The organism is Thermococcus sp. AM4, assembly GCF_000151205.2.
Classification (GTDB): Archaea; Methanobacteriota_B; Thermococci; order Thermococcales; family Thermococcaceae; genus Thermococcus.
In genome coordinates, this window is the sequence record NC_016051.1 from 1,261,015 (window position 1) to 1,702,208 (window position 441,194).

Annotated in this window: 488 protein-coding genes, 8 tRNA genes, 2 rRNA genes and 1 CRISPR repeat array (2 of these 499 only partly in view); of the genes, 203 read left to right on the forward strand and 295 right to left on the reverse strand. The window is 54.2% G+C overall.

The features are described 5' to 3' along the window. From TAM4_RS06920 to TAM4_RS06930, 3 genes are all read left to right on the forward strand, one after another. Positions 1-400 carry the 3' portion of a hypothetical protein gene (locus TAM4_RS06920; RefSeq protein WP_048150205.1) on the forward strand. 227 nt of this gene lie to the left of the window's left edge, so 400 of the gene's 627 nt are visible here — the last part of the coding sequence; its start codon lies off the left edge, out of view; it ends in the stop codon at positions 398-400. A 109-nt stretch (positions 401-509) separates the two neighbouring features. Further along, positions 510-1,310, forward strand: coding sequence for a hypothetical protein (locus TAM4_RS06925; protein ID WP_014122528.1), 801 nt, complete (start codon positions 510-512; stop codon positions 1,308-1,310). A 36-nt stretch (positions 1,311-1,346) separates the two neighbouring features. Further along, positions 1,347-2,129 carry a hypothetical protein gene (locus TAM4_RS06930; protein WP_014122529.1) on the forward strand — a complete coding sequence of 261 codons (783 nt, stop codon included), beginning with the start codon at positions 1,347-1,349 and terminating at the stop codon, positions 2,127-2,129. On the opposite strand, the gene TAM4_RS06935 is transcribed toward TAM4_RS06930, so the two are convergent. The 8 genes from TAM4_RS06935 to TAM4_RS06970 all read right to left on the reverse strand — a co-directional run bounded on the left by TAM4_RS06935 (position 2,126) and on the right by TAM4_RS06970 (position 8,634). Beyond that, on the reverse strand, positions 2,126-2,470 hold the full coding sequence (locus TAM4_RS06935; protein WP_014122530.1) for a DUF1667 domain-containing protein: 345 nt from the start codon (positions 2,468-2,470) through the stop codon (positions 2,126-2,128). The genes TAM4_RS06930 and TAM4_RS06935 overlap by 4 nt on opposite strands. After that, positions 2,467-3,723 carry an NAD(P)/FAD-dependent oxidoreductase gene (locus tag TAM4_RS06940; protein WP_014122531.1) on the reverse strand — a complete coding sequence of 419 codons (1,257 nt, stop codon included), beginning with the start codon at positions 3,721-3,723 and terminating at the stop codon, positions 2,467-2,469. The genes TAM4_RS06935 and TAM4_RS06940 overlap by 4 nt, the downstream gene beginning before the upstream one ends. Beyond that, the gene (locus TAM4_RS06945; protein ID WP_014122532.1) at positions 3,723-5,210 is read right to left on the reverse strand and encodes an NAD(P)/FAD-dependent oxidoreductase; all 1,488 of its coding nucleotides are present in this window, start codon (positions 5,208-5,210) and stop codon (positions 3,723-3,725) included. Before TAM4_RS06945 ends, TAM4_RS06940 begins: the two co-directional genes overlap by 1 nt. 155 nt (positions 5,211-5,365) lie before the next feature. Next, positions 5,366-5,830, reverse strand: a complete 465-nt coding sequence (locus TAM4_RS06950; RefSeq protein WP_083820420.1) for a type II toxin-antitoxin system VapC family toxin — start codon at positions 5,828-5,830, stop codon at positions 5,366-5,368. Beyond that, on the reverse strand, positions 5,793-5,996 hold the full coding sequence (locus tag TAM4_RS06955; RefSeq protein ID WP_014122534.1) for an antitoxin family protein: 204 nt from the start codon (positions 5,994-5,996) through the stop codon (positions 5,793-5,795). The genes TAM4_RS06950 and TAM4_RS06955 overlap by 38 nt, the downstream gene beginning before the upstream one ends. 45 nt (positions 5,997-6,041) lie before the next feature. Next, positions 6,042-7,523, reverse strand: a complete 1,482-nt coding sequence (gene glpK / locus TAM4_RS06960; protein WP_014122535.1) for a glycerol kinase GlpK — start codon at positions 7,521-7,523, stop codon at positions 6,042-6,044. 145 nt (positions 7,524-7,668) lie between these two features. Beyond that, positions 7,669-8,403 (reverse strand): molybdopterin-guanine dinucleotide biosynthesis protein MobB, encoded by a 735-nt coding sequence (locus tag TAM4_RS06965; protein ID WP_014122536.1) that lies wholly within the window; start codon positions 8,401-8,403, stop codon positions 7,669-7,671. 9 nt (positions 8,404-8,412) lie between these two features. Continuing rightward, complete coding sequence (locus tag TAM4_RS06970; RefSeq protein ID WP_014122537.1) at positions 8,413-8,634, reverse strand: LSm family protein; 222 nt, start codon at positions 8,632-8,634, stop codon at positions 8,413-8,415. A 61-nt stretch (positions 8,635-8,695) separates the two neighbouring features. On the opposite strand from TAM4_RS06970, the gene TAM4_RS06975 reads away from it, so the two are divergent. Next, the gene (locus TAM4_RS06975) at positions 8,696-9,526 is read left to right on the forward strand and encodes a hypothetical protein (RefSeq protein ID WP_014122538.1); all 831 of its coding nucleotides are present in this window, start codon (positions 8,696-8,698) and stop codon (positions 9,524-9,526) included. Between the two features lie 163 nt (positions 9,527-9,689). Then, the gene (locus TAM4_RS06980; RefSeq protein ID WP_148258642.1) at positions 9,690-10,502 is read left to right on the forward strand and encodes a PD-(D/E)XK nuclease family protein; all 813 of its coding nucleotides are present in this window, start codon (positions 9,690-9,692) and stop codon (positions 10,500-10,502) included. 107 nt (positions 10,503-10,609) lie between these two features. Here TAM4_RS06980 and TAM4_RS06985 read toward each other — a convergent pair. From TAM4_RS06985 to minD, 6 genes are all read right to left on the reverse strand, one after another. After that, a tRNA-Val gene (locus tag TAM4_RS06985) sits at positions 10,610-10,687 on the reverse strand. 10 nt (positions 10,688-10,697) lie between these two features. Further along, a tRNA-Ala gene (locus TAM4_RS06990) sits at positions 10,698-10,775 on the reverse strand. 72 nt (positions 10,776-10,847) lie between these two features. Next, entirely contained in the window at positions 10,848-12,359 is a 1,512-nt protein-coding gene (locus TAM4_RS06995; RefSeq protein WP_014122540.1) for an AMP phosphorylase, read from the reverse strand. 95 nt (positions 12,360-12,454) lie between these two features. Continuing rightward, positions 12,455-12,703, reverse strand: coding sequence for a hypothetical protein (locus TAM4_RS07000; RefSeq protein ID WP_014122541.1), 249 nt, complete (start codon positions 12,701-12,703; stop codon positions 12,455-12,457). Positions 12,704-12,782: 79 nt separating this feature from the next. After that, positions 12,783-13,031, reverse strand: coding sequence for a hypothetical protein (locus tag TAM4_RS07005; RefSeq protein WP_014122542.1), 249 nt, complete (start codon positions 13,029-13,031; stop codon positions 12,783-12,785). 5 nt (positions 13,032-13,036) lie between these two features. After that, positions 13,037-13,816, reverse strand: a complete 780-nt coding sequence (gene minD, locus TAM4_RS07010) for a cell division ATPase MinD (protein WP_014122543.1) — start codon at positions 13,814-13,816, stop codon at positions 13,037-13,039. A gap of 171 nt (positions 13,817-13,987) precedes the next feature. On the opposite strand from minD, the gene TAM4_RS07015 reads away from it, so the two are divergent. The 3 genes from TAM4_RS07015 to TAM4_RS07025 all read left to right on the forward strand — a co-directional run bounded on the left by TAM4_RS07015 (position 13,988) and on the right by TAM4_RS07025 (position 15,155). Then, complete coding sequence (locus TAM4_RS07015) at positions 13,988-14,344, forward strand: hypothetical protein (protein WP_014122544.1); 357 nt, start codon at positions 13,988-13,990, stop codon at positions 14,342-14,344. 9 nt (positions 14,345-14,353) lie between these two features. Next, positions 14,354-15,034, forward strand: a complete 681-nt coding sequence (gene rpiA / locus TAM4_RS07020; protein ID WP_014122545.1) for a ribose-5-phosphate isomerase RpiA — start codon at positions 14,354-14,356, stop codon at positions 15,032-15,034. Between the two features lie 33 nt (positions 15,035-15,067). Beyond that, positions 15,068-15,155: transfer RNA gene (locus TAM4_RS07025), tRNA-Leu, on the forward strand. A gap of 225 nt (positions 15,156-15,380) precedes the next feature. On the opposite strand, the gene TAM4_RS07030 is transcribed toward TAM4_RS07025, so the two are convergent. The 8 genes from TAM4_RS07030 to TAM4_RS07060 all read right to left on the reverse strand — a co-directional run bounded on the left by TAM4_RS07030 (position 15,381) and on the right by TAM4_RS07060 (position 24,596). Further along, a complete protein-coding gene (locus tag TAM4_RS07030) occupies positions 15,381-16,766 on the reverse strand; it encodes an ATP-binding protein (protein ID WP_048150216.1) in 1,386 nt (461 codons plus the stop codon). A 68-nt stretch (positions 16,767-16,834) separates the two neighbouring features. After that, positions 16,835-17,977, reverse strand: a complete 1,143-nt coding sequence (locus TAM4_RS07035) for an RNA ligase (RefSeq protein ID WP_014122547.1) — start codon at positions 17,975-17,977, stop codon at positions 16,835-16,837. A 30-nt stretch (positions 17,978-18,007) separates the two neighbouring features. Further along, the gene (locus TAM4_RS07040; protein ID WP_014122548.1) at positions 18,008-20,281 is read right to left on the reverse strand and encodes a tetratricopeptide repeat protein; all 2,274 of its coding nucleotides are present in this window, start codon (positions 20,279-20,281) and stop codon (positions 18,008-18,010) included. Between the two features lie 58 nt (positions 20,282-20,339). Then, the gene (locus tag TAM4_RS11760; protein ID WP_014122549.1) at positions 20,340-20,486 is read right to left on the reverse strand and encodes a hypothetical protein; all 147 of its coding nucleotides are present in this window, start codon (positions 20,484-20,486) and stop codon (positions 20,340-20,342) included. Between the two features lie 2 nt (positions 20,487-20,488). After that, the gene (locus TAM4_RS07045; protein ID WP_237702068.1) at positions 20,489-21,103 is read right to left on the reverse strand and encodes a hypothetical protein; all 615 of its coding nucleotides are present in this window, start codon (positions 21,101-21,103) and stop codon (positions 20,489-20,491) included. Next, on the reverse strand, positions 21,103-22,710 hold the full coding sequence (locus TAM4_RS07050; protein ID WP_014122551.1) for a hypothetical protein: 1,608 nt from the start codon (positions 22,708-22,710) through the stop codon (positions 21,103-21,105). Before TAM4_RS07050 ends, TAM4_RS07045 begins: the two co-directional genes overlap by 1 nt. Before the next feature lie 104 nt (positions 22,711-22,814). Further along, positions 22,815-23,363, reverse strand: a complete 549-nt coding sequence (locus TAM4_RS07055) for a 50S ribosomal protein L16 (protein WP_014122552.1) — start codon at positions 23,361-23,363, stop codon at positions 22,815-22,817. 72 nt (positions 23,364-23,435) lie between these two features. Further along, positions 23,436-24,596, reverse strand: a complete 1,161-nt coding sequence (locus tag TAM4_RS07060) for an MFS transporter (RefSeq protein ID WP_014122553.1) — start codon at positions 24,594-24,596, stop codon at positions 23,436-23,438. Positions 24,597-24,758: 162 nt separating this feature from the next. Here TAM4_RS07060 and TAM4_RS07065 point away from each other — a divergent pair, with 162 nt between their 5' ends. Next, positions 24,759-25,916, forward strand: a complete 1,158-nt coding sequence (locus TAM4_RS07065; RefSeq protein ID WP_014122554.1) for an alanine--glyoxylate aminotransferase family protein — start codon at positions 24,759-24,761, stop codon at positions 25,914-25,916. A 2-nt stretch (positions 25,917-25,918) separates the two neighbouring features. On the opposite strand, the gene TAM4_RS07070 is transcribed toward TAM4_RS07065, so the two are convergent. Genes TAM4_RS07070 through TAM4_RS07080 form a run of 3 tightly spaced genes read right to left on the reverse strand, consistent with a single transcriptional unit; the run spans position 25,919 to position 29,329 of the window. Then, positions 25,919-26,500 (reverse strand): type II/IV secretion system ATPase subunit, encoded by a 582-nt coding sequence (locus TAM4_RS07070; RefSeq protein ID WP_014122555.1) that lies wholly within the window; start codon positions 26,498-26,500, stop codon positions 25,919-25,921. A gap of 54 nt (positions 26,501-26,554) precedes the next feature. Beyond that, the gene (locus TAM4_RS07075) at positions 26,555-27,937 is read right to left on the reverse strand and encodes an ATP-binding protein (protein WP_014122556.1); all 1,383 of its coding nucleotides are present in this window, start codon (positions 27,935-27,937) and stop codon (positions 26,555-26,557) included. A 48-nt stretch (positions 27,938-27,985) separates the two neighbouring features. After that, positions 27,986-29,329, reverse strand: a complete 1,344-nt coding sequence (locus TAM4_RS07080) for an ATP-binding protein (RefSeq protein WP_014122557.1) — start codon at positions 29,327-29,329, stop codon at positions 27,986-27,988. A gap of 210 nt (positions 29,330-29,539) precedes the next feature. Here TAM4_RS07080 and TAM4_RS07085 point away from each other — a divergent pair, with 210 nt between their 5' ends. Next, positions 29,540-30,442 carry an asparagine synthetase A gene (locus TAM4_RS07085; RefSeq protein ID WP_014122558.1) on the forward strand — a complete coding sequence of 301 codons (903 nt, stop codon included), beginning with the start codon at positions 29,540-29,542 and terminating at the stop codon, positions 30,440-30,442. A gap of 10 nt (positions 30,443-30,452) precedes the next feature. Here TAM4_RS07085 and TAM4_RS11520 read toward each other — a convergent pair whose 3' ends face one another. Beyond that, a complete protein-coding gene (locus TAM4_RS11520) occupies positions 30,453-31,586 on the reverse strand; it encodes an ATP-binding protein (RefSeq protein WP_052306400.1) in 1,134 nt (377 codons plus the stop codon). A 99-nt stretch (positions 31,587-31,685) separates the two neighbouring features. Between TAM4_RS11520 and TAM4_RS07095 the strand changes: the two genes are divergently transcribed. Further along, complete coding sequence (locus TAM4_RS07095) at positions 31,686-32,870, forward strand: aminotransferase class V-fold PLP-dependent enzyme (protein ID WP_014122560.1); 1,185 nt, start codon at positions 31,686-31,688, stop codon at positions 32,868-32,870. Here the strand turns inward: TAM4_RS07095 and TAM4_RS07100 are convergent, their stop codons facing one another. The 6 genes from TAM4_RS07100 to nuoE form a co-directional block, all read right to left on the reverse strand. Then, the gene (locus TAM4_RS07100) at positions 32,871-33,389 is read right to left on the reverse strand and encodes a hypothetical protein (RefSeq protein WP_148258646.1); all 519 of its coding nucleotides are present in this window, start codon (positions 33,387-33,389) and stop codon (positions 32,871-32,873) included. 318 nt (positions 33,390-33,707) lie between these two features. Further along, the gene (locus tag TAM4_RS07105; RefSeq protein ID WP_048150220.1) at positions 33,708-33,965 is read right to left on the reverse strand and encodes a hypothetical protein; all 258 of its coding nucleotides are present in this window, start codon (positions 33,963-33,965) and stop codon (positions 33,708-33,710) included. 19 nt (positions 33,966-33,984) lie between these two features. Continuing rightward, complete coding sequence (locus TAM4_RS07110) at positions 33,985-35,379, reverse strand: ATP-binding protein (protein WP_014122562.1); 1,395 nt, start codon at positions 35,377-35,379, stop codon at positions 33,985-33,987. Positions 35,380-35,439: 60 nt separating this feature from the next. Further along, positions 35,440-38,289: an NAD(P)-binding protein gene (locus tag TAM4_RS07115; RefSeq protein ID WP_014122563.1), complete on the reverse strand. Its 2,850-nt coding sequence runs from the start codon at positions 38,287-38,289 to the stop codon at positions 35,440-35,442. A 1-nt stretch (position 38,290) separates the two neighbouring features. Next, positions 38,291-40,090: an NADH-quinone oxidoreductase subunit NuoF gene (nuoF, locus tag TAM4_RS07120; RefSeq protein ID WP_014122564.1), complete on the reverse strand. Its 1,800-nt coding sequence runs from the start codon at positions 40,088-40,090 to the stop codon at positions 38,291-38,293. Beyond that, positions 40,083-40,547: an NADH-quinone oxidoreductase subunit NuoE gene (nuoE, locus tag TAM4_RS07125; RefSeq protein WP_014122565.1), complete on the reverse strand. Its 465-nt coding sequence runs from the start codon at positions 40,545-40,547 to the stop codon at positions 40,083-40,085. The genes nuoF and nuoE overlap by 8 nt, the downstream gene beginning before the upstream one ends. 157 nt (positions 40,548-40,704) lie before the next feature. Between nuoE and TAM4_RS07130 the strand changes: the two genes are divergently transcribed. The 7 genes from TAM4_RS07130 to TAM4_RS07160 are packed head-to-tail and all read left to right on the forward strand — an operon-like array spanning position 40,705 to position 46,889. Beyond that, on the forward strand, positions 40,705-41,709 hold the full coding sequence (locus tag TAM4_RS07130; protein WP_014122566.1) for a 4Fe-4S dicluster domain-containing protein: 1,005 nt from the start codon (positions 40,705-40,707) through the stop codon (positions 41,707-41,709). Continuing rightward, positions 41,706-42,572, forward strand: coding sequence for an NAD(P)-dependent hydrogenase/sulfhydrogenase 2 subunit gamma (gene shyC / locus TAM4_RS07135; protein ID WP_014122567.1), 867 nt, complete (start codon positions 41,706-41,708; stop codon positions 42,570-42,572). The genes TAM4_RS07130 and shyC overlap by 4 nt, the downstream gene beginning before the upstream one ends. Beyond that, on the forward strand, positions 42,572-43,297 hold the full coding sequence (gene shyD / locus TAM4_RS07140) for an NAD(P)-dependent hydrogenase/sulfhydrogenase 2 subunit delta (RefSeq protein ID WP_048150963.1): 726 nt from the start codon (positions 42,572-42,574) through the stop codon (positions 43,295-43,297). The genes shyC and shyD overlap by 1 nt, the downstream gene beginning before the upstream one ends. Further along, positions 43,294-44,538: an NAD(P)-dependent hydrogenase/sulfhydrogenase 2 subunit alpha gene (gene shyA / locus TAM4_RS07145; protein ID WP_014122569.1), complete on the forward strand. Its 1,245-nt coding sequence runs from the start codon at positions 43,294-43,296 to the stop codon at positions 44,536-44,538. Before shyD ends, shyA begins: the two co-directional genes overlap by 4 nt. A 38-nt stretch (positions 44,539-44,576) precedes the next feature. Beyond that, positions 44,577-44,888: a tRNA-binding protein Pbp11 gene (gene pbp11, locus TAM4_RS07150; RefSeq protein WP_014122570.1), complete on the forward strand. Its 312-nt coding sequence runs from the start codon at positions 44,577-44,579 to the stop codon at positions 44,886-44,888. Between the two features lie 9 nt (positions 44,889-44,897). Continuing rightward, positions 44,898-45,743 (forward strand): TatD family hydrolase, encoded by an 846-nt coding sequence (locus TAM4_RS07155; protein ID WP_014122571.1) that lies wholly within the window; start codon positions 44,898-44,900, stop codon positions 45,741-45,743. A 45-nt stretch (positions 45,744-45,788) separates the two neighbouring features. Then, positions 45,789-46,889 carry a hypothetical protein gene (locus TAM4_RS07160; RefSeq protein WP_014122572.1) on the forward strand — a complete coding sequence of 367 codons (1,101 nt, stop codon included), beginning with the start codon at positions 45,789-45,791 and terminating at the stop codon, positions 46,887-46,889. A gap of 31 nt (positions 46,890-46,920) precedes the next feature. Here TAM4_RS07160 and TAM4_RS07165 read toward each other — a convergent pair whose 3' ends face one another. The 3 genes from TAM4_RS07165 to TAM4_RS07175 all read right to left on the reverse strand — a co-directional run bounded on the left by TAM4_RS07165 (position 46,921) and on the right by TAM4_RS07175 (position 48,059). Then, a complete protein-coding gene (locus TAM4_RS07165) occupies positions 46,921-47,202 on the reverse strand; it encodes a nucleotidyltransferase domain-containing protein (protein WP_014122573.1) in 282 nt (93 codons plus the stop codon). A 118-nt stretch (positions 47,203-47,320) separates the two neighbouring features. Further along, positions 47,321-47,821, reverse strand: a complete 501-nt coding sequence (locus TAM4_RS07170; protein WP_237702134.1) for a DUF3368 domain-containing protein — start codon at positions 47,819-47,821, stop codon at positions 47,321-47,323. Then, complete coding sequence (locus TAM4_RS07175) at positions 47,814-48,059, reverse strand: UPF0175 family protein (RefSeq protein WP_014122575.1); 246 nt, start codon at positions 48,057-48,059, stop codon at positions 47,814-47,816. The genes TAM4_RS07170 and TAM4_RS07175 overlap by 8 nt, the downstream gene beginning before the upstream one ends. 104 nt (positions 48,060-48,163) lie before the next feature. On the opposite strand from TAM4_RS07175, the gene TAM4_RS11525 reads away from it, so the two are divergent. After that, complete coding sequence (locus tag TAM4_RS11525; protein WP_052306401.1) at positions 48,164-48,553, forward strand: hypothetical protein; 390 nt, start codon at positions 48,164-48,166, stop codon at positions 48,551-48,553. On the opposite strand, the gene rtcA is transcribed toward TAM4_RS11525, so the two are convergent. Further along, a complete protein-coding gene (gene rtcA / locus TAM4_RS07185; protein ID WP_014122577.1) occupies positions 48,550-49,584 on the reverse strand; it encodes an RNA 3'-terminal phosphate cyclase in 1,035 nt (344 codons plus the stop codon). The two genes, TAM4_RS11525 and rtcA, sit on opposite strands and share 4 nt — an antisense overlap. An 87-nt stretch (positions 49,585-49,671) precedes the next feature. Here rtcA and TAM4_RS07190 point away from each other — a divergent pair, with 87 nt between their 5' ends. Further along, entirely contained in the window at positions 49,672-50,226 is a 555-nt protein-coding gene (locus TAM4_RS07190; RefSeq protein WP_014122578.1) for a hypothetical protein, read from the forward strand. Here the strand turns inward: TAM4_RS07190 and TAM4_RS07195 are convergent. Both TAM4_RS07195 and TAM4_RS07200 read right to left on the reverse strand, forming a co-directional pair. Then, positions 50,207-51,040 carry a hypothetical protein gene (locus tag TAM4_RS07195; protein ID WP_014122579.1) on the reverse strand — a complete coding sequence of 278 codons (834 nt, stop codon included), beginning with the start codon at positions 51,038-51,040 and terminating at the stop codon, positions 50,207-50,209. The genes TAM4_RS07190 and TAM4_RS07195 overlap by 20 nt on opposite strands. Before the next feature lie 9 nt (positions 51,041-51,049). Then, positions 51,050-51,562 (reverse strand): metallophosphoesterase, encoded by a 513-nt coding sequence (locus TAM4_RS07200; protein WP_014122580.1) that lies wholly within the window; start codon positions 51,560-51,562, stop codon positions 51,050-51,052. A gap of 126 nt (positions 51,563-51,688) precedes the next feature. Between TAM4_RS07200 and TAM4_RS07205 the strand changes: the two genes are divergently transcribed. The 10 genes from TAM4_RS07205 (at position 51,689) to TAM4_RS07250 (ending at position 64,048) form a co-directional block, all read left to right on the forward strand. After that, positions 51,689-52,183 (forward strand): hypothetical protein, encoded by a 495-nt coding sequence (locus tag TAM4_RS07205; protein ID WP_014122581.1) that lies wholly within the window; start codon positions 51,689-51,691, stop codon positions 52,181-52,183. Then, positions 52,183-57,378 (forward strand): LAGLIDADG family homing endonuclease, encoded by a 5,196-nt coding sequence (locus tag TAM4_RS07210; RefSeq protein WP_014122582.1) that lies wholly within the window; start codon positions 52,183-52,185, stop codon positions 57,376-57,378. Before TAM4_RS07205 ends, TAM4_RS07210 begins: the two co-directional genes overlap by 1 nt. A 50-nt stretch (positions 57,379-57,428) precedes the next feature. Beyond that, a complete protein-coding gene (locus tag TAM4_RS07215) occupies positions 57,429-57,857 on the forward strand; it encodes a translation initiation factor IF-2 subunit beta (RefSeq protein ID WP_014122583.1) in 429 nt (142 codons plus the stop codon). Between the two features lie 123 nt (positions 57,858-57,980). Next, positions 57,981-59,549 (forward strand): carboxyl transferase domain-containing protein, encoded by a 1,569-nt coding sequence (locus TAM4_RS07220; protein ID WP_048150252.1) that lies wholly within the window; start codon positions 57,981-57,983, stop codon positions 59,547-59,549. A 9-nt stretch (positions 59,550-59,558) separates the two neighbouring features. Then, positions 59,559-59,927 (forward strand): OadG family protein, encoded by a 369-nt coding sequence (locus tag TAM4_RS07225; RefSeq protein WP_014122585.1) that lies wholly within the window; start codon positions 59,559-59,561, stop codon positions 59,925-59,927. A 2-nt stretch (positions 59,928-59,929) separates the two neighbouring features. Beyond that, complete coding sequence (locus TAM4_RS07230; protein ID WP_048150287.1) at positions 59,930-60,382, forward strand: acetyl-CoA carboxylase biotin carboxyl carrier protein subunit; 453 nt, start codon at positions 59,930-59,932, stop codon at positions 60,380-60,382. Between the two features lie 5 nt (positions 60,383-60,387). Continuing rightward, a complete protein-coding gene (locus TAM4_RS07235; protein WP_014122587.1) occupies positions 60,388-61,527 on the forward strand; it encodes a sodium ion-translocating decarboxylase subunit beta in 1,140 nt (379 codons plus the stop codon). 69 nt (positions 61,528-61,596) lie between these two features. Continuing rightward, on the forward strand, positions 61,597-62,442 hold the full coding sequence (locus TAM4_RS07240; protein ID WP_014122588.1) for a CBS domain-containing protein: 846 nt from the start codon (positions 61,597-61,599) through the stop codon (positions 62,440-62,442). Positions 62,443-62,478: 36 nt separating this feature from the next. Then, complete coding sequence (locus TAM4_RS07245; RefSeq protein ID WP_014122589.1) at positions 62,479-63,477, forward strand: homoserine dehydrogenase; 999 nt, start codon at positions 62,479-62,481, stop codon at positions 63,475-63,477. Between the two features lie 46 nt (positions 63,478-63,523). Then, positions 63,524-64,048, forward strand: a complete 525-nt coding sequence (locus TAM4_RS07250) for an ASCH domain-containing protein (RefSeq protein WP_014122590.1) — start codon at positions 63,524-63,526, stop codon at positions 64,046-64,048. On the opposite strand, the gene TAM4_RS07255 is transcribed toward TAM4_RS07250, so the two are convergent. The 8 genes from TAM4_RS07255 to TAM4_RS07290 form a co-directional block, all read right to left on the reverse strand. Then, positions 64,039-64,749 carry a ZPR1 zinc finger domain-containing protein gene (locus TAM4_RS07255; protein ID WP_014122591.1) on the reverse strand — a complete coding sequence of 237 codons (711 nt, stop codon included), beginning with the start codon at positions 64,747-64,749 and terminating at the stop codon, positions 64,039-64,041. The two genes, TAM4_RS07250 and TAM4_RS07255, sit on opposite strands and share 10 nt — an antisense overlap. A 78-nt stretch (positions 64,750-64,827) precedes the next feature. Beyond that, positions 64,828-65,241, reverse strand: a complete 414-nt coding sequence (locus tag TAM4_RS07260) for a cell division protein SepF (RefSeq protein WP_014122592.1) — start codon at positions 65,239-65,241, stop codon at positions 64,828-64,830. Between the two features lie 90 nt (positions 65,242-65,331). Beyond that, a complete protein-coding gene (gene rrp42 / locus TAM4_RS07265) occupies positions 65,332-66,153 on the reverse strand; it encodes an exosome complex protein Rrp42 (protein ID WP_014122593.1) in 822 nt (273 codons plus the stop codon). Beyond that, on the reverse strand, positions 66,146-66,895 hold the full coding sequence (gene rrp41 / locus TAM4_RS07270; protein WP_048150290.1) for an exosome complex exonuclease Rrp41: 750 nt from the start codon (positions 66,893-66,895) through the stop codon (positions 66,146-66,148). The genes rrp42 and rrp41 overlap by 8 nt, the downstream gene beginning before the upstream one ends. After that, positions 66,892-67,656: an exosome complex RNA-binding protein Rrp4 gene (rrp4, locus tag TAM4_RS07275; protein ID WP_014122595.1), complete on the reverse strand. Its 765-nt coding sequence runs from the start codon at positions 67,654-67,656 to the stop codon at positions 66,892-66,894. Before rrp4 ends, rrp41 begins: the two co-directional genes overlap by 4 nt. After that, positions 67,653-68,363 (reverse strand): ribosome assembly factor SBDS, encoded by a 711-nt coding sequence (locus TAM4_RS07280; RefSeq protein WP_048150293.1) that lies wholly within the window; start codon positions 68,361-68,363, stop codon positions 67,653-67,655. Before TAM4_RS07280 ends, rrp4 begins: the two co-directional genes overlap by 4 nt. Before the next feature lie 11 nt (positions 68,364-68,374). After that, on the reverse strand, positions 68,375-69,157 hold the full coding sequence (gene psmA, locus TAM4_RS07285; protein ID WP_014122597.1) for an archaeal proteasome endopeptidase complex subunit alpha: 783 nt from the start codon (positions 69,155-69,157) through the stop codon (positions 68,375-68,377). Positions 69,158-69,194: 37 nt separating this feature from the next. After that, the gene (locus TAM4_RS07290) at positions 69,195-69,440 is read right to left on the reverse strand and encodes a hypothetical protein (protein WP_237702070.1); all 246 of its coding nucleotides are present in this window, start codon (positions 69,438-69,440) and stop codon (positions 69,195-69,197) included. Between the two features lie 52 nt (positions 69,441-69,492). On the opposite strand from TAM4_RS07290, the gene TAM4_RS07295 reads away from it, so the two are divergent. The 5 genes from TAM4_RS07295 (at position 69,493) to TAM4_RS07315 (ending at position 75,716) form a co-directional block, all read left to right on the forward strand. Next, positions 69,493-69,969 (forward strand): HIT family protein, encoded by a 477-nt coding sequence (locus tag TAM4_RS07295; protein ID WP_014122599.1) that lies wholly within the window; start codon positions 69,493-69,495, stop codon positions 69,967-69,969. Between the two features lie 164 nt (positions 69,970-70,133). Next, positions 70,134-72,806, forward strand: a complete 2,673-nt coding sequence (locus TAM4_RS07300; RefSeq protein WP_014122600.1) for a hypothetical protein — start codon at positions 70,134-70,136, stop codon at positions 72,804-72,806. Continuing rightward, positions 72,803-73,519 carry a CGP-CTERM sorting domain-containing protein gene (locus TAM4_RS07305; protein WP_048150298.1) on the forward strand — a complete coding sequence of 239 codons (717 nt, stop codon included), beginning with the start codon at positions 72,803-72,805 and terminating at the stop codon, positions 73,517-73,519. The genes TAM4_RS07300 and TAM4_RS07305 overlap by 4 nt, the downstream gene beginning before the upstream one ends. A 4-nt stretch (positions 73,520-73,523) precedes the next feature. Then, on the forward strand, positions 73,524-74,471 hold the full coding sequence (locus TAM4_RS07310; RefSeq protein ID WP_014122602.1) for a hypothetical protein: 948 nt from the start codon (positions 73,524-73,526) through the stop codon (positions 74,469-74,471). 75 nt (positions 74,472-74,546) lie between these two features. Next, a complete protein-coding gene (locus TAM4_RS07315; RefSeq protein WP_014122603.1) occupies positions 74,547-75,716 on the forward strand; it encodes an MFS transporter in 1,170 nt (389 codons plus the stop codon). Between the two features lie 25 nt (positions 75,717-75,741). Here the strand turns inward: TAM4_RS07315 and TAM4_RS07320 are convergent, their stop codons facing one another. From TAM4_RS07320 to TAM4_RS07330, 3 genes are read right to left on the reverse strand one after another with little or no spacing between them, the layout of a single operon-like run. After that, positions 75,742-76,326, reverse strand: a complete 585-nt coding sequence (locus TAM4_RS07320; RefSeq protein WP_014122604.1) for an indolepyruvate oxidoreductase subunit beta — start codon at positions 76,324-76,326, stop codon at positions 75,742-75,744. A 59-nt stretch (positions 76,327-76,385) separates the two neighbouring features. After that, complete coding sequence (locus tag TAM4_RS07325; protein WP_014122605.1) at positions 76,386-77,537, reverse strand: DUF1464 family protein; 1,152 nt, start codon at positions 77,535-77,537, stop codon at positions 76,386-76,388. Beyond that, the gene (locus TAM4_RS07330; RefSeq protein WP_014122606.1) at positions 77,530-78,480 is read right to left on the reverse strand and encodes a beta-ribofuranosylaminobenzene 5'-phosphate synthase family protein; all 951 of its coding nucleotides are present in this window, start codon (positions 78,478-78,480) and stop codon (positions 77,530-77,532) included. Before TAM4_RS07330 ends, TAM4_RS07325 begins: the two co-directional genes overlap by 8 nt. Before the next feature lie 61 nt (positions 78,481-78,541). Here TAM4_RS07330 and TAM4_RS07335 point away from each other — a divergent pair, with 61 nt between their 5' ends. Further along, a complete protein-coding gene (locus TAM4_RS07335) occupies positions 78,542-79,231 on the forward strand; it encodes a class I SAM-dependent methyltransferase (protein WP_014122607.1) in 690 nt (229 codons plus the stop codon). Positions 79,232-79,237: 6 nt separating this feature from the next. Here TAM4_RS07335 and lysS read toward each other — a convergent pair whose 3' ends face one another. Then, a complete protein-coding gene (gene lysS / locus TAM4_RS07340) occupies positions 79,238-80,815 on the reverse strand; it encodes a lysine--tRNA ligase (protein WP_014122608.1) in 1,578 nt (525 codons plus the stop codon). 126 nt (positions 80,816-80,941) lie between these two features. Here lysS and TAM4_RS07345 point away from each other — a divergent pair, with 126 nt between their 5' ends. Beyond that, complete coding sequence (locus TAM4_RS07345) at positions 80,942-81,811, forward strand: hypothetical protein (protein ID WP_014122609.1); 870 nt, start codon at positions 80,942-80,944, stop codon at positions 81,809-81,811. A gap of 40 nt (positions 81,812-81,851) precedes the next feature. Continuing rightward, positions 81,852-82,460 carry a membrane protein gene (locus TAM4_RS07350; RefSeq protein ID WP_014122610.1) on the forward strand — a complete coding sequence of 203 codons (609 nt, stop codon included), beginning with the start codon at positions 81,852-81,854 and terminating at the stop codon, positions 82,458-82,460. Here TAM4_RS07350 and TAM4_RS07355 read toward each other — a convergent pair. The 12 genes from TAM4_RS07355 to TAM4_RS07410 form a co-directional block, all read right to left on the reverse strand. Further along, positions 82,454-83,020: a DUF366 family protein gene (locus TAM4_RS07355; protein WP_014122611.1), complete on the reverse strand. Its 567-nt coding sequence runs from the start codon at positions 83,018-83,020 to the stop codon at positions 82,454-82,456. The genes TAM4_RS07350 and TAM4_RS07355 overlap by 7 nt on opposite strands. A 4-nt stretch (positions 83,021-83,024) precedes the next feature. Further along, positions 83,025-83,501, reverse strand: coding sequence for a magnesium-dependent phosphatase-1 (locus tag TAM4_RS07360; protein ID WP_014122612.1), 477 nt, complete (start codon positions 83,499-83,501; stop codon positions 83,025-83,027). 125 nt (positions 83,502-83,626) lie between these two features. Further along, a 23S ribosomal RNA gene (locus TAM4_RS07365) occupies positions 83,627-86,656 on the reverse strand. A 107-nt stretch (positions 86,657-86,763) separates the two neighbouring features. Continuing rightward, positions 86,764-86,840 (reverse strand) — tRNA-Ala (locus TAM4_RS07370). A 53-nt stretch (positions 86,841-86,893) separates the two neighbouring features. Continuing rightward, a 16S ribosomal RNA gene (locus tag TAM4_RS07375) occupies positions 86,894-88,380 on the reverse strand. Together the 16S and 23S rRNA genes with 1 tRNA gene alongside form the textbook arrangement of a ribosomal RNA operon. Before the next feature lie 382 nt (positions 88,381-88,762). Next, on the reverse strand, positions 88,763-89,602 hold the full coding sequence (locus TAM4_RS07380; RefSeq protein WP_014122613.1) for a ribose-phosphate diphosphokinase: 840 nt from the start codon (positions 89,600-89,602) through the stop codon (positions 88,763-88,765). A 55-nt stretch (positions 89,603-89,657) separates the two neighbouring features. Beyond that, positions 89,658-90,359 (reverse strand): DUF1614 domain-containing protein, encoded by a 702-nt coding sequence (locus TAM4_RS07385; protein WP_014122614.1) that lies wholly within the window; start codon positions 90,357-90,359, stop codon positions 89,658-89,660. Further along, entirely contained in the window at positions 90,349-90,711 is a 363-nt protein-coding gene (locus TAM4_RS07390; RefSeq protein ID WP_014122615.1) for an ASCH domain-containing protein, read from the reverse strand. The genes TAM4_RS07385 and TAM4_RS07390 overlap by 11 nt, the downstream gene beginning before the upstream one ends. Before the next feature lie 5 nt (positions 90,712-90,716). Continuing rightward, a complete protein-coding gene (psmB, locus tag TAM4_RS07395) occupies positions 90,717-91,322 on the reverse strand; it encodes an archaeal proteasome endopeptidase complex subunit beta (protein ID WP_048150301.1) in 606 nt (201 codons plus the stop codon). 49 nt (positions 91,323-91,371) lie between these two features. Then, the gene (locus tag TAM4_RS07400) at positions 91,372-92,091 is read right to left on the reverse strand and encodes an ABC transporter ATP-binding protein (protein WP_014122617.1); all 720 of its coding nucleotides are present in this window, start codon (positions 92,089-92,091) and stop codon (positions 91,372-91,374) included. Beyond that, positions 92,088-93,092, reverse strand: a complete 1,005-nt coding sequence (locus TAM4_RS07405) for an iron ABC transporter permease (RefSeq protein ID WP_014122618.1) — start codon at positions 93,090-93,092, stop codon at positions 92,088-92,090. Before TAM4_RS07405 ends, TAM4_RS07400 begins: the two co-directional genes overlap by 4 nt. Positions 93,093-93,169: 77 nt before the next feature. After that, on the reverse strand, positions 93,170-93,874 hold the full coding sequence (locus TAM4_RS07410) for a hypothetical protein (protein ID WP_014122619.1): 705 nt from the start codon (positions 93,872-93,874) through the stop codon (positions 93,170-93,172). A gap of 150 nt (positions 93,875-94,024) precedes the next feature. On the opposite strand from TAM4_RS07410, the gene rimI reads away from it, so the two are divergent. From rimI to TAM4_RS07425, 3 genes are all read left to right on the forward strand, one after another. Beyond that, on the forward strand, positions 94,025-94,525 hold the full coding sequence (gene rimI / locus TAM4_RS07415) for a ribosomal protein S18-alanine N-acetyltransferase (RefSeq protein WP_014122620.1): 501 nt from the start codon (positions 94,025-94,027) through the stop codon (positions 94,523-94,525). Further along, positions 94,525-95,031: a tRNA-intron lyase gene (gene endA / locus TAM4_RS07420; RefSeq protein ID WP_014122621.1), complete on the forward strand. Its 507-nt coding sequence runs from the start codon at positions 94,525-94,527 to the stop codon at positions 95,029-95,031. Before rimI ends, endA begins: the two co-directional genes overlap by 1 nt. A 465-nt stretch (positions 95,032-95,496) precedes the next feature. Beyond that, complete coding sequence (locus TAM4_RS07425; protein ID WP_048150303.1) at positions 95,497-96,249, forward strand: hypothetical protein; 753 nt, start codon at positions 95,497-95,499, stop codon at positions 96,247-96,249. 3 nt (positions 96,250-96,252) lie between these two features. On the opposite strand, the gene TAM4_RS11530 is transcribed toward TAM4_RS07425, so the two are convergent. The 5 genes from TAM4_RS11530 to TAM4_RS07450 form a co-directional block, all read right to left on the reverse strand. Continuing rightward, on the reverse strand, positions 96,253-97,050 hold the full coding sequence (locus TAM4_RS11530) for a DUF835 domain-containing protein (protein ID WP_158306673.1): 798 nt from the start codon (positions 97,048-97,050) through the stop codon (positions 96,253-96,255). Between the two features lie 216 nt (positions 97,051-97,266). Continuing rightward, on the reverse strand, positions 97,267-97,578 hold the full coding sequence (locus tag TAM4_RS07435) for a hypothetical protein (RefSeq protein WP_148258650.1): 312 nt from the start codon (positions 97,576-97,578) through the stop codon (positions 97,267-97,269). 179 nt (positions 97,579-97,757) lie between these two features. Then, the gene (locus tag TAM4_RS07440) at positions 97,758-98,945 is read right to left on the reverse strand and encodes a glycine C-acetyltransferase (RefSeq protein WP_014122625.1); all 1,188 of its coding nucleotides are present in this window, start codon (positions 98,943-98,945) and stop codon (positions 97,758-97,760) included. A 55-nt stretch (positions 98,946-99,000) separates the two neighbouring features. Next, on the reverse strand, positions 99,001-99,459 hold the full coding sequence (locus TAM4_RS07445; RefSeq protein ID WP_014122626.1) for a metal-dependent hydrolase: 459 nt from the start codon (positions 99,457-99,459) through the stop codon (positions 99,001-99,003). 33 nt (positions 99,460-99,492) lie between these two features. Further along, entirely contained in the window at positions 99,493-101,100 is a 1,608-nt protein-coding gene (locus TAM4_RS07450; protein ID WP_014122627.1) for a hypothetical protein, read from the reverse strand. Positions 101,101-101,209: 109 nt separating this feature from the next. Between TAM4_RS07450 and TAM4_RS07455 the strand changes: the two genes are divergently transcribed. Together TAM4_RS07455 and TAM4_RS07460 are read left to right on the forward strand one after the other, a co-directional pair. After that, complete coding sequence (locus TAM4_RS07455; protein WP_014122628.1) at positions 101,210-103,822, forward strand: replication factor C small subunit; 2,613 nt, start codon at positions 101,210-101,212, stop codon at positions 103,820-103,822. 5 nt (positions 103,823-103,827) lie between these two features. After that, positions 103,828-105,324, forward strand: coding sequence for a replication factor C large subunit (locus TAM4_RS07460; RefSeq protein ID WP_014122629.1), 1,497 nt, complete (start codon positions 103,828-103,830; stop codon positions 105,322-105,324). 9 nt (positions 105,325-105,333) lie between these two features. Here TAM4_RS07460 and TAM4_RS07465 read toward each other — a convergent pair whose 3' ends face one another. Genes TAM4_RS07465 through moaA form a run of 4 tightly spaced genes read right to left on the reverse strand, consistent with a single transcriptional unit; the run spans position 105,334 to position 107,974 of the window. Further along, on the reverse strand, positions 105,334-105,669 hold the full coding sequence (locus TAM4_RS07465) for a DUF86 domain-containing protein (RefSeq protein ID WP_014122630.1): 336 nt from the start codon (positions 105,667-105,669) through the stop codon (positions 105,334-105,336). Then, positions 105,656-105,964, reverse strand: a complete 309-nt coding sequence (locus tag TAM4_RS07470; protein WP_048150306.1) for a nucleotidyltransferase family protein — start codon at positions 105,962-105,964, stop codon at positions 105,656-105,658. Before TAM4_RS07470 ends, TAM4_RS07465 begins: the two co-directional genes overlap by 14 nt. Before the next feature lie 34 nt (positions 105,965-105,998). Continuing rightward, on the reverse strand, positions 105,999-107,009 hold the full coding sequence (locus tag TAM4_RS07475; protein WP_014122632.1) for a class I SAM-dependent methyltransferase family protein: 1,011 nt from the start codon (positions 107,007-107,009) through the stop codon (positions 105,999-106,001). Positions 107,010-107,047: 38 nt separating this feature from the next. Further along, positions 107,048-107,974 (reverse strand): GTP 3',8-cyclase MoaA, encoded by a 927-nt coding sequence (gene moaA, locus TAM4_RS07480; RefSeq protein ID WP_014122633.1) that lies wholly within the window; start codon positions 107,972-107,974, stop codon positions 107,048-107,050. A gap of 119 nt (positions 107,975-108,093) precedes the next feature. Between moaA and TAM4_RS07485 the strand changes: the two genes are divergently transcribed. From TAM4_RS07485 to TAM4_RS07495, 3 genes are all read left to right on the forward strand, one after another. Next, a complete protein-coding gene (locus tag TAM4_RS07485) occupies positions 108,094-108,849 on the forward strand; it encodes a hypothetical protein (protein ID WP_014122634.1) in 756 nt (251 codons plus the stop codon). Beyond that, a complete protein-coding gene (locus tag TAM4_RS07490) occupies positions 108,815-110,230 on the forward strand; it encodes a ribonuclease E/G (protein ID WP_014122635.1) in 1,416 nt (471 codons plus the stop codon). Before TAM4_RS07485 ends, TAM4_RS07490 begins: the two co-directional genes overlap by 35 nt. A gap of 307 nt (positions 110,231-110,537) precedes the next feature. After that, a complete protein-coding gene (locus tag TAM4_RS07495) occupies positions 110,538-111,947 on the forward strand; it encodes an ATP-binding protein (protein WP_014122636.1) in 1,410 nt (469 codons plus the stop codon). Here TAM4_RS07495 and radB read toward each other — a convergent pair. After that, positions 111,913-112,578 (reverse strand): DNA repair and recombination protein RadB, encoded by a 666-nt coding sequence (radB, locus tag TAM4_RS07500; protein WP_014122637.1) that lies wholly within the window; start codon positions 112,576-112,578, stop codon positions 111,913-111,915. The two genes, TAM4_RS07495 and radB, sit on opposite strands and share 35 nt — an antisense overlap. Before the next feature lie 9 nt (positions 112,579-112,587). Further along, positions 112,588-113,223 carry an MBL fold metallo-hydrolase gene (locus TAM4_RS07505; protein ID WP_014122638.1) on the reverse strand — a complete coding sequence of 212 codons (636 nt, stop codon included), beginning with the start codon at positions 113,221-113,223 and terminating at the stop codon, positions 112,588-112,590. A gap of 97 nt (positions 113,224-113,320) precedes the next feature. On the opposite strand from TAM4_RS07505, the gene TAM4_RS07510 reads away from it, so the two are divergent. From TAM4_RS07510 to TAM4_RS07520, 3 genes are read left to right on the forward strand one after another with little or no spacing between them, the layout of a single operon-like run. Beyond that, entirely contained in the window at positions 113,321-114,502 is a 1,182-nt protein-coding gene (locus tag TAM4_RS07510) for a DUF4157 domain-containing protein (RefSeq protein WP_014122639.1), read from the forward strand. Continuing rightward, positions 114,450-115,592 carry a threonine synthase gene (thrC, locus tag TAM4_RS07515; RefSeq protein WP_048150313.1) on the forward strand — a complete coding sequence of 381 codons (1,143 nt, stop codon included), beginning with the start codon at positions 114,450-114,452 and terminating at the stop codon, positions 115,590-115,592. Before TAM4_RS07510 ends, thrC begins: the two co-directional genes overlap by 53 nt. Before the next feature lie 5 nt (positions 115,593-115,597). Further along, positions 115,598-116,389 (forward strand): extradiol dioxygenase, encoded by a 792-nt coding sequence (locus TAM4_RS07520; protein WP_014122641.1) that lies wholly within the window; start codon positions 115,598-115,600, stop codon positions 116,387-116,389. Here TAM4_RS07520 and TAM4_RS07525 read toward each other — a convergent pair. Beyond that, the gene (locus tag TAM4_RS07525) at positions 116,386-116,847 is read right to left on the reverse strand and encodes an alanyl-tRNA editing protein (protein ID WP_014122642.1); all 462 of its coding nucleotides are present in this window, start codon (positions 116,845-116,847) and stop codon (positions 116,386-116,388) included. The genes TAM4_RS07520 and TAM4_RS07525 overlap by 4 nt on opposite strands. 208 nt (positions 116,848-117,055) lie before the next feature. Here TAM4_RS07525 and TAM4_RS07530 point away from each other — a divergent pair, with 208 nt between their 5' ends. Both TAM4_RS07530 and TAM4_RS07535 read left to right on the forward strand, forming a co-directional pair. Beyond that, positions 117,056-118,402 carry a cyclic 2,3-diphosphoglycerate synthase gene (locus tag TAM4_RS07530; RefSeq protein WP_014122643.1) on the forward strand — a complete coding sequence of 449 codons (1,347 nt, stop codon included), beginning with the start codon at positions 117,056-117,058 and terminating at the stop codon, positions 118,400-118,402. A 69-nt stretch (positions 118,403-118,471) separates the two neighbouring features. Beyond that, positions 118,472-118,726 (forward strand): PLDc N-terminal domain-containing protein, encoded by a 255-nt coding sequence (locus TAM4_RS07535; protein WP_014122644.1) that lies wholly within the window; start codon positions 118,472-118,474, stop codon positions 118,724-118,726. Between the two features lie 206 nt (positions 118,727-118,932). On the opposite strand, the gene TAM4_RS07540 is transcribed toward TAM4_RS07535, so the two are convergent. Together TAM4_RS07540 and TAM4_RS07545 are read right to left on the reverse strand one after the other, a co-directional pair. Then, complete coding sequence (locus TAM4_RS07540) at positions 118,933-119,343, reverse strand: secondary thiamine-phosphate synthase enzyme YjbQ (protein ID WP_014122645.1); 411 nt, start codon at positions 119,341-119,343, stop codon at positions 118,933-118,935. Then, positions 119,340-120,239, reverse strand: coding sequence for a thiamine-phosphate synthase family protein (locus tag TAM4_RS07545; RefSeq protein WP_014122646.1), 900 nt, complete (start codon positions 120,237-120,239; stop codon positions 119,340-119,342). The genes TAM4_RS07540 and TAM4_RS07545 overlap by 4 nt, the downstream gene beginning before the upstream one ends. 119 nt (positions 120,240-120,358) lie before the next feature. Here TAM4_RS07545 and pyrB point away from each other — a divergent pair, with 119 nt between their 5' ends. The 6 genes from pyrB (at position 120,359) to TAM4_RS07575 (ending at position 124,064) form a co-directional block, all read left to right on the forward strand. Continuing rightward, positions 120,359-121,294, forward strand: coding sequence for an aspartate carbamoyltransferase (gene pyrB / locus TAM4_RS07550; RefSeq protein WP_014122647.1), 936 nt, complete (start codon positions 120,359-120,361; stop codon positions 121,292-121,294). After that, the gene (gene pyrI / locus TAM4_RS07555; protein WP_014122648.1) at positions 121,295-121,750 is read left to right on the forward strand and encodes an aspartate carbamoyltransferase regulatory subunit; all 456 of its coding nucleotides are present in this window, start codon (positions 121,295-121,297) and stop codon (positions 121,748-121,750) included. It begins immediately after the preceding gene. 30 nt (positions 121,751-121,780) lie between these two features. Continuing rightward, a complete protein-coding gene (locus TAM4_RS07560; protein ID WP_014122649.1) occupies positions 121,781-122,590 on the forward strand; it encodes a hypothetical protein in 810 nt (269 codons plus the stop codon). Then, positions 122,587-123,162, forward strand: coding sequence for an AAA family ATPase (locus TAM4_RS07565; protein WP_014122650.1), 576 nt, complete (start codon positions 122,587-122,589; stop codon positions 123,160-123,162). Before TAM4_RS07560 ends, TAM4_RS07565 begins: the two co-directional genes overlap by 4 nt. A gap of 31 nt (positions 123,163-123,193) precedes the next feature. Next, positions 123,194-123,418 carry a hypothetical protein gene (locus tag TAM4_RS07570; protein WP_014122651.1) on the forward strand — a complete coding sequence of 75 codons (225 nt, stop codon included), beginning with the start codon at positions 123,194-123,196 and terminating at the stop codon, positions 123,416-123,418. Between the two features lie 70 nt (positions 123,419-123,488). Next, positions 123,489-124,064: a hypothetical protein gene (locus tag TAM4_RS07575; RefSeq protein WP_014122652.1), complete on the forward strand. Its 576-nt coding sequence runs from the start codon at positions 123,489-123,491 to the stop codon at positions 124,062-124,064. Here TAM4_RS07575 and TAM4_RS07580 read toward each other — a convergent pair. Next, positions 124,061-124,474: an EamA family transporter gene (locus TAM4_RS07580; protein ID WP_014122653.1), complete on the reverse strand. Its 414-nt coding sequence runs from the start codon at positions 124,472-124,474 to the stop codon at positions 124,061-124,063. The genes TAM4_RS07575 and TAM4_RS07580 overlap by 4 nt on opposite strands. Position 124,475: 1 nt before the next feature. Then, positions 124,476-125,825 carry a phosphoglucosamine mutase gene (gene glmM / locus TAM4_RS07585; RefSeq protein ID WP_014122654.1) on the reverse strand — a complete coding sequence of 450 codons (1,350 nt, stop codon included), beginning with the start codon at positions 125,823-125,825 and terminating at the stop codon, positions 124,476-124,478. 61 nt (positions 125,826-125,886) lie between these two features. Here glmM and TAM4_RS07590 point away from each other — a divergent pair, with 61 nt between their 5' ends. After that, positions 125,887-126,312: a hypothetical protein gene (locus TAM4_RS07590; RefSeq protein ID WP_052306403.1), complete on the forward strand. Its 426-nt coding sequence runs from the start codon at positions 125,887-125,889 to the stop codon at positions 126,310-126,312. On the opposite strand, the gene TAM4_RS07595 is transcribed toward TAM4_RS07590, so the two are convergent. The 4 genes from TAM4_RS07595 to TAM4_RS07610 all read right to left on the reverse strand — a co-directional run bounded on the left by TAM4_RS07595 (position 126,313) and on the right by TAM4_RS07610 (position 129,628). Then, positions 126,313-126,696 carry a hypothetical protein gene (locus TAM4_RS07595; protein ID WP_014122656.1) on the reverse strand — a complete coding sequence of 128 codons (384 nt, stop codon included), beginning with the start codon at positions 126,694-126,696 and terminating at the stop codon, positions 126,313-126,315. It lies immediately after the preceding gene. A 4-nt stretch (positions 126,697-126,700) separates the two neighbouring features. Continuing rightward, positions 126,701-127,378, reverse strand: coding sequence for a hypothetical protein (locus tag TAM4_RS07600; protein WP_014122657.1), 678 nt, complete (start codon positions 127,376-127,378; stop codon positions 126,701-126,703). After that, positions 127,375-128,721, reverse strand: a complete 1,347-nt coding sequence (locus TAM4_RS07605; RefSeq protein ID WP_014122658.1) for a hypothetical protein — start codon at positions 128,719-128,721, stop codon at positions 127,375-127,377. The genes TAM4_RS07600 and TAM4_RS07605 overlap by 4 nt, the downstream gene beginning before the upstream one ends. Positions 128,722-128,848: 127 nt before the next feature. After that, on the reverse strand, positions 128,849-129,628 hold the full coding sequence (locus TAM4_RS07610; RefSeq protein ID WP_014122659.1) for a BtpA/SgcQ family protein: 780 nt from the start codon (positions 129,626-129,628) through the stop codon (positions 128,849-128,851). A 99-nt stretch (positions 129,629-129,727) separates the two neighbouring features. Between TAM4_RS07610 and TAM4_RS07615 the strand changes: the two genes are divergently transcribed. Then, positions 129,728-130,306 (forward strand): PH domain-containing protein, encoded by a 579-nt coding sequence (locus tag TAM4_RS07615; protein WP_014122660.1) that lies wholly within the window; start codon positions 129,728-129,730, stop codon positions 130,304-130,306. A 68-nt stretch (positions 130,307-130,374) separates the two neighbouring features. Here the strand turns inward: TAM4_RS07615 and TAM4_RS07620 are convergent, their stop codons facing one another. From TAM4_RS07620 to TAM4_RS07725, 18 genes are all read right to left on the reverse strand, one after another. After that, on the reverse strand, positions 130,375-130,938 hold the full coding sequence (locus TAM4_RS07620; protein ID WP_237702135.1) for a hypothetical protein: 564 nt from the start codon (positions 130,936-130,938) through the stop codon (positions 130,375-130,377). Positions 130,939-130,980: 42 nt separating this feature from the next. Beyond that, entirely contained in the window at positions 130,981-131,502 is a 522-nt protein-coding gene (locus TAM4_RS07625; protein WP_048150325.1) for a hypothetical protein, read from the reverse strand. Between the two features lie 5 nt (positions 131,503-131,507). Next, a complete protein-coding gene (locus TAM4_RS07630) occupies positions 131,508-131,915 on the reverse strand; it encodes a hypothetical protein (protein ID WP_014122663.1) in 408 nt (135 codons plus the stop codon). Between the two features lie 297 nt (positions 131,916-132,212). Next, positions 132,213-132,335: a hypothetical protein gene (locus tag TAM4_RS11940; protein WP_256359053.1), complete on the reverse strand. Its 123-nt coding sequence runs from the start codon at positions 132,333-132,335 to the stop codon at positions 132,213-132,215. A gap of 547 nt (positions 132,336-132,882) precedes the next feature. Beyond that, the gene (locus TAM4_RS07645) at positions 132,883-133,398 is read right to left on the reverse strand and encodes a hypothetical protein (RefSeq protein ID WP_014122665.1); all 516 of its coding nucleotides are present in this window, start codon (positions 133,396-133,398) and stop codon (positions 132,883-132,885) included. 351 nt (positions 133,399-133,749) lie between these two features. Then, the gene (locus TAM4_RS07655; protein ID WP_014122667.1) at positions 133,750-134,367 is read right to left on the reverse strand and encodes a hypothetical protein; all 618 of its coding nucleotides are present in this window, start codon (positions 134,365-134,367) and stop codon (positions 133,750-133,752) included. Between the two features lie 3 nt (positions 134,368-134,370). Next, positions 134,371-134,925, reverse strand: a complete 555-nt coding sequence (locus TAM4_RS07660; RefSeq protein ID WP_148258653.1) for a hypothetical protein — start codon at positions 134,923-134,925, stop codon at positions 134,371-134,373. Between the two features lie 29 nt (positions 134,926-134,954). Next, on the reverse strand, positions 134,955-135,569 hold the full coding sequence (locus tag TAM4_RS07665) for a hypothetical protein (protein WP_048150344.1): 615 nt from the start codon (positions 135,567-135,569) through the stop codon (positions 134,955-134,957). A gap of 4 nt (positions 135,570-135,573) precedes the next feature. After that, complete coding sequence (locus TAM4_RS07670; protein WP_014122669.1) at positions 135,574-136,080, reverse strand: hypothetical protein; 507 nt, start codon at positions 136,078-136,080, stop codon at positions 135,574-135,576. A 1-nt stretch (position 136,081) separates the two neighbouring features. Beyond that, on the reverse strand, positions 136,082-136,525 hold the full coding sequence (locus tag TAM4_RS07675) for a hypothetical protein (RefSeq protein WP_048150347.1): 444 nt from the start codon (positions 136,523-136,525) through the stop codon (positions 136,082-136,084). Positions 136,526-136,599: 74 nt separating this feature from the next. Next, entirely contained in the window at positions 136,600-137,187 is a 588-nt protein-coding gene (locus tag TAM4_RS07680; RefSeq protein ID WP_014122671.1) for a hypothetical protein, read from the reverse strand. Between the two features lie 318 nt (positions 137,188-137,505). Beyond that, a complete protein-coding gene (locus TAM4_RS07690) occupies positions 137,506-137,751 on the reverse strand; it encodes a hypothetical protein (protein WP_048150353.1) in 246 nt (81 codons plus the stop codon). A 239-nt stretch (positions 137,752-137,990) separates the two neighbouring features. Beyond that, positions 137,991-138,524 (reverse strand): hypothetical protein, encoded by a 534-nt coding sequence (locus TAM4_RS07700; protein WP_148258655.1) that lies wholly within the window; start codon positions 138,522-138,524, stop codon positions 137,991-137,993. Continuing rightward, positions 138,511-139,116, reverse strand: coding sequence for a hypothetical protein (locus tag TAM4_RS07705; protein ID WP_014122674.1), 606 nt, complete (start codon positions 139,114-139,116; stop codon positions 138,511-138,513). Before TAM4_RS07705 ends, TAM4_RS07700 begins: the two co-directional genes overlap by 14 nt. Positions 139,117-139,121: 5 nt before the next feature. Then, positions 139,122-141,068 carry a hypothetical protein gene (locus TAM4_RS07710; RefSeq protein ID WP_014122675.1) on the reverse strand — a complete coding sequence of 649 codons (1,947 nt, stop codon included), beginning with the start codon at positions 141,066-141,068 and terminating at the stop codon, positions 139,122-139,124. Positions 141,069-141,070: 2 nt separating this feature from the next. Next, a complete protein-coding gene (locus TAM4_RS07715; RefSeq protein ID WP_014122676.1) occupies positions 141,071-141,706 on the reverse strand; it encodes a hypothetical protein in 636 nt (211 codons plus the stop codon). 54 nt (positions 141,707-141,760) lie between these two features. Then, positions 141,761-143,686 (reverse strand): hypothetical protein, encoded by a 1,926-nt coding sequence (locus TAM4_RS07720; RefSeq protein WP_014122677.1) that lies wholly within the window; start codon positions 143,684-143,686, stop codon positions 141,761-141,763. A 217-nt stretch (positions 143,687-143,903) separates the two neighbouring features. Then, on the reverse strand, positions 143,904-144,554 hold the full coding sequence (locus TAM4_RS07725) for a DUF257 family protein (RefSeq protein WP_014122678.1): 651 nt from the start codon (positions 144,552-144,554) through the stop codon (positions 143,904-143,906). Between the two features lie 85 nt (positions 144,555-144,639). On the opposite strand from TAM4_RS07725, the gene TAM4_RS07730 reads away from it, so the two are divergent. Both TAM4_RS07730 and TAM4_RS07735 read left to right on the forward strand, forming a co-directional pair. Then, a complete protein-coding gene (locus TAM4_RS07730) occupies positions 144,640-146,001 on the forward strand; it encodes a TldD/PmbA family protein (RefSeq protein WP_014122679.1) in 1,362 nt (453 codons plus the stop codon). Between the two features lie 5 nt (positions 146,002-146,006). After that, positions 146,007-147,314 carry a TldD/PmbA family protein gene (locus TAM4_RS07735; RefSeq protein WP_014122680.1) on the forward strand — a complete coding sequence of 436 codons (1,308 nt, stop codon included), beginning with the start codon at positions 146,007-146,009 and terminating at the stop codon, positions 147,312-147,314. Here TAM4_RS07735 and TAM4_RS07740 read toward each other — a convergent pair. From TAM4_RS07740 to TAM4_RS07750, 3 genes are read right to left on the reverse strand one after another with little or no spacing between them, the layout of a single operon-like run. Continuing rightward, entirely contained in the window at positions 147,311-147,766 is a 456-nt protein-coding gene (locus TAM4_RS07740) for a universal stress protein (protein WP_014122681.1), read from the reverse strand. The genes TAM4_RS07735 and TAM4_RS07740 overlap by 4 nt on opposite strands. Positions 147,767-147,768: 2 nt before the next feature. After that, positions 147,769-149,049, reverse strand: a complete 1,281-nt coding sequence (locus TAM4_RS07745; RefSeq protein WP_014122682.1) for an SLC13 family permease — start codon at positions 149,047-149,049, stop codon at positions 147,769-147,771. A 14-nt stretch (positions 149,050-149,063) separates the two neighbouring features. Beyond that, positions 149,064-149,621, reverse strand: a complete 558-nt coding sequence (locus TAM4_RS07750) for a universal stress protein (protein WP_237702071.1) — start codon at positions 149,619-149,621, stop codon at positions 149,064-149,066. 105 nt (positions 149,622-149,726) lie between these two features. On the opposite strand from TAM4_RS07750, the gene TAM4_RS07755 reads away from it, so the two are divergent. Beyond that, positions 149,727-151,643 (forward strand): S16 family serine protease, encoded by a 1,917-nt coding sequence (locus TAM4_RS07755; RefSeq protein WP_014122684.1) that lies wholly within the window; start codon positions 149,727-149,729, stop codon positions 151,641-151,643. On the opposite strand, the gene TAM4_RS07760 is transcribed toward TAM4_RS07755, so the two are convergent. Both TAM4_RS07760 and TAM4_RS07765 read right to left on the reverse strand, forming a co-directional pair. Beyond that, positions 151,617-152,903, reverse strand: a complete 1,287-nt coding sequence (locus TAM4_RS07760) for a phosphoadenosine phosphosulfate reductase family protein (RefSeq protein ID WP_014122685.1) — start codon at positions 152,901-152,903, stop codon at positions 151,617-151,619. The two genes, TAM4_RS07755 and TAM4_RS07760, sit on opposite strands and share 27 nt — an antisense overlap. An 81-nt stretch (positions 152,904-152,984) precedes the next feature. Next, on the reverse strand, positions 152,985-153,587 hold the full coding sequence (locus tag TAM4_RS07765) for a class I SAM-dependent methyltransferase (RefSeq protein ID WP_014122686.1): 603 nt from the start codon (positions 153,585-153,587) through the stop codon (positions 152,985-152,987). 58 nt (positions 153,588-153,645) lie between these two features. Here TAM4_RS07765 and TAM4_RS07770 point away from each other — a divergent pair, with 58 nt between their 5' ends. Next, entirely contained in the window at positions 153,646-154,284 is a 639-nt protein-coding gene (locus tag TAM4_RS07770) for a hypothetical protein (RefSeq protein WP_014122687.1), read from the forward strand. Between the two features lie 159 nt (positions 154,285-154,443). Here the strand turns inward: TAM4_RS07770 and TAM4_RS07775 are convergent, their stop codons facing one another. From TAM4_RS07775 to TAM4_RS07785, 3 genes are read right to left on the reverse strand one after another with little or no spacing between them, the layout of a single operon-like run. Continuing rightward, on the reverse strand, positions 154,444-154,758 hold the full coding sequence (locus TAM4_RS07775; RefSeq protein ID WP_014122688.1) for a nucleotidyltransferase domain-containing protein: 315 nt from the start codon (positions 154,756-154,758) through the stop codon (positions 154,444-154,446). Continuing rightward, entirely contained in the window at positions 154,734-155,120 is a 387-nt protein-coding gene (locus tag TAM4_RS07780; protein WP_048150979.1) for a HEPN domain-containing protein, read from the reverse strand. Before TAM4_RS07780 ends, TAM4_RS07775 begins: the two co-directional genes overlap by 25 nt. Before the next feature lie 30 nt (positions 155,121-155,150). Further along, a complete protein-coding gene (locus tag TAM4_RS07785) occupies positions 155,151-155,447 on the reverse strand; it encodes a DUF2103 domain-containing protein (RefSeq protein WP_014122690.1) in 297 nt (98 codons plus the stop codon). Positions 155,448-155,527: 80 nt separating this feature from the next. Here TAM4_RS07785 and TAM4_RS07790 point away from each other — a divergent pair, with 80 nt between their 5' ends. Beyond that, positions 155,528-155,800 carry a UPF0175 family protein gene (locus TAM4_RS07790; RefSeq protein WP_014122691.1) on the forward strand — a complete coding sequence of 91 codons (273 nt, stop codon included), beginning with the start codon at positions 155,528-155,530 and terminating at the stop codon, positions 155,798-155,800. Continuing rightward, complete coding sequence (locus TAM4_RS07795; protein ID WP_048150360.1) at positions 155,791-156,273, forward strand: DUF3368 domain-containing protein; 483 nt, start codon at positions 155,791-155,793, stop codon at positions 156,271-156,273. The genes TAM4_RS07790 and TAM4_RS07795 overlap by 10 nt, the downstream gene beginning before the upstream one ends. Here the strand turns inward: TAM4_RS07795 and arcS are convergent. The 3 genes from arcS to TAM4_RS07810 form a co-directional block, all read right to left on the reverse strand. Continuing rightward, positions 156,251-157,957 (reverse strand): archaeosine synthase subunit alpha, encoded by a 1,707-nt coding sequence (arcS, locus tag TAM4_RS07800; RefSeq protein WP_014122693.1) that lies wholly within the window; start codon positions 157,955-157,957, stop codon positions 156,251-156,253. The two genes, TAM4_RS07795 and arcS, sit on opposite strands and share 23 nt — an antisense overlap. A 5-nt stretch (positions 157,958-157,962) precedes the next feature. Further along, positions 157,963-158,868 (reverse strand): coiled-coil protein, encoded by a 906-nt coding sequence (locus TAM4_RS07805; RefSeq protein ID WP_014122694.1) that lies wholly within the window; start codon positions 158,866-158,868, stop codon positions 157,963-157,965. A gap of 81 nt (positions 158,869-158,949) precedes the next feature. Beyond that, positions 158,950-160,776 (reverse strand): metallophosphoesterase, encoded by a 1,827-nt coding sequence (locus TAM4_RS07810; RefSeq protein WP_014122695.1) that lies wholly within the window; start codon positions 160,774-160,776, stop codon positions 158,950-158,952. Positions 160,777-160,871: 95 nt separating this feature from the next. Here TAM4_RS07810 and TAM4_RS07815 point away from each other — a divergent pair, with 95 nt between their 5' ends. Beyond that, complete coding sequence (locus TAM4_RS07815) at positions 160,872-161,225, forward strand: cupin domain-containing protein (RefSeq protein WP_014122696.1); 354 nt, start codon at positions 160,872-160,874, stop codon at positions 161,223-161,225. Here the strand turns inward: TAM4_RS07815 and TAM4_RS07820 are convergent, their stop codons facing one another. From TAM4_RS07820 to TAM4_RS07835, 4 genes are all read right to left on the reverse strand, one after another. Then, entirely contained in the window at positions 161,226-161,801 is a 576-nt protein-coding gene (locus TAM4_RS07820; protein WP_048150363.1) for a signal peptidase I, read from the reverse strand. A 14-nt stretch (positions 161,802-161,815) separates the two neighbouring features. Continuing rightward, positions 161,816-162,268, reverse strand: a complete 453-nt coding sequence (locus TAM4_RS07825) for a hypothetical protein (RefSeq protein WP_148258658.1) — start codon at positions 162,266-162,268, stop codon at positions 161,816-161,818. Positions 162,269-162,457: 189 nt separating this feature from the next. Beyond that, the gene (locus tag TAM4_RS07830) at positions 162,458-163,732 is read right to left on the reverse strand and encodes a tRNA (N(6)-L-threonylcarbamoyladenosine(37)-C(2))-methylthiotransferase (protein ID WP_014122699.1); all 1,275 of its coding nucleotides are present in this window, start codon (positions 163,730-163,732) and stop codon (positions 162,458-162,460) included. A 48-nt stretch (positions 163,733-163,780) separates the two neighbouring features. Next, a complete protein-coding gene (locus TAM4_RS07835; RefSeq protein WP_014122700.1) occupies positions 163,781-164,296 on the reverse strand; it encodes a CDP-2,3-bis-(O-geranylgeranyl)-sn-glycerol synthase in 516 nt (171 codons plus the stop codon). Positions 164,297-164,395: 99 nt separating this feature from the next. Here TAM4_RS07835 and TAM4_RS07840 point away from each other — a divergent pair, with 99 nt between their 5' ends. After that, positions 164,396-165,310: a TIGR00269 family protein gene (locus tag TAM4_RS07840; protein WP_048150984.1), complete on the forward strand. Its 915-nt coding sequence runs from the start codon at positions 164,396-164,398 to the stop codon at positions 165,308-165,310. 79 nt (positions 165,311-165,389) lie between these two features. Here the strand turns inward: TAM4_RS07840 and TAM4_RS07845 are convergent, their stop codons facing one another. The 3 genes from TAM4_RS07845 to TAM4_RS07855 form a co-directional block, all read right to left on the reverse strand. Then, complete coding sequence (locus TAM4_RS07845) at positions 165,390-167,348, reverse strand: alpha-amylase/4-alpha-glucanotransferase domain-containing protein (RefSeq protein WP_014122703.1); 1,959 nt, start codon at positions 167,346-167,348, stop codon at positions 165,390-165,392. Positions 167,349-167,411: 63 nt separating this feature from the next. Continuing rightward, the gene (locus TAM4_RS07850; protein ID WP_014122704.1) at positions 167,412-168,038 is read right to left on the reverse strand and encodes a diacylglycerol/polyprenol kinase family protein; all 627 of its coding nucleotides are present in this window, start codon (positions 168,036-168,038) and stop codon (positions 167,412-167,414) included. Next, positions 168,004-168,705, reverse strand: a complete 702-nt coding sequence (locus TAM4_RS07855; protein WP_014122705.1) for an HAD family hydrolase — start codon at positions 168,703-168,705, stop codon at positions 168,004-168,006. Before TAM4_RS07855 ends, TAM4_RS07850 begins: the two co-directional genes overlap by 35 nt. Positions 168,706-168,788: 83 nt before the next feature. On the opposite strand from TAM4_RS07855, the gene TAM4_RS07860 reads away from it, so the two are divergent. Genes TAM4_RS07860 through TAM4_RS07875 form a run of 4 tightly spaced genes read left to right on the forward strand, consistent with a single transcriptional unit; the run spans position 168,789 to position 172,778 of the window. Further along, a complete protein-coding gene (locus tag TAM4_RS07860; RefSeq protein ID WP_048150370.1) occupies positions 168,789-169,028 on the forward strand; it encodes a DUF131 domain-containing protein in 240 nt (79 codons plus the stop codon). A 1-nt stretch (position 169,029) separates the two neighbouring features. Beyond that, positions 169,030-170,217 (forward strand): cation:proton antiporter, encoded by a 1,188-nt coding sequence (locus TAM4_RS07865; protein ID WP_014122707.1) that lies wholly within the window; start codon positions 169,030-169,032, stop codon positions 170,215-170,217. A gap of 20 nt (positions 170,218-170,237) precedes the next feature. Further along, a complete protein-coding gene (gene mfnA / locus TAM4_RS07870) occupies positions 170,238-171,392 on the forward strand; it encodes a tyrosine decarboxylase MfnA (protein WP_014122708.1) in 1,155 nt (384 codons plus the stop codon). A gap of 24 nt (positions 171,393-171,416) precedes the next feature. Next, entirely contained in the window at positions 171,417-172,778 is a 1,362-nt protein-coding gene (locus tag TAM4_RS07875) for an ATP-binding protein (protein WP_014122709.1), read from the forward strand. Here TAM4_RS07875 and TAM4_RS07880 read toward each other — a convergent pair. Beyond that, a complete protein-coding gene (locus TAM4_RS07880) occupies positions 172,771-173,631 on the reverse strand; it encodes a cation diffusion facilitator family transporter (RefSeq protein ID WP_014122710.1) in 861 nt (286 codons plus the stop codon). The genes TAM4_RS07875 and TAM4_RS07880 overlap by 8 nt on opposite strands. 264 nt (positions 173,632-173,895) lie before the next feature. Here TAM4_RS07880 and TAM4_RS07885 point away from each other — a divergent pair, with 264 nt between their 5' ends. Continuing rightward, positions 173,896-174,084 carry a hypothetical protein gene (locus TAM4_RS07885; protein ID WP_014122711.1) on the forward strand — a complete coding sequence of 63 codons (189 nt, stop codon included), beginning with the start codon at positions 173,896-173,898 and terminating at the stop codon, positions 174,082-174,084. Continuing rightward, complete coding sequence (locus TAM4_RS07890) at positions 174,072-174,536, forward strand: type II toxin-antitoxin system VapC family toxin (RefSeq protein ID WP_014122712.1); 465 nt, start codon at positions 174,072-174,074, stop codon at positions 174,534-174,536. The genes TAM4_RS07885 and TAM4_RS07890 overlap by 13 nt, the downstream gene beginning before the upstream one ends. A gap of 95 nt (positions 174,537-174,631) precedes the next feature. Here the strand turns inward: TAM4_RS07890 and TAM4_RS07895 are convergent, their stop codons facing one another. Further along, positions 174,632-175,231: a TasA family protein gene (locus TAM4_RS07895; protein ID WP_014122713.1), complete on the reverse strand. Its 600-nt coding sequence runs from the start codon at positions 175,229-175,231 to the stop codon at positions 174,632-174,634. A gap of 150 nt (positions 175,232-175,381) precedes the next feature. Here TAM4_RS07895 and TAM4_RS07900 point away from each other — a divergent pair, with 150 nt between their 5' ends. The 6 genes from TAM4_RS07900 to TAM4_RS11535 are packed head-to-tail and all read left to right on the forward strand — an operon-like array spanning position 175,382 to position 181,423. Next, positions 175,382-176,440 carry a glucose-1-phosphate thymidylyltransferase gene (locus TAM4_RS07900; protein ID WP_014122714.1) on the forward strand — a complete coding sequence of 353 codons (1,059 nt, stop codon included), beginning with the start codon at positions 175,382-175,384 and terminating at the stop codon, positions 176,438-176,440. A gap of 9 nt (positions 176,441-176,449) precedes the next feature. Then, the gene (gene rfbB / locus TAM4_RS07905) at positions 176,450-177,451 is read left to right on the forward strand and encodes a dTDP-glucose 4,6-dehydratase (RefSeq protein ID WP_014122715.1); all 1,002 of its coding nucleotides are present in this window, start codon (positions 176,450-176,452) and stop codon (positions 177,449-177,451) included. Positions 177,452-177,453: 2 nt separating this feature from the next. Then, complete coding sequence (rfbC, locus tag TAM4_RS07910) at positions 177,454-178,011, forward strand: dTDP-4-dehydrorhamnose 3,5-epimerase (protein WP_014122716.1); 558 nt, start codon at positions 177,454-177,456, stop codon at positions 178,009-178,011. 9 nt (positions 178,012-178,020) lie between these two features. Further along, positions 178,021-178,884: a dTDP-4-dehydrorhamnose reductase gene (gene rfbD / locus TAM4_RS07915; protein ID WP_014122717.1), complete on the forward strand. Its 864-nt coding sequence runs from the start codon at positions 178,021-178,023 to the stop codon at positions 178,882-178,884. A 37-nt stretch (positions 178,885-178,921) separates the two neighbouring features. Further along, complete coding sequence (locus TAM4_RS07920) at positions 178,922-180,463, forward strand: flippase (protein WP_014122718.1); 1,542 nt, start codon at positions 178,922-178,924, stop codon at positions 180,461-180,463. A 36-nt stretch (positions 180,464-180,499) separates the two neighbouring features. Next, the gene (locus tag TAM4_RS11535; protein ID WP_014122719.1) at positions 180,500-181,423 is read left to right on the forward strand and encodes a glycosyltransferase family 2 protein; all 924 of its coding nucleotides are present in this window, start codon (positions 180,500-180,502) and stop codon (positions 181,421-181,423) included. Here the strand turns inward: TAM4_RS11535 and TAM4_RS07930 are convergent. After that, entirely contained in the window at positions 181,401-182,582 is a 1,182-nt protein-coding gene (locus TAM4_RS07930; protein ID WP_014122720.1) for a glycosyltransferase family 4 protein, read from the reverse strand. The genes TAM4_RS11535 and TAM4_RS07930 overlap by 23 nt on opposite strands. Before the next feature lie 143 nt (positions 182,583-182,725). Between TAM4_RS07930 and TAM4_RS07935 the strand changes: the two genes are divergently transcribed. After that, positions 182,726-183,781 (forward strand): glycosyltransferase family 2 protein, encoded by a 1,056-nt coding sequence (locus TAM4_RS07935; protein ID WP_014122721.1) that lies wholly within the window; start codon positions 182,726-182,728, stop codon positions 183,779-183,781. On the opposite strand, the gene TAM4_RS07940 is transcribed toward TAM4_RS07935, so the two are convergent. Together TAM4_RS07940 and TAM4_RS07945 are read right to left on the reverse strand one after the other, a co-directional pair. Then, positions 183,756-184,847: a glycosyltransferase family 4 protein gene (locus tag TAM4_RS07940; protein ID WP_014122722.1), complete on the reverse strand. Its 1,092-nt coding sequence runs from the start codon at positions 184,845-184,847 to the stop codon at positions 183,756-183,758. The two genes, TAM4_RS07935 and TAM4_RS07940, sit on opposite strands and share 26 nt — an antisense overlap. 50 nt (positions 184,848-184,897) lie before the next feature. Further along, complete coding sequence (locus TAM4_RS07945) at positions 184,898-185,806, reverse strand: glycosyltransferase family 2 protein (RefSeq protein WP_048150990.1); 909 nt, start codon at positions 185,804-185,806, stop codon at positions 184,898-184,900. Positions 185,807-185,868: 62 nt separating this feature from the next. On the opposite strand from TAM4_RS07945, the gene TAM4_RS07950 reads away from it, so the two are divergent. The 3 genes from TAM4_RS07950 to TAM4_RS07960 are packed head-to-tail and all read left to right on the forward strand — an operon-like array spanning position 185,869 to position 188,931. Continuing rightward, a complete protein-coding gene (locus TAM4_RS07950; RefSeq protein WP_014122724.1) occupies positions 185,869-187,152 on the forward strand; it encodes a UDP-glucose/GDP-mannose dehydrogenase family protein in 1,284 nt (427 codons plus the stop codon). Beyond that, positions 187,149-188,027: a UTP--glucose-1-phosphate uridylyltransferase GalU gene (gene galU, locus TAM4_RS07955; protein WP_014122725.1), complete on the forward strand. Its 879-nt coding sequence runs from the start codon at positions 187,149-187,151 to the stop codon at positions 188,025-188,027. Before TAM4_RS07950 ends, galU begins: the two co-directional genes overlap by 4 nt. After that, complete coding sequence (locus tag TAM4_RS07960) at positions 188,020-188,931, forward strand: glycosyltransferase (RefSeq protein WP_014122726.1); 912 nt, start codon at positions 188,020-188,022, stop codon at positions 188,929-188,931. Before galU ends, TAM4_RS07960 begins: the two co-directional genes overlap by 8 nt. On the opposite strand, the gene TAM4_RS07965 is transcribed toward TAM4_RS07960, so the two are convergent. Genes TAM4_RS07965 through TAM4_RS07980 form a run of 4 tightly spaced genes read right to left on the reverse strand, consistent with a single transcriptional unit; the run spans position 188,911 to position 191,873 of the window. Next, positions 188,911-190,023, reverse strand: coding sequence for a glycosyltransferase family 4 protein (locus TAM4_RS07965; protein WP_014122727.1), 1,113 nt, complete (start codon positions 190,021-190,023; stop codon positions 188,911-188,913). The two genes, TAM4_RS07960 and TAM4_RS07965, sit on opposite strands and share 21 nt — an antisense overlap. A 35-nt stretch (positions 190,024-190,058) precedes the next feature. Beyond that, positions 190,059-191,054, reverse strand: a complete 996-nt coding sequence (locus TAM4_RS07970) for a sugar phosphate nucleotidyltransferase (protein ID WP_048150381.1) — start codon at positions 191,052-191,054, stop codon at positions 190,059-190,061. After that, positions 191,051-191,482 carry a DUF86 domain-containing protein gene (locus TAM4_RS07975; protein ID WP_014122729.1) on the reverse strand — a complete coding sequence of 144 codons (432 nt, stop codon included), beginning with the start codon at positions 191,480-191,482 and terminating at the stop codon, positions 191,051-191,053. The genes TAM4_RS07970 and TAM4_RS07975 overlap by 4 nt, the downstream gene beginning before the upstream one ends. Beyond that, entirely contained in the window at positions 191,469-191,873 is a 405-nt protein-coding gene (locus tag TAM4_RS07980; RefSeq protein ID WP_014122730.1) for a nucleotidyltransferase domain-containing protein, read from the reverse strand. Before TAM4_RS07980 ends, TAM4_RS07975 begins: the two co-directional genes overlap by 14 nt. Before the next feature lie 78 nt (positions 191,874-191,951). Here TAM4_RS07980 and TAM4_RS07985 point away from each other — a divergent pair, with 78 nt between their 5' ends. Then, on the forward strand, positions 191,952-192,899 hold the full coding sequence (locus TAM4_RS07985) for an NAD-dependent epimerase/dehydratase family protein (protein WP_014122731.1): 948 nt from the start codon (positions 191,952-191,954) through the stop codon (positions 192,897-192,899). Positions 192,900-192,985: 86 nt separating this feature from the next. Further along, the gene (locus tag TAM4_RS07990; protein WP_014122732.1) at positions 192,986-194,125 is read left to right on the forward strand and encodes a site-2 protease family protein; all 1,140 of its coding nucleotides are present in this window, start codon (positions 192,986-192,988) and stop codon (positions 194,123-194,125) included. On the opposite strand, the gene TAM4_RS07995 is transcribed toward TAM4_RS07990, so the two are convergent. Further along, positions 194,109-194,855: a hypothetical protein gene (locus tag TAM4_RS07995; protein WP_014122733.1), complete on the reverse strand. Its 747-nt coding sequence runs from the start codon at positions 194,853-194,855 to the stop codon at positions 194,109-194,111. The two genes, TAM4_RS07990 and TAM4_RS07995, sit on opposite strands and share 17 nt — an antisense overlap. 55 nt (positions 194,856-194,910) lie before the next feature. On the opposite strand from TAM4_RS07995, the gene TAM4_RS08000 reads away from it, so the two are divergent. The 6 genes from TAM4_RS08000 (at position 194,911) to TAM4_RS08025 (ending at position 197,700) form a co-directional block, all read left to right on the forward strand. After that, on the forward strand, positions 194,911-195,888 hold the full coding sequence (locus TAM4_RS08000; protein ID WP_014122734.1) for a TIGR00269 family protein: 978 nt from the start codon (positions 194,911-194,913) through the stop codon (positions 195,886-195,888). A gap of 70 nt (positions 195,889-195,958) precedes the next feature. Next, positions 195,959-196,153 (forward strand): TIGR04140 family protein, encoded by a 195-nt coding sequence (locus TAM4_RS08005; RefSeq protein WP_014122735.1) that lies wholly within the window; start codon positions 195,959-195,961, stop codon positions 196,151-196,153. Between the two features lie 62 nt (positions 196,154-196,215). Beyond that, the gene (locus tag TAM4_RS08010; RefSeq protein WP_014122736.1) at positions 196,216-196,560 is read left to right on the forward strand and encodes a hypothetical protein; all 345 of its coding nucleotides are present in this window, start codon (positions 196,216-196,218) and stop codon (positions 196,558-196,560) included. Next, positions 196,550-196,786, forward strand: a complete 237-nt coding sequence (locus TAM4_RS08015; protein ID WP_014122737.1) for a hypothetical protein — start codon at positions 196,550-196,552, stop codon at positions 196,784-196,786. The genes TAM4_RS08010 and TAM4_RS08015 overlap by 11 nt, the downstream gene beginning before the upstream one ends. A gap of 1 nt (position 196,787) precedes the next feature. Beyond that, positions 196,788-197,084: a transcriptional regulator gene (locus tag TAM4_RS08020; RefSeq protein WP_014122738.1), complete on the forward strand. Its 297-nt coding sequence runs from the start codon at positions 196,788-196,790 to the stop codon at positions 197,082-197,084. Next, a complete protein-coding gene (locus TAM4_RS08025) occupies positions 197,077-197,700 on the forward strand; it encodes a CPBP family intramembrane glutamic endopeptidase (RefSeq protein ID WP_014122739.1) in 624 nt (207 codons plus the stop codon). Before TAM4_RS08020 ends, TAM4_RS08025 begins: the two co-directional genes overlap by 8 nt. Here TAM4_RS08025 and TAM4_RS08030 read toward each other — a convergent pair. Further along, positions 197,697-198,458: a hypothetical protein gene (locus tag TAM4_RS08030; protein ID WP_014122740.1), complete on the reverse strand. Its 762-nt coding sequence runs from the start codon at positions 198,456-198,458 to the stop codon at positions 197,697-197,699. The two genes, TAM4_RS08025 and TAM4_RS08030, sit on opposite strands and share 4 nt — an antisense overlap. A gap of 165 nt (positions 198,459-198,623) precedes the next feature. Here TAM4_RS08030 and TAM4_RS08035 point away from each other — a divergent pair, with 165 nt between their 5' ends. Further along, positions 198,624-199,244: a hypothetical protein gene (locus TAM4_RS08035; RefSeq protein ID WP_014122741.1), complete on the forward strand. Its 621-nt coding sequence runs from the start codon at positions 198,624-198,626 to the stop codon at positions 199,242-199,244. Between the two features lie 4 nt (positions 199,245-199,248). Continuing rightward, positions 199,249-199,545, forward strand: coding sequence for a transcriptional regulator (locus tag TAM4_RS08040; protein WP_014122742.1), 297 nt, complete (start codon positions 199,249-199,251; stop codon positions 199,543-199,545). On the opposite strand, the gene TAM4_RS08045 is transcribed toward TAM4_RS08040, so the two are convergent. Further along, positions 199,532-201,523 carry a DUF460 domain-containing protein gene (locus tag TAM4_RS08045; protein ID WP_148258664.1) on the reverse strand — a complete coding sequence of 664 codons (1,992 nt, stop codon included), beginning with the start codon at positions 201,521-201,523 and terminating at the stop codon, positions 199,532-199,534. The genes TAM4_RS08040 and TAM4_RS08045 overlap by 14 nt on opposite strands. Before the next feature lie 87 nt (positions 201,524-201,610). Between TAM4_RS08045 and TAM4_RS08050 the strand changes: the two genes are divergently transcribed. Continuing rightward, positions 201,611-201,946 carry a hypothetical protein gene (locus TAM4_RS08050; protein ID WP_014122744.1) on the forward strand — a complete coding sequence of 112 codons (336 nt, stop codon included), beginning with the start codon at positions 201,611-201,613 and terminating at the stop codon, positions 201,944-201,946. On the opposite strand, the gene pcp is transcribed toward TAM4_RS08050, so the two are convergent. Beyond that, complete coding sequence (gene pcp / locus TAM4_RS08055) at positions 201,936-202,538, reverse strand: pyroglutamyl-peptidase I (RefSeq protein WP_014122745.1); 603 nt, start codon at positions 202,536-202,538, stop codon at positions 201,936-201,938. The two genes, TAM4_RS08050 and pcp, sit on opposite strands and share 11 nt — an antisense overlap. Before the next feature lie 60 nt (positions 202,539-202,598). Between pcp and TAM4_RS08060 the strand changes: the two genes are divergently transcribed. Continuing rightward, on the forward strand, positions 202,599-203,711 hold the full coding sequence (locus tag TAM4_RS08060) for an NAD(P)/FAD-dependent oxidoreductase (RefSeq protein WP_014122746.1): 1,113 nt from the start codon (positions 202,599-202,601) through the stop codon (positions 203,709-203,711). Between the two features lie 49 nt (positions 203,712-203,760). Beyond that, the gene (locus tag TAM4_RS08065) at positions 203,761-204,276 is read left to right on the forward strand and encodes a ferritin family protein (RefSeq protein ID WP_014122747.1); all 516 of its coding nucleotides are present in this window, start codon (positions 203,761-203,763) and stop codon (positions 204,274-204,276) included. Here TAM4_RS08065 and TAM4_RS08070 read toward each other — a convergent pair. Genes TAM4_RS08070 through TAM4_RS08135 form a run of 14 tightly spaced genes read right to left on the reverse strand, consistent with a single transcriptional unit; the run spans position 204,273 to position 212,452 of the window. Further along, on the reverse strand, positions 204,273-204,713 hold the full coding sequence (locus TAM4_RS08070) for a 4Fe-4S dicluster domain-containing protein (protein ID WP_014122748.1): 441 nt from the start codon (positions 204,711-204,713) through the stop codon (positions 204,273-204,275). The two genes, TAM4_RS08065 and TAM4_RS08070, sit on opposite strands and share 4 nt — an antisense overlap. Beyond that, positions 204,710-205,696, reverse strand: a complete 987-nt coding sequence (locus tag TAM4_RS08075; protein WP_014122749.1) for a respiratory chain complex I subunit 1 family protein — start codon at positions 205,694-205,696, stop codon at positions 204,710-204,712. The genes TAM4_RS08070 and TAM4_RS08075 overlap by 4 nt, the downstream gene beginning before the upstream one ends. A 5-nt stretch (positions 205,697-205,701) precedes the next feature. Continuing rightward, positions 205,702-206,979 (reverse strand): nickel-dependent hydrogenase large subunit, encoded by a 1,278-nt coding sequence (locus TAM4_RS08080; RefSeq protein ID WP_014122750.1) that lies wholly within the window; start codon positions 206,977-206,979, stop codon positions 205,702-205,704. After that, positions 206,976-207,542, reverse strand: coding sequence for an NADH-quinone oxidoreductase subunit C (locus TAM4_RS08085; protein WP_014122751.1), 567 nt, complete (start codon positions 207,540-207,542; stop codon positions 206,976-206,978). The genes TAM4_RS08080 and TAM4_RS08085 overlap by 4 nt, the downstream gene beginning before the upstream one ends. After that, positions 207,535-208,056, reverse strand: coding sequence for an NADH-quinone oxidoreductase subunit B family protein (locus tag TAM4_RS08090; RefSeq protein WP_014122752.1), 522 nt, complete (start codon positions 208,054-208,056; stop codon positions 207,535-207,537). Before TAM4_RS08090 ends, TAM4_RS08085 begins: the two co-directional genes overlap by 8 nt. 6 nt (positions 208,057-208,062) lie before the next feature. After that, positions 208,063-208,410 carry a hypothetical protein gene (locus TAM4_RS08095; protein ID WP_014122753.1) on the reverse strand — a complete coding sequence of 116 codons (348 nt, stop codon included), beginning with the start codon at positions 208,408-208,410 and terminating at the stop codon, positions 208,063-208,065. A 2-nt stretch (positions 208,411-208,412) separates the two neighbouring features. Further along, complete coding sequence (locus tag TAM4_RS08100; RefSeq protein ID WP_014122754.1) at positions 208,413-209,954, reverse strand: proton-conducting transporter membrane subunit; 1,542 nt, start codon at positions 209,952-209,954, stop codon at positions 208,413-208,415. Then, entirely contained in the window at positions 209,951-210,310 is a 360-nt protein-coding gene (locus TAM4_RS08105) for an NADH-quinone oxidoreductase subunit K (RefSeq protein ID WP_014122755.1), read from the reverse strand. Before TAM4_RS08105 ends, TAM4_RS08100 begins: the two co-directional genes overlap by 4 nt. Next, positions 210,307-210,741, reverse strand: coding sequence for a Na(+)/H(+) antiporter subunit B (locus tag TAM4_RS08110; RefSeq protein ID WP_014122756.1), 435 nt, complete (start codon positions 210,739-210,741; stop codon positions 210,307-210,309). The genes TAM4_RS08105 and TAM4_RS08110 overlap by 4 nt, the downstream gene beginning before the upstream one ends. A gap of 26 nt (positions 210,742-210,767) precedes the next feature. Then, complete coding sequence (mbhE, locus tag TAM4_RS08115) at positions 210,768-211,064, reverse strand: hydrogen gas-evolving membrane-bound hydrogenase subunit E (protein ID WP_014122757.1); 297 nt, start codon at positions 211,062-211,064, stop codon at positions 210,768-210,770. Further along, a complete protein-coding gene (locus TAM4_RS08120) occupies positions 211,061-211,324 on the reverse strand; it encodes a hydrogenase subunit MbhD domain-containing protein (RefSeq protein WP_014122758.1) in 264 nt (87 codons plus the stop codon). The genes mbhE and TAM4_RS08120 overlap by 4 nt, the downstream gene beginning before the upstream one ends. Further along, the gene (mnhG, locus tag TAM4_RS08125) at positions 211,321-211,692 is read right to left on the reverse strand and encodes a monovalent cation/H(+) antiporter subunit G (protein ID WP_014122759.1); all 372 of its coding nucleotides are present in this window, start codon (positions 211,690-211,692) and stop codon (positions 211,321-211,323) included. Before mnhG ends, TAM4_RS08120 begins: the two co-directional genes overlap by 4 nt. Continuing rightward, positions 211,689-211,952, reverse strand: coding sequence for a cation:proton antiporter (locus tag TAM4_RS08130; protein ID WP_014122760.1), 264 nt, complete (start codon positions 211,950-211,952; stop codon positions 211,689-211,691). The genes mnhG and TAM4_RS08130 overlap by 4 nt, the downstream gene beginning before the upstream one ends. After that, on the reverse strand, positions 211,949-212,452 hold the full coding sequence (locus TAM4_RS08135) for a monovalent cation/H+ antiporter subunit E (RefSeq protein WP_014122761.1): 504 nt from the start codon (positions 212,450-212,452) through the stop codon (positions 211,949-211,951). The genes TAM4_RS08130 and TAM4_RS08135 overlap by 4 nt, the downstream gene beginning before the upstream one ends. Before the next feature lie 206 nt (positions 212,453-212,658). Here TAM4_RS08135 and TAM4_RS08140 point away from each other — a divergent pair, with 206 nt between their 5' ends. The 3 genes from TAM4_RS08140 to TAM4_RS08150 all read left to right on the forward strand — a co-directional run bounded on the left by TAM4_RS08140 (position 212,659) and on the right by TAM4_RS08150 (position 214,103). Next, positions 212,659-213,423, forward strand: coding sequence for an NAD+ synthase (locus TAM4_RS08140; RefSeq protein ID WP_014122762.1), 765 nt, complete (start codon positions 212,659-212,661; stop codon positions 213,421-213,423). A gap of 107 nt (positions 213,424-213,530) precedes the next feature. After that, positions 213,531-213,746 (forward strand): TRAM domain-containing protein, encoded by a 216-nt coding sequence (locus tag TAM4_RS08145; protein WP_014122763.1) that lies wholly within the window; start codon positions 213,531-213,533, stop codon positions 213,744-213,746. Positions 213,747-213,836: 90 nt separating this feature from the next. Then, complete coding sequence (locus TAM4_RS08150; protein ID WP_014122764.1) at positions 213,837-214,103, forward strand: ubiquitin-like small modifier protein 1; 267 nt, start codon at positions 213,837-213,839, stop codon at positions 214,101-214,103. On the opposite strand, the gene TAM4_RS08155 is transcribed toward TAM4_RS08150, so the two are convergent. After that, positions 214,104-215,294 carry a CGP-CTERM-anchored Cys-rich protein gene (locus TAM4_RS08155; protein ID WP_014122765.1) on the reverse strand — a complete coding sequence of 397 codons (1,191 nt, stop codon included), beginning with the start codon at positions 215,292-215,294 and terminating at the stop codon, positions 214,104-214,106. Between the two features lie 125 nt (positions 215,295-215,419). Between TAM4_RS08155 and eno the strand changes: the two genes are divergently transcribed. The 7 genes from eno to TAM4_RS11685 all read left to right on the forward strand — a co-directional run bounded on the left by eno (position 215,420) and on the right by TAM4_RS11685 (position 223,346). Further along, entirely contained in the window at positions 215,420-216,712 is a 1,293-nt protein-coding gene (eno, locus tag TAM4_RS08160) for a phosphopyruvate hydratase (protein ID WP_014122766.1), read from the forward strand. Positions 216,713-216,862: 150 nt separating this feature from the next. Then, a complete protein-coding gene (locus TAM4_RS08165) occupies positions 216,863-217,690 on the forward strand; it encodes a radical SAM protein (RefSeq protein WP_014122767.1) in 828 nt (275 codons plus the stop codon). A 115-nt stretch (positions 217,691-217,805) separates the two neighbouring features. Next, the gene (locus TAM4_RS08170; protein WP_052306405.1) at positions 217,806-220,451 is read left to right on the forward strand and encodes a hypothetical protein; all 2,646 of its coding nucleotides are present in this window, start codon (positions 217,806-217,808) and stop codon (positions 220,449-220,451) included. Then, complete coding sequence (locus tag TAM4_RS08175) at positions 220,448-221,410, forward strand: hypothetical protein (RefSeq protein WP_014122769.1); 963 nt, start codon at positions 220,448-220,450, stop codon at positions 221,408-221,410. Before TAM4_RS08170 ends, TAM4_RS08175 begins: the two co-directional genes overlap by 4 nt. Positions 221,411-221,422: 12 nt before the next feature. Beyond that, on the forward strand, positions 221,423-222,403 hold the full coding sequence (locus TAM4_RS08180) for a hypothetical protein (RefSeq protein WP_371136991.1): 981 nt from the start codon (positions 221,423-221,425) through the stop codon (positions 222,401-222,403). Between the two features lie 36 nt (positions 222,404-222,439). After that, a complete protein-coding gene (locus TAM4_RS08185) occupies positions 222,440-222,862 on the forward strand; it encodes a hypothetical protein (protein ID WP_014122771.1) in 423 nt (140 codons plus the stop codon). Continuing rightward, the gene (locus TAM4_RS11685) at positions 222,810-223,346 is read left to right on the forward strand and encodes a hypothetical protein (protein WP_148258665.1); all 537 of its coding nucleotides are present in this window, start codon (positions 222,810-222,812) and stop codon (positions 223,344-223,346) included. Before TAM4_RS08185 ends, TAM4_RS11685 begins: the two co-directional genes overlap by 53 nt. Positions 223,347-223,462: 116 nt before the next feature. On the opposite strand, the gene TAM4_RS08190 is transcribed toward TAM4_RS11685, so the two are convergent. The 3 genes from TAM4_RS08190 to TAM4_RS08200 all read right to left on the reverse strand — a co-directional run bounded on the left by TAM4_RS08190 (position 223,463) and on the right by TAM4_RS08200 (position 225,962). After that, positions 223,463-224,623 carry a M20 family metallopeptidase gene (locus TAM4_RS08190; RefSeq protein ID WP_014122772.1) on the reverse strand — a complete coding sequence of 387 codons (1,161 nt, stop codon included), beginning with the start codon at positions 224,621-224,623 and terminating at the stop codon, positions 223,463-223,465. Positions 224,624-224,819: 196 nt separating this feature from the next. Beyond that, positions 224,820-225,863: a transglutaminase-like domain-containing protein gene (locus TAM4_RS08195; protein WP_014122773.1), complete on the reverse strand. Its 1,044-nt coding sequence runs from the start codon at positions 225,861-225,863 to the stop codon at positions 224,820-224,822. A 21-nt stretch (positions 225,864-225,884) separates the two neighbouring features. Then, positions 225,885-225,962: transfer RNA gene (locus TAM4_RS08200), tRNA-Tyr, on the reverse strand. Between the two features lie 77 nt (positions 225,963-226,039). On the opposite strand from TAM4_RS08200, the gene TAM4_RS08205 reads away from it, so the two are divergent. Genes TAM4_RS08205 through TAM4_RS08210 form a run of 3 tightly spaced genes read left to right on the forward strand, consistent with a single transcriptional unit; the run spans position 226,040 to position 227,352 of the window. Then, positions 226,040-226,609: a hypothetical protein gene (locus TAM4_RS08205; RefSeq protein ID WP_014122774.1), complete on the forward strand. Its 570-nt coding sequence runs from the start codon at positions 226,040-226,042 to the stop codon at positions 226,607-226,609. 34 nt (positions 226,610-226,643) lie between these two features. Further along, positions 226,644-226,784, forward strand: coding sequence for a type II toxin-antitoxin system HicB family antitoxin (locus TAM4_RS11805; RefSeq protein ID WP_014122775.1), 141 nt, complete (start codon positions 226,644-226,646; stop codon positions 226,782-226,784). A gap of 10 nt (positions 226,785-226,794) precedes the next feature. Next, entirely contained in the window at positions 226,795-227,352 is a 558-nt protein-coding gene (locus TAM4_RS08210) for an aldolase (protein ID WP_014122776.1), read from the forward strand. 17 nt (positions 227,353-227,369) lie between these two features. Here TAM4_RS08210 and TAM4_RS08215 read toward each other — a convergent pair whose 3' ends face one another. Beyond that, positions 227,370-227,621, reverse strand: a complete 252-nt coding sequence (locus TAM4_RS08215; protein ID WP_014122777.1) for a UPF0147 family protein — start codon at positions 227,619-227,621, stop codon at positions 227,370-227,372. Between the two features lie 199 nt (positions 227,622-227,820). Here TAM4_RS08215 and TAM4_RS08220 point away from each other — a divergent pair, with 199 nt between their 5' ends. The 4 genes from TAM4_RS08220 to TAM4_RS08235 are packed head-to-tail and all read left to right on the forward strand — an operon-like array spanning position 227,821 to position 230,729. Beyond that, entirely contained in the window at positions 227,821-228,582 is a 762-nt protein-coding gene (locus TAM4_RS08220; RefSeq protein WP_014122778.1) for a basic amino acid ABC transporter substrate-binding protein, read from the forward strand. 20 nt (positions 228,583-228,602) lie between these two features. Next, positions 228,603-229,301, forward strand: coding sequence for an amino acid ABC transporter permease (locus tag TAM4_RS08225; RefSeq protein ID WP_237702073.1), 699 nt, complete (start codon positions 228,603-228,605; stop codon positions 229,299-229,301). Next, on the forward strand, positions 229,288-230,052 hold the full coding sequence (locus TAM4_RS08230) for an amino acid ABC transporter ATP-binding protein (RefSeq protein ID WP_014122780.1): 765 nt from the start codon (positions 229,288-229,290) through the stop codon (positions 230,050-230,052). Before TAM4_RS08225 ends, TAM4_RS08230 begins: the two co-directional genes overlap by 14 nt. Next, positions 230,052-230,729, forward strand: coding sequence for an amino acid ABC transporter permease (locus TAM4_RS08235; RefSeq protein WP_014122781.1), 678 nt, complete (start codon positions 230,052-230,054; stop codon positions 230,727-230,729). The genes TAM4_RS08230 and TAM4_RS08235 overlap by 1 nt, the downstream gene beginning before the upstream one ends. Before the next feature lie 4 nt (positions 230,730-230,733). On the opposite strand, the gene cobO is transcribed toward TAM4_RS08235, so the two are convergent. After that, positions 230,734-231,261 (reverse strand): cob(I)yrinic acid a,c-diamide adenosyltransferase, encoded by a 528-nt coding sequence (cobO, locus tag TAM4_RS08240; RefSeq protein ID WP_014122782.1) that lies wholly within the window; start codon positions 231,259-231,261, stop codon positions 230,734-230,736. Between the two features lie 80 nt (positions 231,262-231,341). Here cobO and TAM4_RS08245 point away from each other — a divergent pair, with 80 nt between their 5' ends. Continuing rightward, positions 231,342-232,175 (forward strand): DUF835 domain-containing protein, encoded by an 834-nt coding sequence (locus TAM4_RS08245; protein ID WP_014122783.1) that lies wholly within the window; start codon positions 231,342-231,344, stop codon positions 232,173-232,175. Positions 232,176-232,274: 99 nt separating this feature from the next. On the opposite strand, the gene TAM4_RS08250 is transcribed toward TAM4_RS08245, so the two are convergent. Then, positions 232,275-232,351, reverse strand: a tRNA-His gene (locus TAM4_RS08250). Positions 232,352-232,493: 142 nt separating this feature from the next. Here TAM4_RS08250 and TAM4_RS08255 point away from each other — a divergent pair. After that, entirely contained in the window at positions 232,494-233,123 is a 630-nt protein-coding gene (locus TAM4_RS08255; RefSeq protein WP_014122784.1) for a hypothetical protein, read from the forward strand. Between the two features lie 86 nt (positions 233,124-233,209). Here the strand turns inward: TAM4_RS08255 and TAM4_RS08260 are convergent, their stop codons facing one another. From TAM4_RS08260 to TAM4_RS08280, 6 genes are all read right to left on the reverse strand, one after another. Beyond that, positions 233,210-233,635: a type II toxin-antitoxin system VapC family toxin gene (locus TAM4_RS08260; RefSeq protein WP_237702074.1), complete on the reverse strand. Its 426-nt coding sequence runs from the start codon at positions 233,633-233,635 to the stop codon at positions 233,210-233,212. Next, complete coding sequence (locus TAM4_RS08265) at positions 233,571-233,765, reverse strand: hypothetical protein (RefSeq protein ID WP_014122786.1); 195 nt, start codon at positions 233,763-233,765, stop codon at positions 233,571-233,573. The genes TAM4_RS08260 and TAM4_RS08265 overlap by 65 nt, the downstream gene beginning before the upstream one ends. After that, positions 233,762-233,929 carry a hypothetical protein gene (locus TAM4_RS11810; RefSeq protein ID WP_193386075.1) on the reverse strand — a complete coding sequence of 56 codons (168 nt, stop codon included), beginning with the start codon at positions 233,927-233,929 and terminating at the stop codon, positions 233,762-233,764. The genes TAM4_RS08265 and TAM4_RS11810 overlap by 4 nt, the downstream gene beginning before the upstream one ends. A 273-nt stretch (positions 233,930-234,202) precedes the next feature. After that, positions 234,203-234,952: a biotin/lipoate A/B protein ligase family protein gene (locus TAM4_RS08270; RefSeq protein ID WP_048150390.1), complete on the reverse strand. Its 750-nt coding sequence runs from the start codon at positions 234,950-234,952 to the stop codon at positions 234,203-234,205. A gap of 887 nt (positions 234,953-235,839) precedes the next feature. After that, positions 235,840-236,310 (reverse strand): signal peptidase I, encoded by a 471-nt coding sequence (locus tag TAM4_RS08275; protein WP_014122789.1) that lies wholly within the window; start codon positions 236,308-236,310, stop codon positions 235,840-235,842. After that, the gene (locus TAM4_RS08280) at positions 236,283-236,834 is read right to left on the reverse strand and encodes a DUF531 domain-containing protein (RefSeq protein WP_014122790.1); all 552 of its coding nucleotides are present in this window, start codon (positions 236,832-236,834) and stop codon (positions 236,283-236,285) included. The genes TAM4_RS08275 and TAM4_RS08280 overlap by 28 nt, the downstream gene beginning before the upstream one ends. A gap of 65 nt (positions 236,835-236,899) precedes the next feature. Between TAM4_RS08280 and TAM4_RS08285 the strand changes: the two genes are divergently transcribed. From TAM4_RS08285 to TAM4_RS08295, 3 genes are read left to right on the forward strand one after another with little or no spacing between them, the layout of a single operon-like run. Then, positions 236,900-237,994, forward strand: coding sequence for a tetratricopeptide repeat protein (locus TAM4_RS08285; RefSeq protein ID WP_237702075.1), 1,095 nt, complete (start codon positions 236,900-236,902; stop codon positions 237,992-237,994). Next, entirely contained in the window at positions 237,991-238,929 is a 939-nt protein-coding gene (locus tag TAM4_RS08290) for a dipeptidase (protein ID WP_014122792.1), read from the forward strand. Before TAM4_RS08285 ends, TAM4_RS08290 begins: the two co-directional genes overlap by 4 nt. Before the next feature lie 9 nt (positions 238,930-238,938). Further along, positions 238,939-240,072 (forward strand): DUF257 family protein, encoded by a 1,134-nt coding sequence (locus TAM4_RS08295; RefSeq protein ID WP_014122793.1) that lies wholly within the window; start codon positions 238,939-238,941, stop codon positions 240,070-240,072. Here TAM4_RS08295 and TAM4_RS08300 read toward each other — a convergent pair. Further along, on the reverse strand, positions 240,069-240,776 hold the full coding sequence (locus TAM4_RS08300; protein ID WP_014122794.1) for an RAD55 family ATPase: 708 nt from the start codon (positions 240,774-240,776) through the stop codon (positions 240,069-240,071). The two genes, TAM4_RS08295 and TAM4_RS08300, sit on opposite strands and share 4 nt — an antisense overlap. Positions 240,777-240,843: 67 nt before the next feature. Between TAM4_RS08300 and TAM4_RS08305 the strand changes: the two genes are divergently transcribed. Next, positions 240,844-241,701, forward strand: a complete 858-nt coding sequence (locus TAM4_RS08305; protein ID WP_014122795.1) for a methyltransferase domain-containing protein — start codon at positions 240,844-240,846, stop codon at positions 241,699-241,701. Here the strand turns inward: TAM4_RS08305 and TAM4_RS08310 are convergent. The 5 genes from TAM4_RS08310 to TAM4_RS08330 form a co-directional block, all read right to left on the reverse strand. Next, positions 241,698-243,101: a metal-dependent hydrolase gene (locus TAM4_RS08310; protein WP_014122796.1), complete on the reverse strand. Its 1,404-nt coding sequence runs from the start codon at positions 243,099-243,101 to the stop codon at positions 241,698-241,700. The genes TAM4_RS08305 and TAM4_RS08310 overlap by 4 nt on opposite strands. Before the next feature lie 6 nt (positions 243,102-243,107). Next, positions 243,108-244,430, reverse strand: a complete 1,323-nt coding sequence (locus TAM4_RS08315) for a tripartite tricarboxylate transporter permease (RefSeq protein WP_014122797.1) — start codon at positions 244,428-244,430, stop codon at positions 243,108-243,110. A 10-nt stretch (positions 244,431-244,440) separates the two neighbouring features. Further along, positions 244,441-246,387, reverse strand: coding sequence for a DNA-binding protein (locus tag TAM4_RS08320; RefSeq protein ID WP_014122798.1), 1,947 nt, complete (start codon positions 246,385-246,387; stop codon positions 244,441-244,443). A 106-nt stretch (positions 246,388-246,493) separates the two neighbouring features. Beyond that, a complete protein-coding gene (locus tag TAM4_RS08325) occupies positions 246,494-247,900 on the reverse strand; it encodes an OB-fold nucleic acid binding domain-containing protein (RefSeq protein ID WP_014122799.1) in 1,407 nt (468 codons plus the stop codon). A gap of 70 nt (positions 247,901-247,970) precedes the next feature. Then, on the reverse strand, positions 247,971-249,842 hold the full coding sequence (locus TAM4_RS08330) for a S9 family peptidase (protein ID WP_014122800.1): 1,872 nt from the start codon (positions 249,840-249,842) through the stop codon (positions 247,971-247,973). Between the two features lie 116 nt (positions 249,843-249,958). Here TAM4_RS08330 and TAM4_RS08335 point away from each other — a divergent pair, with 116 nt between their 5' ends. Continuing rightward, positions 249,959-250,294 (forward strand): hypothetical protein, encoded by a 336-nt coding sequence (locus TAM4_RS08335; RefSeq protein ID WP_014122801.1) that lies wholly within the window; start codon positions 249,959-249,961, stop codon positions 250,292-250,294. Here the strand turns inward: TAM4_RS08335 and TAM4_RS08340 are convergent. Further along, entirely contained in the window at positions 250,262-250,909 is a 648-nt protein-coding gene (locus TAM4_RS08340; RefSeq protein WP_014122802.1) for a serine/threonine protein kinase, read from the reverse strand. The genes TAM4_RS08335 and TAM4_RS08340 overlap by 33 nt on opposite strands. Before the next feature lie 54 nt (positions 250,910-250,963). Here TAM4_RS08340 and TAM4_RS08345 point away from each other — a divergent pair, with 54 nt between their 5' ends. Next, complete coding sequence (locus TAM4_RS08345) at positions 250,964-251,191, forward strand: Lrp/AsnC family transcriptional regulator (RefSeq protein ID WP_014122803.1); 228 nt, start codon at positions 250,964-250,966, stop codon at positions 251,189-251,191. Between the two features lie 24 nt (positions 251,192-251,215). Here TAM4_RS08345 and TAM4_RS08350 read toward each other — a convergent pair whose 3' ends face one another. The 4 genes from TAM4_RS08350 to TAM4_RS08365 all read right to left on the reverse strand — a co-directional run bounded on the left by TAM4_RS08350 (position 251,216) and on the right by TAM4_RS08365 (position 255,554). After that, a complete protein-coding gene (locus tag TAM4_RS08350) occupies positions 251,216-251,890 on the reverse strand; it encodes a TIGR00153 family protein (protein WP_048150394.1) in 675 nt (224 codons plus the stop codon). A 4-nt stretch (positions 251,891-251,894) separates the two neighbouring features. Beyond that, positions 251,895-253,106: an inorganic phosphate transporter gene (locus TAM4_RS08355; RefSeq protein ID WP_014122805.1), complete on the reverse strand. Its 1,212-nt coding sequence runs from the start codon at positions 253,104-253,106 to the stop codon at positions 251,895-251,897. 101 nt (positions 253,107-253,207) lie between these two features. Continuing rightward, entirely contained in the window at positions 253,208-254,149 is a 942-nt protein-coding gene (gene arcC, locus TAM4_RS08360) for a carbamate kinase (protein ID WP_014122806.1), read from the reverse strand. A gap of 142 nt (positions 254,150-254,291) precedes the next feature. Next, on the reverse strand, positions 254,292-255,554 hold the full coding sequence (locus TAM4_RS08365; RefSeq protein WP_014122807.1) for an NAD(P)/FAD-dependent oxidoreductase: 1,263 nt from the start codon (positions 255,552-255,554) through the stop codon (positions 254,292-254,294). A gap of 236 nt (positions 255,555-255,790) precedes the next feature. On the opposite strand from TAM4_RS08365, the gene TAM4_RS08370 reads away from it, so the two are divergent. Together TAM4_RS08370 and TAM4_RS08375 are read left to right on the forward strand one after the other, a co-directional pair. Next, positions 255,791-256,231, forward strand: coding sequence for a hypothetical protein (locus TAM4_RS08370; RefSeq protein WP_148258670.1), 441 nt, complete (start codon positions 255,791-255,793; stop codon positions 256,229-256,231). After that, the gene (locus tag TAM4_RS08375; RefSeq protein WP_048150413.1) at positions 256,213-256,830 is read left to right on the forward strand and encodes a hypothetical protein; all 618 of its coding nucleotides are present in this window, start codon (positions 256,213-256,215) and stop codon (positions 256,828-256,830) included. Before TAM4_RS08370 ends, TAM4_RS08375 begins: the two co-directional genes overlap by 19 nt. A 29-nt stretch (positions 256,831-256,859) precedes the next feature. Here TAM4_RS08375 and gor read toward each other — a convergent pair whose 3' ends face one another. The 3 genes from gor to TAM4_RS08390 form a co-directional block, all read right to left on the reverse strand. Then, positions 256,860-258,818, reverse strand: coding sequence for a glyceraldehyde-3-phosphate:ferredoxin oxidoreductase (gene gor / locus TAM4_RS08380; RefSeq protein ID WP_014122809.1), 1,959 nt, complete (start codon positions 258,816-258,818; stop codon positions 256,860-256,862). A 131-nt stretch (positions 258,819-258,949) separates the two neighbouring features. After that, positions 258,950-260,077 carry a fructose-1,6-bisphosphate aldolase/phosphatase gene (gene fbp / locus TAM4_RS08385; RefSeq protein ID WP_014122810.1) on the reverse strand — a complete coding sequence of 376 codons (1,128 nt, stop codon included), beginning with the start codon at positions 260,075-260,077 and terminating at the stop codon, positions 258,950-258,952. A gap of 109 nt (positions 260,078-260,186) precedes the next feature. Then, entirely contained in the window at positions 260,187-260,423 is a 237-nt protein-coding gene (locus TAM4_RS08390) for a hypothetical protein (RefSeq protein WP_014122811.1), read from the reverse strand. 91 nt (positions 260,424-260,514) lie between these two features. On the opposite strand from TAM4_RS08390, the gene TAM4_RS08395 reads away from it, so the two are divergent. Then, positions 260,515-260,654, forward strand: a tRNA-Trp gene (locus tag TAM4_RS08395). A gap of 344 nt (positions 260,655-260,998) precedes the next feature. Continuing rightward, positions 260,999-261,074: transfer RNA gene (locus TAM4_RS08400), tRNA-Gln, on the forward strand. A gap of 429 nt (positions 261,075-261,503) precedes the next feature. Here TAM4_RS08400 and TAM4_RS08405 read toward each other — a convergent pair. The 4 genes from TAM4_RS08405 to TAM4_RS08420 are packed head-to-tail and all read right to left on the reverse strand — an operon-like array spanning position 261,504 to position 269,300. After that, the gene (locus TAM4_RS08405; RefSeq protein ID WP_014122812.1) at positions 261,504-262,190 is read right to left on the reverse strand and encodes a hypothetical protein; all 687 of its coding nucleotides are present in this window, start codon (positions 262,188-262,190) and stop codon (positions 261,504-261,506) included. A gap of 31 nt (positions 262,191-262,221) precedes the next feature. Then, positions 262,222-266,100 (reverse strand): DNA-directed DNA polymerase II large subunit, encoded by a 3,879-nt coding sequence (locus tag TAM4_RS08410; protein WP_014122813.1) that lies wholly within the window; start codon positions 266,098-266,100, stop codon positions 262,222-262,224. Next, positions 266,101-268,056: a DNA-directed DNA polymerase II small subunit gene (locus TAM4_RS08415; protein ID WP_014122814.1), complete on the reverse strand. Its 1,956-nt coding sequence runs from the start codon at positions 268,054-268,056 to the stop codon at positions 266,101-266,103. Beyond that, entirely contained in the window at positions 268,056-269,300 is a 1,245-nt protein-coding gene (locus TAM4_RS08420) for an ORC1-type DNA replication protein (RefSeq protein ID WP_014122815.1), read from the reverse strand. Before TAM4_RS08420 ends, TAM4_RS08415 begins: the two co-directional genes overlap by 1 nt. Before the next feature lie 916 nt (positions 269,301-270,216). Between TAM4_RS08420 and TAM4_RS08425 the strand changes: the two genes are divergently transcribed. The 3 genes from TAM4_RS08425 to nucS all read left to right on the forward strand — a co-directional run bounded on the left by TAM4_RS08425 (position 270,217) and on the right by nucS (position 273,256). Further along, positions 270,217-271,236, forward strand: coding sequence for a TrkA family potassium uptake protein (locus TAM4_RS08425; protein ID WP_048150453.1), 1,020 nt, complete (start codon positions 270,217-270,219; stop codon positions 271,234-271,236). A gap of 181 nt (positions 271,237-271,417) precedes the next feature. Then, positions 271,418-272,476, forward strand: coding sequence for a DNA repair and recombination protein RadA (gene radA / locus TAM4_RS08430; protein WP_014122817.1), 1,059 nt, complete (start codon positions 271,418-271,420; stop codon positions 272,474-272,476). A gap of 30 nt (positions 272,477-272,506) precedes the next feature. After that, positions 272,507-273,256, forward strand: a complete 750-nt coding sequence (nucS, locus tag TAM4_RS08435) for an endonuclease NucS (protein WP_014122818.1) — start codon at positions 272,507-272,509, stop codon at positions 273,254-273,256. Here the strand turns inward: nucS and TAM4_RS08440 are convergent. The 3 genes from TAM4_RS08440 to TAM4_RS08450 all read right to left on the reverse strand — a co-directional run bounded on the left by TAM4_RS08440 (position 273,253) and on the right by TAM4_RS08450 (position 275,746). Next, on the reverse strand, positions 273,253-273,636 hold the full coding sequence (locus tag TAM4_RS08440; protein ID WP_014122819.1) for a DUF473 domain-containing protein: 384 nt from the start codon (positions 273,634-273,636) through the stop codon (positions 273,253-273,255). The genes nucS and TAM4_RS08440 overlap by 4 nt on opposite strands. Positions 273,637-273,645: 9 nt before the next feature. Next, positions 273,646-274,371: a proteasome assembly chaperone family protein gene (locus TAM4_RS08445; RefSeq protein WP_014122820.1), complete on the reverse strand. Its 726-nt coding sequence runs from the start codon at positions 274,369-274,371 to the stop codon at positions 273,646-273,648. Positions 274,372-274,465: 94 nt separating this feature from the next. After that, on the reverse strand, positions 274,466-275,746 hold the full coding sequence (locus TAM4_RS08450) for a hypothetical protein (RefSeq protein WP_014122821.1): 1,281 nt from the start codon (positions 275,744-275,746) through the stop codon (positions 274,466-274,468). A gap of 151 nt (positions 275,747-275,897) precedes the next feature. On the opposite strand from TAM4_RS08450, the gene TAM4_RS08455 reads away from it, so the two are divergent. Both TAM4_RS08455 and TAM4_RS08460 read left to right on the forward strand, forming a co-directional pair. Further along, positions 275,898-276,671 (forward strand): S-methyl-5'-thioadenosine phosphorylase, encoded by a 774-nt coding sequence (locus TAM4_RS08455; protein WP_014122822.1) that lies wholly within the window; start codon positions 275,898-275,900, stop codon positions 276,669-276,671. Between the two features lie 117 nt (positions 276,672-276,788). After that, on the forward strand, positions 276,789-277,247 hold the full coding sequence (locus tag TAM4_RS08460; RefSeq protein ID WP_014122823.1) for a thermonuclease family protein: 459 nt from the start codon (positions 276,789-276,791) through the stop codon (positions 277,245-277,247). Positions 277,248-277,265: 18 nt separating this feature from the next. Here the strand turns inward: TAM4_RS08460 and TAM4_RS08465 are convergent, their stop codons facing one another. Then, positions 277,266-277,880 (reverse strand): CGP-CTERM sorting domain-containing protein, encoded by a 615-nt coding sequence (locus TAM4_RS08465; protein WP_048150457.1) that lies wholly within the window; start codon positions 277,878-277,880, stop codon positions 277,266-277,268. Between the two features lie 141 nt (positions 277,881-278,021). Here TAM4_RS08465 and TAM4_RS08470 point away from each other — a divergent pair, with 141 nt between their 5' ends. Beyond that, positions 278,022-279,296, forward strand: coding sequence for an amidohydrolase family protein (locus TAM4_RS08470; RefSeq protein ID WP_014122825.1), 1,275 nt, complete (start codon positions 278,022-278,024; stop codon positions 279,294-279,296). Between the two features lie 2 nt (positions 279,297-279,298). On the opposite strand, the gene TAM4_RS08475 is transcribed toward TAM4_RS08470, so the two are convergent. Continuing rightward, entirely contained in the window at positions 279,299-279,586 is a 288-nt protein-coding gene (locus TAM4_RS08475; protein WP_014122826.1) for a hypothetical protein, read from the reverse strand. A gap of 58 nt (positions 279,587-279,644) precedes the next feature. Continuing rightward, entirely contained in the window at positions 279,645-280,532 is an 888-nt protein-coding gene (locus TAM4_RS08480; protein WP_014122827.1) for an ADP-dependent ribose-1-phosphate kinase, read from the reverse strand. Positions 280,533-280,674: 142 nt separating this feature from the next. On the opposite strand from TAM4_RS08480, the gene TAM4_RS08485 reads away from it, so the two are divergent. The 10 genes from TAM4_RS08485 to TAM4_RS08530 are packed head-to-tail and all read left to right on the forward strand — an operon-like array spanning position 280,675 to position 290,628. After that, on the forward strand, positions 280,675-280,986 hold the full coding sequence (locus TAM4_RS08485) for a V-type ATP synthase subunit H (protein WP_014122828.1): 312 nt from the start codon (positions 280,675-280,677) through the stop codon (positions 280,984-280,986). A gap of 2 nt (positions 280,987-280,988) precedes the next feature. Beyond that, positions 280,989-282,989: a V-type ATP synthase subunit I gene (locus TAM4_RS08490; protein ID WP_014122829.1), complete on the forward strand. Its 2,001-nt coding sequence runs from the start codon at positions 280,989-280,991 to the stop codon at positions 282,987-282,989. Positions 282,990-283,004: 15 nt separating this feature from the next. Continuing rightward, a complete protein-coding gene (locus tag TAM4_RS08495; protein ID WP_014122830.1) occupies positions 283,005-283,496 on the forward strand; it encodes a V-type ATP synthase subunit K in 492 nt (163 codons plus the stop codon). Positions 283,497-283,536: 40 nt separating this feature from the next. Next, the gene (locus tag TAM4_RS08500; RefSeq protein ID WP_014122831.1) at positions 283,537-284,130 is read left to right on the forward strand and encodes a V-type ATP synthase subunit E; all 594 of its coding nucleotides are present in this window, start codon (positions 283,537-283,539) and stop codon (positions 284,128-284,130) included. 5 nt (positions 284,131-284,135) lie between these two features. Continuing rightward, positions 284,136-285,236, forward strand: a complete 1,101-nt coding sequence (locus TAM4_RS08505; protein ID WP_014122832.1) for a V-type ATP synthase subunit C — start codon at positions 284,136-284,138, stop codon at positions 285,234-285,236. Next, positions 285,233-285,541: a V-type ATP synthase subunit F gene (locus TAM4_RS08510; protein ID WP_014122833.1), complete on the forward strand. Its 309-nt coding sequence runs from the start codon at positions 285,233-285,235 to the stop codon at positions 285,539-285,541. The genes TAM4_RS08505 and TAM4_RS08510 overlap by 4 nt, the downstream gene beginning before the upstream one ends. Positions 285,542-285,547: 6 nt before the next feature. Continuing rightward, on the forward strand, positions 285,548-287,305 hold the full coding sequence (locus TAM4_RS08515) for an ATP synthase subunit A (RefSeq protein ID WP_014122834.1): 1,758 nt from the start codon (positions 285,548-285,550) through the stop codon (positions 287,303-287,305). Between the two features lie 5 nt (positions 287,306-287,310). Further along, entirely contained in the window at positions 287,311-288,702 is a 1,392-nt protein-coding gene (locus TAM4_RS08520; protein WP_014122835.1) for an ATP synthase subunit B, read from the forward strand. Positions 288,703-288,726: 24 nt separating this feature from the next. Beyond that, complete coding sequence (locus TAM4_RS08525; protein ID WP_014122836.1) at positions 288,727-289,371, forward strand: V-type ATP synthase subunit D; 645 nt, start codon at positions 288,727-288,729, stop codon at positions 289,369-289,371. Between the two features lie 39 nt (positions 289,372-289,410). Then, entirely contained in the window at positions 289,411-290,628 is a 1,218-nt protein-coding gene (locus TAM4_RS08530) for a DHHA1 domain-containing protein (RefSeq protein ID WP_014122837.1), read from the forward strand. On the opposite strand, the gene TAM4_RS08535 is transcribed toward TAM4_RS08530, so the two are convergent. From TAM4_RS08535 to TAM4_RS08565, 7 genes are all read right to left on the reverse strand, one after another. After that, a complete protein-coding gene (locus tag TAM4_RS08535) occupies positions 290,629-291,864 on the reverse strand; it encodes an ABC transporter permease (protein ID WP_014122838.1) in 1,236 nt (411 codons plus the stop codon). After that, entirely contained in the window at positions 291,861-292,829 is a 969-nt protein-coding gene (locus TAM4_RS08540; protein ID WP_083820424.1) for an ABC transporter permease subunit, read from the reverse strand. Before TAM4_RS08540 ends, TAM4_RS08535 begins: the two co-directional genes overlap by 4 nt. A 78-nt stretch (positions 292,830-292,907) precedes the next feature. Beyond that, entirely contained in the window at positions 292,908-293,723 is an 816-nt protein-coding gene (locus TAM4_RS08545) for a 7-cyano-7-deazaguanine synthase (RefSeq protein WP_014122840.1), read from the reverse strand. A gap of 35 nt (positions 293,724-293,758) precedes the next feature. Further along, positions 293,759-294,433 carry a hypothetical protein gene (locus tag TAM4_RS08550; protein WP_014122841.1) on the reverse strand — a complete coding sequence of 225 codons (675 nt, stop codon included), beginning with the start codon at positions 294,431-294,433 and terminating at the stop codon, positions 293,759-293,761. A 15-nt stretch (positions 294,434-294,448) separates the two neighbouring features. Continuing rightward, complete coding sequence (locus TAM4_RS08555) at positions 294,449-295,825, reverse strand: ABC transporter permease subunit (RefSeq protein ID WP_014122842.1); 1,377 nt, start codon at positions 295,823-295,825, stop codon at positions 294,449-294,451. Then, positions 295,818-296,843 carry an ABC transporter permease gene (locus TAM4_RS08560; protein ID WP_014122843.1) on the reverse strand — a complete coding sequence of 342 codons (1,026 nt, stop codon included), beginning with the start codon at positions 296,841-296,843 and terminating at the stop codon, positions 295,818-295,820. The genes TAM4_RS08555 and TAM4_RS08560 overlap by 8 nt, the downstream gene beginning before the upstream one ends. Positions 296,844-296,931: 88 nt before the next feature. Continuing rightward, entirely contained in the window at positions 296,932-297,843 is a 912-nt protein-coding gene (locus TAM4_RS08565) for a radical SAM protein (protein ID WP_014122844.1), read from the reverse strand. 210 nt (positions 297,844-298,053) lie between these two features. Here TAM4_RS08565 and TAM4_RS08570 point away from each other — a divergent pair, with 210 nt between their 5' ends. Both TAM4_RS08570 and TAM4_RS08575 read left to right on the forward strand, forming a co-directional pair. Continuing rightward, positions 298,054-299,103, forward strand: a complete 1,050-nt coding sequence (locus TAM4_RS08570) for an ATP-binding protein (protein WP_014122845.1) — start codon at positions 298,054-298,056, stop codon at positions 299,101-299,103. A gap of 4 nt (positions 299,104-299,107) precedes the next feature. Then, entirely contained in the window at positions 299,108-299,704 is a 597-nt protein-coding gene (locus tag TAM4_RS08575; protein ID WP_014122846.1) for a hypothetical protein, read from the forward strand. Here TAM4_RS08575 and TAM4_RS08580 read toward each other — a convergent pair. The 7 genes from TAM4_RS08580 to TAM4_RS08610 form a co-directional block, all read right to left on the reverse strand. Next, on the reverse strand, positions 299,690-300,121 hold the full coding sequence (locus tag TAM4_RS08580; RefSeq protein ID WP_014122847.1) for a type II toxin-antitoxin system VapC family toxin: 432 nt from the start codon (positions 300,119-300,121) through the stop codon (positions 299,690-299,692). The two genes, TAM4_RS08575 and TAM4_RS08580, sit on opposite strands and share 15 nt — an antisense overlap. Further along, on the reverse strand, positions 300,118-300,318 hold the full coding sequence (locus TAM4_RS08585) for an antitoxin family protein (protein WP_014122848.1): 201 nt from the start codon (positions 300,316-300,318) through the stop codon (positions 300,118-300,120). Before TAM4_RS08585 ends, TAM4_RS08580 begins: the two co-directional genes overlap by 4 nt. 43 nt (positions 300,319-300,361) lie before the next feature. Continuing rightward, a complete protein-coding gene (locus tag TAM4_RS08590; RefSeq protein WP_014122849.1) occupies positions 300,362-301,045 on the reverse strand; it encodes a multidrug transporter in 684 nt (227 codons plus the stop codon). Further along, positions 301,029-301,910 carry an ABC transporter ATP-binding protein gene (locus TAM4_RS08595; RefSeq protein ID WP_014122850.1) on the reverse strand — a complete coding sequence of 294 codons (882 nt, stop codon included), beginning with the start codon at positions 301,908-301,910 and terminating at the stop codon, positions 301,029-301,031. The genes TAM4_RS08590 and TAM4_RS08595 overlap by 17 nt, the downstream gene beginning before the upstream one ends. Positions 301,911-301,972: 62 nt before the next feature. Next, entirely contained in the window at positions 301,973-303,610 is a 1,638-nt protein-coding gene (gene thsB, locus TAM4_RS08600; protein ID WP_014122851.1) for a thermosome subunit beta, read from the reverse strand. A gap of 104 nt (positions 303,611-303,714) precedes the next feature. Further along, the gene (locus TAM4_RS08605) at positions 303,715-304,455 is read right to left on the reverse strand and encodes an anaerobic ribonucleoside-triphosphate reductase activating protein (RefSeq protein ID WP_014122852.1); all 741 of its coding nucleotides are present in this window, start codon (positions 304,453-304,455) and stop codon (positions 303,715-303,717) included. 22 nt (positions 304,456-304,477) lie between these two features. Then, positions 304,478-307,483, reverse strand: coding sequence for an anaerobic ribonucleoside triphosphate reductase (locus tag TAM4_RS08610; RefSeq protein WP_014122853.1), 3,006 nt, complete (start codon positions 307,481-307,483; stop codon positions 304,478-304,480). Between the two features lie 299 nt (positions 307,484-307,782). Here TAM4_RS08610 and TAM4_RS08615 point away from each other — a divergent pair, with 299 nt between their 5' ends. Next, positions 307,783-308,805, forward strand: coding sequence for a lipopolysaccharide assembly protein LapB (locus TAM4_RS08615; RefSeq protein WP_014122854.1), 1,023 nt, complete (start codon positions 307,783-307,785; stop codon positions 308,803-308,805). Positions 308,806-308,925: 120 nt separating this feature from the next. On the opposite strand, the gene TAM4_RS08620 is transcribed toward TAM4_RS08615, so the two are convergent. The 5 genes from TAM4_RS08620 to TAM4_RS08640 form a co-directional block, all read right to left on the reverse strand. Further along, positions 308,926-309,201 carry an elongation factor 1-beta gene (locus tag TAM4_RS08620; RefSeq protein WP_014122855.1) on the reverse strand — a complete coding sequence of 92 codons (276 nt, stop codon included), beginning with the start codon at positions 309,199-309,201 and terminating at the stop codon, positions 308,926-308,928. 17 nt (positions 309,202-309,218) lie between these two features. Further along, positions 309,219-309,392 (reverse strand): zinc finger domain-containing protein, encoded by a 174-nt coding sequence (locus TAM4_RS08625; RefSeq protein ID WP_050003902.1) that lies wholly within the window; start codon positions 309,390-309,392, stop codon positions 309,219-309,221. A gap of 145 nt (positions 309,393-309,537) precedes the next feature. Continuing rightward, positions 309,538-309,990, reverse strand: a complete 453-nt coding sequence (locus TAM4_RS08630; protein WP_014122857.1) for an Lrp/AsnC family transcriptional regulator — start codon at positions 309,988-309,990, stop codon at positions 309,538-309,540. A 58-nt stretch (positions 309,991-310,048) separates the two neighbouring features. Continuing rightward, on the reverse strand, positions 310,049-310,603 hold the full coding sequence (locus TAM4_RS08635; protein ID WP_014122858.1) for an XTP/dITP diphosphatase: 555 nt from the start codon (positions 310,601-310,603) through the stop codon (positions 310,049-310,051). A gap of 40 nt (positions 310,604-310,643) precedes the next feature. Beyond that, positions 310,644-311,132, reverse strand: a complete 489-nt coding sequence (locus tag TAM4_RS08640; RefSeq protein ID WP_014122859.1) for an adenosine-specific kinase — start codon at positions 311,130-311,132, stop codon at positions 310,644-310,646. Positions 311,133-311,188: 56 nt separating this feature from the next. Here TAM4_RS08640 and TAM4_RS08645 point away from each other — a divergent pair, with 56 nt between their 5' ends. Next, positions 311,189-312,103, forward strand: a complete 915-nt coding sequence (locus tag TAM4_RS08645; protein ID WP_014122860.1) for an Lrp/AsnC family transcriptional regulator — start codon at positions 311,189-311,191, stop codon at positions 312,101-312,103. Here TAM4_RS08645 and TAM4_RS08650 read toward each other — a convergent pair. Both TAM4_RS08650 and TAM4_RS08655 read right to left on the reverse strand, forming a co-directional pair. Further along, on the reverse strand, positions 312,100-313,047 hold the full coding sequence (locus TAM4_RS08650) for an SPASM domain-containing protein (protein WP_014122861.1): 948 nt from the start codon (positions 313,045-313,047) through the stop codon (positions 312,100-312,102). The genes TAM4_RS08645 and TAM4_RS08650 overlap by 4 nt on opposite strands. A 95-nt stretch (positions 313,048-313,142) precedes the next feature. Further along, positions 313,143-313,568, reverse strand: a complete 426-nt coding sequence (locus TAM4_RS08655; protein WP_014122862.1) for a molybdenum cofactor biosynthesis protein MoaE — start codon at positions 313,566-313,568, stop codon at positions 313,143-313,145. Positions 313,569-313,645: 77 nt separating this feature from the next. Here TAM4_RS08655 and TAM4_RS08660 point away from each other — a divergent pair, with 77 nt between their 5' ends. Further along, positions 313,646-314,548, forward strand: coding sequence for a hypothetical protein (locus tag TAM4_RS08660; RefSeq protein ID WP_048150465.1), 903 nt, complete (start codon positions 313,646-313,648; stop codon positions 314,546-314,548). Here the strand turns inward: TAM4_RS08660 and TAM4_RS08665 are convergent. Then, positions 314,527-315,222 (reverse strand): ThiF family adenylyltransferase, encoded by a 696-nt coding sequence (locus TAM4_RS08665; protein ID WP_014122864.1) that lies wholly within the window; start codon positions 315,220-315,222, stop codon positions 314,527-314,529. The genes TAM4_RS08660 and TAM4_RS08665 overlap by 22 nt on opposite strands. Positions 315,223-315,310: 88 nt before the next feature. Between TAM4_RS08665 and TAM4_RS08670 the strand changes: the two genes are divergently transcribed. From TAM4_RS08670 to TAM4_RS08680, 3 genes are read left to right on the forward strand one after another with little or no spacing between them, the layout of a single operon-like run. After that, complete coding sequence (locus TAM4_RS08670; protein ID WP_014122865.1) at positions 315,311-315,628, forward strand: hypothetical protein; 318 nt, start codon at positions 315,311-315,313, stop codon at positions 315,626-315,628. 48 nt (positions 315,629-315,676) lie between these two features. Next, on the forward strand, positions 315,677-316,345 hold the full coding sequence (gene deoC, locus TAM4_RS08675; protein WP_014122866.1) for a deoxyribose-phosphate aldolase: 669 nt from the start codon (positions 315,677-315,679) through the stop codon (positions 316,343-316,345). Next, positions 316,335-316,622, forward strand: coding sequence for a family 4B encapsulin nanocompartment shell protein (locus TAM4_RS08680; protein ID WP_014122867.1), 288 nt, complete (start codon positions 316,335-316,337; stop codon positions 316,620-316,622). The genes deoC and TAM4_RS08680 overlap by 11 nt, the downstream gene beginning before the upstream one ends. On the opposite strand, the gene TAM4_RS08685 is transcribed toward TAM4_RS08680, so the two are convergent. The 6 genes from TAM4_RS08685 to TAM4_RS08710 form a co-directional block, all read right to left on the reverse strand. Beyond that, entirely contained in the window at positions 316,623-317,201 is a 579-nt protein-coding gene (locus tag TAM4_RS08685) for a hypothetical protein (RefSeq protein WP_014122868.1), read from the reverse strand. Positions 317,202-317,274: 73 nt separating this feature from the next. After that, a complete protein-coding gene (locus TAM4_RS08690; RefSeq protein WP_014122869.1) occupies positions 317,275-318,612 on the reverse strand; it encodes an ornithine aminotransferase in 1,338 nt (445 codons plus the stop codon). 134 nt (positions 318,613-318,746) lie between these two features. Continuing rightward, a complete protein-coding gene (locus TAM4_RS08695) occupies positions 318,747-319,718 on the reverse strand; it encodes a hypothetical protein (RefSeq protein ID WP_014122870.1) in 972 nt (323 codons plus the stop codon). A gap of 78 nt (positions 319,719-319,796) precedes the next feature. Continuing rightward, positions 319,797-320,789: a thioredoxin-disulfide reductase gene (gene trxB, locus TAM4_RS08700; RefSeq protein WP_014122871.1), complete on the reverse strand. Its 993-nt coding sequence runs from the start codon at positions 320,787-320,789 to the stop codon at positions 319,797-319,799. A gap of 67 nt (positions 320,790-320,856) precedes the next feature. Next, positions 320,857-321,390 carry a metal-dependent hydrolase gene (locus TAM4_RS08705; RefSeq protein WP_014122872.1) on the reverse strand — a complete coding sequence of 178 codons (534 nt, stop codon included), beginning with the start codon at positions 321,388-321,390 and terminating at the stop codon, positions 320,857-320,859. A 3-nt stretch (positions 321,391-321,393) separates the two neighbouring features. Continuing rightward, the gene (locus tag TAM4_RS08710; protein ID WP_014122873.1) at positions 321,394-322,584 is read right to left on the reverse strand and encodes an ATPase; all 1,191 of its coding nucleotides are present in this window, start codon (positions 322,582-322,584) and stop codon (positions 321,394-321,396) included. 61 nt (positions 322,585-322,645) lie between these two features. Here TAM4_RS08710 and TAM4_RS08715 point away from each other — a divergent pair, with 61 nt between their 5' ends. Beyond that, on the forward strand, positions 322,646-323,131 hold the full coding sequence (locus TAM4_RS08715) for a THUMP domain-containing protein (protein ID WP_014122874.1): 486 nt from the start codon (positions 322,646-322,648) through the stop codon (positions 323,129-323,131). An 11-nt stretch (positions 323,132-323,142) separates the two neighbouring features. Next, positions 323,143-323,493 carry an ASCH domain-containing protein gene (locus tag TAM4_RS08720; protein ID WP_014122875.1) on the forward strand — a complete coding sequence of 117 codons (351 nt, stop codon included), beginning with the start codon at positions 323,143-323,145 and terminating at the stop codon, positions 323,491-323,493. Between the two features lie 60 nt (positions 323,494-323,553). On the opposite strand, the gene TAM4_RS08725 is transcribed toward TAM4_RS08720, so the two are convergent. Continuing rightward, positions 323,554-325,053, reverse strand: a complete 1,500-nt coding sequence (locus TAM4_RS08725; protein ID WP_014122876.1) for a carboxypeptidase M32 — start codon at positions 325,051-325,053, stop codon at positions 323,554-323,556. A 133-nt stretch (positions 325,054-325,186) separates the two neighbouring features. Here TAM4_RS08725 and TAM4_RS08730 point away from each other — a divergent pair, with 133 nt between their 5' ends. Further along, positions 325,187-326,014 (forward strand): carbohydrate kinase family protein, encoded by an 828-nt coding sequence (locus TAM4_RS08730; RefSeq protein WP_014122877.1) that lies wholly within the window; start codon positions 325,187-325,189, stop codon positions 326,012-326,014. On the opposite strand, the gene TAM4_RS08735 is transcribed toward TAM4_RS08730, so the two are convergent. Genes TAM4_RS08735 through TAM4_RS08755 form a run of 5 tightly spaced genes read right to left on the reverse strand, consistent with a single transcriptional unit; the run spans position 326,011 to position 329,910 of the window. Beyond that, entirely contained in the window at positions 326,011-326,439 is a 429-nt protein-coding gene (locus TAM4_RS08735; protein ID WP_014122878.1) for a hypothetical protein, read from the reverse strand. The genes TAM4_RS08730 and TAM4_RS08735 overlap by 4 nt on opposite strands. After that, the gene (locus tag TAM4_RS08740) at positions 326,436-327,680 is read right to left on the reverse strand and encodes a DUF58 domain-containing protein (protein ID WP_014122879.1); all 1,245 of its coding nucleotides are present in this window, start codon (positions 327,678-327,680) and stop codon (positions 326,436-326,438) included. The genes TAM4_RS08735 and TAM4_RS08740 overlap by 4 nt, the downstream gene beginning before the upstream one ends. A gap of 5 nt (positions 327,681-327,685) precedes the next feature. Next, positions 327,686-328,639 (reverse strand): MoxR family ATPase, encoded by a 954-nt coding sequence (locus tag TAM4_RS08745; protein WP_048150473.1) that lies wholly within the window; start codon positions 328,637-328,639, stop codon positions 327,686-327,688. After that, positions 328,608-329,060 (reverse strand): hypothetical protein, encoded by a 453-nt coding sequence (locus tag TAM4_RS08750; RefSeq protein WP_014122881.1) that lies wholly within the window; start codon positions 329,058-329,060, stop codon positions 328,608-328,610. Before TAM4_RS08750 ends, TAM4_RS08745 begins: the two co-directional genes overlap by 32 nt. Next, positions 329,047-329,910, reverse strand: coding sequence for a DUF4129 domain-containing protein (locus tag TAM4_RS08755; protein ID WP_148258675.1), 864 nt, complete (start codon positions 329,908-329,910; stop codon positions 329,047-329,049). Before TAM4_RS08755 ends, TAM4_RS08750 begins: the two co-directional genes overlap by 14 nt. Positions 329,911-329,993: 83 nt before the next feature. Between TAM4_RS08755 and TAM4_RS08760 the strand changes: the two genes are divergently transcribed. Together TAM4_RS08760 and TAM4_RS08765 are read left to right on the forward strand one after the other, a co-directional pair. After that, positions 329,994-330,488, forward strand: coding sequence for a DUF2118 family protein (locus TAM4_RS08760; RefSeq protein WP_014122883.1), 495 nt, complete (start codon positions 329,994-329,996; stop codon positions 330,486-330,488). A gap of 80 nt (positions 330,489-330,568) precedes the next feature. Continuing rightward, entirely contained in the window at positions 330,569-331,039 is a 471-nt protein-coding gene (locus TAM4_RS08765) for a peptidylprolyl isomerase (protein ID WP_014122884.1), read from the forward strand. Positions 331,040-331,048: 9 nt separating this feature from the next. Here the strand turns inward: TAM4_RS08765 and TAM4_RS08770 are convergent, their stop codons facing one another. Genes TAM4_RS08770 through TAM4_RS08790 form a run of 5 tightly spaced genes read right to left on the reverse strand, consistent with a single transcriptional unit; the run spans position 331,049 to position 339,134 of the window. Then, positions 331,049-331,960, reverse strand: coding sequence for a type II secretion system F family protein (locus tag TAM4_RS08770; protein ID WP_014122885.1), 912 nt, complete (start codon positions 331,958-331,960; stop codon positions 331,049-331,051). Between the two features lie 5 nt (positions 331,961-331,965). Further along, complete coding sequence (locus TAM4_RS08775) at positions 331,966-333,042, reverse strand: type II secretion system F family protein (protein ID WP_014122886.1); 1,077 nt, start codon at positions 333,040-333,042, stop codon at positions 331,966-331,968. Positions 333,043-333,051: 9 nt separating this feature from the next. After that, complete coding sequence (locus TAM4_RS08780) at positions 333,052-336,639, reverse strand: ATPase, T2SS/T4P/T4SS family (RefSeq protein ID WP_083820425.1); 3,588 nt, start codon at positions 336,637-336,639, stop codon at positions 333,052-333,054. A gap of 4 nt (positions 336,640-336,643) precedes the next feature. Beyond that, complete coding sequence (locus tag TAM4_RS08785; RefSeq protein ID WP_014122888.1) at positions 336,644-337,675, reverse strand: hypothetical protein; 1,032 nt, start codon at positions 337,673-337,675, stop codon at positions 336,644-336,646. A 13-nt stretch (positions 337,676-337,688) separates the two neighbouring features. Further along, complete coding sequence (locus TAM4_RS08790) at positions 337,689-339,134, reverse strand: DUF515 domain-containing protein (RefSeq protein ID WP_014122889.1); 1,446 nt, start codon at positions 339,132-339,134, stop codon at positions 337,689-337,691. Between the two features lie 93 nt (positions 339,135-339,227). Here TAM4_RS08790 and TAM4_RS08795 point away from each other — a divergent pair, with 93 nt between their 5' ends. Genes TAM4_RS08795 through trm14 form a run of 3 tightly spaced genes read left to right on the forward strand, consistent with a single transcriptional unit; the run spans position 339,228 to position 341,690 of the window. Next, positions 339,228-339,548 carry a TIGR04076 family protein gene (locus tag TAM4_RS08795; protein ID WP_048150476.1) on the forward strand — a complete coding sequence of 107 codons (321 nt, stop codon included), beginning with the start codon at positions 339,228-339,230 and terminating at the stop codon, positions 339,546-339,548. Then, complete coding sequence (locus TAM4_RS08800) at positions 339,517-340,587, forward strand: GTPase (protein ID WP_014122891.1); 1,071 nt, start codon at positions 339,517-339,519, stop codon at positions 340,585-340,587. Before TAM4_RS08795 ends, TAM4_RS08800 begins: the two co-directional genes overlap by 32 nt. Before the next feature lie 5 nt (positions 340,588-340,592). After that, complete coding sequence (gene trm14, locus TAM4_RS08805; RefSeq protein WP_014122892.1) at positions 340,593-341,690, forward strand: tRNA (guanine(6)-N2)-methyltransferase; 1,098 nt, start codon at positions 340,593-340,595, stop codon at positions 341,688-341,690. Here trm14 and TAM4_RS08810 read toward each other — a convergent pair. Both TAM4_RS08810 and TAM4_RS08815 read right to left on the reverse strand, forming a co-directional pair. Then, positions 341,684-342,028, reverse strand: coding sequence for a hypothetical protein (locus TAM4_RS08810; RefSeq protein WP_014122893.1), 345 nt, complete (start codon positions 342,026-342,028; stop codon positions 341,684-341,686). The genes trm14 and TAM4_RS08810 overlap by 7 nt on opposite strands. Positions 342,029-342,073: 45 nt before the next feature. Next, entirely contained in the window at positions 342,074-342,751 is a 678-nt protein-coding gene (locus tag TAM4_RS08815; protein WP_014122894.1) for a fumarylacetoacetate hydrolase family protein, read from the reverse strand. A gap of 92 nt (positions 342,752-342,843) precedes the next feature. Here TAM4_RS08815 and TAM4_RS08820 point away from each other — a divergent pair, with 92 nt between their 5' ends. Together TAM4_RS08820 and TAM4_RS08825 are read left to right on the forward strand one after the other, a co-directional pair. Next, entirely contained in the window at positions 342,844-343,797 is a 954-nt protein-coding gene (locus tag TAM4_RS08820; RefSeq protein ID WP_237702078.1) for a hypothetical protein, read from the forward strand. Positions 343,798-343,799: 2 nt separating this feature from the next. After that, entirely contained in the window at positions 343,800-344,777 is a 978-nt protein-coding gene (locus TAM4_RS08825; protein ID WP_014122896.1) for a hypothetical protein, read from the forward strand. 408 nt (positions 344,778-345,185) lie between these two features. Here the strand turns inward: TAM4_RS08825 and TAM4_RS08835 are convergent, their stop codons facing one another. Both TAM4_RS08835 and TAM4_RS08840 read right to left on the reverse strand, forming a co-directional pair. Further along, complete coding sequence (locus TAM4_RS08835; RefSeq protein WP_014122897.1) at positions 345,186-345,488, reverse strand: DUF211 domain-containing protein; 303 nt, start codon at positions 345,486-345,488, stop codon at positions 345,186-345,188. A gap of 10 nt (positions 345,489-345,498) precedes the next feature. Further along, a complete protein-coding gene (locus TAM4_RS08840) occupies positions 345,499-346,074 on the reverse strand; it encodes a winged helix-turn-helix domain-containing protein (protein WP_014122898.1) in 576 nt (191 codons plus the stop codon). A 188-nt stretch (positions 346,075-346,262) separates the two neighbouring features. On the opposite strand from TAM4_RS08840, the gene TAM4_RS08845 reads away from it, so the two are divergent. Together TAM4_RS08845 and TAM4_RS08850 are read left to right on the forward strand one after the other, a co-directional pair. Then, the gene (locus tag TAM4_RS08845) at positions 346,263-347,666 is read left to right on the forward strand and encodes an acetate--CoA ligase family protein (RefSeq protein WP_014122899.1); all 1,404 of its coding nucleotides are present in this window, start codon (positions 346,263-346,265) and stop codon (positions 347,664-347,666) included. A 480-nt stretch (positions 347,667-348,146) separates the two neighbouring features. Then, positions 348,147-349,800: a CRISPR direct-repeat array (repeat unit 30 nt; unit sequence GTTGCAATAAGACTCGAGGAGAATTGAAAG). Positions 349,801-349,842: 42 nt separating this feature from the next. Next, entirely contained in the window at positions 349,843-350,058 is a 216-nt protein-coding gene (locus TAM4_RS08850; protein ID WP_014122901.1) for a hypothetical protein, read from the forward strand. On the opposite strand, the gene TAM4_RS08855 is transcribed toward TAM4_RS08850, so the two are convergent. Continuing rightward, entirely contained in the window at positions 350,055-350,822 is a 768-nt protein-coding gene (locus tag TAM4_RS08855) for an MBL fold metallo-hydrolase (protein ID WP_014122902.1), read from the reverse strand. The genes TAM4_RS08850 and TAM4_RS08855 overlap by 4 nt on opposite strands. After that, positions 350,819-351,664 (reverse strand): DMT family transporter, encoded by an 846-nt coding sequence (locus TAM4_RS08860; protein WP_014122903.1) that lies wholly within the window; start codon positions 351,662-351,664, stop codon positions 350,819-350,821. The genes TAM4_RS08855 and TAM4_RS08860 overlap by 4 nt, the downstream gene beginning before the upstream one ends. A gap of 366 nt (positions 351,665-352,030) precedes the next feature. Between TAM4_RS08860 and TAM4_RS08865 the strand changes: the two genes are divergently transcribed. The 3 genes from TAM4_RS08865 (at position 352,031) to TAM4_RS08875 (ending at position 353,810) form a co-directional block, all read left to right on the forward strand. Then, on the forward strand, positions 352,031-352,240 hold the full coding sequence (locus tag TAM4_RS08865; protein WP_237702079.1) for a hypothetical protein: 210 nt from the start codon (positions 352,031-352,033) through the stop codon (positions 352,238-352,240). 2 nt (positions 352,241-352,242) lie between these two features. Beyond that, entirely contained in the window at positions 352,243-352,515 is a 273-nt protein-coding gene (locus tag TAM4_RS08870; RefSeq protein WP_014122905.1) for a type II toxin-antitoxin system RelE/ParE family toxin, read from the forward strand. 140 nt (positions 352,516-352,655) lie between these two features. Then, complete coding sequence (locus TAM4_RS08875) at positions 352,656-353,810, forward strand: tryptophan--tRNA ligase (RefSeq protein ID WP_193386076.1); 1,155 nt, start codon at positions 352,656-352,658, stop codon at positions 353,808-353,810. A gap of 2 nt (positions 353,811-353,812) precedes the next feature. Here TAM4_RS08875 and TAM4_RS08880 read toward each other — a convergent pair whose 3' ends face one another. After that, positions 353,813-354,505 (reverse strand): hypothetical protein, encoded by a 693-nt coding sequence (locus tag TAM4_RS08880; RefSeq protein ID WP_014122908.1) that lies wholly within the window; start codon positions 354,503-354,505, stop codon positions 353,813-353,815. Between the two features lie 44 nt (positions 354,506-354,549). Beyond that, positions 354,550-354,693, reverse strand: a complete 144-nt coding sequence (locus tag TAM4_RS11815; RefSeq protein ID WP_014122909.1) for a hypothetical protein — start codon at positions 354,691-354,693, stop codon at positions 354,550-354,552. 115 nt (positions 354,694-354,808) lie between these two features. Between TAM4_RS11815 and TAM4_RS08885 the strand changes: the two genes are divergently transcribed. The 3 genes from TAM4_RS08885 (at position 354,809) to TAM4_RS08895 (ending at position 357,647) form a co-directional block, all read left to right on the forward strand. Beyond that, entirely contained in the window at positions 354,809-355,621 is an 813-nt protein-coding gene (locus tag TAM4_RS08885) for a hypothetical protein (RefSeq protein ID WP_048150487.1), read from the forward strand. Beyond that, positions 355,618-356,103 (forward strand): ArsR family transcriptional regulator, encoded by a 486-nt coding sequence (locus tag TAM4_RS08890; RefSeq protein ID WP_014122910.1) that lies wholly within the window; start codon positions 355,618-355,620, stop codon positions 356,101-356,103. The genes TAM4_RS08885 and TAM4_RS08890 overlap by 4 nt, the downstream gene beginning before the upstream one ends. A 152-nt stretch (positions 356,104-356,255) precedes the next feature. Further along, positions 356,256-357,647, forward strand: coding sequence for an alpha-amylase (locus TAM4_RS08895; RefSeq protein WP_048150489.1), 1,392 nt, complete (start codon positions 356,256-356,258; stop codon positions 357,645-357,647). An 80-nt stretch (positions 357,648-357,727) separates the two neighbouring features. On the opposite strand, the gene TAM4_RS08900 is transcribed toward TAM4_RS08895, so the two are convergent. Genes TAM4_RS08900 through TAM4_RS08910 form a run of 3 tightly spaced genes read right to left on the reverse strand, consistent with a single transcriptional unit; the run spans position 357,728 to position 360,129 of the window. Further along, on the reverse strand, positions 357,728-359,170 hold the full coding sequence (locus tag TAM4_RS08900) for a bifunctional ADP-dependent NAD(P)H-hydrate dehydratase/NAD(P)H-hydrate epimerase (RefSeq protein ID WP_014122912.1): 1,443 nt from the start codon (positions 359,168-359,170) through the stop codon (positions 357,728-357,730). Positions 359,171-359,203: 33 nt separating this feature from the next. Further along, on the reverse strand, positions 359,204-359,581 hold the full coding sequence (locus TAM4_RS08905; protein WP_148258677.1) for a hypothetical protein: 378 nt from the start codon (positions 359,579-359,581) through the stop codon (positions 359,204-359,206). Beyond that, a complete protein-coding gene (locus TAM4_RS08910; RefSeq protein ID WP_014122913.1) occupies positions 359,578-360,129 on the reverse strand; it encodes a [protein ADP-ribosylglutamate] hydrolase in 552 nt (183 codons plus the stop codon). Before TAM4_RS08910 ends, TAM4_RS08905 begins: the two co-directional genes overlap by 4 nt. A 166-nt stretch (positions 360,130-360,295) precedes the next feature. On the opposite strand from TAM4_RS08910, the gene tfe reads away from it, so the two are divergent. After that, positions 360,296-360,928 carry a transcription factor E gene (gene tfe / locus TAM4_RS08915; RefSeq protein ID WP_014122914.1) on the forward strand — a complete coding sequence of 211 codons (633 nt, stop codon included), beginning with the start codon at positions 360,296-360,298 and terminating at the stop codon, positions 360,926-360,928. Positions 360,929-360,969: 41 nt separating this feature from the next. Beyond that, entirely contained in the window at positions 360,970-361,698 is a 729-nt protein-coding gene (locus TAM4_RS08920) for a DUF2110 family protein (protein ID WP_048150496.1), read from the forward strand. Here the strand turns inward: TAM4_RS08920 and TAM4_RS08925 are convergent. The 7 genes from TAM4_RS08925 to TAM4_RS08955 form a co-directional block, all read right to left on the reverse strand. Next, a complete protein-coding gene (locus TAM4_RS08925) occupies positions 361,688-362,749 on the reverse strand; it encodes a hypothetical protein (RefSeq protein WP_083820428.1) in 1,062 nt (353 codons plus the stop codon). The two genes, TAM4_RS08920 and TAM4_RS08925, sit on opposite strands and share 11 nt — an antisense overlap. A 128-nt stretch (positions 362,750-362,877) precedes the next feature. Further along, on the reverse strand, positions 362,878-363,777 hold the full coding sequence (locus tag TAM4_RS08930) for an Mrp/NBP35 family ATP-binding protein (RefSeq protein ID WP_014122917.1): 900 nt from the start codon (positions 363,775-363,777) through the stop codon (positions 362,878-362,880). An 82-nt stretch (positions 363,778-363,859) separates the two neighbouring features. After that, positions 363,860-365,800, reverse strand: a complete 1,941-nt coding sequence (gene acs / locus TAM4_RS08935; RefSeq protein ID WP_014122918.1) for an acetate--CoA ligase — start codon at positions 365,798-365,800, stop codon at positions 363,860-363,862. Between the two features lie 275 nt (positions 365,801-366,075). Further along, complete coding sequence (locus tag TAM4_RS08940; protein ID WP_014122919.1) at positions 366,076-366,804, reverse strand: P-loop NTPase; 729 nt, start codon at positions 366,802-366,804, stop codon at positions 366,076-366,078. 59 nt (positions 366,805-366,863) lie between these two features. Beyond that, positions 366,864-367,805 carry a hypothetical protein gene (locus tag TAM4_RS08945; RefSeq protein WP_052306407.1) on the reverse strand — a complete coding sequence of 314 codons (942 nt, stop codon included), beginning with the start codon at positions 367,803-367,805 and terminating at the stop codon, positions 366,864-366,866. A 63-nt stretch (positions 367,806-367,868) separates the two neighbouring features. After that, on the reverse strand, positions 367,869-368,285 hold the full coding sequence (gene nikR, locus TAM4_RS08950) for a nickel-responsive transcriptional regulator NikR (RefSeq protein WP_014122921.1): 417 nt from the start codon (positions 368,283-368,285) through the stop codon (positions 367,869-367,871). A 31-nt stretch (positions 368,286-368,316) separates the two neighbouring features. Then, complete coding sequence (locus TAM4_RS08955) at positions 368,317-369,198, reverse strand: cation diffusion facilitator family transporter (protein WP_014122922.1); 882 nt, start codon at positions 369,196-369,198, stop codon at positions 368,317-368,319. 118 nt (positions 369,199-369,316) lie between these two features. On the opposite strand from TAM4_RS08955, the gene hypA reads away from it, so the two are divergent. The 11 genes from hypA (at position 369,317) to TAM4_RS09010 (ending at position 375,975) form a co-directional block, all read left to right on the forward strand. Continuing rightward, positions 369,317-369,736, forward strand: a complete 420-nt coding sequence (hypA, locus tag TAM4_RS08960) for a hydrogenase nickel incorporation protein HypA (protein WP_014122923.1) — start codon at positions 369,317-369,319, stop codon at positions 369,734-369,736. After that, entirely contained in the window at positions 369,733-370,473 is a 741-nt protein-coding gene (locus TAM4_RS08965; protein ID WP_014122924.1) for an Mrp/NBP35 family ATP-binding protein, read from the forward strand. Before hypA ends, TAM4_RS08965 begins: the two co-directional genes overlap by 4 nt. Positions 370,474-370,588: 115 nt before the next feature. Beyond that, positions 370,589-371,758: an ATP-binding protein gene (locus tag TAM4_RS08970; protein ID WP_237702080.1), complete on the forward strand. Its 1,170-nt coding sequence runs from the start codon at positions 370,589-370,591 to the stop codon at positions 371,756-371,758. A 104-nt stretch (positions 371,759-371,862) separates the two neighbouring features. Then, a complete protein-coding gene (locus TAM4_RS08975) occupies positions 371,863-372,093 on the forward strand; it encodes a hypothetical protein (RefSeq protein WP_014122926.1) in 231 nt (76 codons plus the stop codon). A gap of 12 nt (positions 372,094-372,105) precedes the next feature. After that, the gene (locus TAM4_RS08980; RefSeq protein WP_237702136.1) at positions 372,106-372,378 is read left to right on the forward strand and encodes a type II toxin-antitoxin system RelE/ParE family toxin; all 273 of its coding nucleotides are present in this window, start codon (positions 372,106-372,108) and stop codon (positions 372,376-372,378) included. 130 nt (positions 372,379-372,508) lie between these two features. Further along, positions 372,509-372,751: a UPF0175 family protein gene (locus TAM4_RS08985; protein ID WP_014122928.1), complete on the forward strand. Its 243-nt coding sequence runs from the start codon at positions 372,509-372,511 to the stop codon at positions 372,749-372,751. Continuing rightward, positions 372,748-373,203 carry a DUF3368 domain-containing protein gene (locus tag TAM4_RS08990; protein WP_014122929.1) on the forward strand — a complete coding sequence of 152 codons (456 nt, stop codon included), beginning with the start codon at positions 372,748-372,750 and terminating at the stop codon, positions 373,201-373,203. The genes TAM4_RS08985 and TAM4_RS08990 overlap by 4 nt, the downstream gene beginning before the upstream one ends. A 58-nt stretch (positions 373,204-373,261) precedes the next feature. Continuing rightward, on the forward strand, positions 373,262-373,420 hold the full coding sequence (locus tag TAM4_RS11735; protein WP_014122930.1) for a hypothetical protein: 159 nt from the start codon (positions 373,262-373,264) through the stop codon (positions 373,418-373,420). Between the two features lie 716 nt (positions 373,421-374,136). After that, a complete protein-coding gene (locus TAM4_RS08995) occupies positions 374,137-374,757 on the forward strand; it encodes a hypothetical protein (protein WP_014122931.1) in 621 nt (206 codons plus the stop codon). A gap of 355 nt (positions 374,758-375,112) precedes the next feature. Further along, complete coding sequence (locus TAM4_RS09005; RefSeq protein ID WP_014122932.1) at positions 375,113-375,490, forward strand: HEPN domain-containing protein; 378 nt, start codon at positions 375,113-375,115, stop codon at positions 375,488-375,490. Continuing rightward, complete coding sequence (locus tag TAM4_RS09010) at positions 375,487-375,975, forward strand: hydrogenase 3 maturation endopeptidase HyCI (RefSeq protein ID WP_014122933.1); 489 nt, start codon at positions 375,487-375,489, stop codon at positions 375,973-375,975. The genes TAM4_RS09005 and TAM4_RS09010 overlap by 4 nt, the downstream gene beginning before the upstream one ends. 61 nt (positions 375,976-376,036) lie before the next feature. Here TAM4_RS09010 and TAM4_RS09015 read toward each other — a convergent pair whose 3' ends face one another. The 15 genes from TAM4_RS09015 to TAM4_RS09085 form a co-directional block, all read right to left on the reverse strand. Then, positions 376,037-376,258 carry a hypothetical protein gene (locus TAM4_RS09015; protein ID WP_048150506.1) on the reverse strand — a complete coding sequence of 74 codons (222 nt, stop codon included), beginning with the start codon at positions 376,256-376,258 and terminating at the stop codon, positions 376,037-376,039. Then, positions 376,218-376,799: a hypothetical protein gene (locus tag TAM4_RS09020; protein WP_014122935.1), complete on the reverse strand. Its 582-nt coding sequence runs from the start codon at positions 376,797-376,799 to the stop codon at positions 376,218-376,220. Before TAM4_RS09020 ends, TAM4_RS09015 begins: the two co-directional genes overlap by 41 nt. A gap of 33 nt (positions 376,800-376,832) precedes the next feature. After that, positions 376,833-377,408: a molybdenum cofactor guanylyltransferase MobA gene (mobA, locus tag TAM4_RS09025; RefSeq protein ID WP_014122936.1), complete on the reverse strand. Its 576-nt coding sequence runs from the start codon at positions 377,406-377,408 to the stop codon at positions 376,833-376,835. Further along, complete coding sequence (locus TAM4_RS09030) at positions 377,405-377,851, reverse strand: hypothetical protein (RefSeq protein ID WP_014122937.1); 447 nt, start codon at positions 377,849-377,851, stop codon at positions 377,405-377,407. Before TAM4_RS09030 ends, mobA begins: the two co-directional genes overlap by 4 nt. A 39-nt stretch (positions 377,852-377,890) precedes the next feature. Then, entirely contained in the window at positions 377,891-378,208 is a 318-nt protein-coding gene (locus TAM4_RS09035) for a hypothetical protein (protein ID WP_014122938.1), read from the reverse strand. A gap of 1 nt (position 378,209) precedes the next feature. Further along, a complete protein-coding gene (locus tag TAM4_RS09040; protein ID WP_014122939.1) occupies positions 378,210-379,040 on the reverse strand; it encodes an NADH-quinone oxidoreductase subunit B family protein in 831 nt (276 codons plus the stop codon). After that, a complete protein-coding gene (locus TAM4_RS09045) occupies positions 379,040-379,645 on the reverse strand; it encodes a 4Fe-4S dicluster domain-containing protein (RefSeq protein WP_014122940.1) in 606 nt (201 codons plus the stop codon). The genes TAM4_RS09040 and TAM4_RS09045 overlap by 1 nt, the downstream gene beginning before the upstream one ends. After that, positions 379,645-381,444: a hydrogenase large subunit gene (locus TAM4_RS09050; protein ID WP_014122941.1), complete on the reverse strand. Its 1,800-nt coding sequence runs from the start codon at positions 381,442-381,444 to the stop codon at positions 379,645-379,647. The genes TAM4_RS09045 and TAM4_RS09050 overlap by 1 nt, the downstream gene beginning before the upstream one ends. A gap of 2 nt (positions 381,445-381,446) precedes the next feature. Then, entirely contained in the window at positions 381,447-382,370 is a 924-nt protein-coding gene (locus tag TAM4_RS09055; RefSeq protein WP_237702081.1) for a respiratory chain complex I subunit 1 family protein, read from the reverse strand. 4 nt (positions 382,371-382,374) lie between these two features. After that, on the reverse strand, positions 382,375-384,369 hold the full coding sequence (locus tag TAM4_RS09060; protein ID WP_014122943.1) for a proton-conducting transporter membrane subunit: 1,995 nt from the start codon (positions 384,367-384,369) through the stop codon (positions 382,375-382,377). 6 nt (positions 384,370-384,375) lie between these two features. Continuing rightward, on the reverse strand, positions 384,376-385,812 hold the full coding sequence (locus tag TAM4_RS09065; protein ID WP_014122944.1) for a hydrogenase 4 subunit D: 1,437 nt from the start codon (positions 385,810-385,812) through the stop codon (positions 384,376-384,378). Between the two features lie 53 nt (positions 385,813-385,865). Further along, complete coding sequence (locus tag TAM4_RS09070; RefSeq protein ID WP_048150512.1) at positions 385,866-386,363, reverse strand: 4Fe-4S dicluster domain-containing protein; 498 nt, start codon at positions 386,361-386,363, stop codon at positions 385,866-385,868. Positions 386,364-386,373: 10 nt separating this feature from the next. Next, the gene (locus tag TAM4_RS09075; protein WP_014122946.1) at positions 386,374-388,431 is read right to left on the reverse strand and encodes a molybdopterin oxidoreductase family protein; all 2,058 of its coding nucleotides are present in this window, start codon (positions 388,429-388,431) and stop codon (positions 386,374-386,376) included. Between the two features lie 118 nt (positions 388,432-388,549). Next, complete coding sequence (locus TAM4_RS09080) at positions 388,550-389,104, reverse strand: TetR/AcrR family transcriptional regulator (protein ID WP_237702082.1); 555 nt, start codon at positions 389,102-389,104, stop codon at positions 388,550-388,552. 142 nt (positions 389,105-389,246) lie between these two features. Then, the gene (locus tag TAM4_RS09085; RefSeq protein WP_014122948.1) at positions 389,247-389,630 is read right to left on the reverse strand and encodes a DUF302 domain-containing protein; all 384 of its coding nucleotides are present in this window, start codon (positions 389,628-389,630) and stop codon (positions 389,247-389,249) included. Positions 389,631-389,699: 69 nt separating this feature from the next. On the opposite strand from TAM4_RS09085, the gene TAM4_RS09090 reads away from it, so the two are divergent. The 7 genes from TAM4_RS09090 to hypE all read left to right on the forward strand — a co-directional run bounded on the left by TAM4_RS09090 (position 389,700) and on the right by hypE (position 395,560). Then, positions 389,700-389,954, forward strand: coding sequence for a HypC/HybG/HupF family hydrogenase formation chaperone (locus TAM4_RS09090; RefSeq protein WP_014122949.1), 255 nt, complete (start codon positions 389,700-389,702; stop codon positions 389,952-389,954). Between the two features lie 44 nt (positions 389,955-389,998). Beyond that, positions 389,999-390,259, forward strand: coding sequence for a HypC/HybG/HupF family hydrogenase formation chaperone (locus TAM4_RS09095; protein ID WP_014122950.1), 261 nt, complete (start codon positions 389,999-390,001; stop codon positions 390,257-390,259). A 1-nt stretch (position 390,260) separates the two neighbouring features. After that, on the forward strand, positions 390,261-391,370 hold the full coding sequence (gene hypD / locus TAM4_RS09100; protein WP_014122951.1) for a hydrogenase formation protein HypD: 1,110 nt from the start codon (positions 390,261-390,263) through the stop codon (positions 391,368-391,370). Between the two features lie 92 nt (positions 391,371-391,462). Beyond that, positions 391,463-393,781: a carbamoyltransferase HypF gene (gene hypF / locus TAM4_RS09105; RefSeq protein WP_014122952.1), complete on the forward strand. Its 2,319-nt coding sequence runs from the start codon at positions 391,463-391,465 to the stop codon at positions 393,779-393,781. 44 nt (positions 393,782-393,825) lie between these two features. Continuing rightward, complete coding sequence (locus TAM4_RS09110; RefSeq protein WP_014122953.1) at positions 393,826-394,152, forward strand: nucleotidyltransferase family protein; 327 nt, start codon at positions 393,826-393,828, stop codon at positions 394,150-394,152. After that, the gene (locus tag TAM4_RS09115; RefSeq protein WP_014122954.1) at positions 394,149-394,541 is read left to right on the forward strand and encodes a HEPN domain-containing protein; all 393 of its coding nucleotides are present in this window, start codon (positions 394,149-394,151) and stop codon (positions 394,539-394,541) included. Before TAM4_RS09110 ends, TAM4_RS09115 begins: the two co-directional genes overlap by 4 nt. A gap of 2 nt (positions 394,542-394,543) precedes the next feature. Further along, a complete protein-coding gene (hypE, locus tag TAM4_RS09120; protein ID WP_014122955.1) occupies positions 394,544-395,560 on the forward strand; it encodes a hydrogenase expression/formation protein HypE in 1,017 nt (338 codons plus the stop codon). A 55-nt stretch (positions 395,561-395,615) separates the two neighbouring features. On the opposite strand, the gene porB is transcribed toward hypE, so the two are convergent. Genes porB through TAM4_RS09155 form a run of 7 tightly spaced genes read right to left on the reverse strand, consistent with a single transcriptional unit; the run spans position 395,616 to position 401,223 of the window. Continuing rightward, a complete protein-coding gene (porB, locus tag TAM4_RS09125) occupies positions 395,616-396,611 on the reverse strand; it encodes a pyruvate synthase subunit PorB (RefSeq protein ID WP_048150515.1) in 996 nt (331 codons plus the stop codon). Between the two features lie 10 nt (positions 396,612-396,621). Next, positions 396,622-397,806 (reverse strand): pyruvate synthase subunit PorA, encoded by a 1,185-nt coding sequence (gene porA, locus TAM4_RS09130; protein ID WP_014122957.1) that lies wholly within the window; start codon positions 397,804-397,806, stop codon positions 396,622-396,624. Between the two features lie 11 nt (positions 397,807-397,817). After that, on the reverse strand, positions 397,818-398,135 hold the full coding sequence (porD, locus tag TAM4_RS09135; RefSeq protein WP_014122958.1) for a pyruvate synthase subunit PorD: 318 nt from the start codon (positions 398,133-398,135) through the stop codon (positions 397,818-397,820). 49 nt (positions 398,136-398,184) lie between these two features. Continuing rightward, on the reverse strand, positions 398,185-399,120 hold the full coding sequence (locus TAM4_RS09140; protein ID WP_014122959.1) for a 3-methyl-2-oxobutanoate dehydrogenase subunit beta: 936 nt from the start codon (positions 399,118-399,120) through the stop codon (positions 398,185-398,187). A 5-nt stretch (positions 399,121-399,125) separates the two neighbouring features. Further along, positions 399,126-400,310 (reverse strand): 2-ketoisovalerate ferredoxin oxidoreductase subunit alpha, encoded by a 1,185-nt coding sequence (porA, locus tag TAM4_RS09145; protein ID WP_014122960.1) that lies wholly within the window; start codon positions 400,308-400,310, stop codon positions 399,126-399,128. A gap of 1 nt (position 400,311) precedes the next feature. After that, entirely contained in the window at positions 400,312-400,629 is a 318-nt protein-coding gene (locus TAM4_RS09150; protein ID WP_014122961.1) for a 3-methyl-2-oxobutanoate dehydrogenase subunit delta, read from the reverse strand. A gap of 36 nt (positions 400,630-400,665) precedes the next feature. Continuing rightward, positions 400,666-401,223: a pyruvate/ketoisovalerate ferredoxin oxidoreductase subunit gamma gene (locus tag TAM4_RS09155; RefSeq protein ID WP_014122962.1), complete on the reverse strand. Its 558-nt coding sequence runs from the start codon at positions 401,221-401,223 to the stop codon at positions 400,666-400,668. A gap of 216 nt (positions 401,224-401,439) precedes the next feature. Here TAM4_RS09155 and TAM4_RS09160 point away from each other — a divergent pair, with 216 nt between their 5' ends. Then, on the forward strand, positions 401,440-402,402 hold the full coding sequence (locus TAM4_RS09160; RefSeq protein ID WP_014122963.1) for an inorganic phosphate transporter: 963 nt from the start codon (positions 401,440-401,442) through the stop codon (positions 402,400-402,402). Here TAM4_RS09160 and hflX read toward each other — a convergent pair. Further along, complete coding sequence (hflX, locus tag TAM4_RS09165) at positions 402,385-403,671, reverse strand: GTPase HflX (RefSeq protein WP_014122964.1); 1,287 nt, start codon at positions 403,669-403,671, stop codon at positions 402,385-402,387. The genes TAM4_RS09160 and hflX overlap by 18 nt on opposite strands. Positions 403,672-403,765: 94 nt before the next feature. Between hflX and TAM4_RS09170 the strand changes: the two genes are divergently transcribed. Genes TAM4_RS09170 through coaD form a run of 3 tightly spaced genes read left to right on the forward strand, consistent with a single transcriptional unit; the run spans position 403,766 to position 405,996 of the window. Next, positions 403,766-404,743, forward strand: a complete 978-nt coding sequence (locus TAM4_RS09170; RefSeq protein ID WP_014122965.1) for a bifunctional N(6)-L-threonylcarbamoyladenine synthase/serine/threonine protein kinase — start codon at positions 403,766-403,768, stop codon at positions 404,741-404,743. Then, positions 404,734-405,510, forward strand: a complete 777-nt coding sequence (locus tag TAM4_RS09175) for a DUF835 domain-containing protein (protein WP_014122966.1) — start codon at positions 404,734-404,736, stop codon at positions 405,508-405,510. Before TAM4_RS09170 ends, TAM4_RS09175 begins: the two co-directional genes overlap by 10 nt. A gap of 9 nt (positions 405,511-405,519) precedes the next feature. Continuing rightward, the gene (coaD, locus tag TAM4_RS09180) at positions 405,520-405,996 is read left to right on the forward strand and encodes a phosphopantetheine adenylyltransferase (RefSeq protein ID WP_014122967.1); all 477 of its coding nucleotides are present in this window, start codon (positions 405,520-405,522) and stop codon (positions 405,994-405,996) included. On the opposite strand, the gene TAM4_RS09185 is transcribed toward coaD, so the two are convergent. Then, positions 405,993-406,745: a Nif3-like dinuclear metal center hexameric protein gene (locus tag TAM4_RS09185; RefSeq protein WP_014122968.1), complete on the reverse strand. Its 753-nt coding sequence runs from the start codon at positions 406,743-406,745 to the stop codon at positions 405,993-405,995. The genes coaD and TAM4_RS09185 overlap by 4 nt on opposite strands. Positions 406,746-406,842: 97 nt before the next feature. Here TAM4_RS09185 and TAM4_RS09190 point away from each other — a divergent pair, with 97 nt between their 5' ends. Genes TAM4_RS09190 through TAM4_RS09205 form a run of 4 tightly spaced genes read left to right on the forward strand, consistent with a single transcriptional unit; the run spans position 406,843 to position 410,280 of the window. Then, complete coding sequence (locus tag TAM4_RS09190) at positions 406,843-408,615, forward strand: tRNA uridine(34) 5-carboxymethylaminomethyl modification radical SAM/GNAT enzyme Elp3 (RefSeq protein WP_014122969.1); 1,773 nt, start codon at positions 406,843-406,845, stop codon at positions 408,613-408,615. A 46-nt stretch (positions 408,616-408,661) separates the two neighbouring features. Beyond that, positions 408,662-409,225, forward strand: coding sequence for a hypothetical protein (locus TAM4_RS09195; protein WP_048150521.1), 564 nt, complete (start codon positions 408,662-408,664; stop codon positions 409,223-409,225). Between the two features lie 5 nt (positions 409,226-409,230). Further along, positions 409,231-409,746 (forward strand): YkgJ family cysteine cluster protein, encoded by a 516-nt coding sequence (locus TAM4_RS09200; RefSeq protein ID WP_014122971.1) that lies wholly within the window; start codon positions 409,231-409,233, stop codon positions 409,744-409,746. A gap of 30 nt (positions 409,747-409,776) precedes the next feature. After that, the gene (locus tag TAM4_RS09205) at positions 409,777-410,280 is read left to right on the forward strand and encodes a PUA domain-containing protein (protein WP_014122972.1); all 504 of its coding nucleotides are present in this window, start codon (positions 409,777-409,779) and stop codon (positions 410,278-410,280) included. Here TAM4_RS09205 and TAM4_RS09210 read toward each other — a convergent pair. Beyond that, a complete protein-coding gene (locus TAM4_RS09210; RefSeq protein ID WP_014122973.1) occupies positions 410,277-411,353 on the reverse strand; it encodes an ATP-binding protein in 1,077 nt (358 codons plus the stop codon). The genes TAM4_RS09205 and TAM4_RS09210 overlap by 4 nt on opposite strands. Positions 411,354-411,521: 168 nt before the next feature. Here TAM4_RS09210 and TAM4_RS09215 point away from each other — a divergent pair, with 168 nt between their 5' ends. Continuing rightward, positions 411,522-412,268 (forward strand): KaiC domain-containing protein, encoded by a 747-nt coding sequence (locus tag TAM4_RS09215; RefSeq protein WP_014122974.1) that lies wholly within the window; start codon positions 411,522-411,524, stop codon positions 412,266-412,268. Between the two features lie 22 nt (positions 412,269-412,290). Then, entirely contained in the window at positions 412,291-412,836 is a 546-nt protein-coding gene (locus tag TAM4_RS09220; RefSeq protein WP_014122975.1) for a hypothetical protein, read from the forward strand. Here TAM4_RS09220 and speD read toward each other — a convergent pair. Continuing rightward, a complete protein-coding gene (gene speD / locus TAM4_RS09225) occupies positions 412,833-413,252 on the reverse strand; it encodes an adenosylmethionine decarboxylase (protein ID WP_048151025.1) in 420 nt (139 codons plus the stop codon). The two genes, TAM4_RS09220 and speD, sit on opposite strands and share 4 nt — an antisense overlap. 332 nt (positions 413,253-413,584) lie before the next feature. Between speD and TAM4_RS09230 the strand changes: the two genes are divergently transcribed. The 3 genes from TAM4_RS09230 to TAM4_RS09240 are packed head-to-tail and all read left to right on the forward strand — an operon-like array spanning position 413,585 to position 416,827. Further along, positions 413,585-414,520: a protein translocase subunit SecF gene (locus TAM4_RS09230; protein ID WP_014122977.1), complete on the forward strand. Its 936-nt coding sequence runs from the start codon at positions 413,585-413,587 to the stop codon at positions 414,518-414,520. Next, entirely contained in the window at positions 414,520-416,103 is a 1,584-nt protein-coding gene (locus TAM4_RS09235) for a preprotein translocase subunit SecD (RefSeq protein WP_048151032.1), read from the forward strand. The genes TAM4_RS09230 and TAM4_RS09235 overlap by 1 nt, the downstream gene beginning before the upstream one ends. A 37-nt stretch (positions 416,104-416,140) precedes the next feature. Continuing rightward, entirely contained in the window at positions 416,141-416,827 is a 687-nt protein-coding gene (locus TAM4_RS09240) for a TrkA family potassium uptake protein (protein WP_014122979.1), read from the forward strand. On the opposite strand, the gene TAM4_RS09245 is transcribed toward TAM4_RS09240, so the two are convergent. Further along, positions 416,824-418,161, reverse strand: a complete 1,338-nt coding sequence (locus TAM4_RS09245; protein ID WP_014122980.1) for an acetate--CoA ligase family protein — start codon at positions 418,159-418,161, stop codon at positions 416,824-416,826. The two genes, TAM4_RS09240 and TAM4_RS09245, sit on opposite strands and share 4 nt — an antisense overlap. After that, positions 418,158-419,141 carry a hypothetical protein gene (locus TAM4_RS09250; protein WP_014122981.1) on the reverse strand — a complete coding sequence of 328 codons (984 nt, stop codon included), beginning with the start codon at positions 419,139-419,141 and terminating at the stop codon, positions 418,158-418,160. Before TAM4_RS09250 ends, TAM4_RS09245 begins: the two co-directional genes overlap by 4 nt. 87 nt (positions 419,142-419,228) lie before the next feature. On the opposite strand from TAM4_RS09250, the gene TAM4_RS09255 reads away from it, so the two are divergent. Beyond that, positions 419,229-420,065 carry an NAD(+) kinase gene (locus TAM4_RS09255; protein WP_014122982.1) on the forward strand — a complete coding sequence of 279 codons (837 nt, stop codon included), beginning with the start codon at positions 419,229-419,231 and terminating at the stop codon, positions 420,063-420,065. Here TAM4_RS09255 and TAM4_RS09260 read toward each other — a convergent pair. From TAM4_RS09260 to TAM4_RS09290, 7 genes are all read right to left on the reverse strand, one after another. Further along, complete coding sequence (locus tag TAM4_RS09260) at positions 420,062-421,069, reverse strand: flippase-like domain-containing protein (RefSeq protein ID WP_014122983.1); 1,008 nt, start codon at positions 421,067-421,069, stop codon at positions 420,062-420,064. The two genes, TAM4_RS09255 and TAM4_RS09260, sit on opposite strands and share 4 nt — an antisense overlap. A 3-nt stretch (positions 421,070-421,072) precedes the next feature. Further along, on the reverse strand, positions 421,073-422,242 hold the full coding sequence (locus TAM4_RS09265) for an RsmB/NOP family class I SAM-dependent RNA methyltransferase (protein ID WP_014122984.1): 1,170 nt from the start codon (positions 422,240-422,242) through the stop codon (positions 421,073-421,075). After that, positions 422,211-422,729 carry a DUF3201 domain-containing protein gene (locus TAM4_RS09270; RefSeq protein WP_014122985.1) on the reverse strand — a complete coding sequence of 173 codons (519 nt, stop codon included), beginning with the start codon at positions 422,727-422,729 and terminating at the stop codon, positions 422,211-422,213. Before TAM4_RS09270 ends, TAM4_RS09265 begins: the two co-directional genes overlap by 32 nt. Before the next feature lie 46 nt (positions 422,730-422,775). After that, a complete protein-coding gene (locus tag TAM4_RS09275) occupies positions 422,776-423,690 on the reverse strand; it encodes an LEA type 2 family protein (RefSeq protein ID WP_048150525.1) in 915 nt (304 codons plus the stop codon). 51 nt (positions 423,691-423,741) lie between these two features. After that, a complete protein-coding gene (locus TAM4_RS09280) occupies positions 423,742-425,205 on the reverse strand; it encodes an NAD(P)/FAD-dependent oxidoreductase (RefSeq protein ID WP_014122987.1) in 1,464 nt (487 codons plus the stop codon). A 126-nt stretch (positions 425,206-425,331) separates the two neighbouring features. Further along, positions 425,332-425,925, reverse strand: a complete 594-nt coding sequence (locus tag TAM4_RS09285) for a hypothetical protein (protein ID WP_048150527.1) — start codon at positions 425,923-425,925, stop codon at positions 425,332-425,334. Position 425,926: 1 nt separating this feature from the next. Further along, the gene (locus TAM4_RS09290) at positions 425,927-426,715 is read right to left on the reverse strand and encodes a hypothetical protein (RefSeq protein WP_048150530.1); all 789 of its coding nucleotides are present in this window, start codon (positions 426,713-426,715) and stop codon (positions 425,927-425,929) included. A 223-nt stretch (positions 426,716-426,938) separates the two neighbouring features. On the opposite strand from TAM4_RS09290, the gene TAM4_RS11690 reads away from it, so the two are divergent. Next, the gene (locus TAM4_RS11690; protein WP_148258681.1) at positions 426,939-427,262 is read left to right on the forward strand and encodes a hypothetical protein; all 324 of its coding nucleotides are present in this window, start codon (positions 426,939-426,941) and stop codon (positions 427,260-427,262) included. Here TAM4_RS11690 and TAM4_RS09300 read toward each other — a convergent pair. The 11 genes from TAM4_RS09300 to TAM4_RS09350 all read right to left on the reverse strand — a co-directional run bounded on the left by TAM4_RS09300 (position 427,257) and on the right by TAM4_RS09350 (position 433,289). Then, positions 427,257-427,601 carry a hypothetical protein gene (locus TAM4_RS09300; protein ID WP_158306674.1) on the reverse strand — a complete coding sequence of 115 codons (345 nt, stop codon included), beginning with the start codon at positions 427,599-427,601 and terminating at the stop codon, positions 427,257-427,259. The two genes, TAM4_RS11690 and TAM4_RS09300, sit on opposite strands and share 6 nt — an antisense overlap. A 5-nt stretch (positions 427,602-427,606) precedes the next feature. Beyond that, the gene (locus TAM4_RS09305; protein WP_148258683.1) at positions 427,607-428,125 is read right to left on the reverse strand and encodes a hypothetical protein; all 519 of its coding nucleotides are present in this window, start codon (positions 428,123-428,125) and stop codon (positions 427,607-427,609) included. Next, positions 428,122-428,703 (reverse strand): hypothetical protein, encoded by a 582-nt coding sequence (locus TAM4_RS09310; protein WP_048150542.1) that lies wholly within the window; start codon positions 428,701-428,703, stop codon positions 428,122-428,124. Before TAM4_RS09310 ends, TAM4_RS09305 begins: the two co-directional genes overlap by 4 nt. Positions 428,704-428,736: 33 nt before the next feature. Next, positions 428,737-429,282 (reverse strand): hypothetical protein, encoded by a 546-nt coding sequence (locus TAM4_RS09315; protein ID WP_048150545.1) that lies wholly within the window; start codon positions 429,280-429,282, stop codon positions 428,737-428,739. A gap of 5 nt (positions 429,283-429,287) precedes the next feature. After that, entirely contained in the window at positions 429,288-429,845 is a 558-nt protein-coding gene (locus tag TAM4_RS09320) for a hypothetical protein (RefSeq protein ID WP_048150547.1), read from the reverse strand. 48 nt (positions 429,846-429,893) lie between these two features. Beyond that, a complete protein-coding gene (locus TAM4_RS09325) occupies positions 429,894-430,469 on the reverse strand; it encodes a hypothetical protein (RefSeq protein WP_048150552.1) in 576 nt (191 codons plus the stop codon). Positions 430,470-430,482: 13 nt separating this feature from the next. Continuing rightward, positions 430,483-431,061, reverse strand: coding sequence for a hypothetical protein (locus tag TAM4_RS09330; protein ID WP_048150554.1), 579 nt, complete (start codon positions 431,059-431,061; stop codon positions 430,483-430,485). A gap of 164 nt (positions 431,062-431,225) precedes the next feature. Continuing rightward, positions 431,226-431,510, reverse strand: coding sequence for a hypothetical protein (locus TAM4_RS09335; protein ID WP_158306675.1), 285 nt, complete (start codon positions 431,508-431,510; stop codon positions 431,226-431,228). A 26-nt stretch (positions 431,511-431,536) separates the two neighbouring features. Next, the gene (locus TAM4_RS09340; RefSeq protein WP_048150559.1) at positions 431,537-432,055 is read right to left on the reverse strand and encodes a hypothetical protein; all 519 of its coding nucleotides are present in this window, start codon (positions 432,053-432,055) and stop codon (positions 431,537-431,539) included. An 82-nt stretch (positions 432,056-432,137) separates the two neighbouring features. Next, entirely contained in the window at positions 432,138-432,656 is a 519-nt protein-coding gene (locus TAM4_RS09345; protein ID WP_048150562.1) for a hypothetical protein, read from the reverse strand. 3 nt (positions 432,657-432,659) lie between these two features. Beyond that, positions 432,660-433,289 carry a hypothetical protein gene (locus TAM4_RS09350; protein WP_193386077.1) on the reverse strand — a complete coding sequence of 210 codons (630 nt, stop codon included), beginning with the start codon at positions 433,287-433,289 and terminating at the stop codon, positions 432,660-432,662. Between the two features lie 21 nt (positions 433,290-433,310). Here TAM4_RS09350 and TAM4_RS11740 point away from each other — a divergent pair, with 21 nt between their 5' ends. After that, positions 433,311-433,718 carry a hypothetical protein gene (locus tag TAM4_RS11740; RefSeq protein WP_158306676.1) on the forward strand — a complete coding sequence of 136 codons (408 nt, stop codon included), beginning with the start codon at positions 433,311-433,313 and terminating at the stop codon, positions 433,716-433,718. A gap of 156 nt (positions 433,719-433,874) precedes the next feature. Here TAM4_RS11740 and TAM4_RS09360 read toward each other — a convergent pair whose 3' ends face one another. The 10 genes from TAM4_RS09360 to TAM4_RS09405 form a co-directional block, all read right to left on the reverse strand. Beyond that, positions 433,875-434,582, reverse strand: a complete 708-nt coding sequence (locus tag TAM4_RS09360) for a hypothetical protein (protein WP_014122993.1) — start codon at positions 434,580-434,582, stop codon at positions 433,875-433,877. A gap of 4 nt (positions 434,583-434,586) precedes the next feature. Further along, positions 434,587-435,504: a hypothetical protein gene (locus TAM4_RS09365; RefSeq protein WP_014122994.1), complete on the reverse strand. Its 918-nt coding sequence runs from the start codon at positions 435,502-435,504 to the stop codon at positions 434,587-434,589. A 123-nt stretch (positions 435,505-435,627) separates the two neighbouring features. After that, positions 435,628-436,194: a hypothetical protein gene (locus tag TAM4_RS09370; RefSeq protein ID WP_048150574.1), complete on the reverse strand. Its 567-nt coding sequence runs from the start codon at positions 436,192-436,194 to the stop codon at positions 435,628-435,630. Between the two features lie 6 nt (positions 436,195-436,200). After that, positions 436,201-436,824: a hypothetical protein gene (locus tag TAM4_RS09375; RefSeq protein ID WP_148258685.1), complete on the reverse strand. Its 624-nt coding sequence runs from the start codon at positions 436,822-436,824 to the stop codon at positions 436,201-436,203. Between the two features lie 291 nt (positions 436,825-437,115). Beyond that, on the reverse strand, positions 437,116-437,643 hold the full coding sequence (locus TAM4_RS09380; RefSeq protein WP_048150580.1) for a hypothetical protein: 528 nt from the start codon (positions 437,641-437,643) through the stop codon (positions 437,116-437,118). 97 nt (positions 437,644-437,740) lie between these two features. Continuing rightward, positions 437,741-438,274: a hypothetical protein gene (locus TAM4_RS09385; RefSeq protein WP_158306677.1), complete on the reverse strand. Its 534-nt coding sequence runs from the start codon at positions 438,272-438,274 to the stop codon at positions 437,741-437,743. A gap of 26 nt (positions 438,275-438,300) precedes the next feature. Continuing rightward, the gene (locus TAM4_RS09390; RefSeq protein WP_048150585.1) at positions 438,301-438,804 is read right to left on the reverse strand and encodes a hypothetical protein; all 504 of its coding nucleotides are present in this window, start codon (positions 438,802-438,804) and stop codon (positions 438,301-438,303) included. Between the two features lie 148 nt (positions 438,805-438,952). Further along, positions 438,953-439,474: a hypothetical protein gene (locus TAM4_RS09395; protein WP_048150586.1), complete on the reverse strand. Its 522-nt coding sequence runs from the start codon at positions 439,472-439,474 to the stop codon at positions 438,953-438,955. Between the two features lie 120 nt (positions 439,475-439,594). Further along, complete coding sequence (locus TAM4_RS09400; protein WP_048150589.1) at positions 439,595-440,188, reverse strand: hypothetical protein; 594 nt, start codon at positions 440,186-440,188, stop codon at positions 439,595-439,597. 4 nt (positions 440,189-440,192) lie between these two features. Continuing rightward, positions 440,193-441,194, reverse strand: the end of a protein-coding gene (locus TAM4_RS09405) for a hypothetical protein (RefSeq protein ID WP_193386078.1). It continues 1,647 nt past the right edge of the window; 1,002 of the gene's 2,649 nt are visible here — the last part of the coding sequence; its start codon lies beyond the right edge, outside the window — the gene reads right to left on this strand; the stop codon is at positions 440,193-440,195.

Consider the following 441,194-nt stretch of genomic DNA (forward strand, 5'->3'; position numbering starts at 1 on the left):
TCTAAACCAAGATACCCTCAGGAGGCTCAACGATCCCTACACGTTCATGAGCGACATGAGAAAAAGGGCCACCTCCGTGAGCCTCACGAGGAAGGGAAACAGATCGATCCTGATCCTCAAATGGAAAAGAGGGGACGAGTACACCACAACCTACTACCGGCTCGTTGCGGTCTACGTGAACGACGAACTGAGGGAGGTCTCGTACGACACATCAACCTCCCTTAACTACGATCCGAGGAACTCCACGGTTCTCGTTGATTACATCGACGTGCACATAAAGTACAGGATCCAAAAAACCCGCTGCTGGATCAAGGCCATAAGCTGGTGGAAATCGGCGCTGAGAGACTACCTCAGGAGCATGGCCGGCCAGGTTGAGAGACACGGCAACGAGCCGTGGTGAACTTTCCACTTTTTGCACACTATTCTCAGTGGTATGTGAAATTTGAATACAAAACATATTTAAAGGCTGGTGCGTTTCTACTCGTGTAAACTGCACGGGTGTGGTAAAGATGAGAAGACTCCTTGCAGTGCTGTTGATCCTCGGGGTTGTTATAGCCGCCGGCTGCATCGGCGACCAGGTCGGCCTGACGAAGGAGAAGGTTCTCAACGCGATAAACAGCATCGAGCGCGGTGAATACACTACGAACGCCAGCGTCGTCGTCAGGGCCTTTTCCGATAGACTCAACAGCACGATGAAAATCGAGGAGTACATCCAGGTAAATGGTGCCTTCGACAACAGGAAGAAGCTCGAAAAGGGCCACCTGAACGTCCGTGTTAAATACCTCGGAATAGAGACCAAGGTGAACTGGCCCTACTTCGCCAACGGCTCCGACGTTTACTTCAACATCAACGGCAAGTGGTACTCCATGCCCCTGGACAACGAGCTCACGGAGTTCGCCAACAGCAGCCTGAACGTTGACTTCATCGAAAAGCTCCTCTCCAATAAGGAGATCGAGATGAAGAGGATCAAGGGAGGCTACTACTTCAAGACCAACATCACGTTTGGAGAGATCCTCAACGCCACCGGGAGGGAGTTCATCAACACGCTTCTGAAGAACAGCGACATAGCGAACATAACCACGAAGAGCGGCTACATCGAGGTGAAGATCAGGGGCGACGGCATGCCCTACTGGATCCACGAGTACCTCAACGTGGTTGTCTCGATCAGGGATCCGATCAAAGGGGACACCGCAAACATGTACTTAACAATCAACGAAACCACAGAGCTTAGGAACATAAACGGCGACGTCATAATCACCACCCCGAAGGGGATAGAAGAGGCAAAGCCCCTCGACGATGTTCTTGGCTGACCCCCTTCTTTTATTGTCTCCACCGGGGGTGTAACCGTGAAACGTGCCCTGCTCGCGCTTCTGCTGTCGGCTGTAGTGCTGCTGTCCGGGTGCATCTCCCGCGGCCCCGGGCATGAGGGCAAAGAAGCGACCTCATCAACGCCGACAATCGAGGAAAAGCTTCTCCAGGGCATCGACAATCTGACAAAGTACAACCTCTCGATGGTCGAGAGGGTTGAGTTCAACCTCTCAGAGATGACAATGCTCCCCACGAATCCCGCAATGGGGTTCATGATCACTGGCCTCGTCGACGAGGAAAGGGGAGTAATCCTCGCAAACGTGTCCCTGGAACCAATCGACCCCTTCGGCATGACCGGACAGAAGTACATCCTCTACGTCAACGGCTCAAATGCCAGGCTCGAACCTGCAGGAGGTCTCATTTCCGGCCTCCCGGATTCTGTGACCACAGACCCCATGCTCTTCAAGGGATACATCGAGCAGGCCAAGCACGCGCTCAAACTCATGCTGTCCTCAAAAAACGTCTCGATAACCAAGAACGGAAGCGTCTACGTAGTCCGGGGCAGTTTGAGCAACGGAAGCATCGAAAAGCTTCCGAACGCCAAATTTAGCGTCTCCTCAGCGGGATCAAGCCAAAGAATGAGGGTGAAGAAAGCGTACTTCGAGGCCACAATAGCCGACACCTTCGGAAGCTTTGCCTACACCATTCACGTTGAGTACGAAAACCCCGCAGGAAAAGCAGTGTATGAACTCCACGTTGAACTCAAGAAGCTACCGAAGGATTTCAGAATAAAGGTTCCGGAAAAGGAAGGGGCGAGCTAAGCCCCCCTCGTCGCCACTATTTTTATCCCTTCCCACTCCGCAACAGTTTCTCCGACCTTCACCGGCGCTTTGAGTCTGAGCTTCGCCAGAAACTTCATGAGCTCCGGTATCTTCTCCTTCGGAACAGGCTCGGCCGTCTTGACGCTCACCGTGGGCAGGGCTCCCCCTTCAACGGGCACGACGCTCATCACGACCCTCTTCGGGTTCGTGACTTCCTGAATAGCCCACTCCTCACCGCGCGGGCAGGTGCAACCGCGAACTTCCTTGACCTTCCCGTCCTCCATCTCGACCTCGATTGAACATCCAAGGGGGCAGACGATGCATGTGAAGCGGTATATCATGCCTTCACCACCTCCACGGTGAGCTTCTCGGCCTTCCTGATTTCTCCTGCCTTCAGTTTTATCCTCAGCATCTCGGCAGGCTTGACCACCGGGAGCTTCATCCTCTTGCCTATCTCCGGAATTCTGAGCTCGACGTCCTCCATCGGTCTGGCAACGCGAAGGTAGAGGTAGACGTCTCTATCTCCACTGAGGTAGTGGGGAACAATCAGGCGGACGTTTTCGCCCTTCTCCACCTTAACCCACTTCCTGCTCTCGATTCCCCCGTTCTCGATGAACTCCTTGGCTCCCTCCACCGCCAGCTCACCCTGCTCCGCGACGTAGTCAACGAGGTCGTTTATCAGGAGTGAGTTCCCGGCAACGAATATTCCCGGGACGCTGGTTTCCAGTCTGTCGTTCACGACCGGTCCGCCTGTTGCCGAGTCAATCTCAACGCCTAGGGCTTTCAATTTTTTAACACTCGGGACGAGGCCGGCCGATATTATCAACGTATCCGCCTCAATCCAGAACTCGCTTCCGGGGATTTCGTTGAGGTTTTCGTCGACCCTGACGACCTTTACCCGCTCGACGCGACCCTTTCCGCGGACTTCCACGACCTTGTGGCCCAGGTAGAGAGGAATATCAAAGTCCCTGAGAATCATCACGTTTCTCGCCAGTCCCCCTGGATAGGGCATCAGCTCGACAACGGCCTTAACCTTCGCACCTTCAAGGGCGAACCGGCGCGCCATTATCAAGCCAACGTCGCCGGAACCCACGATGACTATCTCCTTACCGGGCATTATCCCGTAGATGTCCATCAGCGTTTGGGCCTCCCCGGCCGTGTAGATTCCAGAAACCCTGTCGCCGACGATTCCAATCTCGAAGGCATGCCTTTCCCTCGCTCCCGCGGCGTAGATTACCGCCTTCGCCCAGGCCTGATAAGCCCCGCTCGGCGAGGTGAAGATTACGACCTTCTCGAGGTCTGAGTAGTTCCTAATCTCAAGAACCCTCGCGGCCGTTCTGTACTCCACCCCAAGCTCGACCAGCCTCTTCGCGAGGCGCGAGGCAAACTCGGGCCCTGTCAGCTCTTCTTTGTAGTAGTGCAGGCCAAAGCCTGGGTGAATGCACTGGGGGAGTATTCCTCCAAGGTAGTCGTTCTCGTCGAGGAGCAGGACGTTTAAACCCAGCTCCTTGGCCCTAATCGCGGCCGCCATTCCCGCAGGACCGCCACCGACCACAACGACGTCGTAGCTCAGCATCGGAATCCTCGGGAACATCAGGCATCCCCCCTGAGGAGAACCTTGACGTCTCCTATTCCAATCTCGCTTCCCTTACCTTTCAGCGTAACTTTCCAAGGTTCTACTCCGTATTCCTTCGCCAAAAGCTGGACAATCTTCGGCCTGCAGAAGCTTCCCTGGCAGGTTCCCGTTGTGGCTTTGGTCCTGAACTTGACGGAATCAACGCTCGGCGTTTTAACGCCTATGAACTTCATCCTCTCAATCGCTTCGAGTATGTCGCCCTCGCTGACGGAGTTACAGCGGCACACTATCTTTCCGTAGGCGGGGTTCTTCTTCACGGCTTCGTTCACCTGCTCGGGCGTCATCATGAAGAAGTGGCTGATTTCCTTCCTGTAGGGGTTCCACTTCTCCTTTTCCTTCAGCTCGATTCCAAGGTCGCGCTCGATTATCTCGGCAACCTCGTAGGCTATCGCCGGGGCGCTCGTCAGGCCGGGTGAGCGTATTCCAGCGACGTTGATGAAGCCCCAGACCTCTTCCTCCGCCTTGATTATGAAGTCCCCTCCCGTCGGCTCGGGCCTTAGACCGGCGAAGGTTCTGATTACCTTGCTCCTTGGGGGCAGTTGTGGCCATAGCTTCTTGGCCCCTTCCCAGACCTGCTCAAGGCCCTCCCTCGTGGTGGCGAGGTCTTCCTTCTCCTCGGGCGGTAAGTCCTGGGCGTTCGGCCCTATCATCAGATGGCCGGAAATCTCGGTGGTTACAACTATTCCCTTGCTTATCGGCGTCGGCGTCGGGAAGAGGACGCGCTTCGGCCCGGGAACGTCGTCGTCAAAAATCCAGTACTCACCTTTCCTCGGGTGGATTTCGAAGTAGTCTATGCCTGCCATTCTCGCTATTCTGTCCGCGTAAAGACCCGCTGCATTGATAACGATGTCCGCCTCGATGGAGCCATCCTTTGTCTCAACACCCTTAACCTCACCGTTCTCGACCTTTATTCCAGTAACCTCCGTCTCGAGGTGCGTCTTCACGCCGTTCGCAACGGCGTTCTCGGTTATCGCGATAACGGCCGGAATCGGCCCAATCTGACCCACTATTGGAACCCACAGCGCTCCAATCGCTTCCCTCGTGAGGTTGGGCTCAAGGTGGAAGAGTTCGTCCCTATCGACGATTCTCATCTCCGGAACGCCGTTCTTCCTCCCGCGCTCTAAGAGTCTCTCGAGCTCGTCGAAGTCCTCCTCCTTCGTCGCGACTATTAACGCCCCGTTCCAGACGTGCGGAATCTCAAGCTCCTTGGCCCACTGGTGCCAGAGCCGGTTTCCCCTTATGCACAGCCTGGCCCTCGTTGGGTACTTCTCGGGGTCGTCATCGTAGCCGCCGTGAATTAAAGCCGTGTTGGCCTTGCTCACCCCCCAGCCTACGTCCGGAGCTTTTTCTATCAGATGAACCTCGAGGTTCTCGTACCTGCTGAGAACCCTCGCTATGCTCGCCCCGCTAATTCCTGCCCCTATTATGGCCACCTTCGTCTTCATAACCTTCACCTCAATCTGACTCCAGAAACGGTGTCATGTGTTTTAAAGCTTTCCTTAACCTTTAGTTTGGCGAAAAGGCAAGGAAAGAACTCTTTGAGGCATTAAAAGAAAGGACAGGGCAGGACAGGATTTGGATGGACGAAGATGTTCATTTATCATGGCAGGGTCTCAATGTTTGGGACCTTCTTAAAATCAGAGTCGAAGGTGGCAATCCTCTTAATCCCGTACTGAATACATGAGGCGAGAATCATAGCGTCGTTGGGAAGCAGGTTGTGTTCTTCAATTAATCTCCGTGCAATTTCCACGGTTCTTTCCGTTATCTCAACCACTTCAAGCTCTGGAAGTGCACTAAAGAACTCATCGGCCACGTTGATGGCCTCTTTAATTTCTCCAACTTTTTCTCTTATGCCGTAGGTTGAGTACCTTCCATGCTTTTTTACGTACTCGTTAGCCATGAGCTGAAACCAGACCTCACCGATGACTGTTGGGTTGAGGTAGAACCTCGTTCCTTCGTCAATCATTTTTTCAAGCGCGACCACAGCCCTCTCGTCTCCGAAAAGGAAATTCAAGATGAAAGAGGTATCAAGGAAGACCCTTTCCCCTGTGGAGAACGTACTCATGATAAGCCTCCTCCAGCTCCTCAACGCTAACGGCTCTCTTAACACTTCCTGCAAGCTTCAGGACGTCCCGCTTTATGACAACGGTTACTTTCTCACCTTCCTTGAGATTCACCCGTTTTAGGGGTTTTAGAACACCGTTCTCATAGACGGCCTCGACGGTTTCCATGCTCCCACCTGAAAATAATTGGAGGAAACAGTAATAACCCTTTCGTCAGACCCCAACGACCTTCGCCCAGCCCATGGCCCTCTTTACCGCCTCCTTCCAGCCGTGATAGAGCTTTCTCCTTGTTTCCTCGTCCATCCCCGGCTCGAACACCTTCTCCGCCTTCCAGAGGCTCTCTATCTCCTCAAGGCTCTCCCAGTAATCGACGGCCAGTCCGGCCAGATACGCCGCGCCGAGCGCGGTGGTTTCCTTGACGACGGGCCTGACAACGCGCCTGTTCAGTATGTCCGCCTGGAACTGCATCAGGAAGTCGTTCGCCGTGGCCCCGCCGTCAACGCGGAGCTCCTTTATCCCGACGAGCTTCTCCATCTCCTCTATGACGTCGCGCGTGAGATAGGCTATCGCCTCCAGAGTTGCCCTTGCGAGGTGCTCCCTGCCGGTTCCACGCGTTATACCGATTATCAGCCCCCGTGCGAACTGGTCCCAGTACGGTGCTCCAAGGCCGACGAAAGCCGGGACGAAGTAGACTCCTTCGTTGCTCTCGAGCTTCCTCGCGAGTTCCTCGGTTTCGGAGGCGTGCTTGATAATCTTTATTCCGTCGCGGAGCCACTGAACCGCTGCTCCCGTTACAAAAACGCTTCCCTCGAGGGCATAGGTAACCTTTCCGTTGAGTCCCCAGGCTATTGTCGTGAGCAGATTATCGGAGTAGCGGACGGTCTTTCCGGTGTTTGCTAAAATGAAGCTTCCCGTTCCGTAGGTGGCCTTCACCATTCCGGTCTCGAAGCCCGCCTGCCCGAACAGAGCCGCCTGCTGGTCTCCTGCATCGCCGCTCACCGGAATCTCCGTCCCGAGGAGTTCCTTCTTCGTGTAGCCGTAGACCTCGCTCGACTCCTTCACTTCCGGCAGAACCTCCTCCGGGATCCCGAAGATTTCAAGGAGTTCGTCATCCCAGTCGAGCCTCTTTATGTTGAAGAGCATCGTCCTTGAGGCGTTGGAGTAATCGGTTACGTGCTCTCCAGTGAGGCGGTAGATTAAGAAAGTGTCGACGGTTCCAAAGAGGACTTCGCCCTTCTCCGCCTTCTCCCTTAAGCCTGGAACGTTGTCGAGGAGCCACTTGAGCTTGCTCGCGGAGAAGTAAGCGTCGGGGACGAGGCCGGTCTTCTGCTTTATCATATCCCCGTATTCGCGCTTTATCTCCTCGATAAGCTCGGCCGTTCTCCTGCACTGCCAGACTATCGCGTTGTAGAGCGGTTTTCCGTCGCGGTCAAAGACTATCGTAGTTTCTCTTTGGTTAGTAACGCCAATCGCCGCTATTTGACTTGGCTCTATTTTCGCCCGCTCAAGGGCAGTCTTTATGGCCCTGAACTGCGCGTCCCAGATTTCCTCCGGATTGTGCTCCACCCAGCCGGGCCTCGGATAGTGCTGGGGAAACTCGTACTGACCGAGGCCGATGATGTTGCTCTCCCTGTCGAAGATTATCGCCCTCGCGGAAGTAGTTCCCTCGTCGAGTGAGAGGATATAGCGCTCCATACTGCCCACCAGATAACTTAGGGAAGAAAGGGTTAAAGGTTTTCCCATTCTGGGCAGCTAAACTGCTTGTATCCGGGAGAGGCCATAATAACACGGACATGGCGTCGGTAGGGGGCATTTTTAGATGATTTTCAGGCCTTTTGTTTCACTCGTCCTTGATTACTATCTCTATCCTCCTGCCCTCGCGGTAGCCCTTCATGGCCGAGAGCATGCCCTTTATCGTCTTCTCGACCAGCTCCTGCACCCAGTCCTTCATCGGTAGAACCTGGCCGTCTATCTTGACCGTGACTCTGGGCTTTGAGCTCAGCACAACGCAGTCCCTCAGAGTTTTCTCGCCCCTAACTATCATCCTCGCCATTTCAGCACAGCGGAAGCCGCAGAGGCCGCAGTCTATGTTGGGGAGCATGAAGGCTTTTTTCTCTACCAGGTCGGCGAGCCTCTCGGGTTCCTTAGTTGCGTCGATTACAGGAAGGCCGTTAATTTCTTCAACACCCGTCGAAGCTATGACACCGCTCACCGCTATGGCTAAGCCGTCGTTGAGCTCCCCAACTTCATCCTCGCTTTTGGCACAAACCACCTTGGGGACGTGCTGGATTGATTTAAAGCCCTCAAGCAGGAGGAAATCGGCCGAAACCATCGAGAAGAGCGCGTTTACGTCCTTTGCCTTAAACAGGAGCGCGTCGGTGTCGCGGGCTCTGACGAGAACCGAATCGGCTACTTTCGAAAACCGCCAGGTATCGCTCCCTTCCCTGTCGAAGTCGGCGTGCATGCTCTTCGCTATCGCGACGCGGTAACCGCGTTCCTTCAAAACCCTTGCGACGGCCTCAACCGTCGTCGTTTTACCGCTCTTCTTGAAGCCAACGAAGGCAACGGCGCGCATGGCCACACCTCACAGCAGGGTTATCCAGTTTATGTCGTCGATCTTCGCTATGAGCTCCTTCGTCCTGTTCCCTGTGTAATCCGTCACGTCCTTCAGCAGGATTACCTCTTCGTCGAAGTCCGCAAGAACGCCTGAAAAGCTCGTCTCGCTGCCGATTCCAACGGCAACCCTCTTTCCCTTCCACCGCTCCAGGGTTCTGTCGAGGAGGTACTGCTTTCCGTCTCCGCTCATCCTCTCACCCCAAATCCAAAAGTCTATAAGGCTTTTTAGCCTTTACCGAGGCGGTGATGGTATGAGGCTTTCGACAAAGAGTCCCGCCCTAAGAGACGCTTTCTCCGCCGACCTGAGGGGAGAGGGAGTGGACTTCAAAGTTGTTGAAAAGCAGTCCCACGAGACCTTCGTTGGGTACATAATCGAGGGAACCCTCGAGGAGATAAGGGCGAAGATCGAGGTTATGGAGGGCGTTGACAGGGAGGCCCTGATGGAGGGCTTCAACTCGTTCCGGGAGAGCATAAATCACATCCTCGACCACCTGAAGGCGGGAGAATCTGCGGACAAACTGCTCTCCGAGGGGCTCTGGGTGGCGGACGTTCTGGACCAGCTGTACAACGCGGGGGCGCTCGACTACAATCCCGAGGAGAACACCCTGAGGTTGAAGGAGGGAATCGACCCCCTCACGCTGAGGTTCCAGTTCAAGTTCCCCTTCAACCTGGTGACCAACCCCGAGGGACTTGAGAAGGTCGCCAAACAGTTCGTTTTTACCGACCTCACGCCAGAGTGGGAGTTCGAGGTTCAGGAGCTGAGGATGGAGAAGATAAACGCCTTTGGGAGGATCGCCAGCAAGTACTTCCCGGAGGAGGACGTTCTTAAGGCCTACTTCGCCCTCGTTGGGAGGTCCATACTGGCGGGGGAGATCCTGAAGGCCCTTGGAGATAGAAAAGTCGACGTTGAGGAGTTCAAAAGGAGCTTCCTCAGGGCCCTTCCCCTGCAGATACCAACCGAGAAGGGGACGCTGGTCGTTCACGCGTCAAAGGAAGCCTTCGACGAGCTACTTCGCTTCCTCGAGAGGAAGGGGTACCTCCAGATAAAGGCCGGAAAGATGAAGAAGCTCAGGGATCTGTGAGCAATCGTTCGTCAATTTTACCTAATCATTTTTATGGGGTGTTAGAACGAGTGTTTAGAAGGTAGCAGTTCAGAAGATTGGGCAGAGTATCATAACGCAGAATTATCATAAAAAACTAACAAAAACTATTTATGAACGCTTAGTTCCAAATAGTTACTGGGTGATGTACATGAAAGGGTTTCTTATAGACATTCCGTCTCTGTTTGATACGACATCCGAAAAAGAAAGTAAAGACCACAGACAAAAAGTGCTTGAAACAAAACGAAAAATCTTGTCCAGGTTTTCACAAAAACAGCTAGAAGACATCAAATCTAGGCATCTTTTGATAGGACCTTTTGGTATACTAAACCCAACGAAACATGATTTGATAGAGTATCTCGCTTCTAATCTTAGCTTAGATACAATCATAGATGAGGCTAAGAGATGTATGGTTGAATATAGGGATTTAATTGACGAATTAGAAAAGTTCGAACCTAGAGAAAATCCAAGACTAGAAACCGTAATTAAAAACAAAAAATTAGTCAACGAAATTAGCATATCAAAAATATTGGAGATATTGGAGGATTTTAAGCCAGATCCTGTTGAAAATGAAAGAGAGCTAAAGGATCAGCTCTACTACTTTTTGAATGGTGCATTAAGGAAAAAGGGAGTTAAAGTTAGAAGAGAAAACAGTATCCGAAATGGAAGAATTGATATTTTGATAGAAAGAGAGAATGACAGACCAATAGGAATTGAATTGAAAATAGCCAGATCAAGAAATAAATTAGACGAACTTATCGGCCAAGTTCGCAGATACAAAAAAGCAAATCCTTCTGTTGAGATTATTGCGGTCATATTAGATATTGGATACAACCTTGGGCTTGATGAATATATAGAAATGCTCGAAGAAGAAGGTGTCAAAGTCAAGATACTAAAAGGGTATCTAAGACGAATACAGAGAAAAACCAGAAAGAAGACAATCATAATAATAAAGTGACGAGTATACGGCAAAGAAATCGACAACAGTAAGCTAGTGAGGTGCTTAGACATTTCTCAGATTTTTGTTAGGGAGGACTGGAGTAAGAGAATACTCTGAGAAGACGCTGGTGGGCCCGCGGGGATTCGAACCCCGGACCTCCACCTTGTCAGGGTGGCGTCATAACCAGTCTAGACCACGGGCCCAACCCAAGGATGGTGGACCGGCCGGGATTTGAACCCGGGGCCTCCGCCTTGCCAAGGCGGCGCTCATACCAGGCTGAGCTACCGGCCCACTCGACACGCCGTTATCTCCTTTCTGGGCGGGTTTATAAATTTTGCGGTCGATGAAAAGGGAAAGATGGGGTCAGATGTTTCCGATTCGCTGGAGGACCATTCCCTCGATCCTGATGGGCTCGGTTCTCCGGGCGAAGACGATCGCCTGATCGAGCCTGGCCTCGCTCTCGGCGTGGATCGTGAAGAGGGGATCGCCCTCCTTGACCTTCTCGCCGACCTTGACGTAGAGCTCCAGCCCGGCACCCTTGTCCTCAGGCGCTCCGGCGGCCCTGGCTATTCCCGTTATGGCCCTGTTGTCTATCCCAGTTACGTAGCCGCTCGTCGGGGCGGTGAAGGTGTAGGTCTTGTCGCCTATCTGTATGTCCTCCGGCTTGATGTTCGGATCGCCGCCCTGTTCCTCGATGATCTCCTTCATCTTCTCGTAGGCCTTTCCGCTCTCGAGGATCTCCCTGGCCATCTTCTTACCCATTCCAGCTGGGGCAACGCCGCCCATCTCGAGCAGAATTCCCGCAAGGCCGAGGGCCTTCTCAATCAGGCTTCCCGGTCCCTTGCCAGTCATCAGGGCGGAGAGTGCCTCCCTCGCTTCCAGAGCCGGCCCGACGGTGTGTCCAATCGGTTGGCCGCCGTAGGTTATCGCCACCTCGACGTACTGGCCGAGCCTCTTGCCGAGCTCTATGAAGTCCCTCGCGAGGGCCCTAGCCTCGTCCATCGTTTCGACCTTAACGCCCTTGCCCGTCGGTATGTCTATGAGGACGTACTGGCTGCCCATTGCGTACTTCTTGGACATTATGCTAGCGAGCATCAGCCCCGGCGGATCAACGCTGAGGGCGCGTTCGGCCTTTATTGTTATGTCATCGGCGGGCGCGAGGTTTAAAGCCCCTCCCCAGACGAGACAGGCCCCGACCTTCTCAACTATCCTCTTGATCTCGTCGAGCGAGAAGCTGACGTTGGCGAAGACCTCGACCACGTCTGCCGTTCCCGCGGCGCTGGTTATGGCCCTCGAGCTGGTCTTCGGTATCGTCAAACCCGCGGCGGCAACGATCGGAACGACGAGGATGTTGGTCTTGTTTCCGGGAACGCCACCGATGCTGTGGACGTCCATGATCGGCTTCCTGTCGATGTCGAGCATGTCTCCGGTCTCGGCCATCGCTATGGTCAAAGCGGCTATTTCGTCCATGTCGAGGCCGTTTATCTCAAGGGCGGTGACGAAGGAGCTTATTTCGATGTCCCTCAGCTTTCTGTCAACGATGTCCCTGACTATCGCCTCGATCTCAACCTTGCGGAGCTTTTCTCCGTGCATCTTTTTCTTGATGTACCTGACGCTCTCGGGGGTACCAACGGGCGTCAGGGTTACGACCTCTCCCTCCGAGAGGCTGTGGAGCTGCAGGACGTCCCTGCTCACGCCGACCTCGCCCGGCCCAACGAGGTTGCTTATGACCAGACTCCCGTAGATCGTCTTTTTCCCGGACTCCACCTTGACCAGGTCATCCGGGTGGAGTTTGGCCTTCTTCGCCTCCTCCTCGTTTATGAAAACCGAATACCTGCCGCTGAACACGTCCAGTATTCTGACCTTTGCCCTCATGTCCAACCCTCCTAAGTTTTAGCTGGCATAAAAATAGGATGGATCGGTTTTTAACTCCTTCGCTCTAATCGGGAAGCCTAACTGGAGAAAGGTGGTTAGGCGTAGATTGTCTGCCCCGAGGGGCCCCTTGTGGTGCTCCCATCGTTCAGGTTTGGCAACGCCTCAAAGATCCTGGCGACGTCGCCGGCTATCTCCCTGATCTCCGGAGGAACCAGGCCGTCTCCAGAGTACGCCGAGCGCAGAACCTCATCAAGTGGGGCGCTGTACAGCCTTCCGCGGAACAGGTAGACACGCCCGCCATCAACGTAGACCACCTTGTCCCTGTAACCCAGCCTCACCACCATGCGCCCCACCACTTTTAGAAACAAGAGGTAACTTTAAAAACTTAATGGGCCAGAGAAGGGTAATGAAGAACAGAAACGGTCAGAGGTTCCTGACCTCTTCCTCGATGCTCTCCTCGAGTTCCCTCTCCCACTCCTCGACGTCGAAGTCCACGAGCTCCTCCTCGAGCTCCTCCTTGAGGTTAGTAACACGGCGCTTTAATGCCGACTTCGTCTCCTCGTCGTAGACCACGTAGTAGGGGTTCTTCTTGGCCGAGAGGTAGAGCAGGAGAAGCATGAGGTTTATGAAGCCGAGGACTATGATGAAGACGTAGAGTATCGTCGCTGCCATCGGCATCACCTCCTGCCGCCGAATATTGCCTTAAAGACCCTCTTGATTGGACTCTCTGGCTGCGGTGGCTCCCACTTAATGCCCGCGAGCTTTGCCGCCAGCTGCTTGATCGCTATCGCCGCCGGGCTGGTGGGATTCTTGATAACGAGGGGCACACCGTAGGCGCTGGCCCTCTTTACCTCCGGATCCTCGGGGATAACCGCAAGAACCGGCACCTCAAGGATAGCCTCTATCTCCTCCTGGCTGAGCTCGGTCTTCTCGTTGGTTACCCTGTTGAGCACGGCACCGAGCGGGAGCGTTCCAAGCTTCTCGGCTATGAGTTTGGTCTTGAGCGAGTCGGTTATTGCCGAGATCTCCGGGTTCGTGACGATTATAAGCTCCTTACCGATGAGCAGGGCCGTAACCGATGTCATCTCCAATCCGGCAGGGGCATCAATGAGGATGAAATCGGCCATCTGGCTTATCTCCCTGATGACCTCCCTGAGCCTCTCGGGCTTTGCCTTCTTGATCTTCTCGAGGCTGAGTCCACCGGGGATCACCTTAACGCCCGCCGGCCCCTCGTAGATCGCGTCCTTTAGATCCGCTTCCCTCGCCAGGACGTCGTGCAGGGTTATCGGAATGTCCTCCATACCGAGGACGAGGCTGAGGTTTGCCATCGTGATGTCAGCGTCAATCAGGATGACCTCCTTTCCGAACTGGGCCAATGCAACGCCCAAGTTTGCCACGGTGGTCGTTTTTCCAGTACCTCCCTTTCCAGACGCAAAAACTATGGAGCGGCCCTCCAAGAGTTACACCTCCTGCGCTGTGATTTAACTGCGGAATTCTCGTGCATAGAGCGACCTATCCACAGCCCCTTTACGAGGTTAAAGCTTTTATCTTTTGTGGTTCCGATTTCTCCTTTCCAAATCCGCCCGGATGGGATAAGATTTTAAAAGCAAAGCCCGGAGGGTTAGTAGGTGAGAGAATTGAAACCGGAGAACAAGTTCGCCCTTACCGTGTACCTGTGGGGAGCGATCACCGGGGTAATCAGCGGTGCACTTTCCGTCCAAAACAGGGCCGCGTGGGTTCTCGGGGCTCTGATGTTCCTGATCACGGACGTGTTCGTCAGGGCGATTCTGAAGGACGACCTTCCAGAGGAACTGAAGGGCCTCGAGGGAAAAGAGCTGAGGGGAGCGATCCTCAGAAAAGCCTTCTGGGGCTGGTTCCTCTTCTGGCTGTACTTCACGATGCTCGTGTATACTGTAGGAATAGACTTCAAGCCGGTGCCGTACAGCAACCAGAGCCTGCTCGCCCAGATGATGAACTCAACATGAGGTGGGAACATGGAGGAATTAAAGAAGGCCGTCGCCAGGGAGGCGCTGTCCTTCGTTGACGACGACATGGTTATAGGCCTCGGAACCGGCTCCACTACCGCCTACTTCATAAAGTTCCTTGGAGAGCTCATCAGGGAGGAGGAACTCGAAATTTACGGCATACCCACCTCCCATCAGTCAAGACTCTTAGCGATTGAGCACGGGATACCCCTCCTCTCCCTAGACGAGGCGGACGCAATTGACATAGCGGTTGATGGGGCGGACGAGGTCGATCCCGCTTTGAACCTCATCAAGGGGCGCGGAGCGGCGCTGACCATGGAGAAGATAATCGAATACCGCGCCGGCACCTTCGTAGTCCTCGTAGACGAGAGCAAGCTTGTAAAGCGCCTCGGCGAGAGAATGCCCGTTCCGATCGAGGTCATTCCGGCAGCGTGGCGCGCCATCGCCGAGGAGCTGGAGGTCTTCAACGCCAGAGCGGAGCTGAGGATGGCGGTAAAGAAGGACGGGCCCGTGATCACGGACAACGGAAACTTCATACTCGACGCCCGGTTCGAGAGGATAGACGATCCCCTCGACATGGAGATAGAGCTCAACACGATTCCAGGAGTCGTGGAAAACGGCATATTCGCGGATATAGCCGACGTTGTGCTCGTTGGGACACGGGAAGGCGTCAAAAAGCTTGAACGTTAAATTTATAAACATCCAACTCCTCCCATCTCTTGCGCGGGGGTAGCCGAGCCTGGCCAAAGGCGCGGGATTCAGGGTCCCGTCCCGTAGGGGTTCCGGGGTTCAAATCCCCGCCCCCGCACCAGAAACTTTTGCCAAGCCAGGAAACTTTGCCCGGCAAAGTTTCATCAAAGCCAGCATGCCCCTTGAATGGCTTGTTCTCACGGGTTTACTTCCAAACACACAAGTTTTGAACGTGTTTTCCTCCCATTAGCGCCCTCCGGGCGCTGTTTAAAACTAAAACTAAGTTACTTGTACCCCCACAGATTAGAGCCCCTCTATCTCCCTCAGCCTCTCAAAGTCTCCGCGGTTACTGGTCTCCTGACAACTGCCCCTCAAAGTCATCCAAGTCCCAAACTAAAAAGCCCTCTCCCCTCAGCTCCTCTTTCCCTTCAACCTTCCTGGCCACAAGCCCGTAGCTCTTCCTCCAGCCTTCCAGCTCGACTAGCTCTGCTTTCCGCTCCAAGTCCTTCAGAATCCCCCGCGCTTCTCGCTCGCTCAAATCCTTCCACTTTACCTCAACGAAGAGAGCATTCTTCCCCCTCTCTTTGAGGGCGACGAGATCAATTTCCTCTCCTTTCTTCCACCATCTGCCAATTTTCGTGAACTTAAAGGGTAGCTTTCCACCCCTGTTCAGCTCGATGAGGAACTGCCTGGCAATCTCCTCGAACGCAAAGCCGAGATAGCAGTTGAAGTCCCGCTCGAACTCTTCGAGCGCCCCCTCCGGAAAACCGCTCTCGATTTCCTCGAAGTACGGTGCGACAAACCGGAACCAGAAAGCGAAGTAAAGATCTTTAAAACGGTAAATCCCCCTCTTTGCCTTCCTCCCAACGGGCAGTTCCCTTTTTAGAATCCCAAGGTCTTCGAGAATCCGCAGATAGCGCGCCGTGTTCTTCGGCTCGATGAAAGAATACCCCGCGATTTCATTGACGCGCGTTTTTCCCCTCGCGACCGCCTCAAGTATAGTGTAATATGTCTCTGGCTCTCTAAACTCCTCCTCAAGAAGTTCCTTCGCCTCGCGGAAGAGGAAGGCGTTCGGGTCGAAGAAGTTCCGCGTTATCTCTTCCTCGACGTTCCTTCCGCTGAAGAGCTCAAGGTACCTCGGAACACCAGAGGTCACCGCGTAGAGCTCTACCGCGTCTTCTGGAACCAAGGCCGAAAACCATTCGAAGAGGTGCCTGAAACGAAGGGGCTGAAGGTTGAGCGTCGCGTCGCTCCGGCCGTAGAGCGGGCTTGAGTAGTCGAAGAAGCTCCTCTTCAGCAGTCCGACAGAGGAAGCCGAAAGAATTAGCATGACGTCGCTTTCGGGAAGAACTTCATCAACGATGCTCTGAAACTCCGCCTCAACTTCGGAATAGCGGAGCAGATAGGAGAACTCGTCGAGGAACACAACAAGTCTGCCCTCAGCTTGGGACGCGATGAAGCGGAACGCGTCGGTAAACGTTGTGAAGTTCGGAATGGGAATCTTAAAGTGCTCCCCGATGGCCCGGTTGAGCTTCGCGAGGTTGTACTCCCACACCCTCTTTTCGAACTGAACAGCTATGGCATCCTTGTCCTTCAAGAACTCCCTAACGAGGCGGCTTTTCCCGATTCTTCTCCTTCCCGTGACGAGAACGAGTGTGAAGTCGTCTTCGTTATAGAGCCTTTCGAGTGTTTTAAGCTCCCATTCCCTGTTTACAAATTTTCGAATCTTCATAATATAATCTGGCATCGAAATCAATAAAAGGGTTTCGCCGGACTCATAACTCACTAATCCCCTCCGCATCAATCCACGAACGCCAGGCCGTTCCAAAGCTCCCTTATCTCGCGCGTTGCGTCCGGATAAACGCGCTTGAAGGTTATCCTCCAGTAGCCGTTTCCGAGGTCCTCGATGTCCTCGATGTGGATCTTAACTCCGAGCCTCTCAAAGTGGGTAACCATCCTGTGGGCGGTGCTCACGTTCTTCACCCTGACCCGGAAGGTCTCCTCCACCTCCCCCCCGCCGGCAACTTCGTGAATGCTCTCGACGAAGGGCTGGAGAAGGGCCCTACCGAGGGCCTTCGCGTATTCGTCGAACTCCTCGCCCCTGATGCGCTTTTCAGCCAGATAGAAGGCCAGCCTCTTGATCCTCTGCATGAAGTAGCCGTGGGGCAGATCAAAGAATATGTGGGAGCCTATCCTGATGTCGTTGATGTTGGCGTAGGGCGTCACGTACTTCGCTATCCTCCGCATATCGGGCGTCTTCATCACGATGCCCTCTCTGCCCTCCCCGCTCAGCCTCTCGATGAGGTCGTAGAGCTCATCCATCCTCGAGCGGTCGTAGAGACCGAAGACCTCCACGTGATCAATGCCGTACTCCTCCGCAAGTTTGAGCCTCTCCTCAACTGGAACGCTCCTGCCGGTTCCCTTTTCCTGAACGTCGAACAGGAAGAACTTGATGTCCTCTTTGACGTAGGGCGGTCCCTCAACGAGGTAAGGGCTCTCCGGCCCGGCCATCTCGCCAACGAGAATCAGGTTGGGGTAGTCCCTGAAGAACTCCTCATTAACGAAGTCGAGGATCCTCTCGGTCGTGAAGGGACAGACGAAACCGCCCCTCGTGAGCGCCAAAATCCTGCCCCTGACCTTGACGACGCGAACGTTGTAGCCGTCGACCTTCTCCTCGACGTAGAAGGGTCTGCCCTTGAAAACCCGCCTTATCCCGTTCTCAAGCTGGACGATCCTCTTTATGTGCGGAAAACCCGCGACGACGGTGCCGTCCTCGAATACAACGGTCCCCCTCCTGAACCCCCTGGCCGAATCGCGGAAGCGGAGGTATCTTATGCCCTCGAACTCGTCTTCCATAAGGCCGCCCTTGCCCTCAAGGATTTCAAGCCTCTCCTCCGGGAGGCCGAGTTTCAGGAGGAGGTTTCGAAACGTCGAACCGACCATTCTCCCACCGGAGAAAATAGGGGGCCATCGTTAATAATCGTTATGAATAACCCTCAGGTCAAAGACCCTGCCCAGCTCGTGGAGAACCGCATCGTACAGCCATTCGTACTTCCCCAGATGCTCCCTCCCCCTGCGGAAGTACTCCCCTCCGTCGTCGCCCATCAGCTCCCTCACCGCACCGAGGAAGAGATAACCAGCCCACGCGAGGGGATAGTTCGTGCTCTGGGCCAGCGCTATCATTTTTTCGGCGTTTCTCTCAGCCTCCTCCAGCTCGCCGAGCCCTATGAGGGCAACGGTCATGTAGGCAAGGGAATCAACGGCCCTGCGGTAGTTCTTGATCCTGAGGAAGTACTCCGAAGCCTCACCCGCCAGCTCCGCGGCCTTTCCGTAATCGCCCAGGTTGTAGTAAGCCTTTGAGAGCTCAAAGCGGGCCATGCTGGCGCTGAAGGTCAGACCGCTGGCGAGGGAGAACTCGAGGGCTCGAAGGTAGTAGTCAACGCCCTTGCCGCACTCGCCCATCTCGCAGTAAACGTCACCAACGTGGAAGAGCACCTTAACTTCCCGCTCCGGATCCGGCGGGAGGAGTTTTAAGACCTCCATCTCCCGCACGGCGCTCCTCAACGCCCCCTCCAGATCGCCGGTGTAGTAATCGTACTTCGTCCGCTCCATGTGGTACCAGAGCCAGACGAGTGGATCGTTCAGGGTCTCGGCTATGGCCTCGGTCCGTTTGAGGTATTCCCTGGCCTTCTCGAACTCGTTCCTTTCGATGTAGAGGTCGCTGAGGTAGCTAAGCACGTTGGCGAGGTGAATTCCGTCCAGCCCATCGAGGGCCTTCAGCCACAGCTCCTCCGCCCTGTCGAAGAAGCCCCTCTGGAAGTACACCTCCGCGATTTCGGAATCAACGTAGGGGCTTTCCTCGGCCTCGCTTAAAACCCTCAGATAAGCAGTTGGAAAGTCGGCTATGAGGTGGTTGAACCTCCGTATCCTCGTCTCCGTCAGATCCCTAAACCTCTCAAACCTTCCCGACCGGATCGTGTACCTGAACGCCCTTATGAAGTCTGTGGGGGAGTTCTTAGAGAGCAGATACTCGGCGTACTCAAGGTAATAATCCCGCTCGTCCCCGTGAAAGCCCTTCCTCGCGAGGCTTCGCACCAGATCGTGGAGGAAGTAGCTTTCACCGCTCCGCTCCACCAGCCCCTTCCTCAGGAGGGAGTAGAGGACGGGAAAGGTGTTTCTCCTCCCGTAGAGGCGCTTGATTGCATCGTATTCGAGGGGCTCCTCAAATAGGGCCATGAGGGAGAGCATCTCCCTCTCATCTTCCGTCAGGGAACCGTAGGCCTCCGCAAAGATAGCATCGAAGAAGTTCCCGATGTCACCACGGGTTCCGCCCCCAGCCTCGGCGTAGAGGTTGAGGGCGAGGGGATGCCCTCGCGTCACGCCGTAGAGCTTCGCAAACTCATCCGGCTCCATCTCGACGCCCCGACTCCTCAGGAGCTCGTAGGCGTCCTCGGGTTCAAGGCCCCTGAGGTGGAGGTAAAGGAGGTTGTCCCACAGACCGAGGTTGGGCCTCTCGCGCGAGAGGAGCACGAGTTTTCCGTTCCTCAGCCTCGACGACAGGAAGGAAACGAGCCTCAGGATAACGTCATCCCGGCACTTGTGAAGGTCATCGAGGACTATCTTCGCCCCGGTTTCCTCAATTCCCTCAAGGATGAGCTCAAAGATAGCCCTCTCCTCCCTGCCACCTCCCCGGAGGTAGTCGAGGAGGAGCGAGTAACCCCTCGTGTTCAGGAAGAGCCCGAGCTGCCAGGCCAGGTAGTCAAAGCCCTCCACCCCGGTCATCTGGTACCAGAAGGCGTCTCCAAAGACCCTGGCGGCGAGGCTGGTCTTCCCTATGCCCGCCATTCCATATATCACTATAACGCTCTCCTCCGCCGAGACCAGCCGAGAAACCTCCAAGCTTCTGCCAACGAAGAGGCCAACCCGGGGAAGCCTCTCCTCGAGCAGGGGAACTTCGTAGCGAACGCGGTTCGACGTCTGGAGAACCACGCCGCCGGGTTCAAAGCTTATCCGGAGTTCCCCAACTTTGAGGGAGTAGACCCTAACGTTCCTCCCCCTTACCCTGACCCATCTGCCCTCCACGAGCCCGAGGCGCTCCATGAGTCGAAGCCGCCTCGACACGTCGGTCTCGTCCCTCTGGAGGATGCGGGCGAGCTCGCGAGGATTAAAGGAGCCCGACTTGAGTACGGAGAGTATCTGAAGGTTCGTCTCGTTGGAGATGATCCTCAGCATCTTCACCGTGTCCATCGAGGACACCTTAATCCCTCTACGCGCCCGAACTACTTATGGGTATCGAAAAAGAAAATCAGCGGGGGCGCTCCTTCATCGCCTCACTGATCTGTTTCATTATGAAGCTCTCCTCAGCCCGGAGCACCTTGATGACGGTTTCTCTGTTGAGGTTTGTTTCCTTCACTATGTAATCCACAAGCTCCCTCCTGACCCTCGCGAGCATGTTCACCCCCTCTTGGGGAAGTTGAGGACGACGAGGCCAACGAGGGAAACCGCAACGAGGCCGAGGTAGACGGGGTTCCTTCCTCCCCCAGATGGAAGCTCGTACTTGACGATCCCGTCCTCGAACCTGATGTTCTTCGCCCCCTTCGGCAGGACCAGGGTTATCGTCTCAACGAGCCTGCCCTGACCGCCGAGTATGGGCTCAACGGTCGTCAGCACCAGCGTGTTCCCGTTCTGGGCTGAGAGGGTGGTGTCCTTGCCGCCGACCTTTATCTCCCAGTGGGATCCCCTGTTTATGGCCGCCCCAAGCATCGTGTAAGTTGAGGTGATCCTGTTGTTCGTGTCGTCCCACTCGATCTTCATCCCCTCGTACTGAGTATCGGTTCTCTTGTTCTCGAACTCCCTTTTCAGCATGTACGTGGTCGGGTAGCTCTGCTTCATCTGGAGGTAGAGGTTCGGGGTGAACTTCCAGACCTCCTCAACCTGCGCGTTGCCGGCCTCGTCCACGACCATCTTCATCGTGCCGTCTATCTTGTACTCGACGATCTTAACGTCCTGGGCAACCGCGAGGGGAACGATCAGGAGCAGGAGTAGAGGAACGAGCCACCTCATCCCCATCACCCCAGCCTGAAGGTGCTCACGATCTCCTCGCCGAGCTGGTTGTACTCCTCGTTGTTCCTCGGGAAGGCGTAGACGACGGCAAAGCCAAGGCCGTTGGCGGTGAAGTAGCGAGCAACCGCTGCGTAGTCACCCTGTCCAGAGGAGAGCGAGTAGAGAACAGTGTAAACGTCCATACCCGCAATCGTCGAGTGCGTCTCCTGCCGGGCGTTTATCTCAACGCCGCTCTGGGCGAGGCTGTTCTCAAAGGCGCTCACCATGTCCTCCACACCAACCCCCTGGGAGTAGAGCACCATGAACTCGAAGTTTCCGTCGGGGCTGGAGAGATAGACCATTCCCTCGTACTCGTCCGGGGCATTCCAGCCGGCCGGGTACTGGAACGAGAAGTACTGGCCCCTGTAGGCTACCCATTCCCCTCCGTTGTTTCCGCCGTTGCCCCCGGTATTCCCCCCGGTGTTGCCCGCGTTTCCATTGTTCTGGTTTCCCGCGTTTCCGCCGTTGTTCTGCGGGAGGCTTATCCCCCACTTGGTCAGCACGTCCGCCGGAAGCTCCGGGAGCTCCGGGGGAACGACGCCCGAGGCGTGAAGGGACGCGACGTCTATTATGATGTGGGGCCCGCTCATGGCCATCTGCCAGCTCTTCTGAACGCCGACCTGAACTGCCTCCTGGAAGGACGCGCCGTCGTTTATCGCCGTCGTTTCCACAGGTATTATCGTTCCGCTCGGGAGTTCGATGAGGGGGAAGGCATGCCCCGGGATCAGAACGATGTAGGCCTTTAAACCCTGGGACATGGCCAGCGAGGAGAACCACAGCGCGAGGTCTATGCACGTTCCGCTCTTGTCCCGTATCACGTCCCTGGGAAACATTATGTGCTCGGAGAACTTTCCGGTCCAATAACCTTCGGCCTCAGTCTTGTATGAAAAACCGTTCAACCTCGCCAGCTCCCACATGCCGCTGAGACTCTTTATGGCCTCCTCATCGCTCAGGCTCGCTCCGGCTCCACCGGCCAGTTTGTTCCCCAGATCCGCGAACTCCCTCACCACAGGATCGCTCGGCGTTACCCACGCAGCCAGGAGGGGGGCGTTGCTGAAGGTGTCGTAAAAACTCCCCGTGCTCTCCTCGGGCGCGAGGGAAGAGAAGACGAAGTCGTTTACCCCCAGTATCGTCAGGGATTTTGTTACGCTTTCCTCCCTGGTTTTCCCGTTCACCTCGTAGGTTATGGTTATCCTGAGGTTCGAGGGGGTCGCGGCCGTTAGCTTCGTGACCTCACTCGACAGTATCGGGTAATAGAGGTCAACGATAGCTCCCCCTGGCACGAGAACGGGATAGCTCTTCACCGTTTCGGGGGCGTAGTTGTCTATCGAGTACCTGATCCTGATGTTCCTTATCGGCCCGTTTCCGGTGTTCCTGAGGAGGACCTTGGCAACCCAGAAACCGAGCTTCGGATTGCCGTAGACCTTGTAGGCACCAGAGGTTATCTGCTCGATCGAGTAGACCTTGTACTCAAGCCTTCCCTCTCCCTTTCCCCCAAAGGCGCCGACGTAGCCTGCCAGCCCAAAAACCAAGAGGATTACCAGAGCAACCGAACCTATCACTCGGGGGTTCATAGCATCACCGATCAAGAATAGGGCGAGGAGATACTTACGGCGTTGGTTTGAGAGAAATCGTCAAACCCGAACAAACGGGGGACAAAGAAGCAAAAGGAAAACCTTCAGCGCTTCATCGTGGAGAGAACCTTGGTGGTGACGTCGTTGCCTTCCCTGTCGTAGATCCTGTAGTAGGCGCTGTAGGGAAGCTTCATCTTGGCCCTGTGCATGGCACCGAGGGCGAACTTGAGGTGGTTCTCGTTGACCCAGACGGTGAGTATCTTCTGGTCCTTCTTGACGCGAGCCGCCAATCCAATCGGCTTTCCGAAGGGCCTGCGCATACCGTTTCCGTAACGGTCGGCCTTCCTTCCGGTGGCCATCGGGTTCTCCCTGAGAACCTGGAACGGGTAAACGCGGATCTTGAAGTGGTAGTTGCTCCTTCCAACGTTCTTCTGGAGGTACCTGTTGACCTGAATACGAATCGCCTCAAGGGCGTTCTGCCTTATCTGCATCGCCTGCTCGGCGTGGAGGCTGACCTCGTACTGGAACTCGGCAGAGAGGTTGCCCATGTCGAATATCGTTATCTTCGGTCCCGGAGCACCGCGTATGTATTCCCTCCTCGTGTAAGCGGGCTTGTCAACGTCCCTATCAATCTTCGCTGGTCTAAGTCCCATAATCTCACCTCCAAATGAGCGTAACCGGTCTGAACTTAAGCCGTTTGAGCCCCTTATAAAAGTTTTGGACTTTCACCCATCTTTCACCCTCGTCCCCTCGATTATCAGCCCGAGCGAAAAGGGCAGGAAGGTCAGGAGCGCGAGGTGGAGGGTTAGTCCAAAGTGGACCTCCCCGAGCGAGTAAGCCAAGCCGAAGAGCATTCCGCCGATGAAGGTCGAGAGGTTCTGAACCGCGTTCACGCCGCCTATCGCGAGCGAGGAGCGGTGGTAGGAAGCTAAAACCTTCCGCGAAATCGGCCTGAAGCTCTGGAAGGCGAAAAGGGCCAGAAAAATTCCAAGGAAAACTGTCGGTGCGGTCTTTATCGACGCTAAAATCGGCGATATTCCCGCGAGCAACGCTGTGAGTTTCACCATCCTCGCCTCGCTCCTCACATCGGCGAGCCACGAGACGAAGTAGCTGAGCAACGCCGAGAGGAACCCCGTCCAGCCGAGCAAAACTGCGGTTCTCTCCTTGCTCAGCCCCAGAGCCTCCGAGACGTAGACGTAGGTTATCTCGCCCGAGGTGAAGGCCACTATAACCGCCATCAGCGAGGCAATCGTTAGAACCCTCTTCGGGTTCAGGCTCGGGCTCTCGCCGTCCGGCGTTTTCTTCTTCCTCGGCGTTATCAGGTCGAAGAGGAGGTAGTAGCTGAGGAGCATTATAATGCCCGTCAGGACGAAGAACGCCGAGGAAATCCACATCTGGCCGGCCAAACCGAGCCCAACCGTGTAGGCGTAGACGTAGTTGCCGAGGAGAGACGCTATACTTCCGAAGAAGAAGTAAACCGCGGTAACGCGCGCCCTTATCTCCTTCGGCGTCGTTACGGCTAAAACGAACTGGGCCATCGGCCAGCTTATTCCGTTGAGAAAGCCATTGAGGAGCTTTATTCCAACGACCTGAAGCCAGCTCGACGTGAGCGGGTAGAGCTGAACGGCTACCGCGTTCCCCATCATCGCTATCGCTCCGAGGTAGACGAGTTTCTTGCCCCGCTCAAGGACGAGACCGCCGAGGACGGACGAGAAGGCCCTCGCAAGCACAAAGGACATCGAGACGAGGGAAACCGCGAGCATGCTCGCCCTTAGAATGTCTCGCGTGTAGAATGCTATGGCGGGGGTTGCGAGGCGAAATGCAATCGTTCCCGTGAAGGCCGAGGCGATGAGGAGCAGAATCCCGGCGAGCCTTTTGCGCTCCACCAGACCACCTTCTGAACGTTACGCACTTGACTTAAAAGGGTTTGGCCCCCGAAAGTTTTTCGAAAGCCGAACCGATGGGTGCGTTTAGTTTCAGATTTTTCATGCAATTGTCGAGCGAAGACTTTTTACCGTCTTCCATCAACACGCTTCGAGGTGATTGGAATGGAGCTCCGTTTCGACATGGAGTATGAGAACGCTTACAGGGAAGTCTACGAGATGGTGAAGCCGAAGTACAAGCTCTTTACGGCCGGACCGGTTGCGTGCTTCCCAGAGGTTCTCGCGATAATGAGCGTGCAGATGTTCAGCCACCGCTCGGCCGAGGCGAAGGCCGTTCACGTTGACACCCTCGAGAGACTCAAGAAGTTCCTTGAGGCCGACAAGGGCGAGATAATACTCTTCCCGAGCTCGGGAACCGGCTTCATGGAGTCGGCCGTTAGAAACACCGTCCCGCGCGGTGGAAAGGTCCTCGTCACAATCATCGGCGCCTTCGGAAAGCGCTTCGCAGACGTCGTCGAGGCCAACGGAAGGAAGGCAGTAATCCTCGAGAAGGAACCCGGCTACGCGATAAAGCCCGAGGAACTGGACGACGCCCTCAGGAAGAACCCCGACGTCCACGCGGTCACGATAACCTACAACGAGACCTCGACCGGTGTTCTTAACCCGCTTCCCGAGCTGGCCAAAGTGGTCCACGAGCACGATAAGCTCCTCTTCGTTGATGCGGTTTCCGCAATGGGCGGAGCTGACATAAAGTTCGACGAGTGGGGCATCGACCTCGTCTTCGCGAGCAGTCAGAAGGCCTTCGGCGTCCCGCCGGGACTCGCGGTTGCGGCTGTGAGCGAGCGCGTTTTTGAGATAGCCGAGAAGATGCCCGAGCGTGGCTGGTACTTCGACCTGCCTCTCTACAAGAAGTTCAACGAGAAGAAGAAGGGAACGCCGTCAACCCCACCGCTCCCGCAGATATTCGGCCTCAACGTCGTTCTCAGGATAATCGAGAAGATGGGCGGAAAGAAGGAGTGGCTCGACATGTACAGGAAGAGGAGCGAGATGATACGCGAGGGCGTCAAGGAGATGGGTCTCGGAATCCTTGCTGAGCCCGGCTACGAGAGCCCGACGATAACGGCCGTCGTCGTCCCCGAGGGAATGAAGGGAGTTGACGTCTACAACGCCATGCGCGAGAGGGGCTTTGAGCTCGCCAAGGGCTACGGAAGCGTGGCGGAGAAGACCTTCAGGATTGGAAACATGGGCTACATGACCTTCGACGACATCCGCGAGATGCTCGACAACCTCAGAGAGGTTATAGAAGAGCTGAGGAAGAAGTGAAATCAGAGCAGGGGCTTTAACTCCCCGTTCTCTATTTTGTAAATCCTGTTTATCTTCTTCATTCCGGTTCTCCAGTCCCTGCTCAGCTCGACGAGAACGTCGAAGCGGTCGAAGGTCTTCTCGTCTATCCCGAGCCAGTGCATGACTTCGGCCTTTAAGTCGTCGCTCATCGCCAGCGAGGTGACGATGAAGGCGTAGTCGTCTATCAGCTCATCGAGAATCCTCGGGACGCTGACGGTGTGGAGGGTGTCTATAACCACGTAGTCCGGGTTGAGTTTCTTCAGTCTCTCTATTACCTCCCCAGTCCTCTCGTCGGTGGAGCGCCGGTCGAAGGCGGTATCAATGACCTCGATGTTCGGCTTGAAGGGCTTGAACTCGCCGTAGGCAGTAACAACGGCCACCTTCCAGTCGTCTGGGACGTAGTGGAGTAACGCCTCCACGAGCTTCGTCTTTCCGCTCCTGCTCGTTCCAGCGATTAGTACGTCGTTCTTTCCGAGGACCTCTTCCTTCAGGAGCTCCATCTGCTCAGGCCTTGCCGAGCCGTAGCGTATCAAATCCTCGGGCTTGAAGATGTAGACGCCCATTCGGTTCACCGTAAGTATTTCTCGCAGGGGGTTATAACGGTATCTTTTGATGGGCTAAAGCTTCTCCACCTCCCTCAGCCTCTCGAAGTCTCTCAAATCCCATACAAGCCAGCTCTCTTTCCTCAGCTCTTCCTTTTCTTCAACCTTCTTAGCTACAAGTCCGCAGGTCCTTTCCCAATCGTCCAACCCTACAAGCTCCGCCTTCCGTTCCAAGTCCTTCAAAATTCCCCTCGCTTCCCTCTCACTCAAATCCTTCCACTTAACCTCGACAAACAGGGCCTTCCTCTCCCTCTCGTTCAAAGCGACCAAATCGATTTCCTCACCCTTCCGCCACCAGCGGCCGATTTTTGTAAAGCGGAACGGCAGTTTTCCAGCTTTATTCAGCTCGATTAAAAACTGCCTGGCAATATCCTCAAAGACCCAGCCGAGGTAGCGGTTGAAGTTCCTCTCAAAGTGCTCCAGCGCTTCATTAGGCATTCCAATCTCTATCCCCTCCTTGAACGGGTAAACGAACGTGTAGTAAAAGGCGAAGTAGTTGTCCCGTATGAAATACCGCGAGTTCCTTGCCCGTTTCTTCGGCTTTTCCGTAACGGGGGCTTCCCTGCCAACGATGCCAAGGTTCATGAGTATGCTGAGGTAGCGCGTCAGCTTCGAGCCGTCGAGCCCCGTCGCGTTCTTCAGCTCGTTGAACGAGCGGTGGCCATAGCTTATCGCCTCCAGAATCGTGTTGTAGGTGCTCAGGTCCCGGAGCTCGTATCGGAGCAGGTATTCGGCTTCATCGTAGAGGAAGCCCCTCCCGAAGAACTCCTCCCGCGCGTTCTCCTCCGGGGAAAGAGACGGGTCGAGGCGAAGCAGGTACTCAGGGATTCCATCTACCATGCCGTAGACCTTGACGAGGTCTTCGAGGCTGTAGTTCGGAAAGAACTCGCCGATGTGGCTGAACTTCAGGGGCTCGACCTTGAGCGAGAGAGTTCTCCTCCCGTAGATTGGACTGCCGTAGGAAACGAGCTCCTCCATCATCGAGACGCTCGAACCGCAGAGGACGATGCTCCCGCTTCCCCGGAAGTCAAGGTGCTCCTGAAGGACGCCAAGGATTCTGGGGTGGTTTTTGACCAGAATCTGGAATTCGTCAAAGATTACCACGACGTCCTCCGGCAGTCTCTCGAAGAACTCATCGAATGAGCGTACTGGATGCCTCAGCAGTGATTCATCGCCCGTGAGTGAGAAAAGCTTTGCGTTGAGCGTTCTCAGGGTCTCACTAACTTCTTCCTCCTTGCAGAGGTGGTAAAGGGTTCTGAACCCCCTGGAAGCCTCAACGAGGAGTCTCGTCTTTCCAACCCTTCTCCTGCCGTAGACGATAATCAGCGCGCCCTTTTTGAAGACTTTCCGCAGGGTCGTTAACTCCGCCTTTCTGTCAACGAACTTTTGTGTAATCATAATTATATAATCGCAATTATACTATTTAAAGGTTTTTCATTGTTCCAATTAGGGAAACTCCTCCAAGTCCCAGACAAGCCAGCTCTCCTTCCTCAGCCCTTCTTTCTCCTCAACGTTCTTTGCCACCAGTCCATAGAACCTTTCCCAATCGTTCAACCCTACAAGCTCTGCCTTCCTCGCCAGGTCCTTCAAAATTCCTTTCGCTTCCCTCTCACTCAAGCCCTTCCACTTGACCTCAACAAACAGGGCCTTCCTCTCCCTCTCATTCAAAGCGACCAAATCGATTTCCTCACCCTTCCGCCACCAGCGGCCGATTTTTGTAAAGCGGAACGGCAGTTTTCCAGCCCTGTTCAGCTCAATGATGAACTGTCTGGCAACATCCTCGAAGGCTCTCCCCACGTAGGTGTTGAATTCATCCCAGTCCATCTCAAAGGTTCCGAGCTCTATCTTCCCCCTGTTCGGCTTAACAAACCTGAACCAGAAGGCGAAGAAGTTGTCGTTGAGGTAGTAGCGCGCCTTTTTGCTCCTCTCCGGCTCGGTAACAGGAACCTCGCGCCTCACGAGTTCGAGGAAGATTAGGGTTCTCAGGTACTTCGGCATGTCCTTGGCCTCGATTCCCGCGAAGCTGGCAATCTCGCTGACCCTGTGCCTCCCGAGGGCAATCGCCTCAAGAATCAGGTAGTGGCGGTGGACGTCGCCGAGCTCCTCCCTCAAAATGAACTCTGGCTCCTCGTAGAGGATTGACGTCGGCGAAAAGGCCACCTTCAGGAGCTCCTCCTCGAAGTTTCTCCCCTCAAAGAGCCTGAAGTACATGGGAACGCCGCCGGTGACCGAGTATATCTTCACGACAGTCTCAATCGGTGAGTTTTTGAAGTACTCGCGGACGTGGAAGAAGTTGAGGGGCTTAAGCTTGAGCTGTGCCGTTCTCCTGCCGTAGAGGGGGTTGCCGTACTCCATAAGTCCCTCCATCAGGCCGATTATCGACCCGCTCAGAATGAGGAAGAACCCCTCGTCAAGGATTTCGTCTATGACGTGCTGGAAAACCGCCGGGGCGTTCTTATCGGTAAGCAAAAGGTACGAAAACTCGTCTATAACGACGACGAGCCTTTCGGGAGCCTTGAGCTTCAGGAGTTCAAAGGCCTCCCTGAAGTCCCTAACTTCAACCTTTGGCAGGTCAAGAACCTCGGCGGCTTCCCTGTAAAACCTCCTCGCGTTCGACTCCAGCCCGTCCCTGTCGGCTAAGAAGTAAACTGCATTTTTCCCTTCAATGAACCTTTTCACGAGCTCGGTCTTCCCAACGCGCCTGCGCCCGTAGAGGATCAGGACCTCCTTTTTTCCTGAGCGGTAGAGCGAGTCGAGGAACTTTAGCTCATCTTTTCGGTTGACAAACATTATCCTCACCAAGATAATCTTGAGCGGGATAATAATTTAAGCTTTTCCCCATCTTTGGTAGTTGGTGCACAATCTGTCAATAAATTCAAGAAAACTCGTCTAATTTCCAAAATATCTTAAAAACTCATGTCAAAATTTGACTTCCGTCCCAAAATTTCTGCACAAAGGCAATAAACCCGAAGGCACTCTGACGAAAATTGGGTGATTGATATGAACGCCCTCCAAATCGTAAGCAGGAAACTTGACCCTATTGCCGAGGTTCAGACGAGGGCAGTAGCTTACCTCACGGGCGAGCTGTCCAAGAAGGGCTTCCGCTGGTTGCTGCCTATAGTGCTCAGCTCGATAACCGACCCCCTCTGGCCGGACCCCGCCGCCGAAGAGGCATTAAGGCCACCTGAGGTCGAGGTCTACGGGGAAAGACTTAGACTGACGCACAGCATGATACTCCACAAGCAGATGGCCGTTGCGATGGGAATAGATAAGCTCTTCGTCCTCTCGCCCAACATAAGGCTCGAAGGAAAAGAGGCGGACGACGGAAGGCACGCCTACGAATTCACCCAGCTCGACATGGAGATTGCCCATGCGAGCATGGACGACGTTATGGGCCTAATCGAGGAGCTCATCGTCGGCCTGTTCCGCGAGCTCAGACCGGTAGTCTGGGAGTCCTTCGAGAGGGAGCTTCCGAAGCCCAAGAGGCCCTTCAAGCGCTTTACCATTGAAGAAATCCGTGAGGAGTTTGGAAGCGAGGAGGAAGCCAGCAGAGCCCTTGAGGAGCCCTTCTGGATAACTGGAATCCCGAGGGAGTTCTACGACAGGGAAGTTGACGGAACCTGGAGGAACTACGACCTCTATCTCCCGGAAGGCTACGGCGAGGTCTCGAGCGGTGGGGAGAGGGAGTGGGAGTACGAGAAGATACTGGCCAAGATACGCTCGGCCGGTCTGAGCGAAGAGGCCTTCAGGCCCTACCTTGAGGTGGCAAAAGCCGGTCTGCTGAGGCCAAGCGCCGGGGCAGGGATAGGAATCGAGAGGTTAATCCGCTACATCGTCGGGGCGGAGCACATAGCAGAGGTCCAGCCCTTCCCGAGGATTCCGGGCGTTCCGGCTGTTATTTGATGCCCCGACTTCATCTCTTCTCAATTTCTGCGGTACTCAGGTACTTGGCCGCCTCCCGATACAGCTCATTAACGAACTCGTAGGTTACGTTGGCTCGATTCAGCTCGTTTTTCTTTAGGACGCCGAGTTCCTCAGTGAGCTGTTCCAGAACCTCGGAGAGGGCTGGCTCGGACAGTCTGCTAACGGCCTTCAGTTCACTCCACCTCTTCGGGCCCTCTGAGAGGGACTTTAGGAGCTTTATAGTCTTGTAAGGCTCAGTTCTCGTTGAAACATAGTTTATTAGCTCCCTCTTTGCCTTCAGGACCGCTTCATCTCTTACAAGGCGCTTTGCACGCTCGTGAGGTTCTCCCCTGCATCTCTTGTAGCCGTAGAGGGTGAGCCAGCCGGGAAGCGTGCCGAGTGTCATTATTGCGTCGGCAATCTCCGAGTGCCCGTATTCTATCCCGCATTCCTCAAAGCCCTTTAACAGGTACTCCTCCGCAGTTTTAACGGGCCATGGGCTAAGAACCAGCTGCTCTGGGGGTCTGCCGAACATCGCCTCTTTCTTCCCTGCTGTAAACAGGGCCTTAAGAACCCCTGAGTATGAACCCGTAAAGATTATCCTCAAATCGGGCCTTTCGTTGTAGATTTCCCACAAACTCCTTAGGAGAATGTCTTTTCTGTTCCTCACTTCCTGTATCTCATCGAGGATAATAACGGTGTCTGGGGGCAGTGAGTTCACAGCCGACACGAAGTTCCTAACGGCACTCCTTCCCCGCTCAAAGTCCACGTTGAATTGAATTCCGGTCTTCAGTATGCCTCCAGGGTCAGAAATATAAACGCCCAAACTAATACTTTTCAGCCTCCTTTGGGATTTCATGGCCTTAAACGCGGTTTCTATGCTATCCACCACCTTGCGAGAAAATTCTCCAAAGCTACCGCAACTTGCAACGTTTATGTAAATGCCCATTGAGTTTTTATCTTGTACATACCTCCTGACCGCGGACTTGGCGAGGCTCGTTTTACCCACCATTCTCGGGCCAAGAACCGCGACCCACACACCATCGTGGAGATAGGAGAGAAGTTTTTCAAGCTCTTTGTTCCTACCGAACAGGTTATCGTCCCTTGGTTTGGGCGTGAAAAATATCTCTCTACCTCTTCCCACACAACCCACCTAAGTACTTAGGTGGGTTCTGCACTTAAAAGGGTTTCGAACATGACAATCCTTTAAATCCTGTTCATTGAATCTTAGACGGCGATACCCATGATGCGGAACCTCTTTCCGGCCCTTGAGAAGTTCAAAGCCTACCTCAACACCGCGAGCACCGGATTGATGCCCTCGACGGCCCTTCTTGAAGCGACAAAGCTCCTGAGCGACGTGATAGAGTTCAACGGGGAGGTGAACTCCGTTGACTACATGGACGAGCTTGTCTTAAAGCCCCTCCAGAGGGAAGCTGGAAGACTAATGAAGGTCAGGCCCGAGAACGTCGGCCTCTCGATTCAGACCACAGAGGGGCTGAGGAGAATCCTGCTGGCCCTCGAGCCGAAGAGGGGGCAGAACTTGGTTTCCCTCGACACCGAGTTCCCCACGATTCCAGCGCTTCTCAAGAGCTATGCCAAACGATTCGGCCTCGAGCTCCGCGTTGTTGAGAACAGGAACGGCCTCCACAGCCTTGAAGATATCGAGAAAGCTATAGACGACAACACCTTCGCGGTCGTCCTCAGCTCCGTAAACTGGGTCATCGGCGAGCGGATTGATTTGAGCGAACTCTCAAAAATCGCCCACGAACACGGCGCGTGGCTGATAGTTGATGCCGTTCAGCACCTCGGCTCGCTGAGGCTCTTTCCTGAGAAGGAAGGCGTGGACGCCCTCTCCGCCGGCTCGGAGAAGTGGCTCATCAGCCCGGACACCGGGGCGGGGTTAATCTACGCCTCTGATGAACTACTTGAGGAGGCCAAGCCAATAGCGGGGTTGCTCAACAACGAACCGCCAACAGGGGACTGGGGCAGCTGGTGGGGACTGCCGGAGAAGGACCCCTGGGGCGAGCTGAGGCCCGCGAAAGGAATCAGAAAGCTAGACTTCGGCGGAGGACCTCCGTACCTAATCGCCTCGGCACTTCTCGCGTCGCTCCGGCTGATTAACGGACTGGGAATCGATAGGATAGAGCGCCACAACACCAAGCTCGCAAAGATTGTCGCCGATGAGGTTAGGGCCCTTGGCCTCGACGTCTTCTCGACGGACTCGCCGATAGTGACGATAAAGACCGGGCTGGACTACAGCGCGGAGGATGCGCTCTACCAGAGGCTCGTCGCGGAGGGAATTTCCGTCAGCCACCGTGGTGTTCTCGGCCACTACGGGATAAGGGTTTCCCCTCATCTCTACAACGAGAGGGAAGACGTGGAGCTGTTCCTCGAGGCGCTGTTTGAGGCCATGAGAGCCGGAGCGTGACTATAAGCCCCGCAGAAATTCCTCAGCCTTTTCGATTTCTCCCTTCTCGGCGAGCTTCAGGACGGCGGTGTAGAGGCCTATGAGTTCGAGGTTTTCTTCGGGGTTCTCGATTAGTCCGTCGATGCGCCTCTCAAGCTCCAGCCTGAGGTTCTCCAAGGCATTTTCGGAGTAGCCGGCAAGCTTCAAGCCGGAGAGCAGGCCGAGGAGCTCGCGGGCGGCGAGGGTAAGATTGATTTTTACTTTTGTTGCCCTCCTTGGCTCCTCAACTATCTTCTTCGTCTCCGGGAAGGTTGGTTTCTTTGGTGGTCCTAAGTATTCTTCCGGCATCATTTTTGCGATCATGCGAATTGTCTCAGTGAATTCTGGAATCTTTTCTAAATCCCCATCAATTGGTTGGAATCCTGTTCCGCTCGCTCTTCTTTTCTTTTCTTCTACGATCTTTTCGGCGGCATCCGCCGCCTTTTTTACAAATTCTACAAATTCTACTGGACTGATATCTTTGCCCAGGTGGTCTCTCAATTCGCTGTATATATTTTTGGCGGCCTGCTCTAGCGCCTTTTCTTTGAACTCTTCGAATGGGAGCAGAGAATACCCCGTGTATGTGTATATCGTTTTTTCATTTTTTTCTCAAGATTTGGTTCCTCATCAACTCCAACAATTATTTTTGGGTCTCCTCTCCTATCAACGGCCGGCCACATGGCGTGTTTGAGGGCGACGGATGGTTTTGTATGGCTTTTAGTTCTTGCTGCCAGCGGGATCGAAATTATCTGGAGGAGTGTGGTGTATTTTGCGGCATCTTCTTCTGTGGGTGCAGCCACTCTGATTTTCGTTTCATATTTATTGTATGGGTTTTTGCCCGGGTGGTGAAGAGAATATATATATGGGCTCCTCTATTGCTTTTTCGAGATTTTTATCAACATTTATTCCGTGTTTTTCCAGAAGAGCACGCAAATGATCTTTCTCTGCGAGTAGCGTCGCATCCTCTCGCACGCGTTTCGTCACATGTACAGTCGCTTTTTTCTTCTTTCTTCCGAGGATGCCCTCAGGTACGTGGAGCTTTCGCTCATAGGACCTTGCGATATGTTTGCTTACCATCTTGTTATCCCTCCACAGTCTACCTGTTTACGGATTTACCAATAAGCCTTTCGAAGTCCTCCAAGTCCCAGACCAAAAATCCCTCTTCCCTCAGCTCATCTTTCCCCTCAACGCTCTTAGCAACCAAGCCGTAATAGTGCTCCCAGCCTTCCAGCCCAACAAGCTCCGCCTTCCTCTCCAACTCCTTCAAAATTCCCCTCGCTTCCCTTTCACTCAGTTCTTTCCACTTGACCTCAACAAAGAGCGCCCGCCTTTCCCGCTCGTTCAAAGCAACCAAATCAATCTCCTCTCCTTTTCTCCACCACCTGCCTATCTTCGTGAACCTGAAAGGCAGTTTTCCAGCCCCCTTCAGCTCGATTAAAAACTGCCTGGCAATATCCTCGAAAACCCAGCCGAGATACTCGCTCAGGTTCTCCATCACAAGCTCCACCAGAAAATCTCCCTGTCCGGTCTCTATCAAGTCCACGTTCGGGTGGACGTAGCGGAACCAGAAGGCGAAGTAGGGGTCGGCTATGTAGTACCGCCCCTTCCTGCTCTTTCTGCTCGCGGTAACGGGAAGCTCGCGCCTCACGAAGCCCAAATCAATCAAAACGCTCAGGTACTTGGCCACGGTTCCGCGCTCGAGGCCGGTCTCGTTGATTATCTCGCCGAGCGTCGTCTTTCCCCCCGCTACCGCTTCCATAACCGCGAAGTAGTTCCTAGGCTCCTCAAGCTCCTCCATGAGGACGAAGCGCGCATCGCCGTAGAGGAACGAATCCGGGCGGAAGTAGGCCCTGAGGTTCTCCTCGATGGTCTTTGAGTCGTCGAACTCAAGCAGGTAAGCCGGCGTTCCCCCGAGGATTCCGTAGGCCTTAACGAAGTCCTCAAGCGAATACTTTGGCAGGAAACCCCTCGCCTTGAAGAAGCCCAGGGGAGACACCTTCAGCTGTGCGGTCCTCCTGCCGTAGATTGGGCTTTTGTATCCGAGTAGCTTCTCCATCATCGAGACGCTCGAACCGCAGATTACGAGGAAGATTCTGCCCCGCGAGAGCTTCAAATCCCAGTACTCCTGAAGAATCGAGGGCAGGGCGGGGTTCGCATTCACCAGATACGGGAACTCGTCAATAACGACCGCAAGCCTCTCAGCGCTTTTTTGAGCGAGGTACTCGAAGAGGGCGTCCCAGCTTTGGAAGGGGTTCTTGGCGAGAAAGCCGTCGTTAAAGTGCTCCGCCATTCGTTGGGAGAAGCGTTTCAGGTTCTCGGTCTCACTGGTTTCCCTCGCGAGAAGGTAGATTCCGCCGTTCCTCCTCAGGAACTCGAGGAGAAGGGCCGTCTTCCCAACCCTTCTCCTCCCGTAAACTACGATGAACTCCGCTTTGTTTCCCCCAAACCTCTCCTCCAGCAGGGACAGCTCGGCCTCCCTGTTGATGAACATTATACTCACCAGTAATTTACTTGTGAGTAAATTATTTAAAAGTTGCGAGAAAAGAGGGAATCACGAGAAAAGCCCCAGCGGGGAGTAGCCTTCCCTCACTTTCTCAACCTTCAGCTCCATTCCGAGGGCGTTGGTGACCGTTCCGCCCTTCTCGGCCCACCTGCCTGCAGGAATAACGAGGGTCTCGCCGGGCAGCTCAACGGGTTCGTTCGAAACGACCACGTAGCGTTCTGCCTTCGGTATTCCAGTCACCCATGCCCTTATCAGCCCCTCCGCGTTCGCTCCCTTCCTGAGTACCAGTGTCGGGACGTTCAAAGCTTCGCCGTCCTCAGTTACGGCCAGCTCGTAGTCCTTCTCAACGATTTCCTTGCCCCTCAGCAGTATCTTGAGGAGCGGGAACTTCTCCGTGTCTGCCCTGAGCAGGACGCGTTTTGCCTTTCTGACGTTGTCGAGGGTCGCCGTTGATGGACTTCCGCTCACGGTCGAGCCTATCGGAACGCCCTTACGCTCGGCGAAGGCCTTGAGGGCTTCTATCTCCTCGTTGGTCAGGTCGGGCGTTAGAACAAGGGCGTAGTTTCCGCTCTCGATGAACTTCTTCGCCTCTTCCCAGCTTACCGGCTTTCCGTTGAGGAGCAGTCCGCTGAGGGTCTTTTCCCAGGGCCTCTCGAAGCGACAGACATCGCAGAGGTATTTGTTCCACGAGTCCTCGACGCTCGAAGCCCTCACGAGAGTTCCTGCGTAGACCTCAACCGCCATCTCACAGGCGAGGGAACAGCCGTTGCAGACGGTTTTGATTTTCTCGGTCTTCCACGGGCCGGGCTTCGTGAGTGGTGGCCTCTCCACTATCGCGCCGACGGGACAGACGTCGGCCAGCTCGCCGATGAACTTCCCATCAACGTCGGCTATGGTGTCGCCGAGCGGCGGTCCAACCCTCGTGTTGTAGCCCCTGAAGAGGTAGTCTATCACGCCCTCTCCGGCAATCTCGTGGGTGAAGCGGACGCACAGACCGCAGAGGACGCACTTGTTGGGGTCGAGCGTAATTCTCGGGTGGCTCTCGTCAATCTCAAAGCGCTTTTCGCCCCTTCCGAGTTCGGGCTTCACGCCGTACAGCGTCGCGTACTCCCTCAGCCTGCAGTCGAAAACCGCCAGACAGCCACAGCTCATGCACCGCGAAGCCTCGCTCCTTGCCTCACGTTCGCTCAGCGTCTTCTCGACCTCCTCAAAGCCCTTCGCCCTCTCCTTCGGGTCGAGGAGCTTCGGCCTGACCCTCGGCCTCCTCGGCGTCTCGCGGTAGTCCTCCTCCGTAACGTCCCTCCAGTGGTTGTATGGTCTTAGGTCGAGCAGGAGTTCGTACAGCTCTCTATCCTCGGTCAGCTCCCTGATGTGCTTCTCGGGGTTTGCGAGGACTTCTCTGGCCTTCTCAAGCCTGCCCCTGAGGTAGAGGTCTATCATCAGTGCGCCCCTTCTCCCGGTTGCTATGCTCTCTATTACCGTTGACGGCCCGAGAACGAGGTCTCCGCCCGCGAAGACGCCGGGCACGTTAGTCTGAAGTGTAATCTCGTCAACAACGGCCCTTCCGCGCCTCGCCTCTATCCCAAGACCCTTCAGGAACTCCTCGTCGCAGTACTGGCCGATAGCCAGAATGACGTTGTCGGCCTTAACCCTGAACTCGGAACCCTCTATCGGAATTGGCCTCCTCCTTCCGCTTGAATCTGGCTCGCCGAGGCGCATTTTGATTAGCTCCACCTCCTCGACCCGGCCGTCGCCGATAATCCTCACCGGGTTGGCCAGGAAGAGGAACTCAACGCCTTCCTCGATTGCTTCTTCTACTTCGCGTTCGTTGGCGGGCATCTCGGCCTTTGAACGGCGGTAGACGACGGTGACCTTCGCGCCGAGCCTTAGAGCGGTCCTCGCGACATCCATCGCTGTGTTTCCACCGCCGACCACTATAACGCGCTCGCCGAGCTTCACTTCCTCGCCCGTGTTCACCTTCCTCAGGAACTCTATGCCGTGCATCACTCCCTCCAAATCCTCTCCGGGAATCCCCATCTTCCTGCTCTTCCAGGCTCCAACTGCTAGGAAAACGGCGTTGTACTTCTCGCGCAGTTCCTCCAGAGTAACGTCCCTGCCGAGAGCGGTGTTGGTTCTCACCTCGATGCCCGTGTTTATCACGGTCGCTATGTCCTCGTCTAAGAGGTCCCTCGGGAGCCTATATTCGGGAATGCCGTAGCGGGTCATTCCTCCGAGTTCGGGCATCGCCTCGAAGATTGTAACCTCGTGGCCCTTCAGCCTCAGGTAGTAGGCGCACGCCAGTCCTGCAGGCCCTCCCCCGACGACGGCAACGCGCTTCCCGGTAGACGGCGGTATCTCGGGCATCCATGGGCCGTTCTCGAGGTCGTAATCGGCAGCGAAGCGCTTCGCGAGCCTTATGCCGACAGGTTCATCGACGAGGTTCCTCCTGCAGGCTTCCTCACAGAAGGCCGGGCAGACCCTTCCGAGAACTGCCGGCAGGATGTACTTCTCCTTCATCAGCTTGACGGCCTCGTGGTACTTGCCCCTCGCTATCAGCGCGAGGTAGCCCTGTATGTCGGCGTGGGCGGGACAGGCGTCCTGGCACGGACCGATGCAGTCACCGTAGTGGCTCGAAAGGAGAAGCTCAAGGGCCGTTTTGCGCATCTCGATGACCCTATCGCTCAGGGTCTCGACTTTGAGGCCCTCCCTGGGCTTCAGCGTACAGGCCGTCGTTACTCCCCTCTCGGTCTCGACGAGGCAGAGCCTGCACGAGCCGTAGGGTTCGAGCTCCTCGGTATAGCAGAAGCCGGGAACGTGGCCAATCTCGCGCAGGAACTCTATGAGTGGCTTATCCGCCGGAGCGTCAACTTCCTTTCCGTCAACGATGAGCTTGACCATCTCACTCACCCCCGGTAACGATTTCTATCGCGTTGAACCGGCACACCTCGTAGCAGGTTCCGCACTTGATGCAGGCAGATTGGTCTATCTCGTGGGGCTTGAGCTTCTCGCCGGTTATCGCGTTGGCCGGGCAGAAGATTGCGCAGGCGGTGCAGCCGGTGCACTTTTCTGGGATTATGACGTACCTTATGAGGGGCTTGCAGACCTTGGCCGGGCACTTCCCCTCGATATGGGCGAGGTATTCGTCCCTGAAGTAGCGGAGCGTTGTTAGGACGGGGTTCGGGGCGGTCTGCCCGAGACCGCAGAGTGAACCGGCCTTGACCTGGTGGGCGAGCTTCTCGAGCCTCTCAAGGTCCTCCTTCGTGGCCTTGCCTTCGGTGAACCGCTCGAGGATTTCGAGCATCCTCTTCGTTCCGACCCTGCAGAAGGTGCACTTACCGCAGGACTCCTTGACAGTGAAGTCGAGGAAGAACTTGGCGACATCGACCATACAGGTGTCCTCGTCCATGACGACCATTCCACCGCTCCCCATTATCGCGCCGGTCGCGTTCACGCTCTCGTAGTCAACGGGCGTGTCGAAGAGGTACTCCGGGATGCAGCCTCCCGAGGGTCCGCCGAGCTGAACTGCTTTAATCCTCTTCCCGGTCTTCGTTCCACCGCCTATGTCGTAGAGTATCTCCCTCAGCGTCGTTCCCATTGGAACTTCGACGTTTCCGCCGTGCTTTATCTTGCCCGACAGCGCGAAGACTTTCGTTCCTTTGCTCTTCTCGGTTCCTAGCGAGGCAAAGGCCTTCCAGCCGTGCCTTATTATCCACGGCACGTTCGCCCACGTTTCAACGTTGTTTATGTTGGTCGGCTTCCCGAAGAGGCCCTTCTGGGCAGGGTAAGGAGGTCTCGGCCTCGGCATTCCGCGCTTGCCCTCTATTGAAGCTATCAAAGCGGTTTCCTCACCGCAGACGAACGCTCCGGCGCCTTCCTTTATCTCGATGTCAAAGGAGAAGCCGGAGCCAAGTATGTTCTCACCGAGGAAGCCCCTCTCCTTAGCTTGCTTCAGCGCTATCCTCAGCCTCCTTATGGCGAGCGGGTACTCGGCGCGAACGTAGATGAAGCCCTTCGTCGCCCCAATCGCGTAAGCCCCTATTATCATTCCCTCTATTACCCTGTGCGGGTCGCCCTCAAGGACGTTCCTGTCCATGAAGGCTCCGGGGTCGCCCTCGTCTGCGTTGCAGATGATGTACTTCTCGTCGCCCTTCGCCTCCCTCGTGAACTTCCACTTCAGGCCGGTCGGGAAGCCTGCTCCACCCCTTCCGCGAAGCCCGGATTTCATAATGATATCTATGATTTCCTCGGGCTCCATACTAAGGGCCTTCTTTAGAGCCTCGTAACCACCGACGGTGATGTACTCGTCTATGTTCTCGGGGTCTATGTAGCCGGAATTTTCGAGCACTATCTTCACCTGCTTGGCGAAGTAGCCGTCAACGTCCCACGTCTTCCTCTCGCCGTTCTCCCACCAGTCGCGCTTGACTATCCACTCCTCGACGGGCTTCCCGTTTACCACGTGCTCCTCTATAATCCTCGGAACCTTCTTCGGGTCGACGTGGCCGTAGGTGATAATCTCGTCCTCGGTGATTATGTCAACGAGGGGTTCGCGGTAGCACATGCCGACGCAACCAACTATCTTGAGCTTCACGTCGAGGTTTCTCCTCTCAAGCTCGGCCTTTATTGCCTCGTAGGTTTCCCTCGCGCCGGCAGCAATCCCGCAGGAGTTCATGCCGACCGCTATGGCCTTTATCTCAGACATCGAGCTTCCCCTCCCTGAGTTTCCTTATGAGCTTCCTAACCTTGTCCGGCGTGAGCTTTCCAAACACCTTGTCGTTTATCATGACCACCGGTGCCAAACTGCAACAGCCGAGGCAGGCCACCCTTTCGAGGGTTATCAATCCGTCCTCCGTCGTCTGGCCCTCTTCTATGCCGAGCTCCTCCGTTATCGCCTGGACAATGGTTACCGCTCCGTTCACGTGGCAGGCCGTTCCGTGGCAGATTCTCACAACGTACTTTCCCAGTGGCTCGAACCGGAACTGCGCGTAGAACGTCGCGACGCCGTAGACCCTGCTCAGGGGAATTCCGAGGTACTCGGCGATTCTCTCAAGGACTTCCCTTGGAAGGTAGCCGAAGCGCTCCTGAGTCCGCTGGAGAAGGGGGATTAGCGAGCTCGGCTCGGGGGGATACGAGGTCAGGTAATCGACTTCCGCCTCCATGAGCACCACCACTTATGGGCGATAGTTGGTTTGCCGTGCTTATAAATGTGCATTGAAGCACAAGTTTGTAACAAAAGGTTCCCAACCTCCGGTTTGAAAAATCCTTAAGGGAATCTTTACAAACTTAAAATTATAGCCCGATAGGGGCGTGGTCGAGTTGAGATATGTAAAGCTACCCTCCGGGAACTTTGAGGACTTCTTCAATTCACTGAAGGGGATAGGCCAAATCTACGGGCCGGTTAAAGAGGGGAAGACCCACCACTTCCGAAGGGTCGAGGAAGCCGGTCAGATGGACCTGAAATACACCAGAACGATGCTCCCTCCCAAGAAGTTCTTCGTCAGGCCGAGGGAGAGACTCTTCAGCCTCGAGGACGGCTGGTGGAGGAAGGAAGGGGACGGAAAGCCCTTCGTGCTCTTCGGCGTCCACTCATGCGACGTTCACGCCCTCAAAATCCTTGACAGAGTCTACCTCTCCGAGCCGGTTGACCCCTACTACGCGAGGAGAAGGAAGAGCGCTTTCATCGTCGGCATAAGCTGTCTCCCCGACGAGCTGTGCTTCTGCAAAAGCCTTGGAACGCACTTCGCGATGGACGGCTTTGACCTATTCCTACACGAGCTTCCCGATGGATGGCTCGTCAGGATAGGGAGCGTGAGGGGACACGAGGTGGTCTGGGAGAACGCGAGGCTATTCGACGAGGTGAGCGATGAGGACATAGCCAACTTCAAGGCCTTCGAGGAGAGGCGCGCTGAAGCCTTCAAGAGGGAGCTCCGCTCGGAGGGCCTCGCAGACACGCTCGATTTGGCCTACAACAGCCCGGTCTGGAAGGAGTACGCCGAGAAGTGCCTCGCCTGCGGGAACTGCAACCTCGTCTGTCCGACGTGCCGTTGCTACGAGGTCTGCGACCGCTGGGTCGATGCCTACAGGGCCGTTCGCGAGAGGCGCTACGATTCCTGCTTCATGGAAAGCCACGGCCTCGTCGCGGGCGGTCATAACTTCAGGCCCACACGCTTGGACCGCTTCAGGCACCGCTACTACTGCAAGAGCTACTTCGACCCCTCAGCGGGCTTCAACTGCGTCGGCTGTGGCCGGTGCGACGAGTTCTGTCCAGCTGGTATAGAGCACGTTAAGGTTCTCGACGAGATAAGGGGGTCGCTGGAATGAATCCCTACGAGAGCCATCCGGCGAGAATCCTTGAGGTTAAGGACCTGACCCCGAGGGAGAAGCTCTTTACACTCCGCTTCCTCGACGAGAAGCTCAACGAGGAGTTTACCTTCCGGCCGGGACAGTTCGTCATAGTGGACGTTCCCGGCTTCGGCGAGTTCCCGATAAGCCTCTGCTCGTCCCCGACGAGGAGTCCAATCCAGCTCTGCATAAGAAAGGCCGGCAGGATGACGAAGTTCATACACGGAATGAAGGAAGGCTCGGTCGTCGGAATCCGCGGGCCGTACGGCAACGGCTTCCCGATGGAGGACATGGAGGGCTCGAACCTAATCCTCGTGGCCGGCGGCCTTGGAATGGCGCCCCTGCGCTCGGTTCTCTGGTACGCCCTCGACACCGGCAAGTACGAGCACGTCTGGCTCTTCTACGGCACGAAAGCCTACGAGGAGGTACTCTTCCGCGACGAGGTTCTCCACCTCCTCAAGCACGGGAGTGCGATGAACTGCACCGTCAAGCTCGCCTACGAAATCGAGAGCCCCTCGTGCATCTACCTTGAGCAGGGCTTCTCCGACAGGGTCTGCAGGGGAGTGGTTACCGACCTCTTCAGGGGCGAGAACTTCGACGTCGAGAACTCCTACGCCCTAATCTGTGGCCCGCCAATCATGTACCGCTTCGTCATAAGGGAGCTCCTCAACAGGAAGCTCTCACCGGGGAGAATCTACATGACACTCGAGAGGCGCATGCGCTGTGGAGTCGGCAAGTGCGGCCACTGCGTCGTCGGAACGAGCGTCTCGATGAAGTACATCTGCAAAGATGGGCCGGTTTTCACCTACTGGGACGCCCTCTCGACGAGGGGGTTGATATGATGAAGCTCGGCGTGTTTGAGCTTACCGACTGCGGTGGTTGCGCCCTCAACTTCCTGTTCCTCTACGAGAGGCTCTTCGACGTTCTTGAGTTCTACGAGATAGAGGAGTTCCACATGGCGACCAGGCTTGAAGGGAGGCACTTCGATGTCGGCCTCGTCACGGGAACAGTCTCAAGCCACCGCGACCTTGAAGTCCTCAGGGAAGCGAGGAACCGCTCCGACTACCTCATAGCCCTCGGAACCTGCGCCACCCACGGTTGCCTTCAGGCGAGCGTCGAGCTTCCGCTTAAGGAGAAGTTGAAGGCCGTTTACGGCGACGAGGGGAATCCGATGAGGGCGCTCGACCCCAAGCCCGTCGTCGAGTACGTTACCGTCGACCTCGCCATACCCGGCTGTCCCTACGACAAGAACGAGCTCTTCCAGGCTCTTATTGATATAGCGAAGGGCATCGAGCCTGTAAGACCTGATTATCCAGTCTGCCTCGAGTGCAAGCTGAACGAGTACGAGTGCGTTCTGGTCAAGAAGGGTCTCCCATGCCTCGGCCCGATAACGCTCGGTGGCTGTAACGCTGTCTGCCCGCGCTCCGGACTCGGCTGTATCGGCTGCCGCGGGCCCCTGCCAGGTGAGGTGAACCCGGCTGGAGAGTTCGAGGTTCTCAAGGGCCTCGGCTACGACGAGGAGTACATCATGAGGAAGTTCAAGACCTTCGCGAGGTGGGAGCCGTGATAATCGAGACGAGGGAATTCACCCGCGTCGAGGGGAACGGGAAGGCCGAGATAGTCATCGAGGGGAACGAGGTCAAGGACGTCAGGGTCAAAATCGTCGAGGGGCCGAGGTTCTTTGAGCTTCTCACCCTCGGAAGGGACTTCTGGGATGTTCCCGACCTCGAGGCGAGGATATGCGCCATCTGCTACCTCTCCCACAGCGTTGCTTCCGTTCTGGCCATAGAGCGGGCCCTCGGCGTCGAGGTTCCGGAAGAGACGAGGCTCCTAAGGGAGCTCGGCCTCATAGGGGAACTTATCGAGAGCCACTCCCTGCATCTGTATCTCCTCGTCGCGCCAGACCTCTTCGGCTATCCCGACGCGATAAGGCTCGCGACGAAGCACGGCGAGCTCGTCAAGGAGGGCATAGCTCTCAAGGCCTTCGGGAACAGGATTAGGGACCTCATCGGCGGGAGGGAAATCCACGGCATAAACGTTAAACCCGGTGGCTTCGGAAGGTGGCCGGGGCGGGAAGAGCTTGAGGCGATAGAGTGGGAGGCGAAGGCCCTCCTAACGGTGGCGAAGCGCGCGGTGAGGCTTTTCTCGGGAATCGGGGAGTACGGCGGAAGGGCCGAGCTGTTCGTCGCCACCGACGGCTACCTCACCGGCGACTCGCTCATCTCGAACGTCGAGCGGAACTTCCAGTACTTCGAGCGCATCGAAGAGCGCCCCCTCGTCTACAGCTTCGCGAAGCAGAGCCTCTACAGCGGAAAGCCCTTCCTCGTCGGCTCGCTGGCGAGGCTCCTGCTCAAGGCTGAATCGCTGACCCCCACGGCTAAGAGGCTCTTCGAGGAGAACCGGGAGAGGCTTGAAGCCGGATGGGTGAGCTACAACAACCTCGCCCAGGTGATAGAGCTGGTTTACGCCCTCGAGAGGGCGGGGGAGATAGCGAAAACCCTTCTCGACAAAGGCTTTGAGCCCGAGAACGTTCCGGTCGAGGCCGGGGACGGCGAGGGAATAGGCTATGTGGAAGCCCCGAGGGGAGTCCTCGTGCACCACTACAGAATAGCCGACGGAAAAATCGAGTACTCAAACATAATAACGCCCACAGCCTTCAACCACGCCATGATGGAGGGCGCCCTCCTGTGGGAAGCGAGAAACCTCTACGGGAACGCGCCGGAGGATGAGCTCCTCAGAAGGCTTGAGGAAACCGTCCGGGCCTTCGACCCCTGCATCTCCTGCTCGGTGCACTTCGTCAGGGGATAAGCTTTTCTCCTTTCTTTCCCACTCTTCCCGGTGGGAGCATGGGGCCCTTCGACTTTCTGAAAAGACGGAAGGGAGAAACCGGAGAGTTCATAGCGTCCAGGAAACCTGTCGCGAAGTTCAGGGTGGAACGGGTCCTTAACGTCCTCGGCAGGGAGACGCTGATTGGAACAGTTGAGGGGATAATCTACCCCGGCTACAAGGTCAAGGGAAGGAACATCGCCCTAATCCGGGAAATCCAGAGGGAGCGAAAGAGGGTTGACTTCGCGGTTGACGGCGACAGGGTCGCGCTCATCCTCGAGGGGAAGACAAACGCTAAAAAAGGCGACGTTCTCGAAATCTACCAGTCGTGAGGTGGGAGCATGATAATCCTCGATAATCATTTCCACGTTGACCCCTTCAAGGGCCTCTTCCTCGAGGCGGTGAAGCAGTTCCACAGAGCGGGCGGAACGCACCTGATGGTGGTCTACAAGACAGCTCACGACTACGGCTTCCCGGGCCTGAAGGCTGAGGACTTCATGAAGGCCATGGACTTCCACATCGAGCTGGTCGAGAGGATAAACCGCGAGACGCCGGTTAAAGCCTTTGCAGTGGTCGGCGTCCACCCGGCGGAGTTCGTCTATCTGGCGGAGCAGAAGGGCATTGAATACGCGAGAAACGAGGTCATGAAGGCGTTAGAATACGCGCAAAAGCTGTGTCTTGAGGGCAAAGCCGTTGCGATAGGCGAGATAGGCAGGCCACACTACGAGGTGAGCGAGGAAGTCTGGAACGCCAGCATAGAGCTGATGAAGTACGGGATGAGCCTCGCCAAAGATGCCGACTGCGCCGTTCAGCTCCACACCGAGAGCTTTGACGAGGCCAAGTTCAGGGAGCTCGGCGAGTACGTGAAGGAAGTCGGCATAAAGCCCTACAAAGTAGTCAAGCACTTCTCGCCGCCGCTGGTGAAAGTTGCCGAGGAGGTCGGCGTCTTTCCGAGCATAATAGCGAGCAGGAAGAACATAGAGGAGGCAATAAAGCAGGGCAACCGCTTCATGATGGAGACCGACTACATAGACGACAAAAGACGGCCGGGAGCTGTTCTCGGCCCGAAGACAGTTCCCAGGAGAACGAAGGCATTCCTCCAGAACGGCCTGTTCACGGAGGAGGACGTCTACAAAATCCACGTCGAGAACCCGGAGAAAGTCTACGGGGTGGAGATGGAGGAGTGAAAAGCGATTTATAGCCTTTTGCCTTAAGTCTTTGAGGGGAACTGCATGGCAGGGATATACTCCGTAGATAAGCTAGGAAAGCGGCGCGTAGTGGTTAAAAAGGGCATGTTGAGGAAAGAAGTCATAGAAAGGGATTATCACATCTTCGAAGAGGTTCCAGAAAGTGCAACTCTTCTGAACGAAGGTATATATAGAAAGCACCTCTATGAACGGCTGAAAGACCCTGATAAAGATGGGCTAAAATTATACAACGCCACTGATAACACGCACACACCTTACATAGAAAATGGGAAAGAGCGGGAAGACCTCAAAAGCAAGCCAATAATGGCCAAGGATCTTCAAGATGCAATGAAGTGGAACATTCTCCTCCAACTGCTCACACACATACCCGCGCTGTCAGGGCCCGATACCATTACCAGCTACGATCTTGCAGAGAGAAATGCAAAAGTACTGGAGAAGTTTGTCGAAAAAATCGTGTTTGCAAAGCATAGGAAACGCGCAACCACTGAACTTGATGAAAGTGACATTGGCGGGATCTTGGTAAGCTTCGACGAACTGAAGAGGAATCCAGAGCTCCGCAGGAAGCTGGCAAAAGAGTTCGTAAGGGTACACAGAGGCTCCTTAACCGTTGAGGCAAAGAGAAGGATGGAAGAAGCCGTCGACAAAGCGCTCGCAGCAGCCGAAAAAATAGCCGAGATGAAGACACCATATTTCGACGAATTCGGGAAAAGACAGTTCCGACGCGTTTTCGAGTCGCCTGAAGATATATACAAGATACCCGAGCTCATCGAGTTCCTAAAACTCGTTGAAGAGGTTGTCCCAAAGGATATACTAAAAGAGCCTCTGTCAAAACCGCCAGCGGAAGTGGAGAATAGAACGGAATCCTTGAGGTTGAAGGACAGTGAATGGGAATTTTCAGTGACCCTGAGAGCTAATGCGACAAGGCTTCTCGGAATCGTTCAGGGACTCAAACTTTTGAACCCCAGCTTGGAAGAGCTGGAAAAGGTTGAGGACGACCTATGGAAGAAGATAGCGGAAACGGAAGACCTTTCACTTGCTGGCCTCTACGCCAAGCTCATCGCCCACCTCCGCGAGAAAGACCTCGAAGGTGCCGAGAAGTTCCTGTCGGAAGTTGGGAAGGGTTAGTTCAGAATAAAGCCCCATGATAACCACGGGTTCACACGAGAGAACCAGAGGAGTAGAGCACCTTTCCCTCGCTCAGGACGGTTCTTATGAAGCTGTCCCTCCTTTTTCTAAACTCTTCAGGCTTCAGAACTATCGGGCTTATCAGCTCCCCGTATTCGAGGAGGATATCGGTTACAACCTCCATCAGCCCGTCAAAATCAACGTCCCCAACGATGAGAACGTCTATATCGCTCTCCTCGTCGTGGTCTCCCCTCGCGTAGGAGCCAAAGAGGATTACCTCTTCCACCGGGTCCCCGAATCTTGCCTCAACCATTCTGAGGAACTAGCTAAGAGCTTGGGCTTTATTCTCCATTGATTCCAGGTGGTGGATTTGGGAGGACTCACGGAGTCGGCCTCCTCAAGACCCAGTAGCGCTCTTTCCGCAATTCCCTTCAAGCTCTTCCGGAATCACCACCCGTTTCACCTGCCTCCTCCAAAATCCTTCTGTAAAGCCCTTCGCTCAGCCAGAAGCCGGTTGCCTTCAGCTTCTCAAGCTCTTCTTTGACACTCGGGATTATCCCCTGGAACTTCGCCCTCAGCAGAACGCCAATCGTTCCAGTAACCTTCAGCCCCAGTGCCCTTGCGACTTCCCTGCCGTCGTAGTCATCAATGAGCAGAAGCTCGGCATTGGTTTCAAGCGCGAGGACAATAGCCTCGCTCTCCCCCTCGTCAAGCTCAAGCATAAGCGACTTCTTGAGGGTCTCGTCCTTTATTCCCACAACCTTTATCCAGTTGGCCTTTTCAATGAGCTTCGCGTCCTCTGAACCTCTCCCCTCAAGGACGCACTCCCTGTAAACAGCCTTTGGAATGATGACTTCACCAAAGAATTTCCTCAAAAGATCGAGCCTGCCGATTTTGGCGAGGTGAATGGGGGGAGTGGAGTTGCTAACCACGGGCAAAGTTCAAGTCCTCCTCAAGCTCTCTCTCGGTGTAGTGCCTCGGGATTCTCCGCCTCGCAAGCTCCTCCAGAAATTCTCTCTTCGTAAGTCCGGCGAGCTTGGCGGCTTTTCCTAAGGATAATGCACCTCGAGAGTAGAGAATAAGGGCTAACTCAAGCTTCAGCTCCCGCTCAACTTCTCCCTTGGGGAGCTTGAGAGATACGAGAACGTCATCGGGTATGACTATCTCCATCTTCTCACCGAAGTGTATTCGTGATGCCCGTATTTAACACCTTCGCCCTATATTATACCCTCCGGGAGGAGGGAAATCTATAAATACCCGGAGGGAGGAGGGAAATGAATCCTACGGGCATTTTAGGATTCATTGGAGTGGCCTTGTATTTTGTGGCCATACTAATCATCGCTTCCCTAAATGCACACCCATATCCAAGAGAATGCAAATCCAAGGAATGTGCAAAAACGGGCATGAACTACGGTCTCGAGTTAATTGGCATCGGAATTGGGGCTTTCACTCTAACCACCCCCATGTTCCTGTTATCAAGCGATACGGCTTCAGAAGGGTTCACGAACTTCATGCTCCTTGCGTTTTCCATTATGTCCACTGGCCTCGTATTGTTTGGCATTTGGGCATGGAGAAGCTATGGAGGAGTATACAAAGAGCTCTCACTCCAAGAAGCCATCGCCAAGGGCGTTGAAATCGGAATGAAGAAGGCAAAGGAGGGTTAAATCTCAACTTTCCTCACCACCCTCACAACCCCGGGCTCTCCGATTTCTCCCTCGACCTCGAAGGTTTTGCCGAGGAACTGCTCCACGACCCAGACGTTTGTGACGAGGTGGTTCGTGATTTCTGCAACGCCTATCTCTCCGCCCGCGAAGGCTAAGAACGGTATCAGCTGGTCGCCGAGGAACCTGTCAACGGCCTTCCTTGGCGTCAGTTGTTCAATCAGCTCTTCAGCGGCTTCCCCGCCGACCACCTCTGCCGGCTTTCCGCGCTTTCCGAGGGCGTCTCCAGCTAACCTAAGCGAGTCAGTCTCGGCCCAAACCACTATTCCGCTTCCCGGCCCGAGGGAGCGCGAGACTTCCCTCTCAATCTCGACCGGGACGCTGTAGAGGTTCCTAAGCCTTTCTTCCGCAGCCTTGGCCTGCCTCTCCGCGACGTGGGCCGGCAAATTCGTTGCGTGGCTTATCCCAGCGAAGCGCTCTATCTTACGCCACTCAAGGGCAACGAGAGGCTTTCTCTCCTCCCAACGCTCGACCCTTCCGAGGACGAGCCCCCCGCCCTTTGGATAGTGGCCCCTCCTCTTGAGCTCAATCTCCGCCCTCAGACCCATCTTTTCGAGCGCGAAGAGCGTAACGTGCCTCAGGTAGTCCACCGGCGGGCTCCAGGGCACGTCAGTTCCGCCGGTTACCTCGAAGCTCCCGCCAGTGAAAGCCATCGCCGGGAGTAAAGCTTGGAGGACGAGCGTTATGCTCCCCGCTGTTTTTATCGGGACTTTGATGTGCTTCGGCTCGGCCCTTCCGGGGACGAACTCGAGGACCGTAGATCCGACTTTTGCTCCTTTAACCATCGCGTTGCTCAGCTCCTTCAAAGCAAGAATACCGTGCAGGTGCTGAACCCTTAGCCCGGGGTTTGGCCTGTTGGCCCTTATCCTGTGAATCCTGACAGGTTTTCCTGTGATTACCGAGAGAGCAACGGCCGTTCTGAGTATCTGGCCTCCTCCCTCGCCGTACGAGCCGTCTATCTCGACCCACTCCATTCTCCCACCGTAATGGGATTTTTCGCGAAGCCTAAAAACCTGACGAAAGGCTTTTAGGCGGGCCGAATAAGGTGGCACGGTGAGAGCATGGACGAGCTTGAGTTCTGCGTGAAGAGCCTCAGCTATCCCCTCGGGACCCTCCTTGAGACGCTGAAGAGAAAACCCGGTGAGAAGGTCGAGATTGACGGGGTGCATCTAACCCTCCCCGAGCTCCCCTTCGCGGTTAAGTGCTACTTTACTGCCAGGGCGCTCTTCGAGAGCCTTGATCCCGTTGATAGAAAGAGGCTCGGTGGGGATATGGAGTATGTGGAGGAGTTCATCGCGAGGGTTCTATCTTCGCCCCTCGGAGAGAAAATTCGGCCGTACCTTGAGAAAACCGCCGAGATTTCCGTAAGGGGCAGGCTCAACGTGGACTGGCTTGAGTTCGAGAGGCGGAGTGAGAAGCTGAGGCCCCTCCTGGAGCGGATTCTGGCGGGAGAAGAGCCTCCAGAGGTTTCTAACCTCTCGGTTGACGAATGCCTCCTCCTCAGCTACCTCGCCGGCGAGCGAAAGAAGCGCGAGAGGGTCAATGCCGTCCTTGGAAAGTTCAACCCAACCTTCAGGGAAGCCGTTAAGGCCTACTTCAAAGCCCTGCGGAGTTGAGCCTCACGGCAACGCTCAGGGCTTCCTCCCTGCCAAGGCCTTTCTTCTCAACGAGGGCATCAACGAGTTTCACGAGGGCCTCAACGTTGCGCAGGTTAAGCTTCTCCGGAGGGTATTCGTCAAAGAGCGCCGGATCAACGGAAAAGCCGAGCCTCTCCGAAAGCTCCGCCGCGAACTCCTCAACGGTAAGGGGCGGGAGCTTGAGCGTGATCGGGAACTCAAAGAAGGAATACCTGGCCAGGTTCTTGGTTTCCACCACCACGGGAAAGTCCCTTTCCGGGTTCTCCATGATCGCCATGAGCTCCGAAACTTCAGGCTCCTTCAGGAGTTTTGCATCGGGAGGCAGGTAACCGGAGAGCTCGACACCCCTGAGGTTCTCAACGATGACATCGAGGCCGAGGGAGAAAACGTCCTCAAGCTCGAGCTTTAGCTCATCCCCCTCGTCCGTTTTCCCCAAGATGCGCTCGTAGAGTTCCTCGCTGACGAGGGTAAGCTGATAGACCGTCTCTGCGCCCTCAAGGTGGAGGACGCCGTTGGAGAGGAGTTTGAGGCCGAGTCTGGCCAGAGCGGAGCTCAGAGAAGTCTCGGTTCGGGTCGTTATCGCCCCTTTACCCCTGACGTCCTCCGGGCCGCTGCTCACAAGCCGGTAGTCGGCCGGAAAGAGGCCCCTCGCGTTGAAGAACTTTTCGAGAGCTTCCCTCGCCTTCTCCTCGCTGACCGCGTACACCTTGACGAACTCAACGTTGTCGGCAGCGTCCACGCCGATGAAAACGACGGCGTCGCGGCGCTCCCGGGGGAGTAGTACCTCGTCCATCGCCCCACCTCAGAGGCTCATTGCCCCGAGGAGTTCACCCGTCTCTATGTTGATTATCTGGACTTCCCTCTTCCGCGTGTCGAGTAAGGCGACGCTCTTGACGCCGGTCAGGTAGCCGCAGACTTCACCGGGGTTTATGAGTATTGTCCTTCCCTCCTCCCTGATCTCGTAGTGATGGGTGTGGCCAACGACAACCACGTCGTAGAGCCTGCTGCGCGCCAGGGCCCGAACGATCCTCTCGTCGGTCCCGTGAGTCACCGCGATCTTCATCCCATCGGCCTCGATCTCGATTATCTCATCGTATATGCCTAGGGCTTCGTAAAGGCCCTTCCTCTCACCGTCGTTGTTGCCGAAAACCCCCTTGAGCGGGGCCTTCAGCTCCTTCAGCTCCCTGGCGACGAACGGAGCGACGTAGTCACCGGCGTGGATCACGAGGTCAACGTTCCTCTCGTTGAAGAACTCGACGGCCTTCCTTATCGCCGGGAGGTTATCGTGGGTGTCGCTCATTATTCCAATCAGCATGATACCACCTTATGGGAAATCGTCGGGCCGGTTTATTAGGATTATCCCGGTGATGAGCAGATGGATACATCCGGCGCACTGCCAAGGTTTATTAGGCCATTGTTGTAGTTGGTGAAAGGTGGTGGGATGTTCAGCGGAAGGGCCCTCATACCGGTCAAGATCATCAAGCCCTTTGAGGACTGGAAAACCGGCGACATAGCCCTGCTAGAGGACTGGAAGGCCAAGGTGCTCTGGGAGGCGGGGATCGGGGAGGTAGTGGACGAGACCGACAAGGTCATCGGCGAGATAGACAGGGTGATAGCCGAGGAGAGGGAAAGCCAGCCCCTCGTTCCGATCCCGGCGGGGCTCTATGAGAGGGCCGAGTTTTACATATACTACCTTGAGAACTACGTGAGGCGGAACCCGGGCGAGAGCATTGAAGTCCTGAGCGTGAAGATGACCAAGCTCGCCAACCTGAAGAAGAAGTACCGCTATCTGAAGGAAATGCGCTTTAAGAAGATACTTGAGGCGGTGAGGCTTAGACCCAACAGCCTTGAGGTTCTCGGCAGGCTCTCCCCGGAGGAGAGGAGAATCTATCTGGAGCTGTCTAAAATCAGAAACGAATGGCTGGGTGAGGGATGATGGATAGAGAGGACATGATCTCCCGCTTTGCGACGTTTCTCCGCGAGTACAAGGACGACGACGGGAACCCGGTCTACCTGAACAGACTGAAGGACCTGCTCACGGTCGTTCCGAAGAGATCCCTGACCGTAGACTGGGCGCACCTCAACTCCTTCGACCCCGAACTGGCGGAAGAGCTCCTGGAGAACCCCGAGGAGGTCCTGATGGCAGGAGAAGACGCCATTCAGATAGTTCTCCGCGAGGATCTCATGTACTCCGAAGAGCTCAAGATACACGCGCGCTTTTACAACCTTCCGCATACGTTGCTCGTCAAGGAACTCGGGAGCGAGCACATAAACAGGCTTATTCAGGTTGAAGGAATAATCACGCGCGTCAGCGAGGTCAAGCCGTTTGTTCAAAAGGCCGTTTTCGTCTGCAAGGACTGCGGAAACGAGATGATTCGCCTCCAGAGGCCCTACGAGAACCTCGTCAAGCCAGCCAAGTGCGACGCCTGTGGTTCAAGAAACGTCGAGCTCGACGTGGAAAAAAGCAGGTTCATCAACTTCCAGAGCTTCCGCCTTCAGGACAGACCCGAGAGCCTTAAAGGCGGTCAGATGCCCCGCTTCGTCGATGCCATACTTCTCGACGACCTCGTCGATACCGCCCTGCCGGGCGACCGTGTTCTCGTGACCGGAATCCTGCGCGTTATCCTCGAGCAGAGGGACAAGAGGCCGATTTTCAAGAAGGTTCTGGAGGTCAACCACATCGAACAGCTCAGCAAGGAGATTGAAGAGCTTGAGATTTCGCCGGAAGACGAGCAGAAGATTCGCGAGCTGGCGAAGAGGAAGGATATCGTTGACGCAATAGTGGACTCGATAGCTCCGGCCATCTGGGGGCACAGGATAGTCAAGAAGGGAATCGCTTTAGCGCTCTTCGGCGGTGTGCAGAGGGTTCTCCCAGATGGAACGAAGCTGAGGGGAGAAAGCCACGTTCTGCTGGTTGGTGACCCCGGTGTTGCTAAGTGCGTTGATTACCACACGAAGGTTCTCTTAGCCGATGGAAGCCTGAAGGAAATTGGCGAAATAGTCGACGAGGCCATCGAGAAGGCAAAAGCCGAAGGGAAGCTCGGAAGGGTCGACGATGGCTTCTACGCGCCGATTGACCTCGAGCTATATGCTCTCGACGCGAAAACGCTGAAGGTCAGGAGAGTTAAAGCTAACATCGCCTGGAAGAGAACTGCCCCAGAAAAGATGTTCAGGATAAGGACCTCGAGCGGAAGGGAGATTCGCGTTACCCCAACCCACCCCTTCTTCACCTTCGAAAACGGCCAGTTCAGGACGAGGAAGGCGGAAGAGCTGAGGGTTGGAGACTTTATAGCAACTCCAAGGCGCGACAACGAGCCAAAGATAGTTCCTGAAACGGAAGATGAAGGAATTAGGAAGCTCCTCGAAGAGTCTGACATCTTCTGGGACAGGGTTGTCGAAATTGAAGAGTACAAACCCGAGCACGAGTGGGTCTACGACCTCCAGATTCCGGAGCACCACAACTTCATAGCCAACGACATCTTCGTCCACAACAGCCAGCTCCTCCGCTACGTGGCAAATCTCGCTCCAAGGGCGATTTATACGAGCGGTAAGAGTTCAAGCGCCGCCGGTTTGACCGCTGCAGCCGTGCGCGACGAGTTCACGGGCTCGTGGGTTCTGGAAGCTGGTGTTCTCGTCTTAGCGGATGGTGGCTTTGCCTGCCTGCATCCTGATTCAAGGGTTCTTGTCGATGGGAAATATCAGAGAATCGAAGACCTCTTCGAGCTTGAGAAGTCATACAAGGCGCTCTCCGATGGCCAAATCGTGGACATTCAGGAGAAGGAGATGGAAGTCACAGCCCTCAACCTCGGAAGCATGAGGACGAAAACTTCCAAGGCCACGATAATCCGCAGGAAGCCCTGGAAGGGCGAGCTGTTAAAGCTCAAGTTCCGCTCAGGCAACGAGGTAACGCTAACTCCTGACCACCTCCTCATAGACGGCCAGACCCTTGAGTGGAAGGAGGCGGAGAAGTTTAAGGTTGGCGATATGGTGGTTGCCCCACTAAAGCTTCCATCAGTGGGGAGAAGGGTGCATCTGCTCGATATTTTGCCCCCGGACTGGAAGGTTAAGCTAACGCCCGAAGAAAAGAACGAACTGAAGCGAGAAATCCTCAGGAGATTCAAGAGCCTCGCGGAGTTCAACAAGGAGTATGGCATTTCAAAGGACTTCCTCTCTGGAAAGGGTTCTATCCGCGTCGGGAAGTTTAGGGAGATACTGCGTGAGCTGGGACTCTACGAGAAGTGGCGCGAGAGGCCTCTAACCTATGGGCCGAACTACCGCAGGGAGCGCCTTAAAGTGGCCTACATAACACCGGAGCTTGCGTACTTCCTCGGATTCCTCTACGGCGATGGGTGGATAAAGAGGAACGGCTCTAAGGTTCACGTTCGCATTGTGCAGTCGAAGGTTCACAAAGACCAGATTAGGGCCATCAGGAGGGCATTTGAGAGCTTCTACGATGGACCGTTGAGAGAGTACGAGAGAACCACGAGGAGCGAGCTTGCTGGCAATGAAATAGAGAGCGACGCGATAACGTTCCATGTTAGCTCGCCACTGCTCGCGTACCTGTACGAGTATCTCACCGAAGACAACCTGAAAAACGCATTCTCTCTGGACGATGAGGCGCTGAGAGCGTTTATCGCGGGCGCTCTCGATTCGGACGGCTGTGTCTCGGTTAAGAAGAGCGAGAGGGGAAGCGTGGTTCACATAGAGTTCTTACTCTCAAACGATGTGGAAAGGGACAAAGCCTTTGCACTGCTCCTCAGGAGGTTTGACGTGTACGCCCGTGTGATTCCAGGGAAAGGCGTGAACAGGGTTAGGGTAACTGGAAGGGAGGACGTCATAAACCTCCTCAACGCGGTTAAGGATTACAGCGTTAAGGTTAAGGAGATACCTCTCAAAAAGCACCTCGTCTCGGCGAGGAGCGACAAAGTGCCGGCAGAGCCCGTTAGGAAAATTGCCAGGGCCATCATCGAGAGCGTTCCTGCCAAAGTACTGCAGGAGAGAGGGCTCTGGAGTACCGTCTACTCATACGCCAAGGGCAAGTATCAGCCCAGCAGGATTCAGCTCAGAAAACTCATTGAGAGGCTCGGCAATGTCCTGAGTCCAGAAATCAGGATTAAGCTCGAAGTTCTTGCCACAAGGGATTATCTCCTTGACGAAATCGTCTCCATCGAGCGCGTTCCCTACGAGGGCTACGTCTACGACCTCTACGTGCCGGGTGAGCACAACTTCTTAGCAGAGGGAATCATAGTTCACAACTGCATTGACGAGTTCGACAAAATGAGTGACCGTGACAGGAGCGCGATTCACGAAGCGCTGGAGCAGCAGAGCTACCACCACGACTTCGAGCTTCTCCTCGCTGACGGCAGGAAGGTGAAGATAGGCGAGCTGGTGGATTCTCTTATCGAGGCCAACCGCGATAAGGTGATAATCGGTAATGACACTGAGATACTGCCCGTTGATGATATCGAGCTTTTGGCCTACGACCTCGAGCGGAGGGAAATCGTGAAGGTCAAAGCGGACCGCGTGAGCAGGCACAGAGCGCCTGACAGATTCATACGGCTGAGGTTCTCGAACGGCAGGGAAGTTACCGTGACCCCGGAGCACCCGATAATGGTGTGGGAGAACGGCGAAATAAGGGAGAAGCCGGCGGAGGAAGTGGCAATTGACGACGTCGTGCTCGGGGTTGCGAGGTACCCCGTTGAGATCGAGCAGCCTGACGAGCCGGCCAGGGACAAAAAAGCCGCCTGGGACAGGCAGGACTACCTCTACTCCCTTGGAATAGTGTCGAAGATAAAGAAGGCCCCGGGCCGCTATGAGGTGACGCCTGTCGAGAGAACATTCCCGGGAGAGCTTCTGAAGAAACTCGAGGAGGCCGGTAAGAACGTTCGCTTCAAGCTCTCCAACAGGTACTACGCCAGAAAACCTCTCGTTTCGGAATCCCTCCTGAGGGAAGAGATACGGCGGCTTAGGGAGCACGTTGAGCTCGTTAGGGAGCTGGCTAACAGGGAGCCACTCAGAGCCCTCGACTACCTCAACAAGTCCAGAATAGCCTTCAAGTACGGCATCAGCTCACTGACGCTCAGGCACAGAATAGAGAGGAACGATCCGACCGCCCTGTCAATACTCAGAACCGAGGTTGAGAACGAGGCCGAGAGAATAGAGCGCGTAATAGAGGAAATTGAGGGGTTCCTGAACGGCAACGTCAACTTCCTGAGGGTTAAGGGCACCGAGGTGATCCCCAACGACAGCTGGGAATGGGTCTACGACGTGACCGTTGAGCCGTACCACCTCTTCGTCTCCCATGGCTTAGTTCTTCACAACACGATAAGCATCTCGAAGGCAGGAATTACGGCGACGCTCAACGCGCGAACGACGGTCATAGCAGCTGCAAACCCGAAGTTCGGCCGCTTCAACCGCATGAAGTCCCTGCCAGAGCAGCTCGACCTTCCACCGACCCTGCTGAGCCGTTTCGACCTCATATTCCTCCTGCTCGACGAGCCGGACGAGAAAATCGACGCGAGCATAGCGGAGCACATACTGCGCGTCAGGCGCGGCGAGGCGGAAGTCGTTACGCCGAAGATTCCCTACGACCTCCTCAAGAAGTACATAGCCTACGCGAGGAAGAACGTCCATCCCGTTCTGAGCAGGGAAGCTATGGAGGAAATAAAGCGCTACTACGTCAAGATGAGGAAGGGACTCAAGAGGGGCAATGAGGAAGGTGTTCAACCGATTCCGATAACCGCGAGACAGCTTGAGGCCCTCATCCGTCTCAGCGAGGCCCACGCGAGAATGCGCCTGAGCGAGACGGTAACGCGCGAAGATGCGAGAGCTGCCATAGAGCTCATCGAGGCTATGATGAGGACAATCGCTGTGGACGAGGAGGGCAACATAGACGTCTCGATACTGGAGATAGGCAAGAGCTCTAAAAAGCTTAACAAGATAGAGAAGCTGGTCGATATAATCAAGAACCTCGAGCCGGAGGGAGAATACGGAGCGCCGGCGGATAAGGTGATAGAGGCGGCGAAACAGGCAGGAGTTGGGGGTAAGCGCGAGGTCGAGAAAATAATTGAGGAGCTGAAAGCCGAGGGCAGGATATACGAGCCGAGGGCCGGCTTTTACAGGGTGCTCTGATAACGCCAAAGGTTATAAAGCGAAGGGGAAACCTATGAGGGGGTGAGAAGATGAGCGAGAGCATTGACTTTTACGACTTCGAGAAGCTCCTCGATAAGGCTTACGAGGAGTTGCCCGAGAACGTGAAGCACCACAGGTCGCGTTTCGAGGTGCCGGCTGCACTCGTCACAATAGCCGGTAACAGGACGATCATCGAGAACTTCGTCGACATAGCCGAGGCCATGAACAGAGACCCGAACCACCTGCTGAAGTTCATACTGCGCGAGGTGGCAACGGCCGGAACGCTCGAGGGCAGGCGCGTGATTTTGCAGGGACGGTTCACTCCGTACCTGATAGCCAACAAGCTGAAGAAGTACCTCAAGGAGTACGTCATCTGCCCGGTCTGTGGAAGCCCAGATACCAAGATCATCAAGCGGGACAGGTTCTACTTCCTCAAGTGCGAGGCCTGCGGTGCCGAAACGCCGATCCAGCACCTCTGAGGCCTTCATTCTTTTTTGCCCGCCTATGGACAAATTATCCATTCTTGGATGAAATTCCGCTCCTCAAAAACCCTTTTAAACTTTACAAACTACAACCCCCAAGAAACCGAGGGGGTTACTCTTATGAGCATGGAGGAGAAGCTCAACGAGCTTTACGAGAGGAGGGAAAAGATTCTCGCCATGGGCGGGGAGAAGGCGGTTGAAAAGCAGCACGCCAAAGGAAAGCTCACCGCCCGCGAGAGGATTGAAAAGCTCCTCGATCCGGGAAGCTTCGTGGAAATCGGCATGTTCGTCAAGCACAGGGGCACTGAATTCGGCCTCGACAAGAAGGAACTGCCTGCTGACGGCGTCATCACCGGCTACGGAACCATCGATGGCAGGCTCGTTTTCGTCTACGCTCAGGACTTCACCGTCATGGGCGGTTCGCTCGGCGAGATGCACGCGATGAAGATAAAGCGCGTCATGGAGCTGGCCCTCGAAGCCGGCGCTCCTGTCATAGGCCTCAACGACTCAGGAGGAGCGAGGATTCAGGAGGGTGTAGATGCGCTCAAGGGCTACGGTGAGATTTTCAAGATGAACACGATTCTCAGCGGTGTGGTTCCCCAGATTACCGCGATAATGGGTCCCTGTGCCGGCGGAGCCGTTTACAGCCCCGCCATCGGAGACTTCATCCTCATGGTGGACAACCCCGCGAGCTTCATGTTCATCACCGGGCCTCAGGTCGTCAAAGCCGTTACCGGCGTTGAGGTTACACCGGTTCAGCTCGGCGGAGCGATGGTTCACGCGCAGAGGGCCGGTCAGGCTCACCTCATAGGCAAGAGCGACGAGGAGGTTCTGGCTTTAATAAGGCGTCTCGTGAGCTACCTGCCGTCCAACAACATGGAGAAGCCACCTCGCGTCAAGACGAACGATTTGCCCTTCAGGAAGAGCGAGAGGCTTTACGAAATCGTCCCGGACGACCCGAACAAGCCCTACGACGTCAGGGATGTCATCTACGAGATAGTGGACAGAGATGAGAACGGCAACCCGGACTTCCTTGAAATCCTCCCCTACTTCGCCCCGAACGCCGTGGTTGGCTTTGGAAGGATGAACGGCCAGACCGTTGGAATCATCGCCAACAACCCCAAGTACTTCGCTGGAGTTCTCGACATAGACAGCTCGGACAAGATAGCGAGGTTTGTGAGAACCTGCGACGCCTTCAACATTCCGATAGTCACACTCGTGGACGTTCCCGGTTATTTACCCGGTGTTGACCAAGAAAGCCGGGGAATAATCAGGCACGGCGCGAAGGTCCTCTACGCCTACGCCGAGGCGACCGTTCCGATGGTAACCGTCATCCTCAGAAAGGCCTACGGTGGAGCCTACCTCGCGATGGGAAGCAAGCACCTTGGAGCCGACTTCGTCTTTGCCTGGCCAACTGCCGAGATAGCGGTCATGGGTCCGGAGGGTGCGGCGAACATCATATTCAGGAAAGAAATCGCAGCGGCCGAGAACCCGGAGGAAGTTAGACAGCAGAAGATAGCCGAGTACCGCGAGAAGTTCGCCAACCCGTACGTCGCGGCCGCGAGGGGTTACATCGACGACGTCATCGACCCGGCGGAGACGAGGGGCAAGGTGATTATGGCGCTTGAAGCTTTGGAGAGCAAGAGGGTTAAACTCCCGCCGAAGAAGCACGGCAACATACCGCTGTGAGGTGGAAGCATGAGCCAGCTCGTTGAAGGCGGATGGATTACCGTCATAGGAATCACCGTCGTCTTCGCAATACTCACCATTTTGGCTATAGTGATGTACGCCATAGGCGCCTTCGAGCGCGGGATGACGAGGAAGGCCGAGAAGGCCGAGGAAAAGGCCATTGAGGAGACGAAGGAGGAGATTGAGGTTGTGGAGGAAATCCCTCCGAGGGATCTGGCAATCATAACCGCCTCAATTCTCGCCTATCTCGCGAAGAAGGCGGAAATTGCCCGCCCGTTGCCCTTTAGGAGGAAGGTTTCCGACGCCTGGCGCCTCTACGGTTTACAGAGCGGTATGGATGAGGTTGAGAACTTCAACTACGAGATGAGGAAGTGGTGAAGATGAAGGTTAAGGTCATCATCGATGGAAGGGAGTACGAGGTTGAGGTTGAAGAGCTCTCGGGTGGAAAGTTCAGGGTCAGCTTCGAGGGCAAGAGCTACGAGGTCAAGGCCGAAGGGCTGGGAATAGCGCTCCCGAGCGTTCCCGAAACTGCCAGCGCTCCGGTTTCTGCTCCGGCTCCTGCGTCGGTTCCTGTCTCCGCTCCGGCGCCGGCTCCTTCGCCTGCCCCCGCGAGTGCCTCGCCCAACACAGTTACCGCCCCAATGCCGGGTAAGATTCTCAGGGTCCTCGTGAGCGAGGGGCAGGAAGTCAAGACTGGCCAGGGTTTGGTTGTGCTTGAGGCCATGAAGATGGAGAACGAGATTCCGGCTCCGAAAGATGGCGTTGTGAAGAAAATCTACGTGAAGGAAGGGGACACCGTGAACACCGGCGACCCACTCGTAGAACTCGGGTGATTGCCATGGCGACGTTCGTGGACTTCCTGAGCACGATGGGCCTGCTCCACCTCACGGTAGGGAACCTCATCATGATCGCAGTGGGCCTGACGCTGGTTTACCTGGCCATACGCTACGAGATGGAGCCGCTGCTTCTGCTCCCGATAGGAATAACAGCGGTGCTCGTTAACCTTCCGCTCAACGGCATAGCCAACTGTTCAACCGTTGGGCCGCTCTGCCACCACCCGGGCCTGCTCGACATAGTCTACCACTACCTCATCAAGACGGAGATAGTGCCGCTCCTCATATTCTTCGGCCTCGGGGCGATGACCGACTTCGGACCGCTAATCGCTGACCCCAAGACAGCGCTCCTCGGTGCTGCCGCCCAGATAGGCGTCTTCGTGGCGATGCTTACGGCCCTCGCGCTGGGCTTCAACATACACGAGGCCGCTTCAATAGGAATCATCGGCGGTGCAGACGGACCGACGACGATTTATCTGACCACCAAGCTCGCGCCCCAGATACTCGCCGCGACAGCGGTAGCAGCCTACAGCTACATGAGCTTGGTTCCATTGATTCAGCCGCCCATCATAAAGGCCCTCACCAGCCCGGAGGAGAGACGCATAAGGATGGAGCAGTTGAGGCCAGTTTCAAAGCGCGAGAAAATCCTCTTCCCGATAGTCACGATGATAGTCATAGGCCTGCTCGTCCCCAGCGCGGCACCGCTGATAGGAATGCTCATGATGGGCAACCTCTTCCGCGAGAGCGGCGTGGTTCCAAGGCTCACCAAGGCCGCTCAGGAGGAGCTCATGAACATCGTGACGATATTCCTCGGCCTCGGCGTCGGCTCGACGATGAGAGCGGAGAGCTTCCTCACAGCCCAGACGCTCATGATCCTCGGCCTCGGTGTGGTCGCCTTTGCCAGCGCCACCGCCGGTGGAGTGCTCTTCGGAAAGCTCATGATGAAGCTCTCTGGAGGCAAAATAAACCCGATGATTGGAGCGGCCGGTGTTTCAGCGGTTCCGATGAGCGCGCGCGTTGTCCAGAGGCTGGCCAGCGAAGAAGACCCAGGCAACTTCATCCTCATGCACGCCATGGGTCCGAACGTTGCCGGCGTCATTGGAACGGCCGTCGTCGCCGGGGTCTTCCTCGCGCTCCTCGGCTGACGTTTTTTCCGTTTCCTTTTCTAAAACCTTAAATAGGGGGACACCGTCTTAGGTTAAGCGGTGGTGAGGATGAGGGTCAAGACAATAATGACCAAGGACCCTGTGGTTATCGAGCTTCCCGCAACGAGGGGTTATGCGCTCGAACTGTTTAAAAAGTACAAGGTCAGGTCTTTTCCCGTTGTGAGCAAGAAAACCGGCCAGCTGGCCGGAATAATAAGCATCAAACGCGTTCTTCTCCATCCGGATGAGGACCAGCTCGCCATGCTCATAAGAAGGGAGGTGCCCGTCGTCAAACCCAACGACGACCTGAAGAAGGCCGTCAGGAAGATGCTGGAAATGGACTACCGCCGCGTCGTCGTTGTGGACGATGACGGTAAGGTCGTCGGCATACTCACCGTTGGGGACATCGTGAGGAGGTACCTGGCCAAAAACGAGAAGCTCAAGGACATAACGATCGAGCCCTATTACCAGAGGAACGTCAGCGTCGTGTGGCAGGGAACGCCGCTAAAGGCCGCGCTCAAGGCCCTTCTCCTGTGCAACGCCATGGCCATCCCGGTCATAGACGACGAGGGCAACCTGGTGGGGATGGTGGACGAGACCGACATCCTCAAGGACAGCGAGGTCATCCGCGTCATGAAGCAGACGTCCCTCTCCGCGTCGAGCGAAGAAGACTGGATCCTCGAAAGCAATCCAACGCTCCTCTTCGAGAAAGCAGAGCTCCAGCTCCCGAAGAAGCCCGTGAAAGACATCATGAACCCCAACCTCATCGTCGCAACGCCCCACATGAGCGTCTACGACGTCGCTCAGAAGATGGTTCAGTACCACATCGAGCAGCTGCCGGTCATCAAAGGGGAAGGCGAGCTCGTCGGCATAGTCAGGGACATGGACATCATCAAGGTAATCCTCAACAAGTGATTTAAGCTTCCCCTCCTTTTCTATTCCGGTGGTTGGATGGAGGTAAGGGTCAGTCTCTTCGGCTTCGGCAACGTTGGCAGAGCCGTTGCTCGCGTTTTGATTGAAAAGGAGCGCTTTTTCCGGGAGAAATACGGTTTGTCCTTCAGGGTCGTCAGCGTCTCCGACACGAGCGGAACCGTGTGGCTTCCCGAGGGCATCGATTTGAGCGAGGCCCTCCTCGTCAAGGAGAACTTTGGAAAGCTCAGTAAATGGACCAACGACTACGAGGTCTACAACTTCTCGCCGGCCGAGGCGGTTAAAGAGATTGAGGCCGATGTGATTATTGACGTGACCAACGATAGAAACGCCCACTTCTGGCATTTGGAGGCGCTGAGGGACGGGAAGGCCGTCGTTACGAGCAACAAGCCCCCGCTGGCGTTCCACTACGCGGAGCTAATCGGAGAAGCCGAGCGGAGAGGTCTGCCCTACCTTTTCGAGGCAACTGTTATGGCCGGGACGCCAATCATCGGGCTCCTCCGCGAGAACCTGCTCGGCGACACGGTAAGGAGAATAAAGGCCGTCCTGAACGCGACGACGACGTTCATACTCTCCAGGATGGAACAGGGGATTGACTTCGAGAGGGCAGTGAAGCAGGCGCAGGAGCTTGGCATAGCGGAGCGCGACCCGAGCAACGACGTCCTCGGAATTGACGTCGGCTATAAAGCCACAATTCTCCACTGCGTTGCCTTCGGGCCGATTACCTTCGACGAGATTACCGTCAAGGGCATCGCGGAGGTTACGGTTGACGAGGTTAAGAGGGCCCTCGCAAAGGGAAAGAGGAGTAGGCTCGTCGCGACAATCGAGGAAAATAACGTTAAGGTCGTCCCGGAAGAGGTTTCAGGCCCTCTCGCCGTTTCGAGCAACGAGAACGTGGCGTTAATAGAAACCGACCTTCTGGGAGAGCTTCTGGTTAAGGGGGCCGGCGCCGGGCTCAAAGAGACGGCGAGCGGGGTCGTGAGCGACCTCGTGAAGGCATCGCTGGGGCTTAGGAAATAGGCCAAACCTTTTTATTCCATTCTTCGAGGGTTCGCCAGGTGAAAGCATGGAGCACGTCATAGCGCTCCACCAGGTTTACGCCGAGCTGATATTCAGGGGCCTCAAAACGGTCGAGGTCAGGAAGAGGAAGGCCTTCGACGAGGGTGACCTGGTGTTCCTCTACATAGCGCGGGGAAACCCCTACGAGTTGAGGGACACGCTGAGGAGGCTCAACCTTCACGAGGAGCAGACGCTAACCCAGAGGGGGACAATCGCTGGAGGCTTTGAGGTCGGCGAGGTGATAAAGGCCGACCTCGAGACCCTCTGGGAGATGGCGAAGGAGACGAGCGGTTTAACCCTTGTCCACGGTGAGAATGGGAAGAACTGGCTGGCCAACTACATCAAGGACTACGGCTACGTTTTCACAATCGAAAGGCCGTTCCTCTTCAAGGAACCGATGAGCAGGGAGGAGATGAAGGAGCGCTACGGAATCCACGTCGAGGGCATAATCCACCTCTCAAGGAAGACGAGAAAGCCGTGGGTTAGGGCTCTAATCGAGGATTTGCTCACGAGGGACTACTTCTACCCCTGAGCTTTTCCTTCATTGTCGCTTTCTTCCGTGTTGCTGTTCGGTTTTCCGTTCTCTGCCCCCTCAAGCTCCTCCGGGTTAACTATCTGGTAAGGCCCGAGGCTCAGCTTCTGGATTTCCTCCTCGGTTAGGAGCCTGCTCTTGACCTTCTCGCCTATGAGCGCACTGTTGCCGAGGGGGTCGGCTATCTTCACCGTCAGCGGTTTCTTCCCTTCCTTGACGTCCTCGATGTACTGGAGTATCTCGTCGGCCTTCTTCACGGCCTCTTCGTCGCCCTCCTGCTTCCTGAACTCCCTCGCCATCAGGAGCGTTTCGCGAACACGCTCAAGTACTCCCTCAACGTTGGTGACGAAGCCCTCAGCGGCCGGTCCGGGTTCAATCTTGACGCCTATCTCCTCCAGCTCTATGGTTCCGCTCTTGCTCCTGACGACGCGGGTGAAGAGGTCCTTCTCGTTTTCGACCTTAACCGTGTAGAGCTTTGGCGGCCTGTCCTCGAGTATCATGACGTCCGCGTTTCTATAGCCGCACTTCTCGCAGATTATCGTGCTCTCCATGACCTTGCCGAAGTAGGGAATCTCGTGGATGTGCTGAATGGCCTTGAGCGTGTTCTTTCCACCGCAGATGGGACAATCACCGAGACTTATGACATGAACCTCGCCGAGTTCGGGCTTAACCTCAACCTTCTCTCCTTTCTTCTCTCCCATCAGCATCACCGAAAAAAGTACCAAAACCGGTTTATAAAGATAAGGTAGCAGAAAAATCGGAGAAATCCGGGACGAGGATCATTTGGCAATCTTAACGTCCTCAGGGGTGAGGAGAAGCCTTATCTCCGCCTTACAGACCTTGACGACCTGTCCGCCCAGGGCAGCGGTCATGCCCTTGATCTGCTCAACGACCTTCTCCAGGATCTCCGGTTTTATCTCGAGGGGGCTCAGATCGACGAGAACGAGGTTGCCCTCCTGGAGTTCCTCGGAGATCCTCTCGAGATCGGAGTAGCTCGTGACCACGATCTTCTTCACGTATTTGAAGTGGGGTTTTACTATCTCCCTGGCGAGAACGTCCTCCTCAAGGGGGATGACCTCAACGTCCCTCGGCAGGGGCTTCTCCTCCTTCTTCGCCACGGCCTCTTTGACGGCCTCGGGCTTCTTCTTGGGTTTTTTCTCCTCCTTTTTGAGAATGCTATCGAACAGGCCCATATTTTTCACCCCGGGGTTTGATCGTAACGAAGGCTGAACTTTTATGCACCTCAATGTTTATATCTCTTTCCCAAAGGAAAAAGTTGGGAATCAGGAAGCCGAACCAACGGCCTCGAGCAGGATCTTCCTCAGTTCATCGGCCTTCTTGAGGGCCGTGTCAATGGCGTACATAACCTCCTCGAGCTTGAAGCTCCCGCCTTCGCCCTTCTGAACCGCCGAGATGTGGCCGGTTTCGTCGGTCGTTATCGTTATCCTGCTGTCCATCACGGTTTCCTCGTCGAGGTTCGGATCGACGATAATACTCGAACCGATCTTGGCGAATGTTACGGGGAGGGGAATGCGCCTCACCGGCAGGGGCTCGTACTCGTCGAGCTTGACTATCTCGCCAGTTTCCTCGTTGTACTCGACCTTGGGAACCCGGGTCGTCAGCAGGGCCGCCATCGCGGCCAGACCTGTGGCGTCGAAGAGGTTTCCATCGTGGTCCAAAACGTGAACGTCTATGAACACAACCCTGACGAGCTTACCGGGCACGATAACGAGCTTCTCAAGCTCAACGGCCTGGCTCTCCCTGATACCCCTGTCAATGACGCGGGCGAGCTCTATCGCCCTTTCATCCGGCGGGCCAGGTTCAAACGTTGGCGAGGCAAGGGGAACCAGCTCCACGTTGGTCGTCATGACACCCCTGTCCGGGAGATCCGGGAAGGGTTCCCCAACGTCGACCTTTATTCCAACGAGAACTCTCGTACCACCGAGTCTGACCCACGCCGAGCCCTCGGCCTTCTCGATGAAGCCCGTCTTTATCTCGATGTCCCTGTACTCCTCGAAGGAGCGGCCGTCGATTCTCTTCCCCTCCTTGAGGAGGTTGAGTATCCTGTCCCTCATTATGCCGGCCATGACCTCAACGTCACTCATCTCCCGCCACCTCCTGGGCGATCTTGAGGTACTTCTCCTTCAGAGCCTCCCTCTGCTTCTGGTAGACCGCCTTCGCGCCCTTTATCGCGAGCTTAACGGCCTCGATGAACTCCTCTTTGGTAAGGTAGCCGTCCATCTGAAGGAGCGTTATGTCGTTCTTGAGGGGCATTATGGCGACCGGAACGTCGGCCTCGCCGTAGTTGTCCTCGTCCTTGTTGAGGTCGAGGACTATCTCGCCGTCGATCTTTCCGGCGGCGCAAGCGGCAACGAGGTCCCTCATGGGGACGCCCGCATCCGCCAGGGCGAGGGACGCGGCCGTTATTCCGGCAACCCTAGTTCCCGCATCGGCCTGCAGAACCTCGATAAAAACATCGACGACAGTTCTCGGGAACATCTCGAGGATTAAGGCGGGCTCAAGCGCTCCCCTGATAACCTTGCTTATTTCAACGCTCCTCCTGTCCGGGCCCGGCTTCTTCCTCTCCTCAACGCTGAAGGGAGCCATGTTGTAGCGGACGCGCAGAACGGCGGTATCTGGCCTTTGAAGGTGTTTCGGGTGGATTTCCCTTGGCCCGTAAACTGCCGCGAGTATCTTGTTCTTACCCCATTCGATGTAGGCGGAGCCGTCGGCGTTCTTCAGAACACCGACCTCCATGTGGATTTTCCTCAGCTCGTACTTCTTCCTTCCGTCTATTCTCCTGCCGTTCTCATCGATGAGCTTCAAACCCTCTGGCCTACCCATCATTTTCCTTCACCCTCGTCGTTCTCATCAAGCTGGGGTATCTCCTCGATCACTCCCCTCTCCTTGAGGTCCCTGAGCCGGGAGAGGAGGAACTCCTTAACCCTGTCGGTGAGTCCCTGGGTGTGGCTCTCGCGGTCAACCTTGAGGATAGCCTCCACGGCCAGCTTTTCGAGCTCGTCGTTCTTGCCGCTCACCCAGACCCAGCCGTTCTGGCCCACTATGATCCTCGTTCCGGTCAGCTTCTTGATCATGTTGATCATCGAGCCTCCCTTTCCGATGACCCTCGGAACCTTGGACGGGGTTATCGTGACGAGCTGACCTCCCCTCAGCGGGCCGCCCTTGAAGGGCATGCCCTTGGTCGTCAGGTCGATCTGGTTGACCTCGTTGTAGGCCTTGATCTTCGCGTAGATTATGTCACCGATGTCGTAGATCTTCCTCAGATCGGTTTTGAGCAGGTCTATGCGCTCCTCAACTGCATCTTGAACGCGAAGGTTGGCCTGGTACGGCGCTCCGATGTCAACGGTCCAGTTGGAGAACCTGACGTCCACGATCTTTCCGAGGACGTTGTCACCGACCTCGGGTATGTATGGTCCCTCAAGGGGTATAACCCGTATAAGGTCTCCCCTGACCTCAACAAGTCCTACCACAGTCGAGTATATCCTGTTCCCTTCTCTGAAGGTTCCTCTTCCGTTCTTAAAGGGTCCCTGGGCCAACAGCGTCCCGGGAACCACTAACTCCCTTGGTTTTACAAAAATCCTCCTCATAGGCCCTTCCTCTCTATCAGTTTGGTAATCGCGGTGCCCTTGGTAAGGGCGTTGAGTTTCTCATAAAACTCCTCCTCTATTCCCCCGGGAATCTCGATCAGGAACATCCACGAGCCGTCGCTGGCCCACTCCTCCCTCTTTATGTTGCCGAACTTCCGCACTTCCCCGTAGGCCCTGCCGACGTAGTCGCTCGGTATCTTGACGGCTATGACCTTGACCTCAAGCTTTATCGGGAGGAGAGGCCTTATCGCCTTTATCACCTTGGGAACCTGTGCCTCTGCATCCTTGAAGAGATCCACGTGAACTCCAGCCTCTTCCATTGCCCTGAGGATCCTGTCGACTGGATGGGGATAGCCCGTCCTCGGATCAACTGCATGGCGGTGGATTATCGTCGCTATGTACTTCTTCTTGTCCTCGAGCATCTGCCTCCTCTGCTCAGCCGTCAGCTGAACCTCTCCCTTTCTCAGGATTATCTTGGCGACCTCGTATGGATCGCTCGTTCCAAATATCTTCTCCATCTCGTGCTCGCTGGCCTTGTCGCCCTTGTGGGCATCTTTGAAAACGTAAGGAGTGGCGAGGATCTCCTCTATGGGAACCTCCTTGCCCTCCTTGAAGTCCCTCGCGAGGTAGGGATCAACGAGTATCTCGAAGGTCTCGCCGTGGGTTTTGAGACGGGCGATGACGGCTTTATCCACGCTGATAGGCATCGCCCGTCACCTCAGTAGTTCTGATCGAGCTCGGAGTAGTCTTCCCCGGTTTCCTCAACTTCCTCTTCCTTGATCTCCTCGAGGATCTCATTGAGGTACTTTGCAACCTCATCCTTATCAAGCTTTTTCCAGCGCTTCTCGTCGAGGGTTATGTAGGCGACCTCGATGCTCTCGGGACTGGGCTCCTCGAGGGTCTTTGCCAAAGCGAGTATGGCGAGCTTTATGGCACCTTCCATGTCGATGTCGTCGCGGTAGTGCTCCTCGAAGATCGCCATCGCGGTGTTCCTGCCGCTTCCTATAGCGACAGCCTTCCATTCGAAATAGGCACCGCTCGGGTCGGTCTCGTAGAGCTCGGGCTTCTCGTTAACGCCCGCCATGAGCAAAGCGGCACCGAATGGCCTCACACCACCGTACTGGGTGTGGGCCTGCTTGAGGTCGCAGATTTTCTTCACCAGAACGGTGAGCGGAACGGGTTCGCCGTAGGTGAGGCGGTATATTTGAGCCTCCAGCCTGGCCCTGTCAACGAGAACCCTCGCATCTGCTATTATGCCGCTCGGGGCGGCGGCGATGTGGTCGTCGATCTGGAAGATCTTCTCGTAACTGCTGGGTTCTATCAATCGGCTGGTTATCCTCTTCTCAACTGCCAAGACCACTCCGCCGTTCCACTTAACCCCGACCGCAGTCGCCCCGCGCTTCACTGCCTCCCTCGCGTAGTTTACCTGAAAGAGCCTTCCATCGGGGCTGAAAACGGTTATAGCCCTGTCGTAACCTGCCTGCGGCGGTACAAATGCCACATCCATCACCTCCAACACTCATTTTTCGGCCCAATAATTAAGCTTTTCTATCGGCGCCACCGAGGGCAATGAGGGCCATTCTCTGGGCCGTTCGCCTAGCCAGTTCGAGGGGGATCATAGCCAGGGGGAACAGGATCGCCCCCAGAACGAGCGACGCCGAGCCAAAGGGCTTAAGGATGAGCAGTGCAAAGGCGGCGAGAAGCGTTAAGAGCCCGGCCATCATAAGCTTCCGGTACACCCTCTGGAGTTCGAGTATGTTTTCATCAACATCGCTCACGTTCACCACCGAAGACAAGGGTTAAATACACCGGTTTTAAGCCTTTGGGGGATGCGCCATGAAGTGCCCGTTCTGCGAGCCGAAGGAGGAGAACGTTCTCTACGAGGACGGACTCATCAGAATCCTCATAGACTCGTATCCAGCGAGCAGAGGCCATCTCCTCGTCGTTCCGAGGAGGCACGTTGAGAGGTGGGAGGATCTAATGGAGGAGGAGAAAACCGCCCTCCTGAAGGGAATGGAGCTGGCCATGAAGGTCCTCCGCGAGGCGCTCAAGCCGGACGCCTTTAACGTCGGCATGAACCTTGGAAAGGAAGCTGGCCAAACTGTTCCGCACCTGCACCTTCACGTTATCCCGCGCTGGAAGGGCGACAGCAAAAATCCGAGGGGCGGGGTTAGAAAGGCCGTTCTCGATCTGGAGGACGAGAACCTGAACCTCAAGGAGAGATGGATGAGGAACAGAATGAGCGAGGAGGAGCTTAAAAGGCTGAGGGAAGTGTTAAACTCGCTGATCGGGAACTTCTCAGATGAAAAGTGAACACATTCATCAAAGTTTTTCATCTTAACCTTGCTCTAAGTTCTTTGGAACCATTACAGGATCAAAAAACTTTTATGAAAAAACGCCTAAGTAAATGAGAACAACGGGGGTGAAAGAAGTGCCTCTTCAAAAAAAAAGCCGTCGGAATTGTGGTGGGTTTCGTTTTGATTGTCTCAGTTTTGGGATTCCCAATGGCAACAGGCCTTAGCTTTGGAGTCGATCTTCCGTCCTCGAAGGTTATTATCTTAGACATCATACAGCAGAGAACAACGTGTGATGGCTGGGCAACCTTTGGGGTCAAACTCTACAACGCAGGCGGTTTTACTGGAATCGGCAAAGTGAGCCTTTACATAGATTCTGAGGAAGTTGGGAGCGAGTTCATAGACATACAGCCCAACGAAGTGTTCGTTTTAAACTTCAAAGCCCAGATACCAATGGGAAGCGGGCACATCGTAAAAGCCGTTTACACAGAAAAGTTCGGAGAAACCGTTCAGAGATCCGAGTCCCTAATAACCCAGAGGGATTCCGACTGCGATGGGTGGGCTGATGAAACAGAATTCAGATACGGAACAAACCCCTACAACGCGGATACTGACGGCGATGGAGTTATTGACCCAAAGGACGTTGACCCGCTGAGGGATGCCGTTGTTGAGCTATATGTGTTTAGACTAAGAAATTTAGATGCCTTTGATAGTACATGGAGTATTGGCTTCAGTATTGAGGCCACTTTCAAGGCAGGTTCAAGAGTCAGGACACTAAAAGAAGACGTTCTGTCCAATGTTCAGGATGTTGAGAAGATGGCAATGTTAGGAAATGATGTTTTGAAGAACATTCAAAATGAGGCTGTGGCTGTTCTAAAGTTCAACCCACCCGATGACGTTGATACTGTTGAAGTTGACCTTAAGCTTGTTGGGAAGTACTTACTGACGGATATGGATAGAGTTTTGGACATCTCCCCCAGACCCGGAAACAACGAGGAAGGAAAGGTAGCCAAGCTTTTCTTCAGTCTCAAGAACGGCACGTGGTGGGGCGATGACTACATCAACGACCATAAGGTTTACTTCGGCTACGGCCACCTGAGCGGAGCCGACGATTCGACGGAGGACTACACGAACGGCGGAGAATACGATGCCGAACCCTTCTCCAAGTACTACGATGAGCTTGAGGCCCTCGGCTACGATTTAAGCGTTGTAAACATCACCGACGTTAAAGGCTGGGACGGAATAAAGACTTTAGAACTGAGGGATCACAAGAGTGGAATCCTCTACAGATACTCAAATCCCGAAGAGGCAGTACTCTTCACCCTTGAACTACCGGACGGGAGCAAGAAGAGAGTACTCATCATCAACAAGAGGAATGCAGAGGTTTCAAAGATAAAACTGAAAAATGAACCAATCAAAGTGCCGTTCTATGACAACAAGACGATCAAGGGAGACAACCTCACTATTACAACAGAGAAAGACGTAGGCTATGAGGCCGTTGTAACGTTTGGAAATATGACAACCGAGGAGAACATAACTGGCACCTCAAAGACGACGGTGGACACTTTAAACATAACAAAGCAGACGGAAACGCTACTCGTGGACGCGGTAACCACCTCAACAGACATTGACGAGGACGACGCTGAAATATGGTTCCTCATCAAAACGAACGACGAGGATGGAATTCCTTTCTACAGGGAGCTTGAGCTGAACAGAGAGCTTGAAAAGGAGGGCTCTGTTTACTGGTTCGATCCCTCCGATGGGTTTGGCATAGACGATCCAGACTTGCATCAAAGCTTAATTGAAGCCGACGCCTACGGTGACTACGATGGCGACGGCGTTCCAAACGCGGTGGAGCTGTTCATCGGGAAGAACCCGGTGAAGAGGGATGTTCTGGGTATCAAACTTACCGTTGCTGTTGGTTGGAACGCCAACCAGACTTATCTCACCCAGCTCGTCAAGGGCTTCCAGAGGGCGAGCCAGGTCATCTACGACTACACCGACGGCTACGCGATGATAACAGAGATTAGCATAAAGAACAACGTTACACCTAATAGTGAAAACTGGAGTAAGTATATGATAAGAATAAGGCCGGAATCAAGGGGTACATTGATAACACACTACGGTTTCTGGTACTGGAAGTGGGTGAAGAATATCAGTGGAAAAGAGGATGGTTACATCGAGCTTTTCAAAAAGTTTGGAGATGAAACTCCCGACCAGTATTACAGAGGAATAGCTCATGAGCTTGGACACTTCGTGTTCGGCATAGGCGACGAGTATAGTGCACCGTTTTCATGGGATCATGATAAGAACGGAACACTTGAAGGCTTCTGCTATTGGGATTTTGCTTCAGTTCTTCAGAATGAGTACCATGTTTCAGGCTTCGACTGGCTCCATACGGTTATGGGCAGGAACTGGAAAGGAGAGGAACTGAGTACGAAGGGGCATCCCACACTGAAAAGCGACTATGACTGGTTCTACAACGAACTGGTTGAGTACGATAAAAAACTGAAGGAAAAGGTTGAATACGGACTTCCAAAGGTAATAAATGACCATAATCCCTCGAAGAACATAACTAATCTACACCAGATCATGCCCACTCACTGGCAGACAACGTACCTTATTGACTGGATTTCCCGCAACATGACATCTGGATGGGAAGTTGTGTTTGCTTTGCTTTCAGCAGGGCACACTCTCGGCCACAATGAGGTTTATAACATCGACGCTGGGCTTTATCTTGACCTGAATTTTGATGGCGTGGCTGACTATGAGCTCCCAGAGGGCTACGTGCCAAGAGTTGGCCCCTATACTGGCGTTGGTTATTACCTGAGAGTCAACTGGGGGGTGATTCCATGAGGGCTCGCTTTTCGATTTTTATTTTTGCTTTTGCCTTATTACTCCCAGTCCCATTAACCCAAGGTGTAAGCATTTGGGAGGGTTTGATGGATAGGCCTATTTATTACATCAACGTCGAGGGGTACAGTTTTACTAGGGTTCCACCATGGAATCCCTTCAACGATTCCTCAATAACATGGATTAACATAGGCTACGAGTACAACGAGACTCACACTTTGAACTGGTACTATGAGGGAGGAAAATGGAAGGAAGGGTTTTTCCGAAAATCCGGGAATCCAAAGCCTTTCAGACTCTCGGATTGGAACCTGTCAAAAGTTCTCGGGGAATACCAATGGGGTATTCAAAATTACCTGCCAAATCTTACTGTGAAATCCTCTGGTGTAACATGGAATAGAGGCTACTGGAACAGCTCAATAGGCAGGTGGGATGCAGTAATCACGGCGAACCACATCAAAATAACATTAAACACATTTGCCTGTGAGGGTTCTGGAGAGTGCGATGAGTACATTACCTTCGAATGCTGGAGAAATGAGACTAATGTAACTTGCAAGTGGGGAAAACCAGTCTTCAAGATGTATCCCAACAGACCACCAATAGGAAAGGAAACAACTGAAAGCAAAAGCACAGCAAAAGAAGAAAACAAAATCTGCGGACCAGCTTTGTTAGTTGGATTAGTATTGGTTCCCCTCCTGATAAAGCGGGTGAAGAGGTGAACCCATGAATCGAGTTACCTTTGTTTTGCTATTTCTCATTTTCTCGGCAATCATCGGTGGGTACTACATAACCCAGAGCTCAGAAAAAACGGGAATCACGCCCCGTCCAGCATACCCCACTGAAATTTACGCATCAAAGGTTAAACCTCTGGTGCAGAGCTGGGCGGGTGATGCCGAGCTTATCCTTGTCTACGGCTCCGAATACTGCCAGCAAATCCTATGCGATGTTCATCCAATGTCGTCACCATGTATTTGCAATGATTCAACGTTTGGCGATGGAAGGACACCACAATGGACGTTCGTCTTTTATTCAGGGCAAAAGGGAGAGCTCATGAAAGTGGATGCATACATTGTACAGGAAGACGGGCAGAAAAAATGGCAGGTTGTTTCCAAAACATACAGGACTCCTCTCGACTACTCCAGTCTCAGCACGAGTCTTTCAAATCCTCCGCAAAATCAAACCCTCAAACCAGAAGTTTACATACTCTTCAGAAACCAATGGAAGTCCGGATTTAGACCCCTTAACTTTACCGGGACTAACCTCAAAGAATTCAAACGGCTGATTCTGGGGGAATCCAAGAGCCCTGCGGTATACAGGGGAGTTTTAATACTCCCCGACGAGCAAATCGGAGACCTTAGCTCTCCAACCATAATCGTCAGAACTCAACTCAACAAATCAAACGACATGATTACCGTAGTTTACCCAGGAGTAGTGCTAAGAGGGTACGTACCATCACTCCCACTCAAACCCACCTCGCTGGAAAACTACTCCCGGAGTATTTCAACTGCAATCGAAAGACTGGCATCTCCAGAGTTTTCGGGACTTAAATTAATTCTCGGACAGCCTTACGTGTATTATGAACTGGCAAACGGCACGATAAAGATAGAGACTTTGGACTGCGACTTCGAAGTTAGGAGTGAAAACATAACGGGAACATGCAGAACAAGATAGTTTAGTCCCCTTCTTAATATTTTTATGATCAAGTCCTTTCGACAAACTTATAAACGCTATGAGATACATCGCAACATGCTCTCGGGATACGGCAGGGACGCGAAGATACTCATAGGCGCCAACGCACTGGGCCAGACGTTCCTCTGGTTCTCTTTCTTTATAATGCCCTTCTACCTCAAGGCCCTCGGCTACGACATGAAGGCGATGGGAGCCTTCTTCTCCGTTCAAACGATAGTCGGCGGTCTCTTCTTCCTTCTCGCCGGGCACGTTTCTCTCCACCTCGGCTATCGAAAGACCCTGCTCCTGAGCGCGCTCATCGGGCTCATCGGAAGGCTCCTCCAGGTGCTCGCGTTGAACACAACGGTCCTCTTCCTCGGCTTCGTCTTGGTGGGAGTCAACATGGGGCTGAGACAGCCGAACTACAACGCCTACCTGAGCGAGCTGGTGCCCGATGAAAGGAGGCACGAGGCGTTTTCCAAGAGCTTCGGGCTGGGAACGCTCTTCAACTCCCTTGGCGTCCTCTTGGCGGGTTTCCTGCCGGGCTACCTCATGGGGCTATCCCTCGCTGAGGAGACCGCCTACAGGATAACCTTCTCGCTCTCGATACTCCAGTTCGTCTTCGTCGTTCCGGCTCTGCTCCTCGTGAGGGACGTTGAGGTCAGGGAGAAGAGGATAAAGTGGGAGAGAAGCTTGGTCCTCAAAATCCTCAAGTTCTCGCTCCCAAGCGCGCTCATAGGTCTCGGCGCGGGGATAACGATACCCTTCATGAGCATCTACTTCAAACTCAAGTTCGGGGAAACGCTCCAGGCGATAAGCTGGATTTTCTTCTTCCAGCAACTGGCGATGGGCCTCGGCTCCTTCGGCTTGCCTGAACTCGTGAGGAGATGGGGGCCGGTAAAGGTCATAACGTCCTTCCAGGGGACGGCGACGTTCCTTTTCGCGATATTCCCCTCGATAGAGACGTTTGCACTCGCGGGGGCGGTCTACGTCCTCAGGGCGATACTCATGAACATCATCTGGCCGATATACAGCTCCTTCATGATGGGCTTCTTCAAAACCGAGGAGAAGGCAACGGCCAACGGGATACAGCAGGCATTCTCGACCTTCATGCGCGGAGTGGGCAACTCAATCGGCGGGACCCTCTTCGCGGTTTCGTTGGCCTATCCTTTCTACGCCACCGCGCTCCTCTACGCCACTGCAACCGCGATGTTCTACGCCTTCTTCATAAAGCACAACGAAGAATGAGAAAACCGGGCGGAAAAACCAGAAATCAAGCTTTGGCCAGCTCCTCACCACGCTCAAAAGCTTTAAAGTTCATCTCCCAGAGCTTCTCGCGGAGAGTCAGCCTTATTCCCTCAAGAAGGCTCTCACGCTTGAGGGGTATCAGGCCCTTCCCGTAGGCGTAGCCGAGCATCAGAACGCCCAAAGTTCTCGGGTTTATCCTGTCTGCCTCGCGCTGGAAGTTCATCATGTGGACCGGGCAGATTCTCCCGAGGGCTTTTTCGATTTCATCGAGCTCCGGATAGCGCTCCTTCCCGACGAGGGTCGTCGCCGTGTGAATGGGGTAGGCGTTCACTATGGCAACACTGTCCTTTCCGAGAAAACGCGCGTTCCTTAAAGCCTCGGCAGGCTCAAGGGCGAGCATGAGGTTGGCTTTGCCCTCCTCGATGAGGGGCGAATAAACTTCCTCTCCAAAGCGGAGGTAGCTGAGCACGCTACCGTAGCGCTGGCTCATTCCGAGGGTCTCGCCGATGCGAACGTTGTAGCCCTCGACCATGGCAGAGTTTCCAACGATTCTCGAGAGGGTAAGGCCTCCCTGACCGCCGACTCCGGTAATGATGAGGTTGAATTCCATGAGCACCACCTTGGGGAGTTGGAGGGAGAGAATAAAAAGCTAAGCTCAAAAAAATTCGCTCAGAGGATTAGCTCCTCGAAAATTCTGAGCTTTTCACGGCCCTTCAGGTTTACCCAGTCAAAGATTGAGCCACCGCTCTCCCTCAGCCTTAGGCTCTCAACGAGTTCTTTGTAGATTCCACCGGCTATGCCGTTGGCTATTATCGCGCTTCCCTCGGCCGCTTCCTTGGCCTTCGCCCTGCTCTGGAGCTTGAGAACCTCGACCGAGAAGCCGTAGCGCCCGAAAGCATCCTCAAGGGCTTCCTTGACGTCGCTGAAGAACTCCGGAATCCGCGAGAAGCGACCGCTGATGTAGATGCTCTCGGGTTTAACAGAGGGAAGCAGTGAGAAGACGTCCTTGACGATGGCCTCTATCATGGCGCTGTAGCCCTTCGCGACCCTCTCGTCCTCCTTCGCGAGCTTTACGAAATCCTCTGGCGAAACCGAGAACGGGTCTATCCCGGCAACGTAGGACGCGCCACCCTGGAAGAGGACGAGCTTTCCGAAGTCGTCGAGGGCGTTAGCCAATGCATACGCTAATTCGCCGTCCATAAAGCCCATCCCGAGGTAGCCGGGGAAGCCTGCCGTTCCGGCCATCGCGTCAACGATTTGGCCGTTCTTGACGGCCATCGCGGAGGTGTAGGCGAAGCCGACCTCAACCGCTATGAGGTTCGTCTCAGAGTAGGGGATTCCCTTTCTCTCAGCCTCCCTCACCATCGCGAGGGCAACGGTGAAAACCTTGTCGGCCGTTCCGAGGTCTATCCTGTTGGCCTTCCGCCACTCCGGGACGGTCGGGAGGTGTATGACGCCGGGGGTGAAGTAGACGTTCAAATCCTTGGCTTTCCTGAGGAGAAGCATGAGCTCCCTCAAACCGACTATCTTGAGCCTCCTCTTAACGTCGGCCTCGGTTATGAACGTAGCTAAAGCTATCTCGGCATCGGTGGCTTCCCTTGCGGGTTTGAGCGGTATCCCGTAGCCACAGGGACCGACGATGGCGTCAATCTTCCCGTGCTCCTTCTGAACCTCGCGGAGGAGTTCAACGATTATAGCCGGGTTTTCGGTTACCCTGTTCCTGTCCACGGAGACGTCGACGATTACATCCCCGGTCTCGTCGTCGAAGCCGAACAAATCCATGCTCTTCGTCCCGGAGTCTATACCTATCGCCTTAACCACGCTCCACCACCATCCCCGTGTTGTCAACGCCCGTAACGAAGACCTCCCCTCCGTCGCCGTTCTCGCGGAGGAAATCCTCCACGATGGATTTTAGCCTTTCCGCCTGAGCTTGACCCTTGACGAGACCGTAGAAGGTCGGCCCCCAGCTCGTCTGGCAGGCGCAGTAGGCTTCGTTCAGCATTAGCTTGATGCCCTCGTTCACAAGGTCACAACAGTAAACGTTCTCCTGGTAGTCACTCCAGAACTCCCCGAGAAGGTGGTTGAACTGGTAGAGGCCCTCCCCGAAGGTTTTGATGTCCTTCTCAACGAACGCGGGCAGGATTTTCATGAGCACTATCCTCGACAGCCTGTCGGCCAGCTCCGATGGCATCTTCTTGAGGTTTCCGAGTATCTCGTCCTCGCGCTTCCTGATTTCAGCTAAAACTTTTCTCGGGGTCTCTGGAATGGCCACGACGAAGAGCCAATCGCTTGGAAAGTCGCCCCTGAAAATCAGCGGGGGAACGACCTTCTCGCGCTTGTTCACAGGGAAGCCACCCTCGTAGATGAAACCGCCGACCTTGAGGGCGTAGAAGCCAAGGGCAGTTATTAGACCGCGCCTTACAGCCAACGCCACCTCCTCAAGCGAGAGGTTCAGGTCATATAGTTCGCTCACGGCCCTTCCTATGCTCAGGGCGAGGGTTGTGTGGAAGCCGATTCCAACCCACTTCGGGATGTAGCTCCTCACCGTAACCTCGACGGGCGGGAAGTCGTAGCGCTCGCGGAGCCTTGCAAGAAACTTCAACGCGTCTTCGTCGTTGGAGCGGTCCTTTTCAGCTTCTCTGACCTCTATTTCGAGGCGTGGCTTTTCTATGGCGAAGCCAACCGTTCCGTAGAGCCGTCCCATGTCCCCGCTCAGGTCGGGGTTTCCAGTGTGCAGGTGTGCGGGAGCGCCTATTCTGATCACCATTCCACCACCTGCTAAAGCTGGAGGATAGGTATTTAAGGATCGCGGAGGACCATTGAACATGAGCTTTGAGAAGTACTACTCGACCTTCAAAGCCTACAGCGACCTTTACTCCGAAGAATACAGGAGGAGAATAGAAACGCTGGAACCCCTCCTTCTGAAGTTCATGCCCAAGAGGGGTAGAGTCCTGGACCTCGCCTGCGGAGTGGGAGGTTTTTCCTTTCTTTTAGAGGATCACGGTTTTGAGGTTGTAGGGGTTGATTCAAGCGAACTCATGCTTGAAAGGGCAAGGGAATACGCAAAAGAGAAGAGATCCCGTGTTCAGTTCGTCAAGGCGGACGCCCAGGAGCTCCCCTTTGAAAACGATTCCTTTGACTACGTCCTGTTCATCGGCGATAGTGTAGTCCACTTTTCACCCACCGAGCTCAACAGGGTCTTCAAAGAGATCCGAAGGGTTCTGAGACCCGGGGGAAGGCTCATAATGCACTTCCTCGATCTCAGGGAGTTCCTCCCCAAGCTCATGGACGGTCAAGTCATAGGAGAGGAGTACTGGATCAGCAAGGTTTTGCCAGACAAGGATGGAAAAACCGTCGTGATCGAGTTCCAGAGCGAGAAAGACTACTTCAGGGTCCGCTTTAACGTGTGGGGAAAAACAGGGGTTGAGCTGCTCGCGAAGCTCTACTTCCGACCCATCCACAGTGAAAGAATTGGAGAACACTCGTATTTCCAGGTGTACGAGCCAAGAAAATAGAGAACATCACGCCTCCAGGCGGAGGCGCCTGACCACGAACTCCTTGTCGAGCGAGGCCAAGAACGGGGCCAGCCTCGGCCCGCGGTCCTTCCCGATGAAGAGGTTGTAGAGTGCTTTGAACCACTCCCTGCTCGGGATTCCGCGCTTCTTGGCAACGTCGAAGATTGCGTTGTTGAGCTCATCTACGGTGAAGGTATTGGTCTCAATCCAGTCCGCTAATTCTCTCATTGCCTCTACTATTTCGGGCTTGAGTTCAAGCTTCGGCGGCTCATCAAGCAGGCTGAACTTGACGTTCTCAGGGGCGTACTTCTCGACCCAGTTCCTGGCGAGCCTAATGCGGAGCCTTATCCTCTCGAGGTCTTCTTCATCGAGCTTTTCCGGAACGTGGCCCTGCTCCTGGAGAACCCGGATTATTCCCTCCTCGTCGAGGTGGGGCATCTGAACGAGCGTGACCAAAAACCTGAAGGGCGCCTGAGCGATAAGCCTCTCCGGAACCTTCGGCATCGAGAGCTCGTAGGTCCTCTTGAGTTCCTCTTCCTCCTCGGGGTTCTTAGCGTGCTCGAGGCCGAAATAAATCCTCTCGACCTTGTCGAACTCGTCGTAGAGGTTGAGCAGGCCGAGGCCGAGGTCTATCCTGAGTTCCTTGTTGGGCCTCGCCTTGGCGTAGATGAAGCGGATTATTCCCGGCTCGAGCACCTCGTAGAGGTCTGAAAGCAGGATAACGTTGCCCTTTGAGCCACTCATCTTGCCCTTCTGCCCCTTGATTCCGACGAACTCGTACATGAGCGTCATCGGGGCCTTCCAGCCGAAGACCTTCTCGGAAATCTCCCTTCCGGTGTCGTAGGAGCTTCCGGCGGCGAGGTGGTCCTTTCCAGCGGGCTCGAAGTCCACCCTGAAGTGTGCCCAGCGCATCGGCCAGTCGACGCGCCAGCGGAGCTTAACGTTGCCCTCCCTTATGTCGGTCTCCCCCTCGCTTCCGCAGTGCTCACAGCGGTATTTGACCTTCCACCCGCCGTCCCACGAGACGAACTTCGCCTCTCGCCTGCACTTCGGGCAGTAGACCATAACAGGTTGCCAGTCGTCTTCGAGGGGCGGCTGTTTAGCCCTCTCACGGTACTTGTCGAGAACGGCCTTAATCTCATCGCGCTTTTCGAGGGCGAGTCTTATCTCGTCGGCGTACTCGCCGGACTTGTACAGCTCGCTCGCGTAGAGGAAATCAACCTCAATGCCGAGTTTCTTTATCTCTTCCTCGAACTTCTCCATGAAGTGCTCCGCGTAGCTGTCGTGACAGCCCCACGGGTCGGGAACTTCCCTGACCGGCTTCGTGAGGTGCTCCTCCCACTCCTGCGGGACGTTCTTGGGGACCTTCCTAAAACGGTCGTAGTCGTCCCACATGTGGATGTGCCTGACCTTCTTTCCCCTGTCCCTCAGGGCGTGGCCCACTATGTAGGCCGTGAAGAACTCTCTAAAATTGCCTATGTGAACGTAACCGCTCGGCGTGATTCCGCTCTCGACCACGTACTCCTCCTTGTCGCCCCTTTCGCGGATTATCTTTTCTGCCATGTAGTCAGCCCAGTGAACCATTCTCACCACCGCGCTTAGCTCCTCGAAAGGGCTTTTAAGGTTAGCCTCCATTTGAACAACTTCCCAAGAGAAACATTTATAAGTGCAGAAAGTAAAAACTACCGAACAATGTAACAGGTGGACGCCATGGAGTTCGAACTAATGAGAATGAACGTCTTCTTCCCAGCGTCGCTGGAGCTTCAGGAGGAGCTGCTCAAGGCCGGCTTTAAAGTGCCGTACGACAAGGAAACCGGGAGAAAAACTCCCGTTCCAGTGGTCTCGAGCTCAAGGGAAGGACGAAAGCTGAGACGGGGGAGACTGCTGAAGGCCAAAGACGTTGAAATGAAAGATAAGTTCGCGGTGATTCCCGAGGAGAGGGCTCTCATCGAGTTCGAAGTTACAGAGAAGGGCTTTCTCTTGATAAGGCCTAAGCCACTGGAGTACCACCTCGAGGAACTTGGCTTTCTCTCGGTTCCGCCGAGGCTATGGGGGACGTGGGCGAGCTTCTCACTGCCCTTCTCAACTTACGATGCGCTTCTCTCAGAGCTGGAAGAGTTTAAAGGGGAGGGAAAGGGCTTTTACACCGCATCAAAGGGTTCGAGGGGAAGGATTGAGGTCTACGCATACAGGGGGAGGACGAGGAAGGATCTCGGAATTCCGGTTTTCGGATACTCCCTCGGACTCCACGGCTTAACCTTGGCGGAGGAGTACTTAAGGGAAAAGGCAGGGGAGAACGGCGTCCCTGAGGAAAGGCTCCGCTACCTCAAGCTCGGCCTGAGGAAGAGGAAGGAAACCAAGGCGGGGTTAAAGGTCGGAATCGTCTGGGAGAACGGAAGGCCTGTTGAGGTTGCGCTCAAGCTCTCGACGACAGAGCCGAGGGTCAGAATTCAAGGCCTCTACGGCGAGCTGGTTGGGAAGTCGAGGGGAGAACTGACGAGAACGGACGACTGGTACATCGTGGTTCACGCTTCCGACTTCGTCACGGCACTTGAAACCGTTGGAGGAACGTTCGGATAAAGTTATTAGGTTCAGCCCCTTTCATTTTTTGGTGGAATCAATGTTCGAGTGGTTGCCCTACGCGGGTTTAGCGGCCCTGCTCATACTGCTTGCAATCGGCTTCACGAGGAAGCTGGGCGAGGAATGGGCGTGGATAAACAGGAAGATAATTCACTTCAGCATCGTTCCGGCCGTTCTGATGTTCTACTACGGAAAAATTCCTGCGGAGGTTTTCAGCGCGGCAGCTTTCGCCTTTGCCCTGTTCCAGCTGTGGCCCCACATCAAAAAGCGGGAGTTCTCCTGGTACCAGATAGAGCACAACTACGGGGAGGTCTTCTTCGCGTTTTCGGCATCGATAATACCCCTTGTTTTGCCGAGGGAGTACGCGACTGCCCTTTTGCTCGCGATGGCAATCAGTGATGGCGTTACAGGAGTCGTGAGACACTACTACTTTAGAAGGCACGGCTTCAACGTGAAGCTCAAGAAGCACTGGACTGGAAGCCTGGCATACTTGGCAACGGCCGTTGTAATAGCACTCATTTACCTCGACGTGGATACAATAAGAAAAGTGATGTGGGCAGTGATACTGGCCTTAGCGGAGTACCAGCCCTGGCTCGACGACAACTTGGCCGTTCCGCTGGTGGGAAGCCTGCTGTTCCTTCTCTACTGAGCCCACCTGACCTTCAGGCTGTCCTTCTTCACCTTTTTGAACTCCTCAACGAGTGCCCTTCCGGTTCTCTCCATGAACTCCTCAACATTAGTGATGCCAACTTCCTTGAGGCCTATTGCCTCCACCCCCTCAGGAATCCCTTTCGCCTCGACGTTTATCCCGATGTGGATTTTGACGCTCACTGGGGAAACGGTTGCTATCGAGATGCTGAGCTTTCTCCCGTTAACGTAGATATCGTCGCCCTTTCTCTCGGTCTTCACCCCGTAGTCGTTGAGAACCTCGCAGAGCTTGGCTATGAAGAGCTTCTGGAGAGTCGAGGCAAAGAGCGTGTTGACCAAATCAAAGACCTCGATGATGTAGTGCACCATGTCGTCGCTCTTGATTTCCTTGCTCGCGCGGAGGTCCTCTATGTCAATCATCTCCTCGACTTTGACGTCGCACTTTCCGCGAAAGACGACGAGCGAGTTTCCGAGGATTCCGAAGTTCCTGTAGGCCCAGTGGCTTCCTATCGCGGAGCCGTTGTAGTCTATGCGTTTGTCTTTAACGACTAGCAACTCCATGCTATCACCCCAGCTTTTGGAGTAGTTGTTTAAGCTCCTCAAAACTCTTTACATCCACCCACATGTGAATGAAATCAACGCCGGGAACGGCCATTTTGACACCATCGATGTGAATCACTCGGTCGTCAATGTAGATAACGTCGTCGATGTCGTAGCCGATAGAACGAAGCTCCTCGATGGTTCTTCGAATCATATCGCCCTTGTCAGGATGGCCCTCGATTTTTGGGAAGATAAAGTAGTCCCATAGACCAAAGCCCTCAAGAATCGGCCTTACCCTCTCCTCGATGTTCCAGCTCGCGATGCTTAGAATGAACCTTTCGCTCGCCCATTCGATGAACTCGCGAACACCAGGAAAGAGGCAGAGTTTTTGGCCGAGGGAATCTGTTAAACACTCACCGCTGAACTCATAAGGCGGAACCAAAGCAGAAGCGTCCTCGTGGTCCCAGAGGGTGCCGTCCAAATCGAGAACGAGCAGTCTCATCGGAATCACCGGAAGAAGATATCACGGAGAATTTTAATTTTTGCGGATTGAATCTTGAAGAAGAGTCGAGTTGGGTTAAGTCATGATGAGGGCCGTGCATAGGCGAGCTGGTCTCTCAGACGCCCCGCCCGGGGCACTCGGGCTGTTGGGAGCGGCAGACTGAACGGGTCGGTTTCCCTTCCCGCTTACATCCCCGCCCCATCAAACGGGTCTTCTTCCCGAGCCCTCGTCCTGGGCAACGGACCGGTCGCCCAGGCCCAAACGCCCAGGAATGGCCGCCTATTTTCGGGGACCGCTTCGGCCTTAGATGCTTTCAGGCCTTATCGGACGCGGCGTAGCTGCCCGGCTATGCCCTGTAGGACAACCGGTAGACCAGAGGCCGCGGCTCCCTGTTCCTCTCGTACTGGGGGAGCCTTCCCCTCAGGCGGCCAGCACCCCCGGTAGATAGCATCCGACCTGTCTCACGACGGTCTAAACCCAGCTCACGTTCCCCTTTAATGGGTGAACACCCCCACCCTTGGCCCCTGCTGCAGGGCCAGGATGGGAAGAGCCGACAGCGAGGTAGCAAGCCTCGGGGTCGATATGGGCTCTCGCCCGAGACGACTCTGTTATCCCCAGGGTAGCTTTTCTGTCATCCCTGGCCCCCACCGGGGAGGCACAGGGGTTCGCTAGGCCACGCTTTCGCGGCTGGACCCGCCTCTGTTACGGGTCCAGTCAGGCCGGCTTTTGCCCTTGCACTCTACGGCGGATTCCTGACCCGCCTGAGCCGACCTTAGGGCACCCTCGATACCTTTTCGAGGGTGTGCCGCCCCAGCCAAACTGCCCACCTACCGCTGTCCCCCCTTCCGGGGGTTAGCCGTACGGCAGAGGGTGGGCGGTGTCTCATGGACGGCTCCACCCGCCCCGGAGGGCGGGCTTCGACGCCTCCCGCCTACGCTGCGCACCCCCCGCCGTACGGCAACGGCAGGCTGCAGTAAAGCTCCATGGGGTCTTCGCTTCCCACCGGGGGTCCCAGGCATATGCGCCTGGCAGAGGTTTCGCCGGGCCCCAGCCGGGGACAGTGGGGACCTCGTTACGCCATTCATGCAGGTCGGCATTTAACCGACAAGGAATTTCGCTACCTTAAGAGGGTTATAGTTACCCCCGCCGTTTACCGGTGCTTCACCCGGTTGTACCCGGGCTTCACATACCGGCACTGGGCAGGCGTCGGCCCCAGTACAAACCCTTTCGGGCTAGCTGGGACCTGTGTTTTTACTAAACAGTCGGGCCCCCCTAGTCACTGCGACCTGCGGGTTACGCACCCGCAGGCACCCCTTCTCCCGAAGTTACGGGGCCAATTTGCCGAGTTCCCTCGGCTGGGTTTCCCCCGACACGCCTTAGGCTTCTCACCCAGGGGCACCAGTGTCGGTTCTCGGTACGGTCGCGGTGGATCGTTCCCGAGGGGCTTTTCACGGGCCCCAGGGATCGGCGGAACCCCCCTTACGGGGGGCCATTCGCGCTTTCATCCGGTTCTCGCCATTACGGCACTCCCCGGACTTATACGCTTAGCCGGCCTTGTGGGCCGGTCCGCCTACCCCGAGGCGTCACCCCTCGGGCTTGCGTTGCCGCGCCTACCACCGCGGTACGGGAATATAAACCCGTTTCCCTTTCCCCGACGCCGAGTTACGGGTCGGGTTAGGACCGACTAACCCACGGCTGACGAACATTGCCGTGGAACCCTGGCCCCTACGGCGGCCGGGATTCTCACCCGGCTATGCTGCTACTCCCGGCAGGATCCGCAATACCGACGGGTCCACCGGACCTTACGGCCCGGCTTCCACCCCATCGGCACGCCCGCCTACCCGATCACGGACCAATCGGTCCGTGCGCCGGGGTCTCGGCGGCCGGCTTGAGCCCCGTCCATTTTCGGGGCCCCTGACCTCGACGGGTGAGCTGTTACGCACTCTTTAAAGGATGGCTGCTTCTAAGCCTACCTCCCCGCTGTCTAAGGCCAGGGACACCCTTTGGAGTAACACTTAGCCGGCACTTTGGGGCCTTAACCCCGGTCTGGGTTGTTCCCCTCTCGGGTGACGGCTTACACCGCCCCCCTACTCCGGCCATCTACGGCGGCAGTGGGTTCGGAGTTTGACAGGGGGCCGGGGGCTTTCGCCCCCTAAACCCCCAATCAGTGCTCTACCCCACCGCCTACCTCCGGCCGGGCTATCCTGGGGGATAATTCGGCGGGAACCAGCTATCGCCGGCCTCGATTGGCCTTTCACCCCTAGCCCGGGGTCACGGGAGCGAATTGCACGTCAGCACCCCTATCGGGCCTCCATCCCTCTGTTGAGGGACTTCACCCTGCCCCGGGCTAGATCGACCGGCTTCGGGTCTCACCCGAGCGACTCCGGGCGCTTTCACACCCCGTCCCTCGCCCTTACGGGCTGCGGACCTGTCGGTTTCCCTGCGGCTTCGGGGCTGACCCCCTTAACCTCGCCGCTCGGGTGAACTCCCTGCCCCGTGATCCAAGACGGACGGTGCAACCCCGGTCACCTCCCCTCGTACTCCACGGTCGCCCGTGTTTCCTTCGGGGAGGGTCAACCCTTTCGGGCCGCACCCTCCTATCGCCGCCTGGTTTCAGGCTCTTTTCACCCCCCGCCAGGGGTGCTTTTCAGCTTTCCCTCACGGTACTAGTTCGCTATCGGTCTCGGGACGTATTTAGGGTTGGGAGCCGATGCCTCCCAGCTTCCCGCCGGATATCCGACCGACGGTACTCAGGGACACCCCAGGAGCTCGGGGGCTTACGCCTACGGGGCTTTCACCCTCTACGGCGCCGCGTTCCAGCGGACTTCGGCTTCGCCCCCAGGGCTCCTTCGGGGGCCCTACAACACCACATCCCCCGAACCTTTCGGCCCGGGGTTCAGTTTGCCCTGTGCCGCTTTCGGTCGCCCCTACTCACGGCATCGCTTTTGCTTTCTTTTCCTGCGGGTACTAAGATGTTTCAATTCCCCGCGTTCCCCCTCCCGACTGGGAGTGCGGCAAAAGCCGCGGGAGGTCCCATTCGGGCATCCCCGGTTCGACGGCTGCCTGCGCCTCGCCGGGGCTTATCGCAGCTTGCCACGCCCTTCGTCGGCGCCCCGAGCCGAGCCATCCACCAGGCGGCTTAGTTGCCACCGGGCGGGGCGTTTTCTGGACCAGCTCGCCTATGCACGGCCCTCATCGTGACCCCTGTTCGGGGTCTCAGGCCCTTCCACCCCGAGCCGAGCTCGGGATGTGCACCTCTTCGTGGTGGACCGGCCGGGATTCGAACCCGGGGCCTCCGGCTTGCAAAGCCGGCGCTCTCCCAAGCTGAGCTACCGGCCCACTGAAGGCAGGCCCGACATCCCTTAAACCCCCCGGACGGGATTTCCGGCGATAGGAGGTGATCGAGCCGTAGGTTCCCCTACGGCTACCTTGTTACGACTTCTCCCCCCTCACGGAGCCCAGGCTCGACCCGGCCTCCCCGAAGGGAGACCAGGCCTCACCCGGACCCCGCTCGGGTGGAGTGACGGGCGGTGTGTGCAAGGAGCAGGGACGTATTCGCCGCGCGATGATGACACGCGGGTACTAGGGATTCCAGCTTCACGCGGGCGAGTTGCAGCCCGCGATCCGAACTGAGGGCGGGTTTAGGGGATTCCCTTCCCCTTTCGGGGTCGGATCCCATTGTCCCGCCCATTGTAGCGCGCGTGTAGCCCGGGGGTTTCGGGGCATACTGACCTACCGTCGCCCGCTCCTTCCTCCGGCTTATCGCCGGCGGTCCCCCCAGAGTGCCTCCTCCCCAGCGGGGAGGACTGGCAACTGGGGGCGCGGGTCTCGCTCGTTACCACACTTAAGTGGACGCCTCACGGTACGAGCTGACGGCGGCCATGCACCTCCTCTCGGCGCGTCCGGCAAGACCTTCAGCCTGGCCTTCATCCTGCCGTCGCCCCCGGTGAGGTTCCCGGCGTTGAATCCAATTAAACCGCACGCTCCACCCCTTGTAGTGCTCCCCCGCCAATTCCTTTAAGTTTCAGCCTTGCGGCCGTACTCCCCAGGCGGCGGGCTTAACGGCTTCCCTTCGGCACCGGGCGAGCTCGAAGCTCGCCCGACACCTAGCCCGCATCCTTTACAGCCAGGACTACCCGGGTATCTAATCCGGTTCGCTCCCCTGGCCTTCGTCCCTCACCGTCGGACCCGTTCCAGCCGGGCGCCTTCGCCACTGGCGGTCCCCCTGGGATTACAGGATTTCACCCCTACCCCAGGGGTACCCCCGGCCTCTCCCGGTCCCAAGGCCCGCAGTATCCCCAGCAAGCCCCACGGTTGAGCCGTGGGATTTCGCCAGGGACTTACGGGCCCGGCTACGGACGCTTTAGGCCCAATAATAGCGGCCACCACTTGGGCCGCCGGTATTACCGCGGCGGCTGCCACCGGCCTTGCCCAGCCCTTATTCCCGGAGCTTTTTACACTCCGGAAAAGCCGTGGCTGTGCCACGGCACTGGGGGTCCCCCCGTCGCGGTTGCCCGCATTGCGGAGGTTTCGCGCCTGCTGCGCCCCGTAGGGCCTGGACCCGTGTCTCAGTGTCCATCTCCGGGCTCCCACTCTCATGGCCCGTACCGATCTTCGGCTTGGTGGGCCGTTACCCCACCAACTACCTAATCGGCCGCCGGCCCATCCTCGGGCGGCTTACGCCCTTTCGGCCTGGGGACCTTCCAGTACCCCAGGCCTATGGGGGATTAGCCCCAGTTTCCCGGGGTTATCCCCCTCCCGAGGGTAGGTTACCGACGTGTTACTGAGCCGTCCGCCGGTGCGCGCAGAGCGCGCCCCATGACTCGCATGGCTTAGTCGGACCCCCATAGCAGTGGCCTCCGGCAGGATCAACCGGAATTGAGCAAGGAGTACGACCGGTGGGACTTCCCTCTGCGGGGAAGTACCAAATTCCCGTCCGGGGTTTGGTCGGGATGTCGGGCCTGCCTTACCCCCGAGGGGTCCGCCTTTCGGCGTTTCCTCGGGAGCGCACCTTTTTGTGACCCGGGCTGGAGGGCGGGGTTCATCGTTGGGTGCTTTGCACCCTTTCCCCCCGACGCCGCCGTCTTGGCGCCCGGGTGTTTTGCCCCCTCTTCGGGGGCTCCACCCAATAGGGCGGAACTCCACCGATACAAAATTTTTGCAAAGCAACTGAGAGGGGATATTTTTGAAAAAGAAGCCGTCAAAAAAGAGAACCAAAATGACCATATTTAGACATAAAAATGTTAAAATCCTTGCCAACATCAGAGGCGAAGTATCTCGGGGACGATGCTTATCTTCGAGACGGGAGTTGGTATCGTATTCGTAACCGCAAGCTCGTCAACGGCATCGCTTACCCTCTCAACGGCCCCCTGAGCAAAGACCCCATGGGTAACCCCGACGAAGATCTTCTCCGCGCCGAGCTTCCTGAGTATACGGGCCGCTTTAATCATCGTTCCACCGGTACTTATTATGTCATCCACTATGAGCACGTTCTTGCCCTTAACGTCCACCTCCACCGGCCTCATCTCAACTTCCGTCGGGGAGATGCGTCTCTTCTCAAAGTGGCTGTACTCCAGACCGAGCTCCATCGCAACGGCCTTAGCCCGCCCGAGGGCACCCCTGTCCGGGGCAAGGACTATTCCCTCGCCAAGCTTCTCGCGGAAGTAGTCCGCTATGATCCCCGCCGGGGAGACGTTTACCCCCTTGCCCGGGAAGTACCTAAGGGTCTCGGGATTGTGAAGGTCGAAGACGTAGAGTTCATCGTAGTAGAGGCCGAGGGCTTTCATCACAGCCCTCACGCTTATCGGCTCGCCCTCCTTCGTAACCCTGTCCTGCCTGCTGTAGGCGAAGTAGGGAACAACCGCGCGGAGCCTCTCGAATCCTCTCTCCCGGAGGGCATCCCCTATGAGGATCAGCTCGACGATTTTCTCGTCCTGAGGCGCGAACGTTGAGCTGACAACGGTGGCCTCTTTCCCAGAGCCGAGAACCCGGACGTACTTCTCCCCGTCTGGGAATTTCCTGAGTTCGACTTCGAGAACGTCTCCACCGAGTTTCCTGAGCTCCCCCTCGAGGTGTCTCCCACCGCTCCCGATAACGAACATGAGCGCCACCTCCTTTGACGGCTTCCTGTTGAAGCACGGCCTTATAAATCCACCGTTATACCAGAAGAACGGCAATTATTCCCGCGAGGAAGATCCCGTCGAAGGTTCCGGCACCGCCTATGCTGACCATCGGAGCACCCAGATGCTTAAGCTTGCCCCAGTTCATCAGGTCTGCACCTATAAGAACACCCAATGTACCGCTGGCGTAGGCTATTAGGGGCTTGTAGTCCCCCCCGAACAGGAAGGCAAGGACAACGGCTATGATCGGAGGTATAAAGCTCGGTATGGCAATGCCAACACCGTGAACGGGCTTTGAAACAGCGTGGCTGAAGAGCGACGCTATGCCCACCGCGATCCCCATGTTGAGGAGCACGTCCCCCCTTCCAAGGGATACCAGCCTCAAAACTTCGTAGAGAACTATGCTGAGTGGAACCAGGGCACCCCCGACGTTAATGGCGATTATCATCTTCTGCTCTTCGAGATCGAAGTAGGGAACGGGATATGGAATGCCGAAGAACCGGACTTCCTTCACCTTGACGACGGGGACGTAGGTTCTCTCCTCAGCCACGGGAATGTTGAGGAAACTTCCAAAGAGGGACGCAAGGAATAGCGTGTAAGCAACGGCAGGAGGAATGCCGAGCCTTTGAAACGCCGCCGTGACCATGCCGGAGAATATCGTGAAGAAGACGATGAACAGGAGAAAGAGCACCAGAAAGAAGGGAAGCCCCACGGGGGGTATGAGGTACCTATACCTCATCATCCTCCCCCAGCTCAACGTTGGCCCAGACCTGAACGCCCTTCTTGAGCCTTACTCTTACAGGCCTCTCGAACTTCCTCGCGTTCTTGAAGACCCACGCGTAGAGGGGCTTTCCGTTGGAGTAGTCCCTGAGGAAGGGATAATCAACGAGATGCTTGTCCCCGTGTTCAGCCAGCTCCTCAGGCGTAAAGGGCCCGAGGACGTCCACGAGTTCCGCTTTCCCTATAGCCTTTCCGTTGCTTATTATGAGCACCTCTCCCCTGATGCGGGTTCGGGACTTCCGTATCTCCCAGATCTTTTTGCCCTCCACTATCCACCCGGCGTAGGGCTGCCTTATTATAAGGCCCCTCAAGGTCATCACTCCTTGAACTCGACGAACTCCTCTTTCATGCCGTCCTTGGTGATAACGACAACCTGAACCTTCCTCTCACCGGTGTAAACGTCCCTTTTGCCCGCGGTCCTGACGGCCCTAACGGCCAGCTCCTTGGCCTCCTCGATGCTCATGTCTTCTCTATAGCCGTCCTCTATTATCGCGATGGCAAAGGGACTGCCCGAGCCTGTTGCAGTGTACTTCTCAAAGACCAGCCCGCCGAGGGCATCGACGCTCGCCAGTTCAGGTTTGTCCACGTAGCCGCCTATGAGTATCTGCACCATGTAGGGGAACCACTTGTTCTCGTTGAGTATGTTGCTCAGCAGGTTTGCCATAGCCCTCGTCGTCATGGGCCTTCCCCACGTGAACTGGTAGTACCTCGCCTGGGCCTCGAGCATCCTCGCCAAAGCCTGAACGTCTCCCACGCTCCCGGCGGTTGTTATCGCTATCCTGTCCGTGATGGGGAGTATCTTCCTTATGTTGAGCGTCTCAACCATGTTGCCGAGTGAAGCCTGCGTATCAGCGGCAAGCACGACGCCATCCTTAACCTTTATACCAACGGTGGTTGTCCCGGTTTTCTTTTCCTCCACCATAATCACCCCCAGAACTAACTTCTCGCCATGAATTTAAAGGTTTGGTAGCTCACAGAGAGGACAGCACGGCCGTTCCGAAGCGGCCCCGAACGAATTCGACCTTAACCCCGTAAACTTTTTCAAGAACCTCCGGCGAAAGGCCTTTGGCGCTGCCCTCCCAGAACTTCTCACCGTCCTTGAGGACAAGGAGCTCGTTGGCGTACCTGAGTGCGAGGTTGAGGTCGTGGAGAACCGCGATCACAATTTTCTCCTCCCGAAGTTCCTTCAACAGCTCCATTATCCTGAGGGCATGATTTACGTCGAGGTGGCTGGTCGGCTCATCGAGGAGAATAACCTTCCCTCCCTGTGCCAGCGCCCGGGCAAGGAGAACCAACTGGTACTCACCGCCCGAAAGCGAGAGCACTGACTCATCTTTCCTATCCCAGAGACCCACCTTTTTGAGGGCGCTTTTCACGCTGCCTCCAGTGAAGTACGTGCCCATCTCCACGAACTCCGCGATGGTGAAGTTGAACTCGGGAACCGAGGCCTGGGGCACGTAGGAGACGAACCTCGCCCGCTCCCTCGGGCTCATGTGGATTAAATCAACGCCATCGAGTTCCACCTCTCCCTCAGGCCTGAGGATCCCCGCAATGCACTTCAGGAGCGTGCTCTTACCGGCCCCGTTGGGCCCGATCACCGCGAGCAGACTACCCCTGCGGGCCTCGAAGGAAACTCCCCGGAGGACCTTTCTCCTTCCGTACGAAAAGGAAACGTTCACCCTGAGGATCATGTGAGAGACTCACCCCTCTTGTGCTTCCTGAGGAGGTAAAGGAAGAAAGGCCCCCCCATCATCGCGGTAACGATGCCGACTGGAATCTCAGTTGGCCTGGCTATCGTCCTGGCGAGTAAATCCGCCAGAACCATCAGGATCCCTCCAAGAAGGGCCGCGTTCAAGGTTAACCTCTTGTGGTTGGGTCCGACGAGGGTTCTTGCAATGTGGGGACCGATGAGACCCACGAAGCCTATGATCCCGGCCGACGCAACGGAAACGGCACTCATCACGGCAATAACGATCACAACGAATTTGCGGAAGGTATCAACGTCCAGCCCGAGGGCAAGGCCCTCCTCACCGAGGAGGAGAAGGTTCAGTTCCTTCCATTTCCATAGGAGGAAACTGATGCCGAAGAGAGAGGCAAGAAAAACGTTTCTAACGTCGCTCCACTCGGCACCGTTGAAGCTTCCCATGAGCCACATATACGTGATGTGGGCCTTCGGTCCGAGTGTCAGAACGAGATATGAGGTTATGGCCCCCGCCATAAAGCTGAAAGCCACCCCCGAGAGGAGGAGCGTATCAACGGGTATCCTGCCATCCACCTTGGCGACGGTGTAAACTATGTAAACCGAGAGGAGGGCGAAGGCAAAGGACAGCAACGAAACGTGATCCGGAAAGTAGATGAGACCTAAAGCGGCACCGATGCTCGCACCCCCACTTATCCCGATTATGTACGGGTCGGCCATGGGGTTCTTAAAGAGGGCCTGACTCGCCACGCCGGCGCTCGCCAAGGAGAGTCCAACGAGGTAGGCGAGAAGAACCCTCGGCAGGCGGAGCTCCCAGACTATGATAAAATACCTCGGCCTTTTTGCCGAGTGCTCCTTTAAAAGAGTCGTTTTCAGCCCGTAAACTATCGAGCTGGTAACATCGGACGGGCTAAGCCTAACTGAGCCCACGTAAACGCCAAGGAACATGACGGCGATTGATAGGAGGAGCAAAGCCGGGAGCCACTTCCGCATGTGCTGGAGTTTTTGTCCAGCCTTTTAAAGTTGATGATTCCATATATCTTTGTCTTATGAGAGCATTTGCTGCACCATTATTGAAGGTACCCTTTCTTCTGAAGCCAACTATAAACATCTTTTGCCAACCACCTTTTTGGAACGAGGCTACCACTGTCATAATCTCTTTTTATATCAGAGTTCCCATACTCATTAACAAGACGTTTTAAGTATTCAGGGAAGTTCTTTCTTAGATAGTTCTCACATACTACTACAATCATAAGATAGAAACGTCTCATAAACCAAGGCTTGTCCTCAGGCTCACTTTTGTTTCGTATATACTCAAGGTATGGTCTAATTGCTATAAACGAACGAACGACAAGACCTCCAAATTCTTCTTGGATAAAAGTTTCATCAATAAATCCTTTATAGACATAATAACCAACCTTATTAAACGCAACGCTAACAAAACGAACAATTTGCCAGTTTTTATCATGATCTTTTCCAGAGAATATTTCATCCGGGCTCCTCTTTTCTTTCGCCCATTGAGAAATTATGTTCAGATCTTGTTTAATATCATTGCTAAGGAATTCATATGTTTTATTAAGAGCGTCGAATCTCAACTGCTGGAGTGTCAAATCCAATTGATATATTGTCACTGCCATAATAACTGTTGCTATTGTTGTTATTGCAGTCAGAACAACATTGGTCGCATCAAAATTTTTCGTCAAAGACCATGCAATAGTCGATATTATTAATATCATAACACTAGAAATTAGCGCAATAAGTTTAACATGGCGCATTTACACTCCCCCCTCCTATAACACATGATATATCAGCCAGGAATCCGGTCATCATCCCGAGGTCAGGTTCGAGAGTGCTCATCACGTTGGGGTGGCCACCCCATAGGAAGTCTCCTCAAGCCTTAAAAACTTTCACGCTTAGTAATAAACATGAGCGTTTCAGTGAAACAGCTGAGCGGCAAGATTCCTTTGGCACTCGTCACAATAAGGCCCGCGAGGCTCTTCGACATTGGTGAGATAATGCGGATCGAGAGGGAATCCTTCCGCGAGGCCTATCCAAGGGGGCTCTTTCTCGTCTTCCTGGAGAACAACCCCGAGACGTTTCTCGTCGCCGAGTACAATGGAAAGGTCATAGGATACGTCATGGCCTACCTCCGCCCGGACCTTGAAGGACACATAATGAGCATAGCCGTTGACAAACGCTACCGTGGGAACGGCATAGGCTCGGCCCTGCTCACCGAGGCGATAGACAGGCTCATCGCGCGGGGGGCCCGCTACATCGGCCTCGAAGTTCGTGTGAGCAACGAAAAGGCCATAAAGCTCTACGAGCGCTTTGGCTTCCGGAAGGTGAAGCGGATTATCGGCTACTACTCTGACGGCGAAGATGCATACTACATGCTCCTGCCTGCTGAGGAATGGAGGGGAAGCTGATGATAGTCTTTTACCTGAGCGGGGACAGGGTCTTCTCGACCGACCAGAACGCGATAAACGGCCTCTACAACAAGCGCCACTTCGGGAAGCTGGTGGAGGGCAAGCTCTTCCTCTCGTTGCTCGAGGCAACTTATCTCGTCGAGAGGGGCAAGATAGAGGTCAGGGACGGGAAGAGAAAACTAACCGTCGAGGAGCTCATGAACCTCGGAAGGAAGAGGGACGAGCTGTTCGACGCCAAGTATCTCGTTTACAAGGACCTGCGCGACAGGGGCTACACCGTCAAGTCCGGCCTTAAGTTCGGCTCGCACTTCCGCGTTTACCGCAGGGGCATGGACGAGCACTCCCAGTGGCTCGTGTGGGTCCTACCTGAGAACTCCCGCCTGAGCCCGAACGACATAACCGCTCGCGTTAGAGTAGCTCACGGTGTCAGGAAAAACATGGTGATGGCGATAGTTGACGAAGATGCGGACGTTACCTACTACAAGGTAGAGTGGACTAAGTTTTAGGGGGACTTAGCATGGAGAGTGTATTCCCGCTCATTCTGTTGTATCTAGTCTCAGGATTTCCCTAGCTAACCCTTAGACTTATGTACCACAGCAGAATTCAATATCCCCCTAAGAAAATGGACAATATGGACAATTCTGAGTCTTATAGGGCTCTCAGCATTGATATCAATTGTGGACTATTTTTCAATAATGACTATTTTGTTCCTCAGAGAAAACAAGTACTGGCTATTGATGATTGCAATGGCTTTAATTCTTCCCTCCGTTCTTAAGAATAGTAGTTCTTCCACGCATAGACTTTGCTTTGATGACTAGATATCTCAATCCTTCATGAAAAATCATTAAGCAAAAAAGATTTAATCAGTATCGGGAAAATAGGGTATATCATAACCATTATCCTGCCGCTGTACTCAGCAATCATTGCACTCTTCGCCATGATATTTATGTACAGGATGAGGGGGATTTAAAATGAACCTGTGGGAGTTTACGCTGTACATCATCGTGATTTGGGCAATTCCTTCGGGCTTTGTCTCGGGGGTTCTAAAGAAAGCCACTCTCAAGGTGCCCATCAGCAGATCTTTTCCATTAGAAGCGACAGTTTTCACTGGATTTGTGATCTTTGTAATAGGTCTCTTAAAACTATCACCCCCCGACAAACTCGTTCTACCTGCTTTCATTGGCTACTTCCTTACTTCTGGTCTAATATCAGCAAAGTTCCACGGGCAGTTCAGCCCAGTAAAAATTCTCGCCCACCCTCCACTCTCCATTGCAGGTGGTATCTTAATGGGACTGTTCTGGGCCATTATATTTTACTTCTATTTAATGGCCATACTGATAGTACCCCTGATATCAAACATAGGCATTCTCTGGCTTCTTAGTAGGATGACCGTTAAGAAAGTTCTCGGGTTTGAAATTGGGGACGGTATCGAGAGGGAGTTGGCCATTTTCTTCTTAATTCTTTTCATCTCCAGTGGAATTAGGTGGTACCTCTTCAAGGTTGCGATAAACTCTATTGTAAACACCTCTAGGTTCTGGCTCCTCAGCCTTCCCACAGTGGTCCTCATTGGAGCAGTTGAAATTATGGGCGCAAGGGCATTTGGGTGGTACAGGAATATTGAAAGCACGAAAAAAATTGCCCTAATTGTCGCTCCCCTTTACATCTCCATAGCCCTTTCAATTGGAGTTTCACTAGTGTGGGGAATGATGGCGGATGGGGTTTAACCCTCAGTCGTCCCCTATAGTCTCAAACTCCCTGCTCAAAAGCCTGAACTCCCTCTCCCCGATGGACTTCGGATCTATTGGAACAAGGATGATGGTGTTGTTCATCACCGCGTGATCTTTCAGGTATGCGAGGAACTTAAAGACGGGAATAAACCCGTTTTCGGTCATCAGGTACTCAACTCCATCGAGGTATATCACCTTCTCGGCCTCGCTCTTTCTCATAAACTGGACCAAAAGGTGTGTAAGGTACTCGAGCCTGCGGGGATGAACCGTATCCTTGCCTCCAACACTGGTGAGCCAGATAACGGGGGTTTTCTCAATCCCAAGGGTTGTTCTAAAGAACTCGGGAGGGGTTCTGGATATTATGGCAACCGCCCTGCCTGCGAGGAACCTCTTGAGAAGTGGCACTGCGTTTTTAACAGTGACGATGTAAAGACCAGGGGTTATCCTCTCGTTCCCTCCATCCCCTCTAAGCTCGACTACGGGAACAAGCTCGTAATGCACGAGAATTTCCCTCAACAGATGAGACCATCCGTACATCAAAATTATCAGGGCGATACCACAGAGGATATTACAGAGGGTTTCGAATAGGGTAACGGTGTTACTGGAAATGCTCACCAAACCGGCCCTCCACAACTCGACTGGAAGAACACTGAGTTTGGCAAGGGAAAAGCCCAGCCAGGCAATTATCATCCAATCGTACGCCCGGGCCAATCTGGGATAATGCTCCCTGAACCGGTGCCTGTGTTTAACGCTCAGAAACAGAAGCGCAAACATAACCACAAGAACTATTATAGCCATGGTTAGATTAAAGTATGCAACGCCCCCCCCCAACGGCCATCACCCGGTTATATATTTCTGTATGAGGACGTATTTAAACCTTTTGAGGGAACAAGAGCAGAAACACTCCCAGTAGAAAATCAGAAGAAATATATTCCAGTTTAGCATCTTTTGAATGACGATAGAACTCCAGAAATTTGAAAAGAAGCATAGAAGGGTTTCAATCGTGCACTCACTTCAGGAGGTTCTCTTTGCCCTCTCCGGAGCCGCTTCCCATGAAAATGTCCAGATGACGAGATAGTACCACAGTATGAAAAACAGCGTCACTACCAGCTGGCTCCTCGTCAGGGAAACGAATGGAAACAGGAACATGCCTATCGCGGTCAAAATCCACCCGTAGCGGTACGGGGAAGGCTTATAACCGCTGAGCTTTCTCATCAAAACCGCAACAATCACGGCCAGAAAGCCCCTAAAAAATGCCTTGGGGAGTACTTCCATACTGTAAACCTCCCTTGGATCCGCGACCATTCCCTTTGAGAGGGCCCCCATCACCGCTATGTACGGCCAAAAAAGAAGAACAAAGCAAACAAGGGCCTCCTTCCCTATCTTCCCAATCCCCTCCTCATTAGGCAGAAGCTTAATCCAGTTCATGGGGTTATCCTCCAATGCATGTGAAGCATATAGTCCATCAGAAAAGAAAAAGCACGAAAAGGAGTTTAACTGCACACTCACTTCAAGAACCCGGTCTTCTTCCCGAGGTCCTCGAAGGCGTCTATGACGTACTGGAGGTCCTCCTTGCTGTGGGCAGCGGAAGGCTCGAGCCTTATCCTGGCAGTTCCGAGCGGGACGGTCGGGTAAACTATCGCCTGAGCGAAGATGTTGTACTCGTCGTATAAGCGTCTGCTGAACTCCTGGGCGAGCTTCTCGTCGTAGAGCATAACTGGAGTAATCGGATGCTTGGTGTTTCCGAGGTCGTAGCCCAACTCGCGGAGCCCGTTCTGGAGGAAGTGGGTGTTGTCCCAGAGCTTCTTGACGAGCTCGTCGCTCCTCTGGAGAATCTCAACTGCCGCTATGGCAGCCGCGACGTCCGGTGGGTTGGGCGCGCTCGAGAAGAGGAACGGCCTTCCGCGCTGGCGGAGGTACTCGATGGCCTCCTCAGGGCCGGCGACGTAGCCGCCGATTACTCCGAAGGCCTTGCTGAGCGTTCCCATCTCGAAGTCAACCTTGTCGTGGAGCTTGAAGTGGTCGACGATACCCCTTCCGCTGTCTCCCAAAACTCCTTCACCGTGCGCGTCGTCTATGTAGAGTATCGCGTCGTACTGCTCCGCCAGCTCGGCCATCTCCGGGAGCGGGGCGAGGTCGCCGTCCATCGAGAAGACACCGTCGCTGACGATGATTTTCTTCTTCTTGTCCTTGTTCTCCTTTAGCTTTCTCTCGAGGTCCTCCATGTCGAGGTGCTTGTAGATTACCTTCGGCGCACCGCTGAGGCGCATTCCGTCTATGATGCTCGCGTGGTTGAGCTCCTCACTGATGAAAACCCCGTTGTCCTTCTTGGTAAGGAGGGCGCTTAGGGCTCCCAGGTTCGCGTTGTAGCCGCTCTGGAAGAGTATGGCCGCTTCACGCTTCTTGAACTTCGCCAGCTTCTCCTCGAGCTCTACGTGGAGCTCCATCGTTCCCGCTATCGTCCTCACGGCGCCGGCACCAACGCCGTAGTCAAGGATGGCCCTTATGGCCGCGTACCTGATCTCCGGGTGCGCGGCGAGGCCGAGGTAGTTGTTGGAGCACATGTTGAGAACCCTCTTGCCGTCAACGACGACCCACGGGCCCTGGGCGCTCTCGAGCTTCCTTATGGTCACGTAGAGGCCCTTATCCTTGAGCTCCTGAAGTTCCTCCCTAATCCAGTCAAGCTTCCCCATGAGAACCACCGTTTACATATGGGCACCGCGGTATAAAAGTTTTGCACTGAACCGGTTAGTGCAGTCTAATTATTGCCGTGAGGATCGCCAAAAGGGCGAGCGCGAAGCTCCCGCCGATTTCAAGCCTGTAATCGTGCCTCTCGTCCGGATACCTTTCGATTATCTCGGCCCTGATTCTAAAATTCCCCGGCCCGGTGACGGTGATTGACAACCCCCAGCCCCTTCTCGACAGCGGGTAAGCAACGGGCACGACGCCTGTGAAGAAGTCGAGGAACAGATGGCTTCCCCAGCCGAGGGCAAAGAGCAGGAAGGGACTGCCGAGGTGCAGACCGAGGAGAAGGATCGGGAGAAAGGGCAGGAGGGAGTGAAGGTACGAGCGATGCTCCTCAGCCAAAGCATCGAGGTCCGGAAAGACAGCCCCGAGGGCGAGGGCGGTGAGTCCCGCTAGCGTCGGCTCGCCGGAGAGTGCGAGGTAGACGAGGCTCGGAATCGAGGCGTGCTCAAGCGGGTCCATACATAAAAATGTCAAAAGAAAAGGGCCTTAAAGTTATCCCTCCCAAGCAGTTTCGGTTAGTGGGTATATGATACGGTGAGGAGGCAAAAGAGGCGTTGGTGGGTACTCTGGAACCTCGTAGATGTCAACGTACATCACGGGGATGACGTAGCTCTTCTTGTCCTTCAGGTAGAGAAACACGTCTTTTAGCTTGTAGGTGGTCACCTCGAACCTTTGATCTTCATTCCAGGAAGTATAACTAACGTCCATCTTAAGAAATGAATCATCTTCCGATGACATGCCTATCGAAAATCCTGCAACCGGGATCACCCCCGGATTGCCCACGGAAATGCCCATCGAGAACAGGGGAGTATAATGGGACTCGCTCTTAAGTTGCCAAGTATCCACGTCAACGCTTTTGGTAAAAGTGTAGTTTCTGTATCCGTCAAAGGTGTTCACGATGCCCTTCACTTTTTCCACGAGTTTTGATCCATCATCAGCACTGAAGATCCCGTCCCAGGTTTTTATCTTAACTCCCTCCGGAGTTCCCTCAAGGACAGGAACCACTATCGTAAAGAAGGCTCTGCTGTTATACGGCACGGTAAACTCCTTCCCATCGGGATACCCCACCGCATAAAGTCTGTAGCGCATGACAACGTAGTGCCCAACGATTCCCGACATCACGTAGCTCTCTCCCCCGGGAAGGTCTTTACCATAGAAATGGGTATCGCGTTCCATCCACTCTCCATCTTCCTTCAGGGTAAAAACCGGACCGGCGGATATCTGGGTTATAGAGCCTCCATCGTTTTCCACTCCAAGGGCCGAGAACGATATGGAGATACCCGATGAACTTTTAGTGGCCATAAACGTCTCAATGTGACCGGCATCCCTATCATCCCTGTTTCCCCAAATGTGGGCTATAACAAGTGGAATGCTGGAGTTGATGCCGCAGGAGAGTATCCTGTAGTCAGGTGCCCAGTACAAACAGACCCCTGAGGAGAGGCACTTGTTATCAATTCGGTCCGGAGCCAATTTCATGAGAAGACTTTGGGCATCCCTATCCCCCAGCGAGGGCGGATAATCATCCCAGACGGATTCCACTCCCCCATTTCTACTCTTGTCCGCCGTTTTTTCGGTCAGGTTTTCCTTTATTGGCTTTAACTGAGACAGTTTAATCATCGGCGCGGATACATGGACTTTTACCGCGTACCCATCCAATATCTTGTCAACGCGTATGGGCACCGAGAAAGCTGTAGAGTAGAAGCCGTTATCCCTTTTTACCACTCCAAGAAACAGCATTCCTGGATTCACGCTCTCAGGGTCGAGTCCGAGGTGGCTTAAGTATCGCTCCCAAATTCTTGCATAGACAAGGGCGGCCTTCATGCTCACGTGAAAACTTCCATCCCCGTAGTAGTATCCAAGGAAGACGGGCGTTCCATTGGGCAGCATTCCGATTGCAGTAAAGGTTCCACTGCCGGATCCAAAGTAGATAGCAAAGCGATCCTCCTTGCTAACCAAGACCCTTGAAAACAATGACTTGCTGTACTTAACCTGAACTTCTTGAAAGTCATCCGCCGCCATTTTTAGTGAAAACTGGTTCACTGCCATCACAGATAAAAACAAAACCAAAGTTACCACCAAGATTTTTTTACGTATATTCATTGATTATCACCACCATTATAGAAGAAAAAGAATATTAAAAATATTGCGTTGCAAACAGAACACAAAAAGATTAAGAGGATCTGAGTTAAAAACCCAGCAGGTGGAACGCATGGGGGAGGAAATTAGAGAGGTTAAGGTTCTCGAGAAGCCCTGGGTTGAAAAGTACCGCCCTCAGAGGCTCGATGACATCGTTGGTCAGGAGCACATAGTCAAGAGGCTCAAACACTACGCTAAAACCGGTTCGATGCCCCACCTGCTCTTCGCTGGACCGCCCGGCGTTGGAAAGTGCCTTACGGGAGACGCCAAGGTCGTAATCAACGGTGAGCTGACCACCATAGGTGAACTCGTCGAGAGGCTGAGCAACGGTAGATTTGGTCCAACCCCCGTCAAGGGCCTAACGGTTCTCGGCGTTGACGAGGACGGAAAACTCAGGGAGTTGCCAGTCGAGTACGTTTACAAGGACAGAACCGATGAGCTTGTCAGGATAAAAACAAGACTCGGCAGGGAGCTCAAGGTAACCTCGTACCACCCGCTCCTCGTGAACAGGAAGGACGGGAGAATAGAGTGGGTCAAGGCCGAGGAGCTCAGGCCCGGGGACAGGTTGGCAGTTCCGCGCTTCCTCCCGGCGATTCTCGATGAGGACCCCCTGGCTGAGTGGCTCGGCTACTTCATCGGTGATGGCCATGCTGACGCCCAAACAAACGCCATAACCTTCACTAACACGGACGAGAAGCTCAGAAAGCGCTTCATGGAGCTCACCGAAAGGCTCTTCCCGGACGCGAGAATTAAGGAGAGAATCCATAAGGACCGTGCCCCTGACGTTTACGTGAACTCAAAGATGACAAAGGAACTCGTTGAGAGCCTCGGCCTCGCCGGCAGGAAGGCGGATAGGGTTTACATACCCGGGCAGGGCTGGAAGGGCCTGCGCTCCTTCCTCAGGGCCTACTTCGACTGCGACGCGGGCGTTGAGAAGAACGGGATAGTTCTCTCGACCGCAAGCAGGGAGATGGCGGAGCAGGTCTCTTACGCGTTGGCGGGGCTTGGAGTGGTCGCCAAAGTGAGGAGCAAGGCCGTCAAAGGATGCACCTACTACTACGTCGTCATCTCGGGCTCCGAGAACATATCGCGCTTCCTCAGGGAGGCCGGCTTCTCGGTCGAGGAGAAGAGGAGGAAGGCTGAGGCGTTGGTGAAGAAGCCGAACCCCAACATCGGCTCGCTCTACGCTGACAGGGAACTGATTTCCTACGTCAGGGACAGGCTCAAGCTGAACTTCTACGATGACAAGGCCCGGTGGAGCCCGGAGAAGGCCAAGAGGATAGCCTGGGAGCTGATGAAGGAAATCTACTACCGCCTTGACGAGCTCGAAAAGCTTGAAAAGGCCCTGTCGAGGAGCATCCTCGTAGACTGGAACGAGGTCGCGAGGAGAAGAAAGGAGATAGCTGAGAAGACCGGTATAAGGCATGACAGACTTCTTGAATACATTAAGGGCAAGCGGAAGCCGAGCCTGAGGAACTACCTTAAGATTGCTGGTGCCCTTGGAATTCAGCTGGAAGAAACGATAGAAGCCATGCGCACCTTTGCGAGGAAGTACTCAAGCTATGCCGAGATTGGAAGGCTCGTCGGAACTTGGAACTCAAGCGTGAGGATTGTCCTTGAGAGCAACACCGAGAAGATAGAGGCCCTTGAGGAGATTAGAAAGGCCGAGCTGAAGCTTTTAAGGGAGATACTCAACGACGAAAAGCTCAAAAGGGGTGTCGCTTACCTGATATTCCTCGCCCAGAACGAGCTCCTCTGGGATGAGATAGTTGAGGTCGAGAAGCTTAAGGGTGACTTCGTAATCTATGACCTCCATGTGCCCGGTTACCACAACTTCATAGGCGGCAACCTTCCGACGGTTCTCCACAACACAACGGCCGCTCTAGCCCTTGCTAGGGAGTTATTCGGCGAAAACTGGCGCCACAACTTCCTAGAGCTCAACGCGAGCGATGAGAGAGGCATAAACGTGATTAGGGAGAAGGTCAAGGAGTTCGCCCGCACCAAACCCGTCGCGGGAGCGAGCTTCAAGATAATCTTCCTCGACGAGGCCGACGCCCTGACCCAGGACGCCCAGCAGGCCTTGAGGAGAACGATGGAGATGTTCTCCAACAACGTTCGCTTTATCCTCAGCTGTAACTACTCCTCAAAGATAATCGAACCTATACAATCAAGATGTGCCATCTTCCGCTTCAGGCCCCTCAACGACGAGGACATAGCGAAGCGCATAAAATACATCGCCGAGCAGGAGGGGCTTGAGCTCACCGAAGAAGGCTTACAGGCGATTCTCTACGTAGCGGAAGGCGATTTGAGGAGGGCAATCAACGTCCTCCAGGCTGCTGCCGCTCTGGACAAGAAGATAACCGATGAGAACGTCTTCCTAGTTGCCAGCAGGGCCCGCCCCGAGGACGTTCGCGAGATGATGACCTTAGCGTTGGAGGGCAACTTCCTGAAGGCGAGGGAGAAGCTGAGGGAGGTCCTCCTCAAGCAGGGCCTCAGCGGTGAGGACGTGCTGATTCAGATGCACAAGGAGGTCTTCAACCTGCCGATTCCCGAAGACAAGAAGGTCGCTCTGGCGGACAAGATAGGCGAGTACAATTTCAGGCTCGTTGAAGGGGCCAACGAGATGATACAGCTCGAGGCGTTGCTCGCTCAGTTCACGATTATGGGCGACAAGAAGGGCAAGTGATTGCTATGACCGTGCCGTGGGTTGAGAAATACCGGCCGAGGAAGCTGAGCGAGATAGTGAACCAAGAGAAGGCCATAGAGCAGGTTAGGGCCTGGATAGAGGCCTGGCTCCACGGCAACCCTCCGAAGAAGAAGGCGCTAATCCTCGCCGGGCCTCCGGGCGTCGGAAAGACGACCACCGTCTACGCTTTGGCGAACGAGTACGGCTTCGAGGTCATCGAGCTGAACGCGAGCGACGAGAGAACCTACGAGAAGATAGAGCGCTACGTTCAGGCCGCTTATACGATGGACATTTTGGGAAAGAGGCGGAAGCTAATCTTCCTCGACGAGGCGGACAACATAGAGCCGAGCGGTGCCCGCGAGATAGCGAAGCTCATCGATAGGGCCAAGAACCCGATAATCATGAGCGCCAACCACTACTGGGAGGTTCCCAGGGAGATTCGCAACAGGGCCCTCATCGTTCAGTACAAGCGGTTAACGCAGAGGGACATCATAAAGGCCCTCGTGAGGATTCTCAAGCGTGAAGGAAAGACCGTTCCGAAGGAGATACTCTACGAGATAGCCAGGCGCGCGAACGGCGATTTGAGAGCGGCGATAAACGACCTCCAGACTGTGGTTACGGGTGGCGTCGAGGACGCGAGGGAGGTTCTTGCTTACCGTGACGTCGAGAAGAGCGTCTTCCAGGCTTTAGCTCAGGTGTTCGCGACCGACAACGCCAAGAAGGCCAAGCTGGCGACGCTCGGCGTGGACATGTTCCCGGACGAGCTCCTCCTCTGGATTGACGAGAACGTGCCCTACGTCTACTACAGGCCCGAGGACATAGCGAGGGCATACGAGGCCCTCAGCAGGGCCGACATATACCTCGGCAGGGCAAAGAGGACGGGCAACTACTCGCTCTGGAAGTACGCCACCGACATGATGACGGCTGGAGTTGCCGTTGCCGGCGTCAAGAAGAAGGGCTTCGTGAGGATTTACCCGCCGAAGACCATCAAGCTCCTCACCGAGAGCAAGACCGAGAGAACGCTAAGGGACTCGATAGTCAAGAAGGTCATGAAGGAGATGCACATGGCCAGGCTTGAGGCCCTGGAGACCCTCCACTACCTCCGCGTTATCTTCGAGAGCAACCCAGATTTAGCGGCACACTTCACGGTCTTTCTCGACCTGAGCGAGAAGGAGGTGGAATTCCTCGCCGGGGATTCGGAGAAGGCCAAGACGATATGGGGCAAGGCCATGAACATCGAAAAGAAGCTCAAGGAGCGGGGCAGGCTGGAGACGAGCGTCCGCGAGGGCCTCAGGAAGGCGAAGGAAAAGGAAGAGGCTGAGGAAACCGAAGAATTTGAAGAAACTGAAGAGCCTGAAGAAAAGCCCGAGGAGGAAGAGGAGCTCACAGAGGAGGAGCTTGATGCTGCGGAGAGGGAGATAGAGCCCGTGGGGAAGAAGGAGAAGAAGCCCGAAAAGAAGAAGGGCAAGCAGGCGACGCTGTTTGATTTCCTGAAGAAGTGATGTTTGCTTTCAAATCTCCTCAGCGAGTTTTTCTATTCTCTTTTTAAGTTCCGGGAGCTTGTTTTGAATAAGGTCCCAGATTAGCTCGATGTCAATCCCGAAGTACTGGTGGATTAGTATGTTCCTCAGTCCGATTATCTTGCGCCACCCTATTTCGGGATGTTTCTCTCGGATTTCTGAAGGGATTGCCCGGCACGCCTCTCCGATTATCTCGAGGTTTCTTACAACGGCATCTACGGCCATTTTGTTTATTCTGAACTCTTCAAGCGTCATTCCCTCGGTGTACTCCTCGATTTTCTCTGTAGCTTCTAAGATGTCCCCAATGTAGAGTCTATAGTCCCTCAACGCTCACCGCCTCGCGCCATACGTACTTCTTCACTCCCGGCTTCAGAGCCTCGACTGTTATCAGGTCAACCTCCACCCCGAGCAGGTCCTCGAGAAGGAACTTCAGCTCCATGTAGTTGTCAAAGGTCTTCTTACCATCCTCAAACTCCACGAGGATGTCGAGGTCGCTGTCATCTCTCGCCTCGCCCCTTACATAAGAACCGAAGAGCCAGAGCCTCTTGACGCCTAACCGCCTCAGCTCGCTGGAGTGGGACTGCAGAATTTTCATAATATCTTCCAGTTCTCCTCCCGTCATCACTTGGAATAACGCAGAGGAAGTTAATAAGGGTTCACCTCAGCTCGATATCTGCACACACCTTAAACACGTGGGGCTTGAAGTCGCTCACCTTCTTCACCCTCACGGAGCACTCCCTTCCGAGCTTTTGGCATTCCTCAAGTATTCTCCGCCTGAAGGCTTCAATCTCGTTTTCGTGAACGAAGTCGTAGTAGTGAAGCCAGCGCTCGGCCTTTGAGAGCGTTAAAGCCAACGCGTCAATGCCCCTCGGCGTCGGACTAATGACCCGGTCGTAGCTCGGAAGCTCGGACAGGACCTTGAAGGCGTCGCCGTGAATGAACTCTATCTCTCCCTTCAGCCTCTTCCTGTTGCGCTCTACGTTCTCCAGCCCGAGTTCGTAGGCTTCTCTGTTCAGCTCGACGGCCGTTATCCTGACCTTTCTGTACCTCGCTATCACGAGAGCGTAGGGCAGAACGCCGGCGAAGGGAATCAGAATTCTCTCGCCGTCTTTCACCAGCTGGGCCAGCCGATAGCGTTCGCCCTTCATCCTCGGGTTGAAGAAGACTTTGCTCAAATCAACCTTAATCTCGACGCCGTTCTCCCTGTGGACCGTTTCAAGTCTCTTCTCGCCCCAGATTATCGAGTAGTCCCTAATCCTGAATGTTCCCTCGTGGAAGCCCTTCCTCGCTATCACCCTGAGGAACGGGTGGACCTTCCGCAGGCCCCAGACTATGTCGTCAACGCGGTGCTCCAGCTCGGGCGGAATCTGAATAACGGCGATGTCGCCTATAACGTCGTAGCGTCTCAAATACTTCAGCTCCTCCTCGCTCAGCCTCTCTGCCAAAACGCTCTCGAGGTTCTTGTATATCTGCCTCTCGGGCCGAAACGGAAGCTCAACGGGCAAGACCTCGTAGCCGAGGGTGTAAATTCTCCCGTCCTCGACCACTGGCAGGAGAACGAAGTCACCCTCCCTCTTCGGCCGTCTCTTCCCGTCGTAGAGGCCGAGCTTCTTCAGTCTTCTCTTCACCGGCTCCGCTTCCCGCCTTGGAACCCTAAGCGCAGGCAAGCTCTCACCGGAGAGAGTTGGAGCGGGAGTTTAAAAACTCACTTCCAGTAGGGCTCGCGCATCAAGACCGCCTTCCTGAAGATATCCACGAGCTCCTCGTCGCTCGCGCCATCTCTCATCGCGCTCAGGAAGTCTATCAAATCGTCGTTCCTCAGCAGGCAGGTCTTGAACTTCCCGTCGGAGGTGACCCTCAGCCTCGTGCAGTTGGCGCAGAAGACCGTGTTGTGCATCGCCCTAACGACCTCGACCTCGGCTATCCCGTAGTCCGTCGGAATGAAGTACTTCCTCCTCCTGTGCATCCTCCTCTCGCGGATTTCTACTGCCCTCTTTTCGAGCTCCCTCTCCACCGGCCTGAGCGGGTAGAAGTACTTCCTGAAGAACGCCGTCTCGGTCATCTCCCTCGGCGCTTCGAGCTCTATGAGCTGGAGTATCGCGCCTGTCTTCGCCGAGAAGTCTATCATGTCCCAGATTTCACCATCGTTGAGGCCCTTCATTACCGTCATGTTGAGCTTGACCGGAGAGAGATACTTTACTGCCTCCTCGATGCCTTCAAGAACTGTTTCGAAAATGTCAACGCCCGTGATTCTTTTGTAAACATCTGGCTTGAGGCTGTGGAGCGAGACGTTCACCCTGTCCAGACCGGCCTTCGCGAGCGGTTCGGCGAGCTCCTTTAGGCGACTCCCGTTGGTCGTCATGCTCAGGTCTTTAACGTAGGGCTTAATTCTCCGGACGATTTCGATGATATCCTCCCGAACGGTGGGCTCACCGCCCGTGAGCTTGACCTTCCTTATTCCGAGGCGAGAGGCTATTCTAACGAGCCTTTCTATCTCCTCCGGCATCATCTCGTTTTTAGCTAAAAACCTCTGGCCCTCGCGGTGGCAGAAGAAACAGCGGAAGTTGCACTCCTGCGTGAGCGAAATCCTGAGGTTCGTCACTGGTCTTCCGAAGCGGTCGTAGAGGGTCATGGCAACACCGGGACGATTAGTCTTTCGGCTTAAAAAAACCTTTTGGTTAAACTGAAGCGCTTAACAAGAGAAAAGGTAAAGTAGTTGCAGGAACAAAGATGAGAACCCGGGGTGAAAGCATGAGGACCGAGAGGGTTCGGGAAATCCTCGCAAAGATTGAGGGCCTTCACAGAGAATTTGAATCCAAGTTCCCCCTTCTCTACGAGGAAGAGAGCTTTGAAGGGCTTTACCGCACCGTTAAATCCCTCTACTCCCTGTCCGTGGAGAAGATGGATCTGATCGGAGAGCTGTACCGGGAGATGGCACCTGTAAGCGGTGAGGTAGAGGCGATCCTGAGGGAGGTTCAGAAGAGCGAGCACCAGATGAAGTTCCGCCTGGAGGAGCTCCTCGGCCTGCTCTCAAGGCCCGACCAGTACTCGGAGAGAACGAGGCTCAAGGCCTCACTCGACAGGCTCGTGCACTTCCACAGGATATACGACTACACCGTTAGGAAGGCGCTCCAGGCGATCGGGAAGGAGGTCGAGAGCATAGAGTTCCTCGAAAGGGTTGGCGGAAGCGAAAATCAGAAAAAGGCCCCCACTGGTATAGTTGAGAGGCTGAAGAAAATTGACGAGATCGAGAAAGCCCTTGAGACGTCTTTGGTCTTCATGAGGAGGCTTTACCTCCACCCGGGAGACGTGTACAGGGTCGAGGAGGCTCTAATCAGATGGCACAGCATGGGGCTGCTGTGGGTTGAGGCGAGAAACGTGGAGAAGCTCAGCGGCGTCAGGAACGCCGGCGAGATCCTTGAGGGGCTCACGCTCATTGGAGTAGTGGAAAGGAAGGAACGGGGGGGTGAAAGTGTCTACAGACACAGGAGTTTCAGTTCGGGTTAGGGGGATATACAGCACGGCCCTGACAAAGCTCTTCCTCGACAGGGGGTTTAGGATCAGCCAGCCCAGCCAGAAGATAGCCGAAAGGCTCGGAATCGAGAAGACCTACGACGAGTTCGACGTGGACGTCTACGACAAGAGGGATCACCACGGGGTAATACTCGTCGGTACAGAGGTTGAGAAGGTTAAGGAGGTTTTTGAGGAAGAGTTTATAGACGTCCTTTTCCGAAAGCTCCCCTATCAGCTCTACGGCATCTACAAGGGGCTCGTCATAAAGAAGGACGAACGCTACGTCTACGTTGACATAGGCAACGCGATAGGCACGATCCCGGTGGAAGAAGGGAGGAACCTCAACGAGGGGGACGAGGTCCTCGTCCAGGTCAAGAAGCACAACCTCCTTCCCCACCTGAGCACGACGCTGACGATTCCCGGCGATTACGCGGTGCTCATACCCAAACCGGTCGGCGTTCAGAGACACGTCAAGATATCGCGGAAGATACGGGACAGCTCGGAGAGGGAGAGGCTCAGGATCCTCGGCCTTAGCATAGACATGGGGGAGTGGGGAATCCTCTGGAGAACGGCCGCAGCCTACAAGGACTGGAACACGTTAAGGGACGAGATCATAAGGCTCTCCAAGATCGCCGACAGGCTCAGGGAGGCGGAGAGGAGATCCGCCCCGGAGCAGATCGTCGAGGGGAGGAACATATACGAGGTCGAGTTCGGTGGAGGGGCCAAGAGAAAGCTCGACGAGATAAGGAACAAGGTAGTCCCCACGATAGAGGGACACCACATGCTCAAGGCCTACGATGTTGAGTTCAGCTTCGCCGTTGAGATCGCCGAGGGCATTCTCGCGAAGGTGCCGGGTCAGAGGATCAAGGTCAATCAGGGCTTCTGGGAGGCTTTGCTCGACTCCAAGGGGCCGAAAAAGGGATGGCTTTTCTTCCTTGAACACAACAAGCCGGACGGTCAGAGGTACAAACTCGGACCGGGGGAGATAGTCGAGGTAACCTTCAACCCGCTCAGGATAACCCTGAGGAGGAACCTCAAGCCCGGCAAGTTCTACGACGGCCTCGACCTGCCCATAGAGTTCGGCGACTACGCGATAACCGAGATCGAGGCCGGCAAGTGGTGGTTCGTTCACCGCTACTACGACAGAAACGGCAACCTGAAGGGCGAGTACTACAACATCAACACGCCGGTTGAGATCTACCCCGACAGGGCCCGCTACATAGACCTGGAGATAGACATCGTGAAGTGGCCGGACGGAGCGAAGGAGATAATCGACAAGGACAAGCTCAGGGAGCACTACGAGGACGGGATAATAAGCGAGAAGCTATACCGGGCGGTTTTGAGGATCACGCAGGAGGTCTACGAGAGAATTTGAAGGCGTTCCCTCCTCTCCGTTTTCTTTACTCTCACCTCTTTTACTATCTCGCCACCCTGACCGAGATGTATGGTCTCTTTGATTTCCTCAGGGGATAAAGCCCTACTTCCAGGGGGGAGTGGTAGGTTGAGCCCTTTTCTCCGGCGCCTTCTTTCGGTTTCCGGGGAGTTCAGATGCGGGTGTTTGAAGGTAGCTCTCAAAAACCTTTGGTAACGTTCATAGCTGGAAGTGCCGGGCCTGTTAGTCTTGGCTTTATTTCCCGCAACCCTTAAATATTACTCATTCGGTAATATACTCGGTGGGTAATATGTTCTACGACAGGGAGCGCGAGCTTGAGAAGTTCAAGGAGGTTTACTCCTTTCCCGGCTCAAGCTTTCTCGTGATTTACGGCAGGAGGAGAGTCGGGAAGACCGCCTTGGTCAAGGAGTTTCTGAGTGATAAGCTCGGCCTCTACTTCTTCGTGGGCGAGAAGGACGAGGCTTTGCTCCTCGAAGAGTACTCGCGCGAGATTGAGGAAAAGATTTCTCGCTACCTCCCTTCCTACTTGAAGCCAAAGTTCGGCTCCCTGGAGGAGCTGGTTGGGTTCCTGCTCGACTTCTCGCGGGAGAGGAAGCTTGTTGTGGTCTTTGACGAGTTCCAGAACTTCAGGACGGTTAAACCTTCCTTCTTCTCCTCCCTCCAGAGGCTCTGGGACGAGAAAAAGGAAACCTCGAACTTAATGCTCATCGCAGTTGGCTCGTACGTCGGCATGATTAAGCGCATCTTCATGGATAGAAAGGAGCCCCTCTTCGGCAGGGTGGACGAGTTGGTTAAGCTGAGGCCCTTTGACTTCTGGACCTCCTTCGACTTCGTGCGCTCGCAAGTTAGCGTTCCGCCGAGGGATTTCGTTGAGCTTTATTCTGCCTTGGGCGGAATGCCCCGGTATCTCCTCTACGTCCCGCGCTACTACAAGGGAGGCTCTCTTGGGGCCCTTTGGGGGCTTTTCTTCGACGAGTTCGCCCCGCTGAGGGAAGAAGGTTTGAACGTCCTTAAGCTGGAGTTCGGCAGGTTCTACCGCGCTCACTTCTCAATCCTCGAAGCGGTCAGCCTCGGCTACGTTACGCCCAAGGAGATAAGCGACAAAACGGGTATGAAGCTCCTCACCGTCGGCAAGTACCTCAGCGAGCTGACCAACCACTTCGAGTACCTGAAGAGGGAAGTTCCCGTCACCGAGAACCCGCTGAAGACGAGGAAAGTCATCTATCGCATAAGCGACGAGTTCTTCAACTTCTGGTTCCGCTTCGTTTACCACAACTACACCGCCCTTGAAGAGGACCCCGAAAGGGTCTTTGAGCGCTTTAGGGCCGAGTTCCCCGCTTTCGTTGGCAAAACCTACAAGAGAATAGCAGTGGATTTCGTGAGAGGGCTCGACTTAGGCTTTGAGCCGGAGCGCGTTGGCAGGTGGTGGTACAGGGGAGAAGAAATAGACGTGGTCGCCTACGACCGGAAAAACGTCCTCCTCTTCGAGGTGAAGTGGAAGGACCTGAGCCTGAGGGACGCGAGGAAGGTTTTGAAGTCCCTTGAGAGGAAGGCGGAACTCCTCCCCCTCAAAGGGGATTACCAGTTCGGGGTCATAGCGAGGGAGCTTGAGGGTAAGGAGGAACTGGGGGAAGAGGGCTTCCTTGCCTTTGACCTTAACGACGTCATTCGCCCACGTCCTCTATCCCCTTCTCCGTGATCCTGAAGTAGACCATACCCCCCTCCGGCCTGAACCTGTGCCTCTCGAGGATGGCCACCCTTTTTCCAGGGGTTGGAAGCCTGTCGAGGCGGAGTATGTCCTTACAGCGATAGCCGAGGGTTTGTTCCGCCACTGGCCTCGTCCTCTCGGCTCGCGCATCGAAGTGCACCTGGTTGATCACCAGGACGGGGATTCGGTTCTTCCTCGCTATCCACAGGAGAACCTGGAGCTGCTTGCCGAGCTCTGGGGTAAGGGAGCGCCAGTCTTCCTCGGCCCGGTAGTGGGCGGTTATCGAATCAACGACAACCAGGCCGAACTCCGGCGTTACGAGCTTCTTAAGCGAGCCTATGACTCGTCTCTGCTCCCTGATATCGCCGGGGGTGAAGAGGAGGAAGCGCGAAAGGGCCTCTTCGGGGTCAAGTCCCCTGCTCTCGGCCATCTGGGACAGCCTCTCCGGGGAGAAGCCGCCCTCCGTATCAACGTACGCAACCATCTTCCCGCTTAAAAGGCCGGCCTGGACGGCGAGGGTCGTCTTCCCCGTGGCGTAGGGTCCGTAAATCTGGGTGAGCACGCCCTCGCCGAATCCTCCCCCCAACAGTTCGTCGAGCGATTTTACCCCCGTGCTCAGCATGCCCTTCCCTCATAGGCTGAACTCTTCCCCGGGTTTGAGAACCTTGACGAAGGCGAATATCCTGTTCTTCCTGAGCTCGTTTATGAGCTTCTCGGGGTCGCCGTTCCCGTAGGTGCCGTAGTGCATCGGAATGACGATCCTCGGCCTCACGTCCTCTATTATCTGCGCCGCCTCGCGCTCGTTCGCCGTTGAGCGGCCGCTTATTGGCACGAGAAGGACGTCCACCTTACCGCGAAGCCTCTGCAGTGCAGGGAAGGCGTAGGTGTCCCCGGTGTGGAAGAGCCGCTTGTCCCCCTCGATGAGATAGCCGAGCGGGTACTGGCTTGAGGGGTGCTCCATGAAGAAGGCCGTGACCTTCACTCCCTCACCGAGCTCCACGGTTTCGCCTTCAGAGATCTCTCGAACCCGCGTAACCCCGTCGGCGATCGCCATCAGGTAAACGGGTTTTGGGCCGATCACAGTTGCCCCTCTGAGGCGCGATAGGAGCTCGACCTTCCCGTAGTGGTCCGTGTGCTCGTGCGTTATCAGAATGTAGTCCACATCGCCGATGAGATCATCGTCCACGTCCGGGTACGGGTCTATCAGTATCTTGACCCCCCTCGTCTCGATCCAAAAGCAGGAGTGACCGTACCATATGATTCTCATCACGTCTCACCGGTAAGTGAGTTAGAGCCTGAGAACTTAAACGTTTCCCAAGAAAAGCGTTTAAGGTATGCCGCGGAAATAGAATACGGAGATGGGAATGGGAAGCAAAGACATCAAAAAAGCCCTCGCTTCACTGGTACTCGTCTCGATAATCCTCCTGGGACTAGTGGGGGCCAGCGCGAACACCGGCAGCGACGTTCTCTCCCAGGTGAACTCCATCCTCAAGAAGGTGGAGGAGATCCGGGGCTTGACCTTCAAGGAGCCCCCAAAGATAGTGATCCTCACGAGGGAAGAGGCCAAGGAACGGTTCAAGCCAGGAAAACCGGACATAGAGCGGATGAAGCTTGAGGAAGACGTCTACAAGATGAGCCTCCTCCTGCCGCCCAACTACCCCTACGTCCACGAGAAGGTCGAGCAGAGCGTGGGGTGGATCGCGGTCACGACCGGTAACACGATCTACATAATAGCGGAGAACTTCCTCTCCGATCCGGACACTGCGAGGAGAGTGATAGCCCACGAATCAGTTCACGTTCTCCAGAAGCAGTGGTTCAACGCCCCCTACGGCGGGCCGACCCTCGACACCACGAAGGCAATACAGGCGGCGATAGAGGGGGACGCAGACCTCGTCGCCGACCTCTACTGCAACGAGACGGGGATTCCCATCCACAAGATAACGGACCTCTACACCAGAGACCCGGTAACGGCACTCGGCATCTTTCCCTACGTCTTCGGAGACAGGTTCGTCGCTTACCTCTACCGCGTTGGAGGATGGAGGCTCGTTAACGAGATGTACAGCCATCTGCCGAACACGACCAAAGTCGTGATGTTCCCCAGCCTATACCTCCGGAACTGGACGCCCACAGACGTGAGGGCCGACGTAGAAAAGCTGATACCAAAAAACGCAACCGTAAGGCACTCCGACAGGATGGGAGCATACTACGTGTTCCTGATCTACTGGGGACACAACGCCACGAGGGAAGAAAGCATGAAAATGGCCCGGGCCTGGGACGGAGACTGGCTGATCATGGGGGACGTCAACGGCACAAACGGGACCGAAAGGTTCCTGGCCTGGGAAGTTCTCTTCACCACTCCCGAGAACGCCACGGCCTTCGCCCACTTTCTCGAGAAGATAGCGAAAAACGACGACTACGCCCGCTTCACAATTAGAACCAGCGGGCGAAAGGTTGTACTCCTGGCCAAAAAGACCCTGTCGGAGGAGAAAACAGATGAAAGAGGGCAAGAAGTTAAGGTGTTCGATCTGTGGAAGGGTATACGATGAACCCGTCCAGAGGTGCGAGTGCGGCGAGCCGGTCGAGTTCGAGCTCTTTGAGGGAGAACCATACATCGGAAAGAGCGTCTGGGAGCGGTTCTGGGACTTCTGGCCGGTCGAGCCGGCCCTTGAGTTTTCGCTCGGCGAGGGCGACACCCCGCTGGTGAAGTCGAGGCTCGGCGAGGGGTTCGGCGTTAGGCTCTACCTCAAGAACGAAACGGTGAACCCGACCTGGAGCTTCAAGGACAGAGGGACGTTCCTCGCGATGAGCTACGCACTCAAAGCCGGCTACAAAACCGTTGGGACGGTCTCAACCGGCAACATGGCGGCGAGCGTCTCTGCCTACGCTTCACGCTTCGGATTGAAAGCTAAAATTCTCGTCTCCGAGAGCGCAAGCGACGAGAAATTAAAGGCCGTCTCGGTCTACGGCGAGGAAGTGATAAGGGTCCTCGGGGACTACGGGAGGCTCTACTTCGAGAGCCTCAAGCTTGGGGAAAAGCTCGGGGTCTACTTTATGAACTCCGACAACCCCTTCAGAACCGAGGGCTACAAAGGTATCGCGTTTGAGATAGCGGAGGAGCTTACCCCGGACTACGTTTTGATTCCGACGAGTTCAGGCGGCCTTTTCAGAGGAGTGGCAAAGGGCTTCCTCGAGCTTTACGAGAATGGGCTTATTGATGGCCTTCCAAAGCTGATAGCGGTTCAGGCTGAAGGTTGCTCCCCGATATGTAAAGCCTTCCGTGAAGGGAAGGAAAAGGTGGAGCGCTTCGAGAACCCGAAAACGATAGCGAAGGCAATAGCGAACCCCTACCCGCCGAGCGGGAACGCCGTTCTGAAACTTCTGAGGGAGTTTGGCTGGGGTTGCGTTTCAGTTTCGGACGATGAAATCAGAAAAGCTCAGAAAAGGCTCGCCCGCGAGGGCCTCTTCGTCCAGCCGGCGAGCGCGACGGGGATAGCGGCCTTAGAGAAGCTCAGCCTTCCCGAAGGAGCCAAGGTCGTCTCGATTCTCACCGGTTCTGGATTGAGAACCCTGAAAGATGCCCCGGCGGGGAAGATAACGGAGTGCCCGCTCGAGGGGCTTGAAAACTGTCTGAGGTGATTGAGATGCTCCTCGGAATAGGCCTGATGCCCCACGGAAATCCTGTTCTGGAACCGGAGGACGAGGAAACCGAGAGGCTCGCGGAGGTTCTGAGGAGAATCGGCGAGGAGTTCAGAGATGCGGACTCCTACGTCCTGATAAGCCCGCACAACGTCAGAATGAGCGACCACCTCGGCGTCGTTCTCGCTGAAAACCTCGTCTCGTGGCTCGGCTTCGAAGGGAAGGAGCTGCCCGGCGAGTGGAAAACAGACCGAGAGCTGGCAGAAAAGATTTATCAAGCCGAGAAAGAGGCGGGAATGCCGGTCGTTGACCTGAACTTCGCATCGCTACGCGGAAGCTATTCCCGCTGGCCTCTGAGCTGGGGCGAGTTGATTCCACTCCAGTTCCTCGAAAGGAAACCCCTCGTCCTGATGACGCCGCCGAGGGGAGTTAGCAGGGAAACGCTCGTCCGCTTCGGCGAAATCCTCGGCGAAGTCCTTGAGCGGGAGGAGAAGAGGGTTGCGCTGATAATCAGCGCGGACCACGGACACGGACACGATGAAAAAGGCCCCTACGGAAAGGTGAAGGAGAGCGAAATCTATGACAGGCTGATAATGGAGCTAATCAACGAAGACCGCCTTGAGGAGCTTCTCAGCATTCCCGAGGACCTCGTTAGGAAGGCCCTCGTGGACAGCTACTGGGGGATGCTGATAATGCTTGGAGCCATGAGGAAGGCCAAATTCGAGTTAAAGGCGAGCGCCTACGCCTGTCCGACATACTTCGGTATGGCGGGGGCGCTGTGGGTGAGAAAAAGCTAAACGACTTCAAAGCTAATCTCCAAAAGCTCCCTGCCCCTCCTAAAGCGAACCTTTCTGATTTTTATCTCCCCTATTTCGCCCGTTGTTTTGGTGTGCTCCTTATTGCACGCGTTGACATTCCAGCCCTTGATGACGACCACTTTAAGGGTTTTAACCTCCTCCGGAACGGGAAACAGGTCGTACATGTCCTCTCCAAAGCGCTTCTCCGCTTCCTCACGCGGAAGCTCGTAAACCTTAACTGGAACGTTCTCCTTAACTTTCTCATTGGCGAGGCGTTCTATTTCAGCGACTTCCTCGGGTGTTGGCTTTCGGTCGAACTTAACCGCTAAAACCCCGCGGTTGCCCTTGACGTAGGTCGAGGCCGTCCACTTGGCCTTTTCACCGAGGACCTTCACAACGGCTCCTTTGACAACGTGAAGTGCCGTGTGGGTTCGAACCTCAGCGCTCTCGCCGGCCATGGCAATCCCCGAAAGTGTCTTCGGCGATCGTTTATTAACCCACCGGGTAATCTGAAAACGGCCAAAAGAGTGTCTTTCCTGGGGATTTTTCGGGGTTTGGCTCGATATTCCAAAAGGCCTACACAAAGCCCTTTCAAGAGTAAACGAAAAGCATTATAAGAGCCAACGACCGATACACCGGTGGACAAAGTTTTAGGGGTGAACAGAAATGGCCGAGAAGAAAAAGAAGAGGGTTCTTATTTTGGGCGCCGCAGGGAGAGACTTCCACAACTTCAACGTGTTCTTCAGGGACAACCCCGAATACGAGGTGGTAGCGTTCACCGCAACCCAGATTCCGGACATCGAGGGCAGGCTTTACCCACCTGAGCTGGCCGGAGAGCTCTACCCGAACGGCATTCCGATATGGAGCGAGGACGACATGGAGAAGATAATCAAGGAGCACGACATTGACATCGTCGTCTTCGCCTACTCCGACGTCTCCCACGAGCACGTCATGCACCTCGCCAGCAGGGCCCACTCAGCTGGTGCCGACTTCTGGCTCCTCGGCCCGAAGAGCACCATGCTCAAGAGCACTAAGCCGGTTGTAGCCGTTACCGCCGTCAGAACCGGCTGTGGAAAGAGCCAGACCTCAAGAAAGGTCGCCCAGCTCCTCCAGGAGATGGGCTACAAGGTCGTTGCCATAAGGCACCCGATGCCCTACGGCGATTTGAGAAAGCAGGTCGTTCAGAGGTTCGCCAGCTTTGAAGACCTCGACAAGTACGAGTGCACCATCGAGGAGCGCGAGGAGTACGAGCCCTACATCGAGCGCGGCATGGTGGTTTACGCGGGCGTTGACTACGAGAAGATCCTCCGCGAGGCCGAGAAAGAGGCCGACATAATCCTCTGGGACGGTGGAAACAACGACTTCCCGTTCTACGAGCCCGACCTCTGGATAGTCGTCACCGACCCGCACAGGCCCGGCCACGAGCTCAAGTACCACCCCGGTGAGACCAACTTCAGGGCCGCTGACGTCATAATCATCAACAAGATTGACACTGCCAACAGGGACGACATCCAGAAGGTCAGGGAGAGCATCGAGAAGGTCAACCCGAACGCCACCGTCATCGAGGCTGCCTCGCCGATATTCGTCGACAACCCCGAGCTCATCAAGGGCAAGCGCGTTCTCGTCGTCGAGGACGGTCCGACCCTCACCCACGGCGGCATGAAGTACGGAGCGGGCTACGTTGCAGCGAAGAAGTTCGGAGCGAAGGAAATCATCGACCCGAGGCCCTACGCCGTCGGCTCAATCGTCGAGACCTACAAGAAGTACCCGCACCTCGACCTCATTCTGCCGGCCATGGGCTACGGCAAGAAGCAGATTAAGGAGCTCGAGGAGACCATCAACAGGGCAGATGCGGACGTCGTCATCATGGGTACTCCAGTTGACCTGCGCAGGTTCATGAACCTCAACAAGCCGGCCGTCCGCGTCAAGTACGAGCTCGAGGAAATCGGCCAGCCCAAGCTCAAGGACGTCCTCGAGGACTGGGTCAAGAACTGCGAGAAGCTCAGGAAGTGAGTTTTTCATTTTTCATTTCAGAAATTCTTTTATACTTTGCATGCGAAAAGAAAAAGGGTGATCCCTGTGATGGGGGTGTTTGTCCTCTGGGGCTTCAGTTTGTTTTTAATTCTCATCCAGCTGATAGCGGTAATATGGGTCATTTACGATGTCGTTACTAAACAGCAGCGCATGCCCGATACCGAGAAGATCATATGGATAATCGTGGCGATCTTCCTCGGACTGATCGGGGCGATAGTATACTACTTCGTTGTCAAGGCCAGTGGTAAGTACGAGGGCCGTGAAGAAATCTTGGAGCAGAAAGACGACGTTAAGGTCTGGTGACCGGAAGCCTTTTAGGCATGAGCCCCAACTAACACTGCCCGGGGAGCACCGCCGAGGGCGGAGTCAATGAACTCGGGCGGGTTATTACCCCCTTTCATGGGGTTTTTGGAGGTTCAATACCAGAACTGAAGGGGTTTCTTTAAGCGTCACAAATCATGAGAAGTGCAAGTTCTCAAAGTTTATAAAGGTGTGAGAACCAGAAGTTCTCACTCACCCACAACCTGCACTATAACTCTTCTGTGCCTCGGCCTGACGTCCAGCTCGACGAAGAAAATCTGTTGCCATGTCCCGCGAACGAGCCGGCCGTTTACGACCGGAAAGCACTCGCTCGCACCGAGAAGGGTCGCGCGCAGGTGGCTGTGGGCGTTGTCATCTATCCTGTCGTGGAGGTAGCCTTTGCCTTTGGGAATGAGCTCCCTCAGGGCGCGTTTGAAGTCCTCCAGAAGGCCCGACTCGTGCTCTATCGTGACTATCGCACCCGTTGCCCCGGGAACGAAGACCAGAACGTGCCCGTTCTCGATTCCAGACTCCTCAACGACCCTCTCGACCTCTGCCGTTATGTCCACGAGGTCTATCTCGCCCCTCGTCGAAAAGCGGAGCTCCTTGCTGTAGATCATTTTCCCACCCCCAGCTCATTGATCAGGAGCTCAACCTTTCTCAACACGTCGAAGGGATTCCTGCCGAAGATGTAAACGACCGGCTCAACGCCGTGGCCGCCTTCATCAACGACGACATCGTAAAGATCATCGGCGAAGGGTCTGGCTATCAGAGCCATGGCCTCCTCCTCGGACATTCCCTCAGTTTTAACCCTGGCGATCCTGAGGCCGAGCCTCTCGAGGGCCTCCATTATTTCCCCGCCATAGCGAACGTTAAGAACGCTCCTGATCTCAGGGCGAACTCGGCCGACATTCACGAGAATGCCAGCGGTGAACCGGCTGGCCCCGAACTCGGGGGGAAGCGCGTAGGGTTTTCCCTTGGCTATCGTGATCCTCCCAGGAACGGCGGCCACGTCCTCCGGGCCCTCTGGAGACGGTAATGCGTATGCAAAGTTGCTTCTGACCTCAGGAATGAGCTCTCTAAAGCCCTCCATCCCAACGAGTCTCTTCAGGGCAACGGCCAGCTCTTCAAGGACTTCACCGCCGGTTCTGCCGGAGTATATGAAGTTGCAGGCTTCCTCGCTGATCCCCGCGTATCTGGAATAGAATTTACAGAGAAAACCGCTTCTGAAGAGCTCCACAAGACGTTTTGAAACCAGGACCACTGCCTCCTCCCTCGTCCCGCCGTAGAGGATAAACCTCCCGACTTCCTCCGCCAGTTCATCGAGCCTCCTCGCCAGTTCCTCAGGAGGCCTCTTGTACCTCCCGGAGAGGTACTTGCTCACCATAGCCTGCGTAACCCCGAGGTAAGAGCCGATATCCGCCTGTCTTATGCCCCCATCGTAAAGGATCTCAGCGATCCGCGCCCGGAGATATGGCATTATCTCCTCAGCAATGTAAACGGAGGGAGTTCTCATAACCATCACCAGCCAGGTTATAATCGACTTATGACCTAAAGGCATTGCGGTTTTTGCTGAACAAAATTATGTCAAAAAAGACTTAAAAACCCATCGTTTTTTACACCGGAAGGGCTCTTATGGACTGGAAAGGAAGGGACGTTGTGAGCATTCGGGATTTCTCGAAGGAGGACATCGAGTTTGTTTTGAAGGTCGCAGAGAGGCTCGAGGAAGAACTCGAAAAGAAGGGCTCGCTCGACTACGCGCGCGGAAAAATTCTGGCAACCCTCTTCTTCGAGCCTTCAACAAGAACAAGGCTGAGCTTCGAGAGCGCGATGCATAGGCTCGGCGGCTCGGTCATAGGCTTCTCCTCGGCCTCGAGCACGAGCGTTAAGAAGGGTGAAAGCCTGGCCGACACAATAAGGACCGTCGAACAGTACAGCGACGTTATCGTCATAAGGCACCCGATGGAAGGCGCCGCCCGTCTGGCGGCTGAAGTTGCAGAGGTTCCGGTCATCAACGCCGGTGACGGGAGCAACCAGCATCCGACTCAAACTTTGCTTGACCTCTACACGATAAAGCGCGCCTTTGGGAAGATTGACGACCTCAGGATTGGCCTGCTCGGCGACCTCAAGTACGGAAGAACCGTCCACAGCCTCGCGGAGGCCTTAGCCTTCTACGACGTTGAGCTCTATCTAATTTCACCCGAGCTCCTGAGGATGCCGAAGCACATCGTCGAGGAGCTGAAGGAGAGGGGCGTTAGGGTTTACGAGACGACCGACCTCGAGGGCGCGATTCCAGAGCTTGATGTCCTCTACGTCACGAGAATCCAGCGCGAGCGCTTCCCGGACGAGGAGGAATACCTTAAGGTCAAGGGCAGCTACCAGGTGAACTGCAAGCTCCTGAAGAACGCCAAGGAAACGCTCAAGGTCATGCACCCGCTCCCGAGGGTGGACGAGATTCACCCAGAAGTCGATAAGAGCGAGCACGCGCTCTACTTCCGTCAGGTCTTCTCCGGCGTGCCGGTTAGAATGGCGCTCCTCGGATTGACCTTAGGTGTTCTGGAGGGATTTTAAATGCCCGAGCTGAAGGTTGAGGTAATCCCCGAGGGGACGGTAATAGACCACATCCCGGCAGGAAAGTGGCTTAAGGTCATCGAAATCCTCGGCCTGACGAAGCCCAATGGCGGAACCCTCCTCATAGCCTCGAACGTCCCCAGCAAGAAGCTCGGCAGGAAAGACATCGTGAAGGTCGAGGGGAGGTATTTGAGCGAGGAAGAGGTAAACAAGATTGCCCTCATCGCGCCGGACGCTACCGTTAACATCGTCAGGGACTACAAGATAGTGGAGAAGTTCAAGGTCTCGATTCCGGACGAGATAGTCGGAATCCTCACCTGCCCGAATCCAAACTGCGTCAGCAACCACGAGTACGTTAAACCGCGCTTCAAGGTCGAGAGCAGGGACCCGCTCAAGCTCCGTTGCCACTACTGCGAGAGAACAATTGAGGGGGATGAAATCCTGGGGAACCTTTAGCTTTTTAACTTCCGCATCCTCTCTGTTTTGATGAGCTCACTAACGGTCGAGGACGTATCAAGATTAGTTCGAGAGATAAGGCTAGAGCACGGCCTTCCGGAGACCCCCTTCAGGATAGACGAGGTCCGCTACGACCCGAAGGGGGACAAGCTGTTCATAATAGCCCACGACAGAACCGATAAAAGCGTCGTCATCGGCAACAGCCTTGTCATTGGAAAGCTCCGCGAGAGGCTCGGAGTCAAGCAGGTTACGGTTTATTCAAACCTCGACCTCGAGATAAAGCGGAAAAGGCTGGACGAGGCGGAAAGGCTCCTTCCCAAAGAGCTTGAGTTTCTTCTCCCGATAATCGAGGCTGAGCGGAAGTTCCCGCCGAGGGAGTGGCCTGAAGTTCAAGGAAACCTGAAAACTCTCGTCTTCCTGAGCTTCTCCGCCAGACCGCTCCTCGGCTTTGCCAAAGCCCTCAAGCTCCCCTACGAGGCAATCGGGCTGAAGTATAGTTTTCCAAAGCTCGGGTATGAGGCCGTTGAAGGCGACCTCAGGGAGCTGTTCTTCCCAAATGAGGACAGGCTCGTGAGAATCGCCGGGGAAAGGGGCGCAAGGCTTGTCTTGACGGATTTCCCATTCCCGCTGGACGAGAAGGGTGAGGTTTATCTCCTCAACCCCTTCAGGCTTCTCCACATCGGCTTCTTCGAGCTGAAATACTTTTTTGGCTTCGAGTTCCCCACGATGGTCGATAAAGAAGCTCTTTTGGAGTTCGTCGCAAAACTCACCTACGACGGCCTCATGGAGTCCACAGATGGGGCCAAGGTTGTATGGCGCTACTGGAGGCGGAGGAGATGATAATAGGAATCGTTGGAAAGATTGCCGCAGGGAAAACTACAATCGCTAAATTCTTCGAGGAGAAAGGATTCTGCAGGGTTTCCTGCAGTGAGCCGCTGATTGACCTGCTGACCCACAACGTTTCCGAGTATTCTTGGGTTCCGGAACTGCCAGAGAAGGCAGAACCGACGCGCGAGAAACTCATAGAGTTCGGAAAGTACCTGAAGGACAAATACGGCGGGGACGTACTGATTCGCCTCGCCGTTGACAAGAAGAGGAACTGCGAAAACATCGTCATAGACGGCGTCCGCTCGCGGGAGGAAATCGAGGCGATAAAGAAGCTCGGCGGAAGGGTCATCTACGTCGAGGCGAAGCCGGAGATAAGGTTCGAGCGCCTGATGAGGAGGAAGGCCAGCAAGGACAGGGGAATCAAGACATTCGAGGACTTCAAGGAGATGGACGATGCCGAGGAGAGGCTCTACCACACGAGCAAACTCAAGGAACTGGCTGACTACGTCATAGTCAACGAGGGAACCCTTGAGGAGCTGAGGGAGAAGGTGGAGCGGATTATCGAGGAGCTGAGCAAGGCTTAAAGGGAGTGGGAGTAAGGGAACTGGTGGGAAAATGAGCGAGATAATTGTGAGGATACCCGACGGGATTGAGAAATACCTAACCCCAGCCCTCAGGAAGAGGATAGAACTCGAGGCCATCAAGGAAATCGAGGAAAGAATACGAAAGGCCAGCAGGTTCATCGAGCTGACTGAAAAGAGCGAATTAAGTGAAGAGGACGCTGAGAAGCTCGCCGAGAAGCTCAAGAGGGACCTCGCAAAGAGGTACGGGGTAGTTTAGATGGAGGCAGTTCTCGACTTTAAGGTGCTCACGTCTCATGACCTCGCAAAAATCGTGCTGGGTGAGTGAGATGAACCTCCTAATCGTAGCCCCCTGCCTGTTGAGCCCCTTCTACGTTTACAGGGGCCCCAAAGAGAAGGAATACCGGACGGCAAGAGAGCTGAGGAAGCTGATTGGAGAACTCGGCGAGGAATGGCAGGTTCTTACCTACCCCTGCCCCGAGTTCGAGCTGATCGGCTGGCCGAGGCCCCCGATGGGAAGGGAGAGCTTTGAGAGACTCGGCATGCGCGAGAGGGTTCAGGTCGTAGCGGACTTCATAGGGAGGGTTCTGACTGAAGAGAAGCCGGAGCGGGTGGTCTTCATCGGCGTTAAAGGCTCCCCAACCTGTGGTGTCTTCCACATGACCTCGAACGACCCTGATTCCTTCGACTACGGCCTGATTCCGGCGTTCTTCTACATGGACAAGGAAAAGAGGCTTGAGGAGAGCAGGAAAGTCGTTGAGAAATTTGGCTTTGAGGTTAAGGCAGAGCCGGGACTGCTCTTCGAGGAGCTCATGGAGCGCTTCCCGGAGGCGGAGTTTTTAGAGTTCGACAAGGACGACGTTGAGGAGAGCGTTAAAAGGCTCAAAAATGCTCTGAAGTCCTAAAGGGCCACCAGAATCGCGCCGAGAACTATGAGGAGCGCGCCGACCGCTGTTTTCAGATCCATCCTGCTCCCGAGGATGAGCCACGAGAGGAAGATTGCCAGCGCGACGCTCGTCTTGTCTATCGCAACAACCGCCGGAACACGGCCGGCTTTAACGGCCATGAAGTAGAAGAGCCACGAGAGCGCGCCCGCTATCCCTGAGAGCGTTATGAAGAGCAGCGCCCTTCCGCTCAGCGGCTCCCGTGTTACACCGCTCACGAGGGCGACACCGACGAGGAAGACCGCCATTATGACGGCCCTCACGGCGGTCGCGAGCGTTGGGTTGACGTCCCTGAGGCCGATTTTTCCAAAGATTGGAACGAGGGAAGCGAAGAACGCCGCGAGGATGGCGTAGATGATGTAGGTTTTCATCTCAGGCCCTCCGAATGGCTTCCCTCACCAGCTTCTCAGCCTTCCCCATCAGCTCCTTTGCCTTCTCCTCCGTGTGGGCCTCGAGGGTTATGCGCATTATCGGCTCGGTTCCGCTCGGCCTGAACAGAACCCACCAGTCCCCGTTTTCAATCCTTATTCCGTCGATGTCGATGAGCCTCTCGTAGTCGAAGCTCTTCAAAGCCTCGCGCGCTATGATTTCCATCGCCTTAGCTTTCTTCTCGTTGGGGCAGGGTATCTTCGCCCTTAGAGTTACGTAGCGCGGGACCTCCTTTGCGAGCTCGCTTATCGGCCCGAGCCTGTCTATCATCTCAAGGACGAGCGCCCCCGCGAATATCCCGTCCGGCGTCAGGTTCCACTGGGGGATTATCCACGTCCCGCTCGGCTCGCCACCGAAAATTCCCCCGTGTTTAGCCAGTTCATCGGCTACCGCTACATCGCCAACGCGTGTCCTTATCACTTCCCCGCCCAGGGGCCTGACGTAGTCGTCCAGAGCGAAGCCGGCATCGACGGTGGTGACTATTTTGCCCCTCCCGAACTTCCGGAGCATGTAGCCCGCTATGAGCGAGAGCATGACCTCGTACTCAACGAAGTTCCCCTCGTCGTCAACGACTCCAATCCTGTCAGCGTCGCCGTCGTGCGCTATCCCAACGTCGGCATTCATGACTCTAACGGTTTTCGCTAGTCCCGAAAGGCTCTTCGCGTTCGGCTCGAGCTCCCTCACGAAGAAACCGCTCGGGTGGGAGTTGAGCGAAATAACCCTGTTGCCCAGCTCGCGCTGGAGGTATGGGCTGAGGATTGAGCCGGCGCCGTTGCCGGAATCGACGACAACCGTATAGGAATCGTTGAGCTTCACCATCTCGAGGGCCTTCCTTATGTACCCCTCCCTCGGGTCGGCCCTTCTGAGCGTCCCAATCTCGTTCCAGGGAACCTTTCTAAAGTTTCCGGATTCGAGGATTCTCTCAAGCTCGGCCTCCATGTCGGGGGTGTAGGCCATTCCGTTGGACTGCCACACCTTTATCCCGTTGTATTCCGACGGGTTATGGCTTGCGGTTATTGTAACGCCCGCATCGGCTTCGTAAAGCCTTATTGCAAAGCCCGTGAGCGGTGTTGGGGACAGACCTATGTCTATCACCTCGACGCCCGTGCTCAGAAGCCCGCTGATTAGGGCCGACTTGAGGGTCTCACTGCTCGTTCTCGTGTCCATTCCGACGACGACCTTTCCTCCCTCGAGGTACGTTCCGAGGGCCTTTCCGATCTTCAGAGCCAGCTCGGGGGTAACGCACTCGTTGAAAATGCCCCTGATTCCACTCGTGCCGAAGTACCTGCCCATGAGCATCACCCGACCAAAGGCGTATATACGATGGGCCGATATAACCCTTTTGGGTGGTAGTATGGAGGACTCTGCCTACGCTCGGGGCGTGCTCGCGTTTTCTATCTCTGCCGTAGCAGTGTTTATGTTCGTCGGCCTCTACTTTGACGTCAGGATAACGCTCATCGCCCTGCCCCTCCTGGTCTTCCTCACCGTCGTCTACCTCGGCTGGAGCGCCAACAAACAGCTGAACAGGGGCGAGATGAGGCGGGCGATAGCGGGAACTCTCGTGGCCACTTTCATAGTCCTCGTCCTCGGGAGTGAATACGTCAGCGTGTCCCCGGAGCTGAGGAACTACTTCCTGGGCGTCATCTCGACGATAATAGGCTTCTACTTCGGCTACCGCGGGCGGGAAACTGAGGAGGAGAGAATGGAGCGCCTCGTAAGGGCTTTAATGCAGGACAAAGGGATAGAAAAGGAAGGCCGGAAAAAGGAAAACTCCGGCTGATTACTTCTTCACGAGCCTGTATATGCCGACCGAGACAGTGTAGCTGTCCACGTTAACGGGCGCCTTGTAGTCAACCCGCACCTGAAACGGCACGCTGGAGCCGTAGATGAGGCTGTCCGTCTCGGACTCGGTCAGGACGTTGCCGTTCTCGTCGAGTATCGTTATCTTCTCGATCGTCCCCTCGCTCTCGACCGTTATCTTGTACTTTCCCGGCTCTAGCACGTGGCTGAGGTAGAAGACGTCGCCACTCACCGTCTCGGTCTTGACCTCGACCGGGATCTTATCGTAAGCGGTTTCGTAGTAGTACTGCATTCCAAAGATTACCGCGACGCCGAGGAAGATGAGCAGGAAAAACCCAACCACAAGTTTTTTCAGGATTCCCATTTTCTCACCCCCTTTCAGTCGGTTCCTCACTCACCGCGCCTGCGAGTTCCCGGGCGGTGAGCTTTCCCTCCCACGCGAGGAGCAGGTTCTCGCTCGATATTGAGAAGGTGGCGTTTCTCTCGCCGACGTAGGTTATGCTTACCCTCTCGACCCAAGGCGCGTCCTCGAGAACGGCAAAGGCCATCCTGAAGTAGTCCTTCCAGAAGGAATCCGCGTCCGCGAGGTATTCGAGCGAAAGGCTGGCGGTCTCGTTGGTTACGGCCACGTCAATTACGTTCACGTCGAAGACGCCGAGGTCCGTCCGTATCCTGAACTCCGGCGTTCTAATGTCCTCGAAGGCGTAGGTTCCGTTGGTCCTTTCGAGCCTCAAAACCGGCTCCCCGAGGTAGTAAGCGTCCACCCTCGTCGCGTTCCTCTCGACCGCAACCCTGTAAAGCAGACCCGTGAGGTTTTCGTTGACGGCCGGAACGTCCAGCCTGACGTAGGTGCTCCCGTTCGCGGTCGAGACGCTGACGTTGCCCGGTATCTCCGGGGCGGGCGTTGAGGTTGAAGTCCCGCCGTCATCCTTCTCTCCGGTGAGGTCATTCACGACCGAGCGGACATCGTCCGGGGAGAGGTAGCCGTTGACGTAGGCGTAGGCCCCGAGGAGGAGCAGGATTAAGAGGATGGCCTTTCCCTTCATATCCTCCCCTCCTCGAAGAGCTGGTTGATGTAGAACCTTATCCTTGCCTCCTGGTCTGAGTACTTCCCGCCGGAGTTCCTGTTGAGCATATGGACTCTGTTCATGCCCTGCGTCGTGTCCATGACCTCGTCAACGGTGTTCCGTATGACCTCGCTGTACTTCAGCCCCATCTTCCTGTAGCGGAGTGCCGTTTCCGCGGTCTTCCTGAACTCCCACTCGTAGTCCTGCGCGAGGGTCTTCTTTACCGCCAGACCCATCGACGAAAGAACCGTCTCAATGGGCTTGGTGGCAATTGAGGTTGGAACCGCGTTTTTGTATGGCGAGAGGGCTTTCTCCCTCGCCTCAATCGAGTTCATCTTGTTGTAGAGCGACGCGCTCTTCCCGCTAACGTGAAGGTCCTTCGCCGTCTTCCTGACCGATTCGCTTTCGTTGAAGACGAGCGAGTCCTTGTAGCCCCTAACGTAGTCCCTGAAGAGACCGAGCGGGCTGGGCAGGAGCGATGAGGCGCCGTCGATTAGGGAATCCAGGGCTTTGTTGCCGTAGTACTTGGCCTTCCAGCCGAGGGCGGTGCTAGCCTTTCCGGAGCTGAGCTTCACCAGTTTTCCGCTGGGGGTTTGGACCTCTATCGAATCCCCAAGTGAAGCTATCCTCGCGGTCGTTTTGCTCATTCTCGCGCGCGCCTCCGGGCTGAGACCGCCAACCGGACTCCCGACCGGGTTACCGCTCCCTTCCGAAACGTTTCCTTGGCCACTCGAAACGTTCTCGGGAACGCGGACGATGTTTCCCTCGAACTTGCTCAGGTAGAGGTTAAAGAGCCTTGGAAGCAGAGAGCTTATATCGCACGGGGGCGAGTAGCTCGTCTGGTAGTATCTGGTCGAGTAGTGGGTGTTCAGCGTGACGATGTAGTCTCTCACGAGGGCATAGTAATAGTACCAGTAAACCGTCTGGTCTTGATTGGAGTCCTCGTAGTCGTACTCCTCGACCTGGAGGACGACGAAGTAGTCATCACCACCCGAAATCTCGTAGTGAACGCGGTAGGTTTCCACGTCCTTGTCCTTGCGTCCCATAAAGTCTTGGTAATACGCCCTGAACTCCTCCTCCGCACGGCCGTCCGGGTAATACGTCGCCATCAGCGTTATCACGGTGTACGGCTCGTGGTCGTTGAGGCAGATGAAGTCCTGGTATGAATTGGAGCCTCCGCCAGGTACGTCCCCACCGCCGCCGTAGCTTATCCTGAGCCCCAGGGAGGAAGCTTCCTCAGGGCTTATGAGGGGAAACTGGGGCGTTGCGGAAACCAGACCCAGTCCTACGAGGAGAACAAAAATCGGGAAAAGTTTTTTCATCTTTTGCACCCCTGAAACAACCCATCTCGCGGAAGAGAAAAGCGGGACAGGGCCGTTTCTAAGAGTTACGCGCCCGATCGTAATAAGGCTTTCGGAGAAGAAAATTCGAAGAATAGTGAAGGAAAAGCTAAGAACCCCTCAACTTCTCCGCCAGCTCGACGAGCTTTCTTGCCCTCTCAAGGGAAACCTCGTTCTCGACCTTTCCGTCGCGCTTGAGCCACGTGCCGACGATGAAGGCATCTGCATGATTCCAAAGCTCGGGCAGGTTGTCGTAGGTCGTCCCCGAGCCAACGACGACCGGGACGGGCGAGATTCTCTTCGCGAGGGCGAGCTTTTCCAAATCAACGGGCTTTCCGGTTGCCTTTCCACTCACCACTACCGCATCGGCCAGACCGCGCTCGACGGTGTCCCTTATGGCATCTTCAAAGTCGAAGAAGTGAACCGCGTGCTTGACGTGAACGTCGGCGAAAACCTTGATTCCGCTCGGGAGAAGCTTCCTCAGCCTTGCAAGCTCGTGGGCGATGCCCTCGATGATTCCCTGGTCGGTGAAGGCAACTCCGCTCAGCACGTTAACCCTTATAAAGTCCGCTTTAATCGCATAGGCTATTGAATAGGCCGCTATTCCGTCGTTCCTGAGGACGTTAATCCCGACCGGAACGCTCACCTCGTCCCTGACGGCCTTTGCTACGGCGGTGAAGGAAGCGACCGTCACCTTGTCAACCGTCTTGGAAAACGGGACGTCGCCGAAGTTCTCAATCATCACCGCGTCGAAGCCGGCACTTTCGAGCGTCTTCGCGTCCCTCAGGGCGAGCTCAATAACCCCCTCAAGGTTGCCGTCGTAGAGGTACGAGCCGGGGAGGGGCTTGAGGTGGACCATCCCGATGAGCGGTTTCCTATCGAAGTCCATTGGATCACCCGTTAAGGGTTCGCGCGGGACGTTAATAAGCACTGTGGAAAGGAAAGAGTGATATAGGGGAAACTCCAAGGGAGTTGGTAGGTGAACGAAATGGGTGTCGTGGAAAACCCCCAACTTCCAAAATCTGTGATGAGGCATCTGGAGCCTGACGAGAGGGTTCTGTTTGCCATTAAGAAGAAGATAAGCCTCGAAAAGCCGAAGTGGCTTCTCGTGACGGACAGGAGGATAATCTACCTCGATGAGAAGGTCCTCGGGAGGTACGACCTCAAGGCGATCCCCTACCAAAAGCTGGAGCAGGTAACGGTTAAGCTCGGGGTCATGAGCTCAGAGTTCGTGATCGAGGGGGAGGAGAGCATAAGCCTCAAGCTCGGCTGGATGAACAAGGAGGAGGCAAGGAAGGCCATCAACGCGATAAAGGACGCGCTGAACGCGATAGCGGTCGAGCCTGTCTCAATTGACGTCAAGAAGGGGCTGACGAGCGAAACGTGGACACTGAGAAAGCCCAAGGAGCTCGTGACGAGGAGCATGCCCGCCAGAGCTCAGCCCCAGGTAGTTGAGAAGGAGGATCCCCTGGAGAAGCTAAAGAAGCTGAAGGAGCTCTACGACATGGGGGTCATAAGCCAAGAGGAGTACGAGGAAAAGAGGAAGAAGCTGCTCGAGCAGATTTGAAAACCAAACCCCATCAAAGATGATGAGTCCCTTATTTCCCCGCACCACATCCTAATTTTTCATCGGGCTCATATCCTTGGCAGTAACCCCCTATACAGCGTTGACATAATTTCGCGGTGCTTGATGTGTTTTGCTAAATCTTCGGGGCCGTTAATTTCCATCACCTTGAATGAGCGCTTTATTATCCGGGCTACACGAAGGGAAGCCCAGAGGTTGATCGCAAGAGGGGCCAATACAACAACCAGGGACTTCAGGGATAACCCGCATAGGAACCACTGAAGAGCCAAAAATCCCACTGAACTCCCCACGGCCGTAAACTTTGCCATCTCCTCAAGCCTCCAAAACAGCCGGTGGGCATTGCATCCAAGCCACAGCGCAAAAAGAATTAGCCCACCTGTTACAAGTATACACAGGAACACAAAGGCCCAGAAGTGTCCGGCCAAAGAGCCAATCCCAAGTAAAGCCGGCAGATAAAACCAAGTCCACACCATGAGCATCCAGGGTACACCGACTCCCGTCCCTATCAACAGCCCAAGGAGCCTGTTATCCACCTCTGCCCCAACAGGTCGAAGTTCTAAAGCCTTCCCGATCAGGTAAATATCGAAAATGAAAATAAGCCAGGAGGACAACACTAAACACCCCATAACAATCACCCCCCACAGATCAGGTTGTTGTCACTTCTCCACCGTGAGTTTATACCACCACCAAAGGATCACGACATAGGAGAGCAAGTAGGGAGAGAGGGTTGATAAGCCTATAACAACAACCTGTAAAATTAACAGAATCTTCACGGTATTCTCACTAAACAAACTTTGGGGTAACGCCTTGGCCATGGAATCATCGTTTAAAATCATGAGAACAAAAAGACCGACAACACCAAGGGACTCATGACCATTGAGCAAAAGCAGGAGAACAACCGGAGGAAGGTATGAAAACACCAAAAATCCCCTTAAATCCAACTGCTTCTTGGTAGGGAATACTCTGCGAATAAACACATCTCCCATGGCCAATGCCCATGCCAAAACAGACATATATCCTACCTTGATATCAATAGGAGTCCCGTATCTGAGAGATAAAATGAACGACGACCATGCGATCAAAGTCAGTGCTAGTCCCATGATACCACTCAGAATAACACCAAGTCCAACTATAACAAGAACAAATAGGAAGATGGAGAGATTCAGCACATCAATCATCGAAATCACCCCTGACCGTAGTTGTTACCCCGCTGATACTCCGGTCTTTCATTGTGCACCACCGTTATTTCGCCGTCAATCAACTGCAAAAGGCTCATAGCACAGTATAAAACAAAAAAGGAATACGTCAGAGGAAGTAGAGGATACTTGTAATATATCACCCACGCAAGAGCAGTTAACAATGTATAATAGAGGGTAGCCACCCTTGCTATCTTACGGGGTTGTTGTCTTAGTATTAAGGCTATTGCAACTTCAGTTGCTATGAATATTGCTGTTGTATAAACCACAAATGACTTAAATCCAGAGCTGAGGTCGAGCACTTTAATTGCGATTAAAAACATAAAGGGATAAAGAAGAAGGTCATTAAGATTGTACCACAAGGGCATCCTCCTGCTTGGAGCCACAAGATACATCCCGATAACCCATAAGAATACCCCAATGAAGGTATAACCCCAGAATTCAGAGTCATTAACTCTAACTTGATACGCTGAATACAAGAGTACTGAAACATTAAGGAGGAGAGAAAACCTAAAGGCTCTAGAGGAATTAATCACACTATCATCCTCCTATCACATTTCACATCACATTATTCCTCTCACCATCTGAAGGCGTTGATGCCCTAGCCATTTAGGGCGTCCTTAAAGCCCAACCCCACGAAATTAAGATCTAAGAGGGGAGTAAGCCTTAGCCGCTACGTCTCCCCTCACAGTTCACTCCCATAATTTCCAGTTGCCCTTTATATTCAACCACTCTTGAAGTACCGAATCTGTTATACCTTTAACTTTTAATATTTTTGTCTGCTTCTTTGTAGCGAGGGATACCACCTCCTCCAACTCTACCACTGACATTATCAATAAACACGGCTCTAGCCTATAGTTTTTTTCTAGGCCATTCACTGTGTTGTCACCGTTAAGATCTCCTAAACCTATTGTTTCTCTTTGTTGTATTGCCGAGTACTCCTAGCGGCAATAGGGGGTTCCTAACAGCGTACACGAATGGATAAAACCCAAAAATTGGCAGCACATCGTGCACCCATTTAATTTCTTCCTCATCCCTTGCCAGGTAATAGCCAGCAAAGAGGAAGGGTAGAATTACCGTCGAAAACAGTGCTCCAGCGGCTATCCCATCTTCGTTGCCCGAGACCGCCACTATTATCTGAAACGTGGAGATCATTAAAAGTTCAGGAAAAATAAGGGGAGAGAAACACGCATGCTTATCTTCATATCATCACCCTCAATCACCTATATCAAGATTGTTATCCATTTAAATCACTCTCGGCGTTTACCGAAGCTAGATTTCAACAAGTAATAAAGAATGAAAGTGCGAATATAGACATATCAGACAAACCACAGACCATGCTGGACTTCATAAGTGCATTTACTAGTTGGGATTATAAGGAGATGCTTCCTTTAAGCCTTTGTTGATTGTCTCGGCGAATTTGAGTGACATCAGTAAGTACAAGACCACAGGAATTGTTAGTGAGACGACAGACACTACTGTTTCATTCTCGCATACTATTTTGAACGTGGCCAAGAGCATTATTGTGTTCCCAAGAGCGTTTAGCTTAACAATAGTTCTAAGTCTCCCAAGGAGTTTGGGTGCCGCGTTTTGGATTTTGACAATCATCAGGATTATTACTGAGAACCACACAAGCACCATTATCACTCCCATTTCAGGGGGAACAAAGTCTAGTTTCCCGTTATCTGCGAGAACTATCATCGAGGCGAGCCCTGTGACGCTCCAAGGAATTATAATTGTGTCACCTAGAAACTCAACTGTTTTTCGTTCCAATTCTTTTCGAATCGGTCGCAGTCCTTCGTATTTAGCAACCAGATAACCATCCACTAGCACTAAAAAAGATGTAAATAGGAAAAGCAAAGTTGCCCAACATGCCATCCGAATCACCCCCCACAGATCAGATTGTTGTCTCTCTCCCGGGAACAAATAGAGGAGCTAAGCTGATGTAGCTGAAGAGTATTCTGGGCTTTAGTATTTCGAACGGATAGGAACGCTTGAAGGGGAGAGCCGCTAAAAGTGAGGGCACGAGCAATGCAAATAACATAATATGGATCCTGACGTTCCAGTAAATCTGCTCCTGATAGTTATCCACATATACAAAAAATCCTACTAATGTAACAAACAAGTAGCCCAAAATACAAAAAAGCAGGGAAAAAGTATAATGATCTCGATTTCCCATTTGTCTCACCCTCCTGTCACGTCATTTCCGTCAAATTCATTGTCAGGGGATCACACATTGATCTTGTTCCAGTATTCTCCTCCTGCCCCGTTAGGGTCGCCGTCGTAATTGTCTACGGCATTCTTAAAACTAGTTTTAGCTTTGCGCACACTTTCACGCATTCTCAAGAGTCTTTTAACATCTTCATAGAGCCACCAGAGCAAGATTCCATAGGATACCACAAGGAGTGTACGGAAGAGAAGGGCCACTAAAACTGCAGGAAGATACAGAAGGACAGTCAATGTTCTCTCCTGATGGCATATTATGCGAAAACCGTACCACAGGCCAAACCACAGGAAAACTCCTGCAAAGGCTATTGCTCCGTACTTCAGCGGCAATACTGTCAGGACTGGAAGATATCCCAAGGAAACCAGGGAGCATGCAGATTCAACTTCCTTTCTCTGTATCCCCCTCAAAGACCAGATGAGACTTAACAGCGAGAGAGACAGCCAGAGTAAAAGTACTGCAATAAGGGCCATGATGTCATTGTTTTCGTGGCTAACTTTGACGAGATATAGGAAGGACACCACTATAACACCCATTCCAATTATCGATTTGCGGTCTGAGATAAGAGCCCCAATCCCAAGGATAGCCCACAAAATAATGGAAATAAAAAGGAGAGCGTCCACCGTTCATCCCTCCTGCAATGTCCTAGCTGCTTTGTATTTCCCCGCTGTTAGTTTATACCACCACCAGAGCAGTAGAGCATAGGAGAATACATAAGGGGATAAAGTTAGTAGCCCGACAATCAAAATCTGAACCCCAATCGCAAAGGCTAAGACGGTTTTCTTGGAGGATTTGGAGAGAAAGCTCTGTGAAATTCTTTGTGTTGGTAAAAATAAAATTAGTAGCAGATAAAGGAGCCCAGCATACTGAGCTAACTCGTGCTCACTCGATATAAGGAATACTCCCACCAATGGAAGATACGAAAGAAGAAGCGCGCTTAGACTATCGATCCTTTTATCTGGAAACAGCTTATACCACAGAGATAATACCAACGCCATCATCCAGAGGATGATTGACATATAAGCCACCCGGATGTCTGTTGTCCTGTTTCCCAAGGCCAATATGAACGATAGCCATGCCGCTACGCCAGAGAGACCCCCCACAATCCCACCAAATATAAAACTAACCACGAAGATTAGAATCAATAAAAGAAAGATGGATAAATTCAACACCTCGTTCACCCCCCCAAAGTCAACCTCTTACTTATATGTCAATTTCCATTATGTTGTGAATGTCTTTTGAGGATAATCAACGCAAGACTAGAATATAATAATGCCACTATCCATGCTAGACTACAGGACTCCCCAGAAAATGAATGAAACTCAATGCATGTGGTTACTGCAAACAATCCATTAAGCGTTATTGCTTCCCACTGAATACCGAGTTTTGTCGTCACAATGTGTACCACAATAATCGCACCTAACAATACTATGGCAATTTGTGAATGTACATTTAAGGCTAACGTTAATAGGATTACAACATAGTACCCCTCTCTATAACTTTTTTTGTGCCCAAGTTCATACGTGAAAATGTTGACTAACAACGAGGCTACCGTAATTATTCCCACCACCTGAAAAATTCCCGAGGTCAGAGTAATCAGAAGGGTCGCAAATGGAATAAAAATTGAAGCGACAACAAAGGGACATGCATCGCCTTTTTCAACCAACAAACCACCAATTGCGATAAATGGAATCGAAAGCAAGTTAAAGACCAAGACTGTGGTTAAGTCAAGTCTTGTAGTTGACATGATTATCAACAATGTTAAAAGAAGGGACAAAGAGAGAGATAACAGGAAAAAACCAGCCTTACTCATTTTGGCCCACATTGTATCACCCTCCCCATAGGAGAGTTTGTTTTACGATCTTTAAATATCTCCGGGATAGCAAGGCATAGAGTACCAGCGGAATCATTATGCTGAGCAGAGCTCCTATTTCAACGACCCCACACAATGCCTTCAAAAAGGAGAAGGTGAAAACCGAGAGGACGAGAAGGTTGAACGCCACGACTTTCCCAGAGTTCTTGGCGATCTTCTCGGTGAGTCTCACGAATTTCTCCGGCTGGTTTTTAAACCTGACAAAAATAACCGTCGCGACGAAAGTTGCAATGAGAACTCCCAAAGCAGAGGGCAAGACGCTGTTATACACTATCGAAAGTATTAGGGTAATGTTTGGAATCAGTGGGAGGCCCGGAGAGACAACGATATCAACTCCGAGCTCTACAGCCTTTTTCTGAACTTCGCTCTTCACAGGTCTCATGCCCTCATACTTGAGGAATAGGTAAAGGTCCAATAAGAAAAACGAAAAGGAAAGGAGGAACAAGTACAGCCCGCACTCCATTTCAACCCCCCTCACTATGGTATTTTTTCAATTCCCGCCTAACATATTCCATAAGCAACACCGCAATACTCCCAAGCACGAGGTTGGGGACGAACAGATCCCGGTCATTGAACGTGCTCAAAGCCAGCAATGGGAACAGTATCTCGAAAACAACGTATATGACCCCTGCCAGCCTTGGAACCCAGCTAAACCTAGTAAAAACCCTGTAGAGAATATATGCCACAACTATTCCAAATAAGACCAGATTCGGGTCTTCGGGAGGGTACATAGAAGCAATTCCCGACAGAGAGATTTCAAGGCTCAAGATCGGAAGAGTAGAAAGCAATACTCTCTGTCTCCACGAATCCCCAATGAAAAGCTTACCAATTATCAAAATCACCACAAAATATATCACAAAAAACCAAAAGAGCTCAAAGACAAAGACCGCCCAAACCCCACTATTCATGGAATAACCCCCACACTTTCAACGTTGAGCTTTTAGTAGTCTACTGGTGACAATAAGAATCACCTCTGGAGCTTTCATGTTCTTTGTTTATAGGTTCTTCTCCTTATCCTCAGCCACCACCTACATAGAGGATCCTTCACGACATAATTCTTCAAATCCTCGGAACCGTTAATTCCGCTCGCCTTGAACGAGAGCTTCAGCGTACGAACTATGCGGAGAGAAGCCCAGAGGTGAACCACAAGGGGGAACAGTAAGGCAACCACTGACGCCAAAGACCACCCATACAGGATTACGTAAAGAGTAAGAAACCCCAACGCAGTTCCAATGGCAGTAAACTTGAGCAGTCCCTCAAGCCTCCAAAACACCAAATGAGCACTACACGACAACTTAAAATTCAACAGACCTAAGACCACCATCATGAGGATGTACAAAAATACAAAGACTCCAAAATGCGTGGCTAATGGCCCAACCCCATATATAGTCGGAAAAGAAATCCAGCTAAAAAGCACAAGCATCCAAGGTAGGAGAACACTAAGACTAGTAAAGGTTCCAACGAGCATATAATCTACCTTTGCCTTAATCGGCCGAAGTTCTAAAGCCTTCCCAATCCAGTAAATATCAAAAACAAAAATAAGCCAAGAGGATAACACCAAGTAATTCATCCCAATCACCCCCTACCGATCATGTTTCCGTCGTTTTCATCCGGGCACACTGAGTTAGAGTTGTACTAATCTAAACTACCATCAGCCAAAATTACCTCTCCTTCTCACCCCTTTTTAGGGCAACAAAATCATCTGATGGATACACTAACATCCAGAGGTACACAACTATCGTTGTCACTACAAATAAAATACACAGGGATATAAAGAGATCCACTGTGGATATATCCCTAAAACCCGTAAAAAGATAAACTAAAAGGACGGAGATAGCGTAAGTTTGGAGGACACAGCGAAGGGAGAACTTAGAGCATTTAGGAATCTTCATGGCTCATCCCCCACTATGAGATTATTGTCACCAAGGTTGTCGGAAGGTAATGGCTTCATGCTCTCAATTAATGCCCATCCGTATATAGTAAGGAGCAATACAAAAGGATTTGTCTCTACTGAGATTTTTCCTGTAATAATCATTGCGGCTACTTTGCTTGACGTACCCCAAGGATCATTTTCAATTTCATTTACAACGTAGTCTTTAACCTCTTTGATTATCCCCCTTTCCATGGGATCCATTTGTATCACGAACCCTACTGACTTGTGTAGGATTCATCTGTGTGCTTTTTAATCAACTGGTATTAGCAGATAGGCAACTAGTATCAGTCCAGCAAATATCAGAAAGACAAAGTGAACTCCAAATAAGACTTCAGGGATACTTGTATTTCTAAATCCGTCTGTGTTTATAACTGCAATGGACCATACAAAAATATAAAGAATAATAAGCCATCTAAGAAGGATTTTAGGGACCTTAAGTTTCATGACTCATCACCTACTATTAAATTATTGTCTCCAGAATCACTCGGAGGTATCGGTTTAGTCCCTTCATAGGCTAAATAAATCAAAAATCCAATAATAATTCCTAGGGAAACATATGCGCTCAAAGCCTCTATTCCAGCGGCTGTAAGAGCCCCCGCTAGTGTAGCTTCCTCATTTGATGCGAAGTAGGTTAAAGCTCCTGCTATTCCGCTTCCAATACCAACTGCAATTTCTTTTTCAGGCAATGAAAAATCACCAAGATCCATTGGGTTCATCTCTATCACATGCATTACTGGCTCTCTTTTCTGATTTATATAGACTTTGATAGCTACTGGTCTTCCGAAATTCATGTCACTCAAGTCCACGGGCACTTTCTTCTGGAGCTCATCTTTAATCGGTATTGTAAAGGTAAAAGTTCCCGAAGAGCCGGGGTTTAGAGACAAGACATCCGGAGCCGGAACTACCAAATTGCCGCCCTCACTACTGTCGTATACCTTGCCCCCTGCAAAGTCTCCAAAATTATCTATCTGCATCACCGCCCAATTTTCCATCGGGTTGGCTTCTCCGCTCTAACCACCACCTACATAGAGGATCTCCAACGACGTAATTCTTCAAATCCTCGGGACCGTTAATTCCGCTCGCCTTGAACGAGAGCTTCAGCGTACGAACTATGCGGAGAGAAGCCCAGAGGTAAATTCCAATAGGGATTAGTACAACTAGCACGTCCAAGAAAGATAAGCCACCCCCGATTAGTCCGACTAGAAGTAGGAGACCAACTGCACTTCCTAAGGCGGTGCCCTTGATTATTCCCTCAAGATCCCAGAAAAACTTTGGAGCCTCACAAGTCAGTCTGATTGACAGCCATATTAGTCCCGCCACCAAAAACAGAACAAATATAAGTGCAACTGCAGGGGAAACCCATGTAACATTTTCGGACTCAACTGGCAGTACTATCCAACATAATCCCACCACCTCCCAAGGTAAAACAACCACATAGCGAACAATGGCTTCCACATCCTTTCCACTAACAGCCCCCTTAACAGGACGCACTTCAATGGCCTTTCCGATAAGATAAACATCAAGCATGAAAAAAAGGAAAACAGAGACTACCCCTATCCCGAGCATCTGGATCACCCCCCACAGATCAGGTTGTTATCACCTTCGTACAGTGAGCAAATTCTGGGCGGGGCTGAAAAGGTTCTATATTCGTCAATAGCAATTCCAAGTCCCAGAACAATTACCCCAATAGCTTCCAGTCCAAAAGAGAGAACAAGTACAAAGCTGATAACGGTGATTATCCCACCAATAACCGATAGCCCAATTGAAAGATAGTCAAGACTGTCTTTCTTTATACCTACTGGTATCATTGTGACAACCTGTCCCACGTTCTGAGTCTTATTGCCAAGCTGGAGTCCAACGCTGACCATGTATTCCAGCGGTTTTCCTTCGTCATCATAGAACAGGTACTTGTAGTCAACCCTACCATATATCTCCTCTGACAGCTTACTTAGATCAACGTGCACCGAAATGTGACCCATAGACTGTCTCTTCACAGTCATTCCAGTGAGACCACCGTCGACATAGTCAATATCCACTGCATCATAGTGTCTATCCTCGCCCCAGATCTCGTAGCCTCCAAGCATAACCTTGGTGAGCCTGACGGGAACGTCAACGGGCCCATCGTTTTTTACATAGACAGTACAATAGAGATGATTTCCAGTCTCGCCGACATAGACTATTCCATTGTCCTGACTGTTGCATTCCATCCACGCCCAGACTGGGCCACCGGGGGTAGTGTTCACGGTAAGGACGTCTCTATTTTTATTATTGACATCAAAGTAAAGGTAATACATGCCCGGATCATTAAAGTGAAGTCCAAACCAATCTCTGAACTCAAAAGCATACTGATTTCCAACCCAGACCAATGGAAGGTCATTGAACTTAATACCGTTCCTATTGAAAACCCAGACTCCACTATAAAATATCCCTCTAGGGGACTGATACGTGTATCTAACCGTTATGGGAACGTACTCGTTCTTGAGTTTCCCATAGTAATCCGCCGCAAGAGTGATGTTCAGGAAGGTACCCTGCGTAACAGTCAGGTGGTTGGCCTGGGATCCTCCAGTGAGGAAGCGGCCGGTGTAATCATCGCCTTCACTGATGTGAAGATACACCGTCTTCTTGTCGAGTACCTCAGTGCCCCTGATCAGCCCAACGGTAACCTCGTAATCTCCCGCCTTAGCGTTCCTCCAGCGGAAAACATAGAACGGGTCAATGTTCTTAATGTTCCCGGAGTCCAACTTAACGGAATTCCCGAAAACCAAGGATGAAGTTTTAACGTCCCTAACAACGACTGAGAGCTCAAGATCCTCCTGCTCCGAGTTCACAGAAACAGGTACGAGGGCATCCGGACCAAAGTTGTTCCTGAATACAGTGTTTTTGGCAACGGAGTCCGGCACAAAACTGTAAACGTAATAGGGATAAACTATGATGACCACGTCGTCATGTTCCTCGGGATTCGCCGGGAAGATCTGAAGGCCCTTGATGGCCAGATTCTTCTGGAGGACCAGCCTCGTCACCTCAACCGAACCGCTGTCCTTCACTTCCATCCCCTTGAAGGAGAACGTAGCAAAGTACTCGTAGGTGCCGGCTTTAAGATAGGTGACGTTCCCGACCTGAATAACGACGTTCTCATCGGGGTTTAGGGTAACCGTTTTCCTGTTTAGGAGGACCAGCCGCTCGGAGTTCTCCTCGGGAACGGCCGCGAAGAATGAAAGGGTTCCGTTTACAGCCTTTGGACTATCGTTCCTCAGCCGGACGGCAAAGCCAACACTCTGACCCTCGGTTATCTTAGTTGCGTTCTTTCCGGCTTCAACTATCTTCTCAAGTCTTGTTTGTTCCTTTACTGTGAACACATCACTAACAGCTATCCCGTTGCTGAACTTTACCTTGATTAGGTAGGAATAGCCCTCAAACCTGTTCTTAGAGCTCCCTTTGAAGACCCATCTGTCAATCGGATCCCAAGGTCTTTCACCAAAGTAATAATCAGCCAGTTTGTCATTAATTGTAATAGTCACTGTTAAGTCCTCCTAAACCTATTGTTTCCCTTTTGTTGTATTGTCGAGTCCCTCTTGGTGGCATAGTGAATCATTACAAACACGGCAAATCCGAAGATGAATCCCATGCTGAGCACGAGATAGTCTATCTTGTGGGTTTGATTTACAAACACCCATAAGATTACATACGACGCTATATACTGAAGTTCCAGCCTTTCTCTGAAGGTGTAGAATGCTAAAGACAGGAGTATTAGCCCTATCACTATGAGGCTCTTATTTGATATGCCGAGACACGCCAACAGTGAAAGGGCTAAAACGATAGAATTGGCCTGATTATCCTTAAACCCGTAATACCTCGCCATGAGCACTGGAATCAAAATGATTAAACCCGCCAAAATCCAAGATAGGGGGTTCCTAACAGCGTACACGAATGGATAAAACCCAAAAATTGGCAGCACATAGTGCACCCATTTAATTTCTTCCTCATCCCTTGCCAGGTAATAGCCAGCAAAGAGGAAGGGTAGAATTACCGTCGAAAACAGTGCTCCAGCGACTATCCCATCTTCGTTGCCCGAGACCGCCACTATTATCTGAAACGTAGAGATAACTAAAAGCCCAGGGAAGATAAGGGGAAGGGAAACACGCATGCTTACTCCCATGTCATTACCCTCCAGCTATAGAGTTATTATCATTTTCTCCTGCCCCAGGATCCTTTATTCCCCGTAATACTCTCCCCATAAGTCCCAGAGGAATGTGCCTAGTGGTTTTACCACGTATTCCGTTGTTGCTACTCCAGCAATAAATATTGCTACAAATGGTAGTGAGAGGGGATTCGAAGCTGTAGCAAATGCAACTATTGCGCCTCCTATAAAGTCTGCGAATAAGCTGGGTAATCTATCCAACCAGTCTTCTTTTTTCTCTGTAAGTGTAATAACATCGGATACAGGGTAACTTAGGTTTGTTAAATGCACTTCTACAAGGTAAGAAGGGTTTTCTAACAGTTTATGAGTATACCCCCAATGATCAAAGTAGTAGTTCGCTAGTGTGTCGTTTATTGTGAGGGTTATTGTAAAAGTCTCCCGCATGTTGGTTGGGCTTAGCGTAATTCTCTGAGCTTCAACCCCAACACTACTGGGCCCATCGGGCCACACTCTCCTCCCTCCAAAATCAATCTCTTTCAAGTTTAGTGTAACTGTATCAGCATTTCCAAGCTCGAAGTGAACAGTACACCGGGTTGACCTGCCCAAGGGAACAACCGCAGGGTCGCACTTCATCACTGCCCTCACCGGGTTGTCGTCTATCACCGTCAGCTTGGAGGCCGCCACCTTATGCCCGTCCACTTCCAAGTAGAACGTTACATTGTGGTTAACAACCGGGAGAAGTGTGCTGAGGGTGGCGTTGAAGCCGTAGTGGAGTCTAAGTATCCCATCAGTGTACATGTAGCCCTCGCCCGTCTTCACATCTCTAGGCCCTTCAAAAGCTCTCCCCTTGTAAGGCCACCAAACAACGCCACGCTCATCAACTATCTCTACATCGTGACCTTCCCAAATGCCAATTGACTTTGGTCTTGTGTCCCAAAGCTTGATTTTTACAGCTACCTTCTCTGTTTTTCCAATGTACGCGGTACTGGGGGAGAGCTCCAACCTTCCCAAAACCTTAAGCTTATCCCTGGCGCTATATGGGAGAACCAAAAGTTCTCCCACCTTAGAATCAACGTATCCCCCATATGAGTAAAGTTCAATACGATATGTATAACTACCTTCCAAACCGTCCCAGTAAAGGGTAAAAGTCTTCATTGAATGGGATTCAACAGTCCCATTTACCCAATATGCCAGTTCACTGCCATATTTGCCATCGACGATCAACTTCAGGCTTATATCCTTAGTGGATCTGTACGAATTAACAACCGTTACGTTGAATTCCACTGAATCACTCTCAAAGATGGGAACCGGCCCAACCTCGACTTTACTTATTTTTAGTTCCCCTCCATCAACGGGGATCAATACAGTTACTTCTCCGCCATACTCCTTTTCAAACCCCCCAAAATCCAGAATTCCTGTGAATCCGTACGTGCCCGAGCCAAGGTATTCAACTGTGCCGAGATCAACTGAGATTTGAGAATTTGGCATAATGACGACTCTCGTGTGATTAACGACTTGTCTAGGAAGGTGATCGCCATCCAGTATAGTAAAGTAAAAGGTTAATGTACCCCTAATCGGGACGGAGTTGGAGTTTGAGATCCTTGCAACATACTTAACTTTTCCTTCTGATATTTTGAGAGCCTGTATCTTAAGATCAACTTTTCCAGGATCAATCTTTGATGTCAAGTCAATAGTCCCGTGGTAGCTCTCCATCACGAGAACCGGTGCCGTGGGAGTGGAGTAATCCGCGGGGGTGTAGGCCTGAACCGAGGCGGTCTTAACGGGATCGCCGGGCTTGGAGTTGGGGGTGTCCCCACCGGGACTGGTCACCGAGCGGTAGCGAATCTTGACTATTCCGGAAACCGAAGCCTGAAGGGAGTTTCCAACGGGAGCGATGAACTCCGGGCTCTCAACGCTCCCCGGGCCGGTGTAGGCGATGGTGCCCACGCTGAGAACCTTACTCTCGCTGCCGTCGTTGAACTTGACCCGGTCGATCATAACCGCCCCACCATAGACGTAGTAGTCAACCCTAACGCGGTATTTGACCGAGAGCTTGTAGGATTTGCACCCACCAGATATAAACACAGGAAAAAGTATTTAAAACTTTTTTCTATCTAAATTTTAATTACCACTTTTAGTAGTGTACAAAACTTGGAAAGTTTGATCAGCCAGAAAACCCCAAGCGAACACAAGGGAACAAGGAAAACTGTGAAATTCACTCAAAGAACTGGGAAACCTTGACCCTGTACTCCTTTCCGAGGAGCTCGGGATTGGCGGCCTTGTGAACGACGAGGACGAGCTCACCGCCGTCCAGATACCACTCGGTAACCGTGGTGGCGATCTCCTCGAACAGGGGCAGGAAAACAGGCTTGCTGCTCTCGATCGCGTCCTCGTTTATGAGGTAGAAGGAAACTCTCCTGTCGTCCCCAACGAAGTAAGAGATCGTCGTGAGCAGCGACAGCATTTCCCTCTCGGAGAAGAGCATCGCCATCTTGTGCACCCCAACGACGGGGTTGAAGTAGCGGCCGTTGGCCTCGCGGAACTTGTTAACCGAGTTCACGTAATGGCCGAAGGGTATGGAGTACTTATCAACTTCCATCCTGCTTATTATCGTGCCCGCCTCGAGCTTGCCGCCACCGATCTTTATCACTATCGTCTCGTCCGTTGATAGGCCGAGCACTTCGAGAGACCTCGCGAGGGTCGGGTAGGTATCAAGGATGTCATCAACGAGGACGTGAAGGCCCTTCGATGAAGCGTAGTCGTGGAGGAGCTTGAGGAACAGCTCGGGATACGAGTTCGAGGAATACTCCACGAGCACGGTCTCGCCGAATTTAAGCCCCGAGAAGAAGGACTCCAGCTCCCTCACCCGGATCACCCATAGAGAAGACGAACTTCAAACTTATTAAGGTTGCGTTTATAAGCCGTGCGGCCGATCGGATTGAGGTGGGAATATGGAAGAGAACCTGCTCAAAATCGCCGAGCGAACCGCCGGCAAACTGGACGTGGAGTACTTCGAGATAAGGATCTCACGGGTGAAGACGGCATCGGTTCTGATCCAGAACGACCAGGTGGACGAGCTCTCGAACAACGTTGAGGTTGGAATCGGGGTCAGGGCATTCAGGAGGGGGTGGGGCTTTTCCTCCGCCAACGACCTCTCGAAGGCGGAAGAGGTCATAAAAACCGCGATGAAGATGGCAGGACTGTCAAAAGGACCGGAAGCGATTTACCTCGGAGACCCGATCAGGGACAGCGTCTCGAACCTCGGGGAGAAGAGGCTAGATGAGGTTGACATCTCCGAGAAGCTTGAGCTCACGAAGAGAGCTGCGGAACTCCTGAAGGGAGAGGGCGTGAAGAACAGGATCTCAAGCTACGGCGAATCCGTCATCGAGACGCTCTACCTGAACTCGCTGGGCAGTGAGATAAGGACCGTGAGCTCAAGGGTCCGGCTGAGGATTGCGGCGACTGCATTCGAGGCAGGAAAAACGGGCGAGTACTGGAAGAGCTTCGGGGGAACCGGGGGATGGGAGCTCATTGAGAGGATCGAGCTTGAGAGGTGGGCGGACTTCGTTTCGAGAAAGGCCCGCGAGCTGCTAAGGGCAAAGGCCCCTCCCTCCGGAAAGTTCGACGTGATAATGGATCCGGAGCTAACGGGCGTCTTCATCCACGAGGCAGTTGGTCACGCCGCCGAGGCCGACGCCGTGAAGAACGGGGAGAGCATCTTCTCCGGACGGCTGGGGGAGAGGATAGGCGTGGAAGAGCTCAACGTCGTGGACGATCCCACCTTGCCTGGCAAGTTCGGCTCGTACGCCTACGACGACGAAGGGCTCCCGGGAAAGAGGGTCGAGATAATCAAAAACGGGGTTCTGAACGAGTACCTGAACGACAGGGAAACGTCGGCCCTCTTAGGCCTCGTGCCGAACGGTCACGGCAGGGCCCAGAGCTACGCCCATCAGCCCCTCGTCAGGATGTCCAACACCTACGTCGAGGCCGGAACCTGGGAGCCGGAGGAGATCTTCGAGGAGGTAAGGCACGGCCTCTACATGATTGGAGACAAGGGAGGAGAAGTTGACGTTGCCACCGGAACCTTCACCTTCGGGGCGAAAGAAGGCTACATCGTTGAAAACGGAGAGCTGAAAGTTCATCTTCGCGACGTCTCGCTGTCCGGTAACCTGCTGGAGGTCCTGAGGAGCATAAAGGCCATCGGAAGGGACGTCAGGATACAGTTCCCGGGCTACTGCGGAAAGGGGCAGTGGGTTCCCGTAGATGACGGCGGTCCCCACGTGCTCACCGAGGCCCTCGTGGGGGGAAGGTGATAGGAATGGAGGCAGTTGAAAGGCTCGCGGGAATACTCGAGAGGAGGAACGTGGAGTGGGAGATATACTGGGAGGAGGGAAAGGGCGTCTCCTTCAGGATCGAGAGGGAGAGAATCGAGAGGGCCCAGTGGAAGTTCTACTCGGGAATAGGGCTGAGGGTGGGCCTTAACGGGAAGGTCGGCTTTTCCTACTTAACCGGCCTTGAACACGATGAGGAGAGCCTCCTCGGGCTCGTTAAACGGGCCGAAAAGCTCGCCCGGATTGGATCGAGACCATTCAAGGGGTTTCCTGCCAGGGGAAAATTCCCCCGGGTTGAGGGTCTCTACGACGGGGCCATAGATGCGCTGGATTTCGACGGGGCCCGCGCCCTCGCCGGGGAGTTCGTGGAGAAGATGAGAGAACTTAAGGGAAACAAGGAAGAGTACACATTGGCCGGTGCGGTGAGCTTCGGCACGTCGAGAGCGGGAATAGCTAACTCCAACGGGGTTGAGGGAGAAGAGCCGAGAACAGGCCTGGCGATGTGGGCCTACGCGGTAAAGAAGAACGGCAGGAGCGGGAGCGGCTACGCCTCGCAGAGCTACACGACGCTGGAGGGAGTGAAGGAGGGCGAGGAGCTCATAAGGAAGGCTATGAGGGAGGCCGATTCAAGCCAGAGGGCGGAGAAGATCGGGGGCTTCACGGGAGAGGTTCTTCTGGAGCCGCAGGTTGTTGAGGCCCTGGTTTACCTCTTCCTCGAGAACCTCTACGGGGACAGCGTTTACTACTCCCGCTCCCGCTTCTCGATAGGAGATCTAGGAAAGAAAGTGCTCTCCGAGAACATCTCCATAATCGACGATTCCACGCTCGAATTCTCCCCGGGGAGCTATTCCTTCGACGGAGAGGGAGTTCCCGGAAGGCGGAAAGAGTTAATTTCGAGGGGTGAGCTGAGGTCGTTCATCCTCGACCACACCTACGGAAGACTGCTCGGCCTTGAGAGCACGGGGAACGCGGTCAGGGACTTCAGATCGGTTCCGAGGATCGGGACGGGCAACGTTCTGGTTGAAGAAGGCGGGGAGAACCTCGGGGACTGGAGCGGCGTCGTGGTCTCAAAGGTCTTCGGAGAGCACACCGCCAACCCCGTGACGGGGGACTTCTCGCTCACCGTTGAGCTCGGCTACGTGGTGAAGAACGGCGAAGTAAGGCCCTTCAGCGGGAACATGATCTCGGGCAACGTGTTTGAAGCCCTCGGGAAGGTTTCAAGGGTTGGAAAAGAGGCGGAGAGGAGGGGAAGCTTTTACTCGCCGAGGGTGGTGACGGAGCTGAGGCTGGTTTAGCGGACGATCATGGTCGGAACGGCTATCATTCCCACGACTTCCTCGAGCAGTGACCCTATCCTCGTCTTTCCGCTCCTTCCGTAGGCGCCCATGACGACGAGGGAGTAGTTACCAGAGTTCGCCTCGCGGAGTATGGTCTCCTTGGCCGAGCCCTCCACGATCCTGAAGGAGCAGTTAACACCTTCCTCGTGACAGAGCTCCATAAGACCCGTCATGATCGTCCTTATTCCCTTCTTCATCTCCTTCCATATCTCCTCCTCGAAGTGTTCGACCTTCTCAAGTCTGTCGCTGAACATGCTGAGGTTGAAGGCCATCGCCCTCGCTTCCCTCCTGTCGAGAACCGAGAAGAGTATGACCTTGCCCCCCCTCTTCTTGGCTATCGCTATCGCGTGAAGCGCGGCCTTTTGGCTCCACTTGGAGCCGTCTATGAGCACGAGCACCTTTACGCTCATATTCATACCCCCACGTACCGGAGCCAGAGCAGCAGAGATCCGAAACCAACGGTGGCGAACATCACGATCAGGCCAACCTTGAGGAAGTCAACGAAGGTTATCCTTATCCCCTCCTTCCCGGCGATACCGATTACCACGACGTTGGCGCTCGCCCCGATGGCGGTGCCGTTACCGCCGAGACAGGCACCCAGCGAGAGGGCCCACCAGAGGGGATAGGAGTTGAGGGACGAGCCCATAGCCTTGATGAGCGGTATCATCGTCGCCGTCAGGGGAATGTTGTCGACGATGGCGGAGGAGATGGCCGAGAACCACGTGATAACAAAAATGGCCTCGCCAGTGCCGTGAACGTAGCCCATCAGCCACTCGGCGACGTCGTCTATAACGCCCGTCTCCACCAGCGAGCCGACTATGATAAACAGGCCAATGAAGAAAAAGATCGCCGTCCACTCGACCTTCTCCAGGATCCTGTCCGGTTCCTGGCCGCTCCACATGAGCAGGAACGCGGCACCGCTCAGGGCCACCACTGCCGGCTCTATGCCGAGCTTGTCGTGAACGAAGAAGAGCGCCACGACCGACAGGATCACCACAACGGATTTTCTGAAGAGGACCGGATCCTTGATGGCCTCCTCCTCGCTGAGCCCCTCTATTATCGAAAGGAGCTTTTGCCTGCGGGAAGGGCTGACGTGGATCTCACTGCGGTAGGCGAGGTAGATTATGGCTATAGTGATCAGCAGATCGAGGAAGGCTATAGGGCCCATGTTGAGGAGGAACTCGTTGAAGCTCAGCTTTGCGGCCGAGCCTATCATTATGTTCGGGGGATCGCCGATCAGAGTTGCTGTTCCGCCGATGTTCGAGGCAAAGACCTCGGAGAGGAGAAACGGAACGGGATCTACTTTCATGAGGCGGGTTATGTAGATGAGCATTGGGGTAAGCAGGAGCACCGTTGTAACGTTGTCGAGGATGGAACTGACCAGTGCGGTAACCACGGAAAAGAGCAGAAGGACCCGCATGGGGCTTCCCCTTGCCAGTTTGGCAGTTTTTATGGCTATGTACTCAAAGAGACCGCTCTCCTTCGCGGTGTTCACAACTATCATCATTCCGATGAGCAGGAAGAGGGTGTCCAGATCGAGGTAAACGGGGAGCTTATCCCAAGGCAGAACGCGGAAGAGCAGGATTATGGCCGCACCGAAGAGGGCCGCGACTGTCCTGTGGACCTTCTCACTTATTATGAGGGCGTAGGTAAAGAGGAACACTGCAACCGCTATTATAAGCGCTGGATCCATTACGACACCTCCGCTCAGTAGACGATGACGGGCTCATCGATGTGCTGGATGATTTTAAAGACTATCGGACTCATGGGAGAGGTTTTGCTCGGCTCGGAGCCGAAGCAGCGGGAGATCACCAGCAGGTCGAACCTTCCGGTGGACATGAGCTCTATGACGTCGTCGCTCTTGCTCCCGATTATGTGGTCGGTCTCGACGGAGAGGCTCAGCTCCTCAAGTTGTGGCGCAAGGCTGCGGAGCGTTTCGCCGGCGAAGCGAACCTTCTCCTCCCTTAGCTTCTCCGCTTCCTCCTTGCCGAGGGTCTGCTCTATGAGGCGGAGCGTCCTCTCCTCGGAGATGTAGAGCAGGTGAACCGTTGCCCCGGCGTACGCCCTAAGGGCCTCGAAGAGCTCCCCGGGAACCTTCAGGGAGAACCTGTCCACGGGGAACAGGATGGACTTGACCTCGGGAAGGACGAGCTCCTCCGGGAGGAGAAGGAACTCACGGTAGCGCTTGGCTATCTGCTCGTAGCGATCTTCCGCGATGTACTTGAACTTCCGGGAGATTATGCGGTTGAGCACCTCCATGGGCATCATCCAGATTCCAGAAAAGGCGAGGCCGATTTAAGGGTTTCTAAAAAATTTGGTGAACCGAAATCCATTTAACCAGTCTATCAAGATCCAGATCGGTGGTGGGTAATGAAAAAAACGTACGCCCTAGCGGCAGTACTGTTGCTCTTCTTCTCGATACTGCCGACGGCATCGGCCCAGTGCCCCTGTGAGGGACACACCGTTGTTCTCAAGGCGCCAGCGGTCTCAAGAACCCCTGACGGCAGGCTCGTTGGAGTCGCCACCAAGTTCGTCATAACCGTCGCCCCTGGCAGCGGACACGTGTACCTTGAGACGTGGCCCCTGGCGGAGGTTGACATGCAGGCGAGCGCGAGGCTGGCCACCCAGATAGCCGGCGAGGTGACGGGCAAGGACATGAGCAAGTACGACGTCTTCATCCAGGTCAGGGCGGACTCACCGATCATAGGCGGCCCCTCAGCGGGTGGAACAATGACAGTTGGAATAATAGCGGCCCTCGAAGGCTGGAAGGTCAGGGACGACGTGATGATGACCGGGATGATAAACCCGGATGGAACGATAGGGCCCGTCGGCGGAATCCTCGAGAAGGCCGCGGCGGCCGCGTCCGTTGGAGCAAAGCTGTTCCTCATTCCAGAGGGCCAGAGGATACAGATAGTCCAGGAGAACCAGCAGAGGAACATCGGAGGGATAATCCAGATCACAACGACAACGAAAAAGGTTGACGTTGCCCAGTACGCCAAGGAGCGCTGGGGCCTTGAGGTCAAGGAGGTAAGCGACATCTACGACGCCGTCTACTACTTCACCGGCCACAGGCTGCCCAAGCCCCAGGTGCCGCCCAACATCAGAATAGACACCTCCTTCCTCAAGAACGACGCCGAGAAGGACTACGCCAACACTACCAACTACTACGAGAGCGTTCTCGAGAAGCTCAAGAAGAGCAACGTCGATTACGAAACCTACGTAACCCTGAAGGAGGCCCTCGATCAGGCAAAGGGCATACTGAACTCCTCGAAAGAGGCCCTGGACGAGGGAATGTACTATACGGCTTTAAGCAAGGACTTCCAGGCGAGGATCGTCATAAGGCACGTCGACTGGTACATGAACGTTCAGAGCGTCCAGGACGTATCGGACCTCCTGAGCCGCGTGAACGCGTACATCAACGGGACCGAAAGGTACGTCTCGGGAATGGAGATAAGGGGCATGACGATGCTCCAAGCGATAGCGGCGGCAGAGGAGAGAGTCGAGCAGGCCAAGGACATACTCCAAGATGCATGGAAGGACTTCTACAACGGTGACTACTGGGACGCCGTCGGAAACGCGGCCTACGCCTACGAGAGGGCCGACACCGCTCGCTTCTGGGCATCCCTGGGGGAGCGCTTCGCCAAGGGAAGGGTGATCCAGAGGGAAGAGCTCAAGGACACCGCCAGAAACTACATCGACGAGTCCAGCCTGATAGCGACTTACATTGAATCCATGTACGGAAACGTCGTCGGCAGCTCGCTCAGTGACACGATTCAGAAGGCGGAGGAGTACTACGACGACGGAAAATACTCGGCGGCGATATTCACGGCGATGGAGGCCAGGGTGAGGGGCGAGGTGTTCCTTGACACCCTGGGCATAGACAACGTCACTGTACTGAGGGACAAGCTGGAGCAGATGAAAGAGGCCGCCAGAACGGCCATCGGGCTGGCCCAGATGAAGGGAATAAAACCCCTCCTAGCTATGGCCTACTATGAGTTCGCCGAGAGCTATGAAAAGGGCAACGGCATAGAAGACATCCAGAACGCAATGATATTCTACCAGTACGCGAGGGAAAGCGCCGGCGTCTTCCTGCTGAAGATGAACCCGGGCAACGTTACGTGGACCAACCCCCTGGGAACCGAAACCGTGCCCCCGACCACCTCAACTACCACCGGAACGAAAGCAACCAGCACGACCCCAAGCACCGGCGTCGGAATAACCTCCGTCTGTGGACCTGGAATAATAGCGCTCTTCGCCCTTCTACCCCTGCTCAGGAGGAGAAGATGAGGGGAGCTCTCCAACTCCCCTCCTTTTGAGCAATTTTACCTCCCAATCGGCGAGGCTGGGACAGATGGTGCAGCCGAGCCTGTAAAAACCCTCGTAGTAGAGCGGGTGCAGTTTAAAGCCCCTCATGAGGACGAAGAGCTGAACCATGAAGCCGCTCCAGAACTTAATCGGCATGATCTCGATGAACGTCCCGAAGTCCGTTTTCCTCTCAACCACCGGTGGCTTAAGCCGTCTCCTTGCGCTCTCCCCGTCCCTGTCCCCGACGAGGAGAACCGGCTTTTCAAACTCCGAAACGACCGAGTAGAGGGCTTCGACCTTCTTCCTCGTGCACCAGCGGTTCTGGTGAGTCGGCATGCCGTATTTCTCAATGGGCATCGGAACGTCGACGCGGACGAGTTCAACGCCGAGCCTTTTCGCAAGTTTCTCAACGTATTCGTCCGTCCCGGGCATCTCGTACTCCATCCTGACGTAGACCGCCGTAACCTCGTCGAAAACGTCCTTCGCTAAAATAAGTGTGGCCGTTGAGTCCTTCCCCCCGCTCCATGGAACGACGATGTCGTAGTCCTCAAAAGCCCTGAGAAAAGCCTTCGATGCGCTGGCAAAGGCCTCTATGTATTCCCTGTTGGCGGAGATGAGCGAGTCGAGTGAGACGTCCTCGGTGCAGGGGCACTTCCAGAGGACCTCGGTCGGAAAGCCGAGCTTCTTGCTAACCTCGGCCACCTTGTTCTGGCCGGAGTAATAGACCTCCTGGTTCATAGTCTTCCTCAGGACGAGCGAGTTCTCGCCGAGCTCGACGTCGAGGAGCGAGCGCATGGCCCTTCTGAAGCCGTCGCCAAGGGCGAGGTAGATGTCGTAGTCCGGGTTAATTTCGAGGCCGAAGGGGTTCTCGGGGTTGAGGGCGTAAGTGCCATTCCACTCGATGCCGAGGCGAAAGCGGGCCTTTATCTCCTCGATGTGGGCGTAGAGCTCGTCAACGCGCATGTTCCTAACGCGCTTCGTCCTCAGAACCCTCGCGTAGAAGGGCTTTCCGTACTCCCTCAGAACCGGCAAAAGCTCCTCCATGAGGTCTTTCTCTTTCTCGCCGAGGAGGAGAACCGGGATGTAGGGCCCCTCAAGGACTCTCTCAAGGTTCTCAAGGACTTCCTCCTTGGTTCTCCCTCCGCCAAGGCTCTCAACCCTCAGGAAGCCCCCGTAGTTCCTCTCGTTTATGTAGCTTAGAGCCTTCGCGTCCTTCCTTGCCCTCGCTATGAGCGCGAACATGGAAGGGGTTAAAAGGCCTGACTTAAAAGTCTTCGCGCCGATGACGATAACTCCCTGCCCTGAGCCGTGATGAGACCGGCTTTACCGAGGCTTCCGCGCGACGATTAAACGGACGATTCCGCGGTAATAGCGCTCCTCGCGCTCGATTTCAAAGTAGTTACGAACGAGCTTATGTGTCTCCCTGAGAGGGTCGTCATCGAGAAGCAACCTCAATGGCAACTTCAGGGGGAGGAGAAAGAGGTAGTTGAGCAAAATCGAGTCGCTCTTCGTGTGCTCGAGGAAAACCGCCCTTCCTCCGGGCTTCAGGACGCGGAGGACTTCCATCATTCCTTTCTCGGGATTCGGGACGGTGCAGAAGACGAAGGAGCTCAGAACGGTGTCAAAACTGTTATCCGGGAAAGGAAGTTCCTCAACGTCGGCAACCTCGAAACAGGCGTTCAGGTTAAGCTTTCTGGCTTTTTCCCGGGCGATTTCAAGGGCCTCGGGAACGGCATCGACGGCGCAGAGCTCAACGTCCTTCGGGTAATACCTGAGCGTCTTTCCAACGCCAACGCCGACCTCAAGGGTCTTTCCCCTGACAAAGGAAACCGCCCTCTCGCGCAGGGGGCAGAAGAACCTGTCGAGGGGTTTCTCAAGGGTCTCGTAGTGCCGGGCAATGCGAGAATACTTCTCCCTGAACGACATGGCCTAACTTGGGAAGAGCTTTTAAAAAGTTGAACCCAAAGCCGGGCGGTGAGAGAGCATGCCGTACCTCGTCATAGAGCACCTCGAGGAGATAAGCGACTGGCTGTGGCTGGAGTACAAGCACGTGAGCGAGTGGTGGAAGGATAGGCTGATTTTCACCAACGTCCTGCCGGAGGAGAGGGAAAAACTCGCGAAGCTCGGGAGCGTCATAGGTGAAAGCGTCACGAAGTTCCCCTTTGACCGCTCGAAAATCATAGTCCTCGACCTTCAGGCGGAGGAAGAGCTGAAGCCGGAAGATATCGAGGAGGATACGATAATAGTCGTCGGCGGAATCCTCGGCGATGCCGTTCCGAGGGGAAGGACCAAGGAGTTCATAACGTCGAAGATGGAAGGCGTTAAGGTCAGGCACATCGGAAAACCCCAGTTCTCGATTGACGGAGCAAGCATAGTGGCTAGGCTAATCGCGGATGGCAGGAGGCTGGAGGAGATTGAGTACGAGGAGAACCCGACGATAAGGCTCGACGAGTTCAGCGAGATAACGCTCCACTACGCGATTCCGAAGCTGGAAGGAAAGCTTTTGCTCACGCCGGGCCTCATTGAGCTCCAGAAGAGAAACCTGGGCTTCACTGAGGAGGACGAGGAAATAAGCGATGAGGAGCTAATTGAGTTCTTCGAGGGAAAGCGGGAGCTTGCTTAATTAGCCACAAACTTTATCTAGGAGGATGGCAGCGCCTATGAATCGTCCAACCAAGCAATCTCCGATATCAGCCCTCCGGATATAATCTCTAAAACACGGCTCGGCCATTTCCCTCCTCCCGGAGGGTAAAATATAGGGCTCCTCAAGAGCAGAAAAGCTCTAAAGAACCACGCCCTCCCTCAGGGCCTCCCTGACGATACCGAGGTTTTTCTTTTTTCTCTCAAACTCCTCCGGAGTGTAGCAGAGGATCTCAAAATCTCCCACGATCCCGGCATCCCAGAGGATCCTCAAAACCTCGCTCGACCTTCTGGTGAAGTGCTTTCCCCTGAAGGCCTTGGAGACCACGATGATGTCGTAGTCACTGTCCTTAAGGTAGTCCCCCCTTATCCGGGAGCCAAAGAAAACCACCCTAGCATCGGGGTAGCGCCGCTTTATAACCTCGGCAATTCTCAGAGCCCAAGCTTTTCCCTGCAAAACTCGATCACCCTCTTAGCTTTTTCAAGGTGCTCGACCGCCATTCTCCTGTTGTATATCCTCGCCGGAACCTCGTTCGCGGCGTCGGGATACCTCGTGACTATGTACTCCGGATTCAGGTCAAGGACCGCGTCGATGATGTCCTCGTCTTCGATGCCGAGCTCCTTGGAAAGCCTCAGCAGACTGTGAGTTTTGGGAGGAAACTCCCTCTTGACCTCAATATAGAGGGCCTTCAGGGCCTTCTCAGCGGCCTGCTGGGAAAAGAACACGCTCGCGTAGTATCTCTTCACATCAATGAGTGCTTCAGCCGTTTTAAGGTCTTCCAGCGCTTGCTCCCATAGGAGACGTGCCTCATTTCTCATGGCCATCGAAGTTATTTGCTCGGAGATGATTTAATCCTTTCTCTCGCTGAAAATCCCCTCTATCTCCCTCCAAACTCTCCCCCTGTCGGCCTTGTCAACGACCAGAAAAACCTCCTGAACGCTCCCATCGCTCTTGGCGACGAGCTTAAGGCCGGTCTGCGTTTCCCGCGTCACCTTAATCTCAAATCCCCTGGAATCGCTCGCGTAAATCCTGCCCGGGATTACCTTCTTGACGCCTGGAATCGAGGCTATCTCTTCGAGCGGTCTCTCCAGCCCCTTGAGGAAGTGGTGCTCCCTCTTGACGCCTTTGCGGAAGTACTTGGGCATGGACGTAGATTCAACCAGGGACTTTTAGCTCTTGCGCAAGGCTTAAGTTATCCTCGATGTCAAACTAAATCGGTGGGAGGATGGAGGACCTATGGATTGTTAAAGAGTTTGAAAAAGTGGCGGAGTTGATGCCAGAGAAAGCCCTCCGCCTTATAAAGAAGGACCCCGACCTTTTAAAGGAGATAGTAATCTCAGCGTATCTTGATGAAATCATAAGCCTCGGAAAAGCCGCGGAGGCCCTCGGGGTAACGAGAGAGGAGCTTATAGAAGAATTTAAAAAACGGGGAATCCCCATCAGAACTCCCGACAGAGAAGACGTTCTCTCAGAGGTGGAGGTCATAGCGTGTTTGTAGTGGACACAACGGTGTTGTCCAACTTTGCAAAGACGAATTCAATGGACGTTCTCGGAAAAATTCTCGGTGAAACGGCGCTAACAACCCCTCAGGTTGTTGAGGAATTTATGGTGGGAGTTAATAGAGGCAGGTATCCCCCAGTTGAAATCCCCATACCCATTACGGAGCTAACTCCCGAGGAAGAAAGATTGTACAGACTCCTTCGCGCGAAGCTGGGAAAGGGAGAATCATCTTGCATAGCCATCGCAAAACACAGGGGGTTAATTTTGCTCAGCGATGACTACGACGCGCGAAAGAAGGCGAGACTGCTCGGGGTCAAAGTGTCGGGAACGATAGGAGTTCTCGTGCTTGGAGTCAAGAAAGGCATTCTGACGTTGAAAGAAGGCAATGAGTTACTGGAGAAAATGATTGAAAAGGGCTTCTACTCTCCCTTGAAAAGACTTGAGGAGGTTATGCCCGCTTCCTCACCTTAACGGCGATGCCCTTCTTCGCCCTAATCATTTCCTCTCCAGCGAGAACGGCTTTGCCGACGCCGACTACCTTCTCGTCCCTAACAACGCCGACTATGTCGTCCGGGCGAATCCTCTCGTCGGCCTCGTTCACGCCGGCCGCGAAGACGTCGCCGCGCAGGTCGAAGTCAATCTTCACCCAGTAAGCTTTGAGCGAGTCGTAAATCCTCTGCATTCCGAAGGGCGTGACGCTTATGACGCCCTCCCTGAAGGTTCCCGTCTGCTGGTTCTCAACGAAGAGGCGGAGCATCTTTGAGCCCTTGACGTGGCCGTTATCGGGAAGGACGGCCTCTCCTGCTCCAACTCCGAAGTAGAAGTCGAAGACCTTCCTTATGTTCTCGAAGTAGCGGTAGGTTCTGTCCTCTTTCGTCCCCTCAAGGTGGAACTCCCTCAGGGTCTCGGTGAGGGACTTCAGGCTTTCTTTGCTCATCGTTCCACCCTCGACACGGGTGAAGATTATCTCCCGGCCAGAGAGTTCACCCGCGAGCTTCGCTATCTCGACGTAGGCCTCGTCGAGGTGCGCTACTATCGGAACGTCCTTCGGGTACTTCTCGAGGGTCTTCGCGAGTAGCTCAGCCGCTGGTCTAATCTCCTCCTCGCTCCAGTGGCCGGTGACGACTATGTCATACTTAGCCAGCCACTCCCACTCCCTCGGAACGACACCGAAGGGGGAAGTGAGGATTAACTCGTGAACCCTGGCCGTTCCTGAGCCTAAAGCTTCCTTCACGGCGCGCCTGTAGAGGGTGTGCGAGCGGGAGAAGGAGTAGGGCTTCTTGGCCGAGCATGGGAAGAGAAGGACCAGCTCGGTGTTCCTTGGAGGAGTGAAGCGCTCGAGGACGCGGGAGTGCCAGCGCTTAACTTCAGGCCTCCTGATGGAGGCGTCGCTGATGAAATAGACCGTCTCCTTCTGAATCGGCGTGTACTTCTCGAGGTAATCGGCGTGCTCCAAATCCGCTATGCGGAGAATTCCCGCGTGATACTGGGTGTAGAACAGGTTCTCCATGAGGTAGCGGAGCTTACCGCTCTCAAGGGCCTTCCTCACGAGGAGTATCGTCTCTCTCGCGAAGTCGAGGGAGTTCGGTTCTTTGCCCCAGAGGAACGGGCTGTACTGGGTGAAGCCCTTGCCCTCGAAGTCGTAGAGCTTGAGCGAGCGCGTGTCGAAGGCATCAACGCCGAGGTAAACCGCTAACGGATAGAAGAACGGCTCCAAATCCGCTATAATCATGACGTTGGGGAACCTCTCACGGAGCGCGCGGAGGATTTTAACGAAGTAGCGGTACTCCTTGACGAGGATTTTGGAGTTGCCGAGGTAGACGGCATCAAAGTTGTACCGTTCGATTATTTTGAAGAACTCCTCGAGGTACTCGGTTCTCCTTAAAGCGGGCAGGTAAAAGGCGTTGAAGCCGTCATAGTTAACGCTCCAGAGCCTTCCAAGGGCCTTTTCAATGACTTCAGCCGGTGTATAGAAGCCGAGCGGAATGGCCGGAGCGAGGTTGAAATCGTAATCACCCAGTTCATTCGGGTGGAAGAAGGAGTTGAAGGGGGAGAGCGTGAAGTCTACCCCAGCTAAAGCGGGGGTTCTGAAGGAGTAGTCTCCTAAACGAACTAACCCTAACCTTCCGGGCCCTTCGTGCTTGATGACTTCCATGGGCATCACACGAGGTTGTAGCGCTGGAGGAGCAACAGTTCGTCGAGGGTGAGCTTCTCACCGCGCTTGAACTTCTCAAGGGCCTCGACGGCCTTCTCGAAGCTGCTGTCCTTCCTCGCGCGCATCCTTGCAACGAGCCTGTAAGCTATGAGCTCCTTGTGCTTCTCGTCGTACTCGCGGATCTTCCTCTCGATGGCGCGGAGTTCTCTCCTGACCTCCCTGACCTTCTCGCGGAGCTCGACGACCTTGGCGTGGTACTCGTCGGCCTCCTTCTTGACCTCGTCCGCCTGGGTGAAGGCCTTTATCATCATCTCGTGGAACTGCTGGCTCTGGTTGGCGAGCTTCTGTATCTCGAGGCTTATCGCCCTCCTGGCCTTCTTGAGCTGGTCGACCTTCTTCCTCGTCTCGACGAGCTTCTTGTGGAAGCGATCTGCCTGCTGGATTATCTCGAGCTCGGTCGCGAGAACCTGTATCTGATCGACGATCTGCTTCTCCCTCTCGGGGGTTATCTTGGGGTTGGTCTGGAGCTCCCATTCGAGCTTCTCGATTCTCTCCTTGATCTTCTCGGCCGGCATGTTGAGCCTTCTGAGCTGGTTGTACTCGTCCCTCTTGGTCCGGTACTCGAGTATCTCCTGGTAGAGGAGGTCAAGCTTGGCGTTAATCTCCTCACGGTTCTTCTTGAGCTGTTTTATCTGGGCGTTGATTTCATCCCTCTTCTCCTTGTACTCCCTGCCCTTCTGACGAAGTTGCTGCACCTCCCTGTTCTTCTCGTCCCTCTTCTGAATCCAGCTCTGGAGCTCCTTTTCAAGCTCCTCGAGCTTGGCCCTTATCTCGTTTCTCTCCTTCTCAAGGGCCTCGATTTCCTTCTTGATCCTCTTTATTTCCTCTGGATCCACTTTGACCGTTGGCATCGCTCTTACCCCTCTCCTCATTTTTAGAACAGCCCGGTTCTGGAGGGACAAGGAAAAAAGTAAATAAAAACTTTTTGGCCGTCACTCGACCCTGACGAGCTTGACCCCGATCTTCCCGTTCGGACCCATGGAAAGAACCGCGTAGCCGTAAAAGCCCCCCTCGTTTGGATCCGTGACGTAGAGGGGCGCCCCTGCTCCGCCCGTTATGACCATCTGAACGCCCTCGTACTCCCCGTACCAGTTGAGGTGGATGTGGCTGAAGATTCCAAAGGCGTTGTATTCCCTCATGAGGGCCAAGAGCTTTTCGGCGGAGTTGCGGTTCATGGTGTGGTCACCGCTGGGCCTCGGATCGTAGGGCGGGGCGTGCATGACGATAACGGCCCTCCTTCCGGTTTCGTTGGCCAGTTTAAGTGCGGCCTTGAGGGCTTCCCACTGGTCGGAGCTGAGGGTGTAGCCGTTCTCAACGTCGTTCATGAAAACGTAGACGTAATCGCCGAGAACGAAGCTGTAGTCCTCGTCGGGACCGAAGAGGTAGTGGAAGATGTTCTTGCCCTCACCCTGGTACTCGTGGTTGCCGGGGGTCAGGAAGACGGGCTTGTTCCACTTCCAGACCTTCATGAGGTCGATCCACTCGCTGAGCCTGCCGGAGTAGACCAGATCACCACCGTCTATCACGAATGCCCCGCTTCCGTTGTTGACCTGGGCCATTATCTCAAGGAAGACCTTCGGGACCGGATCGTCCCTGTGGGCCGGCCTGTGGTCGCCTATCGCAAAGACCGTGTAGTTGGAGACGTTCCTCGGGCCCAGGGTGAAGCCATCGGTCGAGTTGAGCTTTATCCAGGTCTCGCCGACCTCGGCGCACTTCGGGTAGTCCACGTATGCAGGGTTGATGTTCTCGATCACGTAGGTGAGCCTGGCCCCGGAAGGCTTGACCGAGACGCTGACGTTGAAGCCGAGGGCCCTTATGTAAACTGTGGAGCCGTTCACGAGCCTTATGAAGCCCCCGGTAACGGTTACGTTCTCACCCCTAACGACGCGCCAGTGGTAGTGGAAGGGCTCATCGTAGTAGAGCGGGTAATCCTCGACGAATTCAGTCCTCTCCACGATGCCGTCCCAGTTGACGTCGCCGATCTCCTTGAGGACGAGGCCCTCAAACTGGCCGGAGCGGAGAACGTAGAGGCTCGGAACGTCGGAGTAGGAGTTGATCCGCGAGAGCTCCCTGAGGGCGAGGCCGACGCCGGCCCTGCTCGTTCCGGTGAGGATGAGCTTCGCGCCATCGCCCGAGTTGAAGACGGCTATAACGCCCTTATCCGGACCAACGAAGTGGTAGCCGTTCCTGTAGGCAACGTAGCCGAAGTAATCGACCTTCTCAATCCTGACCCTCTTGCCCTCGAGCTCCTTGACCGCCAGCTCCGGCGGGAGAACCGCTATTCCCCACTTGTAGTCGGAGAGGTTCCTGATATCGGCGTCCGGGAAGTACGCCTTAACGAGATCGAAGTACTCTGGAACGGTGTAGATTGGCTGTCCCTTGAAGATGCTCCGCCACTCACCGATAACCTGCCCCGTCTTCCTGAACTTTGAGAAGTCGATCCTCACGACAGCTGGCGTTGGCGTCGTCGTGGTAGTGGCGGTTGTGGTAGTCGTGGTTGTGCTCGATGTCGTTGTGGTGGTCGCTGTCGTCGTGGTGGTGCCCGAAGTAGTTGTAGTGGTCGTTGTAGTTGCAGAAGAGGTCGTCGTGGTAGTGGTGGAAGACGGGGTTTCGTGCGCGGTGGTTGTGGTGGAGGAACTCCCCGTAGGTGTCGGAGTGGACTGGGCGGTCTCCCCTCCGCCCCCGCCGAGGCAGCCGGCGGCGATCGTTCCCAGCAGGAGAACTCCCAAAAGGAGCAATCCAAGCACCTTTCTTTCCACGAAGGTTCACCAGATTGGATAAAGGAACCGGGATTAAAAGGGTTTGGTATGCACAAAGTCTAAATACGGGATCGAGAAGTTAGAACGGTGATACCATGTTCGTCGGACACTACCTCGATGTCCCCGAGGAGGAGACCGGCTTTGAGGGGGTAACAATAAGGTGGCTCGTCTACCCCAAGCTTGGCGCCAAGAACTTCGCCATGCGCTACTTCGTCATGAAGAAGGATTCAGAGATTCCGATACACCAGCACGACTGGGAGCACGAGATCTTCATCATGAAGGGCGAGGGGATAATAACCAACGGGAAGGAGGAGCACCACGTTAAAGCGGGGAACTTCCTCTACGTCCCGCCCAACGAGCCCCATGGCTACAAGGCCCTAACTGACACCTTCGAGTTCCTCTGCCTCATTCCGGCCAAGAAAGAGGCCATCCCCGAGGACAAGTGGTGATCAGAACCGCCCCCTGCCAGGCCGTCTCGAGCGCCTCAGCATGTACATGTCCCTCGAACGCCTGAGGGCATAGAGGGGCTCTCTTGATGGTTTTTCCTCTTCTTCCAGCAGGATCTTGACGAGTTCGTAGCCGATCAGGGCCATAAGGCTCAGTATCAGGGCCGTTATTATCAGGGGCAGGTAGTAGTAAAGCCTCCCGACGTGGGGGATCACGAAGAGCAGCTTCCCAAGAACCTGATCCGGATAAACCCGCCAGGGATCGACGTACCTCCTGTTGTCGCCCTTCGTCACGTAGTAGATCCTCCCTTCCTGATCCGTTCTGATGGCGACGACCCTGTGGATTATGCGGTATTCGGTTCCGCCGATCTCGATCCGGTAGAGAATGACGTCACCAGGTTGAACGTCCTTGGATGGGTACACGACAACGAGGTCACCGGGGTGTATTTTGGGCTCCATCGAGTCAGTAAGAACCACCACGTACTGGAAGCCAAAGACGAAGTGCAGAACCGCAACGAGAAGGGTCATGACGAGAAAAAGGGCCGACAAAATGGAAAAGATGTTAGGGCGCTTTGGCATCAGGGGTCACCGGGTTACGATCCCTGGTAGACTACCGCGATCCTGTCTATTTTAGGTAGTATACTCTCCAAGTCATTAGACGTTACACCAAGAGTACTAGCAACATCACTGCCAGATATTTGTATAGTGTCCCCATCGTTTATAGTCGATGTAATATCATACTTGTAAACGTGCGGAGTTGAACCTTCATAGAATTTTATGTAAAGTGTTCCTGAGCTCAAACTTGAAGCAACCGTTGTGTTAAGGTGTATGGTGATGTTAAGGTTATCAAGTAAATCCGGGTTCGTGGGGTTAAGATCCCACTTTATATCAACGCTCTGAATTGGATTCTGGACTGCATTGCTACCTGCACCGATGCCCTGAACGTTCACAGTAATGCTCGGAACAGCCAGCGCCGCTCCCACCATCAGGAAAACCAGCGCCCCCAGCAGGGGAAGGGCCTTTTTTAGCCTCCTATCCATTTCCATCACCTCGATTGGATTCTCTCCAAATTTTACGCGTCCTTGATATTTAACGTTTTTTCTCGAATGGATTGTAAAATTTCCAAGGGGCATGATTCAATCCGGCCAATCTCCAGACCTCATTAGACGGAGCCAGAGAAACTCTGAATAGCTCCGGATAATTTTCAAATGAACGAAAAGGTCAGTGTAAAAAATTCATTCGACCCTGCCGATAAGGTAGGTCGCGGTGGCTCGCTCGACCTTTGCCCGGACCAAGCTGCCCGCCTCGCCGGAGTCGAGGATTATATCCTTGTAGTTGAAGGCCCTGCCCTCAACTCCGCCCTTCTTGCCCGGGCCGTGGACGAGAACCTCAACGGTCCTGCCGACGTAAGCTTTGTTTATCTCGTAGGCTATCTGGAGGCGGAGCCGATGGAGTTCCCTTGAGCGCTCCTTGACGAGCCAGCCGGGTAACTGCTTCCACCTTGCCGCTATCGTTCCGGGCCTTGCCGAGTAGCGGGAGACGTTGATCTTGTCAGGCTTAATCCGCTTTACAAGCTCGACCGTGTTCCTGAAGGCTTCCTCAGTCTCCCCCGGGAAGCCAACGATGATGTCGGTGTTGAGGTTCAATTCCGGAATCTTTTTCCTGAAGGCACGAACTATCTCCTTGAACTCCTCAACGGTGTAGTTCCTGCCCATCCTGCGCAGGATCTCGTTGTCGCCGCTCTGAACCGGCAGGTGGAGGAAGCGGTAAACCTTCTCGTCCTGGTAAGCCTCAATCAGCTCGTCGAGGAACTTGAGGACGTGGTTGGGGTTCATCATGCCGACCCTGACGCGAAACTCCCCTTCGATGGCCGTTATCTCGTCGAGGAGCTCAGCCAAGTTCGTCCCGATGTCGAAGCCGTAGCAACCGGTGTCCTCGCTCGACAGGATAATCTCCCGGTAGCCCCTCGCCAGAGCTTCCTTAACCCATTTGACGACGAGTTCCGGCTTGTAGCTCTTGAGAACTCCTCGAGCGAAGCGCGTCGCGCAGTAGGTGCATGCGTTGAGGCAGCCCTCGCTTATGGGGACGACGAAGGCGACGCCGGGCTTCCAGAGGCGTGGAAGTTCGAGCTTGTCAGGGTTTCTTTCCCGCCAGCCTTCCACGCTGACGAGCTTTCCCCCACGTTCAGCGATTTCAATCGCCTCGGCGATCCTGTCTATGCTTTTAACTCCCAGAATCCCCGAGACGCGCGGGTCTATTGCATCGGGATTGACATGGACGAGACAGCCGGTGGCTATTACCTTCTTTCCAGAATCGAGGAGCTCCCTAATCCTCTTCGCCATCTTGAACTCTGTCGGGTCTTTAACCGCGCAGGTGTTGACGACGACGTAGTCAGCGTTCTCCGGAGTCTCGACTAACTCGTGGCCCGCTTTCAGAAGAAGGGCCTCCATTATCTCGCCATCAGCTTTGTTCCTTGAGCAGCCGTAGCTCTCGACGTGAACCCTGACCATCGATGCCAGCTGAGGGGATGGGTTTAAAAAGTTGAGTGGGCGAAACTGTCACCAGGGAACGCTCTTCCAGCCCATTCTGTAGGCGAAGTAGTTGGCGGACCAGTGGACGAGCGGCGTGAATATCAGGAGGAACAGCATCTGGCCGGAGGATACAGTCTTCACGGGATAGGCAAAGGCGAGCGCGCTTATCAGAAAGCCCAGCTGATCCAGGCCAACCGCAGGGTACCCCCTCGGAAGGTTCAGGCGTCTCTTTATGAAACTCCCCACGAGATCGCCGACGAGGGCGCCGAAGGACAGCAGAAAAGCGAGTAAGATGGCCGTTTTCAGGGAACCGTAGAAGGCGGGGGTTATGTAATATTGAACGGCCCCAACCAGAGTGCCGACGGTTATTCCGCCGAAGAAACCCCTCCACGTCTTTCCATCTCCCAGAATCCGGTTTCCGTCACGCCACTTCCGTCCACCATCTATCGGCCTGCCTCCCCCGAGCAGAACTGGGGAAGCGTTGGCGAAGTACGCGGGAAGGACGTACCACAGGGCCCAGAACATCGATGAGAGCGCTCCCATTGATTCCACCGGTGGAAGTTGAGCCGGCCGTTAAAAAGCCTTCCGGTGCAAAGCCTTTTAACGTGCCGGGAGAGCTAAAGACCGGTGGGAAAAATGCCGATGAGATGCAAGTTCTGTGAGAAACCGGCCTTCATCAAGCTCCACTACCCAAAAATGTACCTCTGCGAGGAGCACTTTAGGGAGTACTTCGAGAGAAAGGTAAAGCGGACGATAGAGAGGTATAAAATGCTCAAGCCGGACGAGAGGGTTCTGGTCGTTGTCAGCGGCGGAAAGGACTCGGCCGTTACCGCTTACATCCTCAAGAAGCTCGGCTACAACATCGAGTGCCTCCACATAAACCTCGGCATCGGCGAGTACAGCGAGAAGAGCGAGAGCTATGCTAAAAAGCAGTGCGAGGCCTTAGGCGTTCCGCTCCACATCGTCCGCGTTAAGGAGCTCCTCGGGAAGGGAATCGGGGAAGTTAGGACGAGACGGCCAACGTGCTCCTACTGTGGGCTCACCAAGAGGTACATCTTCAACAAGTTCGCCTACGACAACGGCTTCGACGCCGTAGCGACCGGCCACAACCTCGACGACGAGGCGAGCTTTATATTCTCGAACATGATGCACTGGAACACGCAGTACCTGGCGAAGCAGGGGCCGGTGACGCCGAGCCAGTTCAACGGCAAGCTCGTGAAGAAGGTCAAACCGCTGTACGAGGTCACCGAGAGGGAGGTTGTTGCCTACGCCCTCGCCAACGGCATCGATTACATGATGGAGGAGTGCCCGCACGCGGTCGGAGCGACGACGATTGAGTACAAGGAGATACTCAACGAGATGGAGGAGAAGAGGCCCGGGACGAAAATCAACTTCGTCAAGGGCTTCCTGCGGAAGAAGCACCTCTTCGAGGCAGAGCTCCAGGAGGCGGAGCTGAGGGAGTGCAGGGTCTGCGGAATGCCGTCGAGCGGTGAGGTCTGCTCGTTCTGTAGGTTCTGGAGGCTTGAGAAGCCGATAGACTTCAAGCTGAACCGATGAGGAGACTTTCGGGCCCTGAGACGTGATGAGGGCCGCCCTATCCGAGGTCTCTTCTTTTTTTGTTTGAAAAGGGAGAATATCAGAGCTCCCTAAAGCGGAGCCTGAACTTCAGCTCCCCCTCAAGAGGGAAGAGAACGGTATAGCTGACGCCCTGCTGGATAAAGTCCCAGCCGCTCTCGCTCTGGCTGAGGGTCTTTATCGGATACTTCCACACCCTCACCCTTTTATCCAGCTCGATTTCAAGCTTTCCAATCCCGTAGGGATCGTTCACCTCGAAGCTCTCAGCCTCGAACTCTTCTGGACTTTCCATGACGCTGTGAACCGCCAAGTTGAGCTCGACGCCAAAGAGAGCCTTTGCTTCGCCCCTGACGGTGTAGTCGACGATGAAGCCGTCCTCCGTGAGGCGGAAGGATTTCTCGACCCTAACCGGGGCGCCCAGGACAGTTCCATCGCGCTCGAGGGTGATTCCCCCGTCGAAGGTCGAGAAGTCGTAAGCGCCGGTAAGGAAGTCGCCGAGCTCGATGTGGCGGGCGAGATAGTAATCATCGAGGGTTGCGTCGGGACTCAGGAAGTGATCCTGCAGGATTGCCCTCATATAACTGTCGTAGGCCAGCTCGCGTTTTATCTCCTCCGGAATCTTCCTTCCAACCTCGTGGATGCTCGCCACTCCCTCCCCGCTTTCGTCCTCGGGGGTTGCTGACTCAGGAACCTCGTGGTAGTGCTCCCATCTCCTCGCGAGCACGTCGTTGTAGTTGACCGCCTTCCCCTTTGAGCTGAGCTCGAAGAGGGCCCCGCCGTAACTCGGTTTGAAGACCGCGTAAAAGGCCTCGTTTTCGAGGAAGACCTCCTCCCTGCCGTCGAAGTCAATGTCCCTGACGAAGCTTCCAGTGGAAACGAAGGTGTTGGCCCTTATGATGTTCTCCCATACCGCCCTGCGGAGGTGCGGGAGGTAGATTCCGCCGAAGACGCCGTGCCAGTAGGCGTCGTTGCACTGGGCCTTGAGAATAAAGCGCCTCGCCTCCGGAAGGTCTCTCACGAGTTTACTAACCATCAGCATCCTCTTGTGCATGTAGTTGCTCTCTGGATACTTGAAGAAGAAGTTCTTCCAGATTCCACCGCGAACGAAGACGCGGTAGCGGTCGAACTTGTTCTCCCGCTTGAGCTCCTCGACGAACTCGACGAAGAGCTTCGCCTGCTCCGCCGGAAGGGACCACTCGCTCATCTCAAAGTAGGAAGCTATCGGCAGGTAGACGAGGCCCCTCGGCCTGAACTGCTCCAGGTACTCGGAGTAGAGGGTAAGGATAATTCTCTCGTCGCTCGAAACGGTGTCAAAGAACTCCCTGAGCCAGCCCCTCTCGTGAACCCACTCGTAGGTCCCGGGCCAGACGCCGAACTTCTCGCCGTCGTCGTGGAAAACAGCGACCTTGCTCTCGTCCCCATCGTCGAGGGAGTGGAGGTAATCCAGCGTTTTCTCAACGGGGCGGAACGGTATCAAATAGCGCAGCCTCTCGTCTATTGGAAAAACCGCTATGACCTCGCCGCCGTCCTCGGTGTAGTAGGGCCAGTAGAGGCTCTCCTTCGGCAGACCGGCGCTCATGAAGTGGTAGTCATCAACGATGACGTACTCAATACCGGCCTGGCGGAGGCTCTTGACGAGCTCAGGCTGCCAGACCCTCTCTGTGAGCCATACGCCCTTTGCCTCGTAGCCGAGTTTCCTCGCGAAGTCCTTGAGGAGGTTGATCTGCTCTATCCTGTCCTCCTTGGGGATGGAAGCCAGAACTGGCTCGTAGAAGCCTGCCACGACGATTTCGAGCTGCCCCTTCCTGATGAGGCTTTTGAGAAGGTCGATGTGTTCGGGCCGGTTCTCAAGGAGCCACTCAAGGAGGGGACCGGAGTAATGAGCGGCGACCTTCATCCCCGGGTAATCCTCAAGCGTCTCCATGAAGGGCCCGTAGGCCTTTTCGTAGGCGCTCTCAAAAACCCAGCCGAAGTTTCCGAGGGGCTGGTGATTGTGTATCCCGAAGATGAACTTGACCATGGCAACCACCCGTACTTATCACTAAAGGTGATACAGCAGTTTGGCTATAAATACTTTGCTCCCTCAGAGCAGGGAGAATAGGTAGAGCGAGAACGCCACGCAGACCTGGTTTGAAAAGTTGTCGTCGGGGGGCAGGCCGTAGAACTCGACGAGAGTCCCCACGAGGGCACCCGCTACCGCGAGCTTAACGCCGAGAAGGGGGTATATCACGAGCAGCCCGCTGAGGAAGTAGGCAAGGCTGCCCTCGAGGCTCTTGCCGTTGGGGAACCTGTGCCTGCCGAAGTTCTTCCCGATTATCGCGGCCATTGCGTCCCCGAGGGTAGCCACCGAGACGGCCGCTATCGCCACGTTCTCGCTGAAGAAGTAAACCACGATGAGGGAGGCGAGGGTGAAGTAGATATGGGCCGCAACGCCCCAGCGCTCGTGCTCGCGCTCTATGTCCATCACGTGCCGCTCAAGAACCTCAATGCCAGTAACAACGTCGGGGTTAATCAGCCTGAGCCTCAGCTTTATCCTGTCCCTGAGCTCCTCGATTATCCTGAAGGGTTCGAGGACGACGAATATCGCGAAGGCGGTAGCTATGAAGGTGAGCGTGAACTCCCTGTCGGTCAGGAGGTACAGTGCCGGTACAACAAGGCCGGTGAGGTGGAGGGCCTTACGCTTCAGCTCGCTTCTTAAGCTCGTGTTCACGCCTTATCACCTCCAGCGCCTCGTTCAGGTTCCCGACGATGTAATCGGCGTTTCTGACCCGCCTGCGCCGAAAGTAGCCCCTCCTCACCAGTATCCCGGTTGCCCCGATGGCCTTGGCTCCGGCCATGTCCGTTTCGTCCCTGTCACCAACCACGTAGACCTCATCGTCCGGAAACATCGAGAGGGCCAGCCTGAAGTTGTGGGGGTTCAGCTTGGAGTAACCGGTCTCGCCGCTGATTATTATGCCATCGAGGTAGTCCCCGATACCGAGGTGCTCCACCTTTCTCCTCTGCCATCGGGAGGATGAATCCGTAACCAGGACGATTCTGGCGCCCATCCCCTTAAGGCTCCTAAGGAAGGGAAGTGCATCGGGATAAAGCCTGAGGCTGGAAAAAAACGTCCTGTCAACCAGCTCCAGCATCTCGGAGAACCATTCAACTCTATTTTCCCCGTACACCCTTCTGAAAACCTCCTCGAGGATACCCTCAACGTCCATCCTGTGCACGACCTCAACGTCCTCCAGCTCCCTGTAACTCTGAAGCAGCAGATACTTCAGCATCCTGAACTTGCCCCTCCTCAGGAGGTACGCGAAAACCCGGAGAAGGACCCTCTTTCCGGCATCCCATGTTGTGCAGAGGGTGTCATCGAGGTCCACTATTACGAGCATCGAACCCCTCCACTCCAATCGGGAGGATAGGGGTTAAAAGCCTAGCGGCAGATTTAAAAGGAAATTGCCCCGAGGGGCTGATGATGAGGGGAGAAACTCTCGTGCTGACGGGTATCGTGCTGATATTCACGGGCTTCCTGCTGGTATTCATCGGGACCCTGATCTCGGCCCTCGGAGGTGACGTCGAGGGCGGCGGGGTCATAATGATCGGCCCAATCCCGATAGTCTTCGGAACCGGGCGGGGGGCGACGCTGGCCGCTCTGCTGGCGGTCGTTCTGATGGTTCTCTGGATAATAGGGGCCCTGCTGGCAAGGAGGGGATGAAGTGGACTTCCTGGCGGCGATAGCTATTCTGCTCGTCACAGCTAAGAGCCTCGAATGGGCCTTCGAGAGGGTTGAGATACACCCCATAATAGCCCACGTGCTCGCGGGGATAGTGCTGGGTCCCTTCCTCCTGGGAGTCGTTGAGCCCAGCGGGGATCTCAACGTTCTCGCGGAGTTCGGGCTTATAATGATGATGCTCTACATGGGCCTCACGAGCAACTTCTCGGCCATAGCCCAGAACACGAAGAGGGCCGTCCTCGTGGCGGTGCTCGGGGTCTTCGCCTCCTTCGTCCTCGGCTTCCTGACGGTGAAGTTCTTCGGCAAACCCCTCTCCGCGGCGATCTTCGTCGGGGTAACCCTGGGAAACACGGCAATAGAGGTCACGAGCGGCGTTCTCGTGAAGGAGAGGGTAAAGCGCGTCGTCTCGTCGATACTCATGGGGGCTGCCTTTGCCGACGATATCCTCGCCGTTTACCTCATAGGCATAGTGACGGCCATGGCCAAGGGCAGCCTTGACGTCCAGGCCTTTGGAGTGCTGACGGTTAAGATATTCTCCTTCATAGCCATCGCCCTGCTCGTCTCGGAGGTCGTCTTCAAGAAGGCGGAATGGTTCAAGAACGTCGTAAAGAACCTCAACGTGTTCTTCACGTTCACCCTCATCCTCACCTTCCTGCTCGCGATAATAGCGGAGAACGTCGGGCTCAACCAGATAATCGGCGCCTACTTAGCGGGGCTCATGATAAGCAGGCTCCGCGAGAGGAAGGACCCGCTGATAATAACCCGCATAAAGCTCAACGAGCTCATAGAGGATCTCGAAGTTGTTCTGACCGAGTTCTTCATGCCGCTGTTCTTCATCTACGTCGGGCTGATGTTCAACCCGCCACTGAACCAGGTCAACCTCGCGCTCATAGGCGGCCTCTACCTCTCCGCCGTTCTCGGAAAGCTCCTCGGCTGCGGATTAGGTGCCAAAGCGCTCGGCCTGAGCTGGAACGACTCCATACTGATCGGAATAGGAATGGGCGGCAGGGGAAGCCTCGAACTGGCGATACTGACCTTCGGCCTCGACGCGGGGCTGATAGACCAGGGGCTCTTCGCGAGCGTCATAATAGTGTCGATGCTGACCGCTCTAACCACTCCAGTTTTCTTCAAGGCCTACATCAAAAGGCAAAAGCTTAAATCATCATCCTGAGACCGCCAACCGGTGGGAGCATGTTTCCAGAGAGGGGCATGGACGAGGAGGAAGTGCTCGACGAGTTAAGACAAAAGACGAGAGAGGATCTTACCTTCGACTCGGGGAAGATACTCGGCTCGATGTGCACCAATCCCCATCCCTTCGCCGTTAAAATCATCACAGAGTTCATAGACAGAAACCTCGGGGACCCGGGGCTTCACGTTGGAAGCAGGAAAATCGAGGAAGAGGCCGTTGACATGCTCTCCAACCTCCTCGGCCTTGAGAAGGGCTACGGACACATAGTTTCCGGCGGGACGGAGGCGAATATCCTAGCGGTGAGGGCCTTCCGCAACTTGGCGGAGGTGGAGAAACCGGAGCTGATTCTTCCGAAAAGCGCCCACTTCTCCTTCATCAAGGCCGGCGAGATGCTGGGAGTTAAGCTCGTCTGGGCGGAGCTGAACGATGATTACACCGTCAACGTGAGGGACGTTGAGGGGAAGATTACGGACAGCACGATAGGCATCGTCGGCATAGCGGGAACGACGGGCCTCGGGGTGGTTGACGACATACCGGCTTTGAGCGATTTGTCTCTGGACTACGGGCTCCCGCTCCACGTAGATGCGGCGTTTGGCGGTTTCGTCATTCCCTTTGCTAAGGCTTTAGGCTACGATATCCCGGACTTTGACTTTCGCTTAAAGGGCGTGAAGAGCGTAACCATAGACCCCCACAAGATGGGCATGGTGCCGATTCCAGCGGGCGGGATAATCTTCCGGGAGAAGAGGTACATGGACGCGATAAGCGTTTTGGCCCCTTACTTAGCCGGAGGAAGGATATGGCAGGCTACCATAACTGGAACGCGGCCCGGGGCAAACGCTCTCGCCGTGTGGGCGATGATCAAGCACCTCGGCTTCCAGGGCTACAAGGAAATCGTCAGAAAGGCCATGGAGCTGAGCCGGTGGTTTGCGGGGGAGCTGAAGAAGATACCCGGCGTTTACCTCATACGCGAGCCGGTTCTCAACATCGTCTCCTTCGGCACTGAGAACCTTGAGTGGGTCGAGGAGGAGCTGAAGAGGAGGGGCTGGGGGATAAGCGCGCACAGGGGCTACATCAGAATTGTTCTCATGCCCCACGTGAGGCGGGAGCACCTGGAGGAGTTTTTGGGGGATTTGGGGGAGATTGTGCGAAAGGCTTAAATTAATAACGCGATATTAAATATCATGATATTAAAATTCATCGACCGTGAGGAAGAGCTGAAGGCCCTTGAGGAGCTCTACAGCCAAGACAGGGCGCACTTCGTCCTCATCTACGGCAGGAGACGAATTGGAAAAACGGAGCTCGTCAAACAGTTCATAAAGGGTAAGAAAGCCTTCTACTTCCTCGCAAGGAAGGAACCGATGGAGCTCGAGCTTGAGAGGCTCGTGAAAAACTTCAACAGGAAGTTTAACGTTTTCATCGAAGCAAAAACTCTGGAGGAGTTCTTTGAGAAAGTTACTGCCTTTGGAAAGCTCGTTTTTGTTATAGACGAGTTCCCGTACTGGGTCGAGGAAGATAAGTCAATACCCTCTGTCTTTCAGTACATCTGGGATGAGGTTCTCAAGGATTCGAGGATAATGCTGATTCTCCTTGGCTCGTCAATCTCAACGATGGAGAGCCTGATGAGCTACAAAAACCCGCTCTACGGGAGGAGAACCGCCCAGATTAAGCTCTCAACTCTGGGGTTCTTCCATCTGAAGGAAGCGTTTCCCCGCTACTCATGGGAGGAGCTGGTCAAGGTCTACGGCACGATAGACGGAATCCCAGCATACATGCACTACTACGACGATTCCATAAGCGTCGAGGAGAACGTGGAGCGCAACTTTTACAGGAGGGTCAGCGTTCTCTACGAGGACGCGGAGAGACTTCTGAAAGACGAGCTGAGGGAGCCAACCGTCTACCTCAACATCCTCAAGGCCATAAACGACGGGAAGACCAAGCTGACTGAAATCGCGAACGAGACCAGGGTTGCCGTTACGAACCTTCCAAAGTATCTAAAGACCCTTGAGACCCTCGATCTGGTTTACAAGGAGTTCCCTGTAACGGTGAGGGAAAGGAAGCGGTTCGGTGTTTACAGGGTCAAGGACTTCTACTACCGCTTCTGGCTCCGCTTTGTTTACCCCTACCGAGACGACATTGAGATTGGGGCAATAAGCTTCGAGGATTTTAGGGAGGATTTCAACAGGTATTTGGGTGAGGTCTTTGAGCGCGTTGGGAAGGAGTTTCTGATAAGACTGAACCGGAAGGGAGTTCTGCCATTCAGGTTCACGAAGATTGGAAGATGGTGGGACAGGGGAGAAGAAATCGACCTGGTAGCTCTGAACAGCCTGAGCGGTGAAGCCGGTTTCTTTGAAGTCAAGTGGAAGGATATGAGCGCGAGAGATGCAGAGAAGGTTCTCAAACGGCTTGAGAAAAAATCGGCCAAACTCGGCCCGAGGGGAGAAAAGCACTACGGCATTATCGCAAGAGGAATCGAAGGAAAAGAGGAACTCCAAGAAATGGGATATCTGGTCTTTGATTTAAGTGATTTTGAAAAAGCTACTTAGTAACCCCCTTGATGTCCACGTGGACGAAGACCCTATCCACTTCGGGGATTTCCTCTATCCTCTTTTTCACCTCTTCGCTGACGTCGTGGGCTTCTTTCAGGGACAGGTTCGGCGGAACCTCGACGTGTAGCTCAACGTGGAGTTTACTCCCAACGTAGTGGGCCCTCAAATCGTGGATTCCGAGGACGTTAGGGACGCTTAGAGCGCGCCTCTTGATTTCCTCGCAGATCTCGAAGGGAGGTGCCCGTCCGGTCAGGTAGCCGACGTTCTCGAGGATTATCTCAAGCGAAACCTTAACGAGGAAGACCGCGACGATGAGGCCGGCCAAAGCGTCACCGTACTGGAAGCCGAACTTCTGGAGGCCGAGGCCGATTAAGACGGCGACACTGCTCAAAACGTCGCTCCTGTGATGATAGGCGTCGGCGATAAGGATTTGACTGTTGAGCTTCCTGCCCACGTAGACGGAGTAGCGGAACATCAGTTCCTTCGCGAGGATTGAAACGATTGTAACCCCGAGCATCACCGAGTTCACTTCTATCGTCTCGCCGTGGAGGAGCCTCAGGAGGGAGTCCTTTCCGATTTCATAGGCAACGACGAGCAGGGCCTCACCGATGAGGAAGGCCACCAGCGGCTCGAAGCGGGAGTGACCGAAGGGGTGGTCTTTATCAGGAGGTTTTGACGCCACCTTTATGCCGAAGTAGCCGGCGACGCTCGTGACTACGTCGCTGAGGGAGTGAACGCCGTCCGAGATAAGAGCTATGCTCGAGTAGAGAAAACCGACGATGAGCTTTATGACCGCGAGGAGGACGTTGCCGATTATGCTGACCCATATGGGCTTGTAAATCTCCTCCATGCTACCACCAGTTTTGTGCATATGCACAGAATATTTAAACCTTATCTAGGCATCTCCACTCCCGAGATGTTATTAGATTTTCGGGCTTATTGGAAGCAGTTAAAAGGACGGTCAGTCCGTCACTCCCTCGTCACGGCTCGGACAAGGCTGAACTCATCATCCCGAAAAAAGTTGGAACGGGCGCTTAAAAAGTTAATTAGAGAGCAATCAAAGGGAACAAAAACGTTATTTATTCCCGATGCAGAAAATACAAACGGTGAAAGAATGGGGAAGATAACAGTTGAGCTTAACGTTCCCGACGATGTCCTTAGGAGCATTGACCTCAACCGAATAAGACAGATTGTGGAGCGAGAGATAGAGATTGAGTACGTGACGAGAAAGCTTCACGGAAAGTTTCAGGGCATGGACCTGAGAAAGCTCCTCAAAGAGGTAGAGGAAGAATGGACGGTTTAGGGGCATTCGTTGATACAAACGTGATTATAGAACATTTGGCAGGCAATATAGATCTCCTGGAGATACGAGAAAAGTTCATTTTATACACAAACAGCATCGTTTTCAGCGAGACCCTCATGGTTTACCTGAGGGCACTGACAGGGGAAAGGGCGTACACACTCAAGCATAATCCGGAACTCATCAAAGGCCACGAATCCGAACTCAGGGAATTTTTGACGTTCTTCGAGCTTTTCAGGGAGCTTGAAATAAACAGGAGCATCGAAACGCTTGCCGTGGAATACATGGTCAAATACGGGCTTCTCCCCAACGACGCGATAATCCTGGCCACCTGCAAGTTCTACGGGATTAAGTACCTAATCTCCCTCGACAGTGATTTTGAAGGAGCATGTGAAGGGGAAGGAATTAGACTCCTGAGATCTTCCGAAGAAATTATAGATGTTCTTAAAGAATAGAGAATGAGTGCTCAGCGATCACCTTTCCTTCCTCACCGTTCGGTTCGCCCATCACTCATCATCGCGGTTCGGAGTTGGATTAAAAGATTAAAAAGTTAAGCCCACTGCTCAGCGAGCAGGGTCATATCAACCTCAACAGAATCCGTCAGACAGTCGTTCCCCGCCGAGGGAGAGAGCTCAAGGGTCATGTTAACGGTCAGAACCCCGTTCTGAGGCAGTTTTCCAGTGAAGATCTCTATCGGCGTGCCGTTGATCTCAGCGAGAGTTTTGCCAGCGGCGGAATCAACGCTCCACTCCGCGCTCCCGTTTGAGACGACGAAGCTCTTAATGACGAGATACTTACTCAGTTCCCCAACGTCCGGAGTGCTGTCGATTAAACTTTCTGCCTTTGAGATCTTTTCCTCCCTGTCCGTGACGTTGAACGTGAGGATGACCCTCGAGAGGGGATAATCGCCGCGGTTTTTGATGGCGAACGTCACCGTTCTGTTCTCACCGGGAGCGAGATCTCCAAAGGAGAAGAGCTTGTAATCGTCGTAGAACCTCTTGCCGTCCTTGCTTATGGCTATGTCGAAATCGCCGGTGGAAACCTCGTTTCCGCTGGACTTCGCCACGTCGCTGAAGTATGAGGTCCCCAAGTGCACCCCCGCAAGGAACACCAGCAGGGTTGCAATTCCAACTATCAGGTAGCGTTTCATTAAAACCACCCAAAGTAATACGGGGATAAATGCTTATAAATGTTACCATTAGCAGTTATACTAACAACTACAAGAAAAAATAGGCTATTAGGAAACCTTTTCGAGAGATTTATATAGGTTTCAATTTCAAAGGGGTCTAGGGTGGTTATAATGAAAGCTCTAATCCTTTCCGGCGGTCATGGAACGAGGCTCAGGCCCCTTACATACTCCCAGCAGAAGCAGTTGATTCCAGTTGCAAACAAACCGGTCCTGTTCTACGCGATAGAGGATGTTATTGAGGCAGGGATTCATGAAATTGGCATAATAGTTGGCCCAAACGCCGAGCAGGTAAAAGAGACCGTCATGAGCAAGGAGTGGGACGCGGAGATAGAGTTCATATACCAGGGAGAACCAAAGGGTCTGGCGCACGCAATACTTGTTGCGAGGGATTTTCTGGGTGATGAGGACTTCGTCATGTACCTAGGCGACAACATTCTCAAAGAGGGCATCATCAAACACAAGGAACACTTTGAAAAAAACAACTACGATGCAAGCATACTCCTCACAGAGGTCCCAGACCCGAGACAGTTCGGTGTCGCGGAGCTTAGCGAGGACGGGAAGACCATCAAGAGACTCGTTGAGAAGCCAAAGAATCCACCAAGTAACCTCGCCTTGGTCGGGATATACTTCTTCAAGCCTGTAATCCATGAGGCAGTCCGGAACATAAAACCATCATGGAGGAACGAGCTGGAGATTACCGACGCCATCCAGTGGCTCATCGACCACGGCTACAGGGTAGGATGGACCAAGGTTACAGGCTGGTGGAAGGACACCGGAAAACCTGAGGATTTACTCGACGCGAACAGACTAATCCTCGATGACCTCAAGCCAGACGTACGGGTTCAGACGAAGGCGAGGATACACGGGAGAGTTGCCATAGATGAAGGAAGCGAGATAGACGGGAACACTGTCATAAAGGGCCCAGTAATAATCGGAAGAAACGTCGTGATTAGGAACTCCTATATAGGACCCTATACGAGCATTGGCGACAACGTCGTCATCGAGAACACTGAAATAGAGGACTCGATAATCCTTCCGGATTCGGAGATTAGAGACGCAGGGAGAATCGTTGAGAGCCTGATTGGGAGGGGGGTTAAAATACTGAAAGGCAATTCATATCCTTCAGGTAAAAAGCTCGTCGTCGGTGATAACTCTAGGATAATCCTGTGAGGTGGAAGGATGAAACTCCTTGTAACGGGAGGAATGGGCTTCATAGGGAGCAATTTTATCCGCTATGTCCTTGAGAAGCACCCCGACTGGGAGGTAATCAACCTCGACAAGCTTGGCTACGGATCAAATCCTGCCAATCTAAAGGACATTGAAGAAGACCCGCGCTACACCTTCGTGAAGGGCGACATATCGGACTTCGAACTCATGAAGGAACTCGTAAAGCAGGTTGACGCGGTTGTAAACTTCGCGGCCGAGAGCCATGTAGACAGGAGTATCTCAAGTCCGGATCACTTCCTGAAGAGCAACGTTATCGGAGTTTACACAATCCTGGAGGCGATACGAAAGGAGAGCCCGGAGGTAAGGCTCGTCCACATAAGCACCGACGAGGTCTACGGGGACATCTTAAAAGGCTCGTTCAGGGAAGAAGACGCCCTGATGCCTTCATCTCCGTACTCCGCCACCAAAGCGGCCGCCGATTCCTTCGTCTTAGGATGGGCGAGAACTTACAAGCTCAACGCCTCAATAACGAGATGCACAAACAACTACGGCCCATACCAGTTCCCGGAAAAGCTCATACCCAAGACGATAATAAGGGCTAGCATGGAGCTTAAGGTTCCGATTTACGGCACCGGCCAGAACGTCAGGGACTGGATCTACGTTGAGGACCACGTGAGGGCCGTCGAGAGGGTTCTGCTGGAGGGCGAGCCGAGGGAGGTCTACAACGTCTCTGCCGGCGAGGAGAAGACGAACCTTGAAGTCGTCAAGACGATTCTCAAACTCCTCGGAAAGGACGAGTCGCTGATAGAGTTCGTCGAGGACAGACCTGGACACGACCTAAGGTATTCGCTCGACTCCTGGAAGATAACGAGGGATTTGAAGTGGCGTCCGAGGTACAGCTTCGAGGAGGGCATAAAGCTGACCGTCGAGTGGTATCTGAAGAACGAGGACTGGTGGAGACCGCTGGTGAACGAGAAGGTCCTCCACCCAACGCCGTGGAAGCTGGGGTGGTGAAGGTGCCCTTCGAGTTCAAGAGACTTGAGATTCCAGACGTGATTCTTATCAAGCCGAAGGTCTTCGGTGACGAGAGGGGCTTCTTTATGGAGACCTACAAGAAGCCCGACTTCGAGAGCGCTGGGATAAAGGGGGAATTCGTCCAGGACAACCACTCTCGCTCACGCTACGGTGTGTTAAGGGGTCTGCACTTCCAGCGCGAGCCCTACGCCCAGGCGAAGATTGTTCGTGTTGTCAGGGGGGTTATCTACGACGTGGCCGTTGACCTGAGGAAGAACTCGCCGACGTTCGGAAAGTGGGTTGGAGTCATCCTCTCGGAGTTCAACAAGTGGCAGCTCTACATTCCAAGGGGCTTCGCCCATGGCTTTCTCGTGCTGAGCGATGTTGCAGATGTGATCTACAAGGTGGACAACGTATACGCCCCCGACTATGAGGGTGGTATTATCTGGAACGACCCCGAGCTGGACATAGATTGGCCGGTTGACGAGCCGATAGTTTCGGAGAAGGACAGGAAGTTGCCGACGCTGAGGGAGGCCATCGAGAGGGGCTGGGTGTTCTGAGGTGATACGATGAAAGTAGCAATCATTGGGGCAAACGGCCAGCTTGGAACCGATCTGGTGAAGGTCCTCCGGAAGGAGCCGGGATTTGAGGTCGTTCCGCTGACACACGGGGATTTGGACGTGACTGTTTCGGAGACCCTCGGAATCCTCAGAAAGGTGAAGCCGAACGTCATAATCAACACGGCTGCCTACGTCCGCGTTGATGACGCCGAGATTTATCCGGAGAAAGCCTTTGCAGTCAACGCGATAGGCGCGCTCAACGTCGCGAAGATTGCGGAGAAAATTGGAGCAATCAACGTCTACATCAGCACGGATTACGTCTTTGACGGAGAGAAAGGGGTGCCCTACACCGAGGAAGACGTCCCAAACCCGATAAACGTCTACGGAACGAGCAAGCTCGCCGGCGAGATTTTCACGAGGAACTACTCACGCAGACACTACATCATCCGGGTCGCAAGCCTCTACGGGAAGGCCGGCGCGAGTGGAAAGGGGGGAAACTTTGTGAACTGGGTCATTGAGAAGGCAAAACGCGGTGAGAAACTCAGGATAGTGAACGATCAGGTTATGAGCCCCACTCACACCCTCGATGTGGCCAGAACACTGAAGGAGTTCCTCAAGCTCCAGCCGGAGTTCGGAGTTTACCATATGGTCAACGAAGGCTACTGCTCATGGTACGAGTTCACTAAAGCGATATTTGAAATCCTCGGCTGGAACGTTGAGATAGAGCCGATAAAGTCGAACGAGCTGAACAGGCTGGCGAAAAGACCAAGCTTCTCGGCGCTGGAGAACAGAAGGCTCCACGAACTCGGCCTGAAGATGCCGGACTGGAGGGAGGGGCTGAGGGAGTATTTAAAAGAGACAAATCTCCTCTAAGGCCATTAAGCTAAATAAGAAGACGCGGGGATTAAATATGGATGAAGTGAATCAGGCGCTCCACAGAATCGCAAGGGGGACCGGGATAATCTTTGTGGGCACAGTTATCTCAATGGTACTTGGGTTTGCAAGCAGAACACTTTTAGCAAGATATTTTTCAACGTCCCAATATGGTGTGTTCAATCTTGCACTAACCATATTTAGCATAACCTTAACCCTAGTCACACTAGGATTTCCAACTGCATTGCCAAGGGAAATCGGGTTCTACAGGAAAAAAAACTCAAGCAAAATAAAAAACATAATATCAACATCACTTGTCATTGTCATCACAAGTAGCTTGTTCGGTGCTTTATTTCTGGCCATAGCATCAGGGCACATTGCTGAAGTGTTTCAAGAGCCCCGCCTTAACTCGAGCCTGAAGATATTGGCACTCGCTCTGCCATTTTCCGCTTTGACTGGCGTACTGATTGCAATCTCCCAGGGGTTTGGCAGAGTAAGGGAGAAGGTGTACTTCCAGAACATATTCTATCCAACACTGTGGCTAACGTTGGTTCTGATTGTTATTATATTTAATCTACCGTTTATGGCATTGTTTTATTGTTATTTACTAGCTCAGACTATAAGGACTATCCTACTTGAATATGAACTTCATAGGCTAAAACTTTTTAAGTTAAAGCCATTATTCGATAAATATATAGCAAAAAAATTGTTGGCATTCTCCATCCCACTTATGATATCTGGAATTCTGTGGACAGTAATGAACTGGACAGATACGATAATGGTCGGATACTACCTTGGATCAAATAGTGTAGGTATATACAATGCAGCAACCCCCATAGCGCGACTTATCCCACTATTTCTGGATTCTGCGGCTTTCCTTTATCCCCCTCTTATTAGCAGTCTATATGCTCAAGGAAAGATTAAAGATATAAAAAGGATATATCAAATCTTAACAAAATGGGTATTTACCTTGACTCTCCCAATGTTTATGTTTATATTTGTATTCCCCGAAACAACAATAAGATTCTTTTTCGGGACTAAATATCTTCAGGCCGCTGTTGTCCTTAGGATATTAGCCTTTGGATTTATGATCCATGTGCTTTTTGGATTAAATGGTTCAACTTTATTAGTTATTGGAGATACTAAGTATATCATGGGCAATAATCTCGTGTTGTTCTTTTTGAATATATTATTGAACTACATATTAATTCCTGTCCACGGAATAGAAGGAGCAGCAATGGCCACTGCAGTTTCATACTCCTTTGGGAATATATTGGGTTCACTTCGACTGTACCTAAAAACAAGAATACACCCATTTAGCTTAAATTACATAAAATCTCTTATCATTAGTATTTTGATCATAAAAATTACGGATATAGCTTTATCCCCTGTACCTAACATGTTACAGGCAATAGTTATCTCCATTGTAGTTGTAAGTGCATACTTTAGTTTAATTATTATCATCGGGGGTATTGATAACGAAGATATCGAAATTTTAGTAGCACTAGAACAAAAACTAGGAATAAATCTAGAGACAGTGAGAAAGATATTAAAACAATTTGTATCATCAGAAAAGTAAAAAATACTAGATGCAACAGCCGGGGGTGTGCTCCATATGGGTCGTCCAAAAATCTCTATAATACTACCAACGTACAATAGGGGATACATAATAGGTAGGACCATTAGAAGCGTACTTGACCAAACATTTAAAGATTTTGAATTAATAATAATAGATGATGGCTCAACAGATAATACTAAAAATATCGTTGAGATCTACAAAGAAAAAGACAACAGAATACGATACATACGACATAAAAGAAATCTCGGAGCAAATGCTGCAAGGAATACTGGAATAAAGAAGTCTCGCGGGGAATATATTGCGTTTATTGATAGTGACACAATTTGGAAACCCCAAAAGCTTGAAATCCAAATTAAAATAGCAGATAATACTAAAGAAAACTTTGTGATATACTCTAGAACAATAAGAAAATATACTAAAAAAACAGTAATTGTACCTGAGGATGTTAATCAAGGAAAAAAAGAGGGTCAATTATTGGACAAAATTTTAGTTTTAAATTTCATCGATATGTCTTCAATATTAGTAAAAAAAAATATGATAAAAAACTCAGGACTTTTTGATGAAAAACTACCTAGATTACAAGATTGGGATATACTAATTAGACTAGCTGAAAAATACAACTTCGTATATATTCCTCAAACATTAGTAATATCTTATGTTCTTAGTGATAGCATATCTGTTGATTACTGTAAACTACTAAAGGCAGAAATGCACCTATTAAAGAAATATTACCCTTTATTTAAGCAAGATAAACGCGCTATTGCTCAGAGATACTATGAGATAGTTTTGTCCTCACTAAAATGCAAAAGAATGATACAAACTAATCACTTAAGGGGATTTATAAAGTATTTACCACATCTAGACCGTAGTCTAGTTAGATCAGCATTTATTCTCAAAGAAATACTCCACAACAGAGCTACAATCAAAAATTCTGAAATTAGAGAAGACCCTCTCTTTTAAATAGCTTTTTCATTTTCTCACTCATGGCACTTAGTCCAAACTCTTTAACAAACCTACGCCGAGCTTTAATTCCCAATTTCCTAGAATAGCACTCATTATCTAAAAGAAATTCTATCTCATTTGCAAGCCCCTTTAAGTCTCCAGGATAGATCAACCTCCCTACACCAGCCAAAACATATGGCAAGTCCGAAACTCTAGTAGCAACTATAGGTTTGGCCATAGCCATTGCATCGAAAACTTTTGCAGGCATCTGGCCAAGTGTAGCTGGAGAGTCATGCTGAGGCACAACATAAACATCAGCAATCGAAACAACCTCCGGAGCTTTTGACAAGGGAATGTAGCCCAATCCAATAAAAGAATCTCCAAGTTTTTCTTTCCCCAATGTAGCAATGAAACGGGAGTAAGGATCCTCCCCCAATCCAGCAATCACAAGCACACTATCTTTGCGGTGTAACATTGAGAGTGCTAGTATTAGATTTTCAACACCTTTATATGGCCGGGGGGTTCCAAAAAACAAAATTACTTTTTTATCTTCTGGAATCCCAAACTTTCTCCTTGATTCAAACTGATCGTAGAGAGCAGGATCAAATTTCTCTTCATCTCGTGTATGCCATATAATGGTTCCACCAAACTTTCTCTTAAGAAATGAGTTCGACACGGTAATTGGTACATTAAACATACCTGCAAATCTATCCGGAAGATAAAACTGCCAATAAGATGAAAAACGTGCCCAGAGCAATGAAGATGAGATATAATATAAAGGTTTTTGTAATAAAGATTTATTTTTCAACATGTTTATAACAAATCCCAACTCCCAATCATCCACATCCACAAGATATGGTATATTCAATTTAGAGTTAGCAATAAGTGCCGGGATAAGACTAGATAGATGCAATTTACTGACATAAACAATATCTCCTTCAATTAAAGGGATAATCTCTTTATAAAATAAAGGAAATGAATATCCGATCTTATTCACTCCAACGGATTTAATTGGAATGTTTATATCCATGTCCAGCAAGGGGGGCCAAACAGAGTTCCCAAATCTTGGACCAACAATCTCAACATCATAACTTTTATTAAGGATAGAAGCTAAAACCCAAGCTCTTCCGATACAATTGTGAGATACATCGGGAGTTATTATCGTGACTTTCAACATCTCATACCTCCAAACAAGGTTCTAATTATAATAACACCTTACTTGTTGATTTACCCCAGTTAAGATTCTCACTAGCATCACCGCCCATGTACACTCTAAAGATTTAAGAGCGTCTTAGTGTTTTAAAATTTTAGGGAGATCTGATGTTTCCTCGTGTTTCAATCATTATCCTCAACTGGAACGGCTGGATGGATACTGTGGAATGCCTGGAGTCAGTATACAGGATAGATTATCCCAGCTACGACGTCATCGTCGTCGACAACGCTTCTCAGGACGAATCCATTGAAGAAATCAAAGAATATGCCCAGGGAAAACTAAAAGTCAAATCAAAATTCTTCGACTACAACCCCAAAAACAAGCCGATAAAGGTATTCGAGCTCGATGAAGAGGAAGCCTTAAAGGGAAAGTTCAACAGGCCCCTCTACGAAAAGTATGACCCCGACAGACGGATAATTCTGATTAAAAACAGGGACAACTACGGTTATGCCGGCGGGAACAACGTGGGCATAAAGTTCGCACTGGGCGTTCTCAACCCGAAGTACGTCCTGATACTGAACCCCGATACCGTAGTTGACCCATTTATGGTCAGAGGGCTGGTTGGCACGGCTGAAAAGGATAAAAAGGCGGGAATACTCGGGCCTGCGGTACTGTACTACGACTACAACGGGAGGATCGATGTTGTGGACTTTGTCGGGGCGTTTCTAATTCCCTGGAAGGGGAAGGAAATAAGGCTTGGTTACCGCCGGCCGTACAGCTCGCTCCCAAAATCTCCTCGGGAAGTTGACAAAATAGAGGGTTCATGCATGCTTGTGAGTAAGGAGGTGTTTCATAATATAGGTCTTTTCGATGAAAACTTCTTCTGCTACTGGGAGGAGACTGACCTATGCATACGAGCCAAAAAGATGGGTTTCACCATTTTGGTTGTACCTACAGCGAAGATATGGCACAAGATAAGCACTTCAACCGGCGGCTATCTCGGGGATTTCTTTACTTACCACTTCTACCGGAACAAGTTCTGGTTTTTAAGAAAAAACTACCCTAAGAGTGCATTTGTCGCCCACGTAGTTTACGTCATACTCTACGAAGCTCCCTTCAAGTTTGCTCAGCTGGTGCTAAAGCACAGAAAGCCAAAAACCTTTTTGAAGTATCTCAAAGCCCTTAGGGATGGTCTATTTAAATTAACTCTTTCTCCCATCTAATGCAATCCATCAAGTTCTTTCCAGCCTGTTCTCTAGAAAGGAGCCTCTCAACATGTCTCCTACCGAGCAGGCCAATCTTCCGTTTGTATTTTGGGTTTTCGAAAAGAAATTCCACTCTACGTGCCATTTCTTCCAGGTCATCCACAACAACAGCATTCTTTTCGTTTGTGAGCTCCAAGCCCTGAGCTCCGATGGAGGTTGTGACTACAGGTATACCACGAGACAGATAATCGACTATTTTAAGTTTAACCCCTGCTCCGCGCTTTAAGGGGGCTACCGCCAGGTCTCCAAGCTTAAAAAACTCGTTAAGGTTCTCAACAAAGCCCAAAAACATAACATTATCCATTTTCCCCTTGAACATTCCAGAGCCAGCAATGTAGAACTCCACCCATGGGAGCTTTTCAGAAATTTTAAGCAACGCTTCGAGAGCCTCACGATTAGGGACGTATTTGAAACTACCATGGAAAAGCACGCCTGAGTGTCTCTCGGGGCTTAAGGGAACTGGCTCAATAGCAGGATAAACGACCCTTATCCTCTCCAACGGTGCCCCATATTCCTCCCGGAAGAGCCTTTTGTCCCTGTGACTTATGGCAATGATGCAGTCAGCATACTTAACTGCTAAAAACTCCGATATGGTCAGTATGATGCGAGTAATAATTCTCAGGAGAGATGTTTTTGTTGAAAAGGCACCCAATTTCATGCGCTCTTTCTCGACGTTATGTGCATCGTAGACAATTTTGATAAGCTTTCTGGATAGAAACCTACCTACCAAGGCCCCGAAAATCCCAAGTGGACCACTAATGATGAGCACATCCTCTCTTTTTTGTACCCTTCTGAGAAAATACCAAGGGTTAAAGTCAAGCAGGAGACCAAACTTTCCAGGAATGCACCCAAGCTGAACTATAGGCCCATTACTATAACTTTTTATCCCAACCCCCTCAATAGTAACGTTAAACTCCTTACTTAGATTTACCAACAGCCGGATAATCCCTTTAGTTCGTGCAGAACTTCCAGAACCCTCTTTCAGAGGATCCCCCCACGGGTAGATTATTGTTATCCTCTTCAACGCCGGTACCCCCGTACATATGCTAAGGATCCATTGCTTAGCAACAATTTTCATAGATTCAAAAGCCAGAACTTTTTAAACATGGTCTTAATGCTGAAATCCTCTTCAACGAAATGCCGTATTAGTGGTGTTGAGATTTGGTATTCTCGTCTAAACAATGCACGGAAATAACCAATAAAATGTCCTATGCCTTTTTGAACATCATCAAACAAAATCAGATAGATAGAATAAAAGCACTCAGATAATGGTGGTATACCAATATAATAACTAACAAATCCCTGTTTTTTATATCTCTCGATAACATTTCCTCTCGTTCCCGTGGGTCGAAGTTCAACACCTATAGCATTAACGACTTGAAATGTTCTCCATCCTTTAATTCTTGCAAGGTAGTATGCTACCAGATCAGGAGCAGGCTCTAAGGGATATCCCCCGATGTCAAAAAAACATTCAAAGCGTATTAAACGAGGACTGCCTCTAGGAAAATTGGGATTTGACTTCTCCCACACAAGACGACCATTTTTTTTATAGTAAACCCCTCCGCTAACAATCCCTAAGCTGGGCTCTTTTAGAAAGCGGAGTATAAGCTTTTCAAAAAACCTCCGTTCAAGTATAAAATCTGCATCAACAATACCTATATAACCAAATGGTATTGCTAGCCGTTTAGACATCTCAAGAGCTTTTTTTAAACCTTCCCTATAAGTAACCGCATTCCTAAATACCGGGTTATATTCTACCTCATTGTCTTCAAGATGGTGACCAACAATCCACTCATATTCTGAAGCCAGTCTGTCAACTATCTCAGGGGTCTTATCAGTACTATTGTCATCAACTATAACCCAAAGCTTTGGCCGGATACTTTGATTCACTATGCTCTTAGCAAGGAGAGGCAATGTTTTTTCTTCATTCTTGGCTGGGGTTACTAGAATGTAATTTCTATTTTTCATACTCCTCATGGACATCAGAGAATAAATGTACATGAAGTTTATAAGACTCACGCAACAGTAATTATCAGGTGATTCGAATGAGAATCTCGATCATCGGTTCCGGCTACGTTGGTCTTGTAACTGGAATAGGCTTCGTCAAGCTGGGGAATGAAGTCATCTTTGTTGATATTGATGAGAGAAAAATCGAGATGATAAACAATGCCCAACCACCGATTTATGAGGAAGGCCTCGAGGAACTCATGAGGGAATTCAAAGGAAAATACCGCGCAACCAAGGATTACCGCGATGCAATTCTAAACTCAGAGGTTACGTTCATCGCAGTTGGAACTCCATCGAGAGAAGACGGTTCAATAGATCTAACGTATGTTAAACAAGCTGCCGAAGAAATCGGAAAAATTTTGAAGGAAAAAGACAACTACCATGTTGTCGTCGTTAAGAGCACCGTTCTTCCAGGAACGACCGAGAACGTCGTTAAGCCAATACTCGAAAAGGAGTCGGGTAAAAAGGCATTCGAGGATTTTGGCCTCGCAATGAACCCGGAGTTCCTGCGCGAGGGAGTAGCTTTAAAGGACTTCCTGAACCCGGACAGGATTGTAATTGGAGTTCAGGATGAGAGAACAAAGAAGGTTCTGGAAGAGTTATACAAACCCATCGACGCTCCCAAGCTCTTCACGGACATTAAAACCGCCGAAATGATTAAGTACGCCTCAAATGCCTTTCTCGCAACCAAGATCAGCTTTGCCAACGAGATCGGAAACATCTGCAAGAAGCTCGGCATTGACTCGTGGAAGGTGTTCGAGGGGGTTGGCCTCGACCACAGGATAAGTCCTCACTTCTTTAGGACCGGAATCGGCTGGGGCGGTTCTTGCTTCCCGAAGGACGTTAAAGCACTCATCAGGAAGGCGGAAGAAATCGGAGAAGACCCGATAATTCTCAAGGCCGTTGTTGAAGTCAACGAGAAACAGCCGCTGAAGCTGATCGAGCTCCTTAAAAAGCACGTCCCGGAGCTTAGGGACAAAAGAATCGGCGTTCTCGGTCTGGCCTTCAAACCCAACACCGACGATGTCAGGGAGACGAGGGCGTACGTCATAGTTAAAAAACTGCTTGAGGAGGGAGCAAAAGTTCTCGCCTACGATCCCCAGGCGATGGAAAACTTCAGACGCTTTTATCCCGACGTTGGGGAGCAGATAGAGTACGTGAGCTCTGGAAAGGAGGTTCTGGAGCGCAGTGATGCAGTTCTCATCGTAACGGAGTGGCCCGAGTTTGAGGAACTGGATTACTCAGGGAAAATCGTGATCGACGGCAGGCGCGTGAGAAAGGCCGAGGAAACCGCCGAGGTCTACGAGGGGGTGTGCTGGTGAGGGTTAAGAAGGCAGTAATACCAGCGGCAGGTCTCGGCACGAGAATGCTACCCATAACCAAGTCGATGCCCAAGGAAATGCTCCCGATAGTTGACAAGCCGGTCATCCACTACGTTGTTGAAGAGGCAATCAAAGCCGGAATCGACGACATTCTCATAGTAACCGGAAAGGGAAAGCGCGCTATAGAGGATTACTTCGATAGGAGCTTCGAGCTGGAGTTCTATCTAAGGGAAAAGGGAAAGTTCGAGGAGCTGAAGCAGATAGAGGAAATCGGCGAGATGGTTGACATCTACTACGTCCGTCAGAAGAAGCCCCTCGGTCTTGGAGATGCAATACTCCACGCGGAAAAGCACGTGAACGGGGAACCCTTTGCAGTCCTCCTTGGCGACGACATCATAGTAAGCGAAGAGCCCGGAATAAAACAGCTCATCGAGATAGCCGAGCGGAGAGAAGCTCCAGTGGTGGGAGTGGAGCGCGTTCCCTGGGAACTTGTAAGCCGATACGGAATCGTGGACGGGAAACCACTTGGGGATGGACTCTATCAGGTGAGACACCTCGTGGAAAAGCCCTCCCCCAAAGAGGCCCCCAGCAACGTTGCAATAATCGGGAGGTACGTCCTGACGCCTGAGGTATTTGACGCCCTGAGAGAAACTCCTCCGGGGAGAGGTGGCGAGTTACAGCTCACAGATGCCCTCCAGAGAATTCTATCTAGCCAGAACATCTTCGCTAAGGAGATAAAAGGCGAGAGATATGACGTTGGAAGTAAGCTTGGATTCGTTATAGCGAACATTGAACTGAGCCTAAAGAGAGGGGAACTGAGAGAGGAGTTGCTAACCTTCCTCAAAAATCTCCTAAGGGAGGTCTCAGATGAGTAGGCCAACGGTCTCCGTCATCATACCAACGTACAACAGGGCAAACCTGCTCAGAAGGGCCATAACCAGCGTTCTCAATCAGACATTCAGGGATTTCGAACTTATAGTGGTCGACGATGCATCTCCAGACAACACACCGGAAGTCGTTGAGAGCATAAACGACGGAAGAATCCGGTATGTGCGCCTCAAAAGGAACTCCGGCGGCCCGGTTGCCAGGAACACAGGAATAAAAAAAGCCAGGGGAAAGTTCATAGCCCTCCTGGACGACGATGACGAGTGGCTCTCCCACAGGCTTGAGACCCAAGTCAGGAAGTTCGAGACATTGGAACCAGACGTCGGCGTCGTATACGGAGGGTTCTACTACGTATCCCAGCAGGATGGCAGGATACTCGGAAAGAGAATGCCAGAATACAGAGGGGATGTTTACAGCAGGCTTTTGAAGGAGAACTTCATCGGCAGTCCAACGCTACTGATAAGGAGGGAGTGCTTCAAGAGGGCGGGACTTTTTGATCCGAACCTTTCAAGCTCTCAGGACTGGGACATGTGGCTGAGGATAGCAAGGCACTACAGATTTGATTACGTAGATGAAGTGGTCGCAAAGTACTACGTCCACGGCAGGCAGATCTCGTTCAACATGAAGAAATACATCCCCGGAAGGGAGAGATTTATCCGCAAGCATCTTGATATCTGGAAAAATCCCTGGGTCTTAAGCATTCACCTGAGCCAGATGGGACTGCTGCTTCTCTTAAGCGGCGAGCCCGAGAAGGGACTTAGATATCTCGCGTATTCAATTTCGATGGCACCTTTCAATATGGAAAATTACTGGACTCTACTAAAGCTTGCGCTGGATTCCCGAGCTTTAGAATACATTCGGAGGATATTAACATCAAAAACCCAGATGATATAGCCAATTTTGAGTTATCCAACTCCATTCATATCGGGAAAGAGTTCCCTGATTATAGTAAGATACTCTCTTTGTTAAAGTCCCATCTTCTAAAAAGTGCTTTAAAACTCCAGAGATTCCCTCAATCCCCACGACAAACCCGTTCTTCCCTTTCTCCACCAAGAACTTCGCGGCGTTCATCGGCTCATCGAGTGTAACCACAGGCAAACCGGAAGCCATAGCCTCCAAAACAACAATCCCAAAGCCCTCCCTCTTCGATGGAAGGACGAAGACCTTCGAGGCTTTCATCAGGGCTATGACATTCTCATAAGACAGAAAGCCCGTAAAGAGGACGTTTTTTTCGAGGCCCAAACCCTTTGCCATGCGTTCCAGTCTTTTTCTCTCGGGCCCGTCGCCGATTATCACCACCCTAACGTCCGGGATCTCTCTTTTTACCTCTGCAAGCGCCCTCAGAAGGAGGTCAACCCCCTTCTCCGGAATGAGCCTGCCGGCAAATATAACGTCCGACTCAAGCTCCGCCGGCGGGACTGAACGGATGAACTCAACGTCAACGCCGTTTGGCACGACCGGAACGGGCTTTCTGAGGCCGGCCTTCAGGAGGTCGAGCCGGGTCTTCCACGAGACGGCGACATGCCGTTCCGCAGAGAACAGGGCCCGCTCCGTGGACCAGCCCGGAAAACCCACCGGCCCAAGGTATCTCCACCAGTAAGGACCCCAGAACTCGTGCCACGTGATAACCGCGTTGGGAAGATCCTTCAAAGCCAAAGCCCCCGGGTAGAAGAGGTTCTGGACATCAACGAGGTCGTATTCCCTGAGTTCCCCAATTCGAGAGCGCAGACGGGATGCAAGGCGCAGCATGGACAGGGGATTCCTCTTTCCGAGAAGGTAGAGCCGTTTTGGCGAGGGGGCAAGGCCGTGATAGTGAACCCCCTCGCGCTCGATGTCCTTTGGCCCTTCCCAGTGCCTGTAACCATAAACGTGGACCTCATGATGCTTCGCTAACCTCCTCGCGAGCTCGTAGATCCTCCTCTCCACGCCGCCCTTCACCCATGGATAGATAACGTCGTAGACGAAAGCTATCCTCAGAGTCTCCATTGCGGAGAGAATACGGGGGTGAGACTAAAAGCTTTTCACTCCCCGCGCTGTATCTTCGCATGACCCCCAACGAGGCTCTTCCTGAGCTCGAGGTTCCTTATCTCACACTTCTCGTCGATTATTGAGCGCCATATCGTCGAGTTCCTTATCACCGTTCCCCGAAAGATTATGGAATCGCTGACGTCGGAGTTCTCTATAACGCAGTCCTCACCGATGTAGGCGAACGGCCCTATAATCGAGCGCCCGAGTACTTTGGCCCCGCGCTTTATGACCACAGGCGGGATTATCTTGGAGTAGGGGCTTATCTGAATCTCCTCGATGTGGCTCTCCCTTAGGAGTGTTCTGAGGGCCTCAAGGTAGCTGTCCGCAGAGCCTATGTCGTACCAGTACTCGGAGAAGCGGTAGGCTTTTATCGGCTCACCCCTCGAGAGGAGCCACTGGATGAAGTAGCCCGGCGAATCCCTGTTCCCGTTCCTCAGATACTCGTCGAGAAGCCCCATCACCCCCTCCGGAAAGGCGTAGACACCAGTGCTCACAAGGGTTGATTGGGGCTCGGCAGGCTTCTCCTGGAAGGAGACAACTCTATCGCCTTCAAGCAGGACTACACCGTAGCGCTTGGCCAGCTCAAGGTCGCCGACGTCATAAACCGCTATGAGCGTCTCCCCGGAGTAATGCCCTAGGAACTCATTCAGCGAGAAGGAGAACAGGTTATCGCCGGCAATGACGAGGTAATCATCGAGGCCGAGTTCCTCAACGGCCTTCCTCATCGCCCCGATCGTCCCGAGCTTCTCCTCCTCGTGGAGGGTGTCCTCTATTATGAGTTCAACGCCGTATTCTTCCGCTATTGGCCGAAAGTGGCCCTCAAAAAAGCGGTTGGTGGAGATGTAAACCGGAAAACCCAGATCCAGGACTTTCTCGAGGATATGATCTATTATCATCCCCTCGCCAACTGGCAATAGGGCCTTAGGATAATTCCGGGTTATAGGCCACAGGCGAGCGGCGTAGCCCCCTGCCATGATTAAAACCTTTATTGTTTTTCCCTCCTGAATGCCTTTGAAATTGCACTTACGAAGTCCTCTATGTCGCCAAGATTGTTCCTGAGAATTTCGTAAATAACGCCTTCGTCGACGTCCCAGTATATGTGAACCAATCTATTTCTGAACCTCGCCATCAGGATGAGCCTTTTTGTTAGGTCCTCATCTATGATCTTCCTCTCGTTTAGAACCCTGAATGAGTCGGCATAGTCCTTGGGCAACCTGAACTTGTTCTTTGATATCAGATGGTACGCCACGTCAATGCAGGCCTCTATGGCCACCAAAAGATTGTACTTGGCACTTGAAACGTAGTGCCTGTTACTCAAAAACTCCTTTTTTGGAAGTTTTGAGAGCTCATAAAGAGCCTCCAAAGCGTTGTTTATTTCAAACATGAGCCGGGTTATCTTCTCTTTATCGTATTCCAAGGGCCTCCCTCCTGTACATGTTTAGATAGTAGGAATAATCGTGGTACTCACGCATAGTTCTCTCCTCGAAGTCGCAACGGATCTTCTCATCCCTACTGAAGAGCAGCAAGCCCCCAATGGCTCGGAACCTGAAGGTTACCGGAGCTTCGTTGAGAATCCTCACATCCACCGGTAGACTTAAGGCATTCGAGAGGTCTTCCTCAAGCTCCGCCTCATAGAAGGGATGAACCTCTGAATCTACATACACAGCCACGTCAATGTCCCGGAAAGGACCCTCAAGGAAAGAGCCGTGAAGATAGGCGAAGATGATCTCGTCTCTCCTTAGGAGAAGTTCTCTCAGGATTTCAATGACCTCTCTTTTTTCTCTCTCATTAAGGCTATAAACCCGCATGGTTGGTGATTCAACTCAGTCTACAAAAAACTTTCCCAAAACTTAATAACACCGGGCCCGATACAATTGGCGATAAAAATGATGGTCCTTGTAACAGGCGGTGCCGGCTTCATAGGCTCGCACCTCGTCGATAGGCTCATGGAGCTTGGCCATACGGTCAGGGTTCTCGACGACCTCAGCGCGGGCAGCTTGGCCAACATAGAGCGCTGGCTGGAAAACGAGAACTTCGAGTTCATAAAGGGCGACATGAGAAACCCGGAAATCGTGAGAGAGGCCGTTAAAGACGTTGAAGTCGTTTTCCACCTCGCCGCCAACCCCGAGGTCAGAATCGGCTCCCAGAGTCCAGAGCTCCTCTACGAAACCAACGTGCTGGTAACATACAACCTCCTCAACTCGATGAGGGGTTCGAACGTGGAATACCTCGTCTTCACGAGCTCCTCAACGGTCTACGGTGAGGCTGAGATCATACCCACACCGGAGGACTACGGGCCCCTCGAGCCGATAAGCGTTTATGGAGGAGCGAAGCTCGCGGCCGAAGCTTTGATAAGTGGTTACGCCCACACGTTCGGCTTCAGGGCTTTAATTTTCCGCCTGGCGAACATCATAGGCGAGCGCTCCAACCACGGTGTGATCTACGACTTCATCAACAAGCTCAGGAGGAACCCGGAGGAGCTTGAGATACTCGGCGACGGAAGGCAGAGGAAGAGCTACCTCCACGTGAGCGACACCGTTGAGGGCATGCTCCAAATCCTTGAGCACTTCAGGCAAAGCGGAAAGACCGTGGACTTCTACAACCTCGGCAACGACGACTGGATAACCGTCCAGGAGATAGCGGAGATAGTGAGCGAGGAGATGGGGCTCAAACCGAGGTTCGTTTTCACCGGCGGCGTTGATGGTGGAAGGGGCTGGAAGGGCGACGTCAAGTTCATGCGCTTAGCAATAGAGAAGGCCAAGAAAGCCGGCTGGAGGCCGAAGCTGAACAGCTACGAGGCGGTAAGGAGAACGGTGAGGGAACTGCTGGGTTAGGGTTTTCCGGCCTTTTCTGCTTATCCCACCAAGGATTAACTTTTATAAAGCGGGGCCGGTATTTAGGTTAGCGGAAGGTGTGAACTATGGTCAGCACGCTCATCATCGTCATAGCCGGCATAATGGCCTTCTGGGCGATCGTCTACGTGGCATTTGGCAGGAGGGAGAATGAAAACGAAGAAGAGGGAATCGCCGTCGATCTGTTCGTGATAATGTGGAGAACGAAGAGGGTGCTAGGCTTCATAGACCGGCTCGCCTCAAGGGGAAGGAAGTTCTGGAAGGTTTACGGCGACGTTGGAATAGCCCTTGGATTCCTGGGCATGGCCTTCGTCTTCTACGCCCTGCTCAAGACCGCAATAGCAACCATCCAGACCCACGGAAAGCAGGCTGGGGTACAGCTCGTCATCCCCGGGCTGACCATTCCCCTCTGGTACGGCCTGATCGGCCTCGCGGTTGTTATGGTCGTCCATGAACTCAGCCACGGAGTGGTGGCGAGGGCCGATAGGCTTCCTCTAAAATCAGTGGGCCTGGTCCTGTTCTTCGTGATCCCCGGGGCCTTCGTGGAGCCCGACGAGGAGGAGCTCAAAAAGGCCCCCCTAAGGACGAGGCTCAGGGTCTACGGGGCCGGTTCGCTCGCCAACCTCCTCGTGGCCCTGCTCGCGCTCCTCATCATGAACTTCGCGCTGACGCCACTCCTCCAGCCCGCTGGAATAGAGGTGGCGGGCGTTATAAGCGGCTCTCCTGCCTCGGGGGTTCTCGAGAGGGGCGACGTTATAGTTGCCATAAACGGCACCGCGATAAAGACGCTCGAGGACTTCGAGAAGTTCATAAACACGACGAAGCCCAACCAGACCATCGCGATAACCGTCCTGAGGAACGGGGAAGAAAAAACCGTGGAGCTGAAGCTCGGTGCAAGGGAGGACAACCCCAAGAAGCCGTTCATAGGCATATACCTCGGCCAGCACTACAGATCGAGGATAGGGCACGAGAACGTGGTGTTCCCGCTGTTCTTCTCGTTCTACTGGATATACTTCCTGAACTTCGGAATAGGCCTGATGAACCTCTTCCCGCTGGTCCCCCTCGATGGGGGGAGAATGCTGGACGACGTGCTTAAGGAGTACCTTCCTGAGGCGATCGCGAAGCCGCTAAGGTACGCCGTCATCGCCATCGGGCTGACGCTGCTCGCCCTCAACCTCTGGCCGGCCCTGCTCAACCTGGCCCGCTAGACTGGATGCATATCCTTCCCTTTTTGAAGCGGAACGTTCCGGTGGAGGGCTCGAAATCGGGGAGCAGGGACTTGAGGACTGTTAGCTCCTCAACCCCGGGTCTGCCGGTGGGCCTCGTCTCCAGTATGTGCTCGGCGTACTGGGATATCCACGACAGGAACCTCCTGGAGACCCTGTCACGGTTTATAAGGAACACGTTCAGAACCCCCTCGTGGCCGGGCCTCTCGGAGCCTTCCCTAAGGGCCATGTTCCGCTTTAGTATTCTCATGGCGTTTTCCTCGCCGAAGGTCTCGACGAAGCCGTCCACCGTAACCGTCAGCCCGATCCTCCTCGGCCTGTTGGCTATTATCTTGGAGTAGAGGGCCAGCATCTTGGGGAGGTACGTGCCGCTGTCCAGCTGACCCAGGTAGTAAACGAAGGGTTCGTTGAGCTTTACCCCGTTTACGGAGCCAAAAACGTCCACGACCGCCAGCCTGCCAGCCCTTCCGAACTCCTCGAGGGGAAACCTAACAGCGAGCCCGTACTTTTTGAGGAGACTGTAGGGCATGGAGTAGTTGGTGATCATCCCGAACCAGTCCCGCTCAAGGAACCTCCGGAATATCTCAACCCCCAGCGCCCATCCGTAGGAACCTGTATCGTAGATAATCAGCAGTATTCCGTCGTCCATTAGGCCCCCGCCGAGCATTTTATCGAGGGGCCCGATCTCGGTCTTGAATACCTTATACTGCATTTCGATCACTATGGGGGGCACCAACCTTTTTAAAAGCCTTTTCTTAGGGCAACCCATGCCAGCGGTCTGCTCCAAGTGCGGTCGTCCAGCGGTCTACCACGCGCGCTACACCGGTCGCTACTACTGCCACAAGCACTTCAACGAGATGGTCGAGAAGAAGTTCAAGGAGACCGTCAAAAAATACCGCCTCATCGAGAAGGGCGAGAGGATAGCGGTCGGGGTCAGCGGGGGAAAGGACAGCGTAGTTCTGATGCATCTCCTGGCTAAACTCCGAGAGAAGTTTCCGTTTGAACTCGTCGCGATAACCATAGACGAGGGAATAGCCGGTTACAGGCCTCCAAGCGTTGAGATAGCGAAGAGGAACGCGAAGAAGCTCGGAATAGAGCACCGGATATATTCCTTCAAGGAATACATCGGCTTCACCCTCGACGAGACGGTTGAGATAATGGGGAGCTTCGAGAAGGGAGAGCGTGTTGGGGCGTGCTCCTACTGCGGCGTCTGGAGGCGCTGGCTCCTCAACTACGCGGCCAAGGACGTCGGGGCGGACAAGCTGGCCGTCGGCCACAATTTGGATGACGAGGTGCAGATGTTCATAATGAACATCCTCCGGGGCGATATAGCGAGACTGGGAAGAACTGGCCCCTACTACGAGGAAATCCACCCCGAGCTCGTTCCGAGGATAAAGCCCCTCCGAGAGATTCCCGAGAAGGAGATTGTCCTCTACGCGGTTCTGAACAACATTGAAGTTGACCTGAGCGAGTGCCCCTACGCGGTCGAGGCCTTCCGTGCCGAAATCCGCGACTGGCTCAACGAGATGGAGGAGAGGCACCCCGGCACCAAATATCAGATACTCAGGAGCTACGACAAGCTCTTCCCGCTTATAGCGAAGACCTACACCAAGAGAACGAGCGAGCTGAACCGCTGTAAGATATGCGGTCAACCCACAACTGGAGAGATATGCAAGGCCTGCCAGTTCCGCCTCCAGGTCGAGAGGAAGGCGAGGGAAAGGGGGCTGACGTTCAGGGTTGAGTAAACTGAACAGCTATTTATAAAGACCTGTTTAGTATACTGAACAACCCATTAAACTTCACCGGGTGTTCCCCGTGATTATCGAGACGGCCGTTCCCTTTGAGGAGCTCGAGGAGATAAGGCGAAAGAGCGGGGCGAAAGTTAGCTTAACCCTCCTCGAAACCACCGAGAGGAACGGGATAGTCCTCAACCTGGTTCTCCTGGAAGGCCCTCCCTCGGAAATCGAGCGCTTCATGGAAAAGCTCCGCCTGGCGAGGGCCGGCGGTTAGTTTGCGCCCCAAACTTCCGGGCGGGTATTTAAGGAGTTAGGAGAACTTTTCTTGGTGAGAGTATGGAAGAGCTGAGTGAGGCGCTCAGGGCTGTGGAGCGGGAGCTGAACCTCGCGAGAAAGGCGTACAGAGCGAGCGTTTTCCTCTACTGGGCGTGGGCGATGCCCGGGGTTTACCTACTCGCGCAAATCCTGTCAAAGTACGCTGGAATTGGTGAAGAAAGCGCAATCCAGTGGCTTTCGCTGGGGGCAGTAATAGGTTTCATCGCCGAGGAGCGAAAGGCTTTCAGAAAGGTGATCCAGCTAGAAAAGGCTCTCGGAAGGGTTGAAAAAAACACCCAGGGGATACATCCTCGCACAGGTTATCGTGTGGCCCCTCTCGGCCCTGATTGCCAGCATGTATGCTGAAAACGACGGCCAGTGGATGCTGGTCTTCATAGGGCTCGGCCTGCTCCTCCTCACTGGCGTTGAGTTCGCGTTCACCGGAAAGAAGGACTGGAAGACCGCTCTGGCAGGGCTGATAATACTCCCCTCGACGACGCTCTGCACGGGCTTTGGCTACGCGGTTACGGTGATTGCCTTCGCCTTCTCGCTGACGGCTTATCTCCATTTGAAGGTGGCAATAAGGGAGTGATATGCTCGAAAAGCTCGCGGGGCTCTCGAAGTCACCGCTAGGCAATCCGACGAGGTTGGCCATAGCGCTCTACCTGCTGTCCAGGGAGAGGGCAACCTTCGCGAGCCTGAGGGAAGCCTTGAAGCTCACCGCCGGAAACCTTGAGTTCCACCTGAAGGCGCTTGAAGAGGCCGGGATCGTTAGAACCTACTACGGTTTCGGGAAGAGGCCAAGGAAGTTCGTGGAGATAACGGAGGAGGGAGTTGAAGAGCTCAGGGAAGTTATCAAAATCCTGAGAAAGGTGACCGGGGATGATTGAGTTCGCGGTTGCCTTACTCCTGTGGCTGTTGATTTTGGCCGCATCCACGGCCGTTGCCTCCCTAACCGCCAAGAAGAGGGCGAGAAAGGCCGGCTTCGCGATGCAGCTGACGATGTTCCTCCTCTCGCTTGCGGTGATCGAGCTCATTGGCGGACCGGGGAGGTTCGGTTTCGTTCCCGACTTCAGATACGTTCCTCATGCCCTCATCCTCGGCTTTGGAACGTCCCTCATCCTCAACCTGCTTGAGGGCAATCCCTCAGAACCGATGCCTGAGTTCATGCCCGAAGGGATTGAGAGATTCGTTCTCCTCCTCATCTTCGCCCCGCTGGGAGAGGAAGTCTTCACGAGGGGGCTCATCGAGGGCTATCTTTTGAGCTACGGCCACTTTTGGAGTGCAATACTCTTCTCGGCCCTGCTCTTCGCCCTGCCGCACTTGATGGCCTTCGAAGGAAACAGGAGAAGAAAAGCCGGAATAGTGACCGGAGCATTCATCCTCGGCTCGTTAGCCGGTTACCTTTTCGCCCTCGGAGGGATAACCCCGGCGATCGCTCTTCACTCCTCGGCGAATCTGGCGGGACTGACGGTTCTGAAGATCAAGGGGAAAGCAGAGGATTAATCGTACCTCCCGGGCTTCTCTATCTCGACTCTCCCCCTAACGAGACGGAAGATGTAACCCTCTGCGCTCGGCTCAAAATCCGGAAGCGGGGAGCTCCTGACGAAGAACCTTTCAACGCCCGGGTTCTCTGTGGGCTGGAACTCGATGACGTACTGGCTGTAGAGGGCCATCCACGAGACGAGCTCCTCCGAGGCGCGGCTCCGGTTGAGGAGGAATATGTTGAGGGGCCGCTTTCTCTTTTCCGAAATCCTGGCGCGCTCCTTGAGGGCCATGAGCCGCTGAAAGACGCGGATGAAGTTCTTCTCGCCGAGGAGAAAGGCCATTCCATCGACGGTGACGTCTATCCCAACTGGCCGTCTGTCACCGATCCGCTCCTTGAGTATGCGCCGGTAGAGCCCGTTGTACTTGGGGAGGAAGGTGCTCCCGTCTATGGTCGGGTCGGTGTAGACGTAGTCCTCCGCGTACTTGAGGCCGTAGAAGGAGGAAAATATGTCCACGACCGCGAGGTCGCCCCTTCTTCCGAGCTCGTCGATGTCGAAGTTTACGGCCTTGAGCTCCATGCGGAGGGGCGTGATCGGGAGAACCGAATCGAGTATTACTCCGAAATCGCCCATACCAATTCTGCGCCTCAGGATCTCAAAACCGAGGGCCCATCCACGGGAATAGGTGCTGTAGGTTATCAGAAGGTTGCTGTCCTCGAGGAGACCCCCTCCCAGGGCCTCGTCGAGCAGGGGAACACCGGTACTCAGTACCTCCACCCCGATCACCTGTATAGGTGATCATGCGTTAAAGTATTTAACACTAACTCCCCAAAGTGTTCAATGAAAAGGCCTTAGATGGTACTCCCAGAACATTGTGTTCTGAAATTCAGAGAAACAACCGGCTAAATAAGGGTGTTGACGTAACATTATACGGTGGGGAAGATGGAGGATGTTAGGGAACTCAAAAGCGTCCTTGAGAGAGTTGAGGGCAGACTGATAGCGGCCGGGAAGTTATACGGGGCGATGAACTTCGCGGTGTGGCTGGCAATAATGCTCCTGTACTACGTCATGCTGGGTCTTTTCCAGCCGGACTGGAGGTTTAACTTCCTCTACTGGCCCTTAGGCTTCGCAGTTGCGATGGCCTTTACCGGGAGGATATGGGGAAGGCTCAAGAGGCTCGGGAGGGTTACAGGGAGGGAGATCGAGAGCTCTCCCCTCGCAGGGATCCTCATAGGACTCTCCTGGGCAACCGGCATCGTACTCGGCTGGATCATCGTTCCGGGCCTGAACCCAGGCGTCACGGAGGAGGCCAGCCTCGCAACCGGATTCCTTACCTTCATAGCCTTTTCAGTCTTCGCGATGTGGCTCGTCATGGCGGGCTTCAACCCCAAAAACGGCGAGCGCGAGATAATTCCCGCGTTCCTGATCCCCGCACTCGGAATACCACGCTCCACCGGCATGGCAGAGGGAGCCATAGTCTGGGCCGGTTTCGTCGTGGCCGCGGGCTTTTCCCTGACGATCCTCTGGTACCTCTACTCGGCCTTCAGAGCAATAGAGCGGTGATAGGATGGAACATCTGAGGGAACTCACGAAAAACCACGTCCTCGGGAACCCCGTAAGGCTGGGAATCATGCTCTACCTCCTGCCCAGAGGAAAGGCCCTATTCAAGGAACTGCTCCAGGTGCTCGAAGTAACGCCCGGGAACCTCGACTCCCACCTGAGGACACTTGAGAAAGCCGGCTACGTAAAGCTCTACAAGGTCTTCGCGGACAGACCGAGAACCGCGGTAAGGATAACTGAGAAAGGGGCCGAAGAAACGGGGAGGTATTTGAAGGCCCTGAAGGAAGTCCTCAACGGGCTTTAGTCTCCTCCTCGGCCTTTCTCCTGAGCTCCTTTATGCGCTCAATCCGATACTCCTCGACCAGCTTGAGGAACTTCTCCGCTTCCCTCTCCCTGTCTTCCTCAGCCCAGCGCTCTAACAGCTCATCGATTGCCCTCTCAAGGGTCTCGCGCTCAACGACCGCGAACTCGTCAACGCGCTTGACGTCGAGCTCTTCACTCGTGAAGAAAGGAACATGGGCCTCGCGGAGAACCTCCCTCACCGGCCCCGGAAGGGGCTTCTCTGTTATCAGAGCCCTTATCCCCTTCTCTACCAGCTCCTCCGCTATCGCTTTTCCGGCCCCTGCAGGATTAACGACGAACAGAACGTCGCCCCTCCTCAACCCGACCTCACGCTCAATCCTCTCAAGCTCGCGCCAGCTGAGGACTCTGAGAACTTTCAGCGGAACCGCGCTACCGCGGATCTCAACCACGTTCATCCTCTTGACCTTGACCAAATCCCTGCTCAGCCTCTCAATGACCGCTTTAGCTTCCCTCAGCTGTTTTTCAAGGACCTCTATGCGCTTCACCTTCGCCTCAAGCTCCCTCTCGCGGAGGACCTTCCGCCTTACCTCCTCGTCGTAGTCCGCTATTCTGCGCTCAAGCCTCTCGATGGTTCTCCTCTGCTCGCGGATTATACCCCTGAGCTCCTCGTTCTCCCTCTCAAGGAGCGCTATCCTCTCCTCAAGCTCGCGGATTTTCCTCACGTAGGGCCTGACGTCCACGCTCGCCTGCTCCTCTGGCTCCTCTTCCCTCGGCCTCTCGCGCCTCGCGACCTTCTGCATGGCCTCGCCGAGGTTGTAGCCCTGGATTACAAGGGCCTTCACCTCGTCGGCCCTCTTGCTCAACCCCGCCTCGCGGAGCTTCGCCTCGACGTGCTCAAGCTTGGGCTTTAGGCGAAGGTAAGCCTTGTAGGCGGCGGCCAAGGCGTCGCGCTGGTGGTCGTCATCGACCTTGATGCCGAGGCTCCTCAACAGCTCGTTCTTCTCCTCAACCCTTAAGCTCTCCCGCGGGACGAAGAGCTGGGCCTTGAAGGAGCGGGCTATCTTCTCGACGAAGCCCGGGGCCGGGGAAACGTCCGTTGCCACGACAACCGGGTGTCCAATCTCGCTTATGAACCTGAAGACCTCGCCGACCGGCATGTTCCTCTCGCTGTAAAGCGCTATCACGTTGCCGCTGAGGTCTATGACCGCTATTCCAACCGTTATCCCAGGATCTATACCAACGATGACGCTCTTCCTTTCCCTCACGGCCTCCTCACCCTTAAGCGGGGCGAAGCCGAGCTCTGCCCTCTCAACCGGGTAAATCCTGACCTCGACGTCGCCGCCACGCATCGGCCTTACCAGTCCGGCCAGCTCCTCTCTGCTCGCGTAGATTCTGAACTCGCCCCTCGCCAGGCCGTAGTCCTTCTCCTCGATCTCGAGGTCGAAGGGAATGTCCGCCCTCTTCAGCCTGTCCTCTATTTCCCTCACCTTGTCGCGGACGAGGTTGTGAACGCGCTTTCTATACCTGTCCTGGCTCCAGCCGCCCTTCCCGTGGCTCCTGCCCCTTACAACTTTGACTATGACCTCATCCTCAAAGGCCAGAACCTCATAGCCGACTCCTTTACTCGCGAGCAATGCGGAGAGTTTGGCCTCTTCATAGGGGTCGAACCTGTCGGTCGTTCTTATCCCGTGCTCCCTCGCGAGGCTCTGAAGGCTTCTCTGCTCACCGGGCCTTCCCGTTACCTGGACGAGCTTCGTGCCCGGCGGAAGGGCGCGGAGGAACTTCCTCAGGTCGTCGCCGAGCTCGGTAACGCTGTCTACCGCCACTATATCTGGCCTCTTCGCCCGGATGAAGCGGATTAAGCGGTAGAGGGTGAACTCACCCTTTCGCTCAAGCCTTCCGTTGTACCAGCTCACGACAGCGAAGCGCTTCGGGTTCTCGCCGATGACGTCAAGACCGACGATGAGAATGAGCACCACCTCTTAATACGGGATAAGGGGAGGGCTTTAAAAAGTTGCCACCAAAACGGTTATCTAATCCAACGCCCAAAGCCAATCGGTGGTAACATGAAGATGAGGGTTGTCTTCGACAAGGAGTACGACGTTCTCACTGGGGTGTACCGCGTCAGGGTCAGGGAGCTGGAGTTCGATGAAGAGCTGGAAAACGTCCTCAGCGGGGTGGATCCTCTGATCAGACTTGGGGAGGAAGAGATAAAGCTCTCGGAGCTCAGGGAGAAGGTTTTCGAACTCAAAAACCGCGAGGACGCGGAGAAAATAATGAGCGAAATAAGGGGAGCCCTGATAGAGACCCTGAGCTCACTCATAGCCCGCTTCAAGGAGGCCCAGAGCTTCAACGGCTCGGTGGTTTACGAGATCGACTTCAACGAGCTGTTCAGGGAGTAACGAGCAGCTCCAGCGCTTTCCTTATCGCCTCGTTTATCGTCTCCTGCGCCATCGACGGCCTCGGCTTCTCGAGGGCCTGCTCGTGGCTGAAGGGCACGTGGATGAAGCCCGCTTTCGTTTCCATTCCAGAGACGGCTATCGTGTGAAGAGCTGTGAACATCGCGGTGTTGCAGACGTAGGTTCCGGCAGTGTTGGAAACGCCGGCCGGAATCCCGGCCTTCCTCAGGGCCTTTACAACGGCTTTTACCGGTATCGTGGCGAAGTAGGCATCTGGAGCGCCCTCGAATACCGGCTCGTCCTCCGGCTTAAAGCCGTCGTTGTCCGGCATAGTGGAGTCCATCACGTTTATCGCGACCCTCTCCACCGTTACGTTCGGCCTTCCGCCTGCCTGACCGGTCAGCAGGACTATATCGGGCCTCTCCCTGGAGATTAGCCTCGGCAAAATTTCTCGAACCTTGTTGAACGAGACCGGCAGCTGAACCTTCAGGAGCGTTGCTCCGTTGAGTTCGTCGGGAAGTGCCTTAACGGCCTCCCAAGATGGGTTTATCTGCTCACCGCCGAAGGGTTCGAAGCCAGTAACCAGAACCTTCATGGGACCACCGGAAAGGGTAGGTTTTTAGGGTTTAAAAGCTACTCCGGGCGAGGGGTGAGGATGAGGTACGACGTGCTGATCATCGGAGGTGGCCCCGTTGGCAATTACCTGGCAAAACTCCTCGCGGGAAAGCTGAACGTCGCGGTCGTTGAGAGGAAGAGATCCTTCGGGGGGAAAGCGTGCACCGGTATAATCGGGAGGGAGAGCTTCGAGAGGCTCGGATTTCCGGAGAAGGCCATAGTGAACTCCCTCAGGGGCGCAACCTTCCGCTCAAGGATACGGGATTTCGAGATAAGCCGGAAAGATGCCCAGGCCTACGTGGTGGACAGAAAAACCCTGGAGAGAAAGCTCGCCGAGGATGCCGTGAAGAGGGGAGCGGATTACTTCGTTGGAACGACGTTCGTGGGATTCCGCGGCGGAAGGGCGAGGCTCCAGCACCTGAAGGAAACCTTTGAGGTGTCGGCGGATGTGTACGTTGGAGCCGATGGAGTGGCCAGCACCGTCGCGAGGGAAATCGGGGCCAAGAGCAGCGCGGAGTTCCTCAAGGGCTTTGAGGTAGAGGTTCTCGGGGAATTCAGGCGGGACTTCGTGGAGGTCTGGGTGGACAAGGAGCTCAACCCCGAGTTCTTCTACTGGGTTGCCCCCCTGAGCGACGACGTTGCGAGGGTTGGGACCTTCGGAAGCCTCGAAGCCCTGAACAGGTTTCTCAGGGTGAGGGGCCTAAAGCCGACCGCGATACTCGAGTTCAAGGCGGGAACCGTTGGCCTCGGGTGGAGACGGCCCTGGATCAGGGGCAACGTCGCGCTCGTCGGGGATGCGGCGCTCCAGATAAAGCCCACCACGGCCGGGGGAATAGTTTTCGGCGCAATCTGCGCCCACCATCTGGCGAGGGCGATACTGACCGGAGACCTCTCAACCTACGAGGCCTCGTGCTCTCAGATAAAGAGGCAGATCTCCTTCGGACTGAAGGTGAGGAAGGCCTTCAAGGGGCTGAACCAGGAGGGCATCGAGAGGATCTTCGAGGTGCTCTCAAGCAGGGAGGCGATTGAGGTCATAGAGGAGCAGGCGGACTTCGACGATCATCTGCGGACGTTCAAGGCCATCGCAAAGCGGCCCCGCCTCCTCGCTAGCCTGCTGCGGATAAGCCCCTCACTCATAAGGGCCCTCCTTTGACCGGAAGTTTTATCGGGGTGGAAAGACTAGGTAGGGTAAGGTGGTGGACATGGGCGTTGAAATCCTCGAACGCATCAGGAACCTCGACGAGAGGGAGCTTTTGAGCTACTGGATTAGGGGCGAATACGAGGAGGCCGAAACCTACTGGAAATTAGCGGAGAGGGCAAAGGAGCTGGGCCTTCCGGCGGAGGTCTACGAAACGTTCAAACAGCTCGGCGACGAGTCCAAGGGACACGGCGACGAACTCTACGAGATCTACCGGCGCGAGTACGGGGACGATCTGATTGAGGTCAACGTTCCCAACGTTGAGTCCCTCAACGTCCTCGGCAAGTTCTGGAAGGTCGAGGACCTCGGCGACGTCCTGAGGATAGCCCTCGAAAGCGAGAAGCTGGCCGAGACGATTTACAGAAAGCTGGCCGAGGAGTGCCGCGACGAGAAGCTCAGGTCAATCTACCTCCGCCTGGCCGACATCGAGAGGGGCCACTACGAGAGGCTCAAGGCCCTCGCAAACAAAATGGGTGTTGAGCTCGACGTGGAAAAGGAGTGTGAAAAGGAAAGCAGTTAGGCTTTCTTTTCGGCCTTCGCCTTCTCGGCTTTGGCCTTTTCCTTGGCCTTCTTCTGCTCCTCAAGTTTCTTCCGTATCTCCTCGATTTTCTCCTCCTTCAGGGGAATGAACTTGTCGTCGTAGTTGTCGTAGCTCGCTAAGAGGAACTCGTCACTCATCTGGAGCGCTCCGGTCGGGCAGACGTCGACGCACTGGGCGCAGTAAACGCACCTTCCAGTCCACAGCGCCACCTTCCTGATGTCGGGCAGGTAAACGAAGACCCCCGCCGGGCAGACGGTGACGCACATTCTACAGCCAACGCACTTGTCGACGTTGTACTTAAGCTGGCCCCTGAAGTTCTCGGGAACCGGCACCGGCTCGGTCTTTGGAAAGAGGTTGGTCGCTGGCTTCCTGACGAGGTTCCTGAGCACCGTTGGAACGAGTATTGGCGCCCTCACATTATCACCTCCATCGCGAGGAGGAGCGAGCCGACGAGCGAGGCCAGGAAGACGTTCTTCCAGAGGAAGTCCACCGCCTGGGTTATCTTCAGCCTTCCTGTTACTGCCCTGAAGACGCTTCCGACGACGAAGAGCAGGATGAAGACCTTTAGTGTGTGGAAGAGCAGGTTGACAACGTCCGCTGAGAGGCCGGTTAAGTGGCCCGCTATTCCCCAGGGGAAGAATATCGCGACCACCAGGGAAGCCGCTATGTAGGCCTTCAGAGCCTTCGTCAGCTTGAGCAGTGCCAGATAGCGCCCGCTGTACTCGACGAGCAGTCCCTCGGCTATCTCCTCCTCCGCATCTGGTATGTTGAAGAACCCGACCTCTATCTCGCTCGCCAGCCAGACGCAGAAGACGTAGAGGAGTATTATCGCCCCCACGAAGCTCATTGGCGTTCCTATTTCCCAGATGTTGTGCTGGTAGAATATGCCCATGCTGAAGGGCTTGTCAACGCCGAGCTTTCCGAGGCGCCACATTATCGCAAAGATTGCCAGCATCATTGCCGGCTCCCTGGACACCATTATCGTCGCTTCCCTCGCCGCTCCGATTTTCGCGTAGGGACTGCCTGAGCTTATCGCTCCAACTATCTTGAAGAAGCTGATGAGTGCCAATAGGTAGATGAAGACGATGACGTCGCCCTTGCTCGCTAAAATCGGGGTGAATCCCATCGGCGTGTAAGCCAGGAGCGCTATCGCAGTTGCAAGTGCCAGAACCGGGGCCGCTCTGAACATGTAGTTTGCCGTGTTCGGGACTATTGTTTCCTTGCTCATCAGCTTGAGGAAGTCGTAGAACGGCTGTATCAGCGGTGGTCCAACGCGCCTCTGCATTCTCGCAACTAACTTCCTGTCTATTCCCTCCCAGAGGAGCGAGGCCAGTGAGACGAAGCCGTAGAGCCCGAGCAGGCCTGCAATCGGGTAAACTATGCTTCCCATCACGTCCATGAGCATCACCTCGAACAGCCGAACCCCACAGGGGTTGGGTCTCCCTTCACGTCGGGATTAATCTCGCGCGTCTTCTTTATCGAGGCCTTCAGGAGGTCCTTTTCGGTCAGGATTCTCTTCTTTCCGTCTTCAACGACCGCAACTCTGTCGGTACAGCTCAGGCACGGGTCTATTGAGGCAACAGCGACCACGAAATCCGCGACCTGGTCGCCCTTAACACCCTCGGCAACCGCGAAGAGGTTCGGGAACGTCGGCTCCCTGGGCTTCCAGCGGAGGGGCTTGTCGCTTCCCTTCTTTCCGCGGACGTAGTGAATCAGCTCACCCCTCGGGGCCTCGTACCTTCCAATGCCCTCTCCGTCCACCATTATCCTGAGCTTGGCGACGAGAACGTTGTCCTTGGGGAAGGTCTTGATTTTTCCGTCGGGCATCTGGTCGAGGGCGTGCTCGATAAGCTCCAAACTCTGCCACAGCTCGCCCACCCTTACCGCCATCCTGTCGAATACGTCTCCCCTCGGCCTCTCCCCGGTAACGTCCTGGGGCATGACGGGCTTTATTCCCAAATCTGGATAAACGCCGAGCCTCTCGCTCCAGCGCGCGTCGTCGCGGATTCCGCTTCCCCTTCCCGTCGGACCGACGGCTCCCTGTTCCAGCGCCACGCGCTTGCTTATAACAGCAGTGTCCCTGAAACGGGCCTCTATCGTCGGGTCGTGGAGGAAAATATCTTCAATCTGCGGGAAGACCTCCTTGTAGTACTTTATCATGTCGAGAATTATCCGCCTCCTCTTCTCGTCGATGTCCCTCCTGACGCCTCCGATGGTTACCATCGAGTAGTTGACGCGGTTTCCAGCAATTGCCTCAAGCGTGTCCATGACCTTTTCACGGGCGAGCCAGGTGAGGTGGAGCACGGTATCGTAGCCTATGTCGTGAGCTAAAACGCCGAGGTTGAGCAAATGACTGTGAATCCTCTCGAGCTCGCCGACGATTACGCGGATGTACTCTGCCCTCTCGGGCACCTCTATTCCGGCCGCTTCTTCAACGGCCCTCGTGTAGGTGTGGTTGTGGGAGAAACTGCATATCCCGCACATTCTCTCGGCCAGATACATTATCTGGACGTAGTTCCTCCTGAGGGCTATCCACTGGATTCCGCGCAGGTTATAACCGAGCTTGACGTCAACGTCAACTATCCTCTCGCCGTCGAGGGTGAGTATGAACTTCTCGGGCTCCTCCAGACCGGGGTGAATCGGACCGAAGGGTATCTTGACCCAGTATTCAACCTTTGTCATGCTTTCTTCCCCCCTTTCAGGTAGTACGGATGCCCTGCGTTGTGCACCATCTCCTCGGGAACGCCCTTGTCGTCGAGGCGGAGTGGATAGATTCCTTCGGGGAAGTCGTCAGGCAGGAAGAGCCTCCTCTTGTCCGGTGCATTTTCAAAGTCTATTCCGACCATCTCCATTCCTTCCCTCTCGAACTGGAGGGCTATCGGAAATATATCGCTGATGTCGGGGAGCGTTGGGTCGTCCTTCGGCGCGTGGACGTCAACTATGAGCGATACCGCCGGTGCGTCATCGTAGTAAATCACGAGATGACTGAGGAAGCCCAGCTCGTTCCCCCAGTCCTGCTCGATGCCTATCGAGTAGTGGGCCTCGCCGTCAAGCGTTTTTATGAACCTCATCAGCTCGCGGTAGCTTTCCCTGTCGATTCTCACCCAGACCCTCTCGCGCCCCCACTTGTTGGTCCTGACCTCAACCTGGGCGTTTGGAAAGCGCTCCGCTATCGCCTTCGCGACCTTCTCGGCTTTGGTTGGTTCTTTAACCTCGTTCGCCTCGTTAATGGGATTATCATTCATGTTCCTCCCCTCCCGGGACTTCTCCTTTCAGGATTTTAGCCAGCTTTTCCAGTGCCAAAACAACCCCATGTAGTATCGCCTCCGGTCTCGGCGGACAGCCCGGGACGTAAACATCCACCGGAATCACGTTGCTCAGCGGTGCGTTGGTGAAGGGGCTCTCGTAGAACACGCTTCCGCCCGTTGGGCACGAGCCGACGGCTATGACTATCTTCGGCTCTGGGGTCTGCTCGTAGACGAGCTTGACCCTCTCAAGGCTCTGGTTGGTTACGGGCCCGGTTACGAGGAGTATGTCCGCATGTCTTGGACTGCCGACGAGCTTGACTCCGAAGCGCTCCGCGTCGTAGCGTGGCGTTAGAGCGGCTATTATTTCGATGTCGCAACCGTTGCACGAGCCCGTGTTCACGTGGAAGACCCAGGGGGATTTCCCGATGTAGCGACACAGCTGGGCGATTCTCTTCTCAAGCCTCTCGCGCTCCGATGAGTTTGAGTTGTTGGCGGGAACTGTTATTGCCATTCCCATTCACCCCCAGATGAGCAATACCCCCATCACGAAGGCCGTAACGATGACGAGGTAGCTCACGTAGTCGGTCAGCAGTCCGGTGTGGTCGGCCTTGAGGACGGTGAAGAAGCGCTTGAGTGCGTAAGTTAGCCCCCACATGACGTTTCTTCCCGTGTAGTGGCCCTCAAGGTGCTCGAAGCCTGGAATAACCTTGTCCGGGTCCTCACCGCTGATGAATATCTTCGTCCCGTCGCCAACTTCTTTCGTTCCCATTCCGCTCCTCTTCGCCCACTGGTCGAGGAGATACGCTAAGATGAGTCCGACGATGAAAACGAGGACGAAGTAAAGGGCATCCCAGTAGCCGAACATCTTCACGCACCTCCCAGGACCGCGCTTATGTATGCCAGCTGGTTCTCAAGGGCCTTGACAGCTGGAATCATGACCTTGTCGCTTATCTGCCAGGGGAAGAGTCCCATGACGACTATCGCGACTGCGAGGATTATTATGGGCCAGAGCATGCTTCCCTCGGGGTCTCTGGCCTTCATGACCCTCTCGTTCGGCCTGCCGAAGAAGGTGTAGAGCACCTTGACATAGGCGGCGGTACAGAATGCCGTTCCGATTATCGCTATCGCGCCGAGTATCGGGTTGAATATCGCCGAGCTCTCGTAGATGAGCCACTTGCTCGCGAAGCCGTTTAGCGGCGGCATTCCTATTATCGCGGCGGCTCCGATGAGGAAGGCGAAGGTGGTCTTCGGCATGGTCTTGGCCAGACCGCTCAGCTCGTTGAGGTCCCTCGTGCCGAGCTGGTGAATCACAACGCCCGCGATGAGGGAGAGGAGGGCCTTCATGAGGGCGTGGTTGAAGGTGTGGTAAATCGCTCCCGCCATCGCTATCTCGCCGGTCTGGCTTCCATAAGCGGCTAAGCCGATTCCGAGGCCCAGCAGAATGTAACCTATCTGGCCGACCGAGGAGTAGGCGAGAAGACGCTTCATGTCGTTCTGGATTACCGCCATCGCGTTGCCGACGATGAGGGTTATGCAGGCGAAGATTATGATGACCCAGCCGACTGTCTTCATGCTGACGCTGTGCCCGTAGATGCTAAAGAGTATCCTGGTTAAAGCGTAGATTCCGCCTATCTTTATGACGAGACCCGAGAGCATCGCGCTTATCGAACTCGGCGCGGCCGGGTGGGCGTCTGCCAGCCACATGTGGACCGGAGATGCACCGCTCTTGAAGAGGAGTCCTGCTATGAAGAGCGCCAGCGCGACCTTCGCCGTAACGGTTGGGTTCTGGGCGAGCTTAACAGCGAGATAGCTCATCGTCAGCGTTCCGTACTGGCCGTAGAGGAGCGCTATGCCGAGTAAGATGAACGAACTCGCTATCGAGCCGACGAACATGTACTTTATGCCGGCCTCGATGCCCTCCCAGGTGTCGTTTCTAAAGGCCACCAGCGCGTAGCTGGCGATGCTCATGATTTCGAGGAAGACGTAGAAGTTGAAGAGGTCGCCGGTTATCGCTATGCCCAGCATTCCGAGCTCGAGGATTATGATGAGGGTGTAGTACTTGTCGAGGCCGGTGTCGTGCTTCATGTAGCCGAGGGAATAAACCACCGCGAGGAAGCCCACGAGCGTTACCATGAGGACCATTATCGCGCCGAAGAGGTCGACCTCCCAGACTATCCTTATCGGGAAGTTAGCTTGGCCGAGCGGGCTCTTGGCTCCGAGGGTGTAGACGAGTATACCATTCTCCCAGACCGAGTAGAAGAGCGCCGAGCCCACCGCTAAGGTGGCGCCGGTGATTATGACTGCCCACGCCTCCCTCGCCTTCCTGCCGAGGAGGTTCACTATCGGCATCGAGAACGCTCCGAAGAGCGGGATGATTATGAGGTAGGGAAGTATCTCGTGCCCGTTCATCCCCTCAACCTCCTTAGAGCTCTCACGTCAAGGGTTCCGTAGTGGCGGTAGGCGTTTATCGTGAGCGCGACCGCGAGCGAGAGCACACAGACGCCGATGACTATGCTCGTAAGAACTAAGGCCTGTGGAAGCGGGCCGACCATCGGGTTTTTGAGAGTCTCGTAGCCGGTGTAAATCGGCGCGGTCGGGATTTCGTTGAGCTCTATGCGGTAGCCGAGGCTTATGAGGAGCAGGTGTATTCCGGAGTCTATGATGTCTAAAGCCAGAATCAGCTTGATGAGGTTCCTCTTCGCGAGGAAGGCATAAACTCCGAGGACTATGAGCAGGAAGGCCGTGATGAACTGAAACTGAATCATGACTTCCACCTCCTGTAGAGCGCTATCGCGGTCAGCGCGCTGACGAGGCCCGTGAAGACCTTAAGGCCGACGGCGAGGTTCATTATGGGCAGGAATCCGGCGGAGAGAAGCGTTCCTGGCTTTCCGTTGAAGAACGGGCCGTTGTGCCAGAGCGTGTTGTAGAAGAACGCCACTCCCATTCCGAGCATCGCCGCGCCGAGAAAAGCCAGGCCGCCGATTCCCTCAAGCGCGGAGTACAGGTTCTTGTTGTAGTGCTTTCTCATCTCATCGAGGCCGAAGGCGACGAGGAACAGTATTCCCGCTCCGGCTATCGTCGCTCCTCCCTGGAAGCCACCTCCCGGTGTCAGGTGACCGTGCATGACTATGTATGCACCGAAGATGCCTATCAGCGGGATTATTGCCCTCGCCGAGGTCTTGACGATGAGCCCCATATCGCTACCGCACCTCGGCCTGCAAGTCATGCCTCATCCCTCCTCCAGGGCCTCAGAAGAGCAATCGCGCCGGCTATGGCCGTGAACAGGACGGTCGCCTCTCCAATCGTATCGTAGCCACGGTAGTCGAACACTATGTCGGTGACTATGTTCATACCGCCGACTTCCTGGACACCGTGCTGGATGTAGTAGTTGTCGGTGTAGCGGAGGGCCAGCCACTCCTTCCCCCCTGGCCCGAAGACGAGGCCGTAGTTGGGGTTGGCTATGTAGAGCAGAACTCCGAGGATGAAGAGCAGTGAGAGGTAAGCGATTGTTCTCTTCACGGTTCCACCTCCCATCTCTCGGTCTTGGCTATGCCGTAAACCACAACTGCCGTAACCACACCGGCTCCAACCGCTGCCTCGGCTATCGCAACGTCCGGGGCGTGGAGCATGTAGAACTCAAGGCTGAGGAGCAGGCTCATCGCCGCGGACATGAGTGCAGCGGCGAGCAGGTCTCTAAAGCGAATCGTGAGGTAAGCCGTGATGAGAACGCCGATGAGGATGATAGCCTGAATCGCCATGTCAATCGTGAGGGCGTTCATTCCGCACCACCCCCGAGCTTCTCCTCGTAGGCGTCAACGACCGCTTTGGCCGGCTTGTAACCGCTCAGGTGCGCGGCTTTCGCTATTGCATGCGCTCCAACGGGGTTCGTGAGGAGGAGCGCCACGAGGGCAACGAGGCTGTGAAGGGCCATCTGGAGGTACTTGGGGTCGCCTGTAACGTGAAGCCGATAGAGGGCGTGGGTTACAACGGCCAGAACCGCGAATATCGTTCCGAAGGTCGTGCACTTGGTCGCTCCATGAAGGCGAGTGTAAACGTCCGGGAAGCGGATGAGGGCTATGCTTCCGAGGGTGTTGAACGTCAGACTGACCGCGAGGAAGGCGTAGATCAGATAGCTCACCGAACTCATCTCAATCCCCCCTGGAGGTAGCGCGCTATTACAAGGGTTCCAATGTAGCTCAGGAAGGCGTAGACGATGGCTATGTCGATGTAAATCGTCCTGTCGTAGGCCGCTCCGAGGAGAACCATTCCAGCGACGACGAGCGTGTTGAGCGTATCAACTCCCACGACCCTGTCCGGGACCGTTGGACCTATCATGGCCCTCAGGATGCAGATCAATCCGCCGATCGCTACAACCAGCGCCGCGTAAAAGAACTCAGGGGCGATCATTCTCCCAACCTCCTGGCCCACTTTTCGAAGGGTCCAGAAACCGGTTCGGAGTTTTCCGGCCTCTCAAGTCCGGGGGGGATGTTTATCCAGTGAACGTAGAGGGCCTTCTCATCGGGACAGGCGTCGATTGTGAGCGTTCCAGGCGTTAGCGTTATCGAGTTGGCCAGAATCGTGTACTGGGCGTCGTTTTCAAGCTCAACGGGGACCCTCACGATCCCTGGCCTTATCTTGCCCGTTATGACCCTGTAGGCAACGTCGAGGTTGGCCTTGACCATTCCCCAGAAAAGGACCGGAGCGTATGCAATTCCCAGAATCCACTTGGCAGGGTTGAGGAAGCGGCTGGCCCTTTCCCCGATCACGTCTTTCGTGGCGTATCCAACTATCGCCGCAAAGATCAGACCCGCTATTAGCTCCTGGCCGTTCCACAACATTCCCTTAGTCCCGGCCGTGAGTACGAGCCAGAGGACGTACGCAAAGAGGAAGGCAACCATGAAACCCATACACCTCACCCCAACTTTCAGTTTTAAACTCCCAAATTGCCCGATTTTCATTTATCCCCGTTCTAATTGGCTAAAAAGCTCTTAAAAGGCTTTTTCAAAGTTTAGAATTTGAAGCAAAAGTGGAGAACGTCCCGTTCTAAACCTATGGTGGAAATCCCAACCAAAAAAGGCTTAAGAGCGAGGGGGAACTTTCGAAGGGTGATCGGATGAGGAAGCTGGATTACGGGGAGGTAATCGAGAGGATCACCGCCTTCATTCGAGAAAAGGTCAACGAGGCCGGTGCAGGGGGTGTGGTGATAGGTATAAGCGGGGGAATAGACAGCGCCACGACCGCTTACCTTGCCGCCAGGGCCCTCGGGAAGGAAAAAGTTCTCGGCCTGATAATGCCCTACTACAAGAACCAAGACGTTGAGGACGCGAGGCTGGTCTGCTCCTCCCTCGGGATTGAATGCAGAGAGATAAACATCAAACCTATCGTTGATTCCTTCGTTTCCCAGCTCGGCTTCCAGCCCGATAAGAGAAGCCTCGGTAACATAATGGCCAGAACGAGGATGATAATACTCTACGCTCACGCCAACGCCAAAAACTACCTCGTCCTCGGAACCAGCAACAGGAGCGAGTTCCTGACGGGTTATTTCACCAAGTGGGGCGACGGGGCGAGCGACTACGCACCGCTCATAAACCTCTACAAGACCGAGGTCTGGGAAATAGCGAAGCTCATCGGCGTCCCCGAGAGAATAATCGAGAAGAAACCCACCGCCGGCCTCTGGGAGGGCCAGACCGATGAAGACGAGCTCGGCATAAGCTACCGCCTCCTCGACGAAATCCTCTGGCGCCTCGTGGATCTGAAGATGGAAAAGGGGAAGATAGCCGAGGAACTCGGAGTTCCCGTTGAGAGAGTTGAGTACGTTGAGAACCTCGTGAGGAGGAGCGAGCACAAGAGAAGACTTCCCCTCGGCCCCGAGTTTTGATTTCATTTTCCAAATGCAAACCTTTATATAGTCTCCCGGCAACTCAGCTTGGGACTCTTCTCGGAGTCTTTCGGAGGAGCCCCAATACTGGAAAGTTGGTGTTAGGTATGTATGGAGACAGATTTGGTGGATATGGAAACGAAGCCCCGGTCAAGGTTGGGGAGAGATACAGGGTTAAGATCGAGAGCCTTGGTAAGGGCGGTGACGGCATCGCCAAGATCAAGGGGTTCGTTATCTTCGTCCCGAACACCCAGGTCGGGGACGAGGTTGAGATCGTTATAAACTCCGTTAAGAGGAAGTTTGCCTTTGCTCAGGTTATCTGAGTTCAATCTCACGTCTCACGCCCTCACGGGCTTCCCTACTTTTTTGACAAACTTTTTTAGACCGCCTGAGAAGTTTAGCCGGTGATGGTCATGAAGGTCACGGTTAGGTACTTCGCCCGCTACCGCTCCCTCGTGGGCAAAGGGGAGGAAGAAGTCGAGCTCCCTGAAGGGGCGACCGTCAGGGACCTCATAGAAAAGATAAAAGAGCTACACCCCGTTCTCAGGAACGAGGTCTTCGCAGAGGACGACGACCTGGCGGACGTCAACGTATCGCGCAACGGACGCTACGTGCGCTTCGACGAGACCCTCAGGGACGGCGACATCGTGGCAATATTCCCGCCCGTGAGCGGGGGCTGATCATTTTCTCCTTCTCCCGATGACCCCCAGGGAGAGCAGGACTATCAGCCCGGGGCCGCAGACGGTTTTAATAGAGCCCGAAGCAGGTGTGGAGCTTGAGCCCGTGCGCTCGGGGGTTCCCTGCTGGGTTCCGTTGATCCCGGGTTCATCGGGCGACACGGCACTATCCCCGTTTCCGGTGTCCCAGTAGCCGCAGCCGACGGTGCGAATCAGCAGAGGATCCTTGCTCTCATCGTAGGGTATCCACGAATAAGTTCCGTTCTTCGTCTCGTACCAGCCGATGTGGGAGTTCCAGCCGGCGTTGCCCCACTCAGCGGCCTTCGCTATCTCCACGATGTCCTCCTTCGTGAGGCCCCTGATGACACCTCTGGATACCAGCTCTTCAAGGGCCTTCTCAACAACCTTCGAGGCGTTCACTTCTGAGGTACGGTAGGCCGGCCCCTCCTCGGAACGCGATTGAATCTCAACGCTCGTGCAGTTAATCCCCGTTGCCTTCAAAAGCTCCTCAACGGCTTCTCTGAGCTCGTCCGGATCCGGGGCCTTTCCAACGATCCCTGTGGGACCGGCCCGTATGACCCTCGATGGATCAACCCCATAATTCCTCAGGCACTTCTCAAACTCGGGGTTGGGCTTCCAGGAGCAGGTGCCGTTCACGCAGCCGCAGCTCGTGAGCTGGAAGCACTGATACCAGGGGGCGTAAACGCAGGGGGTAGCTATCCTGCCCACCACTACCTTCGGTGCACAGACCTCACCGGAGCAGCCGCCGGTGGCGCAGTCGGAATCTGATTTGCACTCCCAGCCCTGATTCGTGATCCGGAAGGTGGCGTTTCCCCTGATGAGCTCGCTCCCGTTGATGAGCCAGCCGCTCTCCCTGAGCTTTTCGAGGGCGTCAGATGTGAGCACGAGGGTTCCAGAGTAGACCCAGTGGGCGCCAAGCTGCCGGACGGTTGGGATCTCCACGCGGACGTGAAGGCCGTAACTCCCGTTCCACACCTTCAGCAGGAAAGTCCTCCCCTCGACATCTATCTCCCCGGGAACGCCTGGAGAGAGGTTGTACTCTATCCCGGGCTTATTGAGCAGGACCTCAACGGAGTAGAGATCGGAGGGGCTGAAGCAGGCCCCAATCGATCGGGCCGGGAGCATTGAGGCAATGAAAGCCACGATCACCAAGAGGGCGTACACCCTTCTCATCCTCCCCACCGTTAACCACTCCGGCATCATTTTATTTAAGCCCCCCGACGGCTTCAAACTGGCTTGAAGTGTAGCTTCAAAACGGTTATAAGAGAGAGGCGCTAGTATCACCCGAGGTGATTGAGATGGAGAACCCGTTCGAGATTACTGCCGTTATAGCGAGGGAAATCCTCGACAGCAGGGGAAACCCGACCGTTGAGGTCGAGGTCTACACGCCGGTGAGCGTTGGACGCGCCGCCGTTCCAAGCGGAGCGAGCACCGGAACCCACGAGGCGGTCGAGCTCCGCGACGGCGGAAAGCGCTTCCACGGCAAGGGAGTCAGAAGGGCGGTCGAGAACGTCAACAAGATTATAGCGCCAGAGATCATCGGAATGGACGTTACGTGGCAGAGGGACATCGACATGCTGATGATTGAGCTCGACGGCACCGAGAACAAGAGCAACCTCGGAGCCAACGCTATTCTGGGCGTTTCCCTCGCCGTTGCCAAGGCCGCCGCGAACGCCCTCGGGTTGCCCCTCTACCAGTACATCGGCGGAACCAACGCCTACGTCATGCCAGTTCCGATGAGCAACGTCATCAACGGAGGCGTCCACGCGGGCAACGAGCTGGACTTCCAGGAGTTCATGATAATGCCCGTTGGAGCCGACTCCTTCAGGGAAGGCATAAGGTGGGTTTCCGAGACCTACCACACCCTCAAGAAGGTCATAGCCGAGAAGTACGGCAAGAACGCGGTAAACGTTGGCGACGAGGGTGGATTCGCCCCGCCCCTCAAGGAGCCGAGCGAAGCCCTCGACCTCCTCACCGAGGCCATCGAGGAGACGGGTTATAAGGTCGGCGACGAGATAGCCTTCGCCCTCGACCCGGCATCGAGCGAGTTCTTCGACGAAAAGCTCGGCAAGTACGTCGTCGCCGGGAAGGAGTACGACAGGGGAGAGCTCCTTGAGCTCTACAAGGAACTCGTGAGCAAGTACCCGATAGTCTCGATAGAGGACCCGTTCCACGAGGAGGACTGGGAGGGCTTCGTCGAGATAACGAAGGAGCTCGGAAGGAAGATACAGATAGTCGGCGACGACCTGTTTGTGACAAACCCGAAGAGGATAAGGAAGGGCATAGAGCTCGGAGCGGCGAACGCTCTCCTCCTCAAGGTCAACCAGATTGGAACGCTGAGCGAGGCGATAGATGCAGCCTACACCGCCTACCGCGCCGGCTACGGCGTCGTGGTGTCGCACCGCTCCGGAGAAACGGAGGACTCGACGATAGCGGACATAGCCGTTGCCATCAACGCCGGCCAGATAAAGACCGGCGCTCCGGCAAGGAGCGACAGGAACGCCAAGTACAACCAGCTCATCCGCATAGAGGAAGAGCTCGAGGGGATCGCGGTTTATCCGGGCAAGAAGTTCCACAACCCGTTCCTCTGAAGCCTCCAGTTAGGGTTTTAACTCTCTCTTCTCATTTCATTTGGGTGCTTTGATGAAGGAAAGAAAGAAGCTCAGAAGTATCCAAACCCTCCCTTCTCATTTAAACACCGGAGGGGGCTTTGCCCCCTACAACCCCCAGAGGTGAGTTAAATGAAGAAATTAAAAATCTACATTCCGGGAGTTAAGTTTCCCTCAATCTCACTCACAGGGAGCTACTGTTCCCTGAACTGCGCCCACTGCGGGAGGCACTACCTCGAGGGCATGAAGAAGCCAACGCGAAGGGATTTGCTGAACTTCTGCCTCGACCTCGAGCGCTCCGGAGGTCTGGGCTGTCTGCTCAGCGGGGGAATGGATTCGCGCCTGAAGGTGCCGATTGACAGATACGCGGACGAACTGAGGGAGATAAAGCAAAGAACGAACCTGAAGCTCAACGCCCACGTCGGCTTCATAGACGAAAACGATTTGGATTGGCTGAAATACGTTGATGTCATTTCCCTCGATTTTGTTGGTGACGATGACGTCATCAAGAGGGTCTACAAAATAGACAGGACTGTCGAGGACTACCTCCGGATAGTCGACCTCTTAACCGAGAACGGGATTAAAGTCGCGCCCCACATAACGATAGGCCTCGACTTCGGGAGAATCCACTGGGAGTTCAGGGCGATTGACCTGCTCATCCAGTACCCCATAGACGTCCTCGTTCTGGACGTTCTCATCCCGACGAAGGGAACGGAGATGGAGAACGTTCCAAAACCGAGCGTTGAGGAGAGCCTGAAGGTGGTCAAATACGCGCGCGAGCGCTTTGACGGAGAGCTGAGCATCGGTTGCATGCGGCCGACAGGGAGATGGCGCGTGGACTTCGACAGGGGAGCGGTTTTGGCGGGTGTTGACAGGCTGACGAACCCGCCGAGGAAGGTCATCGAGTGGGCGAAAACGGTAAGGGACGTCGAGATAATCTACGAGTGCTGCGTTATGTAGCGTGCGATTTTTAACGATTCTTTTTTAGGTTTCCCTAGTTTTATCACTGAAAGTTAGTAGACAAATTTTAAAAAACGAACTTTTCTTGTTATTCTATCTATGTGGAGGTGATCCAATGAAAAGTGGGATCGCAAGAACACTTCTCATAATTGCCATTTTGTTGGGAAGCACTCTGGTAACGGGAGCCTACCAGCCGGCTCCCCAGCCCGAGAGCATTCCCCAGCCCAGCGTCACCATAGTTTCGCTCAAGCACGAACGGATATGCCCTGGAAATCCCAAACCAGTAACAGTCGAGCTCTACAACTCGGGTCATTTAACCGGAATGGGAACCGTGAAGCTGTACCTTGACAACGAGCTCGTGGGCTCGGAGTTCGTTGAGGTTCAGCCGAGTGAATCGCTAAGCGTGGACTTCACCGTGAGGGTGGAAAGGCCGGGACTCTACGTTCTGAGGGCGGAGTTCAGCAGTATGGGATCTTCCTCAACAAAAACAGAGATAGTGACCGTTCCAGATGATTCGGACTGCGACGGCTGGACAGACTACGTCGAGGAGCAGTACGGAACGGATCCCAACAACCCGGACATGGACAAAGACGGTGTTCTGGACTCACGGGACGTTGATCCCTTCAAGAACGTTGAGGTAACGGTCTACGTTCTCAGAGCAAAGGCCCTCGATGACCTCAGCGGTCCCCTAAAGCTCGAGATCAACGTGAACGGTGTGAAAAAGGTCTTCGACCTCTCGCTGAACAAAAACGACGTGGAGAAAAAGCCCCTCGTCGGGAGCGATCTGGGCGACCCCGAGGGCTTCACGCTGAGGGACTACCTCGAGAGCTATTCCATAGCCAAACTCACCGTCGATGTGCCGGACGACGAGGCGAGCGGTCCGATAAGGTTCCACTTATACACCATCGACAACAGCGGGCTTAAGTCAACGGTAAGGGACATCGATGTAAGCCCCGGAAAGGGGACGATCGCGACGATCGTCTACGACCTCAGGAACGGGACCTGGAGCGGCGACGATTATCCGGGGGACGCGGAGAAGTACTTCGGTTACGGCCACCTGAGCGGCTGCGGCGACGGCTCCTGCAACGTCGGCCCAAAAGAGCCGGACAAGGACATCAAGGTCTACACCAAATACGAGGGCATTCTGGAGAAGAAGGGCATCAAAGGCAAGATCCTCAACATCACAACGGTTAAGGGGGTTAAGGAGATACGGATAACGGACGGGCGCGGAACGCGCTCGATACTCAATCCGGGGGAGGTGAAGATAGCCACGGTAAGGCTTGAGAACGGCAGCGTTGTAAACGTGACGCTCATAAACACCTACAAGGCAAATGCTCCCGTGAAAGAACCGATAAAGCTACCCGTCAACCCGGACGTTCCCCTGACCAAAGGAATCCCAGCCAATGAAAGCGTTAAGGCCGAGAACACCATTCCCGAGGAGCCGCTGAAGGGAGAGGTGGAGATAATTCCGCTAGAAGGCGACCTCATCGATCCCGGACTGGGCGATGTCATCACGTACTCCTCGGAACTCGACGGCGAACTGTGGTTCGTAGTGACCACCAACGACAGGGACTTCATCCCCTTCTACCGCGAGATCGAACTCAACAACGAGCTCCTCGGAATGGGCCTGAGTCCGGCCTTCAACCCCAAATTCGACACCCAGCTTGACAGGGACGGCGACTACGATGGTGACGGTGTTCCGAACGCGGTCGAGGTTTTGATTGGTAAGGATCCTGCGAAGAGGGACATTCTTGGAATCGAGCTGACTGTTTCCGTTGAGTGGAAGATGAGCGATGAGGATAAGGAAAAACTGGTTTACAGCATCAGGAAGGCGAGCGACTTCATTTATGATTACACGGACGGCTACGCGATGATTGCGAGGGTCACAATCTGGGACGACAAGAAGAACTGGGATAAGGCCGACATACAGATACACAATGGAAGTTGCATAGTGGGAGTGTGGAATAAGAAAATCTGCCCCCAAACATTTTCGGTAGGAGGATACTGGATACACAGGGATATGGGAATACCAGAAAAGTTCAGGCTTAATGTAGCTATAGAGATGCCGCGGGAGTTCGCGTCACTCCTGAGGAATATGGAGCACCTAAAAGAGTATATCACAGAGTGCACATTAAGATATGGTTTAACTCCTGAGTACATTGAGCCATGCGTACTTTCAAAGCTTGGCAGGGATAAGGTAAAGATAGGCTCAGTGGATTACGGAAAAGCTCTCGCCCACGAACTCGGTCACTACGTGTTCATACTCGGCGATGAATACATGGACTGGAAGGGCAGAAATTACTACACCTACGACCTCTTTGACCCCAACAAACTCATATTCAGGAGCGATGCATGGTGGTTCTACACTAACAACGTGCCTCCCTATTCAGTAATGAACAATGCCCATAGATACAGCGAGCTGAGCTGGCCTGCTGATTATGAGAGGTTCGAAAACAAGCTAAAGGAGAGGTTCAAAAACTGGGAAGAACACATGACAGACCAGTGGGGTAACACCTCAAATTACAGGGAATATTCGAACTCTGTCAGACATGAACCCGGATGGAACACCCTTTACAAGGTCTTAACACTATGGAACGGCACGATTTGGGTGGAAGATCCAGATAAGAAAGGAACTTGGGTTGGATTTGGCGAAAGAATAGCCAACAACATTAAAGTGGAAATCAAAGACATAGACAACTACATTCCAAAAACCGGCCCCTACACTGGCGTCGGCTACTTCATGGAGGTGACTTGGGGATGAGGGTTAAGGCTTTGTTTGTTTTTCTTTTCGTCTTTCTCCTGCTTGGAGGGTTAGCATACACCAAGCACACGAGAAACGAGGAGTTGAAAAACCCAAAATTCGTTTACGAGCACTACCTAAAAACCTATGAAGCCCAGAATTACACTCTCCTTGGAGTCTACTTTGAGCTGGATAGAGGCTCAATACTCAACCCGTGGAGGCCAAAGTGGGAATTCTACCTTTACAACCCAAACGGAAAACTCGTGAAGCTTACAATAACGCCAGACGAAGAGAGCAAAGAAGAAGCCGAAACAATCCTCAACTACACAAACCTGACGGTACCAATTAATCAAGTCCAAAACCTACCAAAGTACGAGGAGGGATTCAGGGAGATAGTATACCTGCCCAGAGAAGGAAAACTGATAGACCATCCGGCAAGGGGTTACAGTGAGTTCAGGAAAGTATGCGTAAAACTCAGCAGGATTCTCGACAACAGAACCTTCAAACTAATCAAAACCATCCGCGGAGGAGTCTATCATTGGTTAACCCTGAAGAACACGAGCATTGTTGGTGGTGTTTTTACAGTAACGAGTTCTACTGATCCGCTTTGCGAGGGCACTTGGTTAGTGGTTGAGCCGTACAATGAAACGCGCGATTTAGTAAGAGTTATCTACCCGCACGGGAATGCAAGTGCACTAATAAAAGCGCTGAACCTGCCAGTCTTCCAGGGGAAGGAGTACTTAGGGCTTTTGAAGAAAGTGGAGGCGGAACATTGCTCGGCTGTCGAGGGCACTCTCGTGAATGCTACGGGGATTTACGTTAATCCTCACGCTCAGGAAATCTTCAATCAGACGGCGCCAAAAGCAATAAAGGAGAAGTGGTGTTTCACGATAATCCAAGTGATAGTCCTGAAAAACGGCACGGTGAAAACATGGGCGAGAGGGGCAGGCCACTGCTCACCAGACCAAGACTGGGTATAAATACAAAAGGTGATGCTGGGGATGAGGAAACTCCTCGCCATCTTGGGTTTTCTTTTTGTGAGTTTTCTATTGCTCTTTGCTTACTCTTACTTTAACCAGCCACACGAGACCATGAATAGTCTCTACCGGAAGATTCCAGAAGAGGTTAGAGAAAACTCCCAGCTGATAGCGGCTTATTACTCCTCACAAAACGGGGACAGAGAGTATCAATTCGCATTTTACAATCCAAACGACCGAACACTCAGCATTTACACTTTCAAAATTTCCAAACTCTTGAAAATCTGGCCGAGAACAACGGAAGACAAAATCTCCTGCAAGACCCCATTCAATTATTCAATCCTAGCAACAAGCCAGGAAAAACTCAAAAACTTCACAAACTGCAACAACTGCAGAATACTCCTCTACAAGGATAGAATTTACAAGAACGAAGAAATTGGGGAGATCCAGCCAAGACTTTCGGAAGTGTTGAAAGCAAACGAAAGTTACTGGCAGGTTGAAATCCTCGGCGCCAGCGAACTATCAACAGGAAACATAATAGGCTCCTCTGGCGATGCTGGAAGAATCTTTGGTCTTTCAGGATACCCAGGATTGCTGATCCTCCCAGCAGGGGACAACGCAAGCAGGGGAGTAACCATCACAGTACAGCCTTTCAACAAAACTAAGGACGTTATCAAAATACACTTTCCACTCAACATTACTTTTGAATTCAAGCAAAGGCATTATAGGGATAGCTATGATTACCCTCCCTGGAGTTTGGAGAACTTGTCAAGTGCTGTTGAGCGTTTGCAGGCTTTTAAGATTGAACCAAAACCATGGCGCTGGGAGGCCACACTAAGCGGCAAATACGCCGGAATAGCATGGTTCACACAATCCGGAAGATACTACCAATACAAAATCTACCCACAGGTAGAATGGGAGGATAGAGGATACTCCCGGTTGTCTGTTCACGTCAGATGCCGGAGTGGAGGATGGGTACCCTTCCGCTATCCCTAACGACTAAAGACCACAAAATAACTGGAGGAGCATGAAATGAGAGGTCTGGCTGTGTTTAGTTTCTTTTTAATCCTCCTTTCCTTCTTCGCCTACAATGCTTACACTTATCATCAGCTCTCCTCAGCGGAGGGAGCTTACAAGTTAGCGGGAATTCCAGGGGATGAAAAGCTCATTGCAGTCTACCATGATGCTCATTTCTGGCAGTTCGCCACCTACAACCCAAAAATCAACACGCTCAAGCTCTACACGGTTGAGCAATCTTCCCCCTTCTGGCTGAAGAAGAGAAAGGTAGAAAGCGTGAAGGCTTTAGTAAACTACACTCCATTAGCCTTAAACTTAGACCAGCTCAAGCAATACAAACCTCACGAAAAAGCACTTCTCTTCAAAACCCTCGGCTGGAAATACAATGAAGAAAGAAATAAGGGAGATAACATATTCAAGGATTTCCAATGTAATTGACCCTAACGCGGAGTACTTTGAGATTATTGGGTCACTGTCAGGTAAAGGAATACGTATTGGAGCAGGAGATGAGGGTTCATCGATAGTTTCATGGACAAGAGGTGTTAGAGGCCTACTTCTTCCAGGACACATTGATAGTGCAAACACCAGCCGTGGATTTATCTGGGTTACGCTTTTGAAAAATGGATCTGAGCGGATTATCAGAGCGTTTTATCCGGGGATGATTTTAGAACACAAAAGCCACACAGCCGAAGAGAGGCCAAGTTTCACAGGGTTGTTTCTCCAAAAAACACTCAACAACACATCCATTAAATTGGAAAATCTCAAAACGCCAGAATTTGATGTATTACGGTTCCATGTAATCCAGAACAGGATAGTGTTGGATGTGATATGGAAGGTTAGCCCTGAACAAATTTGTCACGCACAAAAGGACCTGCTTAGGAACACTACTGATGGCCCAGTATGCTATTACAAAACAAGGTGAAACCAGATGCAAAGAAACTGCGAGTGATCCGGGAATGGAGTCCTTAAACCTCCGATTTTTGTTTTGTGGGTTTCCTCATCCTCTACCCTGTCTGATGAGGAGACAAAACAAAAATCCTAAGCGAGGGGAGCGCGGCCCTTCATCTCCACGAGTTCTGCGAGCCTCTTACCGCTGCCAAGCACCCTGAGGAATTCGAGGTAGGTCTCTTTGATGCGCTCGACGGAGGAAACGCTCACCCACTCATCGGCCCCGTGCCAGTTGCCGCCGATCGGGCCAAAGACTATCGTGGGGACGCCGAGGTAAGTGCCAAAGTAGTTGAAATCGCCGACGCTCTTTCCGTAGATCTTCTCGGGGGTTCTGTCCCACAGGATCGAATGAATCCGCGACATCGTTGAGACGAACCTGTTGTTCTCGCGAACGAGGTACGGCAGCATCTCCGGAGTTGGGCGCGGGAACTTCTCGATTTCAAGCTCACCCCTCATCTTCACCCTTTCGGCGGCTTTCCTGAGCTCCCCAACGACCCTCTCCCAGTCCTCGCCTATCACGACGTGCCTGTCGATTATCGCCTCGGCCTCCTCCGGGACGCTCAGGCCATCCGCCTCGCCGTGGGCGTAGAGGGTGCAGTACGAACCCGCACCCAGGCGAACGTGCTTCTTCGTCTTTATCCTCGGCAGGAACGCGAGGAGCTTGGACATCTCCTCTATCGCGTTTATTCCGTTCTCGGGCCGGGCTGCGTGGGCCTTCTTGCCCCGAACCTTCAGACGGATCACGTACCTGCCCCTCGCCCCGAGCATCAGGTTCTCCCCGGTGGGTTCTGCTATGAGAACGAGGTTGGCGTCCTTGACCTTACCCTCCTCGATGAGCCTCCAGGTGCCGCGGGAGTAGCCCTCCTCATCGACAACCGCGGTGAATATTACACTGGGCCTTTTCCTCCTGGGAAGGTACGAGGCCTCGACGAAAGCGGCCATGAGCGCGGCGAGGCCTCCCTTCATGTCGGCGCTTCCGAGGCCGTAAAAGCGATCGCCATCGAGTTCACCCCAGGGATTTCTCGTCCAGCCGGAGCCGAGGCCGACGGTATCCATGTGGCCGTTGAGAACAACGGTGAGCCTCTTTCCCTTGATCCGCGATATTACGTTGCTTCCAAAACCCTCGACCTCCTGATACTCCACTGGAAGTCCGTTTTCCTCAAGAAACGAGCCGATGAAGTTTGAAATTTTATCTTCCTCCCCGAAACGGGAGGGGATTGATACAAGTTTTTTTAGTAACTCTAACTCCATAACACCCACCGGTATAAAAATTGGAACTTAAAGTTTAAATGTCTTTCTAATCGTTGGGGCTTCTATCTCAGAGAATATACAACCCTAAATTTAGAAAAAGAGGAAATGTGCAGGTGAAAATTTCAATTTCCCAATAAAATCCAATAAGAATCCATCGATGTGGGAATTTCTCCGGGAAATTGGAAAAGCATCAACGCTACCCGGCCAGGTAAACGGTCAGGGTGAGGTTTGCCCCGCTCCGCGACAGTTCCAGCCAGAAGGCGCGGGACTCGCGAAGTTTGTCTCCCAACTCCCCCTGGGCCTCCATCTGATCGAGCATGTAATCGACCATCTCTTCCTCAGTAACCGGGAGGTAGTAGTCGGCGTAGCCGGGGAACAGGCCCTGCCACATGGATATCCAGTGATAGCGCTCGGATACGCCCTCCTCAGCTACGCGAGGGAGCCCGGGATCCGGGGCAATGTCGTACCTCGCCTCAAAGGACCTTAAAAGCTCCTCAGACATGGATTCGAGGTCCCTCTCGCTCATGTTGTAGTCCTGGGCGAGGAAATCCCTCCAGGAGAGCTCGCGGTAGCGCCTCATCACGACCCTGCCCCCTTTCCAGAAGAGAACGTACACGGTAGCGCGGGAGATGTGGGCGGGATCATCAACGTAAAGAGCCCAGTGACGGTAGTACGAAGCCAGATCCATCAGGGGCGGGTGCTGGTCAGCGACGAGGTATCTGCCCCTGACCGCTATGGCGGCGGTCAGATGACCGACTTCCGAGTCGTTGAACTCTATCGAGAGAACGTAAACCGGGGAGTAGTTCATAACGAGGAGAAGACCCGCGGTGAGTAGAGCGTAATCACCGCATATCCCCTTTCCACGGGAGATGAACTGGGAAGGCGGTATGAAAGTCGGCTCGGTCCTGTTGTGGTCGTAGCTGAGGTGCCCGTCCTCCCAGAGGAGAACGTTCCAGGCAGAGGAAACCACGTCCTTTCCCCTGAGCCCGGAGGAGAGGTTCCTGAGCACGGAGAGCTCGTGGGGATCGTTGAGGTAGCGCTCAAAGGCCTCGGTTATGAGGTAGTCCTCGGCGCGGGACGCAACTTGGTCCCTAAGCCCCTCAAGCTCCTCAAGAACCGAGTGGGGCAGGTACTTCCTGGTTATGGCGCCGTCGTTCAGGGAAACGTCAAGGGTAACCCCGAGGAGAAGAAGCACCAGAACCCATGATAAAAGCCGCAGAGCCCTTGAGATCTTTCCCATAGAGAACACCGAGAATTCTGGTGGTCCCGCGGCCCGGATTTGAACCGGGGACCTGCGGATCTACAGTCCGCCGCCACTCCCAGGCTAGGCTACCGCGGGACCCTACAGACAGCCCGATCCTTTATCCCCGGGGCAGGTTTATAAATTTTTCCCTCCGAATTCCAGCGGTGGAGGAGATGATGGAGCCGGTAACAGTTGCGGTCCCGCTCGCGAAGAGGATGATGAACGTCATGGTCACGGAAAAGCGTCTCCCGAGCGGAGACGAGGTCAGGGGATTCCTGAAGGAGCTCGGCCTTGAAGAGCTCTACACCGGAAAAGGAATGGCGCTCTTCAGGAGCAGGGACGTTGTGGCGATCCTCTTCCCGAGGGAGAGCCTGGTCGTTGATGTGATCCCCGCGAGCGGAGAGGTAAGCGACGCGCTCGAGGTCATAGCGTACCACGACAGAAAGCTCAACTCGCTGATCCTTGAGATACTGCCCGCGAACGACTTGGAGTACAAGGGCAACATCGGCCTCGAGCCCGTGATAGTGAACCTCGAAACCGGCGAGCTCGAGAGCACCCCCGTTTTAGGCGACTTCGAGGAGGAAAAGGACGGGGTTTACCTCGTCATCGACAGAGAAACCTTCGAGCGCTGGAAAGATGCAGGAGACCTCGACACGTGCCCCCTCTGTGGCGGAGAGCTCGCGTGGCGCGGTAAAAAGGCCCTCTGTCTGGACTGCGGTTACGGGGTTAAAGTCAAAGATTAAGTACCCTTGCCAACAAAGAACAGACGGTGGGAGCATGATAGTCAAGTTCGAGGTATATTTCGACGGTGAGTACTGGTGCGCCAAGGGCATAGACGATGACATCTTCACCCAGGGAAAGACCCTCGATGAACTCATGGAAAACATAAGGGAGGCCGTTGAGGTACACTTTTCTTGAGGTGATTCTCATGACCCGAATAGCAAAACGCCAGCTTGTCATCTACTCCAAAAAGGCCCACGAGCGGGGTTTGACGGCCGCTTTCGGCGGAAACCTGAGCGTCCGCGTCGGGAATTTGGTGTTCATCAAGGCGACCGGAGCGGTGATGGATGAGATGACCGAGGAGCAGGTGGCGGTGATAGACCTGAAAGGAAACCAGCTCTCCGGCGTTAGGCCCTCCTCCGAATACCGGCTCCATCTGGCCGTTTACAGGGCGAGGCCGGACGTTAGGGCAATAGCCCACCTCCACCCGCCGTACTCGATAGTCGCCTCGACACTACTCGAAGGCGAACTGCCGATAATAACGCCCGAGGCGGAAATCTACCTCGGGAGAATTCCGATAGCGCCCTTCAGACCCGCTGGGACGGAAGAACTTGCGGAAGTAACGGCGGAAGCTTTGAAGGGTGCGGACGCGGTTCTGATGGCGAAGCACGGAATCGTTACCGTTGGAAAAAGCCTGAGGGAAGCTTTCTACAAGGCGGAGCTGGTTGAGGAGAGCACCAGGCTCTGGTACCTGAGCAGGAAATGAGCGGAAAAATCAAAGGCTCACTTAACCTGCTCGAGTGCTCCGAGGACCTCCCAGATTATGGTCCTCGTGTGCATGGGCATGTTCGGGTCCTCGCTAATCTCCTCGAGAATGGCTATGGCGTCGGCCGCCCTGACGGCCGGCTCCTTGCTCTCGTCGAGGAGAACCTCTATCGCCTGTTCGGCAGCTCTCCTGATGTTCCTTGGAACGACGGTGTCCTGGACGACCTGCTCCTTGAGAACCTGCACGATCTGCTGAATCAGCTCGCTCATTCCATCACCCCCTTCCGATTATCCTAAAAAATTGTTACTAAAATCTCCTCGGCTTATCTTAAGCTTTCCTAACTAAAAAGCTTTTCGGTCGAGTGATATTCCGTTGGCCTTCAAAGCTTTTTTGATTTTGTAAAACTTAGGATGGACCAAAAACAATATAAACGCAACGACACCTAAAAGCCAATCGGTGGTATCAGCCATGAACGGGAAAATTATCGGTGGTCTTTTGGTTTTAATGCTCGCTGCCGCGGTTGCCTCCAGCGGCTGCATCGGCGGCGGCTCGAAGGAGAAGGTTTTGATCGTTGGAACCAGCGCCGACTTCCCGCCCTTTGAATACAAGGATCCGCAGACCGGGAACATAACGGGCTTCGACATAGACCTGATAAAGATGGTGGCCAAGAAGGCCGGCTATGACAAAGTTGAGATAAAGGACATGGACTTCGATTCCCTGATCCCGGCCCTCCAGACAGGAAAGGTTGACGTGGTCATAGCCGGAATGACGATAACGGAGAAGCGCAAGCAGGTCGTTGATTTCAGCATCCCCTACTGGAAGGCGGACCAGGCCGTGGTCGTGAGGAAGGACTCGGACATAGCGATCAACTCCCTCGACGATCTGAAGGGTAAGGTAATCGGCGTCGAGAAGGGAACCACGGGTGCAATCTACATAAAGGACCACCTCGGCGACCAGGTCACGCTCAAGGAGTACAACAGCTATGTTGCAGCACTGCAGGCCCTCCTGAACGGCCAGGTTGACGTTCTCGTCATAGACTCGCCCGTTGCCAACATGTTCACCAACAAGTACGACGTCAAGGTCGTCTACACGATAAACACGAACGAGCACTATGGAATAGCCGTCAAGAAGGGCAACAAGGAGCTCCTCGACAAGATAAACAAGGCCCTCCAGGATATCATGAACTCCCCCGAGTGGAACAAGCTCGTTGAGAAGTACTTCGGAAGCTGATCTCTTCTCCATTTTTGGAGGTGCAGGGTTTGATAACCTCCACCAGCGTTCCGTTAGGCATCGCCCTGAGAATGCTCATCGACGGTGCAAAAACGACGATAATCCTCTCCGTGCTTTCAATAGCCCTCGGCCTTCTCATAGGCCTCCCCGTTGCGCTCATGGAAACCTACGGCGGCAAAACCCTGAGGCGGATCGCGATGGTCTACGAGGGCACGCTGAGGGGCATTCCCCTCCTCGCGATATACTTCGTGATCTTCTACTCGATGCCGATGCTGATAGGTCTCGGCCTCTCACCGTTTCTGGCGGCCGTTGTCGGGCTGGGAATACGCTCCTCAGCGTATCAGTCCCAGATATTCCGGAGCGGAATACAGGCCGTCGATGAGGGACAGATCGAGGCGGCGGTTTCACTCGGCATGAGCCAGTGGCAGATAATAAGGCACATCGTTCTCCCGCAGGCGCTGAGGATGTCGATCCCGGCGTGGATGAACGAGTACGTCATAGTCCTGAAGGACACGTCGATAGCGCTGGCTTTGGGCATAGTCGAGCTCACGAGGCAGGCAACTTACCTCGTCTCGGTAACGGCCGAGCCCTTCAGGTACTACGGCCTGGCGGCCCTGTTCTACCTCGCGATGGTTCTGCCGCTAACTTACTTCGCGAACTGGATGGGGAAGAAGTACGGAATAAAGGGAACGGGAGGGGCAATGGATGTCAGACTCTGACAGGGTTCTTGTAATTAGGAACCTTACGAAAAGGTTCGGCGAAAAGCCCGTTCTGAAGGGCATCTCCTTCGAGGTTGAGAGGGGAGAGACGAAGGTGATCATCGGGCCCAGCGGGGCCGGGAAGAGCACGCTCCTCAGGTGCATAAACAGGCTCATCGAGCCCGACGAGGGGGAGATAATATTCAACGGAACCAACATACTGGACAGGAACGTGGACATAAGGAAGATCAGGGCGAGGATAGGCTTCGTCTTCCAGCACTTCAACCTCTTCAAGCACCTCACGGCCCTTGAGAACGTCAAGATCGGCCTCAAGGTGGTCAAGGGAATGAGCGACGAGGAAGCCGAGAAGAAGGCCATCGAGGCCCTAAAAATGGTCCACCTCGAGGAAGATGCCTTCCACAAGTACCCCGCCCAGCTCAGCGGCGGCCAGCAGCAGCGCGTTGCCATAGCGAGGGCGCTGGCCATGGAGCCGGAGATAATACTCTTCGACGAGCCGACCTCGGCCCTGGATCCGCAGCTGGCGGGGGAGGTTCTCGACGTCATGCGCGAGCTCGCGAGGAAAAAGGTCACGATGCTCGTGGTTACGCACGAAATAGGCTTCGCCCTCAACGCCGCCGACGAGGTGCTCTTCTTCTACGACGGCGTCATCTGGGAGAGCGGCAAGCCGGAGGAGATCCTCTACAACCCGAAGAAGAAGGAAACCCGGGAGTTCCTGAGGAGAATAGCCGACCTCTCCGTGGGGGGAGGCTGATGGTCTGGGAAACGATAGCGCGGTATCTCCTCCACGGACTCGTCGTCACGCTGGAGCTCACCGTCGTGGGATTCATAGGCGGCTTTGCCCTCGGGTTTCTCTTGGCGGTCGCAAGAACCTACGGGGGGAAACTCTCAAAGGCGCTCTCGACAGCCTACATAGAGCTCATAAGGGGAACTCCAATGCTCCTCCAGCTCTACATCATAGGCTTCGGGCTCCCGCTGGTGATAAGGAACTACTTCCCCCACTTCGTCATGAACCCGACCCTTGCGGCGGCTCTGGGGATGGTAATCAACAGCGCCGCCTACCAGGCGGAGTACATCAGGGGCGCCTTCAACTCCGTCGAATACGGGCAGGTTGAGGCGGCCCTCTCGCTGGGGATGACCAAGTGGGGAATAATAAGGCACGTGATCTTTCCCCAGGCCTTCAGGATAATGCTCCCGAGCTGGACGAACGAGATGGTCTACCTGCTCAAGTACTCCTCACTGGCGATGCTCCTGGCCGTTCCGGAGCTCATGTACCAGGCGAGCGTTGCAGCCTCCCAGACGTTCCTCTACGCCCAGATATACCTCGTCGTCGCGGGAATTTACCTCGTCTTCGCCACCCTGATAATAGGGATAATGAGGAAGATAGAGCTCAGGCTCCACATACCGGGGGTTACGACGATAAAAAGGTGAGGAGTCAGTACTCCACGCCCCTCCTCGCTATTACGCCCCTCTGGTAGGGGTGCTTTATTTCCCTCATCTCCGTCACGTAGTCGGCCAGCTCGAACAGCTCCTCAGGACAGTAGCGGCCCGTTAAAACGAGCTCGGTGTGGGGGGCTTTGCTCTTTATCAGCTCCCGGACTTCCTCGGTATCGAGCATGTTGAAGCCCAGCGCAACGCAGACCTCGTCGAGAATAACAAGATCCCACTCCCCGCTCGAGGCCAGCTCCCTCGCCCTCGCGAGGGCCCTCTTTGCGGCTTCGATGTCCTCTTCGCTCGGCTTCCCGTGGACGAACTTCGGCAGGCCGAAGGACTCTATCAGGGCTCCACACTCCTCAATCTTCTTCTGCTCGCCGTAGGCCTTTGGCGCCTTCATGAACTGGACTATCGCAACCTTCCCACCTGAGCCGAGCATCCTAACGGCCAGACCGAACGCCGCGGTTGTTTTACCCTTTCCGTTTCCGGTGTAGATGTGCACCAGTCCGAGCCTTTCCTTCCATGTCACGTGCATCACCATGGATAAATCCTCCAACTCCTTAAAAAACCCACGAAACCGTTAAAAATTGGACCGCTTAATCTGCAACCATGGTCAGGATCTGCTCCCTCGGCTACTTCGTGAGGGACATGATCGTCCTCCTGCTCTCCCTTGGAATAGTCTTTCTGCTCCTCTCGATAGGCAAGAACACGAAGAGGAACCTCGGAAGCAGGTACTTCGTCCGAAGCTTCAACGTTCTCGTGGCCTCTTTTATCTTAGTCGCCCTCGCCGAACTTATGGGTGTGCTCATGAGAACGGACGTATTCTGGGAGAATGAAGTTGTCGCGGATGTAAGGTCAGTTATCCTCACCCTCGGGGCGCTCCTCCTCTTCGTCTCCTCCATAATGGTGTACCTGCCCTTCTCCCGCAACGAGTACACGATAGTACCGATAGTTACGGAACCCCTGAACCCTTCGATCTACGGGGCCTACTGGGGCAGCGGGGGCGAGGCTTCAAAGGCCTTCGTCAAGCTCGTCAAAAGCCTCCACCTGCCAGCGATCGTCCTGAGCAGGGACCCGCCAGAGGTTTTCCGCTCCAAACTCGGCCTGAAGCTCGTTCCGGTCGTGTGGATCTCCAAGGTCAGCCACGATGACGCAGTCGATCCGAGGAGACTGCCCTACCTCCTGGACCGCATACTCAACTTCCTGAAATCAACGGAGACCGACAAGGTCGTTTACATCGACTGCCTTGAGTACCTGATGCTCGAAAACGGGGACGAGGCGATCCTCAAGTTCGTGACGAAGCTCAAGGACCTGGCTTCCCTGCACAGGGGGATAGTGATAATCAACCTCGAAAAGAGCGCCATTAACGAGAAGACGTTCCACGTGCTCGTTTCAGAGCTCAGGCCCGTTAAGGAGCTGGAGAAGATGCTGGGGGGATCATGAAAATACTAAACGGAACCATTTTATTATCTATTGCAGAGAGCTTCAAAACCTTTTGAGGATTCATACTTTAATGGCATCTTCACAGAAAAGTTCCTGTTCTGGGGCCGGGGCCGGGATTTGAACCCGGGCTAGGGGATCCACAGTCCCCTGTGCTGACCAGGCTACACCACCCCGGCCACGTCCAGCTTAAGCTTTCGGGTTAGATTTATAAAGTTTTCGTCAGATGCCGCGAGAGAAGGTATCTGACCCGGTATTAACCCAATATTGGGGATCAGACGCGATTAAAGGGTCATTGAAAACCTCACAGGGGGCAGGTGAATGAAGGCGAAGCGAGAAGCGCTCGTCAGTCTCTTCACGGCGATGAGAGAGGGGAAAGTTGATGAGGACATAATTGATCTCCTCCTGCTCATCAACTCCATCAGGGGAATCTACACAACGAGCTCGTGCTCCGGAAGGATAGGAATCATCGAGGAGCCAGCTTTAGGAGCAAAACCCCTGAGCAGGTGGCTGATTAAGGTTCACCGCGAGATGACGTTTCCCGAGGCAAAGAAGGCCCTTGAAAAGGCCAGAGAGGGCTTGATATTCCTCAAGAGCCAGCCCCCGATTTTCCACGTTGTCGCTGAAGACTTTGAGAAAGCAAAGAGGCTCCACGAGTTGGGCCTCGCCAGCGGTTTCAAGTACACGACCTTCAAGGTAATCTCCAGCCGCTACCTCGTCGAGATAAACGCCACCGAGTATCTAACCGCTCCGCTCGGCAGGGACGGGAAGATAATGGCCGGCGACGAGTACCTTCGCTTCGCCCTCGAAATCGGCAACTCGATGCTGAGACGCTCGAAGGGCAGGCTTCCGAGGCTGACGAAGAACTTCGAAAATCTCCGCGAGGAGCTCGGCGAGGACGAGCTGTTCTATGAGCTGACGGAGGAGTTTGGGATAGAACCAGTAATTTAGAACTTTGGGAGTTTTGGCACTTCTCTTAAGGTTGAGTCTCTCTTTTGAAATCTATCCCCCGCGTCTCGAGGTAAACACCCAAGCCATCACCTTTTCCGGGGTTTGTACAATTTCACCCCAAAGTCACGCATTCTCTCAAAATGGTCAGTGTTCGTGGTCCACACTGTATAGCCTTTAGCTATCGCAGTGGCGCCAATGATTATGTCCGCATCATCGATTAGCTTCCCTTTTCCCTTTAGGTACCTGTATATCTTCGAGGCAGAGAGGATTATCACGTTGTCCAAGGGTTCAACCTTGAACAGCTTCTCCAATCTCTTCAGAACTGCTACTCTCTTTCTTTCACTTGGAATTCCTCTAACGAACTCAAAGAGCGTAACTATCGAGATTGCTGAGCCTGCGTATTCTTCGAGCTTTTTGGCCTTGTAGAGGTCAATCAGAACACTCGTATCAATCAATATCCCCGAAGTCCCTGAACGAGACCCTCCTCTTTGAGACCTCCCTTCTGATTTCATCGAGCTCCTCCTCCGATAGAAGTTCATACAACTCGCTCGCCGTCTTCTTAATCTCAAGCGCACGCTTTAACTCCCTCACAAGAACCCGCTCCGGAATCGAGCCACCATACACCTTGACCCGGACCCTCACTTCTCAAGCACCTCCACTCTAACCCTCACCTTTTTCAGCTCCTCCTCACTCGCACCCTTCTCTCGAAGGTACCTGAGGACAATCTCCCTCACAATCTTCCGAATCTCGCTAACGCTCATTCCCTTAGGAACTTCAACCACGATCTCGCTCTTGGTCACTCCCATAAAGCTCCCTCACTTCTTGTTCTCGCCTAAGTATAAAACCCTAACGCCAGCCAGGGGAGAACTGCCCGCGCTACCGCGAGCTCTTCAGGGAGCAGGAGAAAAGGCAAGCGGCTGACTTCTCCCATAAACTTTATCCCTCCTTAATCCAAACTCTCAACCATGAGGACATTGAAGGAGATTGAGGAAATCCTGAGGACCCACAAGCGGAGCTTGAGGAGCGCTTTGGCACTGGAAACCTTTAAAAGTGACGGCCCGTCACTAGTGATGGGGTGTTCACCTCATCTCGTTCCACTCTGGATTACCGTAGCGCTTCTCAATGAGCTCCTCGGCAAGCTCAAGTTCGTAATCGGTCAGCTCGCCCTCTTCAAGTTCGAAGGCGTTGAAAAAGCTCTCCCTCAACAGCTCGTAGGCCTCCCAGCGGTTCAGCTTTATTCCCTCGCGCTCCAGGGTCGTAACGCGCTCCCAGATGCTCGAGACGCCCTTGTCAGCGAGCTTCGCCTTGGAGACTCTCAGGACTTTTCCGAGGATTTCAACGCGCGTCGCATACATGAACGTGCCGTGCTGAAGGATTACTCCCTTCCTCCTCGTCTGAGCGGAGCCGCTTATCTTCTTCCCGTTGGCGACGATATCGTTTAGGCCTGAGAATCCTGCTTTAAGCCCGAGGTCGTTTAAGGCATCGACGAGTGGGCCCGCCAGATAGCGGTAGCTCGTCTCAACGTTCTTCAAAGCCGGATGAAAGTTCTCGCCGACGACGACCGAGTAGGTTATCTCGCCGAACTCGTCGTGGAAGACGCTTCCTCCGCCGGTTATCCTGCGCACGACGGGAATGCCGAGCCTTTTAGCTTCGTCGAGGTTTACATCATGCCTCACGCTCTGGAAGCGACCTATCGTTACGGAACTCGGCGAGAAGGCGTAGAGCCTTACCGTGTCGGGAACCCTTCCCTCAATCCTTGCCAGCATTATCGCCTCGTCTATCGCCATCTGAACCTCCGGTCTGGCAACGATGAGCGGGATGAAGCGCATGGCCACCACCAGGGTTAAAAAGTTCGGTGAGTTTTTAAGCCCAGCGATGATGACGCCCAAGCCCTCCTGAGGGGTGATGAGAGCGGTCACCACTGAGCAACCTTTGCTTTCGCAAAGCTTGACCAAAATGGTTTAACTAAACTATATAGATGCAAAAGAAAAGTTGCATGCGTGATTAAACTGTCAATGGATTTAGATTTACACTCACAATATCTCTTAGAGGGTGTTTAACTTAAAAAGGCGCCCGGAGGGCGCTAACGGGAGAAAACACGCTTAAAACTGGCAAGTTTGGAAGTAAACTCTCCCGAGAACAAGCCATTCAAGGGGCATACCGACTTTGATGAAACTTTGCCGGGCAAAGTTTCTTAACGTAGGGCGAAGTCCCGCACCCGAGGTTTGAGAGTCGGGAAGCTTTTAGAAAAAGCTCCACCAAAAGTTTGTAGCTCCTTGCGGCAGATTTTATTGAGAATTTGTTAGGCAGATTTCTTGGGGGTGTGGGGGCGTTAGCCCCCCGGAGGTTTGGAAGAAAACGGGGTTGTGGGGCGAAGCCCCACTCGGGGGTTTGAGAGTACAGGAAGCTTTTGGAAAAAGCTTCACCAAAAGTAATATTGAAGGGGAAGGCTAAAGCGTGCACTCTAAAACTCCCCCTTGAAGAGGGGATTTAACAACAAAACCAGCTCTTGAACAGTTTCACATTTATTCTGGCGTCCTTCGGACGCCTTGAGAAGAGTGAAACACTGTGAAAGTGCCGGTCGAAAATAATCCCAAAAAAGAAAGGGAAGTCTAGTTGCACGCCCTCCTTCCGCCAGCGCTTTCGTCAGAAAGGGCTGTTGGTCAGGGGCCGATTAGCTCATCACAGCTCAGCTACCTACCCTCACATCATCCCGCTAAAGGTGCTCCCTTATCCAGAGGGGGATCAGGCCTATCTTCGGAAAGACCATCACGGCCTTTGCATCGACGGCATAAGCCGGAACGCACGGGACTCCACCGTAGGGCGTTGGATAGAGCCTGTACTCGCCCCAATCCGGGACAGGATTGTTGTCGCCCCAGGTGACGAAGCACCTCTCGACCTTCCCGCCGAGGTCGACGGTCTTGATCTCCCTAACCCTGTGGATTATCGGGTAGCTGTACATGGGGGCGTTGTACACGATGACGTCCCCCACGTGAATGTCACTCGGCGGGACCGAACGGAGGAGAACGACGTCTCCCCTGTAGAAGACCGGCTCCATAGAGCCGCTTATGACGATGACGAGGGGGGAATCAGTGTGCATAACGATCTTGAGGCCGTAGTTTATGCCGGCCACTATGAGAATCGCAATGAAAAACCACGCTACGTCCTTTTTCCAGCCCTCATCCATTTCAGCGCCTCCATGAGCGTTCTTATCCTCGCGGGGATTGCACCTATCGCGGTGCAGGTTTCGAGGCTTATTCTCTCACCCGTTATGTCCATATGATGACGTGCCAACTTAAAGATTTCCCCCGGAAGACCGTGCCTGCCGAGGCCGACGAGCAGGATAAAGCTCTCGCCCCTGAAGGCCCTCTCGGCAAGTTCGAGCGGTGAGATCTCCTTTTCTTCCTCGGGTTTTCTTGTGGTCGCCACGACGGTTCCAAACTGAGGGGGGAAGCCCTTCCTCGGAAAGTCGAGGAGGTGGAAGCGGTTTCTCCTGGCGAGTTCGAGAAGGTAGGTTCCCCCCTCACCGATCGTGGTGTGGGAAGAAACCTCCTCGGCGACCTCTATGGGTTTTCCTTCGAGCGGAAAACCGACGAGGGCCAGGTGGAAGCCGAAGGCATAAGCTATCGGACCTGCCCTCGCTATGGCCCTGAGGTGAGCCTCGTGGAGTTTCCTGGCATCGTAGGTGTTGTAGAGCGCGAGCGTCAGCATCGCACCACCATCGTGAATTCCCGAGAACCCTTATAAACTGTTGTGGGGTAAACAAGACAATAGTGATGAGTATGAGTTCGTACGATGATATACTCGTGCTCGCTTCTAAGGGCCTCTTTGAGGAGGCCGTGAGGGCCGCCGGGGAGATAGAGGACCCCTTTGAGCGGGCCGACGCGCTTCTGGAAGTGGCATTCAGGGCGAAGGACGAGCGGAAGGACATGGTCCCCCTTCTCCTCGAGGAGATAGAAAGGGCCCTCAAGAAGATCAAAGACCCCGGGGACAGGGCCTACATCTACTCAAAACTCGCCCGCTTCCACGCGGCCATAGGAAACGGAGACGAGTCAACGGAGTTCTTCGACAGGGCGGCCGAGGAGATAGCGAGGATAAGGGACGAGGGAGAGAGGGCAATAGCGATGGCCGTTCTGGCCCAGAACCTGGCCCTCACAGGCCTGACGGAGGAGGCCATTGAAACCTTCAACGAGGCCTTTGACGCGGTCATCTCCGCCGAGATGGACTACCGGACGAAGCTCGACGTAATAACAGAGATAGCCGGCCTCATCGAGAGCGCCGGCGACAGCCTCGACTCGCGAGAGGCCATAAGGTTCTACGAGATGGCCTACGACATCTTCGACAAGCTCAGGATAAGCCACAGGGCCGCGGACGTGGAGAAGAAGCTGAAGATGGCTAAAACACTCTACTATCATGGCCCGCCCGAGGTCAGGGCGGCCCTGCTGGAGGGCAGGTACCACTACGCCCTCAAGCTCATGGAGAAGCTCTACAAAGATCCTCAGGAGAGGTTCATAGCGATGCTCGAGATGGCGAGCTGGCTGAAGCAGATAGGCGTTCCCGAGTACCTCGACGTGCTCGAGGGGGCCTTCAAGCTCTTCGAGAGGATAGGCCTCTCGGAAACCAACGTCCAGAGGGCGGCCGCGATACTGAGCGGCATGGGGGAGCTTGAGAAGGCCCTCCGCTTTGCCGTGGACATCAAGGATCCGGAGAAGAGGGACGATGCCCTCGCGGCCATCTCGCTTAAGCTGGCCGAGAGAAAGGACTTTCCCGAGGCAAGGGAGGTTGCCAAGCTCATAGGGAACTCCATGCTGAAGGCAAGGCTCCTCGAGGAGATAGCTAGGATTGAGGAGGAGAGCAGGTGGGAGATATGATATGGGTTTTCGACGCCCACTCGGACCTCCCCACCCTCGTCTGGAGGGAGAGGGGGAAGGGCAAGACCGGGATCCTCGAGTCCCGCTTTGAGGAGTTCTTCGGTGATTACGTGAAGGCCAGGGTTATGTCCGTCTGGACGCCCGTGGACAAGAGGCCCATTGCCCTGCGCTACGGTCTCGAGGCCGTTATGAGGCTCAAAAAAGACGTTGCCGAGAGCTCAAGGCTCGAAATGGTAACCTCTGTCGAGGGCATGGAGAACGCCATAAAGGAAGGAAGGGCCGCTCTGTGGCTCGGAATGGAGGGGGGAGAGCCGATAGAGAGCCTCGACGTTCTGGAGGTCTTCCACAGCCTCGGGCTCAGGGTTCTGACCCTCACGTGGAGCCTCAGGAACCAGATAGGCGATGGAGTCTTTGAGCGGACCAACGGCGGGCTAACGAACTTCGGAGCGGAGGTCGTTGGAAAGGCGGAGGAACTGGGCATTCTGCTCGATCTGAGCCACATAAACGAGGCCGGCTTCTGGGACGCCCTTGAGCTGACCTCCTTCCCGGTGATAGCGTCGCACTCAAACGCGAGAAAACTGTGCGACAACCCGAGGAACCTGACCGACGAGCAGCTGAAGGCAATAGCTGAGAGAAACGGGGTCGTCGGGGCGGTTGCCATTCCGGGCTTCGTGGACGAGAGCAACCCAACGGTAGAGAGGTACGTCGAGCACATCCTCTACATGGTCGATCTCATAGGCCACAGGAGCGTTGGGCTCGGTTTCGACTTCATCTACTACCTCGAGGGCTGGAGCGGAAAGGTCGTCAAAGGCCTCGAAAACGAAGCGGGAATACCGCGCCTTCTTGAGCTGCTCGGAGAGAGGCTGAGCGAGAGGGAGGTGGAGGCGATAGCGTACGGGAACTTTAAGAGGGTTTTTGAAGAAGTAGTGGGGTGAGGTGTGGAGATGATAGACGAGCTGCTCGGGGAGATGAAAACCGGGGAGATAGCCCTCATTGAGTACGAGCCCACCTCGTCGCCGGAGATGGCTTTCCACAGGATCGTGGAGCACTTCCTTGAGCGGGACGTTCCGGTTCTGGTTGTGGACGTTCTCGATACTCTACACACGTTCAACGAGCATCTGAAGCGGCGCGGTCTTCACCTGCCCGTTGAAAAGCTGACGGTGGTCAAGGAAGGCGGAAGGATAAAGCTGGGAAACGTCATCGGGGAGGTCTTCATACCCTCCGAACCCAGCGAGTTCACCTACCATCAGGTTCAGTACTCGAAAACGGTCAGGCCCTTCTTTGAGGCGGACGAAAGGCCAAAGGCGATAATAGTTCTCGGCATGGAGAAGTTCATACTGCCGTTTCAGAACGATCTGAGAAAGGTCGAGATGTACTTCGAGATCATCGAGAGGCCCCTCATAGCGCCGGGGGGCAAGTACACCTTCCTCTTCATAAACAGGGCGGTTGCAAACGAGTACGTGCTGAAGAACCTTGAGGGCGAGAAGCACTACGTCCTCGAGCTGAGCGGAGAGGCCAGGGTCACCAAGACGCCCTTCAGCCTGCTCCAGATCGAGAGCGGACTTCTGCTGGTGGAGTACGGCTCCAAAGACCATCCGGAGCTGGTTCTCGGTTCTGCCATCGACGACCTCAGGGCGGGGAACGTTCTCGTTGTGGACGTTGCGGACACGGGAATGGTCGTTGGAAAGCACCTTGAGGCCATGGAATGGGACGTTGAAGAACAGCCCCGGGTCGTGAAGATCGGGGGAAGGGTCGAGTGGGGGAAGACAATAGCGACGCTTGACGTCTACAACGAACCCGCGGTCTTTCTAAGAAAGCTCGACGGAATACTGAAGGGCGAATCCCCAAAGGTCGTCCTCTACTTCGGGATGGAGAGGATTCCGAGGTTCCACAGGGATCCGGCGAGGATCATCCTGACGATAGCCAACAGGGCCGCGGCGGAACTCACCGCCCCGTACTCGGCAGTCTACCTCATCAACAGGGACGTTGCACCCCCGGAACTCAGGGGGCTCCTCGAGGAGACCGCCGAAGGGGTCATAGCGTTCCGCGACGGAGGATTCGAAAAGCTGAAGGGCTAAACCGCCTCAAAGGGGCTCCTCCGCTGAACGACAAGGCCCCTCTGGGTGAACTCCATCAGGAAAAGGCCGGTCTCGTGCTTCGTCCTTCTCATTTTCAGGATCTGAACGGCCCTGACCATCTTCTTCTCGAGCAGGAAGTAGTGGAGCATTATGACGCCGCTGACGAGGTAGTGCTCCTCGGTATAGCGGTTGAGGTCGGTCATCTCGGCTATGAGGTAGGTGGTAACGCCAAGATCCTCGAGACCGCGGACGAAGCGGGCGAGCTCGGCCTTCTTCTCGGCAGGGTTCTCCATCGAGAACTCTATGGCCGTGAGCGGATCGATGACAAGGCGTGAAATCCGCTCGTCCTCCGCTATCTCCCTTATCCGCAGAAGGACGCTTCTCCAGGTAGGAACGTGCGCCGATTCCCTCCAGAGAACGGGGCCCAGGTCAAAGAGCAGGAGCCTTTTCGTACCGGCGTAAACCTGGACCGATGGATCGAAGCGTATCATGTCCTTCACTGCCTCGTTGGGATCCTGCACGAGGGAAACGTAGGCAACCTTTTCGTTCCTCTTAGCGCCGTCTATGAGGAAGTGCATGCCCATCGTCGTCTTCCCGCTGCCGGGAGGGCCGGTTATGAGGTACACCTTACCCGGGATTAGGCCACCCTCTATGAGCTCGTCCAGTCCCGAGATCCCGGTCGAGATCCTGTCGGCGAAGGGCATGTTCATCACTGAATAGTTGGGCGGCAACGTATTAAACCTTTGCCATCTACGGTCCAGGGGTGCGGAAATGGAGGAGATCTACTACCTGACCTCCAGGGAGGCGAGACTCCTGCTGACCTCCAGGAACTCGGTCAGGGTAAACCTCGATCTGCGAAAGACCGGCAGAACGTGGGAGGTGAAGAGGGAAGGGGACGAGTTCGTCTTCCCCGACGGAACGAGGGTTTCCAGAGAGATCATAGAGAGGATCGCGAGGGACGCGGAGAACGTCTACTTCATCAGGAAAGGTGTCTACAAGGCGGCCATCGCCGGAGAGCACTTCTACAAGCTCGTGCCGACGATTCCGCCGACGATTGAGATAAACGGCATCAGGATGCACAGGACGAAGGGGGTAAACCCGCTCCAGGACACGAGGAACAAGGTGAACGCGGTTAAGCCGAAGGAGGGCGAGACGGTCTTAGACACCTGCATGGGGCTCGGCTACACGGCAATAGAGGCCTCGAAGAGGGGGGCCTACGTAATAACGATCGAGAAGGACAAAAACGTCATCGAGCTTGCCAGGATAAACCCCTGGAGCAGGGAGCTCTTCACGGGCGGTAGAATCCAGGTGATCCACGGCGACGCCTTCGAGGTCGTGAAGCGCTTTAAGGACGAGAGCTTCGATGTCGTAATCCACGATCCGCCGCGCTTTTCCTTAGCCGGCCAGCTCTACTCGGAGGAGTTCTACCGCGAGCTTTTCAGGGTTCTAAAGCCCGGAGGGAGGCTCTTCCATTACGTCGGCAATCCAGGGAAGAAATACCGCAGAAAGGACCTCCAGAAGGGTGTCATGGAGCGGTTGAGGAGGGCGGGCTTCGTCGGCGTTAAAAGGGTCGAAGAGGCGCTTGGAGTCGTTGCGAGAAAGCCGGAAAACAAAGGAGGGAAGAACTAAATCCCTCCGACCTCCTCCAGCTCCTCAAAGGCTTCGAGGTTCGTGTAGTAGTCCATGAGCTGGGCTATCTCCTTCCTCAGCTTGAAGCTCTTCGCTATCGCTATGCCAAAGCCTATTATCGAGGGCCATATCAGGAGCAGGAGGAGCTTTGCATCGCCTATCGGGATCGGCCTCGGTTCGGTGAAGCGGTTGAAGTTCCAGATCATGAAGGCTATCATCAGCCAGGCTGTGGAGAAGTTCGTCAAGCCGCTGCCGCTCTCGCCGAGCTTGAAGCCCGGAATGACGTCCTTTGTGATCGGAGGCAGCAGATTGCTCCCCATGAAGCCGAGCTGGTCCTCGAAGACGTGCAGCCACTGGCCGATCATCGAGGCCAAAGCCAAGTCAGTGGCGTGGTTGTAGCCAAGTAACTTGAATATCGCGTAGACAACTGCACCTATTATGATGCCCATCGTGAGCGAGTGGCTGAAGCCGTGGTGCCAGGGCAGGAAACGGTCCTTGACGACCGTTTTACCGTTGAACTTTGCCCTCCTGAAGGCTATCTCCGGGCCGGAGAAGGAATCCACGCGGGTTGGCTTCGGATAGGTCTTGATGAAGGGAACGTTCACCTTCGCTATTCCGTAGCGCCTGTACTCGGGCGGCTTGTCCGTTATCGCCACGCCACCGGGCGTTACTATCGGCCCCATCTCAACGCGAACTTCCCTCTTCGGCGGATCGAGATGAACGAAGAACTGCCTGTAAACGTCCCCCGGAAGGCGGATGTTGTGGATCTTGACTATCCTCTCGCCCCCGTGGTAGGCCTCCTCTATTGCTCTGGCTATTGTCTCGGCTATGCCCTGTGGGTGAGGGGCGTCGCTGACGACGAAGCGGAGCTCGTTATCGACCTCGTCCACGTCAACGTAGCCGAAGACGAGGATCTCCTTGCCCTCCTCGATCTGACCGAACTCCTCCTCGAAGAACTTGTAGTCGTCCCCAACGGCCTCGACGGTTATCCTTCCGGTTCCGTCGTTGAGGACGAAGACGATGCTGTTGTACTCCTCCTCAACGGTCCTCTGCTCGCCGTTCTCGTCGAGGATTGTGTAGGTAACGGTTCCGGAACCCCTCGTCAGTATCTCCTCGACCTTTCCCTCGATGGCGAAGAACTGGTAGCGGTTCTTCTCGCTCAGCTCCTTTATCTTCACGAGCTTCGGAGCGTAGTGCTTCTTCTCGTCCCAGGGAGCGGGATCGATCTCGTAGTCCCTCCTGGCGAAGAACTTCCCGAACTTGAAATCGACGAAGTCCGGGAAGTAGGCGGCGGCAGCCGCTATTACCGGGAGCAGGATCCCCATCCTGAGGTCGGACACCAGCGAGGGGAAGAAGGTCGCAGCGGCGAGACCAGAGATGTAGTGGGTAAAGCCCCTCATTCCGCATCACCCCAGACCAAGGAGATGCATGAACTCGCCGGTGTGCCCGGTCATGCTTATCAGCACGGGCAGGACGAGGCCGCCGAGGCAGTAGCTCCTCCTCGTGTTGAAGGCAGCCGCCATCATGCCTATGGCAGTCGAGACGAAGAGGACAAGCACACCCATCGGGCCGGTGAGGACGTAGGAGATCACTATGAGAACCACCGCAACGACGTAGGAGAGCTTTCTGATGTGGACCACCGTGAAGCTCTTAGCTATGAGCCTGGAGAGGTAGTAGGTGAACACGAAGCTTATCCCCGCGCTGAGCAGGATGACGCCTATGGCCGCGAGGTACTCGGCGTAGCTCTTCGGCGTGTAGACCGAGCTCACCAGCCACGCCGCCGCCCCCCTCGTCAGCCTGAGGTTCGGCAGGAAGAGGAGCGTGAAGGCGCCAACGTAGTAGATCACCCTGTTGACGCCCTGGCTGATGATGAAGGCGTCATCACCGCGCTGGCTGGTTATGTGGCCCGCTATGAGAGCCCCCATACCTCCAGTGATTATCGGGTAAACGGCCGCTATCGTGCCTCCTAAGGCCCCTCCAAAGCTCGCCTTGAGGGTGTTGTAAACGCTGCTCTCGACCTTGTCGTCGACCTTCTGCGGGAGCATCGGCGGGTTGGAGAGGATGTTGAGGAGAACCCACGACATTCCGAAGAAGCCTATGAACATCGGCGTTAAGCGGGTGTAGGCGCTGGTTGAGGGAAGCAGATTGGTGTTCATGACCGCGAAGCCGAGGACGCCCGAGAGGAAGAACACCAGCATTCCGCCGAGTATCTGCCTCCAAGCTAACCAGAGTCTCTGGAGGGGCGTTTTACCGCGGTCGCCCTCCTTGGGCCACTCGCTCATGAACATGAAGACCACTATGGCGGTGAGGAAGTAGGTTATGTAGGGGCTGGTCGCCTGGTAGATCGGCGGGAGGACCTTGGGGAAGATGAAGAGGGCGCTGAGCACGAGTATCAGCGTCCCGGCAACCGCGCCAATTAGGTATAGCAGCACGGCCTCGTGTCCCCTGCCGAGAAGCAGGTAGCGCTGGGTTGGGAAGAGGAGGAAGACCGCGCTCTCGTCGGCGACGCTGAAGTAGACGCTCGATATCGCGCTCACGTAGGCGTAGGCGACTATCGCGCCGATCGCGAAGAACGGAAAGGCCTGAACCGGCATCAGCTCGCCGACGCCGAAGACCGCAACGAGTAGGGCCATGATGTTGAAGATGTGAAAGCCGGGGATCCAGGAGATGACCGCCCCAAAGAGCACCCCGGCGAGCGACCAGACCAGGATCTCGGAGAGGGGAACCATGGGCATCACCTCACTCCTTGATCACCGCGTCTCCCCTGTATGGAACGACCTCAAAGGTTCCCCTATACTCCGTAACGTAGCCGCCGATCTTCACGGTGTCCCCCTCGCTGAAGGTCTTGTCGCCAAGAACGCTCTTTGGAATGAAGACGACGAGCTCGCCGCTTCCGTCGTCTATCGTGAGCTTGACGAAGAAACTCCCCGTGTAGACGCTCTTAACCGTTCCCTGAACGACGACGGTCTTTCCGAGCATGTCCTTGGAAACCTTCCCGGTCTCGACCAGGGGTGAGGCAACGGCCTTGACGACGTCAATCGAAACGACCTTGGAATCGTCGGCGTTGTAGGTTATCTCGAGCTCGCTTCCAGTTCCGGCCTTGAGCGGGTTGGGTATCATGTCGCGCGGAACCGTGAGGTTCGCCTTTCCGGTGTCGTCGGAGACCTCAATGAGGTAGTTCGGCTTGGAGTAGTAAACGGCCTCCCACTTCACCTTCAGCTTAACGGTGCCGCTTGCAGAGGAGAGTTCGGAGAGTGTTATCGTTCCGTTTCCGCCCTGGCCCTGGTTGGGGGTCGTAGTTTCGGTCGTTCCGCCGATTGGCTTTCCGTAGGCGACTATGGCGTCAGGGGTGTAGGGTATGACCTCGAGCGTTCCCCTGTACTCGTCGAGGTAGCCGGCGACCTTGACGCCGAGTCCGGCCTTGAGCTGGCCCTTCACGTTCTCGTCGAGCTCCTTGACAACGGATCCCGGAATGAAGACGGCTATCTCGCCTGTTCCATCGCTGATGACGAGCTTGAGGTTCGAGCCAACGTTGGCAGTGCTCACCACGTTGCCCTCCACAACCACTATCCTTCCGAGCATGTCGGCGGAGAGGTCCTTGATCTTGCTCAGCTCGGGCCTGACCGGGTTGATAACCTCGAACTTCGAGACCTTGAGCGTGCCGTTGTCGCCAACGAGGCCAATGGCCTTGATCCTCGATCCTGAACCGGCCTGGAACGGGTTTATCTCGGCCAGCACGTCCCTTGAGGTGTACAGAACGGCCGAAACGCCTCCGTCGCTGACGGTGACGAGGTATTGCCCGGACTTGTAGGTTATCTTCTCGAGCGTGGCCTCGACCGAAACGGTCTCCCCGACGTGGTCCTTGAGCTCGTTCAGCGAAACCTGCGGAACCTGCTGGGCTCCCATCACCCTGAAGTCCTTAAGATCCCTCACGACGATCTCGGGCGAGCTGCCCTTGTAGAGGTAAACCACTCCCGCTGCCTTGACCTGATCGCCGAGGGCAACCTCGGGGGCCTTTCCAACGACGAGGAGAACCTTGGGGATGAGAACGGTAACTTTGCCCGAGCCCGTGTCAACCTCCATCAGGATCCCGCTGCTGACGTTGTTGAGGGACGTAACGAGGCCCTCGGTGTAGACGTACTCGTTGGCCATCTTCTCGGTGAGGGTCGTTACCTTGGGCGGATTGCTGGAGTAGGCTTTGCTTATGAACTTAAGCCCATCCAGATACTGGAGCATTCCGTAGGTGTAGGTCTCCCTCACGCGGAGCTGGATTTCCGCCTCGATCCTGTCGCCGGGGAAGGGAACCTTCCCCTCCTCGATGAGCTTTTCCGCCAGCGGGGAATAAACCCTGATGTCGATCGAGCCCGTGCCATCGTTGACGGAGAAGGTAACGCTCAGCTTGCCGCCGGTTTCGGATACGTAGGGAACGCTCACAACGTTTCCTTCCACCCTAACGACGGCGTAGTTCATCAGGTAGTTGCCGTAGACGTCGCTTATCTTCGCCATCGGAGCCTGGGCGCCCTGGGCCGCTATGAGGATCAGGGCGACGCCGAGGACAGCTATGACGAGGGAAACGTACTTCAGCTTCGAGACGTCGATCTTCTTCTGCTCCTTGAGTCCGTGATAGTAAAGCTTCTTTTCCTCCTTTCTGGAGTCGGGATTTCCATTTGAGCCGTTTGAGGTCACGCTAACACCCCCCAACTTTCGGGATTTCGGGACGTAGCAAGGGAGTAGAAGGGCCGGGCTTTTAACAGTTTCGTGTATAACCCTGACCAGCGAAAAAATGAAAGGGTCAGGTCAGTATCTCGATGCCCTCGACGGAGTAGGGTATGATCTCTATCGTGCCCTTGTACTCCGTAACGTAGCCGCCGATCTCAACGGTGACCCCGTTCTGGAGCTTTGACTTCACGTCCTCCGGCAGCTTGGAAGCGACTGAGGAAGGCACGAAGACGGTTATGTTGCCGCTGCCGTCAACGACGAGGAACTTAAGGTTCGCGCCGAGGGTCTTGAAGTCCGAAACGGTTCCCTGAACGACGACGGTCTTTCCGAGGAGTTCTGTGGTAACGTTGGCCGTGCTGAGGAGCGGCGACGGCTGCGGGCTGACGACGGTGAGGTTGAGAACCTTCATCGAGGAGGCATCGACTACCAGGTGGAGCACGCTTCCCGTTCCGGCCTTTACAGGGTTCGGGAGGAGCTCCCTCTCCGCCGTGAGGTTCGCCTTCCCGGTGTCGTCGGAAACTTCAATGAGGTAGTTCGGCTTGGAGTAGTAGAGCCTGACCCAGGTGGCGTTGAGCTGAACCGTGCCGCTGGCCGAGGAGAGGCCGGAAACCGTAACCCACTGGACTTCAGTCTGGGTGGTCGTCGTGGTCTGCTGAGAGGTTGTTGTCGTTGTGGTTGTCGTCTCTATCTCGAGGGGCTTTCCGTAGGCAACTATTCCCTCTGGAACGTACGGGATAACCTCAAGTGTCCCCTTGTACTCGTCGATGTAGCCGCCTATCTTAACGCCGAGGCCCTCCTTCAGGCCGGAGAGGGTCTCGTTTGAGAGCTCCTTGACAACGGATCCCGGAATGAAGATGGCTATCTCACCGGTTCCGTCGGTGACGGTCAGCTTGAGGTTTGAGCCTATCTTCTTCGTGCTGACGATGTTGCCCTCGATGACGACGATCTTCCCGAGCATGCCGGCGGAGAGGTCCTTGATCTTGCTGATCGTTGGGGCCTTCTTCTCCACGACCTCGATTTCACCGGCCGAGAGCTGCTCCCGGGACTTCACCTCGCCGGTAACGAGGATCTTTGAGCCAACGCCGACCTCGAGCGGGTTGAGAACGGACAGGAGCTCACGCTTCGCCGTGACGTTTACCTTTGCCCCGTTTTCGCCGATCGATATAACGTAGACGTGGTTCGCTGAGTCGTAGGAGAGGCCGAGGAGAAGGCCCTCAACGCTGACGTTCTTTCCGACGTAGTTTCCTATTTCACCTATCGGTACCCTCGGAACGGAGGGCGTTGAGGTTGTGGTTGTGGTCTGCTGAGACGTCGTTGTGGTTGTTGTAGTTGTCGGGGCGGAGGAAGTGCTCGTTGTCTGGGCCTGAGAGCTGGTCGATGAGCTCGTTGGAGTGCCCTCTTTGGAGCCGCCCCCGATACAGCCGGCGGAGATCACGACCAGGCCTATCAGGAGCAGGGCTAAAGCAAACTTTGCCCTCATGGAGATTCACCTCTACCCAGTTCCGAGAAGCGGTATATAGCTCTTTCTGAAGAAAGTTGAGAAAAGGGGATCACTCCTTCCCGGACTTCAGTATCTTCTCGACGTCGAAGCCCTCCTCGTACTTTCTAAGCTTCCTCTCGAAGAACTCGATGAAGAGCTTGTAGCGCTTCGAGCGGTGCTTCGGGCTTCCGCGGATGCTGTGGCCGTGCGGGCCCCTCTTGAAGACAGCTATGTAGGCCTCCTTGCCGAGGTCCTTGAGCACGTTGTAGAACATCAGGCTCTGGTCGAGCGGACAGCGGTAGTCCTCGAGCGAGTGTATAAGCAGTATCGGGGCCTTCACGTTCTTCGCGTAGAACAGCGGGCTGAGCTTCCGGTAGTTCTCGTTTTCGAGTGGGTTCGGGCCGATGACCTCGACGTCGAACCAGAGGCCGATGTCCGAGAAGGCATAACTTGTCAGCCAGTAGCTTATGCCGTTCTCGCTGATTCCGGCCTTGAAGAGGTCGCTCTGCGTTAGCGCCCAGTTGGTCATGAATCCGCCGTAGCTTATTCCCGTTATGCCAACCCTCTCCCTGTCGGCCTGAGGCTCGAGCTTGAAGAACTCCTCTATTCCTGCCATTATGTCCTCGAAGTCCTCCAGGCCGGTTCTCTGGAGGACGCGGAGCGCGAAGTCTTCGCTGTAGCCGTCGCTGCCGCGCGGGTTGACGTAGACAACGTAGTAGCCCTTGTTCGCCATCAGCTGCATCTCGTAGACGAAGCGGTGGCCGTACATTCCCTTCGGCCCGCCGTGGACGGAGACTATCACAGGGGCCTTCTCGTCCTCCTTGAGCTCCGGTTTGAGGTACCAGCCGTCTATCTCAAGGTCCTTGCTCCCGAACCTGAAGTGCCTCGGCTCGAAAGTCTTGAGCTTCCTGAATATTGGCCCGTTGTAGTCGGTGACCTGCTTGAGCTCGCCGTCGTAGAGGTAGAGCTCGCCTATCCTCGTTGCCGTCATTATGAGGAGCAGTGCCTTTCCGTTGCTGGCATCCAAGCCGTAAATCCAGTGGTCGCCAACGACGACCCTCTCAGCTTTACCGTCCCAGAGCCAGAGGTGAACGCTGCCAGCGTCTGGCGTCAGGAAGTAGACCTTGCCTTCCGTTAGCTTCGCACCCCAGACGTCGAGCGGGCCCTCGTAGACGGGCTTGAGCTCGCCGTCGTAGATGTAAAGCCAGTCGTGCTCGCTCATGAACTTCTTTTCCCTCTTGCCGCTCAGGAGGATAGCTTTTCCGTCGGAATCAACGGCCCTGAGGGAAACGCGCTCGAAGAGCTTCTCCTCGTTTCCGTCCTTCCAGAGGTAGATGTCGTAGAACTTGAAGAGGGCCGGCTTGCCGTCCTCGCGGTGCGGGACGTTGATGAGTATTCCATCCCCGTGCCAGAGGCCGGAGCTAAAGCGGGGCTTCTCGAACTCTTCTATAACCTCTTCGGCCTCGGTGTCGAGGACCCAGAAGGTCGTCTTCTCGCCGTCGAGGAAGCCCATACTGTCGAACCAGAAGGGAACGTCGTCGTCGAAGACGAAGTCGTCATCGTCGTGCCTCTTGAAGCCGACCACCAGAAGCCTCCTTGAGTCGTCGTTCCACTGGAGGGAGCGAATGTTCTTGGCCGAGAGAACCTTCTTAGCCGAGAGAGTCTCAAGCTCGGCAACCCAGACCTCTGTTTCCTTCTTCTCCTCGTTGGGCCTCGTGAAGGCGAGCTTTCTGCCGTCCGGCGAGAGTCTCGGCATGGAGGCGTTCTCGATGAAGCGCTTTGAGCCGGTCTCAAGGTCCTCAACGACTACAGTGCTCTCGTACCTGTTGTCCTTCATGTTCACCTTGGTCAGGGTGTAGGCTACTTTCGAGCCTTCGATCCTCGGGTCGTTCACGTAGGCGAACCGAGAAAAGGTCTTCTCGTTCCATTCGATACCGCTCATAACGCTATCACCGTGTTATGATAAGCGCCGAGGTATATAAGCTTAACCCCGATGAACATCAATGGACATGGGAACCTTTAAAAAGAGCCCGCCGATAACGCTGGAAGGTGAGGGCGATGAAGGAAACAACGGCCGTTGCGGTGATATTCAGCACGGGACTGCTGCTCTCGCTCGCGCTGAGGACGTACTGGGGGGTTGTCTTCGCGGCGATGGGAATTCCCGTTTATCTCGCCTACATAGCGAGGGAGCAGAACATCCTCGCGAAGTCGAGGCTCTACGACAGGGACCTCTTCGTGATGATCGGAATAGCCATAGCGGTCATACTGGGCTTCGACTACTTCTGGGATCCAAGGGCTGGCTTAATAACGCTCGCGATAGTCGTGCCGGTCATAGCGGCTCTCCACGACAGGATGAGACGCTCAAAGGGTGGCCAGAACGTCCAGCACGGCTGAGAGCTTCCCCTCCCTCTTGTAGAGTCTAAGGGCGCTTTTCATAGCCTCTCGAAAGCTCTCGTCGAGGTTGAACCTCTCATAAAGCCTCCTGGATATCGCGTTCTTCCCTATGAAGAGCATTGCCATCGCCGAGGTCAGGTTGTTGGGCTTCCTCCAGTTGGCCTTCTCGAAGTCGATGATGTAAACGCGATCGCCGATTATGATGTGCTTGCCCCCCTGGATCTGGCCGTGATCGAGGTAAAGCCTGTCAAGTAAGGCAGTTTTCTCCGCTATCTGGAAGAGGTGCCTCTTCTCGACCTCGGCGTAAAGGATCGGCTCCCCCTCAGCGAACTCTCGAACGATGTAGCTCAGATTCTCTATCCTGCCCCGTGTGATGAGCGGGGGTGAAACCCCGAAGGGTGCTATGGCCTCGAGTATTCCAGCTTCCCTCGAGAAGTTGTCCCTGGGTGAATCCGGCCTCTGGAGCTTGACGATTACCCTCTTTTCCCCGAGCCTCCCGAGAAAAACGACGCTGGTCGTGCCCTTGGAGTACGGCTGGAGGGCCTCGATTCCAAGCCCCGAAAGCTCCCGGAAGAGGTTATCCCTTATGCGCTCGGGTATCAGGTGGTCGAACATGGCCCTCGATAACCTTAAATACCCCCTCCAATAAAATAGTTTTGGTGATAGCCCATGGTGACGGCTTTTATTTTGATGGTTACGGCCGCTGGAAAGGAAAGGGAGGTTATGGAGAAGCTTCTCGCCATGCCAGAGGTTAAAGAGGCCTACGTTGTTTACGGCGAGTACGACCTCGTTGTTAAGGTCGAGACCGACACGCTCAAGGACCTTGACCAGTTCATAACGGAAAAGATAAGGCGCATGCCGGAAATCCAGATGACCTCGACGATGATAGCGATCTGATTTCGTTCTTCTCTTCTTCCGCGCTCACTTGTTCATCATCAGCCTTATCCTCTCGGCGGCGTCTTTGGCCTTGTCCGAGATGTTGCTGAGCGTTCTCGCGATGTTGAGAATGTAGGTTCCGTCGCCCCACGTCAGCCTGTCCTCGTTTCTGAAGACGAGCCTCATCAGCTCGGTGTCAAGGCCGTCTATGTTCTTCTCAACCCCCTCGATCTCCCTGATGAGCCCGTACTCCCTCTCGATCTCCTTCTCGGCAAAGCCGCTCTCTATGACCCGGTCCATCTGGACTATGGCCTCGTAAACGAGCTTCGCGGCCTTGATGCTCTCCTGCCCCATCCTGAGTATCACGTCCTTGATCTCCTCCGGTATATCCCCCGGTCTCTTCACGAGCAGCCACTTGGCGGTGTCCTCGGCGGCGTCGGCAACCTTGTCCTGCATGTGGAGGTATATGAGCACGTCCTCCCTGGCAACGGCCATCATGAGCCTCGAACTGAGCGAGTCCCTTATCTCCTCCTTTATCCTGTCGGCCACGTCCTCGAGCCGGTCGACCTCAACCGCGAGCCTCTCCATCTCCCCGTAGTTTCCGGCACGCCACGCCTGGAGGGCCCTCTCAAGGGTTTCAACGGTCTCGATGACCACTTCCGCGTGCTTTATGAGGGGTTTGAAGGGGCTCTTCGCGAAGAGCTTCGTCCACACCTGCATACGATCACCCCGCGAGCATCAAAACCTCGAAGATGAGGGCGCTTATAACCGCCGCAACGGGAACGGTCACGAACCACGAAATTACTATGTCACGCACGATGTCCTTGTTTATTGCCTTTACTCCCCTCGCAAGCCCTATCCCTATGACCGCCCCGACGACGGTGTGAGTGGTCGAAATCGGAAGGCCCAGCCAGCTGGCAACGAGAACCACTGTTGCGGCCGAGAAGTCGATCGTAAAGCCGCGAGTGTTCGTCAGCTCCGTTATCCTCTTACCGACTGTCTCCATAACGCGGTAGCCGTAGGTGGCAACCCCAACCGCTATGCCAAGGCCTCCCATGGCCAGAATCCACCTGGGCACTGGAACCTTCATGCCGCTCAGTCCCATCGAAGCCACCGCGTAAACGGCCGCAACTGGCCCTATGGCGTTGGCAACGTCGTTCGCACCGTGAGCCAAAGCCACGTAGCCTGATGTTAAAACCTGAACCCTTTTGAAGACGCTCTCCACGCCGATGAATGGATCGCTGCTCGGGAACCTCACCCGCAGAACCGCGTAGAGGATCAGAAAAACTGCAAAACCGGCTGGAAGGCCGTATTTCACAACCCCGGTCGCGAGGTCCTTCCCGTGGAGGACCTTGAGGTAGAACATCGTGCCGATGACCACGAAGGCCAGCCCGATCCAGAAGGGAGACCAGATACGCGAGTTCCTAACTGGATCCTCTGCCTGAAAGATGCTCCTCGTCAGAGCCTTGAACACGAGGTAGGCCATGACCGCACCGACGATCGGGGAGAGTATCCAGCTGAGCACAACCTGCGTCATCTTGCCCCAGTTGACGATGGAAAGCCCCGCGTAGACGATTCCGTAGCCGACTATACCGCCGATTATCGAATGGGTCGTTGAAACCGGAAGGCCGAACTTGGTCGCGATTATCAGCCATACGGTCGCGGCGAGCAGGGCCGCAACCGAACCGTAGATGAGAACGTTCGGGTCCGTTATCCTGTCCGGGTAGATAATGCCCTTGCGTATCGTCTCCGTAACGCTCTTCCCGAAGAAATAAGCACCGGTGAACTCAAGAACTCCAGCTATCAAAACGGCCTGCTTTGCCGTTATCGCGCCCGCCCCAACGGCGGTGCTCATGGAGTTCGCGGCATCGTTGGCACCAATCGCCCAGGCCATCGCGAAACCGACGACGATCGTGACGAGCAACCATGGATCCATGTCCCCCACCGGGGGAAGCTGAGGAAGAGAAAATAAATACCTTGCCGCAGTAGAATATAGACAGCCATATAGGCTAAATAGCTAACGATAGAAAATATAGATCAGGGCAGAACCTGCGTCCCGGTCTTCCCCTCAAGGGCCTCCACCGCTTTATCGAGCGAGGCTATGATCCCCCTCTCACCTCCCCACTCGACGAACCTGATAACGGCTAAAACCTTCGGCCCCATGCTTCCCTTCTTGAAGTGGCCTTCCGCGTAGTATTTCTTCAGCTCCTCAACCGTAACCTTTCCGAGCCACCTCTCGTCCGGCTTTCCGAAGTTTATTGCCGCGCCGTTGACGTCGGTAAGAATCATGAAGATATCCGCCTCAACCTCCTCGGCAAGCCTCTCACCGGCCAAATCCTTGTCTATAACCGCCTCAACGCCCTTCAGCCTTCCGTCCTCCTCGACGACCGGAACGCCACCGCCGCCGCTCGCGATGACTATGAAGCCCTTCTCGACGAGATCCTGGATTACGGGGGCCTCGACGTGCCCCTTGGGGTCAGGGCTCGGCACCACCCTTCTCCAGCCCCTACCGGAGTCCTCAACGACGACCCAGCCCTTCTCCCTCGCGAGTTTTTTGGCCGTCTCCTCGTCGTAGAAGGGCCCAACGGGCTTGCTCGGGTTCTGGAAGGCAGGGTCGTTTTTATCCACAAGCGTCTGGGTCACTATCGTCGCGACTGGCTTCTCAATCCCGCGCGCGCGGAGTTCGTTGATTAGGGCCTGCTGTATCATGTAGCCGATCTGCCCCTGCGTCATCGCTCCTGCAACGTCCATTGGCTGTGCGGGAATTCCATAAACTTGCTGGCCTACGTCCATGTGGAGGAGTAAAGCACCGACCTGCGGGCCGTTTCCGTGGGTTATAACGACCTCGTAACCCCTCTCGATTATGTCCGCTATCTGCCTGGCGGTTTTCCTCACGTTCTCCATCTGCTCCTCGTAAGTGCCCTTTTGACCTCGCTGGAGGATCGCGTTACCGCCGAGGGCTATGACGACTCTCTTCATGAGCATCACCTCCGGGATGAAAGGTTTCGTACTTGGGCATAAAAACGTTCGTTAGAAGCCACTGGTGTTCACTGGAAAAAGGTTCGAGAGCTGGAAAAATAAGTTGTCAAAGGTAAAGAAGAGCTGGGTGAAAGGGGGTAGCTCAGAGGTACCATTCCGAAAAGCTCCCAAAACCGAGCCTCTCAAGCGTCCTCATCACACCCAGGGCTATTCCTTCGACCTCTATCCCGCCGGGGGGTTTGTAGGCGTCGCCGACGACGTAGACATCTTTTACCGGAAAGTCCTCCACAACCTGACCGCTGGCAACCCTGTTCACCGGATTTCCGTCGAGGTACGTCTGTACCAGCAGGATTTCGCCCTCGCTATCGAGGTTCGGGAGGAGTCTGTAAATGTCCTCGATGCCCTTTCTCCGCTCGGCCTTGACGTTTTTACTCTGCAAAGCGTGGTGGAGCATTATCAGGGTGTAGCCTTCCCTGGCAAGCTCGGGGCTGAGCGAGGAGGGCTCGTTGTAGCCGTTTATCCTCTCGGTGTCGAGGGTAAACACGACGGTGTTGCCTATCCTCGGCTTCCCCTTCAGGGCGACGTTGTACTTTATCCCCTCGCTCGGCTTGAGGGAGTCAACGCGCTTAAGGTAATCGCTGTCGAAGTTGTCCCGACCTATCAGCTCAACAGTTTCTTTGATTCCAACGTTGGATACAAGAATATCGTAGGCGAACTCCTCACCATCGGCTGTGACGACTTTTTTCTCATCCGGGTCTATCCCGACAACCTTCTTCCGAGTGAGGACTCTTCCACCGTTGGCCCGGGTTATCCTTGCGAGTTCATCGGTTACTGCACTGCAACCGCCCTTGATAAGTCCCGGACCGCCCCACCTAAGTGCCGCCTTGATTTCCCTCGCCAGCTCTCCGGCCGGGACGTCCAAGACGCTGTCGGCCCAGCCGAGGAAGCTCCTGATGAAGAGATCAACGAACTCGTTGTCGCCTATCTTCTCTCGAATCCACTCGCGCCCGCTCATCTCGGCCTCTTCTCCCTCTGGGAGTTTGTTCCTCTTCACGTCGATGAGCAACTTCGTCGCCTTGGCCTTCTCGGTGAAGCTCAAATACTTCCAGCCCTCGCGGTAGTGGAAGGTCCTGCCCTCGTAGAAAATCATACCCTTCGGGTTAGAGTTGACTATCTGGACTTTTGCGCCAAGCAGTTTTAGGAGATGTGCCAGAGGCCCGTCCTCGCCGTGCGGGAGCATGTGGAAGGCACCGGTGGAGAGGCCGAAGCCCCTGTAGGGAAGGTTGGCGAACCTGCCGCCGATTCTCGGGGACTTTTCGAGAACTGTAACATCATAGCCGTTTTTGGCGAGAAATGAAGCGGTTAAGAGTCCGCCGATGCCCGAGCCTATTATCACAGCCCTCATTCTACCACCGGGAAGAGAAGAGAGGGGAAGGATATAAGGGTTTGGCTGTTGCATGACTATGCAACTCCTCATTCTAGCTTCGAAAACTTCGAAAATTTTGGGTAGACTAAACCTACAACTATCGCTTGCCACACTTAGAAAAGGGAAAAATCCCACTCAAAGTAAGAGAAAGTTTATAAGAAAAAGTTATAACAGAAAAATCAAGAAACCCAGAGCATAGCAGGACTTCGGGGGAGGTGATTCTGGTGATTTCTTATTTATTTTTTGCAATCTTGGTCGGCCTTGCAAGGGGGACGTCGCTTCTAATCCTCGGCCTAATTGGAGTGTTGATTTCACTCCTGAAGCCACATACGCTTAGAAAAAAGATTGTGTCCCTTGTTTTCGTCCTGTCTCTACTGTCCCTTAGGATAATCTATATCGCCAGAGACATAATGTTGCCTTATCTTCTACTTGCCCTTTTGGCATCCATTGTGTATGTGACAGTTGGTGTTGAAAGCGTAGAAACCATGAAAAAGTTCGCGGCCGGACTTTTTGTCTTCACAATCGCTTCTACTGTTAGTTCAGGTTCGTACGTTCCTACAATAGTTATATCCGCGCCTGCACTCCTCGGACTTCTTGTTCTTTATGGTATTGAAACAATTATTGGAGGGAACAAAGGATGGACAGAAAGAAGGTGATGGGACTGCTTTTGTTGGGAATACTGATGATGTTGGGTTATGGGCTTTGCGAGAATATCACCAACATTACAATAAGAGCCACAATAAATGAGAACTGGACGCAGTTCAACCTGACGCCGGGAGACGTTATGATAATAAAGATTTTGAACCTCAGCACCGCCAACGTGACCTTCATAAAAGGGCCAGAAATCCTTGTGTCCCTAATAGGCAGGGAATATCCCTCTCCGGCACCGATAGTGACGCTCTACTTTGACCTCAACGGCAGCGTTTATGCGTTCTTCCCATCAAAAACCCTCAGCCTGGGAGAATGGAAAAAGGGTGGGAATGTTACCCTTATATTGGCCGACAGAACAATAATGCTAGAAAACGGGAACATGATTAAATCCTTTGAAGCCCCGACCAGAATTGAAGCCGTCCACTATCTGGCAGTCAGAACAACATCGAGGATGATGAACGCCACATTGCAGATTGAAAGAATCAGCCTCTTCAGCAAAAAGCCGCAAACAACAGGCAACACAATTATTTCGATGAGCTTCGTCTATTTCTTGGCGATACTCGGTGTGGGAGTCCTGGCACTTGTCATTTACAAGAAAAAGTAGAGGGGTCAAAGTTCTTGGTTCTTTCCCGTTTATAACCTCCACTCAACCCCCAAAATCTCGCTGTAGGCTTCCAGGACTTTGCTCAGGTACTCCTTCGCAGTGCCGACCTTGTCGGCCCTGAACTTCTCGGCCCACCTTTCGTTTCCGAACTCCTCACTGCCGGCCGAAACGAGGTCTATGACGCGCATGCTGTCCCAGAAGACCGGGGTGTAGCCGGCCTTTCTGGCGTACTCGATGAGCCTCTTTATTTGCTTTTTCGCGTGCTCCTCCATGTCGATGTTCTTTCCGTAGGCCTCAAGGAAGAGGGCCTTCAAGACGGGCTTCATCCACTTCCTGTGGAAGCGGCACCAGCCGACGTTGTCGTACCAGAACTCCCAGAGGGCTGAAGCGACTATCTTCTGCGCCAGCTCCTCCGGCTCAAGGAAGACGCCGAACTGGTAGAAGGTCCAGTATCTTCCTTGAATCGGGAGCGGTATGTAGTTGCCTATCGCCCAGTACATCGTCGGCGTTATCTCGCCGTCCTCGCCGAGCGGAGTAAATACCGCGTAGTCCTTGAAGCTCTCGCCATACTCCAGCCTGTCCTTGAAGCGCTCGTCGAAGATTACGCTCGCCTTCCTCTTGCCGAGGCCAACTATCCTGGCTATCTCGTTCTCGCCGAAGGCAACCCGGTGGGCCAGTTCAGCCACGAGCTTCGCGTTGGTCTCGCTCGCCTCTATCGGTCTGTTGATGAGGGCATCCTTTGTGAAGTCCGGCTTGCCGCTTAAGCCAACCTCCTCCGGCTTGAGAAGCCCGCGGTGAAGCAGTTCGAGAACCCACGCGGCGGTTCCTCCGAACTCTATCGCGTCGAAGCCCATAGCATCGGCCGCGTGGACGCTTATGTCGCTCGCCCTCAGAACGATGCTCCCGCTGAGCGGACCGTTGGCCTCGTAAGGTTCGTACTCGACGTGGTGGCCGTTGCGGTACTTCTTGCAGACGACGGGACAGGGCTCGCCACAGGTCGTCCAGTTCTTGGGCTTTATGGCCTCCTCGTTGAAGGGCTCCCAGTAGTGCTTCATTATGTTCTCGTGGATTTTTATGCGCTCCTCCTTTGGAATGTAGGGCATCTGCCAGTTGAGTATCGGAACGAAGTCGCCCTCAGCCGGGTAGTTGCCTCCGAAGGTTCCGCCGGTGTTGAGCTTGGGGTTGAAGCGGTACTTGGTGGTCTTCTCGGCAATAATCTCGTTGTAGGGCTTCTTGTGCACGCCCTCGACTATGTCCTTCGCCGTCCTGAAGTTCGAGATGTCCTCGCCCGGGAATTTCCTCTTCCTCGGCTTTCCTCCGAAGATTATACCCACGACGTTGTGCGCCCTGAGCAGAACGCTTCCAGAGCCACCTCGCGCAGCCCAGTCCTCGCTACCGGCGAGGCGCTGGCCCTTCCTGAGGGCCTGAGAGAATATCGCGCCGTAGTTGGAGTTCAGCGCGGCCGGACCGACGACCGCTATCCTGTACTCAAAGTCAAAGCGCCCTCCAAAGGTGTCTATTAGGTACTGGGTGAGGGCATAGACACCCTCCTCGCCCTTGTAGCCCCTCCAGACATCGATTACCTTCTCAAGCTCAATCTCATGGAGCTCGACCCTAACGTTCTCGCCGTCGTTGTAGAGGAGAACCACGACGGGCTTCTCGGCTTTTCCCTCGAAGGTCACGAAGTCAACGCCGACGTTCTTGAAGGCGTAGGCGGCACCGCCCATCGCCGAGGGGAAGAGCGTGCCGTAGAGCGGTGAGCGGAAGAAGAACATGAGCCTATGTGCCCCAGGAAGAACCGAGCCCGCGAAGGGACCCATGCCCATTACAACGACGTTCTTCGGGTCGTAGGGATCAACGCTGTGGGTCTCGAGAGCCTCGTGGAGCTCAAGACCGTAGTCGATGATACCGTAAACGTTATCCCTCTCAAATTCCTCGCTCTCAACTCTGTTCTCGTCCAGCTTGAGCCTGAGAACCGTGAACCTCATGCTCCCACCCCTTTGTATCACTCCAAGTGTTAGGTAGAGAAGGAACGTATTTAAGTTTTTCCTGTTTCGCGGGGGACACGGGAGAAATGGACACTCCTGAACAGCGAGAAAGGGGAGCAAAAAGGAAAGGATCACTCGATGTCCTCGAAGCGCTCCTCAAGCCTCTTCAGCACACCCGGCAGGGTGGTGTACTCCATGTCCTCGAGCGGGAGCCTGTGCGGCTCGAACGGGCCGTGCCTGCGCATGTACTCGGTTATCTCAAGGGCCTTCTGCCTGGCGTAGTCGTAGGCAGGGTCGTCGAAGAGGTCAACCGGACCGACGAGCTTTCCTTCGGGGCTTATCTGCCAGCCGAGCGCGACAACCCTCGGCGGGCCGTCAAAGCGGGTCGGGTTGGCGTAGTTCATCGGAACGGGCATTATCGGGCCGTTGTGGGAACCGCGCATCCATCCGCTGACGAGGTGCGGGAAGGCGAAGGGCTCGAGGACCTCACCAAGGGCCGGAAGTCCGCTCTGGGCCCTGACTATGGCGACCGGGTCGTCCTTGCCGACGTATTCTCCAGCGATCTCGTAGAGCTTCTCGGTGCTGACGACAGCTACCGGCTCGTCCTTCGGAATCGGGTGGCCCTCCTTCGGATAAACGCGCTTGATGACGTAGCGGCTCTTGGCACCGATGAGTGCGAGAAGGTCGTAGACCTCCTCCGGGGTGTTGAGGATGACGCGCTTGTGCTTGAGGATGTCCCAGACCTCGAAGCGGAAGCCCATGTGCATCTTGGGGTCGATGACTAAGCCAGCGGTGTTGAACGGGTCGGCGAACATCCTGAATATCGGCAGGTTAAACGCGCCAGGCTCGGTCTTGTCCATGTGGAAGGTCACTATCGGCTCGCTCTTCCTCAGCGTTATCTCCATCTCAGCCACACCGGGCCCCATTCCGCGGACGTTTCCGCTGAATGCATCTTTGAGAAGGTCCTGTCCGGCACCGTAGAGGCCGAGCTCCTTAGCTACCTTGGTTGCCTCCTCGAAGGCCTTCCAGGCGAGCCCGTGAACGTCGGGGCTGTCAACGCCCTTCTTGTGGGTCATTATCAGCTGGAGGTCGTCGCCCGCGTAGGCCACGTAGAAGTCTATTATTGTACCCTCCTCCTTGGCCTTGGCGAGGATCTCTTCAGCGGTCTCAATGAGCTGCGGGTGCACCCTTGAGTGTCCCGGCCAGCCGCCTATGTCGGCCTTTATTACACTGATCGTTATCTTTTCTCCAACGGCCATGGCAACCACCGATAAGAATGGGAGTTTTATGCTTATAAAACGTTAATATCACCGCCGATGATACACACAAATCCGTCAAAATTAGGGAAGCAAAAATGGAGTTATGAACTCACTCGCAGATGTCGGTCCATCCGAACTGCTCTTTGACGACCTTGATGAGGTTTTTGAGCTCTTCCTTCTTGATGTTGACGCTTGAGCTCGCGCCAACGAGGGCTATGATGCCGTGAACTTCCTCCTGAACCTGTATGACGTCGTCGTGAACCTTAACGACCCTGAGCTCCCTCCTCGCCGTCTCGTCCTCCCCGATCCTAAATTTATCCTTGCCGATGACAATTGGCTCGGCCATTGGAACCACCGTTAGACTTATTGATGTCCAAAGTTAATAAAATTTGCCATCACAAAATTTATAAACCTCCCCCCGCTAAGGTTGGTCGGACGGGGGCGTGGTGTAGCCTGGTCCATCATCGCGGGCTCCAGAGGTATGAGGACTTGCGGGTTTGCTGATTGGGGATGAGCCTTTGGAGCTCTGACCCGGAGAAACCCGCGGACCGGGGTTCAAATCCCCGCGCCCCCACCATTGAAACTTTGCCTGGCAAAGTTTCATCAAAGTGAAGCATGCGTTTTAGAAGGGCTCATTTTCGGGTGGGTTTGCTCTCAAACTCGCCGTTTTCGAGCGTGTTTTCCCATTAGCGCCCTTCGGGCGCGTTTCAAGTTTAAACACCTTTCCCAAGAGCCCTTATTAAAACAAACCCAAAAACCAACGGATCACTTGGAAAGGCATGCACTCTATCCTTGCCCCTTGTGAAGGTTTGACTTTTTGGCCAAGTTTTGTTAAAGCTTGTTCCTCAGCCCCTCCTAAGGGGTGTGTTCAAACACCCGTCCTAAACTTTATAAGTTTCCTCTCAACTTTCTCCATCGGGCAGCCCCGTGGTGTAGCGGCCAAGCATGCGGGACTTTGGATCCCGCGACCCGGGTTCGAATCCCGGCGGGGCTACCACAACGAAAGACAAGGGGGCTCCGCCCCCTTATCTCTCTGTACTCTCAAACCCCCGGAGTGGGGCTTCGCCCCACAACCCCGTTTTCTTCCAAACCTCAGGGGGGCTAACGCCCCCACACCCCCAAACTTTATCTGCGCGAAGTTTGACCAAGGTCTGTGATTCTTCCTGAAAATTGCGATTTGAAAAAGGATTTTTCACTCAAACTTCACGATTCCAACCAGAATTCACTTCCAAAAGAGCAACATCCATAGGGGGTTCAAAACCTTTTAGCGCTCCTTTGGAGCGCGGTTCAAGTAGAACCATTGCAAAAAGGACCTTTGTTGGGGAATTCCTCTTCTAAGGGCTAAAGAAGTAGTAAAATCCTTTTTCAGGAGGGTCTTGTAAAGGAATCACAAACTTTTGGTCAAGCTTTGCACAAGCAAAGGTTGCTAAAATGCAAACTCCTCGACGCTGAACTGCTCGACGACCCTCTCGAAGTCGCTTTCCGGCGCGTAAACGAATCCACAGCGGGTGCACTTTAGGATACCGTTCTCCTCCGCGAGCGGGGAGAAGCAGACCGGACAGCGATACTCCTCCCGCCTCAAAGAGTCATAAACCTCGTCCCTCATGACGAGCAGGTTGAGCTCGCTCTCCCAGTCCTCGTGGAGCATTCCCCAGTAAGGGGTCTCGACGGGGTAGAAGTCCTCGAGGATTAGGGCCTTAATCCCTATCCCTCTGATTCCCGGCGGAAGTTTTTCAGCCGGCTCGATGGAAACGACGAACTGGTCGTAGAACTCTATGTTCTCGGCCCTAACGGTTAAACCCCTTGACAGCCTTGAACGGAGCGGAATCACCTGGAGGAACAGGCTTTCCCGCTCGACGTCCCAGCTCGCGCTTATTGAAACGCCCCCCTTCACGAAGAACTGGGTTATCGAGCGCCCGTCCCGCTCCTCTCCAGCGAAAGAAAAGCCCAGCTTCCTCATAGCCCTTCCGAGGAAGTTCGGCCGGGGGAGCTTTCCATAGTTAATCAGATACTCCCCTATCCAGCCGGCTAAGGGCATGGAGTAGCCGATGAAAGCCTGCCTCTCGACGCGCAGGTAGGCAACGCTGGGGAGGAGCTTGAACTGGTCGAGCATCGGAAGAAATAGGCGGAGGGACTATAAATAGCTAACCCCCGAAGAACTCGTCGAGGCTTATGCGCTTCTTCCGCTTTGCCTTAGCCTTCTCCCTCTTGACTTCCTTCTTGAGGTCTTTCGACTTTTCGGCCTTAGATTTCTTCTCCTTCTTGGCCCCGTTCTCTGCCTTCGCTTTCTTCGCCTTCCCGTTCTTCCCGTTGAAGCCATCTAGATAGCCGTTCTTTCCGTTTGAAGAGCCAGTGCGCTCCTTAATCATCTTCTCGCACACATCTGCCGAGAAGCCGAGTAAGGTCCTCTGCTTTTCGGGCAAAACCGTCTCGAAGAGCGTCTTTATGTCCTTCTCCGTCAGGCAAATCCTCTGCCTCGTGTAGTCCTTGACTTTATAGCGGGTAACCAGCATCTTCGCCGTCGGCAGGTACTTCTCGACCGCGCCCTTGCTCACCGTCAGGACGATTTTTCCACCGCACTTGGGACAGCGCCCGATGAGCGGAGGCCTCCGATATTTCGTGTTGCACTTCACACAGCGGAACTCCTGCCTCGTGAAGCTCCTCAGGTTACCTCTCAAATCGGGAATCAGGTGGGAGTTGAGTATGGTTTCCGCAACGTGGTGCTCATCGACCGCGCGAATGCGCTCCGCCAAAGCGAGCTGTCTCTCGACCTTCTCGACCATGTCGCCGAGCTGTTTGTACAGGCTCATCTTCGGGCCGAGGCCGATGTCGTCGGTATCGTGGGTGAACTTTATCCCTTCGTACATCTCCGGTTTGCCGAGTCTATCTTCAACGCGCTCGATGAACTTGATTTCCTTCGGCGATTTCATCTCGTAGGTGGCCTTGTAGAACTCAAGGGGATAATAGCGGACGACGTCCATGTTGTGGACCTCGCTGTCCACCTCGCGCGGGTCGAGCCTCGTCGTAACGACCAGCGGTGCGTCCATCTTGCCACCGCGTTTTTCGGGCAAATAGTAACGAGAAAAGTTCAACAATGCATCCATAAGTAACATTACACTATCCTCATCCCCGTCGCAGTTGCGTCTTTTGGCCGCATGATAATACGGGTGCGCGTAGCCGACCAGAACATCGGAGAAGCCGATTATCCTGCCGATGATTCCGGCCGAGGTGTGGGGTGCCAAACCGATGACGAGGTGCCCTATCAAATCCTCCATCTTCTCGGCGTTGTAGAACCTCGGCAGGCCGTAGAACTTCTCGAGCAGGTCGTCTACGAAGCGCGCGACCTTGAGGAGGTATTTCCCTGCCTCGTAGGAGAGGATTATGTCCTGAACCTTCAGCTCGACTATCTGGTCGTCCCGCTCGAGGGGTTTGCCCTCGAAGTCGTGGGTGTAGCCGAGCTCGCGAAGCTTTTCAACGCTGACCCCTATCTCCTTCGGCTTGAAGTGCGTTATCGGCGCATCCGTCGCGTCAAAGCGGATTGTGCCGTCCTTGAAAACGTAGACGTCGTTCTTAACCCTCAGGAGGCCCTTTTCGAGGGGCTCGGCCATTTTGTAGCCGGAAGTCATACCCTTGACGCCCTTGAGCCTGTCGATGCCGTAGACCTTGACGTTGTCCATGGCCCGCCTCAGCAGTTCAGAGGGCTTTATCTCCCTCTGGGCGTAGGGCTTCAGCTCGACGTCACAGCGCGGACAGCGGAAGCCGAACTCCTTCGCCTCGCTCTCGGGATAATCAACGTTGCACTTCGGGCAGTGCCAGAGGAGTTCCTTCCTCGTCCCGCAGACCGGGCAGAGGTGCTCCGGGCCGGTATGACCGCACTTTGGACACTTAAAGAAGGCTATCTCGACCTTAGCTGTTTTTCCTTCCTCCGCGGCCTTCTTAATGTCCCTGCTCTGCCCCCCGGCGAGGCCAATCGGGAACAGCACCTGAACCGGTGGTTTCATCTTCCTCTCCTTGGCCTTCTCGGGCCTGCCCATTCTGGCCCCTATCCAGCTTATTCCCCTGTCCCTGAGTTTTATCGGGTTGTTCTCGTTGATGACGTCTATGACCGTGAAGAAGGGCTTGGCTTTGAACTCCCACTCGAGGTTGCCGAGGGGCGTGAGCAGGGCTGAACTCCAGGGGTAGTCAACGACGATGACCTTCCTCCCCCCCTCTGTCCTCTCGAGCCTGTGGGGCAGGCCGAGGAGCTCAAGGTAGCGCTTGATTCTCGGGTCGTTTTCGAGGATTATTCTCTTCGCGAACTTCAGCTTCCTGAACTCGTCCCACTCGATTTGGGCGTTGAGAAGAGCCTTTTGAAGTTCCTCCACTTCCTCAGGCTTCAGAGTGTTCCAGTAGAGAGTGTAGTAGGGGTGGAAGGGTATGTCCAGAACCTTCGAGAGGTGTATCGCCAGCTCAACGCTCGGCTTAACCCTGAGCGGGTCTCTCAAAAGGCCCTCAAGGAAGTCCGCACTTATCTCAAGGTATTCGGCAACTTCCTCAACGGCCTCGCGCGGGTTGTCGGAGAACGGCTTGAGCTCGACCTCGTAGAGCTCCCCAATTGCCTTGGCAAGCTCCTGAACCCACCATTCCTCGGCGTAGTTAGCAGGCAGAAGCGTCTGGTTGTTCTCGACAAAGTCTCCGAAGTTGATGAGCGCGTCGCCAACATAGAGAATCTCATCGAGGTCGTTTCTGACCTTTAGAGCCGTCTCGTAGTCGTCAACCCGTATAACACTTCCGTCCTTGAGCTTGACTATCGGCCCTTCCACCGTTGTTGCAGGCGTTACGATACAGCCCTTTCCGGGCCTCTCGGTTTTCATCTGCGTTCCTATCGCTATGAACTCGTCGAGGATTAGCATGGTGGCAGGGTTAACGCTCCACGTCGCGAAACCGCTGACGCGACTCCTCCCGTAGCGCAGGCGGAAGCCACCGTTCTCTGAAGGCTCGGCGAAAAGGGGCCTTCCACCGATTATCTCCTTCGTGTACTTCTTGTTCGGGGCTATGTTGGCCCTAAACTTCTCGTAGAGCTCGTAGTAGAAGCCCTTCTCGACTTTTTCTGCCACTTCTTCCCTCGCCCCGGAATCCTCGGCCTTGGATTCGTCGGCCTTGGGTTCCTCGGAGCTCTTGCCCTTCTCTTTGGCCTCAACGAACTCCTTTATCCAGTCCCAGCCTTCCACGCCCATCTTGTCTATGTACTTGACGAGCTTCTTGGCCTTCTGGAGGACACCTTCAGCCAAAACAAGAATCGCTCCACCACGCAGGTGGTTGGTCTCGACGCCGGGGACGTTCCTGTGACTCACTTCCACCTTATCTGTCTCTTCACCGGTTATCTCGATGGGGATGTTCCTCATCGCGAGCCTCACTTCATCGGCTTCCGGATGATACTGCAAGCGCGTAACGGCTCTATGATAGAGGTCTATCTCCTCGACCATCCTCTCAATGTGCTCCTCGCTCGGCTTGAAGCGGTCGAGGCCGAGCTTTTTCCTCACGTAGTCGCCGACGAGGACGCTCAGGGCCTGAGCAGTTCCGCCGGAGCTCCTTATCGGCCCGGCGTAGTAGAGGGCCAGGTATTCGGAATTGTCGGCCCAGGTGTTGCGCTTGATTTTGACGTCGGCGATTCCCTCAAGCGGGGCGGAAACGATACCCTCCGTGAGTATCGCGAGGGCGGTTCTGACGGCCTGCTCCGCGTACTTCTCCTTGCTCCCAAGGTCGCCGAACTTACCCTCGATGATTTCGTCGACAATTTTCAGGGAGGCAAGCTCCTTGCCGTACTCCTTGACGAGAACCCTGATCCTCTCGGCGACGCCTTTTGGCCCAACGAGGCTCTCAACACGGCCGGCCATGTCGGTCGCCTGGGGCACCTCGACCTCCAAGCTGGGGTCCTTCCCCTGGGAGCGGGCTTTCCTCGCTATCTCATAGGCTTTGTCGATCTCCCTCTGGAGTGATTCGAAGTAATTCTTCATCTCGGGTGAGTATAGCTCTTCTCCCATTCAAACCCCCTCGCAGAACTGCTCGAAGTTTATAACCGCTCTCAAACGGGCCGTTTCAACGTCGATTATCGGCACACGCGCCGGCGTTGGGACTATGTTCACCATCTTCTGGAACTCGGTCTGGGCCTGCCAGGTGCCGGTGTTTATGACGAAGACGCCGTTGTAGATCTTGTACTGCATGACGTGGACGTGGCCGGCCTGGAAGAGGTCCGGGACGCTCTCAATGACGAGCAGATCCTCAGGATCGGGGGCAACGGGCACTTTTCCGCCGAAGGTCGGGGCCAGGTGACGGAGCTTCAAAAGCTCAACCATCGCCTCCGCCGGCCGGTGGTGGCTCCTGTTGGGTATCTCGGTGACGACGTCCTCTATTCCCCTGCCGTGGGCTATGAGGAAGTCCCTGCCATGGAGCCTTATCACCGCGGGGTTGCTTATTATGGTCACGTTCTTGAGGCGGTAGATTGGCCTTGCGTACTCCTCGTAGAAACCTGGCTGCGGCAGGGCAGTTCTCGCGGCGTCGTGGTTGCCGGGGCCGATGAAGGTGTGGATGTGCCCTGGAACGTTGCGGAGGAGATTGGCCAAAGCCTCGTACTGGTCAAAGATGTCCGGGATGGCGAGTTCGTCGTACTGGCCGGGGTAGATTCCAACTCCATCCACCACGTCCCCGGCTATGATCAGGTACTTTATCCTGCTGACGAGTTCAGCATGGGCTTCGTTCTCGACGTTGCCGTTGAGCCATTCGAGAAACTTCTCAAAGGCATTCTCACAGAATTTGTTGCTCCCAACGTGGATGTCGCTCAGAAGAACCGCGTAAACCTTCTCCTTGAGGGGAGGCTTCTGGGAACGAACCTTTGGAACGTCGGGAAGGTAGATGTGGTCCGCGAATATCATGCCCTTGCCCGAGTACTTGCCGGAAACGGCGACGGCCGAGTCGTGCATTATGTTCATAACGAGCTTCGCGTCCTCCCGGTTCCTGTTGATGAAGACCTTTATCCTGCCCGTTGCGTCCTCGATCTCGAGAACGTAGCCCTTACTCGTCTCCCTCTTGTCAGTGAGCAAACCAACGACCGTTACCTCGGAACCCGGCTGAACGTAGCTGAGCTTCCCTATATCGATTATCCCGCCTATCTCGGGATTTTCCCGGAAAATCCGGCGCATCTTCTTCAGGCGCGAGCGGAAATGAAGACGGTAGGCCTCAACGAGGAACTCCCCCTCCTTACCGGCGGCGCTCTTGGCCTTGGGAGGGGAGAACTTCACGTTTTTGACGTCGAAGATGACCTCGGATTCATCGGGCATCTCTGCGGCGCGGTAGTGGAAGTCCGGGTTGGGGGTTATGACAACGTCTTCGTAAACGGAGTACGTCTTTTCCTCCTCGGGTACCTCGTCCCCAACGTAGGCTATCGGAATGCCGTAGTCCCCGTAGATGATCTTAGGCTTGATCCCGTTCCCGTTTTCCACAGAGACCCCGTTCAGTTCCCCGTTGGGTTCGTCGTCGATGGATTCCTCGTAAGGTTCCGTAACCTCAACAACGTCCCCCACCGTTTCCACTGGAAAAGGCTCTGGGGAGGCCTCCTCCTGCACTGGCTCGATGGGCTCAGGGAGGGGCTCCGATGACGATTCCTCGACATCAGTTCCAGTGGAAATGAAACTCTCCCCCTCAGAAAAGCCCTCGGTTTCGACCATATTTTGACCAATGGAGGAATTAAAGGGGCCTGTTTCAGGGGGTTCTCCAGTGGAAATAGAGGTTTCATGCCCTTCAGCTTCACCCGAGCCGGGGATGAGGCCCCTGGATGAAAGGAACTCCTCAGCTATTGAGGAAGTTATAACGAACGATCCCCTGGCCTTGGCGAACTTTATCAGCTCGGCCAGGGAGAAGTCCTTTTTGTAGTACTGCTCCAGAAGGTAGTAGGCGGAGGGGGTTATGAGGTACTTATTCCTCATTAGATCCTCAACCAGCATTAGATCAACCTCCTCTGGCGGGAGAGGTTAAGGGTGAGGAGAGGCCTTAGCTGATCGTCCTGACTGAAAACCTTCTTGACCTTGTGGGGGGTGACGTTCAGACGGATCTCCTTGGTTCTGCCGTAGCGGCCCTTGCTCACGACCTTGGCGTTGATTATACCGAGCATGTCGAGCTCGTTTATCAGATCGCTTATCCTGCGCTGGGTGAGGGGATCGAGGTCGATGTAATCGCAGAGGGATTTGTATATGGAGTAAACGTCCCCCGTGTTGGCGGGGAGCTCGCCGTTTTCGTCGAGGAGAACGACGGCGTGAAGCAGAACCTTTGAATGGAGGGGAAGGGTTTTTATAACCTCCTCCATGGTGTCCTGCTCTATCTTCTCCTGCGCGAGCCACACGTGCCGTTCGGTTACCTTGCTCGCCCCCTCGCGCTCCGCGATTTCCCCAGCGACGCGGAGCAGATCAAGGGCCCTTCTCGCGTCGCCGTGTTCGCGAGCCGCCAAAGCCGCACAGAGGGGAACGACCGCATCGTCGAGGACGCCCTCGTTAAAGGCATCTTTCGCACGCTGCATGAGAATATCCCTGAGCTGCGTGGCGTCGTAAGGCGGAAAAACGACCTCCTCCTCGCTCAAGCTCGACAGAACGCGCGCATCCAAGTACTCCTTGAATTTGAGGTCGTTCGAGATGCCTATTATGCTGACCTTCGCCTTAGAGAGCTCGGTGTTGATCCTAGTGAGCGAGTAGAGTATATCGTCACCGCTCTTCTTCACGAGCTTGTCTATCTCGTCGAGAACTATTATCACGAAGCGCTCCTTGGAGTCGATTACCTCCTTAAGCCGGGCGTACACTTCGTCGGTCGGCCAGCCGACGAGGGGCACCTCAACGCCGCTTTCCTCCTTGAAGTGATTGACGATATTGGCCAGAACGCGATATTGAGTATCCACAATCTCACAGTTGATGTAGATGACCTCGACCGGGACGTTGTACTTATCGGAGATCTTTTTGAGCTCCTCAGTGACAAACTTAATGGTAACTGTCTTTCCGGTCCCGGTCTTACCGTACACAAAAACGTTCGAAGGAGTCTCACCCCTCAAAACGGGAACGAGGATGTGGGCCAGCTCTTCTATCTGCTCCCTCCTGTGGGGGAGCTCCTTGGGAGTGTAACTGTGCCTCAACACCTCCTTGTTTTTGAAGATCTTCTTGGCGTGGAGGTACTTCTCAAAGATCGAGCCGAGGTAGTCGTCCATAGGCACCACCGATTTTACTTCCAGTGGAAACGAAACTCCCCGCATCACATCCGGGTTGATTAAATCTTGTGTTCCGCAATATGAGACGCAATTAGGCGAGAGATCATGACACTATGCTCATTAATTCCACGGATATTGAGCAGATGTTGCAGTACTTTCCACCCGAAGCACCGGACACAGTGGAAAGCTAACCAATCTACGATGAGGGGTTTATAGCCTTTGCTTGTCAGGAACCTGTTCAAAGGAGGAGAAAGTTTCCACTGGATAGGCAAGGTGTTCCAAAGGAAACGGGAACTTTTAATGATCAGAGATGAACATTGAATTGTACAAACGTAAAATGAACAAGGCAGCGCATTTCAAATTTCCACTGAAAGAAAAATGAACATAAATGGCTATCAACTTTAGTTCATTGACGCACTGCTTTGGGCAGACGGGGTAAGCAGAAATAGTTAAAATTTAAGTAAAGTTAAACGGATTTGTAGCCCCAGGGGGTTTTGTTTCCACTGGAACCGGGATAATGCTACACCCTTTCTATCCTCGTAGTTTTGGTGAAAACACTCCCACTTTCTCTACGTTTTTGGCTTTTAATCTTTTGCATGAACAATGTTCATATTATACTCGATGATTTAAATGAAAATAGGGAGCTCCTGAACACATTCAAATTAACTCCAAAAGTGTGATGAACAGCATACTATTTACGTACTAAAAATCCCAACCAAAACGACTTTTTCAAATGCAATGTCCCCCTAACCCGTCCATTTCCGTATCCCGGTTCCAGTGGAAATGAAACTCTGGGGGGTCTTTTCGATGACGATCGAAAAAGACCTTTGTTTCCACTGGAGCTAAATGTTCATCGGAGCTCATTCCCCGGGTCTGGTGTACCAATGTTTTTAAGCCCTCTTCTCGATTTCACTACATGCTGCCGGTTACCGTCGTGAGGCGACTGCTTCGAATGCGGGTTAAGGTGAGCAGGAACCGGCTCATCCAGATAGCACTTGCAGTTCTCCTTTTGGCGGTCGCTTTTGCAGTTGCCTTCGCGTACTTTGAGGGTGTTGACTTCTTCACCGCCTTCTACTGGGCGGTCATAACGATGGCGACCATCGGCTACGGTGACGTTACGCCGAAGACAGAGGCCGGGAGAATAGTTGCCATGATAGCCTCCGTTGCGGGCATCTCGACCTTTACCGCCCTCGTTTCCCTCCTGGCGGAAAACTTCATATCGTCGTCTCTGAGGAGGATGATGGGTATGCACAGGGTTAATTATTCCGGCCATTATCTGATAATTGGCCAGGGAAGCAGCGTTTCAACCTGCGTTAACGAGCTTATCGGTGCAATCGAGCGCGGTGAGCTGGGGCTGGCTCCGATAGTTGTGGTCTTCCCCAGCGAGGAGGAGCGAAAGAAAGTTGAACTTCCAGAGGAAATAGAGGTCCTCATTGGGGATCCTACAAACAGGGAGACACTCGAACGTGCCCGGGTTGGTAAAGCTTCCCACGTAATCCTCGCCTTGGAAGATGACTCAAAGGCAGTCTTCGTGACGCTCATGGTGAAGAGGATGTCAAATGCAAAGGTTCTCGTCGAGGTCTTGAGCGAGGACAGCGTTGAGCTCCTGAAGGGTGCCGGAGCAGACAGGGTCATCGTGAGCAGGAGCTTGGCGGGAAGGCTTCTCGCCAGCTCGGTGTTCGAGCCGGAGGTAGTTGACGTCATAGATGACATAACGAGCTCGGTTAAGGGCTACGACGTCACCGTGATGGACGGTCGGAACTTCTGGGGCAGGCCGTACATAGAGGCATTTCGAGAGCTCAAGGAGACAAAGAACATGTTTCTCCTTGGTTACTACTTCAACGGCCCGGTTCTCAATCCCCCTCTCGACGAGCCGATTCCGGAGGGTGCCAGACTGATAGTTCTGAGGAGTTCCCTTTCCACTGGAGAACCGTGATGTTTGGGCTTATCTTGCCGAGTTTTCTTTTTTCTGGGTTTTCTAGTAAGATCTAGGAGCTTTTAAGGTTTGTTTTTCGAAAAGGGCGAAAGTCTTAAAAGATTGGACTTCCGAGTTTTCCGGGAAAAGCTATTTAACCCCCAAACTTTACCTCCATTAAGGGTATTCCCGGGTGAGTCTCATGGCGAAGAAGAAAGTTGATGAGGTTAAGGAGCTTGAGGAGTTCGAGGAGCTTGAAATAGCCGAGAGCTCACAGTCATCGTCCTCAAAGAAGAAAAAGGAAAAGGAAATAAAAACTCTTGAGGACCTGCCCGGTGTCGGCCCTGCCACCGCCGAAAAGCTTCGCGAGGCAGGCTACGACAGCATAGAGGCCATAGCCGTCGCCTCACCGCTCGAGCTCAAGGAGATAGCCGGAATAAGCGAAGGCGCTGCCCTCAAGATAATCCAGGCCGCGAGGGAAGCGGCCAACATAGGAACCTTCATGCGCGCCGACGAGTACATGGAGAAGAGGAAGACCATCGGCAAGATTTCCACTGGAAGCAAGAGCCTCGACAAGCTCCTCGGAGGCGGAATAGAGACGCAGGCCATAACAGAGGTCTTCGGTGAGTTCGGAAGCGGAAAGACTCAGCTCGCACACACCCTTGCCGTCATGGTCCAGAAACCGCCCGAGGAAGGTGGGCTCGGCGGTTCGGTGATATGGATTGACACCGAGAACACCTTCAGGCCCGAGAGGATAAGGCAGATAGCCGAGGCCCGCGGTTTGGACCCTGACGAGACGCTCAAGAACATCTACGTGGCGAGGGCCTTCAACAGCAACCACCAGATGCTTCTCGTTGAGAAGGCTGAGGAGATAATCAAAGAGAAAGCGACAACCGACAGGCCGGTTAAGTTGCTCGTCGTTGACTCGCTTATGGCCCACTTCAGGAGCGAGTACGTTGGAAGGGGCTCCCTCGCCGAAAGACAGCAGAAGTTGGCCAAGCACCTCGCCGATTTGCACCGTCTGGCCGACCTCTACGACATAGCGGTCTTCGTGACGAACCAGGTGCAGGCGAAACCGGATGCCTTCTTCGGCGACCCGACGAGGCCCGTCGGTGGCCACATACTCGCTCATTCCGCGACGCTCAGAATCTATCTCAGAAAGGGTAAGGCCGGAAAGAGGGTTGCAAGGCTCATAGACAGCCCGCACCTGCCCGAGGGCGAGGCCGTCTTCAGGATTACTGAGAGGGGAGTTGAGGATTAACCTTTTTAATCCCCTCCCCTACTCTTCTCCATGCCCAAGGTTGAGCTCAGGGAGAACCCGTCTCCAGAGGAAATAAAGCTCCTCGTCGATTCGGCCGTTTCCTCCGAGGGAGTGCTCACCATCTTCGCCCGCTGTCGGGTTCACTACGATGGCCGGGCAAAGAGTGAGCTCGGCCCCGGCGACAGGGTTATAATCGTCAAGCCCGACGGTTCGTTTCTGATACACCAGAAGGAGAAGCGCGAACCCGTTAACTGGCAGCCGCCAGGGAGTGTGGTTAGGCTGGAGCTCCGCGAAAAGCCCGTTCTTGTCTCCGTCAGGAGAAAGCCGAGGGAAACGCTGGAGGTCGAGCTTGAGGAGGTTTACCTCATCACTGTCTTCCACGCAGAGGACTACGAGGAGCTCGCTTTGACCGGCAGCGAGGCCGAGATGGCCGAGCTCATCTTCGAGAACCCCGAGGTTATAGAGCCCGGCTTTAAGCCCCTCTACCGCGAGAAGCCCATTAAGCACGGCATCGTTGATGTTCTCGGCGTTGACAAAGATGGAAACCTCGTAGTTCTCGAGTTGAAGCGCAGGAGGGCGGATTTGCACGCGGTCAGCCAGCTCAAGCGCTACGTCGAAACCCTTCGCGAGAAGCACGAGAACGTCAGGGGTATTTTAGTTGCCCCTTCGCTCACCTCCGGCGCCAGAAAACTGCTTGAAAAAGAGGGTTTGGAATTCAGAAAGCTCGAACCGCCGAAGAGGGGCAGAAAATCGAAGGGGAGACAGCTCAAGCTGTTTTAGCCCATGCTCATCTCGTGCGGGAACAGTTCCCTGACCCTCGCCACGAGGATTCCGTCCCTTCTCTCGACCTCCACAACCCGCCCGAGGCCGACCAGCTTCACCTTTGCCCTGCAGACGGTGATTTCTCTCTCGTCGCTCTCCTCCCAGGGAACCCTCGTCTCAAGCTCTTTAGCTTCTATCAGCTCCGCGAGGAGACCTTCGGTTCCAGTGGAGACGTCGTCGAAGGGGTCGTAGGTGAGGAACAGCCTGAGGGCCTCGTCTATCGCCTCCTCGATGGCCAAGACGTTCCGCGCGCTCCTAAGCTCTATCGTCCTGTAGGGGTTCCTCAGGAGCTCGTCCAAAACCCGTCTCGCGATTCCAGCGAGGATTACCGCCTCCATGCTACCACCTCACAGGTAGATGCTCTCGTACTGCTTCATCTCCTTCTTCCGCGCCTGCTCCATCTGCTCGTGCATCTTCCTGAGCTGTTCCTCAATCATCTCCGCCTCCTTGATGAGCGGTTCCGTCGAGACGTCAATAGGCGTGAGCTTCTTGAGGACCTCGATGACGTTGGCAGCGGCCCTCGGATCCGGTCTGTCGCCGAACGTCTCGCCGAGGAGCACGTAGGCGTTCAGCCCTCTCTTCCCGGCTTCCCAGAGGAGCTTTCCGCTCATCCCCATAATCGAGCCGTACTGGAGTATCTTCGCTCCGGCCTCTTCGAGCTCCCTGTTGAGTTCTTCCCTTGCGCCAACGCCCCACACTTCCATCTTCTCCTTGAAGAAGCCTATGCCGATTCCGCCTATGGAGATTACTTTCTCGGCCTTCATCTCGCTGAGGTAGCTCGCCACTTCCCGTGCTATCTCGTTTACCAGCGTCGGGGGCACGTAGACGTCCGCTATGGCCACGATTACGTTGTCCTTGCCGTAGAAGCGGAGCGGTGGGTTGGGTTTTCCCTCAAGGACTATGCTCATCGGCGGGATGAACGGGCTCTCGACGTAGCCTATCATCTCCATTCCGAGTTCCTTCGCGAGGAAGTTGCCCGCTATGTGGCCCACGAGGCCTATTCCCGGGTAACCCTCGATGAATATCGGGTTCTTTACCTCCGGCAGGACGAGCTTGACGGGTTTCTCCTCCATCTCACCACCCCCGGAATATTTAGTTCCCAAAGGTTATTAAAGTTTGCGTGCCATGCCGGAAGAAGAGAACCAAAAATGGAAAAGGATGCCGAATTTAAGTTCCCCTCGTGGTTATCACGGTGAAGTAAGTGGCCACTTCTCCCCCGTCTTCGCCGCCGGGTAGTTTGATTGGGATTTCAGGGGTTGCCACTATGTAAGCGGCGTTGGGCGTTGCCCTTATTATCGTGATAGAATACGTCAGGAAGGACTTTGAATACGGGGAGTAGCTTATGGTGAGGAAACGCTGGGCGCTGGCTTCTCCGGATGGGTTATCATCGCTCCCGCCAACGGGAAAGGTGTAGAAATACCCACTGCCTCCCTGAAAGTCGAAAACGACGTTTGTGTAGTGGCCATTCTGTACCACCCTTATCTGTCTGGTTGAGTTCATTATTGGGAACAGGCCTTTTTTGATGGGGTGATCCGTGAGAATAGAGCCCTCCACACCTGTGCTGGATGTGATCTCCTTGTTGAGCTGCCCTTCGGTGAGATTGTACTCTCCCGTCAGCTGGATTTCAATGGGATAGGTGCCCGAAATCGGAATGTGGGTGTACTCTCCGGTGTATCTATCGTAGCACGCGATCTCCATCCGGAAGGTGAGGTACCTGAGGGGCAAGTTCACGTAGCGTTCAATGCTGCCGTTCGAAGTCCGAAGCCCTATGCCCTCGGGACTGTACGCTATTCTGAGCTTCTCCCCATCGTATTCGTTGCCCGGCACTGCCGCCGGTGTGCCCGCCACGTCAAGGGTGTAATCCGCGACGGCCGTACTGTCGAGGATTATCCCCCAAGAGAGGCTGACCACGTTGATCGGTTCCTCGGCGGTGTCGATCTTCATGCCCATGAACGGTACCCACTCCTGAACCAGCTTCACACGTCCCTTAACCACGGGTTCGTTTTCATCAATGCAGTACCTATCCGAAACCTGTACGTATCCTTTGGGACACTCAGAAACTCCCTTTCCGGCGTTTCCGCTCCCTGCGCGCTCCAGCAGTTTGGTTAGGTTGAGTTCGACGGTTTGGCCTAACTTTCCGTCCTTCACCGTTCCCACAACGATCCTGTTGTCGCTGGTGAAGTAAAGAACTATTGGTGCCGGAACGCTCTTCAGAACGTGTGAGTCCTCCTTTAGATAGTCTGCCCATTCTCCGTTGCGGGGCTTCGCCCCGAGAACCTTTCCGAGGGGTCCTTTCTCAAGGACTGCGACCTTTCCGTCGGGCAGTGGCTGGAGTGCGAGGGCGAACGTGGAGGGGTTTTCCATTTTCCCAGAGTGCCGCTCGTAGGCGAGGGCGATGGATGAGATGAGGAAAACGATAACGACCGCGGCGATCCATTTTCGCCCCATGCGTATCACCCGCTACCTGCATGTTATACTCGATGAAGGTTATATTCTTTTCGTTCTAATCTCTCAGTGAAAGCACCATCTCCGATAGTACTTCTTCACCGGAAAGGCAACCCTTATATGAGTGGAGCGAGCATTTAACACGGTGATGACCATGCCGAGGATAGGCATCATAGGCGGTTCCGGGGTTTACGGCGTCTTCGAGCCGAAGGAAACTCTAAAGGTTCACACACCCTACGGCAGGCCCTCTGCTCCTGTGGAAATCGGCGAAATAGGGGGCGTCGAGGTGGCATTCATACCGAGGCACGGCAAGCACCACGAGTTCCCGCCCCATGAGGTTCCATACCGCGCGAACATCTGGGCGCTCAAGGAGCTGGGAGTCGAGAGGGTCATAGGAGTTACAGCAGTTGGCTCGCTCCGCGAGGAGTATAAGCCGGGCGACATAGTGATAACCGACCAGTTCATTGACTTCACCAAAAAGAGGGACTACACCTTCTACAACGGACCTAAAGTGGCCCACGTTTCGATGGCCGACCCCTTCTGCCCCGAGATGAGGAAAATCTTCTACGAGACGGCAAAAGAGCTAGGCTTCCCGGTCCACGAGAAGGGCACATACGTCTGCATCGAAGGCCCGAGGTTCTCAACGCGCGCCGAGAGCTTCATGTTCAGGCAGTACGCCCACATCATCGGAATGACGCTCGTTCCCGAGATAAACCTGGCCAGGGAGCTCGGAATGTGCTACGTGAACATCGCAACGGTCACCGACTACGACGTCTGGGCCGACAAGCCGGTGGATGCCCAGGAGGTCCTAAAGGTCATGGCCGAGAACAACTACAAGGTTCAGGAGCTTCTCAAGAAGGGCATCCCGAGGATTCCAGAAGAGAGGAAGTGCGGCTGCGCCGATGTCCTGAAGACGATGTTTGTTTGAGCTGGTGGTTACTTGGTTTTCCATTTTTATGTTGAATTCTGCTTTGGCTCATCACTATCTCGCCGGGAATTTGGAAAACTTTAAAATCTTCAGTTCCCTCTTGAAGCGGTGGTCGCCGTGAGGAAAGCCCTTGCGATTGCTCCGGTGGTGTTCTTTCTCCTGATTTCGGGATTTGTCTCTGCCTACGAGTTTCAGGCCTACGGCTACGTAACAAAGGTGGTAGATGGAGACACCGTTTGGTTCCACTCATACTACGGTTACAGGGCCGGAGAAACCTTCAAGGTTCGCTTCGCCGACGTAAACGCTCCCGAACTCTACACGGCGGAAGGTAAGGAGTCTAAGGCTGCCCTTGAGTGGCTCTTCGATGCATATGGACGTCACGTTTACCTCGACGTCGATGACGTTTACGAAACTGACCACTACGGCAGGGTCGTCGCGGTCGTTTACCTCCCATTCTGGGATTACGGCTACGCCCTCAACGTCAACGAATGGCTGGTGGAGAGCGGCTGCGCGAGCGTTTGGAACCATTACAACGAGTTTAACCCCTATTCATGGAGCCTCTGGGTTCCTATTTGAGAAAAAAGAAAAGGGGCCTTACTTTCGTCTTTTTGCCGCGAGGATTAGGGGGGTGAGTCCAACGATGAGGGCAGGTCCACAGAGGCCACTTGATGACTTTATCACGCTTGAATCGACTAGCTCCGCCTTAAACGTTATCTCAACCGATGCTCCCCCGAATTCAAGCTTCCCGTTGGCGGAGAGCTTTTTCAATATTCCAGTCTTAGTATCGTAGTATGCGGTAGCTGTTATGCCCTCCTCACTGAGGTCCACCTTTCCATCCTTCGGAAGCTGATTCGGATCGGCATAAACGTTGCCTTTTTCAGGGTCTTCGTCCCAGTAGAGGTGGAGAGTGCTTCCCTTTGTTAGGTCTTCCCAGTCCCCGAAATTGCTTTCCCGTAGTTTATCTATGTCCCCGCTCACATCCACAACTTCAAGGGTAAACCCGTCCTCGTCCACCTCGGTTACCTTGTACTTTACGTAAATCGTTCCAGAGATCTCGGTCTGTGTATCCTGGGTTTTCCCCTTGACATGAACGTATATCTTGTACTTCATCCAGTCCCCTTTCTTCAGTGGATGGTCTGCGGCGCTTGCATAGCTTGCACTGACAACAAGAATAGCCACCAAAACTACAAAAATTGCAATCTTTCTCATGCGCTACACCCCATGGTAACGTATGCAATCTGTTATAATGCTTTCAAGATTTATTAGAATTTCTAAAACTCGCCGGGACATGTTATCGCTAACCTTTTTAACTTCCAGCGGAAACACACCCCTTTAAAAGGAGGGATCGCCATGAGCGTTCTCATCAGGAACGGTTACGTGGTTTACGGTGAAAACCTTGAAGTTATCAAAGCGGACGTTCTAATCGAGGGCAACAGAATAGTTGAGGTAAAGAGGGGAATCAAAGAGAGCGCGGATACGGTAATAGACGCCACCGGAAAGGTAGTTTCTCCCGGCTTCATTAACCTGCACACCCACTCTCCGATGGGCCTTTTCCGCGGCCTCGCCGACGATCTGCCGCTGATGGAGTGGCTGGAGAAGCACATCTGGCCGAGGGAAGCCAAACTAACGCGCGACCACATCAAGGTCGGCGCTTACCTTGGAGCGCTCGAGATGATTAAGACCGGCACTACCACTTTCCTCGACATGTACTTTCAGATGGACGCCGTTGCAGAGGCAACCCTTGAGGCGGGTCTGAGGGGTTACCTCAGCTACGGCATGATAGACCTCGGCGACCCCGATAGGACGGAGAAGGAGATTAAAGAAGCCCTCCGCGAGATGAAGGCCATTGAGGGCCTCAACTCCGACAGGGTTCACTTCGTCTTCGGGCCTCACGCCCCATACACCTGCTCCTTAGCTCTGCTGAAGGAGGTCAGAAAGCTCGCGGACGAGCACGGGAAGCTGATAACTATTCACGTGGCCGAGACGATGGCCGAGCTCGGCAAGATTCAAGAGCGCTATGGAAAGAGCCCCGTCGTGCTCCTCGAAGACATTGGCTTCTTCGGGAGCGATGTGATAATAGCGCACGGCGTCTGGCTAGACAGCAGAGACATAGCGATTCTCGCGAGGAACGGCGTTACAGTGGCTCATAATCCTGCAAGCAACATGAAGCTCGCCAGCGGTGTGATGCCCCTCCAGAGGCTCCTGAACGCTGGAGTTAACGTCGGCCTCGGAACCGATGGGAGCGCGAGCAACAACAACCTCGACATGGTCGAGGAGATGAAGTTAGCGGCTCTGCTCCACAAGGTCCACAACCTCGACCCTACGGTTGCAGATGCAAGGACGGTTTTCAGGATGGCAACACAGAACGGCGCTAAAGCTCTGCGCCTCAATGCGGGCGTCATAAAGCCCGGCTACCTCGCGGATATAGTCATCTTCGACTTCAACCGGCCCCACCTGAGGCCGATAAACGACGTTGTGAGCCACATCGTTTACTCCGCCAACGGCAACGACGTGGAGACGACGATAGTTGATGGCAGGATTTTAATGCTCGATCGCGAGGTTTTGACGCTCGACGAAGAAAAGATATTCCAGAGGGTGGAGGAGGCCGTTGAGAGCCTCTCCTGACTTTATCCTCCGAAGTACTCCTCCACGAGCTCCTTCGCGGAGGGCTTGTAAAGTTCCAGAACTTCGATGTCCTCGATGACGTTTCCCTCGCGGAGTTTGAGCTTTACCTTCCCGCCGTAGACCTGAAGATCGTCCAGCATTCCGTAGATTGCATCCTCTGCCTCCAGGGGGGTTTTAAATTTCATTATGTACTCCTCGCCGTCCGGAAGGATGAGCTTGATCCAGTACTCGTTCTTCCTCTTAAAGGGCCTCGTCACCTTGGGCTTGAAGTTCTCAACGATTATTTCCACGCGATCACCTCCGCGCTCGATGACCTTGAGGTTCTCTAACCTTTAGCCCTTTGAATTTTTAAGGGTTCCCATCGAACGGAAGGTTCAGATTGAGCTCCCTGCTCTTCTCCACTATCCTCTCGAGCGGCACGACCGCGCTCCTGGCTCCAACCTTCTGAACGGTCAGGTAAGCCAGCAGCATGCCCAGCTTTGCGGAATCCTCAAGCGACCACCCCTTCAACGCTCCGAAGATGACGCCGGCAGCGAAGGAATCCCCTGCGCCGGTTGAGTCCACTACCTTCGCGCTCAGCCCCCTGATCTCCCTTACCCTTCCTTTCCGGTCCCTCACGAGGGCCCCGCCGCCGTTCAGCGTTATTATGAGGTTCTTGGCCTTTGACAGGCCCGGATCGAGCGAGCCGAACTTCCTCCGGTACTCGTCCTCGTTCATGAGGAGGTAGTCTATCTTCTCTTCCACGTCCTCGGGGAGAGGGGCTTCTCCAATGTCCACGGAGACAGTTATCCCGTTCTCACTTGCGAACTCAACCGCTTCTCTGATTATCCTGGGGGGATTGGACGAAAGGTGGACGTGCCTTGCCCTCTTCATGTAGTCGAAGTCCAGCTCCCTTTTTTCGTTTGCCCCGAGGTACTTCACGATCCTCTTATCCTCCCCGTGAATTATCGCCACCGCTATGCCCGAGGGAACGTCCACCACCTTTATTCCGCCGGTGTCTACTCCTATTCTCCTGAAGTACTCGATGTGGGCCCTGCCAACGTCATCGTCTCCAACAGCCCCTATGAAGCCCGTTTTCAGCCCCATGTGGGCGAGCCACGTTATGGTGTTTCCTGCAGCGCCTCCCAGTCCGAAAACGGCTTCCTTCGCCGGGATCTTCTCATGGAACTCCGGAAAGCGGTCCACGAGCATTATTATGTCGTAGTTGAGGTTCCCTATTCCGATCACGTCGAACATTCTCTCACCCCCTTTGATCTTCGTCCTTTGTCCTTTTCTGGTTTTGGGTTTCGAGGCTTCCCCACCACAAATTATTTAAGGTGAATTAGGTTAGCCAAAGCCGGAAGCTGGAACCTGTTTTCAATTTCATGGGGGGCCAATCATGGAGGACGTCATCAAGCGCATTGTTGATGCTGAAAAAGAAGCAGAGGCGAGAATTGAAGCGGCAAAGGCGGAGGCAAAGAAAATCGTTGAAAAGGCAAGGGAAGAGGCGAAGCTCATTGAAGAGGAAATCATCGAGAAGGCGAAGGCCGAGGGGGAGGAACTCGTTGAAAAGGCCAGGAAAGAAGGCGAGAATGAGGCAAAGAAGATCATCGAGGCCGGGGAAAAAGAGATCGAGGAGATGAAGGTTAAAGCCACCCAGAACTTCGAAAAGGCCGTTTCTGCCGCAGTACAACTCGTGAGAGGGAGTTGAGCATGTTCCGGCCGGCTGAAATGCTCAAGGTTGAGCTGATAACCCTCGAGAGGTACAGGGATAAGCTACTCACGTACCTCCACGAGGCAGGGGTTGTGGAGATCAGGGAAGTCGACGTCAAGATCGCCCAGAGGGACGCTCCCAACGAGTTCTACCGCAAGGCTGCATCCTACGCGATCACGATATCGAGAATGGCCGACTTTCTGAGGGCCCATCTGCCGGCCAAGGGGGGTGGCATTAAGGAGTTCATCTTTCCAAGGGAGCCGGAGAAGAAGGAGTACCACTACCGCGGCATAGAGAGGCTCATAAAGGACACGGAGAAGTTTCTTGCTGAAGTTGAACCCCTCGTCAAGGCCGTTGAGGGCAGGATAAGCTCAATAAACACGGAAATTGAGAGGATCAAGGCCGACATAGAGATCCTTGAAATGCTCTCCTCTTTCAACATCGACGTCTCCTACCTCAGGCACAGCGGAACCGTCACCGTTCTCGTTGGAACCGTTGACCGGGCCAAGTTCCCTGCCCTCATGGAGGAGCTCTCCTCCGCGCTCGAGGGAAGGGTTGCCGTTGTTCACAGGGACCTCAAGGACACCGTTGTAATGGCCCTGGCCTTCCTGACGAAGGACTACGATAAAGCCAACCCGGTTCTCGCGAAGCACTCCTTCGAGAGGCTTGAGATCCCCAAGGGCGAGGGAACTCCCTCCGAACTCCTCAAGGAGTACCGCAGGATGCTCTCCAAGAAGCTCGACGAGCTGGAGGAGGCGCGCAGGGAGGCCAGCGAGATAGCTGAGAAGTACTACCGTGACGTTCTGTTCTACCTCGAACTCGTTGAGAACGAGCGCAACAAGGCCAATGCCCTCAGCATGCTCGCCAGAACCAACATGACCTTCGCCCTGACCGGCTGGGTTCCGGAGGAAGAGGCGAAGAAGGTTGAGGAGGGCGTCAGGGAGGTAACGAACGGGGTCGTCTACGTCTCCTTCAAGAAGCCGGAGAAGGAGGAGCTGGAGGAGATCCCGATCAAGCTCAAGAATCCAAGCTGGGCGAGACCCTTCGAGATGCTCACCGAGATGTACGGCGTTCCGAGGTACGACGAGATAGACCCGACGCCGATAATAGCCTTCACGTACTCGTTCTTCTTCGGCTTCATGCTCACCGACTTCATGTACGGTCTCATCGTCGGCATCGTGGCTGCGCTGCTCGTCAAGGGACACAGGAAGTTCAACGACGGAACCTACAAGTTTGCCTATACCCTGCTGATAAGCTCGTTCTTCACGATGCTCATGGGAATCCTGTTCGGCAGCTACTTCGGCAACGCCGGCGACGTGGTCCTCCAGCACCTCACGGGCAACCCTAAGGCCCAGTTCTGGAGAATAGCAGACCCGCTCAAGCAGCCGATGTTCGTCTTGATGCTAGCGCTGGCGATAGGCCTTGCTCACCTCTTCACGGGCTACACCATAGGCTTCATAGTCAAGTGGAAGAACGGCGACAGGAAGGGTGCTCTGCTGGAACAGCTTCCCTGGATGCTCATAATACTCGCCATAGTCCTCTTTGCGGCAACTGGCAGCGCGGTTCTGGCTAAACCTCTCTTCGGAATCGGCATAGTCCTCTTTGCGATAGGCGAGATAGTGGCCAACGGCGGACTGGCGGCGCTGATGATAATCTCGGACTTCTTCGGCTTCGTGGGAACGTGGCTCAGCTACGCCCGTTTGATGGCCCTGGCACTGGCAACCGGCGGAATAGCGATGGTCATCAACGTTTTGGCAAGAATGGTCTGGGGGATCAAGATAAGCGTCGTCCCGCTTGGAATAATCGTGGGGCTCATAATATTCATCGGGGGCCAGTTGTTCTCGACCGCCATAAACGCCCTCGGTGCCTTCGTTCACTCTCTCCGTCTTCAGTACGTTGAATTTTTCGGGACGTTTTATTCCGGTGATGGAAAGCCCTTCGAGCCCTTCAGGGCAAGGAGGGTATTTTCAAAGCTTAAGCTCGAAAGTGGAAGCGAATGAGGAGGTGTTTGAAAGATGGATCCGATAGTTTACGTATCCCTCGGAGCCGCCCTCGCGGCGGGACTGGCTGGAGCGGCGTCCGCCTTTGGAGTTGGTATAGCTGGTGCAGCCGCGGCAGGAGCAGTGGCAGAGGACGAGAAGAACTTCAAGAACGCGCTGATACTCGAGGGTCTGCCAATGACCCAGAGTATCTACGGTCTCATCACGCTGTTCCTCATCCTGCTCAGCGCTGGCATAATCGGCGGCGGCTTCAAGTTCGCCCAGGCAACCACCGACAACATCGTTAAGAGCGCCATCCTGCTCGGTGCCGGCCTTACCGTCGGTCTCACCGGCCTCTCGGCCATTCCGCAGGGTATCATCGCCGGCGCCAGCATCGGTGCCGTTGCAAAGAACCCGAAGACCTTCACCCAGGGTATCATCTTCGCCGCTATGGCCGAGACCATGGCCATCTTCGGTCTCGTCGGTGCGCTCATCATGATAGCCACTGGCGTTGGGCTCGGCGGTTGAACCCCTACTTTTTCCTTTACAGCTCAATGGAGGATTGAGAATGGAGGGTGCAGAACTCATCATCCAGGAGATCCACAGGGAGGCGGAGCAGAAGATTCAGTACATACTCAGTGAGGCACAGCGCGAGGCGGAGAAGCTCAAGGAGGAAGCTAGGAAGAGGGCCCAGGCCCAGGCCGAGTGGATACTCAGGAAGGCAAAAACGCAGGCCGATATCGAGAAGCAGAGGATAATAGCGAACGCCAAGCTCGAGGTCAGGAGGAAAAAGCTCGCCGTTCAGGAAGAGCTCATAGGCGAGGTTCTTTCGGCGATGAGGGAGAAGCTGGCGGCCCTTCCGGACGACGAGTACTTTGAGACCCTCGTCAGCCTTACCAAAGAGGCCGTTGAAGAGCTCGGAACCGAGAAGATAGTCCTCCGCTCGAACGAGAGGACGCTCAGGCTCATCGAGTCCAGAATTGAGGAGTTCTCCGGCAGGGTGGGCGTTGAGGTTTCCCTGGGCGAGCCCATCGAGTGCATCGGTGGGGTCCTCGTTGAGAGCCCGGACGGCAGCGTTAGGGTGGACAACACCTTTGACGCGAGGATAGAGAGGCTTGAGAGCGAGCTTAGGGCTACCGTTGCCAAGGCCCTCTTCGGGTGAGGACCATGGGAGCCGAGACAGTAACGGCCATCCTCGACACGACCCTGGGCGTGGTCTTCACTTGGCTTGGCTGGAAAACGGCGAAGATAATCAGGAAGTACACCCCCTACTCCTACCCCAACGCGAGGATCAACGCCATGGAGGCCAAGCTGCTAACGGGACAGAGGTTCAACGAATTGGCGGAGAGCAGGACGCTCCAGAACTTCATCGTGAACCTTGAGGACACGGACTACAAGGCTCACCTTTCGGCAGTCGAAGAGGATCCCGTTGAAATCGAGAGGGCCTTCGAGAGGGCGCTCGCCTCGACGTACCTCCTGATGGAGGAGATCCTTCCGAAGAGGGTCAGTGGCTTCTTCAGGCTCCTCCTCGAGGAGTGGGACGTCAGGAACATAGCGAGCGTTGTCAAGGCAAAGGTCAGGGGAGAGCCGGCCGTCAACTACGTTGTCGAGATAGGAACGATGGTGCCGAAGATCAAGGCGATGGCAGAGGCCAAGACCATGGAGGAGATCCTCGTCATCCTCGAGGGAACGCCCTACGAAGAGCACTATCAGAGGCTTCTCCTCGGCGAAATAGACGTCGATCAGTTCGAAACCGAGCTCTACAAGGTCTACTACGCTCGACTCCTCGAGTACGCGGCCTCCAGAAAGGAGGAAGAGCGGTTGATCCTTGAGGAGTTCGTCAGGACGAAGATAGACATCAGGAACATCGTGACGCTGCTCAGGGCAAAGCGCGCCGGACTCCCGGGGGAGGCCATAAGGAGGCACATGATCCCCGGCGGCAGCGTGAAGCTCGACACCGCTCTGAACGTCGATGACCTCAGCATGGCCCTGGCGGAGCTCGATTCGACCAAGTACGGCAGGGTTCTCAGGGACGAGAGGGAGAGGATAGAGAACGACCTAACCGTCGTCGAGTCAGTGCTGTGGAACCACCTGCTGAAGCGCATGGAGGAGCTCACGAGGTTCTACCCCCTCAGCGTCGCAACTCCCCTTAGCTACGTCCTGAAGAAGGAGAGGGAGATAAAGAAGCTCAAGGCCATGGCCAAGCTGATAGCCGATGGCTTTAAACCCGAGAAGATCAAGGAAATAATCGGGGAGGAGTTGGCATGAAGATCGCGGTCATTGGAGACCCGGACACGGCCCTGGGCTTCAAGCTCGCCGGGGCCCACGAGGTTTATTCCTTCGGCTCCAGTCCCCTTGAGGTGGAGAGGGCCAACAACAAGCTGAGGGAGCTCGTTGAGAGGGACGATATTGGCATAGTGCTCATCACCGAGACCCTCGCCCAGAGGGTTGAGGTTCCAGAGGTGGAGTTTCCGATCATCCTTCAGATCCCGGACAAATCCGGTTCGAGGTTTGGAGAGGCCCAGCTCAGGGAGATAGTTAGAAGGGCCATAGGTGTTGAGCTCAAGAGGTGAAGGGAAATGGGAAGAATAGTTAGGGTTACGGGACCCCTCGTCGTTGCGGACGGCATGGAAGGAAGCAAGATGTACGAGGTCGTTCGCGTCGGTGAGATGGGTCTCATCGGAGAAATCATCCGCCTTGAGGGCGACAAGGCAGTCATTCAGGTTTACGAAGAGACGGCAGGCATAAAGCCCGGTGAGCCGGTCGAGGGAACCGGTTCGTCGCTCAGCGTCGAGCTCGGTCCTGGATTACTCACCTCGATGTACGACGGAATTCAGAGGCCGCTTGAAAAGCTCCGCGAGCTCAGCGGCGACTTCATAGCGAGGGGTTTGACGGCCCCGGCCCTGCCGAGGGACAAGAAGTGGCACTTCACGCCAACCGTCAAGGTCGGCGACAAGGTCACCGGTGGAGACATCCTCGGTGTCGTTCCTGAAACCAGCATCATCGAGCACAAGATCCTTGTTCCGCCCTGGGTCGAGGGTGAGATAGTCGAAATAGCCGAGGAAGGCGACTACACCGTTGAGGAAGTTATCGCCAAGGTCAAGAAGCCCGACGGGAGCATAGAGGAGCTCAAGATGTACCACAAGTGGCCGGTCCGTGTCAAGAGGCCCTACAAGAACAAGCTCCCGCCCGAGGTCCCGCTCATCACCGGACAGAGAACTATCGATACTTTCTTCTCGATAGCCAAGGGTGGAACTGCAGCAATTCCGGGTCCTTTCGGTTCAGGAAAGACCGTCACCCAGCACCAGCTGGCGAAGTGGAGTGACGCGCAGGTCGTCGTCTACATCGGTTGCGGTGAGCGCGGAAACGAGATGACCGACGTCCTTGAGGAGTTCCCCAAGCTCAAGGACCCGAAGACCGGAAAACCGCTCATGGAGAGAACGGTTTTGATAGCCAACACCTCCAACATGCCCGTCGCGGCTCGTGAGGCTTCTATCTACACTGGAATCACTATCGCCGAGTACTTCCGCGACCAGGGCTACGACGTCGCTCTGATGGCCGATTCAACGAGCAGGTGGGCCGAAGCGCTCCGTGAGATTTCAGGCCGTCTCGAGGAGATGCCCGGTGAGGAAGGTTATCCGGCATATCTCGCCAGTAAGATTGCGGAGTTCTATGAGAGGGCTGGAAGGGTTATCACGCTCGGTCAGGAGCCGAGGGTCGGTAGCGTTTCCGTCATCGGTGCCGTTTCACCGCCGGGTGGAGACTTCAGCGAGCCAGTTGTGCAGAACACCCTGCGTGTCGTCAAGGTCTTCTGGGCCCTTGATGCCGACCTCGCGAGGAGGAGGCACTTCCCGGCAATCAACTGGCTGAGGAGCTACTCGCTCTACCTCGACGCCATCCAGGACTGGTGGCACAAGAACGTTGATCCCGAGTGGAGGAAGATGCGCGACACAGCTATGGCCCTCCTCCAGAAGGAGGCTGAACTCCAGGAGATCGTCAGAATAGTCGGTCCTGACGCGTTACCCGACAGGGAGAAGGCGATACTCATCGTCACGAGGATGCTCCGTGAGGACTACCTCCAGCAGGACGCCTTCGACGAGGTCGACACCTACTGCCCGCCGAAGAAGCAGGTCACCATGATGCGCGTTATCCTCAACTTCTACAACAAGACCATGGAGGCCGTGAGCAGGGGCGTTCCGGTTGACGAGATAGCCAAGCTCCCTGTCAGGGAGAAGATCGGCCGTATGAAGTTCGAGCCCGATATCGAGAAGATTAAAGCCCTCATCGATGAGACGAACAAGCAGTTTGAAGAGCTCTTCAAGAAGTACGGGGCGTGATGATCATGCCGGGAATGGAGTACTCAACCGTTAGCAAGATTTACGGGCCACTGATGATCGTCGAGGGCGTCAAGGGAGTTGCCTACGGTGAGGTCGTCGAGATAGAGACCGAGAGCGGGGAGAAGAGAAAGGGACAGGTGCTCGAGGCCAGGGAGAACCTCGCGATAGTCCAGGTCTTCGAGGGAACCCGCGATTTGGACGTCAAAACGACTCGCGTCCGCTTCACCGGCGAGACCCTTAAGGTTCCCGTTTCTATGGACATGCTGGGAAGGATCTTCAACGGTATCGGCAAGCCCATCGACGGCGGACCGGAAATCATCCCCGAGGACAGGAGGGACGTTCACGGTGCACCGCTCAACCCCGTCGCGAGAGCCTACCCAAGGGACTTCATCCAGACGGGTATCTCGGCCATAGACGGTATGAACACCCTCGTCCGCGGTCAGAAGCTGCCAATATTCAGCGGTTCCGGTTTGCCACACAACATGCTCGCGGCCCAGATAGCGAGGCAGGCCAAGGTTCTGGGAGAAGAGGAGCAGTTCGCCGTCGTCTTCGCGGCGATGGGTATCACCTACGAAGAGGCCAACTTCTTCAAGAAGAGCTTCGAGGAGACCGGAGCAATAGAGAGGGCTGTGCTCTTCCTCAACCTCGCAGACGACCCGGCCATCGAGCGTATCATTACCCCGCGTATGGCCCTGACCGTTGCAGAGTATCTCGCCTTCGACTACGATATGCAGGTCCTGGTCATCCTCACGGACATGACCAACTACGCGGAAGCTTTGCGTGAGATTTCGGCGGCGAGGGAAGAGGTTCCCGGAAGGCGCGGTTATCCGGGTTACATGTACACTGACCTCGCCACTATCTACGAGCGTGCTGGCCGTGTCAGGGGCAAGAAGGGAAGCATAACCCAGATGCCAATCCTCACGATGCCCGACGACGACATCACCCACCCGATTCCCGATTTGACCGGTTACATCACCGAGGGCCAGATAGTCCTCAGCAGGGAGCTCCACAGGAAAGGAATTTACCCGCCAATCGACGTCCTTCCGAGTCTCAGCCGTCTGATGAAGGACGGTATCGGTAAGGGAAGAACCAGGGAGGACCACCCACAGCTGGCCCAGCAGCTCTACGCGGCCTACGCCGAGGGACGCTCCCTTAGGGACCTCGTCGCCGTCGTCGGTGAGGAAGCTCTCAGCGAGACCGACAGGAAGTACCTCAAGTTCGCGGACAGGTTCGAGCGCGAGTTCGTCGCCCAGCGCTACGACGAGGACAGGAGCATCTTCGAGACCCTCGACCTCGGCTGGGAGCTCCTTGCCGAGTTGCCAGAGAGCGAGCTCAAGCGTGTCAGGAAGGAGTACATCCTCAAGTACCACCCCAAGTACAGGAAGAGGGGCTCTTAACTTTCAACTTTTTAGGTGGTCGAGATGGCAGAACTGCTCAACGTGAAGCCGACGCGAATGGAGCTCCTCAACCTCAAAAGGAGAATCCAGCTAGCTAAAAAGGGCCACAAGCTCCTCAAGGACAAGCAGGACGCCCTCATAATGGAGTTCTTCACGATCTACGACGAGGCCCTCCAGCTGAGGCGCGAGCTAAACGAAAAGATGAGCGTGGCCTTCGAGACCCTCACCCGAGCCCAGATAGAGGCGGGAACCCTACCGCTCCGGGAAGCCGCTCTGGCCGTCAAGCCCAACAGGGAGGTCGAGATAAAGAGGAGGAACGTCATGGGCGTTTCCGTCCCGCTCATCGAGGCCGAGAGCTTCAAGAGAAAGGCCAGCGAGCGCGGCTATGCCTTCGTCTCCACGAGTCCATTCGTTGACGTCGCCGCCGAGAAGTTCGAAGAGGTTCTCGATTTAGCGGTTCGCCTCGCCGAGGTTGAAGAGACGCTGAAAAGACTGGCCAAGGAGATCGAGGTTACAAAGAGGCGCGTCAACGCGCTTGAGTACATCATAATCCCGCGCATGGAGGCAACGGTTAAGTTCATCAAGCAGCGCCTCGACGAGATGGAGCGCGAGAACTTCTTCAGGCTCAAGAGGGTTAAGGCCCTCATAGAGGCCCGCTCCAGCGGTTAAGCTTTTATTTGACCATTTCTATTTCCATCTGGTGGTAGCATGACGGAAAGGCTCTTTTACAGGGACCCCTATCTGAGGGAAGCGAAGGCGAGGGTTATTAGAGTTGAGGAGCGCGGCAATAAGGTTGGGGTTCTCCTAGATAGGACGATTTTCTACCCGGAAGGTGGCGGTCAGCCCTCCGACAGGGGGGTGATCGAGGGCAACGGCTTCAGAATTATCGTTGATAAGGTTCACGGAAAGGACGAGATCTGGCACGAGGGGAAACTTGAGGGAAGACCGCCCCGTGAGGGCGATGAGGTGGGATTAATCCTCGACTGGGAGTGGCGCTACGAGAACATGAGGGCCCACACGGGCCAGCACATCCTCTCGGCCGTCATAAAGGACCTCCTCGGGGCGGACACAACGGGCTTTCAGATATTCCCCGATCACAGCAAGATCGAGATCGACTACCCCGGGGAGCTGAGCTGGGAGCTGGTAAACGAGATCGAGAGGAAAACCAACGAAATAGTCTGGGGCGACGTCGAGGTTGAAGTTGAGGTCTACGACGAGCTCCCGGAGGATCTCAAAGCCCGTCTGAGGAAGGCCCTCTCCGAGAAGGTAAAGCCCCCGATAAGGATAGTGAAGATTGGAACAGTCGATGTCACCCCCTGCGGCGGAACCCACGTGGGGAGCACGCGCGAGATCGGTATCGTGAAGGTTCTCAACTTCTACCGCAAGAGCAGGAAGCTATGGCGCATAGAGTTCGCCGCTGGAAACAGGGCTTTGAGGGCTCTGAACGAAATCCTTGAGGATTACTGGGGATCTCTGAGCAGGATGCCCAACAAGAACAGGCCCCTTATGGAAAGGGTCGTTGAGCTCAGGGACGAACTTGAGAGGCTTGAGGAGGATAAGTCGAAGCTGAGACGCGAGCTCTGGCGCTGGAAGGCGGAGGCGCTCCTCAGCAACGCTCGCGAAATCAAAGGAGTCAGGGTTATCACTCTCGTTGAGGATTTGCCGATGAAGGACGCGCAGGCCTTCGCGATCTACCTCGTCGAGCACAATCCTGACACAATAGCCCTCATCGCCGGTGAAAACTACGTCGTCTTCGCCAAGAACGAGGATCTCGACGTTTCGATGAGATCGCTTTTGAGGGAGGTTCTGGCAGAAGTCGGCGGTGGGGGCGGCGGAAGCGACAACCTCGCCAAGGGAGGCGGCTTTAAAGTTTTCCCGGAGGAGGTTCTCTCTATCGCAGTGAAAAAACTTGAGGAGATGCTCTAGCTACATCTCCAGAAACCTCTCCTCCATCTCCAGGTTTATCAGCACGAAGGCCATCGCGAAAAGCGCGAGGGCCGTTCCGATGGGCAGGACTATCCACCACGCCATGCTGAAGAGCTGGTGCTCCGTTATCATGCTCCCGAGCAGGGTTCCCCAGTTGAAGCCCGGAATCGCCTCGAAGAACCCGAGCAGTGAAACCAAGGCCACGACCTTGGGCATGAGGGTCGAGAACTGGTAGACGCTGTAGGGCAGCACGGCCTTTGAGATGTGGTACCTCAGTATCCACCACTTTGAACCTCCAAGGCTCCTGGAGGACTCGACGTACTCCTTGCTGAGCTCCGTTTCCACGAGGGCCCTGACGTTTCTCGATACCTTGCCAAAGAGCAGAAAGCCCATAACAAGGACGAAGCTCCAGAACGGAACCTTGAGATGCCCCCCGTAGCTCACCTTTCCGGTTATCGGGATTATCATCACCATGACCGGGACGAGGGGGAGAACAGTTGAGAGCTTGCTCAACGCATCGGTCACCGAGCCCGCGAAGCCGGAGAGCGCACTCGCTATTCCGAGTAACGTCCCGAGGAGCACCGCGATGGCCCCAACCGCCACGACCATTTCCATGGTCTCGCGGAGACCCCAGATGAAACCCTGCCAGACGTCCCTTCCAACGCCGTCTGTGCCCATTAGGCCGTACGTTTTTCCGAGCACCTTTACACTGGGTTTTCCGTTCGTGACGACTTTGATGGTGTAGGTTCCCTTCTCCCGGAAGATTGGCTCTAGCCCCTTGAATATCAGGTCCGACGTCGTGCAGTTGATTCCGTTGTCCCTGGCTATCCTTTGAAGGACAGGGAAGGCCATCGCGAGGCGAATCTGGTCCCGGGGAAGCCCCTCGTAGAAGGTGTACTCCCTTCCGTCAGGCATCGTGAGGTTCACGGTGGTCCAGCTGGACGAGTTGGGGTGGATCACTATGTCCTGGGGAGGTGCCGAGTAGTGGAAGTCGTATTCGTAGACGTAGAGCCCGCCCTCCGCTCTGGATGGCTTCAGCTCCTCCGTCGGGGGCAGGTTCCTGCCGAAGAGGTTTACCCACTCTGGAGGGGCCAGCTTGGGGTTCTCGACCCAGTACATCTTGTCGTTCCAGTGTTCGATCGCGTTTTTATCGGCGAGGTGCGGACTCAGGACCGAGGCGATCAGATAGGCTAGGAGTATCGCTGCCGCGGCCTTCATCTTCAGCGACGCCCTCATGCCCTTCCCTCCCTGCCGATCCTGGGATCGAGGTGGAGGTAGATGGACTCCATGACGACGGCGTTCACGAAGTAGAAGAGCAGCATGACGAAGGCGGCGAAAAACACGCCGTAGCTGTTGTAGTAGTAGCTGACCCCCTGGACGCTGTGGCCGAGCCTGAAGGAATACGCCAGGATCCACCCGATTCCGTGGACGTTGAATATCACCTCAACAACGAAGACGCTCATCAGAATCTCGAGGAAGTTGTAGGTGGTGAACGTCATAAAGGCGGGCAGGGCAATTCTCAGGAGCTTCCTCTTTATCCTCCCCTCCGGGAGACCCCGGGCCCTGTCGTAGAGCACGTGGCTTTCGTTGCTCTCAAACTTTATCAGGTTTCTGACGTTGAAGGCGTACTCCCAGACCATTGCCAGAACGAGCGTTAGAGCCGGCAGGATCAGGCCGAGAACGTAGGCCAGCGCGGTGGAGTTTCCCTCCATGATGGCCCTCCTCAGGTAGCCCTCAAAATCAACCGGTAGCATGGACATCTTCCAGTACAGGGTGTAGAGGAGCACCACCGCTATGAACCAGGGCGGTATTGCCGAGAAAACCGGTGCGAGAACCGACAGCATCCTGTCTGTCCAGCCCCCGTTGTAGCCGGCCCTAAGTCCGAGGTAGAGGCCGAGGATCAGGATGAAAACCTCGGCAAAGAGGACGAGGATAAGGCTCTTGAGGATGTAAGAGTACAGCGCCCTTCCGCTTCTGTTCTTCTCTGTGAGGTGGGTGAAGTAGTAGTAAACCGTTCTCAGGTGCTCCTTCATGAGCTTTACCTTGTCGAAGCTCTCAACCTTCCCCTCGGCGTTGTAGGCGTGGGCGTGTATGTACCCCAGAACCGCGAGGTAGTCGAGTATCAAAACGGCGATAATGAACAGCAACAGGTTCTTGGCGATCACCTTCAGGTACAGATGTCGCCCTCTGTTCATCAGCATTCCCTTGTTTTACGTTGGTGTAAACCTTTAAAAGTTTAACCGTTGGGGGTGTTAATCCTTTGACAACCTGGAAGTCGGTCAGGTGAGCCCGAGTCTCTTCTTCACGATTTCCCACTGCCATTCGGGAACCTCGGGCTTCTGGAGTTCCCTCTCGGCCTTCTCCCTGCTCATGAGGCCGTAGCGAACGAGGGCCGCTATTCTTCGATGCTCGAAGCTGTGCCCGTGCTTTTCCCAGTAGAGCTGTAAGGCCGGCCCCAGAACGAGGCAGTTGGTTGTATACCCCGGCAGCTCCGGAAACTCGAAGGGAAGCTTTTCCAGTATCTCAAAGCGCTCCCTTTCGGTCATCATTGAGAGCAGCCTTATCTGAACGACCCCGCCGCTCATGAGCCTGTACGGGTGGTGGCCGAACGGCAGTTCGTGGCCCGTTATTATGTAGCGGTAGCCGTTCCTGAGGGCGTACTTCCTCAGCTTCTCCATCGTTCTCTTCGAGCAGGCCCTGCAGGGGCTCTGGGCTTTGAGGAGGGCGTTCCTGAATATGTCGGAGTAATCATAGCGCAGAACCTTAAACGGAACCCCGAGGTGCTCCGCTATTCGCTTCGCGTTCTCTATAGCTTCTTCGGCCATGAGGCCATGATCCACCATAACCGCCTCGAGCTCCGGAACTTTGTAGACCTCCTTGGCAAGGTAGAGCGCGACAACGCTGTCCTTTCCACCGGAGTATGCAACCACCGCCTTATTGACGTCCCTCATGAGCTCCTTGAGTTCCCGCCTGACCTTTTCCCGGTCAATGGGATGCCTGAGGTAAACTTGGCACTCACGGCAGATGGGCCTTCCGTCGATAATGTCTATCCTGGCCGTCCTCTCATCGTTGACGCAGAGCGAGCACTTCAGCATGGGAGAAAGAATGAGAGGCTAGTTAAAAACTTAGCTCATCTTTTGAACCTTTCGAGGGGTTTTCTGGCGGCGTCCTTGGTTTTCTTAAGGCCGCTTTCGGCCTTCTTCTTTCCTGCCCTTGCCGAGAAGAAGACCACTATCGGAAAGGCGTTGCTCAGGAGGATTCCGCGGTTGTTCCTGCCCATGAACCATCCGAAGAGCAGCCCGAAAAGGAAACCCGCAGCCCAGAGGTAGAGGAGGAAGTTCCCAGCGCTCATACCGGATTTGAGGGTTGCCGAGAGGGTTTTGTACGCCACGCCGAGGGTTACGACGAAGAGAACCTCGATGAGAAGCGAGAGCGTTGAGGCGTTCCCTATTATCGAGAGCAGCCTTCCCTCGTTGGAGTACTCCCTGACGATTCTCTGGTCATGAATGGTATAAACCAGCGTTTTTGAGAGGTTTGCACCGCTTCTAAACGTCAGAAAGCCGAGAACCGCTCCGAAGAGGCTGGCGTTTTTGAGCTTCCAGAAGGCCCACAGACCTACGCCAATCCAGATGATGGTGTACACGATCTCATAGCCCTTCTTCTCGTTCTCGGGGATCTCGATGCGGAAGATTCTCCTCCAGAGCGAGCTTCCCAGCCCCATCGTGAGCCGGGCGATCGCTATCATCGCGTTCAGCCCGAGGAACACCAAAAGGAGGAAGAGGGCAATCAGCTTCGTCACTATCATGGTTTCTATCTCGTTTCAAACCTTAATAAACTCTTCCTCGATCCAGTTGGCGATAACCACGAAGGAAATGGCCAGGAGGCCCATTGAGACGCCTATTGGCAGGACTAGCCACCAGAGGAACTGGTACTGGGCGTTGTAGACTATCGTCTGGCTCATCAGGGAGCTCCAGTTGAAGCCGGGTGAGATGTTGAAGAACCCTAAGAGGGTGAGCAGCGCTATGACCCCGGGGACGGCTATGGCCAGCTGTTCAAGGCTGTACGGAATGAGAATCCGGGAAACGTGTTTTCTCAGTATCCAGAGAAGGCTTCCGCCGAGGGCCTTTGACGATTCGGTGTAGCCCTTCCGGAGTTCCTCCTTGACTATCGAGCGAACGTTTCTTGAGACGTTTCCGGTTAGGAGAATTCCGAGTACGAGCGCAACGTAGAGGGAATGGATCCTTATCACGTAGACTCTGTTTTCCAGCTCGATGGTTCCGAGGGCTATTATCGTGACCATGGCGAAGGGGAGCGTTGGAAGAACCGTGAGAAAGCGCGAGGCGAGGTTGGAGCCAGTGCCGGCCTTTCCCCCTATAGCTCCCAAGGTTCCGAGGACGAGGCCGAGCCCAACGGAGATCAGTGCTCCGGCGAAGGCTATGAGCAGGGTTTCTCCCATCCCCCCGAGGAAGCCGACCCACACGTCCCTCCCGAGGGTGTCCGTGCCCAAGAGCCCGTGACTCTGACCGGCGATGAAGACCTTCATAGTCTCATTTGGTTCCAGCCTTGGAACCCTGCCGCCGTGGAGGAGCCTCACTATCGGCGAGTCCAGGGCCTTTACCGTTATTACGTACCTTCCGTACAGGGGCTTCGGATTCGTTAGACAGTCCTCCTTTGGTTCGGAGAAAACGATGTTAAGAACGTTCTTTCCGAAGAAGGACTCTCCCGTTAGCCTCATGCCGCACCGCTCCTCCGCGAGTTCCTCAAAGAGGGGATAGTTCTCTCCTAAGTGCAGCGTGTAGTTCATCAGGCCGGGGGAACCGGCGAAGAGCCTTATTGTCTCGTTGTCCGGCGTCGTCAGGGTTACCTCGATTGACTTCGTGGTGTTTGCAACGATAACCACGTCCTCCGGTGCCACACCGTAATGGAAATCGTACGTGAACCTGAAAACCCCCTCCCTGTATTTGCCCCTCAGCCACTCCGAGGGAGGCAATCCTTTGAAGGCCCCGTACCACTCGGGGGGTTTCGCCTTCGGGTTCATCTCCCAGTAGTCGAGGTTGTTCCAGTTCCTAAGGTCGTCGCTCCTGAGGGTGAGGGGGCCTACCAGGGAGGCGATCACATAGGCGATAACCACGATGAGGGCGATTGAGACCCTCCTCGGTATCCTCATGCCCCTCCCCTCGCGTGCCTTCTCACCCATTGATCTCCCTCCTCGGGTCGAGGTGGATGTAGAGTGCCTCAAGAACCGTTGAGTTCAGGAAGTAGAACATCGCCATGACGAAGGCCACGAAGAAGATGCTGGGGCCGTCGAAGTGCAGGTACGGCATCTTGGGCTCTCCGAACTCGTTGGGGAGGTATACTACCTCCACCGAGTCCGCTAAGACCTTTCCGATTCCCGGGACGTCGAAGAGCTTTTCCACGGCCATTGCACTCATCATCAGGTTGAGGAAGTTGTAGCTCGTGAAGGTAAGGAACGAGGGGAGAACCGTTCTCAGGAGCTTTCTCATGATCCTCCTGTCCGGCAATCCCTTGAGGATGTCAATGAAGAAGTACTCCTCGAAGGCTTCCTTCTTGACAAGGTTCCTGACGTTGAAGGCGTAAACAACGACGTTTGAGAACGTCAGCGCTATGACCGGCAGGAGGAGGGCGTTCAAATAGGTCAGAACACCGATTCCTCCATAGGCCCTCGCCCTCATCAGGGAGTTGGTGTAGCTGATGTCGCCTATGTTCCATTTCCACCACAGAGTCCACACGAAGAGCAGGGCCCAGAACCAGGCTGGAATTCCGGAGAAGAGGGGAGCCAGCCCCGACAGAATTTTGTCCCAGAGCCCCCCGCGGTAACCAGCCCTCAACCCCCAGTAGAGGCCGAAGACGAATATCAGGAGCGTCGTCATCGCCAGAACCGCGAAGCTGAGTCCGATCGTTTTCAGGGTTTTCCAGCGTCTCTCTCCCTTGAACTCGTCTACCACGTACCTGAAGTAGGCTTTAACGTCCCGCCTGATTGAGCTGATCTTCACGCGCTCCGCGCTCTTCTGTATTTCGTTGAGGTACTTTTCGTACTGGGCCCTTGCCTCCGGCGACATCTTTTCAATGTCCACGGGAGTCTTGGATTCCACCTGAAGGGCCTTTTCCTCCGCGATGGCAACCATCGTCGCCGTGAGCAGGAGTGCGAGCGATATCAGGATGAGGTTGAAGAGGACGTCCCTAACGATCCTCATAATTCAGCCCTTGGAAAATTTGGGTCCAAAATTTATAAACTTTTGTAGAAAATGAGAACATCGGAATAAAATAAAGTTATATGTAACATCACGTTACATTCCTTTCCCTTTTTACCAGTGGGACAACGTCCCGCGCAACACGCCGCGCACTGAAGAGGGTGAGGTGATCCATCCTCCTGTACAGAACGAGCTGGCAGCCGCTTATGCGGACGTCGATGTACCTCTTTGCCTCCATCGCAGCCTTCAGGAATTCCCTCACGCTCTCCGCCCTGTCGAAGTCTAAACCTGCTTTCCTCAGCCTCTCCACGTTGAGCTCGTGGATCGTCAGGGGCTGGAGCATCATCTCATCGATTCCAAGGGAAGATGCCATCTCTGCTATCTTCGGTATGTCCTCGTCGTTTATCCCGGGCATGAAGATCGTTCTAACTGCCGAGCGGACGCTCTCGTCGGAACCGACTATCCTCAGGGCGTTCACGACGGCGTCGAAGGTGTCGGCGTTGGTTATCTTGAGGTGCTTTTCTCTCGTTGAAGAGTCGAGGCTTATCATCACGAGGTCGAAGTCGAGCTTTTGCCAGAGCTCCTCGGTGAGGAGCGAGCCGTTGGTCTGGAGGTCAAGCCTCGCCTCCGGAAAGCGCTCGCGGAGCATTCTGTTCACCTCGACTATTCGTTTGCTAAGCAGTGGCTCCCCGTACTGCGAAACCGTTATTGCCTTCGGTCTCTCCCAGCCGTAGTAGCCGGGTTTCGGTGCCTTCCCGAGCTTAACGGCGACGTTCGAGTAGCAGAAGATGCAGTCGTGGTTGCATGCTGGAGTAAGCTCGTAGCTCGGGTGATGAACGGGATTCGGATTGTTGAGATCGAGGCCCTGGCAACCGATGCAGTGGGTCGGAACTTTTAGATCCATGACGAACTTTTTGAGAAGCCTCGCCTCCTTGTTCTCCAGAATCTGGGGCTCGATCCCCATACTCCTCGCGAACTCCTCCCAGCTCATCTTTATGCCCATGTCACCACCTGCCCCCTAATCGAAAAGGTCTTTAAAAGGTTGGCTGGACTGATGTGGGAAGTGGTGCTTTTAGAGGGTCGCTCCGAAGGGATTTAAGAAAAAGTTAAAACCACACCAGAAATTTTAGCTTTCCTCCAAGGCTTACCCCTAAGAGCTGAGCCTTGGGAACATTTTTAAATGATACCCCCGAAACATGTTTCGGGGGTTGGGATGAACCGATGGTTTTCCCCTCGTCCAAGGGAAAGAGTAAATGAACTTTTTGGCAGGGAGACTGAAGTTAGAAGACTAATCAATGCCCTCGAATCAAACAGTTGGGTCGCGGTTTTGGGCCCAAGAATGGCTGGAAAGACGAGCCTCGCGATTTCATCCTCTAGGGAGTTCGCAAAGAGACATGGGTATTCCGTCGTCTACATAGATTTGAGAAACTCAACGACCCTTCGAGAAGCCACCGAAAGAATACTTCGCAATCTACCGAGGGGAGTCATCAAAAAGCTTGAGGCTTCCCTCTCATCAATTACAATTAAGGGCCTTGAGGTCAGATTAAAACAGAATACCTCGGCATCTGGGGCACTTGAAGAAGCACTGAGAAGCCTAAAGAAAACCGTAATAATCCTTGATGAGGTACAGAAAGTCAGAGAAGGATTGCCCCAGTTTCTCAATGTCCTGTCAGTTGCCTTCAACGAGAATCCGGAACTGTTAATAGTCTTTTCGGGCTCGTATGCAGGACTCGTGAAAAAACTTTTCTCTCAAACATATTCGGAGGGGTTGTACGCACGGCAACCAATTGAAATAACGCTCAATCCCTGGGAGCGGAACGTTGCGGAGGAGTTCCTGCAGAAAGGACTCAGTGAGTGCGGAATAAAAATATCTGGAATAGAACTTGAGGACATTCTTTGGGAACTCGGAACCCTACCGGGCTGGCTCAGCGCTTATGGCTTAAGGCGCTGTTTGGGGGATGAACACTTAAAGGCCCTATACAGGGTCAGTGAAAGTGCCGTGAATGAAGCCAAACGGGAACTCGAGAGCCTGCTTGAAGGTCGGTCTCCAAGTGCCCCAATGGTTGTAAAGCTACTCTCATATGGGGCAACATGGAGTGAGCTGGAAAGAACAGGTATTTCAAAGAGGGCGCTTCATTCCCTCCTGAACGCCCTAATGAACGACCTATACGTTGTTTCAAAATCTCAGATCGGAAGTCGGGTTGTGTACCGTTTCACCGAGCCCGCATACCGGAAAGCGGCACTGCTGATTAGTGGGGGATGATGCAATGTTCCTCTACTCCAAGAACTTCGATGAACAGAAAGCAAAGGCGATGGAGGGCCTCAGGAAAGCTTTGGCTGAGGATAAAGTGGACTACGACATAATAACCCTGCTTGAGAAGATCAACGCCCTTGAGAACTACTTTACAACCTCCTCATGCTCGGGCAGGATTTCGGTCATGGAGATGCCCCACTTCGGCGACAAGGTCAATTCCGTCTGGCTCGGCAAGTGGCACAGGGAAGTCACAGTCGAGGAAGTTCTTGAGGCCATCGGGAAGCACGAGATGGGACAGCTCTGGTTTCTCGTTAGGAGCCCTATTCTGCACGTTGCCGCGAGAACCCTGGAGGACGCGGTTAAACTGCTCAACCTCGCGATAGGGCTGGGCTTCAAGTACAGCAACATCAAGAGCGTGAGCCACAGGAAGCTCCTCGTCGAGATTCGCTCGACCGAGAGAATGGACGTTCCCCTGGGGGAGAACGGCGAGTTATGGGTGAGCGAGGACTACGTCGAGAGAATCGTTGCCATAGCGAACGACCAGCTGAGAAGGTTTAAGGGGAAGCTGAAGAGGCTGGAGGGAGAAGTTGGGAAGCTATCGGGAGGATAGGTACTCTTCAAGCTTTTCAAATTCTTCAAGCAGGTAGAACGCCTCAATACTGGCGTTTCTGCTGTTTTTAATCATTGTTTTGTCGTTGGAGACTAAAATGCCTCCCGTTAAAATCGCCGTTGCTATGTAGTATGCATCAACGGCGCGAGGGTGGATGTTCTCTGAAACGTAAACCGCAAGGTTAAACAGTTCGTCTTCAGTTTTTATGTTGAAGTCCTCTATCAGACCCATCAGAGTGCGGTAATCCAGCCTAACGCCGAGTCGTCTTGCCACAGAGAGCACTTCAACTATAAAAATCCTGGGGACGTAGACGGATCTCCCTTCAATCAGCCTGAAGAACTGGAGGGCAAGCTCCCTGCGTTCGGGATTCCCCTCAAACAGGGCATCTATGAGCACGTTAGCGTCTATCACTATCATCTCCTATCCTCCTCAATAATCTTAGAGGGGCTTTTGAACTTTGGCAGACTCTCGCTGAGCGTTTCAAGCTTTTTAAGGAAATCTCCGGTAACCACCTTTTCCTTGATGACCAGCACTACCCTCTCATTATCGCGGAGATGAGGCTTTTTGAGGGGCTTAAATACACCGTTCTCGTAGATGGCCTCAATTTCCTCCATATGCTCCACCGATAAAGACTTTGGCACTTTGGCCTATAAAAGCTCACCCCTCAAGCCCCGCGAACCTGATGAGGAAAGCCATGCCGAGAGCTCCCCAGAAGAGAGTTATCACGAGAGATATACTCCCATCTGTCCCAGAAAGAACCTGGGAGGCGCTCACCGTCGGAAGAAACGCCAGAATTTTTGCAAGCCATCTCGGAAGGACGCTCGCGGGATAGTAAACCGGCGGAAAGACAGTCAGACCGGTAACGAGTAGGTTCGAGAGCCTCATCACCTGAACCGGCTCTTTCCCTTTAACGCCCAGCAGAAAGCCAATCCCAGCGCTCCAGAGCCACAGGGCCACTATAGCCACTAGCATCCTTGGAAACGCCCAAACTCCGAGCCTCCAGGCGAGTATCACCGTTAGCAGGACGACGTAGGGCAAAGCCGGAACGCTCATTCCGATGGAGATGCCGAGGGCCTTTCTCCAGCTGCTCCCCGGCAGACTCATGATGATGTCGTAGAAGCGCGAGCGGGTTTTCATCCCGACCAGTTCTATCGCCAGATCCGCTACCCCCACTCCCACGACGAAGCTCACCAACGCACCGGCTAAGGCGGTGTTCAGGAACATTCCCCCGCTGACGACGTAGACTATGAAGATGAAGGAAAGGGGCTGGAGTGCGAAGCTGATGAGCGAGAACCTGCCCCTCGTGAGCGCCCTCGCGTAGTACTCAATCAGAGCTATCATCGAGACCACCCGCAATAAAAACGTCCTCTATGGTGAGTTCTTCAACTTTAAAGGGCACACCGGCCCTTTCGAGGGCCTCAACGACTTCCTTCTCCTCAGCCCTCGAGCGGGTGTAGACGTAGGTGTTCCTCCCGGCCTTTCTTGTCAGGAAGCCCTCAAGGCGAACCTCACCAAAGGCGATGACCTTTGAATGAAGCCCCCTTAGGTATTCGCCCGCAATCTTCTCCGGCCTTCCGAAGGCCTCGACCCTTCCGTTCCGCAGGAGAAGTACTCTATCGCAGACGCCCGATATCTCGTTGAGGTAGTGGCTGGTTAGAACTATCGTCGCCCCCTTGGCTCTCTCGCGGAGAACTTCCCAGAGCTTGAGCCTGCTCTCCACGTCAAGGCCGACGGTCGGCTCGTCGAGGAAGTAAAGTCTGGCGTCGGCAGATAAAACCATCGCGAGGAGAACCTTCCGCATCATGCCCCCGGAGAGCGTTGAGACGGGCTCGTTCGCGTAGCTTATTTCGAACTCCCCAAGTGCCTTCTCGGTCTTCTTTTGGGCCTCCCTTCGCCCAAGGCCTCGCATCCTGAGGTAGTGGTAGACGTAGTCCCTTGGAGTGAGCGTGTAGAAGTGGGCTTTAACGTCCTGCGGGAGGAGGGCAAAGAGCTCTTTCGCTTCGCAGGGCTTCCTTTCAAAAACTCTGACCTCCCCGGAGTCTGGCTTCAAGAGGCACGTTAGAATTCGTATCAGCGTTGTTTTTCCGGCACCGTTCGGCCCGATTACGCCGACTACCTCGCCCTCGCTAATCGAGAAGGAAACGCCCTCGAGGGCCACCTTTGAACCGTAGAACTTCGAAAGGCCTTGAGCCTCAACGGCGAGCATACGAGAAGAGTTCTCGCGGAGCTAAAAAGGGTTTTGGAAGTTAAAGGGAAGAATCAAAGCCTTCAGTCGAGGTCGCTACCGAAGTCCTCGCTTCCGCCCTTGCCCTCCTTGTCCTTCTCGAGCTTGCTGGCGGCGATGACGTCGTCGATTCTGAGTATCATTATGGCAGCTTCGCTGGCGCTCTTGATGGCCTGCTTCGGGACGCGGAGCGGGGCGATGACTCCCTTCTCCATCATGTCGGCCGGCTCGCCCTCGAAGACGTCGACACCGATGGTCGGACCCTTCTCCTTGTGGGCGGCGATGACCTTCACGAGGGTCTCGACCGGGTCGAGTCCAGCGTTCTCAGCGAGGGTCCTCGGTATGACCTTGAGGGCCTCGGCGAAGGCCTCAATGGCGAGCTGCTCCTTGCCACCGACTTCCTTGGCGTACTCGTCGAGCCTGATGGCGAGCTCAATCTCCGGGGCACCGCCGGCCGGGAGTATCTTGCCGTCCTCGACGATGTCCTTGACGACCTTGACGGCGTCCTCAAGGGCCCTCTCGACCTCGTCAACAACGTGCTCAGTACCGCCCCTGATGAGTATGGTTACCGCCTTCGGGTTCTTGCAGCCTTCAACGAATATCATGTTCTCGCCGGCAACCTTCCTCTGCTCGACGAGCTCGGCCTCACCGAGGTCCTCAGGAGTCAGGTCGCGGACGTTGGTGACGATCTTGGCACCGGTGGCCTTGGCGAGCTTCTCCATGTCGCTCTTCTTGACGCGCCTGACGGCCATTATGCCGTACTTGGCGAGGTAGTGCTGGGCCAGGTCGTCGATGCCCTTCTGGACGAAGACGACGTTCGCTCCAACCTCCTTAATCTTGTCGACCATCTCGCGGAGCATGCGCTCCTCCTGCTCGAGGAAGGCCTGGAGCTGCTCCGGGCTGGTAATCCTTATCTCGGCGTCGGTCTCGGTCTCCTTAACTTCCAGAGCGTCGTTGATGAGCGCGATCTTGGCGTTCTCAACCCTCTTCGGCATGCCGGGGTGGACGACCTCCTTGTCGATGACGACACCCTTGATGAGCTGGGTCTCCCTAACGCTCGCTCCCTCCTTCTTCTCGAACTTGATGTTGTCGAGGTCGACCTTGTACTTGTCGCCGACCTTCTCGGCGACCTGCCTGACGGCCTCGACGGCGATGTTAGCGAGGTACTCGCGCTCCTCCTCGGCGGCCTTACCGGTTATGGCAGTAACGGCGGCCTTCTTGAGGGTCTCAACGTCGTCCGGGCTGACCTCCTTGGCGATGTTCTCAAGGATCTCCTGGGCCTTCTCGGCGGCGAGAGCGTAACCCTTGATGATTATGCTCGGGTGAATGTTCTGGTCGAGCAATTCTTCAGCCTTCTTGAGGAGCTCACCGGCGATGACAACGGCGGTAGTGGTTCCATCACCGGCCTCCTTGTCCTGGGTCTTGGCAACCTCAACCATCATCTTGGCAGCGGGGTGCTGGATGTCCATCTCGTCGAGAATCGTTGCACCGTCGTTGGTGATGACGATGTCGCCAAGGCTGTCAACGAGCATCTTGTCCATACCCTTCGGACCGAGGGTGGTCCTTATGGTCTCGGCGACAATCCTCGCGGCGAGGATGTTGAGCCTCTGGGCGTCCCTTCCGACGTACCTCTGGGTTCCCTCGGGCAGAATAACGACCGGCTGTCCGGCGAGCTGGGCCATCTCCCCTCACCCCCTTCCTTTTTCTTTTTTACGGGATGAGGTCTTTTAGTAACCTTAAGTGCTTCCGCGTTATCATTCCTTTGGCCTATTTATAAATTTTTCGGTCATGTTCCCTCGGAGCTTGGTGTCATTGGTGTTCCAAACCTGTTGACGTGAACATCAATTCCGCGCTCCTCAAGTCTTTCCCTGAGCGCCTCGACTTCCCCGTTCGGCCAGCAGTGTTCCGAGCACCATTTCTCATCCCGCGGGTTCGTCAGGGGCTTTCCAACGAGAGGGTTCAGGACAACGTAGAAGTCCGTTTCAACTCTCTTCAAGCCTTTCTCCATGTAAGGCCACGCGTCAAAGCCCCTCGCCACAGGAATTCTGAGTTCGAGAGGGATTCCGTAGTCCGAAACAACTTCAAGGCCCTTCAGGAAGAGCATCCAGAGCTTTTCCGCGGGCTTTTCGGGGAGACCGTATAGTGCCGGAGGAGCCTTGAGGTCAGTCGCTATATGGTCCACCAGGTCAGCCTTCAGGAGCTTTTCAAGGGGCCTTACGAGTGTTAGGTTCGTGTTGAGGCTTACCGGAACGTCTAGGAGCTTAACCTCCGCGAAGAGAGAGCTAAGCTCTCGCCACTGCATCAGCGGTTCGCCCCCTGTGACGTGGAAGTAGTCAATGAGAAACGCGCTCGCCTCAAGCTCGTCGAGGAGGGCTTTTCTGTTGAGGGAGAAGCAGTCGAGACCCTCAGCGATGCGCCAGTTGTGGCAGAAGGGGCATCTCAGATTACACCCGCAGAGCCAGAGCGTGAAGGTAACCTTCCCGTGCACATCGACCATGCTGACGCTCTTCCATCCGCTCGAGAGCATGAAAACACCTCCAGAAAAGGAATCAGGAGGAGTAGTGCCTCCTCGTCCAGAACTCCTTCTTCCTAAAGGGGTTCCAGTTCTTGAGTGGTCTGTAGTAGCCGATTATTCTGCTCCATATCTCGACGTTCTTGCTTCCACAGCGCGGGCAGTGGGTGTGCAGGCCCGTCGTTGAGTAGTTGCAGTCGTTGCAGACGGTTATTGCGGGAGTATAGCTCCAGTAGACGAGTTCCGTTCTCATGAGCCTCTTCGTGAGCTTTGCCAGGGCCCCGGGGTCCGGCTCTTCGCCGAGGAAGATGTGCATCATCACTCCCCCGGTGAAGCTCCTCTGGATCTTCTCCTCAACCCTTATCCTGTCGGCCAGCTCCAGAGAGCCGTAGTAGGGCGCCACGCTGGTCGAGTAAATGGGGTTCTCCGGGTCGCTGAGGTACTCTTTCAGCTCCGGGAACTCGCGGAGGTCCTTTATGGCGAGCTTCGCCGCGGCGCTTTCACCGGGCACCTCTTCCACGTTCCAGGGCGTTCCGGTTTCCTTCATCCACTCCCTTGCCTTTACAGTTGCGAACTCCACCATCTCCTTCATCAGCTCCGCCGCTCTCAGCCAGTCCTTCCTCGTCCCCTCCTCCCAGAGCTTCGGCTCGTTGAGGTAAATCGAGGCCGCTTCCGGAAGGCCGAGGATTCCGACGGTGTTGAAGTGGCTCCCCGGAAACTCCTCAAGGTAGAGGTGAATCATGCTGTACATGTGCCGGTAGGCGGTGATAAGCCTCACGTAGCGCTCCCTGAACCAGTCCGTTGTTCTTCTCACGACCTCGAGAACCCTCTCGTACTCCTCCCAGAACTTATCGTCGTCTCCTCCGGCCTTAAGGGCGAGCTTGGGGAGGTTTACCGTTGTTACGTTCACCGAGCCGGTGACGTCGGGCATCGCCCAGAGTCCGCCGAAGCGCCCCCTTTCAAGCCTCTCCAGCGCTTCCTCCTCGGCGCTCTTCTCGGAGACACCGAAGGCAAAGGCCATCTCCGTCTTGTCGATGGCAATCCTGCAACAGTTGTGGGTAACAACTCCAGAGCTGTGGGTGAAGTAGTGAATACCCTCAACCTCCACGTCATAGAAAGTTCCCCCAACTTCTATCTCCTCTGCCTCTAAGACTGTAACCCACGCAAGGTTTCCACTCACACGGTGCTTTACTGCCTCACTAGGGCGCCCTATCTCCTCTCCCCAGCTACCCGGGAAGTAGACGACAACAGAACCATCGCGATTCTCTCTGAAGTAGGCAGAGATTCCCGTTATTGCCGAGAGTGTTAGGACACCCTCGGCAAGCTCCCTGTTCTTTATGTGGAGCTCCCAAGCACCCTTTCTCCAATAGCCGTCGCTGTGCAAGAGGCCCTTCAGGAAGGCCCTTCTCACCTTTGCCGGAGCACGCCAGATTACTCCGGGAATCCTCTTCTCATGACTTAACCCGCTTACACCTTCATCATAGAGTGCCCTTGCGAGGTAAGCATCGTATATTCTCACGTAGGTTAAACTCTCCCAACGCGGGTCCCTCTTTACTTTAGGTTCTCTTCCAAGGACGTTTATCGAGAACTGCACGAGGAATTCCTTCACGTCCTTTTCCGCACTGTTTATGGAGAACTGTATTCCACTGAGATAATATCCTTCCCTGTGCTTCTCCTCGCGGGTTCTTCTGGCCATGTCCGAGCTTCTTATAAACGTCCCGTCGCCATAGAACAGCCCCATGAAGTATCCAAAGTCCTCGTTGACATCGATTTCACGCCCATCTTCGAGCTGAAGCTTTGCCTTTTCTCCTTCAATCTCAGTCAAAACTACCGGTATGCGATATGCATATCCGCCGAGAGAACGCTTGGCTAACTCTTCAGCCTTCATGAGTCTGACACTGTTGTCATACTTGACCAATACGGGAATTGGATGGTCTGGGGATACCACAAAGCTTCTCCCATCAGAAAGATGCACTCTGATGGCTTTCCCATACTCCTTTTTCAGGAACCGTTTAATAGGTTTCCATTCAACTTTTTCACCCTTCGGGTCAACGGCAAGAACCTCCACAGTATCTCTCACTCCATACCATTCTGCTCCATCATCCTCTCTGGACTCCAACTCACCGGCAAAGCGCTCGAAAAGCTCCTGTATGGGTGCAACTCCAATATCGCCGTTAGCACGGTAAAGAACATTCTCGTTCTCATACAGACACATCGCGTAGCTCGCGTCCGGGTCAACGACGTTCGTGTTCAGCCAGTAGAAGCTCCCGCGCTTCGACGCCGTCCCGAAGACCTCCTCAAATACCTCGGGGTCGTCCCAGAGCATCTTGGCAGTGACCATCAGCGTCGGAATCGGGAAGGTGAAGGGCTGGCCGAGCGCGTCCCCCTCGCGGAGAACCTCGGTTAAGGCTATGAAGAACTCTTTGGCTTCCCTCTCGTACTCGCCGAGCGGTTCGACCTTCTCTCCAGCGTAAACCGCGTGGTCGCCCTCGAGCATCTTTTTGGGAGCGTCGAGCGTTACGGTGAAGTTGGTGAAGGGAGTTTGAAGGCCTATTCTCGTGGGGTAGTTGAGGTTGTAAACCAGCCTTTGAATCTGCTGTCTGATTTTACGCCTGTCCAGGCTTTCTTTCCTTATGAACGGCCCAGCGTACCACTCGACCGAGCTCAAAGCCTGGGCACCGCTGAAGTAGTGCTGCATAGTAATGAGGTAGTTCGCTATGTGGTCGACGTAGGTGTCGAAGTGCCTGGCCGGCCGGGAGACAATCGTAGGCGTCTTGAGACCCTTTTCGAGTAGCCTCGCGGTGCTGTGGCCTGTGCAGTAGGGGATGTAGAGGCTGTAGGGGAGCTTGTGGATGTAAATGTCTCCAGAGAAGTGCGCCTCCCTGCCCTCCTTTGGGACGAGCGAGATGCTCTCCTTCAGGGATTCCTCCATCACGTAGGCGAAGAAGCCGGTCGGACCAGGGTAGCGGTTCGCATTCTCGAGAACGTCCAGACTGCTCCAGCCAGCGTACTCCTGAATGATGTCACGCTTTACCGTCTCCATCCAAACCACCTGGATAAATTATCCAACTGCGAAAACGGCGATGGAAGATATAACCATTCCCCTTGAACCGTCGGTCGTTTGTGCAACATTAAGGCGAACAATTGGGCCGCTGGACGAGATTGGAGGATTGTCTATGAACATGTGACTACCACACTGACGACGGGGATAGTGAAGAGAACGAATAGTGACGAATATTGGTCATTTAGACAGTATCATGTCACAAAATTCGACGTTTAGACACCAGGGTGTTGACCATATCTTTTTAACCCGTTCGGCCAACCGAAGGGCGGTGATGTGAAATGGATGTCAAAGAAGAGTGGGAGAAAGCTTTGGGCGAGAAGGACTGCGAGAAACTGCTCGAGCTCTTTGACGATTACATCGACTCGATAGAGACCGAGGAGGAGCTCAGGGAAGAGCTCAAGAGGCTCGGGGAAGTGGCGGTTCAGTGCGACGACCCCTACGACCTGCTCCACGAGATTGGACACGTTTACGCTCACCTCGACGACGTCGAGAGCGCGATAGAGCTCTACAAGCAGGTCGTTGAGAGGAAGAAGGACGACCCCGAGGAGTACGCGACGGCGCTCTACTACCTCGCCGATGCCTACGAGCACTTCGGAATGCCCGAGAAGGCGATAGAGACTTACCAGAAACTCCTCGAGCACGAGGAGAACGTCCTGAAGAACGACAGGGAGATAGCACTGACCTTGGCGAACCTCGCGGTGAACTACGACGAGCTCGGCGAGACCGAGAAGGCCATAGAGCTGATGGAGCGTGCGAGAGAGATATTCGAGCGCATAAACGACGAGAAGAACAGGCTCATAAGCCTCCTCGACTTGGCGCACTTCCACTACGAGCTCGGGGACTACGACATCGCCGAGGCGCTGATTAAGGAAGTCCTCAGGAATCCGCGCGACGACGAGATTGAGATAAACGCCAAGCTTGTCGAGGCCGAGATTCACGCTGGCAGGGAAGACTACGACAAAGCCTTCAAGGCCCTCCGCGAGGCCCTGCTCAAGGCAATCAACGTGAGCGATGATATATTCGGCGTCGTTTTCGACACGCTGGTTGACTTCATCGAGGGGCTGTTCAACGAGAACGCCTACGACACGATAGCAAAGAACATGGAGGCCTTTGCCGAGCTCTTCGAGGACGACACAAGGCATTTCTTCAGGGCGATAGCCGAGCTGGCGCGCTGGCGCGCCGGAGACGAGGAAGCCAAGGCTCGCTTCGACGAGCTTTACGCGAAGGTGGAAAACGAGGAGCTCCGCTCGATACTCGACGAGTGGAAGAGGCCGAAGCTGAGCCTGAGTTTGGGGCTTTGAGCCCTCTGTTCTTCTCTCAATCTGTCCGTTGCATACGAGTTCAGAATCTATAGATGTTATATTTGGTACACCAATAGAAGGGCAAGAATGTTTAATAAGCAGATGAAGAGGGCAAAGCCCTCAAATCCTCGAAACGGTCTCGACCTCGGCGCTCTCGACGTTCTCAACCTGCCTGAAGGCCTCGAGAACCTGGTCGAGGTCGTAACCTTCTTCGTCCTTAGCTAGGACGTAGAACTTGAGGGCGACGAGACCGAAGGCTATGGGCTCGCGCTCGACCTTTGCCAGGCCGAACTTCTCGGGAAGAGCCTCCTTGAGCTTTGCCTCGAGCTCGTCGAGGTTGACCTCGGGGTCGGTCGGCATGACCTTAACAACCGCAACCATATTGTAGTCGCTCATCTTTTCCACCTCCTAATTCACGGCCCCTCCCATCCGCACTTGGGGCACTTGTATGGGACGCTCAAAACCCTGCAGGATTCGCAGCGCCAGATGATAGCTTCGCCGCAGTTCGGGCAGACGAAGTGGGTGGCGTGCTCCCTAGGGGTTATCTCCTTTCCGCATGAGGTGCATACGGGTATCTCGAACTTCATCTCCACTGCGAACACCTCCAAGAAAGGTGGTTTTTGCCCACTGGTCACCGTTTCAAGGTATCTTTTATAAATCTTTCGAAAGGGCTCAGAAAACCTCGCGTCATCATAAAATCAGAAAGGAGAACGCCAATCATCGCCCTCTTCTTCAGATCTCCTCCTTGACCGAGACGAACGAAACCATCGTGACCGTTTGACCGATTCCCTTTATCTCCCTTAGTTTATCGATGACGATCTTTCCTATCTCCTCCGAGTTCTTTGCCCTGACCTTTATCAGCAGATCCCATTCTCCGGTGATTATGTGCACCTCGTAAACCCCGTCGAGCGTTGCAACGCGTTTGGCCACTTCCCTCTGGTTTATCCCCGATTCGGGGTCGTACCTTGCCAGTATGAAGGCGGTTGTACCGAGGTCGAGCTTCTTGTAGTTGGGCTTTATGGTGAACTTCTCTATAACTCCCTCCTCGACGAGCTTCTTTATCCTGTAGTGCACGGTTGTCCTCGGTATGCCGATCTTTTTGCTCAGGGCCGCTATGTTCTCCCTGGCGTTCTTCCTTAACTCTTCGAGCAACTTCATGTCTATGTCATCGAGCAGTCCGGGCATTCCCTTACCCTCCCCGTCATCCGTACAACTTAAACCTTTGTATCTTGGTCGCCCTTTGTTATTTAAGGTTTTCTTTGAGCCAAGTGGCAAAGGCCCTCAGGGCCCTTCCCCTGTGGGAGATCTCGTTCTTCTCCTCCGTTGTCATTTCGGCAAAAGTTCTGTCAAAGCCCTCCGGCTTAAATATGGGATCGAACCCAAAGCCGCCGCTTCCCCGGGCTTCTTCTGTTATCTCACCGTCTACCCTGCCGGTGAAGATGTGAAGCTCACCGTCCCAGTAAGCGATGACGCTCTTGAAGTAAGCTCTTCTGTTGCTTTCGCCCTCAAGGAGCTTGAGGATTCCATTGTAGCCAAGGGTCTTGTAAACGTAGGCGGAGTAAACACCGGGGAAGCCCTTGAGTGCCTCTACGAAGAGACCTGAGTCGTCGAGGAAAAAGGGCCCCTCCGTTCTTTCGGCCAGCCACTCTGCCCCGTATTCTGCGACCTCCTCGAGGGTATCCGCCTGTATCTCAGGGTAGGCGATGGAGAGCTGGTATACTTCAACGCCGAGCGGTTCGAAGTATTTTTTGGCCTCCTCAACTTTGCCGGGATTGGAGGTAATAAAGGCGAGCCTCATTCAACCACCGAAGAATAGAGGGAAAGGGGCGTTAAAAGGTTTAGTCAATCGTGTACCCTATCTTCTCAACGAGCTCCCTGCGCTCCCTCTTCTGCTCCTCGGTCTCTATCTTGTTCGCCGCTTTGCCGTCCACTATGCCGAGGACGCTCCGTCCGAGGTCGGTCTCTGCGACGATGACCTGGAACGGGTTCTCACTGGCCCCATAAACCATTGCCACCGCGGGGTGGTTCTTGACGGTGTTCAGGACGTTAATCGGGAAGGCGTTCTTCATGAGGATCACGAAGACGTGCCCCGCGCCGATTTTCACGGCGTTCTTCGCTGCCAACTCCTCAAGCTCCTTGTCGTTTCCGGTGTAGCGCGTGAGCTGCGGTTTTGCTTCGTTCATGGCTATTCCGAACTTTATTCCCGGAACGGCCGTGAGAAGGGCCCTGGCAAGGTCATCGACCGTGAATATAGAGAAGTTGCCTTGTCCGATGATGACCTCCACTCCCTCGGGCTTTTCAACGTCAACCACTTCTATCTTCACCATCTTTCATCACCGATAAAGATTTAATGCCCATCGATTTAACTTTTTCGTGATCGAGCATGCAGGATGTCAATCCTGATGAGATAGAACTGCTCGTTGAGTTGTTGAGTAAGTACCCCCTTGAAAGCCTGAAGAAGATAGCCCAACTTGAGGGGCTGGACTATCACAGGCTCACTCGAATCTATGACAAGTATTACGGCAAGTACGTCTTCGTTAACGCCATATACGATATCAAAAAGCTCGGCCTGAAAAGCTACATCGCTTACCTCTCAGTCCCCAGGGAGCGACTACGTGAGGTCGCCCTGAGGATGAAACAAAACCCCTTCATCGTCGACATCACCGCGATGTTCGGCTTCAAGAATGGAATCACGGCGATAGTTTACGTCCCCAAGGAACAGGTGGATCTTCTCGATCAGGTCATGGAGAAGTACTCCGACGATTACGAGTACTACGAGGTTCGGGCTTATCCCCCCTCCGGCGACGACAACTTCGGGGAGTGGAACCTTCCGTACCAGTACGCCATCTTGATGGACATCCTCAAGTGGGACGCAAGGACACCCCTCTCGGAAATAGCGAGGGAGCTTGGGAAGAGCAGGCCAACGGTACGCTTTATGATCAGAACGCTCCAGCACAGGGGCATTTTGCTCGGTTACATGGCAACCATCGAGAACACGGAGCACGACCGGGGTGTGACTGGAATAACGAGCGAGCTAAACGAGGAGGTCCTTGAGAAGTTCAAGGATTACGAGATAAACGTCGGCGTGCTCCTTGGCAGGGGGTATCTCCTCGAGTGGTACTTTTCCTCCAAGGAGGACCTGGCCCAGAAGCTCTTCGAGTTCAGCAGTTACGTGGAGCAGCTTGGCATTGAGTACTTCGACCTCCTTGAGGACATAAAGAACCTCTACCCCAAGCAGAGGTTCAGGAGGATGGTAAGAAAGGACGGCAAGGGCTATCGCTCAATACTCGAGTTTTAGAGCAATGGACAGTACTCGATCCCCCTGATGTCACCGCTGGCCTGGTACTCAAGGGCCCTGCAGTCGTGGCAGATGTACCTCAGCGGGCAGGTTGAACAGCCCTCCACCTTGTCCTTCGTCATTGTCCAGAACTCCCTGAGCTTTTTGCTCTTTCCAACGATCCACTTGAAGCTCTTTTCCCTGAGGTCACCTACGACCATGTTCCTGAGGAGCGGGCACGGAAGGACGAAGCCATCGGCGCTGACCGCAACGGTGCCGGCCAGACAGTCGTGGTACTTGCTCGTGGTCGGGTTGTTTATCTTCCTGAGCTCTATCGTGTTGAAGTCAAGGTACCTGAGGGATCTCGGGTAGAGAACGTCTATGTACGCCTTGAAGTCACCGTCTCCTTTAACCTTCTGGATGAACTCCTTTGCCTCGTTCACCCTATCGGGAGTTACCAGAACCAGAACGCCCCGGATCCAGAGCCTCATGGCGGCGGAGATTATGGCCTCGGGGTCGTATTCGAGCTCCGCTATGTACTCCACACCGTCGATCGGGCGGATTTTCTCAACGTCCTCAAAGAGGAAGACCGCCCTTATCTCCTCGATGCCGACCCTGAAGGCCATCTCAACTGCCTCGTTGAGCTCCTCGGGGGAGTCGTAGTTGGTGATCCAGACCTCGGTTCCGCCCATGGACTTGAAGTCCCTGAGGATCTTCTCTATCTCCTCCCTCTCGAGCTTTCTCCTTCTTAGGATGAAGCTGTTGTTTCCGAGGCATCCTATTGAGCGTGGAATCCCGTAGAGTTCATTGAACCTTCCCTTACCGGCACCGAGCTGGAGGATGAGCCTCTCAACGCTTCCGGCGTGGGGCGTTTCGCTCCAGGGGGGCTTTCCAACGACTATTTCTTCAGCCCTCGGTTTGATCTCCTGGGTAACTATGGTCCCAACCTTCGCGATCTCCTCCATCAACACCACCGTAGAATGGTACGCGCCCAACGGTTATATACTTTTTCTATGCAGATTTCGCACACCACTGAAAGTAGTCAGCAAAAAGTGGAAAACTAAGCTTTGTGGTAATTCTCCCCCTCAATCCAGAAGGTGCCCTCCTCGGTGACCTCTTTCTTCCACACTGGAACCCTTTTCTTGACCTCGTCTATGGCCCAGCGGCACGCATCGAAGGCCTCTCCCCTGTGTTTGCCGCTGGCAACTATCAGGATGGTATCCTCACCGACCTCCAGCTCCCCGACGCGATGCCATATCAGGATGTCCAGTATTGGAAACTTCTCAAGGGCCTCCTTCCTGATCTTCTCCATCTCCTTCAGGGCCATTTCCTCGTACGCCTCGTAGATCAGCTTTAACACCCTTCTGCCCCTGTTCTCGTTCCTGACCTTTCCGAGGAAAACAACGTACCCCCCGGCCTCGTCCGTCTCCACGAGCTTTATGGCCTCGTCAACGCTGAAGGCCTCCCGGGTGATCCGAACTTTCACGTCCACCACCGTCTTTGATTCGTTCCTCCCCTTTAAGTACTTGCCCGCAACGTTTTTGAGGTTGGGGGTGAGGTTTAATGGGTGATAAGGTGAGGGGCAAGCTCATAGCCGTTGCTCTGATTCTCATCGTTTTCGCATCGGGCTGTCTGACCGGTTCCGGAAACTCTCAAGGCTCATCTCAGCCGTCCACTACCCCTTCCAGTACCCCGTCAACGGTTTCATTCACGTCCACTTCGTCGTCCCGATCCGCTACCTCTTCCACCTCTTCCCCCCTTGAGACCTCCTCGACGATGACCACAACCACGACCCCCGACTACCTCGATGAGCTCATCCGGTCCCTCTCGGGGATCTCCTCGTATCTGGCCCTCGTGAACACGACGATCAACTCCACCGTGAGGATAGAGGGCCGGGGCGTTGTGAGGGTCGAGAACGTCTCGGTCTTCTCGAACTCGACTGCCTTCTACGATCTCTCAAACGAAAGAATGGACGTGAACATGACCGTTCTGACGAAGCCAGCAGGGGCCAGGGTCTTCACGAGGATAATCCTCTCGGGAGACGTTGCGAGGGTCTATTCCTTCGGCGAATGGAAGGAGTTCCACAGTGGCCAAGAAGGCTTTGACGTCATTAGGAAGACCTTTAAATCAAACCCCCTCTCCCTGGCACTCGAAGCTTCGAGGGAGGGGAGCTGCCGGGTAACTGCCGGCGAATACTACGTTCTCCAGTGCACGAGCAAAAACGCCTTTGAGGAGCTGATAAAGTCGGCTGTGGGTGCCCCAGAGGGTTCAGAAGTTTCGGTGACCCTCGGCAGGGTGGAAGTGGTATTTCATAACCTCCGGCCGGTGAGGGGAAGAATAGAGGTCGGCTTCGTGGTTTCCACGACGTACACCGATGCCTCGGGCGGGACCTTCAGGCTGGTTCAGAGGGGAAAAATAGTGGAGACCTTCGCGGTGATTCGCTCCTACAGCTCAACGAGCTCGTAGACGTTGTGGGCTAGATCGATTATCAGGAGCCTGTTGAGGAGCGGCTCTCCAAGGCCCGTTATCAGCTTTATGACCTCCATGGCCTGAATCGACCCGACGACGCCGGCGGTTGGCCCGATTATCGGGAACTTTCCCTTCTTTTCCTTCACCCTCGGGAAGATCTCCCTGAGCGTTTTCGTCTTTCCCGGCAGTATCGTCGTCACCTGTCCGTAGGTGCCCTCAACTGCCCCGTGCACGAGCGGCTTTCCGGTTCTCTTCGCGTAATCGTCCAGGAGGAAGCGTGCCTCAAAGCTGTCAAGGCAGTCAACTATGACGTGGGCCTCGCCGAGAACCTCGTCGATGTTCTCCTCCGTAAGTTTCACGGGTCTGGCAACTATCTCCACGTCCGAATTGAAGCGTTCAAGCTTCCACTTTGCCGATAGCGGTTTGGGCCTCTTTCCAAGGTCCTCCTCCCAGTGGAGCAGCTGTCTGTTGAGGTTGCTCAGCTCGGGTTTCTCGGGATCGATGAGTATTAACCTGCCCACCCCCGCCGCCGTAAGGTAGAGCGCGACCGGTGACCCGAGGCCGCCGACGCCGACAATCGCGACGGTGCTGTTCTTCAGTCTCTCCTGTCCCTCCGTCCCGATCATCATTATCTGCCTGTCGTACCTCTGGAGTTCCCCCTCCGTGAGCATGGGATCACCCCTTCCATTAACGCCTCCGCCCTTATGAAGGTTGGGACAAAGTTTTTTGAGGTTATTCCAATCGCATACGGTGGCAATAGTGAAGTGGCATGAGTTTAGGGAGCTGCTCCTCACGGAGGGTTTCGTTGAGCTGGACGATCTGCGTATAGAGCTCACCCTCGACAACACATTCATGGATCTTGAGTACATTCCGAGGATAGCGGTGTACTCTGGAAGAACGGGGCGGTGGCACGTCCTCAGGAATCCCATAAAACCTGGAAAGAGACTGGATGAAGGCTGGGAAAACGCCGTTGAGGTTCTCTGGAAGATAATAACCGGCTCTGCAAAGCCCGATTTCGGGGACCCGGATCTTGAGAGGGACTTCCTCGAAACGCTGAGAAGACACGTTGAGCCGTAGCAAAACCGCTATATACCCCAAGCCCTCACATCTATTGGGTGGTGGGGGATGGACATAGCGAAGTATATTGACCACACGAACCTCAAGCCCTACGCTACCAGGGAGGACATCATCAGGCTCTGCGAGGAGGCGATCCAGTACGGCTTCTACGCCGTCTGCGTGAATCCCTACAGGGTTAAGCTCGCCAAGGACTACCTGCGCGAGAAGAACGCCGATGTCAAGGTCGCGAGCGTCATAGGCTTCCCCCTCGGTGCGACTCCAACGGAGGTCAAGGTCTTTGAGGCCAAGAGAGCCCTCGAGGACGGCGCCGATGAGCTCGACATGGTCATCAACATAGGCGCCCTCAAGGATAAGGACTACGACTACGTTAAGAGGGACATAGCTGAGGTCGTCAAGGTCGCCCACGAGAGGGGCGCGAAGGTCAAGGTCATAATCGAGACCTGCTATCTGACCGAGGAGGAGAAGGTGAAGGCCTGCGAGCTGGCCAAAGAGGCCGGAGCGGACTTCGTGAAGACCTCGACAGGCTTCGGAACCGGTGGGGCGACGGTCGAGGACGTCAGGCTGATGAGGAAGGTCGTCGGCCCCGAGATGGGAGTTAAAGCGGCCGGAGGGATAAGGACGTACGAGCAGGCCTTAGCCATGATCGAGGCCGGGGCAAACAGGATAGGCACCTCGAGCGGCGTGAGAATCGTGGAGGGGGCGAGGAATGCCAAGTAAGGAGGAGATGCTTGAGCTCATCGAGAGGGCCTCCCAGGAGCTTAGGGAGGAGGGCGTTAACCCGGACATCCTCTTGGCTGGCCCGGGCTTCGTTGAGGTTATGGGCGAGCTCATAGACGTGCTCGACCTTCCGGTTTACATCATAAAGGAGCTTGAGTACGACGCGGTTATAGCTGACTCCCGCTACCTCGGACAGGTCAGGAAGGCCTCAAAGAGGATCTCCATCGAGCCCCTCATCGTCGAGGAAGAGGTCTGGGAAGAGATAAGGAAGCTCTGATCACTTCTTTCTCTCTATTGGCTCCGGCCAGTCCTCCAGTTTTTTCACGTAGAACGCCGTTCCCGTTCCCAGAACAACACCCGTTACGATCGAGACGGTTTTTGGGGCGAGGATGGCCAGAATGTCGGTTGCTCCCTTTATCATGAGGTACGCGTAACTGCCACCCAGGATCGTTATTCCCGCGAGCACAGAGCCCACGAGAAGCGTTGAGAACTCCGGGCCCCTTTTGGCCAGTCCACCTGCGACCGCGCTGGCGGAGGAGCAGAGAACGAGGCAGAGAACGACCTCTTGAAGGTTGGCCCCCATAGAGTAGGCCGCCACTGCTATGCCAAAGGATCCAGCGATTCCGCCAATCCAGCCGAACGTGAGGCTGGAGAATATCAACCCGGCGTAGCTCATGTCCATACCGTTCTCCCTTATGAGCGAGAGGCCCAGCGAGAGTGCAAACGAGAAGGAGATGGCCGACAGGAGCATGTTGCTTCCAACGTTGAAGTTTTCCCTGTTCCTGATCAGAAAGCCCAGATACGCCGCGAGAACGAGGAGTATGAAGGCCTTGAGCCAGAGCGGGTTTACGTCCATATTCCATCCCGGGTGGAGTAAAGCTTTCGCCTTAAATCCTTTTCCCAGAAACGAAAGGAAAGGGGTAGGGGTCTCACTTCAGGGCGGCCTTCAAAGCCTCCTCGAATATCTCCATCGCGACGTCTATCTCTTCCTTGGTGACGATGAGCGGCGGGATGAAGCGTATGCTGTTGTCGCCGCAGCCGAGCAGAACGAGACCGCGCTTCGCCGCCTCTCCAACGATCCTGTCCCTGAGCTCGGGGTACTTCTCCTTGGTGTCCTTGCTCTTGACGATCTCGACGGCCTGGGCCAGACCGAGACCGCGAGCGTCTCCGATGACCTCGTAGTTCTCCTTGAGCTCCTCGAGTATCTTGTGGAGGTAGTTTCCAACCTCTTGGACGTGTGGGAGGAGCTCCTTGACAATCTCGACAACCTCTATTCCGGCCGCGATGGCAACGGGGTTGCCACCGAAGGTGGTCGCGTGCCTTCCGGGCTTGTCGAAGCTTATCTCCTTCCTGTGGACGACACCAGCGAGCGGAAGTCCACCGCCGATGGCCTTACCGAACTGGATGAGGTCGGGCTCGACTCCGAAGTGCTCGATGGCCCAGAACTTGCCAGTCCTGCCTATGCCCATCTGAACCTCGTCGTCCGCCAGGAGGATTCCGTACTCGTCGGCGAACTTCTTGAGCTCCTTGAAGAAGTTCTTCGGCGGGACGACGTAACCGCCTTCACCCTGTATCGGCTCGAAGAATATAGCTCCAACCTCGTGGGGCGGAACGTGCCTGAAGACGTACTCCTCTATGAAGTCGAGAACCCTGTTTATGAGCTCGTCCGGCTCGTCGTAACCGTCGATTCCCCAGGTGTTCCTGTAGGGGTTCGGGTAGGGTATGTGGGTGACGCCCGGCATGGTCGGGAAGAAGCCGTCCTGCTGGACCCACTTGCTGGCGGTAAGGCTCAGAACGGCCTGGGTCCTTCCGTGGAAGGCGTGGTAAAACGCCAGGAACTGCTTCCTTCCGGTCCCGTACTTGACGAGCTTCATAGCGGCCTCGTTGGCCTCGGCACCGCTGTTGCTGTAGACAACTTTCTTCTCGAAGTCACCCGGAGCGAGCTCGATGAGCTTCTCAGCTAAAACGACGGCGTTCTCGTAGAAGAAGTCGGTGAGCGAGTAGTGGGTGAACTTCTCGGCCTGCTTCTTTATCGCCTCGACGACGCGCGGGTGGGCGTGGCCGACGTTTATAACTCCAACACCGCTCGCGAAGTCGTAGAAGACGTTTCCGTCAACGTCGTAAACCCTTATTCCCTCACCGCGCTCGATGACTATCGGAAGGTTCTCGGGGTCCTGGGTGGTCATGGCGAGGTACTTGAAGTTCCTCTCTATTACCTCCCTCGCCCTGGGTCCGGGAAACTCTTTAACGTTCGGTCTAACCACCATGTTGATCACCGCCCGAAGCTCGACGTTCGGCTATATAACTCTATGCTCAATGATGAACATCTTTGACCGAAAGTTTTTCGAAAATCAGGAAATCAGTATTGGTTAGTGTTCATACGGATCTCTTTAAAACAAAATTAGAAGGGGAAATCGTCAATATACAAACTGCTAACTATCTCCTCTAAACTTTTGATCTCCCTTTCTCTATAAAAATATATTACCCTTCCTTTGCCGCGTCCATACTCCATTTTCCAATTCCACCCTTCTTCTGGGTCATACTTCTTTAGGAGGTCTATGAATGGAATCGGTTTATAGTGCTCCTCGTTGTAGAACATGTCCGTAGGCATACCAACTAGGATTTTCTCTTTGAAACGGTGTTTTCTCTTAACCAACCCTACCCTCACAATGCCTTGTTTTTTTAATATGGAATTTAGCCGCCTTACTCCCGGTACAAGAGAATACACAAAGCCATTTATAACAATCGCTACGATATCTCTGGATTTGAGATAATTTAGGACTTTTTGATGCACTTTTAAGTCTTTTTCCATGGCTTTTGATGGGGGTTTCGAGAACTTTATATCTCTAAGTATTATTTCGATGTTACGAGTTATACACTCTTTGAATCCGGCTTCCTCGAGGAGATAGGATATTCGTTCTCCTTTTCTTTCAGAAGCTCCCCATAATAATCCTCTAAGTCCTATTCTTCTTTTTATCTCATCTATATCATATCCCCTGAGATAGAGCTGTTCAATGTAATCCAGAACAACGTGTAATATCGCTGCTTTAAGTCCTTCCACTCCATAGGTGTCGTATATTTCCTTAATAACTTTCATACCAGTTGTATCTCTATCTGTAAACAATATTTTGGCGTATTTTCTAACATTATTTGGAAACATTTTGGACAATCTGAGGAGGCTCTCTTTAATATCCTCAGGGGAGTTTCCTCTGATTAATCTGACTACTGCTTCCATCGCTATCATATTGGTTATCATAACTTTAACTGAATCATGATGGCTCATGTCATCGATAATTCTATCAACTTCATTGGCTAAATCACCGTTTATACCACATTCTTCAGCCCATTTTCTGTGGAGTTTATGACTTGGCATATATTCTCCACCACATAGATTGTAAAGGAGAAGTAATTAAAAGGATTTGCATCATTATCAAGCAAGATTGTTGTGAAGTCACTCCCCGTTCTTCTCGGCCCACTTCTCGAGGAACTCCTTGGCGGAATTTGCCGCTATCGCTCCCTGGCCGACCGCGACTGCAATCTGCTTGAAGACGTTGGTTATGTCTCCGGCCGCGAAGATGCCCGGAACCTTGGTGCGCATGTACATGTCAACCGGGATGTAGCCGTAGTCGTCGGTTATGCCGAGGTGCTTAACGAAGTCCGTCTTCGGCTCGTAGCCGATGAAGATGAAGACTCCGTCGACCTTCATCTCTTTCTCCTCGCCGGTCTTGACGTTCTTCAGCCTTACCCCTTCGACCCTGTCCTTCCCTATTATCTCGGTGACGACGGTATCTAGTATCGCCGGAATTCCGCTCTCCTTGAAGCGGTCCTGCAGTATCTTATCCGCCCTGAACTTCTGCCTCCTGTGGACGAGCGTTACATCAACGCCGATGCTCTTGAGGTAGAGGGCCTCCTGTAAAGCGGTGTTTCCACCGCCGACGACGATGACCTTCTTGCCCTTGAAGAGCGGGCCGTCGCAGGTGGCACAGTAGGAAACGCCCTTTCCGGTGAGCTCTTCCTCGCCCGGAACCTTGAGCTTCCTGGGCGAGGCTCCAACGGCTATTATTATCGTCCTCGCGCGGTACTCCTTGCCGTTCTTGGTCTTTACGGTGAACTTGCACGGGCCTTCGTAGTAGGCGCACTCCGCTGGGTCAATCCTCTCGACCTCGTCGAAGACCACATCAACGCCGAGCTTCTTGACCTGCTCGTGCATCCTCGCGGTCAGCTCGGAACCGCTGATTCCCTCGGGGAAGCCGGGGTAGTTCTCGATCAGGTCGGTCAGCGCCATGTTTCCTCCCAGATCCTTGCTGATGATCAGGGTGTCGAGGCCGAAGCGCTTGGCGTATATTGCCGCCGTAAAGCCCGCTGGGCCCGCTCCGATGATGAGAACGTCCCAGAGCTTTTTCTCGTACTCGCCACCGCGTGAAAATCCTCCAAGGCTGAACATCTCTCCCACCTCCGCGCTTTCCTAACGTGGGTTATTTAAAAGGGTTGTTGCCCAAAAGTGGGTAAAATTAAACGAGCTTTATCGACCCGTCGAGGAGCAGGTGAAGCGTGTAGCCGAGGAAGGCCGCGAGGCCAACGTAGAGCCCCTCCCCGATGCTCAACTTCAGCCCGTACCCGACGAGGACGAAGGCGAGGAACCCGTAGACGGCCGCGAAGAGGAGAGAATGAACTATTCCCCTGTGCTTCGGCATCAGGGCCGTGAAGAGGTACCACGCGAGAACCCCCGCGAGGGCCCCCACGAGCCACGCCCCAACTGGATTGAGCCACTCCGGGTTGAGGCTTATCGCCTTGTTGGCCCAGAGGAAGACCGCGCTCCCGACGGCAACGCTGACTATCGGCTTGGTTCCCCTGTGGATCAGCGCGTCCGGATGATCCATGTCCGGGAGGTCGCTTCCGAGGACGTAGAAGGCGTAGCCTAGAACGAGCGCGATGGGCGTGAGCTTCAGGGGAACGTTAAGGTAAACCCTCAGGACCTGGCCCACGAGCACCGCTAAGGGGTACGTGATCACCCCGCTCAGGACGTGAACGTCGTAGTTCGGCAAGCCTCACTCCTCCTTCTCCTCGAGGAACTTCCTGACGTAGTGGGGCACCTTGTAGTTTCCTCCGGGGTCACCGACGAGGAACCCTATCGTGACGAGCTTGTTCAGTGCCTCGTAGACCTGATTCGCTGGCTTCTTGAGTTCTTTGGCAACGCTTATGTAGCTCACCGGTCCGCCGTTGAACTTCTCGACGATGACCTTCACGAGATCGCGGTAGTCCTTCGGAACCCTTCTGAGGTACTCCTCGAGGCTCTTGGGCTCCTCAAGGATGGTGCTAACGACCAGCTCGTCTATTGGGTCGAAGGCGCGCTTCGCGGCCTCGCTGAGGACGTAGTGGAGCAGCCTCAGGATCTGCCTCGGGTTACCCTTCGCGAGATCGTGGATTAGCCTTATCGCCTCGTCGGTGAAGGGGTAGATTGGATCGTCGGTGTCCCTTATTCTAACCCTGTTGAGCCTCTTCTTCACGAGCTCAAAGGTTTCCTCAACGCTCATGGGTCTCAACTTAAACTCGTAGTGGAGGCGCATGAAGAATGCCGGGAAGATCCTGGAGTACTCCTCGTAGGCCTCTGGAACCGAGGCGAAGGCAACGATGCAGCCCGGGGGCATCGTGCTTATCACGTGCCTGAGCATCTCGAAGAACTGTATCTTCTCCTGCTCTCTGGCACCCTGCATGTTCTCGAGCTCGTCGAGAAGAAGGGCAGAGTAGGGGTACTTTTTGAGCTGCTGGACGAGGAGCTCCGCTATGTCCCTGCTCTTGTACTCCTTCGTGTCGCTCAGCATCTTCTCAAGCCTGTCGATGAATCCGAGCTTTCTCGATAGATTTTCAAGGAAGATGTTCGTCCTGCTCCTCGGGGGCTTGAGGGCATAGAAGATGTCGCGGGTGAGCTTGAGGATGTCGTTGGTATCGACCTTAACGTATATCGCCTTACCCCCTTCCCTCTCTATCGCTCTTGCGATGCTCTTGAGCCTCTGGGTCTTTCCCATTCCAAGGGGACCGACTATGCTCATCGCTATTGAGCTCTTGTTTCCTATCACCTCAGAGATTATCATGGAAAGCTTCATATCGACCTCCTGATAAACGTGAATCGCCTCAACGTCCTCTATCCCCTCGCTCGCGAGCTGTTCAAAGGGATTCCTTGAGAGGCCGTAGATCTCGTAGCTCTGAACGGGATAAACTTTAAGTTCCTCGCTCTCCATTTAAACCACCCGGATTAATTTGTCGGTTGGGATATAAAAGTTTGTCCACCGGTGAGCTGAAATGGTTGTCCTTATCGTTACCTGTCCACCGGGAAGGGAGGGCGATGCCATCCTCGAGCTGGAATGGGCCCTCGATAGAGTTCGAGTCCGGGGGACGGACTGGAGGGGACTTCTCGTGGTGGAAAGTTCCCTTCCGAAAAGTGAAGCGATAGAGAGGCTCAAGAGGTTCGAGACCCAGGCGATCCAGAGGGTTGTTCCCCTCGATCTCATCGTTCAGGCTTCGCCCGAGGGGATCGAGGCCGCTGCCCTCGAGCTCATGAGGGACAAAACCGGGACCTTCGCGGTCAGGGCGAGGGTGAGGGGAAACAAAAAGCTGAAGGGGATGGAGCTCGAGAGGAAAATCGGCGGGGCCATCGTGAGGGCTTACGGCCTCAGGGTAAACCTCACCGACCCCGACTGGACCCTTGCCATCGAGGTCCTCGGGAAGAAAGCGGGCGTTGGCGTCCTCGGCAGGGGAGAGGTGCTCAAATTTGAGGTCGCTGATTAGGGGGTGGTCGTTTGAGACGCTGGAAGATGGGCCTTCAGGAGGAGTACCTGAGGGCGATAGCAGAGGGAAAAAAGAAAATTGAGGGTCGCCTGTACGACGAGAAGAGGCAGGCCATAAAGCCGGGCGACGAGATAGTCTTCGAGAACAGGCTCGTCTGCGTCGTGAAGGACCTGAGGGTTTATTCGTCCTTCAGGGAGATGCTGGAGAAGGAGGGCCTTGAGAACGTCCTGCCGGGAGTGAAGAACATCGAGGAGGGCGTTAAGGTCTACAGGCGCTTTTATTCCGAGGAGAAGGAGAAGAAGTACGGCGTGGTCGCGATAGAGGTCGAGCCAGTAGCGTGGATTGGGGAACCGTTGGAGTAGTAGCCCGGTTTTCGATTTCTTTGAACCACAAAAAGCAAAAAGAGGAAGTTGAGGAAAGACTCAAAGATACCTCTCCTTCACCCACCTGATGAAGTAGTCCGGGTTCAGCTCCTCGCCGATGGCCTTCTTTAACAGCTCCTTCGGCGGGTAGATGCTTCCCCAGCGGTGTATCTTCTCCCTCAGCCAGGCCTTTATCGGTTCGAACTCGGCCCTTGCAACCTTGTCTTCTAAGTCCGGGATGTCCTTCTTCATATGGTAGTAAAGCTGGCTCGCGAGGAGCGTTCCGATGCTGTAGGTCGGGAAGTAGCCTATCGTTCCGTGCGCCCAGTGGATGTCCTGAAGGATTCCCTCCGCGTAGGTCTTCGGCCTTATGCCGAGAAGCTTCTCCATCTCCTCGTTCCAGAGCTCCGGTAAATCCCTGGCCTTGACGCCCTCGTTGAGCATCATTCTCTCAAGCTTGAAGCGGAGGAGTATGTGGAAGTTGTAGGTGACGACATCTGCTTCAGTCCTGATGAAGTCCGGGCGAACGATGTTGAAGTACAGGTAGACGTCCTCCGGCGTGTAGTTGGCCATGAAGGGCAGGTTCTCCTTCAGGACGGGGTAGATTAGCCCCGCGAACTCCCTTGAGCGTCCGATGATGTTCTCCCAGAACCTGCTCTGGCTCTCGTGGATTCCAAGGGAGACGCCACCGGCTATGGGGCTGAACATGAACCTCTCGTCCTGCTGGAGCTCGTAGAGGGCATGTCCGAACTCGTGGACGGTGCTCAGTATCGTCCTCCTGAAGTCGTAGCCCTCGTATCTGGTGGTTATCCTCACGTCCCTGATTCCGAACTCGGTCGTGAACGGGTGGGCGGAGACGTCCAGGCGGGAACGGACGCCGAGCGGGAAGCCAAACTTCTGGAGAATCCAGAGGTTGACCTTCTCCATCTGGGCTCTCTCATACTTCTCCTTCTCGAGGGGGTGCTCCCTCGGAACCTTGCCCTCCTCCATTATCTTTTCAAGGAGGGGCTTTAGCTCCTTCTCGAGTTTGTCGAACATCCTCTCGACTTCCCTGGTGGTGAGGCCCTCCTCGAACATGTCCAGCAGGGCATCGTAGGGCTCGTCCTCGTAGCCGAGGTACTCAGCGGCGCGCTTGGCGAGGTCTATAATTTTGTCGAGCCAGGGCTCAAACTTGGAGTAGTCGTCGCTCTTCTTCGCCTCCTCCCAGGCCTTCGTCGCCTGGCTCGTGACCTCGCTCATCTCCCTGAGGAACTCGGGCGGGAAGGCCCTGCTGATTCTTATCGAGCGGTCGAGAACCCTGACGACACCGCGCTCGTACTCGTTGAGGTTTTCTATTCCCTTGGCCTTCTCGACGAGCTCGACGAAGTCCGGTTTGAGGAGGAACTCCTGGCCCAGAACCGAAAGCTCGCCCTGCGCAACGGAGCGCTCGAGTATCCCCTCCCTGGGCATGTTGACCTCCATGTCCCAGCCGAGCACGCTCTGGGCGTGGCCTATTGCCCATATCCTCCTGTACTTGGTTAGAATCTCCCTGATGATCTCGTTCTGAAAAACCGTTTCCATAAACACCACCGGGGAACTTTGGAGTGGCCTGCTTTTAAACCTTTTCGACGCCCATCTAAACGAAAAGTTGGAAGCGAATTACAACCACAAAAATCGCTTTAAGGGTGCTCGCCTACAGCGTTCGGGTGAAACTATGGGGGTAGAACTCGTCGTCCTCGGTCACGTTTCAATTGATACCATAGTCTTCCCGGACGGGAGGAAAATTGAGATGCCCGGCGGAGCGGCTGCGGCCGTTGCGACCTCCGCCGCCCTGGCCGGCGCCAATGTTGGCCTCGTCACTAAAGTTGGCGAGGATTTTCCGAGAGAATGGCTCCAAAAGCTCGCGGAATACGTTGACATCAGGGGAGTTCAAATCCTCCCCGGAAAGACCATTCACATCTGGGTTATCTACAAACCCGACGGAAGCGTCGAGTCGCCGGTCGAGATGGGCGTTGCGGAGAGAATGGGTGAAACGCCGATTCCCGATGATTACCTCAAAGCGAAAATCTTCCACATAGCCCCGATTCCTCCAGAGGAGCAGCTCAAGGCCATCGAGAGACTTGAAGGGAAGAGGGTGAGCCTCGACTTCAATCCGACCTACTACGAGGACTACCGGAGAAAGCCGGGCCTCGTGAGGGAGCTCGTTTCGAGGAGCTACGCCATCTTTCCAAACGAGAGGGAGGCGAAGCTAATCACCGGGTTCGACGACGTGGAGAAAGCCGCCGAGGAGCTGTACTCGTGGGGAACTGATCTGGTTGTTATAACGAGGGGAGAGCGAGGAGTTCTGATTTACGACGGCGACTTCCACGAGTTTCCGGCGTTGCCAGTTGAGGGTGAGATAGACCCAACCGGTGCCGGCGATGCCTTCGCGGGCGGTTTTCTCGCCGGGCTCGTGAAGGGGAAAGCGCTTGGGGAGTGTGCAAGACTCGGTCTAGAGCGGGCGAGAGAAGTCCTGAAGAAGAGGGGGAGCTGGAGCGTTTAGTCCTCCCCCGCCATTCTGGTGAAGAGGTAGAGGGCCAGCACGACTCCGGCCGCTACGGCCGTGACTTCCAGCCTCGGGAGGAACGGGGATACTGTCCGGATCAGCAGGTACGTTGGAATGCTCAGGGACACCGCCAGTATCAGAACGGCGTAGTGCTCGTAGGGGGCTTTCTCCCTGTCCATCTGTCCCATCTCGATCGCCAGCAGTGCCAGGGCAACGATCGCTATTCCCTTTATCCCCCCGACGTTTCTGTAAACGAGGTCTATTCCAGCCCCGGCCAGGAAGAGCATGCCGAAGAAGTGCCAGTGTATCCCGAGCAGCGCCAGGGGAAGGAGCAGAAGGCTCCACCTGTCCACAGTGTGTAGCAGGTACATAGAGAGCACCAGCGGGATCAGCGAGTAGAACCTCCTTCTGGGTTTTCTCATAGGTGGATCACCTCTGCGATGGCAGCTTTAAGGGGTTTCTTGACGTCCCAGTCGATTATGATCCCGTGGGTGGCCATTTTCCTGAGCTGTGCCTTCCTCTTCAGCCTGAGGATCCTCACCGCGAGCTCTTCCTCCTTCGTCTTCGGCTCGACGAGGCTGTATGGGTCGGGGGAAATCACGATGACCTTGTAACCGTAAGCCGACATCGTTCTCAGGGCCTCCCTGCTCTCCTCCGTGAGGAGAGTGGAGAAGTAGAGGAGCTGGGCCCTCGCCGGGAAGCGAGATCTGATGAGGTGCTCGACCTGGTAGGCTATCATGTTGTTCCTGTCTGGCTTCGCGGTGCTTAAGAAGTCAATGCACTTGAAGAAGTGCCTCTTTCCGTAATCGACGCGAACCCACAGGGGCACGGCCTCCGCCAAGAGCAGACCGAAGCTGGTTCCGTTGTGGAGGGCGTTGAGCATGAGAGAGGCCGCGGCCCTGACGATGTAGTCAAAGACCCGTCCTCCCCGGTAGGAAGCGTCGACGATGAACACAACGTCGACCTTTCTCTCGCTCTCGTACTCGTTGGCCATTATCTTTCCGGTCTTCGCGGTTGCCTTCCAGTTGATTATCTTGAGGGGATCTCCGGGCTGGTACTCCCTTATGGCGTGGAACTCAACCCCCTCACCAATCCTCGGAGATGGCAATGGACCGGCGGTGATCTTGGTTCCCCGCGTTGAGTAGGGCGTCGGAACGTCCTCGATGAGGGGCATACCTATCAGTTCGGTGTAGTGCTCTATGAAGTGGTCGAGCTTGAAGAAGCCCATCGGATCCCGGTAGCTGATCCTCACCCCGTTGAACTCGTGTATCCCGCGCCTGACCCTAACCTTGTACGTTATCGTCCTTTCCTCGTCCGTTCCGAGGGACAGAACGTGTTCCCTGCTCCCCTCGATTAGCTCAAGCCCCTCCGGGATGTCCTCCTCGATCTTGAGGCTGGGTATCCTTGCGTTCGATTTGATCCTCAGCTTTATCTCCGCCGTTTCGCCCTCCAGCATTCTATCGTGCGGTATCTCCCTCTTGACCTCGAGCTTTATCTCGGGCCTGAAGAAGAATATCGACACGAAGAAGACCCAGAGCACGGGGAGTATCAGGTAGACTAACTCCCAGCGCAGGAAGAAAAAGGCCGAGATTAGTATCAGCCACATTGCCAGCAGGGTTTCGGCCGCTCTCTCCGTCAGTTCTGGCTTTATTTCTCCGGGCATGGCCATCACTCGAACTTTGGAACTGGAACGCGGTCGAGGAGCTTCTTCATTATGCTCTCCTGGCTGACCCTCGTGTACCAGAGCTCGCGCTTGAGGATGAGCCTGTGGCTCAACGCCGGAACGGCGATGGCCTTGATGTCGTCGGGTATGACGTAGTCCCTCCCGTTGAGGGCGGCGTACGCTCTGGAGAGCTTCAAAAGGGCGAGGCTTCCCCTCGGCGAGGCCCCGACCTCGATCTCCTTCTTGTCCTCCCTCGTTGCCGTGACGATGTCGGTTATGTACTCCAGTATCGCGTCGCTGACGTAGACGTCCTCTATGGCGCGCTGCATCTCCACGACCTCTTTCGGGGTCGTAACCGGGCGTACGTCAACTTCCTCCTTCTTCCTCTCCATCCTTCTCCGGAGGATCTCCATCTCCTCCTCCCTGCTCGGGTAGCCAACGCGGAGCCTGACGAGGAAACGGTCGAGCTGGGCCTCGGGAAGCGGATAAGTTCCCTCCTGCTCTATCGGGTTCTGGGTCGCTATGACTATGAAGGGCTTCGGGAGCTCGTAGGTGTTGCCCTCAACCGTAACCTGTCTCTCCTGCATCGCCTCGAGCAGAGCGGACTGGGTCTTTGGAGGGGCGCGGTTTATCTCGTCCGCGAGCAGGACGTTGGTGAAAACGGGCCCCTTCTTGAACTCGAACTCCAGGGTTTTCTGGTTGAAGATGCTAACGCCGAGGATGTCGCTTGGAAGCAGATCCGGCGTAAACTGAACGCGCCTGAACTCCACCCCCAGGGCCCTGGCAAAGCTCTTGGCCATCAGCGTTTTCGCCAGGCCCGGCAAGTCCTCGAGCAGTATGTGGCCGTCAGCCAGGATCGTCGTCAGTATGAGCCTGAGCACCTCGTCCTTTCCCACTATCGCCTTCTTGACCTCTCCGAGTACCTCTTTACCCTTCAGCTGGACTTCTTCCACCTTCATCAATATCCACCTCAACAACCTTCAAAGCCTTCTCGAGGTTCTCCAAAAAATCTCCCTCCTTCCTTATTAGGAGGAGGGCTTCGTTGGGCTTCTCGTGAAGCCGTCTGTAAGTTTCGGCCTGGTTATCGGAAAGCGTCATATAGATCTCGATTATCTGCTCCTCGAGGATCGACCTCGAAACGGGGCTCTTCTTGGCCTTCTCGATTATCTTGGCTATCCTCTCGATCTCGTCTTTTCTCTCCACGATTTCCTTCCTGCTTATCGAGGGGTACGCTATCCTCAACTCCTCCCCGAAGAGGTAGGCGAGCGTGATGATCGACAGCAAAAGAACCGAGAGCCATCTGAGGACGTACGCCCCGAAGATTATCCCCCCGATCAGGGGGAGCGCTATGAGGATCAGGAAGGATTTACGTATTCTCATCCATCCCCCTCCGCATCTCCCTGTAGGCTTTCAGGGCCATCTCCGCGTCCTCCCAGGTTACTTTTTCGGGGGCGTACTTGGCCTTCTCAAAGAGCCTAGTCAGCTCGATGAAGGTCTCCCTCCTAAAACCAACCTTTTCAGCGTGCTCCCAGTGCGTCCAGCTCTCCTTGTAGGGAATACCCAGGTACTCAAGCCAGAGGACGGCGTTCTTGTATATGCCAACGATCGCGTCCCTCGGGTTGTCGAAGGCTTCTAAGCCCTCCTCCTGGAGCTTTCTGTCAAAGGCTTCAGCCTTGAGTTTGATCGCCTTTCTCTTCCTTCTCCGGATCATCTCACGGTAGTAGTTCGCCCCCCAGATCACCAGAAAGATCAGGAAGGCAACCCCTATCGTGTAGCCTATCCACACCGGAAAGCTGGACGTTTCCCCTCCCTTCGCATGGTGAGGAGTGACGTTGTAGGACTGGGGTGTCCCCACCACCCCCGTGGTTGTCGTCGTGTTGTTGGCTGTGGCGTTGCGGGGGAGCGGCTGAACGCCCCCGGCGAGTATCTGGAGAACCGCACCGAAGAGAAGGGCCATTATGAAGAACGCCAGCATTCTCGTGACGATTTTTCGGTCCTTGTAGAGGTCCTTTCTCTTGCTCGGGATATCGCGCCAGCTCAGAAACAGAAGGAGAACTATCATCATCGAGACGATGCTCGTTAGCGATATTATTATGGACCATACGGTTGGGCTTGAGTTGCTTCTCTCGATCTCCCCGCGCCTGACCGTGGGATGGAAGAGCAGTGCCATGAGGAGCAGTATGCCGAGCATTACCGCGAGAGCTTTCGTTCTGGTTGACATCTCCCTCATTTCCCCTTTGGAGTTACCCTTTAAATCTTTTTCATTCCGGTAACGTTAAAACGCCCTCCGGTGATGAATCTCAGGGTGAGACCATGGAGAGGCTTCCGAGGCTCTACGTTGAGGCGGCTTTTGAGGAGTGTTTCACCGGTGGAAAGGCGGTGGAGGACTGCGTTGTGATCATGGGCAACGTTGAGGTCTGGCTCGGGAAAGGTGAGGCCCTGCCGGACTTCATCGACGTGGAGAGGGCGAAGTTCCTCAAAAGGGAGGTGTACGACAGGTTTTACCTCTACGTTGACAGGGTTGAGAGCAGAATGCTGGTTGACGCGGTCCTTGTCCTCCCCGACGGCAGAACGAGGATATACCTAAGGAAGGGCGACGAGCTGCTCCTCCTGCCCGTTGAAGGCTTCACGAAGACCCTCATCGCAAACGTCGGAAACAGGGTTAGAACAGGGGATGCCTTCGCGGCGGTAACGACGAGGAAGGGAGAGGTCCACTATCTCAGACCCCCGAAGAGCGGCACCGTGGTTTTCATAGACGAGATAACCAGCAGGCCCCACTACGTCTACTACATCCTCCCAGAGGAGTGACCACTCTTTCCCATTTTTGTTCCAAAGGTTTATAAACCCGGCCAGCGAGTTCCGATGGAAGAATTTTGGAGTTGAAGGAAATGAAGGTTGAACGTGGTGATTTTGTTCTGTTCAATTACATCGGCAGATACGAGAACGGTGAGGTCTTCGACACATCCTACGAGGACGTTGCCAAGGAGCAGGGAATCTTCGTCGAGGACAGGGAGTACGCGCCGATAGGCGTTACCATCGGAGCCGGCGAGATAATTCCCGGCATAGAGGAGGCCCTCATCGGCATGGAGCCCGGGGAGAGGAAAGAGGTTATCGTGCCCCCGGAGAAGGGCTACGGCATGCCCAGGGAGGATCTGATCGTGCCCGTTCCCATCGAGCAGTTCACCTCCGCCGGTCTCGAGCCGGTTGAGGGGATGTACGTTATGACCGACGCGGGGATAGCCAAGATACTGAAGGTTGAGGAGAAGACGGTTAAACTCGACTTCAACCACCCCCTCGCGGGGAAAACCGCGATCTTCGAGATAGAGGTCGTTGAAATAAAGAAGGCCGGCGAGGCCTGATCTCCTTTTTCAAAAGCTCAGGTTCACGTACTTCATTCCCTGGAAGACGAGTGCCCCCATTATGGCTAGCATTATGCCGTACTTTATCCCGGCCGAGAACTTGCCCTCTCTGATGACGCCTATTCCAAGCCCCGACACTATAGCCTGGATTATGACGAAACCGAGCAGTATGTTCAGGACCGTTGGGATCTGGGCCTGGGCCGGTCCCTGGACCATTATTCCCATGAGCTTTCCAACCGTTCCGATGATGGCCGGTCCAACGAAGCCGCTGGTGATGATGAAGAACATCATCTGCATTCCCGTTGAGGCCTTTCTCTCCTGCTTTATCCTGAGGATCTCGCGAACGTCGTTGGCGACGTAGACGAGGACGTCGCTCATAGGAGCGCCTCTCTCAAGGGCCTCGATGATGATCATGAGGGATCTGTATATCACCGGTGACTTCCTGTTCCTCAGGGCCATTACCCTCAAGGCCTCGACCGTTGAGCGGCCCTTCCTGATCTCACCAACGACCCTCTTGAACTCCTCTGTTAATGCCCCGAACTTTGCAGTCGTCAGGTCCTCAAGCGCCTCGGAGAACGATATACCAGCCCTCAGAGAGCTGGCCAGATAGAAGAACGCGTCCGGGAGGTTCTTCTCCATCTCCTCAAGTCTCTTGGAGATCCTCCAGTACGGGTAGGCGAAGGCCATGCCAACGAAAACCGCCACGAGCGTTGCGACGGCGTAGAGTGCATTCGACAGTATCAGGACGACGACCGCGAAGATAACGGAGAGGAGGATCGAGATTATCAGGTACTCTATCGCCAGGAACTCTATTCCAGCCGAGTAGATGAATAGCTCGTAGCGTTTTACCCACTTCGCCGGCAGGATTCTCTCGAGGATCCTCGTGAGCAGGACTGCAATTCCACCGGATTCCCTCGGCATTCACCTCACCTCGGCTCACCGCGCTTTATCATGGTGACTATTATCAGGGACAGCATCGGGAACGCGAAGAGCAGTATGACCGCCAGTGCCGACGGCGAAAGCGCCAGGTTCCCTCCTCCGCCCTGGGCGCTGAAGGCGGAACCTGCCAGTATTGCCACTATGAACATCGTTGGCATGACTATTGTCATGAACATGTATATGAAGGCTATACCGTTCACCTTCTGCACGTATTCGACCAGCTTCATCCTGTACTCGAAGGCGAAATCTTCCGCCATTTTGTAGAGTATCTCCGCGAGGTTTCCACCGAACTTTATTGCCCTGAGGATCTGCTTCACGACCCTGCTCACGCTCTCCGAACCCATCTTCTCCTCGAACCTCTCGAGTGCCTCTTCGAACGATGCACCCGCGCGCATGTCCCTCACTATGAGCTCGAACTCCTCGGAGGCAACGCCATAATCGGCCTTGGCGACAGAGACGAGTGCCTCAGCTATACCGACTCCCGCGCTCAGGAGGGACGCTATGTGCCTGAGAACGTAGGGCAGTGCCTTCTCGACCTCCGCTACTCTCCTCCTCCACACTATTCTGGGGTAGTTCCTCATGTAGAGGAAGCCGCCTATGAATCCGAGCAGTCCGAGCATCATCGACGTGAAAAAGTCCATCTCAAGCAGCAGGCCGAAGGCAAAGGCGAACGCACCCAGGAAAATGGAAGTTACGATCATCAGGGCCACGTACTTCTCCTTTGACATCCTGATGTTTGCGCGGTATAGATCGTAGTCGAGGCCCTTTATCGACTTCGTCAGCGACTCGACAGGCCCCTTGAACCTCTTGAGGAAGGCCTCTGCTAACCTCTCCCCGAAGGAGGTCGTTATCTCCTTTCTCCTCCACTCAAGGATCTCTTCGAGTTCCCTCTCCCTTTCGCTTTCCTTGCTCTCCTCCGTTTCCTTCTGGATCTCTTTGAGCGCTCTGAGTCTCTCCTGGAGGCTTTTCCGGCGGGGGAGCTTTCTAACCGGCTTCTCCGTGACCTCGAGCGTCGTGCCGCCGAGCTTTTCAAGGAAATTGAGGAATGCCTCGATGACTCCCATACGAACACCTCACGCTATGTTCCTGATCTGCTCCTGTATCTGGGCCGAGCTATCCCTCTCGATCTTCTCTATGAGGGCGTCTTCATCGATGTAGAACATCTTGATGTAGTGGCCGACCTCTTCTATGCTCCTGATGCCCTTCTCCATCATCCACTCGAGGATTATCTTCCTCTTCTCCCTCTCCATCTCCAGCTCGCTTATGCTCATTCCCGTGTGCCTCGCGAGTTCGTTTATGACCCTGCTCGGAACTTCCGTTGGCTGGAGCTCGTCCTTTGCCGGATCGTACTTGTAGAGCTTGTTGAGCTGTATGCTCTCGCCCTCGATTCCCGAGATTTCCGCTATCTCCGTGACCCTCCTGACGGTTCCCTTCTTCCTGCTGTTGAACCTGACCTGCATCAGGATTATGTCGAGGGCAGGGATCATTATCCTTGGAACGTTCATCGGCGGGCTTTCAAGCCTCACTATCGTCTCACGGGCGCTGTTGGAGTGTATGGTGCCCATACAGTTCGACACAAGGATCCCGTTGGCGACGTAGTTGTGGTCCTCCTCAACGGTCAGGTCGTAGAGGTACTCTATGCCCAGCTCCTCCGGCTCGACCTCCTCGACGCTAACGACCTCGTCCCAGTAGACGTCTCCCTCCGCTATTAGCTCAAGCCTCTTCGCCTGAACCCATGCTTCTTTATCTCTGAGATCGCTCGCAACCTGTTGGAGGGCGAGCGCTATGCCCCTGAGCGCGGAGCGCCTGATTTCCTTCATCCTTCCCTTCTCAACGTGCCTTATGAGGCTCTCCGATACCTTCTCGCCGGCATAGCTTGAGGCGAGCCTCGAAAGCTCCGAAACCGTGAGGTTGAGCCTTCTCCTGAGGGGTTCGAGCATCGCCGGCGAAATCGGTACGCGGTCGGCCCTCTTTCCACGATAGGAGCGGTACTTTCTGATGAGCTCCTCAAGCTTCTCCCTCTTCCGCGAGTGCCTGAGCGGTATCGAGCGGTGGAATCTAATTAAGTCCTCAACACCCCTCACCGTGACCCTGAATATCACGCCCTCCTTGTAACCCCTGTTCTTCACGCGGGAGACGGTGCTTATTATTCCAAGCCTCTGGAGGGCATACCAGACCTTCCTCGCGAGGTTCTCGCTCCTCGTCGTTAGGATAACAGCAGGGCCGTTTTCGTCTATGTAGGCATCGGCATCGAAGAGGCCGGCTATGAAGTGCCTCAATAGATCATCGTTCGAGAGAACCAGATCTGGAACGTCGAGGCTCTCCTTGCGCCCTTTGGGTATTCCGAAGGCCCTGTGGAGGAACTCGGCGAAGGGCCTTGAGCCGTAGGTTACCACCGTGTAGGCAGATTCGCGCTTTACCTGCGGCTCGCTCTCGGGAAGGAACTCCGAGATTGCAGAGGTGAATGCCTTCATGTAGGATTCGTCGTCGAAAGTGGCCGAGATGTAGTAGCCGTTTGATGAAATGTAACCGTCTCCAAGGAGGACTCCAACGGCGTAGGAAAGGCTCTCATTCACCTCGCGGACGAGCTTCACGGGTTTCGAGTTGATTGAGAGTAGATACTGTGCCATCTCGGGAGGAATGCCGTCGTTCGGAACCTTTACGAGGCCGTTTCCGTTGGGGACGAGGTAGTAGTCGCTTATCCCCGCGTAAACCTCGGGGTTGATGATTGCCCTCCTCTGGGGCGGCCTTGGGGGCTTCCTCATCACGGCCACTCTGTCACCGGGCTTGAGTTTCTCCGCTTCCTTCCTCACCACGTCGCCGTCGGAGAACACGAAGAACGGGTGGGTCTTTGTGAGTATCACCTCGTTGCCCGTCCTCGTCCTCACGCGGATGAGCTTCTCTCCCTCTCTGACCTTCCTTCTCCAGACCCTCGAAACGACGTGCTTTCCTGCCTTGAGGTCCGGGCCAACGCTCACGACCTCGAACCTGTCTTCCTCATCGAGAACCACGTACTCCAGATCCCTGTAGGTTTCAATTCTGTCGGAGTATTTCCTAAATAGCTCCTCGAGCAGGTCGCCGATGAGAACGAAGCGGCCGTCCGAGAGCTGGATGACCGAGAAGTCGTAGAGGGCGCCATTATGACCCGTGTTCATGGCTGTGAACATCGTCCTGGCCTCTGGGCCACGGACCTCACCGACGATGATTCTATCGGGACGCATACGGAGGGTGTTCTTGACGAGGTCGTCCATCGTGACCTCTCCCTTGCCCTCGATGTTCGGCGGCCTGGTTTCGAGCCTGACCCAGTGCTCGACGGGCAGCTGAAGCTCGGCCGTGTCCTCGATGCTGATAACGCGCTCGCTGGGCGGGATGAACATCGCCAGTGCGTTCAGGGTAGTCGTCTTACCGGAACCGGTTCCACCGGCCACGAGTATGTTGGCCGGCTTCACCCCCAACCCATCAACGAGGAGCCACAGGAAGGCTGCAACGTCGCTGTTCATGGTTCCATACTTTATGAGGTCGATTATCGTTAGCGGGTCCTTCTTGAACTTACGGATAGTTATCGTCGGACCGTCGAGGCTTATAGGAGGTATCGTGGCGTTAACACGGCTTCCATCGGGGAGACGGGCGTCCAAAAGCGGGTTCTGCTGGTCTATCCTCCTGCCCACTTCCCTGGCTATCCTCTCGATGATGTTGAGTATGTCCCTCTCCTCCTTGAACACTATGTTGGTTTTGCACATGTAGAAACGCCTGTGCCACACGTAGACCGGCTTGTTGGTTCCGATGACCATGATCTCCTCAAGGTTGTCGTCCCTCACGAGGGGATCGAGAAGGCCGTAGCCGAGCATGCTCTGCACTATGAGCTCCGCCAGAACCTCTATTCTTCCCTCGGAGAAGTTTGGGGCCGCCTCTTTGAGCATTCTCTTGACTTCCCTGAGGAATATCTTCCTCCTCTCCTCGTAGTTCGGGATCAGAGTGGGATCGATCTGGATCTCCGTTATCGCCCGCTCTCTGACCTGTTTCAGGAGGTTCTCTTCATCCTTCGAGAGCTTTGGTAGTCTTATCTCGTATATCGGCACGGGCTCTCCCTTGACTTTCAATATTCTGACGTTTCCGTACGCGTCCAGAACTTTTGCCCTGCCCCCGTAGGACAGCTCTTCCGTTTTGGTTTCTCCTATTATGCTCTGAAGCCCGAGGGAGGGCTTTGGCTTGGGGAGAGGCAGTGGCAGGGGCTGTGACCTGGCCGGGGCCTTGGGTTTGCTTGGGGCCGTCCCCGTGCTTCCTCCGAGGATCTGGCCGAGGAGATCAACTCCGGTGGGCGTTTCGGGCTTTTTCTGCCTCTCGCTTGGCTTCTCCTTTCCCTCCTTTCCCCCGAGGATTGCGCTCAGCGATGGAGCCGGTGATTCTTCCTTGGGCTTCTCCGCTGACTTGAGGATCTCTTCAAGGGGATTGCCCGCTGGAACCGGGGGTTTTTTTGGTTCTTCCTTCTTTGAGCCGCCAAGGATTTCCTCGAGCGGGGAGCCCTCTGAGATGAAAGGTAATGGGGGCTTCTTCTCCTCCTTCTTCTCACCCAGTACGTTTGCGAGGGGATCGCTCTTGCCCCCGAGTATCTCATCTATCCATGAACCGGAGAGCTCCTTCTTCTTTTTCTTTTCCACCACACTCTCACCCACGGTAATTATTCCATTCAACGCGGTAGCTTATTTCAAGGGTGTTCACGTCTTTACCCATGTACACGACCCATATCGGGAAGTCGAGGGGCTTGACGGCCGGTGCGTGGATCTCGGGCTTTTTGATCTTCGTTCCCGAGATGAGGCTGTCGGTGAGCTTGAAGAGCCCGTTGGAGGAGTTTCTGGGTTTATTCTGGGGGGTCTTGGGCGTGGTGAATCCCCTGTATCCGAGTATGAAGTTCAGGTAGTCGCTGTATTTCATGGAGTACGGGGGCTGGTAATCGGTCATCGTCGCGTTGTGGAATATCACCGGCTGGGACACCGCGAAGAACAGCGGGAACTCGACGTTCGATGTACTGTTGTCGTCAGTGCTGTCCGGGACGTCGGTGAGCTTGAATTTAACGATTCCCTCGTATTTGAGCATCTTGATGTAGCCGTCCATCGAGGGCAGAACCTCGTTGAACCTTATGACCAGCGGGTAGTTCAGGAGCTGGGGGTAAGCCACTCCGCAGATCGGATAGTTGAGGTTCTCGTAGGTGTGGATCTTTCCACCCGTGAAGGTTCCGTTCTCATAGTTCAGGATGTACAGTCCCACGTCTGTCGGGCAGGAGTCCTTGTAGTCCTTGAGCTTGATGTAGTATTTGTGGGCCTCCGTGATCGAGAACTGGACCTTAACTGTTTCGTAGGGGTAGATCCAGAACCCGACGCGGTAGTTGAGGGTGTTGTTGAGCGTCTCCGGGGAGAGCTGGTACACCATCTCCCCCCTCGTCTCGTTGAAGGTCCCGACGAGCCATTCCCCGTTGTTCTGTCTGTAAACTTTGAAGTCGTACAGGGGGTTGGCCACTATGAACTTGGGATAGGGGGCCAGATTGATGAGCGTGACGTTTACGTACATTATCAGCTGCCCGCTCAGGCCGATGTTGTTGTAGTTCTCCCCCGGAAGGTTGTAGGTTTCACTCTCGGCGAGCGCGGGAAGGGACAAGAACAACAATGAAAGGGCCAGGAGGGGAAGGAGCTTGGCTTTCATCGATCCCACCCCGTCAGCTCTTCTCGACGAGCTCGCCGATGTACACCGTGTTGATGTGGCTGAGCACGTCCGGAACGTAAACCGAGGGCACCTCGACGATCACGAGGAACGGAACTCCGTTCGGCACGTTCTGGAGCTGGAGCCTCTTCTCGAGGGCGAGTAAGTTGTCCCCGTAGTTTTCAAGCTGCTTGATGGCCTCCTCCGAACCCTGTATCTTGCCCGAGGAGATCGCCCTCATTATCTCGCCGAGGTTGACCGAGTAGTAGTACGAGGCCGAGGATGACTCGGAGTAGCTCTCGCTCGAGCTGGAGGAGCTGGAGGAGCTTCCGCCCGTTGAGACCGTTGTGTCGCCGGCGCTCGCGGAGTTCTGGCTGCTTGAGGAACTCTGGCTGTTGGAGTTGGAGTTGCTCGAGGAGCTGCTTCCCTGCTGCTCGTTCAGGTTTATTATGCCTGCGTCCGCCGGGAGGAGGACGGAATCAACGTAGCCGAGGTCCGCTATCTGAAGGTACTGCCTGTTGGTGGCGTTCTGGGCGAATATCATTATCTTTGCGCCCGGCTCGATGAATCCCCCAACAACCCTGTCCCTGGTGAGGAGGAGGGCTATCTTAACGAACTGGACCTCCTTGACGCTGTACTGCATCAGAACGGTGTAATCCTGGATCCCGGAGAGGATGGCCTTCGCCTGTTCCTTGGTGTATATCTTCTTGTGGCCGTTGAACTCGAGAACCACGTAGTCGCCTTTGATTGAGTCAACCTTGTAGGTGTAGTACTCGCGCCAGAGCTGGAGCAGGTAGGGGGTTGGGTCCGTCGAGTTGACGACGTCTATTGAGGTGGCGTTGTCGATCCTGGCAAGTAGTTCGTTCTCTATCTGAAGGGCGTGGGCCCTTATCTGGCTCGGCAGCGGCTGGGCAAGCAGGGGTTCAAACAGGAGTTTTATCTCAGTCTTCTTCTGCTCCTTGGCTTCGTTCAGGCGTTTGAGCTCCTCCTGTCTCTTTTTCTCTTCAAGCTCCGCTTTGTATTTGTTGTAGACCTGGAGGTAGGCGCTCTTTATATCGATGGAGTTGAGCTCTTCAACGCTTTTCGCCGCCTCTATCTTCGCTTTGAGCTCTCTGTACGTGGCCTGCCCGTAGCTGGTCTTCAGTATGTCCCCTTTGAAGTACGAATTCAGTTCGGCCAGCTTCCTCTGCTTTGCGTCTCTCAACTCTTTCGCCTTCTGACTTGAATACCACGAGTAAGCAGCGAACGAGACTATCAGGATCAGGATTATCAGGATTGAGGCACCGATGAGGATTCTCCTCTTCTTCTCCCTCTCCCTAATGTTGCTCAGGCGCCTTATCCTGCGGGGAGGTTTTGGTTTTGGGGAGGGCTTTGAAACGGGCGTGGGAGGCGTCTCGGGCTCGGCACTCGCCTTACCCAGCTCTCTTAACCTTCTAATCTTGGCTTCTATATCCTCGGCCACTGTGAACACCACCATAAGGGTTATCGTAATACCCTCTTGTTAAGTCAGTTAGTTTTTTGAACTCCAAGCTTTATTTAGGTTTCGGTGGGAGGGATGGAGCGATTGGAGGCCCGTGTGGTGGAAATAAGGGGCAGATGTCCCGTGTTTAAGCCAGGGGACAGGATAGTAATCGAGGGGCCCAAAGTAAAGCTCGACGAGACCGATGCAATCTGCACCCACGCCTTCGCATCACTGCTCCCCTACATCGTGGCCCTGCGAAAGGGTATTAAACCGAGCGAGCTAGGCCTCGGAAGGGGAGAGAAAGCCTACGTCCAGTGCCTCGACCCGGGACCGCCCTACACGGACGGTGGAACTGTAATCTTCGAGATAACGGTGGTTAGAGATGAAGCAGAGGAAAGCTTGGAAGGTCGTTAGGGAAGTCATAGACGAGGCCGACGTGATAGTCGAGGTAGTCGATGCGAGAGACCCCATAGGAACGCGCAACAGGAAGCTTGAAAGGCTAATCCAGGAGGAGGGCAAGCCCCTCCTTATAGTTATGAACAAGGCCGATTTGGTGCCGAAGGAGTGGGCAGAGGAGTACAAGCGGAAGAGCGAGATACCTGTAGTCTTCATATCCGCGAGGGAGAGGAAGGGAACTGGAATCCTGAGGAGGGAACTCAAAAAGCTCGCAAAGCCCCTCCTGGACGAGAAGGAGAAAGTTAAGGTGGCCCTCATAGGCTATCCCAACGTCGGTAAGAGCACGATAATAAACACCCTGAAGGGAAAACGGGCCGTCGGAACCGCCCCGATACCTGGCTACACCAAGGGGAAGCAGCTGATAAGGCTCAGCAAGAGGCTCTGGCTCCTCGACAGCCCCGGAGTCGTTCCGATAGACGACTTCGACGAGCTGGTCATTAAAGGAGGCTTCCCGGCGGATAAGATTGAGGAACCCGTCAGGCCGGCCTTAAAGCTAATCTCCAGAATCCTCGAGACGAGGAGGGAAGCCATAACGGAGAAGTTCGGCATCGAAGCCGAAAGCGAGGAGGAAATCCTCAGGCGGATAGGGGAGAAGAGGGGCCTCATAAAGGCCGGCGGAGAGGTCGATTTGGAAGAAACGGCGAGGTGGCTTCTCCGCGAATGGCAGACTGGAAGGTTTACGCTGTTCGCGAGCGAGGAGGAGAAGAGCCGGGACTTCGTCTGGGACTTCAAAGATGTCCTCGACGGCGTTGAGAGGGAACTCCTCCTCGACCCGAGGAGAATCCTCTGGCGCTATGGGGATGAGCTGAGAGAAAAGCTCGACAACCAGAAGAGGGCGGGAGTGAGGGAAATCGAGGGGATAACGGTGGGCATAGCGACGGGCTTCAAGAAGTGCGACTCGGCTTTGAAGTTCCTCGAAGAATTAACGGGAAAGAGCGCCATCGCGAGCGAGTGCTTCGGGAAGAAGTGGAAGGGAGTTATAGCGATACTGGAGTGATGGATATGAGGCTAATCCTAACCACTTCACGGGGAATAGAGGACTTCGCGAGGGCCGAGGTCGAGAGGCTCCTCTCGGGCCTTGGAGTTCCGTTTCGGGTGGAGGAGAAGCCCCTCGGCGTCGAGGGAAGGGTCTTGGCCGAGGTCGATAAAGCGTTTTACACCGACGAGAAGGGACGGAAGAGAGAGCTGAGCGTTTCAACCTACCTGAACGAGCGTTCGAGGCTTCTCCACAGGGTTATAGTCGAGATAGCGAGCGAGCGCTTCGAGGGGATAACCGATGAGGAGCCGGAAAAGGCTTTGAAGAGGATTGAGAAATTCGTGGCTTCACTTCCGGTGGAAAGGTACGTTAAGGTAAGCGAGAGCTTCGCGGTGAGGAGTTTCCGCAAGGGCGAGCACAAGATTACAAGCGTTGATATCGCGAAAACCGTTGGAAAGGCTATATTCGAGCGTTTGGAGCGCTTCGGAACGCCAAAGGTGAACCTCGACCACCCAGCGGTAATCTTCAGGGCCGAGCTGATTGGCGAGGCCTTCTTCCTGGGGATTGACACGACAGGCGACAGCTCTCTCCACAAGAGGCCGTGGAGGGTTTACGACCACCCGGCCCATTTAAAGGCCAGCATAGCGAACGCGCTGATTGAGCTGGCCGAACCGGACGGCGGGCCATTCATAGACCCCTTTTGCGGGTCCGGAACGATTCCGATAGAGCTCGCCCTACGGGACTACGATGGGAGGATAATCGGCCTCGAGAAGTTCAGGAAGCACCTGAACGGCGCCAGGATGAACGCCCTCTCCGCCGGAGTGCTGGATAGAATAGAGTTCGTCCTCGGCGATGCGACGAGGCTAAGTGAATACGTCGAGAGCGTGGACTTCGCGGTCAGCAATCTGCCCTACGGGCTAAAGATAGGGAGTAAGAGCGCCATTCCGAAGCTCTACATGGACTTTTTCGGGGAGCTTGCAAAGGTTCTGGAGAAGAGGGGAGTCTTCATAACGACGGAGAAGAGGGCGATAGAGAGGGCAATAGAGGAGAACGGCTTCCAAATCAAGCACCACCGCCTAATAGGGCACGGCGGGCTGATGGTGCATACCTACGTGATTCAATGACCCCTCAGCTCGATATCGAGCTTCGCAGTCTCGTTTCCGGGGTTTTTAATTACCACCTTCCATTTGCCTTCCGGCAGGGAAACGACCGTATCAACCTTGGTCCTCATGCCAAAGTCCTTGAGGACGCCGCTGTCGCCGACTATCTTAACCTCGACTGGGACGTTGGAGCTCACTTTTACGGTTAGATTCACAGGGCCCTTGAAGGGGTAGACGAGCTCGGCACCCGGGGACAGCGTTTTCCCCTTGGAGTAAACGAAGTTGCCGCCCTTGAGACAGCCCGCTGAAAACACCACGAAGACCGCCAACAGGAACGCAATCCCCGCCTTCAACCGCCCCATTCAAACCACCGGAAAAGGTAAGAAGTTGAAATTTAAAAGAGTTTCTCAGCACAGAATCGAATCCTCGCTCAGGACGTCGAACTCGACCCTTCCGATGCCCTCAATCCACGCTTCAATTTTATCCCCGTGCCTCAGCGGGCCGATTCCTGCCGGTGTTCCGGTCGCGATTATGTCCCCGGGATCGAGCGTCATAACGGAGCTTATGTACTCTATGAGCTCGGGAACCTTGAAGACCATCTCGCCCGTTCTTCCGAGCTGTCTAAGTTTGCCGTTCACCTTCAGGCCGATTTCGAGGTCGTCTATCTTCAGCTCGCGCTTATCCACGACCCTCGGGCCGACGGGAGCGAAGGTGTCGAAGCCCTTGGCAATCGTCCAAGGAAGGCCCTTCTCCCTCGCCTCGGCCTGGAGGTCTCTCGCCGTAATGTCAAGCAGAATCGTGTAGCCGAGGACGTAATCCATGGCTTTCTCCGCCGGAACTCTCTTCGCGCGCTTCCCGATTATAACCGCCAGCTCGACCTCGTGGTCAACCCTCTTGCTCATTCTGGGAAGGATTATCGGCTCGCCAGGACCGATGAGCGCACTCGGGGGCTTGAGGAAGAAGACCGGTTTTTTGGGAATGTCGCTCTCCATCTCCCTCGCGTGCTCGGCGTAGTTCTTGGCGAGGGCTATTATTTTGCTCGGGCGTAGCTCATAGAAGCCGTCCATGTAAGGCAACCTGACCATGCCATCACCGTTCTGAGTTCTAGGGAGGCGAATTAAACCTTGCCATACGAGGGGCAAAAGTAATAAGGGGGAACGCCGAATGTAGAACGGTGGTGATCGTGAAGAAGGTCCTCGTGAAGGAAAACCCAATCGGCCTCATGGTTATGGGTGTGGTGTTCGCCCTGTTTTTTGCGTTCATAGCCACCTCCGTTCTCAGCTCCTTCGGCTCTTTTGCACCCGCCGGCTTTGGAATAGCGTTCATCCTCTTTCCCCTCCTCTTTGTGGGTATCCTCGTCTTCGTTGGAGGCAGACTGCTGGCAGGGGGAAAGAAGGCTTCCAGCCTGTTCAGCCAGGCCACCGTCTCGGAAACCTCAATCAGCTTTCCGGAAGAGCTTGAGTACGAGGTTGGAAGGGTTTTCCTTGAAGGTTACTGGACCTACACCACGACGAGCACGGGGAGTGGAACAACGAGCAGCCGAAACTACCGCACGAGAAGGAGTTTCAGGCCCGCCGGCAGGGGTCGCGGCCTTGAGGTTGAGCTGCCAAGGGAACCCTTCAGGGTCGAGCTTAGAGCCGATGGAACCGGAACAATCGATGCCCCGGCCATAAGGATCCTCAGCGAGCCCTACAGGAATGCCCTCGTTATCTTTCTGACCGACGAAGGCGTGGTTAATGGAGAGGGGAGCCTTGACCTCAGCAGGGGAAACGACATGGCCCAGGTTACGTTCAGGGGCGAGGGGAAAATGCTCAGGGGAAGCGTCTGGGCGGAGCTCTCCAAGGCGAGAGGGGTTAGGGTTGAGTACGGCCTTGATAAACTATGGAAAACAGTGGCGAAGGGAAAGGGGAGCTTTGAGTTCTCATTCTCCACCCTCCCGCAGGAGAAGATCCTGATCTTCTCCCATTACAACACGGTCACGCCTCTTGCGATCCTTAAAAAGCTGTGGAGCGGTCCGGTGATTCTCGGCCATGGGACCTTTGAGCTCAAAGCGGTTCTTGACATACCCTTGGGAAGGGACGTCGTTGAACGGGCAACCTTTGAAGTTGAGCCTCCCAGAGGGGAGGGCTGAGGATGAGGATTGTTCCCCTTTCCTTCAAGTTCCTTCCCCGTTTTTCCACGCTCGCGGCCCTCGCCCTGCTCTCTTCTGCCGTGCTCTTGAAGCTGTACCTTTCTCACTTTGAACCGCCTGTGAACATAGGTAGTGAGGATAAGCTCCTAATTGGAGTAGCCTTCCTGATCCTTGCGACCACTGTCGGATGGATCATCTCCCAGAGCCGCAGAGCCTTTTCCTTTGCGGGTGCCGTATCTGTCTCTGGGAATTCTCTCGTTCTCCCGGAGGAGGTCAAATACGAAACGGGTCGGCTTCTCCTCGAGGGGCACTCCTATTACACGGGAAGGGGGAGGCACTACCGGATTGAGAGGAGGTTCGCTAGGTTTTCCTCAGGGAGGGGAACCGAGATTGTTCCTCCCTGGGACGAGTTCTCCGTCGAGATAAACGGGGATGGGCGCGGATACCTCAACGCACCGGCGGTGCTCATAAAAACAGGGAGGTACTCCGGGTTGGTCTTGATATTCTTCACCTCAAGGAGCGAAACCTGCTTTCGAGATACCATGCACCTTGAGATAAATGGGGATAAGGCAACGGTTGAGTACAGCTTTGATGGAAGTGTCCTTGGAGGCACTGTCAATTCGTGGCTCTCGAAGGCGAGGGGAGTCAGGCTCTACCTCTCCGGCGGAGGCGGTGAAGTTAAGAAAAAGCTCGGAGAGGGCAGGGAGTTTGAGTTCCATTGCCGACTCCTCCCAGAGGAGGACACGGTTCTTGTTGCTCCCTTCCGCTTCATTACTCCCATGATGATACTGGGCAACCTCGGTAGGTTTTTACCGTCCCCACGAGAGGGCCTTCTCCTCGGGCACGGAACGTACGAGCTGAAGGCTGTTCTGGACGTACCTTTCGGTAGGGACGTCGTTGAGAAAGCTGAATTTCGGGTTGAACTGAAGAAGGAAGGGAAGGTAGAAAAGAGGGAAAGGAGCGAGTTCGAGAAGGAGTAGGGATTCTGGGATTAAACTCAAGACTTCACTTTCTTTTCAAAAACTCTAATTATCCACTCCATCTCACTTGAAACAGGGGGTTCGTTGGATAGTTCCACAACAAATCTTGAGCCATGTGGCAATTTTTCAGTCTTTGTGTACAAGTACAATCGTTCTCGTTCCCCAAACCCATAAGAAAACAGAAAATCGGACATTGGGGGAGATATAATCCTAATTTGAATGACCTCCACTGTAGGGTATTTTTCCTGGAGATTTTCAAGCAGGATTTCAAAGACTTTCTTGACGTTACTGTCATCAGTTCTTCTCAAAAAGGGATTTGGAGAAAAGTCAAAAACAATGAGTCTTGAATCCTCAATAAAACACCTAGGGCTCGGTTATTATTAAAACCTCCCTCATTGCAAACTTCCCCTACTCCTCCAGTTTGTCCTGGGGGGTTTCCTCCTCCTCAACTATACGCCTGCCGGCCGCTACCATATCTATGCTGTGGACAACCCCTCCGAACTCCTCTATGGTCTGGACGATCTCTTCATAATCGAGGTCGTCTCCGACGACGGTTATTTTAACGTTCTCGGTCTCCTTGTCTATCTCAACCAGCGTTATGTTCACGCCCTCAACTCCCTCGAGCTCGCTCAAACCGAGCGCCAGCTCCGTAACGATGGGCTGGTGGGGCTTGAGAACGTCGAGAACCAGGAGCCTTATCCCCTTACCCATGACGCATCCCCTACTTCCTCAGGATCTCGCCGAGCTTTTTAAGCAGCTCCAGAACCTCATCGTCCCTGCCCATCCTCGCCATGGCGAGCCACTCTATGGCGTGGATTATGTCCTCGTTTGAGAAGTCCTTGAGCTTGTCCTCGTTCTCCTCCATCTCCCTGGAGATCTCCGTCTTGTACTGGTGCTCCTTCTTGAGGAGCTCGTCCATAACGTTGAGGAGCTCGGCGTCGTCGAACTCGTAGCCGAGGGCCTTGAAGATCTCCAGCTTGGTCTTGAGCCTCGAGCGGGCGAAGTAGCGCAGCTCTTCATCGCCGAGGTAGAGGTTGATGTAGAAAGCGTCGGCGGTTCTTCCGTAGTACTTCTCGATGAGGTTGCCCTTCATCTCCGTCCTCTTGACCTCAACCAAACCCGCTTCCTTGAGCTTTTCGATGTGGTGGTATATCGTCTGTGGGGTCTTTCCGAGGATCTCGCTCAGCTGTGAGATCGTCATCTCCCTGTTCCTGAGCAGGGAGAGGATCTTCCGCCTCGTGTCCTCGAGCATAAGCTTAATAACCTCTGGGTCGGTGATAACCTTCACCTTGGCCATTGCCCTCACCAATTTAAACGCTTTAACGTTTGTATGAGCGTTCGGCAATATAACTCTTTTGCTCTATAGTGCAAGACGTGATTTTACAAAGATAAAGAGGTCCACCGGTACCGCTCGATAAACGGATAAAATATCCATAACGCGAAAGCTTATATACGCCCTCCGAAAAGCCTTCAGGGGGTGGTGTCATGGAGAGCCTCGACTTCCTGTTTTACCCGAAGAGCGTCGCTGTCATAGGAGCCTCGCACGTGCCAGGGAAGGTTGGAAACGCCATAATGCGCTCGATAACGCTCCGCTTCAACGGCAAGGTCTACGCCGTCAACGTCAAGGGCGGTGAAATTGAGGTCAACGGGAAGAAGTTCAAGGTCTATCGGAGCATCAAGGAGATTCCCGACGAGATTGATGTGGCGGTCATCGCGGTTCCGGCCAAGTTCGTGCCGGACGTCATAGACGAGTGCGGTGAGAAGGGCGTCAAAGGTGCCATCGTTATCTCCGCCGGCTTCAAGGAGGCCGGAAGGGCCGACCTCGAGGAGGAACTCGTTAAGCGCGCCAGGAAGTGGGGCATTCGCGTCGTCGGGCCGAACTGCCTCGGTGTTACGAACCTTGAGAACGGCTTCGACTGTAACTTCAACCCGCCCGAGAGGCAGGCCAGACCGCCCTTCGGAAAGGTCGCCTTCATGAGCCAGAGCGGGGCCTTCGGAGCGGCAATCCTCGACTGGGCGGCCAGGGAAAAGATAGGAATGAGCAAGTTCATCAGCCTCGGCAACATGGCCGACCTCGACGAGAGCGACTTCATGGACTACCTCGGCGACGACGAGAAGACCGGAGTTATAACCGGCTACCTTGAGGGCGTCAAGGACGGAAGGAAGTTCCTCGAGACGGCAAAGCGCGTTACCCTCAAGAAGCCCGTCGTGATTCTCAAGAGCGGAAGGACCGAGGCAGGAGCCAAGGCCGCCGCAAGCCACACAGGCTCACTCGCGGGTTCCTACGCGATTTACAGGGCGGCCTTTGAGCAGAGCGGTGTTCTGGAAGCGACCACGATGAGACAGCTCTTCAACTACGCGAAGGTCTTAGCTATGCAGAAGCCGGCCAAGGGCGACCGCGTCGCGATAGTCACCAACGGCGGTGGAGCAGGAGTCATGATGAGCGACGGCCTGCTCGAGCGCGGTTTGAAGATGGCGGAGCTTAGCGAGGAGACGCTGAAGAAGTTCGAGGAGGACGTCAAGGCCGGAAAGCTTCCTGCTCACATGTCCTACAAGAACCCGATTGACGTCATAGGCGATGCCCCGTCGAGCAGGTACGAGATAGCCATGCGCTACGCCCTCGAAGACCCGAACGTCGATGTTCTCGTCGTCATCGCGCTCTTCCAGAGCCCTGCCCTCGACGAGGGAATCATTGACGCGGTCGAGAGAATGAAGGCCTACGGCAAGCCGATTGTCTTCGTTGCCCCCGGTGGAGACTTCCCGCACAAGATGGCTAGGAACATCGAGCAGAAGGGCATTCCGGTCTACGAGACCACCGAGGATGCCGTTGACGCCGTCTACGCCCTCGTCAAGTACGGCGAGTGGCTCAGGGAGAACGGAAAGCTCTGAGCCCCTTTCTTCTATTATCATGCTCAAACCACTGTATTTCAGGAAAAATAACCTTTAACGGCTGTTTTTGTTCAGTAAAGTCATTTCAAAGCCCTGGAGATGAATTTCAACTGTTTCGAAAACATAACATCCTGTAACAATGTCAATCACCTAATGTAACGAATTTTCTTCAGAACATAGAGCAGACGACTTCCGCCCCCCTAATCCGGATGAAACCTGTTTAAAATTGTTCGTTTCTGGCTTAGAGCCTGTTTAATGTTCGGCCTTGAAAATTCTCCCCTTTTGAAGCTTTGGAGATCAACTGCATTTCGACCTCGATTTTGTCATCTCGGAACATTAGGACCAGGCTAGCCGATTGGAGGTGTTTCAGAGCTTCAATCCGAGTTCCCTCATGATCGTTTCAAGACCGATTTCTAGAAAGGCTTAAATATCGGGGCGTTCTTATTTCTTCGTTGGGCGAAAGGGCGAATTTCGCGCCCTGTTGCAATAAGACTCGAGGAGAATTGAAAGTCGATATAGAGGGTCACGGCGCTCATCGGGGTTAGGTTGCAATAAGACTCGAGGAGAATTGAAAGTGATTCCATCAATCGCGGTTAAATTCGCGGGCATCCAGTTGCAATAAGACTCGAGGAGAATTGAAAGTGACGTTGTAGCTCTGCAGGGGCAGAGTGAAGCTCACCCCGTTGCAATAAGACTCGAGGAGAATTGAAAGAGACTTCATGGCGGGCACTCAGAAACCACTTGTGCTTAGTTGCAATAAGACTCGAGGAGAATTGAAAGGTGTAACCCCGAGGAAGTCCGCTATCCATTCGGTCAAAGTTGCAATAAGACTCGAGGAGAATTGAAAGGACAAAGCATATTCGTTGCAAGCGTTGACCTTAAGGGTTGCAATAAGACTCGAGGAGAATTGAAAGAACCGTTTCGCTTCCTTCTTGCATGGTTCCCACATCCGTTGCAATAAGACTCGAGGAGAATTGAAAGTTTTCAGCAACAACAAAGCAACTAAATCAGATGAAAGTTGCAAGTTGCAATAAGACTCGAGGAGAATTGAAAGTATTCTGTGGGCTCGGTAGGGAGTAGGATTATTTTTGTTGCAATAAGACTCGAGGAGAATTGAAAGTTCAAAATAGTGGGCAATTTCTGCGGGGATTTTGTCAGTTGCAATAAGACTCGAGGAGAATTGAAAGAAGCTCGGCGAGAGCATCTCAATCTCTCTCAGCGCGCCGTTGCAATAAGACTCGAGGAGAATTGAAAGGGAACCACCCTCTGCCAATGATTTTATCGTCTTCGTGTTGCAATAAGACTCGAGGAGAATTGAAAGCAGATACCGATATATTTGTATGTCTACGACGCAGATAAGTTGCAATAAGACTCGAGGAGAATTGAAAGTTTGATAGCTCCGGCGCGCTTCAAATATCTCTCGACGCGTTGCAATAAGACTCGAGGAGAATTGAAAGCCAGATGTGTCCCTCGACGTGGGCATCTGGTAGGCCAAGCGTTGCAATAAGACTCGAGGAGAATTGAAAGTGAGACTAATCAGGAAAAGCGGGATCAGATAGGCGAAAAGGTTGCAATAAGACTCGAGGAGAATTGAAAGTACGGGACATTAGTTACGACAAAAAGAGTTCAGGGAAGTTGCAATAAGACTCGAAGAGAATTGAAAGGGGGTTTTTAAACGAAGCGGGAACCTCAGCGGAGATAGTTGCAATAAGACTCGAGGAGAATTGAAAGCGAAGACGAAGATGGCGCCCTCTATGCCCTTGAGACCCGTTGCAATAAGACTCTAGGAGAATTGAAAGGGGTGATATGACTGTCAGCGTTGAAATGTACCCCTCTTGTTGCAATAAGACTCCAGGAGAATTGAAAGACGACTAATCGAAAGCTTTCGATAGTACTCCATTCACGTTGCAATAAGACTCTAGGAGAATTGAAAGTGTCGGGGTCGCTGATCTCTGCGATAATGTAGTTCTGTTGCAATAAGACTCTAGGAGAATTGAAAGCGGTAGCTTCTTCCTGGCTCTGATCCCAAGTAACTACGTTGCAATAAGACTCTAGGAGAATTGAAAGTTTTCTCTGTGTATGTAGACCCTCATGTATCCCTCCTGTTGCAATAAGACTCTAAGAGAGAAGACCAAAATGTCGCAAAATATTTAATCCCAGAGTTCAAAGTGCGTACATGAGCCTCGGAAGGAAAATCAAATCGTTCGTCGAGGACTTCAAAGTTGTAATCCTGCTCCTCATGATACCGGTTCTCCTAATCCTGTTCCGGTTGCTCCTCACGGCATCGTACATCCTAACCGGAGGCTACCTCCTCGGGATCATCGCAATCCTGCTCGTACTGCTCGGCATCGGATGGATCCTGAAGCCGGCGGACGTAGAGAGACGCATCTAAATCTCAACCCACGTGAAGTCCCTCGCAACCTCGCCCGGAATTCCGGCTTCCCTGACCTTCTTCTCCAGGACCTCGTGAGGATAGTTGCTGTGGCTTATATGCGCGAAGACGGTGTAGCCTGCCCCGACCCTCTTCGCCAGCTCTATCGCCTCCCTGACCCCGAGGTGCGAGCCGGGAATGGCTTCCCTGTGGGTCATCTCCGCTATCAAAAGGTCGGCTCCCTTCATGAGCTTTATTGCTTTTTCGTCCTTCAGAATCTCCGGCCCGGTGTCGCCGGTTATCGCTATCCTCTTCCCCTTCACCTCTATGACGAAGCCACCGGCCGTTACCGTGTGGGTAACGGGAAAGTGAACTACCCTCATCTTCCCGATTCTTGTCTCCTCCCAGAACTCAAGCTCGTTGTAGGCCCACTCGTGCCCCTCCGGACTTTCCGAGCCGAAGGCCAGCCTCGCTAAGCTTTTCGCGACTTCCAGTGCTTCCCTGTGGGAGTAGAAAGAGATGCGCTTGAAGACCTGGAGCTCGGGCAGGCCGAAAACGTGGTCGAAGTGGCCGTGCGTTATTAAAACCTGCTCTACTTCCCTGTTCAGCCTCTCCAGGTGGTAGTGCAGGTCTGGACTCGGGTCTACGAGCGTTCCCTCGAAGTAGAGCGAGAATCGCGTTCTCCTTAAGGCCGGATTAATCCTCGCCCGCGAACAGTTCTCGCAGGTGCAGAGTGGCTTTGGTGTCCCGCTGTATGAACCTGAGCCGAGAATCACGACCTTCATTCCCTCACCCCGCTCTCCTCTCTGCTCACAACTAGCGTTCCAAGGATTATTAAGGCTAAGCCCGCGAGGTGATAGAAGGTTACCCTCTCGCCGAGGAGCGCAATCGAGACGAGCCCCGTCAGAGCGGGCGCGGGCGTTAAAATGGCCGTCGCCTTCGAGAGGTTAATCCGCGCTATCGCCAAATACCAGAGGCTCTGGGTGAGCGCTATTATCAGCCCCTCCGCCAGCGCGAGCTTCGTGAAGGCGAAGCCGGTAATAAAGGCTGGAACGAGGAGGAGAAGCCCGCCGGAGGTGTTCCTCAATGTCGCTATCGTCACCGGGCTGTAATCGGTTCTCTTGGCTATTGCGTGCCCGAGCTGCCAGAAGAGGGGAGTTAGGAGTAGTAGGATGTCGCCCTTCAGGAGCTCCGGCCTCTTTCCCTGCGCGACCACGAGGAAGACGCCCGTGATGAGTGCCAGGGCCGAAACTACTGCCCTTCCGCTTATCCTCTCCCCCAGGAGGAGCCACGAGATGAGGAAGGAGTAGAAGACCTCGAAGCGCGTGAGTATTGCCGAATTAATCGCCGTACTCAGCCTCGTCCCGTAGGCGAAGAGAGAATATGCCACCGCCGTCGCGAAAAGGCCCGTTAGAAATGCCTTTCTTAGCTCGGCCGGCCTCTCCCGGATTTCTCTCGCCTGACCGCCGAGCAGTATAACCGGCCAGAGGATTAGCGAGGCTATTAAAGCGGACAGAGAGGCGAAGGCGAATGGATTAACTGGATTGGCTTTGATTACGACCGGCTCGAGGCCGAGCAGGAGCAGTACGACAAACGCTAACAGCGTCCCCTCTGTTTCGCGGTCCATGGGCGGAGTTGGAAGGTGAGGTTTTTATGGGCTTCTCTACCCACCGCGAGGTCGAAGGCCAGCTCAGGGCTTTCTTTTTCCAAATCTTTTTCGCGATTATTCCATAGTGCTTCTCATAGCTCTCCAATCAACGAGCTCGGCTTTCTTTTCGAGCTGTTTTAAAACTCTCCTAGCCTTTCTCGCCGTCAGATCCCTCTATTACAAAGTTTTGAGCTCATCCTGACGGTTGACAAATTCTCCAAACACAATTATATAAACGTGATTAGAGTTTTTATTCTGAGAGAGTTGGTTTGAGCATTGAATCCCTCAGGATTATAGCCCTATATCAAAACTCTTTTAGGCCCTTCTTCTTAATACGGCACGGTGGTGAGCTTGGAGAAAGTGAGTGAAACAACTGTTGAGCTCGTGCTGACCGAACTTAAGCGCATAAGGCGTGAGCTCCAGCGACTTGAGGACCTTCTTATGGATGAGAGCCCTGAATTGAATGAAGATGAACTCGAAGAGCTCCTGAGGGAAGCCAGAGATGAGTCCATTGGATGGGTCAAACTTGAAGATCTGCCAAAGCCGGAGGATTGAGAATGAGTTTCTCGGTTGAGGTTCATCCCCGCGTTGCCAAAGTGCTCTCAAAGCTGAAGCCAGCCCACTACCAGCGAATTTACGACTTTTTGTCCCTTCTCCAGGAGGAGCCAGTCCCTTCGAGTTTATACGACGTGAAGAAGCTTAAAGGTACGGGAGACCTCTCCGTTTACCGTGTGCGCGTTGGTGATTACCGTCTGATTTATGTTGTTGATTGGAGCAACTCAAGAATTAGGGTTCTCCGGCTTGAGCGGAGGGGCTCGGCTTATAAATGAATTCCCTCACTTTCCAAAAACTTTAAATTCTCCTCTCCCCTTTCTCTTCCCATGCTCGGTGGTCGTTTTTGGCTTTGGTGAGGTCCATCTCTTCTGCACCGCCTTAGCCATGAGTTTCGTTTCCACTGGAAATGGAGGTGTTGGAATTGGAGTTTAAGGTTACCCCCTGGGACGTTGAAGGTTTGGTCGACTACAACAAGCTGATAGAGCAGTTCGGAACCAGCCCGCTGACTGACGAGCTGCTTGAGAAGACGGCAAGGCTCACGAAGAGAGAACTGCCGATTTACTTCCGCAGGCGCTTCTTCTTCTCCCACAGGGACTACGACAAGGTTCTGGCCGACTACGAGAGCGGAAGGGGCTTCTTCCTGTACACGGGAAGGGGTCCGAGCGGGCCGATGCACATAGGCCACATAATCCCCTTCTACGCCACCAAGTGGCTACAGGAGAAGTTCGGCGTCAACCTCTACATACAGATAACCGACGACGAGAAGTTCCTCTTCAAGAATCTGACCTTAGATGAAACCAAGCGCTGGGCATACGAGAACATTTTAGATATAATCGCGGTCGGCTTCGACCCGGACAAGACCTTCATCTTCCAGGACAGCGAGTTCACGAAGATTTACGAGATGGCCCTCCCGATAGCGAAGAAAATAAACTACTCGATGGCCAAAGCGGTCTTCGGCTTCAGCGAGCAGAGCAAGATTGGAATGATTTTCTACCCGGCCATACAGGCGGCACCGACCTTTTTCGAGAAGAAGCGCTGTTTAATTCCAGCGGCAATTGACCAGGACCCCTACTGGAGGCTCCAGAGGGACTTCGCCGAGAGCCTCGGCTACTACAAAACCGCCGCTTTGCACTCGAAGTTCGTTCCGCCGCTGACGGGCCTCGAGGGCAAGATGAGCGCCAGCAAGCCTGAAACCGCCGTCTATCTCACCGACGACCCCGAGGAGGCTGGAAAGAAAATCTGGAAGTTCGCCTTGACTGGCGGTCAGCCGACGCTCAAAGAGCAGAGGGAGAAGGGCGGAAACCCGGAGAAGTGCGTCGTCTTCAAGTGGCTGGAGATTTTCTTCGAGGAGGACGACAAGAAGCTCATGGAGCGCTACCACGCGTGTAAAGCGGGAGAGCTGACCTGTGGAGAGTGCAAGCGCTACCTCATAAAGAAGGTGCAGGAGTTCCTGAAGGAGCACCAGAAGAAGCGCAAGGAGGCCGAGAGGATGGTGGAGAAGTTCAAGTACACCGGCGAGCTTGCCCGTGAGCAGTGGGAGAAGGCGATTCCTGAGCCGTTGAAGAAGTGAAATCAGGGGCGGCCTGGAAGGCCGTTCCTTATCTTTCTAAGTTCCTGGTAAACCCTCCTTGCGAGTTCAACCTCTCCGCGGGTTCTTTCCGTTATGCTCTTGTATTCTTCCACGTCGTAGAGCTCCCACACGGTTGTGCCGCTCGGCTTTCTTTCCCCGTCTCTGAGAAGGTTCTTGACAGCCCAGTTCTGAGATACAGGGGCGAGCACATTCGGGTTCCTGTTCTCGGGAATCATCGGGGCCGAGGTGACGCTGAGGTCAAAGTGCCTCAGTTTGAAGTAGGTGTCGTAGAGCCGCTCTGGCTCGGCTATCCTGTGAATCTGGCTCCTGGCGAAGAGCACAGGTATATCAAGGCGCGTTATCCCGAAGCCCGCCACTATCGGCTCCGTCAGTCTGGGATCTCCGCCCAGCAGTTCCCATCGCGTCCAGCTCTCCCTGAAGTAGAGGTAGATTTTCTCCAAGAGGTTCTTCTCTTGTTCCGTCGTGTCCCTGCCTTCCATGTCCCATATCCAGAACTCCTCCTTTTCCTCCAGCCTGTCCTCTATGGGGAAGTACCTCTGGAAGACGCCCCCGATGACGAAGCTTCCATCCAGGTATGGGTTAGCCTTCAGTCCGGGTTGGTTTCTGTACTCTTTGGGGACGTAGTACTCGATGTCGAAGAAGATTACGTGGGTGACCTCGCGTTTAAACTTCATCTTAGGAACCCCCTACTTTGCAACGTAAAATGAAAAGGTGTAGGTCATTTCTTCGAGTTCCTCGAGGCGGCGCTCATAGCCCTGGACTTGAAGCCTCCGTCAGCTTTGATGGCCCTGCCACTATCAACTGCGCTCTGGATTCTCCTCGCGGCTTCCCAGGTCATGGGTTTGGAGCCCTTCTTTCCCATCGTATCACCTCCGTGGTGTTGTCAATAGTTATCCCACAATTTACTTTATAACGACGTATTCTCAAAAAGAAACACTTTTTTGTGAATATCCTCCATCTATGTACTGGTGGCTTAGGTGGGAAGGCCAGCAAAAATTGACAAGTTTAAAGTCGCCGAAGAGATAATTGAACTTGCAAGTAAGAACGAGGAGCTTACAATTTACAACCTCACCAAAAAACTTAGGGAGATATCCCAAAAGAACAACGACCCAACTCTTGATGTGCGAACTGAATCCGTTCGGCGAGTTCTACAAGAACTTGTGCGTTTGAAAATCTTGACTGTATGTGGGAATTCTCGGGGAGAGAGTAAAGAAAAGAAGCCCTACAAACTCCTGTGGAATCCCGAAAAAGCCAAGGAAATTATCAAGTGCTGGAAAGAGTTTTACTCTCTAAGTGAAAAACTCAATATTTTGAAACATCTCGCTGATTATACGGAAGAAAATCTTGAGTTCTCGGGACTAGTTTACAAGTTCTGCCCCTACTTCGTTCTTCTTGGGATTGATTGGATAGAAGGGCTTTTGGACTTTCTTGGGAAGTTCGATTGGAAGACTTTCATTGACAAGGCTGTACCTCTGTATGGTGCTGTGTTTTCACTTAGGCATGACCAAGAGCTTAAAGTTCTTAATGATGATTACATCGGTGGAGAGTTTTTTGTTGTTTCAGGCGAGAATTCATGCAGGTTCTTTGAAGAGGCACGCTGGGTTGAATATGTAGCTCGTAGAAAAGCAAAGATGGAAATTGAAAACAAGCTTTTGGAGATGTTCTATGATGGGAAGGAGTTTCAGTGTTTGAGCGTTCACTATGGAGACGGTGCAGGAACGCTCTCGAATTACATCTTTGGAGTTCGGTCGTTAAAATCCTGTCGGAGCCGACCCGATTTTCCATTTTGAAACTGCTCCGCCAGAGGCCGATGAGCGTGAACGAGCTCAGCGATGCCCTCGGAAAGGACAGAACGACCATATACAGGCACATTAAGGTTCTGGAGAAGGCCGGCCTCGTGGAGGAAGTCGATGAAGTGGGAAACGAGAAGATCTACTCCCGAACCGCGAGGATGTTTCTCGTGAAGGTTAGCCCCGATGAGAGCATCGAGGAGTTCCGCCAGTCCTACCTCCAGATAGAGGCCGAGAGGCTCGTTCAGGTGCTTGAGAAATCCGGGTTTGAGATCCGGGATCGCGAGAAGTTCAAGAGCCTTGCGAAGGAGATCCTCGACGAGATCGAGATAAGGTCCCAGCCGGTAATAAAGCGGATCTCCGAGGCGGACGTCGAGCTGACGGAGGTCGAGCTCTTCCACCTCCTCAACATGCTGGTCTTCCTCCAGAGCTGTGAGCTCTGCGAGAAGGCGAAGGAGGCAAAGGCTCTCCTTCGGTTTTGATTTTCCCGTGATTCCGCACTTTTTGTGATTGGCTACCCCTTCCACTGGATGTTCAGTTATATCCCTCAGTGAACAGGAACGGCAAAACTTAAATATTTCACCATCAGTGATACATAGTGGGGTTCGCCCCACACCACACGGGAGGTCGGGACATGAGGAGATCCGCAAGGGTTTTGGTTCTGATTATAGCGTTTTTCCTCTTGGCGGGGGTTTACTACCCCTCCACGAGTGCCGCGAAGTACTCCGAGCTGGAGCAGGGCGGAGTCATAATGCAGGCCTTCTACTGGGACGTTCCGGAGGGAGGAATCTGGTGGGACACAATACGGCAGAAGATCCCTGAATGGTACGATGCAGGCATATCCGCGATCTGGATACCCCCGGCGAGCAAGGGCATGGGCGGGGCCTACTCGATGGGCTACGACCCCTACGATTACTTCGATCTGGGCGAGTTTTACCAGAAGGGAACCGTTGAGACCCGCTTCGGCTCCAAGGAAGAGCTCGTCAACATGATCTCCACGGCCCACCAGTACGGCATCAAGGTTATAGCGGACATAGTGATAAACCACCGCGCAGGTGGAGACCTCGAATGGAACCCATACGTTGGAGACTATACCTGGACGGACTTTTCTAAGGTCGCCTCCGGGAAATACAAGGCCCACTACATGGACTTCCATCCAAACAACTACAGTACCTCAGACGAGGGAACCTTCGGTGGCTTCCCAGACATTGATCACCTCGTGCCCTTCAACCAGTACTGGCTGTGGGCGAGCAACGAGAGCTACGCCGCCTACCTCAGGAGCATAGGGATCGATGCGTGGCGCTTTGACTACGTTAAGGGCTACGGCGCGTGGGTCGTCAAGGACTGGCTGAGTCAGTGGGGCGGCTGGGCCGTCGGCGAGTACTGGGACACCAACGTCGATGCGCTCCTCAACTGGGCCTACAGCAGCGGCGCCAAGGTCTTCGACTTCCCGCTCTACTACAAGATGGACGAGGCCTTTGACAACAAGAACATCCCCGCCCTCGTTTACGCCATCCAGAACGGTGAAACCGTCGTCAGCAGGGATCCCTTCAAGGCCGTTACCTTCGTGGCTAACCACGATACGAACATAATCTGGAACAAGTATCCGGCCTACGCCTTCATCCTGACCTACGAAGGCCAGCCCGTCATCTTCTACCGCGACTACGAGGAGTGGCTCAACAAGGACAAACTCAACAACCTCATATGGATCCACGAGCACTTGGCAGGGGGAAGCACCAAGATCCTCTACTACGACGACGATGAGCTCATCTTCATGAGGGAAGGCTACGGCGACAGGCCCGGGCTTATAACCTACATCAACCTCGGCAGCGACTGGGCGGAGAGATGGGTGAACGTTGGCTCAAAGTTCGCGGGCTATACAATCCACGAATACACCGGAAACCTCGGCGGCTGGGTCGACAGGTACGTCCAGTACGACGGCTGGGTCAAGCTTACCGCTCCGCCACACGATCCGGCAAACGGCTATTACGGCTACTCGGTCTGGAGCTACGCCGGAGTTGGATGATTATCTAGTCTTTACTTTATTTGGACTGGCAGTGCCCTGCAAACCCCGGTTGAGTTAAGATTGTCACTTCAGTTATTGTTTTAAAACTCCTCTACCCACTTTATTGCCTTTGGAATCCGCTTCGCGAGCTCCAAAGCCGTGAAGTTCTCACCGAGCTCTTCCTTCACCAGATCGCCGGCGAGGCCGTTGAGGAAGGCACCGACCGAGGCGGCCCTAAGCGGTTCGTTACCGAGCGCGAGCAGGGCCCCGACGAGGCCGGCCAAGACGTCGCCCGTTCCACCGGTCGTCATGCCCCTGTTGCCTGTCCTGTTGTACTTCCAGGTTTCACCGTCGCTTATGATGTCGTATGCCCCTTTGAGGAGGATTACACCGCCAATTTTCCCGGCCTTCTCCTTGACCAGCTCTGCCCGCTCAATCAGCTCCTCCGGGGGCTTGACGCCGAAGAGGGCTTTGAACTCACCTGCGTGGGGCGTTAGGACGAAGGTCTTACCCTTGAGAACGCCCAAATCCTCTGCTATCGCTTTTAATCCGTCCGCATCGATGACCATCGGCTTCTCACAGCGTGCCACAAAGGCCCTCACGAACTCCTTAGTCTCCTCGGCGAGACATATTCCGGGCCCGATGACGACTGCATCTGCTTTCTCGGCCAGCTCGAGCAGGTTATCAAGGTGCTCGGTCGAGAAGTTCCCGCCCGGGAAGGGCCGGAGAATCAGGTCCGGGTCGCTTATCCTCTTCGCAGGTTCAGCAGGCATCGCGAGGTAAACGAGGTCAACGATGTAGCTCGCCCCCCTGGAGGCGAGGTACGGTGCGCCGTAATAGCTTGAGCTACCACCGATGACGAGCAGTCTGCCGTTCTGTCCCTTGTGCTGGCCCCTCTTCCTGAGCGCGAACTTGGCATCACCCGGCCCGACGAGGTGGTAGAGCTCCCTGGGATATCCTATCTTAACTACAACCCTCTCAAAGCCCTCATACTCCTCCTTGTCCCACTGGAAGGTGACGGCGAAGTCAGCTTTAACGCGAACCTCCGATGGGTAACCGCTCGGCAGGTCGACGCTAACTATCTTTGCCTTTCCGGCGTACTCATTTATTTTCTGGATTGCCGAGCGTACCGGCTCTCTCGGCTCGCCCCTCGTGCCCGCTCCGAGGAGGGCATCGACGATGACGTCGTAACCGTTCAGGTCGAGGGACCTTATGTAGGCGGAATCTTTGAGAACCTTGATTTTCACGAAGTCGAGGCCCTTCAGGATTTCCCAGTTGTGCCTAGCTTCCTCGCTCCTTATCTTAGCCTCGTCGCCAACCAGAAAAACCGTGACGTCGTTCTCGAAGCTAAGATGCCTCGCGGCGACGAAGCCGTCCCCGCCGTTGTTTCCGGTTCCCGAGAAGACCGCAATCCTGAGACCCTTTCCAAAGCGCTCCTCTATCGTTCTCGCGACGCCGGCGCCGGCGTTCTCCATAAGCTGGTAGGGGGTTATGCCGAGCCACTTAGCGTTTATGTCCCATACGTAAACGTCCTCGATTCTCATGTTATCACCTGGAATAATTGAGGGTCCCTCCCATTAAATCATTTTCATTGTTTGTTTGATAAGGATAAACCCCAAAAGCAGAAGGGAGCCATACCAGAAGATAACCCAAGACAGAAAAACGAGGACTGTTTGAAGGGAAATTCCGCTCAGGAGAACGCCTGGAAATTCGAGAACAACAGCGAGAACGACGTAGACTGTTAAAAGATACTTCAACGATGGGCGGTTGTTGGCGACACCCATTAGGAGTTCCCACCCACTCATAAAAGCCACGTAGCCAGTCCAAGCAAGGCCGGGCAGTTTTCCAAAAATCAAGAAGTTGTACATTACTGTGAGAAGGAGGGGATAACTGAAGGCTGAGATCCTTATGAAAAGCCTTAAAAAGATAAGGAGCCGGATTTTCGACATCTTCATCTCCTCTCTCGCAGGGTTTCTAGAGACCTTTTGTAATCCCCCTCCGAATAGAGCACAAGGTAAACCTTCTTCACGCTTCTCGCTTGTCTCGAAAACTCCTCAACGGTTTCTTTGAACGTTCTAACTACCTCCTCAAGGGGACAGCCGTAGATCCCGGCGCTTATCGCGGGAAATGCTATAGTCTTGACGCCCAGCTCGTCGGCCTTCTTTAAGGCCCCCATTATGGCCTTTTTGAGCTTCTCTTTCTTGTCTCCGTCCCAGCGGCCGCCGCAGTACGGGCCGACCGTGTGGATGACATACTTGATCCCATATTTTTCAAGCCTCATCGCCGGGGTAACGACCACCTCGCCGTGCTCGAACGAGTCCTTTCCGAGTTGCTCCCTCATGGCCTCTTTGCTTATTCTGATGTACTCGCGGACGTTTCTGGCCGCCGCTTTGGCTATCGCGTAGGCAACCCCTCCGCCGTGCTCAAGGTATTTGTTCGCGGCGTTCACAATAGCCTCCGCCGGGAAACGGGTTATATCGCCCCTTACCACCTCAAACTCCATTCTCCATCCCCTAGGGAGATCGTTCTTCTCTCTTTAAACCCTTTTTCAATGGACACTTTTAGACATCAGAGCAATCGTTTCGACAAAAATCTATATATACCGCTTTGTCCTTAGGTATATATTGAGGCCCCTTTGTGCCATAAAATAAGATGTGGAGGTTGTGATTGTGGCAAGGAAAAAGAGACTTGACAAGGATCTCATTGACCTCGCGATGGAGATCGGAGGCGAGGAGGCGGTTGAGATAGTCAAGGCTCTCGCGGAGCGGAAGGACGCCACCGACGAAGAGCTTGCGGAGAGCACTGGAATACGAATAAACACCGTTCGAAAGGTTCTCTACACCCTTTACGACATGGGACTCGCCGATTTTAAGCGCATACGCGACAAGGAAACGGGCTGGTACTACTATTACTGGAACCTCGATCTCAGGAGACTGCCAGACATTATGCGGGCCAGGAAAATGGAAGAGCTCAAGAAGCTGAAGAAAATGCTCGAGGAGGAATCGGGAGCGATCTACTACTGGTGCGGCAACCCGGGGCATCCGAGGCTGACCTTCGACGAGGCCATGGAGTACGAGTTCCAGTGCCCCATATGCGGTGAAATCCTGATGCAGTACGACAACAGTGAGATAATCGAGGATCTCAAGCGAAGGATCGAGGAGCTTGAACTCGAACTCGGATTGAAGAAATCAAAGAAGGCCAAGAAATCCTCAGGGAAGTCTGGAAAATCTGGAAAGTCCTCGAGGGGCAAATCCAGAAAATCCTCAAAGGCAACCTCCAAGGCGGCAGAGGCCGCCGCGTGATTTGAATTGGAACGGTTTAATGAACTTCGGGGATGGTGAAGATGGAAGAAGTGGTTATTCTTGAGAAGGTTTACGGGGACAGGAGCGGTTTTGACAAGCTCCACAGGAAGCTCCGCTCCCTTCTGGGAGATTTGGAGGTCGAGTGGAAGCTATCGGCAACGACCAAGAACTGGGTCAAGGTCAGCCTCAGCGGTGAGGACGAGGAAATCAGCGCGAACCTTGTCAGGGACGAGTTTGGCGAGGTTCCCTACAGCCTCAAGAACATCGAAGTCGGAAAGACCTACAGGGGACGCTTCATAGACCTCGGCAAAGTCGGCTACGGCGCCTACGTTGACATTGGAATCTTCAAGCCGAAGCCCAAGGACGCGCTGATTCCGCTCTACTACCTCAAGAAAACCTTCGGGGACATGCCTGTAAGGCAGATGATTCGGGAGTTCGGCTGGGTGGACAACCTGCCCGTCGAGGTCGAGGTGACGGACGTCGAGTTCGGCGCCAGGGAAGTGGAGTTAGCCTTCAGCGACGCCCAGCTGAAGAGGATTAAGGAGTGGCTGAGCGACGGTTACGACAAGCTCTTCATAACTGGGACGATAAGCGAGAAGGTTGAGGAGGCGCTCATCAAGACGGGCCACGGCAGGGACGTCAGGAGAATGGAGGAGCTCGGCTTAATGGAAACCCTACTCGTCCTCAAGAAGGGAACCCAGGCCCCGGGAATCATCAAGGCCCTCGGTCCCCACCTGAAGGGAGCAGTTTTCGGCGCAATCAAGTTTTAGCCGGTTCCCTCTTTGGTATTACCCTTCCCGTGTCCCTTGAGTGGAAGACGAGCCTGACGGATAAAACCGTGAGGGTTATCGCCGCGTAGGGGAGCAGCCTGGCGGTTGAGAGGGATCCCGTCAGGAAGACGAGGAGAAGGAGTATCAAAAACGGGGTTGGTCCCTTGCTGTTTCTCAGTATCGTCACGATTGTTTTTGTCTTGAAAAGAATTGCATACACTATCAGCGTAACCGGCAGGAGGAGCTGGGGTGCAACGTCTTTCCAGTTCATGGACTCCCTGAATCCGGGCCGTATCAGCCCCCTGCTGACCGCGAAGCCGACCCCAAACAGCACGAGGGTTACGTAAATGAGGTTTCTTCTTCTCCGGGGGAAAGTTAACACAAATGCCGCCGGCAGTACCGCGTTCCAGGGTTCCATGGCTATCGCAACGACGGTGAAGAGCGCGAGGAGCATCGTCTGGAGAAGGGACTGAAGGGCTCTCGGAGAGAATACAAGGGACGTCATTACCGAAAGTGAAAGGACGAAGGCAGTTATTCCGATCAGTTCCGGTTTGGGAGGGTAGATAAGATTCCTGAAGAAGGGTGCCGAGAAGAGCATGCCGAAGATGAGGAATCCAAGCTCGCGGGAGCGACGCGGGGTTGAATAGTAAATCCCGGTCACGAGAAGGAGGAGCAGGAAAAGGTAGAGGTAAAAGGCCGTTTCCACGGGGATCGAGCGGTGAATACCGAGTTTGTGGTAGAAATCACGGACAACGGCCAGAAACGGGTTCATATTGGGGACTCCCGAGTTCATTATCCACACGGCGATTGTTGAGACCGAGAGGAGGTAGAAGATGTGGGCGTACTCGCCCGATCCCTCCAGGTGGATTGTAACGAGGGCGACCGTTGTGAGGGCCGCTCCGAGGAAGAGGGCGAGTCTGATGGGGGAAAACGTCACTCCCTGCGACCTCATGCGAAAAGTGCCTTCCGCTGAGGCTGGATTCACGAGTAAGAGTGCCGTTACAAGGCCTATCAGGATCACTATTAACGCCGCCTCGGTGCTCTTTCTCATTTGATCCCCCGGGACAGTAGGTATAATTCATTAAAAACTTAATGTAGCCTGGTCCAGCGCGGCCCCATCGCAACGGCTCCCGCCGGCCTGAGCCGCGCCCGGAGAAGAATGGGTGAGGGGCTTAAAAATCACTCGGTTTTCTCCTGCCCCTCGTTTTTACCCTTGAGCTCCTCGAGCTTCTTCACGAGCCTCTCAGCTATTTCCATGAAGGCCTTGGCCGCTGGGGTGTCGCCGTAGAGCACTATGGGAATCCCCGCATCGCTGGCTTCCCTCGCCTTGAGGTCTATTGGGACTTCACCGAGGAAATCAACTCCCTCCTTCTCGGCGAGCTTCTTGCCGCCACCTTTGCCGAAGAGGTCGATCTCGTTGCCGCAGTGCGGGCAGATGAGGTAGCTCATGTTCTCGACGACCGCGATGTAGGGCACTTCCATCTTCTTCATCATGTTCACTGCCTTGCCGGTGTCAAGTAAAGCAACCTCCTGCGGAGTAGTGACGATGACAGCGGCGTCGAGCTGGACGTTCTGAACGACCGTCAGGATTTCGTCACCGGTCCCCGGTGGAAAGTCGATTATCATGAAGTCGAGCTCGCCCCACTTGACGTCGCCGAGGAGTTGTTTGATGGCCTTGGTAACGAGGGCACCGCGCCAGATTATCGGCTGGTCCTCGGGGACGAGGAAGCCCATGCTCATGACCTTAATCGGCGTTATCTGGCCGAGGAAGTCGTTCATGGGCGGGAGCATCTCAAAGCGGCCGTCCTCCATACGCTCGGCTAAAACGTCTGCCTTGTCAACGCCGAGCATTTTAGCGACGTTGGGCCCGTGTATGTCCGCGTCGAGCAGGCCGACGTAGTAGCCCTTCTTCGCGAGGGCAGCCGCGAGGTTCACCGCGACGGTGCTCTTTCCAACGCCGCCCTTGCCGCTGAGAACCGCTATCTTGTACTTCCACTTCTCCTGCTTCTCCTTTATCCTCTGGGTCAGCGGGTCGGTACCGAGACCGGGAACGTTGAGCGTTGGAGCCTTAATCGTCATCTCACACCACCGGCTCAGGTTGATCTTTGGGCTTAAAAGCTTTGTCCAGAAAAAGGGCAGTAATGGTCAAAAATGGGTAAAATCAGCGCATCTCGAAGCCTTCTAAAGCTTTTTTCACTTCTTCCACGCTCGCCTCATCTTCCAGCGTTGAGAGGTCGCCGAGTCCCTTTCCGCTGGCGAGGGCCTTTAGGACGCGACGCATTATCTTCCCGCTCCTCGTCTTCGGCAGTTTGTTGACGAAGAATACCTCCGCCGGAGCCGCTATCGGTCCGAGGGTTTCCCTGACGTAGTCTATGAGTTCCTTCTTCAGGCTCTCCCTCGGAACGCAGTTCTCCTTGAGGATTACAAAAGCCACCGGCACTTCGCCCTTAATCTCGTCGGGCCTTCCGATTACTGCCGCCTCGGCAACTGCCGGGTGGAGGACCAAAGCATGCTCTATCTCGGCCGTCCCAATTCTGTGGCCCGAAACGTTAAGCACCTCGTCGGCCCTGCCGAATATCCAGAAGTAGCCCTCGTCGTCTTTCATCGCATAGTCAGCTGGATAGTAAATCCAGATTCCCTCGTCGGGCCTGCTGAAGCGCTTCCAGTAGGTCCTAATGTAGCGCTCGTCGTCGCCCCAGATTCCGAGGAGCATTCCCGGCCAGGGCTTCTTTATCACGAGGTAACCGCGCTCGTTCGGCTCCGCCAGACTTCCATCGGCCCTGAGAACGTCAGCATCGACGCCGAGGCCCGGAAAAGTAGCCGAGCCGGGCTTAAGCGGGGGCAACTGTATCCCAGCAGAGGGATAAATCATGTAGCCACCGGTCTCGGTCTGCCACCAAGTGTCGATTATCGGGCACCTTCCACCGCCAACGACTTCATAGTACCACTTCCAGGCCCTCGGGTTAATCGGCTCGCCGACCGAACCGAGGAGCCTTAAACTTGAGAGGTCGTGCTTCTTCACCCACTCGTCGCCGTAGCGCATGAGCATTCTGATTGCTGTTGGGGCTGTGTAGAATATCGTTACCCCGTGCTTCTCCACCAGCTCCCAGGGCCTGTCGGGCTTTGGATAGTTCAAGGCACCTTCGTACATCATCACGGTCAGGCCGAGCGTTAAGGGCCCGTAGACGAGGTAACTGTGGCCCGTTATCCAGCCAACATCTGCGGTGTTCCAGAAGAGGTCGCTCTCGGTTATTCCCCACGCCCACTCCATCGTCTTTGCCACGTAGACGAGGTAGCCGCCGGTGGAGTGGACGATTCCCTTGGGCTTTCCGGTTGTTCCACTCGTGTAGAGGATGAATAACGGGTGGTTGCTCTCGACCGGAACGGGCTCAACGTAGCGCTCGGCCCCGTCGAGGAGTTCGTTCCAGTCGTAGTCCCTGCCCTCGACCATGTTGACGCCGTTCTCCTCCCTCCTGAGGACGACGACGCTTTCGACGCTCGGCGTTTCGAGGAGGGCCTTGTCAACTATCTCCTTGAGGTTGAGCTTCTTACCGCGCCTGTAGAGGTAGTCTGCCGTTATTACGACCTTGGCTTTGGCGTCGTTGATTCTCGTTGCTAATGCTTCCGCCGAGAAGCCGGAGAAGACGACGCTGTGAATCGCTCCAATCCTCGCGCTGGCGAGCATTGCTATGACAACCTCCGGGACGAGGGGCATGTAGATGACGACCCTGTCGCCCTTCTCGACGCCGAGGTTTTTCAGGGCCGAGGCAAAGCGGTTCACCTCGCGGTAGAGCTCGTAGTAGGTGAGCGTTCTCGTCTCACCGCGCTCGCTCTCCCAGATTATCGCGGCCCGGTTTCTCTTTCCTGCCTTAACGTGCCTGTCGAGGGCGTTGTAGCTCGCGTTGAGCTGACCTCCGACGAACCAGCGGAAGAAGGGCGCCTTTGAGTCGTCGAGGACCTTCTCCCAGGTCTTGAACCAGTCGAGAACCTTCGCCTGCTCTGCCCAGAACTCCTCGATGTTCTCTATGGACTTCCTGTGCTCCTCCCTGAAGGCTTTCATCGGCAGGTATCTCTCCTTGAGGAATCCTTCGCCTATCTGCATGCTACCACCCCGCTTCTCAGAAATGGGAATTAGGAAACCTTAAAATTCTTTCGTTGATTGTCAAAGTGATGGACGACAAAAGTCGAAAAAGAGTTAGGGGGAACTAATTAGCCGAACGCCGAAATCATAATAGCCGTTCGTCGAAACAAAGGTGTGAGGAGTCCTAATTGACAAAGAATCGCCGAAAGATTCCGAAAAAATCCCGCAAATGTTTACAAAAATGTGTAAAAACACGAGAAGGCAACGTCAGACTGCCAAAAGCTCTCCGAATGTGTTCATCCGTTGATTATCCTCCAGAGTTCTTCTATCTGCCCTATCGGCTCAACTTCCTTGCCCTTCAGGCCCTCGAGTATGAAGTTCTGGTCGAAGGGAATTACAACGTCGGGCTTGACCGGCAGTTCCTCCACGACGCCGGGCAGGGCTTTGTTGAGAACGAGGACGTGCTTCAGGCCGAGGCTCTCGCTCAGCGCTTTTATCTTCTTCGAAAGCTCTATGGACTCGGCCGATGGCTCTGCGACGTCGATGACAACGTCAACGTACCTGTCAACGCCCCTTCCGAAGTGCTCTATGCCCGCCTCGGTGTCTACGATGATGACCTCGTTCTCCTTCAGCTTTATGCCCTCGAGGAGCTTTCTGGCAAGGAATCCATAGGGGCAGGCACAGCCCTCTTCAGCCTCTTCAATCTTCCCGATTGTCAGAACGGCGAGGTTGCCCTTCCTGGCCAGAATCTCCTCAGGAATCTCGTCGAGCGTCCAGTTGAAGAGCTCTTCGTCGAGTTCACCCTGTCCTTCAGCCGCCATGAGGATTTTGGCTCTCTTCTTCCCTCCGAGGTGCTCGGCGAGGGTTTTCACCTTCGGGAGGCCGAGCATCCGGTAAAGGCCCGGGTTGGACTCGTCAGCATCTATTATTAGCACGCGGTAGCCTTTTCCGGCCAGATACTTGCCGAGCATCGCGCTTATCGTGCTCTTTCCACAGCCGCCCTTACCGCTCACGAGAACCTTCATTCGTATCACCAAAATTGAAACATGTAGCACGACTTTTAACCTTTTTGAATTTCTAGTGCTCACAGGGGCAAGATGCACCTCATCCTCGCAAATAAGGGTATAACCCTGAGAATGGCGGTTGGGAAGAGATCCTTTAGACTTCCGTACCTCGCGTTTATCCCCTCCATAACCCAGCGGAAGTGGGCCTCCCTCGTATCCGGTCCGCCGAACTCGGTTCCCATCTCCCAGTCCTGGAGGTAGAGGTTTTTGAGATCCACCCGGCTGAAGTTCTCGGCAGCAGTGACGAAGAGGGTCGGGTCGAGCGTCACGTCGGCTTCCCTCATCGGTTCGGCGATCATAAACGCCATGTACTGCCATCCGTCCCCCATGTTCCCGTCCAGCCACACCTCAAACGTCGCATTCACCAGGCTGCCGTTCACGAGCAGGGGAACGTGGGCCTCGCCAATTTTCTCCCCGGCTGGTGTCAGGTTCGAGTAGTAGAGCCAGACCATTATCTCGGCTTCCCCTGGAAAGACGCCAGTGCTCCTGTTCTTTTCCTTTGTGAGCCACGTCTCCATGGCGAGGTTGAAGGGAATCGGATCCGTGAGGTTAATGGAGTACTCGACGTGAACCAGAAAATGCCTCATCTCAGAAACCTTCACAGGAAGCTCCACGCCGAACCCTGGGGCGCTGTTGCCGTTCCAGGGTTTTGTTCCAAAATACACCTCTGGATAGCCGTGAACCCAGGACTCGGGATCCACGAGAACCTCGTCGCTCAGGTTGCTGACGAACTCTACTCTCCCGCTTTCCGGATCGTAGGTCATCCTCTGGAAGCCACTCGCCCGTTTTACGTTCCAGGGGTCTATCTCCATCACGAGGTCGCTGATGCCGTCGCCGTTAACGTCCAGAAAGGCCGTCGGCCAGTTCCCGTCCCGGGGATAGGCAATGGTCACGGCGCCAGCGCATGGAAGCGCGAGCACCGATGTGAGTATGATAACGGCCACCAGTGGGAGGGTTCGCACGGTAAACACCTTACCCAGTAGGCTGAGGTCCTTTTAGCCCTTTCTGGGATGAAAAGAAATGGATCACACGAGTTCCCGTCCGGTTCCGGTCATGACGAGCTTTCCGTGCTTAACTCCCTTGAGGCTCAGCAGTCTGTCGGCTATCTCCTTTATCCTCTTCGCCTTTCCCTTCACGATGACGACTTCGAGGCAGTTGTGCTCGTCCATGTGGACGTGTATGCTCGAGACTATCTCCTCGAGGTAGTCGTGCTGGAGGTCAAGTAGCTCTTTGACGACGTCGGCCTCGTCGTGGTTGTAGAGCATCGTTATCGTTCCGGCAACCTCGGCGTCGCCGACCTCCCACTCGTGCCTTACTATGAAGTCCCTTATGAGGTCCCTTATCGCCTCGCTCCTGTTAACGTAGCCCTTCTCCTCGATTATCCTGTCGAACTTCTCAAGGAGCTCCTCGGGTATGGACACACCGAACCTCACTATCGCCATGTCCCATCCCAACCCGAGTTCGCCTTTCCCTTTAAGAGCCTTCCTTCGGGCACAGCAGACCGGGCTCGCACCGGTCAACCTCGAGCTGAACCGTAACGTGGGTTACCCCGAACTTCCTCAGCCTCTCCTCGGCCTCGTCTATAATCCTCTGCGCCTCGCTCAGGGGCATGTCTTCCACCGCTAGGTGGCACTCGAAGTGAATCCCACCCTCACCGACCCGCCAGGCGTGGAAGTGGTGGGCGTTCTTAACGCCGGGAATCGATTCCAGCTCGACCTTTATCTCTTCGAGGTCGAGCTCCGGCGACGCCTCCATCAGGACGTCAACGCTCTCCCTCAGCACCTCGTAGGCCTCGCGGAGGATGTAGAGCGCTATCAAAACTGTAACGAGCGGGTCGACCCACTCGACGCCGTAGAAGCGAATCAGCAAACCACCAATCACGACGGCCACCGACGAGAGGGTGTCGCTCAGAAGGTGAAGGTAGGCGGAGCGGACGTTAAGGCCGTGGGCGTGCTCGTGGAGAAGGAAAACCGAGAGCAGGTTCGCGATTAGGCCGATAAGGGCTACCGGGAGCATTACCCCTGTATCAATCGGCTGGGGGTTTTTAAAGCGCCGGTAGGCCTCGACGACGAGGAATAGCGAAACGCCGATTAAGACGGCGGAGTTGATGAAGGCCACGAGGATTTCGGCCCTCTTGTAGCCGAAGGTGTACTTCTCGTTGGGCCTTCGCTCGGCGATTTTTAGGGCGAAGTAGCTCGCGAGCAGGCTCATGCTGTCGCTGAAGTTGTGAAGCGAATCGCTCAGGAGGGCTAAACTGCCCGAGATGAGACCGCCGATTACCTCTGCGATGGTTATCGTGAGGTTCAGGACGATTGAGATTGCCAGGTTCCTATTAAGCCCGTGCTCGTGTCCCATTCCACCACCGGGGAGAGTTCACGAAACGGTAAATAAACCCCTCTGGCCACAATCGTCCACCACCGGTTTCAAACCCAACCATTTTTAAGGTGACACGCCAATTTCCGTCGGTGATACCATGCACGAGTGGGCGCTGGCGGATGCCATAGTTAGAACTGTCCTCGACTACGCCAGTAGAGAAGGGGCAAAGAAGGTAAAGGCTGTCAAGGTCGTTCTCGGCGAACTCCAGGACGTTGCGGAGGACATAGTGAAGTTCGCGATGGAGCAGATGTTCGCGGGAACGATTGCAGAGGGGGCCGAGATAATCTTCGAGGAGGAAGAGGCCGTCTTCAAGTGCCGCAACTGCGGGCACACCTGGAAGCTCAAGGAGGTCAAGGACCAGTTCGACGAGCGCATAAAGGAGGACATCCACTTCATTCCCGAGGTCGTCCACGCCTTCCTCGCCTGCCCGAAGTGCGGGAGTCACGACTTTGAGGTTGTCCAGGGTAGGGGCGTTTACGTCGCCGGGATAATGATTGAGAAGGAGGGAGAGGCATGATTGACCCGCGCGAGATAGCCATAAGCGCGAGGCTTGAGAAGGTCAAGAGAATAATCCCCGTCGTCAGCGGAAAAGGCGGTGTTGGAAAATCGCTCATCTCAGCGACTCTCGCGCTGGCCCTGGCAGAGAAGGGTTATAAGGTCGGCCTGCTCGACCTCGACTTCCACGGGGCAAGTGACCACGTGATTCTCGGCTTCGAGCCGAAGGAGTTCCCGGAGGAGGACAAAGGAGTGGTTCCGCCGACCGTTCATGGAATCAAGTTCATGAGCATCGCCTACTACACCGAGAACAGGCCAACACCGCTCCGCGGGAAGGAGATAAGCGACGCCCTCATCGAGCTCCTCACGATAACCCGCTGGGACGAGCTTGACTACCTCGTCATCGACATGCCGCCGGGACTCGGCGACCAGCTCCTCGACGTTCTCCGCTTCCTCAAGAGGGGTGAGTTCCTCGTCGTTGCAACCCCGTCGAAGCTCGCCCTCAACGTCGTCGAGAAGCTCATACAGTTGCTCCTCGAGGAGAAGCACAAGGTCCTCGGCGTCGTCGAGAACATGGTTCTCCGTTCGGAGCAACTGAACGACGAGGAAGACGTCAGGAAGCTCGCCGAGCGCTACAACGTCCCGTACCTCATCGGAATACCCTTCTATCCGGACCTCGACGCAAAGATTGGAAACGTCGAAGAGCTCATGAAAACCGAGTTCGCAGGAAAGGTTCGGGAGCTTGCGGAGAAGCTGTGAGCTTTCTTTTTCCATTGTCTCGCTGGTGTTAAGTTAGACTTTTCATCTTTTATAAAGGAGTGTAAAGTTAAACTTAACAAACTTTATAAGGTCTTGTAAAGTACAACTTTGCATGATGTCCGAAGACATGATTGAAGAGCAGAACCCGTGGTGGTTTCATGAGGAGGACCTTGACTGGGTGGAGTTCGACGAACTTGAATATCGGGTCATTCCAGAGTGGATAAGCGAAATTTCGCTGAAGCCGTTTGCTCTGAACTTCGTTATAGGGCCGAGACGCGTAGGCAAAACTATGGGCTTGAAGCTCCTCATTAGAAAGCTTCTCAACGGAGAGAAGAACCCATACAGCCTCTTCTACTTTGACTGCGGTGTCCTGGAGAATTACCGGGAGATAATCGATGTCGTGGAGGGCTACATCAAACTCCGGGAGCGCAAGGGGGTGAGCACCTCGTACCTGTTTCTCGATGAGGTTACCCTCGTGCCCAACTGGTGGAGGGCGGTTAAGTACCTCGTGGACAGGAAAAAGCTGAGAAACGACGTGCTCACGGTCACAGGTTCGGTGACGATAGCGGCAGAGAGGCACATCGGAGCCTTCGGGGGGAGGCAGGGAAACGGAAAAACGGTTAAGGTCATGCCCCTAAGCTTCCGCGAATACTACAGCCTCTTTTACGAGGACTTCTTTCCGTCGAAGGGAGAGGAGGTCTTCGAGAGATACCTCGAAACCGGCGGCTACTTGGCTTACCTCAACCGAAAGCTCAGGACGAGCGACATCGTGTCCGCTATAAAGGCCGATGTGAGGACGCTCGGCAAGAACACGGGTCTCGCGAGGGACGTTATAGGGGCGGTTCTGGACGTTGCCCCCGACCCGGTTTCCTTCAGAAAGCTCGCCGAGAGGGCCGGAGTTTCCACACCGACCGTTAGGGAGTACCTGGAGCTCTTCGAGGGGCTTCACGTTCTCCTCGAAGTGAAGTTCCTCGATGCAGGCGGGAGGATACTGGAGAGAAAGGACAGGAAGCTCGCCATCAGGGACCCGCTTTTGGCCAGGGCGATGGCCCAGTGGGTTGGAAGGGAACTCCCGCGGCCGGTGCTCTACGAGTGGCTCGTTCAGGAGCACCTGTACCGGAAGTTCGGGGAGGTATTTTACTTCAGGACAAGGGACTACGAAATAGATGCCGTGACGAGGGGGCTGAAGGTCGAGGTGAAGTCCGGGGTCTCGAAGGGACGCTATCCAAAAGATGTTCTCGTGCTTGAAGGCAGAGATGTTCCCCGCTTCCTGTATGAGTTGTGAGGGGCTCCATGTTACATAGGGGGTCCTGCCACAATTGTTTATCTGACCACTGTATCCAAAATTCTAATAAGCAGTCCTGCCAATAACTTCTGGCTGGTGGGAGAATGGCCGAGGTCATTAACTACGGTGCCATCATAAAGAGGATAGAGAAAATTGAACGCGACCTTGAAGAGCTGAAGCTCGAACTTCTCAGGAAGGAGGTAGAGTCGAAGGCCGCGGAAGAAATAGATGAAGAAGCCTACGAGGAAATTCTCAGGAAGGCAGAAGAGATTGAAAAAGACGGAATTTCGGGCAGAGACGCCATCAAACTCCTGGAGAGTTCCTTGGAGGAATAAGGCTTGTGGGACGTGAAGGTTGGTAGAGACGTTCTAAAGCGAGCGGAAAAGCTACCCCCTGCCAATAGGAGAAAGCTCCTTGACTTTATTAATGAGCTGTACAGCACACCTTTTCCCTCTGGATTTGATATAGTTCCCGTCAAAGGCAAGAAGGCGAAAAAGTTTGGAAAGAGAGGAGTTTACAGGGTTAGACTCGGTGAATACCGCCTCATTTATACTGTGAACTGGGAGGATAGGATTATCGCCCTCGTCGAGCTTAACCCCCGAGGGAGAGCGTACAAGTGATTTCGTCATCAATAAAGAAATCCAGCGGATTTGGTTATAGTTTTTTCATTGTCAAAGCCTTCTATGAGCCGGTGCATAACCAAACGAAACCTCTAAATATTTCTCCGAAGACTGTACTTCAGGTGGGAGCATGGAAGGTGTAACCCCTGCCACGCTTCGCGAGTTCCTCGGCCCAAAACCTGAGAGGGAGCTTCTTCTGCTCGCGGCCATAGAACTGTACCGCGAGGGGAGGCTGAGCCTCGGAAAGGCCGCGGAATTTGCGGGCCTGAGTCTGAGGGAATTCCTTTACGAACTGAGAAAGAGGGACGTGCCAATAAACTACACGAAGGATGAGGCAGAGGCAGATATAGAGACCGTAGAGGGTCTGGAATGAAGACGATTGTATCAAACACGAGTCCCCTGATAGGGCTGTCCAACATTGGAAAGCTTGATGTTCTTCACAAAGTTTTTGGAAGGGTCTTCATTCCACCGGCTGTGCGCAGAGAGTTCGGAGAGGAGCTTCCGGAGTGGATAGAGGTCACGTCCCCAGAGAATCGACCCCTTGTCAGCGCCCTTTCGAAGCTCCTCGGGGCTGGTGAATCCGAGGCAATAGCCCTCGCTATTGAACTCGGAGCTGACTTTTTGATACCCGATGACCTTAAAGCTCGAAAAATCGCGAGAGAACTCGGAATCAACGTAATTGGAACTGCGGGCGTTTTACTGCTCGCAAAGAAGCGGGGCGTTGTTGATGAGGTAAAGCCACTACTCACCCTGCTTGTTGAGAAGGGGTTTAGAATCTCCGATGACGTTATACGGATTATCCCCAAAGCGGCGGGTGAGGATTAGCGATTTCAGCCGAAACCCCTAAATATCTTCACGCCCTACTTTTTCGGGTGGTGTGTCGTTGCAGGCCAACGTCAACCTCGACGCTCTTCTTGAGAAGATGAAAGCTGAGCTGGAGCGGGCGAAGAGGTTCGAACCACTTAAATTTGATGAAACCGTGGAAGAGTGCATTGACAAGGCTCGGGCTCTTGTTGAGGAGAGAGACTATGGAATGAAATAACTTGGAAAGAAAAAGAAATTAAATGGAGAGAAGAAAAAATAAAAGAAAACAATAAAGTCATTGAAACTCATTATAATATACTTTTGGCAACATTTCTTTTGACATTACTTTCATTTATAGCTGCATCGGGGAGAAACGATACTATTAGAGCTATTCTGCTCATGATAGGAATGCTTAGTGCGATGGTTATGGGTTATGCAATATTGATAATAGCTATTGGGCACCTTAAGTTGATTAGACAAACAAAAAATGAAATCAAGGAATTGGAAAAGGGGAGGGAAGAATTAGAGAAACGATATTGGGAAACATCAATCGAAGAGCTCGCAAGGGAAAAATTCGGTGACAATTTCTTAGAGGAGTGCAGAAAGAAGTTCAGAGCATACTCCTCAAAAAACAATGGAGATTGGAAAATACTCTCAGCAATCTCCCCTCCCCTTGAAAGGGCTTTAGGAGCACTTTTGAAAGGTGACTTCATTACATCCAAAGACGGATTCGACAAAGCGGAAGAAGAACTTAAAATTATCAATGGCATATATAACCCATTTAAAGACTACAAAATCGGTGGTATCTTTCGAGATGTTCTCAAACTTGGAAAAGACGAGATACCCTGTATAGTCCAAGAACCAGAAGCAAAGTTTAACAGGAAAGGTATCCCTCGTGGAATCTCCGCCCTGAAGTTCGCCTCAAACGTGTGCCATGTTCTGCACTACGGAGACATGGAAGAGGCGAGGAAACTGCTGGAAGATGCCCAGGAAAGACTAAGGCGCATGAGGGAAGAGAAGTGGGACTACACCTGCGGCGACCTCAAATTTTTCCAGTACCTCTTTGAGTTCCACTACTTCCTTCTCAAGGCCGTCGTTGAAGCCTACGATGCTGAAACCGGAGCGGTCGCCAAAGCTACTCAGGAGCAGGCGGAGCGCTTCGCAGAGGCGAAGCCAGTTGAAGTGCCTCAAACCGTCGAGAAAGTTACCGTCTCCGGTGAAGAATCCGAAAAGGAACTCTACCGCGGTGAAGTTCGCTTCAAGATGGGGGCGATGAGTCAGGAGCGCGTCGGAAACCTCGTGATAACGAACAAGAGGCTCAAGCTCACGGGCAAGTACAGGCTTAGAGGCTACGTTGCAACGGTCGCCATAAAGGCAGCTTTGAGAGCGGCTGGAGTTGGTGAAGTTTACGAGGACATTCCGCTGAGCGAGATAAAGTTCCTTCAGCTCAAAAAGGCCTTTCTCGGCGGTTATTACCTTGAGTTCAAGGCGAGGGGTAAGAAGTTCACGCTCTACACCGATGCCGCCCAGCACATCTACAACCTTCTGAGACAGTACGGTGCTGGGACCGTTTAGGGAAAACTTTTTCTCATTTCTTTCCATCTTTTGGTCGATGGAAGCGAAGAAACTTATTCATGATGCTGTAATGAAGTCAGCGGATAAGCATGGGGTTAAGGTAGTTGAAATAATCTTGTTCGGCTCCCGTCCCCCCCGGCCCCTTCAGAGCCGACAGCGACTGGGACGTCCTCATAGTTACTGCCCGTCCGTTAAATTGGGAAGAAAGGCTGGCCTTCACCGGGGAAATACGGAAAACGCTCGCAAAGAAAGGCCTCGCGACGGACATACTCGTCATCTCGAAGGACGAACTTGAGAAAGTGAAAGGTGCCAAAGAGTACATCTACCACTACGCCCTGCGTGAGGGAGTTAAGATATGAGCTGGAGAGACTGGATAAGAAAAGGCCGTGACGACCTAAAACTCGCGGAGCTTGCACTCGAAAACGGCATCTTTGACTATGCCGCTTTTCACGCCCAGCAGGCCGTTGAAAAGTTCTTGAAGGCGTTCTTAATCAAACACGGCAAACCCCCTGTTAGAACCCACGATATAGCATACCTTATCGAGCGGTGCAAGGAGATAGACCCCTCGTTCGAGGAGTTGTACGACCTAAAAGCCCACTACCTCTCGGATTTTGCCGTTGAGGTCAGGTATCCCGGCTACTACTCGGTTCCCGGGGAGCTTGCTGGGGAAGCAATCGAAATCGCACGGAAGGTTCTGGACTTCGTTTTGATGAAACTGGGTGAAAGAAAATGAACCTCGAAGAACTCTTCCAGGGAAAGAAAAGGGTCGTGGTCTGCGGAATCGGGAACGATATAAGGGGGGACGACGCCTTCGGCGTTCTGGTCGCGGAGAGACTGAAGGAGTTGCTAAAGAACCCGGACGTCCTCGTGCTGAACTGTGGGGAAGTTCCGGAGAACTACACTGGCAAGATAGCGAACTTTAAGCCCGACCTCGTCGTCCTCGTCGATGCCGTTGATTTCAACGGTGAAGTCGGCGAGTATATCATAGCGGACCCGGAGGGGACGCTCGGAGAGGCAATATCGACGCACGGCCTTCCGCTGAAGTTCGTCACCCAGTTCATGAAGACGATGGTTAACGCTGAGTTCGTGCTCATAGGCTGTCAGCCAGGCTCGACAGGCCTCTTTCAGGAGCCGAGCGAGCTGATAAGGAAGCGTGCCGAGAGACTGGCGGAGCTGTTAGCGGGGATTCTAAAAAGGGATAAGCCCTCAACAATGTAAGTGGGGATTGGTTTATCTTCCTTTTGAACACTAACCGAGGAGAGTGTCGCCCAAAAGTGGGTTATTCTCTCCGCAGTTCTCCCTTCATCCGCAGGTACTCTTCCCTGCTCAGCGGGAAGCTCTTGGCGGAGGCAAGGAAGGAGTTCACGAGCCTCACCTGCTGTTTGAAGACTTCATCGGGGTTCTCCTTCAGCCTCTTCACGTAGAGCCGGATGAAGGCGAGCCTCTCTCCCAAATCGCGCTTAGAACGGAACTTCAACGCCGAGCCTACTCGCGTAGTCATCGAGCATCCTCCTGTCAATTTTCTCGTTGAACAGCTCGTAGAGGAAAAAGGCATCTTCCACGTCCTTGTCAGTGCCGAGGTAGAGCTTGTACGCTATCTGAAGTTCTATCGGAGAGATGTAAATCACCCGCCCGTTGAACCGGACTGGAATCCTCTTTTCGAGCGCCTCCCTATGGAAGGCATCCTTGGGAAACTTTATCTCGGCGTTTGGGATTATCCCACCCTTTCTGACCATCCGTATTCCAAGCCTGTCGGCAAGCATTTCGTACAGACCTTCACAGTCTTCGGGGTTGAGGAACTCAAAGCCCGCCTTCTGCGCGTCTTCGCACATGGAGATAAATTCCTCTCTGGGAAGCAGCTCTATCACAAAATCGACATCCTCGGTACCCCTAGAGCGGCCGAAGAGAATGGTAACGTATCCGCTGACTATGACGTAACGGACGTGTTTCTCAAGAACATCTATGACATCAAACACAAATTTATCCAGCTCGCTGAGCTCGCGGTTGATTACTATTTCTTCTCCCTTAATCTCGATGCCCATGGCTCTCCCATTAAACTTTGAGGGGCATGCTATTTATCCCTTTTGTATCCTCCCCAAATCCTCCCTCGTGTTCACGTTGAAGAAGCTCTCGCGCCACTCCTCGGGGAGGGACTCTATCGGGAGGTAGCAGGGATTGGCTTCACGGATTGCCCTGTTGAGGGCGTAGTTTCCGGTTTTTATCTTTTCCTCAAGGATTTCGCGGAAAGCCTTAGAATAAGCGGCGTGAAGGGGTTCGAGGTAGCCGTTGCTCCAGCGCGGCACGCAGGCGATTTTTCCGCTCTTCTCGAATTCCGAGACGATGAAATCGACGAACTCCCGGACGAGAAGGGGCATGTCGCCGGCAACGACGAAGGCATCACCGAGGCTTAAGGCTGTGTAAACACCCCCCATCGGGCCTATCAGCAGGTTATCAACGACCACGCGGTAGCCGAGCCTCTTAAGCTTTTCCGCGTTGTCCTTCGAGGCAACTAAGATTATCTCGTCTATTCTCTTAGCTGTTTCAAGCCTCTCGATGGTGTAAAGAATCAAAGGCCTGCCGTTGATTTTGTAGAGTAGCTTGTCGCCCCCGAACCGCTTTCCCCTTCCTCCGGCCAGAACTGCCCCAATCATTCCTCCCTCTCCTCGTCCAGCTGGATGTACTCGATGGTGCTGATGTACTTCACGTAATCCATCGCCTTCTTCGGATTCAGCATGTCGTTCATGAGGTTCTGGAAGTAGTTATCCTTATCGTAGGCGACCTCGTAGTTAACCACTACGTCGAGGTAGCCCGAATGGAAGTTCTCCGCTTCCTCGCGCGTGTAGAGCTCGAAGGAGACGTGGTAGCCGTACTTCTCCTCTATAGGGTCGCGGATGTTCTCAACGAAGTCCGCCATGCGGTTCATCTTCACCGGGTCATAAGGCTTGTCAATGATTACGACGACGTCTATCTCTGGAAAGCTCGGGTCGCGGAGGTGCCTCCCGTAGAAGATTATCGAGAGAAGGTTGTCGCCGTAGAAGTCTTTCACCCTTTGAATCAGCTCCTTCTTGGCCTTCTTCAGCGTCTCCTCGTTCATCTCACCACCTCCTGAGAAAAGTTGTGGGAAAATAAAAGTTTAATCGAAGCTCGGCTGGTAGCGGTACTCTATGTGGAGCTTGCTCTCGGAGTCGAGCTTCTCAGCGGCTTCGAGCAGGATCTTTCTGTCCTTCTCCGGCAACTCCTTAATCGGGAGCCTCAGCACGTCCCTGACCTCGATGTCGAAGGCCCTCGCGTTCTCGTCTATTCCGAGAGCGGACTTTATGAGCCTCACCGCCTCTTCGCTCAGCTCGCCCTCCTCCTCGATGATTAGCAGGTCGCCGGCGTAGTGGCCGGTTATCCTCGCCGAGTACTCAGGGTAGTCCTCGTACTTGAAGCGGTAGAGCTTCCAGGGCACCTCAGACACCCGCCGTCACGGGGTACTTCTTCTTGAGGGCCTCACCGAGGGAGTGGTACTCGTCGTACAGCTTCCAGAACTCGTTTTCGAGGAAGCGCATGGCGACCTTTATCCTGGAGTCCTTCTCCTTGAGGAAGTAGCCGGTGACGAGGTCGTGGAGCTTCTCCCTCGGGTCCTCGCTCTCGAAGGCCTTCTCGACGAGGGCCATGAAGTCCTCAAGGACGGCCTCCCTGTCGTAGTAGCCAACGACGCGCCTGAGCTCCTCGCGAAGGGTGAGCCAGTAGCGGAGGGGTATCGGCCTGTCTGGGATTCTGAACTCGACCTCGTTCTCGGCCTTGGGCGTCTCCTTCGGCGGGAGCGCGATCCAGTATTCGCCCTTCATCTTCTTCTCCTTGATGCCGAGGAGCTGAGCGACGCCGTAGAGTATCTCCTCCGGGCTCGGCGGACAGCCGGGGATGTACATGTCTATCGGCACTATCATCTCCGGTCCACCGCTCCTGAGCCTGTCCCTCCCGCGCTGGGGGGAGGTGTTGTAGAGGGCGTAGCTGTTGTAGAAGATTCCGCCGCTTGAGGCGCAGGTTCCTATCGCGACGACTATCCTCGGCTTCGGAGGCATGGCCTCGTAGGCCTTCTTGAGCATTATCCTCGTCTGCCTCGTGAGCGGGCCGGTGATGAAGAGGGCATCGGCGTGCCTCGGGTTGGGAACGACCTTGATACCGAGCCTCTCGAGGTCGTAGTACGGGCTGAGGACGTCGAGCACCTCGATGTCACAGCCGTTACATGAACCGGCATCAACGTGATAGACCCAGACGGACTTGAGCCTTCGTCCCATCACTCCTCACCCCCTTTCTTCACGAGCATGAAGGCCGAGACTGGAATTCCCTCGGTCTCCCTGAGCTTCTCGACGGTCTTGCGCATCTTTGCCTCCTGGGTCAGGCCGATTCTGTCTTCAAGGGCGTAGGTCTCGAAGATTTCCTTGGGCAGGATGTTCCTCACGTACTCAATCTGCCTCTCGGTGAAGTCGAGGTATTCGCCACACTCCTCGCAGTAAGCGAGCTTGTGCTCGACGACTTCGACGAGGTCTTCCTTGTTGTCGGTCGCTATCTCGAAGATGTTCGTCGGTTCCATCGCGCCGGTCGGGCAGACCTCCACACAGCGGTGGCACCTTATACATCTCGCCGCGTTGAAGGTGAGCCTCTTAACGCCGTGCTCCTTGTCCCACTCGAGGATTAGCGCATCGGGTGGGCAGGCGTTGACGCAGGCACCACAGCCTATGCACTTCTCGGGGTTGATGTGCGGAATTCCGCGGTACTCGGGTGGCTTCTCGATGTCAATAAAAGGATAGGGAGTGGTGACCGGGGCCTTCTTGCTGAACTTCTCGACCTCGAAGCGGTCCCACTTCTTGAGCTTCTCGGTGTAGGAGAGGCTCTCGGCCATCAGAACACCCCCCTGTACTTGATTGAGAGCTCGTTGAACTCGGCCTCGGTGAGAACCTTCACCTTGCCGGTCTGGACGTCGACGAACTGGACCCTCTCGGTACAGGAGTAGCACGGGTCGATGCTCGCTATGATGAGCGGTGCATCGGCAACGTGGTAGCCCTTGAGCATCTCCGGAACGGCGGGCAGGTTGTTGTACGTAGGAGCACGGACTTTCCAGCGGTAGACCTTGTTCTTCTCGCCGGTCATGACGTAGTGGACCACTTCACCGCGGTGGGCCTCGGTGAATCCAAGGGCTTCCTCGTACTCCGGCAGGTCGCCGATTGGAACCATTATGTCCCCGCCGGGCATCTGGTCAATGAGCTGTTCCACTATCCAGAGGCTCTCAAAGAGCTCGTCCATCCTGACGAGAACCCTTGCTAAAACGTCGCCCTCCTTATAAACAGGAACCTTGAAGTCAACCTCGTTGTAGGCCATGGCAGTCTTCGTTGCCTGGTCGAGCCTCGTGTCGATCTTCCTTCCGCTGGCCCTTGCAGTCGGTCCGAGGACGGAGTAAGCCTTGGCGACCTTGTAGGGCAGGATTCCGACTCCCTCGGCGCGCTTGATGAAGGTGTTGGTGTTCAGGGCGATGTCAAGGAACTTCTTGGTTTCCTCGCGTATCTGCTTGACCACCTTGAGGATCTCCTCCTTGCGGTAGTCGAGGATGTCCCTCCTAACTCCACCGACGATGTTCATTCCGTACTGCTTCCTGTTTCCGGTTAAGCGCTCGACGAGCCACATGACCGGCTCGCGGATTCTCCACGCGTGCATGAAGCCGGTGTCGTAGCCGACGAGGTGCGCGGCAATGCCGACCCAGAGCAGGTGGTTGTGTATCCTCTCCAGCTCGAGCATCAGCGTCCTTATGTAGCGCGCCCTGTCCGGGATTTCCACGTCGGCTAAACGCTCAACGGCCATGGCATAGCTGACGGAGTGCTGGTAGCCGCAGATTCCGCAGATTCTCTCGGCGAGGAAGAGAACCTGGTTGTAGGTAAGTCTGCCCTCACCGGTCTTCTCGATTCCCCTGTGGGAGTAGAAGCCGCGGTAGTCAACGTCTACGATTTCTTCTCCCTTGACGAAGAGCCTGAAGTGGGCCGGCTCCTCGATACCCATGTGAACCGGACCCATTGGGACGAGCGTCGTTCCCTCGGGCTTCTCCTTGAACTCTGTCTTGACTTCTGCCATCGGTGAGTGCCTGTAGTCCATGTCCTTCCTGAGCGGGTAAACACCATCGGGCCAGTCCTCCGGAAGGATGAGCCTCCTCGGGTCAGGATGGCCAATGGGGTTGAAGCCGAGTAAGTCCTTAACTTCCCTCTCTATCCAGAGCGCGGCTGGGAGCTTTGCCGCGACGCTCGGGAAGCTCGGGTCGTCGGCCGGGAGATAGGCCTTAAGGAAGACCCAGTAGTTCTCGTCCATGTTGAGGGGCTCGACCTGGACGTTGAGGAAGGGCATGTAGACGAAGTGGCCGTTGAGGGGCCTCTCGTCGGTTCCAACGGCAGTTGAGAGGTGGGTCTCCTTGAACTCCGGGTGGTTGTGCCACCAGAGGACGGCCTCTGGAAGAACTTCCCTGTCAATCACGAACTGGTATTCACCGTAGCTCATCCTCTTGCACTCTTTAATGTGCTCCCTGAAGGCCTCGTAAAACTCCCTAAGGCCCTTTCTCTCAGCGAGGATCGTTTCGACATCAGCCTTTCTGCAGTGGCCGTTTTCGCAGGCCCTGCACTCAAACTCGAAGTGAGCCTCCAAATCCTTCGTCGTTACCATATTCACCACCCCATGAACGCCATGCCCAGGATCACCAGGCCGACGAAGAACATCCTAACGTTCATCTTTACTACGTGGTCTATCCTCAGCCTCGCGTTAGTCGCTTCGAGGGCCGCTATGATCGGGTAGAAGGCAACCGTCAGGATGAACTGAAGTGCGAGCACCAGTGCCGCCCTCTCCGGGGTGTTTATCGGTCCGATCCAGGGCATCGTTAGAATGCTGACGAAGAACCACAGCAGTGCGAAGCGCTTTATGTGTATCGCGTAGTAGAAGACCCCGAGGAGCCTTCCGCTGTACTCGCCCAGCGGGCCGCCTATGACTTCCTGCTCCGCCTCGGCAACGTCGAAGGGCACGAAGCCGCTCTCGACGTAGAGCGCGTAGGCAAGGACGATGTACGCGAGCACGAGCGAGGGCGTGAGGTGGAGGTTGGCTATGATGTCGGCTATGTTGAGCGAACCCGCGTTGTAAGCTAAGACACCGTAGAGAACCGCTATGAGGGGCTCAACGGTGAGGATGAGCTGGGCTTCCCTCGTGGCGCCAATGTGGCTGAAGGCGTTCTGGACGCTCAGACCTCCGAAGATCAGGAAGACGCTGACCATCAGGATTACGTAGAAGAACACCACCAGGTTGAAGCCGAAGTCCACTGGAATCACGTTTCCGTAGGGCAGGAGCAGCGCGGCCGAGATCGCCGAGGCCAGGGCCAGGAACGGGGCCGCGGTGAAGAGTAAGCTCTTCGTTGGTTTGACGGATGGAAGGTTGAAGAGCTTCTGGAGGTCGTACCAGGTCTGCATGAGCGGCGGCCCGCGCCTGTACTGGAGTCTCGCCTTGACCCTTCTCGCTATTCCGTCGAGGTAAGGCGGCAGGAGGAAGATGATGAGGATCCCGACGAGCTCGAATCCGATCTTGATCGTTGTCTCCATTCCCATCACCTCACAGGGCTATAAGGATTCCTATCACGGCTCCGATGATAACCAGGGCCAGGATCACGAAGGTTCCGAGCCTCATTCCCGGGAGGACGTTTTTGACGATCCTGAGCAGTCTGAGCAGTGGCTTGAGGGCCTCTTCGTCTATGTGCATTATCTCCCTCTCACGGAGGTCGTCGAGGGTCTCAACCTTCGTGTACGGCGTATCGACGATCTTCGTGAAGTAGCTGGCGATCCAGAGGTAGGCCCTGACTATGTAGTGGATTATTCCGGCCCCAACGCTGTAGAACCAGTCGCCCAGCCGGTAGAAGGAGCCTATCTTCTCCTCGTACCAGTGGTAGTAGCCCTCGGCGTTCGTTCTGTACTCGTCCTCGTCTATCTCGGTTGAGCCGCAGTCCCAGGGTTTGGCTTCCTTGTACTCGGGCTTGAAGGTCAGGTACAGGGCAACGGTGAGTCCGGCGAGTAGTATCACGAAGATCACCGGCGAGAAGAGCACCGAGCCGAAGCCTATCCTGTAGAGGTTCTCGGTGAGGGGTGCGTTGAAGGGCTCGTTGAGGATTGGGACTACCAGCTTGGGGAAGACGCCGATGACGAGGGTCAGACCGGCCAGAATCCACTGGCCTATGAGCATTCCCGCTGGAACTTCCCTAACTTCCTCGTAGCGCTTCATCTCGCCGCCGAACTGGGTTCCGTAGAACTTGATGAACGATGCAAGCGTAGCGGCGCTGATGAAGGCCGCCAGAACGGCTCCGAAGGCAAGGATGAAGCTTCCTGACTGGTAGCCGGAGACGTAGATCAGCCACTTGCTGATGAAGCCGTTGAAGGGCGGAACGCCGCTTATGGCGAGCGAGGCGAAGAGCGCCGCCAGAGCGGTTATCTTCATGTTCCTGCCGAGACCGCCGAGCTCGTTGAGGTCAACGGTTCCGGTTCTGTACTCCACCGCGCCAGCCGAGAGGAAGAGCGAGGCCTTGAATATCGCGTGGTTGAGTGCGTGGAAGAGCCCTGCAAAGGCGCCGAGAGCTCCAATAGCCCCGAGGAAACCGCCCTTTGGAATGAGGGCCATTCCTATGCCGATTCCGAGCCATATGTAGCCCATCTGGCCAACGGAGTGGTATGCGAGCAGTCTCTTTGCGTTGGTCTCCCTGAGGGCGTAGAGCGTTCCAACGGTTAGCGTTATCGCACCGAGGATCGCGACGATCATACCGAGGGTTGTGTTCGGCCCAACGGTCTTCCAGACCAGGGCGATGAGACCGTAGAGGGCAACCTTCTCCATTGCTCCGGCCATCACCGCCGAAACGCTGGTCGGGGCCGCCCTGTAGGTTTCCGCCACCCAGAACTGGAAGGGCACTATTCCAGCCTTGGTCATGAAGGCCAGCAGGAGAAGGCCGTACAGTACGAGCTTTGTGCTCTCAGGGGCCGTGAGGAGGTGGTAGTGGATGTTCTCGAAGGTGAGCTTTTCAAAGCTTCCGACGAGCGAGTAAGCCGTTCCGAGGGCAAGGAAGAGCGGAATCGTGTCGAGGAAGTGCATGGTGATGTAGTACTTGACGCTCGCGTCCGTGTCCCTCTTTTTCTCGCTGAAGAAGACCAGTATGAACGAGCTCAGCGTCATGAGCTCCCAGCTCATAACGAAGTACTCCATGCTGTCCACCGTAACGACTAGGGTCATGCTCGCGAGGAACGTGTTGTAGGCTATTGCGTACACCCAGCCCTTGCCCGTTTTCTCGAAGATCTCCATGTAGTTGATCGCGAAGAGCGATGCCGCGACGCCGACTATGCCTATGATGAGGAGGAAGACGTTTGAGAGGCCGCTCACGTTCAGGGGGATCCCGAAGAGGCTGAGCTTCTCCGGCCCGTTGGTGTAGACGTAGTAGACCTCTCCGAGGATCGCGAGCGAGCCGAGGAAGGCCATGAAGCTGGAGGCCTTTACACTCGCCTTGTACTCCCTAACGAAGCCTATCACACCGCCGATGATGAAGGCTATGATCGCGTACTCAAGGAACATTCCCCATCACCCCGCAAAGCCTATCTTCATAACCACGTCCAGCGTTATCCAGGGGGCAACGATGGCTATGAGGATCAGGACGATCATTGCAGCCGTCATGAGCGCTGGCTCGCTGACTTCCGCCCTCGGTTCGGGCTCACCGAAGAATATCTCCCTGAACCACAGCAGAACGACCACCAGGAAGATTGCCGCGTCGAAGAGGACCACCGCCGGGAAGAGCCACGAGGCAATTCCCTGGGCGTGCCTGGTGCTCATGATCGTGAAGGCCTTGCTGAAGAACAGTCCGAGCGGAAGGACACCGGCTAAGCCGAGGAAGCTCATGAACCACGCGACGCTGGCCCAGGGGAGGCTCTTTCTTATTCCCCTGATCCTCTTGAGGTCGGTCGTTCCGAGGGAGTAGGCGAAGGCCCCGACGCTCATGAATGCCAGTGCCTTGACGAAGGCGTGGTTGACCACCTGGTAGAGGGCTATCTGAAGGCCAACCTCGTGGCCGAGGAGTGCGTAGGCCAGGGTTATGTAGGCAACCCCCGCCTGTGCTATCGTGGAGTACGCTATTAGCCTCTTTGCATCGCGCTGGAGCGGGTAGTAGATCATCATGAGGAGTATCAGCGCCACGGTGAGCGCTCCGAGGAGCCAGAAGTCGTCCTTTCCCGGGTTCATGTACTGGATCACGCGGAAGAGCATGAAGCTTCCGAGGGGGACTATCGAGGCGGAGTGCACGTAGGCGCTGGCCGGAACCGGGGAAGCCGTTGAATCCGGAAGCCACGAGTAGAAGAAGAACTGCGAGCTCATCGCGAAGGCCGCGAAGGTTAGAACCGCGAAGATCCTGTCCTTCGTCGACTGGGAGAGCGAGGACATCTTTGCCAGCTCCTGACCGTTGCCGAGGAGGACTATCGAGAGCAGCAGGAGGAAAACGCCGAGGTTCAGGACGAGAAATGCCTTCAGTGCTTTTCCTTCCGCGTTTCCGTGGAAGTTCACCAGGTAGAAGAACGCCACCGCCATCAGCTCGAGGAACACGGCGAACTGGATCAGGCTCGTCGAGTATATGAATGCCATGCTCGATCCCACGAGCAGGCCGAGGAGTGCGTAGAAGCGCCCCTTGCCCTCCTTGAGGGGGGAGCCCCTGTTGGACGGGCCCAGGTAATCCGCCGCGTAGAGGACGAGCAGGAACGCGGTGAGTATCGAGACGAAGCCCATCAAAACCGACGCCACGTCAACGTTAACGCCGAAGACCTCTCCGAGCTTACCGCCGGAGGCGTAGGAGAAGTGGTAGACCTTCTCTGCCCCCGATCTGAAGAAGGCGTACGTCCCAAGGCCGTTCACTACCAGTGCGAGGCCTGTTATCAGGATCGCGACGGTATCGGCGATTCTGCCCTCCATCTTGTAGATGAGCAGCAGCAGGAAGGGCAAGAGTGCCGAGACCATGAACACGGTGCCGTTCACGTTTCACCACCCCTTGGTTTTTAACCCTTGGTTTTCCCCGCAAAAAAATAAGGTCAGAGGACGATGTAGGCCTTCTCGCCCTCCCCCTTCTCTGCGGAGCTCTTCAGGTTGGCCACGATCTTTCCTTCCCTGTTCCAGAGGACCTCGTTTACGTCGCCGTAGAGCAGGGCCTCGGTTGGGCAGGCCGAGACACACGCTGGAAGCTTTCCTTCCGCCCTTCTGTCGGAACAGAGGTCGCACTTGTCCATGATCTTGTTCTCCTCGTCGAGCTTTGGAATTCCGAAGGGACACGCTACCGCACACATAAGACAGCCGATACACTTGAGCGGGTCAAAGGCCACCGCGCCGTCCTCGTCCCTGAAGAGTGCCCCGGTCGGACAGACGTTGAGACACGGAGCCTTCTCACAGTGGCGGCAGTTGAAGGGGACGGTGAAGAGGTCGGGGAACTCGAAGACCCTTATCCTTGCCTCGCCGTGGGTCATCTCACAGGCGACCTCACAGGCCCTGCAGCCGATACAGCGCTTATAGTCGAGGAAAATCTTCTTGCTCATTCCAACCACCTCACTCCTCCACCTTACTAACCCTGGCCGCGACGGCCTTCAGCTCTGCCATCTTGGTTATCTCGTGGGTCTCTTCGAGGGTCAGGAAGTTGGCCTGCCAGTGCCAGGGCATGGCTATGACGCCCTCCCTGACGTGGTCGGTAACCTCGGCCCTGACGAGAACGCTTCCGCGCCTGGTCTCGACCTTGACGAGGTCTCCGCTCTTTATCCCGTACTTCTCGGCGTCCTTCGGGTTGATCATGACGTACTCCTCGGGCCAGCGCTTCTCAAGGCTCGGGCTCTCGAAGGACATGGTTCCCGTGTGCCAGTGGCCGACCTGTCTGAAGTTCGTGAGCCAGAGCGGGTACTCCTCGTCCGGCATCTCCGGCGGCTCGCGCCACTTAACCGGCTGGAGGTGGGCCTTTCCATCGCTCGTCTTGAAGGCACCCTTGAAGAGAACCTTCGTTCCCTCGCCGGGCTCGGTGCACGGGAAGAAGCATCCCTCGGGGTGCTCCGCGAGATATTCGGGAGTTGCTCCCTTGAAGATCGGAATGACGCTGTTTATCTCCCTGAGGATCTCGTCCGGGTGCTCGTACTTGAAGTACTCGCCGAGGCCGAGCTCTTTAGCTAACTCGACGAGGATGAGCCAGTCCGGCTTTGCCTCTCCCGGGGCTTCGGCGGCCTTGTAAGTCCTCTGAACCCTCCTCTCGGCGCTTATTGCAGTTCCGGTCTTCTCGAACCAGGCGGCAGCTGGGAGAACTATGTCCGCGTACATGGCAGTGTCGGTGAGGAATATGTCCTGGACAACCAGAAAGTCGAGCTTCTTGAGCTGCTCCCTGACCCACCTGCTGTTCGGGGCGGACTTGGCGATGTTGCCGCCGACGATGTACATCATCCTGATCCTGTTGCCCATCTCGCGTATCATGCTGGTTAGATCGAGGCCAGCCCAGTCGGGTATCTTGAAGCCCCAGAGCCTCTCAAGCTCGGCCCTCGCGGCCTCGTCGGTGACGAGCTTTCCGGTCGGGAGCTTGTTTGGAGCTATTCCAGTCATGGCGGCACAGAATCCACACTGGGCACCGGGGAAGACACCGCTCCAGACTCCCTCTTTCCCGATGTTGCCGGTGATGGCTATGAGGTTCGCTATTGCGAGGGCGAGCTCAAAGCCGTTGACGTGCTGGTTCATTCCCTCGTTGACGAGGAGGGCGGTTCTCTTCGTTGCTATGAGCCTTGCCACCTTTCTGATGTCCTCGGCTGGAACGCCGCTTACCTTCTCTGCCCACTCGGGGGTGTAGTCCTTAACGGACTCCTTGAGCTCCTCAAAACCCGTAACCCTCTCCTGGACAAACTCTTTGGCATAGAGCTCCTCGCCGATTACGACGTTGAGCATTGCCAGGGCTATCGCGAGGTCGGTTCCGGGGTAGGGCTTGAGGTGAAGCGAGGCGTACTTATGACCCCTGGTCGCGCGCGGGTCTATGACGACCATCTCCGCCCCGTTGTCGAGGACCGCCTTCTCGATGTACTGGCCGAAGAAGACGGGAGCGGTTTCCGCTGGGTTGTGGCCCCAGATGACTATCAGCTCGGCCTTGGCAACGTCCTCGAATGGGTTGGTCGCCGCGGCGCTGCCGAACACCTTCGTTCTGGCCGGGCTGTTGGAGTACTGGCAGTATCTGCCGGGGAAGTCGAGGTTGTTGGTTCCTATCGCCTTGGACAGCTTGTGGACGAGGTAGTTCTCCTCGAAGGTTATCTTCTCGCTCCCGAGGAAGGCTATGGCCTCTGGACCGTAGGTTTCCTTGATCTCCTTGATCTTCTCGGCGATTATCCTGTACGCCTCGTCCCAGCTTATCTCCTCGAACTTTCCTTCTCCCTTTTCACCAACGCGCTTGAGGGGCTTCTTGAGTCTCTTGGGGCTGTTTATGAACTGGTATGACGCAACGCCCTTTGGACAGAGCTTTCCGCGGTTGACGGTGGGGTTGTCGTAGTCGAACTCGATCTTCCTGATATAGCCGTTAACGCTGACCGCATAGAAGCGACAGCCGACTGAACACCAGGGACATACAACCGGCACGAGTTTCTCTGCCATGGTCACCACCTTTTAATGACTGACCAGTCATTTAGACTGGACGTCAAGACCTTAAATAGTTTTCTGCAATGGCCGAAACAGAATGGATTAATGTGACACTCCGTGTTAAACGAGGGGCTCAAACACTGGCGGAGAGACGGAGGTGATTGAGAACAACGTTCACAATCTTTTTCAGGTAGTGCTCCTTCGGGAACCCCAGGCACTCTTTTGCGTGGAGGTAGTGCATAAGTGACGCCACAAAAACCTGAAACGCTATGAGGGCGTCTTCAAAGCCGACCTTAACGTACGCGGTGATCCTCCTCGCACCTTCCCTCAAAAGTTCAGAACAGGCCTGACGGTAGATCTCATCGATGCTCTTCATCCTCTCGCGAACGGATAGCATGTGGAAGAATATCTCCGCCCGGTAGCTCTCGGAGTAAAAGTCGAGGAACTCCTTTCCAAGCTGGAGGAGGTAGCTCTCAAGGGTTGGGAAAGAAACCGTGATGTAAGGGTCGTTCAGGGACGGCATGGCCATTATGGGCATGACCTCGAAGGCGAGCTCCTTTATGAGGTCGTCCTTGCTCTTGAAGTAGAGGTAGAACGTCCCCTTGGCAACTCCCGCTCGGGCGACTATCTCATCGACGGTAGTCTTGTCAAAGCCCTTCTTTGCGAAGAGCTCCATTGCCGACGCCACTAGTTTTCCCCTTGTTTTTCCCGGTGATTTTGTGGCCATTCCCATCCCTTCTGACCACACAGTCATTTTCTTATGGACAGTTATGTGCAGAAGGGAATTTAAACTTTCCGCCCGGGAGGGGTTTGAAAAAAGGTGTTGGGAGTTACAAAATCGAACTAACGATCTCTTCATCGACCTTCGAGACCTCTGAGAGGACCTCGCCGAGCTCCGGTGGAGCCATCTTTGCGAAGAGCCCCATGTTCATGCAGTAAACGTAAACCCCGTCGGGGTTCTCAACGACCGAGAAATGGCACGGCATGAAGGCGGAAATCCAGCGGTTCTCGGGCTTCTCAAGCGCCTTTCTGGCAAAATCCTTGTTGCAGACCTCGATTATGGTCAGCTTAACGCCGATCTTCTCGGCTAGATCGTGCTCCCCGATAACGCTCCAGCCGAGTTCTTTGGTCTTCTCCTTTATCCTCTCCACCGTCTCTCCGTAGGGATACCTGCTCTTCACAACTTTGATCATCTGTGTCATAATTTCCTCCATCGGAACCACCTGACTGACTGGTCAGGAAAAGGTCTATAAATCGTTTTCTATCACCTTTGGTTGATAACCATGGCCCTGATGCTCGCGGGGAAGGTCCTCGAGGTGAGGAATGGAAGGGCGATAGTCGACGTGGACGGCCAGCTCAAGGAGGCAAGGCTGGACTTTGTAAAAGATGTAAAACCCGGGGACTACGTGAAGATTTACTACGGCATAGTTCTTGAGAAGGTCAGCAGGAGCGAGGCCGAGGAAACCCTCGCGAGGTGCTCCTACCACCGCTCAAGAAAGCTCGAGCCCACCTTCACGGTTTCAAACCGGAGGTTTTAGAAAGGCTAAATAGCCCGTTTGAGAATCCAGGGTAGGTGAAGCTCATGTGTCTGGCGACCGTTGCGAAGGTTTTGGAGGTTGACAGGGAGAAGGGAACCGCGTGGGTGGACTTCGGAGGCGTCAAGAGAGAGGCCAGAATTGATTTGATGCCCGACGTCAAGCCCGGTGAATACGTGCTGATTCACACCGGCTTCATAATCGAGCGCGTTGATGAAGAGACCGCGAAGGAAATCCTCTCGGCCTGGGACGAGGTCTTCAAGCTGGAGAAGGACGCGATAGGCGGCTACTACTACCCGGGTGATTGATATGGGAACGCTGGACAAGTTCAGGGACAGGGAGCTCGCCCAAAAGATAGTGAAGAAAATCCACGAGGAGGCGAAGGGCCTCGACGAGGTCCGCTTCATGCACGTCTGCGGAACCCACGAGGACACCGTAACGAGAACCGGAATCCGCTCGCTCCTGCCAGAGAACGTCAAGATACTCAGCGGGCCGGGCTGTCCGGTCTGCATTACGCCGGTCGAGGACATCGTTAAAATGATGGAGATAATGCGCCAGGCCTACGAGGAGGGCGACAGAATAATCATGACGACCTTCGGCGACATGTACAAGATTCCGACGCCGAGGGGAAGCTTCGCCGATTTGAAGAGCGAGGGCTACGACGTCCGCGTTGTTTACTCAATCTACGACACCTACCGCATAGCCAAGGAGAACCCCGACAGGACGGTGGTCCACTTCTCACCGGGCTTCGAGACGACCACAGCTCCGGCCGCGGGAATGCTCAACGTTGTTGCCCAGGAGGAGCTGGAAAACTTCAAGATTTACTCGGTTCACAGGCTCACGCCACCGGCGGTTGAGGTCCTCATAAAGCAGGGGACGCGCTTCCACGGGCTCATTGACCCCGGCCACGTCTCGGTTATAATAGGCGTCAAGGGCTGGGAGCCGATAACCGAGAAGTACGGAGTTCCCCAGGTTATAGCCGGTTTCGAGCCGGTTGACATGCTCCTCGCGATACTCTACCTCGTCAGAATGGTGAAGGCCGGCGAGGCGAAGATAATCAACGAGTACACCCGCTCCGTTAAATACGAGGGCAACGTCGTTGCCCAGAAGCTCATAGACAAGTTCTTCGAGGTCAAGGACGCGAGGTGGCGCGCCCTCGGGGTCATGCCCAAGAGCGGGCTCGAGCTGAGGAAGGAGTGGAAGGAGCTCGAGATAAGAACCTACTACGACCCCGAAGTCCCGAAGCTCCCCGACCTCGAGAAGGGCTGTCTCTGCGGTGCAATCCTCAGGGGATTAGCTTTGCCACCGCAGTGCCCGCACTTCGGAAAGACCTGCACGCCGAGGCACCCGATAGGGCCGTGCATGGTGTCCTACGAGGGAACGTGCTCGATATTCTACAAGTACGGGGCGTTGTTCTAACACCAAAGGTTCAAAACTCCACTCTCGTTTTCAACTTTTGGTTTTGGAAACCTATAAAGGCTCCAAATACCGAGAAAAACCGGTGGGTGGGCATGAAGGCTTACCGTATTCACGTTCAGGGCATCGTTCAGGCCGTTGGATTCAGGCCGTTCATTTACCGCATAGCCCACGAGCACAACCTGAGGGGCTACGTCAAGAACCTCGGCGATGCGGGAGTCGAGATAGTCGTCGAAGGCCGTGAAGAGGATATAGAGGCATTCATAGAGGACATCTACCGCAAGAAACCCCCGCTCGCGAGGATTGACAGGCTTGAGAAGAAGGAAATCCCGCCCCAGGGCTTCGACCGCTTCTACATCGAGAAGAGCTCGAAGGGTGGAAGCGGTGGGGACTCGATAATTCCGCCCGACATAGCCATCTGCGAGGACTGCCTGAGAGAACTTTTCGACCCGACGAACAAGCGCTACATGTACCCCTTCATCGTCTGCACCAACTGTGGGCCGAGGTTCACAATTATCGAGGATTTACCCTACGACCGCGAGAACACGACGATGAAGGAATTTCCGATGTGCGACTTCTGCGAGAGCGAGTACAGAGACCCGCTCAACCGGCGCTACCATGCTGAACCCGTCTGCTGTCCCGTCTGCGGGCCGAGCTACCGTCTCTACACGAGCGACGGGGAGGAAATCACCGGCGACCCGCTGAGGAAGGCAGCGGAGCTTATAGACAGGGGTTACATCGTCGCAATCAAGGGAATCGGCGGAATCCATCTGGCGTGCGACGCGACAAGGGAAGACGTCGTTGCCGAGCTGAGGAAGAGGACCTTCAGGCCCCAGAAGCCCTTCGCGATAATGGCTGACTCGCTTGAGACGGTCAAAAGCTTCGCCTACGTGAGCGAGGAGGAAGAGGAGGAGCTGACCAGCTATAGAAGACCAATCGTGACGCTCCGCAAGAGAGAACCCTTCCCCCTGCCCGAGAACCTCGCGCCCGGTTTGCATACAATCGGCGTCATGCTCCCCTACGCGGGAACGCACTACATACTCTTCCACTGGAGTAAGACTAAGGTCTACGTGATGACCTCAGCCAACTACCCGGGAATGCCGATGGTCAAGGACAACGAGAGGGCCTTCGAGGAGCTGAAGGACGTCGCTGACTACTTCCTGCTCCACAACAGAAGGATACTCAACCGCGCGGACGATAGCGTGATTCGCTTCGTTGACGGAAGGAGGGCCGTTATTAGGAGAAGCAGAGGTTTTGTGCCCCTCCCTATAGAGATTCCCTTCAACTACCGCGGTCTGGCAGTCGGTGCGGAGCTGATGAACGCCTTCGGCGTGGCCAAGAACGGGAAGGTTTACCCGAGCCAGTACATCGGCAACACCGGAAAGGTCGAGGTTCTTGAGTTCATGAGGGAAGCGATAGAGCACTTCAAGAGGATTCTCCGGGTTAGGGAGTTCGATTTAATCGTCGCCGACCTCCACCCGACCTACAACACGACAAAGCTCGCCATGGAGCTTGCGAACGAGTTAAACGTCGAGCTGCTCCAGGTTCAGCATCACTACGCCCACATAGCGAGTGTCTTAGCCGAGAAGAACCTCGAATCAGCTGTAGGAATAGCCGTTGATGGAGTGGGCTACGGAACCGATGGCAACACGTGGGGTGGCGAGGTGCTCTACCTCGGCTACGAGGACGTGGAGAGGCTGGCTCATATAGATTACTACCCGCTTCCCGGCGGGGACCTGGCGAGCTACTACCCGCTCAGGGCCCTGATGGGAATCCTAAGCAAGGTCTACAGCGTCGAGGAGCTTGAGGGAGTCATAAGGAAGTGCTGTCCGAAGGCGATAGGAAGCTTAAAGTACGGCGAGGTGGAGTTCTCGGTTGCTTTGAATCAGCTCGCCAAGGGGATAAACCTCGCCTACGCTTCGTCAACCGGAAGGGTCCTCGACGCCTTCTCTGTGCTCCTCAACGTGGCCTACAGGAGGCACTACGAGGGCGAGCCTGCGATGAAGCTTGAGAGCTTCGCGATGAAGGGCAAGAACGACCTCAAGTTCGAGGTGCCCGTGGAGGGAGAACTCCTCAAGGTGGAAGAGCTGTTCGTGCAGGCGCTGGACGTCCTCGAAAAGGCCTCGCCGGCGGACATAGCTTACTCGGTTCATTTAGCACTCGCGAGGGCCTTTGCGGGGGTTGCCATCGAGAAGGCCAGGGAGTTCGGCGTGAAGGACGTCGTAATGAGCGGTGGTGTCGCTTACAACGAGCTGATAGTCAAGACAGTAAGGAAAGCTGTTGAGGCGTCGGGCCTTAAGTTCCACGTTACAACGGAGGTCCCGCGCGGAGACAACGGGATAAACGTCGGCCAGGCCTTCCTCGGCGGGCTGTACCTGGAGGGCTACCTGACGAAGGAGGATTTGATGCTGTGAAGGTTTAAGTGGGGAAAGCAGGAAATTAACTGAGGGAAAAGACAATGCCCGTAATCCCGAGGGAAGAGCTCCTCGAAATCCTGCGCGAGGTGAAGGAAAGGCTGAGAGAAATCCTCGGCGACGACTTAGTCGAGGTTATCCTCTTCGGCTCGTACGCGAGGGGCGAAGCTAAAGAAGACAGCGATGTCGACATGATTGTCATTGTCAAGAGACGGCTAACGCTCGAAGAGCACGACCGACTCAGTGAAATCACAGAGGAATACGTTCTGGAGAAAGGGTTAGTTGTCTCGCTCATCGTTTACCCCGTTAATCCGAGAATGGAGCACGACCCGCTGATTCAGAACGTTTACACGGAAGGTGTCAAGGTATGAGCGGGTACGAGGAAATACTGAAAAAAGCAGAGAGGAGTCTTGAGGCCTCAAAGACGTTGCTGGAGAAAGGGTTTTATGCCTTCGCGCTCTCAAGGGCGTACTATACAATGTTCTACTGCGCAGAGGCCATTTTGCTGACGAAGGGAATAAGGGTTTCGAAGCATTCCGCAGTCATAGCACTCCTCGGCAGGGAGTTCGTCAAGACAGGAGAAGTCCCACACAGGTTTTTCACACACCTTCGAACCGCGTTTAATCTCAGGCAGACCGCGGATTACTCCTTCGTGGTTGATATAACCGAGGAAGAGGCGCGCGAAAACATACGGCGCGCCGAAGAGTTCCTCGAATTTACGAGGCGCTATCTAATTTCGAAAGGCTTTCTGGAGGGTTGAAGATGGGTGAAAAGATAAAGCTCGAACACGGTGCGGGCGGAGAAATAATGGAGGAGCTCCTGAGGGACGTCATACTGAAGACCCTGACCCTCAAGAGCGCCGGGGGAATAGGACTCGACCAGCTCGACGACGGGGCGACGATACCGTTCGGAGACAAGCACATCGTCTTCACCATCGATGGGCACACCGTCAAGCCACTCTTCTTCCCCGGCGGTGATATAGGCAGGCTCGCAATAAGCGGAACGGTCAACGATTTGGCGGTGATGGGCGCGAAGCCTTTAGCCTTAGCAAACTCGATGATTATCGGGGAAGGCCTCGACATGGAGGTCCTTGAGAGGGTTCTCCGCTCGATGGACGAGACGTCTAAGGAAGTCCCCGTTCCAATCGTCACCGGCGACACGAAGGTCGTTGAAGAGCCGATAGAGATGTTCGTGATTACCGCGGGAGTTGGAATCGCGGAAAAGCCGGTAAGCGACGCCGGGGCAAAGGTAGGAGACATAGTCCTCGTCAGCGGAACGATAGGCGACCATGGAATAGCGCTGATGAGCCACAGGGAGGGTATAGCCTTCGAAACCGAACTGAAGAGCGACGTCGCGCCGGTGTGGGAGGTCGTTGAAGCGGTTGCAAAAGCAATCGGCTGGGAGAACATCCACGCGATGAAGGACCCCACGAGGGCCGGGCTGAGCAACGCCCTCAACGAGATTGCCCGTAAAAGCAACGTTGGAATCCTCGTCAGGGAGGATGCCATACCCGTGAAGCCAGAGGTAAGGGCTGCGAGCGAGATGCTGGGAATCAGTCCCTACGACGTGGCGAACGAGGGGAAAGTGGTTATGGTCGTTGCCCGGGAGCACGCGGAGGAGGCCCTTGAGGCGATGAGGAAGACGAAGAGGGGGAAGGACGCGGCGATAATCGGCGAGGTAATAGAAGAATACAGGGGGAAGGTCCTCCTCGAAACCGGAATCGGCGGAAAGCGCTTCATGGAGCCTCCGGCCGGAGACCCCGTGCCGAGGATATGCTGAGCCTTTTGTTTTTGCCCGGCTTTAATTTCTGAAAAAACTGAGAAGGAAGAGGGAATTACTCTTCCGGCTTCGGGAGGGTGACCTCGACGCCGAGGACCTTCCACATGGCCTTTATCTGCTCGCGGAGCTGGTCGATTGCCTCTGGCTGCTTGAAGAGGTGCTTGAACCTGCCCTGTAACTTAAGGTACTCCTCGATGGGCTTCTTGAACTCTATGGCAACGATTTTGCCTCCCTCGCGCTTGACCTTCGCGCCTCCTCCTGGGCTCTGTATCTTGATGTTGTGGAAGTCGCCGTTCTCAATCTCGAAGAGCGGCCATACTCCCGTCTCGATTGCTAAGCGAGCTATCTCGACGCCCTTCTCGAGCGGGCTCTTCCAGCCGGTCGGGCAGGTACAGTGAACCTGGACGAAGGCCGGGCCGTCGACCTTGGCGGCCTTCTTCATCTTCCTGACGAAGTCGAAGGGGTTGCCTATGCTCGCGGTTGCCACGTAGGGTATCTGGTGGGCAGCAGCTATGAGGGCGACCCACTTCTTGGGCTTGTCCTCACCGATGGAGTACTTTCCAGGCGGCGAGGTGGTTGTCCAGGCTCCGTAGGGGGTGGAGCTTGAGCGCTGGATTCCGGTGTTCATATAAGCCTCGTTGTCGTACATCAGGTAGACGACGTTGTGCCTCCTCTCGAGCATACCGCTCAGGGCCTGAAGGCCTATATCGGCGGTACCGCCATCTCCACCAATGGCGAGGATCTTGCCCTTGAGTCCCTTCTTCTTCCAGGCCGCCTCGATACCGCTGGCGGCTGCGGCCGCGTTCTCGAAGGCGACGTGAACCCACGGGACCTTCCAGGCTGTGTACGGGAAGACCGCCGAAACGACCTCCATACAGCCGGTGGCCTGGGCTATGGCGAAGGCGTCAGGGTCGCCGTACTTCTCTTCCATAGCCTCGCTAAAGGCCTTGGTGGCGAGCTTGAGAGCGGTGGCACAGCCACAGCCGGCACAGGCGGCGTGGCCCGGCGCCCAGTACTCGCGAGTTGTGATCGGGGGCTTCCTAACGGCCATCTTCATCACCTCACAGGATCTCCTTCCTAAGGCCTATCCAGTTGACCTCGTCAAACTCCTCTCCGGCCAAGGCCTTCTGAGCAATCGCGAGGGCTTCGTCGAGGTCCTTGAAAGTGACGTCCCTGCCACCGAGTCCGAGGATGAAGTCAACGAGTATCGGCTTCTCCTTCTCGTTCACTAGGGTCCTGCTGAAGTCCTGGAAGAGTGCACCGCCGACGCTGAAGGTGACGTTCTTCTCGAGGAGCGCTATAACTTTCGCCTTCTTTGCGAGAGCGCGAACCTCTTCAATCGGGAACGGCCTGTAAACGGTGAGCTTTGCCGCACCGGCCTTGATGCCCTTCTCGCGGAGCTTGTCCACGTACTCCTTCACCGTTCCGGCGAGTGAACCCATGGTGACGAATATTATCTCGGCGTCATCCGTGCGGTACTCCTCGATCTTGCTGTACTTCCTGCCGAACTTCTTCTCGAACTCGGCAAAGACCTCGTCGATGACCTTCCTTGCGTTCTCGTTGGCCTCCCAGACCTTGTATCTGGCCTCCATGTAGTGGGCCGGGAACGCTAACGTACCCTGGGTTATGGGCCTCTTTGGATCAACGTAGGCGTGCTTGCCCTCGTACTCGCCGAGGAACTCATCAACGAGCTCCTGGTCCGGAATCTCGACGGGCTCGACGGTGTGGGTGAGGATGAACGCGTCGAAGCCGACCATCGCCGGCAATAGAACCCTCTCGTCCTCGGCCACCTTGAAGGCTATCAGAATGAGGTCCAAAGCCTCCTGGTTGTTTTCCGCGTAGAACTGGAGCCAGCCGGTGTCGCGCTCGCTTATGCTGTCCTGCCAGTCGTTCCAGATGTTGATCGGCGCGCTCAGGGAGCGGTTTCCAATGGCCATGACTATCGGAAGTCTCATGCCAGCGGCTATGAAGAGAACCTCATGCATCAAAGCTAAGCCCTGGGACGCGGTTGCGGTGAAGGTCCTAACGCCCGCCGCTGAGGCACCGACACAGGCTGAAATGGCCGAGTGCTCGCTCTCGACCTTGATGAACTCCGCGTCGAGCTCTCCGTTGGCGACGAACTCGCTGATCTTCTCCGGAACGAGCGTTGACGGCGTAATCGGGAAGGCCGCTATAACCTTCGGCTTGGCAAGCTTGGCGGCCCAGGCAGCGGCTTCGTTCGCCTTCATAACGGTTCTAATCGGCATCTTTCACCACCTCACTTGGTCTCCCTAACCATTATTATCGCGTCGGTCGGGCACTCGTTGGCGCAGATTCCACAACCCTTACAGTAGTCGTAGTCGAAGACCGGGTAGTTCTCCTCGTCGAGGTAGATCGCCGGCTCGGGGCAGTAGATGTAGCAGAGGTAGCAGCGGACGCACTTGTCCCTGTTGAACTCGGGCATGAAGACTCTCCAAGAGCCGGTCTTGTTTATCACGCTACTCCCCGGGATGTAGGCTATCGCTCCCGGGGTCATCTTTTCGCTATACTCCTTCTGAACCCTCTCAATATCGGCCTTAAACGGGCTCTCAGCCATGTGTATCACCTCAGGTGAGTTATCAGGGGAAAACTTAAAAGTTACGGGCTCAGCCGAACACCTCGGCGAGCTTCTTAAGCTTCTCCCACTCGTGGAGCACCCACTGCTGGAGGATCTCTACATCTTCCTTGGTCATGTACTTGAAGCGGCCCTGGAGCTTGAGGTACTCCTCAATCGGCTTCGGCTCCTTCTTTGGACTGGGCATGTTTATCCTGTACTTGCCGTTCTCGTACTCGAAGAGCGGGAAGTATGCCGTCTGAACGGCGAGCCTTGCGAGCTCGATGCTCTTGTCGGTCGGCGAGCGCCAGCCGGTCGGACAGGGCGCGAAGAGCTGGATGAAGCTCGGCCCCTCTATCTTCCTCGCCTTCTTGAGCTTCCTTATGAAGTCCTCCGGGAAGGCGACGCTCGCGGTCGCGGCGTAGGGGACCTCGTGGGCAATGACGATGTCAATGACCTTCTTCTTGTGCCTCTTCTCGAGGAAGTGCCTCTTTCCTCCCGGCGTGTTTGTGGTCCAGGCTCCGTAGGGGGTTGAGCCCGAACGCTGTATTCCCGTGTTCATGTAGGCCTCGTTGTCGTACATTATGTAGAGCGCGTCGTGGCCCCTCTCGAGGAAACCGCTCAGGGCCTGAAGGCCTATGTCCGCTGTACCACCGTCGCCGGCCCAGCCGACGACCATAACGCCGTCTTCGCCCTTGACCTTTATCCCCCTCGCCTTCAAAGCGGCCTCGATACCGCTTATGACCGCACCGGTGGTCTCGAAGGCGGTGTGGAAGAGGTTCGCGTCGAGGGTGTTGTATGGCCACGCACCGGCTATGATTGTCGAACAGCACGCCGGGATGACGAAGATGGTCTTTCTGCCGTAGGCCTTGAGGACGTATCGAAGTCCGAGTGAGGCGCCGCAGCCCTGGCAGGCGGTGTGGCCGGCAAAGAAGTGCTCCTCAGCGGGAATGGTCAACCTTTTCTTAATGCTCTCGGGAATCTCCATCGTTCTCACCTCTTGAGGTGGTACCACTCAACCTCCCTATCGAGGCCGCTCTCGATGACCCTCTTCATGTCCTCCGCTATGGCCCTGACGTCCTGAACCGTGAAGTCCCTGCCACCGAGGCCGACGATGTAGTTCTTCATCACGGGTCTCGCGGAGCTGTTGTAGAGCGAGCCCTTGGCCTCGTTGAAGAGTATGCCCTCCTGGCCGAAGGAGAAGTTCCTGTCGAGGACCGCTATGCCCTTCACGCTCTCCGCTATCTCAAGGAGCTCTTCTTTCGGGAACGGGCGGAACCACCTGACTTTGGCGTAGCCGACCTTGTAGCCTTCTTTCCTGAGCAGGTCAACGGCTTCCTTAACCGTTCCCATGAGCGAGCCCATGCCCATGAAGACGAAGTCGGCATCGTCGATGTAGCCCTTCTCGATCATGTCGCTGTAGTCCCTGCCAAACCTCTCCCCGAACTCCTTGCCGACGTCCTTGATGACCTTCTTGGCCTCCTCCATCGCCTTCGCGAGCTTGTAGCGGAACTCGTAGTAGTCATCTGGAGTCGCGAGTGCCCCAACCGAGATCGCCTGGCTGAAGTCTGCCAGATCGTAGAGCGGCTTCCTCGGCGGGAGGAACTCATCGACGAGCTCCTGCGGAATCATCTCGACTACGTCGTAGGTGTGGCTCAGGATGAACGCACTCTCGATGACCATTATCGGGACGTTAACTGTCTCGGCTACCTTGAATGCCATCAGAACACCGTCGTAGACTTCCTGGTTGTTTTCCGCGTAGAACTGCATCCAGCCAGTGTCTCTCTGCGCTAAACTGTCGGTCTGATCGTCCCACACGCTCCACGGGGGAGCCATGGCCCTGTTGACGTCCACCATAACTATCGGCAGTCTCGCTCCGCTCGCCCAGTGGAGCATCTCGTGCATCAAAGCGAGACCCTGGGCGGCGGTGGCTGTGAAAGCTCTGGCACCTGCGGCCGAGGCTCCTATGCTCGCTGCCATGGCCGAGTGCTCGCTCTCGACGGGGACGTACTGGATATCCGCTTCCCCGTTGGCGATGAACTCTGCTATCTTCTCGATGATGCTCGTCTGGGGGGTGATCGGGTAAGCGGCAACGACCTGAACGCGGGCGTGCTTTACCGCGTAGGCGGCTGCATAGTTCCCGCTCACAACCTTCCTAATCGGCTTGTACTCGGCCATATCACTTCTCCTCCTTCTCCATCGTTATCGCGTTCGTCGGGCACTCGTTCGCACAGATACCGCAACCCTTACAGTAGTCGTAGTCTATGCCTATGTACCCGTCCTCGCGGATGTAGATTGCAGGCTCGGGGCAGAACTTCCAGCAGATGTAGCACTTGACGCACTTGTCGTCATCGACAACGGGTATGAATGTCCTCCAGTCGCCGGTGAAGTTGCTGAGGGTTGTGGCGAGGCTTATCGGTGCCTCTGGATACTGTTCGACCGATGTGAAGACTATCTTCCTTGCCTCGGCCTTTTTCTCACCAAACAGCGTGTTCAAACTCCTCCCCTCCTCCTCAAAAGGGTTAAAGTAAAATCAGAGCTCGTAGACAGTGGTCTTGTTGAAGGCTTCCTCGGCGGCCTTGGCGTTCTTCTCGCCGAGGGCTCCGGAGAAGGTCTCCTTGATGGCCTCCTGAACGCTCTCGAGCTTCACTATTCCGGTCGCCTTCGCGACCGCTCCAAGGATGGCCGTGTTGGTGATCGGAAGGCCGAGGACTTCAAGGGCTATGCCCGTTGCATCCACCAGGGCCAGCTTGCCCGGCTTCTTCTTGAGCTTCTCGAGGACTTCCTCCTTGCTCTTCTCGGTGTTTATGATGACGGTCCCGCCGTCCTTGAGGCCGGCCGTGACGTCAACGGTGTCCAGAAGGCTCGGGTCGAGGACGACCACTATGTCCGGCTCGTAGATCTGGGTCTTTATTCTTATCGGCTTGTCGTCTATCCTTGTGAAAGCTGTAACCGGTGCTCCACGCCTCTCAACACCGAAGAAGGGGAACGCCTGGACGTATTTTCCCTCCTTGAAGGCCGCAGAGGCTAAGATGTTCGCGGCTGTAACTGCACCCTGTCCACCCCTACCGTGAAAACGTATCTCGATCATACTTCCTGCCTCCTTGGGGTTTTTCACTGAGTTTTCAACCGTTGCATTTATTTGCCTTTCGGTATTGCTTTAATCTGCCTCCGGAGGTACCCGCTGGGTAATCGTGAACAGAAGAGGTCGGCAATGGTTTTTTAGCGGCAGAGCTTCCCGAAGAACCTTCGAAAAACTTTTAAATAGTCTATGCACCACCATATAGACTATATAGGGGGGATCGAAATGGAGGCAGTGGCGATAGCGATGGTTGCAGTGGCCTTCTACATCGCCTGGAACATAGGTTCCAACGATTCAGCCAACGCCATGGGAACGGCCGTCGGGGCCGGGATACTGAGCTTCCGCCAGGCAACCCTTACCATCGCGATCTTCACCCTCCTGGGCGCGTACCTCAAGGGGTACAAGGTCATGAAAACGGTCGGAAAGGGAATAGTCCCCCCCGGCTATTTGACCGTTGAGCTCGCGGTTATAGCCCTCCTCTCGGCTGGCGTGTGGGTCACCATAGCGACAGTTAAGGGACTGCCAGTTTCCACGACGCAGGCAATAGTGGGCGGGGTTCTCGGCGTCGGCCTCAGCATAGGCGCCCCCGTCAACTGGGAGACCATGGGGAAGATAGCGGGGGCCTGGGTTTTCTCGCCCGTTCTGTCGGGAATCCTCGCGGCGGTTCTCTACAAGTTCTACTCGCGCGTTGTCTCCAGCATTAAGAGCATCTCCACGATTGAGGCCCTCTACAAGGCCTTGGCCATTCTCGGAGGCTCGTATATGGCCTTCAACTTTGGAACCAACGAGGTCGCAAACGCCTCGGGTCCGATCGTTGGAGCCGGTTTCCTCGAGCCCAGAACCGCGGGTGTTCTCGTTGCCCTGAGCCTCGCAATGGGTTCGCTCACCTTCAGCTACGCGGTCATGCACACCGTCGGCAAGAAGATAACCGCCCTGGGACCGATCTCGGCCTTTGCCGCCCAGTTCGGCTCGGCAATATCCGTGAGCCTGGCCAACGTTCTCGGCCTGCCCGTGAGCTCCAGCCAGGCGATAGTGGGCGGAGTCGTCGGCGTCGGCCTTGTTACCGGTGAGGGCGTCGATAGAAGGGTCATCAAGGACATACTCTTCGGCTGGGTGGCGACCCCTACCGTTGCCGTGCTCATCTCGCTTATAGTATTCCGCCTCTTCCACTTAGCCGGCCTCGTTTGAGGGGTGCTCCAGCTTTATTCCAAGCCTCGTCAGTTCCTTTATCATTCCGACCTGCACGAGCCCTTCGACCTCAACTTCCTCCCCGTAGGAAACGCTCAGAACCTCTCCAATCGATTCCAGAAGTCCGAGGACCTTTCCCGGATCAACGGTCGGCGGGATGAGTATTCTGAACCTCCTGTACTTTGGAAGGGCGGGGATTATCTCCTCCAGGGCCCTTTTGAGTTCATCCAAGCGGCCGAGCTTTGCCGAGGTCTTCACGACGGCCTTCACGCTCGGCGCCAGTTCCTCGACTATCTCCTCCACCCTTCGCCGTTTCTCCTCGGCGTCTTCCCGGCTCGTTAGGTCTGTCTTGTTCAGAACGACGACCATCGGTTTGTCAAGGGTCTTGAGCTCCCTGAGAACGTCTATTGAGGCCATGAGCTTTCTTCTGACTTCAGCCCAGGGCTCGCTCACGTCCAAGACGAGAAGAACTATATCGGCCTTCACTATCTCCTCGAGGGTTGAATGGAAAGCCTCGACTATGAAGGGGGGAAGGTTGTCTATGAAGCCAACGGTGTCCGTCAGGAGGACCCTCTTTCTTCCAAGCTTGAAGCGCCTCGTCCTCGTGTCGAGGGTTGTGAACATCTGATCCCGGGCCTCGGCGCTTTCCCCTGCCAGTGCGTTGAGGAGCGTCGATTTCCCCGCGTTGGTGTAGCCGGCAAGGGCTATGAGAAGGAACCCCAGCTCCTCCCGCCTCTTCCGCTTGACGTCCCTGTCGGCCCTGACGCGTTCGAGCTCTTTCCGTATCTTGCCCATCCTGTACCTTATGTGCTTCAGGTACTGCTGCGTCTGGTACTCGCCCATTCCCTTGAAACCGGCCCTGTCGCCGAGCTTTATCCGCCTTATCGCTTCCTTCACGAGCGGAACCTCGTACTGGAGCGAGGCAAGCTCAACCTGGAGTTTGGCCTCCTTCGAATGGGCCCTCTTCTCGAATATCTCCAGCACGAGCTGCCAGCGGTCAATGATATCAACTCTGAGCTCCTTCCAGAGGTTGTAGGCCTGAGAAGGCGTTAAGCGGTTCGCAAAAACAACTTTGTCCGGTTTGAGCTCCCTGACGAGTTCCTTGAGCTCCTCCAGCTTCCCCTTCCCGATGTTGTAGCGCGGGTGCTCCTCCCTGTTCTGTTCGAGAATTGTCAAAACCTCGTAGCCGGCACTCCGCAGAAGTTCTTCAAACTCCGCCCTGCTCAGCCTTTCCCTTCTCGAGTACCTGATGACCCCGATGACCTTCATGTTACACACTCCGGGCATGAACTTATAAATTCTCCCGATTTGTGATCACCTTTGTACCGAATAGCTTTTTAAACGCCTTGCGTTAGTCGTGCACATGATAGCGCTCGGCATAGAGGGAACAGCGCACACACTCGGGGTGGGTATCGTAACCGAGAAGGAAGTCCTCGCCAACGTATTCGACACTCTCACAACCGAAAAGGGCGGGATACATCCAAAGGAGGCCGCTGAACATCACGCCAGGCTTTTGAAGCCCCTCCTCAGGAGAGCCCTCCAAACCGCTGGAATAACGATGGAAGACGTTGACGTTATAGCCTTCTCTCAGGGACCTGGCCTCGGCCCTGCTCTAAGGGTTGTGGCTACCGCAGCGAGGGCTCTGGCCATAAAGTACAACAAACCGATCGTTGGGGTAAACCACTGCATAGCCCACGTCGAGATAACCAAGATGTTCGGTGTTAAGGATCCGGTTGGCCTCTACGTGAGCGGCGGGAATACTCAGGTTTTAGCTTTGGAAGGCGGCCGCTACCGCGTCTTCGGCGAGACCCTCGACATAGGCATAGGAAACGCGATAGACACCTTCGCCAGGGAACTCGGCATCGGCTTCCCGGGCGGCCCGAAGATTGAAAAGCTTGCGCTTAAAGGAAAAACCTACATCGAGCTCCCCTACGCGGTTAAGGGAATGGATTTGAGCTTCTCGGGCGTTCTGACCGAGGCAGTGAGGAAGTACCGCACGGGCAAATACCGCGTCGAGGATTTAGCCTATTCCTTCCAGGAGACGGCCTTCTCCGCCCTGGTCGAGGTCACCGAGAGGGCTCTGGCCCACACCGGCAAAGACGATGTCGTCCTCGTTGGGGGGGTTGCGGCCAACAACAGGCTCCGCGAGATGTTGAAGATCATGGCCGAGGACCGGGGCGTTGAATTCTTCGTCCCGCCCTACGACCTGTGCAGGGACAACGGGGCTATGATAGCTTACACCGGCCTCAGAATGTACCTCGGGGGAGTAAGGTTTAAGATCTCCGACACCGTAGTTAAGCAGAGGTTTAGAACCGACGAGGTTGATGTTCTATGGAGCTGATCGTTTCTCCGTACGAGGTAGTGTACGACGTCGTGATTCTCCTCGCAATGGGTTACATCTGGCTCTTCTTCCTCAAGAGGTGGAACCGCTATACGGCGGAGCTCAAACCCTTCATCCGGAACGCGGCGGTTTTCCTCGGATTTGCGGTAGTTGGCAGGGTAATCGATCTGGTGAGCGATTTCTATCCAGTTCCAAATCTCAACGCCCTGCTTTCCCTGTTCTACGGGACCGCGATAGTTGGTGTTATCTACACCATGATCAAGTACGTGCTCCTCCTCGAGGAGAGCTACCTCCACTCCAGGCTTTCGTCCTACTCCTCTCCTGTTACCAAAACGGCCGTTAGCCTTAAGGGAGCGTACCTTGCCCTGGGCTCCAAATCCAAGTTCGTTGACGTGATGGAGCTCATAAAGTCGGCGAAGCTGCCAACGCTCGTCTTCACGAGGAACCCCCACCTCTACAAGGGAATGGAGTTCGTGGTTCCGATTTGGGTTACCCAGGCAACCGACCAGGGAGTTTCCCCTACGAAGCTCCACGTGATCATGGAGCAGGCCCTCAAGTTCATCCGCGAGAACCCGAACGCGGTCGTGCTCATAGACTGCCTTGAGTACCTCCTCCTCTACAACGACTTCCCGGCGGTTTACAAGTTCCTCATCAACCTCAAGGACCACCTGATCCCGGCTGGAGCCGCGCTCATAGTCATCGTGGACGAGAGCGCCCTCGACGAGAGACAGCGTGCGCTCCTCCTCAGGGAGTTCGAACCCCTGTGAGGGTCTGCCATGAGGAAGTACCGCAAAGTGGTTGTCGGCGGCACCTTTGACAGGCTCCACCTCGGCCACAAGGCCCTTTTGAGGAAGGCCTTTGAAATCGGCCGCTACGTTTACGTCGGCTTAACCTCGGACGAGATGATCAGGAACAAGCCCTACGCCGAGAGGATCCTTCCCTACGAGCTCCGCCTCGCGGATCTTCTCAAGTTCTTTGACGTGAACGGCTACACCAACTACCGCGTCATAAAGATAAACACCGCCATCGGCTTCGCGGACAGAATGAAAAGCCTTGAGGCGATAGTTGTAAGCGAGGAAACGTACAAGGGTGCCCTCCTCGTGAACCGGGCCCGGGAAGAGAGGGGCCTTAAACCCCTTGAGATAGTGACGATAAAGCTCGTGAAGAGCAGGATCGGGCCGAAGATAAGCTCGAGCCTGATCAGGGCCGGCCTCATCGACCCCTTCGGGAACCCAGTAAAGAGGGAAGACTAAAGGCCGGTCGGCTCGTCTATGAAGAAGACGCTAAGCCCGAACTTTTCCCGAATGAGCTCCATCAAAGCTTTAACTCCCAGCGTCTCCGTCTTGTAGTGCCCCGCAACGAGGACGCTCTGGGGCAGGTCGAGGGCCGTCAGATAGTCCGCGTGGCTGAATTCGCCGGTGATGAGCAGGTCTATTCCCTTCCTGTAAGCTTCTTCCAGCGCAAAGGCGCCGGCCCCGCTTATCGCGCCGACGGTTTTAACTTCCCTCTCCCCGAACTCGTAGGTTCTGACGGTCGTGTCGAGCTTCTCCGCCATTATCTGCGCCACCTTCTCAATCGGCTGTGGCTCTTCGAACTCGCCGTAGAAGCCTATGCTCAGGCCCTTGTACTCTCCAAAGGGTCCCCTAGGCTCCAGGTCGAGAAGCCTGAGCAGGCCGACGTTGTTGCCGACTTCCGGGTGCGCATCAAGGGGCAGATGCGCCACGTAGAGGTTCAGGCCGTTCTCGATTAGGGCCTTCAGCCTTTTGTAGTGGATACCGGTTATATAGTTAAGACCTCCCCAAATCATCCCGTGATGCACTATCAACATGTCGGCCTTTCCCTTAGCTGCCCTCTCGATTGTTCTGAGCGTCGTATCAACGGCAAACGCTATTCTCTCAACCTCATCCCTTCCCTCCACCTGCAGTCCGTTGCTCGACTTGTCAGGGTAAGCCGAAACCTGAAGGTATTCGTCGAGGAAAGCAACGAGCTCGTCGCGGTTCATGGCTATCACCTATTCACTTGGTGAATTATTCAGTAAACTGAATATGCCCCGCAAACCCTTTTAAAACCCCGCCCTACATCGAGCGAGAGGTGTCGCTATGGATGAGAGATTCCAGGAGGCAGTTAGAGAGCTTGCGAGACTCGTGATGGAGGGCGAGATTAAGAGCAGGGACGAGCTCAACCGCTGGAAGATTAAGGTGGCGAGAAAGTATCATCTCTCAAAGATTCCGGGCAATTCCGACATTCTGAGGGCCATTCCGGAGGAGAGGCGCGAGGAGTTCAGGGACTTGCTGAAGAGAAAGCCAACGAGGACGATAAGCGGAGTGGCTGTCGTTGCTATGATGACGAAGCCCTTTCCCTGTCCTCATGGCAGATGTATCTACTGTCCCGGCGGGCCGAGCGTCGGTTCACCCCAGAGCTACACGGGAAGGGAGCCGTCAGCTTTAAGGGCAATCCAGAGCGCCTACCACCCTTACATCATCATGATGCGTCGCCTTAAGCAGCTCACCGACATCGGCCACGACGTTGACAAGGTCGAGGTCATAATCCAGGGCGGAACCTTTCCGGCGGTTGACCTCGATTATCAGGAGTGGTTCATCAAGTGTGCCTTCAAGGCCATGAACGACTTCCCGCACTTTAGAGACATAGAGAACCTCGAGGAGAAGCTGATTAGGCTGATAGTGAAGAAGGACGAGTCCGTTTTTGAGGAAGACCCGAAGTTCCGCGAGGCGTGGCAGAAAACGCACGCAAAGCCCTACTACTACCTTGAAGACGAGCAGAGGAAGAACGAGAAAGCTAAGGTCAGAATGGTCGGCCTTACGATAGAGACAAGGCCCGACTGGGCCTTCGAGAGGCAGATTGACAGGATGCTCCACTTTGGCACCACGCGCGTTGAGCTTGGAGTCCAGACGGTTTTCAACTTCATCCACGAGAGGACCAAACGCGGTCACGGCGTTGAGGAGATAGTAAAGGCCACACAGCTCCTCCGCGATGCTGGATTGAAAATCAACTACCACATAATGCCCGGCCTTCCCGGGAGCAACTTTGAGCGCGACCTATACACCTTCAGGACGATTTTCGAGGATTCTCGCTTCAGGCCCGACATGCTAAAGGTTTACCCGACGCTTGTAACCAAGGACGCCCCCCTCTACCGCTGGTGGAAGGAAGGTAAATACCGCCCATACCGTACGGAAGAAGCCGTTGATCTCCTCGTTGAGGCATACAAGCTCTTCCCGAAGTGGGTTCGCGTTATGAGAATCCAGCGCGACATTCCCGTTCAGCTCATCGTTGACGGCGTCAAGCACTCGAACCTCGGCCAGCTCGTCTTCAACGAGCTGATAAAGCGCGGTATAAGGCCGAGGGAGATTCGCTTTAGGGAAGTCGGCCACATGATGGAGAAGTTCGGAATCCAGCCGGAGGTCGAGCATATAAAGCTCCTCCGCGAGGACTACGAGGCCTCTGGCGGGAGGGAGATTTTCCTGAGCTTTGAAGATACCAAGAACGACATCCTAATCGGCTTCCTCAGGCTGAGAATTCCGAGCGAAAAGGCCCACCGGAAGGAGATAAACTGCTGTCCCTCGGCGATAGTCAGGGAACTCCACGTCTACGGCCCGCTCGTGCCGATTGGAGGAAAGCCCCGCTACGAGTGGCAGCACAGGGGTTACGGAAGGGAGCTTCTGGCCGAGGCCGAGAGGATTGCCCGCGAGGAGTTCGACGTTAAGAAGATGCTCGTCATCAGCGGTGTCGGCGTCAGGAACTACTACCGGAAGTTCGGCTACCGGAAGAACGGCCCCTACGTCGCGAAGAGGCTCGATAGGGGCTACGCCGAATACAAAAAGAGCAGGGAGTTCGACGCGCACCTGAACACTTAAGCGGAAATTTTAAGAGGTAACCACTTAACCACTACTGGGGGTGGAGATGCCTTTCGGAAGGAAGATCTCGTACGAAGAGGGCTCGGCAATAAAGATAGTCCTTGTCTTCGCGGTGATCTTTTTGGGAGTTCTGGCTGCCCTGCTGTATCCGCTCATCCACAGGGGAGAGGTTTATGAGGTCTCTTCTCCCAAGGGCCAGCCCCTGCTCGCGAGGAACTTCACCATCGACGGGGTTTCTTACAAAAACGCCGTTGCCTTCGGCGCCGGACGGAACGATCTCGTGATAAGGAGCTATTCCCTGGAACCGACGGACATCAAGATAACCCTCAAAACCCCCGGCTGGTGCATGGACCTCTGGCAGTGGGGGGGAATGGAGCGTGGATGGATACTGGAGAAGAACTGCACGAGGGTGCTCTCGATAAGCTACTACTCCTTTGAACCCAGGGCCGCCCGCGAAAGCGGTGAGGTCTATCTGGTCCTTGGAAGCGGGACGATGGTGGTCTTTCATAAGAACGGCCCCGTCAGGCATTACGAGGAGGTAAACTTCACCGTCAGCTATTCGGGCAGGGAGGACGTCGGCTACTTCCTTGTATCCCTTGGGAAGAGGTAGTTACCATGCGCTTCAAGCCGAGACCCTTCAACGAGCCAGTCCGCTTCCGCTGTCTCTACTGCCTCGACTGCTGCAGGGGGAGGCACGTTTATCTAACGCTGCGAGACATTGAGCGAATAGCCAAAGCCGGAAACGACCCCCAGGACTTCGTGACCTTCTCGGTGGAGGGCAATACTGTACGCTTCGTTCTGGCCGTTAGGGAGTGGGATTTGGGCTGCGTCTTCCACGACCCGGAGACCGGTAAGTGTCGGATTCACGAGGTCAGGCCCCTAATCTGCCGCATCTACCCCTTCATGGTCTCTAAGAAACCGCTCGGCGTCGAGGGTGAGAGGCCCTTCCGGTACAACGGTCAGGAGCTGTGGCTCTACTACGACGAGAGCTGTCCCGGAATAAACGCCGAAAACCCGGAAACGACGATAACGCCCGAGGAGATAGCGGAGCTTGGCCTTGAGTTCGAGAGGGAGTTCGAGAAAACCGATATGGACGGCTTTGCAGGGATTCTCGACGAGCTCGAAGGCTAAGCTTTTAAGTTCCGCACCAAGCATAGTGACATGAGCCGGGAACTCCGCTACCGCCGTGCCTCCGCATGGGAGTACGACTTAATCCTTCGCGAGGCCGAGAAGTACGGCGAGTTAAAGCACCATTTTTTCGCCGTCGTTGAGGGTAAGTTCAGGGACGTTTACGCCGTCAACGAGAGGGTCTGGAGGGAGCTTGAGGGGTTAAAGGTTAAGCCCTACGCCTACGGAACCTTCGTCGGCACGATTAAGGTTGACAACCTCGTTGAAAAGTTCTACCCCAACGTCGAGTTCTTCTACTTCGTCAAGGTCGAGAAGAACTACGCGGTGCTGAGTCCAAAGGCCGGCTTCCTCTTCACCACGGGCAAGGACGTCCCGAGGAGTGGCGTGCGAAAGTACGTCTGGCAGGGAACGAAGAAGCTCGTAATCTACGACGAGAACGGGATTATCCTCGGCATTGGCAGGATAAACCCGGAAAGCAAGAGGAAGTTCATCCTGAACGTCACCGACGTCGGGGAGTTTTTGAGGCGGAAGCGTTAGAGCAGTCTGGCGGCATCTCTGTAGACGGGATTCGTGAAGGAGTAAAAGACCCTGTGACCAATGGTCTCTTTTTTGAGAAGGAACAACCCGTCGGTCAGGACTTCAAGGAGGGAGCTTAGGGATGGTTTGGAGATGCCTGTTGAAAGGAGCTCACTCCACGATTTTGGCCCTTCGGAGAGCTTTCTAACGACTTCCCTTGAAGCGGGTCCTCTGCCCTTTAGGATGTTCTCAAGCTCTCTCTTTGCCCTCTGCACGGCTGATGTTGAGACGATAGACAACGCTTCGCTGTGGGATTCTCCGATACATCTTCTGAAACCGTACTCATTCAACCAACCGGGAAGCGTTCCGAGGAGTGATATTGTTTCATCTATCTCGACATCTTCGTAGTTCACTCCACAGCCTTTCAATCCTTTAATCAGGAACTCTTCAGCAGTTTTCCTCGCCCAAGGGAGTACCTTTATCTGAACGGGTGGCCGTCCGAACATGGGTTCTTCGTGATGGGCTTCTGCAACTTTCTTAACAACCCCAGAGTAGGAGCCAGTAAAGACGATTCTGATATCTGGCCTCTCGTTGAAAACAACCCAGAAAGCTCTTGTTATTCTGTCGAGTCTCCCTTTCACTTCTTGAATCTCGTCTAGTATGATGACGGTATTTGGTGGTAATGTCATTATAGCATCCTCAAAGCTCTCGCTGACACGATGTTCGTTCGGTCTGTGCAGTTTCCCAGAGAAACCGAGACTTCCAAGACCAGTGGGAATGAATACGCTGAATTCTGCGTTGATGTTGCTTTTTCTGCTCCCTTTCAGCTTGGAAACAGCACTCACAAGACGAACCGTTAAATCACGAAAGCTTTTCGCGGTGGAAAGGTTGAGGTATATAACCGCAGTTCTCGCGTCTTTCGAGTATTCAACGGCTGTCGCTATTGAGAGGCTTGTCTTCCCGGCCATACGCGGTCCAAGCACTACCGCCCACCCTGAAGCATGGAGAACCTTTAAAAGCTTCTCTACTTCCTTCTTTCGTCCATAGAGCATTTTTAGTTCTGTTCTCGGATGGACGTTGAAGTAATCTTGCACTTAACAACCCCCCTTAACCAGTTAGGGGGGGTTGTGCAATTAAAGTTTTCGAAAATTGGGGGTTAAAAGTCATGGGATATGTGGACTTTTCTAACCCTACGTAACCTTTTTAAGACCTTTTGCGTAGAGCCTAATGGTAACTAAAGGTTACTAAAGGGGGTGACGCTCATGATCAGGAAGGTCAAGACAGGCATTCCCGGCATGGACGAAATCCTTCACGGGGGAATCCCCGAGAGGAACGTCGTCCTGCTCAGCGGTGGGCCGGGAACGGGGAAGACGATATTCAGCCAGCAGTTCATATGGAACGGCCTCCAGATGGGCGAGCCCGGCATTTACGTCGCCCTCGAGGAGCACCCGGTTCAGGTGAGGCAGAACATGGCCCAGTTCGGCTGGGACGTCAGGAAGTACGAGGAGGAAGGCCTCTTCGCGATGGTTGACGCCTTTACCGCTGGAATCGGCAAGAGCAAGGAGTACGAGAAGTACATCGTCCACGACTTAACCGATATCAGGGAGTTCGTGGACGTCCTTAGAACCGCCGTTAAGGACATAGGGGCCAAGCGCGTTGTCATCGACTCGGTTACGACGCTCTACATCAACAAGCCCGCGATGGCGAGGAGCATCGTCATGCAGCTCAAGCGCGTCTTAGCTGGTCTCGGGGTTACGAGCATACTCGTGAGCCAGATAAGCGTCGGCGAGCGCGGATTCGGCGGTCCGGGAGTTGAGCACGGTGTTGACGGCATAATAAGGCTCGATTTGGATGAGATTGACGGCGAGCTCAAGCGCTCACTCATAGTCTGGAAGATGCGCGGAACGAGCCACAGCATGAGGAGGCACCCGTTCGAGATAACCGACAGGGGAATCGTTGTCTATCCTGACAAGGTGCTGAAGAGGAAGACGGTAGTCTCACTCGAATGAAAACTGGAGGGGGGTGAGAGGTATGGAGGTCCCGCTGAACCCGATTGGGAGGGAAGAAATCCACAGGCTCGAGAGCATACTGCTCTTCGCGACTCTCTTCAGGCCCGAGGTCATAGAGCTCATCAAGGACCCGGCCGAGAGGCTCACCTGGGTGGACAGCCTCGCCGTTGCAGCTGGAGCGATAGCGAGGGAGAAGGCTGGCATGACAGTCAGAGAAATCGCCGAGGAACTCGGCAGGACTGAGGCCACCATAAGGAAGCACCTCAAGGGAGAAACGAAGGCCGGCCAGCTCGTCAGAGAAACCTACGAGCTCATAAAGCAGGGCAAGCTCGATGAGCTGGTTAAGAACGTTGAGATCCTCGCCAAGGGCGGTCAGCTCGTCGCGCTCGAGGAGTACGAGAAGCTCAAGCGCGAGAAGGAAGAGCTAGAGGCCAAGGTGAAGGAGCTCGAGGAGAAGGTCAAAGCCCTCGAAGAGGAGAACAGGGCACTAAAGGCGAAGCTTGAGAACGTCAGAAAGGTCCTCAGCGACGCGCTCGATAGGATAAGGGAAATAGAGAAGCTTCTCTAACTCCCGTTTCCGTTTTTCCTTAGGCTCTCTTCCCAGGTCATTATCATGTGGGTGAAGGTGTCGTCGTCTTCCTCTATACCGCGCTTTATCTCGGAGACGTGGGCGTACTTGGCCTTGAGCTTGTCGAGGATGTAGTCAACGGCCTTCTCGGGCTCGGCCTTGGTTCCGCAGGTGTAGACGTCCAGAGCCGCGTAACCCTTCTCCGGCCAGGTGTGGATGGAGATGTGGCTTTCGGCGACGATGACTACGCCGCTGACGCCGGTCGGTGAGAACTTGAAGAAGTAGCTGGATTTGACCTCCATGTTTCCTACCTTCGCCGCCTCGAGGAATATCTCCCTAATCCTGTCAGCGTTACCGAGGATCTCGGGATCACAGCCAGCGGCCTCAACAACGTAGTGGAACCCGATGGTCTCGATCTCGCTCATGGCTCTCACCCCGAGGAGAGGCTATGACCTTCCCTTTTTAAAGTTAATCCCAAATTGAGGAGTTTTGAGCGGGCTTTTTTGGTTTTAACCGGTTGAGATCTGGCCGGTAATCCATAGAACTGTTAGTTTCTGGCAGTTTTCGAAATTTAATGGAAGTTTCTGGCTAATAGGTGATATTGCCCGCCATCTGGCTCAATTTTGGGTTTGGCCCTCTCTTTCCGGGCCGATTGCAACCACTAATTTTAAAACTGGCTGGCCTTCATTATCCGTAGTGGTTCAGAGAGTGATCACTGCCCTTTGGAAAAGAGCAGTGGGGTGTTGGTATGGGAACCAAGAAGCAGAAAACTAAGAAGAAACCCTCCGATGAAATACTCGAGACAAAGCGGAAACGGCTCTCCTTCCTCGTGAGGATGGAACCGCGGAAAATGATCCTTTATCCGCTCGTCGTGTTTTTAGTGGCGGCTTTGATTCTGGTCGTCCACTTCCCGGAGAAGGGCATAGACCTCAAGGGCGGTGTGGTTATAACCGTCTACCACGTTTCGGCGTCTCCCAACGAGCTCGCGAGCTACGTTAAGGAGAAAACTGGAATAGACGTTAGGGCAGAGGAGTTCAAGGACCCTATAACCGGCCTGTCTGGAATAAGGCTTTACGCCCCCGCTGGAACCGATCCAGACAAGATCTCGAACGTCATAAAGCTGAAGTACAAAGATGCGGACATAACGCCCAGGGTCGTTGATCCGACATTCGGAAAGATCGCTCAGAAGCAGGGCATCAAGGCCGTTGCCTACGCCTTCATAGGAATGGCGATAGTCGTCTTCCTGTTCTTCCGCGATCCCGTTCCGTCAGGCACGATAATCTTCTCGGCCTTCTCGGACATGGTTATCGCTTTGGCCATAATGGGGCTCCTTGGAATAAAGCTCACCACCGCCACCATAGCCGCGCTGCTGATGCTCATAGGTTACACCGTCGACAGCAACATCCTCCTGACGACCCGTTTGCTGAGGAGAAAGGAGGACACGATTGAAGACGCCTACCTGAGCGCGGTCTCGACCGGTTTCACGATGAGCACGACCACGCTGGGTGCCCTCTTCATCCTGTGGCTCGTCTCGACCTCCGAGGTCATCGACAGCATAACCACGGTCCTCATCTTCGGCCTCCTCGCCGACTTCATGAACACATGGATCTTCAACGCCGGCGTGCTGAGGTGGTACATAGCCAGTCCCTTCAAGTTCTCCATAAAGCTCAGGAGGGGTAAATGATGGCCCGCAAAAAAGGTGTTAAAGCCCTGCTCCTCAACTGGAGGGTTCTCCTGCTCATACTGTTCCTCATCGGCTCGATAGTTTCAATATCAACCAAGGGGCTAACCTACGGTATCGACATAGGCGGTGGAGTTGCCCTCATAGCCGAACCCGAGAAGCCGGTCAGCAAGGACACCCTCAACGGCATAATAACCTCCCTCCAGAACAGGCTGAACACCTTCGGTGTCAAGGACATCACCATCGAGGCCCAGCACGATCCCGAGACTGGGCAGAGTTTGATCGTCGTCAAGGTGGCGAACGTCACCCTCGACGAGGCGAAGCAGATAAAGGATCTCATCGAGAGCCAGGGTGTTCTGTACTTTGAGTTCAACGGCGTTGTCTTCGCAACAGGTGCCGACGTTACGGTCCACTCGAGCGACTACGGCCTTGACCTCCAGCAGTGCCCCACCTGCTGGTACGTCGGCTTTGAGCTGTCCGGAAAGGCTCAGGAGAGGTTTAAGGAGGTGGCCTCTGGTAAGCTTGGGTGGCCGATTGATATTTACCTCGACCCGCCGGTGAACTCGCTCCTCGTTGTCTCGCCGAGGGTTTACCAGGAGATGAACTCCCAGGACTTCATGGGAGAGCCTGAACCGGGCACTGGAACTCCGAAACCGCTCGTTGAGAGGCTTAAAGAGGCGTTTAACATTACGGTAATTGAGTATCAGAACCAGAGTGCTGAGGAGATCGTTGATAACGCCACGGCCTTGGGCAAGGATAAGATCATCCTCGCCGACGTTCCGGAGAAACTGTACACCGAGGTTAAGGATCTGGTGGTTTCGAGGAACCTGAACCTCAGGGTTTCCTATTACAGCCTTCAGCAGGGTGAGGACTTGAAGGACTTCGTCAAGAGGATCCTCAACCTCTACGGGCCCTACGTCCTGAGGTTCAACCCGGCCGAGGGCGGCGCAACCAGGCTCAAGCTCAGTGGAAGCGCGCCCACAAAGGAAGAAGCTTTACAGGAGGCCAAGAAGATATACAGCGTTCTCAGGAGCGGCTCTCTGGCAGTTAAGCTCCACGTGGTCAGCGAGGAGTACATCTCTCCAACCCTCGGGGCGAGCTTCAAGGAGCAGGCGGCCATAGCGGGAATCGGCGCGCTCATAGCCGTGCTCCTCATAGTCTACTTCCACTACAGGCGCTGGAAGATAGCCATTCCCGTTGCAAGCACGAGCCTCTTCGAGGTCACGATAATCCTCGGTATCGCTGCCCTCATCCGCTGGAACCTCGACCTTCCGAGTATAGCCGGTATCATCGCGGCAATAGGTACTGGAGTTGACCAGCAGATCGTCATCACCGACGAGCTCCTCGGCGGAGCGATGGGAGGGGTAACGAGGAGGATGAGCGCCCTCAGGAGGATGGCCAGGGCGTTCTTCGTTATCTTCGCCTCGGCAACGACCACCATAGTGGCAATGAGCTTCCTGTTGGTCTACTTCGTCGGAACGCTCAAGGGCTTCGCCTTCACGACAATACTGGGCGTTCTCATAGGAGTCCTCGTTACGAGGCCGGCATACGCCGAAATAGCCAAGTACCTGCTCTCGCTCGAGTGACCCTTTCTTTTTCCACGTTTCCCCGGTGGTGATGGTTATGTTCGTTGTGATAATGGGTGCCGGTAGGGTCGGCTATCTGGTTGCCAAGATGCTTGAGGAAGACGGCCACGACGTTACCGTTATCGAACTCGATCGGAGGAGGGCCCAGGATTTATCCCTCGAGATAAACGGGCTGGTGATAATGGGCGATGCCACCGATCCCAAAACCCTTGAGGAGGCCAACATAAAGCAGGCCCACGCCTTCGCGGCCTTAACGGGAAAGGACGACGCCAACATACTCGCCTGCATACTCGCCAAGAACCTGAATCCAAACATTTACACCGCCTTGAGGATAAGCAACCCCAAGAACAAGAGGATCTTCGAGAGGGTTGAGGACCTCAAGAAGTACTTCAACTTCATAATCTCGCCGGAGGAAATAGCGGCGGAGTACATCTCGCGCAACATCTCAACCCCGGGCTTTGACAGGGTTCTGTTCCCGAGGGAGGGGGCCGAGATAGTTCGCTTTGAGATAACCCCCGGGAGCTGGGTCGCTGGGAAGACCGTCAAGGAGCTCAACCTTCCGAAGGACGCGCTCATCGTCGCCGTCTACGACAAGAAGGGCAACCTCATAATACCCTCCGGTGACACCAGGCTTCCGGAGGAGGGTTCCCTCATAGTCTTCGCCAAAACGGGCGCCCTCGACGACGTGAAGGAGCTGTTTGAGAGGGTGGAAAAAAGGGACTAGTTTTCTTCCTTTTTCCTCACCGCCAGCCACGCCAGGGCCTTGGCGGCTCGCTCTGGCGTTGGAAAGTTCTTTATGGAGTGCTCCTCCAGCAGTTTTACTCCCTCCCTGACAAGCTCGCCGGCCATGAAGTTAACCACAACGGGCTTGTCGCACTTCGCTTCGATTACGGCTTTGGCTATCTCCTCGCTCGGAATGAAGATCGGCGGGACGCAGATTACCAGGAGGGCATCGACGTTCTCGTCGCGGCAAACTGTCTCAATCGTCCGCTTATAGCGCTCGTAGTCCGCGTCCGCTATCAGGTCAATCGGGTTTCTGGTGGAGCACTGCTCCGGAAGGAAGGAGCGGAGCTCTTGAACGGTCTTTTCGCTCAGCTTTGCAATCTCAAGGCCGAGCCTTTCGAGCTTGTCCGTCGCGAGAACTCCGGGGCCGCCTGAGTTGGTTATCACAGCGACCCTCTTTCCAGCTTTCGGATACATCTCGAAGGCCTTCGCGGCGTCAAAGAGCTCCTCCATCTCCTCGACCTCTATCGCCCCGGCCTGCTTAAACGCCGCCCGATAGATTTCATAGCTTCCAGCCAAGGAACCGGTGTGGCTTGCCGCCGCCTTGGCCCCGCTCGCGCTCTTGCCGGCCTTGAGAACTATAACCGGCTTCCTCTCGCTCGCGTAGCGGAGAGCTTTGAGGAACCGCCTTCCGTCCTTAACGCCCTCGATGTAGAGGGCTATCGCCTTGGTGTTCTCATCGTCCGCGAAGTACTCCAAAAAGTCGCTCTCGTTCAGATCGGAGGCGTTTCCATAGGAAACGAAGGCCGAAAAGCCTATTCCCTCGTCGTTGCCCATCGCAAGGGCAGCTCCTCCAAAGGCCCCGCTCTGGCTGATTAAAGCTAACCCACCGGGCTTTACGCGAACCTCGAAGGAGCCGAAGAATTTCCCGTGGACGCCGAAGATTCCGGCGCAGTTGGGGCCTATAACGCGGACGCCGTGCTTTTTAGCTCTCTCAACCAGCTCGCGCTCAAGCTCCTCGTTCCCAATCTCCGAGAATCCGGCCGAGATAACGACGGCGCCCTTGATCAGCGGGCCTATCTCCTCTATGAGCGAGGGCACCAGCCGGGCGGGGATGGCTATTATTGCCGTATCAACTGGCTCTTCGAGCTTTTTTCTGATCTCGAACGTTTTCCCTGCCACCTCAACGCTTCCACCCTTCGGGTTCACTGGGACTATCTTCCCCTCAAAGCCCCCCTCCACGATGTTCCTCAGTATTTCGTAGGCTATGGCCCCTTTTTTAAACGATCCGAAGACGGCAACGCTTCTCGGATAAAAGAAGAAGTCGAGGCTCATTTTCTCCACCTCCTCAGGGCTATGATGACCGTTATCAGACCGCCCAAAACAACGGGAAGTGCAATCCAAAGGCTGGAGGATTCCTCAACGGTTATCTCAACGCTCCCGTTTTTCTCGGACCCTCCAACAACCTGCGGAAACCTTTCGGACAGGTTTACTTTAGCCTTCCACTCCCTCCGGAAGAGCCCCTCGTGGTACTCCAGCCTGGGCACGAAGTAGCCGTGAAGCTCCGTGACGTTGCCCCTCCTGGTGTAGGTCACGTTCCTTGCCCCTGGCAGTGATGGAAGGCCTTTTCCGCAGAGGTAGGTTGCGTTGAAGAACACCTTCCCCTCCTCCGGTGAATAGTGGAGCTCTATCCTCAGGGGTTTGCATGGGGCGGGGCTTACACTTTCCCCCGGGTTCTCCGCGGAGAGTCCGATCATGGGGAGGTAGTCCGCTCTCTCCCAGATCAGAACGTTCTCGGCCCTGTCAGCGGGGGAGGGAAAAGTGTAGGCGACCGTCCAGTTCTCCGGCAGGACGATGATTATCCTTCTGAACAGGAAGGAGTACACCTTTCCTCCCGCCACGAAATCGAGGGGGCCGGAATAGGGACATTCAAGTCCCTGTTTACCCCTTACGAGGAACGGGACCAGGTAAAAGCTGATCCTCGCGCTCCAGTTGCCTGTAACCTCCACGGGGCCCGATGGGGAAATGTAGACCGTGAAGTTTTCGTACCTCTCTCGGAAATCCTCCAGCAGGTTCCGGTAGATGAGATCCTCCACGAGCTTTGTGAAGTCCGTTTCGTTCTTCACCAGTTCGCGGTAGGCTGGATTGATCAGCCTCGCTGAGATCTCGAAATGGGCACCTCCACTGGGGTCCACCTGGATGAGCATAACCGCGTCGAAGATGTCCTGCCCGCTCTTTCCGCTGACGGGCTGAACCCAGGCCGTTCCGAGGAGAACCAGTGCCAGGATCAGTGCTGTTTTTCCCTTCGAGCTCATCGTTGGGCTTTGGACGGGCCCCACAAAAACTTTGCGGGTCGAAAATCTTAAAGGGATGGCGGGGTATGCTATTGCTTAGGTGGGGCCATGAGGTTTGGTGTCGTTGCCAGAAGGGACAGGGAGGCCGCTCTGAAGCTGGCATACAGGGTTTACGACTTTCTGAAGGTGAGCGGCTACGAGGTTCTCGTCGACAGGGAAACCTTCGAGAACCTTCCTGAGTTCGACGAGGGCGACGTTGTTCCCCTCGAGGAGTTCGACGTCGACTTCATAATCGCGATCGGCGGGGACGGTACGATACTGAGGATCGAGCACAAGACGAGGAGGGACTTCCCGATCCTCGGCGTGAACATGGGTACCTTAGGCTTCCTAACCGAGGTGGAGCCTCACGAGACCTTCTTCGCATTGAGCCGGCTCCTTGAGGGTGAGTACTGGATAGACGAGAGGATGAAGCTCAGGACTTACCTGAACGGCGAGAACTCCGTTCCTGATGCCCTCAACGAGGACGCGATCCTCACCGGAGTGCCGGGCAAGATAATCCACCTCAAGTACTACGTTGACGGGGGACTCGCCGACGAGATAAGGTCCGACGGGCTGATAGTCTCGACACCAACGGGTTCGACCGGCTACGCGCTCTCTGCCGGAGGCCCGTTCGTTGATCCGAGGCTTGAGCTCTTCGTTATCGCACCCCTCAACCCCATAGCCCTGAGCTCAAGGCCTATGGTCGTGCCCTCCTACAGCGAGATAGAGATCGTTCCCCTCCCCCCGGAGAGGGAGCTCATTCTGACCGTCGACGGCCAGTTCTACACCAGATTAAGCCCCGACACGGAGATCAAAATAAAGAAATCGCCGAGAAAAGCGAAGTTCGTCCGCTTCTCCCACGAGATCTATCCGAGGTATCCCTTCCGCCTTAAGAAGAGGTTTTAGTCTTCCTTGGGTTTCAGGCCGAGATGCGTCACGACGATCGTTCCGAGTATCAGCGGGAGCCAGAAGGATATTATCCTGTCGAGTATGCTCGACGTTACCGCCATCTCCCTCGTGACGCCGAGGGCCACGTAAACTCCCGAGGTTACAGCCTCCGTTATTCCAGCCCCGCCGGGGATCACGCTTATTATTCCCACCGTCGTGGCTATCATCTGAACGGTAACGACCGCCAAGAGACCTATTTTGTAGCCGAGGCTGACGAAGACGAAGTAGTTCCTCAGCACGACGAATGCCCAGGTCAGGAATGAGTAGAACGTGGAGAGGAGGAAAGTTTTCTTGTCCCGGACCACTATCCTGAGCCCTTCGGTGAAGTGGGGGATGTTCGTGTCCACAAGGTTGTGGAACTTCTCCTCGTGCTTTTTGATCTTAGATGGGATCAGCCTCGCCAGGAGGTTGAATATCATGTAGAGTATCCTCCTGACCCTGCGTTCGCTCGTTATGATGAGCGTTGCCAGCCCTGTTAGTCCTACAAGCATGAGGGTCAGCAGGAGTATGACGGCGAAGAGCCCCGTGAAGCCGAGCGAGTAGACGTAGATCGCCGCTATGACGAGCATTATCATGACGGGGATCAGATCGAGTATCCTGTCGGCGGTAACGGTCGCGAATAGCCTCCCGTAGCTACCGTTGGAGCGCTTCACTAGGTAGTACACCCTGAAGGCCTCGCCGCCGCCCCTGGCTCCGGGGGTTATGTTGTTGAACAGGACCCCAATGAAGAGCGCCGCTAGAGTATCCCTGAACCGGACCTCTATCCCGAGACCCTTTATTATGACGTGCCACCTCAAGGCCCACGTGACTATCCCGGCGAAGTACATGAGAACCGCTACGATGAGGTAGTAAACGTTGGTTCTCCTCAGCACGCGGAGTACCCCTTCCGTTCCCGCCCACCACACGAGGGCGACGATGATCACAACGCTCGCTATGAAGGGCAGGGCTTTTCTCCAGTTCATCCCTCACACCTTCCTGAGCCTTGCTATGAAGAAGCCCTGGGTTAAATGCCTGTTTGGATAAAACCGCTGAACCTTTTCAATTCCCAGCCCCTCGGAGCCTATGAAAACTGCCTGCTCCTCCAGCTTTAGGCCCTTCTCCAGCATGAACTTCACGTTGGCCTCGTTCTCCTCGTAGCTCAGCGTGCAGGTCGAGTAGACGAGAACCCCACCCGGGCGGAGGGACTTTATCGCGGCCCAGATGAAGGCCCTCTGGTAGCGGGCCGTCGCGATTATGTCCCTCGGCGTCCTGCTCTCCCAGAGCTTCGGCCTTATTCCCAGGGCGGTGCACGGGGCGTCGAGGAGTATCTTATCGGCCTGAAGACCGAGCTCCGGCAGCTTCCTCGCGTCCATCCTGATGAGCTTGACGTTCTTGACGCCGAGCCTTTTCAGTTCCTCTTCCATCTTCCTCAGCCTGTTCCTCGACTTGTCAATCGCGATGATTTCACCCCTGTTCTGGAGGAGCTGCGCTATGTGGCTCGTCTTTCCGCCGGGAGCGGCCGCCATGTCGATTATTAATTCTTCCTCGCTCGGCTCGAGGACGTGGGCGACCACCATGGACGGCAAGCTCTGGGCGTAGAAGAGGCCCTCCTTAAAGCTCTCCAGCTCGCTCAAACTGGGAAGTTTGAACTTTGGAGTCGTAACCTCAACGGCCAAACCCCTCGTTGAAACTATCATCTCCTTGGCGCTCATTTTGGCAATCCCAATCCCGACGAGAAGTCCCCTCGGGTCCCTAATCTCGACTTCGTCGCCGGGCTTTATGCTCCTGTCCGCCTGAAGAACGCCGGGAGCGTAGAGGTTCGCCCCCTGGTAGACGCTCTCGCTCGCGAACTTGTTGGCCCTGACGACCTTCAGTCCGGGCTCGTAGTCGTCTGGAAAGTTGGGGCCTTCTCGCTCGAAGTAGATGCCCTCCTTGAGGTAGGGGCTCCTCTTCGGCTTCAGCCCCTCCCGCCTGAGGATTCGCATCAGCTTCTCCCTGCTCGTCTTGAGGGTGTTCACTCTGATATAGTACTTTTTGACCGGCGTTCTGAGCGATGCCATTATCCCCTCCGCCTCTTTGCCAAAGAGCTTCCGGTAGTACTCTTGAAGCTCCGCCGGAAAGGCCTCAAAGGTCGAAGATTTCCCATTCCTTTCCAACGTCAATCAGCCTCTCAAGGCCTTTTTTGAGCGCCTCAACGCTCCCGAAGTTCGCCTCGAACTGGAAGACCTTCTCCTCGCTACCCTCAATTCTCTCAAGGACTTCCCTCGGCGAGACCCTTCCGTCGCGCCTCCAGTTGTAAACGTCGCTCAGGAAGTTCTCGCTCCCGTAGATGAAGCTCCTCGGGAAGAGTTCAAGGAACAGGCTCAAAAAGCCCTCGCTTATCCTCTCCTTTGGAACGGCAACGACGAAGTAGTAGCTCTCAGGCGTCGCACCTACCTCAATCTGGGGCTTTACCTCGAAGGCCGGGTGCGGATAGTTCATCCGCTCCCACTCGCCGTCGAGGAATATGTAGGCCCCGAAGACTTCCTCTACATCTTCTACCTTGAAGCCCTTCTCCGGAAGCTCGGCCTTGAGTTCATCGTTGAGCGTGAAGATGTCCTCCCACAGCCTGTTGAGAAACTCGTGAATTTCCTTAACGTTCATCTATCTCACCGGAAGAAAAGGGTGAGAAGAGTTTAAAAATTTGAGCTCAGACCTCGGAAAGCGCCCGGTTTATCTCGCCCATGATGTCCGTTTTCACCGTCTGGTTGATCGTCTTGAGCGTCACGTCCTTCGTTCCGGAGAAGCCCGGCACCGAGATCTGAATCCTCATGAACACCTCCGCCCTCACGGTGCTCGTTTCGTTGTTCCTCACGTGCATCTCCCAGGCCTTGGGGATGTTCGACACGAGAACATAGGTTTTGACCGGCAGTTTTACCGTTCCACCTGCGGGAATAACGGTCGTTCTGACGGACTCGCCTTCCCCGATCTTCAGACCGTTCACCCAGACCTTATAGCCCGTTTTGAGTATCGGTATCGGGTACGGGTTGGGGTTGTACAGGACGAGCTCCGTCACGAAAACCGCCTTGTTGCCCTCTCTGCCCTCGTACCTCACCACGGTGTCCTTCAGCTCGGGAGTTTTGAGTATCGAGAGTCCCGCCACGCTCTGGCTCGGGGCCTTGAGGTGGATCTTTTCGAGGATTTTTTCGTCTATCTCCCTGCTAACCTCGATCCTCTTGGAGAAGAAGAGCACCTTCGGCCTGGCCACGATTGTCAGGTTTCCGCGCTCCCCGTTTTCAAAGTACTTCAGGATCGCGTCGATGATCTTCTCGTTATCGATTTCAAGGCTGGCCCTGACCTCGGTCCCAAACGGGGAATACCCGAACTCGCCGAGCTTTCCGATTTCCTCCCCCATGAACAGGAACTTCAGCTCTTCGATGCTGAGCGGGACCAGGAGTGGCCTTTTGAGGGTTACATTAACCTTGATTTCAGTCGTTTTCTCGGAGACCGCCCCCCACGCCACCGAGACCTTTGGGGAGGCGCTGTTCAGCGCGTACGCAACGTATCCTCCCCAGATTACGAGGATTATAAAGGCTATTCCAATGACCCTTCCGATCATTCCCATGCTCTCACCCGTGTTTTATTTTGCGGCATTTTGACTTAAGCTTTTTGAATTTTACGTCAATTCCTCGATTATTTTGCGCCAGTTGTCCGGTTTTCTGAAGTCCTTCTCCGTGTAGAGGCCCTCCTTCTTGAGTATTCCCCTCGCCGCCAGAAGTCCGGTAGCGGCCGCGTTGACGATGTCCCTGCTCAAACCGGCTCCGTCGCCAGCGGCGAAGATTCCATCGATGCTCGTTTCAAGGTTCTCATCGACCTCGACCTTCATTGCGTAATACTTGATTTCCGGCGCGTAGAGGAGAGTGTGGTCGCTGGCAACGCCGGGTAGAACTTTATCGAGCTTCTCAAGGCCCTCTATGATGTTGGTAACAACGCGGTGCGGTAAGGCCATCGCGATGTCGCCGGGCGTTACGTTCTTCAGCGTCGGCTCGACGTCGCTCCTCCTTATCCTTGCCCACGTGCTCCTCCTTCCCCTCCTCAGGTCGCCGAGGCGCTGAATGAGGGGCTTTCCACCGCCTATCGTTGTTGCCAGTTGAGCTATGCTCTTGCCGTAGGCCGTCGTGTCCTCGACCGGCTCGGTGAGCTCTATCCTGCTCAGGAAGGCGAAGTTGGTGTTGTTGCTCTTCTTCTCGTGCATCGAGTGGCCGTTTACGCCGACGTAGCCGTCGTAGCGCTCCTCGACGACGAAGCCGTTCGGGTTGGTGCAGAATGTCCTCACGAAGTCGTCGTAGGTGTCTGTGTAGATGTGGAACTTGGGGTCGTGGTTTATGCTCGTTATGGGCTCCATCACTATCGCGGGAACCTCGACGCGGACGCCAACGTCAATCGGGCCGTGACGGGCCTTGAGGCCTATTTTCTGAGCCACCTCATGGAACCAGTCCGCTCCACCCCTGCCGGGGGCGACGATTATGTAGCGGGCCTTAATCTCGAAGACGTCCTTTCCTCTCCTCACCTTCACCCAGCCCTTCCCGAACTCCAGTGCTTTCGTCCAGAGGAGGAACCTCACACCTTTGCTCTCGAGGTGCCGCTTGATGTCGTCTATGACATCTGGCGTCCTGTCCGAACCGATGTGCCTCTGGATTATCGGGATGAACTTGACGCCGGCCTGCGCCGCCCTCTGCTCCCAGTATCTAACCTGCTCCAGGTCGCCCTTGTAGAGGTTCCTCGGTGCCTTGTGCCTCAGAAAAATCTGGTCGACCTCCCAGACGAGTTGCCAGGCGTAGTTCTCGTCGTTCGTCAGCTCGCTTAAATCGCCTCCGATGTCCGGGCGGAGGTTTATCGTGCCGTCGCTTAATCCGCCGGCTCCTCCAACACCGCTCATTATGTGGCAGGGCTTGCACTCTATGCAATAACCCAGCTCGAACATGGGGCAGACCCTCTGCTTGACGTCACCGCCTTCGTCGATGACGAGAACGCTCAGATCGCTCTTTTCAGCCAGCTCGTAGGCCGCGAAAAGCCCGGCCGGGCCGGCTCCGATAATAACAACGTCGTAGAACCTTCCGTTCCCATCTTCGGAGACCATATTTCCCTTACCGAGCTCTATGGCTTCGGCCTTAAAAATCTTTTGGCAAGTTTTTGGTTAATTGTGCGTATATTGGGCGATAAAATGTACACAAAAATGGCGAAACAGAGCGGAAAATCATTTGAGTTAGGCGTTTAATATCCAGTCTTTCCTCTCCATTGACTCTTCTGGCTGGGCTGATTCCCCCGTTATCCTCGGCAGGTCGTGCTTGATCCAGAGGGCGGTTATGATGTAGTGATAGATTAGGGGTGGGATGGATACCGTGGAGGGTTCGGTTTCAAGGAAGGCTAACGGCGCCAGAACGGCGATGGAGACCTTCCACAAGCGTATGGCTGGTTTTCGAACGTTTTTAGGGAGAAAGATAACGGTAAAATAGAGGGCTCCCATAGCGAGGGAAATTGAGGGGAACAACCCGAGGCCCGTCACCCAAGAGATACATGCAAAGAAAACTGCCACTGATGTTCCGATGAGGCCGAATAGGATTGTATCCTTGGTTGTGATTGTTTCTCCTTTGATTTTCCACTTTGCCAAAAAGAGTTCCACAATAAAAACCGATGTCGGAAATAAAGCCGAAGCCCTGACTAGGGTGACAGGAATCAGCTCTCCAAAGATCAAGATGGTGAGGGACCAGTGATAGGATTTCGTCCGCCATAGAAATAGTAACGAGATAACTAAAAAGAAATACAGTGAAACCACCAGGAATGTGTTCAAGTCCACCATGTTAATCACCCTCGGCTGGCATGTTTGGTTGAGTTTTCTCTGTTATTCTTTGCGTATCGTGAGCAGGGAATGCAACGGCTTCATCCTCTTTCCCCTGGTATCTAGCGCTTTTAGAAAATCCAATCAACGCCAGCAAGACGGTCCATGTAAACGGGACAATAAAGGTCAGGAGTAGGAAGTCCGCATTGCTTTTTGTATCCACGCTGATTTGCATGTTGATGAGCAGGTATATAAAAACGGGAAAGAGGATAGTCCCCTTGCCACTTTTGGCATTCTTCGATAATTTGACTATTTTAAGAAGGATCGTAAAGACGGTTAGGTATGCTAGTATAATGAGGAATTTTCCGAATGAAGACATCTGTGAGTCCTTCAAGAGCTTGTACGTGGCCTCAAATGTGGAAAGTGCAGTCAAAATTATCAGAAACAGCCTTTTCCAGGGGGTTAAGTTTGAAATTGCCTCGGCAAGGCGGCCAGTCCAGTCCACGTCCCTTAGGTCAAGGTACAACGAAAACCACAGTGCAGAGAGAATTAAAACGAACGGTTTAGCCACTATTGGAACCACCGTGACCATCCCAACTCCAAATAAGATCAGAAAGAATAGTCCGGCGAGCAGTTCGCCTTCTTTAGTTATGAAATCTATCGCAGAAACCATTAGGAAAATACCCAACGGCAACGTCCACAGGCCGAGAATGTATCTGTTTGGGGTGTTTTCATGGTATAGGATGAGCGTGACTCCAATCTGAAAAAGGAGAAGGGCAGGAAGGGATTTTCTCAAGCCCGGGCCTTTCATTGTGTTCACCCTTCCGCGCTTCGTTGATTACACCATCAAATTGTAACCCACGCACTTTTTAAGTGTTTTGAATTGCCTTGGGGGTATAAACAAAGAAGAAATGGGTCCTACTTGTCCCTATTGGCCGTTTCGCTTGTTATCTTCCCGCCGGGACGATCTGAGTGCCCTTATCACTGTTCTAAAAAGTTTCTCCCACGTGATGCACCTCCATTCGCGTGCGAGTTTGTATCCCATTGTCCACAGGGAGAACACCGTTGCAAACACGATTAATCTGAACGGTATGGAGTATGGTCTGGCGAAGATGATGTACGGACCAGATAGAAGAAGGACAAATACCAGACTGAGGGGCGTACTGTTCTCATCCAGGAGCAACAGGAGCGTGACGAACAACAATAATAGGCCCAGGAAGAGTATTTCTCCTATACTAAAAGACCCCCTGGACAGGAGAGTCATGAAAATTAAAGTTGAGATGGAAAGAAAGATAATAGAGCGCAGGCATTCCCCTCTCATCCTAATCACCATTCATGTTCGGAACCTTGAGTTATAGCTTCTTTAGTATGCCTTTGCTTATTAAGCACTTCTCTGCACTTTCATAGCCCGTTTTCCAGAGGTATGGGAGGGTGAGGAGTAAGATAAACCCAAACGCTCTTGAATACGCTTTGGGGTGTATCATGTGATGTATTATGATGGGACAGAACAAAATGCAAACAATTATCAACCACAGTGCAGTGCCCCATCCTCCAATTAAGCCCAACATTGCAAGAAATACTGGCGCTAAAGTTAGGAACACTCTACCTTCGAAGTCGAGGGGCAAACTAAAGAAAAAAACTCCCATCATTGCCGTAGAAACTAAAAAGGAGATGAGTGAACGCCTGCATTCCTTCATCATTCTCACGTCCTCCCGGGTTTTTGGTTCTCGTTAATGAACTCGTTGAACTCTTCAAACATGAGGTATCCCCCAGCCACCAGCGTTACTGCGGCGATAGCCTCGATCCAGTTTGAAGCACGGATTCCCTCGATAAACGGGTTCATGGAAAAGAACCCAAGGAGTAGGATTCCAAAGTACCTCAACTTTGAATCCGAGTTCTGGGTTACTGGTCCCTTGCTTAGACCATAGCGAACCAGTAGCACAAAGCCTTGGAGCGCAAGCAGGATCAGCAGTAAAAGACCTGCTCCAGTTAGCCCGATAATGAGAACACTGACAAATATTACGGCCAAATTGACCACGAGAAGAGTTCTGGCAAAGTTGGAATGATTCATGCCCCTGTGGTGTAGCATTCCTAGCATAGCAACCCAAACGTAAAGCACTGAAAGACTCACGCTGGCAAGAGTTAGGGCCACTTTTATGCCCGCGGAAGCATAAAGGAGGAAAAAGGAGACAAGGTACACAACAACACCTGCCCATCTCATTGACGGTCCCTCTTTGAGTTTTCTGTGAAAGTCACTTGGTTTTTCTCCCACCCCAAACATTCTAACGAATTTTCAAACGCCTTATAAATTAGATAGCCACCCAAGAGAGCCGGAAGGAGAAAAACAAAAACCCATACCGGATTGGAAGCCCTTTGGGCTATTGAGATGTCCGCTATCCACTGGAAGAACCATAATCCCCGCACCGTTCGTGGTGGATACTGAAGTTTCTTCCCTATCCTCGACAGTTTCCACTTGAAAACCAAAACTATGGCAGGGAATGTCATGAAAAGCCCGAACACCTCTGTTATGTTCAAAACGGTATCCCAAGCTCCAAAACTCAACCCTAAAATCAGAAGGCTTACAGTGAAGATTCCACCGAGAAAGAGAACAACTCTCCTTTGGAATTCGTTAGCTCTCCCCGAACTCCCGAGAGCCATAAGGCTCAACCATGGAACAAGCACTGTCAGATTTGCTGAGAGAACGTAAATTCCTCTAAGGGCTCCAAAATGGGAAATAAGGACAGAAGAAATGAAGAGGGAGGCAACTCCATAGAGCATCATGCTTTCATGTCTTTTCATAGTTGACCCCTCTATGGTCTCTCTTAGGTGCCCTCAAGTTGCCATACTATCACCTGCACGTTTAGCCTCTATGAATCCGAGGATTATCAGGTAACCTCCAATTAGGCCTGGTAGTAAGTACAGAAACACTTTTAGCGGCTCGTCAGACTTAACGGCGAGAATGCCTGTATCAATCCACTGAAACACCCAGAAGTACTTTGCATCGGTTGGGGGATAACTGAGTTGTTCCCCACTTCTTTCCCTACTCTTCTTTGCACAATACATGGGAGCAATAAAGAGCAGATACCATGCCAAAAATGAGACAATTACCCCGGTTACTTTCTCAAAATCATTGTAGACGAGGGCTATTACTCCCAAGGCGACTACTGACGAGAGGAGAGATGTCAATATGATGAGCTTGATTAGCAGATTTTTCCCTGTGCCTCTGGACCAGAGGGCTATTGTTCCCCACATGGGGATGAACATCACGTTTATTGCGAACACGTACAGCCCGCTTTCAGGCCCTCTGACCTTCACCATAATAAGGGAGGACAAAAGGATAAGAAAAAATCCCGAAAGGAGACTTTTAACGAACCCCACTTGGATCACCTCGAGCAGCTGCCTCGATACTTTTGTTCTCCCAATCCTTCCATCTCTCTAAACGTGCAGTAACAACCCCACAGTATCCCAGTTGAGACCAAGAGACCGAGCACCCATGAACCACCGAAATGAACGCTTCCAATGAATGTTATTGCCGCTATTATCACGACAAACAGCTTTATGTATTTAGCTGTGCTTTCTACCCTTTTCTTATTCATGTCTGGATTCTGGCATATCATGTTAATCTTGGGTGCGATATGCCCCACGAGCATAGCTGGTCCCGCGAACCATAGGAATGCATAGAGGGCGTACAAAGAATCTTTGAATCCCCAAATGTACCAATCCAAAATGAAAAAGGAGGATACAAACCCCAGAAAGAGTTTACCCAGCTTCCAAAAAACCTCTCCTTCGGGTGTTGTCCTGTATCTGAAGTAGCACCACCCGAAGAATAGCGCCACTACTGAAGTTGCCGTGAACAAGGAGAGTTTGAGGTCTACACGTATTCCGAGAAGAATGATAGAAAAAATGAGGACAGAAATTCCGATGTAGTTTTTACTGGTCATCACGACGCCCCCAGCCAGTTTTGATATCCCTAATGAAAGCTTTGGACTTCACGTTATCTTCGGTCCCTCCGTCATTCTCGGTAAGTCACGCTTGAGCCATAGGATAAAGAGCGCCACGTAAACTATTATAAAGGGGAGAAGTTGGCTTTGAAGGCCGAACACCTCTATCAACGTCCCCATGGAAAGAAGCACGAACGGAATTTTGGCGTAGTAAAACACCCTCCTGCTCTTTCCGTAGCTTATAGCAATGAAAACGTAGAGAAGCCAGTAACCCATCAGAAGCGAGAGGGACCAGCCAGCGCCTGCCCGTTTAAATAAAAACACTAGGAACAAAACCATGAGATAACCCAGAATCACATCGCCAACACTGCTCTCGTCATCTGAAGATTTCCTGAATGGGCGTTCGTACTGTATGTAAAATAGATAAGCTGGAAGAAGTGCCAGTAATGAGCCGTACACGAGAGTGCCGAGGATGTCTCCAGTGTGATAAAGGAACGAGGCAAAGATTGAGGAGAACACCAAAAGCGAAAGGGCCCTCTGGTAAAATCTCGCCTTTAACGCCGTTATAACACTAACAAAGAGGAAAGAGTAGAGGATAAGATACGAGATTGCATCGGTTCCCATGCTCACACCCACCTCATGTTATTCTTGGAGGTTTTGTCATCCGGGGCAACTCAACTTTCAGCCAGAGAGCAGTCATAAAGTAGTGTAACACAATAACGGGTATCACATATATTGAAATGTCAAACTGCTCCACCAAAGCAAGGGGAGCAAGCAACGGATAGGGGAGTTTGAGCAGATAGTAGTATTTCCGATACTTTACATCGGGTGTTTTCTTGAATTCGAGGTAAAGAAGACACGCCAGATAAATGCTTCCGTATCCTATGAGCGTTGCCACGATGATTCCAGATCTATAAAATAGCACAAATCCCACCAAGGCCACTATTAATGTGATCCAGCTATGACTCCCTTTAACATTTTCCTCGCGTGGGCTGTTGTATTCAACGTCAAAAAACGTCGCAGTTACAAAAGTAAAAATCCCTACCATGAGAGCTGCCAGGAGAGTATCAACATGGTTGATTGATAGCCCTTTCAAAAAAGAAATGAAGATTTCCCCGAAAATCAAAACGGTTAATGGTCTGTGGAGTGACTTAGTCTTGAATAACGCGCCCATTGATATTAAAAGGAAAATATAACTGGGATAGATCCAATTCATAGTCTATCACCTTTATGACTTCAGAGGGGTCATTACAGGGCCCCTCTTGCTTTTTAATTCTCTTCGCGTTGTACTATCCCATTCCCGGAGAGGATATATTTGGATTTTCTGCCGGTCAGATTCTTTCCCTCATTAGTGTTCCTGCCTTCCAGCATTAGTAAAACTTAGGGAGATGTAGCGCCCTGGCACTTATCCCTCACCCACGGGATTGTAATTCCAATTAACCCCGCCACAAAGATAAATATCGAGAGGGAAAACTCAACTGACCTATTGGCAAGGGGATAATTCAAGAGTATTCCAAAGATGGAGTACCAGATGAACAGATCGAACAGCTGTCTAACCGACCCCTTGGCGCCCGAGGTGTAGTAATAGCCCATTAAATGTAAAACGAGCCAGTAGGTATGCTTGTCAGGCTCTAATCTTCTTCCTGTGGTGCATATCATCCACACCACCAGCACTCCCAGAGAGACTCCTATTACGGTTCTGATAGCTTGGAAAACCCCAAAATGAATGCTCTGATACAGTAAAGAGGAAGGATCAAGGTAAACCACAACTTCGATAGTTTTCCCGGCTGGTTGTCTTTGTCGGATTCATCACATTTCAAACTTTCCCAGTCCACAGCAAAGTATAACCACATTGTTCCAATCAAAGTTATAGGCATTATGAAACCCCAGAAGTGCAGCTTTGAGGTGCTACTATCAAATAGTGCAAACGGCAATGTGAAGAGAATCCAAATCCCCCAAAGTTGCCGTGCTATCCCGCGTTTTCCAGAAAGGAACTCGTGAAGACTATCAGCTCCCAGCCCTGCATACGGTTCTTCGTATGCCCTGCATTTCAATCTATTGAGAATGCCGTACACAAAAATTACTAAGAGCACGCCAGAACAGGTAAGAACTGCGGACTTAAAGGCATCCCTGTATCCGAACTCGATTCCTTCCCAGATGAAAATAATGGTTAGAGGAATGAGACCCAAATAGATTGAACGTCTCTTCATCTAAATTCCTCCTTCATGTGAGTTCAAGTATCAACGGTTTGAACCATCCGTTCCACATGCTTAAAGCTTACAGTCCCTTCACTTACTTTTCCTTGTCTCCAGCGTTTTTAAACTTCCTGAACTCTGTAGAGAGGACGTAGATAACGTATATCACAGTTAGAACAACTGCTTGTATTCCGAAAATTATATGGTACCATGCCACGATGGAGAATGGGGGGAGTAGCACTATTAATAGTGCCTTTGCTGGGCTCTCCTTTAGTTTTAGATTCTCCGTTAACTCCTTCAGAAGAACGAGCACGCTGTCGATCTTAAGCAACGGCAGGAACAGCCATGCCAGCCACAGAATCGTTGCGAGACCACCTAAAAACTCCATCCCTGCTATCACTGCTGCTGTCGACAGCCATAATGGAGCAAAGACCTTTACTTCAAATCCAAAACGCTCATCCTCCAACCACGGGAGCATTATAACCAGTGCCGTTAAATACAGGTTCAGCTGAAGCAATGGATAGGCAGTTTTTGAGTAGCTGTCTCCGGTGGAAAATAAATAAACCAAGGATAGCAGGCCGATAGCGGTTGGAGTGTACCTGAGCAGTCCTTTCACACATCATCCCCCCACGACGTCGTTGTTATCATTACCCTTGTCTGGATTCGGTCCAAAGAGCCAGTCATGAAGATCTGCCCCTATAAGGAGAATCGAGAGTATGCCACCGGCTCTTTTTGCCATTTTTGTTCCGAGTTTTCCGCTTCCTTTTAGGAATATATAAGCTACTGCGGTGTATTTTCCAGCGTCGATGTCATCTTTGATGTCGTTGTAAAAGTTTTTAACTTCATTAATAATTCCTCTATCTTTAACCATCACTAAGGTCTCCGAAGTTACATTGTTATCAAAGATGAACCTGACCTTATATGTGTATCCCGCAAACCTGTCCTTGTATGAACTGAGAAATCTGTCTACGGGGTCCCACGGACGTTCCTCGAAGTAATAGTTAGCAAAGTCGTCATCCAGCCTGAATTCTAGTTTGACTGTCCTAGAGGGAGTTAGTGTAGGTCCTTTCACCAGATTTACACTCGATAAATCAACATCCCACACCTTTTTTGTCCCAAACCATACCTCTTTTAGTGTTAGTGAACTGAGAGTAGTCTTTGGATTCCACGAAGCCACACAGGTAATTTTGTCCCCTGGGAAAACCTCCAACGGACAGTCCAAATTAGGTGATACTATCGAACCCCTCACTCCCACCTTCACCTCGTTCCAGTGTTCTTCTCCGTTGCCGTTGGGCTTGCCGTCCGTGTTGTCGATAAAGAGCCCAAGATAAGCATTCCTGAGTATAGTATGCTCACAAGTTGTAAATACAGACTACCCAGGTTGATCCCGTCGATTATAATTGCAAACGTTGACGGTAAAAATGTAAACATAAAAGTATGTACCTTCTTAGTTGGGGCAATCTTGAATCTACTTAGGACGACGCTCCACATTGCCAATGTTTTGTCTGCTAAGAGCCAGGGAATAAACATAATAAGGAGCCACAAGATTGGATTTTCAAGACATGCCGCTGCAAAGTTTGTGATAGCAATCCAGTGGGGGATAAAAGTTGTTATTTCAAAAAATTCTCCCAGTCACTGGACCAAAACAATATTCCAAAGGCCAAGCTCCAAAATATGAGGGAGAGCAAGGTGTAGTAAAATTGGCTGTTTGTACGTTCTCCCCACCAAAAAGTAAAGATGATTGAAAAAACAGAAACAATAATCACTGCACCTCTTTTGATTGCATTCCTCATAGATCATCCCCTACCACGTTGTTGTCATTCTCCCATATGGATCACTCATGTGGTAATGTTTCATCTCTTTTCACAATACTTAATTCAAGTATTATCCAAAGTAGAACCAAATCCAGTAAAAGAAACGACCATCTAGCTCCATCAGCAAAAACCATAACAACCAATGCATGATACGCTACTGGAGAAAGGAACGTAATACTAGACATTCTCCCTGCTTTTCTTTCGATTGTTACTGCTTCCTCATCGAAAAGTTCCTTTAAGAGCCCATATAGAACTCCCCCTGCTCCAACTGCGAAGGAAAGCCAGGCCCAGCCCCCAAATCTCAGCGTTAGCCCAAGCATGAACATTAGTGCCACTATCATGTTGATAAATACTGTATATTTCCTGTACACTGGGCAAATGAGGATAAAGATGCCACCGTACAGGAGTAGGTAGCCGAGAAGCACTGGCCCAACTCCTTTAGACCCTCCAACCAGTGGAGTGAGGGCCAGCAGGGGAGCCAAACTGATGTAGCTAGAGAGTATTTTGAGCTTTAGTATTTCGAACGGATAGGAACGCTTGAAAAGGAGAGCACTTAAAAGCGACGGCACGAGCAGTGCAAAAAAGATGAAGTAGCCACTAACAATACCATCCCAGTAAATCCGTTCCTGGTAGTTATCTGAATATATAAAAAAGCCTAACGATGTAACAAACATATATCCTAAAATATAAAAGAGCAGGGAAAAGGTATAGTGATCACGCTCTCCCATTTTCTCACCCCCCGGTCACGTCGTTTCCGTCAGACCCATTATCTGGTGTAATCCCTGTCTTGTGTTTGTAACGAAGATACACTTTTTCAATTAAAAGCTTAAACCAGTTCAGGGATTCTGAGTCCACCAAAGCCTGTCCTGCAACCCCACTAGCCCCACCACTAAGGGCACCAGCCAGGATGCCCCCTCCACCAAAGTACGCAACTGCCATACCAATTGTTGCCCCCGATATTGCTGCGGTTCCATAGATATATATCGTCTGAACAATGGAATTTGCTTCGGTTATTTCCACAATATCACTTGCTGGTGGTAGGTTTGTGAAGTATACTTTAACTAGATAGGGAGAGTATTCTGGAAGCTTGTAGTTAAAAAATGGATCTCCAAACAATAAAGTGGCTATCCCATTTACGGTAAAAGTCAGTGACACATTGTTGACTCCATGAGGGGGCACTGTTATTGAGACTTGGTCAATTGTCGCAGCTACTGTATCTGTGCCATTCCAAATGACATTGTTTCCAAATACGACTTTTGTTATTCTTGTGGAAAAGACCTTGTTTCCGGTATTCCAGACTTTTATCTTGCACTGAGTCGGTCTTTCATCATTTTGTGGCACGCTCTGAGGGCAGTCTAGAGTTGCATATACCGAGCTTATTGGTTTCACTTCTACCTTCACCTTCCTCCATTTTTCTTCTCCGTTGCCGTTGGGTTTTCCGTCCGTGTTGTCGATGAAGAGTTTAAACGTGTGGTTTGCGACTCCATAGAGGGTGTACGAAAAGCTAAAACTCTTTTCTCCCCTGGCTGGAATAGTGTATACCCCACTGCCCCCCATCTTAACTATAACGGCTCCATCCTCATCCTCGATGAATCCACGCACGTCCAGCTTATCAGGCCTGTAATTCCTGACCTTCACCGTGAAGTACACTCTCCCACCACCCGTCAACTCCCTGGGAACGCCTCCAACTCAACGGCAAACTGCTGATTGGCTTTTCCAATATTAATTTCCCGCTTCATGAGTCCTCCTCATTCTTCTGTTCATTGAGCACAATTAAGTTATCCTTGGAGGCCTCCATATTCTCGGGAGATCGAACTTCAGCCATAGGACGAAAACAACCAAGTAAGCAATGAGGAAAGGTATTAGTTCCCTTTGAAATCCAAACTCCTCGACTAAGGCACCCCACGATAAGACAACATAGGGAACTTTAAGGAGATAAAAGGCTCTTCTATTTTCCCTGTGGTCTATTAGTAGCATTAAATGGAACACCCAATAGCTAGCTAGAAGGGAAAGAATCCAACCAGCACCATGAGACTTAAGAAGCACTAGTATGAAAAATCCTAATAGGTACCCAAATATAACGTCACTAACACTTTCATTCTCTTCACGTTTAGAAAGGGGCCTTTCATATTCCAAGTAGAACAAATAAGAGAACAATGCAGATAGTGCTAACCACGAAATAACTGCGATATATGTGTTGTTGTATTCACTCCCAGCTATGAATGTTGATGAAAATACCAAAATTGCCAGTCCTAAATGGCAAGATTTTGTTTTAGCGCTTATAGCCATCACAAAAACAAGAGAAAGATAGAGGAACAACGTTGAAATTTCAACAACCATTTTAAATCACCACCTCTTTGTTATTCCCCTAATGAATCCTTGGGCCATCTTAAGAATCTCCCATGCTGTTTTTGCACGTTTGCCCGCTTTTGCTGCAATTATCACTTCTTTTAATGATTCCCCACCAGCAATAAATGAAACAATAAATGAACCAATGTCAATAACAACTACACCATACACGGTGTTGCTTGTCTTCAATATCACATGACTCCTTACGGTGTAATTGTAACTCTTAGGAGCGTTGTTCATGAACTCGACCAAGTGCAACCTCATCGTAACTGGCAAGTCATAGTAACCGTAAACCCAGTAATTGGCAAGGGCTCTGAAATCACTAATCGAAGCGCTGAACTTTACGTGAAGATAACCGCTCCTGTGAGCAGGAAAAGTCGTCGTCGACTTATCTGATATAACCGCCCTACTGTGGCTCATTGGGAAATCCACCAAAACACTAGAGTCTTTGAGCTGAACACCAACCTGCTGATTATGAGGATTAACAAAGCCAATTTTACAATCAACAGTTCCGCCATAGGTAGCGGTAATAGAATTAACTTGCAAAAACAAATCTCCGCATGAAACATTCGTAATCTCTAAGTAGGGATTACCATTAACATCTACGTACGCTGATGTCATGGTGAGTCCTCCGATTTTCAGGTAGAGAGTGGTGTTCTGGTATAGTGGGCCGATAGCTGTGAGTATGTGTGCTTTCTTGTGAGCGTAGATTTTTAAGTATCCGTCGCCGGTGATGGTGTAGTTTTGGGTTCTCCATGACTGTCCCCTCGGCCACCATACGTTTCCGGTGTCATCAAGAGCTCGAACGGCCAGGTTTGAGCGTAGTCGGCTGTATTTTCAACCGTAATGTAGACCATCGTCCAATCGCCCTGATCAATCTCCCCCGGAACAACCTCAAGCCATGAAACGGCATTAGGATTGGGGAGTGTCTGTCTTTTCCAGTCCCCATAACGTTAGGTAACTGCCGCCCAGTATTCCGATGGGGATTGCCAGGGTGAGTAACCATGATCTGGTGGAATGATAGATACCAAGGATTAGATCGAATGTGATTATAAAGAGGAAGAGTTTTTGGTATTTGGCGGCTAGTTTTGCTCCTTTCTTTTTTATTTTGTATCGTGTTTTAAATGCTAAAAACCATCCGAATGCGGCTGGTCCGCTAAGGTATGCAGCCGTATAGATCATTCCCAATGCGGGTTTGATGCCATGGCGGTGGTAGATGATTATCACGAGTATGATGATTAGGGTTAGGAGTGTTCTGTTTAGTTTTATGAACTTTGTCTCTGTGGGGTTCTCCGCGTTTTTGAGGAGGCTCCATCCGAGGAAGATGGATAGGATTGCAATTAGTATTTCTAATGCTATTTTTCCGCTCACCAGTACCCCGAGGGCGGCAAAGGAAAAAATAAGGAGGGAAACTCCGATTCCAAGCTCGCTATTTTTCATCACGGCCACCCTACTCCCTTGTGAAATAGATAACTAGCTTCGAAATTCGTGAAAAGGCCAACCTTTGTCCAAACTTCAGGCACAACCATTTCCCTTATCATCCCAGCTCTTCCATATCTCCTGCTGTTCTATTAATGTTTTCTATTATTTCTGAAAGCAGAAAGTACCCTCCACAGAGCACACATGTTGAATCTACTGTGGCTAAAAACAATAAGTTGGTATCGTGATTAAGGAGAACAATAAAAAACGAAAACGCCACTGTAATAATCAGCGCTTTGTAGTATCTAAGCGATGTAGAAATCCCTCCGCTATTCCACTTGGAAGCCAAATAACCCATGAGAAAGCCCGGACTGCTGAGGGAGAGAATCACGTATAACTGGGATATTATAAATCCCTGGCCGTAAACAACGTAACCGACACCAAAAAGGAAACTCTCCACCATAAAGAAAACCTGCCATACCCTTGAGCTTCTCTGTCTTAATTTGGATAACACAAAGGACCATCCAAGGAACAGGGAGAAAAGAAACTCTGCAATGACTAAAAAGTACCTAAAACCAATCACTATCCATACAGTAAAAAGAGGAAAGGCAAGAAGGAGAACTCCAAGACTAATCCTTAATCTAGCGTCCATGGCCAACGCACCCCCAATATATGTTCTCAAGGTATTCCCAATATGTCATGGAGAACGTAACCTCCAACAAAGTTTGTAACGAGTCCAAACACGGCTCCTACAATGGCTCCAGGCACTGTACCAATGCCTGGTAGGACAGCGTTTCCGATTGCCGCACCTATAATGGCATCTGTGGCCACATTGGCAATCAGGTCCGTGGTTATATCTTCTGCTACTCTGTCTCCATCAGTGACTATTTTAACTTCTGTGTGTGCTGTGTAACCTAGATACCACTCTTTTCCTTGGGAATCTATGACTGCGGGTTTGTTGTTGACATAAACAGTGAAGCTTGCTTGAACTGGAACATTTGCATCATCCAGTTCTCCAAGTTTAATTACTTTACCCAATACACCACTTGAAGCAATGGTATCATGGAACTCAAGCTTAATTTCTCCAATGTCTCTTGGTGGTACAGTGTGCGTAATTATAGTCTTAGTGGGCTCGATAGTTAAATCCTTTGTACTCTGTGTTTTGAGGACACGTGCATCCATAGTCACATTTGTGATGTTCCATTCGACGTCTGTGGGGTTTGTGAAGTATACCTTCGCATTTCATGTCTAAGACTAAGTTGCCCTTCTCCGCGGATAGCTTCATGTCATGATGTTTGGAAATATAAATGGCACAAGGAATATCCATTTCTCATCTCCTTTTTACTGTTAGTTTATACCACCACCATAGCAGGAGGGAGTACGGAATTACGTAGGGGGACAACGTAAGCAGTCCGATAACTAAAATTTGAATCCCCACTAAAATTTCTGGGGTTTTGTTTCTGGATATTTCTGGTGAGATGCGTTTGGAAATGTTCTCGTCTATTAGCATCCATATCACAAAAAGGCCAGTAACTCCGAGGTACTCGTGACCGTTAAGCAAAAGCAAGAGAACAATGGGCGGTACATAGGAAAGTGAGATAGCACTCGCTAAGTTTAGAGGTTTATATGGAAACAATCTATGCCAAAGAGCGAATCCCGATGCCATAGCCCACAATAGTATGGACATGTAAGCTACTCGAATATCTGTTTGGTTTCCATACTTGATGGCTGCTATAAAGGATATCCACGCTATTGCCCCAAAGCCAATTCCCCTGATGCCCTCTATAATAGTGCCAATCCCCACTACGGCCAATACAAATAAAAGGAGGAAAAGATCAATAAACTCCATCATTTTTCATACCCCCACTACTACATTGTTATCATTTTCTCGTGGGAAATGATTGTCGCCTTTCACGGTCTCCTCCAATATCCATTGAAGGTCGCTTTCATGTTTTGTCTCCTCGGGAATAGTCTAAGAATATATATTATTAATAACATAGTATGTAATGACATAGTATGCCCCTCCAATAAGGATATATGCAGATAGTACGCTGAGTTGAATGTTAGGTGCCAGTAGTTTTATTGACGAGACAGTGTACATTCCAAATAACCCTAGAGACAAATATCTTGGGTTCTCAACTCCAATAACCGTTAATACCCCAAAGAACATAATTAATATACTTGTTATTAATGCATCAACGTTGGTAAGTGAAAAGAGAAACGCAAACACCAAGGCGTAGAATTTCCAAGTGTTCTTTTCAAAGTCACGTAAATAGGCAGGCACTACAAAGATTGATGCTATTATAAAACCCACTACGAATGGGGGAACATTATCCCTGATCAAATATAAGAGCATCGAGAGTGGATAGAATGACACAAAGAATGCCAAGCTTGGTAGATATTCCTTTTTATTGTACCAAAGGAAAATTAATGGCATAGTTACTGATCCCATAATAATTGGCGCACCGGTTTCCTGAATTGGCAGTATCAGCAAAATGGCCAGAGGTAGCCATGCTAGAAATAACAAAAAGAGTATAGAAAGAGAAAGGCTAAAACTCCATCTCATGTCCTCACCCCCCATTAACACTATTGTTGTCTTGAACTGAGTCATTTGGTATATCCTGTAACTTGAAGTTGGATATATCAATAAAGAAATCCAGTATCGAAACTACTCCTGAGGATATTTTATCACCAAGTATTGCACCCAAAGCTGCGCCAGTTACTATTCCTTCTTCAGTAGCACTCCCCTCTGTTATAGCTCCAGCAATAACCCCTCCAATGAACCCACCTATTATTGAACCTAACTCCCTAGAGTGCTTTTCTATTGATGACTCCTCGTAGAATACTGAAACTGTGTCACTCACAGGATAAATGTTGTCAAAGTTTACAGTTATCATGTAAGACTCATGTTCTAAAAAGTTCCTAGCATAATACTTATCCCCCCAAATCGTTTGGGCTAATCCTTCCAAATCTATATGCACTACTATTGTTTTGTCATCATTAGGGGGTAATACAACACTTGCTAGATCTACATTTATTCCCTTAGTATTTGCTCCGTTCCAGACTTCTCGTAATGTTCCAAAGTCAACCGAAGCTACTGAGATCGCCACGTCACTGTCTCCTTGGTTCAGTAAGGTTATCCTACATGAAGTGGATCCAGTATAGCTTATTACAGCGGGCTTACAGCTCATGTTGGCTATTATGTTTCCTACCGGGTTTACCTCCATCGTCCCTTCATCCCAGTGTTCTTCTCCGTTGCCGTTGGGTTTTCCGTCCGTGTTGTCGATGAAGAGTTTGAAAGTGTGGTTTGCGACTCCATAGACGGTGTACGAAAAGCTAAAACTCTTTTCTCTCCTGGCTGGAATAGTGTATACCCCACTGCCCCCCATCTTAACTATAACGGCTCCATCCTCATCCTCGATGAATCCCCTCACGTCCAGCTTATCAGGCCTGTAATTCCTCACCTTCACAGTAAACCATACCTTACCTCCGCCGTCAAGCGTCCTAGGCCAAACTGTAAATGAGACCCCAAAGTCTCCATCAAACGCGGTGATGTTTCCGGAATACGTATC

Bases quoted from the DNA above. Each gene is read 5' to 3' on its own strand.
- TAM4_RS07315 (WP_014122603.1), top strand. From the start codon at position 74,547: ATGCTCTCGGGATACGGCAGGGACGCGAAGATACTCATAGGCGCCAAC.
- TAM4_RS08580 (WP_014122847.1), bottom strand. From the start codon at position 300,121: ATGATAGTGATAGACGCTAACGTGCTCATAGATGCCCTGTTTGAGGGG.
- TAM4_RS08530 (WP_014122837.1), top strand. From the start codon at position 289,411: ATGACGGAAAGGCTCTTTTACAGGGACCCCTATCTGAGGGAAGCGAAG.
- TAM4_RS07770 (WP_014122687.1), top strand. From the start codon at position 153,646: ATGCCGTACCTCGTCATAGAGCACCTCGAGGAGATAAGCGACTGGCTG.
- TAM4_RS08860 (WP_014122903.1), bottom strand. From the start codon at position 351,664: ATGGACCGCGAAACAGAGGGGACGCTGTTAGCGTTTGTCGTACTGCTC.
- TAM4_RS07750 (WP_237702071.1), bottom strand. From the start codon at position 149,621: ATGCCCATGGAGGTGCTCAACCGCATAATCTCCCGGAAGTTCAAGTAC.
- TAM4_RS08755 (WP_148258675.1), bottom strand. From the start codon at position 329,910: ATGAGGGAGATGTCAACCAGAACGAAAGCTCTCGCGGTAATGCTCGGC.
- porA (WP_014122960.1), bottom strand. From the start codon at position 400,310: ATGGCCGAGTACAAGCCGATTAGGAAGGTTGTGAGCGGGAACTATGCA.
- TAM4_RS09280 (WP_014122987.1), bottom strand. From the start codon at position 425,205: ATGGTCTCCGAAGATGGGAACGGAAGGTTCTACGACGTTGTTATTATC.
- TAM4_RS06970 (WP_014122537.1), bottom strand. From the start codon at position 8,634: ATGAGCGGAGACGGAAAGCAGTACCTCCTCGACAGAACCCTGGAGCGG.
- TAM4_RS07920 (WP_014122718.1), top strand. From the start codon at position 178,922: ATGGATGAAGTGAATCAGGCGCTCCACAGAATCGCAAGGGGGACCGGG.
- TAM4_RS07880 (WP_014122710.1), bottom strand. From the start codon at position 173,631: ATGGAGGAGATTTACAAGCCCATATGGGTCAGCATAATCGGCAACGTC.
- TAM4_RS07840 (WP_048150984.1), top strand. From the start codon at position 164,396: ATGAGATGCAAGTTCTGTGAGAAACCGGCCTTCATCAAGCTCCACTAC.
- TAM4_RS11810 (WP_193386075.1), bottom strand. From the start codon at position 233,929: ATGGGAGTGACCAAGAGCGAGATCGTGGTTGAAGTTCCTAAGGGAATG.
- TAM4_RS08665 (WP_014122864.1), bottom strand. From the start codon at position 315,222: ATGCTCACGGAGGGGGAACTCCAGAGGTACGACAGGCAGATAATGATG.
- TAM4_RS08550 (WP_014122841.1), bottom strand. From the start codon at position 294,433: ATGATAGTGACGAAGCTGATTGCCCTCTTCCTCCTTTTGGTGTTCCTC.
- TAM4_RS11535 (WP_014122719.1), top strand. From the start codon at position 180,500: ATGGGTCGTCCAAAAATCTCTATAATACTACCAACGTACAATAGGGGA.
- TAM4_RS07255 (WP_014122591.1), bottom strand. From the start codon at position 64,749: ATGGGAGAGAAGAAAGGAGAGAAGGTTGAGGTTAAGCCCGAACTCGGC.
- TAM4_RS08110 (WP_014122756.1), bottom strand. From the start codon at position 210,741: ATGGGGCTCATCGTCAAGACCTCGGCGAGGGCAATAATCCCGCTGATA.
- TAM4_RS07115 (WP_014122563.1), bottom strand. From the start codon at position 38,289: ATGGTCAAGCTCATCGTTGACGGAAAGGAAGTTGACGCTCCGGCGGAT.
- TAM4_RS09375 (WP_148258685.1), bottom strand. From the start codon at position 436,824: ATGACATCAGCGTACGTAGATGTTAATGGTAATCCCTACTTAGAGATT.
- TAM4_RS07505 (WP_014122638.1), bottom strand. From the start codon at position 113,223: ATGAGAATCATATGGTACGGTCACTCCTGCTTTTGGATCGAGACGAGG.
- TAM4_RS07705 (WP_014122674.1), bottom strand. From the start codon at position 139,116: ATGCTCGGGATAGGGGTAGTCTCTGTTTTCCTTTTTTTCATGCTTGAT.
- TAM4_RS06935 (WP_014122530.1), bottom strand. From the start codon at position 2,470: ATGATATACCGCTTCACATGCATCGTCTGCCCCCTTGGATGTTCAATC.
- TAM4_RS08925 (WP_083820428.1), bottom strand. From the start codon at position 362,749: ATGAGAAAGAGCACCGAGGCGGCGTTAATAGTGATCCTGATAGGCCTT.
- TAM4_RS08220 (WP_014122778.1), top strand. From the start codon at position 227,821: ATGAACGGGAAAATTATCGGTGGTCTTTTGGTTTTAATGCTCGCTGCC.
- TAM4_RS07615 (WP_014122660.1), top strand. From the start codon at position 129,728: ATGGGTGTCGTGGAAAACCCCCAACTTCCAAAATCTGTGATGAGGCAT.
- TAM4_RS08680 (WP_014122867.1), top strand. From the start codon at position 316,335: ATGCCAAGTAAGGAGGAGATGCTTGAGCTCATCGAGAGGGCCTCCCAG.
- TAM4_RS08545 (WP_014122840.1), bottom strand. From the start codon at position 293,723: ATGCTGAAGTGCTCGCTCTGCGTCAACGATGAGAGGACGGCCAGGATA.
- TAM4_RS07765 (WP_014122686.1), bottom strand. From the start codon at position 153,587: ATGTCGTTCAGGGAGAAGTATTCTCGCATTGCCCGGCACTACGAGACC.
- TAM4_RS07525 (WP_014122642.1), bottom strand. From the start codon at position 116,847: ATGGCCGGCGAGAGCGCTGAGGTTCGAACCCACACGGCACTTCACGTT.
- TAM4_RS08520 (WP_014122835.1), top strand. From the start codon at position 287,311: ATGCCGGGAATGGAGTACTCAACCGTTAGCAAGATTTACGGGCCACTG.
- TAM4_RS07930 (WP_014122720.1), bottom strand. From the start codon at position 182,582: ATGTTGAAAGTCACGATAATAACTCCCGATGTATCTCACAATTGTATC.
- TAM4_RS07215 (WP_014122583.1), top strand. From the start codon at position 57,429: ATGAGCGAGAGCATTGACTTTTACGACTTCGAGAAGCTCCTCGATAAG.
- TAM4_RS07220 (WP_048150252.1), top strand. From the start codon at position 57,981: ATGAGCATGGAGGAGAAGCTCAACGAGCTTTACGAGAGGAGGGAAAAG.
- psmB (WP_048150301.1), bottom strand. From the start codon at position 91,322: ATGGTGGAGGAAAAGAAAACCGGGACAACCACCGTTGGTATAAAGGTT.
- TAM4_RS09030 (WP_014122937.1), bottom strand. From the start codon at position 377,851: ATGAACGAGGAGACGCTGAAGAAGGCCAAGAAGGAGCTGATTCAAAGG.
- TAM4_RS07110 (WP_014122562.1), bottom strand. From the start codon at position 35,379: ATGTTCATCAACAGGGAGGCCGAGCTGTCCCTGCTGGAGGAGAGGTTT.
- TAM4_RS08335 (WP_014122801.1), top strand. From the start codon at position 249,959: ATGAAGGAAACAACGGCCGTTGCGGTGATATTCAGCACGGGACTGCTG.
- TAM4_RS07805 (WP_014122694.1), bottom strand. From the start codon at position 158,868: ATGCCAACGGTCAAAGTGGATCCAGAGGAAATAAAGAGGATCAAGAAG.
- TAM4_RS07160 (WP_014122572.1), top strand. From the start codon at position 45,789: ATGGCAGGGATATACTCCGTAGATAAGCTAGGAAAGCGGCGCGTAGTG.
- TAM4_RS09070 (WP_048150512.1), bottom strand. From the start codon at position 386,363: ATGAGCAAGAAGATTTTCCTCGACTATAAGCGCTGTATCGGCTGCAGG.
- TAM4_RS08150 (WP_014122764.1), top strand. From the start codon at position 213,837: ATGAAGGTCACGGTTAGGTACTTCGCCCGCTACCGCTCCCTCGTGGGC.
- TAM4_RS08445 (WP_014122820.1), bottom strand. From the start codon at position 274,371: ATGGAGGAGAAACCCGTCAAGCTCGTCCTGCCGGAGGTAAAGAACCCG.
- TAM4_RS08605 (WP_014122852.1), bottom strand. From the start codon at position 304,455: ATGCTCTCGAGCGGATGGAAGAGCGTCAGCATGGTCGATGTGCACGGG.
- TAM4_RS08685 (WP_014122868.1), bottom strand. From the start codon at position 317,201: ATGGACGTAAACCCGCTCTGGCTCAAGGCCTTCATACTCCTCGTTCTC.
- TAM4_RS09195 (WP_048150521.1), top strand. From the start codon at position 408,662: ATGCCTTTCGGAAGGAAGATCTCGTACGAAGAGGGCTCGGCAATAAAG.
- porD (WP_014122958.1), bottom strand. From the start codon at position 398,135: ATGGCTGAGAGCCCGTTTAAGGCCGATATTGAGAGGGTTCAGAAGGAG.
- TAM4_RS08060 (WP_014122746.1), top strand. From the start codon at position 202,599: ATGAGGTACGACGTGCTGATCATCGGAGGTGGCCCCGTTGGCAATTAC.
- TAM4_RS08910 (WP_014122913.1), bottom strand. From the start codon at position 360,129: ATGGAGTTTGAGGTGGTAAGGGGCGATATAACCCGTTTCCCGGCGGAG.
- TAM4_RS07485 (WP_014122634.1), top strand. From the start codon at position 108,094: ATGAGGACCGAGAGGGTTCGGGAAATCCTCGCAAAGATTGAGGGCCTT.
- TAM4_RS08355 (WP_014122805.1), bottom strand. From the start codon at position 253,106: ATGGATCCATGGTTGCTCGTCACGATCGTCGTCGGTTTCGCGATGGCC.
- TAM4_RS07625 (WP_048150325.1), bottom strand. From the start codon at position 131,502: ATGATTGATGTGCTGAATCTCTCCATCTTCCTATTTGTTCTTGTTATA.
- TAM4_RS08315 (WP_014122797.1), bottom strand. From the start codon at position 244,430: ATGGTTCCCCTCTCCGAGATCCTGGTCTGGTCGCTCGCCGGGGTGCTC.
- TAM4_RS07295 (WP_014122599.1), top strand. From the start codon at position 69,493: ATGAAGTGCCCGTTCTGCGAGCCGAAGGAGGAGAACGTTCTCTACGAG.
- TAM4_RS07320 (WP_014122604.1), bottom strand. From the start codon at position 76,326: ATGGAATTCAACCTCATCATTACCGGAGTCGGCGGTCAGGGAGGCCTT.
- TAM4_RS08735 (WP_014122878.1), bottom strand. From the start codon at position 326,439: ATGAGAAAACCCAGAAGGAGGTTCTACTCGCTGATCCCGCTGGTGCTC.
- TAM4_RS07425 (WP_048150303.1), top strand. From the start codon at position 95,497: ATGAACCTGTGGGAGTTTACGCTGTACATCATCGTGATTTGGGCAATT.
- TAM4_RS07740 (WP_014122681.1), bottom strand. From the start codon at position 147,766: ATGAGCGTAAAGGTGCTCGTGCTCATAGACGGCTCCAAGTGGAGCCAA.
- TAM4_RS06980 (WP_148258642.1), top strand. From the start codon at position 9,690: ATGTACATGAAAGGGTTTCTTATAGACATTCCGTCTCTGTTTGATACG.
- TAM4_RS07455 (WP_014122628.1), top strand. From the start codon at position 101,210: ATGGGGGAGGAAATTAGAGAGGTTAAGGTTCTCGAGAAGCCCTGGGTT.
- TAM4_RS08155 (WP_014122765.1), bottom strand. From the start codon at position 215,294: ATGAGAAGGGTGTACGCCCTCTTGGTGATCGTGGCTTTCATTGCCTCA.
- TAM4_RS08965 (WP_014122924.1), top strand. From the start codon at position 369,733: ATGATTGACCCGCGCGAGATAGCCATAAGCGCGAGGCTTGAGAAGGTC.
- TAM4_RS08140 (WP_014122762.1), top strand. From the start codon at position 212,659: ATGAGGAAGCTGGATTACGGGGAGGTAATCGAGAGGATCACCGCCTTC.
- TAM4_RS07405 (WP_014122618.1), bottom strand. From the start codon at position 93,092: ATGCGGAAGTGGCTCCCGGCTTTGCTCCTCCTATCAATCGCCGTCATG.
- TAM4_RS08175 (WP_014122769.1), top strand. From the start codon at position 220,448: ATGAGGGTTAAGGCTTTGTTTGTTTTTCTTTTCGTCTTTCTCCTGCTT.
- TAM4_RS08495 (WP_014122830.1), top strand. From the start codon at position 283,005: ATGGATCCGATAGTTTACGTATCCCTCGGAGCCGCCCTCGCGGCGGGA.
- TAM4_RS08930 (WP_014122917.1), bottom strand. From the start codon at position 363,777: ATGACGATTAAGGCTCCAACGCTCAACGTTCCCGGTCTCGGTACCGAC.
- TAM4_RS08765 (WP_014122884.1), top strand. From the start codon at position 330,569: ATGAAGGTTGAACGTGGTGATTTTGTTCTGTTCAATTACATCGGCAGA.
- TAM4_RS07845 (WP_014122703.1), bottom strand. From the start codon at position 167,348: ATGGTCAAGTTCATCTTCGGGATACACAATCACCAGCCCCTCGGAAAC.
- TAM4_RS08130 (WP_014122760.1), bottom strand. From the start codon at position 211,952: ATGATCGCCCCTGAGTTCTTTTACGCGGCGCTGGTTGTAGCGATCGGC.
- TAM4_RS08785 (WP_014122888.1), bottom strand. From the start codon at position 337,675: ATGAAAGCCAAGCTCCTTCCCCTCCTGGCCCTTTCATTGTTGTTCTTG.
- TAM4_RS08565 (WP_014122844.1), bottom strand. From the start codon at position 297,843: ATGGGCATAAAGATGAGCTGGGAGGAGTTCGCGAGGAGTATGGGGATC.
- TAM4_RS07785 (WP_014122690.1), bottom strand. From the start codon at position 155,447: ATGCCCAAGTACTTCCGCAAAGGCGTCAAGAGGGAGCACCACTTCCTC.
- TAM4_RS11530 (WP_158306673.1), bottom strand. From the start codon at position 97,050: ATGGCTATAATAGTTCTTGTGGTTATGTTTGCGCTTCTGTTTCTGAGC.
- TAM4_RS07070 (WP_014122555.1), bottom strand. From the start codon at position 26,500: ATGGGCGTCTACATCTTCAAGCCCGAGGATTTGATACGCTACGGCTCG.
- TAM4_RS08995 (WP_014122931.1), top strand. From the start codon at position 374,137: ATGGAAGAGGCGAGGAAACTGCTGGAAGATGCCCAGGAAAGACTAAGG.
- TAM4_RS08745 (WP_048150473.1), bottom strand. From the start codon at position 328,639: ATGAAGGTGGAAGAAGTCCAGCTGAAGGGTAAAGAGGTACTCGGAGAG.
- TAM4_RS09325 (WP_048150552.1), bottom strand. From the start codon at position 430,469: ATGGGAACCGATGCAATCTCGTATCTTATCCTCTACTCTTTCCTCTTT.
- TAM4_RS09075 (WP_014122946.1), bottom strand. From the start codon at position 388,431: ATGGCAGAGAAACTCGTGCCGGTTGTATGTCCCTGGTGTTCAGTCGGC.
- glmM (WP_014122654.1), bottom strand. From the start codon at position 125,825: ATGGGCAGGTACTTCGGCACGAGTGGAATCAGGGGCATTTTCAACGAG.
- TAM4_RS08425 (WP_048150453.1), top strand. From the start codon at position 270,217: ATGCTGCCGGTTACCGTCGTGAGGCGACTGCTTCGAATGCGGGTTAAG.
- TAM4_RS07890 (WP_014122712.1), top strand. From the start codon at position 174,072: ATGGACGGTTTAGGGGCATTCGTTGATACAAACGTGATTATAGAACAT.
- rimI (WP_014122620.1), top strand. From the start codon at position 94,025: ATGAGCGTTTCAGTGAAACAGCTGAGCGGCAAGATTCCTTTGGCACTC.
- TAM4_RS08330 (WP_014122800.1), bottom strand. From the start codon at position 249,842: ATGAGCGGTATCGAATGGAACGAGAAGACCTTTTCTCGGTTCGCCTAC.
- TAM4_RS09110 (WP_014122953.1), top strand. From the start codon at position 393,826: ATGCCCGTAATCCCGAGGGAAGAGCTCCTCGAAATCCTGCGCGAGGTG.
- TAM4_RS08215 (WP_014122777.1), bottom strand. From the start codon at position 227,621: ATGAGCGAGCTGATTCAGCAGATCGTGCAGGTTCTCAAGGAGCAGGTC.
- TAM4_RS09045 (WP_014122940.1), bottom strand. From the start codon at position 379,645: ATGGCCGAGAGCCTCTCCTACACCGAGAAGCTCAAGAAGTGGGACCGC.
- TAM4_RS07450 (WP_014122627.1), bottom strand. From the start codon at position 101,100: ATGAATATACGTAAAAAAATCTTGGTGGTAACTTTGGTTTTGTTTTTA.
- TAM4_RS07065 (WP_014122554.1), top strand. From the start codon at position 24,759: ATGGAGCTCCGTTTCGACATGGAGTATGAGAACGCTTACAGGGAAGTC.
- TAM4_RS07720 (WP_014122677.1), bottom strand. From the start codon at position 143,686: ATGATCGACCGGGTCAAGTTCAACGACGGCAGCGAGAGTAAGGTTCTC.
- TAM4_RS08490 (WP_014122829.1), top strand. From the start codon at position 280,989: ATGTTCCGGCCGGCTGAAATGCTCAAGGTTGAGCTGATAACCCTCGAG.
- TAM4_RS07980 (WP_014122730.1), bottom strand. From the start codon at position 191,873: ATGCGGGTTTATAGCCTTAATGAGAGAGAAAAAAGAGAGGTCATTGAA.
- TAM4_RS08270 (WP_048150390.1), bottom strand. From the start codon at position 234,952: ATGCGCTTCATCCCGCTCATCGTTGCCAGACCGGAGGTTCAGATGGCG.
- TAM4_RS07460 (WP_014122629.1), top strand. From the start codon at position 103,828: ATGACCGTGCCGTGGGTTGAGAAATACCGGCCGAGGAAGCTGAGCGAG.
- TAM4_RS07545 (WP_014122646.1), bottom strand. From the start codon at position 120,239: ATGAGAACTCCCTCCGTTTACATTGCTGAGGAGATAATGCCATATCTC.
- TAM4_RS07165 (WP_014122573.1), bottom strand. From the start codon at position 47,202: ATGGTTGAGGCAAGATTCGGGGACCCGGTGGAAGAGGTAATCCTCTTT.
- TAM4_RS09090 (WP_014122949.1), top strand. From the start codon at position 389,700: ATGGCCCTGATGCTCGCGGGGAAGGTCCTCGAGGTGAGGAATGGAAGG.
- TAM4_RS07860 (WP_048150370.1), top strand. From the start codon at position 168,789: ATGAGGGGAGAAACTCTCGTGCTGACGGGTATCGTGCTGATATTCACG.
- fbp (WP_014122810.1), bottom strand. From the start codon at position 260,077: ATGGCCGTTGGAGAAAAGATAACGATCAGTGTAATAAAGGCCGACATA.
- TAM4_RS08940 (WP_014122919.1), bottom strand. From the start codon at position 366,804: ATGAAGGTTCTCGTGAGCGGTAAGGGCGGCTGTGGAAAGAGCACGATA.
- TAM4_RS08645 (WP_014122860.1), top strand. From the start codon at position 311,189: ATGCAGGATGTCAATCCTGATGAGATAGAACTGCTCGTTGAGTTGTTG.
- TAM4_RS07005 (WP_014122542.1), bottom strand. From the start codon at position 13,031: ATGGCAGCGACGATACTCTACGTCTTCATCATAGTCCTCGGCTTCATA.
- TAM4_RS07225 (WP_014122585.1), top strand. From the start codon at position 59,559: ATGAGCCAGCTCGTTGAAGGCGGATGGATTACCGTCATAGGAATCACC.
- TAM4_RS07995 (WP_014122733.1), bottom strand. From the start codon at position 194,855: ATGCAGTATAAGGTATTCAAGACCGAGATCGGGCCCCTCGATAAAATG.
- TAM4_RS08025 (WP_014122739.1), top strand. From the start codon at position 197,077: ATGATTGAGTTCGCGGTTGCCTTACTCCTGTGGCTGTTGATTTTGGCC.
- hflX (WP_014122964.1), bottom strand. From the start codon at position 403,671: ATGAAGGTCATCGGGGTCATCAGGTACTCGAGAAGGGAAAGGCTGAGC.
- TAM4_RS08375 (WP_048150413.1), top strand. From the start codon at position 256,213: ATGGACAGAAAGAAGGTGATGGGACTGCTTTTGTTGGGAATACTGATG.
- TAM4_RS09340 (WP_048150559.1), bottom strand. From the start codon at position 432,055: ATGAAGAGACGTTCAATCTATTTGGGTCTCATTCCTCTAACCATTATT.
- TAM4_RS07105 (WP_048150220.1), bottom strand. From the start codon at position 33,965: ATGGTAAGCAAACATATCGCAAGGTCCTATGAGCGAAAGCTCCACGTA.
- TAM4_RS08500 (WP_014122831.1), top strand. From the start codon at position 283,537: ATGGAGGGTGCAGAACTCATCATCCAGGAGATCCACAGGGAGGCGGAG.
- TAM4_RS07680 (WP_014122671.1), bottom strand. From the start codon at position 137,187: ATGAATTACTTGGTGTTATCCTCTTGGCTTATTTTTGTTTTTGATATT.
- TAM4_RS07175 (WP_014122575.1), bottom strand. From the start codon at position 48,059: ATGGAGATAGTCATACCCGATGACGTTCTCGTATCTCTCAAGCTCCCC.
- TAM4_RS07445 (WP_014122626.1), bottom strand. From the start codon at position 99,459: ATGGACCCGCTTGAGCACGCCTCGATTCCGAGCCTCGTCTACCTCGCA.
- TAM4_RS09050 (WP_014122941.1), bottom strand. From the start codon at position 381,444: ATGGTAACGACGAAGGATTTGGAGGCTCACTTCGAGTTTGAGTGCAGG.
- TAM4_RS08345 (WP_014122803.1), top strand. From the start codon at position 250,964: ATGGTGACGGCTTTTATTTTGATGGTTACGGCCGCTGGAAAGGAAAGG.
- TAM4_RS07035 (WP_014122547.1), bottom strand. From the start codon at position 17,977: ATGGTCGGTTCGACGTTTCGAAACCTCCTCCTGAAACTCGGCCTCCCG.
- TAM4_RS08305 (WP_014122795.1), top strand. From the start codon at position 240,844: ATGGAGGAGATCTACTACCTGACCTCCAGGGAGGCGAGACTCCTGCTG.
- TAM4_RS07735 (WP_014122680.1), top strand. From the start codon at position 146,007: ATGGAGGCAGTTGAAAGGCTCGCGGGAATACTCGAGAGGAGGAACGTG.
- TAM4_RS08570 (WP_014122845.1), top strand. From the start codon at position 298,054: ATGAACCGATGGTTTTCCCCTCGTCCAAGGGAAAGAGTAAATGAACTT.
- TAM4_RS07745 (WP_014122682.1), bottom strand. From the start codon at position 149,049: ATGGATCCAGCGCTTATAATAGCGGTTGCAGTGTTCCTCTTTACCTAC.
- TAM4_RS07520 (WP_014122641.1), top strand. From the start codon at position 115,598: ATGCTCCTCGGAATAGGCCTGATGCCCCACGGAAATCCTGTTCTGGAA.
- TAM4_RS06955 (WP_014122534.1), bottom strand. From the start codon at position 5,996: ATGGAAACCGTCGAGGCCGTCTATGAGAACGGTGTTCTAAAACCCCTA.
- TAM4_RS08050 (WP_014122744.1), top strand. From the start codon at position 201,611: ATGAAGATGAGGGTTGTCTTCGACAAGGAGTACGACGTTCTCACTGGG.
- TAM4_RS08840 (WP_014122898.1), bottom strand. From the start codon at position 346,074: ATGGCCAAGGTGAAGGTTATCACCGACCCAGAGGTTATTAAGCTTATG.
- TAM4_RS08020 (WP_014122738.1), top strand. From the start codon at position 196,788: ATGCTCGAAAAGCTCGCGGGGCTCTCGAAGTCACCGCTAGGCAATCCG.
- TAM4_RS07985 (WP_014122731.1), top strand. From the start codon at position 191,952: ATGATGGTCCTTGTAACAGGCGGTGCCGGCTTCATAGGCTCGCACCTC.
- TAM4_RS08170 (WP_052306405.1), top strand. From the start codon at position 217,806: ATGAAAAGTGGGATCGCAAGAACACTTCTCATAATTGCCATTTTGTTG.
- TAM4_RS09390 (WP_048150585.1), bottom strand. From the start codon at position 438,804: ATGGATGCACGTGTCCTCAAAACACAGAGTACAAAGGATTTAACTATC.
- TAM4_RS07965 (WP_014122727.1), bottom strand. From the start codon at position 190,023: ATGGAGACTCTGAGGATAGCTTTCGTCTACGACGTTATCTATCCATGG.
- TAM4_RS08035 (WP_014122741.1), top strand. From the start codon at position 198,624: ATGGAGGATGTTAGGGAACTCAAAAGCGTCCTTGAGAGAGTTGAGGGC.
- TAM4_RS08845 (WP_014122899.1), top strand. From the start codon at position 346,263: ATGGAGAGCCTCGACTTCCTGTTTTACCCGAAGAGCGTCGCTGTCATA.
- pyrI (WP_014122648.1), top strand. From the start codon at position 121,295: ATGCCCGAGCTGAAGGTTGAGGTAATCCCCGAGGGGACGGTAATAGAC.
- TAM4_RS07260 (WP_014122592.1), bottom strand. From the start codon at position 65,241: ATGGGCCTGTTCGATAGCATTCTCAAAAAGGAGGAGAAAAAACCCAAG.
- TAM4_RS09010 (WP_014122933.1), top strand. From the start codon at position 375,487: ATGAACCTCGAAGAACTCTTCCAGGGAAAGAAAAGGGTCGTGGTCTGC.
- TAM4_RS07205 (WP_014122581.1), top strand. From the start codon at position 51,689: ATGTTCAGCGGAAGGGCCCTCATACCGGTCAAGATCATCAAGCCCTTT.
- TAM4_RS08585 (WP_014122848.1), bottom strand. From the start codon at position 300,318: ATGGAGGAAATTGAGGCCATCTACGAGAACGGTGTATTTAAGCCCCTC.
- rfbD (WP_014122717.1), top strand. From the start codon at position 178,021: ATGAAAGTAGCAATCATTGGGGCAAACGGCCAGCTTGGAACCGATCTG.
- TAM4_RS07575 (WP_014122652.1), top strand. From the start codon at position 123,489: ATGAACCTCCTAATCGTAGCCCCCTGCCTGTTGAGCCCCTTCTACGTT.
- TAM4_RS08205 (WP_014122774.1), top strand. From the start codon at position 226,040: ATGATGGAGCCGGTAACAGTTGCGGTCCCGCTCGCGAAGAGGATGATG.
- TAM4_RS08590 (WP_014122849.1), bottom strand. From the start codon at position 301,045: ATGATAGCTCTGATTGAGTACTACGCGAGGGCGCTCACGAGGGGCAGG.
- TAM4_RS07155 (WP_014122571.1), top strand. From the start codon at position 44,898: ATGATAATCCTCGATAATCATTTCCACGTTGACCCCTTCAAGGGCCTC.
- TAM4_RS09380 (WP_048150580.1), bottom strand. From the start codon at position 437,643: ATGAAAAATAGCGAGCTTGGAATCGGAGTTTCCCTCCTTATTTTTTCC.
- TAM4_RS08340 (WP_014122802.1), bottom strand. From the start codon at position 250,909: ATGTTCGACCACCTGATACCCGAGCGCATAAGGGATAACCTCTTCCGG.
- TAM4_RS07045 (WP_237702068.1), bottom strand. From the start codon at position 21,103: ATGGGGATGAGGTGGCTCGTTCCTCTACTCCTGCTCCTGATCGTTCCC.
- TAM4_RS08870 (WP_014122905.1), top strand. From the start codon at position 352,243: ATGAGTTTCTCGGTTGAGGTTCATCCCCGCGTTGCCAAAGTGCTCTCA.
- TAM4_RS08410 (WP_014122813.1), bottom strand. From the start codon at position 266,100: ATGGGAGAAGAGCTATACTCACCCGAGATGAAGAATTACTTCGAATCA.
- TAM4_RS08515 (WP_014122834.1), top strand. From the start codon at position 285,548: ATGGGAAGAATAGTTAGGGTTACGGGACCCCTCGTCGTTGCGGACGGC.
- TAM4_RS07755 (WP_014122684.1), top strand. From the start codon at position 149,727: ATGAAAAAAACGTACGCCCTAGCGGCAGTACTGTTGCTCTTCTTCTCG.
- TAM4_RS08770 (WP_014122885.1), bottom strand. From the start codon at position 331,960: ATGCCGAGGGAATCCGGTGGAATTGCAGTCCTGCTCACGAGGATCCTC.
- shyD (WP_048150963.1), top strand. From the start codon at position 42,572: ATGAAGCTCGGCGTGTTTGAGCTTACCGACTGCGGTGGTTGCGCCCTC.
- TAM4_RS07075 (WP_014122556.1), bottom strand. From the start codon at position 27,937: ATGATTACACAAAAGTTCGTTGACAGAAAGGCGGAGTTAACGACCCTG.
- TAM4_RS06925 (WP_014122528.1), top strand. From the start codon at position 510: ATGAGAAGACTCCTTGCAGTGCTGTTGATCCTCGGGGTTGTTATAGCC.
- TAM4_RS08835 (WP_014122897.1), bottom strand. From the start codon at position 345,488: ATGGGTAAGGGGATAAGGCTCCTGGTTCTCGACGTTCTCAAGCCCCAC.
- TAM4_RS09320 (WP_048150547.1), bottom strand. From the start codon at position 429,845: ATGACCAGTAAAAACTACATCGGAATTTCTGTCCTCATTTTTTCTATC.
- TAM4_RS08625 (WP_050003902.1), bottom strand. From the start codon at position 309,392: ATGAAGTTCGAGATACCCGTATGCACCTCATGCGGAAAGGAGATAACC.
- TAM4_RS09115 (WP_014122954.1), top strand. From the start codon at position 394,149: ATGAGCGGGTACGAGGAAATACTGAAAAAAGCAGAGAGGAGTCTTGAG.
- TAM4_RS09220 (WP_014122975.1), top strand. From the start codon at position 412,291: ATGGAGGTCCCGCTGAACCCGATTGGGAGGGAAGAAATCCACAGGCTC.
- TAM4_RS06945 (WP_014122532.1), bottom strand. From the start codon at position 5,210: ATGAAGACGAAGGTGGCCATAATAGGGGCAGGAATTAGCGGGGCGAGC.
- TAM4_RS08100 (WP_014122754.1), bottom strand. From the start codon at position 209,954: ATGAACGGGCACGAGATACTTCCCTACCTCATAATCATCCCGCTCTTC.
- TAM4_RS08880 (WP_014122908.1), bottom strand. From the start codon at position 354,505: ATGAAGTTTAAACGCGAGGTCACCCACGTAATCTTCTTCGACATCGAG.
- TAM4_RS07875 (WP_014122709.1), top strand. From the start codon at position 171,417: ATGATATTAAAATTCATCGACCGTGAGGAAGAGCTGAAGGCCCTTGAG.
- rrp41 (WP_048150290.1), bottom strand. From the start codon at position 66,895: ATGATGGGTAGGCCAGAGGGTTTGAAGCTCATCGATGAGAACGGCAGG.
- TAM4_RS07530 (WP_014122643.1), top strand. From the start codon at position 117,056: ATGGCCGAGAAGAAAAAGAAGAGGGTTCTTATTTTGGGCGCCGCAGGG.
- TAM4_RS08505 (WP_014122832.1), top strand. From the start codon at position 284,136: ATGGGAGCCGAGACAGTAACGGCCATCCTCGACACGACCCTGGGCGTG.
- TAM4_RS09205 (WP_014122972.1), top strand. From the start codon at position 409,777: ATGAGCCGGGAACTCCGCTACCGCCGTGCCTCCGCATGGGAGTACGAC.
- TAM4_RS09250 (WP_014122981.1), bottom strand. From the start codon at position 419,141: ATGAGCTCGAAGGGAAAAACAGCACTGATCCTGGCACTGGTTCTCCTC.
- TAM4_RS07335 (WP_014122607.1), top strand. From the start codon at position 78,542: ATGAGCTTTGAGAAGTACTACTCGACCTTCAAAGCCTACAGCGACCTT.
- rrp42 (WP_014122593.1), bottom strand. From the start codon at position 66,153: ATGAGTGACGTTGAGGTCATGGCCGGCATAATGAGGGACAGGATACTC.
- TAM4_RS08470 (WP_014122825.1), top strand. From the start codon at position 278,022: ATGAGCGTTCTCATCAGGAACGGTTACGTGGTTTACGGTGAAAACCTT.
- TAM4_RS07380 (WP_014122613.1), bottom strand. From the start codon at position 89,602: ATGTTCGTTATCGGGAGCGGTGGGAGACACCTCGAGGGGGAGCTCAGG.
- TAM4_RS08120 (WP_014122758.1), bottom strand. From the start codon at position 211,324: ATGAACGCCCTCACGATTGACATGGCGATTCAGGCTATCATCCTCATC.
- thrC (WP_048150313.1), top strand. From the start codon at position 114,450: ATGAAAGAGGGCAAGAAGTTAAGGTGTTCGATCTGTGGAAGGGTATAC.
- TAM4_RS08975 (WP_014122926.1), top strand. From the start codon at position 371,863: ATGGCCGAGGTCATTAACTACGGTGCCATCATAAAGAGGATAGAGAAA.
- TAM4_RS08065 (WP_014122747.1), top strand. From the start codon at position 203,761: ATGGGCGTTGAAATCCTCGAACGCATCAGGAACCTCGACGAGAGGGAG.
- TAM4_RS09370 (WP_048150574.1), bottom strand. From the start codon at position 436,194: ATGGTTGTTGAAATTTCAACGTTGTTCCTCTATCTTTCTCTTGTTTTT.
- TAM4_RS07050 (WP_014122551.1), bottom strand. From the start codon at position 22,710: ATGAACCCCCGAGTGATAGGTTCGGTTGCTCTGGTAATCCTCTTGGTT.
- TAM4_RS08750 (WP_014122881.1), bottom strand. From the start codon at position 329,060: ATGAGAATACGTAAATCCTTCCTGATCCTCATAGCGCTCCCCCTGATC.
- TAM4_RS08610 (WP_014122853.1), bottom strand. From the start codon at position 307,483: ATGGAGACGGTAAAGCGTGACATCATTCAGGAGTACGCTGGCTGGAGC.
- TAM4_RS08800 (WP_014122891.1), top strand. From the start codon at position 339,517: ATGAAGCAGAGGAAAGCTTGGAAGGTCGTTAGGGAAGTCATAGACGAG.
- TAM4_RS07610 (WP_014122659.1), bottom strand. From the start codon at position 129,628: ATGGACTTCGATAGGAAACCGCTCATCGGGATGGTCCACCTCAAGCCC.
- TAM4_RS08595 (WP_014122850.1), bottom strand. From the start codon at position 301,910: ATGCTCGCCGTTGAGGCTCAAGGCCTTTCGAAGTTCTACGGTTCAAAG.
- TAM4_RS08255 (WP_014122784.1), top strand. From the start codon at position 232,494: ATGAAGGCGAAGCGAGAAGCGCTCGTCAGTCTCTTCACGGCGATGAGA.
- TAM4_RS08990 (WP_014122929.1), top strand. From the start codon at position 372,748: ATGAAGACGATTGTATCAAACACGAGTCCCCTGATAGGGCTGTCCAAC.
- TAM4_RS08090 (WP_014122752.1), bottom strand. From the start codon at position 208,056: ATGGCAATAACAGTTCCCGCCAACAACTCAAACTCATCGGAGCGCGAG.
- lysS (WP_014122608.1), bottom strand. From the start codon at position 80,815: ATGGTTCACTGGGCTGACTACATGGCAGAAAAGATAATCCGCGAAAGG.
- TAM4_RS08575 (WP_014122846.1), top strand. From the start codon at position 299,108: ATGTTCCTCTACTCCAAGAACTTCGATGAACAGAAAGCAAAGGCGATG.
- TAM4_RS07630 (WP_014122663.1), bottom strand. From the start codon at position 131,915: ATGTATCTTGTGGCTCCAAGCAGGAGGATGCCCTTGTGGTACAATCTT.
- TAM4_RS09240 (WP_014122979.1), top strand. From the start codon at position 416,141: ATGTTCGTTGTGATAATGGGTGCCGGTAGGGTCGGCTATCTGGTTGCC.
- TAM4_RS11805 (WP_014122775.1), top strand. From the start codon at position 226,644: ATGATAGTCAAGTTCGAGGTATATTTCGACGGTGAGTACTGGTGCGCC.
- TAM4_RS08040 (WP_014122742.1), top strand. From the start codon at position 199,249: ATGGAACATCTGAGGGAACTCACGAAAAACCACGTCCTCGGGAACCCC.
- TAM4_RS07885 (WP_014122711.1), top strand. From the start codon at position 173,896: ATGGGGAAGATAACAGTTGAGCTTAACGTTCCCGACGATGTCCTTAGG.
- TAM4_RS08650 (WP_014122861.1), bottom strand. From the start codon at position 313,047: ATGGAGGAGATCGCGAAGGTTGGGACCATAGTTACCCAGGAGATCAAA.
- TAM4_RS07510 (WP_014122639.1), top strand. From the start codon at position 113,321: ATGGGAAGCAAAGACATCAAAAAAGCCCTCGCTTCACTGGTACTCGTC.
- TAM4_RS07565 (WP_014122650.1), top strand. From the start codon at position 122,587: ATGATAATAGGAATCGTTGGAAAGATTGCCGCAGGGAAAACTACAATC.
- TAM4_RS07780 (WP_048150979.1), bottom strand. From the start codon at position 155,120: ATGAGAAATGAGGCACGTCTCCTATGGGAGCAAGCGCTGGAAGACCTT.
- TAM4_RS09385 (WP_158306677.1), bottom strand. From the start codon at position 438,274: ATGGACGCTAGATTAAGGATTAGTCTTGGAGTTCTCCTTCTTGCCTTT.
- TAM4_RS07210 (WP_014122582.1), top strand. From the start codon at position 52,183: ATGGATAGAGAGGACATGATCTCCCGCTTTGCGACGTTTCTCCGCGAG.
- TAM4_RS08900 (WP_014122912.1), bottom strand. From the start codon at position 359,170: ATGAGAATCGAGGACGTTTACGTATGGGACATAAACGCTAAGTGGCTC.
- TAM4_RS08145 (WP_014122763.1), top strand. From the start codon at position 213,531: ATGTATGGAGACAGATTTGGTGGATATGGAAACGAAGCCCCGGTCAAG.
- TAM4_RS08850 (WP_014122901.1), top strand. From the start codon at position 349,843: ATGAGCCTCGGAAGGAAAATCAAATCGTTCGTCGAGGACTTCAAAGTT.
- TAM4_RS08235 (WP_014122781.1), top strand. From the start codon at position 230,052: ATGGTCTGGGAAACGATAGCGCGGTATCTCCTCCACGGACTCGTCGTC.
- TAM4_RS09330 (WP_048150554.1), bottom strand. From the start codon at position 431,061: ATGAATTGGATCTATCCCAGTTATATTTTCCTTTTAATATCAATGGGC.
- TAM4_RS08300 (WP_014122794.1), bottom strand. From the start codon at position 240,776: ATGCCCTTCGCCGACAGGATCTCGACCGGGATCTCGGGACTGGACGAG.
- TAM4_RS07760 (WP_014122685.1), bottom strand. From the start codon at position 152,903: ATGTTCGCGCTCATAGCGAGGGCAAGGAAGGACGCGAAGGCTCTAAGC.
- TAM4_RS09015 (WP_048150506.1), bottom strand. From the start codon at position 376,258: ATGACTACGCGAGTAGGCTCGGCGTTGAAGTTCCGTTCTAAGCGCGAT.
- TAM4_RS09200 (WP_014122971.1), top strand. From the start codon at position 409,231: ATGCGCTTCAAGCCGAGACCCTTCAACGAGCCAGTCCGCTTCCGCTGT.
- TAM4_RS07675 (WP_048150347.1), bottom strand. From the start codon at position 136,525: ATGAATAGTGGGGTTTGGGCGGTCTTTGTCTTTGAGCTCTTTTGGTTT.
- TAM4_RS08260 (WP_237702074.1), bottom strand. From the start codon at position 233,635: ATGAAATCAGAAGGGAGGTCTCAAAGAGGAGGGTCTCGTTCAGGGACT.
- TAM4_RS07235 (WP_014122587.1), top strand. From the start codon at position 60,388: ATGGCGACGTTCGTGGACTTCCTGAGCACGATGGGCCTGCTCCACCTC.
- glpK (WP_014122535.1), bottom strand. From the start codon at position 7,523: ATGGAGCGCTATATCCTCTCACTCGACGAGGGAACTACTTCCGCGAGG.
- TAM4_RS08455 (WP_014122822.1), top strand. From the start codon at position 275,898: ATGCCGAGGATAGGCATCATAGGCGGTTCCGGGGTTTACGGCGTCTTC.
- TAM4_RS06965 (WP_014122536.1), bottom strand. From the start codon at position 8,403: ATGCGCGCCGTTGCCTTCGTTGGCTTCAAGAAGAGCGGTAAAACGACG.
- trm14 (WP_014122892.1), top strand. From the start codon at position 340,593: ATGAGGCTAATCCTAACCACTTCACGGGGAATAGAGGACTTCGCGAGG.
- TAM4_RS07355 (WP_014122611.1), bottom strand. From the start codon at position 83,020: ATGGAGTTGCTAGTCGTTAAAGACAAACGCATAGACTACAACGGCTCC.
- TAM4_RS07605 (WP_014122658.1), bottom strand. From the start codon at position 128,721: ATGAAAAAACTTTTCCCGATTTTTGTTCTCCTCGTAGGACTGGGTCTG.
- TAM4_RS07690 (WP_048150353.1), bottom strand. From the start codon at position 137,751: ATGGATCCCATGGAAAGGGGGATAATCAAAGAGGTTAAAGACTACGTT.
- TAM4_RS08760 (WP_014122883.1), top strand. From the start codon at position 329,994: ATGGAGAGGCTTCCGAGGCTCTACGTTGAGGCGGCTTTTGAGGAGTGT.
- mnhG (WP_014122759.1), bottom strand. From the start codon at position 211,692: ATGAGTTCGGTGAGCTATCTGATCTACGCCTTCCTCGCGGTCAGTCTG.
- TAM4_RS07935 (WP_014122721.1), top strand. From the start codon at position 182,726: ATGTTTCCTCGTGTTTCAATCATTATCCTCAACTGGAACGGCTGGATG.
- TAM4_RS07945 (WP_048150990.1), bottom strand. From the start codon at position 185,806: ATGTCCATGAGGAGTATGAAAAATAGAAATTACATTCTAGTAACCCCA.
- TAM4_RS07360 (WP_014122612.1), bottom strand. From the start codon at position 83,501: ATGAGACTGCTCGTTCTCGATTTGGACGGCACCCTCTGGGACCACGAG.
- TAM4_RS09395 (WP_048150586.1), bottom strand. From the start codon at position 439,474: ATGATGGAGTTTATTGATCTTTTCCTCCTTTTATTTGTATTGGCCGTA.
- TAM4_RS08185 (WP_014122771.1), top strand. From the start codon at position 222,440: ATGAGAGGTCTGGCTGTGTTTAGTTTCTTTTTAATCCTCCTTTCCTTC.
- TAM4_RS08985 (WP_014122928.1), top strand. From the start codon at position 372,509: ATGGAAGGTGTAACCCCTGCCACGCTTCGCGAGTTCCTCGGCCCAAAA.
- TAM4_RS08715 (WP_014122874.1), top strand. From the start codon at position 322,646: ATGGTTGTCCTTATCGTTACCTGTCCACCGGGAAGGGAGGGCGATGCC.
- TAM4_RS08245 (WP_014122783.1), top strand. From the start codon at position 231,342: ATGGTCAGGATCTGCTCCCTCGGCTACTTCGTGAGGGACATGATCGTC.
- TAM4_RS07240 (WP_014122588.1), top strand. From the start codon at position 61,597: ATGAGGGTCAAGACAATAATGACCAAGGACCCTGTGGTTATCGAGCTT.
- TAM4_RS07385 (WP_014122614.1), bottom strand. From the start codon at position 90,359: ATGAGGTATAGGTACCTCATACCCCCCGTGGGGCTTCCCTTCTTTCTG.
- TAM4_RS07085 (WP_014122558.1), top strand. From the start codon at position 29,540: ATGAACGCCCTCCAAATCGTAAGCAGGAAACTTGACCCTATTGCCGAG.
- TAM4_RS07470 (WP_048150306.1), bottom strand. From the start codon at position 105,964: ATGACGGGAGGAGAACTGGAAGATATTATGAAAATTCTGCAGTCCCAC.
- TAM4_RS07830 (WP_014122699.1), bottom strand. From the start codon at position 163,732: ATGGTCAGGGTTCACGTCGAGAGCTACGGCTGCTCAAGGAACAAAGCT.
- TAM4_RS08920 (WP_048150496.1), top strand. From the start codon at position 360,970: ATGGAAGAAGTGGTTATTCTTGAGAAGGTTTACGGGGACAGGAGCGGT.
- TAM4_RS08390 (WP_014122811.1), bottom strand. From the start codon at position 260,423: ATGGCCGAGCCAATTGTCATCGGCAAGGATAAATTTAGGATCGGGGAG.
- TAM4_RS07080 (WP_014122557.1), bottom strand. From the start codon at position 29,329: ATGTTTGTCAACCGAAAAGATGAGCTAAAGTTCCTCGACTCGCTCTAC.
- TAM4_RS11760 (WP_014122549.1), bottom strand. From the start codon at position 20,486: ATGCTCGCGAGGGTCAGGAGGGAGCTTGTGGATTACATAGTGAAGGAA.
- acs (WP_014122918.1), bottom strand. From the start codon at position 365,800: ATGCAGATAGGCGAAGGATTCCTCAAGGAGAGATACCTGCCGATGAAA.
- TAM4_RS09270 (WP_014122985.1), bottom strand. From the start codon at position 422,729: ATGAACGTTAAGGAAATTCACGAGTTTCTCAACAGGCTGTGGGAGGAC.
- arcS (WP_014122693.1), bottom strand. From the start codon at position 157,957: ATGGAAGTCATCAAGCACGAAGGGCCCGGAAGGTTAGGGTTAGTTCGT.
- TAM4_RS07815 (WP_014122696.1), top strand. From the start codon at position 160,872: ATGTTCGTCGGACACTACCTCGATGTCCCCGAGGAGGAGACCGGCTTT.
- TAM4_RS09215 (WP_014122974.1), top strand. From the start codon at position 411,522: ATGATCAGGAAGGTCAAGACAGGCATTCCCGGCATGGACGAAATCCTT.
- nuoE (WP_014122565.1), bottom strand. From the start codon at position 40,547: ATGGAGGCGGAAGTCGATTACCTGACCTCGTATCCCCCCGAGCCGAGC.
- TAM4_RS08420 (WP_014122815.1), bottom strand. From the start codon at position 269,300: ATGGACGACTACCTCGGCTCGATCTTTGAGAAGTACCTCCACGCCAAG.
- TAM4_RS11525 (WP_052306401.1), top strand. From the start codon at position 48,164: ATGAATCCTACGGGCATTTTAGGATTCATTGGAGTGGCCTTGTATTTT.
- TAM4_RS08290 (WP_014122792.1), top strand. From the start codon at position 237,991: ATGATATGGGTTTTCGACGCCCACTCGGACCTCCCCACCCTCGTCTGG.
- TAM4_RS08855 (WP_014122902.1), bottom strand. From the start codon at position 350,822: ATGAAGGTCGTGATTCTCGGCTCAGGTTCATACAGCGGGACACCAAAG.
- hypF (WP_014122952.1), top strand. From the start codon at position 391,463: ATGAAGGCTTACCGTATTCACGTTCAGGGCATCGTTCAGGCCGTTGGA.
- TAM4_RS07535 (WP_014122644.1), top strand. From the start codon at position 118,472: ATGGGGGTGTTTGTCCTCTGGGGCTTCAGTTTGTTTTTAATTCTCATC.
- hypD (WP_014122951.1), top strand. From the start codon at position 390,261: ATGGGAACGCTGGACAAGTTCAGGGACAGGGAGCTCGCCCAAAAGATA.
- TAM4_RS07305 (WP_048150298.1), top strand. From the start codon at position 72,803: ATGAGGGCTCGCTTTTCGATTTTTATTTTTGCTTTTGCCTTATTACTC.
- nucS (WP_014122818.1), top strand. From the start codon at position 272,507: ATGCCCAAGGTTGAGCTCAGGGAGAACCCGTCTCCAGAGGAAATAAAG.
- TAM4_RS07350 (WP_014122610.1), top strand. From the start codon at position 81,852: ATGTTCGAGTGGTTGCCCTACGCGGGTTTAGCGGCCCTGCTCATACTG.
- TAM4_RS07030 (WP_048150216.1), bottom strand. From the start codon at position 16,766: ATGAAGATTCGAAAATTTGTAAACAGGGAATGGGAGCTTAAAACACTC.
- TAM4_RS08825 (WP_014122896.1), top strand. From the start codon at position 343,800: ATGAGGATTGTTCCCCTTTCCTTCAAGTTCCTTCCCCGTTTTTCCACG.
- TAM4_RS07280 (WP_048150293.1), bottom strand. From the start codon at position 68,363: ATGCCTATCAGCGTGGATAAAGCCGTCATCGCCCGTCTCAAAACCCAC.
- pyrB (WP_014122647.1), top strand. From the start codon at position 120,359: ATGGACTGGAAAGGAAGGGACGTTGTGAGCATTCGGGATTTCTCGAAG.
- hypA (WP_014122923.1), top strand. From the start codon at position 369,317: ATGCACGAGTGGGCGCTGGCGGATGCCATAGTTAGAACTGTCCTCGAC.
- TAM4_RS07200 (WP_014122580.1), bottom strand. From the start codon at position 51,562: ATGCTGATTGGAATAATGAGCGACACCCACGATAACCTCCCGGCGATA.
- pbp11 (WP_014122570.1), top strand. From the start codon at position 44,577: ATGGGGCCCTTCGACTTTCTGAAAAGACGGAAGGGAGAAACCGGAGAG.
- TAM4_RS09230 (WP_014122977.1), top strand. From the start codon at position 413,585: ATGGGAACCAAGAAGCAGAAAACTAAGAAGAAACCCTCCGATGAAATA.
- TAM4_RS08630 (WP_014122857.1), bottom strand. From the start codon at position 309,990: ATGCCCGGACTGCTCGATGACATAGACATGAAGTTGCTCGAAGAGTTA.
- TAM4_RS07895 (WP_014122713.1), bottom strand. From the start codon at position 175,231: ATGAAACGCTACCTGATAGTTGGAATTGCAACCCTGCTGGTGTTCCTT.
- TAM4_RS07040 (WP_014122548.1), bottom strand. From the start codon at position 20,281: ATGGACACGGTGAAGATGCTGAGGATCATCTCCAACGAGACGAACCTT.
- TAM4_RS06975 (WP_014122538.1), top strand. From the start codon at position 8,696: ATGAGGCTTTCGACAAAGAGTCCCGCCCTAAGAGACGCTTTCTCCGCC.
- TAM4_RS08365 (WP_014122807.1), bottom strand. From the start codon at position 255,554: ATGAGGGCTGTGATAATAGGCTCGGGCATCGGCGGACTCTTAACCGCT.
- TAM4_RS07560 (WP_014122649.1), top strand. From the start codon at position 121,781: ATGAGCTCACTAACGGTCGAGGACGTATCAAGATTAGTTCGAGAGATA.
- TAM4_RS09140 (WP_014122959.1), bottom strand. From the start codon at position 399,120: ATGGAGATTCCCGAGAGCATTAAGAAAAGGTTGACCATTCCCGCTGAG.
- TAM4_RS09305 (WP_148258683.1), bottom strand. From the start codon at position 428,125: ATGAGATGGGCAGGTGTTGTTGTGTACCTTGTCTCCTTTTTCCTCCTT.
- TAM4_RS08540 (WP_083820424.1), bottom strand. From the start codon at position 292,829: ATGCTGATGAACAGAGGGCGACATCTGTACCTGAAGGTGATCGCCAAG.
- TAM4_RS08615 (WP_014122854.1), top strand. From the start codon at position 307,783: ATGGATGTCAAAGAAGAGTGGGAGAAAGCTTTGGGCGAGAAGGACTGC.
- TAM4_RS08810 (WP_014122893.1), bottom strand. From the start codon at position 342,028: ATGGGGCGGTTGAAGGCGGGGATTGCGTTCCTGTTGGCGGTCTTCGTG.
- TAM4_RS08525 (WP_014122836.1), top strand. From the start codon at position 288,727: ATGGCAGAACTGCTCAACGTGAAGCCGACGCGAATGGAGCTCCTCAAC.
- TAM4_RS07310 (WP_014122602.1), top strand. From the start codon at position 73,524: ATGAATCGAGTTACCTTTGTTTTGCTATTTCTCATTTTCTCGGCAATC.
- TAM4_RS09235 (WP_048151032.1), top strand. From the start codon at position 414,520: ATGGCCCGCAAAAAAGGTGTTAAAGCCCTGCTCCTCAACTGGAGGGTT.
- TAM4_RS08105 (WP_014122755.1), bottom strand. From the start codon at position 210,310: ATGATTCAGTTTCAGTTCATCACGGCCTTCCTGCTCATAGTCCTCGGA.
- TAM4_RS09085 (WP_014122948.1), bottom strand. From the start codon at position 389,630: ATGGAGGAAATTATGACACAGATGATCAAAGTTGTGAAGAGCAGGTAT.
- TAM4_RS07345 (WP_014122609.1), top strand. From the start codon at position 80,942: ATGGAGTTCGAACTAATGAGAATGAACGTCTTCTTCCCAGCGTCGCTG.
- TAM4_RS09190 (WP_014122969.1), top strand. From the start codon at position 406,843: ATGGATGAGAGATTCCAGGAGGCAGTTAGAGAGCTTGCGAGACTCGTG.
- rrp4 (WP_014122595.1), bottom strand. From the start codon at position 67,656: ATGAGGAGGATTTTTGTAAAACCAAGGGAGTTAGTGGTTCCCGGGACG.
- TAM4_RS08905 (WP_148258677.1), bottom strand. From the start codon at position 359,581: ATGAAGATGTCGAAAATCCGGCTCCTTATCTTTTTAAGGCTTTTCATA.
- TAM4_RS08620 (WP_014122855.1), bottom strand. From the start codon at position 309,201: ATGAGCGACTACAATATGGTTGCGGTTGTTAAGGTCATGCCGACCGAC.
- TAM4_RS07900 (WP_014122714.1), top strand. From the start codon at position 175,382: ATGAAAGCTCTAATCCTTTCCGGCGGTCATGGAACGAGGCTCAGGCCC.
- TAM4_RS08230 (WP_014122780.1), top strand. From the start codon at position 229,288: ATGTCAGACTCTGACAGGGTTCTTGTAATTAGGAACCTTACGAAAAGG.
- TAM4_RS08955 (WP_014122922.1), bottom strand. From the start codon at position 369,198: ATGGGACACGAGCACGGGCTTAATAGGAACCTGGCAATCTCAATCGTC.
- TAM4_RS09310 (WP_048150542.1), bottom strand. From the start codon at position 428,703: ATGAAAAGACATGAAAGCATGATGCTCTATGGAGTTGCCTCCCTCTTC.
- TAM4_RS08730 (WP_014122877.1), top strand. From the start codon at position 325,187: ATGGGGGTAGAACTCGTCGTCCTCGGTCACGTTTCAATTGATACCATA.
- TAM4_RS08295 (WP_014122793.1), top strand. From the start codon at position 238,939: ATGATAGACGAGCTGCTCGGGGAGATGAAAACCGGGGAGATAGCCCTC.
- TAM4_RS07855 (WP_014122705.1), bottom strand. From the start codon at position 168,705: ATGCTCGTAATAGTGGACCTCGATGACACCCTCTGCACAACATGGGAT.
- TAM4_RS09175 (WP_014122966.1), top strand. From the start codon at position 404,734: ATGGAGCTGATCGTTTCTCCGTACGAGGTAGTGTACGACGTCGTGATT.
- TAM4_RS08480 (WP_014122827.1), bottom strand. From the start codon at position 280,532: ATGTTCGACGTGATCGGAATAGGGAACCTCAACTACGACATAATAATG.
- TAM4_RS11815 (WP_014122909.1), bottom strand. From the start codon at position 354,693: ATGGGAAAGAAGGGCTCCAAACCCATGACCTGGGAAGCCGCGAGGAGA.
- TAM4_RS09360 (WP_014122993.1), bottom strand. From the start codon at position 434,582: ATGGGAGAGCGTGATCACTATACCTTTTCCCTGCTCTTTTATATTTTA.
- TAM4_RS09040 (WP_014122939.1), bottom strand. From the start codon at position 379,040: ATGGGACGAAGGCTCAAGTCCGTCTGGGTCTATCACGTTGATGCCGGT.
- TAM4_RS11685 (WP_148258665.1), top strand. From the start codon at position 222,810: ATGAAGAAAGAAATAAGGGAGATAACATATTCAAGGATTTCCAATGTA.
- rtcA (WP_014122577.1), bottom strand. From the start codon at position 49,584: ATGGAGTGGGTCGAGATAGACGGCTCGTACGGCGAGGGAGGAGGCCAG.
- TAM4_RS07820 (WP_048150363.1), bottom strand. From the start codon at position 161,801: ATGCCAAAGCGCCCTAACATCTTTTCCATTTTGTCGGCCCTTTTTCTC.
- TAM4_RS08725 (WP_014122876.1), bottom strand. From the start codon at position 325,053: ATGGAAACGGTTTTTCAGAACGAGATCATCAGGGAGATTCTAACCAAG.
- TAM4_RS06995 (WP_014122540.1), bottom strand. From the start codon at position 12,359: ATGAGGGCAAAGGTCAGAATACTGGACGTGTTCAGCGGCAGGTATTCG.
- TAM4_RS07495 (WP_014122636.1), top strand. From the start codon at position 110,538: ATGTTCTACGACAGGGAGCGCGAGCTTGAGAAGTTCAAGGAGGTTTAC.
- TAM4_RS08560 (WP_014122843.1), bottom strand. From the start codon at position 296,843: ATGAGGATCGTTAGGGACGTCCTCTTCAACCTCATCCTGATATCGCTC.
- TAM4_RS07645 (WP_014122665.1), bottom strand. From the start codon at position 133,398: ATGGCATGTTGGGCAACTTTGCTTTTCCTATTTACATCTTTTTTAGTG.
- TAM4_RS08190 (WP_014122772.1), bottom strand. From the start codon at position 224,623: ATGGAGTTAGAGTTACTAAAAAAACTTGTATCAATCCCCTCCCGTTTC.
- TAM4_RS08895 (WP_048150489.1), top strand. From the start codon at position 356,256: ATGAGGAGATCCGCAAGGGTTTTGGTTCTGATTATAGCGTTTTTCCTC.
- TAM4_RS08660 (WP_048150465.1), top strand. From the start codon at position 313,646: ATGGGTGATAAGGTGAGGGGCAAGCTCATAGCCGTTGCTCTGATTCTC.
- TAM4_RS07665 (WP_048150344.1), bottom strand. From the start codon at position 135,569: ATGTGGGCCAAAATGAGTAAGGCTGGTTTTTTCCTGTTATCTCTCTCT.
- TAM4_RS09300 (WP_158306674.1), bottom strand. From the start codon at position 427,601: ATGAAGGAATGCAGGCGTTCACTCATCTCCTTTTTAGTTTCTACGGCA.
- TAM4_RS09020 (WP_014122935.1), bottom strand. From the start codon at position 376,799: ATGGGCATCGAGATTAAGGGAGAAGAAATAGTAATCAACCGCGAGCTC.
- TAM4_RS08465 (WP_048150457.1), bottom strand. From the start codon at position 277,880: ATGAGAAAGATTGCAATTTTTGTAGTTTTGGTGGCTATTCTTGTTGTC.
- TAM4_RS08210 (WP_014122776.1), top strand. From the start codon at position 226,795: ATGACCCGAATAGCAAAACGCCAGCTTGTCATCTACTCCAAAAAGGCC.
- hypE (WP_014122955.1), top strand. From the start codon at position 394,544: ATGGGTGAAAAGATAAAGCTCGAACACGGTGCGGGCGGAGAAATAATG.
- TAM4_RS07715 (WP_014122676.1), bottom strand. From the start codon at position 141,706: ATGGGAGTAAGCATGCGTGTTTCCCTTCCCCTTATCTTCCCTGGGCTT.
- TAM4_RS08095 (WP_014122753.1), bottom strand. From the start codon at position 208,410: ATGTTCGGCTACTGGGATGCCCTTTACTTCGTCCTCGTTTTCATCGTC.
- TAM4_RS08485 (WP_014122828.1), top strand. From the start codon at position 280,675: ATGGAGGACGTCATCAAGCGCATTGTTGATGCTGAAAAAGAAGCAGAG.
- TAM4_RS07835 (WP_014122700.1), bottom strand. From the start codon at position 164,296: ATGGGAGCGCTCTCATCGATGTTCTGGGCCCTGTGGTACGTCCTTCCC.
- endA (WP_014122621.1), top strand. From the start codon at position 94,525: ATGATAGTCTTTTACCTGAGCGGGGACAGGGTCTTCTCGACCGACCAG.
- porB (WP_048150515.1), bottom strand. From the start codon at position 396,611: ATGGCCGTTAGGAAGCCCCCGATCACAACTCGCGAGTACTGGGCGCCG.
- TAM4_RS07055 (WP_014122552.1), bottom strand. From the start codon at position 23,363: ATGGGACTTAGACCAGCGAAGATTGATAGGGACGTTGACAAGCCCGCT.
- TAM4_RS08510 (WP_014122833.1), top strand. From the start codon at position 285,233: ATGAAGATCGCGGTCATTGGAGACCCGGACACGGCCCTGGGCTTCAAG.
- shyC (WP_014122567.1), top strand. From the start codon at position 41,706: ATGAATCCCTACGAGAGCCATCCGGCGAGAATCCTTGAGGTTAAGGAC.
- TAM4_RS08010 (WP_014122736.1), top strand. From the start codon at position 196,216: ATGGAAGAGCTGAGTGAGGCGCTCAGGGCTGTGGAGCGGGAGCTGAAC.
- TAM4_RS08740 (WP_014122879.1), bottom strand. From the start codon at position 327,680: ATGCCCGGAGAAATAAAGCCAGAACTGACGGAGAGAGCGGCCGAAACC.
- TAM4_RS07730 (WP_014122679.1), top strand. From the start codon at position 144,640: ATGGAAGAGAACCTGCTCAAAATCGCCGAGCGAACCGCCGGCAAACTG.
- TAM4_RS07600 (WP_014122657.1), bottom strand. From the start codon at position 127,378: ATGAAGGGAAAGGCCATCCTCTTAATCCTGCTCCTCCTCGGGGCCTAC.
- TAM4_RS09095 (WP_014122950.1), top strand. From the start codon at position 389,999: ATGTGTCTGGCGACCGTTGCGAAGGTTTTGGAGGTTGACAGGGAGAAG.
- TAM4_RS08275 (WP_014122789.1), bottom strand. From the start codon at position 236,310: ATGGATGAGGGCTGGAAAAAGGACGTAGCGTGGTTTTTCATTGCGATT.
- TAM4_RS07825 (WP_148258658.1), bottom strand. From the start codon at position 162,268: ATGGAAATGGATAGGAGGCTAAAAAAGGCCCTTCCCCTGCTGGGGGCG.
- TAM4_RS08135 (WP_014122761.1), bottom strand. From the start codon at position 212,452: ATGGGTTTCATGGTTGCCTTCCTCTTTGCGTACGTCCTCTGGCTCGTA.
- TAM4_RS08350 (WP_048150394.1), bottom strand. From the start codon at position 251,890: ATGCAGGTGTGGACGAAGCTCTTCGCGAAGAGCCCCTTCAAACCCCTC.
- rfbB (WP_014122715.1), top strand. From the start codon at position 176,450: ATGAAACTCCTTGTAACGGGAGGAATGGGCTTCATAGGGAGCAATTTT.
- TAM4_RS09170 (WP_014122965.1), top strand. From the start codon at position 403,766: ATGATAGCGCTCGGCATAGAGGGAACAGCGCACACACTCGGGGTGGGT.
- TAM4_RS08535 (WP_014122838.1), bottom strand. From the start codon at position 291,864: ATGAGGGCGTCGCTGAAGATGAAGGCCGCGGCAGCGATACTCCTAGCC.
- TAM4_RS08440 (WP_014122819.1), bottom strand. From the start codon at position 273,636: ATGGAGGCGGTAATCCTCGCTGGAATCGCGAGACGGGTTTTGGACGAG.
- TAM4_RS08405 (WP_014122812.1), bottom strand. From the start codon at position 262,190: ATGCTCGACCAGTTCAAGCTCCTCCCCAGCGTTGCCTACCTGCGCGTC.
- TAM4_RS07590 (WP_052306403.1), top strand. From the start codon at position 125,887: ATGGAGGACTCTGCCTACGCTCGGGGCGTGCTCGCGTTTTCTATCTCT.
- TAM4_RS09275 (WP_048150525.1), bottom strand. From the start codon at position 423,690: ATGGGAATGATCGGAAGGGTCATTGGAATAGCCTTTATAATCCTCGTA.
- TAM4_RS07990 (WP_014122732.1), top strand. From the start codon at position 192,986: ATGGTCAGCACGCTCATCATCGTCATAGCCGGCATAATGGCCTTCTGG.
- TAM4_RS08640 (WP_014122859.1), bottom strand. From the start codon at position 311,132: ATGGTGAAGATAGAAGTGGTTGACGTTGAAAAGCCCGAGGGAGTGGAG.
- TAM4_RS07595 (WP_014122656.1), bottom strand. From the start codon at position 126,696: ATGGGAATCCTGAAAAAACTTGTGGTTGGGTTTTTCCTGCTCATCTTC.
- TAM4_RS09260 (WP_014122983.1), bottom strand. From the start codon at position 421,069: ATGAACTGGAGAAAAGCCCTGCCCTTCATAGCGAGCGTTGTGATCATC.
- TAM4_RS07435 (WP_148258650.1), bottom strand. From the start codon at position 97,578: ATGGGGGCCCTCTCAAAGGGAATGGTCGCGGATCCAAGGGAGGTTTAC.
- TAM4_RS09060 (WP_014122943.1), bottom strand. From the start codon at position 384,369: ATGTTCCTTGAGTACGCGATCATAGCCTTCATCATCGGCGGTGTGATA.
- rpiA (WP_014122545.1), top strand. From the start codon at position 14,354: ATGGAGGAATTAAAGAAGGCCGTCGCCAGGGAGGCGCTGTCCTTCGTT.
- TAM4_RS07190 (WP_014122578.1), top strand. From the start codon at position 49,672: ATGGACGAGCTTGAGTTCTGCGTGAAGAGCCTCAGCTATCCCCTCGGG.
- TAM4_RS08415 (WP_014122814.1), bottom strand. From the start codon at position 268,056: ATGCTGGTTGAGGATCTAATGAGGAATAAGTACCTCATAACCCCCTCC.
- moaA (WP_014122633.1), bottom strand. From the start codon at position 107,974: ATGACCCTCTACGACCGCTTCGGAAGACCAGTGACGAACCTCAGGATT.
- TAM4_RS08775 (WP_014122886.1), bottom strand. From the start codon at position 333,042: ATGGGAGTCATCGAGGCATTCCTCAATTTCCTTGAAAAGCTCGGCGGC.
- radA (WP_014122817.1), top strand. From the start codon at position 271,418: ATGGCGAAGAAGAAAGTTGATGAGGTTAAGGAGCTTGAGGAGTTCGAG.
- TAM4_RS09005 (WP_014122932.1), top strand. From the start codon at position 375,113: ATGAGCTGGAGAGACTGGATAAGAAAAGGCCGTGACGACCTAAAACTC.
- arcC (WP_014122806.1), bottom strand. From the start codon at position 254,149: ATGAAGAGAGTCGTCATAGCCCTCGGCGGTAACGCGATCCTCCAGCGA.
- TAM4_RS07580 (WP_014122653.1), bottom strand. From the start codon at position 124,474: ATGAAAACCTACATCATCTACGCCATCCTCGCGGCGTTCTTCGCTTCC.
- TAM4_RS08815 (WP_014122894.1), bottom strand. From the start codon at position 342,751: ATGGTCAGGTTGCCTTACATGGACGGCTTCTATGAGCTACGCCCGAGC.
- trxB (WP_014122871.1), bottom strand. From the start codon at position 320,789: ATGTTCAGCCTTGGAGGATTTTCACGCGGTGGCGAGTACGAGAAAAAG.
- TAM4_RS08795 (WP_048150476.1), top strand. From the start codon at position 339,228: ATGGAGCGATTGGAGGCCCGTGTGGTGGAAATAAGGGGCAGATGTCCC.
- TAM4_RS08695 (WP_014122870.1), bottom strand. From the start codon at position 319,718: ATGCCAAGTCATAAACTCCACAGAAAATGGGCTGAAGAATGTGGTATA.
- TAM4_RS09285 (WP_048150527.1), bottom strand. From the start codon at position 425,925: ATGGTGGACTTGAACACATTCCTGGTGGTTTCACTGTATTTCTTTTTA.
- eno (WP_014122766.1), top strand. From the start codon at position 215,420: ATGGAGAACCCGTTCGAGATTACTGCCGTTATAGCGAGGGAAATCCTC.
- TAM4_RS06940 (WP_014122531.1), bottom strand. From the start codon at position 3,723: ATGTTCCCGAGGATTCCGATGCTGAGCTACGACGTCGTTGTGGTCGGT.
- mfnA (WP_014122708.1), top strand. From the start codon at position 170,238: ATGTTTCCAGAGAGGGGCATGGACGAGGAGGAAGTGCTCGACGAGTTA.
- TAM4_RS09055 (WP_237702081.1), bottom strand. From the start codon at position 382,370: ATGGGAATGGAGACAACGATCAAGATCGGATTCGAGCTCGTCGGGATC.
- TAM4_RS07700 (WP_148258655.1), bottom strand. From the start codon at position 138,524: ATGCAGATAGATAATTTTGGAGACTTTGCAGGGGGCAAGGTATACGAC.
- TAM4_RS07540 (WP_014122645.1), bottom strand. From the start codon at position 119,343: ATGATCTACAGCAAGGAGCTCCGCTTTTCGACGAGGGGCGAGATAGAC.
- TAM4_RS06950 (WP_083820420.1), bottom strand. From the start codon at position 5,830: ATGAGTACGTTCTCCACAGGGGAAAGGGTCTTCCTTGATACCTCTTTC.
- TAM4_RS07960 (WP_014122726.1), top strand. From the start codon at position 188,020: ATGAGTAGGCCAACGGTCTCCGTCATCATACCAACGTACAACAGGGCA.
- TAM4_RS07790 (WP_014122691.1), top strand. From the start codon at position 155,528: ATGGAGGACCTATGGATTGTTAAAGAGTTTGAAAAAGTGGCGGAGTTG.
- TAM4_RS07230 (WP_048150287.1), top strand. From the start codon at position 59,930: ATGAAGGTTAAGGTCATCATCGATGGAAGGGAGTACGAGGTTGAGGTT.
- gor (WP_014122809.1), bottom strand. From the start codon at position 258,818: ATGAGGTTCACGGTTCTCAGGCTCAAGCTGGACGAGAACAGAGTTGAG.
- TAM4_RS07950 (WP_014122724.1), top strand. From the start codon at position 185,869: ATGAGAATCTCGATCATCGGTTCCGGCTACGTTGGTCTTGTAACTGGA.
- TAM4_RS08000 (WP_014122734.1), top strand. From the start codon at position 194,911: ATGCCAGCGGTCTGCTCCAAGTGCGGTCGTCCAGCGGTCTACCACGCG.
- TAM4_RS08285 (WP_237702075.1), top strand. From the start codon at position 236,900: ATGAGTATGAGTTCGTACGATGATATACTCGTGCTCGCTTCTAAGGGC.
- TAM4_RS09290 (WP_048150530.1), bottom strand. From the start codon at position 426,715: ATGAAAGGCCCGGGCTTGAGAAAATCCCTTCCTGCCCTTCTCCTTTTT.
- TAM4_RS07250 (WP_014122590.1), top strand. From the start codon at position 63,524: ATGGAGCACGTCATAGCGCTCCACCAGGTTTACGCCGAGCTGATATTC.
- coaD (WP_014122967.1), top strand. From the start codon at position 405,520: ATGAGGAAGTACCGCAAAGTGGTTGTCGGCGGCACCTTTGACAGGCTC.
- radB (WP_014122637.1), bottom strand. From the start codon at position 112,578: ATGCTGAGCACGGGGGTAAAATCGCTCGACGAACTGTTGGGGGGAGGA.
- TAM4_RS08085 (WP_014122751.1), bottom strand. From the start codon at position 207,542: ATGAATGATAATCCCATTAACGAGGCGAACGAGGTTAAAGAACCAACC.
- TAM4_RS09245 (WP_014122980.1), bottom strand. From the start codon at position 418,161: ATGAGCCTCGACTTCTTCTTTTATCCGAGAAGCGTTGCCGTCTTCGGA.
- pcp (WP_014122745.1), bottom strand. From the start codon at position 202,538: ATGAAGGTTCTGGTTACTGGCTTCGAACCCTTCGGCGGTGAGCAGATA.
- TAM4_RS08710 (WP_014122873.1), bottom strand. From the start codon at position 322,584: ATGGAGAGCGAGGAACTTAAAGTTTATCCCGTTCAGAGCTACGAGATC.
- TAM4_RS08015 (WP_014122737.1), top strand. From the start codon at position 196,550: ATGTATGCTGAAAACGACGGCCAGTGGATGCTGGTCTTCATAGGGCTC.
- TAM4_RS09185 (WP_014122968.1), bottom strand. From the start codon at position 406,745: ATGAACCGCGACGAGCTCGTTGCTTTCCTCGACGAATACCTTCAGGTT.
- porA (WP_014122957.1), bottom strand. From the start codon at position 397,806: ATGCCGATTAGAACCGTTATGAAGGCGAACGAAGCCGCTGCCTGGGCC.
- TAM4_RS08075 (WP_014122749.1), bottom strand. From the start codon at position 205,696: ATGGACGTGATGGGAAGCATAGTTTACCCGATTGCAGGCCTGCTCGGG.
- TAM4_RS08180 (WP_371136991.1), top strand. From the start codon at position 221,423: ATGCTGGGGATGAGGAAACTCCTCGCCATCTTGGGTTTTCTTTTTGTG.
- TAM4_RS08450 (WP_014122821.1), bottom strand. From the start codon at position 275,746: ATGGGGCGAAAATGGATCGCCGCGGTCGTTATCGTTTTCCTCATCTCA.
- TAM4_RS07670 (WP_014122669.1), bottom strand. From the start codon at position 136,080: ATGGAGTGCGGGCTGTACTTGTTCCTCCTTTCCTTTTCGTTTTTCTTA.
- nuoF (WP_014122564.1), bottom strand. From the start codon at position 40,090: ATGTCTGAGATAAAGGCCATAGCGGTCGGCATGAACTCCTGCGGGATT.
- deoC (WP_014122866.1), top strand. From the start codon at position 315,677: ATGGACATAGCGAAGTATATTGACCACACGAACCTCAAGCCCTACGCT.
- TAM4_RS08195 (WP_014122773.1), bottom strand. From the start codon at position 225,863: ATGGGAAAGATCTCAAGGGCTCTGCGGCTTTTATCATGGGTTCTGGTG.
- TAM4_RS08970 (WP_237702080.1), top strand. From the start codon at position 370,589: ATGTCCGAAGACATGATTGAAGAGCAGAACCCGTGGTGGTTTCATGAG.
- TAM4_RS09400 (WP_048150589.1), bottom strand. From the start codon at position 440,188: ATGAGATGGAGTTTTAGCCTTTCTCTTTCTATACTCTTTTTGTTATTT.
- TAM4_RS07440 (WP_014122625.1), bottom strand. From the start codon at position 98,945: ATGGGGAAGCTTGACTGGATTAGGGAGGAACTTCAGGAGCTCAAGGAT.
- TAM4_RS07410 (WP_014122619.1), bottom strand. From the start codon at position 93,874: ATGCGCCATGTTAAACTTATTGCGCTAATTTCTAGTGTTATGATATTA.
- TAM4_RS08555 (WP_014122842.1), bottom strand. From the start codon at position 295,825: ATGGGTGAGAAGGCACGCGAGGGGAGGGGCATGAGGATACCGAGGAGG.
- TAM4_RS09155 (WP_014122962.1), bottom strand. From the start codon at position 401,223: ATGATCGAGATACGTTTTCACGGTAGGGGTGGACAGGGTGCAGTTACA.
- TAM4_RS08080 (WP_014122750.1), bottom strand. From the start codon at position 206,979: ATGACAAAGGTTGAATACTGGGTCAAGATACCCTTCGGTCCGATTCAC.
- TAM4_RS08325 (WP_014122799.1), bottom strand. From the start codon at position 247,900: ATGAGGGCAAAGTTTGCTTTAGCCCTGCTCCTGATAGGCCTGGTCGTG.
- TAM4_RS08310 (WP_014122796.1), bottom strand. From the start codon at position 243,101: ATGAGGGGCTTTACCCACTACATCTCTGGTCTCGCCGCTGCGACCTTC.
- TAM4_RS07000 (WP_014122541.1), bottom strand. From the start codon at position 12,703: ATGGTGGTGAGGCTGGGTTACAGGGACAAGGTGGTCTACGTTGATGGC.
- TAM4_RS07095 (WP_014122560.1), top strand. From the start codon at position 31,686: ATGATGCGGAACCTCTTTCCGGCCCTTGAGAAGTTCAAAGCCTACCTC.
- mobA (WP_014122936.1), bottom strand. From the start codon at position 377,408: ATGATTGGGGCAGTTCTGGCCGGAGGAAGGGGAAAGCGGTTCGGGGGC.
- TAM4_RS07245 (WP_014122589.1), top strand. From the start codon at position 62,479: ATGGAGGTAAGGGTCAGTCTCTTCGGCTTCGGCAACGTTGGCAGAGCC.
- TAM4_RS07400 (WP_014122617.1), bottom strand. From the start codon at position 92,091: ATGATCCTCAGGGTGAACGTTTCCTTTTCGTACGGAAGGAGAAAGGTC.
- TAM4_RS08690 (WP_014122869.1), bottom strand. From the start codon at position 318,612: ATGGTGGTTAGACCGAACGTTAAAGAGTTTCCCGGACCCAGGGCGAGG.
- TAM4_RS09160 (WP_014122963.1), top strand. From the start codon at position 401,440: ATGGAGGCAGTGGCGATAGCGATGGTTGCAGTGGCCTTCTACATCGCC.
- TAM4_RS09255 (WP_014122982.1), top strand. From the start codon at position 419,229: ATGAGGTTTGGTGTCGTTGCCAGAAGGGACAGGGAGGCCGCTCTGAAG.
- TAM4_RS07195 (WP_014122579.1), bottom strand. From the start codon at position 51,040: ATGGACGAGGTACTACTCCCCCGGGAGCGCCGCGACGCCGTCGTTTTC.
- TAM4_RS08635 (WP_014122858.1), bottom strand. From the start codon at position 310,603: ATGAGGCTCGCCTTTATTACCTCCAATCCCGGCAAAGTTGAGGAGGCC.
- TAM4_RS07570 (WP_014122651.1), top strand. From the start codon at position 123,194: ATGAGCGAGATAATTGTGAGGATACCCGACGGGATTGAGAAATACCTA.
- TAM4_RS08165 (WP_014122767.1), top strand. From the start codon at position 216,863: ATGAAGAAATTAAAAATCTACATTCCGGGAGTTAAGTTTCCCTCAATC.
- TAM4_RS08280 (WP_014122790.1), bottom strand. From the start codon at position 236,834: ATGCTGACGCTCGCGCTCTACAACACCTACGATGCCAGGAAACTCCAC.
- nikR (WP_014122921.1), bottom strand. From the start codon at position 368,285: ATGGCGATAGTGAGGTTCGGTGTGTCCATACCCGAGGAGCTCCTTGAG.
- thsB (WP_014122851.1), bottom strand. From the start codon at position 303,610: ATGGCCCAGCTCGCCGGACAGCCGGTCGTTATTCTGCCCGAGGGAACC.